This is a genomic window from Curtobacterium sp. KBS0715 (assembly GCF_005938005.2).
Lineage (GTDB): Bacteria > Actinomycetota > Actinomycetes > Actinomycetales > Microbacteriaceae > Curtobacterium > Curtobacterium flaccumfaciens.
In genome coordinates this window covers 1015526-1472182 of the sequence record NZ_VCCA02000001.1, presented here as the reverse complement: position 1 = coordinate 1472182, position 456657 = coordinate 1015526, and the positions used below count along the sequence as shown (strand labels likewise).

431 protein-coding genes, 2 tRNA genes and 1 pseudogene (2 of these 434 only partly in view) are annotated in these 456657 nt (G+C 71.3%); 178 read left to right on the top strand and 256 right to left on the bottom strand.

The genetic code is table 11. From position 1 onward, the window contains the following. Positions 1-422 carry the 3' portion of a GNAT family N-acetyltransferase gene (locus FFG40_RS07155; RefSeq protein ID WP_138802717.1) on the top strand. Its footprint begins 67 nt before the window's first position, so the window shows 422 of its 489 coding nt (coding positions 68-489); its start codon lies beyond the left edge, outside the window; it ends in the stop codon at positions 420-422. Positions 423-518: 96 nt separating this feature from the next. Further along, the gene (locus FFG40_RS07150) at positions 519-704 is read left to right on the top strand and encodes a hypothetical protein (protein WP_017887087.1); all 186 of its coding nucleotides are present in this window, start codon (positions 519-521) and stop codon (positions 702-704) included. Between the two features lie 28 nt (positions 705-732). Here the strand turns inward: FFG40_RS07150 and FFG40_RS07145 are convergent, their stop codons facing one another. The 3 genes from FFG40_RS07145 to FFG40_RS07135 form a co-directional block, all read right to left on the bottom strand. Continuing rightward, on the bottom strand, positions 733-1113 hold the full coding sequence (locus FFG40_RS07145; protein WP_035807565.1) for a hypothetical protein: 381 nt from the start codon (positions 1111-1113) through the stop codon (positions 733-735). Further along, positions 1110-1253 carry a hypothetical protein gene (locus tag FFG40_RS17395; protein ID WP_395876594.1) on the bottom strand — a complete coding sequence of 48 codons (144 nt, stop codon included), beginning with the start codon at positions 1251-1253 and terminating at the stop codon, positions 1110-1112. The genes FFG40_RS07145 and FFG40_RS17395 overlap by 4 nt, the downstream gene beginning before the upstream one ends. A gap of 264 nt (positions 1254-1517) precedes the next feature. Then, positions 1518-2705, bottom strand: a complete 1188-nt coding sequence (locus FFG40_RS07135; protein ID WP_260678810.1) for a MalY/PatB family protein — start codon at positions 2703-2705, stop codon at positions 1518-1520. A 112-nt stretch (positions 2706-2817) separates the two neighbouring features. Between FFG40_RS07135 and FFG40_RS07130 the strand changes: the two genes are divergently transcribed. Beyond that, positions 2818-3594: an isocitrate lyase/phosphoenolpyruvate mutase family protein gene (locus tag FFG40_RS07130; protein WP_138802715.1), complete on the top strand. Its 777-nt coding sequence runs from the start codon at positions 2818-2820 to the stop codon at positions 3592-3594. 83 nt (positions 3595-3677) lie between these two features. On the opposite strand, the gene FFG40_RS07125 is transcribed toward FFG40_RS07130, so the two are convergent. Further along, complete coding sequence (locus FFG40_RS07125; protein ID WP_138802714.1) at positions 3678-5516, bottom strand: amidase family protein; 1839 nt, start codon at positions 5514-5516, stop codon at positions 3678-3680. Next, on the bottom strand, positions 5513-6322 hold the full coding sequence (locus FFG40_RS07120; RefSeq protein ID WP_138802713.1) for a hypothetical protein: 810 nt from the start codon (positions 6320-6322) through the stop codon (positions 5513-5515). The genes FFG40_RS07125 and FFG40_RS07120 overlap by 4 nt, the downstream gene beginning before the upstream one ends. A 139-nt stretch (positions 6323-6461) precedes the next feature. Here FFG40_RS07120 and FFG40_RS07115 point away from each other — a divergent pair, with 139 nt between their 5' ends. Together FFG40_RS07115 and FFG40_RS07110 are read left to right on the top strand one after the other, a co-directional pair. Next, the gene (locus FFG40_RS07115; protein ID WP_138802712.1) at positions 6462-7073 is read left to right on the top strand and encodes an HD domain-containing protein; all 612 of its coding nucleotides are present in this window, start codon (positions 6462-6464) and stop codon (positions 7071-7073) included. 272 nt (positions 7074-7345) lie between these two features. Beyond that, positions 7346-7633, top strand: coding sequence for a hypothetical protein (locus FFG40_RS07110; protein ID WP_017887091.1), 288 nt, complete (start codon positions 7346-7348; stop codon positions 7631-7633). An 82-nt stretch (positions 7634-7715) separates the two neighbouring features. Here the strand turns inward: FFG40_RS07110 and FFG40_RS07105 are convergent, their stop codons facing one another. Continuing rightward, positions 7716-8180, bottom strand: a complete 465-nt coding sequence (locus FFG40_RS07105) for a phage tail protein (protein WP_138802711.1) — start codon at positions 8178-8180, stop codon at positions 7716-7718. Between the two features lie 86 nt (positions 8181-8266). Here FFG40_RS07105 and FFG40_RS07100 point away from each other — a divergent pair, with 86 nt between their 5' ends. Further along, positions 8267-8746 carry an XRE family transcriptional regulator gene (locus FFG40_RS07100; protein ID WP_260678809.1) on the top strand — a complete coding sequence of 160 codons (480 nt, stop codon included), beginning with the start codon at positions 8267-8269 and terminating at the stop codon, positions 8744-8746. 30 nt (positions 8747-8776) lie between these two features. On the opposite strand, the gene FFG40_RS07095 is transcribed toward FFG40_RS07100, so the two are convergent. Next, entirely contained in the window at positions 8777-9166 is a 390-nt protein-coding gene (locus FFG40_RS07095; RefSeq protein ID WP_138802709.1) for a DUF2510 domain-containing protein, read from the bottom strand. A 232-nt stretch (positions 9167-9398) separates the two neighbouring features. Here FFG40_RS07095 and FFG40_RS07090 point away from each other — a divergent pair, with 232 nt between their 5' ends. Continuing rightward, positions 9399-9668 (top strand): hypothetical protein, encoded by a 270-nt coding sequence (locus FFG40_RS07090; RefSeq protein ID WP_138802708.1) that lies wholly within the window; start codon positions 9399-9401, stop codon positions 9666-9668. A 49-nt stretch (positions 9669-9717) separates the two neighbouring features. Here the strand turns inward: FFG40_RS07090 and FFG40_RS07085 are convergent, their stop codons facing one another. Continuing rightward, positions 9718-10152, bottom strand: a complete 435-nt coding sequence (locus FFG40_RS07085) for a hypothetical protein (protein ID WP_143882746.1) — start codon at positions 10150-10152, stop codon at positions 9718-9720. A 391-nt stretch (positions 10153-10543) separates the two neighbouring features. On the opposite strand from FFG40_RS07085, the gene FFG40_RS07080 reads away from it, so the two are divergent. Together FFG40_RS07080 and FFG40_RS07075 are read left to right on the top strand one after the other, a co-directional pair. Further along, positions 10544-11032 (top strand): hypothetical protein, encoded by a 489-nt coding sequence (locus FFG40_RS07080; protein WP_138802706.1) that lies wholly within the window; start codon positions 10544-10546, stop codon positions 11030-11032. Positions 11033-11105: 73 nt separating this feature from the next. Continuing rightward, complete coding sequence (locus FFG40_RS07075) at positions 11106-11294, top strand: hypothetical protein (RefSeq protein WP_138802705.1); 189 nt, start codon at positions 11106-11108, stop codon at positions 11292-11294. 66 nt (positions 11295-11360) lie between these two features. Here FFG40_RS07075 and FFG40_RS07070 read toward each other — a convergent pair whose 3' ends face one another. Continuing rightward, complete coding sequence (locus FFG40_RS07070) at positions 11361-11735, bottom strand: hypothetical protein (RefSeq protein ID WP_138802704.1); 375 nt, start codon at positions 11733-11735, stop codon at positions 11361-11363. Between the two features lie 104 nt (positions 11736-11839). On the opposite strand from FFG40_RS07070, the gene FFG40_RS07065 reads away from it, so the two are divergent. Both FFG40_RS07065 and FFG40_RS07060 read left to right on the top strand, forming a co-directional pair. Further along, complete coding sequence (locus FFG40_RS07065) at positions 11840-12355, top strand: helix-turn-helix transcriptional regulator (RefSeq protein WP_185974124.1); 516 nt, start codon at positions 11840-11842, stop codon at positions 12353-12355. A 173-nt stretch (positions 12356-12528) separates the two neighbouring features. Beyond that, on the top strand, positions 12529-13461 hold the full coding sequence (locus FFG40_RS07060; protein ID WP_260678808.1) for a site-specific integrase: 933 nt from the start codon (positions 12529-12531) through the stop codon (positions 13459-13461). A gap of 27 nt (positions 13462-13488) precedes the next feature. On the opposite strand, the gene ychF is transcribed toward FFG40_RS07060, so the two are convergent. Genes ychF through FFG40_RS07045 form a run of 3 tightly spaced genes read right to left on the bottom strand, consistent with a single transcriptional unit; the run spans position 13489 to position 15397 of the window. Further along, on the bottom strand, positions 13489-14562 hold the full coding sequence (gene ychF, locus FFG40_RS07055; protein WP_138802701.1) for a redox-regulated ATPase YchF: 1074 nt from the start codon (positions 14560-14562) through the stop codon (positions 13489-13491). 58 nt (positions 14563-14620) lie between these two features. Continuing rightward, positions 14621-14830: a hypothetical protein gene (locus FFG40_RS07050; RefSeq protein ID WP_138802700.1), complete on the bottom strand. Its 210-nt coding sequence runs from the start codon at positions 14828-14830 to the stop codon at positions 14621-14623. A 9-nt stretch (positions 14831-14839) separates the two neighbouring features. Next, a complete protein-coding gene (locus FFG40_RS07045; RefSeq protein ID WP_138802699.1) occupies positions 14840-15397 on the bottom strand; it encodes a hypothetical protein in 558 nt (185 codons plus the stop codon). 44 nt (positions 15398-15441) lie between these two features. Here FFG40_RS07045 and FFG40_RS07040 point away from each other — a divergent pair, with 44 nt between their 5' ends. Then, positions 15442-16107 (top strand): exonuclease domain-containing protein, encoded by a 666-nt coding sequence (locus tag FFG40_RS07040; protein WP_185974123.1) that lies wholly within the window; start codon positions 15442-15444, stop codon positions 16105-16107. A gap of 103 nt (positions 16108-16210) precedes the next feature. Further along, the gene (locus FFG40_RS07035; protein ID WP_027464530.1) at positions 16211-16969 is read left to right on the top strand and encodes a GntR family transcriptional regulator; all 759 of its coding nucleotides are present in this window, start codon (positions 16211-16213) and stop codon (positions 16967-16969) included. Between the two features lie 149 nt (positions 16970-17118). On the opposite strand, the gene FFG40_RS07030 is transcribed toward FFG40_RS07035, so the two are convergent. The 11 genes from FFG40_RS07030 to iolC all read right to left on the bottom strand — a co-directional run bounded on the left by FFG40_RS07030 (position 17119) and on the right by iolC (position 29454). Further along, positions 17119-17526, bottom strand: coding sequence for a tautomerase family protein (locus tag FFG40_RS07030; protein ID WP_071405737.1), 408 nt, complete (start codon positions 17524-17526; stop codon positions 17119-17121). 61 nt (positions 17527-17587) lie between these two features. Beyond that, a complete protein-coding gene (locus FFG40_RS07025) occupies positions 17588-18781 on the bottom strand; it encodes a Gfo/Idh/MocA family protein (protein WP_138802698.1) in 1194 nt (397 codons plus the stop codon). 228 nt (positions 18782-19009) lie between these two features. Then, on the bottom strand, positions 19010-20122 hold the full coding sequence (locus FFG40_RS07020) for a transaldolase family protein (protein ID WP_138802697.1): 1113 nt from the start codon (positions 20120-20122) through the stop codon (positions 19010-19012). Then, complete coding sequence (locus tag FFG40_RS07015) at positions 20119-20988, bottom strand: sugar phosphate isomerase/epimerase family protein (RefSeq protein WP_110864413.1); 870 nt, start codon at positions 20986-20988, stop codon at positions 20119-20121. The genes FFG40_RS07020 and FFG40_RS07015 overlap by 4 nt, the downstream gene beginning before the upstream one ends. A gap of 3 nt (positions 20989-20991) precedes the next feature. Then, complete coding sequence (locus FFG40_RS07010; protein WP_138802696.1) at positions 20992-22053, bottom strand: Gfo/Idh/MocA family protein; 1062 nt, start codon at positions 22051-22053, stop codon at positions 20992-20994. 44 nt (positions 22054-22097) lie between these two features. Further along, positions 22098-23051, bottom strand: a complete 954-nt coding sequence (locus FFG40_RS07005; RefSeq protein ID WP_017887103.1) for a sugar phosphate isomerase/epimerase — start codon at positions 23049-23051, stop codon at positions 22098-22100. Positions 23052-23084: 33 nt separating this feature from the next. Then, positions 23085-24974 carry a 3D-(3,5/4)-trihydroxycyclohexane-1,2-dione acylhydrolase (decyclizing) gene (gene iolD, locus FFG40_RS07000; protein ID WP_138803458.1) on the bottom strand — a complete coding sequence of 630 codons (1890 nt, stop codon included), beginning with the start codon at positions 24972-24974 and terminating at the stop codon, positions 23085-23087. A gap of 17 nt (positions 24975-24991) precedes the next feature. Next, on the bottom strand, positions 24992-25915 hold the full coding sequence (gene iolB / locus FFG40_RS06995) for a 5-deoxy-glucuronate isomerase (RefSeq protein ID WP_138802695.1): 924 nt from the start codon (positions 25913-25915) through the stop codon (positions 24992-24994). Positions 25916-25923: 8 nt separating this feature from the next. Then, on the bottom strand, positions 25924-27435 hold the full coding sequence (locus FFG40_RS06990) for a CoA-acylating methylmalonate-semialdehyde dehydrogenase (protein WP_027464521.1): 1512 nt from the start codon (positions 27433-27435) through the stop codon (positions 25924-25926). Further along, positions 27432-28421: a class I fructose-bisphosphate aldolase gene (locus FFG40_RS06985; protein WP_111235411.1), complete on the bottom strand. Its 990-nt coding sequence runs from the start codon at positions 28419-28421 to the stop codon at positions 27432-27434. The genes FFG40_RS06990 and FFG40_RS06985 overlap by 4 nt, the downstream gene beginning before the upstream one ends. Beyond that, positions 28414-29454 (bottom strand): 5-dehydro-2-deoxygluconokinase, encoded by a 1041-nt coding sequence (gene iolC / locus FFG40_RS06980; RefSeq protein ID WP_027464520.1) that lies wholly within the window; start codon positions 29452-29454, stop codon positions 28414-28416. Before iolC ends, FFG40_RS06985 begins: the two co-directional genes overlap by 8 nt. A 190-nt stretch (positions 29455-29644) precedes the next feature. Here iolC and FFG40_RS06975 point away from each other — a divergent pair, with 190 nt between their 5' ends. Continuing rightward, entirely contained in the window at positions 29645-30907 is a 1263-nt protein-coding gene (locus tag FFG40_RS06975; RefSeq protein WP_138802694.1) for a DNA recombination protein RmuC, read from the top strand. Between the two features lie 132 nt (positions 30908-31039). Here FFG40_RS06975 and glpX read toward each other — a convergent pair whose 3' ends face one another. Then, positions 31040-32029 carry a class II fructose-bisphosphatase gene (gene glpX, locus FFG40_RS06970; RefSeq protein ID WP_017886722.1) on the bottom strand — a complete coding sequence of 330 codons (990 nt, stop codon included), beginning with the start codon at positions 32027-32029 and terminating at the stop codon, positions 31040-31042. Between the two features lie 159 nt (positions 32030-32188). Here glpX and fbaA point away from each other — a divergent pair, with 159 nt between their 5' ends. Continuing rightward, positions 32189-33217, top strand: a complete 1029-nt coding sequence (fbaA, locus tag FFG40_RS06965) for a class II fructose-bisphosphate aldolase (protein ID WP_110860683.1) — start codon at positions 32189-32191, stop codon at positions 33215-33217. Between the two features lie 105 nt (positions 33218-33322). After that, positions 33323-34582 (top strand): M18 family aminopeptidase, encoded by a 1260-nt coding sequence (locus FFG40_RS06960; RefSeq protein ID WP_138802693.1) that lies wholly within the window; start codon positions 33323-33325, stop codon positions 34580-34582. Positions 34583-34969: 387 nt separating this feature from the next. Here FFG40_RS06960 and FFG40_RS06955 read toward each other — a convergent pair whose 3' ends face one another. Beyond that, entirely contained in the window at positions 34970-35716 is a 747-nt protein-coding gene (locus FFG40_RS06955; protein WP_138802692.1) for a DUF6264 family protein, read from the bottom strand. Continuing rightward, a complete protein-coding gene (locus tag FFG40_RS06950) occupies positions 35713-36777 on the bottom strand; it encodes a 4-hydroxy-3-methylbut-2-enyl diphosphate reductase (protein WP_081827167.1) in 1065 nt (354 codons plus the stop codon). The genes FFG40_RS06955 and FFG40_RS06950 overlap by 4 nt, the downstream gene beginning before the upstream one ends. 126 nt (positions 36778-36903) lie before the next feature. Here FFG40_RS06950 and xseA point away from each other — a divergent pair, with 126 nt between their 5' ends. The 5 genes from xseA (at position 36904) to FFG40_RS06925 (ending at position 41253) form a co-directional block, all read left to right on the top strand. After that, positions 36904-38139: an exodeoxyribonuclease VII large subunit gene (gene xseA, locus FFG40_RS06945; protein ID WP_111056965.1), complete on the top strand. Its 1236-nt coding sequence runs from the start codon at positions 36904-36906 to the stop codon at positions 38137-38139. A gap of 71 nt (positions 38140-38210) precedes the next feature. Then, a complete protein-coding gene (locus FFG40_RS06940) occupies positions 38211-38456 on the top strand; it encodes an exodeoxyribonuclease VII small subunit (RefSeq protein ID WP_017886728.1) in 246 nt (81 codons plus the stop codon). Continuing rightward, positions 38453-39088 carry a DUF4245 domain-containing protein gene (locus tag FFG40_RS06935; protein ID WP_111029594.1) on the top strand — a complete coding sequence of 212 codons (636 nt, stop codon included), beginning with the start codon at positions 38453-38455 and terminating at the stop codon, positions 39086-39088. The genes FFG40_RS06940 and FFG40_RS06935 overlap by 4 nt, the downstream gene beginning before the upstream one ends. A 55-nt stretch (positions 39089-39143) precedes the next feature. Further along, positions 39144-39758, top strand: coding sequence for a carbonic anhydrase (locus tag FFG40_RS06930; RefSeq protein ID WP_027464510.1), 615 nt, complete (start codon positions 39144-39146; stop codon positions 39756-39758). A gap of 91 nt (positions 39759-39849) precedes the next feature. Next, complete coding sequence (locus FFG40_RS06925) at positions 39850-41253, top strand: aspartate ammonia-lyase (RefSeq protein ID WP_138802691.1); 1404 nt, start codon at positions 39850-39852, stop codon at positions 41251-41253. Positions 41254-41423: 170 nt separating this feature from the next. Here the strand turns inward: FFG40_RS06925 and FFG40_RS06920 are convergent, their stop codons facing one another. From FFG40_RS06920 to FFG40_RS06910, 3 genes are all read right to left on the bottom strand, one after another. Then, positions 41424-42785: a PhoH family protein gene (locus tag FFG40_RS06920; RefSeq protein ID WP_173035851.1), complete on the bottom strand. Its 1362-nt coding sequence runs from the start codon at positions 42783-42785 to the stop codon at positions 41424-41426. A gap of 699 nt (positions 42786-43484) precedes the next feature. Beyond that, positions 43485-44594, bottom strand: a complete 1110-nt coding sequence (locus FFG40_RS06915; protein WP_138802690.1) for an aminotransferase class V-fold PLP-dependent enzyme — start codon at positions 44592-44594, stop codon at positions 43485-43487. A gap of 85 nt (positions 44595-44679) precedes the next feature. Next, a complete protein-coding gene (locus tag FFG40_RS06910; protein ID WP_027464506.1) occupies positions 44680-45465 on the bottom strand; it encodes an isoprenyl transferase in 786 nt (261 codons plus the stop codon). Positions 45466-45561: 96 nt separating this feature from the next. Between FFG40_RS06910 and FFG40_RS06905 the strand changes: the two genes are divergently transcribed. Further along, the gene (locus tag FFG40_RS06905) at positions 45562-46281 is read left to right on the top strand and encodes a hemolysin III family protein (protein WP_260678807.1); all 720 of its coding nucleotides are present in this window, start codon (positions 45562-45564) and stop codon (positions 46279-46281) included. A gap of 200 nt (positions 46282-46481) precedes the next feature. Here the strand turns inward: FFG40_RS06905 and FFG40_RS06900 are convergent, their stop codons facing one another. Together FFG40_RS06900 and mca are read right to left on the bottom strand one after the other, a co-directional pair. After that, the gene (locus tag FFG40_RS06900; RefSeq protein WP_017886736.1) at positions 46482-46787 is read right to left on the bottom strand and encodes a hypothetical protein; all 306 of its coding nucleotides are present in this window, start codon (positions 46785-46787) and stop codon (positions 46482-46484) included. Then, a complete protein-coding gene (mca, locus tag FFG40_RS06895; RefSeq protein ID WP_027464504.1) occupies positions 46784-47674 on the bottom strand; it encodes a mycothiol conjugate amidase Mca in 891 nt (296 codons plus the stop codon). The genes FFG40_RS06900 and mca overlap by 4 nt, the downstream gene beginning before the upstream one ends. Positions 47675-47693: 19 nt before the next feature. On the opposite strand from mca, the gene FFG40_RS06890 reads away from it, so the two are divergent. Together FFG40_RS06890 and greA are read left to right on the top strand one after the other, a co-directional pair. Next, complete coding sequence (locus FFG40_RS06890) at positions 47694-48185, top strand: DUF4307 domain-containing protein (RefSeq protein WP_017886738.1); 492 nt, start codon at positions 47694-47696, stop codon at positions 48183-48185. 71 nt (positions 48186-48256) lie between these two features. Then, complete coding sequence (gene greA / locus FFG40_RS06885; RefSeq protein WP_017886739.1) at positions 48257-48745, top strand: transcription elongation factor GreA; 489 nt, start codon at positions 48257-48259, stop codon at positions 48743-48745. Positions 48746-48877: 132 nt separating this feature from the next. On the opposite strand, the gene ilvA is transcribed toward greA, so the two are convergent. Next, positions 48878-50137: a threonine ammonia-lyase gene (ilvA, locus tag FFG40_RS06880; RefSeq protein WP_027464502.1), complete on the bottom strand. Its 1260-nt coding sequence runs from the start codon at positions 50135-50137 to the stop codon at positions 48878-48880. 48 nt (positions 50138-50185) lie between these two features. Next, positions 50186-51445 carry an AI-2E family transporter gene (locus tag FFG40_RS06875; protein ID WP_051596497.1) on the bottom strand — a complete coding sequence of 420 codons (1260 nt, stop codon included), beginning with the start codon at positions 51443-51445 and terminating at the stop codon, positions 50186-50188. Between the two features lie 93 nt (positions 51446-51538). On the opposite strand from FFG40_RS06875, the gene FFG40_RS06870 reads away from it, so the two are divergent. Next, the gene (locus FFG40_RS06870; RefSeq protein WP_138802688.1) at positions 51539-52822 is read left to right on the top strand and encodes a winged helix-turn-helix domain-containing protein; all 1284 of its coding nucleotides are present in this window, start codon (positions 51539-51541) and stop codon (positions 52820-52822) included. Positions 52823-52826: 4 nt separating this feature from the next. On the opposite strand, the gene FFG40_RS06865 is transcribed toward FFG40_RS06870, so the two are convergent. Beyond that, a complete protein-coding gene (locus tag FFG40_RS06865; protein WP_138802687.1) occupies positions 52827-53729 on the bottom strand; it encodes a M48 family metalloprotease in 903 nt (300 codons plus the stop codon). A gap of 19 nt (positions 53730-53748) precedes the next feature. Beyond that, positions 53749-54330, bottom strand: a complete 582-nt coding sequence (locus FFG40_RS06860) for a LemA family protein (protein ID WP_027464499.1) — start codon at positions 54328-54330, stop codon at positions 53749-53751. Between the two features lie 218 nt (positions 54331-54548). Between FFG40_RS06860 and FFG40_RS06855 the strand changes: the two genes are divergently transcribed. After that, positions 54549-56927, top strand: a complete 2379-nt coding sequence (locus tag FFG40_RS06855; RefSeq protein ID WP_138802686.1) for an Ig-like domain-containing protein — start codon at positions 54549-54551, stop codon at positions 56925-56927. Positions 56928-57121: 194 nt separating this feature from the next. Then, a pseudogene (locus tag FFG40_RS06850) lies at positions 57122-58735 on the top strand (class I adenylate-forming enzyme family protein); the annotation flags it as partial. 149 nt (positions 58736-58884) lie between these two features. Here the strand turns inward: FFG40_RS06850 and FFG40_RS06845 are convergent. The 8 genes from FFG40_RS06845 to FFG40_RS06810 all read right to left on the bottom strand — a co-directional run bounded on the left by FFG40_RS06845 (position 58885) and on the right by FFG40_RS06810 (position 67053). Further along, positions 58885-60225 (bottom strand): threonine/serine exporter family protein, encoded by a 1341-nt coding sequence (locus FFG40_RS06845; RefSeq protein WP_027464496.1) that lies wholly within the window; start codon positions 60223-60225, stop codon positions 58885-58887. Positions 60226-60258: 33 nt separating this feature from the next. Further along, positions 60259-60332, bottom strand: a tRNA-Leu gene (locus FFG40_RS06840). 71 nt (positions 60333-60403) lie between these two features. Continuing rightward, the gene (locus tag FFG40_RS06835; RefSeq protein WP_071246022.1) at positions 60404-61879 is read right to left on the bottom strand and encodes an NAD(P)/FAD-dependent oxidoreductase; all 1476 of its coding nucleotides are present in this window, start codon (positions 61877-61879) and stop codon (positions 60404-60406) included. A 40-nt stretch (positions 61880-61919) separates the two neighbouring features. Beyond that, positions 61920-62468, bottom strand: a complete 549-nt coding sequence (locus FFG40_RS06830; protein ID WP_027464495.1) for a DUF501 domain-containing protein — start codon at positions 62466-62468, stop codon at positions 61920-61922. Between the two features lie 76 nt (positions 62469-62544). Beyond that, complete coding sequence (locus tag FFG40_RS06825; protein WP_138802684.1) at positions 62545-63078, bottom strand: septum formation initiator family protein; 534 nt, start codon at positions 63076-63078, stop codon at positions 62545-62547. Between the two features lie 342 nt (positions 63079-63420). Further along, positions 63421-64704, bottom strand: a complete 1284-nt coding sequence (gene eno, locus FFG40_RS06820) for a phosphopyruvate hydratase (protein WP_027464494.1) — start codon at positions 64702-64704, stop codon at positions 63421-63423. 123 nt (positions 64705-64827) lie between these two features. Further along, positions 64828-66072 (bottom strand): histidine--tRNA ligase, encoded by a 1245-nt coding sequence (gene hisS / locus FFG40_RS06815; RefSeq protein WP_138802683.1) that lies wholly within the window; start codon positions 66070-66072, stop codon positions 64828-64830. 285 nt (positions 66073-66357) lie between these two features. Then, entirely contained in the window at positions 66358-67053 is a 696-nt protein-coding gene (locus tag FFG40_RS06810; RefSeq protein ID WP_138802682.1) for a MazG family protein, read from the bottom strand. A gap of 90 nt (positions 67054-67143) precedes the next feature. Here FFG40_RS06810 and nhaA point away from each other — a divergent pair, with 90 nt between their 5' ends. Continuing rightward, positions 67144-68322 (top strand): Na+/H+ antiporter NhaA, encoded by a 1179-nt coding sequence (nhaA, locus tag FFG40_RS06805; protein WP_111033598.1) that lies wholly within the window; start codon positions 67144-67146, stop codon positions 68320-68322. A gap of 159 nt (positions 68323-68481) precedes the next feature. Here nhaA and mfd read toward each other — a convergent pair whose 3' ends face one another. The 15 genes from mfd to FFG40_RS06730 all read right to left on the bottom strand — a co-directional run bounded on the left by mfd (position 68482) and on the right by FFG40_RS06730 (position 86751). Next, on the bottom strand, positions 68482-72090 hold the full coding sequence (gene mfd / locus FFG40_RS06800) for a transcription-repair coupling factor (protein ID WP_138802681.1): 3609 nt from the start codon (positions 72088-72090) through the stop codon (positions 68482-68484). A 69-nt stretch (positions 72091-72159) separates the two neighbouring features. Next, complete coding sequence (pth, locus tag FFG40_RS06795; RefSeq protein WP_138802680.1) at positions 72160-72747, bottom strand: aminoacyl-tRNA hydrolase; 588 nt, start codon at positions 72745-72747, stop codon at positions 72160-72162. 43 nt (positions 72748-72790) lie between these two features. After that, positions 72791-73414, bottom strand: a complete 624-nt coding sequence (locus FFG40_RS06790) for a 50S ribosomal protein L25/general stress protein Ctc (RefSeq protein ID WP_042537722.1) — start codon at positions 73412-73414, stop codon at positions 72791-72793. Between the two features lie 329 nt (positions 73415-73743). Further along, complete coding sequence (locus FFG40_RS06785) at positions 73744-74718, bottom strand: hypothetical protein (protein ID WP_138802679.1); 975 nt, start codon at positions 74716-74718, stop codon at positions 73744-73746. 8 nt (positions 74719-74726) lie between these two features. Continuing rightward, complete coding sequence (locus tag FFG40_RS06780) at positions 74727-75383, bottom strand: response regulator transcription factor (RefSeq protein WP_027464485.1); 657 nt, start codon at positions 75381-75383, stop codon at positions 74727-74729. Continuing rightward, positions 75380-76639, bottom strand: a complete 1260-nt coding sequence (locus FFG40_RS06775) for a sensor histidine kinase (protein WP_138802678.1) — start codon at positions 76637-76639, stop codon at positions 75380-75382. Before FFG40_RS06775 ends, FFG40_RS06780 begins: the two co-directional genes overlap by 4 nt. Before the next feature lie 84 nt (positions 76640-76723). Further along, complete coding sequence (locus FFG40_RS06770) at positions 76724-77632, bottom strand: hypothetical protein (RefSeq protein ID WP_138802677.1); 909 nt, start codon at positions 77630-77632, stop codon at positions 76724-76726. A 94-nt stretch (positions 77633-77726) separates the two neighbouring features. After that, on the bottom strand, positions 77727-79079 hold the full coding sequence (gene manD, locus FFG40_RS06765; RefSeq protein WP_260678806.1) for a D-mannonate dehydratase ManD: 1353 nt from the start codon (positions 79077-79079) through the stop codon (positions 77727-77729). Further along, positions 79076-80359, bottom strand: coding sequence for a mannitol dehydrogenase family protein (locus tag FFG40_RS06760; protein WP_138802676.1), 1284 nt, complete (start codon positions 80357-80359; stop codon positions 79076-79078). Before FFG40_RS06760 ends, manD begins: the two co-directional genes overlap by 4 nt. Then, entirely contained in the window at positions 80356-81243 is an 888-nt protein-coding gene (locus FFG40_RS06755) for a sugar phosphate isomerase/epimerase (RefSeq protein ID WP_138802675.1), read from the bottom strand. The genes FFG40_RS06760 and FFG40_RS06755 overlap by 4 nt, the downstream gene beginning before the upstream one ends. Then, positions 81240-82508, bottom strand: a complete 1269-nt coding sequence (locus tag FFG40_RS06750) for a Gfo/Idh/MocA family protein (protein ID WP_138802674.1) — start codon at positions 82506-82508, stop codon at positions 81240-81242. The genes FFG40_RS06755 and FFG40_RS06750 overlap by 4 nt, the downstream gene beginning before the upstream one ends. Continuing rightward, positions 82505-83344, bottom strand: a complete 840-nt coding sequence (locus FFG40_RS06745; protein WP_138802673.1) for a sugar phosphate isomerase/epimerase — start codon at positions 83342-83344, stop codon at positions 82505-82507. The genes FFG40_RS06750 and FFG40_RS06745 overlap by 4 nt, the downstream gene beginning before the upstream one ends. Positions 83345-83417: 73 nt before the next feature. Beyond that, positions 83418-84377, bottom strand: a complete 960-nt coding sequence (locus FFG40_RS06740; protein WP_221935162.1) for a carbohydrate ABC transporter permease — start codon at positions 84375-84377, stop codon at positions 83418-83420. Continuing rightward, the gene (locus tag FFG40_RS06735; protein WP_110860751.1) at positions 84374-85396 is read right to left on the bottom strand and encodes a carbohydrate ABC transporter permease; all 1023 of its coding nucleotides are present in this window, start codon (positions 85394-85396) and stop codon (positions 84374-84376) included. The genes FFG40_RS06740 and FFG40_RS06735 overlap by 4 nt, the downstream gene beginning before the upstream one ends. Then, positions 85396-86751, bottom strand: coding sequence for an ABC transporter substrate-binding protein (locus FFG40_RS06730; protein ID WP_185974122.1), 1356 nt, complete (start codon positions 86749-86751; stop codon positions 85396-85398). Before FFG40_RS06730 ends, FFG40_RS06735 begins: the two co-directional genes overlap by 1 nt. A 120-nt stretch (positions 86752-86871) precedes the next feature. Here FFG40_RS06730 and FFG40_RS06725 point away from each other — a divergent pair, with 120 nt between their 5' ends. From FFG40_RS06725 to FFG40_RS06715, 3 genes are all read left to right on the top strand, one after another. Then, entirely contained in the window at positions 86872-88011 is a 1140-nt protein-coding gene (locus FFG40_RS06725; protein WP_185974121.1) for a LacI family DNA-binding transcriptional regulator, read from the top strand. A gap of 62 nt (positions 88012-88073) precedes the next feature. Next, positions 88074-89570, top strand: a complete 1497-nt coding sequence (gene uxaC / locus FFG40_RS06720; RefSeq protein WP_138802672.1) for a glucuronate isomerase — start codon at positions 88074-88076, stop codon at positions 89568-89570. A 147-nt stretch (positions 89571-89717) separates the two neighbouring features. Next, the gene (locus tag FFG40_RS06715; RefSeq protein ID WP_138802671.1) at positions 89718-90317 is read left to right on the top strand and encodes a class I SAM-dependent methyltransferase; all 600 of its coding nucleotides are present in this window, start codon (positions 89718-89720) and stop codon (positions 90315-90317) included. Positions 90318-90347: 30 nt separating this feature from the next. Here FFG40_RS06715 and FFG40_RS06710 read toward each other — a convergent pair whose 3' ends face one another. From FFG40_RS06710 to FFG40_RS06700, 3 genes are all read right to left on the bottom strand, one after another. Next, on the bottom strand, positions 90348-90725 hold the full coding sequence (locus FFG40_RS06710) for a type II toxin-antitoxin system death-on-curing family toxin (RefSeq protein ID WP_138802670.1): 378 nt from the start codon (positions 90723-90725) through the stop codon (positions 90348-90350). Then, positions 90722-90925 (bottom strand): ribbon-helix-helix protein, CopG family, encoded by a 204-nt coding sequence (locus FFG40_RS06705; protein ID WP_173036022.1) that lies wholly within the window; start codon positions 90923-90925, stop codon positions 90722-90724. Before FFG40_RS06705 ends, FFG40_RS06710 begins: the two co-directional genes overlap by 4 nt. A 176-nt stretch (positions 90926-91101) precedes the next feature. Further along, on the bottom strand, positions 91102-91641 hold the full coding sequence (locus FFG40_RS06700) for a gluconokinase (RefSeq protein ID WP_138802669.1): 540 nt from the start codon (positions 91639-91641) through the stop codon (positions 91102-91104). A gap of 112 nt (positions 91642-91753) precedes the next feature. On the opposite strand from FFG40_RS06700, the gene gndA reads away from it, so the two are divergent. After that, the gene (gene gndA, locus FFG40_RS06695) at positions 91754-93211 is read left to right on the top strand and encodes an NADP-dependent phosphogluconate dehydrogenase (RefSeq protein ID WP_138802668.1); all 1458 of its coding nucleotides are present in this window, start codon (positions 91754-91756) and stop codon (positions 93209-93211) included. A gap of 100 nt (positions 93212-93311) precedes the next feature. Here gndA and FFG40_RS06690 read toward each other — a convergent pair whose 3' ends face one another. Beyond that, positions 93312-94031, bottom strand: coding sequence for a hypothetical protein (locus FFG40_RS06690; protein ID WP_138802667.1), 720 nt, complete (start codon positions 94029-94031; stop codon positions 93312-93314). Between the two features lie 172 nt (positions 94032-94203). Between FFG40_RS06690 and FFG40_RS06685 the strand changes: the two genes are divergently transcribed. After that, positions 94204-95838 carry a molybdopterin-dependent oxidoreductase gene (locus tag FFG40_RS06685; RefSeq protein WP_138802666.1) on the top strand — a complete coding sequence of 545 codons (1635 nt, stop codon included), beginning with the start codon at positions 94204-94206 and terminating at the stop codon, positions 95836-95838. A gap of 356 nt (positions 95839-96194) precedes the next feature. On the opposite strand, the gene FFG40_RS06680 is transcribed toward FFG40_RS06685, so the two are convergent. The 10 genes from FFG40_RS06680 to FFG40_RS06635 form a co-directional block, all read right to left on the bottom strand. Continuing rightward, the gene (locus tag FFG40_RS06680) at positions 96195-96974 is read right to left on the bottom strand and encodes a putative protein N(5)-glutamine methyltransferase (RefSeq protein WP_313900837.1); all 780 of its coding nucleotides are present in this window, start codon (positions 96972-96974) and stop codon (positions 96195-96197) included. A gap of 74 nt (positions 96975-97048) precedes the next feature. Beyond that, positions 97049-98026 carry a ribose-phosphate diphosphokinase gene (locus FFG40_RS06675; RefSeq protein WP_027464468.1) on the bottom strand — a complete coding sequence of 326 codons (978 nt, stop codon included), beginning with the start codon at positions 98024-98026 and terminating at the stop codon, positions 97049-97051. 61 nt (positions 98027-98087) lie between these two features. Beyond that, positions 98088-99515 carry a bifunctional UDP-N-acetylglucosamine diphosphorylase/glucosamine-1-phosphate N-acetyltransferase GlmU gene (gene glmU / locus FFG40_RS06670; protein ID WP_071245981.1) on the bottom strand — a complete coding sequence of 476 codons (1428 nt, stop codon included), beginning with the start codon at positions 99513-99515 and terminating at the stop codon, positions 98088-98090. Positions 99516-99647: 132 nt separating this feature from the next. Beyond that, positions 99648-101030 (bottom strand): MFS transporter, encoded by a 1383-nt coding sequence (locus tag FFG40_RS06665; protein ID WP_138802664.1) that lies wholly within the window; start codon positions 101028-101030, stop codon positions 99648-99650. Between the two features lie 222 nt (positions 101031-101252). Next, complete coding sequence (locus FFG40_RS06660; RefSeq protein WP_071245978.1) at positions 101253-102284, bottom strand: NAD(P)-dependent alcohol dehydrogenase; 1032 nt, start codon at positions 102282-102284, stop codon at positions 101253-101255. Next, positions 102281-103555, bottom strand: a complete 1275-nt coding sequence (locus FFG40_RS06655; protein WP_138802663.1) for an ROK family transcriptional regulator — start codon at positions 103553-103555, stop codon at positions 102281-102283. Before FFG40_RS06655 ends, FFG40_RS06660 begins: the two co-directional genes overlap by 4 nt. Positions 103556-103601: 46 nt before the next feature. Continuing rightward, entirely contained in the window at positions 103602-104651 is a 1050-nt protein-coding gene (locus FFG40_RS06650; protein ID WP_138802662.1) for a sugar phosphate isomerase/epimerase, read from the bottom strand. A 34-nt stretch (positions 104652-104685) separates the two neighbouring features. Next, on the bottom strand, positions 104686-105798 hold the full coding sequence (locus tag FFG40_RS06645) for a Gfo/Idh/MocA family protein (protein ID WP_138802661.1): 1113 nt from the start codon (positions 105796-105798) through the stop codon (positions 104686-104688). After that, positions 105783-106490 carry a ThuA domain-containing protein gene (locus FFG40_RS06640; protein ID WP_138802660.1) on the bottom strand — a complete coding sequence of 236 codons (708 nt, stop codon included), beginning with the start codon at positions 106488-106490 and terminating at the stop codon, positions 105783-105785. Before FFG40_RS06640 ends, FFG40_RS06645 begins: the two co-directional genes overlap by 16 nt. Then, entirely contained in the window at positions 106487-107683 is a 1197-nt protein-coding gene (locus FFG40_RS06635) for a Gfo/Idh/MocA family protein (protein WP_260678805.1), read from the bottom strand. Before FFG40_RS06635 ends, FFG40_RS06640 begins: the two co-directional genes overlap by 4 nt. Before the next feature lie 97 nt (positions 107684-107780). Between FFG40_RS06635 and xylA the strand changes: the two genes are divergently transcribed. The 3 genes from xylA to FFG40_RS06620 all read left to right on the top strand — a co-directional run bounded on the left by xylA (position 107781) and on the right by FFG40_RS06620 (position 111584). Further along, positions 107781-108974, top strand: a complete 1194-nt coding sequence (gene xylA / locus FFG40_RS06630) for a xylose isomerase (protein WP_111033642.1) — start codon at positions 107781-107783, stop codon at positions 108972-108974. Positions 108975-109006: 32 nt separating this feature from the next. Continuing rightward, a complete protein-coding gene (gene xylB, locus FFG40_RS06625; RefSeq protein WP_138803451.1) occupies positions 109007-110512 on the top strand; it encodes a xylulokinase in 1506 nt (501 codons plus the stop codon). 82 nt (positions 110513-110594) lie between these two features. Beyond that, a complete protein-coding gene (locus FFG40_RS06620) occupies positions 110595-111584 on the top strand; it encodes an acetylxylan esterase (RefSeq protein WP_138802659.1) in 990 nt (329 codons plus the stop codon). 13 nt (positions 111585-111597) lie between these two features. Here FFG40_RS06620 and FFG40_RS06615 read toward each other — a convergent pair whose 3' ends face one another. Next, entirely contained in the window at positions 111598-112560 is a 963-nt protein-coding gene (locus FFG40_RS06615; RefSeq protein ID WP_221935161.1) for a helix-turn-helix transcriptional regulator, read from the bottom strand. Continuing rightward, entirely contained in the window at positions 112557-112724 is a 168-nt protein-coding gene (locus tag FFG40_RS17085) for a hypothetical protein (protein WP_185974245.1), read from the bottom strand. The genes FFG40_RS06615 and FFG40_RS17085 overlap by 4 nt, the downstream gene beginning before the upstream one ends. A 196-nt stretch (positions 112725-112920) precedes the next feature. Here FFG40_RS17085 and FFG40_RS06610 point away from each other — a divergent pair, with 196 nt between their 5' ends. Further along, positions 112921-113673 carry an AraC family transcriptional regulator gene (locus FFG40_RS06610; protein WP_138802658.1) on the top strand — a complete coding sequence of 251 codons (753 nt, stop codon included), beginning with the start codon at positions 112921-112923 and terminating at the stop codon, positions 113671-113673. Beyond that, the gene (locus FFG40_RS06605; RefSeq protein WP_138802657.1) at positions 113670-114710 is read left to right on the top strand and encodes a glycosyl hydrolase family 18 protein; all 1041 of its coding nucleotides are present in this window, start codon (positions 113670-113672) and stop codon (positions 114708-114710) included. The genes FFG40_RS06610 and FFG40_RS06605 overlap by 4 nt, the downstream gene beginning before the upstream one ends. A gap of 82 nt (positions 114711-114792) precedes the next feature. Here FFG40_RS06605 and FFG40_RS06600 read toward each other — a convergent pair whose 3' ends face one another. From FFG40_RS06600 to FFG40_RS06585, 4 genes are read right to left on the bottom strand one after another with little or no spacing between them, the layout of a single operon-like run. After that, positions 114793-117318, bottom strand: a complete 2526-nt coding sequence (locus FFG40_RS06600) for a glycoside hydrolase family 3 N-terminal domain-containing protein (RefSeq protein WP_185974120.1) — start codon at positions 117316-117318, stop codon at positions 114793-114795. Continuing rightward, on the bottom strand, positions 117315-118196 hold the full coding sequence (locus FFG40_RS06595) for a carbohydrate ABC transporter permease (RefSeq protein ID WP_111024614.1): 882 nt from the start codon (positions 118194-118196) through the stop codon (positions 117315-117317). The genes FFG40_RS06600 and FFG40_RS06595 overlap by 4 nt, the downstream gene beginning before the upstream one ends. After that, positions 118196-119218 (bottom strand): carbohydrate ABC transporter permease, encoded by a 1023-nt coding sequence (locus FFG40_RS06590; RefSeq protein ID WP_027464452.1) that lies wholly within the window; start codon positions 119216-119218, stop codon positions 118196-118198. Before FFG40_RS06590 ends, FFG40_RS06595 begins: the two co-directional genes overlap by 1 nt. Before the next feature lie 2 nt (positions 119219-119220). After that, positions 119221-120516, bottom strand: a complete 1296-nt coding sequence (locus FFG40_RS06585) for an ABC transporter substrate-binding protein (protein WP_027464451.1) — start codon at positions 120514-120516, stop codon at positions 119221-119223. A 146-nt stretch (positions 120517-120662) separates the two neighbouring features. On the opposite strand from FFG40_RS06585, the gene FFG40_RS06580 reads away from it, so the two are divergent. Continuing rightward, positions 120663-121706, top strand: a complete 1044-nt coding sequence (locus FFG40_RS06580; RefSeq protein WP_185974119.1) for a LacI family DNA-binding transcriptional regulator — start codon at positions 120663-120665, stop codon at positions 121704-121706. Positions 121707-121719: 13 nt separating this feature from the next. Here the strand turns inward: FFG40_RS06580 and FFG40_RS17230 are convergent, their stop codons facing one another. After that, positions 121720-122703 carry a helix-turn-helix domain-containing protein gene (locus tag FFG40_RS17230; RefSeq protein ID WP_138802655.1) on the bottom strand — a complete coding sequence of 328 codons (984 nt, stop codon included), beginning with the start codon at positions 122701-122703 and terminating at the stop codon, positions 121720-121722. Between the two features lie 121 nt (positions 122704-122824). On the opposite strand from FFG40_RS17230, the gene FFG40_RS06570 reads away from it, so the two are divergent. Then, positions 122825-123271, top strand: coding sequence for a MarR family winged helix-turn-helix transcriptional regulator (locus tag FFG40_RS06570; protein ID WP_071245956.1), 447 nt, complete (start codon positions 122825-122827; stop codon positions 123269-123271). A gap of 95 nt (positions 123272-123366) precedes the next feature. Here the strand turns inward: FFG40_RS06570 and FFG40_RS06565 are convergent, their stop codons facing one another. The 4 genes from FFG40_RS06565 to FFG40_RS06550 all read right to left on the bottom strand — a co-directional run bounded on the left by FFG40_RS06565 (position 123367) and on the right by FFG40_RS06550 (position 127756). Beyond that, entirely contained in the window at positions 123367-124215 is an 849-nt protein-coding gene (locus FFG40_RS06565) for a carbohydrate ABC transporter permease (RefSeq protein ID WP_027464448.1), read from the bottom strand. Next, the gene (locus tag FFG40_RS06560) at positions 124215-125183 is read right to left on the bottom strand and encodes a carbohydrate ABC transporter permease (RefSeq protein ID WP_185974118.1); all 969 of its coding nucleotides are present in this window, start codon (positions 125181-125183) and stop codon (positions 124215-124217) included. The genes FFG40_RS06565 and FFG40_RS06560 overlap by 1 nt, the downstream gene beginning before the upstream one ends. Continuing rightward, positions 125180-126499, bottom strand: a complete 1320-nt coding sequence (locus FFG40_RS06555; RefSeq protein WP_027464446.1) for an ABC transporter substrate-binding protein — start codon at positions 126497-126499, stop codon at positions 125180-125182. Before FFG40_RS06555 ends, FFG40_RS06560 begins: the two co-directional genes overlap by 4 nt. Positions 126500-126739: 240 nt before the next feature. After that, a complete protein-coding gene (locus FFG40_RS06550) occupies positions 126740-127756 on the bottom strand; it encodes a LacI family DNA-binding transcriptional regulator (RefSeq protein ID WP_260678804.1) in 1017 nt (338 codons plus the stop codon). A 201-nt stretch (positions 127757-127957) separates the two neighbouring features. Between FFG40_RS06550 and FFG40_RS06545 the strand changes: the two genes are divergently transcribed. From FFG40_RS06545 to FFG40_RS06510, 8 genes are all read left to right on the top strand, one after another. Then, on the top strand, positions 127958-129193 hold the full coding sequence (locus FFG40_RS06545; RefSeq protein ID WP_138802654.1) for an ABC transporter substrate-binding protein: 1236 nt from the start codon (positions 127958-127960) through the stop codon (positions 129191-129193). A gap of 2 nt (positions 129194-129195) precedes the next feature. Beyond that, a complete protein-coding gene (locus tag FFG40_RS06540; RefSeq protein ID WP_027464443.1) occupies positions 129196-130161 on the top strand; it encodes a carbohydrate ABC transporter permease in 966 nt (321 codons plus the stop codon). Then, on the top strand, positions 130154-131041 hold the full coding sequence (locus FFG40_RS06535; protein WP_111039974.1) for a carbohydrate ABC transporter permease: 888 nt from the start codon (positions 130154-130156) through the stop codon (positions 131039-131041). Before FFG40_RS06540 ends, FFG40_RS06535 begins: the two co-directional genes overlap by 8 nt. A 32-nt stretch (positions 131042-131073) precedes the next feature. Continuing rightward, positions 131074-131922: a ThuA domain-containing protein gene (locus tag FFG40_RS06530; protein WP_138802653.1), complete on the top strand. Its 849-nt coding sequence runs from the start codon at positions 131074-131076 to the stop codon at positions 131920-131922. Continuing rightward, entirely contained in the window at positions 131919-133022 is a 1104-nt protein-coding gene (locus FFG40_RS06525; protein ID WP_138802652.1) for a Gfo/Idh/MocA family protein, read from the top strand. The genes FFG40_RS06530 and FFG40_RS06525 overlap by 4 nt, the downstream gene beginning before the upstream one ends. 181 nt (positions 133023-133203) lie before the next feature. Continuing rightward, a complete protein-coding gene (locus tag FFG40_RS06520) occupies positions 133204-134577 on the top strand; it encodes an ATP-binding protein (RefSeq protein WP_111056920.1) in 1374 nt (457 codons plus the stop codon). After that, the gene (locus tag FFG40_RS06515) at positions 134574-135197 is read left to right on the top strand and encodes a response regulator transcription factor (protein WP_111056919.1); all 624 of its coding nucleotides are present in this window, start codon (positions 134574-134576) and stop codon (positions 135195-135197) included. Before FFG40_RS06520 ends, FFG40_RS06515 begins: the two co-directional genes overlap by 4 nt. 113 nt (positions 135198-135310) lie before the next feature. Continuing rightward, positions 135311-136192, top strand: a complete 882-nt coding sequence (locus FFG40_RS06510) for a hypothetical protein (protein ID WP_111056918.1) — start codon at positions 135311-135313, stop codon at positions 136190-136192. A gap of 65 nt (positions 136193-136257) precedes the next feature. On the opposite strand, the gene opgC is transcribed toward FFG40_RS06510, so the two are convergent. From opgC to FFG40_RS06490, 4 genes are all read right to left on the bottom strand, one after another. After that, positions 136258-138747, bottom strand: coding sequence for an OpgC domain-containing protein (opgC, locus tag FFG40_RS06505; protein ID WP_138802651.1), 2490 nt, complete (start codon positions 138745-138747; stop codon positions 136258-136260). Beyond that, positions 138744-139154 carry an ATP-binding protein gene (locus FFG40_RS06500; protein WP_185974117.1) on the bottom strand — a complete coding sequence of 137 codons (411 nt, stop codon included), beginning with the start codon at positions 139152-139154 and terminating at the stop codon, positions 138744-138746. The genes opgC and FFG40_RS06500 overlap by 4 nt, the downstream gene beginning before the upstream one ends. Continuing rightward, positions 139151-141106 carry a glycosyltransferase gene (locus tag FFG40_RS06495; RefSeq protein WP_260678905.1) on the bottom strand — a complete coding sequence of 652 codons (1956 nt, stop codon included), beginning with the start codon at positions 141104-141106 and terminating at the stop codon, positions 139151-139153. The genes FFG40_RS06500 and FFG40_RS06495 overlap by 4 nt, the downstream gene beginning before the upstream one ends. Before the next feature lie 308 nt (positions 141107-141414). Further along, entirely contained in the window at positions 141415-142209 is a 795-nt protein-coding gene (locus tag FFG40_RS06490; RefSeq protein ID WP_138802649.1) for a TetR/AcrR family transcriptional regulator, read from the bottom strand. Between the two features lie 122 nt (positions 142210-142331). Between FFG40_RS06490 and FFG40_RS06485 the strand changes: the two genes are divergently transcribed. Continuing rightward, entirely contained in the window at positions 142332-143255 is a 924-nt protein-coding gene (locus tag FFG40_RS06485; RefSeq protein WP_260678803.1) for an NAD-dependent epimerase/dehydratase family protein, read from the top strand. A 73-nt stretch (positions 143256-143328) separates the two neighbouring features. Here FFG40_RS06485 and FFG40_RS06480 read toward each other — a convergent pair whose 3' ends face one another. From FFG40_RS06480 to FFG40_RS17075, 3 genes are all read right to left on the bottom strand, one after another. Further along, positions 143329-144669, bottom strand: coding sequence for a fibronectin type III domain-containing protein (locus FFG40_RS06480; protein ID WP_185974116.1), 1341 nt, complete (start codon positions 144667-144669; stop codon positions 143329-143331). A gap of 319 nt (positions 144670-144988) precedes the next feature. Next, positions 144989-146797, bottom strand: coding sequence for a DEAD/DEAH box helicase (locus FFG40_RS06475; RefSeq protein WP_071245939.1), 1809 nt, complete (start codon positions 146795-146797; stop codon positions 144989-144991). 91 nt (positions 146798-146888) lie between these two features. Beyond that, positions 146889-147353 carry a MarR family winged helix-turn-helix transcriptional regulator gene (locus FFG40_RS17075; RefSeq protein ID WP_185974115.1) on the bottom strand — a complete coding sequence of 155 codons (465 nt, stop codon included), beginning with the start codon at positions 147351-147353 and terminating at the stop codon, positions 146889-146891. A gap of 96 nt (positions 147354-147449) precedes the next feature. Here FFG40_RS17075 and FFG40_RS06465 point away from each other — a divergent pair, with 96 nt between their 5' ends. Both FFG40_RS06465 and FFG40_RS06460 read left to right on the top strand, forming a co-directional pair. Next, positions 147450-149684 carry an MDR family MFS transporter gene (locus FFG40_RS06465; RefSeq protein ID WP_260678802.1) on the top strand — a complete coding sequence of 745 codons (2235 nt, stop codon included), beginning with the start codon at positions 147450-147452 and terminating at the stop codon, positions 149682-149684. Between the two features lie 76 nt (positions 149685-149760). Next, positions 149761-150348, top strand: a complete 588-nt coding sequence (locus FFG40_RS06460; RefSeq protein WP_051596480.1) for a TetR/AcrR family transcriptional regulator — start codon at positions 149761-149763, stop codon at positions 150346-150348. A 293-nt stretch (positions 150349-150641) separates the two neighbouring features. On the opposite strand, the gene FFG40_RS06455 is transcribed toward FFG40_RS06460, so the two are convergent. Further along, positions 150642-151400, bottom strand: coding sequence for an SDR family NAD(P)-dependent oxidoreductase (locus FFG40_RS06455; protein WP_027464432.1), 759 nt, complete (start codon positions 151398-151400; stop codon positions 150642-150644). Positions 151401-151469: 69 nt separating this feature from the next. Between FFG40_RS06455 and FFG40_RS06450 the strand changes: the two genes are divergently transcribed. Both FFG40_RS06450 and FFG40_RS06445 read left to right on the top strand, forming a co-directional pair. Next, complete coding sequence (locus tag FFG40_RS06450; RefSeq protein WP_138802645.1) at positions 151470-152048, top strand: TetR family transcriptional regulator; 579 nt, start codon at positions 151470-151472, stop codon at positions 152046-152048. Positions 152049-152096: 48 nt separating this feature from the next. Beyond that, positions 152097-152507 carry a VOC family protein gene (locus FFG40_RS06445; protein WP_138802644.1) on the top strand — a complete coding sequence of 137 codons (411 nt, stop codon included), beginning with the start codon at positions 152097-152099 and terminating at the stop codon, positions 152505-152507. Positions 152508-152526: 19 nt separating this feature from the next. Here the strand turns inward: FFG40_RS06445 and FFG40_RS06440 are convergent, their stop codons facing one another. Next, the gene (locus FFG40_RS06440; RefSeq protein WP_138802643.1) at positions 152527-152796 is read right to left on the bottom strand and encodes a hypothetical protein; all 270 of its coding nucleotides are present in this window, start codon (positions 152794-152796) and stop codon (positions 152527-152529) included. A 94-nt stretch (positions 152797-152890) separates the two neighbouring features. On the opposite strand from FFG40_RS06440, the gene FFG40_RS06435 reads away from it, so the two are divergent. Continuing rightward, positions 152891-153766, top strand: coding sequence for a DUF808 domain-containing protein (locus tag FFG40_RS06435; RefSeq protein WP_035807701.1), 876 nt, complete (start codon positions 152891-152893; stop codon positions 153764-153766). A gap of 95 nt (positions 153767-153861) precedes the next feature. Here FFG40_RS06435 and FFG40_RS06430 read toward each other — a convergent pair whose 3' ends face one another. Beyond that, entirely contained in the window at positions 153862-154743 is an 882-nt protein-coding gene (locus tag FFG40_RS06430) for an NAD-dependent epimerase/dehydratase family protein (protein WP_138802642.1), read from the bottom strand. Positions 154744-154828: 85 nt separating this feature from the next. On the opposite strand from FFG40_RS06430, the gene FFG40_RS06425 reads away from it, so the two are divergent. The 3 genes from FFG40_RS06425 to FFG40_RS06415 all read left to right on the top strand — a co-directional run bounded on the left by FFG40_RS06425 (position 154829) and on the right by FFG40_RS06415 (position 157382). Further along, positions 154829-155407 carry a TetR/AcrR family transcriptional regulator gene (locus FFG40_RS06425; protein WP_138802641.1) on the top strand — a complete coding sequence of 193 codons (579 nt, stop codon included), beginning with the start codon at positions 154829-154831 and terminating at the stop codon, positions 155405-155407. Positions 155408-155488: 81 nt separating this feature from the next. After that, positions 155489-155923, top strand: coding sequence for a VOC family protein (locus FFG40_RS06420; RefSeq protein WP_111056907.1), 435 nt, complete (start codon positions 155489-155491; stop codon positions 155921-155923). A 61-nt stretch (positions 155924-155984) separates the two neighbouring features. Then, on the top strand, positions 155985-157382 hold the full coding sequence (locus tag FFG40_RS06415) for an FAD-binding oxidoreductase (protein WP_138802640.1): 1398 nt from the start codon (positions 155985-155987) through the stop codon (positions 157380-157382). 120 nt (positions 157383-157502) lie between these two features. Here FFG40_RS06415 and FFG40_RS06410 read toward each other — a convergent pair whose 3' ends face one another. Continuing rightward, the gene (locus FFG40_RS06410) at positions 157503-157898 is read right to left on the bottom strand and encodes a hypothetical protein (protein ID WP_051596478.1); all 396 of its coding nucleotides are present in this window, start codon (positions 157896-157898) and stop codon (positions 157503-157505) included. 277 nt (positions 157899-158175) lie between these two features. Here FFG40_RS06410 and FFG40_RS06405 point away from each other — a divergent pair, with 277 nt between their 5' ends. After that, positions 158176-158856: a hypothetical protein gene (locus FFG40_RS06405; RefSeq protein WP_071247112.1), complete on the top strand. Its 681-nt coding sequence runs from the start codon at positions 158176-158178 to the stop codon at positions 158854-158856. A gap of 123 nt (positions 158857-158979) precedes the next feature. Further along, positions 158980-161403, top strand: coding sequence for an excinuclease ABC subunit UvrA (locus FFG40_RS06400; RefSeq protein WP_138802639.1), 2424 nt, complete (start codon positions 158980-158982; stop codon positions 161401-161403). Positions 161404-161457: 54 nt separating this feature from the next. On the opposite strand, the gene FFG40_RS17070 is transcribed toward FFG40_RS06400, so the two are convergent. The 3 genes from FFG40_RS17070 to FFG40_RS06390 all read right to left on the bottom strand — a co-directional run bounded on the left by FFG40_RS17070 (position 161458) and on the right by FFG40_RS06390 (position 163577). After that, entirely contained in the window at positions 161458-161613 is a 156-nt protein-coding gene (locus FFG40_RS17070; protein WP_155896774.1) for a hypothetical protein, read from the bottom strand. Between the two features lie 240 nt (positions 161614-161853). Then, positions 161854-162561: a 5'-methylthioadenosine/S-adenosylhomocysteine nucleosidase gene (gene mtnN, locus FFG40_RS06395; protein WP_110864380.1), complete on the bottom strand. Its 708-nt coding sequence runs from the start codon at positions 162559-162561 to the stop codon at positions 161854-161856. 59 nt (positions 162562-162620) lie between these two features. Then, positions 162621-163577, bottom strand: a complete 957-nt coding sequence (locus FFG40_RS06390) for a serine hydrolase (RefSeq protein ID WP_138802638.1) — start codon at positions 163575-163577, stop codon at positions 162621-162623. Between the two features lie 65 nt (positions 163578-163642). On the opposite strand from FFG40_RS06390, the gene FFG40_RS06385 reads away from it, so the two are divergent. The 4 genes from FFG40_RS06385 (at position 163643) to FFG40_RS06370 (ending at position 166420) form a co-directional block, all read left to right on the top strand. Further along, complete coding sequence (locus tag FFG40_RS06385; RefSeq protein ID WP_138802637.1) at positions 163643-163975, top strand: hypothetical protein; 333 nt, start codon at positions 163643-163645, stop codon at positions 163973-163975. Positions 163976-164082: 107 nt separating this feature from the next. Beyond that, positions 164083-165210 carry an NAD(P)/FAD-dependent oxidoreductase gene (locus FFG40_RS06380; RefSeq protein ID WP_185974114.1) on the top strand — a complete coding sequence of 376 codons (1128 nt, stop codon included), beginning with the start codon at positions 164083-164085 and terminating at the stop codon, positions 165208-165210. Further along, positions 165210-166232, top strand: coding sequence for an arsenic resistance protein (locus FFG40_RS06375; RefSeq protein ID WP_185974113.1), 1023 nt, complete (start codon positions 165210-165212; stop codon positions 166230-166232). Before FFG40_RS06380 ends, FFG40_RS06375 begins: the two co-directional genes overlap by 1 nt. Continuing rightward, positions 166229-166420: a hypothetical protein gene (locus FFG40_RS06370; protein ID WP_138802635.1), complete on the top strand. Its 192-nt coding sequence runs from the start codon at positions 166229-166231 to the stop codon at positions 166418-166420. The genes FFG40_RS06375 and FFG40_RS06370 overlap by 4 nt, the downstream gene beginning before the upstream one ends. A gap of 121 nt (positions 166421-166541) precedes the next feature. Here the strand turns inward: FFG40_RS06370 and FFG40_RS06365 are convergent, their stop codons facing one another. After that, positions 166542-167144, bottom strand: a complete 603-nt coding sequence (locus FFG40_RS06365) for a TetR/AcrR family transcriptional regulator (protein ID WP_138802634.1) — start codon at positions 167142-167144, stop codon at positions 166542-166544. A 154-nt stretch (positions 167145-167298) separates the two neighbouring features. Between FFG40_RS06365 and FFG40_RS06360 the strand changes: the two genes are divergently transcribed. The 5 genes from FFG40_RS06360 (at position 167299) to FFG40_RS06340 (ending at position 171709) form a co-directional block, all read left to right on the top strand. Then, positions 167299-168249 (top strand): chlorophyllase/cutinase-like alpha/beta fold protein, encoded by a 951-nt coding sequence (locus FFG40_RS06360; RefSeq protein ID WP_138802633.1) that lies wholly within the window; start codon positions 167299-167301, stop codon positions 168247-168249. After that, positions 168246-169223, top strand: a complete 978-nt coding sequence (locus FFG40_RS06355; RefSeq protein WP_138802632.1) for an SDR family NAD(P)-dependent oxidoreductase — start codon at positions 168246-168248, stop codon at positions 169221-169223. The genes FFG40_RS06360 and FFG40_RS06355 overlap by 4 nt, the downstream gene beginning before the upstream one ends. Before the next feature lie 61 nt (positions 169224-169284). Continuing rightward, positions 169285-169740 (top strand): GNAT family N-acetyltransferase, encoded by a 456-nt coding sequence (locus FFG40_RS06350; protein WP_260678801.1) that lies wholly within the window; start codon positions 169285-169287, stop codon positions 169738-169740. A 30-nt stretch (positions 169741-169770) separates the two neighbouring features. After that, complete coding sequence (locus FFG40_RS06345) at positions 169771-171237, top strand: SDR family oxidoreductase (RefSeq protein ID WP_138802630.1); 1467 nt, start codon at positions 169771-169773, stop codon at positions 171235-171237. 100 nt (positions 171238-171337) lie between these two features. Next, a complete protein-coding gene (locus FFG40_RS06340; protein ID WP_138802629.1) occupies positions 171338-171709 on the top strand; it encodes a hypothetical protein in 372 nt (123 codons plus the stop codon). A gap of 256 nt (positions 171710-171965) precedes the next feature. On the opposite strand, the gene FFG40_RS06335 is transcribed toward FFG40_RS06340, so the two are convergent. Beyond that, positions 171966-172037 (bottom strand) — tRNA-Gln (locus FFG40_RS06335). Positions 172038-172116: 79 nt separating this feature from the next. Between FFG40_RS06335 and FFG40_RS06330 the strand changes: the two genes are divergently transcribed. Further along, on the top strand, positions 172117-172611 hold the full coding sequence (locus tag FFG40_RS06330; protein WP_138802628.1) for a MarR family winged helix-turn-helix transcriptional regulator: 495 nt from the start codon (positions 172117-172119) through the stop codon (positions 172609-172611). A gap of 47 nt (positions 172612-172658) precedes the next feature. Next, positions 172659-173135, top strand: coding sequence for a VOC family protein (locus tag FFG40_RS06325; protein ID WP_138802627.1), 477 nt, complete (start codon positions 172659-172661; stop codon positions 173133-173135). 6 nt (positions 173136-173141) lie between these two features. On the opposite strand, the gene FFG40_RS06320 is transcribed toward FFG40_RS06325, so the two are convergent. From FFG40_RS06320 to glp, 6 genes are all read right to left on the bottom strand, one after another. Then, the gene (locus FFG40_RS06320) at positions 173142-174989 is read right to left on the bottom strand and encodes an ABC-F family ATP-binding cassette domain-containing protein (RefSeq protein WP_027465089.1); all 1848 of its coding nucleotides are present in this window, start codon (positions 174987-174989) and stop codon (positions 173142-173144) included. Positions 174990-175220: 231 nt separating this feature from the next. Continuing rightward, positions 175221-175619 carry a PLDc N-terminal domain-containing protein gene (locus FFG40_RS06315; protein ID WP_051596635.1) on the bottom strand — a complete coding sequence of 133 codons (399 nt, stop codon included), beginning with the start codon at positions 175617-175619 and terminating at the stop codon, positions 175221-175223. A gap of 85 nt (positions 175620-175704) precedes the next feature. After that, positions 175705-176145, bottom strand: coding sequence for a molybdenum cofactor biosynthesis protein MoaE (locus FFG40_RS06310; protein WP_138802626.1), 441 nt, complete (start codon positions 176143-176145; stop codon positions 175705-175707). After that, complete coding sequence (locus FFG40_RS06305) at positions 176142-176654, bottom strand: molybdenum cofactor biosynthesis protein B (protein WP_138802625.1); 513 nt, start codon at positions 176652-176654, stop codon at positions 176142-176144. The genes FFG40_RS06310 and FFG40_RS06305 overlap by 4 nt, the downstream gene beginning before the upstream one ends. After that, positions 176651-177139: a cyclic pyranopterin monophosphate synthase MoaC gene (gene moaC / locus FFG40_RS06300; protein ID WP_138802624.1), complete on the bottom strand. Its 489-nt coding sequence runs from the start codon at positions 177137-177139 to the stop codon at positions 176651-176653. Before moaC ends, FFG40_RS06305 begins: the two co-directional genes overlap by 4 nt. Further along, complete coding sequence (gene glp, locus FFG40_RS06295; RefSeq protein ID WP_260678800.1) at positions 177136-178362, bottom strand: gephyrin-like molybdotransferase Glp; 1227 nt, start codon at positions 178360-178362, stop codon at positions 177136-177138. The genes moaC and glp overlap by 4 nt, the downstream gene beginning before the upstream one ends. A 106-nt stretch (positions 178363-178468) precedes the next feature. Between glp and FFG40_RS06290 the strand changes: the two genes are divergently transcribed. From FFG40_RS06290 to FFG40_RS06240, 11 genes are all read left to right on the top strand, one after another. Beyond that, on the top strand, positions 178469-179404 hold the full coding sequence (locus tag FFG40_RS06290) for an MTAP family purine nucleoside phosphorylase (RefSeq protein WP_138802622.1): 936 nt from the start codon (positions 178469-178471) through the stop codon (positions 179402-179404). Then, positions 179401-180471: an NAD(P)-dependent oxidoreductase gene (locus FFG40_RS06285; RefSeq protein WP_138802621.1), complete on the top strand. Its 1071-nt coding sequence runs from the start codon at positions 179401-179403 to the stop codon at positions 180469-180471. Before FFG40_RS06290 ends, FFG40_RS06285 begins: the two co-directional genes overlap by 4 nt. Positions 180472-180844: 373 nt before the next feature. Continuing rightward, a complete protein-coding gene (locus tag FFG40_RS06280) occupies positions 180845-181594 on the top strand; it encodes a glycosyltransferase family 2 protein (protein WP_027465082.1) in 750 nt (249 codons plus the stop codon). After that, entirely contained in the window at positions 181591-182250 is a 660-nt protein-coding gene (locus FFG40_RS06275) for a DUF2064 domain-containing protein (protein ID WP_138802620.1), read from the top strand. The genes FFG40_RS06280 and FFG40_RS06275 overlap by 4 nt, the downstream gene beginning before the upstream one ends. Further along, the gene (locus FFG40_RS06270) at positions 182247-182909 is read left to right on the top strand and encodes a bifunctional 2-polyprenyl-6-hydroxyphenol methylase/3-demethylubiquinol 3-O-methyltransferase UbiG (protein WP_138802619.1); all 663 of its coding nucleotides are present in this window, start codon (positions 182247-182249) and stop codon (positions 182907-182909) included. Before FFG40_RS06275 ends, FFG40_RS06270 begins: the two co-directional genes overlap by 4 nt. 137 nt (positions 182910-183046) lie before the next feature. Next, positions 183047-183994, top strand: a complete 948-nt coding sequence (locus FFG40_RS06265) for an alpha/beta fold hydrolase (protein WP_138802618.1) — start codon at positions 183047-183049, stop codon at positions 183992-183994. Beyond that, positions 183991-185160 carry a sensor histidine kinase gene (locus FFG40_RS06260; RefSeq protein WP_138802617.1) on the top strand — a complete coding sequence of 390 codons (1170 nt, stop codon included), beginning with the start codon at positions 183991-183993 and terminating at the stop codon, positions 185158-185160. The genes FFG40_RS06265 and FFG40_RS06260 overlap by 4 nt, the downstream gene beginning before the upstream one ends. Further along, complete coding sequence (locus FFG40_RS06255) at positions 185157-185753, top strand: response regulator transcription factor (RefSeq protein ID WP_138802616.1); 597 nt, start codon at positions 185157-185159, stop codon at positions 185751-185753. The genes FFG40_RS06260 and FFG40_RS06255 overlap by 4 nt, the downstream gene beginning before the upstream one ends. Before the next feature lie 126 nt (positions 185754-185879). Next, positions 185880-186125 carry a hypothetical protein gene (locus FFG40_RS06250; RefSeq protein ID WP_138802615.1) on the top strand — a complete coding sequence of 82 codons (246 nt, stop codon included), beginning with the start codon at positions 185880-185882 and terminating at the stop codon, positions 186123-186125. 145 nt (positions 186126-186270) lie between these two features. After that, positions 186271-187890 (top strand): phosphoglucomutase (alpha-D-glucose-1,6-bisphosphate-dependent), encoded by a 1620-nt coding sequence (pgm, locus tag FFG40_RS06245; RefSeq protein ID WP_071406014.1) that lies wholly within the window; start codon positions 186271-186273, stop codon positions 187888-187890. Between the two features lie 223 nt (positions 187891-188113). After that, positions 188114-190576: a DHA2 family efflux MFS transporter permease subunit gene (locus tag FFG40_RS06240; RefSeq protein ID WP_138802614.1), complete on the top strand. Its 2463-nt coding sequence runs from the start codon at positions 188114-188116 to the stop codon at positions 190574-190576. Positions 190577-190693: 117 nt separating this feature from the next. Here FFG40_RS06240 and FFG40_RS06235 read toward each other — a convergent pair whose 3' ends face one another. Both FFG40_RS06235 and FFG40_RS06230 read right to left on the bottom strand, forming a co-directional pair. Then, positions 190694-191200: a hypothetical protein gene (locus tag FFG40_RS06235; protein ID WP_138802613.1), complete on the bottom strand. Its 507-nt coding sequence runs from the start codon at positions 191198-191200 to the stop codon at positions 190694-190696. An 87-nt stretch (positions 191201-191287) separates the two neighbouring features. Beyond that, the gene (locus FFG40_RS06230; protein WP_138802612.1) at positions 191288-192178 is read right to left on the bottom strand and encodes a site-specific DNA-methyltransferase; all 891 of its coding nucleotides are present in this window, start codon (positions 192176-192178) and stop codon (positions 191288-191290) included. Positions 192179-192298: 120 nt separating this feature from the next. On the opposite strand from FFG40_RS06230, the gene FFG40_RS06225 reads away from it, so the two are divergent. Beyond that, positions 192299-192589, top strand: a complete 291-nt coding sequence (locus FFG40_RS06225; RefSeq protein ID WP_027465074.1) for a GNAT family N-acetyltransferase — start codon at positions 192299-192301, stop codon at positions 192587-192589. Positions 192590-192643: 54 nt separating this feature from the next. Here FFG40_RS06225 and FFG40_RS06220 read toward each other — a convergent pair whose 3' ends face one another. The 3 genes from FFG40_RS06220 to FFG40_RS06210 all read right to left on the bottom strand — a co-directional run bounded on the left by FFG40_RS06220 (position 192644) and on the right by FFG40_RS06210 (position 195190). Further along, entirely contained in the window at positions 192644-192973 is a 330-nt protein-coding gene (locus FFG40_RS06220; protein ID WP_051596634.1) for a hypothetical protein, read from the bottom strand. Positions 192974-193139: 166 nt separating this feature from the next. Further along, entirely contained in the window at positions 193140-194189 is a 1050-nt protein-coding gene (locus FFG40_RS06215) for a biotin/lipoate A/B protein ligase family protein (RefSeq protein WP_138802611.1), read from the bottom strand. 131 nt (positions 194190-194320) lie between these two features. Further along, complete coding sequence (locus FFG40_RS06210) at positions 194321-195190, bottom strand: alpha/beta hydrolase (RefSeq protein WP_111024938.1); 870 nt, start codon at positions 195188-195190, stop codon at positions 194321-194323. Positions 195191-195295: 105 nt separating this feature from the next. Here FFG40_RS06210 and FFG40_RS06205 point away from each other — a divergent pair, with 105 nt between their 5' ends. The 3 genes from FFG40_RS06205 to FFG40_RS06195 are packed head-to-tail and all read left to right on the top strand — an operon-like array spanning position 195296 to position 197720. Continuing rightward, positions 195296-196453 (top strand): inorganic phosphate transporter, encoded by a 1158-nt coding sequence (locus FFG40_RS06205; protein ID WP_138802610.1) that lies wholly within the window; start codon positions 195296-195298, stop codon positions 196451-196453. Positions 196454-196464: 11 nt separating this feature from the next. Further along, the gene (locus FFG40_RS06200; RefSeq protein ID WP_138802609.1) at positions 196465-196734 is read left to right on the top strand and encodes a hypothetical protein; all 270 of its coding nucleotides are present in this window, start codon (positions 196465-196467) and stop codon (positions 196732-196734) included. 41 nt (positions 196735-196775) lie between these two features. After that, a complete protein-coding gene (locus tag FFG40_RS06195; RefSeq protein ID WP_138802608.1) occupies positions 196776-197720 on the top strand; it encodes an acetamidase/formamidase family protein in 945 nt (314 codons plus the stop codon). A gap of 179 nt (positions 197721-197899) precedes the next feature. On the opposite strand, the gene FFG40_RS06190 is transcribed toward FFG40_RS06195, so the two are convergent. Further along, positions 197900-198652 carry an SDR family NAD(P)-dependent oxidoreductase gene (locus FFG40_RS06190; RefSeq protein WP_138802607.1) on the bottom strand — a complete coding sequence of 251 codons (753 nt, stop codon included), beginning with the start codon at positions 198650-198652 and terminating at the stop codon, positions 197900-197902. 95 nt (positions 198653-198747) lie between these two features. On the opposite strand from FFG40_RS06190, the gene FFG40_RS06185 reads away from it, so the two are divergent. Both FFG40_RS06185 and FFG40_RS06180 read left to right on the top strand, forming a co-directional pair. Beyond that, positions 198748-199158, top strand: coding sequence for a MarR family winged helix-turn-helix transcriptional regulator (locus FFG40_RS06185; RefSeq protein ID WP_138802606.1), 411 nt, complete (start codon positions 198748-198750; stop codon positions 199156-199158). Beyond that, on the top strand, positions 199155-200492 hold the full coding sequence (locus tag FFG40_RS06180; RefSeq protein WP_395876140.1) for an MFS transporter: 1338 nt from the start codon (positions 199155-199157) through the stop codon (positions 200490-200492). Before FFG40_RS06185 ends, FFG40_RS06180 begins: the two co-directional genes overlap by 4 nt. A 180-nt stretch (positions 200493-200672) precedes the next feature. Here FFG40_RS06180 and FFG40_RS06175 read toward each other — a convergent pair whose 3' ends face one another. After that, positions 200673-201566, bottom strand: a complete 894-nt coding sequence (locus FFG40_RS06175; RefSeq protein WP_138802605.1) for an alpha-E domain-containing protein — start codon at positions 201564-201566, stop codon at positions 200673-200675. Positions 201567-201698: 132 nt separating this feature from the next. Here FFG40_RS06175 and FFG40_RS06170 point away from each other — a divergent pair, with 132 nt between their 5' ends. Together FFG40_RS06170 and FFG40_RS06165 are read left to right on the top strand one after the other, a co-directional pair. Beyond that, positions 201699-202217 carry a MarR family winged helix-turn-helix transcriptional regulator gene (locus FFG40_RS06170; protein WP_110864346.1) on the top strand — a complete coding sequence of 173 codons (519 nt, stop codon included), beginning with the start codon at positions 201699-201701 and terminating at the stop codon, positions 202215-202217. A 10-nt stretch (positions 202218-202227) separates the two neighbouring features. Continuing rightward, positions 202228-202431, top strand: coding sequence for a hypothetical protein (locus FFG40_RS06165; RefSeq protein ID WP_138802604.1), 204 nt, complete (start codon positions 202228-202230; stop codon positions 202429-202431). 38 nt (positions 202432-202469) lie between these two features. Here the strand turns inward: FFG40_RS06165 and FFG40_RS06160 are convergent, their stop codons facing one another. From FFG40_RS06160 to FFG40_RS06135, 6 genes are all read right to left on the bottom strand, one after another. After that, the gene (locus FFG40_RS06160) at positions 202470-203318 is read right to left on the bottom strand and encodes an NAD(P)-dependent oxidoreductase (protein WP_232750429.1); all 849 of its coding nucleotides are present in this window, start codon (positions 203316-203318) and stop codon (positions 202470-202472) included. A gap of 61 nt (positions 203319-203379) precedes the next feature. Further along, positions 203380-204282, bottom strand: coding sequence for a M23 family metallopeptidase (locus FFG40_RS06155; RefSeq protein ID WP_138802603.1), 903 nt, complete (start codon positions 204280-204282; stop codon positions 203380-203382). 19 nt (positions 204283-204301) lie between these two features. After that, entirely contained in the window at positions 204302-204670 is a 369-nt protein-coding gene (locus tag FFG40_RS06150; RefSeq protein ID WP_138802602.1) for a hypothetical protein, read from the bottom strand. A gap of 135 nt (positions 204671-204805) precedes the next feature. After that, a complete protein-coding gene (locus FFG40_RS06145; RefSeq protein WP_027465061.1) occupies positions 204806-205552 on the bottom strand; it encodes a 1-acyl-sn-glycerol-3-phosphate acyltransferase in 747 nt (248 codons plus the stop codon). Positions 205553-205641: 89 nt separating this feature from the next. After that, complete coding sequence (gene recQ, locus FFG40_RS06140) at positions 205642-207510, bottom strand: DNA helicase RecQ (RefSeq protein WP_111056859.1); 1869 nt, start codon at positions 207508-207510, stop codon at positions 205642-205644. 9 nt (positions 207511-207519) lie between these two features. Beyond that, on the bottom strand, positions 207520-208668 hold the full coding sequence (locus tag FFG40_RS06135; RefSeq protein ID WP_138802601.1) for a CPBP family intramembrane glutamic endopeptidase: 1149 nt from the start codon (positions 208666-208668) through the stop codon (positions 207520-207522). 36 nt (positions 208669-208704) lie between these two features. Here FFG40_RS06135 and FFG40_RS17065 point away from each other — a divergent pair, with 36 nt between their 5' ends. Then, complete coding sequence (locus tag FFG40_RS17065) at positions 208705-209628, top strand: EamA family transporter (RefSeq protein ID WP_185974112.1); 924 nt, start codon at positions 208705-208707, stop codon at positions 209626-209628. 156 nt (positions 209629-209784) lie between these two features. Here the strand turns inward: FFG40_RS17065 and FFG40_RS06125 are convergent, their stop codons facing one another. Next, entirely contained in the window at positions 209785-210249 is a 465-nt protein-coding gene (locus FFG40_RS06125) for a GNAT family acetyltransferase (RefSeq protein ID WP_138802599.1), read from the bottom strand. Between the two features lie 93 nt (positions 210250-210342). On the opposite strand from FFG40_RS06125, the gene FFG40_RS06120 reads away from it, so the two are divergent. Then, positions 210343-211152 (top strand): class E sortase, encoded by an 810-nt coding sequence (locus FFG40_RS06120; protein WP_259411150.1) that lies wholly within the window; start codon positions 210343-210345, stop codon positions 211150-211152. Next, positions 211149-211325, top strand: a complete 177-nt coding sequence (locus FFG40_RS17060; protein ID WP_155896771.1) for a hypothetical protein — start codon at positions 211149-211151, stop codon at positions 211323-211325. The genes FFG40_RS06120 and FFG40_RS17060 overlap by 4 nt, the downstream gene beginning before the upstream one ends. Before the next feature lie 32 nt (positions 211326-211357). Here the strand turns inward: FFG40_RS17060 and FFG40_RS06115 are convergent, their stop codons facing one another. From FFG40_RS06115 to FFG40_RS06100, 4 genes are all read right to left on the bottom strand, one after another. Continuing rightward, entirely contained in the window at positions 211358-214348 is a 2991-nt protein-coding gene (locus FFG40_RS06115) for an AAA family ATPase (protein WP_138802598.1), read from the bottom strand. Then, positions 214348-215511 (bottom strand): exonuclease SbcCD subunit D, encoded by a 1164-nt coding sequence (locus FFG40_RS06110; RefSeq protein ID WP_138802597.1) that lies wholly within the window; start codon positions 215509-215511, stop codon positions 214348-214350. The genes FFG40_RS06115 and FFG40_RS06110 overlap by 1 nt, the downstream gene beginning before the upstream one ends. A gap of 61 nt (positions 215512-215572) precedes the next feature. Continuing rightward, positions 215573-216772, bottom strand: coding sequence for a S24/S26 family peptidase (locus FFG40_RS06105; RefSeq protein ID WP_138802596.1), 1200 nt, complete (start codon positions 216770-216772; stop codon positions 215573-215575). A 68-nt stretch (positions 216773-216840) separates the two neighbouring features. Further along, positions 216841-217440, bottom strand: coding sequence for a hypothetical protein (locus FFG40_RS06100; protein ID WP_138802595.1), 600 nt, complete (start codon positions 217438-217440; stop codon positions 216841-216843). Positions 217441-217648: 208 nt separating this feature from the next. Here FFG40_RS06100 and FFG40_RS06095 point away from each other — a divergent pair, with 208 nt between their 5' ends. Together FFG40_RS06095 and FFG40_RS06090 are read left to right on the top strand one after the other, a co-directional pair. After that, entirely contained in the window at positions 217649-218227 is a 579-nt protein-coding gene (locus FFG40_RS06095; protein WP_138802594.1) for a MarR family winged helix-turn-helix transcriptional regulator, read from the top strand. A 36-nt stretch (positions 218228-218263) separates the two neighbouring features. Then, the gene (locus FFG40_RS06090) at positions 218264-218773 is read left to right on the top strand and encodes a mycothiol transferase (RefSeq protein ID WP_111234943.1); all 510 of its coding nucleotides are present in this window, start codon (positions 218264-218266) and stop codon (positions 218771-218773) included. A 165-nt stretch (positions 218774-218938) separates the two neighbouring features. Here FFG40_RS06090 and FFG40_RS06085 read toward each other — a convergent pair whose 3' ends face one another. The 4 genes from FFG40_RS06085 to FFG40_RS06070 form a co-directional block, all read right to left on the bottom strand. After that, positions 218939-220219 (bottom strand): esterase family protein, encoded by a 1281-nt coding sequence (locus tag FFG40_RS06085; RefSeq protein ID WP_138802593.1) that lies wholly within the window; start codon positions 220217-220219, stop codon positions 218939-218941. Further along, complete coding sequence (locus FFG40_RS06080) at positions 220216-222249, bottom strand: bifunctional lysylphosphatidylglycerol flippase/synthetase MprF (RefSeq protein ID WP_185974111.1); 2034 nt, start codon at positions 222247-222249, stop codon at positions 220216-220218. The genes FFG40_RS06085 and FFG40_RS06080 overlap by 4 nt, the downstream gene beginning before the upstream one ends. A gap of 177 nt (positions 222250-222426) precedes the next feature. After that, on the bottom strand, positions 222427-224508 hold the full coding sequence (locus tag FFG40_RS06075) for a DEAD/DEAH box helicase (protein WP_138802591.1): 2082 nt from the start codon (positions 224506-224508) through the stop codon (positions 222427-222429). Between the two features lie 270 nt (positions 224509-224778). Next, positions 224779-225633, bottom strand: a complete 855-nt coding sequence (locus FFG40_RS06070) for a PPK2 family polyphosphate kinase (RefSeq protein ID WP_185974110.1) — start codon at positions 225631-225633, stop codon at positions 224779-224781. A gap of 106 nt (positions 225634-225739) precedes the next feature. Here FFG40_RS06070 and FFG40_RS06065 point away from each other — a divergent pair, with 106 nt between their 5' ends. Beyond that, complete coding sequence (locus tag FFG40_RS06065; protein WP_138802590.1) at positions 225740-226756, top strand: alpha/beta hydrolase; 1017 nt, start codon at positions 225740-225742, stop codon at positions 226754-226756. A 72-nt stretch (positions 226757-226828) separates the two neighbouring features. Next, a complete protein-coding gene (locus FFG40_RS06060; protein ID WP_138802589.1) occupies positions 226829-227125 on the top strand; it encodes a hypothetical protein in 297 nt (98 codons plus the stop codon). On the opposite strand, the gene FFG40_RS06055 is transcribed toward FFG40_RS06060, so the two are convergent. From FFG40_RS06055 to FFG40_RS06045, 3 genes are all read right to left on the bottom strand, one after another. Then, positions 227122-230589 carry an efflux RND transporter permease subunit gene (locus FFG40_RS06055; RefSeq protein ID WP_138802588.1) on the bottom strand — a complete coding sequence of 1156 codons (3468 nt, stop codon included), beginning with the start codon at positions 230587-230589 and terminating at the stop codon, positions 227122-227124. The two genes, FFG40_RS06060 and FFG40_RS06055, sit on opposite strands and share 4 nt — an antisense overlap. A 134-nt stretch (positions 230590-230723) precedes the next feature. Continuing rightward, entirely contained in the window at positions 230724-231398 is a 675-nt protein-coding gene (locus FFG40_RS06050; protein WP_027465047.1) for a DUF6518 family protein, read from the bottom strand. Between the two features lie 166 nt (positions 231399-231564). Beyond that, a complete protein-coding gene (locus tag FFG40_RS06045; protein WP_254791676.1) occupies positions 231565-233016 on the bottom strand; it encodes a PLP-dependent aminotransferase family protein in 1452 nt (483 codons plus the stop codon). A 61-nt stretch (positions 233017-233077) separates the two neighbouring features. Between FFG40_RS06045 and FFG40_RS06040 the strand changes: the two genes are divergently transcribed. The 3 genes from FFG40_RS06040 to FFG40_RS06030 all read left to right on the top strand — a co-directional run bounded on the left by FFG40_RS06040 (position 233078) and on the right by FFG40_RS06030 (position 235408). Further along, a complete protein-coding gene (locus FFG40_RS06040; RefSeq protein WP_138802587.1) occupies positions 233078-233767 on the top strand; it encodes a YitT family protein in 690 nt (229 codons plus the stop codon). Positions 233768-233957: 190 nt separating this feature from the next. After that, on the top strand, positions 233958-234830 hold the full coding sequence (locus FFG40_RS06035; RefSeq protein WP_111056845.1) for a DUF4097 family beta strand repeat-containing protein: 873 nt from the start codon (positions 233958-233960) through the stop codon (positions 234828-234830). Continuing rightward, the gene (locus FFG40_RS06030) at positions 234827-235408 is read left to right on the top strand and encodes a PadR family transcriptional regulator (RefSeq protein WP_027465044.1); all 582 of its coding nucleotides are present in this window, start codon (positions 234827-234829) and stop codon (positions 235406-235408) included. Before FFG40_RS06035 ends, FFG40_RS06030 begins: the two co-directional genes overlap by 4 nt. Before the next feature lie 95 nt (positions 235409-235503). Here the strand turns inward: FFG40_RS06030 and FFG40_RS06025 are convergent, their stop codons facing one another. Next, positions 235504-235935, bottom strand: coding sequence for a MerR family transcriptional regulator (locus tag FFG40_RS06025; RefSeq protein ID WP_138802586.1), 432 nt, complete (start codon positions 235933-235935; stop codon positions 235504-235506). A gap of 130 nt (positions 235936-236065) precedes the next feature. Between FFG40_RS06025 and FFG40_RS06020 the strand changes: the two genes are divergently transcribed. The 4 genes from FFG40_RS06020 (at position 236066) to FFG40_RS06005 (ending at position 240037) form a co-directional block, all read left to right on the top strand. Continuing rightward, positions 236066-238318: an APC family permease gene (locus tag FFG40_RS06020; protein WP_138802585.1), complete on the top strand. Its 2253-nt coding sequence runs from the start codon at positions 236066-236068 to the stop codon at positions 238316-238318. Between the two features lie 11 nt (positions 238319-238329). Beyond that, a complete protein-coding gene (locus FFG40_RS06015; protein ID WP_138802584.1) occupies positions 238330-239085 on the top strand; it encodes a hypothetical protein in 756 nt (251 codons plus the stop codon). Positions 239086-239200: 115 nt separating this feature from the next. Further along, positions 239201-239476, top strand: coding sequence for a DUF3072 domain-containing protein (locus FFG40_RS06010; RefSeq protein WP_017886246.1), 276 nt, complete (start codon positions 239201-239203; stop codon positions 239474-239476). A 120-nt stretch (positions 239477-239596) separates the two neighbouring features. Next, positions 239597-240037, top strand: a complete 441-nt coding sequence (locus tag FFG40_RS06005; RefSeq protein WP_138802583.1) for a DoxX family protein — start codon at positions 239597-239599, stop codon at positions 240035-240037. Positions 240038-240164: 127 nt separating this feature from the next. Here FFG40_RS06005 and FFG40_RS06000 read toward each other — a convergent pair whose 3' ends face one another. Beyond that, positions 240165-241310: an NAD(P)-binding domain-containing protein gene (locus FFG40_RS06000; RefSeq protein ID WP_138802582.1), complete on the bottom strand. Its 1146-nt coding sequence runs from the start codon at positions 241308-241310 to the stop codon at positions 240165-240167. Positions 241311-241468: 158 nt separating this feature from the next. Between FFG40_RS06000 and FFG40_RS05995 the strand changes: the two genes are divergently transcribed. Further along, positions 241469-241687: a DUF3073 domain-containing protein gene (locus FFG40_RS05995; protein ID WP_017886249.1), complete on the top strand. Its 219-nt coding sequence runs from the start codon at positions 241469-241471 to the stop codon at positions 241685-241687. A 465-nt stretch (positions 241688-242152) separates the two neighbouring features. On the opposite strand, the gene purM is transcribed toward FFG40_RS05995, so the two are convergent. After that, positions 242153-243268: a phosphoribosylformylglycinamidine cyclo-ligase gene (purM, locus tag FFG40_RS05990; protein ID WP_138802581.1), complete on the bottom strand. Its 1116-nt coding sequence runs from the start codon at positions 243266-243268 to the stop codon at positions 242153-242155. Positions 243269-243341: 73 nt separating this feature from the next. Between purM and purF the strand changes: the two genes are divergently transcribed. Further along, the gene (gene purF / locus FFG40_RS05985; RefSeq protein WP_027465037.1) at positions 243342-244799 is read left to right on the top strand and encodes an amidophosphoribosyltransferase; all 1458 of its coding nucleotides are present in this window, start codon (positions 243342-243344) and stop codon (positions 244797-244799) included. 145 nt (positions 244800-244944) lie between these two features. On the opposite strand, the gene FFG40_RS05980 is transcribed toward purF, so the two are convergent. Continuing rightward, a complete protein-coding gene (locus FFG40_RS05980) occupies positions 244945-245346 on the bottom strand; it encodes a hypothetical protein (protein WP_051596625.1) in 402 nt (133 codons plus the stop codon). A gap of 108 nt (positions 245347-245454) precedes the next feature. Here FFG40_RS05980 and FFG40_RS05975 point away from each other — a divergent pair, with 108 nt between their 5' ends. Further along, positions 245455-248043 (top strand): LuxR C-terminal-related transcriptional regulator, encoded by a 2589-nt coding sequence (locus FFG40_RS05975; RefSeq protein ID WP_143882745.1) that lies wholly within the window; start codon positions 245455-245457, stop codon positions 248041-248043. A gap of 310 nt (positions 248044-248353) precedes the next feature. Here the strand turns inward: FFG40_RS05975 and FFG40_RS05965 are convergent, their stop codons facing one another. Further along, on the bottom strand, positions 248354-248725 hold the full coding sequence (locus FFG40_RS05965; protein ID WP_071248502.1) for a sterol carrier family protein: 372 nt from the start codon (positions 248723-248725) through the stop codon (positions 248354-248356). 57 nt (positions 248726-248782) lie between these two features. Between FFG40_RS05965 and purD the strand changes: the two genes are divergently transcribed. Both purD and FFG40_RS05955 read left to right on the top strand, forming a co-directional pair. Next, positions 248783-250051, top strand: a complete 1269-nt coding sequence (purD, locus tag FFG40_RS05960; protein ID WP_138802579.1) for a phosphoribosylamine--glycine ligase — start codon at positions 248783-248785, stop codon at positions 250049-250051. Further along, on the top strand, positions 250048-250917 hold the full coding sequence (locus FFG40_RS05955; RefSeq protein WP_138802578.1) for a phosphoribosylaminoimidazolesuccinocarboxamide synthase: 870 nt from the start codon (positions 250048-250050) through the stop codon (positions 250915-250917). Before purD ends, FFG40_RS05955 begins: the two co-directional genes overlap by 4 nt. A gap of 203 nt (positions 250918-251120) precedes the next feature. Here the strand turns inward: FFG40_RS05955 and FFG40_RS05950 are convergent, their stop codons facing one another. Further along, positions 251121-252344 (bottom strand): PP2C family protein-serine/threonine phosphatase, encoded by a 1224-nt coding sequence (locus tag FFG40_RS05950; protein WP_138802577.1) that lies wholly within the window; start codon positions 252342-252344, stop codon positions 251121-251123. An 88-nt stretch (positions 252345-252432) separates the two neighbouring features. Between FFG40_RS05950 and FFG40_RS05945 the strand changes: the two genes are divergently transcribed. After that, entirely contained in the window at positions 252433-252750 is a 318-nt protein-coding gene (locus FFG40_RS05945) for a hypothetical protein (protein ID WP_138802576.1), read from the top strand. Between the two features lie 66 nt (positions 252751-252816). Here the strand turns inward: FFG40_RS05945 and FFG40_RS05940 are convergent, their stop codons facing one another. Further along, entirely contained in the window at positions 252817-254436 is a 1620-nt protein-coding gene (locus FFG40_RS05940; RefSeq protein ID WP_185974109.1) for an MFS transporter, read from the bottom strand. 81 nt (positions 254437-254517) lie between these two features. Then, the gene (locus FFG40_RS05935; protein WP_138802574.1) at positions 254518-255249 is read right to left on the bottom strand and encodes an alpha/beta fold hydrolase; all 732 of its coding nucleotides are present in this window, start codon (positions 255247-255249) and stop codon (positions 254518-254520) included. 281 nt (positions 255250-255530) lie between these two features. On the opposite strand from FFG40_RS05935, the gene FFG40_RS05930 reads away from it, so the two are divergent. After that, positions 255531-256070, top strand: coding sequence for a hypothetical protein (locus tag FFG40_RS05930; protein ID WP_138802573.1), 540 nt, complete (start codon positions 255531-255533; stop codon positions 256068-256070). 23 nt (positions 256071-256093) lie between these two features. Here FFG40_RS05930 and FFG40_RS05925 read toward each other — a convergent pair whose 3' ends face one another. The 4 genes from FFG40_RS05925 to FFG40_RS05910 are packed head-to-tail and all read right to left on the bottom strand — an operon-like array spanning position 256094 to position 259024. Beyond that, positions 256094-256951: a helix-turn-helix domain-containing protein gene (locus FFG40_RS05925; protein WP_185974108.1), complete on the bottom strand. Its 858-nt coding sequence runs from the start codon at positions 256949-256951 to the stop codon at positions 256094-256096. Positions 256952-256989: 38 nt separating this feature from the next. Continuing rightward, positions 256990-257808: a helix-turn-helix transcriptional regulator gene (locus tag FFG40_RS05920; protein ID WP_138802571.1), complete on the bottom strand. Its 819-nt coding sequence runs from the start codon at positions 257806-257808 to the stop codon at positions 256990-256992. Next, entirely contained in the window at positions 257805-258452 is a 648-nt protein-coding gene (gene lepB, locus FFG40_RS05915; protein ID WP_138802570.1) for a signal peptidase I, read from the bottom strand. The genes FFG40_RS05920 and lepB overlap by 4 nt, the downstream gene beginning before the upstream one ends. Next, positions 258449-259024, bottom strand: a complete 576-nt coding sequence (locus FFG40_RS05910; RefSeq protein WP_128781582.1) for a hypothetical protein — start codon at positions 259022-259024, stop codon at positions 258449-258451. The genes lepB and FFG40_RS05910 overlap by 4 nt, the downstream gene beginning before the upstream one ends. Before the next feature lie 127 nt (positions 259025-259151). Between FFG40_RS05910 and FFG40_RS05905 the strand changes: the two genes are divergently transcribed. Further along, complete coding sequence (locus tag FFG40_RS05905) at positions 259152-259937, top strand: SDR family oxidoreductase (RefSeq protein ID WP_071405848.1); 786 nt, start codon at positions 259152-259154, stop codon at positions 259935-259937. Positions 259938-260058: 121 nt separating this feature from the next. Here the strand turns inward: FFG40_RS05905 and FFG40_RS05900 are convergent, their stop codons facing one another. From FFG40_RS05900 to FFG40_RS05875, 6 genes are all read right to left on the bottom strand, one after another. Further along, on the bottom strand, positions 260059-260943 hold the full coding sequence (locus tag FFG40_RS05900) for a VOC family protein (protein ID WP_138802569.1): 885 nt from the start codon (positions 260941-260943) through the stop codon (positions 260059-260061). A 223-nt stretch (positions 260944-261166) separates the two neighbouring features. After that, complete coding sequence (locus tag FFG40_RS05895) at positions 261167-262258, bottom strand: hypothetical protein (RefSeq protein ID WP_138802568.1); 1092 nt, start codon at positions 262256-262258, stop codon at positions 261167-261169. Further along, complete coding sequence (locus FFG40_RS05890) at positions 262255-262857, bottom strand: ABC transporter ATP-binding protein (protein ID WP_138802567.1); 603 nt, start codon at positions 262855-262857, stop codon at positions 262255-262257. Before FFG40_RS05890 ends, FFG40_RS05895 begins: the two co-directional genes overlap by 4 nt. Beyond that, positions 262848-263891 carry a peptidoglycan-binding protein gene (locus FFG40_RS05885; RefSeq protein WP_138802566.1) on the bottom strand — a complete coding sequence of 348 codons (1044 nt, stop codon included), beginning with the start codon at positions 263889-263891 and terminating at the stop codon, positions 262848-262850. Before FFG40_RS05885 ends, FFG40_RS05890 begins: the two co-directional genes overlap by 10 nt. Then, complete coding sequence (locus FFG40_RS05880) at positions 263891-264454, bottom strand: hypothetical protein (RefSeq protein ID WP_138802565.1); 564 nt, start codon at positions 264452-264454, stop codon at positions 263891-263893. Before FFG40_RS05880 ends, FFG40_RS05885 begins: the two co-directional genes overlap by 1 nt. A 43-nt stretch (positions 264455-264497) precedes the next feature. Next, positions 264498-264782, bottom strand: a complete 285-nt coding sequence (locus FFG40_RS05875) for a hypothetical protein (RefSeq protein ID WP_138802564.1) — start codon at positions 264780-264782, stop codon at positions 264498-264500. A gap of 103 nt (positions 264783-264885) precedes the next feature. Between FFG40_RS05875 and FFG40_RS05870 the strand changes: the two genes are divergently transcribed. After that, on the top strand, positions 264886-265452 hold the full coding sequence (locus FFG40_RS05870; protein ID WP_185974107.1) for a GNAT family N-acetyltransferase: 567 nt from the start codon (positions 264886-264888) through the stop codon (positions 265450-265452). Between the two features lie 76 nt (positions 265453-265528). Here FFG40_RS05870 and FFG40_RS05865 read toward each other — a convergent pair whose 3' ends face one another. Both FFG40_RS05865 and FFG40_RS05860 read right to left on the bottom strand, forming a co-directional pair. After that, a complete protein-coding gene (locus tag FFG40_RS05865) occupies positions 265529-267046 on the bottom strand; it encodes a catalase (protein WP_138802562.1) in 1518 nt (505 codons plus the stop codon). A 95-nt stretch (positions 267047-267141) separates the two neighbouring features. Further along, positions 267142-267648 carry a Fur family transcriptional regulator gene (locus tag FFG40_RS05860; RefSeq protein ID WP_232750400.1) on the bottom strand — a complete coding sequence of 169 codons (507 nt, stop codon included), beginning with the start codon at positions 267646-267648 and terminating at the stop codon, positions 267142-267144. A 169-nt stretch (positions 267649-267817) separates the two neighbouring features. On the opposite strand from FFG40_RS05860, the gene FFG40_RS05855 reads away from it, so the two are divergent. Further along, positions 267818-269131, top strand: a complete 1314-nt coding sequence (locus FFG40_RS05855; protein ID WP_138802561.1) for an acyltransferase — start codon at positions 267818-267820, stop codon at positions 269129-269131. Between the two features lie 166 nt (positions 269132-269297). After that, positions 269298-270119, top strand: a complete 822-nt coding sequence (locus tag FFG40_RS05850) for a cytochrome c oxidase assembly protein (protein ID WP_138802560.1) — start codon at positions 269298-269300, stop codon at positions 270117-270119. Between the two features lie 95 nt (positions 270120-270214). Here the strand turns inward: FFG40_RS05850 and FFG40_RS05845 are convergent, their stop codons facing one another. Continuing rightward, positions 270215-271759: a DHA2 family efflux MFS transporter permease subunit gene (locus tag FFG40_RS05845; protein ID WP_027465025.1), complete on the bottom strand. Its 1545-nt coding sequence runs from the start codon at positions 271757-271759 to the stop codon at positions 270215-270217. Further along, positions 271756-272364 carry a PadR family transcriptional regulator gene (locus FFG40_RS05840; protein WP_163343268.1) on the bottom strand — a complete coding sequence of 203 codons (609 nt, stop codon included), beginning with the start codon at positions 272362-272364 and terminating at the stop codon, positions 271756-271758. Before FFG40_RS05840 ends, FFG40_RS05845 begins: the two co-directional genes overlap by 4 nt. A gap of 178 nt (positions 272365-272542) precedes the next feature. Here FFG40_RS05840 and purS point away from each other — a divergent pair, with 178 nt between their 5' ends. Genes purS through FFG40_RS05820 form a run of 4 tightly spaced genes read left to right on the top strand, consistent with a single transcriptional unit; the run spans position 272543 to position 276827 of the window. Next, a complete protein-coding gene (purS, locus tag FFG40_RS05835; RefSeq protein ID WP_017886272.1) occupies positions 272543-272794 on the top strand; it encodes a phosphoribosylformylglycinamidine synthase subunit PurS in 252 nt (83 codons plus the stop codon). 5 nt (positions 272795-272799) lie between these two features. Then, positions 272800-273495, top strand: a complete 696-nt coding sequence (gene purQ / locus FFG40_RS05830) for a phosphoribosylformylglycinamidine synthase subunit PurQ (protein ID WP_027465024.1) — start codon at positions 272800-272802, stop codon at positions 273493-273495. A 17-nt stretch (positions 273496-273512) separates the two neighbouring features. Beyond that, entirely contained in the window at positions 273513-275894 is a 2382-nt protein-coding gene (gene purL / locus FFG40_RS05825; RefSeq protein WP_260678799.1) for a phosphoribosylformylglycinamidine synthase subunit PurL, read from the top strand. A 12-nt stretch (positions 275895-275906) separates the two neighbouring features. Continuing rightward, positions 275907-276827: a 2-hydroxyacid dehydrogenase gene (locus FFG40_RS05820; protein ID WP_138802557.1), complete on the top strand. Its 921-nt coding sequence runs from the start codon at positions 275907-275909 to the stop codon at positions 276825-276827. 27 nt (positions 276828-276854) lie between these two features. Here the strand turns inward: FFG40_RS05820 and FFG40_RS05815 are convergent, their stop codons facing one another. Both FFG40_RS05815 and FFG40_RS05810 read right to left on the bottom strand, forming a co-directional pair. After that, a complete protein-coding gene (locus tag FFG40_RS05815) occupies positions 276855-277943 on the bottom strand; it encodes a beta-propeller fold lactonase family protein (RefSeq protein ID WP_138802556.1) in 1089 nt (362 codons plus the stop codon). Then, on the bottom strand, positions 277940-278263 hold the full coding sequence (locus tag FFG40_RS05810) for a chorismate mutase (RefSeq protein ID WP_027465022.1): 324 nt from the start codon (positions 278261-278263) through the stop codon (positions 277940-277942). Before FFG40_RS05810 ends, FFG40_RS05815 begins: the two co-directional genes overlap by 4 nt. Positions 278264-278323: 60 nt before the next feature. Between FFG40_RS05810 and FFG40_RS05805 the strand changes: the two genes are divergently transcribed. Further along, positions 278324-278728 (top strand): DUF1304 domain-containing protein, encoded by a 405-nt coding sequence (locus tag FFG40_RS05805; RefSeq protein WP_051596616.1) that lies wholly within the window; start codon positions 278324-278326, stop codon positions 278726-278728. Positions 278729-278842: 114 nt separating this feature from the next. Here the strand turns inward: FFG40_RS05805 and FFG40_RS05800 are convergent, their stop codons facing one another. Continuing rightward, positions 278843-279835: an iron-siderophore ABC transporter substrate-binding protein gene (locus FFG40_RS05800; protein ID WP_260678798.1), complete on the bottom strand. Its 993-nt coding sequence runs from the start codon at positions 279833-279835 to the stop codon at positions 278843-278845. Positions 279836-279908: 73 nt separating this feature from the next. Here FFG40_RS05800 and FFG40_RS05795 point away from each other — a divergent pair, with 73 nt between their 5' ends. Continuing rightward, positions 279909-280775, top strand: a complete 867-nt coding sequence (locus tag FFG40_RS05795; RefSeq protein WP_185974106.1) for a shikimate dehydrogenase — start codon at positions 279909-279911, stop codon at positions 280773-280775. Between the two features lie 20 nt (positions 280776-280795). Here FFG40_RS05795 and FFG40_RS05790 read toward each other — a convergent pair whose 3' ends face one another. The 3 genes from FFG40_RS05790 to FFG40_RS05780 are packed head-to-tail and all read right to left on the bottom strand — an operon-like array spanning position 280796 to position 282606. After that, on the bottom strand, positions 280796-281749 hold the full coding sequence (locus FFG40_RS05790) for an SDR family NAD(P)-dependent oxidoreductase (RefSeq protein WP_138802554.1): 954 nt from the start codon (positions 281747-281749) through the stop codon (positions 280796-280798). A gap of 34 nt (positions 281750-281783) precedes the next feature. Continuing rightward, entirely contained in the window at positions 281784-282170 is a 387-nt protein-coding gene (locus tag FFG40_RS05785; RefSeq protein WP_027465017.1) for a YchJ family protein, read from the bottom strand. Between the two features lie 10 nt (positions 282171-282180). Continuing rightward, a complete protein-coding gene (locus FFG40_RS05780; protein WP_027465016.1) occupies positions 282181-282606 on the bottom strand; it encodes an organic hydroperoxide resistance protein in 426 nt (141 codons plus the stop codon). Positions 282607-282763: 157 nt separating this feature from the next. Between FFG40_RS05780 and FFG40_RS17055 the strand changes: the two genes are divergently transcribed. Together FFG40_RS17055 and FFG40_RS05775 are read left to right on the top strand one after the other, a co-directional pair. After that, positions 282764-283393 (top strand): hypothetical protein, encoded by a 630-nt coding sequence (locus FFG40_RS17055; RefSeq protein ID WP_185974105.1) that lies wholly within the window; start codon positions 282764-282766, stop codon positions 283391-283393. 118 nt (positions 283394-283511) lie between these two features. Next, on the top strand, positions 283512-284243 hold the full coding sequence (locus FFG40_RS05775; RefSeq protein WP_027465014.1) for an SOS response-associated peptidase: 732 nt from the start codon (positions 283512-283514) through the stop codon (positions 284241-284243). Between the two features lie 86 nt (positions 284244-284329). On the opposite strand, the gene FFG40_RS05770 is transcribed toward FFG40_RS05775, so the two are convergent. The 3 genes from FFG40_RS05770 to FFG40_RS05760 all read right to left on the bottom strand — a co-directional run bounded on the left by FFG40_RS05770 (position 284330) and on the right by FFG40_RS05760 (position 290975). After that, complete coding sequence (locus tag FFG40_RS05770) at positions 284330-289951, bottom strand: Ig-like domain-containing protein (RefSeq protein ID WP_138802553.1); 5622 nt, start codon at positions 289949-289951, stop codon at positions 284330-284332. A gap of 270 nt (positions 289952-290221) precedes the next feature. Continuing rightward, positions 290222-290551, bottom strand: a complete 330-nt coding sequence (locus FFG40_RS05765) for a hypothetical protein (RefSeq protein ID WP_138802552.1) — start codon at positions 290549-290551, stop codon at positions 290222-290224. A gap of 94 nt (positions 290552-290645) precedes the next feature. Further along, the gene (locus FFG40_RS05760) at positions 290646-290975 is read right to left on the bottom strand and encodes a hypothetical protein (RefSeq protein WP_027465011.1); all 330 of its coding nucleotides are present in this window, start codon (positions 290973-290975) and stop codon (positions 290646-290648) included. Between the two features lie 259 nt (positions 290976-291234). Here FFG40_RS05760 and FFG40_RS05755 point away from each other — a divergent pair, with 259 nt between their 5' ends. After that, complete coding sequence (locus FFG40_RS05755) at positions 291235-291699, top strand: VanZ family protein (protein WP_138802551.1); 465 nt, start codon at positions 291235-291237, stop codon at positions 291697-291699. A 69-nt stretch (positions 291700-291768) separates the two neighbouring features. Here FFG40_RS05755 and FFG40_RS05750 read toward each other — a convergent pair whose 3' ends face one another. The 18 genes from FFG40_RS05750 to FFG40_RS05670 all read right to left on the bottom strand — a co-directional run bounded on the left by FFG40_RS05750 (position 291769) and on the right by FFG40_RS05670 (position 311812). Continuing rightward, complete coding sequence (locus FFG40_RS05750; RefSeq protein WP_111056811.1) at positions 291769-292326, bottom strand: hypothetical protein; 558 nt, start codon at positions 292324-292326, stop codon at positions 291769-291771. Between the two features lie 378 nt (positions 292327-292704). Continuing rightward, a complete protein-coding gene (locus FFG40_RS05745) occupies positions 292705-294525 on the bottom strand; it encodes a DUF4012 domain-containing protein (RefSeq protein WP_138802550.1) in 1821 nt (606 codons plus the stop codon). Between the two features lie 35 nt (positions 294526-294560). Then, complete coding sequence (locus FFG40_RS05740; RefSeq protein WP_138802549.1) at positions 294561-295532, bottom strand: GDP-L-fucose synthase; 972 nt, start codon at positions 295530-295532, stop codon at positions 294561-294563. Continuing rightward, positions 295532-296560, bottom strand: coding sequence for a GDP-mannose 4,6-dehydratase (gene gmd / locus FFG40_RS05735; protein ID WP_111053820.1), 1029 nt, complete (start codon positions 296558-296560; stop codon positions 295532-295534). Before gmd ends, FFG40_RS05740 begins: the two co-directional genes overlap by 1 nt. Positions 296561-296573: 13 nt before the next feature. Further along, the gene (locus tag FFG40_RS05730) at positions 296574-297506 is read right to left on the bottom strand and encodes a beta-1,6-N-acetylglucosaminyltransferase (RefSeq protein ID WP_185974104.1); all 933 of its coding nucleotides are present in this window, start codon (positions 297504-297506) and stop codon (positions 296574-296576) included. A gap of 135 nt (positions 297507-297641) precedes the next feature. Beyond that, positions 297642-299096 carry an oligosaccharide flippase family protein gene (locus FFG40_RS05725; RefSeq protein ID WP_138802547.1) on the bottom strand — a complete coding sequence of 485 codons (1455 nt, stop codon included), beginning with the start codon at positions 299094-299096 and terminating at the stop codon, positions 297642-297644. After that, positions 299093-300007, bottom strand: a complete 915-nt coding sequence (locus FFG40_RS05720) for a hypothetical protein (protein WP_138802546.1) — start codon at positions 300005-300007, stop codon at positions 299093-299095. Before FFG40_RS05720 ends, FFG40_RS05725 begins: the two co-directional genes overlap by 4 nt. A gap of 56 nt (positions 300008-300063) precedes the next feature. Beyond that, positions 300064-301152, bottom strand: coding sequence for a glycosyltransferase (locus FFG40_RS05715; protein WP_138802545.1), 1089 nt, complete (start codon positions 301150-301152; stop codon positions 300064-300066). After that, positions 301145-301555, bottom strand: a complete 411-nt coding sequence (locus tag FFG40_RS17370) for a DapH/DapD/GlmU-related protein (protein ID WP_302473317.1) — start codon at positions 301553-301555, stop codon at positions 301145-301147. Before FFG40_RS17370 ends, FFG40_RS05715 begins: the two co-directional genes overlap by 8 nt. Before the next feature lie 155 nt (positions 301556-301710). Continuing rightward, on the bottom strand, positions 301711-302775 hold the full coding sequence (locus tag FFG40_RS05705; protein WP_185974103.1) for a glycosyltransferase: 1065 nt from the start codon (positions 302773-302775) through the stop codon (positions 301711-301713). Further along, positions 302772-304073, bottom strand: coding sequence for a hypothetical protein (locus tag FFG40_RS17050; protein WP_185974102.1), 1302 nt, complete (start codon positions 304071-304073; stop codon positions 302772-302774). Before FFG40_RS17050 ends, FFG40_RS05705 begins: the two co-directional genes overlap by 4 nt. Further along, positions 304070-304936 carry a glycosyltransferase family 2 protein gene (locus tag FFG40_RS05700; RefSeq protein WP_138802543.1) on the bottom strand — a complete coding sequence of 289 codons (867 nt, stop codon included), beginning with the start codon at positions 304934-304936 and terminating at the stop codon, positions 304070-304072. The genes FFG40_RS17050 and FFG40_RS05700 overlap by 4 nt, the downstream gene beginning before the upstream one ends. Continuing rightward, positions 304929-306008 carry a glycosyltransferase gene (locus FFG40_RS05695; RefSeq protein WP_260678904.1) on the bottom strand — a complete coding sequence of 360 codons (1080 nt, stop codon included), beginning with the start codon at positions 306006-306008 and terminating at the stop codon, positions 304929-304931. Before FFG40_RS05695 ends, FFG40_RS05700 begins: the two co-directional genes overlap by 8 nt. A 25-nt stretch (positions 306009-306033) precedes the next feature. Next, entirely contained in the window at positions 306034-307128 is a 1095-nt protein-coding gene (locus FFG40_RS17280; protein ID WP_138802541.1) for a glycosyltransferase family 4 protein, read from the bottom strand. After that, complete coding sequence (locus FFG40_RS05685) at positions 307121-307675, bottom strand: WecB/TagA/CpsF family glycosyltransferase (RefSeq protein ID WP_185974101.1); 555 nt, start codon at positions 307673-307675, stop codon at positions 307121-307123. The genes FFG40_RS17280 and FFG40_RS05685 overlap by 8 nt, the downstream gene beginning before the upstream one ends. Positions 307676-307918: 243 nt before the next feature. Continuing rightward, a complete protein-coding gene (locus FFG40_RS05680) occupies positions 307919-309415 on the bottom strand; it encodes a sugar transferase (RefSeq protein WP_138802539.1) in 1497 nt (498 codons plus the stop codon). Continuing rightward, positions 309399-310346, bottom strand: coding sequence for a hypothetical protein (locus FFG40_RS05675; protein WP_138802538.1), 948 nt, complete (start codon positions 310344-310346; stop codon positions 309399-309401). The genes FFG40_RS05680 and FFG40_RS05675 overlap by 17 nt, the downstream gene beginning before the upstream one ends. A gap of 14 nt (positions 310347-310360) precedes the next feature. Beyond that, a complete protein-coding gene (locus FFG40_RS05670; RefSeq protein ID WP_111056798.1) occupies positions 310361-311812 on the bottom strand; it encodes a polysaccharide biosynthesis tyrosine autokinase in 1452 nt (483 codons plus the stop codon). A gap of 152 nt (positions 311813-311964) precedes the next feature. On the opposite strand from FFG40_RS05670, the gene FFG40_RS05665 reads away from it, so the two are divergent. Together FFG40_RS05665 and FFG40_RS05660 are read left to right on the top strand one after the other, a co-directional pair. Further along, the gene (locus FFG40_RS05665; protein ID WP_138802537.1) at positions 311965-312687 is read left to right on the top strand and encodes a type II CAAX prenyl endopeptidase Rce1 family protein; all 723 of its coding nucleotides are present in this window, start codon (positions 311965-311967) and stop codon (positions 312685-312687) included. 74 nt (positions 312688-312761) lie between these two features. Next, positions 312762-314045: a PP2C family protein-serine/threonine phosphatase gene (locus tag FFG40_RS05660; RefSeq protein ID WP_051596609.1), complete on the top strand. Its 1284-nt coding sequence runs from the start codon at positions 312762-312764 to the stop codon at positions 314043-314045. A gap of 179 nt (positions 314046-314224) precedes the next feature. Here FFG40_RS05660 and FFG40_RS05655 read toward each other — a convergent pair whose 3' ends face one another. The 6 genes from FFG40_RS05655 to FFG40_RS05630 all read right to left on the bottom strand — a co-directional run bounded on the left by FFG40_RS05655 (position 314225) and on the right by FFG40_RS05630 (position 320344). Then, entirely contained in the window at positions 314225-314863 is a 639-nt protein-coding gene (locus FFG40_RS05655; RefSeq protein WP_138802536.1) for a TetR/AcrR family transcriptional regulator, read from the bottom strand. Between the two features lie 72 nt (positions 314864-314935). Beyond that, positions 314936-315607 carry a response regulator transcription factor gene (locus FFG40_RS05650; protein WP_110892023.1) on the bottom strand — a complete coding sequence of 224 codons (672 nt, stop codon included), beginning with the start codon at positions 315605-315607 and terminating at the stop codon, positions 314936-314938. Then, positions 315604-316971 (bottom strand): sensor histidine kinase, encoded by a 1368-nt coding sequence (locus tag FFG40_RS05645; RefSeq protein WP_138802535.1) that lies wholly within the window; start codon positions 316969-316971, stop codon positions 315604-315606. Before FFG40_RS05645 ends, FFG40_RS05650 begins: the two co-directional genes overlap by 4 nt. Beyond that, positions 316958-317932, bottom strand: a complete 975-nt coding sequence (locus FFG40_RS05640; RefSeq protein WP_138802534.1) for a CPBP family intramembrane glutamic endopeptidase — start codon at positions 317930-317932, stop codon at positions 316958-316960. Before FFG40_RS05640 ends, FFG40_RS05645 begins: the two co-directional genes overlap by 14 nt. 514 nt (positions 317933-318446) lie before the next feature. Further along, positions 318447-319007, bottom strand: coding sequence for a low molecular weight phosphatase family protein (locus FFG40_RS05635; protein ID WP_260678903.1), 561 nt, complete (start codon positions 319005-319007; stop codon positions 318447-318449). A gap of 2 nt (positions 319008-319009) precedes the next feature. Then, positions 319010-320344 (bottom strand): adenylosuccinate synthase, encoded by a 1335-nt coding sequence (locus FFG40_RS05630; RefSeq protein WP_110858789.1) that lies wholly within the window; start codon positions 320342-320344, stop codon positions 319010-319012. 208 nt (positions 320345-320552) lie between these two features. Here FFG40_RS05630 and FFG40_RS05625 point away from each other — a divergent pair, with 208 nt between their 5' ends. Next, positions 320553-320726: an antitoxin gene (locus tag FFG40_RS05625; RefSeq protein ID WP_071248465.1), complete on the top strand. Its 174-nt coding sequence runs from the start codon at positions 320553-320555 to the stop codon at positions 320724-320726. A 104-nt stretch (positions 320727-320830) separates the two neighbouring features. On the opposite strand, the gene FFG40_RS17045 is transcribed toward FFG40_RS05625, so the two are convergent. Together FFG40_RS17045 and FFG40_RS05620 are read right to left on the bottom strand one after the other, a co-directional pair. Next, entirely contained in the window at positions 320831-320995 is a 165-nt protein-coding gene (locus FFG40_RS17045) for a hypothetical protein (RefSeq protein WP_155896763.1), read from the bottom strand. Positions 320996-321171: 176 nt separating this feature from the next. Continuing rightward, positions 321172-324819 carry a S8 family serine peptidase gene (locus FFG40_RS05620; RefSeq protein WP_138802532.1) on the bottom strand — a complete coding sequence of 1216 codons (3648 nt, stop codon included), beginning with the start codon at positions 324817-324819 and terminating at the stop codon, positions 321172-321174. Between the two features lie 160 nt (positions 324820-324979). On the opposite strand from FFG40_RS05620, the gene FFG40_RS05615 reads away from it, so the two are divergent. Genes FFG40_RS05615 through FFG40_RS05605 form a run of 3 tightly spaced genes read left to right on the top strand, consistent with a single transcriptional unit; the run spans position 324980 to position 328469 of the window. Continuing rightward, the gene (locus tag FFG40_RS05615; protein ID WP_138802531.1) at positions 324980-325642 is read left to right on the top strand and encodes a TetR/AcrR family transcriptional regulator; all 663 of its coding nucleotides are present in this window, start codon (positions 324980-324982) and stop codon (positions 325640-325642) included. Then, the gene (locus FFG40_RS05610) at positions 325639-326391 is read left to right on the top strand and encodes a hypothetical protein (protein WP_138802530.1); all 753 of its coding nucleotides are present in this window, start codon (positions 325639-325641) and stop codon (positions 326389-326391) included. Before FFG40_RS05615 ends, FFG40_RS05610 begins: the two co-directional genes overlap by 4 nt. Further along, positions 326388-328469 (top strand): YhgE/Pip domain-containing protein, encoded by a 2082-nt coding sequence (locus tag FFG40_RS05605; RefSeq protein ID WP_138802529.1) that lies wholly within the window; start codon positions 326388-326390, stop codon positions 328467-328469. Before FFG40_RS05610 ends, FFG40_RS05605 begins: the two co-directional genes overlap by 4 nt. Before the next feature lie 89 nt (positions 328470-328558). Here the strand turns inward: FFG40_RS05605 and FFG40_RS05600 are convergent, their stop codons facing one another. Continuing rightward, positions 328559-329203, bottom strand: a complete 645-nt coding sequence (locus FFG40_RS05600; RefSeq protein WP_185974100.1) for an endonuclease domain-containing protein — start codon at positions 329201-329203, stop codon at positions 328559-328561. A 535-nt stretch (positions 329204-329738) separates the two neighbouring features. On the opposite strand from FFG40_RS05600, the gene FFG40_RS05595 reads away from it, so the two are divergent. Then, positions 329739-330728: a LacI family DNA-binding transcriptional regulator gene (locus tag FFG40_RS05595; protein ID WP_138802527.1), complete on the top strand. Its 990-nt coding sequence runs from the start codon at positions 329739-329741 to the stop codon at positions 330726-330728. A gap of 102 nt (positions 330729-330830) precedes the next feature. Here FFG40_RS05595 and FFG40_RS05590 read toward each other — a convergent pair whose 3' ends face one another. The 3 genes from FFG40_RS05590 to FFG40_RS05580 all read right to left on the bottom strand — a co-directional run bounded on the left by FFG40_RS05590 (position 330831) and on the right by FFG40_RS05580 (position 335895). Beyond that, positions 330831-331478, bottom strand: a complete 648-nt coding sequence (locus tag FFG40_RS05590; protein WP_027464993.1) for a TrmH family RNA methyltransferase — start codon at positions 331476-331478, stop codon at positions 330831-330833. 64 nt (positions 331479-331542) lie between these two features. Next, positions 331543-332241, bottom strand: a complete 699-nt coding sequence (locus tag FFG40_RS05585) for a TetR/AcrR family transcriptional regulator (protein WP_138802526.1) — start codon at positions 332239-332241, stop codon at positions 331543-331545. 180 nt (positions 332242-332421) lie between these two features. Next, positions 332422-335895, bottom strand: a complete 3474-nt coding sequence (locus tag FFG40_RS05580; RefSeq protein WP_138802525.1) for an SdrD B-like domain-containing protein — start codon at positions 335893-335895, stop codon at positions 332422-332424. A 180-nt stretch (positions 335896-336075) separates the two neighbouring features. On the opposite strand from FFG40_RS05580, the gene FFG40_RS05575 reads away from it, so the two are divergent. Then, on the top strand, positions 336076-336873 hold the full coding sequence (locus FFG40_RS05575) for an HAD-IIA family hydrolase (protein WP_027464991.1): 798 nt from the start codon (positions 336076-336078) through the stop codon (positions 336871-336873). Between the two features lie 33 nt (positions 336874-336906). Here FFG40_RS05575 and FFG40_RS05570 read toward each other — a convergent pair whose 3' ends face one another. Further along, a complete protein-coding gene (locus FFG40_RS05570) occupies positions 336907-337836 on the bottom strand; it encodes a CPBP family intramembrane glutamic endopeptidase (RefSeq protein ID WP_185974099.1) in 930 nt (309 codons plus the stop codon). 37 nt (positions 337837-337873) lie between these two features. Between FFG40_RS05570 and FFG40_RS05565 the strand changes: the two genes are divergently transcribed. Next, entirely contained in the window at positions 337874-338563 is a 690-nt protein-coding gene (locus FFG40_RS05565) for a metal-dependent transcriptional regulator (protein WP_071246445.1), read from the top strand. A gap of 477 nt (positions 338564-339040) precedes the next feature. Here the strand turns inward: FFG40_RS05565 and FFG40_RS05560 are convergent, their stop codons facing one another. After that, positions 339041-339685, bottom strand: a complete 645-nt coding sequence (locus FFG40_RS05560; protein WP_138802523.1) for a HEAT repeat domain-containing protein — start codon at positions 339683-339685, stop codon at positions 339041-339043. A gap of 108 nt (positions 339686-339793) precedes the next feature. Here FFG40_RS05560 and FFG40_RS05555 point away from each other — a divergent pair, with 108 nt between their 5' ends. Continuing rightward, positions 339794-340747: an aldo/keto reductase gene (locus FFG40_RS05555; protein ID WP_138802522.1), complete on the top strand. Its 954-nt coding sequence runs from the start codon at positions 339794-339796 to the stop codon at positions 340745-340747. 156 nt (positions 340748-340903) lie between these two features. Here the strand turns inward: FFG40_RS05555 and FFG40_RS05550 are convergent, their stop codons facing one another. Both FFG40_RS05550 and pyrE read right to left on the bottom strand, forming a co-directional pair. Beyond that, positions 340904-343192, bottom strand: coding sequence for a septum formation family protein (locus FFG40_RS05550; RefSeq protein WP_138802521.1), 2289 nt, complete (start codon positions 343190-343192; stop codon positions 340904-340906). After that, positions 343189-343740 carry an orotate phosphoribosyltransferase gene (pyrE, locus tag FFG40_RS05545; RefSeq protein WP_027464850.1) on the bottom strand — a complete coding sequence of 184 codons (552 nt, stop codon included), beginning with the start codon at positions 343738-343740 and terminating at the stop codon, positions 343189-343191. The genes FFG40_RS05550 and pyrE overlap by 4 nt, the downstream gene beginning before the upstream one ends. Before the next feature lie 96 nt (positions 343741-343836). On the opposite strand from pyrE, the gene FFG40_RS05540 reads away from it, so the two are divergent. From FFG40_RS05540 to FFG40_RS05515, 6 genes are all read left to right on the top strand, one after another. Beyond that, on the top strand, positions 343837-345504 hold the full coding sequence (locus tag FFG40_RS05540; protein ID WP_138802520.1) for a hypothetical protein: 1668 nt from the start codon (positions 343837-343839) through the stop codon (positions 345502-345504). Between the two features lie 74 nt (positions 345505-345578). Continuing rightward, on the top strand, positions 345579-346925 hold the full coding sequence (locus FFG40_RS05535) for a M23 family metallopeptidase (RefSeq protein ID WP_138802519.1): 1347 nt from the start codon (positions 345579-345581) through the stop codon (positions 346923-346925). A 138-nt stretch (positions 346926-347063) separates the two neighbouring features. Further along, on the top strand, positions 347064-348881 hold the full coding sequence (locus tag FFG40_RS05530) for an alpha/beta hydrolase (RefSeq protein ID WP_138802518.1): 1818 nt from the start codon (positions 347064-347066) through the stop codon (positions 348879-348881). Further along, positions 348878-349558: a hypothetical protein gene (locus tag FFG40_RS05525; protein WP_138802517.1), complete on the top strand. Its 681-nt coding sequence runs from the start codon at positions 348878-348880 to the stop codon at positions 349556-349558. The genes FFG40_RS05530 and FFG40_RS05525 overlap by 4 nt, the downstream gene beginning before the upstream one ends. 76 nt (positions 349559-349634) lie before the next feature. Then, the gene (locus FFG40_RS05520; protein WP_138802516.1) at positions 349635-350222 is read left to right on the top strand and encodes a hypothetical protein; all 588 of its coding nucleotides are present in this window, start codon (positions 349635-349637) and stop codon (positions 350220-350222) included. Continuing rightward, positions 350222-350881, top strand: coding sequence for a hypothetical protein (locus FFG40_RS05515; RefSeq protein ID WP_138802515.1), 660 nt, complete (start codon positions 350222-350224; stop codon positions 350879-350881). The genes FFG40_RS05520 and FFG40_RS05515 overlap by 1 nt, the downstream gene beginning before the upstream one ends. Positions 350882-350909: 28 nt before the next feature. On the opposite strand, the gene FFG40_RS05510 is transcribed toward FFG40_RS05515, so the two are convergent. From FFG40_RS05510 to FFG40_RS05485, 6 genes are read right to left on the bottom strand one after another with little or no spacing between them, the layout of a single operon-like run. Continuing rightward, positions 350910-351716 carry an aminoglycoside 3'-phosphotransferase gene (locus tag FFG40_RS05510; RefSeq protein ID WP_138802514.1) on the bottom strand — a complete coding sequence of 269 codons (807 nt, stop codon included), beginning with the start codon at positions 351714-351716 and terminating at the stop codon, positions 350910-350912. Between the two features lie 8 nt (positions 351717-351724). Further along, the gene (locus tag FFG40_RS05505; protein WP_138802513.1) at positions 351725-352327 is read right to left on the bottom strand and encodes a hypothetical protein; all 603 of its coding nucleotides are present in this window, start codon (positions 352325-352327) and stop codon (positions 351725-351727) included. Beyond that, positions 352324-352956, bottom strand: a complete 633-nt coding sequence (locus FFG40_RS05500; protein ID WP_138802512.1) for a hypothetical protein — start codon at positions 352954-352956, stop codon at positions 352324-352326. Before FFG40_RS05500 ends, FFG40_RS05505 begins: the two co-directional genes overlap by 4 nt. Further along, positions 352953-353324 carry a hypothetical protein gene (locus FFG40_RS05495; RefSeq protein ID WP_138802511.1) on the bottom strand — a complete coding sequence of 124 codons (372 nt, stop codon included), beginning with the start codon at positions 353322-353324 and terminating at the stop codon, positions 352953-352955. Before FFG40_RS05495 ends, FFG40_RS05500 begins: the two co-directional genes overlap by 4 nt. Continuing rightward, positions 353321-353512, bottom strand: coding sequence for a DUF2273 domain-containing protein (locus FFG40_RS05490; protein WP_027464859.1), 192 nt, complete (start codon positions 353510-353512; stop codon positions 353321-353323). The genes FFG40_RS05495 and FFG40_RS05490 overlap by 4 nt, the downstream gene beginning before the upstream one ends. Next, positions 353509-354003, bottom strand: coding sequence for an Asp23/Gls24 family envelope stress response protein (locus FFG40_RS05485; RefSeq protein WP_138802510.1), 495 nt, complete (start codon positions 354001-354003; stop codon positions 353509-353511). Before FFG40_RS05485 ends, FFG40_RS05490 begins: the two co-directional genes overlap by 4 nt. A 115-nt stretch (positions 354004-354118) precedes the next feature. On the opposite strand from FFG40_RS05485, the gene FFG40_RS05480 reads away from it, so the two are divergent. After that, positions 354119-354955 (top strand): exodeoxyribonuclease III, encoded by an 837-nt coding sequence (locus FFG40_RS05480; RefSeq protein WP_138802509.1) that lies wholly within the window; start codon positions 354119-354121, stop codon positions 354953-354955. A gap of 175 nt (positions 354956-355130) precedes the next feature. After that, positions 355131-355379, top strand: a complete 249-nt coding sequence (locus FFG40_RS05475) for a hypothetical protein (RefSeq protein WP_027464862.1) — start codon at positions 355131-355133, stop codon at positions 355377-355379. A 15-nt stretch (positions 355380-355394) separates the two neighbouring features. Here FFG40_RS05475 and FFG40_RS05470 read toward each other — a convergent pair whose 3' ends face one another. Beyond that, a complete protein-coding gene (locus tag FFG40_RS05470) occupies positions 355395-355742 on the bottom strand; it encodes an aldehyde dehydrogenase (protein ID WP_232536581.1) in 348 nt (115 codons plus the stop codon). On the opposite strand from FFG40_RS05470, the gene FFG40_RS17040 reads away from it, so the two are divergent. Further along, a complete protein-coding gene (locus FFG40_RS17040; RefSeq protein ID WP_173032071.1) occupies positions 355741-355890 on the top strand; it encodes a hypothetical protein in 150 nt (49 codons plus the stop codon). The two genes, FFG40_RS05470 and FFG40_RS17040, sit on opposite strands and share 2 nt — an antisense overlap. 139 nt (positions 355891-356029) lie before the next feature. Here the strand turns inward: FFG40_RS17040 and FFG40_RS05465 are convergent, their stop codons facing one another. Continuing rightward, positions 356030-356953, bottom strand: coding sequence for an AEC family transporter (locus FFG40_RS05465; protein WP_071246473.1), 924 nt, complete (start codon positions 356951-356953; stop codon positions 356030-356032). Between the two features lie 84 nt (positions 356954-357037). On the opposite strand from FFG40_RS05465, the gene FFG40_RS05460 reads away from it, so the two are divergent. The 3 genes from FFG40_RS05460 to FFG40_RS05450 all read left to right on the top strand — a co-directional run bounded on the left by FFG40_RS05460 (position 357038) and on the right by FFG40_RS05450 (position 358992). Further along, positions 357038-357634, top strand: coding sequence for a nitroreductase family protein (locus tag FFG40_RS05460; protein ID WP_138802508.1), 597 nt, complete (start codon positions 357038-357040; stop codon positions 357632-357634). A gap of 82 nt (positions 357635-357716) precedes the next feature. Further along, the gene (locus tag FFG40_RS05455) at positions 357717-358151 is read left to right on the top strand and encodes an acyl-CoA thioesterase (protein ID WP_017886352.1); all 435 of its coding nucleotides are present in this window, start codon (positions 357717-357719) and stop codon (positions 358149-358151) included. Between the two features lie 82 nt (positions 358152-358233). Then, positions 358234-358992 carry an HAD-IIB family hydrolase gene (locus FFG40_RS05450; protein WP_138802507.1) on the top strand — a complete coding sequence of 253 codons (759 nt, stop codon included), beginning with the start codon at positions 358234-358236 and terminating at the stop codon, positions 358990-358992. A gap of 100 nt (positions 358993-359092) precedes the next feature. Here FFG40_RS05450 and FFG40_RS05445 read toward each other — a convergent pair whose 3' ends face one another. After that, the gene (locus tag FFG40_RS05445; RefSeq protein WP_138802506.1) at positions 359093-359713 is read right to left on the bottom strand and encodes a phosphoribosylanthranilate isomerase; all 621 of its coding nucleotides are present in this window, start codon (positions 359711-359713) and stop codon (positions 359093-359095) included. Positions 359714-359768: 55 nt separating this feature from the next. Beyond that, on the bottom strand, positions 359769-360821 hold the full coding sequence (locus FFG40_RS05440; RefSeq protein ID WP_071246475.1) for a serine/threonine-protein kinase: 1053 nt from the start codon (positions 360819-360821) through the stop codon (positions 359769-359771). 198 nt (positions 360822-361019) lie between these two features. Between FFG40_RS05440 and FFG40_RS05435 the strand changes: the two genes are divergently transcribed. Continuing rightward, entirely contained in the window at positions 361020-361223 is a 204-nt protein-coding gene (locus FFG40_RS05435; RefSeq protein ID WP_110858760.1) for a DUF2945 domain-containing protein, read from the top strand. 3 nt (positions 361224-361226) lie between these two features. Here FFG40_RS05435 and FFG40_RS05430 read toward each other — a convergent pair whose 3' ends face one another. Both FFG40_RS05430 and FFG40_RS05425 read right to left on the bottom strand, forming a co-directional pair. Then, complete coding sequence (locus tag FFG40_RS05430) at positions 361227-361997, bottom strand: DedA family protein (RefSeq protein WP_260678796.1); 771 nt, start codon at positions 361995-361997, stop codon at positions 361227-361229. A 51-nt stretch (positions 361998-362048) separates the two neighbouring features. After that, a complete protein-coding gene (locus tag FFG40_RS05425) occupies positions 362049-363230 on the bottom strand; it encodes an ROK family transcriptional regulator (RefSeq protein WP_185974098.1) in 1182 nt (393 codons plus the stop codon). 62 nt (positions 363231-363292) lie between these two features. Between FFG40_RS05425 and FFG40_RS05420 the strand changes: the two genes are divergently transcribed. Beyond that, positions 363293-364990 (top strand): beta-N-acetylhexosaminidase, encoded by a 1698-nt coding sequence (locus FFG40_RS05420; RefSeq protein WP_138802504.1) that lies wholly within the window; start codon positions 363293-363295, stop codon positions 364988-364990. A 94-nt stretch (positions 364991-365084) separates the two neighbouring features. On the opposite strand, the gene FFG40_RS05415 is transcribed toward FFG40_RS05420, so the two are convergent. The 3 genes from FFG40_RS05415 to FFG40_RS05405 all read right to left on the bottom strand — a co-directional run bounded on the left by FFG40_RS05415 (position 365085) and on the right by FFG40_RS05405 (position 369030). Further along, positions 365085-367172, bottom strand: coding sequence for a fructose-specific PTS transporter subunit EIIC (locus tag FFG40_RS05415; protein WP_138802503.1), 2088 nt, complete (start codon positions 367170-367172; stop codon positions 365085-365087). A 77-nt stretch (positions 367173-367249) separates the two neighbouring features. Continuing rightward, positions 367250-368245, bottom strand: coding sequence for a 1-phosphofructokinase family hexose kinase (locus tag FFG40_RS05410; RefSeq protein ID WP_111192068.1), 996 nt, complete (start codon positions 368243-368245; stop codon positions 367250-367252). Further along, complete coding sequence (locus tag FFG40_RS05405) at positions 368242-369030, bottom strand: DeoR/GlpR family DNA-binding transcription regulator (RefSeq protein ID WP_138802502.1); 789 nt, start codon at positions 369028-369030, stop codon at positions 368242-368244. The genes FFG40_RS05410 and FFG40_RS05405 overlap by 4 nt, the downstream gene beginning before the upstream one ends. 124 nt (positions 369031-369154) lie before the next feature. Here FFG40_RS05405 and FFG40_RS05400 point away from each other — a divergent pair, with 124 nt between their 5' ends. Continuing rightward, positions 369155-371155, top strand: coding sequence for an acyltransferase family protein (locus tag FFG40_RS05400; protein ID WP_138802501.1), 2001 nt, complete (start codon positions 369155-369157; stop codon positions 371153-371155). Between the two features lie 14 nt (positions 371156-371169). On the opposite strand, the gene FFG40_RS05395 is transcribed toward FFG40_RS05400, so the two are convergent. The 15 genes from FFG40_RS05395 to FFG40_RS05325 form a co-directional block, all read right to left on the bottom strand. Beyond that, positions 371170-372057, bottom strand: a complete 888-nt coding sequence (locus tag FFG40_RS05395) for a carbohydrate ABC transporter permease (RefSeq protein ID WP_260678795.1) — start codon at positions 372055-372057, stop codon at positions 371170-371172. Further along, positions 372054-373127 carry a carbohydrate ABC transporter permease gene (locus tag FFG40_RS05390; protein WP_138802500.1) on the bottom strand — a complete coding sequence of 358 codons (1074 nt, stop codon included), beginning with the start codon at positions 373125-373127 and terminating at the stop codon, positions 372054-372056. Before FFG40_RS05390 ends, FFG40_RS05395 begins: the two co-directional genes overlap by 4 nt. A gap of 3 nt (positions 373128-373130) precedes the next feature. Beyond that, positions 373131-374456, bottom strand: coding sequence for a sugar ABC transporter substrate-binding protein (locus tag FFG40_RS05385; RefSeq protein WP_221935160.1), 1326 nt, complete (start codon positions 374454-374456; stop codon positions 373131-373133). A 287-nt stretch (positions 374457-374743) separates the two neighbouring features. After that, positions 374744-375931, bottom strand: a complete 1188-nt coding sequence (locus tag FFG40_RS05380) for an ABC transporter permease (protein WP_185974097.1) — start codon at positions 375929-375931, stop codon at positions 374744-374746. Next, positions 375928-376695, bottom strand: a complete 768-nt coding sequence (locus tag FFG40_RS05375) for an ABC transporter ATP-binding protein (RefSeq protein WP_260678794.1) — start codon at positions 376693-376695, stop codon at positions 375928-375930. The genes FFG40_RS05380 and FFG40_RS05375 overlap by 4 nt, the downstream gene beginning before the upstream one ends. Continuing rightward, on the bottom strand, positions 376692-377873 hold the full coding sequence (locus FFG40_RS05370; RefSeq protein WP_138802498.1) for a peptidoglycan-binding protein: 1182 nt from the start codon (positions 377871-377873) through the stop codon (positions 376692-376694). The genes FFG40_RS05375 and FFG40_RS05370 overlap by 4 nt, the downstream gene beginning before the upstream one ends. Beyond that, positions 377870-378388: a hypothetical protein gene (locus FFG40_RS05365; RefSeq protein ID WP_138802497.1), complete on the bottom strand. Its 519-nt coding sequence runs from the start codon at positions 378386-378388 to the stop codon at positions 377870-377872. Before FFG40_RS05365 ends, FFG40_RS05370 begins: the two co-directional genes overlap by 4 nt. Continuing rightward, the gene (locus FFG40_RS05360; protein WP_138802496.1) at positions 378385-379593 is read right to left on the bottom strand and encodes a HAMP domain-containing sensor histidine kinase; all 1209 of its coding nucleotides are present in this window, start codon (positions 379591-379593) and stop codon (positions 378385-378387) included. The genes FFG40_RS05365 and FFG40_RS05360 overlap by 4 nt, the downstream gene beginning before the upstream one ends. Then, positions 379590-380243, bottom strand: a complete 654-nt coding sequence (locus tag FFG40_RS05355; RefSeq protein ID WP_027464882.1) for a response regulator transcription factor — start codon at positions 380241-380243, stop codon at positions 379590-379592. The genes FFG40_RS05360 and FFG40_RS05355 overlap by 4 nt, the downstream gene beginning before the upstream one ends. 45 nt (positions 380244-380288) lie before the next feature. Continuing rightward, on the bottom strand, positions 380289-380843 hold the full coding sequence (locus tag FFG40_RS05350) for a DUF2231 domain-containing protein (protein WP_138802495.1): 555 nt from the start codon (positions 380841-380843) through the stop codon (positions 380289-380291). A 74-nt stretch (positions 380844-380917) separates the two neighbouring features. Beyond that, positions 380918-383086 carry an ATP-dependent Clp protease ATP-binding subunit gene (locus FFG40_RS05345; RefSeq protein ID WP_138802494.1) on the bottom strand — a complete coding sequence of 723 codons (2169 nt, stop codon included), beginning with the start codon at positions 383084-383086 and terminating at the stop codon, positions 380918-380920. 53 nt (positions 383087-383139) lie between these two features. After that, entirely contained in the window at positions 383140-384558 is a 1419-nt protein-coding gene (locus FFG40_RS05340; protein WP_138802493.1) for an MFS transporter, read from the bottom strand. Positions 384559-384661: 103 nt separating this feature from the next. Further along, positions 384662-384949 (bottom strand): twin-arginine translocase TatA/TatE family subunit, encoded by a 288-nt coding sequence (tatA, locus tag FFG40_RS05335; RefSeq protein ID WP_395876108.1) that lies wholly within the window; start codon positions 384947-384949, stop codon positions 384662-384664. 148 nt (positions 384950-385097) lie between these two features. Then, positions 385098-386675 carry a sugar transferase gene (locus tag FFG40_RS05330; RefSeq protein WP_138802492.1) on the bottom strand — a complete coding sequence of 526 codons (1578 nt, stop codon included), beginning with the start codon at positions 386673-386675 and terminating at the stop codon, positions 385098-385100. Positions 386676-386786: 111 nt separating this feature from the next. Next, positions 386787-389486, bottom strand: coding sequence for a glycoside hydrolase family 2 protein (locus FFG40_RS05325; protein ID WP_138802491.1), 2700 nt, complete (start codon positions 389484-389486; stop codon positions 386787-386789). 238 nt (positions 389487-389724) lie between these two features. Here FFG40_RS05325 and FFG40_RS05320 point away from each other — a divergent pair, with 238 nt between their 5' ends. Next, entirely contained in the window at positions 389725-390144 is a 420-nt protein-coding gene (locus FFG40_RS05320; RefSeq protein WP_027464885.1) for a hypothetical protein, read from the top strand. A gap of 73 nt (positions 390145-390217) precedes the next feature. Then, positions 390218-391048, top strand: a complete 831-nt coding sequence (locus FFG40_RS05315; protein WP_138802490.1) for an aldo/keto reductase — start codon at positions 390218-390220, stop codon at positions 391046-391048. A 55-nt stretch (positions 391049-391103) separates the two neighbouring features. Here FFG40_RS05315 and FFG40_RS05310 read toward each other — a convergent pair whose 3' ends face one another. Beyond that, positions 391104-392249 (bottom strand): class I SAM-dependent methyltransferase, encoded by a 1146-nt coding sequence (locus FFG40_RS05310; protein WP_138802489.1) that lies wholly within the window; start codon positions 392247-392249, stop codon positions 391104-391106. Between the two features lie 121 nt (positions 392250-392370). Here FFG40_RS05310 and FFG40_RS05305 point away from each other — a divergent pair, with 121 nt between their 5' ends. After that, a complete protein-coding gene (locus FFG40_RS05305) occupies positions 392371-394467 on the top strand; it encodes a hypothetical protein (RefSeq protein WP_138802488.1) in 2097 nt (698 codons plus the stop codon). Between the two features lie 75 nt (positions 394468-394542). On the opposite strand, the gene FFG40_RS05300 is transcribed toward FFG40_RS05305, so the two are convergent. The 4 genes from FFG40_RS05300 to dnaK form a co-directional block, all read right to left on the bottom strand. After that, on the bottom strand, positions 394543-394953 hold the full coding sequence (locus tag FFG40_RS05300) for a heat shock protein transcriptional repressor HspR (protein ID WP_138803435.1): 411 nt from the start codon (positions 394951-394953) through the stop codon (positions 394543-394545). 126 nt (positions 394954-395079) lie between these two features. Next, positions 395080-396084 carry a DnaJ C-terminal domain-containing protein gene (locus FFG40_RS05295; protein ID WP_138802487.1) on the bottom strand — a complete coding sequence of 335 codons (1005 nt, stop codon included), beginning with the start codon at positions 396082-396084 and terminating at the stop codon, positions 395080-395082. A gap of 41 nt (positions 396085-396125) precedes the next feature. Then, the gene (locus FFG40_RS05290) at positions 396126-396785 is read right to left on the bottom strand and encodes a nucleotide exchange factor GrpE (RefSeq protein ID WP_081827213.1); all 660 of its coding nucleotides are present in this window, start codon (positions 396783-396785) and stop codon (positions 396126-396128) included. Between the two features lie 2 nt (positions 396786-396787). Beyond that, positions 396788-398653 (bottom strand): molecular chaperone DnaK, encoded by a 1866-nt coding sequence (gene dnaK, locus FFG40_RS05285; RefSeq protein ID WP_138802486.1) that lies wholly within the window; start codon positions 398651-398653, stop codon positions 396788-396790. A gap of 261 nt (positions 398654-398914) precedes the next feature. On the opposite strand from dnaK, the gene FFG40_RS17225 reads away from it, so the two are divergent. The 4 genes from FFG40_RS17225 to FFG40_RS05265 all read left to right on the top strand — a co-directional run bounded on the left by FFG40_RS17225 (position 398915) and on the right by FFG40_RS05265 (position 404062). After that, positions 398915-401431 (top strand): Ig-like domain-containing protein, encoded by a 2517-nt coding sequence (locus FFG40_RS17225; protein ID WP_221935157.1) that lies wholly within the window; start codon positions 398915-398917, stop codon positions 401429-401431. A 113-nt stretch (positions 401432-401544) separates the two neighbouring features. Then, positions 401545-403020, top strand: coding sequence for a polysaccharide biosynthesis tyrosine autokinase (locus FFG40_RS05275; protein WP_185974096.1), 1476 nt, complete (start codon positions 401545-401547; stop codon positions 403018-403020). Continuing rightward, on the top strand, positions 403017-403451 hold the full coding sequence (locus FFG40_RS05270) for a DUF3060 domain-containing protein (protein WP_138802483.1): 435 nt from the start codon (positions 403017-403019) through the stop codon (positions 403449-403451). Before FFG40_RS05275 ends, FFG40_RS05270 begins: the two co-directional genes overlap by 4 nt. An 83-nt stretch (positions 403452-403534) precedes the next feature. Next, positions 403535-404062, top strand: a complete 528-nt coding sequence (locus FFG40_RS05265) for a serine acetyltransferase (RefSeq protein ID WP_138802482.1) — start codon at positions 403535-403537, stop codon at positions 404060-404062. A 14-nt stretch (positions 404063-404076) separates the two neighbouring features. On the opposite strand, the gene FFG40_RS05260 is transcribed toward FFG40_RS05265, so the two are convergent. Next, on the bottom strand, positions 404077-404616 hold the full coding sequence (locus tag FFG40_RS05260) for a DapH/DapD/GlmU-related protein (RefSeq protein ID WP_138802481.1): 540 nt from the start codon (positions 404614-404616) through the stop codon (positions 404077-404079). Positions 404617-404673: 57 nt separating this feature from the next. Here FFG40_RS05260 and FFG40_RS05255 point away from each other — a divergent pair, with 57 nt between their 5' ends. Genes FFG40_RS05255 through FFG40_RS05225 form a run of 7 tightly spaced genes read left to right on the top strand, consistent with a single transcriptional unit; the run spans position 404674 to position 411405 of the window. Then, the gene (locus FFG40_RS05255) at positions 404674-405780 is read left to right on the top strand and encodes a glycosyltransferase (protein WP_138802480.1); all 1107 of its coding nucleotides are present in this window, start codon (positions 404674-404676) and stop codon (positions 405778-405780) included. After that, complete coding sequence (locus tag FFG40_RS05250) at positions 405777-406232, top strand: polysaccharide biosynthesis protein (RefSeq protein WP_138802479.1); 456 nt, start codon at positions 405777-405779, stop codon at positions 406230-406232. Before FFG40_RS05255 ends, FFG40_RS05250 begins: the two co-directional genes overlap by 4 nt. Continuing rightward, a complete protein-coding gene (locus FFG40_RS05245; RefSeq protein WP_138802478.1) occupies positions 406229-406753 on the top strand; it encodes a glycosyltransferase in 525 nt (174 codons plus the stop codon). Before FFG40_RS05250 ends, FFG40_RS05245 begins: the two co-directional genes overlap by 4 nt. Then, a complete protein-coding gene (locus tag FFG40_RS05240) occupies positions 406750-407628 on the top strand; it encodes a hypothetical protein (RefSeq protein ID WP_138802477.1) in 879 nt (292 codons plus the stop codon). Before FFG40_RS05245 ends, FFG40_RS05240 begins: the two co-directional genes overlap by 4 nt. Then, a complete protein-coding gene (locus tag FFG40_RS05235) occupies positions 407625-408935 on the top strand; it encodes a lipopolysaccharide biosynthesis protein (RefSeq protein ID WP_138802476.1) in 1311 nt (436 codons plus the stop codon). The genes FFG40_RS05240 and FFG40_RS05235 overlap by 4 nt, the downstream gene beginning before the upstream one ends. A 2-nt stretch (positions 408936-408937) precedes the next feature. Then, positions 408938-410236 (top strand): O-antigen ligase family protein, encoded by a 1299-nt coding sequence (locus FFG40_RS05230; RefSeq protein ID WP_138802475.1) that lies wholly within the window; start codon positions 408938-408940, stop codon positions 410234-410236. Continuing rightward, a complete protein-coding gene (locus FFG40_RS05225) occupies positions 410218-411405 on the top strand; it encodes an ankyrin repeat domain-containing protein (RefSeq protein WP_138802474.1) in 1188 nt (395 codons plus the stop codon). Before FFG40_RS05230 ends, FFG40_RS05225 begins: the two co-directional genes overlap by 19 nt. Before the next feature lie 107 nt (positions 411406-411512). On the opposite strand, the gene FFG40_RS05220 is transcribed toward FFG40_RS05225, so the two are convergent. The 7 genes from FFG40_RS05220 to FFG40_RS05190 form a co-directional block, all read right to left on the bottom strand. Next, positions 411513-412709: a glycoside hydrolase family 1 protein gene (locus FFG40_RS05220; protein WP_138802473.1), complete on the bottom strand. Its 1197-nt coding sequence runs from the start codon at positions 412707-412709 to the stop codon at positions 411513-411515. Between the two features lie 24 nt (positions 412710-412733). Then, a complete protein-coding gene (locus FFG40_RS05215) occupies positions 412734-413606 on the bottom strand; it encodes an alpha/beta fold hydrolase (RefSeq protein WP_138802472.1) in 873 nt (290 codons plus the stop codon). After that, the gene (locus tag FFG40_RS05210) at positions 413603-415399 is read right to left on the bottom strand and encodes an ABC transporter ATP-binding protein (protein ID WP_027464905.1); all 1797 of its coding nucleotides are present in this window, start codon (positions 415397-415399) and stop codon (positions 413603-413605) included. The genes FFG40_RS05215 and FFG40_RS05210 overlap by 4 nt, the downstream gene beginning before the upstream one ends. After that, positions 415396-416337, bottom strand: coding sequence for an ABC transporter permease (locus FFG40_RS05205; protein ID WP_027464906.1), 942 nt, complete (start codon positions 416335-416337; stop codon positions 415396-415398). Before FFG40_RS05205 ends, FFG40_RS05210 begins: the two co-directional genes overlap by 4 nt. Positions 416338-416395: 58 nt before the next feature. Next, positions 416396-417376, bottom strand: a complete 981-nt coding sequence (locus FFG40_RS05200; protein WP_017886395.1) for an ABC transporter permease — start codon at positions 417374-417376, stop codon at positions 416396-416398. Then, complete coding sequence (locus FFG40_RS05195) at positions 417373-419115, bottom strand: ABC transporter substrate-binding protein (RefSeq protein ID WP_260678793.1); 1743 nt, start codon at positions 419113-419115, stop codon at positions 417373-417375. The genes FFG40_RS05200 and FFG40_RS05195 overlap by 4 nt, the downstream gene beginning before the upstream one ends. A gap of 298 nt (positions 419116-419413) precedes the next feature. Continuing rightward, a complete protein-coding gene (locus FFG40_RS05190; RefSeq protein ID WP_138802471.1) occupies positions 419414-420514 on the bottom strand; it encodes a LacI family DNA-binding transcriptional regulator in 1101 nt (366 codons plus the stop codon). 228 nt (positions 420515-420742) lie between these two features. On the opposite strand from FFG40_RS05190, the gene FFG40_RS17035 reads away from it, so the two are divergent. Then, on the top strand, positions 420743-420892 hold the full coding sequence (locus FFG40_RS17035) for a hypothetical protein (RefSeq protein WP_155896754.1): 150 nt from the start codon (positions 420743-420745) through the stop codon (positions 420890-420892). A 79-nt stretch (positions 420893-420971) separates the two neighbouring features. Here the strand turns inward: FFG40_RS17035 and FFG40_RS05185 are convergent, their stop codons facing one another. Then, positions 420972-421673 carry a GntR family transcriptional regulator gene (locus FFG40_RS05185; protein WP_231495634.1) on the bottom strand — a complete coding sequence of 234 codons (702 nt, stop codon included), beginning with the start codon at positions 421671-421673 and terminating at the stop codon, positions 420972-420974. A 98-nt stretch (positions 421674-421771) separates the two neighbouring features. On the opposite strand from FFG40_RS05185, the gene FFG40_RS05180 reads away from it, so the two are divergent. Next, positions 421772-422983: an MFS transporter gene (locus FFG40_RS05180; RefSeq protein ID WP_138802470.1), complete on the top strand. Its 1212-nt coding sequence runs from the start codon at positions 421772-421774 to the stop codon at positions 422981-422983. 138 nt (positions 422984-423121) lie between these two features. Here FFG40_RS05180 and FFG40_RS05175 read toward each other — a convergent pair whose 3' ends face one another. Continuing rightward, a complete protein-coding gene (locus FFG40_RS05175) occupies positions 423122-424285 on the bottom strand; it encodes a hypothetical protein (protein ID WP_138802469.1) in 1164 nt (387 codons plus the stop codon). Positions 424286-424516: 231 nt separating this feature from the next. Here FFG40_RS05175 and FFG40_RS05170 point away from each other — a divergent pair, with 231 nt between their 5' ends. The 4 genes from FFG40_RS05170 to FFG40_RS05155 are packed head-to-tail and all read left to right on the top strand — an operon-like array spanning position 424517 to position 430969. Beyond that, entirely contained in the window at positions 424517-425875 is a 1359-nt protein-coding gene (locus FFG40_RS05170; protein WP_138802468.1) for an extracellular solute-binding protein, read from the top strand. After that, positions 425872-426987: a carbohydrate ABC transporter permease gene (locus FFG40_RS05165; RefSeq protein ID WP_138802467.1), complete on the top strand. Its 1116-nt coding sequence runs from the start codon at positions 425872-425874 to the stop codon at positions 426985-426987. The genes FFG40_RS05170 and FFG40_RS05165 overlap by 4 nt, the downstream gene beginning before the upstream one ends. Continuing rightward, on the top strand, positions 426984-427919 hold the full coding sequence (locus FFG40_RS05160; RefSeq protein ID WP_138802466.1) for a carbohydrate ABC transporter permease: 936 nt from the start codon (positions 426984-426986) through the stop codon (positions 427917-427919). The genes FFG40_RS05165 and FFG40_RS05160 overlap by 4 nt, the downstream gene beginning before the upstream one ends. Next, complete coding sequence (locus FFG40_RS05155) at positions 427916-430969, top strand: glycoside hydrolase family 2 TIM barrel-domain containing protein (RefSeq protein WP_138802465.1); 3054 nt, start codon at positions 427916-427918, stop codon at positions 430967-430969. Before FFG40_RS05160 ends, FFG40_RS05155 begins: the two co-directional genes overlap by 4 nt. Positions 430970-431066: 97 nt before the next feature. Here FFG40_RS05155 and FFG40_RS05150 read toward each other — a convergent pair whose 3' ends face one another. Further along, positions 431067-431492, bottom strand: coding sequence for a DUF3151 domain-containing protein (locus tag FFG40_RS05150; protein ID WP_138802464.1), 426 nt, complete (start codon positions 431490-431492; stop codon positions 431067-431069). A gap of 274 nt (positions 431493-431766) precedes the next feature. Here FFG40_RS05150 and FFG40_RS05145 point away from each other — a divergent pair, with 274 nt between their 5' ends. After that, entirely contained in the window at positions 431767-433338 is a 1572-nt protein-coding gene (locus FFG40_RS05145; RefSeq protein ID WP_138802463.1) for an ABC-F family ATP-binding cassette domain-containing protein, read from the top strand. Between the two features lie 21 nt (positions 433339-433359). Here FFG40_RS05145 and FFG40_RS05140 read toward each other — a convergent pair whose 3' ends face one another. From FFG40_RS05140 to FFG40_RS05125, 4 genes are all read right to left on the bottom strand, one after another. After that, positions 433360-434055: an SDR family oxidoreductase gene (locus FFG40_RS05140; protein ID WP_138802462.1), complete on the bottom strand. Its 696-nt coding sequence runs from the start codon at positions 434053-434055 to the stop codon at positions 433360-433362. 10 nt (positions 434056-434065) lie between these two features. After that, positions 434066-434557: a VTT domain-containing protein gene (locus FFG40_RS05135; RefSeq protein ID WP_138802461.1), complete on the bottom strand. Its 492-nt coding sequence runs from the start codon at positions 434555-434557 to the stop codon at positions 434066-434068. Positions 434558-434618: 61 nt separating this feature from the next. Further along, positions 434619-435650 carry a YihY/virulence factor BrkB family protein gene (locus FFG40_RS05130; protein WP_138802460.1) on the bottom strand — a complete coding sequence of 344 codons (1032 nt, stop codon included), beginning with the start codon at positions 435648-435650 and terminating at the stop codon, positions 434619-434621. Between the two features lie 4 nt (positions 435651-435654). Beyond that, the gene (locus FFG40_RS05125) at positions 435655-436170 is read right to left on the bottom strand and encodes a hypothetical protein (protein ID WP_111046213.1); all 516 of its coding nucleotides are present in this window, start codon (positions 436168-436170) and stop codon (positions 435655-435657) included. Positions 436171-436233: 63 nt separating this feature from the next. On the opposite strand from FFG40_RS05125, the gene FFG40_RS05120 reads away from it, so the two are divergent. After that, the gene (locus tag FFG40_RS05120) at positions 436234-436974 is read left to right on the top strand and encodes an MBL fold metallo-hydrolase (protein WP_138802459.1); all 741 of its coding nucleotides are present in this window, start codon (positions 436234-436236) and stop codon (positions 436972-436974) included. Positions 436975-437167: 193 nt separating this feature from the next. On the opposite strand, the gene FFG40_RS05115 is transcribed toward FFG40_RS05120, so the two are convergent. From FFG40_RS05115 to FFG40_RS05085, 7 genes are all read right to left on the bottom strand, one after another. Further along, positions 437168-438211, bottom strand: a complete 1044-nt coding sequence (locus FFG40_RS05115; RefSeq protein WP_138802458.1) for a Gfo/Idh/MocA family protein — start codon at positions 438209-438211, stop codon at positions 437168-437170. A 73-nt stretch (positions 438212-438284) separates the two neighbouring features. Then, positions 438285-439211, bottom strand: a complete 927-nt coding sequence (locus FFG40_RS05110) for a prenyltransferase (RefSeq protein ID WP_111224767.1) — start codon at positions 439209-439211, stop codon at positions 438285-438287. After that, positions 439208-439639, bottom strand: a complete 432-nt coding sequence (locus FFG40_RS05105; protein ID WP_185974095.1) for a lycopene cyclase domain-containing protein — start codon at positions 439637-439639, stop codon at positions 439208-439210. Before FFG40_RS05105 ends, FFG40_RS05110 begins: the two co-directional genes overlap by 4 nt. After that, entirely contained in the window at positions 439636-439968 is a 333-nt protein-coding gene (locus FFG40_RS05100; RefSeq protein WP_027464925.1) for a lycopene cyclase domain-containing protein, read from the bottom strand. Before FFG40_RS05100 ends, FFG40_RS05105 begins: the two co-directional genes overlap by 4 nt. Continuing rightward, a complete protein-coding gene (crtI, locus tag FFG40_RS05095) occupies positions 439968-441608 on the bottom strand; it encodes a phytoene desaturase family protein (protein WP_138802456.1) in 1641 nt (546 codons plus the stop codon). Before crtI ends, FFG40_RS05100 begins: the two co-directional genes overlap by 1 nt. Continuing rightward, complete coding sequence (locus FFG40_RS05090; protein WP_138802455.1) at positions 441605-442543, bottom strand: squalene/phytoene synthase family protein; 939 nt, start codon at positions 442541-442543, stop codon at positions 441605-441607. The genes crtI and FFG40_RS05090 overlap by 4 nt, the downstream gene beginning before the upstream one ends. Continuing rightward, positions 442540-443598, bottom strand: a complete 1059-nt coding sequence (locus FFG40_RS05085) for a polyprenyl synthetase family protein (RefSeq protein WP_185974094.1) — start codon at positions 443596-443598, stop codon at positions 442540-442542. Before FFG40_RS05085 ends, FFG40_RS05090 begins: the two co-directional genes overlap by 4 nt. A gap of 21 nt (positions 443599-443619) precedes the next feature. On the opposite strand from FFG40_RS05085, the gene idi reads away from it, so the two are divergent. Further along, complete coding sequence (gene idi, locus FFG40_RS05080; RefSeq protein WP_071246200.1) at positions 443620-444162, top strand: isopentenyl-diphosphate Delta-isomerase; 543 nt, start codon at positions 443620-443622, stop codon at positions 444160-444162. A gap of 126 nt (positions 444163-444288) precedes the next feature. On the opposite strand, the gene FFG40_RS05075 is transcribed toward idi, so the two are convergent. Further along, positions 444289-445152, bottom strand: a complete 864-nt coding sequence (locus tag FFG40_RS05075; RefSeq protein WP_138802454.1) for a hypothetical protein — start codon at positions 445150-445152, stop codon at positions 444289-444291. Positions 445153-445479: 327 nt separating this feature from the next. Between FFG40_RS05075 and FFG40_RS05070 the strand changes: the two genes are divergently transcribed. The 5 genes from FFG40_RS05070 (at position 445480) to FFG40_RS05050 (ending at position 452431) form a co-directional block, all read left to right on the top strand. Then, positions 445480-446529 (top strand): magnesium and cobalt transport protein CorA, encoded by a 1050-nt coding sequence (locus FFG40_RS05070; RefSeq protein ID WP_138802453.1) that lies wholly within the window; start codon positions 445480-445482, stop codon positions 446527-446529. A gap of 117 nt (positions 446530-446646) precedes the next feature. Continuing rightward, positions 446647-447666, top strand: a complete 1020-nt coding sequence (locus tag FFG40_RS05065; RefSeq protein ID WP_017886425.1) for a LacI family DNA-binding transcriptional regulator — start codon at positions 446647-446649, stop codon at positions 447664-447666. Between the two features lie 786 nt (positions 447667-448452). After that, positions 448453-449976: a multiple monosaccharide ABC transporter ATP-binding protein gene (gene mmsA / locus FFG40_RS05060; RefSeq protein ID WP_138803433.1), complete on the top strand. Its 1524-nt coding sequence runs from the start codon at positions 448453-448455 to the stop codon at positions 449974-449976. Then, positions 449973-451265 (top strand): multiple monosaccharide ABC transporter permease, encoded by a 1293-nt coding sequence (gene mmsB, locus FFG40_RS05055; protein WP_035807945.1) that lies wholly within the window; start codon positions 449973-449975, stop codon positions 451263-451265. Before mmsA ends, mmsB begins: the two co-directional genes overlap by 4 nt. A gap of 62 nt (positions 451266-451327) precedes the next feature. Beyond that, positions 451328-452431 (top strand): sugar-binding protein, encoded by a 1104-nt coding sequence (locus FFG40_RS05050; RefSeq protein ID WP_027464932.1) that lies wholly within the window; start codon positions 451328-451330, stop codon positions 452429-452431. A 177-nt stretch (positions 452432-452608) separates the two neighbouring features. Here the strand turns inward: FFG40_RS05050 and FFG40_RS05045 are convergent, their stop codons facing one another. The 3 genes from FFG40_RS05045 to dcd form a co-directional block, all read right to left on the bottom strand. Further along, positions 452609-452956, bottom strand: a complete 348-nt coding sequence (locus tag FFG40_RS05045) for a DUF86 domain-containing protein (protein ID WP_027464933.1) — start codon at positions 452954-452956, stop codon at positions 452609-452611. Next, positions 452953-453468 carry a helix-turn-helix domain-containing protein gene (locus tag FFG40_RS05040; protein WP_185974093.1) on the bottom strand — a complete coding sequence of 172 codons (516 nt, stop codon included), beginning with the start codon at positions 453466-453468 and terminating at the stop codon, positions 452953-452955. Before FFG40_RS05040 ends, FFG40_RS05045 begins: the two co-directional genes overlap by 4 nt. 92 nt (positions 453469-453560) lie before the next feature. Beyond that, entirely contained in the window at positions 453561-454148 is a 588-nt protein-coding gene (gene dcd, locus FFG40_RS05035; protein ID WP_027464935.1) for a dCTP deaminase, read from the bottom strand. An 83-nt stretch (positions 454149-454231) separates the two neighbouring features. On the opposite strand from dcd, the gene FFG40_RS05030 reads away from it, so the two are divergent. Together FFG40_RS05030 and FFG40_RS05025 are read left to right on the top strand one after the other, a co-directional pair. Continuing rightward, on the top strand, positions 454232-455323 hold the full coding sequence (locus tag FFG40_RS05030; protein WP_185974092.1) for a GNAT family N-acetyltransferase: 1092 nt from the start codon (positions 454232-454234) through the stop codon (positions 455321-455323). 52 nt (positions 455324-455375) lie between these two features. Then, positions 455376-456657 carry the 5' portion of a cytochrome c oxidase assembly protein gene (locus FFG40_RS05025; RefSeq protein WP_138802450.1) on the top strand. The gene runs 764 nt beyond the window's last position, so only the first 1282 of its 2046 coding nucleotides appear in the window; its start codon is at positions 455376-455378; its stop codon lies off the right edge, out of view.

The following is a 456657-nucleotide window of genomic DNA, read 5'->3' as shown; positions in this document are numbered from 1 at the left end:
GCACGCTCAACGAGGCGTGGATCACCCGGTACTTCACCCTCGAGGACGAGGACCGCGTGTTCCTCTCCGACCCCGCCGGCCGCGTCGTGGAGCGGGGTGGGGCCGTCCTGGTCGCCCGGCTCGACGACCAGGTCATCGGGTGCATCGGGGTCGTGCCCACCACCCCCGGAGTGTTCGAGCTCGTGAAGATGGCCGTCTCCCCCGACCACCAGGGGCACGGCACCGGGCGGAGGCTCATCACCGCGGCGCTCGACCGGGCACGCGAACTCGGTGCACACCGCATCGACCTGGAGAGCAACGCGCAGCTCACCAGCGCCGTGCACCTGTACGAGGCGTTCGGCTTCCGGCACCTGCGCGAGGACGAGGTCGCCCCGAGCCCCTACGTGCGGGCCGACGTGCACATGACCCTCGACCTGCACTGACCCTCGACCTGCACTGACGTTCGACCTGCACTGACGTTCGACCTGCACTGACGTTCGACCTGCACTGACGGCGCACCGTCCCGGTACGCTCGCGGCATGGCGACGTACGAGGTGCAGGCGGTCCGCGAGGCCGGCGCGTGGCAGGTCTTCATCGACGGCTTCATGGTGACCGAGGTGTCCCGGTGGCCGTCCGTCGGGTTCGTGGCCCGCGAGCTCCTCGCGATGGACCGCGACGACGACCTGCGCATCCGCGTCGTCGGCCGCAACCAGTACGTGGCCTGATCGCAGCGGAGCTCGATGACCCGGGCGGTCAGCGAGCGGCGGCGACCAGCTGTTGTGCTCGCTGGTGCGAGACGTGCAGCAGCGGTCCGATCTCACGCACCGTGAGCCCGCACTCGTGCAGCACCAGCGCCGCGGCGGCGGTCTCCTTCGCTGCCTCGACGCGTGCGCGCTCGGACTCCTCGCGGAGGGCGACCGCACGGTCCAGGTGCGCCTGCGCCGCTTCGGGCATCGCCACCTCGACGACGAGTTCGAAGGACTCCGGATCGCGGTCGTCGTTCATCAACGAGAGCCAGTCGCGAGCCATCAGCTCGATCTCGCGTTCGCGCTTCGCCTGCGTCCGGATGACGCCGTCGATCCAGATCACCCAGTACTTCTTGCCGCGCTCCGCGCGCACCGTGTGTCGGCTCATCGTCGCCCATCTCCTCGTCGGTCGCAGTCACGGAGGATGCCGCGCGCCGTCATCTCCTCCACCTCTCGGTGTCTCGGAACGACGACCGTGTTCCGACCGAAGCGGAACAGGTCGTGGCTCCCGCCGTGGCGGTGGAACACGAACTCGACGTCGTTCTCGGCAGCCTTCCGAGCGAGCCGGCGGAGCAACTCCGTGCGCTTCACCGTAGCTGCCAAACCACGACTAGGCAACCCTGCCTAGTTTGATTGGACAGTGGCGGATCGGATCTCGGCATGGACCGACCGTGGCGGTTCGCGGAGCGCGGTTCGGGAGGGCCACCGTGATCTGTGGGCAGGGATCAGCCAGGTCGAGTTGTGGAGGACGAGCCTCCCACCCGCGTCGACGGCACGCGTCAGTGGCGCAGGTCACGCGACGTGCCAGACCAGCCCCTCCTGCGCGCTCGACGGGTACGCCGCGGCGATCCGGAACACGGCCTCACGCAGGGTCTCCGGTGAGCACGCCAGGTTGAGCCGGACGAACCCGCGCCCCTCGGACCCGAACCCCAGCCCGGAGTTGAGCGCGACGTACGCGTGCTCCCGCAGCGGCACCGCGGGGTCGTCGCCGAGGCCGATGCCGCGGAAGTCGAGCCACGCCAGGTACCCGGCGCGCGGCCGCGTGTAGACGACCCCGGGCAGGTGCTCGACGAGCAGCTTGGCGAGCAGCCGGTCGTTCGCCACGATGCGCGCCACGACGTCGTCGAGCCAGTCCGTCGCCAGGGTGAACGCCGCCAGGTTCGCGTGCAGCCCGAGGATGCTCGTGCGGCAGGCGACCTCCTCCCACAGGGTGTCGAGGAGCGCGGCGGTCCGGGGATCGCCGGCGACGATGACCGAGCACTTCACGCCGGCGAGGTTCCACCCCTTGCTCGCCGAGGTCACGCACACGCTTCGGGCACCGAGCGGCTCGGCGACGGCGGCGAACGGGGTGAACTGCACGCCGGGGTGCGTCAGCGGCGCGTGGATCTCGTCGCTGATGACGAGGACGTCGTACTTCGCGGCCAGTTCGGCGATCGCGACGAGGTCGGCCCGGTCGTGGACCAGTCCGACGGGGTTGTGCGGGTTGCAGAGCAGGAAGACACCGACCCCGTCGGCGAACGCCCGCTCGAGACCCTCGAGGTCGAGCCGGTACTGCCCCCACTGCTCGAGCAGCGGGACCTCCTCGACCTGACATCGAGCCTCTTCGACGAGCTCGAAGAACGGCGGGTACACCGGCGGCGTGATCGCGACGCGGCCGCCGTCGGGCAGCGCGAGCCGCAGCGACTCGACGATCCCGACGCTGACGTCGGTGGCCAGGTGGATCCGCGACGGATCGATCTCCCAGCCCCAGCGGTCCAGCGCGAACTGCGCGAAGGCGGGAGCGAGCGGCCCGGGGCCGTCGAGGTACCCGAGGTCGGACTGCGAGACCCGCTCGATCAGGGCCTGCCGGATCGCCGGCGCGACGTCGTGGTCCATCTCGGCGACGAACAGGGGCAGCACGTCGGGCGCGTACCGCGTCCACTTGATGCTCGTCCGGACCCCGCGGAGCGTACCGACCGGGTCCTGCTCGTCGCTCGCCATGCGTCCCAGCATGCCCCTGCCGGGAGGCCCGGCGCGACTCCCGACGTCATCCCGCGTCGTCTTCGGGTGGGCTCGCGGCCGGGGGCCGCCCCGTCGGCCTACTGTCGGCAGCATGAGCACGAGCACCGCCGACAAGGCCGTCACCCTCAAGCAGCTGCACGAAGCCCCCGAGATCCTGCGCGTCGTGAACGTGTGGGACGCGATCACCGCGAAGGTCGTCAGCGACCTGCCCGGCACGAAGGCGATCGCCACCGCCGGGCATTCGATCGCCGCGTCGTACGGGTACGAGGACGGCGGCATGCCCCTCGACCTCGCCCTGTCCGGGGCAGCGATCGTCGCCGCCGCCACGGACCTGCCGGTCACCGCCGACCTGGACGACGGCTACGAGGACCCCGCCGAGACGATCCGCCGCGCCATCGGCTCGGGCATCGTCGGCGCCAACGTCGAGGACCGCCTGCGGCCCTTCGACGAGGCCGTCGCCCGCGTCGCCGCGATCACCGCTGCGGCGCAGGCCGAGGGCGTCGACTTCCAGCTGAACGCCCGCACCGACGCGATCGTGCGCGGCGGCGAGCGCCCGATCGACGAGAGCATCGAGGACGCGATCGCCCGCGGCAAGGCGTTCCTGGACAACGGTGCCGCCCTGGTCTTCGTGCCCGGCGCGATCGAGCGTTCCGTGGTCGAGCGACTCGTCGCCGGTCTGGGCCGCGGCAAGCTCTCGGTCATCGGCCTGCCCGGTGCCCTGCCCGCCGCGGAGTACGAGGCGCTCGGCGTCGCCCGCATCTCGTACGGCCCGCTCACGCAGCGCGTCGCGCTACGGGCACTCCGCGACCTGGCGACCGACCTGTACGCGGACGGCGTCGTGCCGGAGGACACCCCGACCCTGAACTGAGCCCAGTGCAGACGGGAGGCCCGGTGCCAGCTGGCACCGGGCCTCCCGTCCATCACATGGTCGCGTCACGCGGCCCGCTCAGCTCAACCGAGCGCCGGGTACAGCGCGGGCGCGGTGCGCGCGTGCGTCTCCTGCTCGAAGGCGTAGCCAAGGCCGATGACCGTGCCCTCGTCGAACGAGCGGCCGAGGAACTCCAGGTTCACGCCGGCACCGGTGATCGTGTTGTCGGCAGCGGTCGCCTGGCCCATCGGGACGGTGATCGCCGGCATGCCGGTGTTCGGGCTGAGGCGCATGTTCGTCGACTGCGTGCCGTACGGCGTGCCCGACGGGTAGACGAGCGCGTCGAGGTCCTGGTCGTCGAGCATCTGCGTCACGAGCTGCTTGCCGGTGGCGAGCTGCGTCGTGTGCGACCCCGTCGGTCCGGCCCACGCCTGGTACTGCGCGTCGGTGATCAGGTCGCGCGACTGGTAGGTGCTCTTGCGGCTCGGCACGTACTCGCCCGAGGCCAGGATGCCCTGCAGCGAGCGCGCGGTCACGTCGGGGTCGAGGTGCTTCGTCACGTACTCGTCCAGGTCGTGCTTGAACTCGTTCGTGCTGCCGCTGCCCTCGGACAGGACACGGTTGAAGGCCGTCGTCGCCGTGATCGGGACGACGGTGGCTCCGGCGGCCTCGAGCTTCGCGACGGAGGCGTCGAACAGGCGCTTCGTCGTGGCGTTCGTGCCGACCATGCTCGTCACGTAGCCGATGCGGGCGCCCCGCAGGGAGTCGGCGTCGAGCGACGACGTGTACGACGTCGGCACCTTGCCGGCCTGCGCACTCGTCGCCGGGTCGGCCGCATCCACGCCGGTGACGGCATCGAGCGCGACCGCGGCGTCCGTCACCGAGCGGGTGATCGGACCGCCGGTGTCCTGCGACAGGGCGAGCGGGATGATCCCGTCGCGGCTGGTCAGGCCGACCGTCGGCCGGATGCCGACGAGCTGGTTGTACGTCGACGGCACGCGGATCGAGCCGCCGGTGTCGGTGCCGAAGCCGATCCCGGCGAGGTTCGCGGAGATCGCCGCGCCGGTGCCGCCGCTCGAGCCACCGGCCGTCTGCGCCGTGTTGTACGGGCTGGCGACCAGGAGCGACGAGCCGGCGGACTGGTTCGACGAGAACTCGGAGACGAAGCCGAAGGCGAACTCGTCGAGGCTGGCCTTCGCCAGGATCACGGCGCCGGCGTCGCGCAGGCCGGTGACCATGGCGGCGTCGGTGTCGGTCTGGTTGTCGTCCCAGCAGCCGCAGCCGCCGGTGGTCGGCATGTCCTTCGTGTCGTAGTTGTCCTTCACCGCGATCGGGACGCCGAGCAGCATGCTCGTCATCCCGTGCTCGGCGCGCTCGGTGTCCGCGGTCTTCGCGGCGGCCAGGGCGTCGGCGCTGGTGGTGACGATCGAGTTGAGCGGGCGCCCGGTCGACGCGGTGTCGACCTTCGCGCGGTCGTAGGCGGCGATGCGGTCGAGGTAGTCCTCGGTGATCGCGACCGACGTGGTGACCCCGGCGTTCATCGCGGCCTGCATGTCGACGGTCGACGCCTCGACGAGCTGGAACGGGCCGTCGTCGTAGATCATCCGCTGGGACAACCCGGCCAGGTCGGCGACGCTGATGGTGCCGTCGGCGTCGGTGTCCGCGGCGCTGACCGCCGCCCAGTCGGTGCTCGCGGTCGTCGCACCGAGGTGGTCGGTGAGCACGGCGAGGTCGGCCTTCGTCACCTGGTCGTCGCCGGTCAGGTCGAGGTCCGTGTAGTACGGCGCGAGCATGGCGGCGGGGCTGGCGTCGACGGCCGCGGGTGCGGCGGCGGCGGTGATCGCGGGGGTCGCGGTCAGGACGGTGCCGACGAGGGCGATGAGTGCGGCGCCGGCGACGGCGGTGCGCTTCGTGGCGGTCATGCGGAGGCTCCGGTGCGGTCGCGGCGGGCACGACGGGCCCGCAGGGTGATCAGGGTGCCGCCGGCCGCGAGCAGGGCGATGGACGCGGCGATCCACGGCGCGACGTCGGCACCGGTCCAGGCGAGGTCGCCTCCGGCCGGACGGTCGTCCCCGCCGGCTCCTGCCCCGGCGGTGGCGCCGTCGGTCGGATCGGCGCCCGGTGCCGTCGGGTCGCCGGGGCCAGCGGGGGCACCCGTTCCGCCACCGTCGCCGGGCGGCGTGGTCGCACCCGGCGTCGGCGTGGCCGTCGGGGCGGTGGTCGCGGCCGCGGCGACCACGACGGTGGTGCTCGCCGGGGCGTCGAGGGTCGTCGACGTGCCGTCGGAGCCGACGAGGGTGATGCTCGTGACGTCGAGGTCGACGCTGCCGACCGCCGTCGGGGTCAGCGAGATCGAGGTGGCCAGGTCGCCGTCGAGTGCCGGTGAGGTGCCGAGGCGGGTGTGCACGATCGTCAGGGCCTCGCCGTCCTGCTCGACGCTGTCGAAGCCACCGTCCGGGCCGGTGACGCTGTCGTCCCGGTACTGCACCGAGTCGGCCTCGAGCGTGATCTCGTACGCGTAGACGTCGGCGGTGTCCGGGATCGTCAGGTCGACGTCGAACGCCGTGCCGACGGTCACGGTGGCCGGGGCGTCGATGGTGGCGGTGGTCGCGGTGGGTGCTGCCTGGGCCGGAGCGGCCGTCAGGACGGCGAGGCCGAACGCCCCGGCGGCGACGAGCGTCGAGGAGACGATCGTCGCGCGGGGGCGCAGCCGTGGTCGGTGCTGCATGGGCGCAGTTCCTTCGGGTGGGGTGGAGGGGTGCTGAGCGGGTACTCAGTGAACCGAAAGCTAACGGGGCGCTGTTTCCGGTTCTGGCCCGGCACGTTTCCGCCCCGTTACGGCTCGTTCCTGCCGCTACTGTCGTGCCATGTCGGTCGACGTCGATGCCCTGCTCACCCCGCCCTCCCCCGTTGCTGCGCGCGCACTGGAGGTCGTGCGGGCATGGTCCGAACCCGCCCTCGTGCACCACTGCCTGCGCTCGTGGGCCTGGGCGGTCCTGCTCGCCCCGACGGTCGACCTCGAACCGGACCCCGAGCTGCTCTTCGTCGCGACGATGCTCCACGACCTCGGCGTGACCCCGTCGTTCGACGCCCACGGGGTGCCCTTCGAGGACGCCGGCGGCGCGGTCGGTTCGGTCTTCGCGCTCGGTGCCGGGTGGGACGCCGTGCGAGCCCGTCGGGTCGGGGAGATCATCGAGCGGCACATGTGGCGGTCCGTCGACCCGGAGCTCGACGCCGAGGGGCACCTGCTCGAGGTCGCGACCTCGCTCGACGTCTCCGGAGTGGGCTTCGACAGGTGGTCGCCGGACGACCTGCGGGACGTCACGGCCGCGCTGCCCCGTCTGGACTTCTCGGCGTCGTTCGACGGGCTGATCCGCGAGCAGGCTTCGCGCAAGCCCTCCTCGGCCGCGGCTCGCCTCGACGGCTCGGGCAACGTGGCCGCCGGTGGAGACCGTTGGACGGCGTTCCTGGCGTCCTGACGCTCGGTCCGGTCGCTCGCTGGACTTCTCGGCGGGGTGGGCGTATAGTCTCTGGTTGGTGCACTGCAGCGAACCCATCTGACTCGCGCACACCAACCTCTCGACACCGACTCACCCGAGTCGCATTCCACTCGAGACACCGCTCGATCCGAACGGACGAGCTGCACGTTGAAACTCGACGTGCGCGCCCCGCACTCGATGCGTCGCGCTGGACTGAGACGTCCGCCGACACCGAGTCGCCCTGGCGCCGAATGACCAGGAAGTACAGCACCATGACCAGCAACGAACGAATCACCGTGTTCGGGACCGCACTCGCGGCCCCGACGATCACCCCCGACCGCATCGCCGAGTTCCCGGTGCGCGACGACCGCTCGCAGCGCGAGTACCTCGTGCGCATCGCGGCCGACGACCTGGGGACCTTCGTCACCCGGGGCACCCGGCTCGACGCCGTCGGCGAGGCCGGCTGGACCGTCCCGGGCCGCTCCTGGGCGGGCGAGGCCAGCCGAACCCTGCTGCAGGCACAGTCCGTGCAGGCGGGCGAGATGGCCCTCGCGGCCTAGGTCCCACCAGCCCCACCACGAAGCGCCGCCGAGTCCACTCGGCGGCGCTTCGTCGTTCCCGGGGCAGCCCCGGTGCGACGCGTCAGTACTCGCCCTTGATCACGAAGAACGAGCCGCGGATCGTGCCCGCGAGCTTCGAACGCTGCCGGGCGAACTTGAACTTTTCGGCGAGCTCCTCCGGCACTTCCATGCCGTCGGAGAGCTTGAACCCGACCGCTCGCTTGCCGTACGGTTCGAGTGTGTAGAGCACGTTGATCGCCAGGCCGGACTCGTAGAAGACGTAGGTCCAGCGGACGCCGTCGATCACTGCTTCGGTGGCCTCGAGTGGCGGGGACGCAATCACGAGCCCCCGCTCCTCCACGAGCACGCGGGCGACGTACTCGACCAGCTCGGGAGCCTCGGCGGCAGGACGTGTGGTGAAGTCGTGGTCGTACTTGTTCTTGAAGTAACGGGCTTCGTTCGCACGGAGGCCGGCGAGCGCGTCCACCACCGGTGATGTCTCGAGCCCCACCGTGGAGACGTTCACGAAGTCGACGACGTACGGCATGGGGCCTCCTCGGGTACTCGGACGGTCTGAATCTAGCCCCGCGGAGTTGTCCCCATCGCGACGCGATCGCCCTAAAGTCGATGAACGTGGAGGAAGTGACGACGCGACTCGACAACGCCGCGGAACTGATCCGTGCTGCGCGTGAGGACATCGGCTTCTCGCGGGCTGACCTCGCCGAAGCTGCCGGTATGGAGCTGCCGGAGATGGCTGACCACGAGAGCGGACTGACGCGACCCGACCCGGAGTCCCTCGAGCGCATCCTCAGCGCTGCCCGCACCCGACCGAGCATTCCGCTCGCGGTCTACGCCGACGCGATCCTCGACCAGGCGCGACGGTTCCACCTCGACAACGTCCGCGTCTTCGGATCAGCGCTCCGAGGCCAGGACACCGAACACAGCGACATCGACCTCTTGGTCAGCCCGAGGCCCGCGGCTTCGCTGTTCGACTTGGGCGGGTTCGCTTACGAGGTCGAGCGCCTCACCGGGTTCGATGTCGACATCCTCACCGACGACCTCGAAGACGACGAGCACTTCGCCCACGTCCTCACCGAAGCCGTGCCACTTTGACCCTGCGCGGCGTCTGCCGCGCCCAGCGAATCAGTTGATGCGTTCGAACACCATGGTGGCTTGCACCCGGTCCCCGCCGCCGAAACCCGTGCTCCCCGAGGAAGCCGTCGTGATCGTGTGCAGCCGGTACCCGAGCGCAGCCTGCGCGTTGATCGCCTTCTCGAGTTCAGTGAGGTTGCCCGAACCCGTCCCGAAGAACTTCTCCTTGAGCACCACCTGCAGCACGACGTAACTCATGCCGTTCTGTGCCGGACGCGGCTGACCACCCGAAGCGGCTTCCGCCTGGATGCGGCCGATCACTCCACCGACCCCCGACGCCGCGGGCGCCTGCTGCTGCACCTGCTCCGTCCACGCGGAACCGTCCCACCACCGCATGGTGCCGGAGCCGTCGTCGTACCACCCTGCCTGTGCGTTCGTCATGCGCTCATCCTGGCGCACGACGAACCACGTGGGCAGGTCAGTTGTTGAAGCGGAACTAGCGCGTGGTGGTTGGAGGGCAGCGTCAGGCGTTGAGAACCGCAGAAACAAGCGGGACACGTGATTGGGGGCAGTCACCCCGATCTGCCGCCATTCGTCGCTTTTGCGGACTAGCTGCGGACTGGTCACGTCTTCACGGCAGTAGCTCGAGGCGTCGTGCGCATACTGTGGCGCTGTGGCTGACGACATCGAAACCATCATCCGCCGTGTCGTCCGTGAGGAGCTCGACCGATCGCGCCCCGACGCTGACCCACAGGCTGAGCCGAAGCGGGCGTACACCGTGCAGGGCATGTCTAAGGCGTACGAGGTCAGCGTCTCGTACCTCCGAAACGAGATCGCTATCGGGAAGCTGCGACCCAAGTACCTCGGACGCAAGCCGCTTATCGGCATCGAAGCGGCGGACCGCTGGTTCGCGGCACTACCCTCCGACCGGCCAACCGCTTGAAGTCGGCTGCCCGAGCACCGGCGCGCTGAGGAAGGGCGTCGATCCTGCGCTATGGCTTCTTGTTCGATGGCGGGTTGTAGATGGTGGAGAAGCCAGCGACGGTGAAGATGACGAGCGTCACGGCCAAGAGGCTCAGAAGCGTCACTCCGATCCAAGCCCAGGGGTCGCGGCCGTGCTCGCTGGCGAAGGTCGTAAGCCAGAACGTAGCGCCAGCAGTGACGACAGCAAGAATGACGGCGACGGCGAGGTTTCCGCCGTTGACGCGGCGACGTGAACGAGCAAGTTCCCTGTCCTTGAGCACGCCAATCTCCTCGACGAGCAAGCCCTCCATCGCGTCGGAGGCCTTCGTGAATCCGTCGAGAACCTTCAAGATCTCCGCGTGATGCTTCACGCGTCGGGATAGCCGAGTGTCGCCGCCACCCCGGAACAGCCCGATGAGGACGCTGACCAAGGGAACTGCGATGACCGCAATCGTTTGCCACACCCGATCAGTATGCCGTTTGAGAGCCCGCTGACGGTGGTTCCCGCCACGATCACCCCATGGGTAAGCGTCGCCGTGATCGTTGGGTTCCGGGTGAGCCGTTCAGCGTCCCTCGGGAGGCCCGTGGCGAGGCCGTGAAGGAGCTGGAACCGCCGCGGCCTGTCCGGTCCTGGGTACAGCTACCCGACAGGCTCATACGCGTTGAGGCGACAGCGCTGGCGATGACCCCTGATGCAGTGTTGGTCGAGTGGGGCGACCGGTCAACTCGACAGTCAGCGTGGGTTTGGCGACGAGCGGTTCGGCACCGAAGCCCCCTCAATCAGGAGAGCGCAACTCGATGGGCTACCCCATAGGCTCCTGTCAATTGCTGTTCTTCCGAGAATTGGGGACCTACATGAACATGCACGAACTTCGCGGAGCGATCACCGACACCTACGACGAGCACTGGCACCTCGTCCAAGACGGGCCGTTCTTCCATGACAGGGTCGAAGACGACACGGTTCAAGCCCACCGCAAGCGGGCCGTCCTGCATTCGGACATCAACATCGCCATCGAGTGGGGCATGGCGGTTGACGATGACGCCGACGCTGCGCTTGACGACTACGACTGGGCATCCCGCGCCCGCCTCTCGGATCCCAAAGTTCACGAGATCTGGGTCGATGTGTTCTATCAAGGAGATCTCGTCGACCGTGTAACCCTGCTTGACGTAGACGGGCACCGTGCCTACCTGCCGGTCCCGGAGCACATCGGTGGCACCTGGGTAACGCGATCGTGGGGGCGCGTGCTGGGCAGGCTCGTAACCGACCTTAGCGAGCGTTGGGGATCAGGCGATCGGTACGACGACTACCTCGCGAAGCTTTCTATGGACCACAGCACGTACTGACGCATAAGACGCAGTGTCGATTTGTCGGACCGGCTCGATAGTGTCGCCACCACAGGCCGACCAAGGAGACACGGTGAAGTACATCTACAAGCTGAACACGCAGTTCGACGGTGTGAATAAGTTCGACGTGGAAGCGGACAACTACTCGCTCGACGGCGAGTACTTCCACTTCACGGAGAGCACTGGGACGACGTCGCGAAGAGTCGCGTCGGTTAGGGCGTCAGAAGTCTTCAACATCGAACGGACCGAGAAGGCGAAGTAGTTCGCGTGGTGGGCCAGGTTGGAGACGACCTGGCCCACCCGCTTTCCCTGCTGCAGGTGCAGGGAGTCAGCGTCCGCCGCGGATCTTCGTCCGGTAGGCGAACATCATCTCGTCAACCACCTTCGCGGGGTCGGTCGTACCGGCGAACGTGTTGTTGAACGACACCGAGCTGGGGCCTGAATCACCACTCCACCCCGGGAACGAGAACACAGGCGAGGCGGGTTGTGTCACCGGGACGTTGAAGCCGCCGTCTGCAAACGCCTGCAGCCGCCGACCGGTTTCCTCCCAGATCGCCAGGGAACGAGTGCGCTTCGACGGCGCGAGCGGGATGTACGCCTCACCGCCTGTCTCGGGTTCCGCCCACACGCGCATCGCTCCGGCCGGCGCGAACTGAGCGACGTGGTTCTCGTTCAGTCCGCCGTCGGCGTAGAAGTCCAGCACCGAACCATCACGGTTGTACGCAGCCTTCGCTGACCCCGGTGCCGTACCAGCCTTGATTGCCTCAGTAAGCAGATGACAACGAAGGCCTGACCCATGAGGAGCGGGTGTTCGCTCGCGAGGTTCGAGCGCACCGAGAAAGGCTCGGCCTCAGCCAGGCGGAACTTCTCGCGAAGCTGCACAGCGAAGGTCTGGTCTACATGAACCAGACGGCGCTCTCCCGCCTCGAGAACGGGACGCGGCCAGCGCGCATGATCGAAGCGATGAAGCTGGCGAAGCTGTTTGGGGTCCCGATTAGCGCCCTTACGAACCCCGACACGCGCGACGTCTTCCTTGACGCGGGCTGCGCGCTACACCGCCGGGCACTCGATCAGAGGCGACAGATTCTGACTGAATTGAAGGACTTGGCACAGCTCACCGACGACGCAGCAGCAGCGCTCGAGGGGCTGGAAAGCCTGTGGAATCTCGACGATGAGGACAACGAGCACGTCGCCCGGATCACGATGGTCAAGAAGCAGCTCCATTACGTCGCAAGCGGGCACGCACTTGAAGACGTGAAACAGTTCGTTGATCGCTACGTGGAGGGCGAACGCGACATTACTTCTCCTCGTTTCGGCCAATGAGCAGCGTCCGGCAGCGACCGAACGGTAAGTGGCGAGCGCGGTACCGGGACGACGAGGGGCGGGAGCACTCTCGACACTTCGACCGGAAGCGTGACGGCCAAGACTGGCTGAACGAAGTCGCCGCACGCCGGCACACGGGCACGTACGTTGCCCCGTCACGGTCCACAACGACATTGGCGAGCTACTACGCCGACTGGTCTCCCAGGCAGATCTGGGAGCCGACGACGCAGGTCGCGATGGACCTCGCCGTGACGAAGTGCGCATTTCTGGAAGTGCCGTTCGGGAAGCTGCGGCGATCCCACGTCGAGGCATGGGTGAAGTCCATGTCCGACGACCTCCAGCCATCGACCAAGCACACGCGGGTCAACAACGTTCGTGCGGCCCTGCGTGCCGCCGTGCGGGATCGCTACCTGGCCGAGGACCCCGCAGAGGGCGTCGTACTCCCTCGGCGTAGACGTGCCGACCAAGCAATGCGCCTACCCACGCCCGAAGAGGTGCGGGCCGTGATCGACGCGGCCGAGCCGTGGTTCAAGACGTACGTTCGTCTCGCTGCGTTCGCTGGCCTTCGGCTCGGTGAGGCCTCCGGAGTGCAGGCCGACGACGTTGCGTGGCTTGAGCGGACCCTGCGGGTGCGCCGACAGGTTCAGCGCGGCACCGGCGGTGAGACGGTTCGCATCTCCGCGCCGAAGTACGGATCCGAGAGGACGGTGCCAATCCCTGACGAGCTCACTCGCCATCTGTCCTGGCACGTGTCCGAGGTGGGCGTGCGCGGCGATGAGCGGTGGCTGTTCGTCGGCCCGGGTGGGCAGCCGCCCCACGGGAACACGATCTACTACCACTGGACGAAGACGATTGCAGCGGCCGGCGTGGAGCCGTTCAAGTTGCACGATTGCCGGCACTTCTTCGCATCAGGCCTGATTGCCGCGGGATGCGATGTCGTCACGGTGCAGCGGGCGCTCGGTCACCGGTCCGCATCGGTGACGCTGAACACCTACAGCCACCTGTGGCCGAACGCCGACGACCGCACCCGGTCCGCAACCGCGGGACTCATGCGGCAGGTTTCGGGCGATTCTGCGGACTCTTTGCGGGCTGCGGCGGACGAATAGGCCGGGATCGTCGTCGTTCCGGGCCCGCTAGTTGTTGAAGCGGAACTCCACCACGTCGCCGTCCTGCATGACGTAGTCCTTGCCCTCAATGCGGGCCTTGCCGGCAGCGCGGGCCTCGGCGATCGAGCCAGTCGCGACCAGGTCGTCGAACGAGATGACCTCGGCCTTGATGAAGCCCTTCTCGAAGTCGGTGTGGATGACGCCGGCAGCCTGGGGAGCCTTCCACCCCTTGCCGATCGTCCACGCACGGGCTTCCTTCGGACCGGCCGTCAGGTAGGTCTGCAGTCCGAGGGTGTCGAACCCGATGCGGGCGAGCTGGTCGAGGCCCGACTCGGTCTGACCGGTCGACTCGAGCAGTTCGGCGGCGTCAGCCGGGTCGAGGTCGATGAGCTCCGACTCGACCTGGGCGTCGAGGAACACGGCCTGCGCCGGGGCGACGAGCGCGGCCAGTTCGGCCTTGCGCGACTCGTCGGTCAGGATCGCCTCGTCGACGTTGAAGACGAAGATGAAGGGCTTGGCGCTGAGCAGGCCGAGCTCGGCGATCGGCGTCAGGTCGATCTTGGTGGCGGACAGCAGGGTGCCCTGCTCGAGCGCGGCACGGGCCTCGCGAGCGGTCTCGAGCACGATCGGCTCGGTCTGCTTGAGCTTCACGGTCTTCTCGTACCGCGGGAGCGCCTTGTCGATGGTCTCCATGTCGGCGAGGATCAGCTCGGTGTTGATGACCTCGAGGTCGTCCTTCGGGGAGACCTTGTTCGCGACGTGCACGACGTCGTCGTCGGTGAAGCCGCGGACGACCTGTGCGATGGCGTCGGCCTCGCGGATGTTGGCGAGGAACTTGTTGCCCAGGCCTTCGCCCTCGCTCGCGCCCTTGACGATGCCCGCGATGTCGACGAACGACACCGGCGCCGGCACGGTCTTCTCCGAGTGGAAGAGCTCAGCGAGCTGGTCGAGCCGCGAGTCGGGCAGGTTCACCACCCCGACGTTCGGCTCGATCGTCGCGAACGGGTAGTTCGCGGCGAGGACCTGGTTCTTGGTCAGGGCGTTGAACAGGGTCGACTTGCCGACGTTCGGGAGACCGACGATTCCGATGGTGAGAGCCACGGAAGAAGAGCCTACCGGCGGCGGCCTGTCGGAGCCGACCCGGGCCTCCAGTCCGTCGTCAGTACAGGGGACGCGACGCGCCCAGCGTGACCAGCCACAGGATCGCGACGAGCAGGCCGTGCGCCGATCCCGTCACCACGATCGCGACGGCGGCGCCGGCCGCGACCAGCGCGGCGGCCAACCCGACGGCACGCCGCGTGGTGTGCGGCGATGCGTCGACGGGCTCCGCCTGTGCCAGCAGCTCGTCCATGTCCTGCGGATCCCCCATGCGCCGAACCTAGTCCGTCGTCATCGGCGTCCGCAGGGCCGTGATGCGCCGCTCGATGACGTCGAAGACGTCGGCCTGCAGCCGCTGCGATCGCCGCCAGTCCCCCGGCACCTGGAGCGAGTGGTCGGCACGGTCGACGGTCTGGAGGCGCGCAGCAGTCCCCGAGACCCGCTCGGGCCGCCACAGGGTGTCGTCGCCACCCCCGATCGCCTCGTGCGCGTCAGTGGCGGCGGCGAGCGCGGTGGCCACGTCGTCGTGTGTCAGCACCGGGGTGAGCCAGACGCCGGGCACCTCGTGGCGGATCGCCCACGGCAGGGCGAAGCAGCCGAACGACTTCGCGACGACGAGGTCGGGCAGCCGGTTTCCCATCGCCGCGGCGACAGCGGTCTCGACGAACCCGACCGGATCGGCACCGGCAGCGTCGTCGACGTGCCAGCGTGGCGCGACGACCTCGCACCCGGCCGCGGCGGCGATGTCGCTCGTCCACCACAGCAGCGGCGCCTGCTGCCCGTAGCCGGCACCGGCGAGCACCAGGACGAGCGGACGGCGGTCGGCCTCGTTCCCCATGCGCCGAGAGTAGCCACACGCAACGCCGACGGGAACGGAGGGCGATGTCGGCACCCCGTGCGACGATCGGGACCGTGCCGTTGAACTTCACCGCGATCGACTTCGAGACCGCCAACAGCTCGCCCGCCAGCGCCTGCTCCGTCGGGCTCGTGAAGGTCCGAGCCGGCCGTGTCGTCGATCGGGCGTCGTGGTTCATCCGCCCGCCGTTCGGGCACGACGCGTTCCTGGAGTGGAACACGCGGATCCACGGCATCGTCGCCGAGGACGTGACGCACGCCAAGACGTGGGAGCAGCAGTACCCCGACCTGGTGGCCTTCGCCGAGGGCGACGTCCTGGTGGCCCACAACGCCCGCTTCGACATGGGCGTCATCGCCGGCGGGTGCTCCGCGACGGGGATCGACCTGGCCGAGCACCACTCGCTGTGCTCCCTGGCGGTGGCCCGCAAGACCTACACGCTCGACTCGTACCGCCTGCCGGTCGCCGCGATGGCCGCCGGGTTCCATGGCTTCCAGCACCACGACGCCGCCGCCGACGCCGAGGCCTGCGCCGCGATCGTCGTGCACGCTGCCGGGCACCACGGGGTCGAGACGGTCGAGGCGCTCGGCGCGGTGACCCGGGTGACGATCGCCCCGGTCCGTGCGCGTGCCGAGAAGCCGAAGGCCGCGAACCAGCCGCGACTGTCGAACCGGCCGATGGTGTTCGCCGACTGACGAAATCCGCTGCGCGCGGCCGGGGTGCCACATCCCCGGTGGTATTGTCACGACAATGCCGTCGGCACCGACGCCGGCATCTCCGCACGTGTGAAGGACCGCGATGACCAACGAAGGCCAGCTGCCGTCCGACCTGTTCATGGACCTGGACCGGTCGGGTCCCATGCCCCTCTACTTCCAGGTTGCCTCGCGCATCGAGGAGTCGATCCGATCCGGCGCGATGCCGCCAGGGGCCCGGCTCGAGAACGAGATCGCCCTCGGTGAGCGTCTCGGTCTGTCGCGGCCGACGATTCGGCGCGCGATCCAGGACCTCGTCGACAAGGGTCTGCTCGTGCGCCGCCGCGGTATCGGGACCCAGGTCGTGCACGGGCCGGTGACCCGCAAGGTCGAGTTGACGAGCCTGTACGACGACCTGGCGCAGGGTTCGCAGGCTCCGGCGACGAAGCTCCTGCAGCGCAACGACGTCCCCGCGTCCGACGAGGTCGCCGCGGCACTGAGCATCGAGCCCGGCACGACCGTCGCGCACATCCGGCGGGTGCGGTTCGCCGAGGACGTCCCGATGGCGATCCTCGAGAACTACCTGCCGCCGGAGTTCCTCGACCTGACCGACGAGGACCTGCAGGCGTACGGGCTGTACCAGCTGCTGCGCGGCCGGGGCGTCACGATGCGGGTGGCGAAGCAGCGGATCGGGGCCCGTGCGGTCACCGACGAAGAGGCCGGCCTGCTCGAGATCGAGGACGGCGACCCGGTGCTCACGATGAGCCGCACCGCGTACGACGCCTCGGGCCGTGCGGTCGAGTACGGCGTGCACTGCTACCGCCCGGACCGGTACTCGTTCGAGGTCACGCTCGTCGACAAGTAGGCCGCTCGGTGAGGGGTCACGACACGCTGTCGGTGATGCCCCGAGTGGTCACGAACGGTCGCCCGGAGGCCCGGCAACCGACAGTTCGTGACCACTCGGCGGACCTGAGCGGGGTGTCGTGACCGCACCGCGCCCGCAACCGCACCACTTCACCCGAGCGCGGGCACCCCGAGCTCACCCGTGACGTACTGGGCACGCCCGAAGCCGAACGACCAGTCCTGCGGCCCGTTCTCGACGTAGCCGATGAAGACGTCCTCGGACGCGACACCGATCGCCGCGAGGGCGTCGTGGATCGCCCGGTACAGCGCCGCCTTCGCCTCGTCGGTCCGCCCGCGCTGCGTGAACACCTGGATGACGATGACACCCTCGGTGCGCTCGAACCCCAGGCCGGCGTCCTCGGCGATGATCTGCTGCGCGGGGTGCTCGGTGATCACCTGGAACCGGTCCCGCACCGGGATCCCGTACACGTCGACGATGGCCTGGTGGATGGCGTCGGCGATGCCACGGACGGCCTCCGGCGTGCGGCCGGTGGCGAGGTCGATACGGACGAGCGGCATGGTGCCTCCTGGTTGCTCGGACTTTGTCCTTACATACTAACAAGCAACAACGACCGGGTGTCTACAACTTCGGCGTCGGCGCCCCGTACGTCAGCGGCCCGTCGACACGAGCGACGTCGTGCCACGAACCGTCGACCAGCGAGGCCTCCGCGGCCTCGACGATCGACGCGGCAGCCAGCCCGTCGGCGACCGAGGGCGCGAGCTGCTCCCCGCGCTGCACGCTCGCGATGAACTGCGCCGCCTCGATCGTCTTCAGGTCGTCGTAGCCCATCGCCGTGCCGGCACCCGGCTGGAACCGACCGAACTCCCCGTCTCCGGGAGCGACGTAGTGCGTCGCGTACCCGTCGACCTCCTGGCCGTCCAGGTACACCTCGAGCTCGTTGAGGCGCTGGAAGTCCCACCGGACCGAACCGCGGGTGCCGTAGATCTCGAGCGTGTACTCAGCGTGCGGCCCACGCATGACCCGACTCGAGTCCATCGTGCCGACCGCACCGTCCTCGAACCGGAACAGCAGCGCGGCGTAGTCCTCGTTCTCGACAGCACCGAGCTCGCCGGCCGCCGCGGCGCTGCGGTCGACGATGCCGGCGGCCGGGCGGGGCCGCGACTCGATGAACGTCTCGGCGAGCGCACTGACCGAGGCGATCCTTCCGACCACGTACTGCGCCAGGTCGAGTCCGTGCGACAGCAGGTCGCCGAGCACACCCGATCCGGCACGCTCACGCTCGAAGCGCCAGGTCAGCGGGGCCGCCGGGTCGGACGAGTAGTCGGCGAGCAACGAGCCGCGCACGTTCGTGATCCGGCCGAGCCGTCCACTCCGGACGAGTTCACGGGCACGCTCGATCGCCGGGGCGTGCCGGTAGTTGAAACCGACGCTCGTGATGACTCCGGCGCGCTGCACCGCCTGGTGGATGGACCGCGAGTCGCTGGCGTACCGACCCATCGGCTTCTCGATCCAGAACGGCTTGCCCGCCTCGGCCGCGGCGACGGCCATCTCGCGGTGCAGGAAGTTCGGCGAACAGATCGACACGACGTCGACCGCCGGGTCGGCGAGGACCTCGTGGTAGCCGGCGACGGCCCGCTCGTACCCGAGCCGCGTCACCGCCTGGTCACGGGCCGCCTCGATCGGGTCGGCCGCGACGACGAGCCGCGGCTGGACGCCGAGCTCCGGGAAGTGGTCCGGCAACGCTCGGTAGGCACGCGAGTGCAACCGCCCCATCCAGCCGACCGAGATCAGCCCGACGCCGATGCTGTCCATGGAGAACTCCTTCGTTCAGGTGCGCGCATTGGAGCGCGACAACGAGCGTAGCCGATGCGGCGGACTTTGTCAGCACATGACGCACCGCCTGGAGGCCCGGTGCCGGTCTCGGGGACCGGCACCGGGCCTCCAGGCTGGTGCGTCAGCGCGCGGGGCGCGACCCGTGGTTTCGACCGCGGATCGCGCCGCGCATCGGATCGCGTCGCAGATCGCGTCTCAGATCGCGTCTCAGATCGCGGGGACGATGATGTCGCGGACCAGGGCGTCGAGCTTCGCGTCGGCGTCCAGGAACTGCCGGAGCGTCGTCACGGTCGCGCCGAAGCGGTCGAACTCGTCGATCGTCATGCCGTCCACGTCGTAGCCGCGGGCGAACTCGGGCGTCGCGGCCCGGAGCGCCTCGATGACGTGCACGGGGACCTCGTCGTCGATGGCGTGCGGACGGAACGGGAACGCGTTGTCGTTGATGTCCTTCGTCCACTGGAACGGCGGCGACACCACCAGGTCGCCGCCCTGGAACTCCGACCACTGCAGTGCGTTCCGGAACGCGGCGACCAGCACGCGTGAGCGGAACCCACGCTCCTGGAAGACGCGGTAGGCGTTCTTCACCGCGGCGACACCGGCCCACTCGAGGATGCCCGGGTCCACCATCACGTGGTCGCGCTTGACGACGGTCTTCAGCCAGTCGTCGAAGCGGCCGGCCATCAGGGTGACGACGTGGCCGAACTCCTGGTCGGGCAGGCCCTCGGCAGCACGGCGGTCGAGTGCCCGTTCGATGGCCTCGCCCACGGCGACGACCTGCGGCACGGTGAAGGACACCGTGGCGTTGATCGAGACCCCGCGGTAGGCGGCTTCCTCGATCGCGGCGATGCCGACCTTCGTGGCGGGGATCTTCACGATGATGTTCGGCGCGAGCTGCGAGAACCGGACGGCCTGCTCGACGAGCGCGTCGGCGTCGCGGTGGAACCGGGGGTCGGTCTGCATCGACAGTCGACCGTTGCGGCCGCCGGATGCCTCGAACGCGGGCAGCAGCTGCGCCGCGGCGGCGATGGAGAGCTCCTCGACGGCCTTCCAGCCGATCCAGGACTCCCCCGCCGTCGGGTGCTCCTCGGCGATCTCGCGGATGCGCGGGACCCAGGTCTCCGGGTCCTGCTGGATGCAGGTGTACGCGATCACCGGGTTGCAGGTCGCGCCGACGGCACCGTACTCGTGGATGGCGGTCGACAGTTCGCGCGGGTCGGCGGAGTCGTTCCACAGGGCGGTCGGGGTCTGCTCCGCGGCCTGCAGGGTGACGGGACGGGAGTCGGCGTCGGTGGACGCCTGCGTCTCGAGGGTGGTGGTCATCGGTGGAGTCCCTTCGTGATCGTGTCGAGTTGGAACCGCGACACCGCGTCGGCGTTCTCGTCCTCCGCGAAGACGCTCGAGACCGCGACGGTGTCCTCGCGCGCCGAGAAACCGACCCGGTCGAGTGCCGCCCAGAAGGCGTCGAAGTCGACGTCCGCCTGGCCGACCGGCAGGTGCTGGTGCACCCGGACCGGGTTGCCGGGCGGGTTCGTGATGTAGCGCAGGCCGTGCGATCGGCGGTGGTCGTACGCGTCGGCGACGTGGACCAGCTGCAGCGAGTCACCGGCGGCGTCGATGATCTCGTCCATGTTGCCGCCGTAGTGGAACGTGTGGCAGGCGACGTAGACGAAGCCGACGTGCTTCGAGTTCAGGCCGCGGATCACCCGGAGCGCCTCGAGCCCGTCCTCGACGAAGTCGTCGGGGTGCGGGTCGATGAGCACACGGATGCCGGCGTCCTCGATGATCGGCAGCAGTTCCTCCATCGACCGGTAGAACTGGTCCTCGGACTCCTCGGCGCGCTCGGGGCGGCCGGAGAACTCCGTGTTGATGGTGTCCACGCCGAGGCGCTTCGTGATCTCGATGACCCGCTTCCACTTCCGCACCGCAGCCTGACGGGCGTCCTCGTCCGGGCCGGACCAGCGCAGCACCGGCAGGACGCTCGCCACCTGGACACCGGCGTCACGGCACGCCGCGGCGAACGCGTCGACCAGGTCGTCGTCGGCCTTCGGGTGCCGGTAGAAGGGGATGAAGTCCTTGTGCGGCGTGAGCTGCAGGTACTCGTAGCCGAGCTCCGCGACCTTGCGCGGGAACTCGAGCAGCGACAGGTCGTGGTGGAACGGGGTCGGGTCGAGCGCGATCTTCGGCATCGATCAGGCCCCGGCGAGCGCGGCGGTCGCGTCGCTCGTCTCGTCGTAGAACGCCGGCTTCGTGACCGCGTACTCGACCACTTCGTGCGCGCCGGACTGCTGGGCCCGGACGGCGACCTCGGCGACGACGGAGGCGGTGTAGCCGTCCCAGGCACTCGGCCCGTCGATGCCGCCGGTCCGGGCCGCGTCGACCCAGCGCTGGACCTCTTCGTCGTAGGCGGCGGCGAACCGCTCCTTGAACGACGGCGTGACGCCCTGCGAGGTCGCCCCGGCTGCGGCGAGCGAGAGCGAGGTGTCGCGGCCGATGTAGGCGACACCGGACTCGAACACGGCGTCGGTGGTCACCTGGTAGCCGAACTGGGCGTTGACGTTGATCTCGACGATCGCCATGGTGCCGGACTCGGTGGTGAACAGGACGAACTGCGGCTCGGGCAGGTCGGCCGGCGCGAGGGAGTTCTTGCGCGGCTTCTTCACCTCGACGCTCGTGATCGCTTCGCCGGTCAGGAACGGGATGATGTCGATCTCGTGGATCACCGAGTCGTGGATGAGCATCGACTCGCTGAAGTTCGGCGGCGTCGTCGGGTTGCGGTGTGCGTGGTGCAGGGCGAGCAGGGCGCCGTTCGCCCCCGACTCGCGCAGGGCCTTGAGCTCCTGGTAGCCCGTGTCGAACCGGCGCATGAAGCCGACCTGGATGACGGGCCGGGCGGCGTGCTGCTGCTCGAGCTCGACGATGCGCAGCGAGTCCTCGGCGCTGGTCGTCAGCGGCTTCTCGCACAGGACGGTGAGCCCGCGCTCGAGCGCCGTCACCAGGATCGGCTCGTGCAGGAAACCCGGCGTCGCGATGATGACGGCGTCGATCTCGGTCTGCTCGAGCGCCTCGTCGAAGGACGCGGCGGTGATCGCGCCGGGCGCCAGGGCGGCTGCCGCAGCGGCACGGGCCTGGTCGGGCTCGACGACGGCGACGACGTCGGCGTTCGAGATCTTGGCGGTGATGCGGCGGACGTGGTCGGCGCCCATCATGCCGGCGCCGACGACGGCGACGCGGAGGTTCTGCGTGGTGGTCATGGTGGTGTTCTCCTGGTGGTTGTTGACGCTGCGTGGACGGCGCGTCAGGAGGCGCGGGCGGCCGAGGTCGAGCCGAAGATGTGCTGGAAGGTGCGCTCGGCGATCGGCCCGGGGGCGTCGACGGAGCAGCCGTACATGTCCTGCTCGACGATGCCGAAGACGTCCGGGTTGATCGCGGCGACGGCCTCGATGATCGGGGCGAGTTCCGGGGTGCCGTGGGGCGGCTCGGTCATGATGCCCTGCGACACGGCGGTCGCGAACGGCACGTCGTTCTTGAGCACGTCGAACAGCAGGTCGGTGTCGACCTGCTTGAGGTGCAGGTAGCCGATGCGCTCCGGGTGGGCGGCGATGAGCTTGAGGTTGTCGCCGCCGTAGTAGGCGAAGTGGCCGGTGTCGAGGCAGAGGTTGGTGTACTCGGGGTTCGTGACCTCGAGGAACCGCACGGTCTCCTTGTAGGTGCCGACGTGGCTGTCGGCGTGGGTGTGGAACTGCTGGTGGACGCCGTACTCCTCGAGCAGCGCCTTGCCGAGCTGGTCGTGGCCCTTGCCGAGACGCTCCCACTGCTCGTCGGTGAGCGTGCGCGCCTCGAGCACCTCTTCGGTGGCGTCCGAGCGCCACAGGTCCGGGATCGTCACCAGGTGTTCGGCGCCGAGCTTCGCTGCCAGACCGGCGACCGCGACGGCCTGGTCCCACGCGCGCTGGAACTGGTCCTCGCCCTTGTGGAACCCGGTGAAGACCGTGCCCGCCGACAGCTTGAGCCCGCGGGACTCGAGCTCGTCGGACAGCTGGGACGGGTCGGTCGGCAGGTACCCGTACGGGCCGAGCTCGATCCACTCGTACCCGGCGGCGGACGCCTCGTCGAGGAAGCGCTGCCACGGCACCTGCTTCGGGTCGTCCGGGAACCAGACGCCCCACGAGTCCGGGGCGGTGCCGATGCGGATCGAGGCGGGCGCCGCGTCGGTGGCGGGGCTGCCGATGGGGGTGGCGGTGTCGGTCATGACGTCGCTGTCGCTTTCTGTCTCGTGAACGGTTCAGCCGAGCAGCGGACGCTGCGTGGCGACCTGCTGCTCGTACTCGGCGCGGGCGGCCTGGGTGCTGGGGAGGGTGGAGGTCTGCGCGACCGGCACGTCCCACCAGCCGTCGCCCTCGGGGGCGTAGACCAGCGGGTCGGAGTTGATGTGCACCAGGGTGGTGTGGTCGTTCGCCTTCGCCTGACGCAGCGCGGCCTTCAGGTCCTCGATGCTGTCCGGGCCGGGCTGCACCTCGATGACGTCGACGCCGTACGAGCGGGCGTTGGCGGCGAGGTCGACGGGCAGGGGCTCGCCGTTCTCGAACGACTCGGTCTCGTCGAGGTAGCGGTACTTCGTGCCGAAGCGCTCGGAGCCGACGGTCTCGGACAGGTGTCCGATCGACGCGTACCCGTGGTTCTGGATGAGCACGACGATGATCTTGATCCCCTCGGCCACGGCGGTGACGAGCTCGGTGTGCAGCATGAGGTAGCTGCCGTCTCCGACCATCACGATCGCGTCGCGGTCCGGAGCACCGCGGCGGACCCCGATGCCACCGGCGATCTCGTAGCCCATGCACGAGAACGCGTACTCGACGTGGTACCCGAGCTCGTCCCGCACCCGCCAGAGCTTGTGCAGGTCGCCGGGCAGCGAGCCCGCCGCCTGGATCACGACGTCGCGCGGGTCGGAGACCGACTGCACGGCTCCGATGATCTCGGGCTGGCCGGGCAGGTCTGCACCGGACGGGGCGAAGGCGCCGTCGACGGCGGCGTCCCATGCCGCCTTCAGCGAGGCGATCTCGGAGGCGTAGCCGGGCTCGACGACGTACGCCGTGTCCGACGTGAGCGACTCGGTCATGGCGACCAGCGCCTCCCGGGCGTCCGCGATCAGCGGCAGCTGCGAACCGTGCTTGTAGGCGTCGAACGCGGCCACGTTGACGTTGACGAACGTGACGTCCGGGTTCTGGAACGCCGTGCGCGACGCCGTGGTGAAGTCGCTGTAGCGGGTGCCGATCCCGATGACGACGTCGGCCTGGGCGGCGATCGCGTTGGCGGCCGCCGTGCCCGTCGCGCCGATCCCGCCGAGGTACTGCGGGTGGTCCCAGACCAGGGATCCGCCGCCGGCCTGCGACGTGCCGACCGGGATCCCGGTGGCCTCGACGAAGGCGCGGAGCTCGTCGGCGGCGTCGGAGTACAGCACCCCGCCGCCGGCCACGATGACCGGACGCCGGCCGGCACGGATCGCGGCCACGGCACGCTCGAGCGGGCCACGCTCGGGCAGCGGGCGGCGGATGTGCCACTCGCGCGGCTGCAGGAACGCGACGGGCACGTCGAACTCCTCGGCCTGGACGTCCTCGGGCAGCGCGATCGTCACCGCACCGGTCTCGGCCGGGTCGGTCAGCACCCGCATCGCGGCGAGGGCGATCGAGAACAGCTGCTCCGGACGCTCCACACGGTCGAAGTAGCGCGACAGCGGACGGAAGGCGTCGGTGACCTGCAACGACGTGTCGTGCGGCAGCTCGATCTGCTGGAGCACCGGGTCCGTGGTGCGCGTGGCGAAGGTGTCCGACGGCAGCAGCAGTGCCGGCAGCCGGTTCGTGGTGGCGAGTGCCGCGGCGGTCAGCATGTTGGCGGCGCCCGGGCCGACCGACGCGGTGGACGCGTAGGTCGCGCGGCGGCGGTGCATGCGGGCGAAGCCGACGGCCTCGTGCACCATCGCCTGCTCGTTGCGGGCCTGGTGGTACGGCAGCAGACCGGGCTGTTGGACGTGGAGCTGCTTGATCGCCTGACCGACCCCGGCGACGTTGCCGTGCCCGAAGATGCCGAAGATCCCCGGGATGGTGCGTTCGCGGACGTCGCCGTCGACGGTCCACTGGTTGGCCAGGAACTCGACGAGTGCCTGGCCGACCGTCATCTTCCGCGTGGTGGTGGTCACGCCTGCTTCCTTTCGTAGGGCAGTCGTGGGTCGATCAATTCCGATGCCCACGCCTGCCGGACCCACCCGTGGGCGGGGTCGTCGGTGATGTTCCAGACGCGCTCCGGGTCGGGCCCGGCCATCACGTTCAGGTAGTACATGTCGTAGCCCGGAGCGGCGACCGCCGGACCGTGCCAGCCGTACGGCACCAGGGCGACGTCGCCGGTCCGGACCTGCCGGAACTCGTCGATGGCGCGGTCGTCCGAGGCGTACGTGCGGTGCAGGGCGAACGGGTCGGCGGCCTCGGGCGCGATCGACTCGAGCCCACGGGACACCGCAGCCTCGTAGTAGTAGATCTCCTCGAGGTTCGACTCTGAACCGGGCACGTTCGTGTCGTGCTTGTGGGGCGGGTACGACGACCAGTTCCCGGCCGGCGTGATCACCTCGCACACGATGAACTTGACGGCGTCGAGCGCCGCCGGGGTGCCGAAGTTGTGCACCTGACGGCTCGACTGCCCGGCGCCGCGGAGCTCCACCGGCACGTCCGGCCGGGCCACGTAGGTGGTCGGCTTGACGGTGTCGGTGGGCGCCTCGGCGACGGCGAACCGGCCGCTGCCGGTGATGGTGGCCGCGGAACCCGAGCCCAGGTACAGGACGTCGGTGGGGCCGTCGAAGACGCTCCCCCGACCCTGCAGCGCCTGCTCGCCGTCGCCGGCAGCGCCCGAGTGGGACACGTGGAACGACCCGGCGAGCGGCACGACGATGCGCTCCACGGCGTCGGCCGGGAGGCGCAGCTCGCCCCCGTCGGTCAGCGCGCCGGTCCGGAGCCCGGTGTGCGCCCACCCCTCGATGCGACCGTCGACCACGTCGGTCCAGCCCGCCTCGGGCCGGGAGCCCGCCGGGATGAACCACTGGTCGTGCTGGTGCTGTTCGTTCACCATGCTGCGGGTCAGTTGTTCGACGGGAAGCCGAGGTTGATGCCGCCGTGCGACGGGTCGAGCCACCGGCTCGTGATCGCCTTCTGACGGGTGAAGAAGCTCACGCCGTCGGCACCGTACGCCTTGTGGTCGCCGAACAGCGAGTTCTTCCAGCCGCCGAACGAGTAGTAGGCGACGGGCACCGGGATCGGGACGTTGATGCCGATCATGCCGACCTGCACGTCACGCTGGAAGCGTCGGGCGGCGCCACCGTCGTTCGTGAAGATGGCGGTGCCGTTGCCGTACGCGCCGGAGTTGATGAGCTCGAGGCCCTCTTCGTAGGTGGCGACCCGCACGACGCTCAGCACCGGACCGAAGATCTCCTCGGTGTAGACGCGGCTGGTGGTGGGCACCTGGTCGATCAGCGTCGGACCCAGCCAGAAGCCGTTCTCGTCGCCGTCGGGTCGGACGGTGCGGCCGTCCACCACAACCACCGCACCGTCCTGCTCTGCGACCTCGATGTACGAGGCGACCTTGTCACGGTGCTGCTTCGTGACGAGCGGCCCCATGTCGCACCCGCGACGACCGTCGCCGATGCGCAGGGTCGCCGCGCGGTCCTTGATCTTCTGGATGAGCTCGTCCGCCACCGGCTCGACGGCGACGACGACCGAGATCGCCATGCAGCGTTCACCGGCCGAACCGAAGCCTGCGTTGATCGCGTTGTCGGCGACCAGGTCGAGGTCGGCGTCGGGCAGGACGAGCATGTGGTTCTTCGCGCCACCGAGGGCCTGCACGCGCTTGCCGTGCTTCGTGCCGGTCTCGTAGACGTACTGCGCGATGGGCGTGGAGCCGACGAACGAGATCGACTCGACGTCGTCGCTGGTGAGCAGGCCGTCGACGGACAGCTTGTCGCCGTTGAGCACGTTGAAGACGCCGTCGGGCAGCCCGGCCTCCTTGAACTTCTCGGCGAGCCAGATGGCGGCCGACGGGTCCTTCTCGCTCGGCTTCAGCACGACGGTGTTGCCCGCGGCGATCGCGATCGGCAGGAACCAGAGCGGCACCATCGCCGGGAAGTTGAAGGGGCTGATGATGCCCACGACGCCGAGCGGCTGGCGGATCGAGTAGACGTCGATGCCGGTCGAGACCTGGTCGGAGAACTCGCCCTTCATCAGGCTCGGGATGTTGGTGGCGAGCTCCACTACCTCTTGCCCACGGGCGATCTCACCCAGCGCGTCGTCGATGACCTTGCCGTGCTCGCTCGTGATGATCTCGGCCAGCTCGGCCTTGTCGCGGTTCAGGATCTCGCGGAACGAGAACAGGATCGCCTGGCGCTTGGCCAGTGACAGGTTGCTCCAGCCGGGGAACGCCGCCTTGGCGCTGCCGATGGCCGCCTGGATCTCGGACTCGTCGGCCAGCGCGACCTGCTTGGTCGCGACGCCGAGCGCCGGGTCGTACACGGGGGCGGTGTTGCCCGACGCGGATTCGACGCGCTTGCCGTCGATCCAGTGCCCGACGGTGGTGGTGGTCGTGTCGGTGAGCGTCATGCGTTGCTTCCTTCCGAGATGGACGAGTCCATGGTGGTGGCGCCCGCGAGCCGAGCGGCTGGGTCGTGGGCATCTGTGGAGAACCCGCCCCGGGCCTCCTGGCTGTGGACGAGACCGGCGGCGACGTCCACGGCGGCGGCGACGTCGCCGTCCGAGGGGTAGAGCAGGGTGCGTCCGACGACCAGGCCGCGGACGCCGGGCAGGGCCAGGGCGTCAGCCCATTTGGCGTACGTCTCCAGCGGCCGCGAAGCCGGGTCTCCGCCGAGGAGCAGCGTCGGCAGCGTCGTCGCGGCCATCACGCGCTCCATGTCATCGACGACGGGGATCTTGAGCCAGCTGTAGGCGCTGGATTCGCCCAGTCCCGCAGCGATCGCCATCGAGGTGATCACGGCGTCGGCCGACAGGTCGTTGACGACCCGGCCGTCCCGCCACTCGGACATGAACGGCTCGAGCATGATCGGCAGCTGGAGCGCAGCGGCCTCGCTGACGGCGCGGGCCGTTGCCTCGAGCGTCGGCGCAGTGCCCGAGTCCTCCAGAGCGATGCGCACCAGCAGCTTGGCGAAGTCGAGCCCGGAGTCCTTGATCGCCCGCGCCGAGTACGCCGTGTACCGGTCGTCCATCTCGAACGTGGCACCGCGCAGCCCGCCGCGGTTCATCGACCCGACGACGACCTTGCCGTCGAGTGCGCCGAGCAGCGCGAGGTCCTCGAGGATGTCGGGGGTGCCGAGCACCCCGTCGACCCCCGGACGGCCGAGGGCCGTGACGAGCCGCTCGAGCAGGTCGTAGCGGTCCGCCATCGCCGACTCGTCGTCGCGCACGGCCAGCGCACCGCGTGCGGGGTGGTCGGCGGCGACGATGAAGAGCTTGCCGTCGTCGGCGAGCAGGGAGCGCTTGCGGCGGGCGTCGAGCGTGGCACGCACCAGGTCGGGCTGGCCGGCACGGATGTCGCGGAGGCGCTGGAAGTCAGCGGGGCTGAGCTCAGGCATGGGTCTTCTCCTCGGTGTTCGTCTCACCCGTGTACGTCTCACCCGTGTGGTTCGTGCCCTCGGCCGGGTTGTCGGTCAGGAACTGCTCGATCTCGTCGCTCGTCGGCATCGCCGTCGAGCACTCGAACCGCGTCGCGACGATCGCGCCGGCTGCGTTGCAGAACGCCAGGATCCGCTCGAGGCTCCAGCCCTGCAGCAGTCCGTGGGTCAGCGCGCCGCCGAAGCCGTCGCCCGAGCCGAGCCCGTTCACGACGTCGATGTGGTGCGGACGGAACTCGACGAACTCGTCGCGGGTCTTCGCCAGCACGCCCTTCGGCCCCTGCTTGACGATCGCGATCTCGACACCTCGGTCGAGCAGGGCGTCGGCGGCGCGGACCGGGTCGGTCTCCCCCACCGCGACCTCGCACTCCTCGCGGTTGCCGACGGCGACGGTGGCGTGCTCGAGGGCGATCGCGACCTCGCGCGTGGCGGCCTCGGGGCTCGACCAGAACATCGACCGGTAGTCCAGGTCGAGCACGGTGTGGGTCTTCGTGCTGTTCTGCGCCGCGGACCGGGCTTCGTAGGCGACGTGGTGCGCCTGTCGGCTCGGCTCCTCGCTGAGGCCGGTCACCGTGGTCCAGAAGATCTTCGCGCGCTCGATCTCGTGCAGCGGCAGGGACTTCGCCGTGATCATCAGGTCGGGCGCCTTCGGGGCCCGGTAGAAGTAGAGCGGGAAGTCGTCCGGCGGGAAGATCTCGCAGAAGGCGACGGGGGTGTTCAGCCCCTCGACCGTCTCGACGAAGGCGTTCGCGACGCCGTACTCGGGCAGCGTGCGGGCGATGTACCGGCCGAAGGGGTCGTTGCCCGTCCGGGTGATGACCGCGGCGTCTGCGCCGTGGCGAGCAGCGGCGATGGCGACGTTCGTGGCGCTGCCGCCGACGGACTTCGAGAAGGTCGAGACGTCCTCGAGCGGGCCGGTCTGCTGCGGGTAGATGTCGACGCTGACGCGTCCCATCGTGATCACGTCGTAGGCGTGGGGAGCTTGGTTCGTCATGCGACGCGGTGGACCTTCCGTGCGGCTTCATCGGCGGACGATCACGACTGTACACCCTGTTTGCCCTAATGTCATGACATGGATTTCGAGGTCCGTCACGCTGGTCGCGTGGCGCCGGTCACGCCGGCTCTGCGGCGCGCGCCGGTGGGCCGGGAGGCGCGGTGTCGGTGGGTTCTGCCAGGGTCGCGACATGCAGATCCTCGCCCTGGTCATCGGTCTCGTGATCGGCATCGCCGTCGGTGCGGTCGTCGCCTGGTCGCTCGCCCGCTCGCGCGCGGGCGTCGACGCCGCGTCGGCCCGCGCGACGGCCGAGGCCCTGCGCGGCCAGCTCGAGGCGGTGCGGCGCGACGCCGAGGAACGCCTCGACGCCCAGGACACGCAGTACCGGCGCCAGGTCGATTCGCTCGAACGACGCTCCGCCGAACTCGAGCACCTGGTGCAGCGCATGCACGGTGTCGATGCGGCCCGCAACCAGAACGAGTCGAAGGTGCTCTCCGCGCTCAGCCCCGTGGCGCAGACGCTCGACGTGATGCGCACGAAGATCGCCGAGCTCGAGCAGTCGCGGAGCGAGCAGTACGGCGCGCTGTCGGCGCAGCTCCGGTCGGCTGCCGAGTCCGAAGAGCGCCTGCGCGCCACCGCGGACACCCTGGCCAGCGCCCTGTCGTCGAACAGCACACGCGGCGTCTGGGGCGAGACACAGCTGCGCAACGTGGTCGAGGCCGCCGGGCTGCTCGAACGGGTCGACTTCGACGTGCAGTCCTCCGTCACCACGGCCGTCGGCTCCGCCCGGCCGGACATGGTCGTGCACCTGCCAGGCGGCAAGACCATCGCCGTCGACGCCAAGGTGCCGTTCAGCGCCTACCTGCAGGCCGCCGAGATCCCGGCGACCGCCACCGGCACCGAGGCGGCACGACGCGACCAGCTCATCGCCCAGCACGTCAAGGCGCTCCGCGCGCACGTCGACGCCCTCGCCGCACGGGAGTACTGGACCGGGTACGACGCCTCCCCCGAGCTCACCGTCGCCTTCATCCCGTCCGAGTCGCTCATCTCGAGCGCACTCGCCGCCGACCCCGGGCTGCTCGACCACGCCTTCCGCAAGCGCATCGCCCTCGCTTCACCCGTGACCCTGTGGTCCGTGCTCAAGACCGTGGCGTTCTCGTGGCAGCAGGACGTCGTCTCGCAAGAGGCGCACGAGCTCTTCAAGGTCTCCCGTGAGCTCTACGGCCGGCTGTCCACGATGGCCGGGCACGTCGACAAGCTCGGCCGCTCGATCCGGGGCTCGGTCGTCGACTACAACCGGTTCGTCGGATCCCTCGAACGGCAGGTGCTGCCGAGCGCTCGTCGGCTGTCGCTGCTCGACGAGTCGAAGGTCATCGCGGACCCGTCGTCGATCGAGGACGAGCCGCGGCTGCTCACGGCCCCGGAGCTCGTCGGCGCCGTCGACGAGGACTGACGGCGCAGCGCCGCACCGCGCCGCGCCGCACCGCGCCGCACAACGGAAACCCGTCCGAACCACGGAATCGCGTGGTTCGGACGGGTTGCAGTGGTTCAGCGCGGATCCGCGCCGATCAGGACCGCCTGCGGATCAGAACCACTTCTCCGCACGGTGGTCCGCCTGGATGCGGCGGATCGTGTTCGAGCGCGAGCGGAGGACGAGCGAGTCGGTGTGGATGACGCCGCGCGAACGACGCACGCCGTCGACCAGGACACCGTCGGTGACGCCGGTGGCGACGAAGAACGTGTTGTCCCCCGTGACCAGGTCGTCCTGGTCGAGGACCTTGTCCAGGTCGTGGCCGGCGGCGATGGCGCGCTCGCGCTCCTCGTCGTCCTTCGGCTGGAGCTTGCCGAGGATCACGCCGCCGAGCGCCTTGATCGCGCACGCCGTGATGATGCCCTCGGGGGTGCCGCCGACACCGACGCACATGTCGATCGTCGAGCCGGGCAGGGCCGCGGCGATGCCTCCGGCGACGTCCCCGTCGAGCAGCAGTCGTGTCCCGGCACCGGTCGCGCGGATGGCGCGGATCAGCTCGTCGTGGCGCGGGCGGTCGAGCACGGCGACGACCATGTCCTCGAGGTCCTTGCCCTTGGCCTTCGCCAGCGCGCGGATGTTGTCGCCGATCGGCTTCTCGAGGTCCAGGACACCGCGACCCTCGGGACCGGCGGCGATCTTGTCCATGTAGAAGACGGCGGAGGGGTCGTACATCGAGCCGCGGTCCGAGACGGCCATCACGGAGATGGCGTTCTGGCGGCCGGCGGCGGTGAGCGAGGTGCCGTCGATCGGGTCGACCGCGATGTCGCAGGCCGGACCGTGACCGTTGCCGACGTGCTCGCCGTTGTAGAGCATCGGGGCGTTGTCCTTCTCGCCCTCGCCGATGACGACGACGCCGTCGAAGTTCACCGTGCCGAGGAACTTGCGCATCGCGTCGACCGCGGCGCCGTCGGCGAGGTTCTTCTCACCACGCCCGACCCACGGCTGCGCACGGATCGCGGCGGCCTCCGTCGCACGCACGAGCTCGAGCGCGAGGTTGCGGTCGGGCTGGAGGAACAGGGAGCCGGTTTCCGTAGTGGGAGTCACGACCCGAGCCTACCGACCGGCGGCCGACCCGCGGTCCGGACACCGGGCCCGTGCACGCATGTGCACGCCGGACGTGAGCCGACCGCGTAACCCGGACCGCGCCTCCAGTCCGGCTGACTACGATCGGCGGGGACATCACCGAAGTCGAAGGAGATCCACGTGCCCATCGCAACGCCGGAACAGTACGCCGAGATGATCGAACGCGCGAAGGCGGGCAAGTTCGCGTACCCCGCGGTCAACGTCTCCTCCTCGCAGACCATCAACGCGGTCCTCCAGGGCCTGCAGGAGGCCGGTTCCGACGGCATCCTCCAGGTCACGACGGGCGGTGCCGACTACTTCGCCGGCCACACCATCAAGAACCGCGCAGCGGGTGCCCTCGCGATGGCGAAGTTCGCCCACGAGGTCGCCAAGAACTACGACATCACGGTCGCGCTGCACACCGACCACTGCCCGAAGGACGCCCTCGACGGCTTCGTCCTGCCGCTCATCGCGGCGAGCGAGGAAGAGGTCCGGCAGGGTCGCAACCCGATCTTCCAGTCGCACATGTGGGACGGTTCGGCCGTGCCGCTCGACGAGAACATCGAGATCGCGAAGACCATGATCGAGAAGACGCGGAACATCAACGCGATCCTCGAGGTCGAGATCGGCGTCGTCGGCGGCGAAGAGGACGGTGTCCAGCACGAGGGCACGAACGACGCGCTCTACACCACCCCGAACGACGTCGAGAAGGTCGTCGACGCACTCGGGCTGGGTGACAAGGGCCGCTGGATCGCGGCGCTCACCTTCGGCAACGTGCACGGCGTCTACAAGCCGGGCAACGTCAAGCTCCGCCCGGAGCTTCTCGGCGAGATCCAGGCGTCGGTCGCCTCGAAGCACGGCACCGGCGAGAACCCCCTCGACCTCGTGTTCCACGGCGGCTCCGGTTCGACCGACGACGAGATCCACGAGGCCGTCCGCAACGGCGTCATCAAGATGAACATCGACACGGACACGCAGTACGCGTTCACCCGCTCGATCGCGGACTCGATGTTCCGCAACTACGAGGGCGTCCTGAAGATCGACGGCGAGGTCGGCAACAAGAAGCAGTACGACCCCCGCGCCTGGGGCAAGGTCGCCGAGACCGCCATGGCGGCCCGCGTCGTCGAGGCCGCGAAGGTCCTCGGCTCGGCCGGTCACGCCAAGGGCTGAGTAGGTCCCTCCGGTCGGGTCAACCGGCCTGGAGGAACGGGGTGCGTCCGACGGACGCGCCCCGTTCTGCGTCGGGTCGCCTCCACCCCGTGCCACGATGGGCGGGTGACCGTCGACGCCATCGCCTCCGAGTTCGCCCAGTTCGTCACCGAGTCGCCCACCGCGTTCCACGCTGCGGCGGCGACCCGTGACCGTCTCGTCGCTGCCGGGTTCACCGAGCTGTCCGAGCTCGACGCCTGGCCGACCGAAGCCGGTGCGTACGTGGTGGTCCGCGACGGCGCCGTCATCGCGTGGCGGCTGCCCGACGGTGCCGACCCGACGACGCCGTTCCGGATCCTCGGCGCCCACACCGACTCCCCCGGCTTCCGCGTGAAGCCGAACCCCGGCGTGCGGACGGGCGGCTGGGAGCAGCTCAACGTCGAAGTCTACGGCGGAGCGCTCCTGTCGACCTGGTTCGACCGCGACCTGCGGATCGCCGGCCGGGTCGTCGAGGCCGACGGCAGCGTGCGGCTCGTCAGCACCGACGCCGTCGCACGGATCCCCAACCTGGCGATCCACCTGGACCGCGGGGTCAACGACGGCAAGGAGATCGACCGCCAGCGCCACACCCTGCCGATCGTCGGGGTCGACGGCGACGCCGGTGGGACCTCTGTCGTGGAGTGGCTGCTCGCCCGGCTCGGCGAGGGCGCCGTGTCGTGGGACCTGTTCCTCGCCGACACCCAGGCACCGGCCCGGATCGGCATCGAGCGGGAGTTCCTGGCGTCCGGCCGGATGGACAACCTGACGAGCGTGCACGCCGGGCTCCGGGGCATCGTGGACGCTCCGACCGACGGCGACCACATCCCGGTCTTCGCGGCGTTCGACCACGAGGAGATCGGGTCGTCGACGCCGTCCGGTGCCGGTGGTCCGTTCCTCGAGGACGTCCTCGGCCGTGTGCAGGAGGGCCTCGGCGCCACCCGCTCCGAGGCCGCACGGGCGTTCCGTGCGTCGTGGCTGCTGTCGAGCGACGCCGGGCACCTGGTGCACCCGAACCAGCCGGAGAAGCACGACCCGACGAACCGTCCGCGCCCAGGGGCCGGACCGCTGCTGAAGATCAGCGCGAACCAGCGCTACATGACCGAAGCGAAGGGCGAGGCCGTCTGGGCAGCGGCGTGCGAGACCGCCGGTGTGCCGTGGCAGCCGTTCGTCAACGTGAACACGATCCCCGGCGGCTCGACGATCGGCCCGATCGCGGCGACGCGGCTCGGGATCCCGACGATCGACATCGGCGTCGGGCTGCTGTCGATGCACTCGATCCGGGAGCTCGTGCACGTCGACGACCTGGCTGCCCTGCACGGGGCGGTCGCCGCCTTCCTGGCCGGGTGACCTCCGGGCGGCGTCGGCTGCTGGGTGGTCACGACTCCCCGTACGCGCCGGCCGAGAGGTCACGAACTGTCGCTCGCGCCGATGCCAGGCGACACGTTCTGACCGCTCGGCGGCGGACCCGCGGCGTGTTGCGACCACTCGGCAGTCGATGCTGGGCGTGCCCGCGAGGCTGACCACGGTCGCCGGAAGGGCACCGTACCGCCACTGGCCGACGGACGGGCTGCCGAGAGGTCACGACTCCCCGCGCGCACCGGGCCGAGAGGTCACGAACTGTCGCTCGCGCCGATGCCAGACGACACTTCGTGACCACTCGGCCCGGGCCCACGGTGTGTTGCGACCACTCGGCGCGCGAAGCTCGGCACCGCGAGCAACCCGGCGGTCAGGCGGTCAGGCGCCGGACTGCCGCAGCATGAAGTCGACGAAGGCCTGGTCCTGCATGACCACGACGACGAACGCGATCGTACTGATCGCCGTGGCGACGACGGCTCCGACCAGCGGCACCCAGAACGTCCGCTTCCGTGCTCGGAGCCGACGGATGGACCACCAGGCGACCAGGGCGAAGACGACCACGTTGGTGATCGCGGCGATGGCGGCGGCCGTGCTGAGGGCACTCGGGTCGTTCAGGGCCGTGTACTGGGTCTCGAGGGTGCGCCGCACGGTCGAGGCGACCTGGCCGACGGACAGGGACTGCACCACGGAGACGAGCCCGAAGGCGAGCAGCCCGACGGTGAGCACGAAGTCGGCGGGCGTGCGGCCGAACCGGCTACGGGCCATCGACCGCTGTGCCCCGGCCGGGACTGCCCCGGAGCGGACATCCGTACCGGCGCGGTCGCCGTGCCCGCCGTCGCTCGGAGCAGCGTCGCGAATGCCGGTGGCGGAGGCCTGGTCCTGCCGTTCCCGTGCCTGACGCTCACGCTCCTGGCGTTCCTGCTCGACGAGGACCGGGTTGACCCACCCTTCTGGCGCGTACTCGCCGTACCCGGGTGCGGGACGGCCCTGGGGCCGACCGTCCACGGGACCGGCGGCCGCCGTCGGGGACGCGCCCCGGGCCTCCTGGCCGCTACCGGCACCGGCGTCGACGTGGTTCGCCGGGTCGCGACGCGGGACCGAGGACCAGCCGTCCGCGCCGCTCATGCCCGACGCCCGCCGAGCGCGCGCGTCGGGTTGCCCGAGGCGTCGGTGCGGAGCTCCTTGGGGAGCGAGAACATCAGGTCTTCGTGTGCGGTGACGACCTCTTCGACGGCGGCGTACCCGGCGTCGGCGAGCTGCTCGAGCACCTCGGCGACGAGTTCTTCCGGCACGGACGCACCGCTGGTCACGCCGACCGTCTCGACACCGTCGAGCCACTCCTGCTGGATCTCTTCCGCGTAGTCGACACGGTGGGCGGCCCGCGCACCGTGCTCGAGCGCGACCTCGACCAGACGGACGCTGTTCGACGAGTTCGCGGAGCCGACCACGATCACCAGGTCGGCACCGGGCGCCACCTTCTTGATCGCGACCTGGCGATTCTGGGTGGCGTAGCAGATGTCGTCCGACGGGGGGTCCTGGATGGCCGGGAACTTCTCGCGCAGCAGCCGCACGGTCTCCATCGTCTCGTCGACGCTGAGCGTGGTCTGCGACAACCAGACGAGGTTGTCCGGGTCGGGGACCGACAGGGCGGCGACGTCGTCGGGGCCGTTCACCAGGATCGTGCGGTCCGGGGCGTGCCCCATCGTGCCCTCGACCTCTTCGTGGCCGGCGTGCCCGATCAGGATGATGGTGCGCTCGGCCTTGGCGAACCGGGTGGCTTCGCGGTGGACCTTGGTGACGAGGGGGCAGGTGGCATCGATGGCGTGCAGGTCGCGCTCGGCGGCACCCGCGACGACAGCCGGCGACACACCGTGCGCGCTGAAGACGACGTGCGAACCCCGGGGCACCTCGGCCACGTCGTCGACGAAGACGGCACCGCGCTGCTCGAGCGTCGACACCACGTGCACGTTGTGGACGATCTGCTTGCGGACGTAGACGGGCTCGCCGTACTGCTCCAGGGCCTTCTCGACCGCGACGACCGCGCGGTCCACCCCGGCGCAGTAGCCACGGGGCGCCGCGAGCAGCACCTTCTTGGGGCCGGCGACCGGTTCGTCACGCAGTCGGCCCCGTGCCGCGTGCACACGCGGCGGGGCGAGCGGGACCGTGTGGCCGTTGGTGATCGTCACGTCCCCGATGATAGGTGAGCAGCACGCACGCGACCTGGGCGCGCGGGGCGCCTGTGGACAACACGACGGCCGTCCCCTGTCACCGGTCTCGGGCACGATGGACGTCCCAGCAGGACAAGGAGCGACATGGCGATCGAACAGGGCCCGCCGACGGCCGACAACCCGTGGCCGGTCGCGCTCCTCGGCGCGAAGCTGCGCGACTGGATCGACCGGCTCGGCACGGCGTGGGTCGAGGGCGAGATCACGCAGTGGAACGTCGCCGGCGGCAACGTGTACGGCAAGCTCAAGGACGTCGAGGTGGACGCCACCGTGTCGTTCTCCATCTGGTCGAGCGTGCGCTCCCGGGTGCCGGCGGACATCAAGCAGGGCGACCGTGTCGTCGCCGCGCTCAAGCCGAACTACTGGGTCAAGGGCGGCTCGCTGACCATGCAGGTCGTCGAGATGAAGCACGTCGGCCTCGGTGACCTGCTCGAACGCCTCGAGCGCCTCCGTCGCACCCTCGCCGAGGAAGGGCTGTTCGACCCGTCCCGCAAGCGCCGTCTGCCGTTCCTGCCGCACCGCATCGGCCTGATCACCGGCAAGGACTCCGACGCCGAGAAGGACGTCAAGCGGAACGCGCAGCTGCGGTGGCCCCAGGTGGAGTTCCGCACCGTGCACACCGCCGTGCAGGGCGAACGGACCGTGGGCGAGGTCACGGCGGCGATCCTCGAGCTCGACGCCGACCCCGAGGTCGACGTCATCATCATCGCCCGCGGCGGCGGTGACTTCCAGAACCTGCTCGGCTTCAGCGACGAAGGACTCGTCCGTGCCGCGGCCTCGGCGTCGACCCCGATCGTCTCGGCGATCGGGCACGAGGCCGACCGCCCGATCCTCGACGAGGTCGCCGATCTGCGCGCCTCGACCCCGACGGACGCCGCCAAGCGCGTCGTGCCCGACGTCGCCGAGGAACTCGCCAACGTCCGGGCGGCCCGCGCCCGGCTCGGACTGCGGCTCTCGCACACGCTGTCGGTCGAGGCCGACCGGCTCGCCGCGCTGCGGTCGCGGCCGGCCCTGGCGTCGACCGCGTGGCTCGTCGACACCCGTGCGGAAGAGGTCGCGCGCGACCTGTCCCGTGCCCGCGAACTGCTCGACCGCCGGCTCGAACGCGGGCACTCCGAGGTCGGCCACCTGACCGCCCGCCTCCGCGCGCTCTCGCCCCGTGACACCCTGCGCCGCGGGTACGCCATCGTGCAGCGTGCCGACGGGGGTGTCGTCCGCGGCACCGACGACCTGTCCGGAGCGACGCCGGTGCACGTCACGCTCGGTGCCGGCACGGCCACGGGCACGCTCGAACCGGACGGCCCCGGCCCGGACGGCTCCTGACCACCACGGGTGTTCTCCACAGCCTGGGACCGGGCGACGGATCGTCGGTGGACGCTCGGTAGGATCGACCCGTGCCATCCCAGCAGGAACCCGAGCAGACCGACGTCCAGTCGCTGAGCTACGAAGCGGCCCGCGACGAACTCGTGCGCGTCGTGAGCGAGCTCGAACAGGGCTCCGCGACCCTCGAGCGTTCCCTGGCGCTCTGGGAGCGGGGCGAAGCCCTCGCCGCCCGGTGCGAAGAGTGGCTCGTCGGCGCCCGTGCACGGCTCGACGCGGCCCGTGCCGCCAGCGACGCCCAGGACGGCTCGGGCCGATGACCGACCCCGACGGCCGCCCGATCGTCGCCGAGCTCGGTCGCCCCGAGACGGCAGAGGAGACCTGGGCCCGCAAGGACGCTGCCCGGACCGCCCGCCGGCAGCACCAGACCGCGTTCAACCTGGTCATCGCCCTCATCGCCTCGCTCGGCATCGTGCTGTTCCTGGTGGCGGTCGTCGTCCGGCCCGACACCACGGTGGACCGCACCGTCGACTACCAGCAGATCGCGGCGAAGGCGAACGTCGACGACGTCACCCTGGTGGCGCCGCCGCTGCCGGACGGCTACAGCGCCAACCGCGCGGACTTCGCGAGCAAGACCACCGACGGCGTGGACGTCTGGACCGTCGGCTTCGTGACGCCGGACAAGCAGTACCTCGGCCTGCAGCAGGGCATCGACGCCAACGCCTCGTGGGTGTCGAACCAGCTCGACCAGCGGCCGTCCACCGGTGACCGCACGATCGGTGACACGGAGTGGACCGTCTACGACCGCCGCGCCGAGGGCACCGACGCCGGCAACCACGCGTACTCGCTCGTCTCGACGTTCGGCAAGAACACGATCGTGCTCTCCGGCACCGCCGACGACAAGGCCTTCCGGACCGTCGCGACCGCCGTCTCCCGAGAACTGACCGAGTAGACGACGGGCACCGCCCCGCCAGTCACCACCCGTCCCGCCCGAACCGAGGAGCCCCATGCCCGACCGCGCCGCCTCCACCCCGTCCGACGCCCTGCGCCTGCTCGTCGACGGCAACGCCCGCTTCGCCGCCGACAAGCGCCGGATGGGCCGCGTGGACCCGGACCGCCGCACCGAGCTCGAAGGATCGCAGTCGCCGTTCGCGACCGTCCTCGGCTGCTCGGACTCGCGGGTGCCGTTCGAGCACGTCTTCGACGCCGGCATCGGTGACCTGTTCGCGATCCGCAACGCCGGCCAGATCGTCGACGACGTCGTGCTCGGCTCGATCGAGTTCGCGGTCGTCGCCCTGGGCACGCCGCTGGTCGTCGTGCTCCGGCACACGCGGTGCGGTGCCGTCGCGGCAGCCCGCTCCGGTGAGCCCGTCCCCGCCCCGCACCTGCAGGCCCTCGTGGACGCGATCGCCCCGAGCGTCGAGAAGGTCCGGCTCACCGACGCCGAGCTCCCGCAGGAAGCCGTCGGCGCCGCACACCTCGAAGCCACCCTCCGCCAGGTGATCGAGCGCTCCGGCGCGGTCTCCGATGCCGTGGCCGAGGGTAGATTGGCCGTCGTCGGGGCGACCTACGACCTCGCCACCGGAGAAGTCACCATCGACACCGTCGTCGGCCAGGTCTGACCGACCCGACGACAGCCCCGGCGACCCCGGGGCGCAGGCACGGGCCGGCGCGACCGCGACCGGCGAGCACCCCAGGAAGGACCACGACGACGTGACCGACACCACCCCGACCGAGTTCCGCATCGAGCACGACACCATGGGCGAGGTACGGGTGCCGAAGTCGGCGCTCTACCGTGCACAGACCCAGCGCGCCGTCGAGAACTTCCCCATCTCGGGCACCGGGCTCGAGTCGGCGCAGATCGTGGCGCTCGCACGGATCAAGCGTGCGGCGGCCATCGTGAACGGTGAACTCGGCATCGTCGAGCCAGCCGTCGCCGACGCCATCGCCGGTGCGGCCGACCTGATCATCGGCGGCAAGCACCACGACCAGTTCCCGGTCGACGTCTACCAGACCGGCAGCGGCACGTCGTCGAACATGAACATGAACGAGGTGCTCGCGACACTGGCGTCCGACATCGCGGGTTCGGCGGTGCACCCGAACGACCACGTCAACGCCTCGCAGTCGTCGAACGACGTCTTCCCCACCTCCGTGCACGTCGCCGTGACCGAGGCGCTCCTCCGCACCCTCGTGCCCGCCCTCGAGCACCTCGCCGAGTCCCTCGAAGCGAAGGCCACTCTCTGGGCCGACGCCGTGAAGTCCGGCCGGACGCACCTGATGGACGCCACGCCCGTCACCCTCGGGCAGGAGTTCGGCGGCTACGCACGCCAGATCCGCCTGGGCATCGAGCGGGTGCAGGCGACGCTCCCCCGCGTCGCCGAGGTCCCGCTCGGCGGCACCGCGGTCGGCACCGGCATCAACACCCCCAAGGGCTTCCCGCAGCGGGTCATCGCCCAGCTCGCGAGCGACACCGACCTGCCGATCACCGAGGCCGTCGACCACTTCGAGGCGCAGGGTGCGCGTGACGCCCTGGTCGAGGCCTCCGGAGCGCTCAAGGTGCTCGCCGTCAGCCTGACGAAGATCAACAACGACCTGCGCTGGATGGGCTCGGGTCCGAACACCGGCCTGGGCGAGCTGCACATCCCCGACCTGCAGCCCGGCTCCTCGATCATGCCCGGCAAGGTGAACCCGGTGATCCCCGAGGCCACCCTGATGGTCGGCGCCCGGGTCATCGGCAACGACGCCACCATCGCCTGGGCCGGGGCTTCGGGTGCGTTCGAGCTCAACGTCGCCATCCCGGTGATGGGCACGGCGCTGCTCGAGTCGATCCGACTGCTGGCGAACAGCTCGCGCGTGCTCGCGGACAAGACCATCGACGGGCTGCAGGCGAACCTCGAGCGCGCCCGTGCCTTCGCGGAGTCCTCGCCGTCGATCGTCACCCCGCTCAACCGGGTCATCGGCTACGAGGCGGCGGCGAAGGTCGCGAAGTACGCCGTCGCCGAGGGCCTCACCGTGCGCGAAGCCGTCGTGGCCCTCGGCCACGTCGAGCGCGGCGAGGTCACCGAGGCGCAGCTCGACGAGGCGCTCGACGTCCTCAGCATGACGCACCCGAAGTAGCGCGACGCTCCTGACGCACCCCCAGGACGGACGGGAGGCCCGGTGCCAGCTGGCACCGGGCCTCCCGTCCGTCCGATGGCGGCTCGACCCGCCTCACGCGCTGACCGACAGGTCACGCGCCCAGAGGCGCGTGACCTGTCGGTCAGCGCGAAAACTGACAGCGCCCGCCGCTACACCAGGTCGGGCGAGTCCAGCAGGTCCGTGACCAGGGCGGCGATCGCGGAGCGCTCGGACCGCGTCAACGTGACGTGCGCGAACAGCGGGTGCCCCTTGAGCCGCTCGATGACCGACGCGATCCCGTCGTGCCGGCCGACCCGCAGGTTGTCGCGCTGCGCGACGTCGTGGGTGAGCACGACCCGCGAGTTCTGGCCGATGCGCGAGAGCATCGTGAGCAGCACGTTCCGTTCGAGCGACTGCGCCTCGTCGACGATCACGAAGGCGTCGTGCAGGGAGCGGCCGCGGATGTGGGTCAGGGGCAGCACCTCGATCAGGCCGCGCTCGATCACTTCGTCGAGGACGTTGTCCGACACCACCGAGCCGAGGGTGTCGTAGACGGCCTGCGCCCACGGGTTCATCTTCTCGCCGGCGTCACCGGGCAGGAAGCCCAGGTCCTGCCCGCCCACGGCGTACAGCGGCCGGAACACCATGATCTTCTTGTGCTGCTGCCGTTCGAGCACCGCCTCGAGTCCGGCGCACAGGGCGAGCGCCGACTTGCCGGTACCGGCGCTGCCACCGAGCGAGACGATGCCGATCTCGGAGTCGAGCAGGGCGTCGATGGCGAGCCGCTGCTCGGCCGAGCGTCCGCGGAGTCCGAAGACCTCGCGGTCGCCGCGCACCAGGGCGACGGCTCCGGCGACGTGCACGCGGCCGAGGGCCGATCCGCGCTCGGAGTGGATGACGACCCCGGTGTTCACCGGGACGCCGTCGAGCTTCGCGGAGCGGATCTCCTCTTTCTCGTACAGGTCGGACATCTGCTCGCCGGAGACCTGCAGGTCGGCGATGCCGGTGTAGCCCGAGTCGACCGCGAGTTCGGCGCGGTACTCCTCCGCCGCCATGCCGATCGACGACGCCTTGACCCGGAGTGGCAGGTCCTTCGACACGACGACGACGTCGAGCCCGTCGTTCTTCAGGTTCGACGCGACGGCGAGGATGCGGGAGTCGTTGTCGCCGAGCTGCAGGCCCGACGGCAGGACGGACTGGTTGGAGTGGTTCAGTTCGACGCGGAACGAGCCGCCGTCGCCGATCGCGATCGGGAAGTCGAGCCGCTCGTGCTCGATGCGCAGTTCGTCGAGCAGCCGGAGGGCCTGCCGGGCGAAGTACCCGATCTCCGGGTCGTTGCGCTTCGACTCGAGTTCGCTGACGACCACCACGGGCAGGACCACGGCGTGCTCGGCGAAGCGGAACAAGGCCCGCGGATCGCTGAGGAGCACCGATGTGTCGAGCACGTACGTGCGCTGGGCGACCGATGTGGACGAGTCCGCGGTGTGCTGCTGCTGTGCTCCGCGAGAGACGTTCTGAGAGGTCACGACCACTCCATCCCCGGGCCGCGACGGGCCCGGTCCTGTCCTCGAACGCGGCCACGGAGCGGGTCCCGAAGCACCGACTGTGGCCGCTTCGATCGGGCGCGGTGCCCGATGGGGACAACGTACGTCCGGCCCCCGACACGCTGACAGCGACACGCGGTTTCCGGAGTTACGGTCGCGTGAACAACGCGAGCGTGGCTCGCGACGCCGCTCGCGGCGGTGACGCCGGCTGGTCACGAACTGTCGGCTGCGGCCGCTCCGGTCGACAGGTGGTGACCAGCCGGCGGAGGTGAGCGGGGTGTCGTGACCACTCGCGGGCTGCGGACGGGATGCCCGTGGCGGCCTGGCACCGCGCCTCCAGGCCGTCCGTTGGTCGCGACTCGTCGCGCGGGCAGCGTCGATTGGTCACGAACTGTCGGCTGCGGCCGCTCCGGTCGACAGGTGGTGACCACCCGGCGGAGGTGAGCGGGGTGTCGTGACCGCTCGCCGGCTCCGGACCGGAGGCCCGTGGCGGCCCGACACCGAGCCTCCAGGCCGTCGGTCGGTCACGACTCGTCGCGCGGGCAGCGTCGACTGGTCACGAACCGTCGGCTGCGGCCGCTCCGACCGACAGTTCGTGACCACCCGGCGGAGGTGAGCGGGGTGTCGTGACCGCTCGCGGGCTGCGGGACGGCGCCGGACGGGCCACGGGCAGCAGGCGCGCCGCTGCTACTGCATGGTGGCGTAGGAGACGCAGGCGTCGCGGAACATGTCCAGGGTCTCGTCGGTGGTCGACGGGAAGACCGACACACGCGCGACGCCGAGCCGCGTGGTCGCGGTGACGCCGTGGTTGTGCATCGCGGCGGACAGGGCCGTCACGCGACCCTGCGTCGGCCGGAGCACCACGATGCCGGCGCGCTCGGCCGGGTCGCGGCTGGACTCGACCTCGAGCCCGAACTCGTCGGCGATCGCGAACACGCGCGCGACGCGGTCGGTGACCCGCTCCTGCACGGCGGCGACGCCGACCGCGGTGAGGCGCTCGAGCGACACCGCGAGCCGGGCCTGCGCGACCGGGTCGATGCGGGACATCTGGAAGCCGGCGGCCCCCGGACGCACCGCCGGCACCTCTGTGGGCCAGCCGGACGTGCCGTGCGGGCCGGACAGTGCCGGACGGATCCGGTTCAGGGCACGGTCGCTGAACGCCACGAACCCGGTGCCCCACCCGGCGTGCAACCACTTCTGTCCGCCGGTGGCGACGACGTCGGCGACCTCGTACGGGGCGTCGACCACGCCGAAACCCTGGATCGCGTCGACGATGAGCAGGCGGTCGCCGATGACCTCGCGGATGGCGGCGAGGTCGGTCAGGTAGCCGGTGCGCCAGTCGACCAGGGACACCGCGACGGCGGTCACCTCGTCGGTCAGGCGCTCACGGATCAGCTCGGGGGTCACCCAACCGGCACCCGACTCGATGACGACCGGCTGCACCCGTCCGCCGGTGGCCGAGGCGGCGCTGGCCAGTGCGAGCGGCAGCGACGGGTACTCGTCGGCAGACACGAGCACACCGCCGGTCAGACCGAAGGCGGTGTGCAGCAGGCCCGGGGTCGTCGCGGCCTGCGAGACGACCTGGTCCTCGCGGCGGCCGACCAGGCGGGCGGCGACGGTGCGGACGCGGGCGTCCTGCTCGTCGAGGGTCTCCATGGCGCCGAAGCGCATGTGTGCCTGGATGGTGCCGAGCACACGCTGCTCCTCGAGCACGGCGGTCTGCACGGGGCCGAACGCAGCGTGGTCGAGGTAACCGGGGTCTTCGGAGAAGCCGGCGGCGTACTCGTCGATGTTCACAGGTGGTGCACCTTTCACAGGGTTGAACCCTGAGAGCCTACTGGGACGCGGCTCCGCCGACGAACCCGGTGCGGGAGCTGGCTGCTCAGCCGCCGAAGCGACGCGAACGGAGCCCGAAGTCGCGGACCGCCCGGAGGAAGTCGACCTCGCGCAGGTCCGGGTAGAACGCCTCGACGAAGTAGAACTCGCTGTGCGCGCTCTGCCACAGCATGAAGTCGGACAGCCGCTGCTCGCCAGAGGTCCGGATCACCAGGTCGGGGTCGGGCTGACCCTGCGTGTACAGGTGGTCGCCGATGAGCTCCGGCGTCAGCACCTCGGCCAGGGTGTCGATGGTGCCGCCACCCGCGCCGTGCGCCTGCACGATGCTGCGCATGGCGTCCGCGATCTCACGACGGCCGCCGTAGCCGACGGCCAGGTTGACGTGCAGCCCGGTGCGGCCGGCGGTGCGCTGCTCGGCCTGTTCGAGCGCGGTCACCAGGTTCTCCGGCAGCCCCTCGTTCGACCCGACGTGCTGCACGCGCCAGTCTCGGTTGTCGGCCAGGACCCCGGCGAGGTCGGCGATGATCCCCACGAGTTCTTCGAGCTCCTCGCCGCCGCGACCCGTCAGGTTGTCTGCCGACAGCAGGTACAGCGTCACGACCTCGATGCCGAGGTCGTCACACCACGTCAGGAACTCCGGGATCTTCGCGGCGCCGGCGCGGTGGCCGTGTGCGGCGGATTCGAGCCCGAGCTGCTTCGCCCAGCGACGGTTGCCGTCCACGATCATGGCGACGTGCTTGGGCTTCGCTGCCCCCTCGAGCTGGCGGCGGATCCGGCGTTGGTAGGCGCGGTAGAGGATCCCTCGCCCTGTCCATCCCGCCGTCCCGGTCACGCACCGAGCGTAGTGCACCACCGACACACGCTCCCTGATGCTCCCGCTCTGCGGACACGTGGCTGTCGTTCGGGGTCAGGCCCTATGGTCGGGACCATGCAGGACGAGCACGAGACCGGAACACTCCCCCACGTCCCGTTCACGGAAGAGGCGTCGGCGACCGCCACCACGACCGCTGCCGAACCCCGTCCGGCGTGGCGCGGCTGGATCCACCTCGGTGCGTTCCCGTTCGCGATCGCGATGGGGATCGTCCTGATCACCCTCGCCGACAGCACCGCAGCGAAGGTCGGCAGCGCGGTGTTCATGGCGACGTCGCTGGCGATGTTCGGTGTCTCCGCGACCTACCACCGGTTCCCGTGGGGGCCGAAGGTGAAGGCCGTGCTCAAGCGCATCGACCACACCAACATCCTGCTGCTCATCGCCGGCACCTACACGCCCGTCGCGATCTGCGCCCTGCCGCACACGCTCATGGTCGTCGTGCTCTGGGTGATGTGGTCGGGCGCAGCGCTGGGCATCGCGTTCCGGGTGCTCTGGATCAACGCGCCCCGGTGGCTGTACGTCCCGATCTACCTGGTGCTCGGGTGCGCTGCCCTCGGGCTGCTGCCGCAGTTCTTCGCGGCGAGCGTGCCGATGACCGTGCTCATCCTGTCCGGCGGCGTCGCGTACATCATCGGCGCGCTGGTCTACGGCTTCAAGCGGCCGAACCCGGTGCCGACGCAGTTCGGGTTCCACGAGGTGTTCCACGCCCTGACCGTGGTGGCCTTCGGTGCGCAGTGGGCCGGCGTGCTCATCGTCGCGCTGGACCCGGTGCGCTGACCGTCGCACGTTCCTTCCCAGAACGGGTGCGATGCCTGGTGGTTCCGGGCGTACTCAGCCGGAAGTTCTGACCAGGTACGCCCGGTTCCGCCAGGTACGCCCGATTCCGCCAGGTACGCCCGGTTCCGGTAGGTGCGCACGAGGCGGACGGGAGGCCCGTGGCGGTGCCGCCACGGGCCTCCAGTCCGTAACCGGTCGCGTCAGCCGCGCTCGGTGTCGTCGCCGACGTCGGCCCGGCCGTCCTCGGCCGCCCGCCGCTCCGGCTCGTCCGTCGCGGTGCCGTCGCCCGCGGTGCCGTTCGCCTCGGCTTCGAGCCGCTCGCGCACCTCGGCGCGGTAGCGGGTCCGACGGATGCGTCGGGTCATGTCCACAACGAGCAGGATCGTCACGATCGCGACGAGTGCGATCGCGATGAACCCGACGACACCCGGGGTGACGTCGACGTCGGGGACGACCGAGGGGCTGGGACTGGGGGTGGCGGCGAGTGCCGCCGCGATGGTGCTCACGAGGTCGGTTCCTTGTCGGCTGGGATCCCGGCGAACAGGTCGGTCTCCGGGAGCTCGGTCGGCACGCGTGCCTCCACGAGCTGGTAGTCCTCGGTCGGCCACACCGTCGCGAGGAGGTCGTTCGGCCAGTAGAAGAAGGCGCTGTCCGGTGCGACCTGGCTGGCGTGCGCGCGGAGTGCGGCGTCACGCTGGTCGAAGTACTCGTGCACGTCGACGTGGGTGGTGGCGAGGTCGGGCCGGTCGGCGAACCGCTCGACCCACTCGCGCAGCTGCTCGATCGCGGGGCTGTCCGGGTCGCGCTCCTGCAGGGCTTCGAAGATCGTGCTGAAGCGGCGCGGGTTCATCGTGCGCTCGTAGTAGAGCTTCGCGATCGACCACGGGGCACCGGCGGACGGGTACGCCGACGGGTCAGCGGCGGCGGACCACGCGGCCATCGAGACCTCGTGCGTGCGGATGTGGTCGGGGTGCGGGTAGCCGCCGTTCTCGTCGTAGGTGACGAGCACGTGCGGGCGGAACCGGCGGATCACGCGGACGAGGGCCTCGGTGCTGTACTCGAGCGGCACCGTGGAGAACGTGCCCGGCCGGACCGTCTCGCCCTTCTCGGCGTCGGGCAGCCCTGAGTCGTGGTAGCCGAGCCACACGTGGTCGATGCCGAGCGCCTGCTGCGCCGCGGCCATCTCGGTGCGGCGGTACCCGGCCATGTCACGGTGGGCACGGCTCGTCGCCGGCTCGCCGAGCTGGTCGTTCAGGATGTCGCCGGCCTCGCCACCGGTGCAGGACACGACGAGCACCTGGTGCCCGTCGGCCACGTACTTCGCGGCGGTCGCGGCACCCTTGCTCGACTCGTCGTCGGGGTGGGCGTGGACGGCCAGCAGACGGTAGGGCACGTGGGGTTCCTCACTGCGGGTGAGCGGCGTCGGACGCGGGCAGCGCACAGCATCGCGTGAACTACCCTGGGATCAGGATATCCACCCCGGGAGCCCCGAACTGTCCGAACAGCACCAGACCGCCACCCTCGACGAGCGCTACGGCCGCACCCCGGCCCGCAAGCGCCGCAGCCGCCTCTTCGCGATCGTCGCGGCCATCGCGGTCGTCGTGGTCTTCGGTGCGTGGGTGATCTGGGCCGGGCTCGACCAGTCCGACCGCGGCCTCGACCAGGACGTCATCGGCTACGAGGTGCTGTCCGAGCACAGCACCGTCGTCCACTCGCAGGTGTCCGTCGACCCGGGCGTCGAGGCGAAGTGCGCCGTGCAGGTCCTCGACAAGAGCTACTCGATCGTGGGCTGGAAGGAGATCACCGTCCCGGCGTCCGAACAGCGCAGCCGGAGCATCTCCACGCAGGTCACCACGACGACGCGGGGCGTGACCGGCTTGATCCACGACTGCTGGATTCCCTAGACTGTCCTGATTCGCCTCTCGAGACCGACCACTCGGCCGGTCTCGTTTTTTCATGGTCGAAGGGACAGAACATGAGCAACGACACGCAGGTCACCTGGCTGACCCAGGAGGCGCACGACCGTCTCAAGGCGGAGCTCGACGAGCTGAGCGGCGAGGGCCGTGCCGAGATCGCGCGCCGCATCGAGGCCGCTCGCGAAGAGGGCGACCTCAAGGAGAACGGCGGCTACCACGCCGCGAAGGACGAGCAGGGCAAGATCGAGGCCCGCATCCGCGTCCTCACCGAGCTCCTCAAGCACGCCACCGTCAGCGAGGCGGAGTTCGACGGAACGGTCGAGCCGGGCACCGTCGTCACGGCGGTCATCGCCGGCGACGAGTCCACCTTCCTGGTCGGCAGCCGCGAGATCGTCGCCGAGGGCTCGGACCTGACGGTCTACAGCCCCGTCAGCCCCGTCGGCGCGGCCATCGTCGGCCTCAAGGCCGGCGACAAGGCCACGTACACGGCGCCGAACGGCAAGGAGATCGCCGTCGAGGTCGTCAAGATCGAGCGCTACGAGCCGTAGGCCGGCCCACTGACCGACAGGAGGCCCGTGGCGACACCGCCACGGGCCTCCCGTCTGTCCGCCGGTCGCGCCCAGACCGCGCACCGCATTTCCGACAGTCCACGCGTCGAACGACTCGTGGATCGTCGCGGACTAGTGCTCGAGGAGCTCCGGGCGGAAGCCGACCTCGTGCAGGCGCTGGATGACCTCCTGCGCGTGCTCGGGGCCGCGCGCTTCGATCGACAGGTCCAGCGCGACCTCGTTGATGACCAGGCCCTGGCCGTGGCGGGTGTGCAGCACCTCGACCACGTTCGCGCCGGCGTCCGAGATGACCTGCGCGACGCGGGCGAGCTGCCCCGGACGGTCCGGCAGCATGATGCGGATGCCGATGTAGCGCGAGGCCGCCACGAGCCCGCGGGTGATCACGCGCTCCATCATGAGCGGGTCGATGTTGCCGCCGCTCAGCAGCACCACGGTGCGGCCGGTGTCGCGGACGGCACCGGACATGATCGCGGCGACGCCGACGGCCCCCGCTGCCTCGACCACGAGCTTGGCGCGCTCGAGCAGGACGAGCAGTGCGCGGGCGGTGTCGTCGTCCGAGACGGTGACGATGTCGTCGACCAGGTCGCGGATGATCGGGAAGTTCAGGTCGCCGGGGCGCGCCACCGCGATGCCGTCGGAGATGGTCGGCTTCGTGGTGATGGTGACGGGCTCGCCGGCGGTGATCGACGACGGGTAGGCCGCGGCGTTCTCCGCCTGCACGCCGATGACCCGGATCTGCCGTCCGAGCCGCTCGGCCATGCCCTTCACGGCGAGCGCGATGCCGGAGATGACGCCGCCGCCACCGATCGGCACGACGACGGTGTCGACGTCCGGCACCTGGTCGATGATCTCGAGGCCGAGCGTGCCCTGCCCGGCGATCACGGCCGGGTGGTCGAACGGCGGGATGAACACGGCGCCGGTGTGGGCGGCGAAGTCCTTCGCGGCGCTCAGCGCCTCTTCCACGGAGTGGCCCCGGAGCACGACGTCGGCGCCGTAGTGGCGGGTGGCCTGCAGCTTGGGCAGGGCGACGCCGACCGGCGTGAAGATCGTCGCGGGGATGCCGAGCTCGCGGGCGGCGAGGGCGACGCCCTGCGCGTGGTTGCCGGCGCTGGCGGCGACGACGCCCTTGGCGCGCTGCTCGGCGGACAGGGTCGAGAGGCGGTTATAGGCACCGCGGACCTTGTAGGCACCCGTGCGCTGTAGGTTCTCGCACTTCAGGTGCACCGGGGACCCGAGCAGCTCGGCGAGGAACTGCGACGTCTCCATCGGGGTGACGCGTGCGACGCCCTTGATGGTCTCGCGCGCCGCCTCGATGTCCGCGAGGGTCGGGATCGCGGTGAGCGTGTGCGGGGAGGCGCTGGTGTCGGTCACTCCCCCATCATCGTCGCTCCCGGCCCCCGCGGCGAACTCGTGTGACGCTCAGTTGGTGCTGGCGGTGTCTTCTTCGGCCGAGGGACCCGAGTCGACGCCCGGCGCCGGGACGTCGTCGCCGACCTTGTGCCGACGGCGTCGGAGCAGCTGGATCTGCCCGTGCTGCCCGCGCTTCGGCGTCGCTTCGAGGACGTGGTCGGAGTCGAGTCGCCGCCAGCGTCCGCTCGCGATGGTGGTGACCATGGCGTTCAGCGTCGCGATCAGCGGGACGGCGAAGAACGCTCCGGCGATGCCGGCGAGCCCGGAGGCCGCGGTGACGCCGAGGACGACCGCCAGCGGGTGGACCTTGACCGCGTTGCCCATGACGAGCGGCTGCAGGATGTGGCCCTCGATCTGCTGGACCAGCAGCACGACCCCGAGCACCAGGACAGCCGCGAGGGGACCGTTGAAGATCAGCGCGACGAACACCGCCAGGAAGCCGGTGACGATGGCACCGACGACCGGGATGAACGCACCGAGGAACACGAAGGCTGCGATCGGGATGACCAGCGGCATGCCGCCGAAGAAGAGCCCGACGATGAAGGAGCCCAGGCCGATGCCGACCGCGTCGACGAACGCGACGAAGATCTGCACCCGGATGAAGCTCGTCAGGGTGATCCAGCCGGCGACACCGGCGCCGTCGACCGCTGCCCGCGCCTTCTTCGGGAACAGCCGGACGGACCAGCGCCAGACGTTCTTGCCGTCGATCAGCAGGAAGATCGTGGTGAACAGGATGATGAAGAGCGCCTCGAAGGCGTGCGTGGCACCCGAACCCGCGCTGGCGACCCCGGACAGGATCGACGCGGAGTTGTCCTGCAGCCACTTCGTGCCGTCGTCGAGCCAGCCGTTGACGTCGGACTGGCTGATGCCGAACCCGGAGCTCAGGACGAAGTCCTTGATGTTCGCGTACTGGTCGACCGTCCGGTCACGCAGGGACGGGTAGGACGCGATGATCTGGTCGACGACGAGCCAGATCAGGCCACCGAGCGCCGCGATGCCGCCGAGCAGGCTCATCACGACGGCGAGCCACTTGGGCACGTGGTGCCGCTGCAGCCAGTTCGAGATGGGGACGAGGAGCGCCGAGACCACGATGCCGACCAGGAACGGGATGAGGATCTCGCTGAAGACCGTGACGAGCCAGATGAAGACGGCGATCACGCCCACGACGACGAGCGCCCGCCACGACCACGCACCGGCGATGCGCACGCCGACCGGGACGGATTCCTCGACCACGGGGTCGGGGTGTGTCTGCTTGCTTCCCCATGCCATGCGCCCGAGTGTAGCGATGTGCTTCCCGTCAGGTGCCAGATACGGCATACGTTCGTGGACCCTCATGTCGGCGGGGTTCGGTAGCGTCGCGGCATGCCCAGGTCGACGCTCTCCGCCGCCGAGGCCCGCCGGGTCGCACTCGCCGCGCAGGGGTTCGGACGACCACCCGCCGACCCCGTCTCGACGCGTGCGCTGAACGCAGCGTTCGGCCGGCTCGGGCTGCTGCAGATCGACTCCGTCAACGTGTTCGAACGCAGCCACTACCTGCCGCTCTTCGCCCGACTCGGGGCCTACGACCGGTCGACGCTCGACCGGCTGACGCTCGGACGCTCGGGTCCGTACACCGAGTACTGGGCGCACGAGGCGGCGTTCATCCCCCGCGACGACCTGCGGCTGTTCCGGTGGCGGATGGACGCCCTGCGGGAGCGTGACGCCGGCCCGACCAGGGTCGAAGGCGTCACCCGGACCGCTGCCGTCCGGCGCGAACTGCACGCCATGCTCCGAGCCGAGGGGCCGATGCGGGCGAGCGCGGTGGAGCACGAGTCGAACGTTCGGCGCGGCCCCTGGTGGGGGTGGAGCGACGTGAAGCTCGGGCTCGAGCAGATGTTCCGCTGGGGCGAGGCGGTGAGTGCCGGACGAGCCGGTTTCGAGCGGGTGTACGCCCTGCCGGAGCAGGTGCTGCCCGCAGGCTTCCTCGAGACCGCCCCGCCGCGTGCCGACGCCGTGCTCGAACTCGTGCGCCAGGCCGCACGGGCGCTCGGCATCGGCACCCGAGCGGACATCGCGGACTACTACCGGCTGCGCTCAGACGACACGGCCGCCGCGATCGCCGAGCTCACCGACGCCGGCGAGCTCCTGCCGGTGCGGGTCGAGGGCTGGGGTGAGCGGGCCTGGTTGCACGCGGGAGCTCGGGTCCCCCGGCAGATGCCCGCGGACGCGGTGCTGAGCCCCTTCGACCCGGTCGTCTGGTTCCGGCGGCGGGCCGAGCGGATGTACGGCTTCCACTACCGGATCGAGATCTACACGCCGGCCCCGAAGCGGGTGTTCGGCTACTACGTGCTGCCGGTGCTGCAGGACGACCGGCTCGTCGGCCGGATCGACCTGAAGAGCGACCGGCAGCGCGGAGTGCTCCGCGTCCGGACCGCGTGGCAGGAGCCGGGCGAGCACCTGGACCCCGAGCGTCTCGCCGACACACTGCGACGGACCGCGAGCTGGCAGGGCCTCGGCGCGATCGAGGTGACCGACCGCGGCACCGCTGCTGCGACCGTCGCCGGAGCCCTCGGAGTACCCCTGGTGCCGCACGCGTCCGCTGACGACGCGGACGCCCCCGAACCGGTCGAGTCCGCTGGCGACTCGGCCGCCGACGGCGTCGGCTGACCGCTCAGAATCGGTCGGCGTTCGCCCGCAACCGCGCGATGCGGTCGGGCAACGGCGGGTGTGTCGAGAACAGCCGGTCCATCACCCCGGGGCGCATCGGGTCGGCGATCCACAGGTGTGCCATCGAGGAGTTCTGCGTCTGCGTCGGTCGACCGTACGCACCGAGCTTCTCGAGGGCCCGCGCCAGGCCCTCCGGGTGACGGGTCGTCATCGCGCCCGTCGCGTCGGCCAGGTACTCCCGCTGCCGGGACACCGCCGCCTGGACGCCGGCCGCCGCGATCGGCGCCACGATGACGGCGACGATCCCGGCGATGAGCAGCACCGGGTTGGCGCTGCCGCCGTTGTCCGAGTTGCGGTTCCGCCCGCCGGACAGACCGCTGAAGATCGAGATGCGGAGCAGGACGTCGGCGATGAGCCCGACGGCCACGACGAGACCGAAGACCATCGTCGACACCCGGATGTCGTAGTTCCGGACGTGTCCGAGCTCGTGCGCCATCACGCCCTGCAGCTCCTGGTCGTCCATGAGCTCGAGCAACCCCGTCGTCGCCGCCACCACCGCGTGCTCGGGGTCACGCCCGGTGGCGAAGGCGTTCGGCGAGGGGTCGGGGATGACGAACACCCGGGGCATCGGCATGCCGGTCGCGATGGCGAGGTTCTCGACGGTCCGCCACAGCCGTGGTTCGGAGACGCGGTCGATCTCGACCCCACCGGCGATGGCGGTGGCCTGCCGTGCAGCCAGGAAGTACTGCAGCACCGCGTACCCGAGGGCGACCACGAGGACGACGAAGCCGATCGAGACGTTGCCGGCGAGGTACCCGCCGAGGAACCCGAGCGCGCCGATGATCAGCAGGAACACCAGGACGATGACCACGGTGTTGCGCTTGTTCCGCGCGATGGCGCTGTACACGTCGGATCCGACGCTGTGGTCAGAACTGGACGCGCGGCGGCTCGGCGATGGCCGCCGGCTCGTTCGTCTCGAAGAACGGTGCCTCGGAGAAGCCGCGGTTCTTCGCGAACGTGGAGTTCGGGAACACCCGGATCTTCGTGTTCAGCTCACGCACGCCGCCGTTGTAGAACCGGCGGGCGGCCTGGATCTTGTCCTCGGTGTCGACGAGCTCGGACTGCAGCTGCAGGAAGTTCTGGCTCGACTGCAGCTGTGGGTACCCTTCGGCCACCGCGAACACGCTCTTCAGCGCCTTCTGCATGTGCCCCTCGGCGGTGGAGGCCGTGTCGGCGTCACCGGCGGACAGGGTCTCGGCGCGGGCCTTCGTCACGTCGTCGAAGACCGCCTTCTCGTGCGTGGCGTACCCCTTGACCGTGTCCACGATGGTGGGGATGAGGTCGGCGCGACGCTTCAGCTGCACCGAGATGTCGCTCCAGGCCTCGTCGACCCGGACCTTGAGCGTGACGAGGGAGTTGTACGTCACCCAGAGGTAGATCCCGATGATCACCAGGACGACCACCACCACTCCGACGACGATGAGCGTCGTGACGAGTCCGGTGTCCATGCGGGCGTACTCCTTTGCGCGTCGGGATCCGCGGTGCTGCGTTGGCCTGAACGGCCATCGTGAAGTCTATCGACGCGCTGAGCATGCTCTGTTCCGTGCGCAGTGTTCACGGCCGATTCCCGAGTCACGCACACCGGGCTCCCGGACTGCGGCCCGATAGCGAACCTCATCCGCGAGGTGTATTGACCGGAGGCCGCCGATCCCGTGGGATGGGTCCGGTGAACACGAGCGGGGAGAACGTGGACGAGGGGGCTGTCGGGGGCGACAGCCCTCGTCGTCGTCGTCCCCGCTTCGCCTTTCTCGCAGCGGCGACGGCGGTCCTGGTCGCCGCCCTGCTCGGCGCCGCGGCCGCCCCGGCCGTCGCGGCCGCCGCGGGCGACCCGTCGGTCGTCGCGGCCGCTGCGGACGCCCCGGCCGCCGCTGCTCCCACCGCCACGCCCGGGACGAGCGAGATCGCCCCGCCGAACACCGGCCGTCCGGGTGCTCCGACGCCCACACCCACCCGTCCCGCCGTGCGGCCCACCATCGCCGATCCGGGTGACGTCACGACGGGCACGACCCGTTTCCACGGCACCGGCACCCCCGGGCACGCGGTCCGGGTGACGGGCCCGGCCGCGACGGGTTCGTCCGGGTGCACGACCCGGGTCGACCCGAACGGATCGTGGGCCTGCCTCGGAACCGTCCGCTCCGGTCCGCAACAGGTGTTCACCGTGCGCGACCTCACCGCCGCCCTGCCCGTCGCGAGCGCACCGGCGTCGGACGTCATCGTCCCGCCGACCCTCGCGTCCGCCGGGCCCACCGGCGGGACGGTCTCCGGCACGGGGTACCCCGGATCGACCGTGACGCTCTCGGTGTCCGGGTCCTCGGCCCAGCAGACCGCCCGGGTCGGTGCAGACGGCCGGTGGGTCGCCGCCCTGGGGACCCGGGCGGACGGTCGGTTCACCGTCACGGCGTCGCAGACGGCCAGCACGGCCGACGGGTACCGGTCCGACCTGCGGAGCGCGGCCTCCGCTCCCGTGACGGTCACGGTCGACCGCACCGCGCCGGCCGCCCCGCGCATCACGACACCGGACGACGGCCAGCGCATCGGCACCCGCTCGACGACGGTGACCGGGACCGGTGAACCCGGCGCCCGCGTGACCGTGTACGTCGACCGTGCTCCGGTGTGCGGCGCGGTGGTGGGGTCGGACGCCTCGTGGTCGTGTTCGACCGCGGGGTCGACGCTGCGCGCCGGCGGGCACAAGCTCACCGCGACGCAGCACGACGGCGCGGGCAACTACTCCCGGTCGTCGGCCGCCGTGCGGGTCACGGTGCGGACCACCACCACGACCCCGACCGCAGCACCGACGCCGGCCGCCACGGACGCCCCGGGGACACCGGGCACGTTGACGCCGGGGTCCAGCGCGACGGCGGGCACCCCCGGCACGACCGGCCACGGCGGAACCGGCGACGCCAACGGCACGAACGCCGCCGGCCACGGGGGCGACGGCGGCAACGACGACGACGGCGCAGCAGGCACCGGCAACGGGGCCAGCAACGGCGACGGCACCGGCACCGGCACCGGCAGCACCCCGGCCGGCGTCGGCAGCACCGGAGGCCACCCCGACTGGTCCGGCCCCGCGGGCGACTGGACCGCGGCGACCACCTACGACCGCACCGTGCCGACCATCCAGGCCGCGTTCTCGTGGCGGACCGTCCTGGTCGCCACCGCCGTCGCCGCCGGGTTCCTCCTGCTCATCGCCGCGCCGCTCGCCCTCGTGGCCGCGGTCACCCGCGGCCGCCTCCGCTCGCCGTTCGCCGCGCTGCTCGGACGCAACCGCTCGCGGTCGGACCGCACACGGGGCGACGACGTCCTGCCGACCTGGGCGTCCATCACCATCGCGGTGTCCCTCGCGGCGCTGTGCACCCTGCTCGGGGTCGGCGTCGAACTCGAGGCCCGGTACGCCCGTCTGGCGATCGCCGTCCTCGCCGGTACCGGCGTCCTGACCGCCGCCGTCGTGTTCGCCACGCGGTGGGCAGCCGGCAGCGATCACCGCACCGTGGGTTTCCGGGTGTCGCCGTGGCTCGTGCTCGCGGCGCTCGTGGCGTGCGGCGTCACCCGTGCGGCCGACCTCTCCCCCGCCCTCATCGTCGGTGTCGTCCTCGTGCCGTCCGGCCGCCCGGCACTGGGGACCGGCCCACTCCGCCTCGGCACCGGGATCGCCACGAGCGCCCGGGGTGCGACCTGGCGGGTGCTGGCCCTGCTCGGACTCGCCGCGGCCGGCTGGGTGCTGCACAGCCTGCTCACCGGCGGGGGCTTCTGGGTGTCGCTCGGGTCGGAGTTCGCCATCACCCTGTGCGTCGGTGGCCTCGGTGCCGTGATCGCGACCCTGCTGCCCGTCGCGGGGTCCGCCGGCAGCGCGCTGCTCGCCGCCTCCCGCGGTCGGTACGTCGCGCTCGCGGTGGTCGCTGTGGCGCTGACGACCGCGGTCTACTCGGGGACGACCGGCACGCACGCAGCACCGGCCCTGCTCGTCGGGATCGCCGCGGCCTGTGTGGTGGCCGCGATCGCGGCCCTGGTCTGGCTGCGCACCGACCGGCGCGCGGCCCGCGTCTGAGCCGAGCCGGGCCTCCAGAGCGGCGCTCCGCACCGCCCTCGGGACAGAAGACGCACATCCGGGCCGGTTCGCGGCCAGCGGGCTAGTGTGACGATCGGACGGCCACGCCGCACCGGACCAGCGGTGCAGCGGCACCTGGTGACCGGTGCCCGCGCAGGACAGTCGGTGTGCACCGCACGACCGCGGCAGGAGCGATGATGACCGACACCCGACCCGACACCCGACCCGACACGGACACCCGGTCCGACTACGACGCGACACGCTTCCGCGAGGTGTTCGAGGGCAGCTTCACCTACGCCAACGGCTTCGTCCGCAACACCCACCGCTTCGCCGGCCGACCCGCGCTGCGCGAGCCGGGGACGGACCGCTCGTGGACCTACGCCGAGCTCGGCGACGTCGTCGACCGGATCGCCGGGTGGCTCGTCCGGCACGGTGGCGGACGGGGTTCGGTCGTGATGGTCGAGCTGTTCAACACCCCCGAGTTCGCGATGCTCTACCTGGCCTGCCACCGCATCGGCGCGGTGTTCTCGCCGACGAACTTCCGGCTCGCCCCGGACGAGGTCGCGTTCATCATCGAGGACTCCGCACCCGCCGTCCTGGTGCACGACACCGAGCGGACGAGTGCGATCGCCGCTGCGCTGGGGTCGTCGCCGCACCGGCCGGACCAGGTCGTCCCGGTCGGTGGCGACCACGACCGGTTCGCCGAGCTGCTCCTGTCCGAGCCCGTCTCCCCCGAGGAACTCGCGGCGATCGGTCCGCGCAGCACCTACGACGAGTCCACCCGGCTCTACACCTCGGGCACCACCGGTCGGCCGAAGCCCGTCCCGCTGCCGAGTCTGGTCGAGGTGCTCAGCGCGCACGACGTGGTCATGCACTTCCCGCTCAGTCCGTTCGACAAGACGCTCAACATGTCGCCGCTGTTCCACCGCGGCGGCCTGTACTCCGGCGGCCCGAACCCGGTGTTCTACGTCGGCGCGGAACTCACGACGCTGCGGCACTTCGACGCCGACCGGGTGCTCGACCTGGTCGAGTCCGAACGCCTGACGTTCCTGATCGGCGCTCCGCCGAACCTGGTGCAGCTCGCCGATGCGCAGGAACGCCGGGCGCGGGACCTGTCGAGTCTCAACGGCATCGTCACGATGGGCGCACCGCTCGACCGAGCCGCGGCACTGCGGTACCAGGAGCTGCTGTCGCCGCGGATCTTCAACGGCTACGGCACCACCGAGACCTTCTGGAACACGTTCCTGCGCCCGGAGGACTTCCCGGACGGCGCCGGTTCCACCGGACGCGCATCGACCGACGACGACGTCGCCGTCGTCCGCGTGCACGAGGACCGCCTGGCCGACCCGACCGACACGGTGGCGAAGGACGGAACCGAGATCGGCGAGTTCGCCGTGCGCACCGTGAAGTCCGGCTACTCGTACCGGAACCCCGGGCTCGAGGCCGAGAAGTTCGCGAACGGCTGGTTCTACCCGGGTGACCTCGCCACGTGGGACGAGCACGAGCGGGTCACGATCGTGGGTCGCAAGGACGACATGGTCATCTCCGGCGGCGAGAACGTGCACCCCGTCCAGGTCGAGGCGGTGCTGCAGGAGCACCCCGGGGTCGCCGACTCCATCGTGGTGGGCGTGCCGGACCCGCGGTGGGGCGAGGTCGTCACGGCGTACGTCGTCCGTGCCGGCGACCGGCTGCCGGCCGACGACGCCGAGGCAGCGGCCGTGCTCGAGGAGTGGACCGGCTCCCACCCGGGCCTCGCCCGGTACAAGCGCCCGCGGCGGTACCGCTTCGTCACGGACGTCCCCTACAACGCCACCGGCAAGAAGGTGCACTACCTGGCGAAGGACACGGCCGCGGCGGATGCAGCAGCCGGCCGGGCTGATCGAGCCGTAGCGGGCCCGGTACCCGGCCGATGGCGGCCTGGAGGCCCGTGGCGGCGCCGCCACGGGCCTCCAGGCCGTCAGCTGGTCGCGTCCACCGCGCGCCGGGGCGCGTTGCGGGCGAAGAGGCCGGGCAGGAGCCCGCCGATCTTCGTCCCGATGCACAGGCTGACGAAGGTCGCGAGCGGGGTCGCGAGCGCCTCCGGGTCGAAGGTGGCCACCGCCACCAGCCCGACCGTCCCCGGCACGAGCAGCAGGAACGCCGGGAAGAACGACACCGTCGCCGGGATCGCCGGCACGAGCCGCTCGAGCAACCGGGTCGCGACGAACAGCAGCGCCGCCGCGGCCCCGGTCGCGACGACGCTGCCCCAGAGCGGCGTCGTCGTGCTCACCACGGCGTAGGCGGTGACCATGACCGCCACCGACACGAGCGTCAGGCGCCACCCGGACCGGAACACCAGACCGAGCCCGACCGCCAGCACCACGACGGCGACCCACGACACCCAGTACGCCGGCACGGACTCCCAGCCGGCCAGGTCCGTGCCGACCCCCGCGACCTCGCCGACGAGCGCGGCCGACGACGGGTCGACGTGCAACCCGGTCAGGGCGCTGCCGGATGCGATGCCGGCGGCCATGAAGCCGAGCATGATGAGCCCCTGCACCAGCCGCGACGACCCGGTGACGATGTCCGCGGCGGTGAGTTCCAGCAACGCGTTGGTGATGAGCGCGCCGGGGACGAAGACCGCGACCGGGGCGCAGACCGCGAAGAGCGGGACCTGCTCGAACCCGGTGCCCGCGGCGACCAGGCCGACGATCGCCGTCGACACGAACGCGGCCAGGAACGGGATGATCGCCACGGCTTCGCGGAACCGCCGGAGGACCAGTCCGATCACGCCGACCAGACCACCGACGACGAGCGCCAGGACGATCGCCCACCAGGGGCAGCGGAAGACGACGGCCAGGCCGGCCGAGGTCAGGGCGTTGCCGAGGATCCACGGCAGGGCGGGCGGCGGGACGGTGCCGGCGCGGATGGCCCGGACGCGGGCGGGGATCTCGGCGAGGGCGATGGAGCCGCTCTCGAGCCCGAGCACGACGCGGTTGGCGCGGGCGGCCTGGCGGGACGACAGTTCGACGCCCTCGGCGTTGACGATGGTGGCGGCGCCCGTCGAGACCTCGCTCACCATCACCAGGGCGGGCAGGACGCCGATCGCGAGCGTCGGTCCGACCCCGGCGGCGTCCCGGGCCTTCTCGAGCGCCGACCGGACGTCGGTGACGGAGCTGCCGGCGTCCAGGAGCAGGGCTCCGAGGGTGCCGAGGAGCATGCCGACCGGGACGCTCTCGCCGTCGACGACCTCGACGTGGGCCTCCGGTCGGCGGAGGGCGTTCTGCAGGTTGGCGAGTGCGCTTCCGAGTCCGACCACGATCGTCGATGCTACTGGGCCTGCGGTGTTCGGTACCCCCGGTGGGACTCGAACCCACAACTCGGCGATTTTAAGTCGCGTGCCTCTACCGATTGGGCCACGGGGGCGGGCCGCAACAGCCTACCGATGCACGAAGGCGGCCACCCTTCACGGGTGACCGCCTTCGTGACGAGTGGTGCTACTTGGCGTCGGCCGGGGCCGTCACCGGCTCGGCCGCGTTGGAGACGTCCTTCGCGGGCTCGCCGTACACGGGGCCGGCGGCACCGGCGACCTTGCCCTCTTCCGGAGCCGGGGCTGCGGCGGGCGCGGCCGGGGCCTCGGCAGCGGGCTTCGGACGGGACGCGAACGCCTCGAACGCGGCACGCGGGGTCTCGCGGTCGTCGAGCGACACGATGTCGCGGCCCAGGAAGAAGCCACCGACCCAGTCGCCGATGACGCGCCACTTGCGCTCCCACGACGGCATGGCCAGGCCGTGGTAGCCGCGGTGGGCACCCCAGGCCAGGAAGCCCTTCATGGCGAACTTGCCGGACTGGAACACACCGGTGCCCAGGCCGAGGCCCGCGACGGCACCGAGGTTCTCGTGCTTGTAGTCGGTCGTCGCTTCGCCACGGATGGTCGCGACGACGTTCTTCGCGAGCTGCTTGGCCTGGCGCACGGCGTGCTGGGCGTTCGGCACGCAGAACCCTCCGACACCGCCACCGGTCAGGTCCGGCACGGCTGCGACGTCGCCGCAGGCCCATGCGTCGGCGATCACGCCGTTGTCGTCGACCACGCGCAGGTCGGGCTGCACGCGGATGCGGCCACGCTGCTCGAGCGGGAAGTCGGTGCCCTTGACCATCGGGTTCGCCATGACGCCGGCGGTCCAGATGATGAGGTCGGACGGGATGGTCTCGATCGCGCCGTCGCTCGTCTTGAGCTCGCAGACGCCACCCACGGCCGAGGCCAGCTGGGTCTCGAGGTGCACGGTCGCGCCACGCTCGGCGAGGTTCTTGAGCACCCAGTGCGACGTCTCGAGCGAGACCTCGGGCATGATGCGGCCCATCGCCTCGACCAGGTGGAAGTGCGTGTCGTCGAAGGACAGCTGCGGGTGGCTCTTCAGCAGGTCGGTGACGAAGGAGCGGAGCTCGGCGAACACCTCGATGCCGGCGAAGCCACCACCGACGACGACGACGGTGAGCAGGCGGTCGCGCTCGGGACCGGCCGGCAGGTTCGCCGCCTTGTGGAAGTTGCTGAGGATGCGGTCACGGATGGACGCGGCTTCCTCGATGGTCTTCAGGCCGATGGCCTCGTCCGCGACGCCCGGGATCGGGAACGTGCGGGACACCGCGCCGGCGGTCATGACGATCTGGTCGTAGGACTCCTCCCACGCCTCGCCCTCGGTCGGGGTGATCGTCGCCGTCTTGGTGGCGTGGTCGACCTTGGTGACCTTCGCCGTGACGACGCGGGTCTTCTTGAGGTGACGACGGTGCGCGACGACCGCGTGACGCGGCTCGATGGAGCCGGCGGCGACCTCGGGCAGGAACGGCTGGTACGTCATGTACGGCAGCGGGTCCACCATGACGACCTCGGCTTCGCCCTGGCGAAGGTGCTTCTCGAGCTTCCATGCGGTGTAGAAACCGGCGTAACCGCCGCCGACGACGAGGATCTTGGGCACGGGGGATGATCTCCTTGGATGGGGGTGTGCGGGAGTCGAGTCAGACTTCGCCGCCACCCGCCCCGACTCCAGCGTCTGCACCGTCATCATACGCCCGGCATGCACACCGGGAGGGCGACCAGTCCGCGCGCTCGAGCGCGAGGTCGCCGATGGGGTTGACGCCGGGTCCGGCGGCGAGGGCGTGGCCGACGAGGGCGTGCAGGCACTTCACGCGGGTGGGCATGCCACCGGCGCTGATGCCGTCGATCTCGTCGACGTGTTCGATCGACTCGCGATCGGCCAGGTAGGACTCGTGGGCCGCGCGGTACTGCGCGGCGACTTCGGGGTCCTCGAGCAGGGCTGCCAGCTCGGGCATCACCTGGTTGGCCTCGAGGGTGCTGACCGCAGCGGTGGCCGCGGGGTGGCACAGGTAGTAGAACGTCGGGAACGGGGTGCCGTTCGACAGCCGGGGCTTCGTGGACACGACGGTGGGGTTGCCACAGACGCAGCGTGCCGCGATCCCGATGACGTCACGTGCCGGTCGGCCGAGCTGCGCCGACACGACCTGGACGTCGCGGTCGGAGGGCGGGTCGAAGGGAGGGGTCGTCACGGGAACGTGAGCCTACCGGAGAAGCGGAACCCCTCGCACCGTCGGGCCGGACGGCTCCGCGCCCTGCGGTCCGGGACTACTTGCTGTCGCCGGTCCCGGAGACGTCGGGGGCGACGAGGTCGGCTGCCCGCTCGTCGGTGAGCCCGGACTGTAGCACCGACGAGAGCATCGCCTGCACCCAGTCGACCTTGGGCGTCTGCACCTTCGCACTCACGGGGGTGCCCGAGTCAGTGGTGGGGGTCTTGTCGGCGGCCTCGCCCTCGGCGCCCATCACGAGGTAGCTCTCCTCGCCCGGGTACACGTAGAGCAGTCGGTCGCGGGCCTGTGCCTCGATGTACGCCGGGTCGTCCCAGCGTGCGACGTCCTGCTTCTTCTGCGCGACGTCGGCCTTCTGGCTCGCGACCTCGTGCTGCTGCTGGGCGATCTGCTCCTGCTGCTGGATGAGCGTCCGGAGCGACGGCGCGAGCACCACCACGAAGAGCACGATGATCGCGAGCATGAGCAGGCTGAACCCCGAGAAGTGGATCGAGCGGTACCAGGGCTGCGCGGGCGTGCTGCCGTCGGGCATCGCCACGGGGACGCGGCGGACGCGGGGCTTCTGGCTGGGCACGGTCCGACGATAACCCGGCTCGGTCGGTCCGGCCGCCCGGCACGCGGCCGTTCGGCGCCCTCTCAGCGTCTCGCGTCGTCACGTCGAGGCAGCCGGGAGGCACGGCTCCGGCCCGCCCCTGGAGCCCAGCACCTGGAGTGGTCACCACACACCGCCCGGCGCACGTCCGGTGGTCACGTCCTGTCGGCCAGGCCCGGACCAACCGACGACTCGTGACCACTCGACGCAGCGCGCGCGGCACGTCCTGACCGCTCGGCACTCCGGGGAGGCACAGACGACGAGACGCCGTCCTCCCGGAGGAGGACGGCGTCTCGGTGGTGCGGGTGCTGCTGGCCGGGCTGGTTACAGCGACGCGGCGCGCGGGAAGGCCGAGCGACCGGCGTACACCGCGGCGTCGCCGAGCTCTTCCTCGATGCGGAGCAGCTGGTTGTACTTCGCGACGCGGTCCGAGCGGGCCGGGGCGCCGGTCTTGATCTGGCCACCGTCGACCGCGACCGCGATGTCCGCGATCGTGGTGTCCTCGGTCTCGCCGGAGCGGTGCGACAGGATCGAGGTCAGGCCGTGACGGTGCGCGAGCGAGACCGCGTCGAGCGTCTCGGTGAGCGTGCCGATCTGGTTGACCTTGACGAGGATCGAGTTCGCGGCCTTCTCGTCGATGCCCCGCTGCAGACGCTTCGGGTTGGTGACGAACAGGTCGTCGCCGACGATCTGGACCTTGTCGCCGAGCTCGGCGGTCAGGTGCGACCAGCCTTCCCAGTCGTCCTCGGCCAGCGGGTCCTCGATGGTGACGAGGGGGTAGTTCGCGACGAGCTCGGCGAAGTAGGAGGTGAACTCCTGGCTCGAGAGCTGCTTGCCCTCGAACTGGTACTTGCCGTCCGAGAAGAACTCGGTGGACGCGACGTCGAGGCCGACGGCGATGTCCTTGCCGGGCGTGTAGCCGGCCTTCTCGATCGCGGTGAGCAGGAAGTCGAGCGCCGCGCGGTTCGACGCGAGCTCCGGCGCGAAGCCGCCCTCGTCGCCGAGGCCGGTGGCCAGCCCCTGCTTCTTCAGCTCGCCCTTGAGGGCGTGGTAGGTCTCGACGCCCCAGCGGAGTGCCTCGGAGAAGGACTCGGCACCGTACGGCACCAGGAAGAACTCCTGGATGTCGACGTTGGTGTCCGCGTGGGCACCACCGTTGACGACGTTCATCAGCGGGACGGGCAGCGTGTGCGCGTTCGGGCCGCCGAGGTAGCGGAAGAGCGGCAGGTCGACCGAGTCGGCTGCGGCACGGGCCACGGCGAGCGAGGCACCGAGGATCGCGTTCGCGCCGAGGCGGGACTTGTTCTCGGTGCCGTCGAGCTCGATGAGCGCGGCGTCGACGAGGCGCTGGTCGGTGGCGTCGAAGCCCTCGAGCGCCGGGCCGATCTCGTCGAGGACGGCGTCGACGGCCTTGAGCACGCCCTTGCCGCCGTAGCGCGAGGCGTCGCCGTCGCGCAGCTCGTACGCCTCGAACGCGCCGGTGGATGCACCGGACGGGACGAGCGCGCGGGACACGACGCCGTCGTCGAGGAGGACCTCGACCTCGACCGTCGGGTTGCCTCGGGAATCGAGGACTTCGCGTGCGCCTACGGCATCGATCAGGGCCACGGGGTACTCCCTACACATTGGTTGTGGTGATTGCGGTGTCGATCCTAGCGAGCGGAGGTGAACACGACGTCGGCCGTGACGCCCCGCTGTGGACGAGTCCGTGCTGGAACGAGGACTGGGTGCTCAGTCGAGCGGGCGGAACGCCACGCCCTCGAGCGACGAGGTGTCCGCCGAGACGGTGGCGAACGCCGTGAAGCCCTGGGCGGCGAGGCCGGCGAGCAGGTTCTTCGTGTTCTTCGTGCGGCGCTCGAGCCGGACGCGCCGGTGGGACGCCAGGGCCTCGGTCTTCAGCGCGGCGAGCCGGACCGGGTCGACGTCCTTGTCGTACACGAGCACGACGGCGTCGGCCTCGGCGGACTCCGGGAGGGTCACGAGGTCGACGAGCCGCTCGAACCCGAGCGAGAACCCGACCGCGGGGACGTCCTGCCCGAGGAACCGGCCGATCATCCCGTCGTACCGGCCGCCGCCACCGAGGCTGTAGCCGAAGTCGGGGTGCGCGACCTCGAAGATCGTGCCCGTGTAGTAGCCCATGCCGCGCACGAGCGTCGGGTCGAAGCGCAGGTCCACCCCGGGCAGCGCCTCGCGCAGGCGGAGCAGGTCGGCGAAGGCCTCGGCGTCGAGCCACGGCGCCCCCTCGACCGACGTCCAGTCGGCGGCCTCGAGCGCGCGGATGGTGTCCTCGAGCCCGGGCAGGTCGGCGCCCACGGTGCCGCGGAGTTCCGCCGCGACGCCGTCCGCACCGATCTTGTCGAGCTTGTCGATCGTGATGAGCGCACGGTCGGCGGCAGCGGGCTCGGTGATCCCCCACGAGGCGAGGAGCGCCAGCAGGATCCGGCGGTCGTTGATCCGGATCGTCGTGCCGCTGACCCCGAGGGCGTCGAGGGCCGCGGTCGTCGCGCGGATGAGCTCGATCTCGGCGAGCTGCCCGGGCTCCCCCAGGATGTCGATGTCGCACTGCACGAACTGGCGGTAGCGACCCTTCTGCGGGCGCTCGGCACGCCAGACCGGCGCGATCTGCACGGATCGGAACACCGACGGCAGCTCCGCACGGTGCGAGGCGTAGAACCGGGCAAGCGGGACGGTCAGATCGAACCGGAGACCGAGGTCGGCGAGGTCCAGCGGTGCTTCGGCTGCCTGCAGGTCCTCGGTGGTGAGCCCGCGCTTCATCACCGCGAACGCCAGCTTCTCGTTGTCACCGCCGAGCCCGGAGTGCAGCCGCGCAGCGTCCTCAACCACCGGGGTCTCGATCTCGTCGAAACCGTGCCGCGAGTAGACGTCCCGCACGACACCGAGCACGTGCTCGCGCCGGGCCTTGTCCGCCGGGAGGAAGTCACGCATGCCACGGGGTGCCGTCACGGTCGTTGCCATGCGGTCAATTCTGGCAGACCGGCGTCGCCGGCTTGCGCGCCCGCCGACCCACTGGCATACTGCATGCAGAACCTCGGTCCGGATCGTGCCTGATCCACGCTCCGGACCGATTCGCGGGGCGACGTGCTGCAGTGCGTCCCGCGGTTCGAGCGGGCTTCCCTGTCGGCCCCTCTCCCTGGTGGAGCCGACGCCCGCTCACGGGCGCCCTCTCTTTTTCGGGTTGGGAGGGCGCCCGTTCTCACTGCCCGGATTCTCCGAGCCCGGAGCACCGTCGCACGCCGGGGATCACTCCACAGCCCGACCGGCTTCCTCCAGCGCCGACACCGCGGCCCGAAGACTCGCGACCGGGTCCACCCCGCGTCCTGCCGCAGCCGCGACCTCCCCGAGCACCGCTCGCCCCCACTCGGCGTCGACCGTCCCCACCCCGTCGTCCGCAGCCGGCGCGGCGGACGCACCACGGGCCTCCGGGCCGACGCCGGAACCGCCCCCGACGACGGACGCGACGACCGCGTCGGCGTCCCCACGTTCCTCCAGGCGTTCCAGCAGCTTCACCGCACGCTCCAGCGGCGGCATCGCCCGGGGCACCCCGTCGAACGCACTCCGCCGGCTCGCCTTCTCGGCCGCCTTGGCCGCACGCCAGACCCGCACGACGTCCTCGACGGTGTCCGCCGTCTCGTCGCCGAACACGTGCGGGTGCCGCCTGGTCATCTTGTCCCGCACCCCGGCGGCGACGTCCTCGAGGGTGAAGTCCCCCGCGCGGGCGGCGATCCCCGCGTGCAGGACCACCTGGTAGAGCAGGTCGCCGAGTTCCTCGCGGACGTCGTCCGGGTCGCCGTCGTCGATGGCGTCGACGAGTTCGTACGACTCCTCGACGGCGTAGCGCGCGAGCGAGGCGTGGGTCTGCGCCCGGTTCCACACGCACCCGCCGTCCTCGGCGAGCAGGCGGTCGACGACGGTCACGAGGTCCGGTACGGCGGTCATCTGGTCATCGTGCCACCCGCGTAGACTGGCCGTGGTGTGTCGGGAAGTCTGGTCGACGGACACTCACCCGACCCCTCGAGACGGAGATCCATGTCGTCCCTCGTCCGCTCCCCCCGCTTCAGCGCCATCGCGCTCCTCACCGCCGCCGTGCTCGGTCTGGTCGTGGCGAACTCCCCGATCGGCCCCGGCCTCGAACGGTTGCTCGACGCGCACCTGCCGCTCGGTGCCCTGGGCCTCGACCTGTCGATCGCGCACTGGATCAGCGACGGGCTGCTCGCGGTCTTCTTCCTGCTCGTCGCGATCGAGCTGAAGCAGGAACTCGTCGACGGCGAGCTGTCGAACCCCAAGACCGCGATCATCCCCGCCATCGCGGCGGTCGGCGGCGTGCTCGTCCCGGCCGGCATCTTCCTGCTCGTCACCGCGGGCACGCAGTACACGCACGGTTGGCCGATCCCGACGGCGACGGACATCGCGTTCGCGCTCGGGGTGCTCGCCATGTTCGGTCGCGGGCTGCCGAGCGGCATCCGGGTGTTCCTGCTCGCGCTGGCCGTGCTCGACGACCTCATCGCGATCATCATCATCGCCGTGGTGTTCGCCCACGACACCGACTTCCTGGCCCTCGCGGGCGCTGTCGTCACCCTCGCGGCGTTCTGGCTGCTCGGTCGGATGCTCCGTCCGGGGCGCAGCGGGCAGACGCTCGTCATCGTGGCGATGGTCGTCGTCGGACTCCTGACCTGGTGGCTCGTCTACCACTCCGGTGTGCACGCCACGATCGCCGGCGTCGCCCTCGGGCTCGTGCTGCCCCGACGCCCGGGCCACACCCTGCACGAGAACGTCGAACCGTGGTCGAACGCCATCGTGCTGCCGGTGTTCGCGTTCGCGTCGGCCGCCGTCATCATCCCCTCGGTCGGCATCAGCGAGCTCTCCCCCACGTTCTGGGCCGTCGTCCTCGCACTGCCGGTCGGCAAGGTCATCGGCATCACGCTGTTCGGCACGATCGCCACGCGCATCTTCCGCTCGCCCGGCCGCTCGTCGCTGTCGTTCTTCTCGATCATCACCGTCGGCGTGCTCGGCGGCATCGGGTTCACGGTGTCGCTGCTCATGAACGAGCTGGCGTTCGCCCGCAACGAGGAGATCCTCGACGAGGGCGTCCTCGCCGTGCTCGTCGGCTCGGGCATCGCCATCGTCGCGTCGGCGGTCGTCGTCACCCTGCGGGCGCGGGCGTACCGCGCGCGCCGCGAGCTGTCCGAGGCCGAGGACACCGAGTAGCGGTTCGCGGGCCGGGGTTCACACCCGTTCCGCGACAGAGCACGCGTCGTTCGACGCGTGGATCGTCGCGAACGGCGTGCGCGCCGTGGACGTGGCCGATGACGGACTGGAGGCACGGTGCGGGCCCGCACCGTGCCTCCTGTCCGTCTCCGCTCGCGTCTAGGCGGCCGGCGCCTCGGCCGGGGTCGTCGCCCCGTACACGGCGGTGAGGATGCTCTCCACCCACTGGATGAGGGCGTCGTCCGGCAGCGCCTGGTCGTGCGGACGCGGCATCGGGATGCTCGTCGCGTTCTGCTGCGGGAACCAGCGTGCCCCCGGGAACATGCGCTTCAGGCGCACCTGCGACGAGTCGGCGAGCTCCTTGCCGGCGACCCGCAGGTTCGAGCCCATCACCACGACGTCGGACAGGCCGACCTGCTGCGCCATGCGACGGAGACGGGAGACCTCGACCAGGGTCTGCACGGCCTGCGGCGGCTGTCCGTAGCGGTCGGTGAGCTCGTCGAGCACCATGTCGATCGCGTTCGGCTGGGCCGTCGGGGCCGAGGCAGCCGAGAGCTTCTGGTACGCCTCGAGCCGGAGTCGCTCGGACTCGACGTAGTCCTCGGGGATGTGCGCGTCGACGGGGATCTCGAGCCGGAGCTCGGTCTGCCCCTCGGCGACGTCGCCACGGAACTGCGACACCGCCTCGCCGATCATCCGCAGGTACAGGTCGAACCCGACGCCCGCGATGTGGCCGGACTGCTCCCCGCCGAGCAGGTTGCCGGCCCCGCGGATCTCGAGGTCCTTCATGGCGACCTGCATGCCCGCGCCGAGCTCGTTGTTCGCGGCGATGGTCTCGAGGCGGTCCTGTGCGGTCTCGGACAGCGGCTTGTCGGAGTCGTAGAGGAAGTACGCGTACCCGCGCTCCCGCCCACGGCCGACACGACCGCGCAGCTGGTGCAGCTGCGACAGGCCGTACTTGTCCGCCTTGTCGATGATGAGCGTGTTCGCGTTCGCGATGTCCAGGCCCGTCTCGATGATCGTCGTCGAGACGAGGACGTCGAAGCGGCGCTCCCAGAAGTCGACCATGACCTGCTCGAGGGTGGTCTCCGACATCTGCCCGTGCGCCACGGCGATGCGGGCGTCCGGCACGATCTCGGCCAGGTGTGCGGCGACCGACTGGATGTCCTTCACGCGGTTGTGCACGTAGAACACCTGGCCCTCGCGCAGCAGCTCGCGGCGGATCGCGGCGGCCACCTGCAGGTCGGACTGCGGCCCGACGAAGGTCAGGATGGGGTGGCGGTCCTCGGGCGGGGTCGCCAGGGTCGACATCTCGCGGATGCCCGTGACCGCCATCTCGAGCGAGCGCGGGATCGGGGTCGCCGACATCGCCAGGACGTCGACGTTCGTCTTGAACTTCTTGAGCTGGTCCTTGTGCTCGACGCCGAACCGCTGTTCCTCGTCGATGATGACGAGCCCGACGTCCTTGAAGGTGATGCCCTGCGACAGGATCCGGTGGGTCGCGATGACGATGTCGACCGTGCCGTCGGCGAGCCCGGCGATGGTCTCCTTCGACTCCTTCTCGGTCTGGAACCGGCTCAGGGCGCGCAGGTGCACGGGGAACCCGGCGAAGCGCTCCTGGAACGTCTCCATGTGCTGGCGGACGAGCAGGGTCGTCGGGACGAGCATGACGACCTGCTTGCCGTCCTGCACCGCCTTGAACGCGGCACGGATCGCGACCTCGGTCTTGCCGTAGCCGACGTCGCCGGACAGCAGGCGGTCCATCGGGATCGGGCGTTCCATGTCGCGCTTGATCTCGTCGATCGTGGTGAGCTGGTCGGCGGTCTCGGCGAACGGGAACGCCTCTTCCAGCTCGCGCTGCCACGGGGTGTCCGGACCGAACGCGTGCCCCTTCGACGCCATCCGCGCCGAGTACAGCTTGACCAGGTCGACGGCGATGTCGCGGACGGCCTTGCGGGCCTTCGACTTGGCGGCGGACCAGTCCGAGCCGCCCATCTTCGACAGGGTCGGCGACTCACCACCGACGTAACGCGACAGCTGGTCGAGCTGGTCGGTCGGCACGAAGAGCTTGTCGCCCGGGTAGTTGCGCTTCGACGGCGCGTACTCGAGCACGAGGTACTCGCGCTGCGTCTTCACGGCGTTGCGACCGCCGCTGGAGACCTCGCGGCTGACGAGCTCGACGAACTTGCCGATGCCGTGGGTCGCGTGCACGACGACGTCGCCCGGCTTGAGCTGCAGCGGGTCGACGACGTTCTTGCGCCGGCTCGCGAGCTTCTTGACGGTGCGGGCGCCCTGCTGGACGCTGCGGCCGTAGAACTCGGCCTCGCTCAGGACCGCGATGCGGGGGTCGGGGATCGCGAAGCCGTGCTCGACGGTCGCGGTCGTCACGACGGCGACGCCGGGCTCGGGCGGCGCGGTCACGGCATCGGCACGGGCGGCGACCCCGGCGTCGGCGAGCACCTGCACCGCACGCTCGACGAGGCCCTGGCCCTGCGCGGTCACCACGACGGCCCACCCGTCGTCGGTCAGCGACTTGACGTGGGCGATCGCCCCGTCGGCGCTGCCGGCGAAGCTCGGGACGGCCTCGGCCCGGACGCGGATGTACTCGCCGGCCTCGGCAGCGGCCTCGGCGTCGGTGAGGACGCGCTCGGTGTCCCCTTCGTCGAGGCCGGAGTCGAACGGCGACACCGTCCACCAGGTGCGCTGGCCGCGGGTGTTCTTGAGCTGCTGCACGGTCAGGAAGTTCCCGGCGTCGAGGTCGATCGGTGCCTGGGCACCCGCGACCGCTGCGCTCCAGGCCGCCTGCAGGAACTCGGTGTTCGTCTCGGCCAGGCTGTTCGCGCGGCCGTTCACCCGCTCCGGCGAGAACACCGCGATGGTGGCGTCGTCCGGCAGGTAGGAGGTCATCGGCACGAGGTCCTGCACGAGCGCCGGAGCGAGGGACTCCATGCCCTCGACCGGGATCCCCTCGGCGATCTTCGCGAGCATCTGGGACAGGTTCGGGAACTCGTGCAGCATCTCGCGTGCCCGCTGCCGGACGTCGTCGCTGAGCAGGAGTTCGCGCGAGGCGGTGAGCTCGACCGAGCCGAGGTCGTCCTCTGTCGTGCGCTGGTCGGCGACGGAGAACGCCTTGATCGCCTCGATCTCGTCGCCGAAGAAGTCGACACGCGCCGGGTGGTCGGCCGTCGGCGGGAAGACGTCGAGGATGCCACCACGCACCGCGAACTCACCACGGCGGGTGACGAGGTCGACGCGCGAGTAGGCGAGGTCCACCAGCTGGGACGCGATCGCCGCCAGGTCGTTGCCCCGTGAGTCGGTCCGCAGCACCACCGGCGCCAGGGACGTCAGGTTGCTCGCGATCGGCTGCAGCGCGGCGCGGACACTCGCGACGACGATGGTCTGGCGACGCTCGGCCGGGTCCGCCGCCTGCCACGCCGCGAGCTTCCGGAGCGTCGCGATGCGCGTGCCGACGGTCTGGGCGCTCGGGCTGAGGCGCTCGTGGGGCAGGGTCTCCCACGCCGGGAACTCGAGCACGTCGGCGTCGGGGACGTAGCTGCCGAACGCTTCGCGGACCGCCTCGGCTTCACGCCCGGTCGCCGTGATGACGAGGACGCACTGCGGACCGTTGCGCTCGGCGAGCAGCGCGCCGAGCAGCGGCACGCGCAGGCCGTCCACGACGGAGAAGTCGGCGTCGCGCGGTGCGGCGCGCAGCACGCGATCGAAGGCGGAGGCGCGCGAGAGCGCAGGGATGATGCCCGAGATCGTCACTCAGGAGATGGTACCGGCCGCCACCGACACCGGCCGCGGCGTGCGCGACGGGCGAACAGCGCCGAACGCTCAGGACGGAGCGTGCACGCGCTGCTGTGCGGCGAGCAGCCCGACCTCGGCGATCGCCTCTACCGCGTCGGCCGCGTCGGCCAGCAGGATCGGCAGCGTCTTCTTCTCGGCTGCGGAGAAGTCACGCAGCACGTAGTCGGCCGGGTCCTGCCGACCGGGCGGACGTCCGATGCCGACCCGGACGCGCATGAACTCGTTCGTGCCGGTGGCCTTGATGATGTCGCGCAGCCCGTTGTGCCCGCCGTGCCCGCCGTTGCCCTTCAGGCGGACGGTGTCGAACGGCAGGTCGAGCTCGTCGTGCACGACGACGAGGTCGGCCGGGGTGGCGCCGTAGAACCCGAGCACCGAGGAGACCGGTCCGCCCGAGGTGTTCATGAACGACCCGGGCTTCGCCAGCACGAGTCGTGTGCCGCCGGGCACCAGGCGCCCCTCGGCGACCTGGTTCGGCGTCTTGTGCTTCTTGAACGTCGCTCCCATGCGGGAGGCGAGTTCGTCGAGGACCATCTGGCCGACGTTGTGGCGGTTGCCGGCGTAGTCGGGCCCGGGGTTCCCGAGCCCGACCACCACCAGGATGCTGCTGCCGTTCATGAGCGCAGTGTCACAGCGTCGACCAGATGTCTTCGAAGGGGTGTTACTCGGAGTCCGCGGCGCCCTCGGCACCCGACTCGGCACCGGCCTCGGCCGAAGCCTCGTCCGCGGCGTCGTCGTCAGCGGTGCCACGCGGGGTGACGATCGCGACGACCAGCGCCTCGGGGTCGGTCTCGAGCTCGGCGCCCTCGGGGAGCTCGAGCTGCGAGGCGTGGATCTGCACGCCGTCCTCGAGGCCCTCGACGTTCACGGAGACGTGCTCCGGGATGTCGGTGGCGAGCACGAGCAGCGAGATCGTGTTGAGGTCCTGCACGTGGATGGTGCCGGAGAAGGACTCGCCCTCGATGACGACGGGCACGTCGACCGTGACCTTCTCGCCGCGGCGGAGGACCACGAGGTCGATGTGCTCGATGATCTGGCGCACCGGGTCACGCTGGACGTCCTTGACGAGTGCGAGCTGCGCAGCGCCCTCGATGTCGAGGTCGACGACCGCGTTGGCGGTACGGACGAGCAGCATGGTCTCGTGACCGGGCAGCGAGATGTGCTTCGGCTCGGTGCCGTGGCCGTAGACGACTGCGGGGATCTTGTCGGCCGCGCGGAGCTTGCGAGCAGCGCCCTTGCCGAACTTGGTGCGGACTTCCGCTGCGAGCTTGGTGTAGTCGGCCATGGTGCCTCCTGGTGTCGGGGACGACGCCGGGGTGCCGGCATCGTGGGGGTCTGTGGTGTTGCAACTCGAACGCGTGCACGCGTGAGGAACGATCCCAGGGTCTTGCCGGGTATCCCACCGCGTCGATCACGGCCGCGCGTACGCAGCCCTCGCCGAAGTCAGGGACTGAGTCTAGCAGGACCGTCCGGGCGTGTCGTGCGTCACGGTCCGGACGCTCACCGGGACGCCACGGGAGGCCCGTGGCGGTCCCGCCACGGGCCTCCCGTCCGTCGTCCCCGTGCGGCGGGCGCGGGGCGCTCCCCCCAGGTCCGCTCCCCGCACCCGCCGCGTCAGTCGACGTCCGTCGGTGCCGCCGGCGCGAGCCGTGCGATCACCCGGTCGAGGCGGGCGTCCACCTGCGGCTGCCGTGTCGAGCCCTTCCGGAGCGCGGCCGCGTCGGTCGCGGTGACGTGCAGCAGCCGTTCCCACTCCGCCGCGTACAGCGCGCTGCGGTAGCCGGATGACTCCTGGCACGCGACGTCCCGTTCGGCGACGGCGACCTCGGCCTTCCCCGGATCGTCCGAGAACAGGACGACCTGGTCGCCATCACGGGCGCTGACGTGCATCGAGGGGGTCGGCATGCCCTCCGGACCCGCCGGCAGGTCCGGCACACCGGACGGCTCCATGCAGGTGCGCCACCCGGCCGCCGCCGTGCGGACCTTGTCGTCCTGGCGCGCATCCAGCGCCGCCAGGTACGTCAGGCGCTGGGCCAGTTCGGACGTGGTCTGCTCGGTGCCGGGCAGCGTCGTGCCGAGGGTCTTCCGGGCTGCCTTCCAGCAGCGGGCGGCCACGTCGTCCGGGAGCGCGGCGAACGCGGCCTGGCGGTCCGGGTCGTACCCCCACTGCCGCAAACCCTCCTGGTTCGCACCCGCGGCGGACGGCCCGTGGTATCCGCGGGACTCGGCGAGCGCCGCGGTCAGGGGCCTGGTGGTCGCGAGTGCGGGTGACGGGTTCGCCCGGGCGGCGGTGTCGGCCGCGTCGTCGTCGGCCTGCAGCCCGGCCGCGGTCGCCCAGGGAGCCGGGTCGTCGATGCCGGCCTTCCGCAGGCAGGGCTGGGCCACCAGGTCCTCGGCGTACGTGGTCTTCGACGAGGCCGGTGCGACGAAGGCGTCGAGGGGCATCGCCCACGCCGTGCTGTCCTGTTCGACGGTGGGTGCGACCGCGACGTCGGCTCGTTCGGGCAGGCCGTGGACGACCGCGGTGGCCAGTCCGGCGAGGACGACGACGAGGGTGCCGGTCTTCGCGACGCGGTTCGTGATCTGCATGGTTCCCCCTAGGCGCGGACGAGGCCGCGTTCGTGTGCGGTGATGACGACCTGGATCCGGTTCCGGAGTCCGAGCTTCGTCAGGACGGCGCGGACGTGGGTCTTCACGGTGGCGTCGCTCAGGAAGACCGACTCCGCGATCTCGGCGTTGCTGAGCCCCTTCGCGACGAGCAGGAAGACCTCGCGCTCGCGGGCCGTCAGCGCGTCGAGCACCTCGTCGCGTCGGTCGGTCACGGCCGGGGTGCCCTGCGCGCGCAGCAGGTCGAGTGCCTCGGCTTCGGTCGGGGCCGGTCGCCCGGCGTGCACGTCGCGGATGGTCGCGGTGACGACGTCGGGCAGGGCGTCCTTCGTCAGGAACGCGGCGGCGCCGGCGCGGAGTGCGGCGAGCACGGCGTCGTCGCGGCGGATGGTCGTCAGCGCGACGACCCGTGGGCGGTCCTGGGTCGAGGCGACGAGACGCGTCAGGGTCTCGATGCCGTTCATGACCGGCATCCGCAGGTCGAGCAGCAGCACGTCGGGGTGTTCGGCGGCGCAGAGCTCGAGGGCGGCGGCACCGTCGCCGGCGGTCCCGACGCAGGTCATGTCGTCCTGGGCGTCGACGAGCATCTGCATCCCGGTGGCGAACAGTCGCTGGTCGTCGACGACGGCGACGCGGACGGCGCTCATCGGACGTGCTCCGGCAGGACGGCCGCGGTGTCGGTGTCGGTGTGGGGCGTCGCCGTGGTCGGCACCGCGGCGCTCGTCGGCAGCCACGCGGTGACGACCCACTCGTCCGGGGTGTCGCCGACACCGGCACGCAGCCAGCCCCCGGCCAGTCGTGCGCGCTCCTGCATCCCGGCGACACCGGACCCCGCGCCGTCGAGCTCGACGAGGGGCTCGTTCCCCCGCGACGTCACGACGACGCCGAGCCCCGGGCCGCGCCAGTCGAGCGCCACCCGGGCCGTCGCGGTCCGCCCCTGGTGCTTCAGCACGTTCGTCAGGCTCTCCTGCACGATCCGGTGCACCGCGCTGGCGCTGCCCGCGGGCAGGAGTCCGGCGCCGTGCTCCTCGAACGTCGTGGTCATGCCGAGCTCCCGCATGTCCTCGACCAGGTCGGGGACGTCGGCCAGCCCGTGACGGTCGGCGTCGTCACTCGCCTGGATGCGTTCCACCAGGGCCCGGACGTCGCCCAGCGCCGAGCGGCTCACGTCGGCGATGTCCTGCAGCGCCCGGGCGGCGTGTTCGTCCCGCACGGCGATGGCCGCGGCACCCTGGGCCTGGGACACGACGACCGCCAGTGAGTGGGCGAGCGAGTCGTGCACGTCGCGGGCGATCCGTGCGCGCTCCTGCTCGGCCCGGAGCTCGGTCGTGGTCACCTCGGTGCGGCGTTGCGCCTCGACCACCCGGACCCGGGCGAGGCCGATCCGCCACGCGGCACCGATGGCCACGCCGACCGCCCAGGTGACACCGCTGACCCCGACGAACGCGAAGGTGATCGTGACGAGGTCGGACCGGGTCCCGCCGGAGTTCCCCACCCAGCTGCCCCAGACGTCCTGGTCGGCAGCGGTCGGGACGGCCATCGCCCAGGCGGCCGCCGCGCTCGCGAGCAGGAGCACGGGGACCGCCAGGTAGCGGAGCAGGTCGGACCGACCGGCGCCGACGACGCCGACGACGATCGCGATCGCCAGGTACTCCGGCCAGGTCGTGTCGGTCGGCCGGGTGAGCAGTCGGGCCGCCTGCAGGAGCGGGATGCCGACGACCAGTCCGAGCGCGGTCGCGGGCATCCACGCGGCGAGGCCGATGGCGACGGCGAAGGCCGACACCACGACGACGTGGTCGGCGAGCCCCGCGCGTCCGGCCTCGGCGACGATCCAGAGCACGAGGTACACGGCGCCGGCGGCGGGGGCCAGCAGGTGCCGGTACCGGCGGAGGAGGGAGGTCATGACGCGAGCGTATGGGCCGTGCCGGACGGGGACCGAGCCGTGCGGCCGCTTTTCATCCGAGGTGATGAGGTCACCCCGGACGGCTCAGCGGCCGACCTCCCGGCGGTGCTCCTGCGCGGCGCGGAGGACGTCGCGCGCCCGGTCGCTCGCCGCCTCGGCCTCGTCGCGGGCTGCCTCGAGCCGGGTGATCTCAGCCTCGGCCTGCTCGAGGGCACGCTGGAGCTCCGCGCGGCGCTCCTCTGCCTGTTCGAGATCGGCCTCGGCGGTGTCGAGTGCTGCGTCGGCGTCGCGGGACTCCGCGCGCGCTGCGGTCTCGGCCTGGCGCGCGGCCTTCCGGTCGGCGGCCGGGTCGCGCTTCGGTTCGGGTTCGGGTTCGGCGTCCGGTTCCGGAGCGTCGCGCTGCGCGGGCCTGGAGGCACGGCTCGCCTTCCGCGCACCCCTCGCGTGGGAGATGGGGATGGGCGGGGCATCGCTGCCGGTCCAGGCATCCGGGACCGCGTCCGGATCCGCGAGCGCCCCGTCGAGGTCGACCGCGTCGAACCCCACGCTCTCGAGCGCCGTCACGAGCAGCCCCGACCGGACGGCCGCGCCGGCGTGCGGGTCTGCCATCGCCGCCTCGATCGTCGACCGGACCAGCTCGAGCACCGCCGGGGTGACGGGGTGTCCGGCGTCGGACGCCAGGTCCGCACCGGCCTGCGCGAGGGCGTCGACGACCTCGGCGCGCTGCCGACGGAGGGTCCGGATCGCGTCGGGGTCGGCGTCGGCCTGGGCCTTGCGGAGCGCCGGTCCGAGGTCGACGGCGTCGTCGAGGGCACCGTCGTGGGCGAGCAGGTCGATCACCCAGGCAGCCGGGGCGGGCTTCCGGAGCTTCCCGATCGCCGTCGCGAGGGCACGGTCGTCCTTCCGCACCGCGCGCGCTCGTGCGGTGCGTTCGACGACGAAGTCCTGCGGCGCGACGAGCAGCAGCTCCCTGGCGACGTCGGCGAACTCCATGCCACCACTGTGCCTGCTCACACCGTGCCTGCTCAACACCGTGCCCGCTCGACACCGTGCCCGCTCGACACCGTGCCCGCCACGGCGTCGGGGACTACCAGTCGTGGACGGTGCCGTCGGCCAGGCGGTTGAACGGCAGGTACGCCTGCTCGTAGGGGTACTTGCCGGCTTCGTCGACGTCGAGGCTGACCCCGAGGCCCGGCTCGTCACCCGGGTGCAGGTACCCGTCGGTGAACGTGAACGTCTGGTGGAACACCTGGTTGGTCTGCGGCCCGTGCTGCATGTACTCCTGGATGCCGAAGTTGTGGATCGCGAGCCCGAGGTGCATCTGCGCGGCGAGTCCCACCGGGGAGATGTCGGTCGGTCCGTGGAACCCGGACCTGACCTGGTACAGCGCCGCGTACTCCATCGTCTTCTTGAGCGGGGTGACGCCGCCCATGTGCGTGACGGCACCGCGGACGTAGTCGATGAGCTGGTCGCGGATGATGTCCTTGAAGTCCCAGATGGTGTTGAAGACCTCGCCGATCGCGAGCGGCGTCGTGGTGTGCTGCCGGACGAGCTTCAGGGCCTCCTGGTTCTCGGCGGGGGTGCAGTCCTCGAGCCAGAACAGGTCGTAGGGCTCGAGCGACTTGCCGAGCTTGGCGGCCTGCAGCGGGGTCATCCGGTGGTGGCCGTCGTGCAGCAGCGGCAGTTCGGGACCGAACTCGTTGCGGACGGCCTCGAACACGGTGGGCACGTGGCGCAGGTAGGCGCGGGTGTCCCAGTCCTCCATCGCCGGGTAGGCACCGCGCTGGGCGGGCTCGAAGTCGTAGCGGACGCCGGCGTTGCCCTCGGTGGTGCTGTTCGACGCGATGCCGTAGATGGACTCGAGGCCGGGGACACCGGTCTGCACCCGGATCGAGCGGTAGCCCTCGTCCTGGTGTTCGCGGATGGAGTCGAACAGCTCGGGCAGCTCCTTGCCCGAGGCGTGACCGTACGCCATGAGCCCGGTACGCGATGCCCCGCCGAGCAGCTGGTAGAGCGGCATGCCGGCGACCTTCGCCTTGATGTCCCAGAGGGCCATGTCGACGGCGGCGATCGCGGCCATGGTGACCGGACCACGGCGCCAGTACGACGACCGGTACAGGAACTGCCAGGCGTCCTCGATGCGGCTGGCGTCACGGCCGACGAGCAGCGGGACGACGTGCTCGGACAGGTACGCGGAGACCGCGAGCTCACGGCCGTTCAGGGTGGCGTCGCCGAGCCCGGTGACGCCGTCGGCCGTGGTGAGCTTGAGCGTCACGAAGTTCCGGTTCGGGCTGGTCACGATGACCTCGGCCCGCTCGATCAGCTGGCCGCGGTCCGCCGAGGCCCAGGTGTCCGGACGGCCGGCGGTGGTCTCGGCCGGCCCGCTGTCGGTGGCGCCGGGGACCGGGGCCGCGGGGTTCGTGGTGTTCGTGTCGGTCATGCGTGGACTCCTCCGTTGGAGCGTTCGCGGGCGCGTGCCGCGGCGGTGCGGATGCGGTCGGCCGCCGCCGTCACGGCGGCGACCACGGGGGTGGTGTCGAGTTCGGGCGCGACGACGGCCAGGACGTCGTGCACGTCCGAGTCTGGCCCGGGGGCACCGGGGTCGTCCACCAGGTCGGGTTGCTCGGTGACGTGCAACCACCAGGCGGCGAGGGCGGTGGCCGCTCCGGTGCCGATGCCGGCCGAGGGGTCGCGGGCGAGCCGGTGCCGCACGACGTCGACGACCCGGACGGGCAGCTTCTGCGAACCGCCGGACGCGATCTGCCGCAGCGTGTGCCGGATGCGCGGGTTGGCGAACCGCTCGACCAGGGCCGCGCGGGCGTCGGTGACCTCGGCCTCGGGCAGCGGCAGCTCGAGCGCGGCTTCGTCCCACAGCTGCTCGACGGCGGTGCGGCAGACCGGGTCGTCCATCGCCTCGGCCACCGTGTCGTGGCCGAGCTGGAGCCCGAGGTACGCGAGGAGCGAGTGCGAGCCGTTCAGCAGCCAGAGCTTCCGCTGCTCGTACGGGGTGACGTCGTCGACGATCCGGACGCCGGCCGTCTGCCACGCGGGTCGGTCGATGCCGTCGAAGGCGTCCTCGAGCACCCACTCGGCGAACGGCTCGGTGACGACGGGGACTCGGTCTCCGGCGAGCGCACCCGGCAGTTCCGACAGGTCCGCGACGTCGGCGTCGGTGGTCGCGGGCGTGATCCGGTCGACCATCGAGCTCGGGAACGCGACGTTCACCTCGATCCAGTCGCGCAGGTCGTCGTCCGTGACGGCGTCGAGCACGGCATCGCGGAGGACCGCCCCGTTGTGCGTGAGGTTGTCGAGACTGACCAGCGCGATGCGCCCGGCGCCAGCGGCACGGCGGGCGTCGAGCCCCGCGACCAACCGCGCCGGCACGTCCGACCCGGGCCGGTAGCCCTGCTCGGTGACCGTCAGCGTGACGATGGTCGTCTCGGGGGACGCGACCACGTGCCTCCAGGCCGTGTCGTCGCTGCCCGGGTGGGCGGCCACGATCGTGTCGACCACCTCGGCTCCGTCGCCGGACGCGGCTCGCGTGACCAGCGTGTACCGGCAGTCCTGCGCGGCCAACGCGTCCGCGGCCGCGGGCGAGCGGCCGGTGAAGGCGGTGATGCCCCACGGCTCTCCCGAGGTGTGGGCGGTGTACCAGGCGAGGTGGGCACGAGCGAACGCACCCACCCCCAGGTGGACGATGCCCGGACGCCGGTCGGTCATGCCGACACCGGGACGAGGGAGCGGAGGTACGTCAGGTTGTCGGCGGTCCGGGTCTCGAGCGGCAGGTCGGTGGAGAAGTCCTCGATGGTGACCCACCCGTCGTACCCGACCTGGCGGAGCGCGTCGAGGTACTCGGACACCGACGCCTGGCCGGTGCGCAGGGGTGCCCACTCGTGCTGCCAGATCGAACTGCCGTCGGCCCGGGTGTCGCCGGTGTCGACCCAGCGGGCGTTCTTCACGTGGGCGTGTGCCAGGTACGGCCCGAGCAGTTCGAACGCGGCGAGGTGGTCCTCGTACCCCTCGATCACGAGGTTGCCGAGGTCGTGGATGACGCCGACGTGTGCGGGGTCGAGGCCGTCGATGAGCCGCAGTGCTGCGGAGGCCGACGGTGTGATCGTCATGTGGTGCAGCTCGACCAACACCTTGACGCCGAGTTCGGCCGCGCGGTCCGCCGCCCACTCGAGGTCGGTGCGGGTGCGGTCGAACAGCTCGGGGTAGGTCTCGCCGGTGCGTTCCTTCGCGGCCCGGTAGTTCGGCATCGTGACGCGGACCTGCCGGGCACCCAGTTCGCTGGTCACGCGCAGCATCGTCTCGACACCGTCGTGGTCGGCGGCCGGCTGGTAGCCGCCGATGCCCGAGTACTCGAGCCCGGCGGCGTCGGTGACCCGGGCGATCTCACCGACCCGGTCGCGGATGCCGGTGTACTGCCACGTCGAGTTGTTGCCCGCCCAGAACGACCGCTCGGCGGGGACCTCGGCGCCGTCGGCCGGGCGGTCGTCGACGATGCGCCACTCGATGCCGTCCCAGCCCTGTGCGGCCAGGGTCTCGGCGGCTTCGGACGGAGTCCAGTCGGGGGTCGAGGCGGTGAACACGGAGAGCTTCATCGGGTGGCTCCTTCGGTCGCGGTGGCGGTGGCGGGTGTGCCGACGACCGGCACCACATCGGCTGGGCTGGCGCTGCCTTGCCCTCGATCAGCCCCGCCGACGACCGGCACCACATCGTCGTACTTCCCCTCGATCACGTCGTCGATGCGGACGGGTTGCCCGAGCGTCGCACTGACGTAGAGCCCGCGGACGGTGGCGAGCGACACGAGGGCCGCGTCGACGGTGACACCCGGTTCGCGTCCCTGCCGGATCGCGTCGACGATGTCCGTGTACTGCCGAGCGTGGCCCGCGGCGAAGTGGTCGGGTTCAGCCGGGCCGCCGACGACGTGCTCGGGCGGGACGATCTGGTCCTTCTGGTCGACCGCTCCGGCGACCGCGGTGGCGTTCGACGTGGTGGACGCGGACTCGAGCGTGGCGGTGTCCGGGGCGATGTGGAAGTACGCAAGCCGGTCGTCGTCGACGATGGCGGAACCGTGCGTGCCGTACACGGCGTACCGGGCGGAGAGCCCCGGGTACGCCGCGGTCGTGCAGTGGACGACCCCGAGCGCCCCGCCGTCGAACCGGACGGTGGCGACGGCGGTGTCCTCGACCTCGATGCGGTCGTGGGCGAGCAGGCCGGTCTGCGCGGAGATCTCGACCGGACGCCCGAGCGCCCAGACGAGCAGGTCGACGGTGTGCACGCCCTGGTTCATCACCGCGCCGCCGCCGTCGAGCGCCCAGGTGCCGCGCCAGTCACCGGAGTCGTAGTACCCCTGCGACCGGTACCAGGCAACGCTCGCGAGCCCCGAGGTCACGGTGCCGAACCCGCCGTCGTGCGCGGCCCGGGCGACGGCTGCCGACGCCGGGTCGAAGCGGTGCTGGCTGATGACGCTCGTGACGAGCCCGCGGTTACGAGCGGCTGCCGCGAGCGCCGCGATCTGCCGTGCCCGGGGCATCGTGGTGTCGAGCGGCTTCTCGATGACGACGTGCTTGCCGGCGGCCAGGGCGGCCTCGGCGAGCTGCACGTGCATGCCCGACGGCGAGCAGATCGCGACGACGTCGATGTCGGTCTGCTCGATCGCTTCCTCGATGGTGGACGTCGTGATCGGACGGTCGACGCCCATCGCCTCGATCGCGTCCGCCGCGCTCGTGGCGGCTTCGGGCACGGCGTCGACGAGGGCGACGACCTGCAGATCCGGGTGGTGCACCGCGACGGTGGCGTGGTGGCGTCCGATGACACCGGTGCCGACGACGGCCAAGCGGAGCGGGTTGGTGGGTTCGGTCATCGCAGGGTGACTCCGATCTGGTCGGTGAGGGTTCGGAAGGCGCGGCCGGCACGACCGAAGGCCGCGGGGCCGGAGAACCCGCCGAGGGAGGTGAAGTCGCTGAGGTGCGGCTCGAGCGAGGCGTACCCGGAGTACCCGGCGTCCCGGAGGGCGGTCAGGGTCTCGATGAGTTCGCCGTCGCCCTCGCCCGCCGGCACCACCGACGAGTCGGCGGCGAGGGCGTCCTTGACCTGCAGGTAGTCGACGTACGGGGCGAGCTGCTCCCAGCCGTCGGTGAAGGGCCGGACGCCGCACTGCACGTAGTTCGCGTTGTCCCAGGCCAGGCGGAGCGCGGACGAACCGACGCTCTCGACGATGTCGAGCACCCGCGCGGGGACGTCACCGTAGATGTCCTTCTCGTTCTCGTGCAGCAGGGTCACCCCTTCGCGCTCGCCGAGGTCGGCCAGCGCCCGCATCCGGACGAGGACGTCGTCGCGGACGTCGTCGGGCGTGCGGCCCTCGAACCAGAACGAGAAGATCCGGATGTTCGTCGTGCCGAGGGCGTGCGCGGCACGGATCGCACGGGCGAGCCGCGACACCTCGTGCTCGACGGGTTCGTCGACGGGCACCTTGCCGATCGGCGAGGCGATCGCGGACACGGTCTGCCCGCGCTCGTCGAGCAGCCGGTGGAGTCCGGCGAGCTGGTCCTCGTCGAGGTCGACGACGTTGACGCCCCAGGCGCTGCGGACCTCGATGGCGCTCGCGCCGAGCGCCTGGAGGACCGCGACCTGGACGACCGGGTCGGCGTCGATCTCGTCGCCGAAACCGGAGAGTTCCCAACTGGGCTGGTCGGTCATGGTGTCCTTTCGTTCGGACTGGAGGCGCGTGGCGGGGCCGCCACGGGCCTCCAGTCCGGTTCTGGGTTGCGGCCTACTTGACGGAGCCGGCGGTGAGCCCGCCGACCAGGTAGCGCTGGAAGATCAGGTACAGGGCGACGACGGGGACCGCGCAGACGATCGAGGCGGCCATCATCTGGCCGTAGATCGGGACCGCGCCGCCCTCCTGGGTGGTGCCGAGCACCTGCAGGACCACGGCGACGGTCCGGGTGTTCGGGGTCGTCATGATCGTGGAGAACAGGACGTCGTTCCAGCCGAGCAGGAAGGCGAAGATCGCGGACACGACGATGCCCGGCCACGACAGCGGGAGCACGATCTTCGTCAGGATCTTCGTGGAGCTGGCGCCGTCGATGCGCGCCGCTTCCTCGAGTTCCTTCGGCAGGCCGCGCAGGTACGTGACCATCACCCACGTCGAGAACGGCAGGGCGAAGGTCAGGTAGGTGACGAACAGGCCCCAGCGGGTGCCGATGATCTGCACGCCGGTGGCGCTGGCGATGTTCGAGAACACCACGAAGACCGGCAGGAGCAGGAGCGTGCCGGGGATCGACTGCAGGGCGAGGAGCCCACGCAGGATGGTCAGGCGCCCGAGGAACCGGAACCGGACGAGCACGTAGGCCGTGGACACGGCGAGCGCGGCACTCGCGACGGCGACGGCACCGGCGGTGAGCATCGAGTTCACCAGTCCCTCGCCGAGGGCGACGGTGGACCAGATCTCGACGTAGTTCGACAGCGTGAACTCGGACGGGAAGTACTCGCCACGGGCGACGGCGACGTCGGAGTTCACCGAGCCGAACAGGATGTAGAGCACGGGGACGGCGATGAACGCGATGATCACCGCGATGACGGTGACGAGCAGCCAGCGCGGCAGCAGCCGGGTGACGTCGGTGTCGTAGGGGCGCTTGTTCCGTCGCCCGCTGTTGCCGGTCGTGATGCTCTCGGTGAGCGTCGCGGTGGGGCGGGTGCGGGTGCTGAAGGACGTGCTCGGGGTGGTCATGCGCGTGCTCCGTCGATGTCGGCGGCGGTCGGGGCGGCGGCGAGCGTGGCGCGGTCGGCGCGACGCTGCTTCCGGTTGGGGCCGGCGTCGTCGCCGGTGTCGAGCTTGACCGCCCGCAGGTAGACGAACAGCGGGATCGCGACGATCACGAGCGAGCAGATCGCCATCGCTGCGGACAGGCCGAAGCGGAACGACTGGAAGCTCGCGATGTACGTCAGGACGGGCATCACCTCGACGCTGGACGGCAGCGGGATGCCGAACAGGACGAACGGCAGCGTGAAGTTGTTGATGTTGTGCAGGATCGAGATGATCACCGCGAGGCTGAGGGGTCCGCGCAGGTACGGGAAGATGATGTACCGCAGCTTCGCCCACCAGGTCACCCCGTCGAGCGCGGCGGCCTCGTGCACCTCGTTGTCCACGGCCTGCAGCCCGGCCAGGGACAGCAGGTAGACGAAGGGCCAGCTCGTCCAGATCATCACGCCGGCGAGCGCCCAGTACGACGCCGAGCCGTTCAGCCACAGCACGTCGGTGTGCAGGATCGAGTTCACGACCCCCTGCGGCTGGAGCATCGTGCGGAAGAACGTGCCGACGACGAACGCGGGGAGCACGTACGGGATCAGGTAGATCGAACGGACGAGCCCGCGACCGGGGAACCGGTTCTGCGTCGAGATCGCGGCGGCGACCCCGATCGGCACGGTCACGGCCGTGACGAGCACCGACAGCGACACCGAGATCCAGATGGAGTGCAGCAGCGGCGAGTTCGTGAACGCCTCGGTGAAGTTGGCCAGCCCGACGAACGGGGCGCTGAACCACTGGCGGAGCGTGTACTGGTCGAGGTCGAGCATCGCGATCCAGAAGCCCACCAGGAGCGGCACCACGATGACGGCGAGCATGAGGACCCCGCCGGGCAGGAGCATCCACAGCGGGCGCTCGCGTTTGTAGAGGGGCGTCTTGCCGGCGGGGCGGACCGGCCGGGGCGGCGCCGCGTCGGTGCGGGGCCTGGTCTGCGTGCTGGTCATCACAGACCTCCGTTCTTCTGACGGTCGAGGGTTGCCTGGGCGTCCTTCTGGGCGTCCTGCAGTCGCTTGCGGAGCTGGTCGTCGGTGACCTCGCCGGACTTCAGCGACGGGATCGACTGCACGACCACGTCGACCAGGGCGAGCTGGATGTCGGACCAGGCGCCGGTGAACGCGGTCGGCTTGGACAGGCGGCCGGCGTCGATGATCGGCTTGAGCTGCGGGTTGTCGGCCGCCAGGTCGGCGGCGGCGGACGCGTTGGTCGGCAGGTTGCCGAACAGGTCGTAGTACTCGAGCTGGGCCTTCGGGGCGCTGAGCTGCTTGACGAACGCGAACGACAGCTCCTGCTTCGTGCCGTAGTCGGCGACGACCCAGTTGTCGCCGGACAGGATGCTGGCGGCCTCGATGCCGTCGGACGGACGTTCCGTCGCACCCGGCGGGACGGTCGGCAGCAGCGCGAACTCGTACTTGCCGTCGACCTTGGTGTCCTGGAACGAGTTGATGGCGGTGGTGGTCGTCATCGGGAAGAACGCCGCCTTGCCCTCGGTGAACTGCGCGAGGGCCTGGGCGTTGTTCCAGCCGATCGCGGCCGGGTCGACGACACCGTCCTTCGTCACCCAGTCGAAGTAGGTGCGGTAGGCGTTCTCGACGGCCTCGCTGTCGATCTCGGCCTTCGAGCCGTCGACGATCGTGTTGCCGGCGTTCTGGGCCATCCCCCACACGAACTTCCAGGGGTCGAAGCCGTCGGCGTAGGCGATCGCCATGCCGTGGCGTCCGTCACCCGTGGTGGCCTTCGCGTCGGCGGTCAGCTCGTCCCACGTCGTGGGCATGTCGGTGATGCCGGCCTTCGCGAGCAGGTCCTTGTTCACCGCCATCACGAACGGACGGCTGGCGAACGGGATCCCGATCTGCTTCGACGCACTCGGACCGGAGATGCCGAACGACGCGGGGTCGAACTGGTCCTTGCCGCCGATCGCGTCCCACTCCTTCGCGCCCATCTCGACGAAGGCACCGGTGGCGTACGCGGTCGGGGTGAACGTCGTGCCGATCGCGTAGACGTCGGGGCCCTGCCCGGAGATGACGCTCGTCTGGATCGCGGTCAACTCCTCCTGCGCGGACGAGTAGGTCTCCCACTGGACGTCGGCCCCGGTCGTGCGCTTGAACTCGGCGGCGGTCTCCCGCTGCCACTGCTTGCGTTCCTTGGGGTAGGTGGTGTCCGCGCCCATCATCACGCGGAGGGTGTTCGGGTCGTCGCCGCTGCCGTTCACCACGGCACATCCCTGCAGGGACAGTGCGGCGAGGGCAACCACGGCGACGGCACCGACGAGGGTGCGGACTTGCAGTCTTCGCGTCTTCACGGGGGTTTCCTCCTCGAGACCTCCTCCGAGCGGCGCTGCTCGGTGGCACCACTGTTCCGCCGTTGGCAACATGCGGCAACCGGTTGCCACTTGTTGCCAGACGCGAATACGTTCGGCCTCGTGAAGGACCTCTCGACGGACGGCGGCGGGCGCACGGGCGGTGCCGCAGGCGCTGCTGGTGGCGCCGCTGGCGCGGGCGCCGCCGTTGGTGCTCGCGCTGCCGGCGCCGCCGCTGGTGCCGCACGTCGCGTCACCATCCGCGACATCGCCGACGCCACCGGGGTCGCCGCGTCCACCGTCTCCCGCGCCCTGTCCCTGCCCGACCGGGTCAACCCCGTCACACAGGAGCGCATCCAGCGTGCAGCCCGCGAACTCGGCTACGTCGCCAACTCGCAGGCCCGGGCGCTGACGTCCGGGCGCACCCGCGCCGTCGCCGTGCTCGTGTCCGACATCACGAACCCGTTCTACTTCGACGTCATCCGGGGCACCCAGCACCAGCTCGCCGGGGCCGGCTGGACGCAGCTGCTCGTCGACACCGAGGAGTCCGCCGACGCCGAGATGGCCGCACTCACCGCCGTGGGGGCGAAGGCCGACGGGGTCGTGCTCACGGCGTCACGCCTGTCCGACGCGCAGATCGCACGGTTCGCCGAGCGGATCCCCCTGGTCGTCGTGAACCGGCGGCCCACCGGCGTGCCCTCGGTGCTCATCGACACCCCCGGCGGGGTGGAGCAGGCGGTGCAGCACCTGGTGTCGCTGGGACACCGGGAGATCCTGTACGTCGCCGGGCCGGACAGCTCGTGGTCGAACGAGCGTCGATGGCGCGCGCTCGTGCAGGTCGCCAAGCGCCTGGGGATCCGCGTCGCCCGGGTCGGGCCGCACGCACCCTTCGTCGACTCCGGTGCCGCGGCCGCCGACGCCGCCGTGCACGCCGGCGCGACCGCGTGCATCGCCTTCAACGACCTGATCGCCATCGGGATGCTCGCCCGGCTGCGGGAGCGCGGGGTCCGCGTCCCCGAGGACATGAGCATCGTGGGCTGCGACGACATCTTCGGCGCCGACTTCTGCAACCCGCCGCTCACCACGATGACCTCGCCGATCGAGCGGGCCGGCCGGGTCGCGATCCGGATGCTGCTCGGACGGCTCGGCGCGCTGCCCGCCGACGAACTGCCCGGGGAGCACATGTCCGGCGCCGTCGCCCTGCCCACCCACCTGACCGTGCGCGAGTCGACCGCGCTGGCGCCCCGCGCCGGCACCGACTGATCCCGCACGAGCAACCCCCGCACTCGCCACCGGCGAACTCGCCACACCCGAAGGAGTCGATGATGACCCGCACCAGCACCACCACCCGGCTCGCGCCGCACCCTGACCGGCTGTTCCCCGCCGACCCCGGAGCGCGAGCCGTGGCACGCACCGTGTACGAAGCGGTCAAGGACGCCCCGATCATCTCGCCGCACGGGCACGTCGATGCGGCGCTGATCGCCTCGGACCAGCCGTTCAGCGACCCCGCGTCGCTGCTCATCACGCCCGACCACTACGTGCTCCGCCTGCTGCACGCGAACGGGGTGGACCTGGCCGCGCTCGGACGCGCGGACCTGTCGGGGCCCCGCCCGGGCTCGCAGGCTCGCCCGGCGGCGTCGGCGCATCGCTGGCGCGACGCCGCTGAGCCGACGCCGCCAGGCCGCGCCGTCTGGCGGCAGCTGGCGGAGCACTGGGACGACTTCCTCGGGACCCCCGTGCGCTACTGGTTCGAGACGGAGCTGCACGACGTGTTCGGGCTCGACCAGGCGCCGTCCGCCGCGAACGCGGACGACCAGTACGACCACATCGCCGGCCTGCTGGCGACCCCCGCCTTCCGACCACGCGCGCTCTTCGACGCCTTCGGCATCGAGGTCCTCGCCACCACGGACGGCCCGGCGGACGACCTCGCTGCGCACGCGCAGCTCGCGGCGGACCCCGGCTTCACCGGCCGGGTGCTCCCCACGTTCCGCGCGGACGCCGTGTTCGACCCGACGCGGTCGGACTGGAGGCCCGTGGTCGCGTCGATCGGCGACGCCGCCGGCATCGACACGGGCACCCACGCAGGGCTGTTGGCGGCTCTCCGCGCACGTCGCCAGTACTTCATCCAGCACGGCGCCACCGCCACGGACACCGGGGTGCTCGACGCGGGCTCCGCTCCCCTGCCGTCGAGCGAGCGGGAACGCATCCACGCTGCGGCGCTGCGCGATGCGTCGTCGGTCACCGAGGCCGAGGCGACGGCGTACCGGCACGACATGCTGTACCGCTGGGCGGAGATGAGCGTCGAGGACGGTCTCGTCATGCAGCTGCACCCCGGGGTGATCCGGAACCACCACACCCCGACGCTCGAGCGCTTCGGGCCGGACACCGGGCACGACCTGCCGGCCGTCGGGTCCTTCACCGAGCCGCTCCGACCGCTGCTCGAGTCCTTCGGGACCGCTCCCGGGTTCCACCTGGTGCTCTTCACCGTCGACGAGACCGTCTTCTCGCGCGAGATCGGGCCGCTCGCGGGCTTCTACCCCGCCGTGTACGCGGGCGCGCCGTGGTGGTTCATCGACACGCCCGCGGCCATCGGGCGCTACCGGTCGGCCGTCACCGACTCCGCGTCGTTCGCCAAGACCTCCGGGTTCATCGACGACACCCGCGCGTACTGCTCCATCCCCGCGCGGCACGACATGGCGCGGCGGGCGGACGCAGCGTACCTGGCGTCGCTCGTGGTCACGCACCAGGTCTCCGAGGAGGACGCCGTCCGCACCGCCCGGCGCATCGTGTCCGACATCCCGCGGGCGACGTTCAAGCTCTGACGCGGGCGGGTGCGGTGCGTTGCTGCGGCGGCGCTGCGGCGCGGTGTTGCTGCGTGGTGCGAGGTTCCGTTCTCGGTGCGAGGGTGCCGGGTCGCACGGAACACGGAACCTCGCCCGGTTCGGCGCTGCGGCGGTACGGTCGGGCGCATGACGGAGCGGGTGACGGCGGCGTACAGCGCTCGGGCCGACGAGTACGCGGCGCTGCTCGGGTCGATGGGCGCCGTCCACCCCGACGACCGAGCCCTCGTCGACGCCTGGGCAGCAGGTCAGAGCGGTGCCCTGGTCGACGCCGGGTGCGGCCCCGGTCACTGGACGGCGCACCTCGCACGGCAGGGGCACCGGGTCAGCGGCATCGACGCGGCGCCGGAGTTCGTCGAGCACGCACGACGGACGCACGGCGCCTCGGTCGACTTCCGGGTCGGGTCGCTCGACGCGCTCCCGCTCGCGGATGGCAGCGTCGACGGGGTCCTGGCCTGGTACGCGGTGATCCACCACGAACCGTCGCGGATCGGTGGGCCACTCGACGAGTTCCGTCGGGTGCTCACCCCCGGCGGTGGGTTGCTGCTCGGGTTCTTCGAGGGCGACGCGGTAGAAGCCTTCGACCACGCGGTCGTCACCGCCTACCGCTGGCCGGTCGCGTCCCTGGCGGCGCTGCTGGACGAAGCGGGCTTCGACGTGGTGGACGTCCACACCCGCACGGACCCGGGGCACCGGCCGCACGGGGCGATCAGTGCGGTGCGCCGCTGATCGCTGACCGTTCCCCGTCCAAGCGGCCGTTCAGGCGTCCGAGACCATCGAGCTCAGAGCCGCAGCGATCTCCGGTACGGCATCGAGTTCCCCTTCGGCGATCGCGACGATGAAGTCGTACGCCTGATCGTTCGAGGCGTGGAGCCGGACCCCGTTCACGCCGAGGAAGACCACGAGCAGCATCAGCCCGAGGCGCTTGTTGCCGTCGACCAGGGCATGGTTCCGGACGGCGGAGTGGACGAGCGCCGCCGCCTTCTCGACCAGCGTCGGGTAGGCATCGTTCCCGCCCACCGACGCGGCGGGTCGCGCGACCGCCGCCTCGAGCAGTCCGACGTCGCGGATCGCGTAGTCAGCCCCCAGGGTCCGACGAGCGACGTGCAACGCCTCGTCGGTCGTGAGGTGGATCACTTGCCGAGTCGTTCGAGCGCCTCTGCGTAGCGCGGGAGTTCTCGGTCGAGGACGCCGTCGATCAGATCGCTGCGGCTGTGCTGCTCGACGTACTCGCGGATGGCGGCGCGGGCGACTTCCTGCATCGAGCGCTCCTCGAGGTCAGCACGCTTGCGCAACGCCGCTGCCTCGGCATCGTCGAGTCGGAGGGTCATGGCCATGGGGTCGATGGTACCAAGAGTGGTATCTGAACGGGCTGCAGTGATCGTGGTCATGGAACGACGGTACGAGCGTCCGCCTCGAAGTAGACGGGACCGGGGATCGGTTGGGGATGGCGACGGCCGTGCTGCGCCCTGTGGAGGAACCGCCAGGATCCGTCGCAAGTCGTCGACGCTCGTCAGTCGGTGGTGACCGCGAGCGCGGCGAGGATCTCCTGCACGGTGGCGTCGACCGATCCGTCGATCGACACCGCGACGGCGGCCTCGTCGTGCTGCGGCCGCTCGAGAGTCGCGAACTGCGAGTCGAGCAGCGTCGTCGGCATGTACTCGTGCTGGCGGTGGGACTGCCGTTCGGCGATCAGGTCGCGAGACCCGTCGAGGAAGGCGATGACGAGACCCGGCGCCGACTCGCGCAGACGGTCCCGGTAGGCGCGCTTGAGCGCCGAGTTCGCCATCACGCACCGGGAGCCGTCCGATTCGACCGCGGCGATCCGCTCGGCGCAGGCGTCGAGCCACGGCCAACGGTCCTCGTCGGTGAGCGGGATGCCCTGCCGCATCTTCTCCTTGTTGGCGACCGGGTGCAGGTCGTCGGCGTCGACGAAGACGCACGGTTCGCCCTGCGCGACCAGGGCGTCGGTGAGCGCCAGGCCGATGGTGGACTTGCCGGAGCCGGAGACCCCCATCACGAGGACGGGCGGGTGGACAGCGAGCTCGCTCATCCCTCCACAGTATTGATCCGGTGAACTCTGGTCCCCAGTTCCCGGAACACCTGTGCGGTCCCAGACCACCGGTCGTAGGTTGGGCGCCAACGTCAGGACAAAGGAGACCCTCGTGGCAGACAACAACGGTCAGGCGAACATCGGAGTCGTCGGACTCGCAGTGATGGGCTCGAACCTCGCCCGCAACCTCGCATCGCGCGAAGGCAACACGGTCGCGGTCTACAACCGCACGTACGCCCGCACCGAGGAGCTGCTCCAGGAGCACGGCGACGCCGGGTTCATCGCGTCCGAGGACATCGACGGGTTCGTCGCCTCGCTGTCGAAGCCCCGGACGGCCATCATCATGGTGCAGGCCGGCAAGGGCACCGACGCCGTGATCGGGCAGCTCGCCGAACGGTTCGAACCGGGCGACATCATCGTCGACGGCGGCAACGCGAACTTCCACGACACCATCCGACGTGAGCACGACCTGCGCGAGAAGGGGCTGAACTTCGTCGGCACCGGCATCTCCGGTGGTGAAGAGGGCGCGCTCAAGGGCCCGTCGATCATGCCCGGCGGCTCGAAGGAGGCCTGGGAGACGCTCGGGCCGATCCTCAAGTCGATCGCCGCGGTGGCCGAAGGCGAACCGTGCGTGACCCACATCGGCACCGACGGCGCCGGGCACTTCGTCAAGATGGTGCACAACGGCATCGAGTACGCCGACATGCAGCTCATCGCCGAGTCGTACGACCTGCTCCGTCGCGTCGGCGGACTCTCGGTGCAGGACCTGGTGCAGGTCTTCGACGAGTGGAACAAGGGCGACCTCGAGTCCTACCTGATCGAGATCACCGGCGAGGTCCTCAAGCAGCGCGACGCCGACACCGGCAAGCCGCTCGTCGACGTCATCCGTGACGCGGCCGGCTCGAAGGGCACCGGTGTCTGGACCGTGCAGAACGCCGTGGGTCTGGGCATCCCGGTGTCGGGCATCGGCGAAGCCGTGTTCGCCCGCGCGGTGTCGTCGAAGCCGACGCAGCGTGCCGCCGTGCAGCAGTCGGTCAAGAACCGTCCGCAGATCGCCGAGGTGCCGGACACCTTCGCCGACGACGTCCGTGCGGCGCTCTACGCTTCGAAGGTCGTCGCGTACGCACAAGGGTTCGACCTCATCATCGCCGGGGCGAAGGAGTACGGCTGGGACATCGACCTCGGCAACGTCGCGAAGATCTGGCGGGGCGGCTGCATCATCCGTGCCCAGTTCCTGAACCGCATCGTCGAGGCGTACGCCGAGAACCCGAAGCTCGAGTCGCTGCTGGTCGACCCGTACTTCGCGAACGCGGTGGCCGAGGGCGAAGCCGCCTGGCGCCGCATCGTCGGCATCGCGGCCGCGTCGGGCGTCCCCGCGCCGGGCTTCTCGTCCGCGCTGTCGTACTTCGACTCGCTCGCGTCCGACCGGCTGCCGGCGTCGCTGATCCAGGGCCAGCGCGACTTCTTCGGCGCACACACCTACCAGCGCATCGACAAGGACGGCACCTTCCACACGCTGTGGTCGGACGACGACCGCCGCGAGGTCGAGCAGGAGCCGTCCACGCACTGACGACCGCGCCCGCTGCCGCTGCCGCGCCCCCTGCCGACCACCGTGGTCGGTGCGGGGAATCGCCAGGAGGGCCTCGCTGAACCCGGGGCCCTCCGCCGCGTCAGGCGACGATGCGTTCCCGTGCCAGGTCGGCGACGAGTCGATCCAGCCGCGGACCGCGCCCGAGCAGCCGACGCGAACCCGAGGCGCTCCGGACGAAGAAGGTCGCCACGGCGGGGGTGTCGTCCGGTCGCACGTGGTGGATCGCCACCGCACACGCGCGGCGAGCAGCACCGGAACCGCCAGGTCGTGGCGAGCCGCCGGGTCGCCCCGCGACGCCTGCCGCTGCTGCACCGTCGAGTTGCCCCGAGCCGTCGAAGCCGTCCGCCACGTCCTCGAGTCCGACGTGCACGACACGACTCCACCGGATCACGAGCAGCCGGGTCGCCCGCCGTTCGTCGAGTTCCCACAGGGAGGCCTCGGTGGCGCCGAAGGCCCAGGTCACGCGCGAACCGAGGTGGGTGTCCGGACGGACCTCGTCGACGATGCCACGGAGTTCCGGTGTCGGCGCCGCCGGCACGAGCCACACCGTCGGGTCGATCCGCCGGATGGCGAGCGCGAGAGCCTCGTCCGCTTGCCGCCGCCGTGCCGTCGCGGTCCGCACGACGGCGACCACGATGACCACGACGCCGAGGGCGATCGCGCCGAACTCGACGATGCCGTACCAGGAGAGGTCGACACCCGGCGCCGTCGAGACGACGACGATCCGGGTGATCAGGAGGACCAGCCACACGGCGACGATCACCCAGCGCAGGGTGGCGAGTCGACGTGCCGGAGACATCGGTGTCCGCCGTGCACCGCGGGCACGACCGGACCGCGGGACACCATCCGGACGCTGCAGCACGGTCCGATCCTCCCACGAGCCGCGCGCCACCTGCTGGCCGAACCCGATGAACGCGCGGGGAAGCCCGCACACACAGCCCACGAGCGGCCGGGCGACCTACGCTCGGGCGGTGACCACCGAGACGACGGACGAACCGATCGGTCGATCGACGGCGGGTCCGTCGGACGGCCCGAGCGGGCCCGACAGCCCTGCGACCCGACGTTGGACACTGATCGCCGCGATCGTCGGCGTCGTTGCCGCCGCCGCGTTCCTCGGTGTGGCCGAGTTCGGCGCGCTGCTGCTCGGCGGAGCGGGCAGCCCCCTGGTCGCAGTCGGGTCCGCCGTCATCGACCTCGCTCCGCCGGGTGCGAAGGACTTCATGGTCGCCGTGTTCGGCACCGGGGACAAGGTCGCCCTGTTCGTGCTCATGACGGTGATCGTCATCGCGATCAGTGCCGGGGCCGGTGTACTCGAACGTGTGCGCCCACCCTTCGGTGCCCTCGTGTTCGCCGCCGGTGGTGTGCTGGCCCTGCTGGCCGTCAGCACCCGCTCGGGCAGCGGGACGCTCGACGGCGCCCCGACGGTCCTCGGCATCGCGGCAGCGGTGGTCGTCCTGCGCCTGCTGCTCCAGCGGCTGCGCCGGTGGGAGGCCGCGGCGACCGTGCCGACGGCGGCACCGCGACCCGCGTCGACGGAGCGCCGGACGTTCCTGGTCTGGGGCGTCGCGACGGCGACCGTCGCGGTCGTGGTGGGCACCGCCTCCCGGCTGGGGTCGTCCGCGATGCAGGCGGCCGCTGCTGCCAGGCGGGCCATCCGGCTGCCCGCCGCGGCGACCCCTGCACCGGCGGTCCCCGCGGGTGCGTCGCTCGACGTCGACGGCATCACCCCGTACATCACGCCGAACGCCGACTTCTACCGGATCGACACGGCGCTGCGCGTGCCGCAGGTCGATCCCGCCGACTGGTCGCTCCGCATCCACGGTGCGGTCGAGCAGGAGATCACGCTGACGTGGGACGAGCTGCTCGCACTGCCGCTCGAGGAGCACGTGGCCACCCTGAGCTGCGTGTCGAACGAGGTCGGCGGTGACCTCATCGGCACGGCCCGCTGGCTGGGCTACCCCATCCGGGAGCTCCTCGCCCGGGCACGTCCGGCGGGTGACGCCGACATGGTGCTCTCACGGAGCATCGACGGGTTCTCCGCCGGCACCCCGCTCGACGTGCTGCAGGACGACGGCACCGCGGCGCTGCTCGCGGTCGGGATGAACGGCGAGCCCCTGCCGACCGAGCACGGGTTCCCGGTGCGGATGGTCGTGCCGGGCCTGTTCGGGTACGTCTCGGCGACGAAGTGGGTCACCGAGCTCGAAGTCACCCGCTTCGCCGACGCGCAGGGCTACTGGACCCCGCGCGGCTGGTCGGAGCGGGGCCCGGTCAAGCTCGAGTCCCGCATCGACACCCCGCGGAACGGGTCGACGGTGACCGCGGGCGGGCCGGTGGCGATCGCCGGGGTCGCGTGGCAGCCGCACAAGGGCGTGAAGGCCGTCGAGGTCCGCGTCGGAGGCGGCGACTGGCAGCGCGCCGAACTCGCCGACTCGGTCTCTGCGGACACCTGGCGACAGTGGGTGGTGCGGTGGACGCCGGTCGCCGGCTCACACCGCATCGAGGTGCGCGCGACCAGTGCGGACGGCGAGGTGCAGACGAGCGTGGACCGGCCGCCGGCGCCCAATGGTGCGACGGGCTGGCACACGGTCACGGTCGACGCGCGCTGACCGTCCGGGAGTGGGTCTGCGACACGCCCGCTGATTGCCGTCGAGGTGGCAGAAAGCGTCGGTCCGTGGGCGCGCAGGCAACACTTCGTGCCACCTCGGCGAACCTGAGCGGCATGTCGTGACCGCCCGCCGCCGGCGCGCTCCGGTCACCCGACGGCCTGGAGGCCCGGTGCCAGCCCGCCCCGCCCCTCGCCCTGGTCGCGCGACACGCCACGTGCGTCACGCCGGGGGTACCGAAAGCGTCGGTTCGCGGACGCCCAGGCGACACTTCGTGCCGCCCCAGCGAACCTGAGCGGCATGTCGTGACCGCTCGACGCCGGGGTTCGGCGGGAAAGCCAGGGTCAGGCAGGCAGTGGTCAGGCAGGCCGGGTCGCGACGACGCAGGTGCCGTCGACCTCGGCGTCCCGCTCGACCACGGTGGAGAAGCCCGCGGCCGTGAAGGCAGCGGCGGACGCCTCGGCCTGGGCCTCGGACACCTCGATGACCACGGCGCCACCGGGACGGAGCCACTCCCCCGCACCCGAGGCGATCCGGCGGTGCAGGTCGAGGCCGTCCACACCTCCGTCGAGGGCGACGCGGTGTTCGTGCTCGCGGGCCTCGGTCGGCATGAGTTCGATCGAGGCCGTGGGCACGTAGGGGGCGTTCACCGCGATGACCGCCACGGCGCTGCGGAACCGATCGGGCAGCGGCGCGAACAGGTCACCCGCGACGACGATGCCGCGGTCGCCGATGTTCTCGGCTGCGACGTCGACGGCGTCCGGGTCGATGTCGGTGGCGACGAGGTCGAGCGCGCCGACGCGGCCGAACAGGGCGACCGAGATCGCGCCGGCGCCGCAGCACAGGTCGACCACGCGGTCGTAGCGCTGCAGCCGACGCGCAGCCTGCTCGACGACGACGGTGGTGCGGGCTCGCGGCACGAAGACGCCGGGGGTCACCCGGATGCGGTGCTCGTCGAAGGCGGCCCAGCCGAGCACGTACTCGAGCGGCTCACCGGCCAGCCGACGCTGCACGAGGGTGCGGAGTCGCACCGGCTCACCGTCACCGGCCTCGAGCAACAGGTCGGCTTCGTCCTCGGCGAAGACGCTCCCCGCGGCCCGGAGCCGGGCCGCGAGGGCGTCACGCGCGGGATGGGTCACCACGGGCGACGGGACACGTCACGTCGCGGAGATGGTCCTGCGCCGTCGGCTGTGCCCATGGTTCGACGGCTCCGCTACGCTGCGCCGTCGAACATCGACGTCACCGAGCCGTCGTCGAAGACCTCGTGGATGGCACGGGCGATGAGCGGGGCGATCGGCAGGACCTCGAGGCGGTCCCAGCGCTTGTCCATCGGCAGGGGCAGGGTGTCCGTCACGACCACGCGGTCGATGAACTCGCTCTGCAGCAGCTCGGTCGCCGGGTCGGAGAAGACGGCGTGGGTCGCGGCGACGACGACACCGGTGGCACCGGCGTTCTTGAGCGCCTCGGCAGCCTTGGCGATCGTGCGGCCGGTGTCGATGAGGTCGTCGACGAGCAGGCACACGCGGCCGCTGACGTCACCGACGATCTCGTGCACCGAGACCTGGTTCGGCACGAGCGGGTCACGGCGCTTGTGGATGATGGCGAGCGGGGCGCCGAGCTTCTCGGACCAGATGTCGGCGACACGGACGCGGCCCATGTCGGGCGACACGACGGTGAGCGTCTTCGGGTCGAGGATCTGACGGAAGCGCTCGAGCAGCACCGGCATGGCGAACAGGTGGTCGACGGGGCCGTCGAAGAAGCCCTGGATCTGCGCGGCGTGCAGGTCGACGCTCATGATGCGGTGCGCGCCGGCGGCCTTGAACAGGTCGGCGACGAGGCGGGCCGAGATCGGCTCGCGGCCACGGCCCTTCTTGTCCTGACGGGCGTACGGGTAGAACGGTGCCACGACCGTGATGCGCTTCGCCGAGGCACGCTTCAGCGCGTCGACCATGATGAGCTGCTCCATGAGCCACTCGTTGATCGGCGCGGTGTGCGACTGGATGACGAAGGCGTCGCAGCCACGGACCGACTCGTCGAAGCGGGCGTAGAGCTCACCGTTCGCGAAGGTCCGGGCATCGGTCGGCACGAGGTCGACCCCGAGCTCCTCCGCGATCTCGGCAGAGAGCGCCGGGTGTGCTCGCCCCGAGACGAGGACGAGTCGTTTCTGGCCGGTTGTCTTGATTCCGGACAAGTGCGGTGCTCACTCCCTGACCCACGAGGGGTCGATGTCGGCGACGGGTGGTCGCCGGGATCTATTCGCCGTTCGCGAGCCGAGCAGCCTCGGCCGCCGGTGTGCCGGGTCGGTGTTCCTCGACCCATCCGTCGGTGTTGCGCTGTGGGGCGTAGCTGATCGCGAGCGATCCTGCCGGAACGTCCTTGCGGACGGTGGTCCCGGCGCCGGTGTACGCACCGTCACCAATCCTAACGGGGGCGACGAACACGTTGTGCGAGCCTGTACGGACGTTCGAGCCGACCTCGGTGCGGTGCTTGTGCACGCCGTCGTAATTCGCGGTGATGGTGTTCGCGCCGATGTTCGAGTCCTCGCCCACCTCGGCGTCGCCGATGTAGGACAGGTGCGGGACCTTGCTGCCGCGACCGATCCGGGCGTTCTTCGTCTCGACGAAGGTGCCGATCTTGCCGTCGTCTCCGAGGATCGTGCCCGGCCGCAGGTAGGCGAACGGGCCGACCGAGGCGCCGTCCCCGATCACGGCGAGGGTGGCGTCGACGCGGTTCACGGTGGCGCGGGCCCCGACCTCGGTGTCGCGGAGTGTGGTGTCCGGCCCGACGACGGCTCCGGCGGCGATCGCGGTGGCGCCGATGAGCTGGGTGCCCGGCAGGACCTCGGTGTCGGGCTCGATGGTGACGTCGAGGTCGATCCAGGTGGTCGCCGGGTCCTGCACGGTGACGCCGGCGAGCTGGTGGCGGCGGACGATGCGGGCGTTGAGTTCCCGCGCGGCGTCGGAGAGCTGCGCACGGTCGTTGATGCCGGCGACGAGCCACGGATCGGTCAGGGTGACCACGTCGATGCGCCCGCCGCGCTCGCTGATCAGCGCGGGGGCGTCGGTGATGTACTTCTCGCCCTGGGCGTTCGCCGTGGTGAGCGACGGCAGCGCGGCACGGAGGTGCGCCACGTCGAACGCGTAGATGCCCGCGTTCGCCTCGGTGATGGTCAGCTGCTCGGCCGTCGCGTCCTTGTGCTCGACGACGCTGACGAAGGCGCCGGAGGCATCCCGCACGATCCGTCCGAGACCGGTCGGGTCCGGGGCGATCGCACTCACGAAGGTCGCCCCGTTGCCGCCGCCGACGTGGGCGTCGACGAGGAGCCGGAGCGATGCGGCGTCGAGCAGCGGGACGTCGCCGGACAGCACCACGACGGCGCCGTCGAAGTCGGCGGGCAGTGCTTCGACCGCCACCTCGACCGCGCGGCCGGTGCCGGGGACGTCGTCCTGGTCGACGACGATCGCGTCGGGTGCGCGCTCGACGACCTCGGCCGCGACGAGGTCACGCTCGTGCCGCACGACGACGGCGACGTGCTCGGGGCTGAGGGACGACGCGGTGCGCAGGACGTGCCCGATGAGCGGCAGTCCGGCGAGCCGGTGCAGCACCTTGGGAGTGGACGACTTCATGCGCGTGCCCTGCCCGGCGGCGAGGACGACGACGGCGATGCGCTGGTCGGTCATGCACCCATCCTGGCGCACCGCAGCCCGGGCCGCCCGACCTGACCACGGCCCTGTGGGGAACCGTGCGCAGAACCGCAGCCTGTGGACGGACCGGCACCGCGCCTCCAGGCCGCGCCGACGGCCCGCCGTGGATCAGGCCCGCGCGCCCTGCGGTTCCCGCTTGACGAACGCCATCAGCACCAGCCCGGCGATGAGCACGACGACCACGCCGAGGATCCCGAACCGGGTCGATCCACCGACGGTCACCGCCACGCCGAACAGCGCCGGCGCGAGGAACGACGCGGCCCGGCCGGTGGTGGCGTAGAGGCCGAAGAGCTCGCCCTCGCGGCCGGGGGTCGCCAGCCGCGCCAGGTAGGCGCGGGACGACGACTGCACCGGGCCGACGAACACGGCGAGGGTCAGTCCGAGCACCCAGAACCACTGCGTCTCGTTGCCGGCGGCGAAGACCCCGACCCCGCACACGGCGAGGCCGACGAGCGAGACCATGATGAGCGAACGCGACCCGAACCGGTCGTCGAGGCGTCCGGAGACGAACGTCGCGATGCCGGCCACGACGTTCGCGGCGATGGCGAACAGGATGACCTGCGACGGCGTGAACCCGAACACCTGCGCGGCGACGATCCCGCCGAACGTGAAGACGGCCCCGACGCCGTCGCGGAACACCGCGCTGGCGAGCAGGAAGGCGAGGACGTTGCGGCGCTCGCGCCACAGCCGCGCGATGTCCCGGCCGAGGTCGGCGTAGGCACTGAACACGCCGCCGCCGCGGGTGCGGTCGGGCACCGCTTCGGGCACGGTGAGGAACAGCGGGATCGAGCTGACGGCCAGCCAGACGGCGGCGATGCCGATCGCGACGCGGACGTCCCACTGCCCCGTGGCGACGGTGGCCGGCAGCTGCAGGAGTCCGCCGACGACCCCGTCGCCCCGGAAGTCCTGGATGCAGAGCACGAGCAGCACCACGAGCAGCACGATCCCGCCGAAGTACCCGGCCGCCCACCCGATGGCGGAGACCCGGCCGGTGCGTTCCCCGGAGGCGACCTGCCCGATCATGGCGTTGTAGCCCACGCTCGCGATCTCGTAGGCGACGGTGCCGATGCCGAGCAGGGCGGCGCCGAGCAGCAGGTACGGCTGGCTCGGCGCGACGAAGACCATGCCGCCGATCGACAGCGCGACGCCGATCGTGGCGATGAGGACGGACCGGCGGCGGTGCCCTGACGAGTCCGCGAGCCGCCCCATGGCCGGTGCCACCAGGGCCACGACGATGCCCGCGATGGTCAGTGCGGTGGACACGACGGCCGCGTTGTGCGCGAGCTCGCGCTCCACGATCGCCTTGCCGGCCGCGGACGTGTCGGCGACGAGCGCCGGGTCCACGAACGCCCGGCTGGCCAGGTACGTGCTGAAGACGAAGGTGGTGACGACCGCGTTGAACGCGGCGGAACCCCAGTCCCAGAGCGCCCAGGAGACGAGCGCGCGCCGGTCGGTGCGCTGTGGCACGACGGCGGCCGGTGAAGCGGTCATGCGCGAACCGTAGCGCGTCCCGGTGACGCGGCGGTGGCCCCGTTCCGGGTCACGTGCCGGACGGGAGGCGCGGGGCGGCCTGGCCCCGCGCCTCCTGTCCGCACCGTGCGCGCGTCGCCACCCGGTGCGAGCTTCCACGCACCGTGCCCGGCTGCAAGGCCGCACCAGGCTGGCAACTCGGCCCAGGCTGGCGAAGCCCGCACCGGACGACGCGCAGGTCGCTCAGGCCGGGACGCCGCCGGGGTAGACGACGGACTTGAGCGACTCCGGGTCGGTGTCGCTCTCGAGGGCCTCGCGGACGTCGTCGAGCCCGAAGCGACCGGTGACGAGCGAGTCGAGGTCGACCTGGCCGGACGCGACCAGCTCGATGGCGACCGGCCACGTGTTCGTGTACCGGAAGATCCCGGTGACCGTGACCTCGAGGTTCTGGATGTGCTCGACCGGCAGCGTCATCTCGGAGTTGCCGAGCCCGACCAGCACCGCGGCACCCGCCGGACCGACCGCCTTGATGCCGTCCGACACCGCTCGGGGTGCACCGCTGGCGTCGATGAACGCGTCGACGGGGACGATGTCGGACGCGACAGACACGGCGGTGGGGTCGACGACCTCGGTGGCGCCGTACTCCAGGGCCCGCGCACGGCGCTCCGGCACCAGGTCGCTGACGACGATGCGCGACGCACCGAAGGCCTTCGCGACCTGGGCGCAGATGATGCCGATCGGACCGGCGCCGGCGATGAGCACCGACGAACCGGGCACGATGCCCGCCTTGCGGACGGCGGCGATGCCGACGGACAGGGGCTCGAGGAGCGCGCCGGCCTCGAACGAGACGGCGTCGGGCAGGACGTGTGCGAACTCCGCCTCGATGGTGACGAACTCGGTGAAGGCCCCGTCGACCGGCGGCGTCGCGTAGAAGCGCATGTGCGGGCAGAGGTTGTAGCGGCCGGCCAGGCACTGGGCGCAGCGATGGCAGGGGCGCTGCGGCTCGATGGCCACGCGCTCCCCCACGCGGGACGGGTCGACGCCCGCGCCGACGGCCTCGATCGTGCCGGACAGCTCGTGCCCGAGGACGAGGGGCTCCTCGACGACGAAGTCACCGATGCGGCCGTGGCGGAAGTAGTGCACGTCGGAGCCGCAGACCCCCACGGCGGCGACGCGGACGAGCACGTCGCCCGGGTCGACGGCGGGGACGGGGCGGTCCTCGACGGTGAGGTCCTGGGTGCCGAGCAGGACGCTGGTGCGCTGGGTGGAGGTCATGCGGTTCTCGCTTCCTCGGCCGCGTCGTCGCGGCCGGACGTGTGGGTGGTGGAGGGGGCGGCGGCGGGCGCCGCGGGCGTGGTCGCCGGCGCTGGCGCTGGCGCCAGCGCCGCGGGCATGGTGGCGTCGCGCAGCAGCTCCGCGAAGCCGATCTCGGCGGCACCACGGACCAGGACGTCGCGGCCGAGTGCCGCCGGGACGATGCGGAGCCGGTCGGTCATGGCGGCCATCGTCTGCGCCCGGACGTCGGTGTCGATCCGGTCGCCGACGTGTCCGAGCAGCGCACCGAGGAACCCGCCGAGCACGACGACCTCCGGGTCGACGGTGTGGATGGCGTTCCGCAGTGCAGTCGCGAGAGCGGTGACCTGTCGGTCGACGACCCGCTCGACCTCGGGCCGGCCCTCGGCGAGCGCCGCGGCGAGGGCCTCGAGGTCGTCCGGGGCGGTCCCCGTCACCGCGGTGAGGGCGGAGCGCGAGGCCTCGGTCTCCAGGCAGCCGACCGCACCGCAGTGGCAGCGGATCCCGTTCGCCGCGACGAAGGTGTGCCCGAGCTCGCCCGCGTACCCGTCGGCGCCGCTGAACGGCCGGCCGGCGCTGACGATCCCGCCGCCGATGCCGCTCGCGCCGCCGTTCAGGTACACGAGGTCGTCGACGCCGCGGGCGCTGCCGTACAGCCGTTCCGCCCAGGCACCGAGGTTGGCGTCGTTCGCGGCCCGGACCGGCAGCCCCAGGCGTTCCGCGAGCGGTTCGGCGAGGGGTTCGTCACGCCATCCGAGGTGCGGGGCGTCGCGCACGGTGCCGTCCTCGACCCGGACGATGCCGGGCACGGCGACGCCGACCCCGACGATCCGGGCTGCCGGTCCGGTGCGGGCGAGGAGTGCTGCGAGGACCCGTGCGACGGCGTCGATCGCCTGCGTCGCGGTGGGCACGGTGGTCTGCGGCTCGACCAACCGGTCGCGCACGGTGCCGTCGAGGCCGACGAGGGCGACCCCGACGGCATCGATCTCGACCGTGACCGCGGCGGCGAGGACGTCGGAGGACGCCCGGACGACCCCGCTCGGCCGTCCGACACCGGTACCGGGGGTCCCCGCGGCGGGGGTCTCCTCGTGCACGAGACCGGCATCGACGAGTTCCCCGACGAGCGCGAGGATGGTCGAGCGGTTCAGGCCGGTGCGGCGGGTGAGCTCGGCGCGGGTGACGGGGCCGTCCTCGTGGACGAGCCGGAGGACGCGCGCGGCGTTGCCCGGCGTCGCCGTGGGCTGCCGTGCCATGGGTCCTCCTCGTTGGTGGGTGGGGTCTGAGGTCGTGGTCGGCCGGTCAGCGCGACTGCGAGAACGCGGCGTCGAACGCGGCGTCCGGCGGCGCGATGGTACCGAGCTGCCGGACGAACGCCAGCGCCTCGGGCCCGCCGACGAGCCGGTCCATGCCGGCGTCCTCCCACTCGACACTGGTGGGTCCGGCGTACCCGATGTGGTTCAGCACGCGGAACACCCGCTCCCACGGCACGTCCCCGTGGCCGGCGGTCACGAAGTCCCACCCGCGCCGGGGGTCGCCCCACGGCAGGTGCGAGGACAGCCGCCCGTTGCGCCCGTCGAGCTGCTTCACCGACTCCTTGCAGTGCACGTGGTACACCCGGTCGGCGAAGTCGAGCAGGAACGCGGCGGGGTCGAGGTCCTGCCAGACGAAGTGCGACGGGTCGAAGTTGAACCCGAACGCCGGCCGGTCCTGGAACACCTCGAGTGTGCGCTTGGCGGTCCAGTAGTCGTAGGCGATCTCGGACGGGTGCACCTCGAGCGCGAACCGGACCCCGACCTCCTCGAAGACGTCGAGGATCGGTGACCAGCGGTCGTGGAAGTCCTGGTACCCGGCGTCGATCATCCCCGGGGGCACGGGCGGGAACCCGGCGACGGTCTTCCAGATCGACGAGCCGGAGAAGCCGGTGACGGTGTCGACCCCGAGCGCCGCGGCGGCACGGGCGGTCCACTGCAGTTCCTCGGCCGCACGCTGCCGCACGCCCTCCGGGTCGCCGTCGCCCCACACGTGCGGCGGGACGATGTCCTCGTGCCGCTGGTCGATGGGATCGTCGCACACGGCCTGGCCGACCAGGTGGTTGGCGATCGTCCAGACCTGGAGCCCGTTGCGTTCCAGGATCGCCTTGCGCTCGGCGACGTACTCCGGGTCCGTCGCGGCGCGCCGGACGTCCAGGTGGTCGCCCCAGCAGGCGATCTCCAGTCCGTCGTAGCCCCACTCGCCGGCGAGCCGGGCGACCTCTTCGAAGGGCAGGTCGGCCCACTGTCCGGTGAACAGGGTGACCGGCCTGGAGGCCCGGGTCGTCTCCGTCGTCTCGCTCGCGTCCGTCGTCGTCATCGTCGTCGTCCTTCTTCGCGGTGGTCGGGTTCCGTCACCAGGATCCGGGTGCGGACCCGGCGGGGACGGTGGCGGGTCGCTCGACGCGCGAGTGCACGTCGACGACCGAGTGGTCACGGGCGGCGGCGGCGACCGCCTCCATGACCTCGAGCACGTGGAACGCGAGGTCGCCGGAGGCTCGGTGCGGCCGGTCCGTCGCGATCGCGTGCGCCATGTCGGCGAGGCCGTAACCGCGGCCGGCGTCGGCGTACCCGGCGGCGACCGGCAGGTCGCGCCACGAGCGGTCGTCGGCAGTGGCGATCGACACGGTGTCCGAGAACCGGTTCGGGTCCGGGACGCCCAGTGTGCCCGCGGTGCCGTACACCTCGAACAGCGGGGCGCGGGTGGCCCACACCTCGAACGAGACGGTCACGGTGGAGACCACGCCGCCCTCGTGCTCGAGGATCGCGACGACGTGCGTGTCGATGTCGACCGGGATCGACGTGCCGGCGTTCGGCCCGGTGGCGATCGTCCGTTCACGGGTGGAGCGGGTGGCGCTGCCGCTGACCCGCACGACGGGCCCGAAGAACGTGACGAGGCTGGTCAGGTAGTACGGCCCCATGTCGAGGAGCGGTCCGCCGCCCGGCTGGTAGTAGAAGGCCGGCGCTGGGTGCCAGAGCTCGTGCCCGGGTGCGCTCCAGGCGACGGCAGCACCGACGGGGGTGCCGATCGCGCCGTCGTCGAGGGCGGCGCGGGCGGTCTGGATGCCCGTGCCGAGGACGGTGTCCGGGGCGCTGCCGACGCGCAGGCCGGCGGCGCGGGCGGCCGCGAGCACCGGTGCGGCCTCGGCGGTGGACATCGCGAGCGGCTTCTCGCCGTAGACGTGCTTGCCGGCGGCGAGTGCCCGGGTGGCGATGTCGGCGTGCGCGGCCGGGATCGTCAGGTTGAGGACCACGTCGACGTCGTCGGCGGCGAGCAGGTCGTCCACGGTGGTCCCGCGCACGCCCTGGGCCGCACCGACCTGCTGGGCACGGGCGACGTCGAGATCGGCGACCGCGGCGAGCTCGAGGCCGGGCAGGGCCGGGAAGTGCTCGAAGTACTGCTGGCTGATGACCCCGACGCCGACCACGCCGACGCGGAGCACCCCTTCGTTCACCGTGCTGCCCACAGGAGTCCCCGTTCGATGATGGTGCGGACCGGCTGCGACTCGACGATCTCGATCCGGTGTCCGGGGGCCGAGACGAAGATCCGTCCCTTCCCCCACTGCCGGGTCCAGATCGCCGGTGCGGTGACCGGGCGGTTCCAGGGGTCCCACGAGCGGGCCTCCTGCGTGGTGGTGGCGAGGACGTCGTCGTACTCGTCGCTCAGCACCCAGTACTGCTCGGTGACGAGGTCGAAGTCCTCGATGCCCTGCGTGATCGGGTGCTCGTGCCCGAGGTCGGTGATGTGCACCGTGTAGGGGATGTAGTTGTCCGACTGCTCCCCGACCCGTTCGTCGGGGTGCTTGCCCGCGTGGTGGGCGAACTGCCCGCCGATCATGTGCAGGTAGTCGGCGTTGTCGCGGTACGAGTCCGCGATGCCGCCGTGCCAGCCGGCCAGGCCGGTGCCGTTCAGGACGGCCCGCTGCAGACCGGCGAACTCGTCGGCGGCGATGGTCGTCATGGTGTTCACCTGGACGATCAGGGCGACCGTGTCCATGTACTCCTGGTCGGCGTACACGGCGGGCGATCCCTCGACGCGGACCGCGAAGCCGTGGTCCTGCAGGAACGGGATGAACAGGTCGGTGGTCTCGACGGGCTGGTGGCCGTCCCACCCGCCGCGGACGACGAGCGCCTGGCGGGTCTGCTCGGCGGCGCTCACGAGGTCGCCGTCCAGGTGCTGCCGGCGGCGGCGCTGCGTTCGACCGCGTCGAGGACCCGCTGCACGCGCAGGCCGTCGGCGAACGACGGCGACGGGTCGGTGCCGGCGACGATGGCGTCGACGAAGTCCTTCACCTGGTGGCTGAAGGTGTGCTCGTACCCGATGAGGTGCCCGGTCGGCCACCACGCGGCCATGTAGGGGTGCTCGGGCTCGGTGACGAGGATGCGGCGGAACCCCTGCTCCCCCGCCGGGGCGTTCGACTCGTACAGCCGGAGCTCGTTCATCGACTCGAGGTCGAACTGGATCGCGCCCTCGGAACCGCTGATCTCGAGCGTCAGACCGTTCTTCCGCCCGGTCGCGTAGCGCGTCGCCTCGAACGTGCCGATCGCACCGTCGGCCGCGCCGCCGTCGAGCCGTGCGGTGAAGAACGCGGCGTCGTCGACGGTGACCTGCCCGCGCTCGCTCGACGCGGTGCCGGACAGCCCGACCCCCTCGGCCATCAGCGGACGCTCGGTCACGAAGGTCTCGAGGGTGCCGGACACGGTGGCGAGCGACGCCCCCGTGACGTGCTCGACCAGGTCGATCGCGTGCGCGCCGATGTCACCGAGCGCCCCGGAGCCAGCGAGCGACTTGTCGAGGCGCCAGGTCATCGGGCCGTCGGCGTCGGCGAGCCAGTCCTGCAGGTAGAGCGCACGGACCTGGCGCACGGTGCCGATCCGGCCGTCCTGCACCAGCTGCCGGGCGAACGCGATGGCCGGCACCCGGCGGTAGCTGAACCCGACCATCGCCCGGACACCCTGTGCACGGGCGGCGTCGGCGGCGGCGGTCATCGCCTCGGCCTCGGCGACGGTGTTCGCGAGCGGCTTCTCGCACAGGACGTGCTTGCCGGCCTGGAGCGCGGCGATCGCGATCTCGACGTGCGACGAGCCCGGGGACACGACGTCGACCACGTCGATGTCGGGATCGGCCACGACGGCACGCCAGTCGGTGGACGCCGCCTGCCAGCCGTACTGCTGCCGAGCGGCCTCGGTGCGTTCGGGATCACGCCCGACGATCACCGCCATCTCCGGCTCGGCTCCGAGGTCGAAGAACCTGGGGGCGGTCCGCCACGCCTGTGAGTGTGCGGCTCCCATGAAGCCGTGCCCCACCATCGCGACCCGCAGTCGTTGCTGCACCGTCGACTCACTTGCCATCCGCTCGCTCCTTTGCGATCACGTGCTTGCCACAGCCAACACTACCGCTTATGTTGGGCGCGGCAACATTTTGTTTCGACGACGAACGGTGACCACCATGGCAACGACGCCCACCCGTGCAGACAAGTTCTCCTTCGGTCTCTGGACCATCGGCTACAACGGCTCCGACCCCTTCGGCGGGCCGACCCGACCCGCGCTCGACGTGGTCGAGGCGGTCGAGAAGCTCGACGAGCTCGGGGCCTACGGCCTGACCTTCCACGACGACGACCTGTTCGCGTTCGGTTCCACCGACGCCGAACGCCAGACCCAGATCGACCGCCTCAAGGGCGCGCTCGAGTCGACCGGGCTCGTCGTGCCGATGGTCACGACGAACCTGTTCTCCGCCCCGGTCTTCAAGGACGGCGGCTTCACCTCGAACGACCGGCAGGTCCGCCGCTTCGCGCTCCGCAAGGTGCTCCGCAACATCGACCTCGCCGCCGAGCTCGGCGCGTCGACGTTCGTGATGTGGGGTGGCCGCGAAGGCTCCGAGTACGACAGCGCCAAGGACGTGCAGGCCGCGCTCGAGCGGTACCGCGAGGCCGTCAACCTGCTCGCCCAGTACGTCACCGACAAGGGCTACGGCATCCGGTTCGCCATCGAGCCGAAGCCGAACGAGCCCCGCGGCGACATCCTCCTGCCGACCCTCGGCCACGCGATCGCCTTCACCGAGACGCTCGAGCGTCCGGAGCTGTTCGGCATCAACCCCGAGGTCGGCCACGAGCAGATGGCGGGCCTGAACTTCACGGCCGGCATCGCCCAGGCGCTCTACCAGGGCAAGCTCTTCCACATCGACCTCAACGGTCAGCGCGGCATCAAGTACGACCAGGACCTGGTGTTCGGTCACGGCGACCTGCAGAACGCGTTCTCGCTCGTCGACCTGCTCGAGCACGGCGCCCCGCAGGGCGGCCCGGCGTACGACGGCCCGCGCCACTTCGACTACAAGCCGAGCCGCACCGAGGACATCACCGGCGTCTGGGACTCCGCGTCGGCCAACATGCGCATGTACCTGCTCCTCAAGGAGCGTGCGCAGGCGTTCCGCGCCGACCCCGAGGTGCAGGCAGCGCTCGAGGCCTCCAAGGTCGGCGAGCTGTCGACGCCGACGCTCAACGACGGCGAGTCGTACGACACGTTCCTCGCCGACCGGTCCGCCTACGAGGACTTCGACGCCGACGCCTACTTCGGCGGCAAGGGCTTCGGCTTCGTCCGCCTGCAGCAGCTCGCGATGGAGCACCTGATGGGCGCGCGGAATTGAAGGCAGACGCGCCAGCGGCTGCATCCCGCGCGCTGAGGCGGCCTGCCGCCGAGGGGGCTGAGGACACGGACGCGCGCCAGCTCGTCGCGGGGGTCGACTCGTCGACACAGTCCTGCAAGGTCACCATCCGTGACGCCGCGACCGGTGCGGTCGTCCGCGAGGGACGCGCGTCCCACCCGGACGGCACCTCCGTCGACCCCCGCCACTGGTGGGACGCCCTCGGTGCCGCCGTCGCGGACGCCGGGGGCCTCGACGACGTCGGTGCCGTCGCCATCGCCGGGCAGCAGCACGGCATGGTCACGCTCGACGCCGACGGCCGCGTGGTCCGCGACGCCCTGCTCTGGAACGACGTGCGCAGTGCGGACGCGGCCGCGCAGATGGTCGACGAGCTCGGCCAGGAGGCGTGGGTCGCCCGGACGGGGCTGGTGCCGGTCGCGTCGTTCACGGGTACCAAGCTGCGGTGGCTCCGCGACGCGGAGCCCGAGAACGCGGCCCGCGTCGCGGCCGTGGCGCTCCCCCACGACTGGCTGTCGTGGCGGCTCCGCGGCCACGGCCCGGCGGACGAGAGCCCGCTCGGCCCCGACCTAGACGCCCTGGCGACGGATGCGTCCGATGCCAGCGGCACGGGGTACTGGGACCCGGTGCGCCGCGAGTACGACCCGGAGCTGTTCGAGCTCGCGCTCGGGCGGCCGATGCGTCCGGCGTCGATGGGTGACGACGACGCCGTGGTCGTGCCCCGCGTGGTCGCTCCCGACGAGGCCATGGGCACCCTGTCCACCGACGTCGAGCTGCCCGGCGGCGCGGTCGCCCGGACCGGCCTCGTCGTCGGCGCCGGTCTCGGTGACAACGCCGGGGCAGCGCTCGGCCTGGGTCTCGGCCCTGGCGACGTCGCGGTGTCCCTCGGCACCAGCGGCACGGTCTTCGGGGTCAGCGACGCCGAGGTGCGTGACCCGAGCGGGACCGTGGCGGGCTTCGCCGACGGGACCGGGTCGCGCCTCCCGATCGTCACGACGCTCAACGCGGCCCGCGTGCTCGAGGTGATCGGCGGCCTGCTCGGCGTCGGCCACGACGCACTCGGCGAGCTGGCGCTGCAGGCGCCGGCCGGGGCCGACGGCCTCGTCCTGGTGCCGTACTTCGTCGGCGAGCGCACGCCCAACCGGCCGGACGCGACCGCATCGCTGCTCGGCATGACGCCGGCGACCACCGACCGGGCACACCTGGCCCGGGCGGCCGTCGAGGGGATGCTCTGCGCCCTCGCCGACGGACTTGCCGCGGTGCAGGACACCGGGGTGACCGTCGAGCGGCTGCTGCTCATCGGCGGCGCTGCGCGGAACCCGGCGGTCCGCACCGTCGCCGCACAGGTGTTCGGCCGTGACGTCCTGGTGCCGGAGCCCGGCGAGTACGTCGCCGCGGGTGCTGCGAAGCAGGCCGCATGGGCGCTGACCGGCGCACTGCCGATGTGGGACACCGCGACGACCACCGTGCCGTCCGACCCGCACCCCGAGGTGCTCGAGCAGTACCGCGTCGCGGCGCGCTGACCGACGCACCGGATCCGACACTCCCTGCCCCCGGCGCCCTCCATCAGGGCGCCGGGGGCATCATCGTCCCCGGAGGACCCCCATGCCACTGACCGACCTGCCCCTCGACGCGCTCCGCGCGCACCGCTCGGACGTCCGTCGTCCCGCCGACTTCGACGCCTTCTGGGCGGACACGATCGCCGCCGCCCGGACCGCGGGCGAAGGGGTCGAGGTGACCCTCGTGCCCGCCGAGACCCCGGTGACCGGTCTCGTCGTCGAGGACCTGACGTTCCCCGGGTTCGCTGGCGACCCGGTGCGCGCGTGGGTCAACCGTCCGGTGTCCGACGACCGCGGCGCACTGCCGGTCGTCGTCGAGTTCCTCGGCTACGGCGGTGGCCGTGGTCGCCCGGGCGAGCGCGTGCACTGGGCCCTCGCCGGGTACGTGCACGTCGTGATGGACACCCGCGGCCAGGGCTCCGGGTGGGCCGGCGGTGACACGCCGGACCCGCACGGGTCCGCTCCGCACGCCAGCGGCTGGATGACGAGCGGCATCGGCTCACCGGCCGACCACTACTACCGCCGCGTCTACACCGACGCCGTGCGGCTCGTCGAGGCGGTGCGGACGCTGCCCGGGATCGACCCCGAGCGCATCGCGCTGACCGGCGGCAGCCAGGGCGGCGGCATCACGATCGCCGCGGCCGCCCTGGTCGAGGCACACGTCGGGCCGGTCGCCGCGGTGCTGCCCGACGTGGCGTTCCTGGCCGACTGGCGGAACGGCACCGACGTCGCGGTCGGGGGTCCGTACCTGGAGCTCGCGCAGTACCTCGCCGTCCACCGCGACGCGGCCGAGCGCGTGTGGGAGACCGCCGCGTACCTGGACGGGGTGAACCACGCCGCCGGCATCACCGCCCCGGCCCTGTTCTCGGTCGCGCTGATGGACGACGTCGTGCCGCCCCGCACGACCTTCGCCGCGTTCAACGCCCTCGGCTCCTCCGACCGCGAGATCGTCGTGTACCCGTACAACGGGCACGAGGGTGGCGGCTTCCGCCACTGGGAGCGTCAGGCCGCGTTCCTGGCGGACCGCCTGCGCTGACGGGTGTCGGGTGTCAGGTGCTCGTCTGGAGCGTCTTCTTCGGGTACTCGTCGAAACGCTGGAAGTACGTGCTCGAGAACCGCCCCATGTGGCGGAAACCCCACCGGTGCGCGACCTCGGCAACCGTCGTCTCCGCGCGGTCGGCGAGCTGGAGTGCGATCCGGACCCGGTCGAGACGGACCTGCAGCAGGTACGTCATGGGGCTCACGCCGACGTGCTGCACGAAGTTCTCCTGGAGCGTGCGGGAGCTGACCCCGACGGCCCCGCAGACGTCCGCGAGCTGGAGCGGCCGGTCGCAGTGCTCCGCGAGCCAGGCCTGCGCGAGCTGCACGGTGTTCACCGTCCGGCGCACCGGCCGTGCGTCCGGTTCGGCGTCCGTCCCGCCGAAGGCCCGCAGGACGGCCTCGGCCAGCAGGACCTGTGCGGACAGGTGGCCGCCCGGGTTGCGGTCGGGGTGCAGCGCGTTGACCGCGACCGCGTCGATGCGGGCGAGCAGCTGGGACACCTCGGCCTCGGTCGGGCGGGATCGCAGTCGGCCGGCGAAGCGGTGGTCGAACACGACCCCGTTCACGGCGTCGAGGAAGCCACCGTCCACCCGCAGCACCTGGACGGTCCCCGCCGGCACGATCAGCGTGAACGGTCGGTCCGTCGGCAGGAGCACCGGCACGCCGGGCCGGGTGGGCGCGTCGTCGTCGACCCGCAGGCACCCCGCGGTCAACCACGCCAGCACCGGCGTGCCGTCCGGCGTGAACGAGGCGGCGGTGGTCGTCGACACCGCCGACGACAGCAGCGCGACGTTGTGGTGGCGCACCGTCCGGTGGCGGAACGCGAACCGGTCGGTGGGTGCGAACCGGACGTCGCGGCCGTCGTACACGGCGCGGACCGTCCGGACCGCGTCCGCGGGGGTCCGGCCGCAGCGCTCGGCCGTCCGGGGGGCGTGGCCGACGGCGGCCCGCGGGACGGTGTCGCTGCTCACCGGCCCGATCCTCGCCGGGCGCGGAGGTCCGCGAAGGTGAACCGCTCGCGGTCGACGTCGTCCTCGGACTGCACGATCCACCCGCGTCGGGCAGCGCGTGCCCGAGCCCGGTAGGAGGTGATGTGGACCGGGGCGACCCCCGGCGCACGCTCGTGACCACTCATCAGATCCTCCGATCTGCCCCCGTGCCTCCGACCCTGTTCGGAGGGGGACAGTTTGAGTACCTCTCGGACGATAAGCACCCTCACCGGGGTCCACAATGGCCCCCGAACGGGTGCGATCCACATCCGCGCACCTCGGATAACGGCGGCGTCGTGGCGTCGGAGGCCGATCCACCCGACCGACTCGTACCCTCCACGTATGGACCAGGCACCGACCACGGCAAGTGGTCCCGAGCACGGCGGAGCACGGCTGTCCCGCACCGTGCACGAGGCGCTGCGGTTCGTGCACGCCCACGCCCGCGACGCGATCTCCGTACCGGACATCGCCGCCGCCGCACACCTGTCGACCCGCGGCCTGCAGAGCGCGTTCCGGCGGGAGCTGCAGACCTCGCCCGCGTCGTACCTGCGCGGGGTACGGCTCGAGGGCGTCCGCCGCGACCTGCTGTCGATGACACCGGCGGACCGTCGCACCATCGCTGACATCGCGAAGCACTGGCACTTCAGCAACGCCGGGCGGATGGCGGCCGAGTACCGTGCCGCCTTCGGCACCGCACCGTCCGCGGCGCTCCGGTCGTTCGACCCGGAGGACCCGGACCCCCGCGCCACGTCGGACCTCGCCGGGTCCCCGGGCGAGGGATCACGCTTCCGGATCGTGCTCGACTGCGAGGTGGAGGTCGACGACGCCGACGCGACGTTCGCCAGCGCCCTGCGCCGTGCCCAGGGCGACGACCGCCCCTGGCACGGCTACGACCCCGACGGCAGCACGGCCGACGTCGTCACGTTCCTCCTGGCGAGCGCCGTCCGCGGGGCCGCCCGGGACACCTCCGGCATCCGGCTGCGCGCGGTCAACCCGATGCTGCGGGCGCCCGACGAGCACGGCGGGTACCCGTCGGCCGAGCTCCCGCCGTGGTCGGCACCCGGCCACCCCGAACAGGACGCCCCTTCGCCGTGACGACCACCCCGCATCGACGCCGCTCCGCGCTGCTCGCCGCCGTCCTCTCCGCAGGACTCGCACTCGCCGGCTGCACGACCCCGACGACTGCCCGGGCCGACGGGTTCGACGTGACCGGCTTCCAGCCCGAGAACGCCGACACCACCCTGGTGGACGCGAACGCCGCCGCGATGGACGTGGTCGGCGTCGACGGGCTGCTGCTCGACCGCACGGGCACGAAGGTCACCGCCCCCTCGCGTTCTGCCGAGGCCCAGCGCAACCGGGCACACGCCGACGGGCTCACCGCGCAGCTGCTCGTCAGCAACTACTCCGAAGCCGACGGCGACTTCAGCGAGCCGATCGCGCGGAAGCTCCTGACCTCGCCCGCGAACCGCGCCCGGGTCGTCCGATCACTCGCCGCCGACGTGGCCACGGGCGGCTGGGACTCGATCATGATCGACCTCGAGGCGCTGACCTCGGCCGAGAAGCCCGGTCTCACCGCCTTCGCCCGTGAGCTCCGAGCCGCCGTCGGCGACGACGTCCGGCTCGACATCGCCCTGTCCGCGTCGACCACCGCGGCCGGGTACGCCCGCCTGGGCTACGACGTGCGCGCCCTCCGCGCCCCGCTCGACCACCTGACGCTCATGGCCTACGACCAGCACGGCCCCTGGGAGCCGGACGCACCCGGCCCCGTCGGGTCGCTCGCGTGGTCGTCGAAGGCCGCCCGCGCCCTCGCGACCCTCGCCCCCCGCGACCAGATCGTGCTCGGCGTCGCCGGGTACGGCTACCACTGGCAGGGGAAGCGTCCGGCAGGTCAGCTCTCGGACGCCCAGGCACGACTGCGGGTCCGGAAGGCGGGCGCGACCGCCCGGTGGGACGCGACGGCCGGCGAGTGGACCGCGACCCTGCCGAGCGGTGAGGTGCTCTGGTGGGCCGGCGCACGCTCCCTGCGTGAGCGGGTCGCCCTGGCGGAACGGCTCGGCCTGACCGGCGTCGCCGTCTGGTCACTGGACCTGTCCGACCGGATCGAACCGCCTCGGGTGACCGCGACCCGCTGACGGACAGGAGGCCCGGTGCACGCTGGCACCGGGCCTCCCGTCCGTCACCCGGTCACGCCCGGGCGCGTGATCCGTCAGCCGGTCAGACGAGCGACCACTCCACCAGGCGGGGGTCGCCCGGGGCGACCTCGTGGACCGCGCCGGTGACCGCGACGGTGGCGCGCTCCGTGGCGGTGCCGGGGACGGGGTGTCGGACCGGACCGTCGCCCGAGGCGACGATCCCACCGGCTGCCACCGGGCCTCCCGGCCGTGACGCCGCCGCGTGCGACGCGACCCAGACCTGCACGTCGCCGGGCTCGACCACCTTGCGCATCCGACGGTCGGTGAACGCGAAGCGCTGCACCGGGACGCGGAAGCGGACCCGCGCGGACTCCCCCGCGGCGAGCGCGACCCGCGCGTACCCGAGGAGCTGCACCTCGGGCCTGGTGACGCTGCCGTGCACGTCGTGCCCGTAGAGCTGCACGACGTCCTCGCCGTCACGGGACCCGGTGTTCCGGACCGTCACCGACGCGGCGAAGACGCCGTCGGAGCGGACGTCCTGGTCGACGACGAGCTCGTCGTAGGCGAAGTCGGTGTAGCCGAGGCCGAAGCCGAACGGTCGCACCGGCGTCGAGTCGGCGGCGGTGACGTCCGACGGACCGCCGAGCCGCGGGTGCAGGTACGTGAACGGCTGCGCACCGGCTGACCGCGGCAGGGACAGCGGCAGGCGGCCGGAGGGCGAGGCCTCGCCGGTCAGCAGGTCGGCGATCGCCAGCCCGCCGCCCTCGCCCGGGAAGAACGCCTGCACGACCGCGGCCGGACGCGGTCGGTCGCCGTCGAGCGCCCAGCCGATCGCGTACGGCCGGCCGGTGAGCAGCACCATCACGGTGGGGGTCCCGGTCGCGACGACTGCCTCGACCAGCTCGCGCTGCACGCCGGGCAGGTCGAGCGACTCGGTGTCGTTGCCCTCGCCGACCGTGCCGCGGCCGAAGAGTCCGGCCTGGTCGCCGACGACGACCACCGCGACGTCCGAGGCGGAGGCCACGGCGACCGCGTCGGCGAAGCCGGCCCGGTCGTCGCCCGTGACGGCGCAGCCCGCTGCGAAGCGGACCACCGACGGGCCGAGGGCCCGGGCGACGGCTTCGCGGACGGTCGGGATCGCGAAGCCGAGCGGCAGGTCGGGGTGCGAGGCGAGCACGTGGTTGGCGAACGAGTAGCAGCCCTGCAGGGCCTCGGCTCGGTCGGCGTTCGGGCCGATGACCGCGACCGAGGCCCCCGGTTCGAGCGGGAGGACGGGGGTGGCACTGTCGACGGTGCTGCCGTCGACGGTGGCGTGATCGCTGCCGCTGTCGTTCGACAGCAGCACGAGCGACTTCGCCGCCAGCTGCCGTGCGAGCGCCTGGTGCAGCGGGGTGTCGAGGTCGATCCCGGTGGGGGCGTCCTCGGCGAAGGCGTCCGGTTCGAGCAGGCCGAGCCGCTCCTTCTGCCGGAGCACCCGGAGCACGGCGCGGTCGACGAGGGCCTCGTCCACCTGCCCGCTGCGGACCCGTTCGACCAGCGGCGCGAGGTACGCGTCACCGGTCGGGAGCTCGACGTCGATGCCGGCCTCGAGCGCCAGCGCCGCGGCCTCGCCACGGTCGGCGGCGATGCCGTGCATGACCTCGAGGAACGCCACCGAGAAGTAGTCCGCGACGACCGTGCCGTCGAAGCCGAGCCGGTCGCGGAGCAGGTCGGTGAGCAGCTCGCCGTTCGCCGCGACGGGCACGCCGTCGATCTCGGCGTACGAGTTCATGACGCTCCGGGCGCCGCCGTCACGCAGCGCCATCTCGAACGGCGGCAGGTACACGTCGGCCACCTCGCGGGCCCCGGCGTGCACGGGGGCGTGGTTCCGACCCGCCTGCGACGCCGAGTACCCGAGGAAGTGCTTCAGGGTCGCGTCGACCCCGGCGGACTGCAACCCGCGCACGTACGCGGTACCGACGGTGCCGACCAGGTACGGGTCCTCGGCGATGCACTCGTCGACCCGGCCCCAGCGGGGGTCACGGATCACGTCGAGCACCGGTGCGAGCCCCTGGTGGACGCCGAGCTGGCGCATCGACGCACCGATCGCGGCGCCGACCTGCTCGACGAGCTCCGGGTCGAACGACGCACCCCACGCCAGCGGGGTCGGGAACGTCGCGGCCTTCCACGCGGCGAGCCCGGTCAGGCACTCCTCGTGGACGAGTGCCGGGATCCCGAGCCGAGTGTCGCGCTGCAGGCGGCGCTGTTCGGCCCAGAGCCAGGCAGCACGCTCGTCCGGTTCGACGGGACGGGTGCCGTAGACGCGGGTGAACTGCCCGATGCCGTCGCGGGTGATGTCCGCCAGGGTGCTGCCCTGCTGCACGGCCGCCATCTCGCCCTGCATGGGGGCGACGACGCCGTTCTGGTCGAGCCAGTAGCCGACGAGCTGGGCGACCTTCTCGTCGAGGGTCATCACGGTGAGCAGGGCGTCGGCGCGGGGTCCGGCGGTGGTCGCGGTCGCGTCCGCCGCGGTCGCATCCGTCGCGGTCGCGTCCGTCGCGTCCGTCGCGCTGTCGGCCTGGAGGCGCGGGTCGCGTCCGGCGGTCTGCGTCGCGTCGGTCGCGGTCACCCCTTCACCGCCCCGGTCAGGCCACCGACGATGCGGCGCTGGAAGATCGTGAAGAACACGAGGGCCGGGATCATCGACATCGAGGTGAACGCGAGCACCTTCGCGGTGTCGACGGAGTACTGCGACGAGAAGGACTGGACCCCGAGCGGCAGCGTGTACGCGGCCTCGTTGTTCAGGATGAACAGCGGCAGGATGTAGCTGTTCCAGCTGGCGATGAACGCCAGGATGCCGACCGTGACGACGCCGGGCAGCGACAGCGGCACGACCATCCGGAAGAAGAACCCGAGACGGCTCGCTCCGTCGATCGACGCGGCCTCCTCGAGCTCGTCGGGGATCGCCCGCAGGAACGGCACCAGGATGATGACGGTGGTCGGCAGCGCGAACGCGATCTGCGGCAGGATCACGCCGGCCAGGCTGTTCGTCAGACCGAGGTCCTTGACGAGCAGGTACAGCGGGGTGATCGCGACGGTGATCGGGAACATCAGACCAGCGGCGAACAGGGCGTAGAGCGCCCCGCGACCGGCGAACCGGTAGCGGGCGAGCACGAAGCTCACCATCAGCCCGAGCACGACGACCCCGATGGTGGTCGTGACGGCGCTGATCGTGGAGTTGCCGAGCTGCTGCCAGAAGATGCCGCTGGACAGCACGGACCCGTAGTTGCCGAACTCGAACGGTGCCGGCAGCCCGGCGGGGCTTGTGGTGATCTGCGAGTTGGTCCGGAAGCCGCCCAGCACGATGTAGAGCACGGGTGCCAGGTTGGCGGCGACGAACAGGATCGCGACGACGTAGGTCAGCGGGTTCGCGCGTCCGATCGCGGCACTGGACCGGCGCTCCCGCACGGCCCGGCGCCCGGGGGCGACGATGCTCGTGGTGGCCATCAGTTCTTCCTCTCGGTGAGTGCACCCGCGGTGTCGCGGCGGAGCACGAAGCGCTGGTAGATCAGGGCGACCACGAGCGAGATCACGAACATCACGACCGCGACGGCGCTGCCGAAGCCGAAGTTGCCCGAGGTCCGGCCGTTGGCGACCATGTACGTCGCCATCGTCGAGGTGCCCGCGGTCGACGCGATGTACTGCCCCCAGATGATGTAGACGAGGTCGAACAGCTGCAGCGAGCCGATGATCGACAGGAACGCCCAGATGCGGATGGTGGGACCGAGCAGCGGCAGCGTGATGCGCCGCTGGATCTGCCAGTAGCCGGCGCCGTCGATGGCGGCGGCCTCGAACAGTTCCTCGGGGATGCTCTGCAGGCCGGCGAGGAACAGGATCACCGCGAAGCCGATGTACTTCCACGAGATGATCACGAGCAGCGTCCAGATGGCGATGTCGGGGTTCGACAGCCAGTCCGCACGGAGGCCGCCGAGGCCGATGCTCTGGAACAGGTCGTTCACGGCGCCGTTCGACTGGAGCATCAGGCTCCACCCGGTGCCGACGATCACCTCGGAGATGACGTACGGCACGAAGACGAGCACGCGGACGAGTCCTCGGCCGTGCATCTTCTGGTTGAGCAGCAGTGCGAGCACGATCGCGATCGGCCCCTGCAGCACCAGGGAGAGCACGACGATGAAGCCGTTGTGCATCAGGACCGCGTGGAACGCCTTGTCCTGGAAGATGATCAGGTAGTTCTGCAGCCCGACGAAGTCGGTGGGCGGGCCGTAGCCCTGCCACTTGAAGAACCCGTAGTAGGCGGCGAGCGCCACGGGCAGGATCACGAAGGTGACGAAGACGATGACCGCGGGTCCGGCGAGGACCGCGATCTCGACGCGCTTCCGCCAGTCCGCGATGCGGCGCTTGGTCCGCCGACCGGCGGGGAGCGGCGAACCGCTCCCCGCCGGGGACGTCCCCGCGGCCGTGTCCGACCCGGTGGTCGGAGTCGTACCGAGCGAGGTGTCGAGGGTCATGCTCAGCCCTTGGCCGCAGCCTGGTTGGTGGTCTCGACGATGTCCTTCGCGCTGCCCTTGTCGGCGAGCAGGTCGACGACGCTGGTGTTCAGCGCGTTGCCGACGTTCTGGCCGTACAGGGTGTCGAGGTACTGCGAGACGAACGGGGCCTCCTGGTAGGCGGCCAGGGCCGTCTTCAGGTAGTCCGAGTCGACGACCGACTGGGCTTCCTTGTTCACCGGGATGGCGTTGAAGGCCTTGTAGTAGCCCTCCTGGTTGTCCTTCTGCACGATGAAGTTCAGGAAGTCGGTGCACGCCTTCTTCGGGGCCTGCGCCGAGCAGGAGTTGCCGTCGACGCCACCCATCATCGACTTCGGGTCACCCTTGCCACCGTCGATCGCGGGGAACGGGAACCAGCCGAGGTCGGGCAGCGGCTTGGCGTCCGGCGTCAGCGACGCGATCACGCCCGGGTCCCACGCACCCATGAGCTCCATGGCCGCCTTGTGGTTGGCGAGGAGACCGGCGGAGCTGCCGGCGCCCTGCTGTGCGGCGGTGGTCAGGAAGCCGTTGTTGAAGGGCTTGGTGGCGTTGAAGTCCTCGAGCTGCTCGCCGGCCTTCGTCCAGCAGGCGTTGTCGAACTTCAGCGACTTCGCCGTGTCCTCGAGGGTCTTCTGGCTGCACTCGCGGAGCGCGAAGTTGTAGTACCAGTGGGCGGCCGGCCAGGCGTCCTTCGCGCCGACGGCGACCGGGTCGATGTCCTTGGCCTTGAGCTTCGTGATCGCGTCGTTCAGCTCGTCCATCGTCGTGGGCGTGCCCTCGATGCCGGCTTCCTTGAACAGGTCCTTCGAGTACCAGATGCCCTCGGGGAGCACCGCGCCCGGCATGGCGTAGGTCTTGCCGTCCTTCTCGTACCCGGCGAACGTGCCCGCGCTGATGGACTTCTTCGCGTCGGCGCTGATGGAGTCGGAGATGTCCATGAGCTGCCCGGCAGCGATCATCGCGTCCATCTTGCCGCCGCCGCGCTGCAGGAACACGTCGGGGGCGTCGCCGGAGTTGAGGGCGGTCTGGAGCTTGCCGTCCAGGTCCTCGTTCTGGATCGCCTGGGTCTTGATGGTGACGTTCGGGTACTTCTCCTCGAACGCCTTGACCGTCGAGGCCCAGTAGGCCTTGCCCGGTCCGGTGGTCGAGTTGTGCCAGAAGGTCATCGTGACCTTCCCGCCGTCCTCGGAGGCATCGCTGCCCGCCGAGCACCCACTGGCCACCAGTGCTGTGGCCCCGATCAGCGCGATGGCTGCCGCGGCACGGATCTTCCTCGTCATCGTGGAACTCCTGAAGTGTCGTCGTTGACATGCGCGACATCGACTGCCGCTGCGGAGAGCATGCCTGCTGCTCCAGGTCGATGTCAATCGATATCGATAACGTTTTCTTTACCGATCGCATGGTGCCGCAGCGGTACGGTGTGCACATGGACTCGGCACTCGGCGCGCGTCCCGGTGCCGGCCGGGTGACGATCGGCGACGTGGCGCGGGTGGCCGGGGTCTCGATCCCGACGGTGTCCAAGGTGATCAACCAGCGCGACGGGGTCGCACCCGCCACGATGCTCCGCGTGCAGCAGGTGGTCGACGACCTGGGGTACGAGACCTCGCTGGTCGCCCGGAGCCTGCGGAGTTCGCGGACCGGGGTCGTCGGCATCCTGGTGCCCGAGTTCGAGCCGTTCTCGACCGAGCTGCTCCGCGGCATCTCGCGGGCGGCCACCGGCACCGGCTACGAGCTCCTCGCCTACGCCGGCCTGATGACCGGCGCCGACCGACCCGGGTGGGAGCGCCGGTCGCTTTCCCGCCTGTCCGGCACCCTGATCGACGGCGCGATCGTCGTCACCCCGACCACGGCACTGTCGAGCTCGTCGATCCCCGTCGTGGCGATCGACCCGCACACCGGGCCGGAGGGGCACTCCACCGTCGACGCCGACAACGAGGCCGGCGCGGTGCAGGCGGTCGAACACCTGCTCGCACTCGGACACACCCGCATCGCGCACCTGCAGGGACGCGCCGACCTGGCCTCCGCCCAGCTGCGCGCCGCCGGGTACCGCTCGGCACTGACGGCCGCGGGCATCACGGTCGACGAGTGCCTGCTGCGTGACGGCGGCTACCAGGAGGACCAGTCCGCGGCCGTCGCCCGCGAGCTCCTGACCCTCGCCGACCGCCCCACCGCGGTGTTCGCCGCGAACGACTCGTCGGCGATCGGCGTGCTCCGCGCCGCGGCCGAGGTCGGGCTCCGCGTCCCCCAGGACCTGTCCGTCGTGGGCTTCGACGACGTGCCGCAGGCGTCCACCACGACCCCGCCGCTCACCACGGTGTCGCAGCCGCTCGCCGAGCTCGGGTCGCACGCCGTGCAGATGCTCCTGACGATGCTCCGTGGCGAACCGACCACGGACCACGTCCGGCTCCCCACGACCCTGCGGGTGCGGGCGAGCACGGGCCCCGCGCCGAGGCCGGCGTCCGGCCGCTGAGCACCCGCCGCCGTCAGCGCCGCAGGGTCTGCTTCGGGTACTCGCCGAACCGGGCCGCGTACGCCGCCGAGAACCGGCCGAGGTGGGCGAACCCCCACCGTCGGGCGACGTCGCCGACGACCCCGGCCTGCGGGTCGAGCTCGAGCAGTTCCCCGCGCACGCGGTCGAGCCGGACCTCGCGCAGGTAGGTCAGCGGCGACACGTCGAAGACCCGGCGGAACGACTCCTGCACCGACCGCACGCTCAGGCCGGCGACCTCGGACAGCTCCTGGACCGTGACGGGCTCGGCGGCGTGCGCGTGGATGTACTCCACCGCCGCCCGCAGCCGGGCGTTCCGGGGCAGGCCGAGCACCGCGGGCAGGTCGTCGGCCTGCGGCGGGAAGGTGTCCAGGAACGCGGTGGCGGCCGACCGCTTGGCCTCGTGCCACGCGTCGGAGTCGGGTCCCTCGGCGCGCAGGGCCCGGGACAGCGCCACGAGCGCCCCCTGCCAGCGCTCGGCGGTCTCCGGTTCGGGCATGCGGGTCGGGTCGAACCGCAGTGGTGCCGCTTCGACCTCCAGGCGTTCGAACGCGACGCGGTGCACGTACTCCCGCCCGAAGTGCACCAGCCGCTGGTCGTGGTCCTCAGCCGTGAACACGAAGTCTTCCTCGGGCGGCAGGAGCACGGGGACGTCCCGGCGCAACTCCATCCGGACGCGCCCGGAGTCCAGGTGCGCGGTCCCGCTGGTGATCCACGTCACCACGTAGTCGGCACCGACGGGCACCGAGCCGCGCACGGCACCGCGGAGCTGCGAACGCCGGATGCTCACGTCGGAGTCCCCGACGGCCGTGTACCGGTACGAGAAGTCGTCGTCGAGGCGCCGGACGGACCACCGATCGGCGCCGTGGACGGCGGCGAGGTCGCGCTCGGCCGAGTCCGGGTCCCCGCCGGAGACCTCGAAACGGACCGGTTCCCCGGCGCGTGCAGCGGACTGTGGAGTCGGGACGGGGTCAGCCACGGTGCCCCGAATCCGTCATCGCCACCTGCACCGTTCCACGCTCCGCGTTATGTGGATACGCTGGGGCGGTGACTGCGGCGTATCGTGACCCGGACGAGACCCGTGCGAAGGGGGCATTGTCGTGAGCGATGTCGACCTGGACGCGGCGCTGACCCGGCTCGAGGCCGCGGTCTCCGAACTGCGCGGTCGACTGCGCGACGAGCTCGGCGTCTCCGGCGGCGACCTGACGCTGCTGCAGTTCGTCTCGCGCGCCGAGGAAGCGGGCCGGACGGTGCGCGTGAAGGACCTGTCGAAGCACCTGGGGCTCACCGGCCCGGCGATCACCGGCATGGTGGACCGACTCGAGCACAGCGGACACATCAGCCGTGTCCCCAACCCCGACGACGGCCGCAGCCGGTACATCGAGCTGACCGATGCTGCCCGCCGCGACTACGCGCGCGCGATGGACGGCACGAACAAGCACCTGCACGACCTGATGGCCTCCTTCTCGGAACGGGAGCGGGCCAGGTTCGTGCGGATCATCGACCGCATCGTCGCAGCCGTCGATCTCGGCGCACCGAGCCCCTGACGGCAGGGTACGGGCGGTCAGGACGCCGCCCGGACGAATGTCCAGCATGCGCAGCTAGGTAAGTTCCCTACCTATCTCCGCATGCCGGACACCGGTCACCCCTTGACGGCTCCGGAGGTCAGGCCGGACACGATCGAGCGGCGGAACACGAGCACCAGGATGACGATCGGCACCGTCGCAGCGACGCTCGCGGCGAAGATCTGCGCGAACGGCACCGTGAACTGCGTCCCGAAGAGCGCGATGCCGACCGGGATCGTCCGGAACGAGTTCTCGCTGTTGAAGGTCAGTGCCATCAGGAACTCGCTCCACGACGCCGTGAAGGTGAAGACGCCGACCGTGAACAGGCCCGGCTTCGCCATCGGCAGGATCACCGACAGCACGGTCCGCCACGCCCCGGCTCCGTCGATCTCGGACGCCTCTTCGATCGTCGACGGGATCCCCTGCAGGTAGTTCCGCATGATCCAGATGGCGAACGGCAGGTTGAACGCCACGTACGGCACGATCAGGCCCGGGTACGAGTTGAGCAGCCCGAGGTTGCGCTCGAGCAGGTACAGCGGCGTCAACACCGCGATCGCCGGGAACACCGACAGCATGAGCAGCGAGGTCATGATCGCCGTGCGCCCCCGGATGAACCGGCCGGCCAGGGCGTACCCGGCGAGGAACGCCAGCGCGAGCACGATCACCGTGGTCGACACCGACACGATGACGCTGTTCACCATGTACTGGCCGAGCGCGTTGTCGCGGAAGGCCACCACGAAGTTGTCGAAGGTGAACGACTGCGGCCAGACGGTGGGCGGCGACTGCCCGATCTCGGACGCCGGCTTGAGCGACGTCGTGACGAGCCAGTAGAGCGGCAGGGCGGTGAGCACCGCGATGACGACACCGCTGACGTTGACGGTGTTGACCCACTTCCGCCAGCCCTTGCGCACACGTTGACGGGGCATCAGTCGTCCCCTCCCTTCGCCTGGTTCCGGAACGCCCGGAGGAACAGCAGACACCCCGCCGCGACGATGACCGCGGTGGAGGTCGCGATCGCCGCGCCCGGTCCGATGTTGATGTCCTGGAAGAGCACCTTGTAGCCCATGATCGCGAGCGACTGGGTGGCGGTGCCCGGGCCGCCGTTCGTCAGCACGAACGGCAGGTCGAAGACGCCGAATGCCTGCAGGATGCGGAACAGCACCGCGATCGTCAGGGTCGGGGTGAGCTGCGGCAGCACCACGCGCCAGAACGTCTGCCAGGTGCTCGCGCCGTCGAGCTCGGCGGCCTCGTAGTGGTCCTCGGAGATCTGCACGAGTCCGGCGAGCAGGATGATCGCGACGAACGGCGTCGTCTTCCAGATGTCCGCTACCATCAGCCCGGTGATCGCGGGCACCGGTTCGCCGAGGATCACCGGGGCGTCCCCGAACAACCCGAAGAACCACGTCGCGACGCCGTAGGTGCTGTCGTAGATGTACTTCCACAGCTGCGCGTTCACGATGGTCACGAGCGACCACGGGATGAGCATGAGCGCGAGCATCCAGCCGCGGGTGGCCCCGAGGCGTTCGAGCACCAGCGCGACGAGCATGCCGAGCACGAGCTCGACCGACACCGTCACCACCGTGTAGAGCACCGTGAAGCCGAGCGCCCGGTACCAGTCGGCGCTCTGCAGCAGGGCCGCGTAGTTGTCGAACCCGAACGACTGGATCGTGAAGCCCTCGTACCCGACCTCGACGTCCGCGAAGCTCAGGACGACCGAGTACACGACCGGGAAGATCGTCACCGCCGCGACCACCAGCAGCGCCGGGGCTGCGAAGCCCCACGCGCCCCGCGAGCGGGTGCGGTCGAGACGCGACCGCCCCGTCGGCCGGGGCGGCGGATCGACGCGACCCGTGCCTCCAGGCCGTGCCGGTCGTGTCGCCGTGCCGGCGCTCACAGCGCCGCTCCCTGCAGGGCGAGCGAGATGGCGGAGGCCATCGCGCTGGTGCCGCCGTCGACGGATGCCTGCCCGCCGAGGATGCTGTTGCCGTTCTGGTAGACGCCCTGCGAGACCTTCGGGTAGTAGGCGGTCGAGGTCGGACGGGGCACGAGCGTGATGCCCGCCGCCGTGTCGTAGGTCGGGCGCTCCTGGCGCTTCGCGTCCGCGCTGACGAGGCTCGCCGACCGGGCCGGCAGGACCCCGCCCTCACGGGTCAGGAACTGCTGCGCGGTCTCGCTCGACATCCAGCGCGCGAAGGTCAGTGCCGCAGCGGGTTCCTGGGTGTGCGGGTTGATGTAGTTCCCCCACCCGCCGATCGTCGAGTGGTGCTCGTCCATGCCGTCGAACGTCGGCCGGGCGGCGAGACCCACCTTGCCGGCGACCCGGCTGTCCGGGCCGTTCGCGATCCCCCACGCGTACGACCAGTTGCGCAGGAACGCCGCGCGGCCGCCGGAGAAGGCGTCGTTGGTGTCCTGCTCCTGGTACGTCAGGGTGGCCCGTGGCGACGCTCCCGACGTCACCAGCGACCGCATGAACTCGAACGCGCGCTTGGTCTCGGAGCTCGTCGTCTCGGGCTTCGTCAGGTCGTCGTTGAGCAGCGACCCGCCGGCGTCGGCGACGAACTCGGTGACGTTGCAGGTCAGTCCCTCGTACACGTCGCCCTGGAACGCGAAGCCGTACGACACGTCGCCGGTGTCGACGAGCTTCGCGGCGGTCTCGCGCACTTCCTCCCACGACCCCGGCACCTGCAGGGAGTGCTTCGCGAGCAGGTCCTTCCGGTACAGGAAGAACGACTCGTCGATGTACAGCGGGAACATGTAGTAGGTCCCGTCGACGCTCGCTGCCAGTCGCAGGCCCTCGGGGAACTGGTCGAAGAAGTCCTCGCCGACGAGCTGGTTCACGGGGGTCGCGAGCTTGTTCTTCGCGAACTGCCCGGGCCAGGCGACGTCACCGAGGTAGACGTCCGGCGTGCTGCTGCCGGCCGCGATCTGGGTCGTCAGGCTGGTGCGGTTCGTGTCGGTGTCGCTCGGGGCGCTGACGATCCGGACCCGGATGTTCGGGTGCTCCCTCTGGAACTCCGCGATGAGCCTCCGCCGGAGGTCACCGCCGTCCTTCGAGGCGACCTGCCCGGCCCACCAGCTGATCGTCGCCTCGCCCTCGGGCGGTTCGGTGGGCCAGTCCTCGACCCGCGTGCGCTCGGGTCGAGTGGAGCAACCGGCGAGCAGCAGCACCCCCGCTCCCCCGAGCATGAACGTCCTCCGGTCGATGGCCATCCGTCCTCCTCGACGTGTGGTGCTGCGAACCTGTACATCCACACAACCAGGCGGAGCCTGGTCTGTCCGCCAGGGGCGGTGACGGCGCGGCCGCCTGCGCGGTCGCGCCGCGCACCTTTCGGGGTGGACGACACCTCACGCGCCCGGGGAGCCGTGGACTGTCGCTCAGCCCGAAAACGGGCCGGCGGCGGCCTGGAGGCGCGTGGCGGGGCCGACCCGCGCCTCCAGGCCGGCAGGGGGTCAGGTGGGGGCGGGGGCCGTTGAGTCGGCCAGGTGCAGGGCGCACGGGATGAGCGTGTGCGTGCGCTCGGTGCTGCCGCCCTCGAGGCGGTCGACCAGCGACTCGACCGCCAGGCGGCCGAGTTCCGGGCCGGGGGCGTTGAGCGTCGTGAGCACCGGTTCGGTCGCGGCACCGGCACCGTCGGAGGACACGATCGCGATGACCGAGACGTCCTCGGGCACGCGCCGACCGCCGGCCCGCAACCCGCTGACGAGCCCGAAGTTCGAGTCGTCCTTCATGATGATCGCGGCCGTGACGTCGGGGTCGTGCGCCAGCAGGTCCGCCGCCGCACGACGCCCGCCCTCGGCCGAGGCGCCGGCGGCGACCACGGTGCCGATCAGACCGCGGCGCTCGATGCCGGCGTGGAACGCCGCCTCGGAGCGGACCTTCGGCCCGTAGTCGGCCATCGAGGTGCCGTCGAGGTCCTCGACCACGAGCCCGATCCGACGGTGCCCGAGCCCCGTGAGGTGGTCGAGGGCGTCCTCGACGGTGCGCTCGAAGTCGATGTCGACGTACGAGATGCGCGAGGGGTCGGCGGTGCGGCCGATCGCGACGAACGGGACCTCGAGCTCGGTCAGACGCGCGATCCGGGGGTCGTGCATCGTGACCTCCATCACCACGACCCCGTCGGCGAGACCGCCCGAGATGAGGTCCTGCACGTCGTCCGCCGTCGTCACCGCCGGCCAGAGCACCAGGTGGTACCCGAGCTCCGAGGCGCGGCTCGCGGCACTCGTGAAGAACTGCAGCGCGGTCTGGCCGAGCCGGTGCTCGAGCACCGGGAACACGAGCGCGAGGATCCGGGTGCGGCGCGACGCCAGTGCCCGGGCGACCACGTTGTTCCGGTAGCCCAGCTCGCGCATCGCCGCCGTGACCCGGGCACGGGTGTCGGCGGACACGCGCTTGTTCCCGTTCACGACGAAGGACACCGTCGCGATCGAGACGCCCGCCCGGTCGGCGACCTGCTGCATCGTCGCCATGCCGCTCCCTCACCCTGTTCCGCTCACTGTAGCGGGGGCGGTGCCCGAGAAAGTTCGTCTAAGCGCTTTACCATCTAACCGCTTCGATGCTAACTTCGACCCCACTCGGGACGCGACGGAGCGGTTCTGGTCCGGTCGTCCCCGATCCACGAGCGACACGTTCGACTCGTGTCCGGCAACCATCCAGAGAAGAGCGAAGCAATGAAGCCTCGACACCGCAGGATCGCTCCGGTCCTCAGCGCGGTCGCCATGCTGGCGACCGTCCCCCTCGCCCTCGCCGGCTGTTCCGGCGGCTCGTCCGCGAGCTCCGGCGGCAAGGTGGACTCCATCACCGTGCTCGACTACTACAACCAGGGCAACGACAAGAAGGTCATCGGCGAGTACCTCGACAAGTGCGGGGCCGAGAACGACGTCACCATCAAGCGCAGCCTGGTGCCCGGCTCGTCGCTCATCCAGAAGGTCCTGCAGCAGGCGTCGTCGAAGACCCTGCCGGACGTCCTGATGCTCGACAACCCGGACCTGCAGCAGATCGCCGAGACGGGTGCGCTGTCGCCACTGTCCGACTACGACATCTCGACCGACGGCTACGCCAAGGGCGTGCTGCAGGCCGGGACCTACGAGGACAAGGTCTACGGCCTCGCCCCCACCGTGAACACCATCGCGCTCTTCTACAACAAGAAGGTGCTGTCCGAGGCCGGTGTCACCCCGCCGAAGACGTGGGACGAGCTGCAGTCCGCCGCGGCGAAGCTGACCAAGGGCGACCAGTACGGGTTCGCCGTCGACGCCAACGCCACGTACGAGGGCACCTGGCAGTTCCTGCCGTTCATGTGGTCGAACGGCGGCGACGAGAAGGACATCGCGACCCCGGAGACCGAGGAAGCACTGTCGCTCTGGAAGGGCCTGGTCGACGACGGCTCGATGTCGAAGAGCGTCGTGAACTGGACCCAGGCCGACGTGAACGACCAGTTCATGGCCGGCAAGGCCGCGATGATGATCAACGGCCCGTGGCAGATCCCCGGTCTGAAGGAGTCGAAGGTCGACTACGGGATCGCCCAGATCCCCGTGCAGGCCGCCAGCGACAAGGCCGTGGCCCCGCTCGGTGGCGAGGTCTGGACCGTCCCGAACACCGGTGACAAGGCGAAGCAGGCCGTCGCGGCGAAGATCGTCGACTGCATGAACAGCGACGCGAACCAGCTCGCGATGGCGAAGCTGCGGTACACGATCCCCTCGAAGACCGACGTCGCGCAGCAGTTCGGCAAGGACGTCCCCGAGGAGCAGGTGTTCGTCGACCTCGTCGCCGACGCCCGCGCCCGCACCGGCGAGCTCGGTGCCGACTGGCCCAAGGCCGCGACGAAGATCTACACGGCCGTGCAGTCGGCGCTGACCGGGCAGGACTCCCCGGCCGACGCCCTGCAGAACGCGCAGTCGAGCAACTGAGCATGACGAGCACCGCGACCCCCGTCGCCCCACGGCGAGCCGCCGGGAACGGAGCGCCCGCTCCGTCCCGGCGGCCCCGCCCGGGCCGCTCGCTGCGCTTCGAACGGATCGCGCAGCTGCTGTTCCTGCTGCCGGCCGTCCTGTTCCTGCTGCTGTTCTTCGGCTACCCGGTGGTCAAGAACATCGTCATGAGCTTCCAGGCGTACACGACGTCGACGTTCTACACGGGCGAGGCACCGTGGGTCGGCCTGGCGAACTACGCCTCGGTCGTGTCGTCCCAGCTGTTCGGCACGGCGATGCTCAACACCGCGCTGTTCACGATCGGGTCGATCGTCGGCCAGTTCGTCCTCGGCCTGCTGCTCGCCCTGTTCTTCCGACGGAACTTCCCGCTGTCCGGCCTCCTGCGCTCGCTGCTCCTGCTGCCCTGGCTGCTGCCGCTCATCGTCTCGAGCGCGGTCTGGAAGTGGATGCTCGACCAGGACTCGGGCGTCGTCAACCAGTTCCTCGGCACCTTCGGCATCCCGTCGGTCCCGTGGCTGACGAGCCCCGCCGTGGCGCTCATCACCGTCATCGCGGTGAACATCTGGATCGGGATCCCCTTCAACACCACGATCCTGTACGGCGGTCTGCAGGACATCCCCACCGAGCTGTACGAGGCCGCGGCACTCGACGGCGCGACCGGGTGGAAGGCCTTCTGGGCGATCACCTGGCCGATGCTCCGCCCCGTCGTGAGCGTCACGCTCGTGCTCGGCGTCGTCTACACGATCAAGGTGCTCGACATCATCCTCGGGTTGACGAACGGCGGGCCGGCGAACGCCACCCAGACCATCGCGACGCAGTCCTACGACCTGTCGTTCAAGCAGTTCGACTTCGGGCAGGGCGCCGCGCTGAGCAACATCCTCATCGTGATCTCCGCCCTGTTCGCGATCGTCTACCTCCGCCTCAACAGGAAGGCCGTCGATGACTGACGCAGCGTCCACCACCGACGTCCTCCGGACCCGCGCGGTGGTCACCCGCGGCACCCGGCGACCCGTCCGTCCCACGAGCGCGAAGCAGTGGGTGCTGTCCGGCGTCGGGATCCTGATCCTCGCCGTGATGCTGTTCCCCGTCTACTGGATGATCAACATCTCGCTGCAGCCGGCCGGTTCCGCGATCGAGGCCGCCTGGTTCCCGATCAACGCGCAGCTCGGCGGCTACGCGCAGGCCATCGCCGACCAGGGCGGCGCCCTGGTCACGAGCCTGGTGATCGCCCTGGGCAGCGTCGTCGTCAGCCTGCTCATCGCGACGCCGGCGTCGTACGCACTCGCCCAGTTCAAGGTCAAGGGCATCAACGCGGTGCTGTTCGGCATCCTCATCTCGCAGATGATCCCGGGCATCGTCGTCGCGAACGCCCTGTACGCGGCGTACAACGACCTCGGCCTGCTCAACACCGTGCCGGGACTGATCCTGGCCGACAGCACCGCGGGCGTGCCCTTCGCGATCCTGATCATGCGGGCGTTCATGCAGAACATCCCGCCGTCGATCATCGAGGCCGCCAAGGTCGACGGTGCCGGCAACTTCCGGGCCTTCCGCTCGGTCGTCGTGCCGATCAGCGCCAACGCCCTGATCACCGCCGGGCTGTTCACGTTCCTGTTCACCTGGAGCGACTTCCTGTTCGCCCTGACCCTCACGACCACCGAAGACGTCCGGCCGATCACGCTCGGCATCTACAACTACATCGGCACCTTCACCGCCGACTGGTCGACCGTCATGGCCGCCGCGGTGATGGCCTCGATCCCCGCCATCGTGCTGCTGCTCGTGGCGCAGAAGTTCATCGCCGCCGGGGCCACCGGCGGCGCAGTCAAGTGACCGGGTCCCACCACCCCCGAAAGGCACACACCATGACCACCACCCCGCTCCGCATCACCGTCTGGGGCGAGAACGTCCACGAACAGGTCGAGCAGCACGTCGCCGAGCGGTACCCCGACGGCATGCACGGCGCGATCGCGGACGGCATCCGCGAGCACCTGCCCGAGGCCGTCGTCCGGACCGCCACCATGCAGGAGCCCGAGCACGGCCTCACCGACGAGGTCCTCGCGAACACCGACGTCCTCACCTGGTGGGGGCACGCCGCACACCAGGACGTCGACGACGCCGTGGTCGACCGGGTGCACCGGCACGTGCTCTCCGGCATGGGGCTGCTCGTCCTGCACTCCGGCCACTGGTCGAAGATCTTCGGCAAGCTGATGGGCACCACCTGCACCCTCCGCTGGCGCAGCGAGCACGACCAGGAGCTCGTCTGGACCGTCAATCCGCAGCACCCGATCACGCGCGGGGTGCCGAACCCGATCGTCATCCCCGAGCAGGAGATGTACGGCGAGTACTTCGACGTCCCGACGCCCGACGAGCTCGTGTTCATCTCGGGCTTCACCGGCGGCGAGGTGTTCCGGAGCGGCATGACGTACCGCCGCGGCCTCGGGAAGATCTTCTACTTCTCCCCCGGTGACCAGGACTTCCCCGTCTACCACCACCCGGGCGTCCGCCGCGTGATCGCGAACGGCGCCGAGTGGGCCCGGCCCGAGCGGGAGCGGGAGATCCCGACGCTCCGCCGCTACGACCTGGGCGAGTACTTCGACGGGCAGCACTACCGCGGCCCGTTCGACGACGCCGAGCCCGAGACCGCCGAGCCGACGGCCAGCGAGCCGACGGCCAGCGAGCCGGCGGCCGAGCGCGACGGGGCGCAGGCGTGAGCCCCCTCCGCGTCCTGCAGGTCGGCGCCGGCGGGATGGGGCGGGCCTGGCTCGCCACCGTCGCCGCCGACCCCGAGGTCGAGCTGGTCGGCATCGTCGACCTCGACCTCGACGCCGCCCGCGCCGGGGCCGAGCACGCCGGCGACCCGTCGATCCCGGTCGGCACGGACCTGACCGTGCTGGCCGCCGAGACCGGCGCCGAGGCCGTCCTCGACATCACCGTGCCGGTCGCGCACCACCCGGTCACGCTGCAGGCGCTCCGGGCCGGGCTCCCCGTGCTCGGCGAGAAACCGGCCGCGCAGACCGTCGCCGAGGCGCTGTCGCTCGCCGCGGCCGCCGAGGCCACCGGCAAGCTGTTCATGGTGTCGCAGTCCCGCCGCTACAACGACCAGCTCGTCGCGTTCCGGCAGCACGTCCGCGACCTCGGTGCCGTGGGCGGGCTGAGCACCCGGTTCGCGAAGGCGCCGCACTTCGGTGGTTTCCGCGAGGAGATGGACGACGTCCTGCTGCTCGACATGGCCATCCACGCGTTCGACTCCGCCCGGTACGTGCTCGAACGCGACCCGGTGTCGGTGTACTGCGAGTCGTGGAACCCGTCGTGGTCCTGGTACCGGGGTGACGCTGCCGCCGCAGCCGTCTTCACGTTCGAGGACGACGTCCGCTACGTCTACGACGGCTCGTGGTGCGCGCCGGGTGCCGAGACCTCGTGGAACGGCGACTGGCGTGCCTCCGGAGCGGCCGGCACGGCACTCTGGGACGGCGACCACGACCCCTCGAGCGACCTCGACGGCAGCCCCGGTTCCCCTGCCGCTGCGCCGTCGGTCGGGCACGAGATCGCCGGGTCCCTGGCATCCTTCGTCCGGGCGGTCCGCTCCGGCGGGGTGCCGGACGGCGAGGTGCACGGCAACGTGATGAGCCTCACGATGGTCGACGCGGCCATCACCTCGGCCCGCAGCGGCCGCCGGGTCGTCATCGACGAGGTGCTCGAACAGGCGCACCGGGACGCCCTGGCCGTCGAGCAGGACGACGCGATCCGCGACCGCCTGGCCGGGTGGGAGTCGGTCCGCGGCGCCCTGCGCGAGCGGCTGCCCGCTTCGTGAGCAGGAACGGTCGGGTCGCGCACCGCGACCCGACCGTTCCTGCTCACCATGTGCGGTACGACGCACCCCGAGCAGGCCTGGAGGCCCGTGGCGACGCCGCCACGGGCCTCCAGGCCTGCGTTCTGCGGCGATCCGGGCCCCACGCGCGCCCGGTGGGGACGCCGCCGGTTACGGTGTCCGGGTGCACGGACAACGGTCGTCGGACAGTGACACGGCGGCGGAGCCGGTCGTGCTCGTCGCGGCCGACCCGCGCCGGCGGACCGGCCGGACGCCCTGGCGGCTCGTCCTGGTCGGCGTCGTGCTCGCCGCGGTCGTCGGAGGCGCCGCGGTCGCGACCGCCGGCACTCTGGTGGCGCAGCGCATCGCGGAGTCGTTCGCCGTCCGTGACGCGACCAGCGACACCGCGGCGCTCGCACGCGTCGTGGTCGAACCCGCACTGCTCGACGCGGTCGCCGACCCGTCCCGGTCCGCCGTCGACCGGAACGCCGCACGGACGCGCCTGGACGACGCGGTGGCCGGTGAGCTGCGCGCCGGATCGGCGGTCCGGATGAAGCTCTGGGCGGCCGACGGCACGGTGCTCTGGTCGGACGAACGTCGACTGGTCGGCGAGCGCTTCCCGCTGTCCGACGAGGACCTGGAGGCGCTGGAGTCGGACCGCTCCGACGCCGAGGTGTCGGACCTGACCGAGCCGGAGAACCGCTACGAGCGCGGGCACGGGCCGCTGCTCGAGGCGTACCAGGCGGTGCACACGCCGTCCGGCGAGGCGCTGCTGTTCGAGGCGTACCAGCCGTACGACCAGGTGCTCGCGCGCGCCGCGGACCTGCGGCGGTCGTTCGCCGTCCTGGCGTTCGGCACGGTGGCCGTGGTGCTCGCGCTCCTGGTGCCGCTGCTGCTCGGGTTGCTGCTGCGGATCCGTTCCGGGCAGCGCCTGCGGGAGCGGCTGCTCGGTCGCGCGCTCGACGCCGAAGCCGCGGAACGCCGACGGATGGCCGCCGAACTGCACGACGGACCGGTGCAGGACGTCGCCGGACTCGCACTGTCCCTTGGTGCCGATCCCGCCACGCGCGACGCCGCCACCGTGCTCCGGGGTGCGGTGTCGTCGCTGCGGACCTCGATGGCGACGATCCGGCCGGCGGCTCCGACACCCGAGGGACTCGGCGCCGCCCTCGACGACGCCTGTGCCCGCGCGCGTGCAGCGGGGCTCGCGACCACCGTGCGGGTGCCGGCCGCCGTCGACGCGTCCCCCGCCGCGCTGCTCGCGGTCGTGCGCTTCGTCCGTGAGGCCGTCTGGAACGTCGTCAAGCACGCCGAAGCGACCCGGGTGGACGTCACGGTGACGCAGGCCGGCGGCTCGGTCCGGGTGGTCGTGCACGACGACGGGGCGGGCTTCGACCCCGCCGTGGTCGTCGAGGGCGGCCGCACCGGACACCTCGGCACGACCCTGCTGCGCGAGGTCGCCGAGGACACCGGCGGGTCCCTGCTGCTCCGGACCGCTCCGGGTGCCGGCACCACCTGGGACCTCGAGGTCCCCGTCGACGCGGAGGCCCTGCGGTGAGGGTCCTGCTGGTCGACGACCACGCGCTGGTCCGGAGCGGGCTGCGCGCGGTGCTGGGGACGACGGACGACTGCGAGGTCGTCGGCGAGGCAGCCACCGGCGAAGCAGCGGTGTCGCTCGTGCCGACGCTCCGGCCCGACGTCGTCGTGATGGACCTGTCGATGCCCGGTGCCGGCGGTGTGGAGGCGACCAGGCAGGTGCGGGCGCTCCTGCCGTCGGTCCGGGTCCTCGTCGTCACGACGTTCTCGGACGACCACCGTGTGCGGGCCGCGTTGGCAGCCGGCGCCACGGGCTACCTGCTCAAGGACGCCGCGCCCGACGACGTGGTCGCGGCGGTCCGTGCCGCAGCGCGCGACGAGACGCCGATCGACCCCCGGGTGGCCCGGGCGCTCCTGCCCGGAGCAGCCGCCGGAGCCGCCGCGGACCGGGGCCCGGAGCTCCCGCCCCGGGAACGGGACGTGCTCGTCCGCATCGCCCGGGGCATGTCGAACCGGCAGATCGGCACGGAGCTCGGCATCGCGGAGCGCACCGTGAAGGTGCACGTCGGGTCGCTGTTCCGGCGGATCGGTGTCGCGGACCGCACGAGCGCGGCGCTGTGGGCGCGCGACCACGGCTGGTGACCGTGCCCTGCTGACGCTGCTGACCGGGTACTAGTACCAAGGTCCGATGGTGCGGAGCCGGGCCGGCGGCGACGATCGTCGTACCGGCCAGACAGGCCCACCAGGAGGCACCCATGCACACCCAGCGCTCACGCAGGATCGGCAGCGGCATCGTCGCCGCGATCGCCCTCGGCACCGTCGCCGCCGCTGCCCTCGTCGGGGTCTCCCCCGCGAACGCGTCCGGCAAGACCTCGACCGGTGGCGACTACGCCGTCACCGTGAACGGGGTCACGACGAACCCCGCCCAGGGCAAGGAACTCAAGGTGCGCGACACCGCGGTCGCCGGCACGATCGCGGTGCGCGGCAAGCACAACGGCTTCGACATCCGGATCGCCGACCTCGGCGTGTACGACTACACGCTGACCGGCGCTGCCGACACCCAGCGGATGGTGACGAAGCCGACCGTGGTGTTCGCGTCGAAGGTCCCGTCGCTCACCGCCGCGCAGCTCGCCAGCACGAAGCTCTCGTCGCTCGAGGTCAAGGACGACACCCTCGTCGCGATCTTCTCGACGGGGGCCGGGAAGCTCAAGGTCCAGGCGAAGGACGGCGCCCAGGGCGGCATCTTCCAGATGGAGACCGAGTTCGCCGGGCCGGTGACGTTCACCCACACCCTCGGGGCGGGCCTGTTCTACTTCACGAACCCGTACACGGGCAAGATCAACTTCGGCGACGGCACGGCCGCGGTGTCCGCGGGCAGCGGTGCCCACCAGATGCTCCTCGGCAAGGACAGCCCGCAGGTCGCCACGAAGACCTCGCAGACCACGACCACCACCACGTGGACGGTCCAGCCCGGCGGGCGTCTGGGCGGAGTGCTCGGCGAGGACGCCGTCGAACTGTCGCAGGGTGCGACGAACTGCACCAGCGACTGCCAGGCGCAGAACCAGATCCGCGGGTCGCTCCCGGTCCCGCCGGACCCCGTGGACCCGACGCCGCTGGGCGTCACGCGGATCGCGTGAGCGCATGACGGACAGGAGGCCCGTGGCGACGCCGCCACGGGCCTCCTGTCCGTCCGTGCGCGCGATCAGCGCGGGATGACGGAGAACAGGAACTTCTTGCGGACCATGTACCAGGCCAGCAGGATCAGCGCCGTGTGCACCACGAACCCGATCCAGAAGTCCCCCCACGGCACACCGGGGATCGACGCGATCGCCAGGGCGAAGAACACCTGCCAGACGAACACGTACAGGCTCGCCTGCCCGAGCGGGATCCAGAGCCAGCCGATGGCGGCGGCGATGGGCTTCCAGAACACCGTGAGGATCGCGTAGGACACGACCGCGAAGAACGCGATGTCCACCAGGCGGCCCCACTGCAGGTCCACCCGCTGGTACGCCGTGTTGTACAGGGACTCGTACATCGTCGCCGGGAACGGCACCGGGGTGAACCCGAAGTGGTCGCCGGCCCACACGTAGACCAGGAACGCCGCGTACCCGCCGACGGCGACGCCGACCAGGACCTTGCCGAGACGCCCGGTGAGCGCGCCGACGATCTGCCGCCGGTAGTACCCGAGCACGAGCCCGTGGGTGAACACCACCTGCCAGGTGAACAGGGGGAACACCGCCTCGAACTGGGAGTTCAGCGGACGGAAGTCGGGGTTGAGCGCCTGGAACACGTACAGCGCCCAGCTGGCGGCGAGGAGCGCCCACCAGAACCCGCGGCGGATCACCCAGATGAACACCGGGATGAACAGGCTCAGCACCACGAACAGGCCCATGATGTTGAACGGCCACGGCCCCATCTCGAGCAGCAGGAACTGCCGGATCGCGTACCAGGGCGGCGGGTAGGCGAGCAGCTGCATCGCGTTCGGGTACAGGTCGTAGACCCGGCCCTCGGCATCGACACCGCCGGTGCCCGTGCCGCGGTCGGTGAACGTGGTGATGGCGTCGGTGTTCAGGAACGGGACGAAGCTCAGCGCGAAGACCACCAGGATCACGACGAGCGTGACGACGTACTGCTTGCGCGCGCGCTTCCACGCCCCGACGGCCGCCGCCCACTCGCCGAACTTCTTCACGGCGAACGGGTACGTCATGCCGAGGACCATGCCGGACAGGAACACGAACATCTCGGCACCGGTGATCGCACCGACGGCATGCAGCGTGAGGTACGAGTACGGCCCGCCGATCTCGATGTGGGTGATCACCACGGCGAGGATGATGAACCCGCGGAACAGGTCGAGCCGCAGGTCACGGCCGGGCTTGCCGTCGTCGGGGTAGCGCCAGCTCGGCAGGAGCCGGCCGAACACCCCGCTCAGCAGGAACACGATCGCCAGGCCGGCGGCCAGCCAGACGATCCACGCCATCTGCTCGCCGCCGGTCTCGTACTCCTGGGAGATCGCCGCGTTGCCCTGCTGCACGGTCACGCGGTCGGTGACCGGACCGAAGGCGAAGTCACCGGACCGCTCGAGGTCGGTGCGGAAGGACTCCGCGACGCCCGGGTCCGCGGTGAGTCGCCAGTCGGCCACGCGGTTGCCGGCCTCGGGCTCGCGTCGCTCGGCCTCGAGCACGGTCATGCCCCGGATCAGCGGACGCTCCTGCACGGCGGCGAGCACCTGCCGCCACCAGCTCCGCTTGACCTGGAGCTCGGCGTCGCCCTGCAGCTCACGGTTGTACAGGGCGCCGGTGTCGAGGAGCATCGGGCGGTCGTCGGCGGCCGCGAACCGGTCGTAGAACGTGCCCGACTGGGGTTGGTCGTACCCCCAGTCCTCGTCGAACCGGGCCTCGACCTCACCGCTGCGGGTGAGCGGCACGGCGCGACCGGCGGCCTCGGTCGGGTCGCCCTTGCCGTACGAGAACATCGAGAGCCCGACCCAGTCGACGGCCTCGGCCCCCGGCCAGTACGGCCCGTACGGGTCGTCGGCGCCGGTGAGCTGTCCGTCGCCGTTCGTGTCCGCCTTCGCGACGTCGACCGGGGACAGGTTCCGCAGCCGCCCGGCGGACTCGCCGAACGGGTAACCGGCACCGTACCCGGGCGACCACACCATGAGCGCGTCCGACGTGCCCGCGTGCACGGTCGTACTGAGCGCACGGAACGCCCGGACGAACTCCGTCGGCTGCTGGCCCCAGCGGACCCACGTGCCGTTCATCTGCGGTGCGAACCGGACGAGCACCTGGGTGTCGTACTGGTCGTGCAGGTCCTCGAACACGGTGTTGACGGCACGGGTGTCCGCGGTGTCGAGCGACCGCAGTTCGCGGTCGGGTTCGAGGCTCACGACGAGCACCGCGCCCTGGGTCGCCGCTGCACGCGCCGAGCGGAGGAGCTCCTGCTTCGCGGTGCGGTCGAGCGGGTAGTCGACGGAGACCCCGTACATCGACGGCGTCGCGCCGAGCCGCCCCTCGTACCCTTCGGGCGAATCGCTGGCCCAGTCGAGGTCGGGGCCGAACCACGTCGACCCCTCGGCCGGCTGCACGGCGGCCGCCGGGTGCACGGACGCAGCCGACGCCGGCAGCGCACCACCGAGCAGGAGCGTGGCGATCGTGACGAGGAGGGCGACCGCGCGGGCCACCCGCTGCTTCACCGGTCGCACGCAAGCGTCCAGACGTTGTGGCCGGGCTCGTGCCGGTGCTCCAACCGGTCGAGCGCCGCGATGGCGAGGGCGAGACCGCGCCCGCTCTCCTGTTCGACGTCGGCCATGGTGACGGCACTGAGGTCGATGTCGACGGGCATCCCGTTGTCGGTCAGCACCGCGGTCAGTGCCTGGTCGGTGGCCTCGAGGTGCACGGTGTACCGGCGCCCGGTCCCCCGGTCGGCGCGGACGGTGTGCTCGACGATGTTCGCGGCGACCTCGGCCAGGGCGGTCTCGAGCGCGAAGCGGAGCCGCACGTCGTCGATGCCCAGGCCGTCCCACCACGTGGCGAACCGGTCCTGCACCTCGTCGAGGGAGTCGGGCGTCGCGGCGACCTCGAACGTGGTCTCGGTGCTCACAGGGGTCCTCCGGCGGTGCTCGACTCGTGTTCGGACTGGGCTGGGGTGGCCGGGCCGCGGTACCGGACGGCCCGGATCACGATGCTGAAGATGAACAGGTCGAAGACGACCCACGCGGTGTTCACGAGCGGTGCGATCCCCTCGGCCTGGCCGGTCAGGTAGCGGATGCCGATCATGACCAGCGCGGCCACCAGGGCTCCCATCGCGTACAGCTGCGGCTTGACCAGGTCCCACCGCGGCTTCTGCTCGGTCTCGTCGCGCACCTTCGGGGTGACGCGGAACCCGAGCGGCTTGCCCCGGTAGACGTTCTGGAACGCGCTGGTCACCGACTCGATCCAGATCGGGAAGAGTGCAAGGGAGTACTGCTGCCCGCGCCAGGTCGGTCTGCCGGCGGCAACCACCCAGAACAGCAACTGGTTGAAGACCAGGAACGGGATGAGCCGGGCGAAGAAGTCGACGCTGTAGGCCTGCACGGGGATGACCCCGAACGACAGGCAGAGCACCGGGGCGGCGATGTAGACGATCGCGGCGAACCCGGACAGGTAGCTCCACATCGTCGAGAAGTACATGAGCCGCTGCCCCCACGACAGCCCCTTCTGCACCAGGGGGTTCTCGCGGAAGAACACCTGCATGGTGCCCTGCGCCCAGCGGAGTCGCTGCACGAGCATCGTCGGCAGGTCCTCGGGGGCCAGGCCCTTCGCCAGGATCTCGTCGTGGTAGGCCGACTTCCAGCCGAGGCCGTGCAGGCGCATCGCGGTGGCCATGTCCTCGGTCACCGAGATCGTCGCCAGCGGCATGATCGGCTGCGCCTCGTCGTCGCGGTTCACGTCGAGGGCACGGGCGAGCACGGCGATGGACTCGATGGCGGCGACCGGTGAGGCCTCGCGCCGGCCGAGCACGTCGAGGGCGGCGTCGTCGAGACCCGCGAACGTGTTGGCGTCGGTGGACATCGCCGCGAGCTCCTGCAGGTCGTTCCGCACGGACTCGAGGTCGGCGGCGGCGAACCGGAACGCGATGGCGTCGATCCCCCGCTGGAACGCGTACGTCACGTCGCCGAGCGGCTCACCGGCCCGCACCTGCTCGCGCGCCTGGTCCACCACGGCCTCGGCGTCGTCGAGGGCGGCGAGCACGCGCGGGTCGGTCTCGGTCTCGCGGGAGCGGGCGAGGAGCTTGCGCGAGGTGGCGAGGGTGCGCTGCACGGACGCCTCGACCTCGGCCACGTAACGCGAGATGCCGAGCTGCATGAGTGCTTCGCGCCGCAGGATGGCGTTCGACCCGCAGAAGAACGCCGCGTTCCAGCCGTCCTTCGACTGCTGGATCGGGCCGTAGAACAGCGGTGCCTGGCTGCCGAGGGGGTCGTCGTCCGGCACGTTCTCGAACCACTGCGGCGTCTGCACGAGCGCCATCCGCGGGTCCTTGAAGTACCCGAGGGTGCGGTCGAGGATCGCCGGGTCGGGCACCTGGTCGGCGTCGAGGATGAGCAGGAACTCGCCCTGCGTCGCGAGCAGGGCGTTGTTGAGGTTGCCGGCCTTGGCGTGCCGGGGCCGGTCCACCCAGTCGGCGCCGCGCGTGATGACACCGATGCCGAGCGCCTCGGCCGCCGCACGCATCTCGGGGCGGTTGCCGTCGTCGAGGATCCAGGTGGTGTGCGGGTGCGTGATCGCCTTCGCCGCCCGGGCGGTGCGCTCGACCAGGTCGATCGGCTCGTTGTAGGTCGTGATGAAGACGTCGACGGTGACGTCGGTGGACGGCTTCGCCGGTGGTTCGCCGCGCTCCCGGAGCCGCCAGGCCCCGAGGGCGAAGAGCAGGGAGTCGATGACGCTGTAGGTCTCGGCGAGGATCAGCGGCACCGCGATCCACCACGAGTGCCAGTTCACCGAGGCCGCCCAGCGCCACACGATGTAGTTGACACCGGCGAGGGAGGCCAGGAGCGCCACCGTCCGCACGGTCACCAGGCGTCGGCGGGCGGTGCCGGTGGTCAGGCGGCGGCGGTCCTGTCGGCTGACGTCGAGCGCGGTCACCGGGTCTCCCCGTCCGCGGCGTCGCCGGACGTGCTGCGTCGCAAGCGTTCCTCCTGATCCCCGCGCGGGCCCCGGCCGCGTCGCACGCCCGAGTGTGGTTCCGTCCGGCAGCTGACCCTGAGGACACCGTGCCGGTCGTCCGCTCCGGTCATCGGGCACGACCTCGGCGTGACGACCTGTCTACCGCACGGGCGGGTGCTCTGTCAGGCAGCGCACCCGATCTGGGGACAGCTCCCGCGTCAGAACGTGGCGGTGAACCCCAGGTCATCCGCCAGACGCACGATGACCTGGTCGAAGTAGGCGGCCGGGTCGGACACGGAACCGACGAAGTGCCCGAAGAGCTCGAACGAGATCGTCCCGAACACCGTCGTCCAGGCCATCAGGGTGCGGACCAGGACCTCGTCGGGCAGGGTGATGCCGAACGAGCGCAGGGTGGCGACCCCGTCCGCGACGGCGGGACCGGCCACCCCGGGAGCCGCCGGAGGGGCGGTGGGTGATCCGGGCCTCCCGGCCGCCCCCGGCGTCGACGGGACGGACGAGCCCGACGCGCCAGGCGCACCGGACACACCAGGCGCACCTGGCGCACCTGGCGCACCGGACCCGACGGCGTCCGCGACCACGCGCACCAGCGCCAGCGTCGTCCGTGTCGCGGGCACGACGGTCTCCCGCGGCGCCGCGTAGCCGGGCACGGGCGAACCGAACAGCAGCGCGAAGTCCCCCGGGTGCGCGATCGACCAGTCCCGGATCGCCCGGCACATCGCCACCCAGCGCGCACCGGGAGCCGGTCCGGCCGCGGCACCGGCGGCCTCGACCGCGGCGCCGAGCTCGTCGTAGTCGGTGATGAGCAGGGCCGTCAGCAGGTCGTCGCGGCTCGGGAAGTACCGGTACACGGCCGACGAGACCATCCCGACGTCACGGGCGACGGCACGCAGGCTGAGTGCGGCAGGACCCTCGCCGGTCAGGCGGGTGCGCGCCGCAGCCAGGATCTCCGCGGTGACCGTCTGCCGTGCGAGTGCTCGGGCGGTGGGTGCCATCCGACGATCCTGGCACGGGAGAGCAGCGCACACAAAGGAGAGCACTGCTCTTGCTTTCGCGTCGACGAACCGTCATGCTCGGTTCCGAGAGCGGTGCTCTCGGAACCAGGAAGCAGGAGACCATGACCCACCACCTCATCGTCGGTGCCGGCCCCGTCGGCCGGCACGTCGCGGAACTGTTGACCGTCCGGGGCGACCGCGTCACCGTCGTCTCCCGCTCCGGTCGCAGCACGGGCATCGCCGGGGTCGAGCACCTCGCGCTCGACGCCTCCGATGCCGACGCCCTCTCCCGCGCTGCCGAGGGAGCAGCCGTCCTCCACAACTGCGCGAACCCCGGCGACTACACGCAGTGGGAGAACACCTGGCCCCCGCTCGCCGCAGCACTGCTCACCGCGGCCGAACGCACCGGGGCGACCTACGCCATCACCGGGAACCTGTACCCGTACGGCCCGGTCGACGGGCCGATGCACGAGGGACTACCGGACGCTGCCACCGACCACAAGGGGGTGCTCCGCGCCACCCTGTGGGCCGACGCCCTCGCCGCGCACGACGCCGGCCGTGTCCGGGTCGTCGAGGTCCGCGCCTCCGACTACCTCGGCCCCGGGATCGGCGCGAACGGGCACGTCACGCGCGTGCTGCCGGCGGCGCTGCGGGGACGGGCGGTGTCGATGGTCGGTCGCACGGACCTGCCGCACACCTTCACCGACGTGCTCGACGTCGCCCGCACCCTCGTCGCCGCTGCCGCGGACCCGGGCGCGCACGGTCGCACGTGGATGGTGCCGAGCAACGCCCCGCGGACGCAGCACCAGGCCCTCACCGACGTCCTCACGGCGGCGGGGAAGCCCGCGGTGCCGGTGCGCCGGATGCCCGCGGCCCTGTTCCACGTCGGCGGGCTCGTGTCGCCGATGATGCGCGAGTTGGCCGACCTGACCTACCAGTGGACCGCGCCGTACGTGGTCGACGACCGCGAGAGCCGGGCGCGCTTCGGCATCGAACCGACCCCGTGGGACGAGGTCTGCCGCCGCACGGTCGCTGGCGCGGTCTGAACCACGCACCGCACGCGGAAGGGGGACAGGACGCGCCGTTGCGCCCTGTCCCCCTTCCGCCTCGCACCGCCGGTCAGATCACCAGCAGCCTCGAGTACTGCGCCGCGTCGAGCTGCTGGGCAGCTCCACCCGCGGCGGGGACCTTCCACAGCCCGACCGAGGGGCCGCTGTCGATGGAGACGAACACGTCCCCGTCGGCGGAGGCGGCACCCAGGTGCTCGCCACGCGACCCGGCGGTCAGTCCGGTCACCGGCACGGTGGACGTCCCGCCGCTGCCGACCACGAGCTTGTCCGGGATGCCGCGGTCGATCTTGCAACCGGTCGGGCTGGTCGGGTACTCCGACGGGGCGGGGCAGAACTCCGCCGACTGCAGGAGCGAGAAGCCGTCCGCGTTCGCGGCGGCGTACTCGAACGCGTACCGCGGTTCGATCTTCGTCAGTTCGGTCGCCCCGGGCTTGAGCTGGTACCAGATCCACGACCCGGCGGCACCGGGCGAGCGGATGTCGACGTAGACGTTGCCCCGCGAGTCCGCGAGTACGCCGGCGGGGTAGCCGACGGTCGAGCCGCCGGGCCCGGTGAACGTGCGGGGCGCGATGCCGGTGCCCTTGACGTACGGCTGGCTGACCGTTCCGCCGAGCACGACGACCTTGCCGTCCGGGGTGACCGTCCAGAAACGCTCATCGCTCCCGACGGCCTTGCCACCCAGGTCCAGCACGACCTTCGGGGTCGAGGTGCCGACGGACAGCTTCTGCACCGCACCGGTCGCCGAGTCCACCCAGTACAGGTTGCCCTCGGCGTCGGAGCGCAGGTCCGGGGTCAGGTGCAGGCCGGACGCGATGATCGAGATCCCGCTGCCGTCGGCCGGGTCCCGCAGGATCTCGGTGCCGTCCGCCGACGGGGTGAACACGTCACCGTCGGCGTTCGCGGCGAAGCCTTCGCCGTCCGTCGCGACGACGGTCTTCGCACCGCTCCCGGAGTCCGCGAACCGCACGACGGCACCGTTGCCGTCGAGGGCGAACAGCGACTGCGTCGTCTCCGGCTCGGGCGCCGACGGTGACGTCCAGCGCAGCGTGACCGTGCGACCGGTCCCCCGGTGGCCGAGGGCGCGCACCGAGAAGCGGTACGTGGTCGCGGGCGAGAGGTCTTCGAAGCGGTCGGAGCGGGCGCGCGGGTGGAGTCGGTGGACCTGGTGGTCGTGCCGGTTCGCGACTGCGGCGACGGCGACCTTCCAGCCGGTCACCTCGGCGCCGTGCTTCGGGCCGCGCCACGTCAGCGTGGCACTGTCCGCGTCGCCGGTGACGCGGACGGCGGTCGGTGCTCCCGGCACCGACGGAGAGGTGTGCGCCGTCGCCGGCACCGCACCTCCGAAGACGAGCGCCGCGGCTGCGACCGCGGTGATGAGTGCTCGGTACACGATGGTTCCCCTGCCTTCTCCGCGGCTCCCTGCGTCACGGCTCCGGTCATCACAGCACCGTGCGGACTCCAGGGGAACGCCTGCGGGCGGGATCTGCGGTTCCCCGCACCGCAAGATGCGCAGGGCCCGTACCGGCAGACGCCGTCGTGTTCCCGAGACACCGCCGAATCCGACGGCGTCTCGCCGACTCGGCGGCGTGGAACCGACACGACGGCGTCTCGCGGGCCCGGGACCAACACCGACGACGGACGGGAGGCCCGGTGCCAGCTGGCACCGGGCCTCCCGTCCGAAGGGGGTCGCGTCTCGGACGCGGCGCGTCTCAGTAGCGCGGCTTGCGCTCCGGACGGTCGTCGCGGTCGTCGCGGCGGCCACCACCGCGGCGGTCCGCACGGATCTCGATGAGCTTGCCGCTGATCCGGGTGTCGGTCAGGCGGTCGAGCACACCGGGGTCCATGTCGGCCGGCAGTTCGACGATCGAGAAGTCCGGACGGATCTGGATCGCACCGAAGTCGTCGCGACGCAGGCCACCTTCGTTGGCGAGGGCACCGACGATCTGGCGCGGCTCGACGCGGTGACGACGGCCGACCTCGATGCGGTACGGCGACATCGGCTGCGAACGGCGCGGGCCACGGTCGCCGCGGTCACCACGGTCGCGGTCGCCACCACGGTCGCCGCGGTCGTTGCGGCCGCCACGGTCGTCGCGGGCACCACGCTCGTCGCGCTCGCTCCGGCGGGCGTCGCGCTCCATCTGGCTGCGGAGGGCGTCGTCGGCTGCGGTGAGGAGCAGCGGCGAGTCGCCCTGCGCCACGACGGCCAGGGCGGCGGCGACGTCGTCCGAGGGGACGTCGTGGTGCTCGACGTAGTGCGCGATGACGTCGCGGAAGGCGGCGATCCGGCCCTGGTCCTCGAGCGCCGCGGTGATGGCGTCGTCGAAGCGGGTCAGACGCGTCTCGTTGACGTCGTCGATGGTCGGCAGCTGCATCTGCGTGAGCGGCTGCTTGGTGTGGCGCTCGATCGCGGACAGCAGGCGACGCTCACGCGGGGTGACGAAGCTGATCGAGTCACCCGAGCGGCCGGCGCGACCGGTCCGGCCGATGCGGTGCACGTAGGACTCGATGTCGACCGGGATGTCGAAGTTCACGACGTGCGTGATGCGGTCGACGTCGAGGCCACGGGCGGCGACGTCGGTGGCGACCAGGATGTCGAGCTTGCCCGACTTCAGCTGGTTGACCGTGCGCTCGCGCTGGGCCTGGGCGACGTCACCGCTGATCGCGGCGGCGGCGTACCCGCGGGCACGGAGCTTCTCGGCCAGGGTCTCGGTCTCGCTCTTGGTGCGGACGAAGATGATCATGCCCTCGAAGTCCTCGACCTCGAGGATGCGGGTGAGCGCGTCGACCTTCTGCGGGTACGAGACCATCAGGTAGCGCTGCGTGATGTTCGCGGCGGTCTTCGTCTTGGTCTTGACGGTGATCTCGGCCGGGTCGGTCAGGTACTGCTGCGAGATGCGGCGGATCTGCGCGGGCATGGTCGCCGAGAAGAGCGCGACCTGCTTGTCGTCCGGGGTGTCGGCGAGGATCGTCTCGACGTCCTCGGCGAAGCCCATCTTGAGCATCTCGTCGGCCTCGTCGAGCACCAGGTACTTCAGCTCGGACAGGTCGAGCGTGCCCTTCGCCAGGTGGTCCATGATGCGACCGGGGGTACCGACGATCACGTCGACGCCGCGGCGCAGGGCGGAGAGCTGCACGCCGTAGGCCTGGCCGCCGTAGACCGGCAGGACGTGGACGTTCTTCATGTGGGACGCGAACTGCTCGAACGCCTCGCACACCTGCAGGGCGAGCTCGCGCGTCGGGGACAGCACGAGCGCCTGCGGCTTCTTGCTGCCGGACTCCATGCGGGACAGGATCGGCAGCGCGAAGGCCGCGGTCTTGCCGGTACCCGTCTGCGCCAGACCGACGACGTCGCGCCCGGCGAGGAGCGTGGGGATGGTGGCTTCCTGGATGGCGGAAGGGGTCTCGTAACCGATGTCCTTGACGGCCTTGAGCACAGCGTCGCTCAGGCCGAGATCGGCGAACGTCACCACGGGCCCGTCGTCGAGGGTCTCAGTGGTGGGGGTGGTGTCCGTGCTCATACCACCAACGGTATCTCGAATGCGCGCTCCGCAGGGACGGGAGGCCCGTGGCGACGCCGCCACGGGCCTCCCGTCCGCCCCGTCGGTCGCGTCAGGAGCGCGTGGTGCCGATCCCCAGGACCGCGTCCGCCCGGTCGTTCAGTCGCGTCAGCATCTCGGCGAGCGAGCGCAGTTCGTCGGAGGCGAACTCCTCCGTCAGGTCGTCGAACACCTCGGCACCGGCGGCGTCCAGCTCGTCGAGCAGTCGTCGGCCGGCGGGGGCGAGCGTGACGAGCGTGGCGCGGCCGTCGGCGGGGTCCGGCGACCCGATCAGGTGCTCGGCCTCGACCAGCGAGGCGACCCGGCGGCTGATCACCGGGCGCGACAACCCCGTCGCGTCGGCGATCGCGGTCGCCCGGACCGGCCCGTGCCCGGCGACGGCACGCAGGATCACGCGGGCCGTCGGGTCGAGGCCGCCGCGGGACTCGATGAGCGAGGAGCGCAGGGTCTGCCGGACCCACAGCCGGTCGAGCTGGGATCGCAGGAGTCGCTCGGCGGCACGCCGGTCGTCGGTCACGCGCTCAGCGTAGCGGGCACATTTAGTTGCTTGCCGGAAGCAACAGATGTATCGTTGCGCGGTCTGCAAAGTTTCACAGCCAGAAAAAGGAGTTCGATGACCGCCACCGCACCCGTCCCGGTGCAGCACGGTCGGCACACCGCCGAGGCCCCCGCGGCCTCCGGGGGCGCCGGCCAGCAGCCGCTGATGACCCACCGTCAGATCCTCCTGGTGATCTACGGCCTGATGGCGGGCATGTTCCTGTCCTCGCTCGGCCAGACGGTGTTCGGCACGGCGATCCGCACGATCGGCGACGACCTGCACGGGCTCGACCAGCAGGCCTGGGTGACGACCGCGTACCTCATCACCTCGACGATCGCGACGCCGATCTACGGCAAGCTCTCCGACATCTTCGGCCGCCGTCCGCTGTACATCTTCGGCATCGTCGTCTTCATCCTCGGCGCCGTCCTGTCGTCGATGTCCACCTCGATGCTCATGCTCGCCGCCTTCCGCGCGGTGCAGGGCATCGGTGCCGGCGCGCTGATGTCGCTGCCGCTCGCGATCATGGGCGACATCCTCGCCCCGCGTGAGCGCGCGAAGTACCAGGGGTACTTCCTCGCCGTGTTCGGCATCTCGTCCGTGATCGGCCCGCTCATCGGCGGTCTGCTCGCCGGTTCCTCCGAGATCCTGTGGATCACGGGCTGGCGCTGGGTGCTCCTGATCAACGTGCCGATCGGTGTCGCGGCGCTCCTCATGGTCATCGTGTTCCTGCACCTGCCGAAGGTGCACGGCGCCGGCGACGCGAAGCCGAAGGTCGACTGGTGGGGCGCGACCGCCGTCATCGTCACCCTCGTGCCGCTCCTGCTCGTCGCCGAACAGGGCCGCATCTGGGGCTGGGGCTCCCCCGCCGCCATCGCCTGCTACGTCGTCGGTGTCGTCGGCCTGATCGGCCTGCTGCTCATCGAGTCGAAGATGGGCGACGCGGCGATCATCCCGCTCAAGCTGTTCCGCTCGGGCACGTTCTCGATGGCGACCGTCATCGGGTTCCTGGTCGGCTTCGCGATGTTCGGCGCGATGCTCACCATCCCGCTCTACCTGCAGATCGTCGTCGGACTGACCCCGACCGAGTCCGGCTTCGCGACGCTGCCGCTCGTCGGTGGTCTGATGATCGCCTCGATCACCTCGGGGCAGATCGTCGCCCGCGTCGGCCGGTACCGGATCTTCCCGGTCATCGGCACCGCGCTCGTCTCCGCCGGCTACGTCGTCCTGACGTTCATGTCGATCGACAAGCCGCTCTGGTTCCTGATGATCGGCATGTTCCTCATCGGTCTCGGCCTCGGCTCGGTCATGCAGTCGCTGACCCTGGCGTCGCAGGGCTCCGTCGAGGCCCGTGACATGGGCGTCGCCACGTCGTCCGCCACGTTCTTCCGCCAGATCGGTGGCACGCTCGGCACCGCCGTGCTGCTTTCCATCCTGTTCTCGGTGATGCCGGCGAACATCCTGACCGCGACCGCGAACCAGAAGGACCTCGGTCCGGCGCTCGACGCCGCGCTCAACCCGACCGTCGCCAGCGCGAAGGCGAACCAGGGCGCCATGGACAAGATCTGGACGCCCGTCGTCACCCCGCTGACGAAGACCGTGCAGTCGCAGCTCGACGCCGCCTCGGCGAAGGCGAAGCAGGCCGCCGACGCCGCCGTCACCGAGCAGGTCACCGCGGCCGTGCAGCAGCAGGTCACCGCCGGTGCCGTGCCCGCAGCAGCAGCGCAGACCGTCATCGACCAGCAGGTCGCCGCGGCCACGCCGGCCGCCGAACAGTCGGCACTCGAGCAGGTCGCCGACCAGGCGCACGCCAGCGTGCAGGACGGCACCGTGTCCGTCGACTGGGCGGACGCCGACCAGCGCTCCTACTGGGTCGACGAGCTCACCCCGGAGCTGGCGAAGAAGATCGACGACGGCAACACCACGAGCGACAGCGCCACCAGCACGAACGACACCTCGTTCCTGACCGGTGCGGACAGCCGCCTGACCCGGCCGTTCATGGCGGGCTTCAATGCCTCGTCCGTGACCATCTACTGGGTCGGTCTCGGCGTCATCCTGCTCGCGTTCGTGCTGACCTGGTTCTTCCGGGTGCCGCCGCTGCGCCAGCGGTCCGCCCTGCAGGAGCAGGCCGACATGTCCGCCGAAGCACAGCTCGAGGCCGAGGCGGGCGCCGCCGCAGCCGAGGCCGGCTCGTTCACCGGCCCGATGACCGGGTCCGTGCCGACCGGGTCCGTGCCGATCGGTTCGGATTCCACCGGTTCGGGTTCGACCGGCTCGGGTTCGACCGGATCCACGCCGACGCACCGTCGGTGACCGACCGGGGCGTCCGTCCGTGCCCCCTTTCCGGGCGGGCGCCCCTCCCACGCACACCAACCCAGCAGGAGTCCACGTGATCACCACCCCGGCAGCGGCTGCGGCAACGGAGCCGTGCACGCTGCGAGAACGGAAGAAGCAGCAGACCCGGCAGGCGCTGCACGACGCAGCGCTCACGCTGGTGTCCGCGCACGGACTCGACGGCGTCACGGTCGAGCAGATCTGCGCCGACGCCGACGTCTCCCCCCGCACCTTCTTCAACTACTTCTCGTCGAAGGCGCACGCCGCGCTCGGGCTCGACTCCGTCGAGGTCCCGGAGCGCTCAGCGGCCTGGTTCGCCGAGGCCGACGGCGCCCTGGTCGACGACCTCTGCGCCCTGGTCGCGGCCACCGTCCCGCTCTCGCAGGACCGCCGCCGGATGAAGGAGCTGCTCGTGCTGCGGCCGGAGATGTCCTCGATGGTGATGCAGTGGATGGCCGAGTCGCGCCAGTCCCTGCTCAGCGTCGTCGGCACCCGCACGGACGCGCAGACCGCCCGCACCGCGGTGACCCTGGTGATGTCGGCGCTCAGCGAGGTGGCGCACCGCGAGACCGTGCGGAGCAACGACGAGCTCGCGGATCGGCTCCGTGCCGTCGTGCGCGAGATGGCGGCGCTCGTCTCCTGAGCCGCCGGCCGTCGGCTCGCCGTGTCGGATCGGGCGTACCGGGCAGGAACTTCCTGCCCGGTACGCCCGATTCCGCTTTCCAGCGCACGCGCTCTGGGAAGGAACCACGCGTGGTCGACGTGGCCGGAGGCGGACGGGAGGCCCGGGGCGGTGTCGCCACGGGCCTCCCGTCCGTCAGGTGGCCGGGTGGCGAACACGCCGTCGTGTCTGCCCGACGCCGCGAAGTCGTCGAGACGCCCCCGTTTCCGGAGGCGTCTCGACGTGACGACGGCGTCTCGTGCCGCAGCAACGGGTCAGACGACTGACCAGCCACCGTCGCTCGGCAGCACCGCACCGTTGACGTTCGCCGAGTCGTCGCTCAGCAGCCAGGTGATGGCGGCGGCGAGCTGCTCGGGCTGGGCGACCGGCGGGATGGTGGTCTGCATGATCGGACCGACCCGGCGGGCCGCGTACTCGCTGCGCATCGGCGCCTCGATGTTCGTGGCGACCGCACCCGGTGCCACGGCGTTCGCCCGGATGCCCTGCGGCCCGTGGAAGAACGCGACGCTCTTGGTGTACCCGGCGATGGCGTGCTTGGACGAGGTGTAGGCAGCGCCGGCGGCCGAGGCCTTCAAGGCGGCCTCGGACGCGACGTTCACGACCGACCCCTTGCCGGCGGCGATCATCAGCGGCAGCACGGCGCGGGTCAGGCGCATCGGGCCCGTGACGTTGACGCTGAAGACACGCTCCCAGGTGGCGTCGTCGACCTCGTCCGGCGGCAGGAACGCGTCCATGATGCCGGCGACGTTGGCGAGCCCGTCCACCCGGTCGCCGGCGGCGGCGATGAGTGCGTCGATGGTCTCGCTCGCGGCGACGTCGCCGACGACGGTCTCCACGGCGAAGCCCTCGAGCTCCGTGCGGAGTGCGTCGAGCCGCTCGGCCACGACGTCGGTCGCGATGACGCGCCCGCCCTCGTTCGCGATGCGCGTCGCCGTGGCGCGTCCGATGCCGGAACCCGCTCCGGTGACGATGATGGTCCTGCCGGTGAACCGTCCGGCGGTGGTGTCGGTCATGTGGTCTCCTCGATGCGGGGCGCTCGCTGCGCCACACCCGGTTATAGCACTCAGTGCCGAAAGGTCTCCATGCGCTCGACGAACGACCGTCCGACGGGGCGCCCGCGAACCATCGACCCCGACGCCGTGTCCCTCGTCGCACTCCGGCTGTTCGACGACCAGGGCTTCGACGCGGTGTCGATGGACGACGTCGCGGCGGCGGCGGGGGTCAGTCGCCGGTCGCTCTTCCGGCTGTTCCCGAACAAGGCGGCGCTGGTGTGGGGCGGTCTCGACGAGTTCGCTGCACGGTTCCGCGAAGCCCTGCGTTCCCGGCCGGCCGACGAGCCCTCGGCGGTGGCGCTCCGGGCGGCCTACCGGATCGGTGCCACGTTCCCGGACGACGCGGTCGAGGTCACCCGACACCGGCTCCGGGTCATCCGAGCGAACCCGTCGCTCGAGCACGTCGGCGCCGCCACGGTCACGGCCCTGACCGACGAGATCCTGCGGTACGTGGCCGAGCGGGACGGGGTCACCGCCGACGACCTCGCCGTCGCCGTGCGCGCCCACACGCTGGCCGCAGCCGCGAGCGCCGCACTCACCTGGTGGGCACTGCACGGCGACGGACGGCCGGAGGACGTCCTGGAGCGCGCACTCGCGCTGCTCGACTGACGAGCCCCGGGGTTCCCCCACGCCGCACGCCGGAGTACCTTGCCGGGCATGCACACGACCGGACCCGCGCCGTACTTCCAGTTCGCCGGCACCGCCAGGCAGGCCCTCGAGCACTGGCAGCGGGTGTTCGGTGGCGACGTGCAGATCGCGACCTACGCGGACTTCTCCCGCACGGACGGTCCAGCCGACGCCGTCGCGCACGGCCAGCTCACCGGCGAGCTGCAGCTGTTCGCCGCGGACGCGAGCGAAGGCGACACCCCGTTCTCGGCGACGGGGCTGCTCTTCTCACTGCTCGGCGCCGCGGAACCGGACGTCCTGCGCCGGTGGTTCGACCAGCTCGCCGAGGGCGGCACGGTCGTCGACCCGCTGCAGCAGCGCCCGTGGGGCGACTGGGACGGCACCGTCCGTGACGCGCACGGGGTCACCTGGCTGATCGGGTTCGAGGACTCGGCGCGCTGAGTCCCGCGCGCTGCAGCGCCTACTGCTGGTCGGACGGCAGCAGCGGTGCCCAGAAGGCGTCGGGACCGTCGGCCTGCACGGCGTCGCGCTCGAACCGGAACCCGTGGTCGCGCACGAAGTCGAGGGCGGCGGCCTGCTCGTCCTCGGCGTCGTCGTGGTCCGCGTCGAACAGGTACACCCCGTGCCCCATCGCGACACCGGCGTCGCTGATGACGGAGAGGTCCCAGCGCCCCTGCTCGGAACGCTCGATCCGGACGACGGCGGCCTGGGATGCGGTGAAGTCAGCCATGCCGCGAGCCTACGGACGCCCCGCGGCTGGCGTTCAGGATGCTCCGCGGCCACTACGCTGTGCACGGTCACAGGTCAGACGAGTGGAGAACGAATTGTCAGTCGGATTGCTCGCCGTGGTGGACGACATCCTCTCCGCAGCCCTCAAGGCCAGCGCGAAGACCGCCGGGGTCGTCATCGACGACGCCGCCGTCACGCCCCAGTACGTGCAGGGTCTCGAGCCCGCTCGTGAACTCCCGGTCGTCGGGCGCATCGCCCTCGGCAGCCTGTTCAACAAGTTCATCATCATCATCCCGCTGGCGTTGCTGCTCACGGCCTTCGCACCCGGGGTGCTGCCGTGGCTGCTGCTGCTCGGCGGCACGTACCTGTGCTTCGAGGGCGCCGAGAAGGTCACCGAGTGGTTCGGTGTCCACCACGAGGGCGGTTCCGACGAGGCCGTCACCGAACCGAAGCTCGTCTTCGGCGCCATCCGCACCGACCTCATCCTGAGCACCGAGATCATGCTCATCGCACTGGCAGGCCTCGATCCCGACCTGGGGCTCTGGCCGACGCTCGGCGCCCTGATCGTGATCGGTCTGGTCATGACCGCCGTCGTCTACGGCGCCGTGGCACTGCTCGTGAAGGTCGACGACATCGGCCTGCAGATGATGAAGAACTCCGTCCGCCGCACCCGCCGGATCGGTGCCCGCATCGTCCGTGCGATGCCGATGGTCTTCCGGGTCATCAGCGTCATCGGCACGGTCGCGATGCTGTGGGTCGGTGGACACCTGGTCATCGCGAACCTCGCCGAGACCTTCTGGCACGGGCCGTACGACCTGCTGCACGTCATCGAGCACGCGCTCGAGGCCGCGGGCCCCGTCGTCGTCTGGATCGCCGACACGGCCGTGTCGGCCGTGGTCGGCCTGGCGCTGGGCATGGTCGTCGTCGGCATCGTGCTGGGCATCGGCCGCCTGCGCGGCAAGCAGCACTGACGCGGCTGCACGGCGGACGGGAGGCCCGTGGCGGCCCGGCACCGCGCCTCCCGTCCGGCGCGCCGTGCGCCCACCGCTGACGGTGCGGGCCGCGCTCAGCGCTGCACGCTCTCCAGGTCCTCGAGCAGGCTCGGGTGGGTCGGGACCCAGCCGAGCGTGTCGCGCGTGTGGGCACTCGACGCCGGCTGGTCCATCGCGAAGATCGGCGCGAACGCGCCGAACGTCTCGTCGGCCACCCGCTCGACTGGCAGGCCGAGCCGACGCCCGATGACCTCGGCCAGGTCACGCACCCGGTCCCCCTCGTCGGCGACCGCGTGCCAGACGGTCCCCGCCGGAGCACCTTCGAGCGCGAGCCGGAACAGCACCGCTGCGTCCGCCGCGTGCACGGCGGGCCACCGCTGCTCGCCGTCGCCGGGGTAGCCCGCGACCCCTGCCTGTCGGGCCGTCTCGGTCAGGATGCCGGCGAACCCGCCCGTGCCGTCCGCGTGCACGGTGCGCGGCAGCCGGATGGCCGACACCCGGACGCCCCGTGCCGCCAGGTCGAGCGCGGCGAGGACCGATCGGGCGCGACCCGCGACCGGCCCCTCGAGCGGGAGCGGGTCGGTCTCGACCGAGGCCCGGCCGGGCTCCCACGGCGTGCCGGAGACGACGACGAACGGGCGGTCGCTGCCGACGAGCGCCTCGCCGAGTGCGGCCATGGCGGCGCCTTCCTCGGTGATCCCGCGCTCGAGCGCCTCCGCCGAACTGAAGTCGTTCGAGAACGCGAGGCTGATGACCCCGTCGGCGGCGCGTGCGCCCTCGCGCAGCACGTCGAGGTCGGTGAGCGCACCGCGGGCGGGGGTCGCCCCCGCGGCGACGAGGGCAGCGGCCGAGCCGTCGGACCGGGCCAGGGCCGTGACGGTGTGCCCGGCGGTGATGAGTTCGGTGATGACCGCGGTGCCGATGGTGCCGGTGCCGCCGGTGACGAAGACGTGCATGGGTGCTCCTCAGAAGTGATGGGACTTTTGTACCGTCACCGTACACCCGCGACGGGACAATTGTCCCGTCGCGTATGATCGTCGCATGGTGCGATGGCAACCCGGGGCCCGGGAACGACTGGTCCTGGCCGCGGTCGACCTGTTCTCCGAGCAGGGCTACGACGAGACGACCGTCGCGCAGATCACCGAGCGCGCCGGTGTCACGAAGAGCACGTTCTTCCGGCACTTCCCGGACAAGCGCGAACTGCTCGTCGCCGGGCAGGAGACCCTGAGCCGGCTGCTCGCCGAGGGGATCACCGACGCACCGGCCGGCGCCACCCCGCTCGATGCCGTCGCCGCCGGACTGGAACGGGCCTCGGACGAGATGGGACCACTCAACCGCGAGCTCGGACCACGACTGCGAGCGGCCGTCGCCGCCAGCGCCGAGCTGCAGGAGCGCGACGCCCTCAAGAGCGTCGGGATGGCCGCGGCCATGACCGACGCCCTGGTCGACCGCGGTGTCCCCGACGCGCCCGCTCGGCTGGCCGCCGAGATGGGTGTCCTCGCCTTCAAGCAGGGCTTCGAGCGATGGTCGGGTGTGGGGCGCGCTGACGACGACCGACTGGCCGACCACGCCGCGGCCGCGCTCGCCGAGCTCCGAGCCGCGGCCGCCCAGCTCGGTTGAGCGGACGTCGAGCGGACACTGAGCGGACGTCGAGCGGACGCTGAGCGGACGCCGGTCGTGCATCGTCGTATCCTCGGCGCCATGGCAACGGTGCGACAGGTCCAGGTGACGTTCGACTGCGCCGAGCCGGAGCGGGTCGCCCGGTTCTGGTGCGAGGTACTCGGGTACGTGGTGCCACCGCCCCCACCGGGGTTCGCCGACTGGGGCGCGTTCGACCGGTCGCTGCCGCCGGAGCACCAGGGCTCGGCCTTCGCGTGCGTCGACCCGACCGGTGCCGGTCCCCGCCTGTTCTTCCAGCGCGTCCCCGAGGGCAAGACGGTGAAGAACCGCGTGCACCTGGACGTCCGGGTCGGCACCGGGATGACCGGTGCCGAACGGCTTGCGGCCCTCGACGCCGAGAGCGCCCGACTGGTCGGGCTCGGCGCCACCCAGGTCCGTCGGATGACGGCGGACCAGGTGAACGAGTCGTGCATCGTCATGCAGGACGTCGAGGGCAACGAGTTCTGCCTGGACTGACCGGCGTATCGTCGATGCACCCGAACCGCACCGCCGCGCCCCGGAAGGACCCCCACCCCGCATGACCGTCACCGCCGCATCCGCCACCGCAGCCGACGCCACCGCCCTCGAACACCTGATGGGGTCCGACCAGGTGCTCCGCGACCCGGAGTCGCTCGAGCGCTACCGCCACGACGACGCCGAGTGGGCCGACTCCACGGCACCGCTCGCCGTGGTCCTGGCACGCAGCACCGACGACGTCGTCACCGCCGTCCGCTGGGCAGCCGCCGCCGGCCTCCGGGTCGTCCCCCGCGGTGCCGGCACCGGCCTGTCCGGCGGTGCCAACGCGATGGCCGACTCGATCGTCGTGTCGCTCGAACGGATGAACCGGGTGCTCGAGGTGAACACCGACGAGCGCTACGCGGTCACCGAACCCGGCGTCATCAACGACGCACTCCGCGCCGCGGTCGCCGAGCACGGCCTCTGGTACCCGCCGGACCCCGCGAGCTCGGCGATCTCGACGATCGGCGGCAACGTCGCGACGAACGCCGGCGGCATCTGCTGCGTCAAGTACGGGGTCACCCGCGACTACGTGCTCGGCATGACCGTCGTGCTGGCCGACGGGTCGGTCGTGGAGCTCGGCCGCCGGACGGCGAAGGGCGTCGCCGGGTACGACCTCACCGGACTGCTGGTCGGTTCCGAGGGCACGCTCGGCATCGTCGTGTCGGTCACCGTGAAGCTGCTCCCCCTGGCCGGCCGTGACGAACGGGCGGTGATCGGGTACTTCCCCTCGCTGACCGCAGCGGGCGACGCCGTGGCCGCGATCTCGCGCGCGGGGATCGTCCCCGCGGCACTCGAGATCGTCGACCGCACCTGCCTGCGGGCCGTCGACGACTGGATGCACCTCGGGCTGCCGGCGGACGTCGACACCCTGTTGCTCGCGCGGGTCGACGAGCGCGGTGCGGCCGGTGACGAGATCGCCGACCACGTCGCGGACGTGTTCGCCGAGGCCGGTGGGACGGACGTCGAGCGGGCCACCGACCCGGGGGACATCGACCGGCTGTTCCAGGCCCGCCGACTCGCCTACCCGGCACTCGAACGGCTCGGCCCGGTGCTGACCGAGGACATCTGCGTGCCGCGGAGCGCGGTGCCCGAGATGCTCCGGCGGATCCAGGTGACCGCGGACGCACAGGACGTCACGATCGCCAACATCGCGCACGCCGGCGACGGCAACCTGCACCCGCTGATCATCGCGCCCGAGGGCGACGACGCCGCGAAGGCCCGCGCGAAGACCGCGTTCGACCAGATCGTGGCGGACTGCCTGGCGCTCGGCGGGACCGTGACCGGTGAGCACGGCGTCGGGCTGCTGAAGCTGCCGGGCCTGCGGGTCGAGCTCGGCGACCGCGTGCTCGCGATGCACCGCTCCGTCAAGGACGCGCTCGACCCGGCGGGGACCCTGAACCCGGGCAAGGCGTTCTGACCCGGCCAGACGACGGACGGGAGGCCCGGTGCCAGCTGGCACCGGGCCTCCCGTCCGTCAGGTGGTCGCGTTCAGCGACCGGTGTGCGTCACGCCGGAGCGCATCCGCACGCACGCATGCTCAGTGGCGACGGAAGTACCCGTTCGCGCCACCGACGTACATCAGGATTGTCGCGATGAGCACCGCGACGCCACCGATCCAGCCGAAGGCGTTGCCACCCGAGGCCGCGCCGACGCCGACACCGATGAGCTGCAGGACCGCGAGGACCGTCAGCACGATGCGGGCCCAGTTGCGGCCGTCGCGCATCTTGAAGACGATGATGAGCTCGATCACGGCCAGGATGAACGCGAAGATCGCGCCGCCGACGAGCGGGGCGGTGCCGACGTCCTGTGCGGCGGAGGAGCTGCCACCCGAGACCAGACCGATGATGCCCTGCAGGATGTTCGCCAGGACCACCACCAGCCAGATGACGAACGAGACGGTGACGGAGGTGGGACGACTGGACGTCGATGCCATGGGGAATGCCTTTCTCGATGGACCACGTTCAGCGGCCTCTCAGAGAACGTACTTGCGGGCGTGACTGCTGTCCGGATGAGCCCGAAGGTCACAGAGCGGTAACGACGGCAGATCCGTCCAAACCCTTCGCCGCAGGGTGCCGAATCACCTGCAACGACCGGGAAACACCCGGAGCGCTCACCAGCCGCACATCGCTGGTTCTCCACCCCACCAAGGGTGTGTTCGGCGCGCACACAGCAGCCGCGCCGAGCGCGACAACAGCAAAGGACTGATCACGATGCGTAAGAGCCTCAAGACCTCCATCACCCTCGCCACGACCGGCGCCCTCGTCCTCGGCGGTGCCGCGTTCGGGATCTCCTCCGCCCAGGCCGCGACCCCGAACGTGCACACGGTGTCCTCGTCGTCGTCGAAGATCCCCGCACCCGTCGCCTCGGTTCCCGAGGTCCTCGGTGGCTCCACCGCCGTGAAGCTCGACTCCGGCTTCACCGACGCCCTCACCGCCCTGAAGCTCACCCCCGGCGTCTCTGGCGATGCGACCCTCGCTGACGGGTCGGTGTCGTTCCCGATCACCGCCGGGTCGGTCACCTACTGGTCCCCGGACGGCAACTACCGCCCGTACGTGCAGGGCCTGCTGAACCACGACGACTCGGGGCTGACCCTGAAGGCCGGCGACACCACCGTCACGCTGGAGAACTTCGTCGTGAACCCGGGCTCGTCCAAGCTCTACGGCGACGTCCTCGTCAACGGCAAGGTCGCCGCGGCCAACGCGTTCCTGTTCGAGCTGCACGGCGGCTCCCTCAAGCCCCTCCAGCTCGAGGGCGACAACGCCATCCTCACCGGCACCACCGTCCACATCAGCGAGGACGCCGCCGGCCTGCTGAACAAGACCTTCGGCACCGACGCCGTCAAGCGTGGCCTGCTCGTCGGCACCGCCACCATCACCGCCCAGATCAAGTAACACCTGCCGCAACACCGCTCGACACGAAGAGTCGCTCCGCCGATCAGGGCGGAGCGGCTCTTCGTCGTTCGCGGTTCCGCACCGGTACTGCTTCTCCCAGTGGCCGAGCCTACGATCGAGCGAATGCCCGCTCCTCGCTCGACCCCCACCGACGACCGACCCGGGCCGGACGACTTCATCCGCGTCCGAGGCGCCCGCGAGAACAACCTGCGCGACGTCGACGTGGACATCCCCCGCGACCGGATCGTCGCGTTCACCGGCGTCTCCGGTTCCGGCAAGTCCTCGCTCGCCTTCGGCACCGTCTTCGCCGAGGCCCAGCGGCGGTTCCTCGAGTCCGTCGCCCCGTACGCGCGGCGGCTGATCGCGCAGGGGTCCACCCCGCACGTCGACTCGATCACCGGACTGCCGCCCGCCGTCGCCCTGCAGCAGCGCCGCGGCGCCCCGAGCTCCCGCTCCACCGTCGGCACCATGACCACGCTGTCGAACTCGATGCGCATGCTCTACTCGCGTGCCGGCACCTACCCGTCCGGCGCCGACCGGCTCGAGTCGGACTCCTTCTCGCCGAACACCGTCGCCGGCGCCTGCCCCCGGTGCCACGGCATCGGGACCGCGCACGAGGTCACCGAGGCATCGGCCGTGCACGATCCGTCGCTGAGCATCCGCGACGGCGCGATCACCGCCTGGCCCGGAGCGTGGCAGGGCAAGAACCTGCGCGACGTCACCGCCGTGCTCGGCTACGACATCGACCGCCCGTGGCGCGAGCTGTCGCGCAAGGACCGCGACTGGCTGCTCTTCACCGAGGAACAGCCCGTCGTGCAGGTGCAGCCGAAGCGCGACCGCGTGGCGAAGCCCTACAAGGGCCGGTTCTGGAGCGCCCGCCAGTTCGTGCTGCACACCCTCGCCGACTCGCAGAGCGAGACTCAGCGCAAGAAGGTGCTGCAGTTCGTCGAGTCCGGCCCGTGCGGGCTGTGCGGCGGCACCGGCCTGACCCGAGCCGCCCTCGCCGTCACGATCGGCGGCCACTCGATCGCCGAGCTGAACGCCCTGCCGTTGACCGGCCTGGCCGACGTCCTGCGCCCGATCGCGGCGATCACCGACGCGGCAGCGGCGACGTCGCGAGCATCGTCCGGCGAGCACACCGAGGTCGCCGTGGCGATCTCCCGCGACCTGCTCACCCGCGTCGAGGTCCTGGTCGGCCTGGGTCTCGGCTACCTCGCGCTCGACCGCGCCACCCCGACGCTCTCCCCCGGTGAGAGCCAGCGGCTGCGGATCGCGACGCAGCTGCGCTCCGGCCTGTTCGGTGTCGTCTACGTGCTCGACGAACCGAGCGCCGGGCTGCACCCCGCCGATGCCGAGTCCCTCGTCGACGTCCTCGACGACCTGCGTGCCGGCGGCAACAGCGTCTTCGTCGTCGAGCACGACATGAGCATCGTGCGCCGAGCCGACTGGATCGTCGACGTCGGCCCCCGCGCGGGCACCGGTGGCGGCACCGTCCTGTACAGCGGCCCGGTCGCCGGCCTGGCCGAGGTCGAGGCCTCGGTCACCCGGCGTTTCCTGGAGCCCCGGCAGCCGACCGCCGACCGTGCCGTCCGGTCCCCGATCGGCACGCTCGAACTCCGCGACCTCACCCTGCACAACCTGCGGGGGCTCGACGTCGACCTGCCGCTCGGTGTGCTCACCGCGGTCACCGGGGTCAGCGGCTCCGGCAAGTCGTCGCTCGTCGGCGGCGTGCTGCCCGGCGTCGCGACGTCGCACCCGCTCATCGACCGCGTCGTGCAGGTCGACCAGAAGCCGATCGGCCGGACCCCCCGCTCGAACCTCGCCACCTACACCGGCCTGTTCGACGCGGTCCGGGCCGCCTTCGCCCAGACCGACGACGCGAAGGCCCGGGGCTGGACCGCCGGACGGTTCTCGTTCAACGTCGCCGGCGGTCGGTGCGAGGTCTGCCAGGGCGAGGGGTCGGTGTCCGTCGAACTCCTCTTCCTGCCGGGCAGCTGGGCCCCGTGCCCCGAGTGCCACGGCTCCCGCTACACCGCCGAGACGCTCGAGGTCCGGTGGAACGGGGCGTCGATCGCCGACGTCCTCGGCATGACCGTCGACGAAGCGGCGCCGTTCCTGGCGTCCCTGCCCGCAGCCGGGCGCGGACTCGAGACCCTCCGCGAGGTCGGCCTCGGCTACCTGCGGCTCGGCCAGCCCGCTCCGGAGCTCTCCGGCGGCGAGGCGCAGCGCATCAAGCTCGCCACGGAACTCCAGCGCGCGCGGACCGGCCACACCCTGTACCTGCTCGACGAGCCCACCACCGGCCTGCACCCGGCCGACGTCGAGCTGCTCACCGCCCAGCTCGCCCGCCTGACCGACGCGGGCAACACGGTCGTCGTGGTGGAGCACGCCATGGACGTCGTCGCGAGCGCCGACCACGTCATCGACATGGGCCCGTCGGGCGGCGACGACGGCGGTCGGGTCGTCGCCTCCGGCACGCCCGCCGAGGTCGCCGCGTCGACCACCAGCCGGACCGCGCCCTACCTGCGGGACCAGCTCGGTCGCTGACGCAGGAGTGCCCGCCAGGATCGCTCCTGGCGGGCACTTCGTGGCTGCCGCTGGTTACCGCTGGACCGCTTCCGGTGCGTCGTCGCGGAAGAAGTCGCTGCCACTGTGCGTGTAGCCGACCTCACCCGTCCGACGCCACTGCTTGCGGACGCGCTTGAAGGTGGTGATGCGTGCGGGTTCGACGTTCTCGTCGCTCGTGTAGGCGCTCATGGCTCATCTCCCTGTGTGATTGGCCGTGGTTCCTTGGCCCCCCGGGATGGAGGCTAGCGAGGGCCTCGGAGCCGAGTTCGCGATCCATCCCGGAACGTCCGTGGAACGCAATTCCGGCCGCCTGATGGCCGCGGAACGCAGGCACGGACGCGACCAAGCGGGATGGACTGGAGGCCCGGATCACCGCCGGCAGACCGGCGGCGGCGAGTCACGCCTCCAGGCCGGTGCACCGGTGCGGACTCAGGAACGCAGGCCGAGCACCAGGTCGTGGACCACGCGCGCTGCGCGCGCCGCGGCGTCGTCCAGGTGCTCGCGGAACTCGGCGCCGTCCGGCGCGCAGAGGTCGCTGATGCACCGGACCGACACGAACGGCATGTCGTGCACGTGGGCGAACTGCGCGATCGCGGCCGACTCCATGTCGACCGCGGCCACCTCGGGGAACGCGACCCGGAGCGCGCGGGCACGGCCCTCGGTCACGAAGACCTCGCTCGAGCCGATCGTCGCCGACCGCAGCGGCCACGCGATGTCGGCGCCCATCGCCAGCTCGACGAGCCGGGCGTCCGGCGCGTAGCCGGTCGGCATGCCGGGGACCTGGCCCAGGGCGTAGCCGAACGCGGTGGCGTCGGCGTTGAGGTTGACGTACCGGTCGCCGACCACGACGTCACCGATGGCGACACCGTGCATGAGCCCGCCGGCGGTCCCGACGCTGATGACCGGGATGCCCGGGCCGAAGTCGTGGAAACCGTGGGCGACCGCGGCCGTGGCGTTCGTGAAGCCGATGCCGCTGCGGCGCACGACGACCGTGGCGCCGCCGATGTCGAGCAGCTGGTGCGGGTCGTGGCCACCGACGGGGCCGTCGAGGACGGGGACGCCGCCGAAGAGGTCGGCGAAGGCCGAGACCTCTTCGCTCATGGCCGCGATGATGATCGCGACGGGTTGCTGCTGCACTGATCGATCCTCCCACGCCGGGCGCGCGCGGACGTGCAGGTCGGATGGTCGGATGGTCGCTACCGGCGGGGGTCCTGGCGGGCCAGCTCGTCGGCGACGAAGACGGCGAGCGCGTCGGCGCCGAAGTGGTCGTCGGCGGTGATGGTGACGACGGTGCCGGGGTCGTTGCTCGCCTCGGTCTCGTCGAACAGCAGCATCTGCCCGTACGCACCGTGCAGCCGCCAGAGCCGCCCGGGGCCACCCCACCCCGCCATCGCGTACCGCTCGTAGCCGGGGCCGGTGCCCTCGCGCTCCACCCAGTCGGTGTGCATCGCGTCGCACCACCGCGCGCTGACGATCCGCTGTCCGTCGACGACCCCGCGGTCGCGGATCAGGTGCCCGATGCGGGCGAGTTCCTCGGTGCTGAGCGACAGCCCCTCGCCGCCGGCGACGAACCCGTTCGGGCAGCGCTGCCACTCGACGTCCCGGATGCCGAGCGGCGCGAACAGCCGTTCGGTGACGAACGCGCCGACGTCACCGACCCGGGTCTCGAGCACGCGCATCGCGGTGTAGGTGCTGGCGTTCGCGTACTGGAACACCCGGCCGCGGGACGGGCGCCGCAGGAACTCGGCCGCCAGGTCCGGCCAGTCCGTCAGTTCGGTCGCCGACCAGGGCATGTCGATCCCGCTGATCATGGTGAGCAGGTGGCGGAGGGTGACCCGGTCGACGCCGTCGCCGAGGACGAGGCCGGTCTCCGCCCCGAGGCCGGTGCCGGCCAGGTACGTCGCGATCGGTTCGTCGAGGTCGACCAGGCCGTCGTCGGCGGCGATGCCGGCGGCCAGGACGCAGACTCCCTTGGCGGCGGAGTGGACCTCGCGCCGGACGTCGGGGGTCCAGTGGCGCTCGGCGACGTCGTCCGCGGTGCCGTCGGTGCCCGGAGCCGCAGTCCGCGTGCGCACGTGGATGCCGTGTGCGGCGAACCCCGTTGCGTCGATGTGCCGGACGACGGCGTCGAGGATGGTCGCAGCGGTGTGCACACCCCATCCTCTCGTGTCCGGGCGGCTGCGGGCACGGGCAGGGGCCGCCGCGTACCGTCCGGCTCGTGTCCGACGAACAGCCCCGCCGCCCCGATCCCACCCGCGTCGGCGACCAGCCCGCACTCCGGACGGCGTCGGGCTCGAACTGGCTCGTGTGGGGAGCCGTCACGGCCGTCATCGTCGCCGCGGTGATGGTGCTCATGGCGATCCGAGCGCCGGCGATCGGATGGCCGGCGCTGGTGCTCGTCGTCGTGTTGTTCGTGGCGATGGTCGTGGTGCGGACGGCCGTCCGGCCGCAACGGACCCGACTCGTCACCCTGGCCGTGCTCGACCTCGGCATCGTGGTCGTCGGGTTGGTGGCGACCCTGGCGGTGCTGTACTCGACCCCGGCGGGCTGATGCCGCAGTAGCTTGTTGATAAGTCTTCTCACTAAGATGGCGTGCAGCGACCACACGACGGTGGCCGTTCCATCGACGCAGCCACAGCTGCTGGGAAGACCGACCCCATGCCAGCACCACACCCCACCGAGACCCTCGACGCCCTCGTGGTCGGAGCCGGACCGGCCGGCGTCGGCACCGGCCTGGCACTCCACGCCGTCGACGGCCTGCTGTTCGGCGTCGTCGAACGCGGCGTCGTCGGGGACACGTTCCGGCGGTGGCCCGAGCACCAGCGGTTCCTGACGCCGTCCTTCACCGGGAACGGGTTCGGGGCCACCGACCTCAACGCGGTCCACCCGCGCACCTCACCCGCCTACAGCCTGGGGACCGACTACCCCTCGGGGCCGGAGTACGCCCGGTACCTGCGCGGCGTCGTCGCGGCCTTCCACCTGCCGACCCTGCTCGGCACCGAGGTCGAGCGCATCGAGCCGGACGACGACGGCTTCCGCGTGACCACGAGCCGCGGCCCCGTCGTCACCCGCAACGTGGTCTGGGCCGGCGGCGAGTTCTCCGACCCGATCCTGCCCCGTTGCGCGGGCACCTCGCTCGGGGTGCACGCGTCCGCCGAGGCAGCCTGGGTGGCGCGGTCCGGACACGTGGTGGTCTTGGGTGGCTTCGAGTCCGGCATCGACCTGGCGTGCCACCACGTCGAGCAGGGGGCGACGGTGACGGTCGTCGACCCGTCCCACCCCTGGGACGCCGGCAGCGGGTCCGACCCGTCGTTCCGCCTCGCCCCGCGGACCCGTCAACGGCTCGCGGCCGCGCGGGCCAGTGGACGCCTCACCCTGGTCGACGACGGCCAGGTCACCGGCATCAAGCGGTCCGGAGACGGGTTCACCGTCGGGGTCGCCGGACGGACCGCCCTGGGCGCGGACGCGCCACCGATCCTCGCCACCGGGTACGGCCCGGGGCTCGGACCGGCCGCGAGCCTGTTCGACACCCGCGCGGACGGCTGGCCGCTGCTCACCGAGGACGACGAGTCGACCACCACGCCCGGGCTGTTCCTGGCCGGCACGGCACTGCGCCACGGAGGGCTGCAGTTCTGCTTCGTGTACAAGTTCCGGCAGCGGTTCGCCCACGTCGCCCGCGTCATCGGCGAACGAGCCGGGCGCGACTGCGGCGCCCTGCAGGAGTGGGATGACGCCGGGATGCTCACCGACGACCTGAGCTGCTGCGGTGTCGAATGCGCGTGCTGATGCCGGCACAGCGGCCAGCCCACCCCGCCGGCGCACGGCTCTGGGCCACCCCCGCGATCGTCGGCGGCGCCATCCTGGTCGGGTCGGTGATCGGCGGGGCCTCCCCCGCGAGCGGCGACGCCATGGGCTCAGTGGTGGACCCGTTGGTGATCACCCTGGTCGTCGCCCTGTTCGTCGACGTCCCACTGCGCCGCCTCCCACGGACGACGGGCGCGTGGAAGGTCATCGGCATCGCCTGGAGCTTGAACTTCCTGCTCGCCCCGCTCGTCGCCTTCCTGCTGACCCGCGTGGCCCTGCCCGGACACCCGGCCGTCCAGCTCGGCGTGATGCTGTACTTCCTGGCACCCTGCACCGACTGGTTCCTGGCGTTCACCCGCCTGAGCGACGGGGACACCGCTGTCGGGGCGACCCTGCTGCCGATCAACATGGTCACCCAGCTGCTGCTGTTCCCGGTGTGGATCACGGTCCTGGGCGGCAACGCCGGCATCGATGCCGTGGGGACCGTCGGCACCCTGCTGCAGTGGTTCGTCCTGCCCGCCGCGATCGCCGTGGTGATCCGCCTCGGGATCTCACTGCTGCCGGACGGCGCCCGAGCCCGCGCCGCCGCCCTGCCCGGCCGCGCAGTTCCCTGGATCGTGGGCGCGATGGTCGCCGGGCTCTTCGCCTCGCACATCGCGCTGCTGCTGGCGAACCTGCCGGTGTTCGTCGCCGTGCTGGGGTGCGCGGTGGTCTTCTTCGCCGTCGTGTTCATCGCGGCCGAGTGGGCGTCACGCCTCGCCGCACTGCCGTACCCGCGGTCGGCGCTGCTCGCGATGACGACGGCAGCGCGCAACGCGCCCCTGATGATCGGGCTGACGAGTGCCGCACTCCCCCACCAGCCACTGGTCACCACGGCGATCGTCGTCGGCATGCTCGTCGAGTTCCCGCACCTGCTCGCGGTCCGCCACCTGCTGCTGCGTCGGCGACGTGGTCAGCACGCCGAGCGACCCCTGCGCGGCGCCACAGCGTGGGGGCACCCGTGACGCATCGGGTCCGACTCGTCGTCGCGCCCACCGAGCGGCGGGTGATCGAGACCGAGCACGACGACCGGCGGACGGCGCTCCTGCTCGCGCTGGGCCAGGTGCCGCTCGGGTACACGGTCACCGACGTCGACGTGCTGCCGGAACACGAGGACACAGAGGGCTGCCCCACGGAGCCGGACGCGGTCTGAACGGGGCGCTCCGACGGCGCTGGTGCGGCCCGAGACGGTCGCGACGCCGGACGGGAGGCCCGTGACGGGCCCGCACCGCGTCTCCAGTCCGGTGCCGGTCGCGACCAGTGCACGTGGCCGGCTACGCGCTGTCGGTCACCGTCGGCTGCGCCTGCCGCAGCCCGGTGACCAAGAGGGTCACGATCGTCCGGACGTCGTAGTCGGGGTCCTTGGGACTCCACGCCACCAGGTCACCGACGGCCCGGAGCAGCTGGTACGGCGGGGTCGGTGCGGCCACCTCGCCGGACGCCCGCGCGGCGTCGAGCAGCCGGCCGAGCACGGGCACGAGCTCGTCGACGAACAGCGTGTGCAGCGCCGTGAAGCCGTCGGCGTCGCCCTCCCAGACACGCGCCAGGCCGTGCTTGGTGCCGAGGAAGTCGACGAACTGGTGCACCCAGCGCAGCAGGGCGGCGAACGGTGTCGGCTCCGAGTCGAGCAGCGCCGGCCCGGCGTCGACCAGGGCCTCGATCTGGTGCCGGTAGACGGCGACGACCAGGTCCGAACGGGTCGGGAAGTGCCGGTAGAGCGTACCCACCCCGACACCGGCGGCGGTGGCGACCTCGCGCACCGGTGCGCCGACGCCCGAGGCCGTGAAGACCGCGGCAGCGGCGTCGAGGATCGTGCGCTCGTTGCGCTCGACGTCGCGACGGCGACGCGGCACGGGGTCGGTCGACGGGGTGCTCATGCGTCGATCATCGCACGACGCAGACGGAATGCGGAACAACGCTCCGCTTCCTCTTGCAATCCGGATCGTTGTTCCGTATCGTTCCGGAACGTCGCTCCGTTTCGGACGACGATCGCTCCGACCACGGGCGACACCGCATCCCGGAAAGGCCCACATGGCACCCACAGCACCTCGACCGCAGGTCATCAGCGTGCGCCCCGTCACGCTTCCCGCACCCTCGCGTGGTCAGGACCTCGAGGTCCGGATCACCGCACCGACGACCGGCACGGACCTGCCCGTCATCGTCTTCGCCCACGGCTTCGGCCAGTCCATGACCGGCGGCGACCCCCTGGTCGACCACTGGACCGCGAACGGCTTCGTCGTCGTCCAGCCGACCTTCCTCGACGCGAAGGCCTACGGGCTGACGCTCGAGGACCCGCGCTACCCGACCATCTGGCAGACGCGCGTCGACGACCTCGAGCGGGTGCTCGACGACCTCGACCAGATCATCGACGCGGTCCCCGGTCTGAGCGGGCGCGTCGACACCGCCCGCCTCGCCGCAGTCGGACACTCGTGGGGCGGACAGTCCGTGGGGATGCTGCTCGGGGCCCGCGTCCTGGACGCCGACGGGCGGCCGGGCGAGGACCGCACCGACCACCGCGTGCGCGCCGGGGTCCTGCTGTCCACCACCGGGATCGCGCGCGGCGACCTCGCGCCGTTCGCGCAGGAGCACTTCGCGTTCATGAGCCCCGACTTCGGCCAGCTGCACACCCCGTCACTCGTCGTCGCCGGCGACCACGACCAGTCCCAGCTCTCGACGCGAGGCCCGGACTGGTTCACCGACGTCTACCACCTGAGCCCCGGTGCCCGGCACCTGGTGACCGTCCACGGCGGCGAGCACCTGCTCGGCGGGATCCAGGACTACGAGTCGACCGCCACCACGGACGAGAGCCCCGAGCGTGTGGACCTCGTCCGCCACACCACGACGGCGTTCCTCCGGACCGAGCTCGGCCTCGACCCCGACGCGTGGTCGGCGATCGCCGACGCCGTCGGCCCTGCCACCGCCGACGCGGCCGGCCCTGCTGCCGCCGTCGGCCACATCGAATCGAAGGAGCACCACTCGTGATCACCGACCAGCACCCCCTGCCCAGCGGCTTCACCGCCGCGTCCACCGCTGCCGACGTCCTGGACGGCGTCGACCTGACCGGCCGGAACGTCGTCGTGACCGGCGGACACAGCCGCCTCGGCCGTGAGACCAGCCGCGCCCTCGCGGCAGCCGGCGCCGACGTCACCGTCGCCTCCCGTGACGTCGACCGGGCATCCGCAGCCGTCGCCGACATCCCGGGCATCCACGTCGAGGCCCTCGACCTCACCGACCCGTCGTCGGTCGATGCCTTCGCCGCGCGCTGGTCGGCCTCCGGCCGCCCGCTGCACATGCTCGTGAACAGTGCCGCGATGCTCTTCACCCCGGACCGCCGACTCGACGGCCGCGGCAACGAACAGGCGTTCTCGACGACGCACCTCGGGCACTTCCAGCTCACGCGGGCGCTCCTCCCAGCCCTCCTGGAGGCCCGTGGTGCGCGGGTCCTGACCGTCACCTCCGGTGCGGCGCGGTTCGGGCAGATCCGGTGGGACGACCTGACGTTCGCGCACGGGTACGACCCGGTCACCGCGTACGGCCAGTCGAAGCGCGCCAACGTCCTGTTCACGGTGGAGCTCGACCGGCGGTACGCCGACCAGGGCATCCGAGCCTTCGCCGCGCACCCGGGCGTCATCATCGGACCCGGCCCGCACGACCCGACGGCGCTGGCGTCGTACCGGGAGCAGGGACTGGTCGACGACCACGGGGTGACCGTCATCGATCCCGAGGTCGGCAAGAAGACCGTCGAGCAGGGCGCAGCGACGCTCGTGTTCGGTGCCGCGAGCCCGCTGCTCGACGGCGTCGGCGGGGTCTACCTGAAGGACAGCGACGTCGCCGTGATCGACGACCGGGTCCTGCCCCTCACCGCCGACCGCATCCCGTCGGACGCGAACTCGGCGATGCTCGACGCCGACGATGCCCGGCGGCTGTGGGAGGTCAGCGAGGGACTCCTGGCCTGATCACCGTCGGCCGGGGGCCTCGTCTGCCCACTGTTCTCGTCGTCCTCGCTACTGTGTGACGGTGCTGACCGTGCGGATCGAGAGCCCCCGGCAGGACGACGTCCTGCACCTGCTGCAGCAGGGCGATGACTACGGGCTGAGCCTCTACCCGGCCGAGAACTACCACGCCCTCGACGTCGACGACCTGGACCAGCCCGACGTCACGTTCCTGGTGGCGCGCGAGGACGGCACCGCCCTCGGCACGGTGGCGCTCGTCGACGCCGGCGACGGCATCGGCGAGGTCAAGCGCATGTTCGTGAGCGACGCCGCGCGTGGGCTCGGCGTGGGGACGCGGCTGCTCGACGCCCTGCACGACCGGGCCCGCGCGGTCGGCATCGGGACCGTCCGGCTCGAGACCGGCCTGCCGCAGGCCGCGGCGATCGCGCTGTACCGGAAGGCCGGGTACGCGGACATCCCCCGGTTCGGCCCGTACGTCGACGATCCGACGAGCGTGTGCATGGAGCAGCAGCTCGTCTGATCGGTGCTCGGTCCCGACGTAGGATCGCGTGTGAGCTCCGAGCACCCCGAACCCAGCGGCATCGACCCCGACGACCTGACCGTCGCGCTCCGGGTGCTCGAGCAGCTGCCGTCGATCGACGAGACGCACCCGGACTTCATCCGGGTCCGCCAGGCCACCGCGAAGATGTTCAAGGCCGTCAAGCGCGCGCACCGTCTCGAGAAGCGCGGCGTCATCGCCGAGGCCGACCGCCGAGTGATCGCCGCCACCGCCACCGGGGCCGCCGACCGGATCGACGACGAGACCCGCGGCGTCCTGATCAGCGCCTCGACCGCGTCGACCACCGCGGGCACCCTGCTGAAGTCACGGCCCTGCTACATGTGCAAGCAGCACTACACGGTCGTCGACGCGTTCTACCACCAGCTCTGCCCGGCGTGCGCGCGCATGAGCCACGCGAAGCGCGACGCCCGGACGGACCTGACCGGCAAGCGGGCGCTGCTCACGGGCGGTCGCGCGAAGATCGGCATGTACATCGCCCTCCGGCTGCTGCGCGACGGGGCCCACACCACCATCACCACGCGGTTCCCCCGCGACGCGGTGCGCCGGTTCGCGAGCCTGCCCGACTCCGCCGACTGGATGGACCGTCTGAGGGTCGTCGGCATCGACCTGCGTGACCCCGCCCAGGTGATCGGGCTCGCCGAGGACGTCGCCGCCTCCGGCCCCCTCGACATCCTGATCAACAACGCCACGCAGACCGTGCGCCGGTCGACCGGGGCCTACCAGCCACTGGTCGACGCGGAACTCGCGCCGCTGCCCGACGGACCGCTGCCCGAACTCGTGACCTTCGGGCACACGAACGACCAGCACCCGCTGGCGCTCGCCCGCTCGGTGGCCGCGCACCCGATCCTCGCGGCCGCCGCAGCCCGAGCCGACGAGCTGACCGAACAGGCGATGGCGCCGGGATCGAGCTCGCTCGAACGGCTCGCCCTGGGCACCGCGATCGACGCCGGTGGCCTGGTCCCCGACCTGCACGACGAGAACTCGTGGACCCAGCAGGTGGACGAGGTCGACCCGCTCGAGATGCTCGAGGTCCAGCTGGCCAACACCACGGCGCCGTTCATCCTCATCTCGAAGCTCCGCCCCGCGATGGCCGCAAGCACGGGACGGCGCACCTACGTGGTGAACGTCAGCGCCATGGAAGGCGTGTTCGGCCGCGCCTACAAGGGGCCGGGTCACCCGCACACGAACATGGCGAAGGCCGCCGTGAACATGCTCACCCGCACGAGCGCGCAGGAGATGTTCGAGACCGACAACATCCTGATGACGAGCGTCGACACCGGCTGGATCACCGACGAACGGCCGCACCCCACGAAGGTCCGGCTCGCCGAAGAGGGCTTCCACGCGCCGCTCGACCTGGTCGACGGGGCAGCCCGCGTCTACGACCCGATCGTCCGGGGCGAAGCCGGTGAGGACGTGTTCGGTGTCTTCCTGAAGGACTACGCGCCGAGTTCGTGGTGACGAGCGGCTGACCGGGTCGGTTCCGTCATCAATCCGCACGGGATCGACAACGAAGCGATCCATGTCGACAACGTCAGTGGAGTCAACCAGGAGTCCCGAAATGCTGGAAGCCTTCTTCCTCTCGTCCATGGACAGCAAACGGTTCTCGTCCGTCTTCCGGTGCACGGTGGAACGACCGATCGAGCTGCCCAACGGTCACCATGCGCTGATGGTGAGCTGCGATCCGCCGTTGAACGGTCAGGAACTCGGCCACCCGCTCGGCATCGGAGAGTTGTTGCTCTGGAGTCGGTTCGAGGACGAAGACCTCTGGACGTTCCCCGCCTTCCCGCACTTCGTGCAGATCAGCCTGCCTGACGCGGACGTGCGTCCCCATGCCATGCCCGCGAGCATCGCATGGGGCGAGATCTACAAGACCGAAGCAGACGCGCACGCCCATGAGATGAGCGCTCGCCCGCGCTCCTCGCCCGAGTGATCGAGTTACTCCGCATGCTCCATCAGTCGCGCGAACCTCGCGACGAGGTAGCAGGAAGCAGGAAGCGATCCGTATCGAGGTCACGACCATGCCCCTGGACCTACCCGTGGCGGCCTGACCCCGGGCCGGCTTTGAACTGAACAGGCCGACCCCAGTCGCTCGGCGCTGAAGGTGCCACGGGAAGTCTGCGCGTGTCCGGCGGCGCATCGGAACGAATAGACCGAACCGATTCCGACGATCGGCCTATCGGTCCCCGCTCCGCCTCCAGGATTCGAACCCGGACCTAACGGCACCAAAGGCCGTCGTGCTGCCATTACACCAAGGCGGAACGCACCCGGAGGTGCTCCTCCATCCTCCCACGACCGACGAGGCTGGCTGTCCGCTCCGGGTTCGGCCAAGATGGTGGGATGCCGCATCAGGACGAGGTCGATCGCATCGTCGCGGCGTGGGGTCGTGAGCGTGCCGACCTCGACTTCGGCCCGCTCGAGGTGCTGTCCCGCGTGGACCGGCTCGCCCGGCACCTGGACCGCGCCCGGCGGACGGCGTTCGACGCAAGCGACATGGAGCCGTGGGAGTTCGACGTCCTGTCGGCCCTGCGGCGGGCGGGTGAGCCCTACGAGCTGAGCCCGAAGACCCTGCTGCAGCAGACCCTGGTGTCGAGCGGCACGATGACGAACCGGGTGGACCGCCTGGCTGCCCGCGGCTTCGTGGGGCGACGGACCGACCCGAAGGACGGCCGCGGGATCCTCGTCTCGCTGACGGGCAAGGGCCGGGTGGCGGTGGACGCGGCGATCGCGGACCTGCTGGCCGCCGAGCGGGACATCCTGTCCGGGGTCTCCGCCGACCAGCAGGGCCAGTTGGCCGGGCTGCTCCGCCGACTCATCCTGGGCCTCGGGGACTGACCGACAGCGTGACACGGGCCGAGCGGCCCCGGCGTAGCGTGCGCCGCATGCACGCCGTCACCCTCGCCGTCGCCGACGTCGCTCGATCGGCCGAGTTCTACCGCGCCCTGCTCGGCATCGAGGGCAGCGGGGTCATCGGCACCGAGTACCCCGCCACCGAGACACAGGCCGGCGGCACCACGGCGATGTTCACCCTCGACGACGGGCTGATCATCAGCGTCTACGGCCGTGACGACATGGCGAAGGACTCCGGCGTGCAGCTGGCCACGGCACCGAGCAGCACGATCGGGCACTTCACGGGCAGTCAGGCCGAGGCCGAGGCCTTCCTCGAGCGGGCGCAGGCAGCGGGCGCCACGATGCCCGAACCGCCGTACACGCGCCCGTGGGGCATGTGGTCCGGCTTCTTCCAGGACCCGGACGGCCACCTGTGGGAGGTCGTGGCGAACCCCGGTGGTGGGGCCCCCGAGGACGCCACACCGTCGGACAGCAGCCAGGACGCGGTCGACCCCGCGACCGTCGAGTAGACCGGCTCAGACCCCGAGCAGCTCCGCGACCTCGAGCCAGCGCTCCTCGAGCTGCTCGACCTCGGCCTCGAGCGCACCGAGCTTCGCCTGCAGTTCGCCGAGTCCGGCGTAGTCGGACTGGTCGTGCGTCGCGAACTGGTCGAGCAGCTTCTTGCGGTCCGCGCCGACCTTCGCGATCTTGCGGTCGAGCGCCGACATCTCCTTCTCGGCCGTCCGCCGGTCCGCTCCCGACAGGGCGGACGCACCAGCGGCCGTGGACCCGGCCACGGCACCGGCCGAGCCGGTCCCGCCGACGGTGTCGGGCCTCCCGGCAGACGCGGCGGCAGCCGCAGAGGCGGTCCCGCCACCGGTGCCGGCCTCGCGCAGACGCATGTACTCGTCGACGCCGCCGGGCAGGTGGCGCAGGTGCCCGCCGAGCACGGCGTACTGCTGGTCGGTGACGCGCTCGAGCAGGTACCGGTCGTGGCTGACGACCAGCAGGGTGCCGGGCCAGGTGTCGAGCAGGTCCTCCATGGCGGCGAGCATGTCGGTGTCGAGGTCGTTGGTGGGCTCGTCGAGGATCAGCACGTTCGGCTCGTCGAGCAGGATGAGCATGAGCTGCAGGCGCCGCTTCTGCCCACCGGACAGGTCCTTGACCGGCGTGGAGAGCTGCTCCGAGGTGAAGCCGAGCCGCTCGAGCAGCTGCGACGGCGTCATCTCCTTGCCGTCGGCGACGTAGCTCGTCTTCTTGCGGGCCACCACCTCGCGCACGCGGTCGTCGGCGAACTGCTGCAGGTCGGCGAGCTGCTGGTCGAGGACCGCGACCTGCACCGTCTTGCCGGTCTTCACCCGCCCGCTCGTCGGCTGCAGCCGCCCGGAGACCAGGTTGAGGAGCGTGGACTTGCCGGCGCCGTTCGGGCCGAGGATGCCGGTCCGCTCCCCCGGAGCGATGCGCCACTCGATGCGGTCGAGGATCTGCGTGCCGTCGAACGAGACGCTCACGTCGAGCAGGTCGACGACGTCCTTGCCGAGGCGCGCGGTCGCCGTCCGGGACAGCGCGACCGTGTCGCGGATCGGCGGGACGTCGTCGATCAGGGCGTTCGCCGCGTCGATGCGGAACTTCGGCTTGCTCGTGCGGGCCGGGGCACCGCGGCGGAGCCACGCGAGCTCCTTGCGGGCCAGGTTCTGGCGGCGCTGCTCAATCGTGGCGGCCTGCCGGTCACGCTCGACGCGCTGCAGGATGTACGCGGCGTAGCCACCTTCGAAGGGGTCGACGACGCCGTCGTGGACCTCCCACGTGTCGGTCGACACCGCGTCGAGGAACCACCGGTCGTGCGTCACGACGACCATGCCGCCCTGGTTCGACGACCAGCGGCGGTTGATGTGCCCGGCGAGCCACTCGATGCCCTCGACGTCCAGGTGGTTGGTCGGCTCGTCCAGGAACAGGACGTCCCAGTCGCCGACCAGCAGCCGCGCGAGGGCCACACGGCGACGCTGCCCACCGGACAGCTCGTCGACGCTGACGTCCCACGGGATGTCCGAGACCAGACCGCCGATGATGTCGCGGATCTTCGGGTCACCGGCCCACTCGTGCTCCTCGAGGTCGCCGACGACGGTGCTGCCGACGGTCGCGCCCTCGGGAAGGATGTCGCGCTGGTCCAGGTAGCCGATGGTCAGGCCACGACGGTGCGTGACGCGGCCGCCGTCCGGCTCGAGTCGCTGGGACAGCAGTGCGAGGAGGGTCGACTTGCCGTCGCCGTTCCGGCCGACCACGCCGATCCGGTCACCCTCGTCGATGCCGAGGGTGACGTTGTCGAAGACGACCTTGGTGGGGAACTCGAGATGCAGGTTCTCGGCGCCGAGGAGATGTGCCACGCGTCAAGGGTAGGTGGCGCGGCGGGGTGGTGGGTGCGGGGCGGGTGGTTCGGGTGGGCGGGTGGCTCTGGGCGCACGGTGCGACCTTGTTCGAGTGGTGCGAGGTTGCCCGCACGGTGCGAGCCTGTGGCGGCACACGGAGCGCGCAACCTCGCACCCGCCTACAGACCGCGCACGGTGCGACGGCGAGGCGGCGCTCCGCTCGTCGGTGCGACGGCCTGGAGGCCCGGGTCAGCTCGCGGGAGCGGCGTCGCCTTCGCCCGCGGCTTCCTTCGCGCGCTTCAGGCGGGCCTGCGCCTCCCAGTACTCGATCTCGCGCTCGAGCTCGGCGAGCTCCTGCTCGGTACCGGTGACGCGCTTGGCGCCGTGGGCACTGCGGGCGTCGCCGAGGGTGGCGTACCGGTCCTCGTGGCGGGTGGGCTCGATGTAGCGACCGTGGTTCCGTTCGCCCGGAGCCCAGTCGTGGCCGATGGCGAACCAGACGATGCTGCCGACGACGGGGACCAGGATCACGAGGATCACCCACGCGATCTTCGGCAGGCCGCGGATCTGGTCATCCGTCTTCGTCAGGATGTCGATCAGGGCGAAGACCAGCAGGATGACGGTGATCCCGGGCAACAAGACGCTCATGTTCGCGATTCTATGGATCCGCTTGGAGTCTCACCATGCCCCGAACGAGCGTCCCGGTTGCGAAGGTGCACAGGGTGGGGACCCGTCACAGCGCAGCGACCCACTCGTCCGTCCCGTCGGTGAACCGCTGGTGCTTCCAGATCGGCACGCGATCCTTCACCAGGTCGACCAGGGCACCGCACGCGGCGAACGCCTGCGCCCGGTGCGACGACGACACCGCTGCGGCGAGCGCGACGTCACCGATGCCGAGCGCCCCGACGCGGTGCAGCACGGCGATCCGGACGTCGGGGTGGTCCTCGGCGATGGTCCGGGCGACGTCGGTGATGACCTCGCCGGCGCTGGGGTGCCGCTCGTAGTCGAGCGCGGTGACGCCCTTGCCACCGTCGTGGTCTCGGACGATGCCGGCGAAGGTCACCACGGCGCCGTCCTGCTCGGTGGCCACCACGGCTGCGACCTCGTCGACGCTGATGTCGCGGTCGACGACGTCGGCCAGCACGACCCGTGCGGTGGCCTCGGTGCTGCTCACGAGGCGCTCCGCGGGGCGTGGCCCTCGCCGTGCACCTGGGCGACCACGTGGTCGAGCACACCGTCGAGCACGGCGAGCCCGTCGGACACCCCGCCGCGCGACCCGGGCAGGGTGACGAGCAGGCAGCCGGCGTTCGTGACCCCGGCGACGCCGCGGGTGAGCAGCGCAGTCGGGCCGGCGCCCCCGAGTCCGCGTCGACGGATCTCCTCGGTGATGCCGGGCAGTTCGAGGTCGATCAGCCCCGCCACCGCCTCGGGGGTCCGGTCGGTCGGGGTGACCCCGGTGCCGCCGGTGGTGATGACGACACGTGCGTCGGCCAGGAGTTCGGCGGTGACGGTCTCGGTGATCGCGCCGCCGTCGGGGACGATGATCGGGTCGCTCGTCGTGAACCCGCGGTCGCGCAGCCAGTCGGCGATGACGGGTCCGGTGCGGTCGAGTGCGGGGTCGGCGGCGGCCTGCGTGGACACCACGACGACGGCGGCCCGGCCCCTGGTCGGCTCGGCGGTCATCGGTTGCTCCAGTCCCCGGAGCGCCCGCCGTGCTTCTCGAGCACGCGCACGTCCGTGATCACGGCCGCTCGGTCGACGGCCTTCACCATGTCGTACACCGTCAGGGCGGCGACGCTCGCCCCGGTCAGGGCTTCCATCTCGACGCCGGTGCGCGAGGTCGTGCGGACCGACACCTCGATCAGCACCCGGTCGTCGGAGCCGGTGATGTCGACCTGCACGCCGGCGAGCGGCAGCGGGTGGCACAGCGGGATCAGGTCGGAGGTCTTCTTCGCCGCCATGATCGCGGCGATCCGGGCGGTGCCGACGACCTCGCCCTTGGGCAGCGAGCCGTCGAGGATGCGTGCGACGACGTCGGGGCGTGTGACGACGGTGGCGGTGGCGGTGGCCGACCGGTCGGTGACGTCCTTCGCGGAGACGTCGACCATGTGCGCGCTGCCGTCGGCGCGGACGTGCGACAGCTGGTCGGAGGCGGACGGGTCGGTCATCGGAGGCTCCAGACGGTCAGGGGGTCGCCGGGTTCGACGGTGTCGACCCCCACGGGGACGTGCACCAGGTGGGTGGCGGCGGCGTAGTGCACGAGCAGGTGTGAACTCGGCCCACCGACGAAGTGCACGGCCCCGTCCTGCACCCGGCCTCGACGGACCTGGTGCTTGCCGACGGGTGAGCCGGCCGCGGACGCCGCCGGCAGGACCTGCGTGGGGCGGTCCGGCACGAGTCCGACGGCGGGGGCGAGCAGGGGGCGCAGGAACACCTCGAACGAGACGAGCGCCGAGACCGGGTTGCCGGGGAAGGACACGACCGGTACGGCGCGACCGTCTCCGAACACGACGCTGCCGAACGCCTGCGGCCCACCGGGTTGCATCGCGACCGGCGTCACCGCGAGTCCGCGGGGCTCGAGCGCCTGCCGGACGACCTCGTACGCACCGGCGCTGATGCCCCCGGTGGTCAGCACGAGGTCAGCCCAGTCCCCCACGGCTGCATCGATCGCCCGGTCGAAGGCAGCGACGTCGTCAGGCACCCGGACGGCCCGCGAGTCCGCACCGACCTGAGCCAGGGCGGCCCGGAGCGCGATGCCGTTCGCGTCGCCGATGGTCGCCGCGTCCGTGTCGGCGCCCTGCAGCTCCGAGCCGGTCGAGACGACGAGGACCCGCAGTGGTCGGCGTACGAGCACGGTGGCCACCCCGGCCGAGGCGAGCGCACCGAGCAAGGCGGGCGTCACCGGGGCTCCGGCCGGAGCGAGCTCGGCACCGGCGGGCAGGTCGCTGCCGGTGACCCGCACGAACGTGCCGGCGGTCAGGTCAGCGGGTGCCGTCACCCGTGTCAGCTCGAGCGCCGCCGGGAACGCACCGGGCTCGGTCGCCTCGACCGGGAACACCGCGTCGGCACCGGTCGGGATCCGTGCACCGGTCATGATCGGCGCGGCCGTGCCGGGCTCGAGCGGCTCGGGCACCACGCCGGCCGGGATCGGGGCGACGACCCGGACGGCCCGCCCCGCGTCCGCGGCCCGCACGGCGAACCCGTCCATCTGACTGTTGTCGAACGGCGGCAGCGGAACGGGCGAGGCGACGGCTCCCGCGAGCACGCGGTGAGCAAACCCGGCACCCACACCGGCGAGTTCGTCGAGCGGCAGTTCTTCCGCTCCGAGGCCCGCCACCACCGGCGCGAGCAACGCCGCCAGGTCGTCGCGGTGCTGACCGATCGTTCGCACAGGTGCCTCCGAACAGGGGTTGGTGGCGCCGCTCCCGGTTCGCCCGGTGGCGCCGTCAGTAGCGTATCCAGCGCGCAGCCCGCGCCGACGACCAACCGGAGGACCTGTGGAGAACGACGAAGCCGTGACGATCGGTGTCATCGGAGGCTCCGGCCTCTACCAGCTGTTCGAGGAGGGCACCGCCGACGAGCTCGACGTCCCGACCCCGTTCGGCCCGACGTCGAGCCCGATCAGCATCGGCACGATGGCCGGACGACGGGTCGCGTTCCTGACCCGCCACGGCCGTGAGCACTCCGTCGCCCCGCACCGCATCAACCACCGTGCGAACGTCTGGGCGCTCCGTTCGCTCGGCGTCCGCGCGATCGTGTCCTCGAGCGCCGTCGGCGGCCTGCACCCCGACTACGCCCCGGGCACCTTCGTCGTGACCGACCAGCTCATCGACCGCACCTGGGGCCGCGCCGACACGTTCTTCGAGGACGACGTGCAGCACCTGTCCTTCGCCGACCCCTTCGACCCGACGCTCCGCCGCGCGGCGATCGACGCCGTCGCCGGACTCGACGTGCCGTTCCGTCCGACCGGCACCTGCGTCGTCATCCAGGGTCCCCGGTTCTCCACCCGCGCCGAGTCCGTCTGGCTCCGCCAGGCCGGCGGCCACACGATCAACATGACGATGACGCCCGAGGTCCCCCTGGCCGCCGAACTCGGCATCGCCACCGTGAACCTGTCGTTCGTCACCGACGCCGACGCCGGCCTGGCCCCGACCGAGGACGAGGCCGCAGCTGCCGCCGCATCCGCAGCCGCAGCCAGCGGCCCCGACGTCGACGACGCCGGGGCTGTCGTCACCCACGCGCTCGTCATGGAACGCCTCGCCCGTGCCAACGAGGTCATCGTCCGAGCCATCGGCCAGATCGTCGCCGCGATCCCCGCCGACTTCACGCCGCGTGAGCTCGTGCCGACCAGCGCGAGCGCCAGCATCATGCGGATCCAGCCCACCGCCGCCAGCGCCACCCAGGCCCAGCCCAACACGGGCCCCACCGCATGAGCCGCCTCCTCGTCACCGGCGGCGCCGGCTTCATCGGCTCCGCGATCGTCCGCCGCGCCCTGGCCGACGGCCACGAGGTCCGCGTCCTCGACTCCCTGCGCGACGACGTGCACGGCGACCCCGCCGAGGTCATCCACGCCCACCAGCAGCAGGGCATCGCGTTCGTGCACGGCGACGTCCGCGACCGGGTCGCCCTCGACGCCGCCCTCGACGGCATCGACGTCGTGTGCCACCAGGCCGCCAAGGTCGGCCTCGGCGTGGACTTCCAGGACGCCCCCGACTACGTCTCGTCGAACGACGCCGGCACCGCCCACGTCCTCGCCGGCATGGACCGGCACGACATCGGCCGGCTCGTCGTCGCCAGCTCGATGGTCGTCTACGGCGAGGGCGCGTACACCACCGCCTCCGGCGAACCCACCCGTCCGCCGGCCCGCCGCCGCGAGGACCTCGACGCCGGCCGCTTCGACCCCATCGGTCCCGACGGTCAGCCCCTGCTGCCCGGCCTGATCGACGAGTCCGCCGCGCTCGACCCCCGCAACGTGTACGCGCAGACGAAGGTCGCGCAGGAGCACCTCGCCTCGAGTTGGGCCCGTGCCACCGGGGGCCGCGCGATCGCGCTCCGGTACCACAACGTCTACGGGCCGGGCATGCCGGCGAACACCCCCTACGCCGGTGTCGCGTCCCTGTTCCGCTCGGCGCTGGCCCGCGGCGAGGCACCCCGGGTCTTCGAGGACGGCGCCCAGCGACGCGACTTCGTGCACGTCGACGACGTCGCCGGAGCGAACGCCGCCTCGATCGAGGCGACCGCCGAGCTGCCGTCGGACACGTTCCGCGCGTACAACGTCGGCTCCGGCACCGTGCACACCATCGGTGACATGGCCGCCGCGATCGCCGGACCCGACGGCCCGCAGCCGGTCGTCACGGGCGAGTACCGCCTGGGCGACGTCCGCCACGTCACCGCGAGTTCAGCACGCATCGCCGCCGAGCTCGGTTGGCACGCCGAGGTCGACTTCGAGGCCGGCATGCGCGACTTCGCGACGGCACCGCTCCGCAGCGCCGTCCGCTAGCCGGAACGCGTGCGCGAGCGGCGCACCGCTGGCCGCGCCTGAGAGCGCGACCAGCCACCGGACGGGAGGCCCGTGACGGCCCCGCCCCGCGCCTCCCGTCCGCAGCCCCCGCCCCCACGGCCCCGCAGGACGCCGTCGTGCCGGCACCACGCCCCCGGGTGCGCGAGACGCCGCCATATTCGGCGGCGTCTCGACGACACGACGGCGTCTTGCGACACCCACTCGCGAACCCTGTCCCCCGTTCTGGGGACCGGACGCAAGACGAGCGCGCTGAACGACCAGGACCCGGCAGTTTCCTGTACCCCGCAGCGCGTCGTCGTGTTGTGTCGAGTGCATGCCAGGACAGACCCGTCGATCCGACCGACCGCACCGAATGACGGACATGACTGTCGACGTGATCCTGCCGTGCCTCGACGAGGCGGATGCCCTGCCGAAGGTCATCGCGCGCCTCCCCACGGGCTACCGGGCCATCGTCGTCGACAACGGATCGACCGACGGATCGGCCGACGTCGCCCGCGCCCACGGTGCCCTCGTGGTGACGGAACCCGTCAAGGGGTTCGGTTCGGCCTGCGCCGCCGGGGTCGCCGCGGCGACCGCCGACTTCGTCGCGTTCTGCGACGCCGACGCCTCGATGGACCCGGCCGAGCTCCCGCCCCTGGTCGACCGCGTGGCCAGTGGCCGCGTCGACCTGGCACTCGGCCGTCGCGTCCCGACCGGCCGCGGTGCGTGGGCCCCGCACGCGCGCTTCGCGAACCGCGTCCTCGCCGTCCTCATGCACCGCGCGACCGGCTACCGACTGCGCGACCTCGGCCCGATGCGTGTGATGCGCCGCGAGGACCTCGTCTCACTCGACCTGCGTGACCGCCGCAGCGGCTACCCGCTGGAGATGGTCCTGGCCGCGCACGCCGCCGGCTGGCGCGTCGACGAGTCCGACATCGGGTACGCGCAGCGCATCGGTGACAGCAAGGTCACCGGCACGCTCCGCGGCACGATCAACGCGGTGCGGGACATGTCCCGTCTGCTCCGTGCGTACCGCCGGGAGGCCCGTGTCCGGGTCGTCGCACCGGGGCCGCTCCGCCAGGCGGCGGAGTCCACCCCCGTGGTCGAGGAGGCCCGCTCGTGACCGCCACCCACGCCAGCGACGCTGCGCGCGCCGACGTCACCGTCGCCGTCGTGGCGAAGGAGTGCCTGCCCGGCAAGGTGAAGACCCGGCTGACGCCGGCGCTCTCCCCCGAGGGCGCCGCACGCGTCGCGTCCGCGAGCCTCGCCGACACCCTGGCCACCGTCCGCGCACTGCCCGCGGCCCGCCGGGTCCTGTTCTTCGACGGCGACGTCGTGCCCGCCGCGGCCGACGGGTTCGAGGTGCTGCACCAGCCCGGTGGCGGCCTGGACGAGCGCCTCGGGTTCCTGTTCGACGCCGTCGACGCTCCGCTGCTGCTCGTCGGCATGGACACCCCGCAGGTGTCCACCGCGGACCTCGCCCCGGTGTTCGAGGACGCCGCCCGCGACGCCTGGTTCGGCCCGGCCGAGGACGGCGGCTTCTGGTCGCTGTACCTGCGACAGCCCACCGGCGACCTGCTGCGCGGCGTCCCGATGTCGCGCGACGACACCGGAGCCGTGCAGCTCGCACGCCTGACCGATGCCGGACTCGACGTGGGCGTGCTCGGGGAGCTGCTCGACGTCGACACGATCCCGGACGCCGAGCGGGTCGCCGACCTCGCACCCGACTCCGACTTCACCCGGGCACTCCGTGCCGAGACCGTGGGGAGCACCCGATGACCATGCACGCACCCGTCTCGTTCGGTGCCGGCGGCGGCGAGCCGTACGCCCGCGCCCTGCGCACCGACGGCCACCTGCGCCTGACCGACGCCGACCGCCCCGACGCCGTCACCACGATGGACGTCGGCCGTTGGAGCGCCGCCGCCGACCGTGTCGACCGCTCGCTCCTCGACGACGTCGACGGCGGGGTCATCGACATCGGCTGTGGTCCGGGCAGGATGCTCGTCGCCGCACGGTCCCGGGGCATCCCGGCGCTCGGCGTGGACGTCTCCGCCGAGGCCGTGGCCATCGCCCAGCGCTCCGGCGGCACCGCCCTGCAGGGCTCCGTGTTCGACGCGGTGCCCGACGAGGGCCACTGGGACACCGCGCTGGTGATCGACGGCAACATCGGCATCGGTGGTGACCCAACGGCCCTGCTCGCCCGCTGCCGCGAGATCGTACGAGCCGGCGGCCGGGTCATCGTCGAGACGAACCCCGAAACCTCGGCCGACCGCGTGTACACCGCGCGGGTGGTGGACGCCGACGGCAACGAGAGCGCCGGGTTCCCGTGGGCCGAGGTCGGCCTCGACGCCCTGCACCGGCACGCGGCGGACGCCGGGATGGTCCCGCGGCAGAGCTGGACGGCCGAGGGCCGGAACTTCTGCGAGCTGCTCGCCTGACCGGGCCGCGGCACGATCGACCGTGACATCCGTCACGGTCGATCGTGACACCGGGGCACATCCGCTGCGCGCCCCACGCCGTTTGACTGATCGGACCCGCCGCGCGGACCCCGCGCGGCCCGATCGAGACGAGCACCGTGCGGAAGTCCCTGCGCATCACCCTGATCACCCTCGGCGCACTGGTTGCGGTCCCGGTCCTCGCCCTGGCGACGACGACGGTCGTCAACGTCGTCGCGACCCACGTCGAAGCGTCCGAGATCGACGACTACGGCGAGCGCGTGCCCGTGGACGGCAAGCGGATGAACGTCGTCGTCCGCGGCACCGGCAACTCCGACACCGGGACGATCGTGCTCCTGCCGGGCCTCGGCACCGCCGCTCCCGGGCTCGACTTCGGGCCGCTCATCGACCAGCTCGCCCGGACGCACCGGGTCGTCGCCGTCGAACCGTTCGGCACCGGGCTCAGCGACCAGACCGACGTCCCGCGGACCGCCGCGAACATCACCCGCGAGGTCCACGAGGCCCTGCAGCACCTGCACGTCGACCGGTACGTGTTGATGGGCCACTCGGTCGCGGGCATCTACGCCCTGCCCTACACGAAGGCGTACCGCGACGAGGTGACCGCCTTCGTCGGCATCGACAGCAGTGTGCCGCGACAGTCGAGCTGGGACGAGCCGATCCCGACCGGCGCGATCGTCGCCCTCGACCGACTCGGTCTGCTGCGCGCTCTCGGTGGAGCGTCCTCGGACACGTACGGCGATGCCTACGACGACGCGACGAGGCGCCAGATGCAGCTGCTCTCGGCGAAGAACGGTGCCGCCCCGACGATCATCGACGAGATGCGGCACGCGCCGGAGAACTTCCGGTCCGTCGAGGACTCGCGGTTCCCCGCGGACCTGCCGGTGCTGTTGTTCGTGCGGACGAACGACAACGACGTGCCGAACTGGGTCCGGTTGCACGAGCGCCAGGCCGCGAGCGTGGACCACGGACGGGTGATCGGGCTGGTCGGCGACCACTACCTGCACCACACGCTGTCCGAACGGATCGCCAGGGACACCGACGCGACCCTCGCTACCCTGGGCGCGTGACGCAACCCGGGCAGGAACAGCCCCGCGCCGACGCCGACGTCCGGGTGGTCCGCTGGTCCTCGGTCGCGTCGCTCTGGCTCGTGGTGCTGGTGGGCGGCGGCGTGCAGGTGCTCATCGGGACCGACGGCCCGACGACGGCACGAACCCCCGTACTCGTCGTGCTCACCGCCGCCGCGACGGTGGCGGCGCTCGCATCGATCCCGCTGCTGCTCCGCCCCGCCGGCGAGGCGTCGGCACGCCACCCGGCCGTGCTCGCCCTGCTGGTGCTCGCGGCCGCCACGTGGGTGGTCGCGCTCGTCCCGTCGGCGACCGGCTCCGCGTGGTCGTTCACCCTGGCGATCGCGGGCGGCACGATCGGCTGCCTGCTGCGCGGGTGGGCGCGGGTCACCGTGCTCGCCGGCACCGTCGTGCTGCTCGTCGCGGCGGCCGACGCCCGCGCCGAGCCCGCCGAACTGGTCCTGGTCGGGACCCTCGCGCTCTTCGCCCTGATGCCGCTCAGCGTCGTCTGGATCCACCGCGTCGTGCTCCGGCTCGAAGCCGCTCGTCGCACCGCATCCGACCTCGCTGTCACCGAGGAACGACTCCGGTTCGCCACCGATCTGCACGACATCCAGGGCCATCACCTGCAGGTCATCGCACTGAAGAGCGAGCTCGCCGAACGGCTGCTTCCCGGCGACCCCGAGCGCGCCCGAGCGGAGCTGTCGGACATCCGCATGGTGGCCCAGGCTGCGCTCGAGGACACCCGGGCGCTCGTCGGCGGCTACCGCACGGTCACCGTGGCGGTCGAGGTCCGGAACGCCGCCGCCGTCCTCCGATCGGCGGGGATCGACTGCACGGTGCGCATCGAGACCGCCGGCATGCCCGACCCGGTCGGCGCCCTGTTCGCCGTCGCCATCCGCGAGGCCGCGACGAACACCATCCGGCACAGTCGCGCGACCACCGCGTCGATCGAGCTGCTGCGGGACGGCGACGCCTGGCGACTGACGGTGTGGAACGACGCGCCGCGGCCGTCCGAGCGTCCCGGCACCGGCGCCGGCACCGGCATCGACGGACTCCGACAGCGCGTCGCGCCGAACGGCGGGACGGTCGACGCCGACAGGAGCGAGGACCGTTTCATCCTCCTCGTGCGCATCCCGGTTCCCGCACGAACGGCGGTGCGCCCGTGATCAGGATCGTCATCGCCGACGACGAGGAACTCATCCGTGGAGCACTCGTCGCACTGCTCGGCCTGGAAACCGACCTCGAGGTCGTCGCCGACGTCGCCGACGGGGCAGGAGCCGTGGCCGCGGCCCGGACGCATCAGCCGGACGTCGTCCTGCTCGACCTCGAGATGCCCGTCCTCGACGGCATCGAGGCCGCCCGCGCACTGTCGGACGCGATGCCCACGGTGATCGTCACCCGCCACGCGCGGCCCGGCACCCTCCGACGTGCGCTGGCCGCCGGTGTCCGAGGCTTCGTCCCGAAGTCCACACCGGCGGCGCGGCTGGCCGAGATCATCCGCGACGTGGCGGCAGGCGAGCGGTACATCGACGCCGGTCTCGCGGCGGCTGCGCTCACCGAGGACGAGAGCCCGCTCACCCCGCGGGAGGCCGACGTCCTGCGCTGCACCCGCGACGGGCTCGCGACGAAGCAGATCGCCCGGGAGCTCTCGCTCGCACACGGCACGGTCCGGAACCACCTGTCATCGGCGATCGCGAAACTGCACGTCGACAACCGTGTCGCAGCCGCTGCCGTGGCCTGGGACCGAGGGTGGATCTGACCGCAGAACGCACTCTTGTTTTGCATGATGCAAGACAAGTGCGTAGAGTGGTGGTCATCCAGCCGACGGCGTCGCGGTCGCCGGCTCGGTGACCCGCGGACCTCGGCACGACGACGAGGAGCACCCATGCAGAACCGTCAGAACCCCCTGGGCGGCGCCTACGTGACCGGCCTCGAGACCCGCGCCGAGCTCGGCGCCTTCGCCGGCGACGCGACCCGCAGCCCGGTCGGCAGCTACACCGGCACCGGCATCGGCCGAGCACTCGGCCGCTTCGTCGACACGCAGTTCCGCCGTCCCGGCACCGCGACGTCCTCGACGCGCACCGTGACCGGCTCGTTCCGCACGGCGACGGGTTCGTTCCGCACCGCCTGAGGCACCTGCCTCCACAGACCGCGAGCGGTCGTCCGCCCCGGGTGTCCCCCCTCGACCCGGGTGGGGCGGCCGCTCGCTCGCGTTCCCCCGGCCTCCGGTGCACTTCCCCCGAACGCGCCAGGGCGGCCGATGCCAGGATGGACGCATGAACGACCGCGCCGGCACCCCAGCGACCGCAGACGACCTCGTCGACCTCGACGAGCTCCTCGCCGCCTACCACGACCGAGTGCCCGACGTCTCGGTCCCCGAGCAGAAGGTCGTGTTCGGCACGTCCGGACACCGCGGGTCGTCGCTCGACACCGCCTTCAACGACACCCACATCGCCGCCATCACGCAGGCGATCGTGGAGTACCGCCGCGACCAGGGCACCGACGGGCCGCTCTTCATCGGCCGCGACACCCACGCGCTCTCGGCCCCCGCCGAGCAGACCGCTCTGCAGGTCCTCGCCGCCAACGGCGTGCGGGTGCTCGCCGACAGCGAGGACGGCTTCGTGCCGACGCCCGCGCTGAGCCACGCGATCATCCGCTACAACCGTGCCGGCAACCCGGACACGGCCGACGGCATCGTCATCACGCCGAGCCACAACCCGCCCCGCGACGGCGGCTTCAAGTACAACCCGCCGCACGGTGGCCCCGCCGACAGCGACGCCACGAGCTGGATCGCGAACCGGGCGAACGCGATCATCGAGGGCGGCAACGCCGAGGTGCAGCGCACCGAGGACGCCGAGCCCGAGCGCTACGACTTCCTGAACACGTACGTCGCCGACCTCGAGAACATCATCGACATCGCCGCGATCAAGCGTGCCGGCGTGAAGATCGGCGCCGACCCGCTCGGTGGCGCCTCGCTGCCGTACTGGAACGCCATCCGCGACCACTACGGCCTCGACCTGACCGTCGTGAACCCCGAGGTCGACCCCACGTGGGCGTTCATGACGCTCGACTGGGACGGCAAGATCCGGATGGACCCGTCGAGCCCCTCGGCGATGGCCTCGGTGCTCGCCCGCAAGGACGACTTCGACGTGCTCACCGGCAACGACGCCGACTCCGACCGGCACGGCATCGTCACGCCCGACGGCGGGCTGATGAACCCGAACCACTACCTCGCGGTCGCGATCGAGTACCTCTACGCGCACCGGCCCGAGTGGCGCGACGACGCCGCGATCGGCAAGACCCTGGTGTCGTCGAGCATCATCGACCGCGTCGCCGAGTCCCTGGGCCGTCGCCTGTGGGAGGTCCCGGTCGGCTTCAAGTGGTTCGTCCCCGGCCTGATCGACGGCTCGGTGGCGTTCGGCGGCGAGGAATCCGCGGGTGCGTCGTTCCTGCGCACCGACGGCACCGCGTGGACCACCGACAAGGACGGCATCATCCTGGCGCTCCTGGCGTCCGAGATCGTCGCCGTCACCGGCAAGACCCCGTCGCAGCTCTACGCCGAGCTGACCGAACGCTTCGGTGCCCCGGTCTACCAGCGCGTCGACGCCGCGGCCTCGAAGGAGCAGAAGGCCCGCCTCGGCAAGCTCGACGGCGACGCCATCACCGCGGACACCCTGGCCGGCGACCCGATCACCGCGAAGCTGTCGAAGGCCCCGGGCAACGACGCAGCCGTCGGCGGCGTGAAGGTCGTCACCGACAAGGCGTGGTTCGCCGCGCGCCCGTCGGGCACCGAGGACGTCTACAAGATCTACGCGGAGAGCTTCGTCGGGCAGGAACACCTCGAGCAGGTGCAGCGCGAGGCCAAGGAGATCGTCGACGCAGCCCTGGGCGCGTAGCGCCCTCGTCGGACGGGCTGCGGGTCTCGGACACCGCAGCCCGTCCGACGGAACCGAGCCGGGCCTCCAGGCCGTGTGCCACCGGGGCCCACTGGGCGTACCGTGACTGCCGATCCACTCAGGAAGCCGTCTCGGTGCGACCGAGCACTTGCGGCAGTTGTAACTTTGCAGGCAGCGCAAAAATCGTTCTGCCAGCGCATCGGTACCCCGGGAGACCCTGCTCATGACCCAGACGGCGACCGCCCCCGCGGCCCCCACCACGGCGTCCAACGTCGTGATGAACCACCGACAGATCCTGTTGGTGATCTACGGCCTGATGGCCGGCATGTTCCTCGGTGCCCTCGACCAGACGATCGTCGGCACCGCGATCCGCACCATCGGTGACGACCTGCACGGACTCGACCAGCAGGCCTGGGTCACCACCGGGTACCTCATCGCGTCGACGGTGACGACCCCGATCTACGGCAAGCTCTCCGACATCTTCGGTCGCCGGCCGCTCTTCATCACCGCGATCGGCATCTTCATCGTCGGTTCGTTCGCGGCGTCGTTCTCCGACTCGATGCTCATGCTCGCCGGGTTCCGCGCGCTGCAGGGCCTGGGTGCCGGTGGTCTGATGTCCCTGCCGCTGGCGATCATGGGCGACATGCTCGCCCCACGCGAGCGGGCGAAGTACCAGGGCTACTTCCTGGCGGTCTTCGGCATCTCGTCCGTCATCGGGCCGCTCGTCGGCGGCGTCTTCGCCGGCGCGGACCAGCTGCTGTTCATCGCCGGCTGGCGCTGGGTGTTCCTGATCAACGTGCCGATCGGCATCATCGCCCTGTTCATGGTGCTGACGTTCCTGCACCTGCCGAAGTTCGGTGACCGGGGCAAGCCCCGCATCGACTGGTGGGGCGCGACGCTCGTCATCGTCACGCTCGTGCCGCTGCTGCTCATCGCCGAGCAGGGCCGCGAGTGGGGCTGGGACTCCCCCGCCGCCTTCGCCTGCTACGCCATCGGCGCCCTCGGGCTGATCGCGTTCATCATCGTCGAGCGAGCCATGGGCGACGACGCGATCCTGCCGATGAAGCTCTTCGGATCGCGGGTGTTCTCGATGTCCGCGATCCTGTCGGTGCTCGTCGGCTTCGGCATGTTCGGTGCGATGCTGACGATCCCGCTCTACCTGCAGATCGTCAAGGGCGTGACCCCGACCGAGTCCGGGTTCGCCATGCTGCCGATGGTGCTCGGCCTGATGATCTCGTCGATCGCCTCCGGCCAGATCATCTCCCGCACCGGCAACTACCAGGTCTTCCCGATCACCGGAACGGCGTTCACGGCGATCGGCTTCACGGTCCTGACGTTCCTGACCGCCGACCGACCCCTGTGGTTCCTGATGCTCGGCATGTTCGGCATCGGCCTCGGACTCGGACAGCTCATGCAGACGCTGACCCTCGCCGCGCAGAACTCGGTGTCACCGCGGGACATCGGTGTCGCCACGAGCGCCGCGACGTTCTTCCGCCAGATCGGCGGCACGATGGGCACCGCTGTCCTGCTCTCCGTGCTGTTCACCCTGATGCCGACGAACATCAGCGCCGCGATGCAGAACGAGTCCGACCTGAAGAGCGCGCTCAACGCCGCGATGACGCCCTCGGTAGCCAACGCGTCGAAGAACCAGGGCGTGATGGACGAGATCTGGACGAAGATCGTCGACCCGGTGGAGAAGAAGGTGCAGGACGGTCTCGACCAGGGCACCGCGCAGGCGAAGCAGGCCGCCGACGCCGCCGTGACCAAGCAGGTGACGGCAGCGGTGCAGCAGCAGGTCGCCGCGGGGACCGTCCCGGCCGCCGCAGCGGACACGATCATCGCCCAGCAGGTCGACGACGCCAAGCCCGCAGCCGAGCAGCAGGCGCTCGAGACGGCGGCCACGAAGGCGAACGCCTCGGTCGTCGACGGCAGGCTGCAGATCGACTACTCCGACAAGGGGCAGCGGGAGAACGTCGTCGACCAGGTCGCCCCGACGCTCATCAAGCAGCTCAAGAGCGGCGACTCGGCCGCGAGCTCGTCCACCGACTCGGCGACGAGCGACACGTCGTTCCTGAACGGGGCGGACCCCCGGCTCAGCCGTCCGTTCCTGGTCGGGTTCAGCGACTCGGCCGTCCGCGTCTACTACGTCGGCCTCGCGGTGATCCTGCTCGCGTTCGTGCTGACGTGGTTCTTCCGGGTGCCGCCGCTCCGCAAGACCTCGGCGCTGCAGGAGCAGGCCGATGCCGCACGCACGGCTGCCGGCGCTGGGTCGGACGGGAGCGCCACTGCAGCCGCTGCCGCCGCCGCACCTGGGGCCGGTCCGGTGCCGACGGGGTCGTCGTCCTCCGCCGGAGTCCCGACCTCGCCCGACGTTCCGAGGTCGCCGGACGTGCAGCCTCGGTCTGCCCGGGCCGCCGGGGCGTCGGACGTCTCGGTGCGGCCGAACGGGGTCGACGACACCCGCGCGCCGCTGCCGAACGCCACGACGCACGGTGCGCACTCGGCGGCTGCGCCGGTCGACGAGCCCCCGACGACGACCGGTGCCATCCGGACCCGGGCTGCCCACGCCGCCCCGGTCGTGGAGCCGAACGCCCACGGGGCCGGAGCCGATGCGGCGGAGGCGAGCCGCGCCTCCCGGCCGGACGCTGACGACGCGCACGCGCACGGGCGGCACTCCGCGGAGTAGTCGGCGCTGGCGCTCGCTCGCTGCGTGGGCATGTTCCGACGATCCACGCGTCGAACGACTTGTGGATCGTCGGAGACCCCGCTCGCCTCAGACGGCCGGCATGCTCCCGTGCGGAGGCTACGAGCGCTCTCGCTCGCGCATCTCGACGTAGTCCCCGGCAGCGCACGCCGAGGTACCGCTGACCGTGTCGCCCCCGCCGAGGTCGGAGGACTGGAACCCGATGTTCGCCACGCCGTCCCCGCTGCCGTCGACGCCGCTGTAGGACGCGTCGGCATCGGAGAACCGCTTCGTGTCGAGTCCGCGCTCGCCCCACAGCTTCTCGAGCGTCCGGATCCCCTGCTCGACGTCGCCGCGATCAGCACGGGACTTGATGTACGTGTAGTTCACACCCTCACCGACGCCGCGCTCGTCCTCACACGTGCCGAGCCGCGGCCCTTCCTGGACCGTCCACGTCCCGCCGAGCGCATCGGTCGTGTCGTCGACGAGCTGCTGGATGCTGCGCTTCGCATCGGCCGGCTCCTGGGTCGGTCGGTTCTCCATCTGTCCTCCAGAACAGCCGGCAGTCGTGCCGACGATCGCGATCGCGGTCACGGTGACTGCGATCCGCTGCCTCAGGGCGGTCATCGGCGTCGGTTCTCCCTCGGGTCGGCGGGTCGTCGGGTCGTCGGGTCGTCGGGTCGAGGGAGTCGTTGCCGTTCTCTGCGCCGCGCCTCAGACCGCCGGCGCCGCGTCCCCCGCCGCTGCCTCCGGCGCTCCGGCCACCTCGAACGACGCACCCGGCAACCGCTTCCGCATCACGTCGATCGCCGCAGGGTTGTCGTCCACCAGCACGTACCGCCGTCCCAACGCGTGTGCCACGGCGCCCGTGGTCCCACTGCCCGCGAAGAAGTCGAGCACCCAGTCCCCCTCGCGCGAGGACGCCTGCACGATCCGCCGCAGCACCCCCTCGGGCTTCTGCGTGGGGTAGCCGGTCTTCTCTCGGCCGGTCGGCGAGACGATCGTGTGCCACCAGACGTCGGTGGGCAGCTTGCCGCGCTCGCGTTTCTCGGGGGTGACGAGCCCCGGCGCCATGTACGGCTCGCGGTCGACGGCCTCGGAGTCGAACCAGTACCGCGACGGGTCCTTCACGTAGACCAGGATCGTGTCGTGCTTGGTGGGCCAGCGCGTCTTGGACTTGGCACCGAAGTCGTAGGCCCAGACGATCTCGTTCAGGAACGACTCGCGGCCGAAGAGCGCGTCGAGCAGCACCTTGGCGTAGTGCGACTCGCGGTAGTCGAGGTGCAGGTACAGCGTGCCGTCGGCGGCGAGCAGCCGCCAGGCCTCGATGAGTCGGGGCTCGAGGAACGACCAGTAGTCCTCGAACCGGTCGTCGAAGCGCATCAGGTCGCCGCGCACCCGCTCGTAGGTCCGGCCGTGGAACCCCATCACCGGACCGTCGGCCTTCGGCACGGCGGACGTCGCGTGACGACGCTGGTACCGGCCGGTGTTGAACGGGGGGTCGAGGTACACCAGCGTGAAGGAGCCGTCCGGGTAGGCGGGGACCACGTCGAGGGCGTCGCCGAGGACGACGCGGTCCCGGCCTCGGTCGTCTCCCCTGCGCACGGACCCATTGTCGCGCACCGAGTGAGCACGCTCGACGCGCACCGCACCGCACCGCACCGCACCGCACCGCACCGAGCGAGCACGCACCGCACGCCCAGGCCCCGGCGTACGGTCGAGTGCATGGCAGCAGCACCCGAGGTCCGCAACGACACCGACAAGCAGCAGTACTCCCTGATCGAGGACGGCGAGGTCATCGGCCTCGCGGCGTACGAGATCGACGGCGACGAGATCCGCTTCGTGCACACCGAGGTCGATCCCGAGCACCGCGGTGGTGGGCACGCGTCGATCCTGGTGCAGCACGCCCTCGACGACGTCCGTGCGAGTTCGTCACGCCGGGTCGTCGCACAGTGCAGCTACGTGCACGCGTGGATCGAGCGGCACCCGGACTACCAGGAGCTCACGACCCGCTGACGCGAGCGACGCGCTGACTCGAGCGACGCGCTGACGAGCGCGGCGCCCGTCCGCTCAGTACGAGCGGTCGTGCGTCCCCACGCGGGCCTCGTGCCGCCCGGCGCTCCGCACCGTCGGCACCCGGATGAGCACGCTGCCGCTGAGCAGGTCGTGGTCGTCGTCCGCCGGTGACGGGGCCTGTTTCGGCAGGCGCGCCTGCCGTTCGTACTCGGCTTGCGTCTCGTGCCGGGTCGGTGCGAACACCTCGTCCAGCATCCCGACCATGCCTCCGGATCCGCCGCTCCGCTGGGACTTGTTCGACAGGTCGATCCACCCCATGCGATCGGCGATCCACACCACGACGGCCACGGCGGCCACCGCCCCCAGGAAGATCAACCAGTTCACGGCAGCGACGCTACGTGGGCTGCGCGGCGAGCGGATCAGCCGCGCGGGGGATTCTCATCATCCACACGTCTGGTTCATGAGGTCGAGGCGCACACTCGAGGAAGCGGCGGCCGGGACGTCCCCCCTCAGCTCCGGCCGTCGCGTCCACCGTCGATCGGAACGGGGCTCACGGCACCCGCTCGAGCCACTCCTTCGTCGCGAACTTCGTCCGCACCAGCTCCTGCGCCCGCTCGCGCTCGGCCTCGGTCACGTGCCCCTCGGTCGCCCCGTACAGGCGGGTGAAGGTGCCGATCAGCCGCTCGATGATCTCGGCGCGGGACAGCCCGGTCTGCGAGCGGAGCGGGTCGACGCGCTTCGCGGCGCTGGTGGTGCCCTTGTCGCTCATCTTCTCGCGCCCGATGCGCAGCACCTGCACCATCTTCTCGCCGTCCATGTCGTAGCTCATGGTGGCGTGGTGCAGCAGCGAACCGGTGCCGAGGCGCTTCTGGGCGGCACCGCCGATCTTGCCCTTGGTCGAGGTGATGTCGTTGAGCGGCTGGTAGTACGCCTCGATGCCGAGCGACTTGAGCGCCTCGATCACCCATTCGTCGAGGAACGCGTACGAGTCGGCGAAGGTCATGCCCTGCACCAGGTCGGACGGCACGTAGAGCGAGTACGAGATCACGGCGCCGGCGTCCATGAACATCGCGCCGCCGCCGGAGATGCGTCGGACCACCTGCACGCCGTACCTCTCGGCACCGGCGGGGTCGACCTCGTTCTTGAGCGACTGGAACGACCCGATCACGACGGCCGGCTGGTCCCACTCCCAGATGCGCAGCGTGGGACCGCGACGGCCTGCACCGACCTCTTCGGTCAGCACCTGGTCGAGCGCGAGGTGCTCGTTCGGGCTGATCGGCCCCTCGTGCACGATCTGCCAGTCGTGGTCGCGCCAGGTCGAGGCCCGCGACAGCGCGCGGCGCACCGCGACGCCGACGGCCTCGGGCGTGAAGCCGAGCAGCACCGCATCGGTCGGCAGGGCCGCCCGCACAGCTGCGGCGATGCCCGCGGCGTCGGTGGTGGCGGGGAGCCCGTTCACGGCCGCGTCGATGAGCGGCAGCGCATCGTCGGGTTCCAGGAAGAAGTCACCCGCCAGGCGGAACTGCTGGATCGTGCCGTCGACGACCTCGAGGTCGACGACGACCAGCTTGCCTCCGGGGACCTTGTACTCACCGTGCATGCCGCAACCCTATTCCGGACGGCCGACTGCCCGGCAGTGGGCCGGCCTGGTGACGGACTGGAGGCCCGTGGCGGCGTCGCCACGGGCCTCCCGTCCGTCACCGGTCGCGTCGCAGGACGCGGCGAGCGCCGTCAGCGCGCCGTCACCCGGTCGAGCCACGCGACCAGGTCGCCGATGACCTCTGCGCGGTTCGTCTCGTTGTAGACCTCGTGCCGCGCGCCCTCGTACACCTGGACGGTCACGTCGGACAGCCGGCCGCGTCGGCGGTACGCCTGCGCCAGACGCTCGATCGAGCGCGGACCCCCGAGGGTGTCGTCGGAGCCGACCTGCAGCAGCATCGGCAGGTCGTGCGGGATCCCCCGCCGCGGCACACCGAGCAGCCGGAGGGTGTCGGCGAGCCCGAACAGCCCGATGACGTCGGCCTCGACCGCCAGGGGGTCGACCGCCATCGCGTCGATGATCGTGCGGTCGCGGGTGAGCCACTCGTACTTGGTGGGACCCGACCCCGCGTGCCGTGCGTTGAGGTCGCCGCTGTTCATCCAGCCGGGCAGCCGGTAGGCACTCGCGGACAGGACGACGCCGTCGTAGCGGTCCGACGAGGTGTTCACGATCCGCTGCGCCATGAGCGACCCCCACGAGTGCCCGAGCAGCACGAGCGGCAGCCCGGGTTCGTCGGCCCGCGCGACCGCGCTCATCTGCTCCACCGCGGCGATCGCCGCGCGCAGCCCGCCGGGGCCGAGCCGCCCGAGCTTGGCGTGGTCGCCGTCCCACTGGGTCAAGCCGGTGCGTCCGTGCCCGCGGTGGTCGTTCGCGTGCACGGTGTAGCCGGCACGCACCAGGTCCTGCGCGAGCGGTTCGTACCGGAGCCCGTGCTCCCCGACCCCGTGCGCGATCTGCACGACACCCTTCGGCCGCGCCGCACGCCAGGTCGAGTAGACGATCTCGACGCCGTGGGCGTCGGTGAACGAGGCGTCGCCGCGAGCGGCGGAGAAGGTGGGCACACTCGCATCCTTTCAGACACTGCCATCCTCGCAGACGCGCTCCATCCCGGACCTGTTCACCCGGCGTTCACGCAGGGGGTTCCGGGCAGGCCTAGCGTCCTGCGCATGGACGTCATCGTCATCGTCACGCTGGTGATCGTCGTGGCCCTCGTGTTCGACTTCACGAACGGCTTCCACGACACCGCGAACGCCATGGCCACGTCGGTCGCCACGGGAGCACTCAAGCCCCGGACCGCCGTGCTCATCTCCGCCGTGCTCAACGTGGTCGGCGCGTTCCTGTCCACCGAGGTCGCCAAGACCGTCTCGCAGGGCATCATCCGTGAGGGGCAGGACGGCATCCACATCTCCCCCACGATGATCTTCGCGGGGCTCGTCGGCGCGGTGCTCTGGAACCTGGCGACCTGGTACCTCGGGCTGCCGTCGTCCTCCACGCACGCGCTCTTCGGCGGGCTCATCGGCGCCTCGATCATCGGGGCGGGTCTGAACTCGATCAGCTGGGCGACGGTGGTGTCGAAGGTCGTCCTGCCGGCGCTGCTCTCCCCGGTCATCGCCGGGGTGATCGCCCTGGTCGCGACGTACCTGGCGTACGTGCTCACGAAGAACGCGACGACGCACGGAGCGGCGACGGGGTTCCGGCACGGGCAGACGATCTCGGCGTCGCTGGTGTCGCTCGCACACGGCACGAACGACGCGCAGAAGACGATGGGCGTCATCACGCTGACCCTCATCGCCGCGAACTACCAGGCTGCCGGCACCGGTCCGGCGCTCTGGGTGATCCTGGCCTGTGGGCTCGCGATCGGCCTCGGCACCTACATGGGCGGCTGGCGGATCATGCAGACCGTCGGCAAGAAGATCTCCGACGTGCAGTCGCCGCAGGGCTTCGCCGCCGAGACGAGCTCCGCCGCGACGATCCTCATCTCGTCGCACCTGGGCTTCGCGCTCTCGACGACCCACGTGACGAGTGGCGCGGTCGTCGGTTCGGGGCTCGGCAAGAAGCTCGCCGACGTGCACTGGTCGGTCGTCGGCCGCATCGTCGTCGCGTGGGTGATCACGCTGCCCGCCGCTGCGGTGGTCGGGGCGCTCGCGACCTGGCTCGCGTCGACCTCGGCCTTCGGGCTGGTGCTCGTCGCGGTCCTCGCCCTGGCCGGCGGGCTCACCTTCTCCGTCCTCGCCAAGCGCAAGCCGATCTCGCACGAGGACATCACCACCGAGTCCGGGCCTGCCGAGCAGGCCGAGCCGCAGCCGACCGGCGCGACGAACTGAGGGGAACGACGATGGACATCGACTTCACCGCGATCGGCACGGTCGCCGGCGTCGGCTTCGTGGCCGCCGTGGGCCTGGTGCTCGTGTACACGCTCGGCCTCCGGCTGCTCGGGACGGGGCAGCCGGACGACGCGGGCGGCGAGCGCACGCAGTACTCCGAGGAGACCCCGCGCTCCGGGCACACCCCGCCGGCGGCACTGGCGGGAGCCGTGGTGTGCTTCGCGCTGTGCATCGCCGCGGTGCTGGCGGGCATCTGGTTGACGATCCCCCAGTTCCACTGAGGACGTTCCTTCCCAGAACACCCGCCTGGGATGATCGACGGGTGACCACCCACCACCACCTCGACGCCACGGTCGACTCCGCCGTCGACGTCTTCACCGCCGGACGCCAGCCGGTCCTGACCGTGGAACCGGGCGACACGGTGACCGTCCGCACCCTGAGCGCCGCGGGCTACACGGAACGCCAGCCGGGCCCGGGCCTGGACGCCCCGACCCTGATCGACCCGCGCCGGGGCCACTGCCTGGTCGGGCCGATCGCCGTCGCGGGAGCACATCCGGGGATGGTCCTGGCGGTGCACTTCGACGACCTCGTGCCCGACGACTGGGGCTACACGGCCTCGGGCGGGGTCGACTCCCCGGTGAACCGCGCACTCGGCCTGACCGATCCGGCGTCGCGCGGCCCGCTGCTCTGGGACATCGACGTGTCCGCCGGAGTCGCCGTGAACCAGCTCGGCCTCGGCGTGCGGACGGCACCGTTCCTCGGCGTCGTCGGGGTGCCGCCCGAGCCCACCGGGGAGCACTCGACGATCCCGCCCCGCACGGTCGGCGGCGGCAACGTCGACTGCCGAGAGCTGATCGCCGGCTCGACCCTGTACCTGCCCGTGACGGTGCCGGACGCCCTGCTCCACGTCGGCGACGGGCACGCGGCCCAGGGCGACGGCGAGGTCTCCGGAACGGCGGTCGAGTGCGGCATGACCACGACGATGACCCTGACGCTCCTCGACCGGGCTCCGGTCGAGGGTGTGCACGCCGACACCCCCGCCGGACGCATCACCTTCGGCTTCGATGCCGACCTCAACGTCGCGACGGCCACGGCGCTCGACCGGATGGTCGACTGGATCGCCGGGCTGCACGGGATCGGCCGCGCCGAGGCACTCGCGATGGCGAGCGTGGCGGTGAGCATGCGCATCACGCAGGTCGCGAACCGCACGTGGGGCGTGCACGCGCTGCTCCCGCACGACGCGATCCTGACGGACGCGCGGCACTGAAGGACGGGAGGCCCGCCCAGCGCGAGCCGACCGGCGCACGCTGGGCGGGCCTCCCGTCCGACGGTCCTTCCCATCGCACCCGCGCTGGAAAGCGGAAACGGGCGTACCTGGTCGGAAGAACCGACCAGGTACGCCCGTTTCGACCAGGTACGCCCGGAACGTCCAGTGCACCCGACCCGTCAGTGTGCGGAGTAGCCGCCGTCCACCAGGTGGTAGCTGCCCGTGATGAACGAGGCCTTGTCGCTCAGCAGGAACAGCACGAGCGCGGCGACCTCGGCGTCGGTGCCGAGCCGCTTCGAGGCGTGCTCGCCCTCGAGTGCCGAGATGGCCTCGGGCGAGAGCGACCCGCGGAGCAGCGGGGTGTCGATGAACCCGGGGCCCACGGCGTTCGTGCGGACGCCCTGCGACGAGTACTCGAGCGCGGCGACCTTGGTCAGCCCGGCGAGCGCGTGCTTCGAAGCGACGTAGGCCGCGTTCTGCGCCATCCCGACCACGCCGAGCACCGACGCCATGTTCACGATCGCGCCACCGCCGGCGGCCACCATCGCGGGGATCTCGTAGCGCAGCCCGTAGAAGACGCCGTCCAGGTCGACCGCACGGACGCGGTCCCAGGCGGCGATGTCGTACTCGCCGATCGGCTGCGGTGCTGCGCCGATGCCGGCGTTGTTCACGGCCAGGTGCAGCACGCCGAACGTGTCGACCGCGAACTGCACCATGCGCTCGTTGTCCGCGGCGACCGCGGAGTTCGCCTCGAACGCGCGAGCGGTGCCACCGGCCTCCACGATCGACGCGGCGACGCGCTCGGCGCCCGCCAGGTTGATGTCGGCGACGACCACCGTGGCGCCCGCCGCGGCGAGCTCCTTCGCGACGGACTCGCCGATGCCGCTGCCACCACCGGTGACGACGGCGACCTTGCCCTCGAAGTCGGACATGTTCTCCTTCTCTCTCGGCAACACGTGTTGTCTACGAGCACGGTACACCCGAAATCAAGTTCGTTCGCTGAACTAATGAGATAGGCTAACGACCGATGACCGACGCCACCGACCTCCGCATCGCGGTGAACCGGCTGTCCCGCACACTCCGAGCCCAGAAGGCCGACTCGAGCGTCACGGACGCACAGTTCTCCGCCCTCGCACGGCTGCACCGCGACGGCGCCATGACCCTGGCCGACCTGAGCCGACAGGACGGCGTCACCCCGCCGTCGATGACGAAGACCGTCGCGGTGCTGGTGGAGCGGGGCCTGGTGTCCAAGTGCGGGCACAGCGACGATCGCCGCAAGGTGCTGCTCGGTGCGACACCCGCCGGAGCCGCGTTCGTCGAGGAGACCCGACGCCGCCGCGACGGCTGGCTCTCCCCGCGACTCGCAGCACTCACCGCCGACGAGCGGAGCACCCTCGCCGACGCCACCGAGATCATGAGGAGGCTGGCCCAGCAGTGACCGCCATGTTCCGCTCCCTCGCCGGACGCAACTACCGCATCTGGTTCGCCGGGGCGCTGGTGTCGAACGTCGGCACCTGGATGCAGCGCACCGCCCAGGACTGGATCGTGCTGACCCAGCTCTCGGACAACAACGCCGTCGCGGTGGGCATCACGATGGCCCTGCAGTTCGGCCCCCAGCTGCTGCTCCTGCCGCTCACCGGGCTCGCCGCCGACCGGTTCGACCGCCGGAAGATGCTCATGCTCACCCAGGGCCTGATGGGGCTGCTCGGGCTGGGGCTCGGCGTCATGGTCCTCACGCACACCGCCACCCTGCTCGCGCTGTACGGCTTCGCCCTGGCACTCGGCATCGTCGCCGCGTTCGACGCCCCGATCCGACAGGCCTTCGTCTCCGACGTCGTGCAGGGCGAGGACGTCTCGAACGCCGTCGCCCTGAACTCCGCGTCGTTCAACGCCGCACGGCTGATCGGCCCCGCGGTCGCCGGTGTGCTCATCGCGGCGATCGGCTCCGGATGGGTGTTCGTCATCAACGCCGGGTCGTTCCTGGCCGTCCTGCTCGCACTCCGCTTCGTCGACCCCGCCCAGCTCGCCGAACGGGTCCGGGCGGGCCGCGGCAAGGGGCAGATCGTCGCCGGCTTCCGGTACGTCCGGACCCGACCGGACATCGTCGTCGTGCTCTGCATGATCTTCGTCGTCGGCACGTTCGGCGTGAACTTCCCGATCTTCACCTCGACGATGGCGCGGGTCGAGTTCCACCAGGGCGCCGGCGAGTTCGGGCTGCTCAACTCGGTGATGGCGGTCGGCTCGGTGCTCGGCGCGCTGCTGTCCGCCCGCCGGGACAGGCCGCGGATGCGCACCCTCGTCCTCGCCGCCGGCGGGTTCGGGCTCGCGTGCACGGCCGCGGCCCTCGCTCCGACGTACTGGACCTTCGCGATCGTGCTGGTGTTCGTCGGGCTCGCGTCCCTGACCTTCATGACCACGGCGAACGCCCTGGTGCAGACCACGACGAAGCCCGCGATGCGCGGCCGCGTGATGGCGCTCTACATGGCGATCTTCGCGGGCGGCACCCCCATCGGCGCCCCGCTCGTCGGCGCCGTCGCCGACGCCTTCGGCCCGCGCTGGGCGATCGTCGTCGGCGCGGCCTCGGGGTTCGTCGCACTCGGGATCGCGCTCGTCTGGCTCGTCCGGTACCAGCGGGTCCGGCTGCGCTACGACGCCGACTCGCGGCTGCACCTGGCGATCACGCACGCCGTGCCGGTGGTCGGCTCACGCGCGGCGCTCCGCCGCGAACTGGAACGCGACGAGACGCTCGCCGACCGCTCCAGCGCCGTCTGACGGACCGGCGGGTCGCCCTGCCCGTCGGCCGACGGCCCGTGACGCACCGACCGTCGGACGGGAGGCCCGCACCGGCGCCGCCACGGGCCTCCCGTCCGACGCCAACCGGGGCCACGGCCGCGGTCACGACGCGCGGACCAGCCACTTTCCGCCACACGCGCCGGGTCGGGTCGGGTGGGCTCAGAGGACGGGTGCGGACGACGCGAAGACGCGCTCGTCGAGGGCCGCGGCGACGCGGTCGGCAGCCACCGCCAGCCGTTGCCCGACGTCACCCGCCACCGCGAGCGCCGACTCCTCGGGGATCCCGTCGAGCAGGGTGCGGACCTCGTCGAACCCGGCGACCTCGTCCGCGACGCAGGACGGGGCGACGTCGGCCAGGCACTCGGCCGCGCGGTGCACGGTGAAACGCAACGACCGCGGGCTGTGGGCGTCGAGGAGCAGGAAGGCGGCGGCGTCGGACGGTACCGGGGGGTGGTCGCGTCCGCGCAGGAAGGCCTCGCCCGCGCCGCACGCCCGGAGCGCCGCCGTCCACGAGGTGACCGCGTCCGGCTCGAGCAGCCGCGACGCCAGCAGCCGTGCGGTGGAGGCGCAGCGGGTGAGTGATCGCCCGAGGGTGAAGAACTCCCACACCTCGTCACGGCTGGCGTCGCCCTCGACCACCCCGATGGCGAGGGCACTGCGCTCCCGCACCCAGCCGAGGAACTCGTGCGCACGGTCGGGGGCGATCTTCCGGGGCATCCGCGACCGCGTGACGTCGAGGCAGTCCCAGAGCTCGCTCGAGACGACCTCGCGGGCACGGCGTGCGTGGTCACGGGCGACGGCGACCGCGGCGGCGATGGACGCGGGTTCGTGCCGGTCGAGTGCGAGGGCGTCGACGGTGGCGGCGCGGTCCGGGTCGTTCGCAGGGCCGGTGGTCCCGATGACGCTGCGGAGCTCGGTGGACACGAGCCGGTCGTCGTCGAGGGTGCCTGGTTCGCGGCGGGCGACGTAGACGTCGAGCAACCGGGCGACGACGTCGGTGCGCTCCACCGCGCTCCCCACGTGGAAGACGTTCCCCGCGAGGCGGCTCAGCACGGCTGCTCCTGCATGTCCAGAACCTAACGAGCCGGCGTTGCCGGGGTGTTACAGAACCGCGTCACGGGTGTTGCAGGTGTCCCGTCTCCGCGCTCGCTAGACAATCTAACTAGAGCGTCTAGCATTGGGCACATGACGTCCGAGGTGATGACCAGCACCGCGGGGTACTGGTACGAGGACTCCGCGGTCTCCGCCGTGGACGTCCTCAACGCCCTGCGGCGGTACCGGACGGCCGAGAGCGCTGCCCAGCGCCGAGCGCGCGAGGCACTGGGGATCGGCGAGAACGCACTGCTGGCGCTCCGGTTCCTGATCGACGCCGAGCACGACGGCCGCACCGTCAACGCGAAGGACCTCGCCGAGCGGCTCGAGATCACGGCGGCGTCGACTTCGGCCCTCGTCGACCGGCTCGTCCGCAGCGGTCACGTCGAACGGCACGCCGACCCGAACGACCGCCGTGGCGTGATCCTCACCGCCACCGGCACCTCGATGCGGCACGCGCTCCGGGTCATCGAGGAGCTCGACGCCCGCGCGCTCGAGGTCACCGAGCACCTGCCGAGCAACGAGATGGCCGTCGTCGTGGACTTCCTGGACGAGATGGTCCGCGTCGTGGACGAGCTCGACGCCGGGTCGGACCACCTCCGTCGCGCGTAACCTGGTCCGCATGGACCCTCGCGGCGAGCACCACCCCGAGGACGACATGCCGTTCGCCGAGCTCGACTCGCGGGCCCGTGCCGACGCGGCACTCCGACGCATCCAGGCCGGGTCCGATCCGGCTCGCGAGGCGTTCGACCTCGCCAACACCCTGAACGACGAGGCCGTGGGACGGCTCACGAAGCGCCTGCGGCGGTTGTTCCGTCGGAGCTGATCGGTCGGCCGATCCGTGCGCGTGCGTGCGCCCGTGCGTCAGAACGCCGTGCCGACCGCGGCGATGTCGTCGCCCCCGTGCCCTGCTGCGCTGGCATCGGCGTAGACGCGCCCGAGTGCCTCGAGCAGCGTGGTGGACACCCCGGCGGTCCGAGCGGCATCGGTGATGAGTCCGATGTCCTTCCGCAACCCGTCGAGTGCGAACTGAGCGGGGAACTCGTGGGCGATCATCGCGGCACCCTTGGTGTGGGCGTAGGCGGAGTCGCTCGCGCTGCCCTCGATCGCCTGCAGGAACAGCGCTGGGTCGAGCCCGAGTGCCGCCGCCAGAGCCAGGGACTGCCCGGTCGCCGCGGTGATCGAGGCGATCCAGGCGTTCGCGGCGAGCTTGAGTGCGGTGCCGTCGCCGACGTGGTCGCCGGCGCGGACGGTCTTCGCGCCGATCGCGTCGAGCACGGGGTCGACACGGTCGATCAGGTCCGCGGGGCCGGCCGCGAGCATCGTGAGCTTGCCCTGTTCGGCGGGGGCCTTCGTGCCGAGCATCATCGCCTCGACCAGGGTGATGCCGTACTTCTCGGCCAGTTGCACGACCGTCGCGGTGCCGTCGACGCCGATCGTCGAGGCCTGCACCCACACGGCGTCGGTCGGGGCGTCGCCGGCGGCCTGCTCGAGGACGTCGACGACCGCATCGGTGTCGAACAGGGTGAGCAGGACGACTTCGGCACGCTCGACGGCACTGCCCGGTTCGCTCGCCACCGTCGCGCCGTGGTCACCGAGGGGCGAGGCCTTGTCGGCACTCCGGTTCCAGACCGTCACCTCGTGGCCCTCGCGGAGCAGCGACCCGGCCACGCCGGCGCCCATCGCGCCCGTCCCCAACACCGTCACTCGCACGTGCGTCTCCGTCCTGGCGCGGCTCCGTGCCGCGACCGTCCCGACGCTACGCCCGCCGCCGTCAGAGGAGCCCGCGAGCCTGCAGCCAGGCGGCCGGGTCGATCGGGGTGCCGGCCACGATGACCTCGAAGTGCAGGTGGGCGCCGGTCGAGACCCCCGTGTTGCCGACGGCCCCGAGGCGCTCCCCCGCGCGGAGGACCTGGCCGGGGCGGACGTCGATCGCCGACAGGTGCCCGTACCGGGTCGCGGTGCCGTCGGCGTGCTGCAGGAGGACCTGGTTGCCGTAGCCACCGAGCACACCCGCCGAGACGACGCGGCCGGGCAGCGCGGCGACGACCGGGGTCCCGATGGCCGCGGCGAAGTCGAGCCCCTGGTGGTTCGACGAGCAGGCCGTGCAGCCGACGACCCAGCGGGAGCCGAAGCCACCGGCGTCCGGGATCGCACCGACCGTGGGGCGGACGGCTCCACCGGTCGGGCCCGAACCACCGGGGACCCGGAGGGCTGCCGCGGCCCGACCCACCGAGAAGTCGTCGCGCCCGGCGGTCGGACCGGACGAACCGTCGGCGACGAAGTGCTGCATGCCGGCCGATGCCGACGTGGATCCCGGAGCGGCCGGAGCGGCGACGGCGGTCTGCGGGGAGCCGACCGCGACGAACAGGCACGTGACGGCGGTCACCGCAGCGGCGGGCAGTGTCCGTCGGGCGGGGATCCGGAACGACGCAAGGCGGCGGCGCGCGGGAGCGATGGGCTGCGCGAGCCGGGTCGGCTGCGCGGCCTGCGGGCGCCGGGCGGGCCGGGTGGAAGCCGGGGCGGCGGGAGGGGACACCGCCACCCCGGCGGCTCGGAGGGCCCCGGGCTGTGCAGCGTGCCGTGCACGGCGCAGCGGGGGCTCGGTCGGTCGGTCGGCGGTACGGCGCTCGGCACCGCGCGGGCGCCGGGGCAGACCGTCGTCGAGGGTCGTCATCGTGCGGTGACCGGCCCGGTCAGACGCGGACGACGCCGTCACGGGCGATCCGGTCGAGCTCGCACACGACCGCGTCGACGACCGCTCGGGTGAGCGCGTCGGCCACGGTCTCGACCAGGACGAGGTGCTCGGGACGGATCGTGACCTCGGTCACGAGGGCCGATGCCACCCGCACCGGGATCTCGTCGATCGCGGCGACGAGGGCGGCCGGGACCAGCGTGGAGTCACCCGGGCGGACGGGCGCGGACATCGGCGAGGTCGGCACCGGGGTCACGACGGCGATCGCCGGCGACGGGGTGGAGTGCACGGTGGAGTGCACGGTGGAGTGCGGGGCGTCGGCCTGATCGCGACGCTGGGCGATGGAGTCGAAGAGCGGGGTGGAGGACATGCTGCGGAAGGTCCGATCTGGATGTCGTGGCTGGTCGTTCTCGGGCGACCGGCGATGGCGGCGTGCCGAGCGGCACGTCCGCCATTCAACCATCGATATTTCAGATGTGCAATAGTGACCGGACAGTCTCAGCGATCAGTCCGGGTCGACGGCAGCCGCGGTCGGGTCGTCCGGCTGCAGTGCACGACGGACCCGTTCCACGATCGTCGCGGGCGGGTTGTTGTAGGCGTTCGCCGGCTCCTGGCCGCTGAGCTCCTGGATCGCCGCCATCACCGCATCGGTCGCGTGGCGCCGAGCACGGCCGGACGACGCCTCGCCGAAGGACGACAGGTCGATCGGCTGCCCGAACTCGATCGTCACGCGGGCGAGCTTCGGCAGCCGGGACCCGACCGGCTGCACGTCCTCGGTGCCGGTGAGCGCGACGGGCACCACGGGGGCGCCGCTCGTCAACGCCAGCCATGCCACTCCCGTGCGGCCCTTGTAGATCCGGCCGTCGAGCGAGCGCGTGCCCTCCGGGTAGATCGCGAACGCCTCGCCCTCCTGCAGGCGTGCCAGCCCGAGGTCGAGGGCCTGCTGTGCAGCCGCCCCCGCGCCGCGCTCGACCCCGATGGCGCCGATGCCACCGAAGAACGCCCGCGAGACGGCTCCCTTGAGGCCCGAACCCGTGAAGTACTCCTGCTTCGCCAGGAACGACACCTTGCGCGGTGCCATGAGCGTGATCGCGGGCGAGTCGATGAAGGAGCGGTGGTTGCTCGCGAGGATCACCGGGCCGCGCTTCGGGACGTTCCGACGACCGATGATCTTCGGCCGCCACAGCAACCGGGCGAGCGGGGTCACCACCGCGCGACTGAGCACGGTGGCGAACTTCGTCGAACCGGACACCGGACCTCCTCGTGGTGACGAGCTACCGAGTGTAATGAGGCACGCGGAGGGCACATGCCCCGAACGGCATGCAGTGGTGGCCAGCGCCGTCAGTCGGCCGCGGCGACGACGTCGAGGACCGCGCGTCCGTACCGCTCGAGCTTCGCCGCGCCGACGCCGGAGATCTCGCCGAGCTGGTCGACGTCGGCCGGGCGGACGGCGGAGATGCCCCGGAGCGTCGCGTCGTTGAACACCACGTACGCGGGGACGCCCTGCTCGCGGGCCTCGGCAGCACGCCAGGCACGCAGGGCCTCGAACAGGCCGACGGCTTCCTGCGGCATGTCGGTGACGACCGTCCGTCGACTGCTGCGGCCGGCCCTCGGTGCCTTGACCGGGTCGCGACGCATCCGCACCTGCACCTTGCCCGTCAGGACCTCGGCGCTCGTGGGACTGAGGACGACCGTGCCGAAGCCGTCGCCCGACACCGCCGCGTAGCCCTGGGCCAGCACCTGTCGTGCGACCGCGCGCCACTCGCCCTCGGACAGGTCGGCGCCGATGCCGAAGGTCGCCAGGGTGTCGTGCTGGAGTTCCTGCACGCGCGGCGACCGCTTGCCGATCAGGATGTCGACGAGGTGCGAGACGCCGTACCGCTGGCGGCGCTCACGCTCGAGCCGCACGACGGTGGACAGCAGCTTCTGCGCGGGGACGGTACCGTCCCACGACTCCGGCGGCGCGATGCACGTGTCGCAGTTGCCGCACGCCGTGCTCTCCTGCCCGAAGTACGCGAGCAGCCGCACCCGGCGGCACTCGATCGTCTCGCACAGGCTGAGCATGGCGTCGAGGTGGGCGCTGAGCTGCCGACGGTGTGCGGCGTCGCCCTCGGACTGGTCGATCATCCGCCGCTGCTGCACGACGTCGTTCAGGCCGTACGCGAGCCACGCGGTGGCCGGCAGCCCGTCACGACCAGCACGGCCGGTCTCCTGGTAGTAGCCCTCGACCGACTTCGGCAGGTCGAGGTGCGCCACGAACCGGACGTCGGGCTTGTCGATGCCCATGCCGAACGCGATGGTCGCCACCATGACGACGCCGTCCTCGCGCAGGAACGTCGACTGGTTGCGGGCACGCACCCGGGCGTCGAGGCCCGCGTGGTACGGCAGGGCGTTGATCCCCTGCTCGGCCAGGGCGGTCGCGGTGCGCTCGACGGAGTTGCGGGACAGGCAGTACACGATGCCGGCGTCGCCGCTGTGCTCCGTGCGGATGAAGGTGAGCAGCTGCTGCAGCGCGCCGGTCTTCGGTTCGATGCGGTACTGGATGTTCGGCCGGTCGAAGTCGGCGACGAAGTGCGCGGCGTCGTCGAGGCCGAGCCGGGCGGAGATCTCGCGGTGGGTCTGCGGCGTGGCGGTGGCGGTGAGGGCGATGCGCGGCACCGTCGGCCACCGCTCGTGCAGGACGCTCAGCTCGAGGTAGTCCGGGCGGAAGTCGTGGCCCCACTGGGCGACGCAGTGCGCCTCGTCGATGGCGAACAGCGAGACGCGCGCCCGGTCGAGGAGCGCACGGGTGGACTCGAGCCGGAGCCGCTCGGGCGCGAGGTAGAGCATGTCGACCTCGCCCTGCACGACCGCACGCTCGACCCGGGACCGTTCGTCGGGGCCCTGCGTGGAGTTGAGGAACGCGGCCCGGACGCCGTTCGCCGCCAGGGCGTCGACCTGGTCCTGCATGAGGGCGATGAGCGGCGACACCACGACGCCGACGCCGTCGCGGACGAGCGAGGGCACCTGGTAGCAGAGGGACTTGCCACCACCGGTCGGCATGAGCACCAGGGCGTCACCACCGGCCACCACCTGGTCGATGATGGCCGCCTGCTCACCGCGGAAGTCGTCGTAGCCCCACACGCGGTGCAGCACGTCGAGCGCAGCGGCACGGGGTGCGGACACGGCAGCGGGAGCAGGCACGGCAGCGGGCGCGGGCGTGGTGCTCATGCCACGAGCCTACGGGCGACCGGCGACACCCACCGCACTGTCCGCAGCACCGTCCGTACCGGAGTCGGCGCGGTGGTCGGAACCGGCCACGTCGTCGGCGCGGGCCGGCGTGGTCGCCCAGCCCGTGCCTCCAGGCCGGGTCCAGCGGACGCCGCCCGCCCAGGCCGGGGTCACACCGCGGAACCGGGGTGCCTCGTGCCCGGCGAACCGGCGGTCCAGCCCCCGCCACCACGCCAGGAACTCGACCATGCCCCAGAACGCGAGCGACGTGACGAGGGTGACGAGGGTCCCCTGCCAGGTGCCGTTCGCGTCCGACGAGGTCAGGTCGACCTTCGACCAACCGGGCGCCTGCAGCACGAAGATCATGATGTTGTTGAAGGCGTGCTGCAGGACCGTGGCCTCGAGCCCGCCGGTCCGGAGGACGATGATCGCCGCGATCAGGCCGAACGAGCCGACGTCGAGGATGCCCCAGACGTTGTAGCCGTTCGGGATGTGCAGCGCCGCGAAGACGACCGTCGAGACCGCCACGGCGATGACCGTGCCGACACGACGCGGGATCCACGACGCGACGGTCTGCATGAGGAAGCCGCGGAAGATGTACTCCTCGGCCGCGCCCTGGAACGGGACGAGCAGGACGACGAGGGCGATCGTCAGGGTGAGGGTGCCGAGGGAGACCGTCGACTGTCCGATCGCGTCGTGGTTCCAGGCGAAGCCGCCGTCGGTCGTGATCATCCCGCCGTCCCAGAACAGGCCGGTCTGGACGACGAACATGACCGCGGCGATGACGAGCGTCGGCAGCAGGCACCACGCCGTCCAGGCCCACCGGACCCGGAACCGCGTCGACGACAGGATGCCGGCCGGTCCGATCCGCGCGATCTTCACGGCGAGCAGGACCCCCGGCAGCAGGACCACGAGCGACACCAGGGTCAGCGAGAGGGTCAACGGATCGGTCGGGTCGAGGGCACCGCTCTGCAGGTCGTCGAGCAGGCCGTACAGCCCGGACGCACCCCCGACCGCGGCGACCGGGATGAAGTAGGCGACGGTGATCAGCACCTGCGACACGAGGTACCACCCCGCCAGGAACGCGAGGGCGACGAGCGGCCGCCACCACCTCCAGCGCGCGTCGATCCGGGGCAGGCGCTGGTAGGGAACACTCACGCACCGCAGGGTACCGGGCCGGGCAGGATGGGAGCCGTGCTCACCGTCCTGTTCGGCCTGTCCGGCGCGATCGTCTACGGGTTCGCCGACTTCCTGGGCGGACTCGCCTCGCGCCGGGTCCGCCCGGTCGTCGTCACCGCGGTGGCCGCCGCGATCGGGATCGTGCCGCTGCTCGTCGGACTGGTGGTCCTCGGCGGCGTGTTCTCGTGGCCGGCCGCGGTCTGGGGCGCGGTCGCCGGGCTCTCCGGCGGCGTCGGGGTGCTGCTGCTCTACGCGGCACTCGCCATCGGGCCGATGAGCGTGCTCTCCCCCGTCACCGCCGTCTTCGCGGCCGTCGTGCCGGTGCTCGTCGCCGTGTTCCGCGGCACGGTGCTGTCGCCCCCGGCCACCGGCGCGCTCGTGGTCGCGGTCGTCGCGGTGGTCCTGGTCGCGGTGGTCCGGGACGCCTCGGGCGCGCGGCTCACCGCCCGGGGCGTGGTCGCGGCCGCCGTCGCCGGGTGCGGCTTCGGCGGGATCGTGCTGGCCTACGACATGACACCGTCCGACTCGGGCATCGCACCCCTCGTGGTCGCTCGGGTGCTGCAGGCGGTGCTGCTGGGTGCGGCGGCGATCGTCGTCGTGCTCAGGACGCCAGGCCCGGTGTCCGCCCCGACGTCGGCCCGCCCCGACGGGGCTGCCGCCGTCCGCGAGCCTCGGTCGGGTCGCGGATGGAGTCCGCGGCTGCTGGTCACCGTGGCCGTGTGCGGCGTCTTCGACGCGATGGCGAACGTGTTCATCCAGGCGGGACTGCACAGCAGCGACGACCCGACGACCCTGCCCGTCGTGAGTGTGCTCAACGCGCTCTACCCGATCGGCACGGTGGTGCTGGCCGGGGTGGTGCTGCGGGAGCGGTTGACGGCGCAGCAGTGGATCGGCATCGTGCTGGCGTTCGTCGCGTCGGTGGCGCTGGCGTTGGCGTAGCGGTGGCGCGGGGGAGGGGCCGGGCGGGGCCGGGCACGGTGCCGAGTCGTTCGAACCGTTCGAGGTTGACCGCCCGGTGCGGACTTGCAGCACCGCACCGAGCCGCCAACGCCGCACCGGATGAGCGAACCCGCACGGTGCGACGGGCGAGCGCGGTCAGGCGTCGGGGATGAGGCGCTTGCCGAGCGAGACCGTGCGGTCGTCGGTGTAGCCGAGGGACGCGTAGAACCCGAGCACCTGCTCGTTGCCCGCACGCACCTGCAGGTTGAGCTTCGGGCAACCGAGGTCGGTCAGGAGCCGCTCGAACTCGGCCATCAGGGTGCGACCGAGGCCGGAGCCCTGCAGGTCCGGGCGCACGGCGAGGTAGTTCACCCAGCCGCGGTGCCCGTCGAAGCCGGCCATGCCCGCGGCGACCACGTCGGCTTCGGCGGTGTCGGTGTCGTCACCGTCACCGTCGGTGGCGTCCGGCTCGGCCACCAGGAAGAGCTCGGGCTGGACGGTCAGCTTGCGCGCGATGTCACGTCGGGGGTCGTTCCAGGGTCGGACGAGCCCGCAGGATTCCCACAGGGCGACGACCGCGTCGGTGTCCTCGGTGCGGAAGGGGCGGATCCGGTACTCCATGCCCCCACGTTAACGGGGTGGGGAGAACGTCGTCACCGGCCTGTCGTCGTGATCTGATAGACCTGTCCGACCACCCAGCCGATCAGGAGCCCCGTGACCGCACACGACACCATCCCGTCGCGCCGCAGCGCACGGGACGACGAAGCCGGCTCGCGGTCCCGGCGTTCCCCGCGTCGACGCCAGACGGTCGGCGGCGCGATCGTCTCGCTCATCGCCGAGTTGCTCATCATCGCGGGCGCCGGCACCGGCCTGTACGTGGTGTGGACGGCGTGGTGGACCGACGTGGTCGCCGTGAACGAGCAGACGAAGCTCGTGCAGGGCCTCGACCAGGTCGAGACCCCGAAGGTCGAGGGCACCGAGCACCGCGGCACCGCACCCGTGCTGGACGAACCGCCGGCGCTGTCGGACGTGTTCGGGACGATGCAGATCCCCCGGTTCGGCAACGACTACAACCGGCCGATCGGCGAGGGCACGGATCGTGAGAAGGTCCTCAACACCATCGGGCTCGGGCACTACCAGGGCACCGCGATGCCCGGCGCCCCCGGCAACTTCGCGGTCGCCGGACACCGGGTCACCTACGGCAAGCCCCTGAACCAGATCGCGGAGCTGCAGAAGGGCGACTCGGTCGTGGTCCGGGTCACCGACGCGAAGACGAAGTTCGACGTCTGGTACGTCTACAAGGTCACCGACAGCCAGATCGTCACGCCCGACAAGATCGAGACGATCGCGCCGGTGCCGAACAAGCCCGGCGTCGAACCGACCACCCAGGACCGCTGGCTCACGCTGACCGCCTGCCACCCGATGTGGTCGGCGGCGGAGCGGTACGTGACGCACGCGAAGCTCGACTACTGGATGCCCGCGTCCGAGGGCACCCCGAAGGAACTCTCGGAGACCGCCAAGTGATCTTCCCCCTGGTCTGGCGGCTGCTGCCCGGCCCTACCGTCCTGAAGGTGCTCGAGCTGCTGGTCCTGCTCGCGGCGATCGTGTTCGTGCTGTTCCAGTGGGTGTTCCCGTGGATCGCGGCCGACATCCTGCCGCCGCCGGACGGCACGGTGGGGGCCACGCCGACCCCGTAGCGCCTGGTCTGGTCTGGTCTGGTCTGGTCTGATCAGACCGTGGTCGTGACCCGCGACCCACCGGTCGGGGTGCGGCGCACGGCGATCCGCTCCGGGATCCGCTGCTTGAGTTCCTCGACGTGGCTGACGATCCCGACCTGTCGCCCGCCCGCGGTCAGTCGGGACAGCTGTCCGATCACGTCGTCGAGGGTCTCGGGGTCGAGCGTGCCGAACCCCTCGTCGACGAAGAGCGTGCCGAGCGAGACCCCGCCGGCCTCGGCCTGCACGACGTCGGCCAGCCCGAGCGCCAGGCACAGTGAGACGGTGAACGTCTCGCCGCCCGACAGGCTGCGGGGATCACGGACGGTGTCGGTCGTGTGGTCGTGCACGGCGAGGGCGAGCCCCGTCCGTCGCGACCGCGACCCGGATTCCCGCTCGTCGGAGGTCTCGAGGGTGAAGCGCCCGGCGAGCATGCCGCGCAACCGGTCGTTCGCCGCCGCCACGACGTCCTCGAAGCGCCGCATGAGCACGTAGGTGCCGAGCGTGATGCCGGTCGGGTTGACCGACGCCACGCCGTTCGCGACGTCGGCGAGCCGGACGACGGCGCGGCTGCGGGACGAGGTCTCCTGTCGCGCACGCACGGTGCGGTCGACCTCGGTCGCACACTGCTCGACGGCCTCGGCGCGGTGCGCTGCGGTCACCGCGAGCCGGGTGGCCTCGTCGAGCTCGGCCGTCGCGTGGACCCGTTCGGCCTGCGCCGCCGGCACGTCGAGCTGCTCCGGATCGTCGTCGGCGGCCTGCACCACGGCGGGGTCGTCGAGCCCTGCCCGCACGACGGCGCGTTCGGCCTCGGCAGCGCTGATGCTGCTGCGGAAGCGCGCGACGGTGTCGGGGTCGAGCAGACCGGCTCGTGCGGCGTCGACGTCAGGGAAGGAGTGCTCGTCGAGGACCCGGGCGACCTCGGCGCCGCGCTCGTCGCGGGCGCGGGCCGCGGTGGCCGCGCGGTCGTCGGCCTCGGCGACGGCGCGGAGCACCGTCAGCCGCCCGTCGAGCTCGTCGACCACGGCCCGGAGCGAGACCGGCGCGCTGTCGTCGTCGCTGTCGAGCAGTGCTGCGAGCCGGTCGATCGCCTCGTGCACCGATCGCACGTCGGCCTCGAGCCGCTCGGCATCGGAGGCCGCGGTCGACGCGAGGACCGTGCGCCGGGCGTCGAGATCGTTCCGCTCACGCTCGAGCGCCCGGGTCGCGGTGTCGTGCGCCGTCCGCTCGCGCTCGTGCTCCAGCACCAGCGCCGCAGCGTCGTGCGCCGCACGGACCCGCTCGTCGGCAGCCACCGTCATGGCGTCGAGGGCGACGGTGTCGATCGTGCCGACGACGGCGGTCAGTCGGAGGTGCTCCGCACGCTCGACGGCCAGGTCGGCTGCCGCGTCGGCGAGCTGCTGGTCGGCCAGACGCGTTGCGTCGCCCGCAGACTCCACCGCTTGGATCGTCGGGTGGTCGTCCTGCGGCGCGGCCACCGACGGGTGCGCCGTCGATCCGCACACCGGGCAGGGGTCGCCGGGGGCCAGCGCGGCACCGAGCTCGCCGGCGAGCCCGGCGATCCGGCGCTCGCGCAGGGAGCGTTCGGCATCGAGCGCCTCGGTGGCCCGACGGCGGGCTCCGGCCACGATGCGTTCGGCATCGGCGACGCGCTGCTCTGCGTGGTCGCGCGCGGCCAGGTCGGCACGGAGCGACCGCACCCGGGCGACCTCGTGCGCGGCGGCGTCGGCGTCGGCCGCGGTCGTCGACGCGGTCCGGGCGGCCTCGACGATCCGGGCTCGTTCCGTCGGCCGGGCTCCGAGCGCGGTGTCGAGGGCGGCGAGGTCGTCGGTGAGCCGCGATGCGGTCGCCGTGGCCTCGGCGATGGCGGTACGCCTGCCGTCCGCTCCGGCCTCGACCGCGACGAGGTGCCGGACGTCGGACAGGGCGTCGGTCAGCGTGTCGCGGCGCCGGGCGATCTGCTGTGCGTCGACGGCGCGGAGCGCGTGCTGGTCGCGCAACCGGGCTGCTGCCGCGGCGGTGTCGTCGGCCCGCACGGTTGCAGCGTCGAGGCCGTCGGCCACCGCGGCGACCCGGGCGGCACGCTCGGCCGTCGCGACCGAGGCCCGTGCCTGCTCGACCGCCGGGGCGTCGTCGTCGAGGACAGCCCGCCGCCGCAGCAGCGCCGCTCGGCGCTCGAGGGCGGCCGCACGGGCCGTCACCGATCGTTCGTGGTCGGTCGCCGCCGTCGCAGCGGCAGCCGCAGCCGCCCGGGCTGCCCCGGCGGCGTCGGCCGTGGCGCGGAGGGACGCCACCGTGCCGGGGACGACGGACTCGTCGGCCTCGGCGAGGTCGGCCGCCTGCGCGAACCGGGCCAGGGCTTCGCGGACGCGGTCGTCGGCGCCCTCTACCTCGGCCTGGACGGCTCGGCGGCGAGCGGCGAGCTCGTCGGCGGTGCGGTCGTAGACCTGGGTGCCGAACAACGACTGCAGGAGCTTCCGGCGGTCTTCGCCCGGGGAGCGGAGGAACCGTGCGAACTCGCCCTGGGGCAGCACCACGGTCTGCAGGAACTGCGCGCGGTCGAGCCCGACGATCCGGGCGATCTCGACCCCGACCTCGGGGATGCGGGACGACAGGGGTTCGCCGGCGACGTCGGTGGGCGCGGCGAGTCGGAACAGCTGCACGGACGCCTGCTGCTTCACCGTGCCGGTCCCCCGCTGTTTCGGGCGGTCGTACTGCGGGGTGCGCCGGACCCGGAACACGCCCGCACCGGTCTCGAACACGAGCTCGACGAACGGTTCGACCGCGGGGTCGGCGTGCTGGCTGTGCAGCCGGTCGGAGCTGGCGTCGGAACCGGCGAGTCCGCCGTACAGGGCGAACACGACGGCGTCGATGATCGTCGACTTGCCGGAACCGGTCGGCCCCTCGAGCAGGAAGACCCCGGACGCAGCCAGCGCCGCGAAGTCGATCGTCACGAGGTCGGGGTACGGCCCGATGGCGCGCAGTTCGAGTCGGTGCAGGTACATCAGCGGTCCCCCTCACGCTGCAGGGCGAGCACCGCTGCCTCGTACGCCTCGGTCAGCACCGCCCGTTCGTCGTCGTCGGGCAGCCCCCCGGTGGCGAACGCCACGAAGTCGCCGGCGACCTCGACCGGGTCGGACGTCGCGGTGACGGCCCGCGCGGCGGTGGCGGCCGGCCGGTCCGCCGGTTCGTGCGTGATCGCCAGGGCGTGCGGGAAGTGGTCCTTCACGCGGGCGTACATGCGTTCCGGGTGCACGGTGTCGGTCACCGCGACGCGGACCCAGGCGTCGGCATCGGCCCGGAACTCCCCGGACTCGATGGCGTCGATGCTGCCCCGGACGTCGACGAGCCGCCGTGGCACCGGGGTCGGCACGAACTCGACGGTGACGGCACCGGCCGCGTCGAGGTCGGCGATGGTCACGGACTTCCGCTGGTGCCGCTCGCCGAACGAGAACGCCAGCGGCGACCCGGCGTACCGGATCCGGTCGTGGTCGCCGACGCGCTGCGGGCCGTGCAGGTGCCCGAGGGCGACGTAGTCGAACCCGTCGAACACCGACTCGGCGACGCGGTCGACCCCGCCGACGCGGATGTCCTGCTCGCTGTCGCTCGGGTCGGCGCCCCCGACGAAGACGTGCGCCACGACGACGCTCCGGGTGCCGGCCCGCGTCTGGAGGTCGGCGCGGATCCGTTCGATGGCGGCGTGCACGACGGCGTGGTGTGAGCGGGCGAGGGGTTCGTCGGGGACCGCCGCCAGGGCGTACCGGGTGAGGTCGGGGTGCAGGTACGGGATGCCGTACACGGCCACCGGGCCGTCGTCGTCGGTCACGAGCACCGGATCGGCCACGTGTGCGGGCTCGGCGAGGATGCGCACGCGTTGCCCCATCACGCCGGCACCGAAGCCGAGCCGCGCGGCGGAGTCGTGGTTGCCCGGGGTGAGCACCACCGTGGTGGTCTCGGCGAGGCGCTCGAGCACGCGGGAGAGCATGCGGACGGCGTCCACCGGCGGGATCGCACGGTCGTAGACGTCGCCGGCGATGACGACGAGGTCGACCGCGCGCTCGCGGGCGAGGTCGACGAGCCAGTCGGTGAATGCCGCCTGGTGCTCGAGCAGGTCGGCACCCAGCAGTGTGCGGCCGAGGTGCCAGTCGCCGGTGTGCAGGATGCGCATGCGGCCACGGTAACGCCGGCCGGGGACATCCCCTGGCACCTCGCGGTGCCCTGTGGAGGACTCAGGCGGTCACGCAGCTCGCGGACGCCAGGCCCAGCACCGAGACGACCTTGACCCTGACCGTCGGTGTGCTCAGAGCGGTCCAGTTGTTGCCGAGGTTCGTGCGGAGGCGCAGCTCGTACGTCGTGCCGAGGTTGAGGAGTCCGGCGCCGGCGTAGGGCATCGAACGGGCCCCGGCGGTGGTCGTGCTGGCCACCTGCGTCGTCCCGTTCATCAGGTCGAACGACACCGGCACGGTCGCGCCGTTGTCGTAGGTCCAGGCGATCGTCACCGTGTTCGACCCGGCCGGCGCGCAGGTCAGGGTGGGGACACCGGTCGCCGTGCCCGCCGTGAAGTTCGCGGTCGGTGCGACGGTGGTCCGTGACCACGGGGCCGCGTCCGCCGCTCCGGGCAGCAGGACGCCGGCGGCCGCCGCGAGCACGAGCACCGCTGCACCCCCGCCGACGCGGCGCAGCCGCCGCACGCGACGGGCTCGTCGTCGCAGGGCGCGACGGGTGAGGACGCTGGACGCAGCGGTCGGGAGGCCCGTGGTGGTACCGTCCCGCGCCTCCAGGCCGTCGTCGGCACCGTCTGCCGGACCGGCGGCGTCGTCCGGACCAGCCGCGTCGTCCGCACCACCGGCCGCACCGTCGGTGTCGTCGTCGGCCTCGACGAGTCGTCGGAGCGACCCGTCGATCGTGCAGAGCGCGAGCACAGCGGTCAGCCCGAGCGCGAGCATCGCGACCAGGCCCCACTCCCCGGCGCTGATCCACCGGATCGGTGCGCCGATGAACGGGATGCGCAGGAAGGCGACCCCGTGCACGGCGGAGCGCTCGATCGGCGTGGAGTCCGGCTGGGGGTTGGCGTCGCCCTTCGTGACCATCGTGCCGCGGGGGCCGTCCTCGACGTAGCGGTGCATGCGCAGGTGGTCCGACTGGTCCGGGTCGTCGGCGAGCAGGACCTTGCCCGTCGCGATCTCGCCCGAGCCGACCGGACGCGAGACGACCACGTCACCGGGGACGATCCGCGGCTCCATCGAGCCGGTCATCACGGTGGTCGGCTGCCAGCCGATGAGCGCCGGCGCGGCCGCCCAGAGCGCGAGCCCGAGCAGCGTCGCGACCACGCCCCGGGCGAGGGTGGCGACGACGACGCGCCCCCAGTCGACGGCGTCACGGACCGCTGCGTGCGGTGTGGGACCACCGTGCACTGCGATGCTGCTCATGACTGCCTTCGACCGGGGGCGCGTTGCGGGGAGGGAACGGACGGGGCTGGTTCGGCCCCGGTCCCGGCTCAGCTGTTCTGGGCCTCCCAGGTGAAGCCGAGGGCTGCGGTGCCGCCCTGCACGGTGTTCGGGGCGGTGCTCGAGACCGTGTAGGTGACGCGGTAGACGCGCGTCTCGGACGCGGTGCCGGTCGGGGCCCAGGTGCCGACGCCGGTCGCGTAGTTGGTCGAGGCGGCGCCGAAGCCCGCGACGGTGCCGCTGTAGAGCGAGCCGCCGGTGGCGGCCGGGGTGAAGCCGGAGCAGGAGCCGAAGCCGCCGCCGGTGCCCTGCTCGACGGTCAGGTTGACGTTCGCGGCCAGGTCCTTCGTGGTCGAGACGTCCGTGCCGTAGAGCTTCACGGCCGAGGGCAGCGAACCGGTCGAGGTCACCGCGATGCAGTTCGCACCGGTCGAGCCGGGCTTCAGGTTGTTCGCCGTGAACAGCGCGGTGTTGTTGTCGTCGTCGGACAGGGCGACACTGCCGGCCGTCCAGTTGTTCGTCGGGTTGACGGTGGTCGAGGAGAACGCCGCGTACGAGGCCGTCGAGACGACGACCCCCGAGGCGACGAGGGCGGCGGGGATGGCGATCCAGGCGGCGAGGCGGGCAGCACGAGGCGTGACACGAGACATGGTTGGACTCCGTGAGGAAGAGATCTGATCGGTGGTTCGGACGGGCCCGCGGTGGTTGGTCGCGCTACGTGCCGAGGTGGTACGACGATCAAGCTACTTGGCGTTCGAGCAGCTCACAAGACCTGAGATGTCCCCACTGATGGGGGTATCTTGACGAGTGAGTTACTTGTTGACTGAAGTTCCCACCCTGTACCCGAGAAGAGCTCCCATGCCGGACACCGACCCGGTCGTCCTCCCCCCGCACGCACCCGCCGTCCCCGCGGCGCGCGTCGCCCCCACCACGCCGCCAGCGCCGATGTCGCCCGACGTCACGGCGATGGACCCCGTCACCGCCGACGCGGACCCCGACGCCGACCTGCCGCGACTGCTCACCGCCTTCCGGGTGCTCCAGATGCAGCACGCGCGCGTCCTGCACCACGAGAGCACGATCCGCGGACTGAACGCCACGGACACCCGGTTCGTGTTCTTCCTCAACGCGGCCGGCGGCCACGGCGTGACCCCGAAGCAGGCCGGCGAGTACCTCGAGCTCACCACCGGGGCGATGACGTCGCTGATCGACCGGCTCGAGAAGCACGGACACCTGGAGCGTCGTCCGAACCCGGAGGACCGCCGGAGCGTGCTCCTGCACCTCACGCCGTCGGGCACGGCGGTCGCCCGCGAGGTCGGCGCCGTCTACTCGCAGGCGTTCCAGCAGGTCGTCGCACCGTCCGACCGAGCCGTCGTCGCCGCCGCGTTCGAGGGGCTCGGTGCCGCCCTGGAGCGCCACCACCGCAGCGCCGCCGTGTGACAGCGGGTGTCACGGCCCGCGCGTAGCGTGAGCGCCATGACCCCCTCTGAACTCCTCACCGAAGCGTTCTCCCGCGTCCCCGAGACGGTCGAGCGGGCCGTCGACGGGCTCTCCGAAGACCAGCTCGCGGCACGACCGGCCGCCGGGGCGAACACCCTCGCATGGCTCGCGTGGCACATCGCCCGCGGCCAGGACGTGCAGATCGCCGAGCTCGCCGGCTCCGAGCAGGTCTGGACGGCGGACGGCTGGTACGACCGGTTCGGGCTGCCGTTCCCGGCCGAGGCGCTCGGGTACGGCATGTCCCGCGACGACGTCGGTCGGGTGCGGGCCTCCGCCGAGCTGCTCACCGGGTACCTGCGCGCGGTGCACGAGCGCACGGTCGCGTACCTCGGCACGCTCGGCCCGGACGACCTCGACCCCGTCGTCGACGACGCGTGGGACCCGCCCGTCACGGCCGGCGCGCGACTCGTCAGCATCCTGGACGACTGCACGCAGCACGCCGGGCAGGCCGGCTTCGTGCGCGGGCTGCTGTTCTTCAACCGCTGAGCGCGCGCGGTCGCGGTCGCGCCGCCGCTTCGTGAGCAGGAATGGTCGGGTCCGGCGTCGCGACCCGACCATTGGTGCTCACCATGTGACGGACGGGAGGCCCGGTACCAGCTGGTACCGGGCCTCCCGTCCGTCAGAAGGTGGGTCAGACCCCGGTGGCGCGGATCAGTGACGCCCCGCGGACAGCGCGTCCGCCAGATGCGGGAGCTCGGTGCGGAACGACCACTGCACGGTGTTCCAGTCGTGTCCGCTCCCCGGGGCGGACGCGACACTGGTGTCCGCGCCCGCTGCCCGAGCAGCGTCGGCGAGGACGCGAGCGTTGCGGCTGAACGCCCCGTCAGCCGACCCCGCGGTGAACCAGAACGCGTGCCCGTGCAGGTCGTCCGCCCGCATCTGCGCGATCGGACCGGCGGCCTTCCACGCGGTGACCGATCCGCCGAAGGCCCGGTCGGCGCTGTGCTGCGGGTTCTGGTCGATGGGCTGCAGCTCGCTGGACACCGCGAGCACGGCCCCGAACCGGTCGGGGTGCGCGGTGGCGAACTGCATCGCGCACGTCGCCCCCTGCGAGAAGCCGGTGAGGCCCCACGCACGGCGGTCCGGGGTCACCGGGAGGTGCGCCGTCAGCCAGCGCGGCACGTCCTCGGTGACGTACGTCGCTGCGTTGCCGAGGTCCGAGTCGACGCACATCGTGTTCAGGCCGGGCGCGGAGAGCTGGTCGACGGAGACGACGATCGGCGCTCGGCCGTGGTGGGCTGCGGCGTAGCCGTCGAGTGCGCTGCCCATCCGGCCGGCGGTGAACAGGTCGCTCGGAGCCCCCGGTTGGCCGGAGAAGGCGAGGACGACGGGCAGCGGCGTCGGACCCCTGACGAGGGCAGCGGGCGGGAGGTAGACGACGGCGGGCCGTGCGGGGAACCCCGATCGCTCCCCGGGGATCTCGACGGTGCGGACCTCGCCGGTCGTGGGCATGGTGGCGACGGGTGCAGCGGCCAGGTCGAGCTCCGGGAACGGGTCCGTCTGCACGACGGTGCCGAGCGTCGGGTACATCGCGAACTCGACGTTCACCCCGAGGGCGGACGCGAGCAGCGCGGTCGGCACGAGCAGCCCGGCGAGGACGCGGCGCCAGCGACGGCCCTGCACGAGTCCGACGACCGACAGGGCCAGTGCAGCTGCGGCAACCACGAACCACATCCGGGTGACGGGGCTCAGGGCGACGCCGAACAGGTTCATCAGATCGCTGAGGACCCAGCACACGAGGAGCACCACCGCGGCGGCGACCACCGCGACGGCAGCGCGGACCCCGGCCCGCCGCCACGCGACGCGCGAACGCAGCGCCCCGAGCGCCGGCAGCAGGACGGCGAGACCGAGCACGGCGAACGCCACGTCCAGCGGGACGAGCTTGGACGGCGCCTGCAGCTGGGTGGCGAGCAGCCACTCGGTCGGACTCACTGCTCGGACACCACCCGCGCCGGAGCGGGCTCGCGCACGGCCGAGCGGTGTGCCTGCCGCAGTGCCCAGAGGTGCTTCGGACGGAGGCCCGGTACGTACGCGCCGGCCAGGGCACGTGCGACCCGCGGCACGTGCAACGGCGTGGGGACCACGATCCAGAGCGCCTCGTGTCGGGCGCCGAACTTCTCCTTGAAGCGCTGGAGCGACCGGAACCCGTACACCGGCTCGAGGAGTCGGGCGACGAGGACCGATCCGACGGACACGAGTGATCGTGCGCCGTCGTGGGCGGCGAGCGGCGTGCCGGAGAGACTGATCATCCGCAGGCCTGCGTCGCGTGCCCGGATCGCGGTCCGGGCGATGAGGAACTCCATGACGCCCGGCATGCCGTCGTCGCCGCGGCGCATGACGTCGAGCGTGTAGCCGGCCAGCACGCCGAGCTCGTACACGGGCAGCCAGCTCGTGACCGCGGTCACCTGTCCGTCGGCCGTCACCGCCAGCATGAGTCGGACGTCGGGGTCGTCGAGCTCGTGGAAGCCGCCCAGGGTGAACCCCATCTCCGGCAGTCTCCGGTCGCTCGCCCACCGCGTGCAGATCGCCTCGACCTCGGCACGTCGTTCGTCAGCGAGGGCGTCGAAGGTCGTCCACTCGTCGCGGACCCCCTCACGGTCCGCCCGGTTCGAGGCCGTCCGGAGGTCCTGCCGCTTCTTGCCGCGCAGGTCGAAGGCGGCGACGTCCAGCACCGACTCGACTCCCACGGGCAGCGCGGTCCACCCGTCGGCGGCGAGGATCTGCCGCACCGGGTCGTGCACGCTCGTGAACGCGGGCACCCAGCCGTTGCGGTCGCAGAAGGCCGTGAACGCGGACACGACCTCGGCGCGGTCCGCAGCGCTGCACGCCGGGTCCGACACGGTGAGTGCCACGTCTCCGCGGACCCGGTACGCCACGGCCCCACGTCCGTCCGGGTCCGTCCAGGTGGCGTTGCCGCGCCAGGTGCCCATGTGGCCGAGGGTTCCGGCATCGCCGTCGCGGAGCATCTCGACCAGGGCACCGCGGCCGTCGGTGGCGGCACGGAACCGCGAGCGGACGAGGCGTCCGCGGAGCGCCAGGACCGCCAGCAGCACCATCGCCGGCACGAGCCACGCGCCGAGCAGTGTGACCTGCCACTCGATCGCGTCCAGCCCGAGACCGCGCCACTGCACGGCGTCGTCGGTCATCGGTTCGATGAGGAACACATCGGCGAGGACGGCGGTCAGCGTCACGAGCACGCCGACGGCGAGCACGATGCCCGTCCGCCGGCCACGCTGCACGAGCCAGGCGGACACCAGCAGGAGGAGCCCGACGATGACGACCGCACGGTCGCTCATGGCGTCGGCGAACACCGAGAGCACACCGTCCGGGTCCGGCACGACAGGGGTCACGAGGGTGCCCGCGCCGAGCGCGATGAGCGTCGCGACGACGCAGGTGCGTGCGCTGACGGTGCCACGCGCGGTCGGCGCGTCGGGACCGGAGGCCCGGCGCACCACGAACGAACCGGCCGCGGTGCCGAGCAGCGTCGCCAGGGCACGGGCGAGGTCCGATCCGTGGCCGGCGAAGAGCACGAGCGTGAGGACGACGGTCCAGAGCGCGGCTCGCGTCCGCCACCGGTGCTGCGCGGGCATCGCTGCCGAAGCGGCACCGAGCAAGGCGGCGGCGACGATCGACGGGGCGAAGAGCGGCTGGCCGACCGCGAGTTCGGCGTGTGCCTCGCCGAGCGCTGACCCGATGCTGACGGTGAGCAGGGCTCCGAGGACGCCGAGCGCCGGGGCCACCACGCCGATGACCACCGTGCGGACGGAACCGAGGGACCGTTCGGCGAGCACCGTCGTCACGATCACGAGGACCATGGCGAGGCACGCGACGGGCGGGTGGTGCGGGAAGTCGGGTTCGGCGTGAGCGATCCGCGCGGTCACGAGGAGCGCGGTCGTCGCTGCGGCCACGGAGACGGAGACGGGGAACCGGCGGAGTCGTCCGACGAGCGCTGCGGGTGTCACGTGATCATTGCAGCGGTCCTGCTCGCCCGTGTCATCAGTCGGGGGCATGAGCACGGCGGCTCTGGGTCCTCCGAGCGGATGACCCGGGCGCAAGTGCGGTCTTCGGTCGCACCGTGTGACGGACAGGAGGCCCGGTACCAGCTGGTACCGGGCCTCCTGTCCGTCGTGTGGTCGCGACTAGCGCGCGGCGAGCTCCGACACGATGCCGTCACCAGGTGCGGCCTGCACCAGGTCCGCCTCGATCTCGGCGCGCTCGAGGATGCCCTCGATCTTGCGGATGCGGCCACGCGGGACGATCGTCACGACCGTGCCCTCCTTGCCGGCACGACCCGTGCGGCCGGAGCGGTGCATGTACGCCTTGTAGTCGTCCGGAGCGTCCGCCTGCACGACGAGCGAGACGTCGTCGACGTGGATGCCGCGGGCGGCGACGTCGGTGGCGACGAGCACGTTGACGCGGCCGCTCGTGAGCAGCTGCAGGTTGCGCGTGCGGCGCGACTGGTTCAGGTCGCCGTGGAGCGAGGTCGCGCGGATGCCGGCGTCCTCGAACTGGTCGGCCAGACGCTCGGCGTAGGCGCGGGTCCGGGCGAAGACGATGGTCTTGCCGTCGCCGGCGACCAGCTCCTCGAGGAGACGGTCCTTCTCGCGCTGCTCGACCACGAGGACACGGTGGTCGATGGTCGAGGACGCCTGGTCCTCACCCGCGACCTCGTGCACGCTCGGCTCGTGCAGGAACTGCTCGACGAGCGCCGCGACCTGGGTGTCGAGCGTCGCGCTGAACAGCAGCTTCTGCGCGCGGTTGCCCTGCGGGGTGACCTCGGCCGTGGCGGAGAGGATCTCCTGCACCGGCTCGAGGAACCCGAGGTCGCACATGTGGTCGGCCTCGTCGAGCACGGAGATGATGACCTCGCTGAGGTCGAGCTTCCCCTTGTTCATGAGGTCCTGCACACGACCGGGGGTGCCGACGATGATGTCGACGCCGCGCTCGAGCGCGCCCTCCTGACGGCCGTAGGGCACGCCGCCGTAGATCTGGGTCGTGAACAGGCCGACCGAACGGGCGATGGGCTGCACCGTGCGGTCGATCTGCAGGGCGAGCTCACGGGTCGGCGCGAGGATGAGCGCACGCGGGGCGCGGCCCATCTTGCGCTTGGTGCCGCCGCCGTGCTCCATGAGCTTCTCGACCAGCGGCGCACCGAAGGCGATGGTCTTGCCGGAGCCGGTGCGGCCACGGCCGAGGACGTCCTTGCCGGCGAGCACGTCGGGGATCGTCGCCGCCTGGATCGGGAAGGGGCTCGAGGCGCCGAGCTCCTGCAGGGCGCGGGAGATGTTGCCGCCGATGCCCAGGTCGCCGAAGGTCACGCCCTCTACGTCGGCCGCGATGGTGGCCTCGGCCTGGAGCTTCTCGAGCTTGACGTCGTCGGCCGGCACGAACTTGCCGCGCTCGGGCTCGTCGAACGAGCGGCGCGGGGCGCGGTCGGTGCGGTCGTCGCGGTCGAACTTGCGCGGGGCGCGGTCGTCACGGTCGAACTTGCGCGGGGCGCGGTCGTCCCGATCGAACGAGCGACGCGGGCGGTCGTCGTTGTCACGACGGGGCGCACGGTCGTCGCGGTTGAAGCTGCGCGGAGCGCGGTCGTCGCGGTCGAAGCGACGCGGTGCACGGTCGTCACGGTCGAACGAACGACGCGGGCGGTCGTCGTTGTCGCGACGCGGTGCGCGGTCATCGCGGTTGAACGAACGCGGTGCACGGTCATCGCGGTCGAACGAGCGACGCGGGCGGTCGTCGTTGTCACGACGCGGTGCACGGTCATCGCGGTTGAACGAACGCGGTGCACGGTCATCGCGGTCGAACGAACGACGCGGGCGGTCGTCGTTGTCACGACGAGGCGCACGGTCGTCACGGTCGAAGCGACGGGGCCGGTCATCGTTGTCACGACGGGGCGCGCGGTCGTCAGGGTTGAAGCTGCGCGGTGCACGGTCATCGCGGTCGAAACGACGCGGGGCGCGGCCGCCACGGTCGTCGCGTTCGGGGCGACGCTGGCCGCCGCTGTCACGCGGCTCCCAGTTCGGACGGGCCGGACGCTCGCCCTGCGACGCGCGGCCGCGACGCTCCTCGGCGTCCCAGCGCTGCTTCTGGCGCGGCTGCGAGGAGTCGGCGGCGCGGAACCCGCGGTGCTTGCTGCTGCGGGCGGCGGGGGTGCCGTTCGGGTGGCGGACGCGGTCGGAGGCGCGGTTGTCCGCGCCGCCCTTGTTGTACGGGGCCATGGCTGCTTTCTCGGGTGCGCAACGTACCGCAGCGCCCGACAGCGACATCGGCGGGGGCTGCTTGCGGAGAGGGGGTTCATCCCGTCGCGAGTCGACGTGATTCCAGCCCTCGAGCAACACACACCCAGCAGAATTTCCGTGATCACAATGTCACGACGTCGAAGGCCGACCGAGCGAGTCTACGCGAGCCGGTGCCCTGACGCCAGCCCCGCGCGGTCCGGCGGCGGCGTGCCGGACCCGGGACGGGCCTCCAGGCCGGGGGCCGCGCGCTCAGGACTCCGCGAGCCGACGACGCTGCTCGGCGACGTCGAAGTCCGCCTTCGGCCACGACAGGTGCATGTCCTCGAGCGCCCGGAGCAGGAGCTGCTGCACGGCGAGGCGGGCGTACCACTTGCGGTTCGCGGGCACGACGTACCAGGGCGCCTGCGGGGTCGACGTGCGGTCGAGGGCGATCTGGTACGCCTGCTGGTAGCGGTCCCAGAGCAGGCGGTCGTCGATGTCGCCCGGGTTGAACTTCCAGTGCTTGTCGGGGCGGTCGAGCCGGTCGCCGAGGCGCTCGCGCTGTTCGTCCTTCGAGATGTGCAGCATCACCTTGACGATGGTCGTGCCGGCGGCGGCGAGGCCGTCCTCGAAGGCGGTGATCGCGCCGTACCGACGTTCGATCTCGTCCGGCGCGGCGAGCCCACGGACCCGCTGGGCGAGCACGTCCTCGTAGTGCGAGCGGTCGAACACGCCGAGCTGCCCGGCTGCGGGCAGCTGCTGCTCGATGCGCCAGAGGAAGTCGTGCTCGCGCTCCTCGGCCGTCGGGGCCTTGAAGCCGGCGTAGTGCACGCCGTTCGGGTCGACCGCACCGACGACGTGCGAGACGATGCCGCCCTTGCCCGCGGTGTCCATCGCCTGCAGCACGAGCAGCACCCGGCGCTCGTCACCGGCGGTCGACGCCGCGTACAGGCGCTCCTGCAGGGCGGCGAGACGGGCGGCTCCGGCGGCGAGGGCTTCGAGGCCGTCGATCTTGCGGCCGGGGAAGCCCGGGGTGCCGTCCGGGTCCACCTGGTCGAGGCGGAACCCGGGTTCGACGCGGAGCAGTGGTTCGGGATCGGCGTTCCAGGCCTTGCGATTGCTCACGGGTCCTCCTGCGGTGCTCCGGTCGGCGGCTGCCGTGCTCATCCTCGCACTGCCGTCCTCCGCTCGGGTGACGTGGGCGGCTGCCGGTGCGGCTAGCGTGGACGTGATGAAGTCCGGCCGCCGCTCAGTGCTCGCGCTCGTCGCCGCGGTCGTGGCGCTCGGCGCGATGGCGTCCTGCAGCACGGACCCGGTCGGCGACGAGAACGCCACGGTGACCGCGAACAGCATCATCTACCCGTTGTCGCTGCGGTACCACGGCATCGACGTGGTGGCCGACGTGCCCTACGGCACCGATCCGCTGCAGCGCCTCGACGTGTGCCTGCCGGCCGACAGCGACCCCGCGACGACGGCGACCCCCACCGCGACACCGTCCGCCTCGGCCACCGCCGACCCCGAGGCCCGAGCGGCCGGGGCCGCCAGCGGACGCCCGGCGGTCCTGATGATCCACGGCGGCAGCTGGTCGCACGGCGACAAGGCGACCGCCGCCTACCGGTCCGTGTGCAAGTACCTGGCGTCCGAGGGCTTCGTGACGTTCAACGTCGACTACCGGCTGGCGCCGACCGACCCGTTCCCGGCCGGGCTCGACGACGTCCGCCGTGCGCTCGACTACGTGTTCCGCCCGGCGACGCTCGAGACCTACGACGTCGACTCACAGCGCGTCGGCGTGTTCGGCGGCAGCGCCGGCGGCAACCTCGCCGCGATGCTCGCCGTCACCGACCACGACTCCGCCGCGTACGCCGACGGCGACCGGATCCGTGCCGTGGTCGACCTGAGCGGTCCGACGAACCTGACCACCCGGTCCACCGAGCCCGACGGGGTCTCCGCGGCCTTCCAGCGCAAGCAGCTGCTCTACCTGGGGTGCCGGTCGTACGCCAGGTGCCCGGCGGCCAGCCGGGCGTCGCCGGAGTTCCACGTCACCTCGGACACCGCGCCGTTCTTCATCGGGCACTCCACCGACGAGTTCATCCCGATGTGGGAGTCGCAGGAGTTCGCCGCGACGCTCCGGTCCCACGACGTCCCGGTGACGTTCGTGGCGGTCGAGGGCACGGCGCACTCGATCGCCCAGCTCGACGAGGCGATGAGCCGCCGCGTGGTCACGTTCCTGCGGACGCAGCTGGGCTGACCGCGTGCCCCGGGTGGGTGCCACCCGGAGTCGGGACTGCCGCTGCCGAGCGCCCGGACGCAGACTTCGGGGGTGACCGACACCTCGACCCGCCCTGCCCGCGCCGCTGCGACCCGCTGGGACCGCCCGGCGCTGCGGACGTTCGGGGAGCTGCTGCTCGGGCTGTCGTTCGTCGCCGCGGTGTCGTTCGGCGGGTACGCCTCGGTCACCGGGCAGCTGGCCGTCGTGTCGCAGGGCGCCGCCGTGGTGTTCCTCGTGACGCTGACCCTGGTGCTCGTGTCGTGGTTCCGCGCGGTCGAGCGCGAGGAGCGGACCGAGCGCGTCGTCGTCTCGCCCCTCGCCGCCATCGACGCCGAGTACCGCCGCTAGGCAGCGCTGCCGGAACGCGCCGCCCGTCGCCGCTGTCGTTCCTGTCGGAGCTCCACGCGTTCCTGGCGCCGCTCGGCGCGCGCCTGCTTCCGGGTCTTGCCGGCGGCGATCCGGTCGTCGTTGCGCTCGCGAGCCCGCTCGACCACGAAGTACAGCGCCGGCAGCACCACGAGCGTCAGCAGCGTCGAGGACACCAGGCCACCGATCACGACCAGCGCCAGCGGCTGCGAGATGAAGCCGGACTTGCCGGTCAGCCCGATCGCCATCGGCAGCAGCGCGAAGATCGTCGCCATCGCCGTCATCAGGATCGGACGGAGGCGTCGTGTGGCGCCCTCGATCAACGCCTCGCGCACCCGCAACCCGCGCCGTCGGTACTGGTTGACGAGGTCGATGAGCACGATCGCGTTCGTCACGACGATGCCGACGAGCATGAGCAGACCGATCAGCGACGCGACGCCGATCGGGACGCCCGACGCGATCTGCAGCAGGATCGCGCCCGTGGCCGCGAACGGCACCGACACGAGCAGCAGCAGCGGCTGGAGCAGGCTCCGGAACGTCGCGACCATGATCACGTAGACGATCAGCACGGCGACCAGCACCGCGAGCCCGAGCTGCGAGAACGCCGACGACTGGCTGGCGGCGACGCCACCGATCGAGGCGGTCGCGCCCTTCGGCAGGTCGAGATCGTCGACGGCGGTCGTGACGGACTGCACGGCTGCACCGAGGTTCGTGGCGTCCGGCGTCACGGTGATCGTGGCGGTGCGGGCCGCGTTCGACGTGGTGACCGTGGTCGGCCCCTCGGACTCCTCGACGGTGGCGACGTCGGACAGCGGGACCGTGCCCGTGCTCGTCGGGACGTCGAGGGCACGGAGTGCGCCGATGGTGGTCGGCGGCTCCGGGTCGGCGATGTAGACGTCGAGCGTCGCGTCGTCGATCTCGATGCTGCCGGTGTCCCGCGGCGAGACCGCTGCGGCGACGAGGCCACCCACCTGGGTCTCGGTCAGGCCGAGTGACGCGGCCTTCTGGCGGTCGACCCGGACGGCGAGGAACGGCTCAGCGGCGGACAGGTTGCTCGTGGCGCCCGTGGTGTCCGGGACCGACTGCATGGTCTTCAGCACCTGGCGCGACGCGGTCTCGAGCTGCGCCTGGGTCGGCGCGGTGACGTCGACCTCGATGTCGCTGCTGCCGCCGAACCCGCCACCGGAGGACGCGATGGTGACCTCGCCGACGTCCTCGATCGCCCCGATCGCCTTCCGGGCGTCGGCCTGGATCGTCGGCTGGTCGGCCTCGGCGTCGGTCGTGACGGCGTACTGCACCGAGGCGCTGCCGCCCCCGCCGAACGCCGCCTGGATCGACTGGCCGCTCGTGCCGATGGTGGTCTGCACGGTCTCGACGCCGTCGACGTCCTGCAGCGCGCGCTCGACCTTGCGTGCGGACTCGGACTGGACGGCGAGGCTGGAGCCGGCCTTCAGGTCCTGCGTGACCGTGAAGGTGTTCTGCCCCGAGTCGCCGAGGTAGTTCGTGGTGACGAACGGCAGCGTCGCGACCGTTCCGCCGAGCACGATCACGGCGAGCAGGATGACGACGACCGGCTTCCGGACGACCCACCGGAGCACCGGCAGGTAGACGCGGCGCAGACGGTCGGCGGTGCCGGCGTCGTGCAGGTCGGCGGCGGAGGCGAGCGCACCCTCGGAGCGATCGTGCTCGGCGTCGGGAGCCGACGGCGCTGCGACCGCTTCCGCTTCCGCGTTCGTTGCCGTCGTCGCGTCGCCCGGCTTCGCCTTCGGCGGGCGCAGCCACCAGTACGCGAGCACCGGGACGATGGTGAGCGAGACGAACAGCGACGCGACGAGCGCCAGGGTGACGGTCACGGCGAACGGCCGGAACAGCTCCCCCACGAGTTCGGCGACGAAGGCGACCGGCAGGAACACCGCGACGGTCGTGAGCGTCGACGCGGTGACCGCACCGGCGACCTCGCGTACGGCGTCCCGCACGGCACGGCCGCGGTCGACGCCGGGGAGCATGTGCCGCTTGATGTTCTCGATGACGACGATGGAGTCGTCGACCACGCGGCCGATCGCGATCGTGAGGGCCGCCAGCGTGATGATGTTGAGCGTGTACCCGGCCGCGCGCATGCCGATCGCGGCGAGGAGCACCGACGTCGGGATCGAGATCGCGGTGACGAGCGTGGAGCGCCACGACAGCAGGAACACCAGGATGACGATCACCGCGAAGGCGAGCCCGAGCAGGCCTTCCTCGGCCAGGGAGTCGATGGACTGCTGGATGTAGGGCGCCTGGTCGAAGACGACGGTGAAGCGGGGGTCCCCCTCGATCTTGTCCTCGATCCCGGGCAGGGCGTCGCGCACGGTCTCGGAGACGTCGACGGTGTTGGCTTCCTGCGCCTTTGTGATCGAGATGGTCAGGGCCTGCTGGCCGTCCACGCGGCTGATCGAGGTGCGCGGCGACTCCGTGATGGCGACCTTCGCGACGTCGCCCAGGGTGGTGTCCGTCGGCGTGGCCGCGGTCGTGGACCCGCCCGTCGCGGTGCCACCGGTCGCCCCGGTGCCGGTCGTACCCGTGCCGGTTCCGGTCGCGCCGTCACCGGTCGCACCCGTACCGGTGGCACCCGCAGCCGTGCCGTCACCGGACGATGTCGTCCCGGCGGCACCGGCGGCACCCGACCCGGACCCGTCCGACCCCGATGAGCCCGACGAGCCCGAAGAACTCGACGAGCTCGTGAGCGGCAGCGCGCGGATGTCCTCGAGCGAAGCGATCCGCTCGCCGGTCTGCACCGACAGGGTCGAGCCGTCCTCGGTGATGGTGCCGCCGGGGATCAGGGTGCCGTTGTCGTCGAGCGCGTCCGAGATCGCCGTCTGGGTCAGGCCGCGGGCGGCGAGTTCGTCCTGGTTCGGCGTGATGACGACCCGACGACCCGGGTTGCCGAAGACGTCCGCCTGCCGCACACCGTCGAGCTTCTCGAGGTCGGGGATCGCCGAGGCCTGCAGCCGGTCGACGAGCTGCTCCTGGTTGCCGGACGCCGAGACCGCGACCTGCAGCACCGGCAGGTCGTCGAAGGACCCGGTGACGATCTGCGTCTGCACCGAGTCGGGCAGCGACAGCGCGTTCACCGCGGTCTGGATCTTGTCCTCGGCGCTGGCCAGGTTCGATCCGTACTGGAACGACGCCGACACCACGCTCTGCCCGGTGGACGAGGTCGCGCTGGTCGACTCGAGGTCCGGGACGACCTGGATCGCCTGCTCGATCTTGGTCGAGACGTCGTTCGACACGACCTCTGGCGTGGCCCCGGGGTAGGCGCTGACGATCGCGACCTGCGGGAACTCGACGCTGGGGATCAGCTCCTGCTTGAGGCTCGAGAGCGCGATACCGCCGAAGACCGCGACCACGATCGTGACGAGCGCGATGAGGGCCCGGTTGCGCAGGCTGAAGACCGAGAGGAGGTGCACGTCAACGATCCTCGCAGGACCGACCGACGAACGCTCGGCTGGCAGCCAGAACCCGCCGTCGGATCAGGACCCAGAACCCGCCGTCGGATCAGGACGGAGCGGCGAGGACCCGCCGTCGGATCAGGACCGACGGATCAGAACCCGCCGAGCACCAGGTAGGCCCCGAGCACCGCGACCGTCCCGACGACCCCGGTGCCGAGCGCCACCACGCGCGCGACGGGTGAACGGGTGCCGAGGACCCCGATGCCGAGGAGCACCACGCCGACGACGATCTCGACGACCCAGGTCACGTGCCCGGTCGTCGCGGCGACCTGCAGCAGCCCGCGGATCCCCTCACCGACGAGCACCGCGGCCGTCACACCGAGCGCCCCCGCGCGCCACCGGGCGTCGCGGGACCGCACCGCCACGGCGACCGCCCCGGCCAGCAGCCCGGCCGGCACCCCGAGCAGCACCCACGGGTTCGTGATCGACAGCACGTCCGGGAACCCACGCAGGACCGTCGTGGCCCAGTACCCGACGTGCATGAGCTCGAGGAGCACGACGCCGAGCACCATCGCGAGCGGCAGGGCGACCCGGCCCGCTCGTGCTCCCGCCGCCAGGCACAGCAGCGCGGCGACGAGGAACCACGGTCCGGCCGAGTTCGACACGGAGGCGAGTGCGGGCACCGCCTGCCCGAACGACGTCAGGACGCCGGCAAGGGCCGCCCCGCTCAGCGCGATGGTGACCCGCACCACGGCGGGGACCGGCGCGGGCGGGTCGACGGGCGTCGGCACAGCGGAGCGGGTTCCGGCGGACAGGGTCGCGTTCATGGCTCCAGCCTCGCCGGACCCCACCGCCGCCGCATCACCCCGAGGAGCGACAACCCCCGACCCGGCCTCACCCCAGAGGATGACACCGAGCCCCGGCGCACGACACCGAGCCCCGGCGCACGACACCGAGCCCGGCGGACGACACCGTGCCCGGACGACGCACCGCTCAGACCACCGCCGCCAACGACCCCCGCACCCCGGTCGACTCGCCACCGACCCGCTCCCACGCACGCGACAGCACGTCGACCAACCGCCCCCGGTCGGCCGGGGCCATCGTGAACGGCACCCGCAGGAACCGCTCGAACCCGCCGTCCGGCCCGAACACCCCGCCCGAGGCCAGCACCACGCCCTCGGCCCGCGCGGCGAGCACGAGCGCGCTCGACACTGGCCGGCCGAGCCCGACCCACGTCGTCAACCCGCCCGCCGGCGCCGGGACGTCCCACTCCGGGAGCCGCGCCCGGAGCGCCCCCACGACCGCATCGCGACCTTCGCGCAGGGACGCACGCCGCGCCTCCAGGACGGCCGCCGTGCGCGGGACCAGCTCGCGCACGACCAGCTGGTCGAGCACGGGGGTGCCGAGGTCGCCCGTCGGGCGGGCGAGCAGCAGCCGCTGCAGCAGCGCCGGGTCGGCGCGGATCCAGCCGATCCGCAGCCCGCCCCAGAAGACCTTGGCGGCGGAACCGATCATCACGACCGACGCCCCCGACGGGTCCGCCGCTGCCAACGGCGGCGACGGCGAGCCGTCGATCCGGAGCTCCCCCATCGTCTCGTCGGCGATGACGGTCGTGCCGACCGAGGCCGCGACCGACAGCAGGAGCTGGCGGGTCGATGCGGACATGGTCGCACCGGTCGGGTTGTGGAGCTCGGGCATGACGTACGCGACGGAGGGCGCGGTCCGGCGCAGCGTCGTCTCGAGCGCGGCGGCGTCCCACCCCGTCCGCGCATCGACGGGGACGCCGACCAGGCGGCCGCCGGCTTCGCGGAAGGCCTCGTGCGCGTGCGGGTAGGTCGGGGACTCGACGAGGACGGCGTCGCCCCGGCGGACGAGCACCCGCGCGAGCAGGGCGATCGCGTGCTGCGCGCCGATGGTGACGATGACCTGGGCGGGCTCGGTCGGCAGTCCGCGCTCGGTGTAGCGCGCGGCGATCGCGGCGCGGAGGCCGGGGTCGCCGACGGTGTCGTAGCCGATGCCGGCGAGCGCGGCGGGCACGTGCCGGACCGCCCGCTCGACCGCCTCGTCGATGCCGGGGGCCGCGTGCAGGGCCGCCTTGCGCAGGTCGAGCAGGTCCCCCTCGACGACCCCGCCCAGGCGTTCGGGGTCGGGCCGGCCGACCAGGTCACGGGGCAGGTGGACCACGCTGCCGGAGCCACGGACGGACACCAGGAACCCGTCGGAGCGCAGGCGGGCGTAGGCGTTCGCGACGGTGGTGCGTGAGACGCCGAGGGCTGCGGCCAGGCCGCGCTCGGCCGGGAGCCGGACCCCCTGGGCGACCCGCCCGTCGATGACGAGGACCCGGAGGGCATCGGCGAGCGCCTCGTAGGCCGGCGCGTCGGTGCTCGCGCGCCAGTCGGTCAGCAGGTGGGCGGCGGCGCGGGCACTGATCAGGACAGGGGGCACGGGTCCACGGTAGCGCGATTGGCTCTCGACCAGCAGGCCAATCTGTCGGGACGATGGCCACATGCTCCGCCGCACCGCTCTCACCCTGCGCTTCGTCCAGCTCTTCGTCGGACTGTTCCTCTACGGCGCCTCGACCGCACTGCAGGTCCGAGCGGTGGTCGGCGTGAGCTCGTGGACCGTGCTGACCCAGGGGCTCGAGAACGTCGTGCCGTGGTCGTTCGGCGTCATCACGGTCGTGTCGAGCGGCGTCATCCTGCTGCTGTGGATCCCGCTGCGCCAGAAGCCGGGCATCGGGACGCTGCTGAACGCCCTGGCGATCGGGCCGAGTGCCGACCTGGTGCTCTGGCTGGTGCCGGAGCCGTCGGGGATCGTCGCCCGGATCGGGCTGTTCGCCGCGGGACTCGTGCTGCTCGCGGTCGCGACGGCGTTCTACATCGGTGCGGGGTTCGGCACCGGGGCGCGGGACGGCCTGATGGTCGGCCTGCACCAGCGGCTCGGCTGGCCGATCTGGCTCGCACGGACCCTGGTCGAGGTCACCGTGGTGATCGTCGGGTGGGTCCTCGGCGGGGACGTCGGTGCCGGCACCGTCATCGCGGCGTTCGCGATCGGCCCGATGGTCCAGCCGCTCATGCCGCACTTCCGCCGGTTCCCGTGGAGCCCCGAGCGCACGGCCGCAGCGCGGGACGTCACTGCACCCGCCGTCACACCCGCCCTGGAGGCCCGCCCCACCCCCGCCACGCCCGCTTCGTGAGCAGGAATGGTCGGGTCCACGGCGCCGACCCGACCATTCCTGCTCACGATCGCCCGAGCGATCGCCCGGCGCTCGACCGGCGATCGACCGGCGATCGCCCGGCGATCGCGTGCGACCCCTTGCGGCCGTGGGGAACGCGATATAGCGTGACCTCCACAGACGCGATACATCGCGAGTTTCAGGAGGCAACATGGCGCAGGAGAAGTGGCTCGTCGACGAGCCCAAGGTCATCGACACCGGCATCGTGCGCACCGTGCGTGTCGGCCTCGTCGGCGGGCAGGTGGACGTCGTCGCACACGACGAACCCACGGCCCGGGTCGAGATCCACAGCGTGTCCGGCAAGCAGATGCTCATCGAGGTCGACGGCGACACCCTGACCGTCGACCACCCCCAGGTCCGGTGGGACGACCCCATCGGGTTCCTGAAGTCCTTCCGCGGCAAGGCCCACGCCGACGTCAGCATCCTGGTCCCCCGCGACGCCGGCATCACGCTCGGTGTCGTCTCGGCCGGTGCGCTGCTGTCCGGCACGAACCGCGGAGCCACCCTCAACACGGTGTCCGGCGACCTGGTCGTCGACGGTGTCGCGGGTGACGTCACGGTCAACGCCGTCTCGGGCGCCACCACGATCCGCGACCTCGATGGCGCGCTCGCGGTGCACACCGTCTCCGGCGACGTCGTGGCCACCGGCGAGATCCCGCGGTTCCAGGCCGACGGTGTCTCGGCCGACGTCGTGCTCGACCTGCACGGGGTCCCCGAGTCCGCCCGCGTCAACACGGTGTCCGGGTCGGTGAGCGTCCGCCTGGCGGACGGCGTCGCCTACAAGTGCACGGTGAACACCGCGACCGGCAAGCTGCAGTTCGACGACGCCGAGATCCGCGGAGTGCGCGGTTCGTACGTCAAGCAGGGCGGCGAACTGTCCGGCCAGTGGCTCGACCTGCGGGTGAACTCCGTCTCCGGCGACATCGCGGTGCTGCACGCCCCGCCGGTCGCCGAGCCGACGCCCCCGACGACACCGACCACCCCGTCGACCACCCCGACGAACGAGAGCGAGGTGCCCGAATGAGCCCCGTCTTCGCCCACGGCCACCTGCGCCTCTACCTGCTCGTCCTGCTGGCCGACCACCCGATGCACGGCTACGAGCTCATCCAGGCACTCGGCGACCGCTTCGGCGGCACCTACGTGCCGAGCGCCGGCACCGTGTACCCCCGGCTCGCGAAGCTCGAGGACGACGGCCTGGTCACCAAGACCGCTGACGGCCGCAAGACCGTCTACGCGATCACGGACGCCGGCCGTGCCGAGCTCGCGGCGCGTGCCGACGAGATCGCGGCGGTCGAGTCCGGCGTGAGCGACTCGGTGAAGTCGTTGGCCGATGGCGTGCGCGCTTCGGTCGGCGAGGCCATGCGCTCGCTCCGTGCCGACCTGGCCGCCGCCGCCGAGAGCCCGGCGACGGGTTCCGCCGAGGAGCCCGTGTCCGTGCCGTCGGACAGCGCCCGCGCCCTGCGCGAGCTCGAGATGGCCCTGTCGTCGTTCCGGCAGCAGGTGCGTGCGGACCTGCGCCGTCGGGCGACCCGCGGCACACTCGGCGCGGACACCGTGACGCGTCTGCGTGACGGCCTGGAGGCCCTGCGCAAGTCGCTCTGACGGCCAGCGGCCGACAGGCGGTCGCGACCACGGGCCTCCCGTCCGTCGTCCGCACCGCCTGTCGGCCCGCCGCGTGCGGGGGCGCGGCCGGCGCCTCAGTGACCCGGGAGCCGCGTCGGCGGGAAGCCGGCGAACGCGTCGCCGGCAGTCAGACCCTCCCCGTGCTCGACGCGCGCCACGGTGGTGCGCACGGTCGCGAGCTGGCGGGCCAGGCGGTCGCGTTCGTGCTCGAGCCACCGCAGGTGCGCCGCGAGCGCTGCGACGTCGTCACCCTCGTCGTCGAGCCGCCGCGCGATCTCGGGCAGTCCGAGTCCGAGCCCGCGCAGCAGCAGGATGCGCTGCAGTCGGACGAGCGCACGGTCGTCGTAGCGCCGCAGCCCACCCGCGCCGACGGCGGTGGCCGGCAGCAGTCCGACGGCCTCGTAGTGCCGAAGGGTCCGACTCGAGACACCGGCGGAACGCGCCACCTCGGTGATGACGTGGGGAGCTTTCGCAGCTGGTTCGTCCGGGCCTGTCGATGCGCTCATGGTGGCGACTGTAATGCTTGACGCTGCGTCAACCACACGGGGTGCGCGATCCCCTGGGTGGAGCACCGGTGGGCAGCCGGGAATATGCGGCAGGCGAACCGTGTTGACTCGCGCCCGGAACTGAGTAGGTTTGCCGCTCGTGACGAACGAGATCCGGTCGTTGAAAGCACGACTGATCGGGGATCCCCTCCCCTCTGAGAAGCTCGAAGGACAGCTCCTCCCGAAGCACCTGGCCCTGCCGATCTTCGCGAGTGACCCGCTGTCCTCTGTCGCGTACGCGCCGCAGGAACTGCTGATGATCCTGCTGCTCGGCGGCATGGCCTTCCTGACGTTCGCGCCGTGGGTCGCCGCACTCGTCGTGCTGCTGCTCGTGGTCGTCGTCGCCTCGTACCGGCAGCTCATCAAGGCGTACCCGTCGGGTGGTGGCGACTACGAGGTGGCGCACCGGAACCTCGGTGAGAAGGCCGGGCTCGTCGTCGCGAGCGCGCTCCTCGTCGACTACGTGATGACGGTGGCCGTGTCGGTCGCCTCCGGTGTCGACAACATCATCTCGGCGCTCCCGATGCTCGACCACTTCCGTGTCGAGCTCGCCCTGCTGTTCGTCGTGCTGCTCGCCGCCGCGAACCTGCGTGGCGTGCGGGAGTCGAGCAAGGCCTTCGCGATCCCCACCTACCTGTTCGTGGCGAGCGTCTTCGTGATGGTCGTGACCGGGCTCGTCCGGGTCGCCGCCGGCAACGCCCCGGTCGCCGAGTCCGCGGCGTACACCGTGCAGAACGTGGAGCACACCACGCAGGCGGCGTTCATCCTGCTGCTCCTCCGCGCCTTCGCCTCGGGCTGCTCGGCCCTGACCGGCGTCGAGGCCATCGCGAACGGCGTGCAGGCGTTCCGCCGTCCGAAGATCAAGAACGCGCAGGCCACCCTGGTCGCGATGGGCGGCATCGCGATCGTCCTGTTCATCGGGCTCATCACCCTGGCGCTCGTGTCGCACGTGCACTACGCCGAGCGCGCCTGCGACCTGCAGGGCTTCGCGAACTGCGCCACCACGCCGCAGCGCTCGCTCATCGCGCAGATCGCAGCCGCGACCTTCGGCAACAACTCGGTGCTGTTCTTCGTGATCCAGGCGACGACGGCCGCGGTCCTGCTCCTCGCGGCGAACACGGCCTTCAACGGGTTCCCGCTGCTCGGCTCGATCCTGGCGCGCGACTCGTACGCCCCGAAGGCGCTCTCGACCCGCGGCGACCGGCTCATCTACTCGAACGGCGTCATCGTCCTGGCCCTCGTCGCCGCGGCGCTGCTCGTGGTCTACCGGGCGAACGTCACGAGCCTCATCCAGCTCTACATCATCGGTGTCTTCGTGTCGTTCACGCTCGGACAGACGGGCATGGTCGTGCACTGGACACGACTGCTGCGCGCCGATCGGGACCGGGACGGGGCGCCCGCCGCCGACGGCGAGCCACCCGTGAACCGCGGGCAGGTCGTCCGCTCCCGCACGATCAACGCGATCGGTGCGACCTTCACCCTCGTGGTGCTCGTCATCGTCACGATCACGAAGTTCACCCACGGCGCCTGGCTCGTGTTCCTGATCATGCCGGTGCTGTACGTGCTCATGCTCGGCGTGAACCGCTACTACCGCGACGTCTCGCACGAGATCGAGGCCGACGTCGAGACGAAGTTCGGCGCCACCGGCGACCACGCGATCGTCCTGGTGAACAAGCTGCAGAAGCCCGTGCTCAAGGCGCTCGACTACGCGGTCGCCGCTGAGCACGCGAGCATCGAGGCGGTGCACGTCGCGATCGACGACGTCGAGTCCCAGCGCCTGCGCGACCAGTGGGCGGAGTACGGCATCCAGGTGCCGCTGACGATCGTGCCGAGCCCGTACCGCGACATCTCGATGCCCCTGATCAAGTACATCAAGGCACACCGGGCCGAGCACGGCTCCGAGGTCGTCACCGTCTACACCCCGATCTTCATCGTCGGGCACTGGTGGGAGGGCCTGCTCCACAACCACCGCGGCCGACGCATCCGCAAGAAGCTGCTGCTCGTGCACGGTGTCACCGTGGCCCTGGTGCCGTGGCTGCTCGACTCGTCCGAGCTGCTGTACGGCCGCCGATCCCGCCCGCTGCCCGGCCAGGAGCGCCGCGGCGAGCCCGTCCGGCCCCCGCTCCGCCGCCCGGCGCAGCCCGGTTCGTCGGCCGAGGCCGCGGCCTCGGCTTCGGCTTCGGCCGAGGACCGCCTGCTCCGGTCCGCCGAGCGCAACAGCATCCAGCCGCGCCGCGCGACCCGGCCCGCCGGCCCCGCCGAGGGCATCGACCCCGCACTCTGCACGGGCGAGATCCACGCCCTCGTGCCCTCGCCGCCGCGACGGGGAGCCGACGAGTCGTAGCATGTGGCCCCATGACCATCAGTGACCTGCGGACGTTCGCCACGTTCGACGGACACGGCGGCAAGGTCTCGAAGCGCGTCGAGGTGCTCGACCACGAACCGCCGGCCGGCAGCCCGCTCGAGGGACTCGTCGCCGTGCGCGGCGAGCACCCCCTCGGCGCGCGCGACGAGCGCGCCGCCGACGAGTCCGCCGCGCTCTCCCGCGGCGTCCCGAGCGTCGGCTGGGTGGACCCGGCCGCGCTCCGCGACTGGTACCGCCCGGACCGCGTCGTCCTCACCCGGCTCGAGGCGCGGCAGTCCGGCATCGAGCCCGGCGTCTACGCCGACTCCCGTGGGCGCGGTCGCGTCCGGATCGACGGCCTGGAGGCCCACCTCGCCCCCGACGGTCGCCCCGCCTTCCGCGCACTGGCCGGGCCCACCGCCGAGCCCGTCGTCGACGTGCCGCTGCCGACCGACCAGGCCGTCCGCCTGGTGGCGGTGACCGCGGTCGACGAGGGACTCGAGGTCGTCACCGCACCGGTGTCACCGTTCCTGCAGCCCGGCGAGCACCCGGCGTACGGCGACGACGTGGTCGGGGTACCGCCGCGTCCGGCGAGCGGGCACGTCCGGGTCACGGCGTCGGTGCTGCTCGACGGCGAGCTGCACGAGGTCGACCGGATCGACGAGCGTGCGGCGACCATCTGGATCCGGCGGGACGACCGCGTCGTGCCGATCGCCACGAGTGCCGTCGGGGCCGACCTGGTGCGGTACGCGGCGACCGCGGTCTGAGCCGCTTCGGTGCGGATGCGTGCCGCTGTGCCGTTGTGCGCGCTGAGCCGCTGTGCCGCTTCGGGGGACGCCGCTGCTGCGTGTCGTGACGGGGGTGCGGCGTACCGTCGCGGACATGAGTGACGCAGACCGCGACCAGCAGCAGACCCCGGACGCACCGATCCAGGGCGAGACCCTCGGCGGCCCCCGACCCGACCCCTCCACCGACGCGAGCAAGGACCCCGAGCAGTGGGTCACCGGCGACGAGCCGATGACCGGACCGCAGCGCAGCTACCTCGACACCCTGGCCCGTGAAGCCGGCGAGGAACTCCCCGCCGACCTCACCAAGGCGCAGGCGTCGGAGCACATCGACCGCCTCCAGCAGCAGACCGGCCGCGGCGCCGATTCCTGAGAAGCAGTCCGCCCTTCGGCGGACCGCTGTCTGGGCATGCTCTGGGCATGTTCTGGCGAAGCGCGGTCAGTCCCCTGTTCGAGGACGATCGATGACGCGTCACCGGCTACCTTCGTGGCCATGCGAACGACATCGACCTTTATCGGCCTGACCGCGCTCCGCATCGTCCTCGGGGTGGTGTTCATCGCCCACGGCGCCCAGAAGTTCTCCCAGGGCATCCCCAACGTGGTGCAGGGCTTCTCGGGCATGGGCGTCCCCCTCGCCGAGGTCGCAGCACCCCTCGTCGCCGGCCTCGAGCTCGTCGGCGGCATCCTGCTCGTGCTCGGCGTCGCGACCCGCGTCGTCGGCGTGCTGCTGGCCGTCGACATGGTCGTCGCCGGGTTCCTGGCCCACGGCACCGCCGGCTTCTACTCGCAGGACGGCGGGTTCGAGTACGTGCTCGTCCTCGCGGTGGCGTCGCTCGCCGTGGCGCTGACCGGGCCCGGACGGTTCTCGCTCGATGCCCTGGTGCTCAAGTCGTCGCGCCGTCGTCGTGGCGTCGAGGAGCCCCTGCCCGCCTGAGCCGCGCGCTTCGGCTCGTCCGGTGCGAGGTTCCGTCGCCCGTGCGAGCTCAAGAGGCCCGCACCGGGAACGGAACCTCGCACCGTTCACGCGGCCCCTCGCACCGTGCGAGGGGCCGCGTGGCCGTTCAGCCCGCCAGCGCGTCCATGACCTGGCGGGCGGTGCGTCGTCCGGCCCGGTTCGCACCGATGGTCGACGCCTGGGGACCGTAGCCGGCCAGGAACAACCGCGGCTCCTCGGCTGACCGGCCGTCCTCGACCACCACCCCGCCCGCCGTGGTCCGCAGGTGCAGCGGCGCGAGGTGCCGCAGGTCGGCCCGGAACCCCGTCGCCCAGATGACCGCGTCGGCGTGTACGTGGGTGCCGTCCGCGGTCCACACGCCGGTCTCGTCCATCCGCGTGAACATCGGCTCGTCACGCAGCACGCCACGGTCGATGCCGGCACGGATCCGTCGCGACACCGGGACCCCGGTGCCGCTGACGATGCTCGGCAGGACCTCGCCAGCGCGGGCGGCCCGGTCCTGTTCGTCGACGGCGGCCACCGCGGACTCGACGTCGAGCGACGCGGTCCCGGCCCAGACCATCGGGCGCCGGGTGAACCACCGCGTCGAGCGGGCGACGCCGTCGAGCTCGAGCAGGAACCCGATCGCGCTCGTCCCACCGCCCACCACCACGACGTCCTGGCGGGCGAACTCGCTGGCGCTGCGGTACTCGGTCGTGTCGACCTGCCGCCCGCGGAACACGTCGCGCCCCGGGTACCACGGCACGAACGGGGTGCCCCACGTGCCGGACGCGTTCACCACGACCTCGGCACGGATGCGCGTGACGGTGCCGTCGGCGCTCCGGGTCGTGACGCACAGGCCGCCGTCCGCCGGAGCGCCGCCCGCCACGCCGTCGTCGCCGTCGATGCGCGAGACGGACGTCACCGAGACCGGGCGCCGGACCCGCAGGTCGTAGTGCTGCTCGAAGCGTCGGTAGTACTCCCCGACGACGTCCCGCGCGGGTCGTGACCGGTCGGCGTCGTCGAACTCCAGGCCCATCGCGCGCATGCCGGGCAGGTCGTGCACCCGGTGCGCCGCTCCGAGCCGCAGCGCCTCCCACCGGAACTGCCACGCCCCACCGGTGCTCGGCGCGCGGTCGAGGATCAACAGGTCGCTGCCCGGAACGAGCCCGAGGCGACGCAGGTGGTATCCCACCGAGAGCCCCGCCTGCCCCGCACCGATCACCACCACGCGGGTGTGCTGGTCGACCGGGGTCTCGAGGGGTTCCGTCATCACTTCGATTCTGCTGTGCGGGCCAGCCGTCGCGCGACGTCCAGATCGAGGTACATGGTAGAGTGATCGGCAGATTTCAAACCACGAACCGTCTGGTTCCCCGAGTGATCCTCCGTCATTCGCCAGGACCGGACCAGAGCCGAACGAGGGGGTCACGCATGGGGCGCGGCCGTCAGAAGGCGAAGCACACCAAGGTCGCCCGTGAGCTGAAGTACTTCAGCCCGCAGACGAACTACGGTGCGCTCGAGCAGGAGCTCTCCGCCGGACAACACTCCGACGAGAACTACGTCGACCGTTGGGCGGACCAGTACGGTCCGGAACCGGCGGAAGACGAAGACGAGTTCGAGACCCAGGCAGACCAGAACAAGTCCGCCTGACCTCTCTCGCAGTCACGCCGCGCAGCCCTCGGGCAGCGCGGCGTTTCCGCGTTCCCGGACACTGGGCGTGTCCAGACGCCGAGTGCGTCCAGACGCCTCTCGGCGCGCCCGCTTCCCTTGCTCGAGTGGTCACGACTCCCCGCGGGCATGACGCCGAGTGGTCTCAAGCCGTCGGTTGCAGGCCCGCCGGACGACGGTTCGTGACCACTCACCGCACGCACCACGGCGAGTCCCGGCACACCCACGCCGGCGGCAGGGGGCAGAGGGCAGCCCGCGCTCGCCACACGTCCCGGTCCCACGCCCGGTGCCGCGCCCGACTCCCGGCCTCGAGTGGTCACGACTCCCCGCGTGCATGACGCCGAGTGGTCATAAACCGTCGGTTGCCGGCCCGCCGAACGACGGTTCGTGACCACTCACCGCACGCACCACGGCAAGGCACGGCACGGCACGGAGCCACCGAGCGGGTCAGCCCGCGTAGCTCCCGACGAGCCGGACCGCGCCGCCGTCGACACCCTTGGCGCCCTGCTCGAACCCGGTCAGGTCCCGCGCGGACGTGGCGATCGTGCCGACGGGCCACGTGGGCATGCCGGCGGCACCGAGCGAGGCGATGACCTCGGCAGCGGCCCCGGCCGAGACGACGGCGAACATGCCGATGCCCAGGTTCCAGGTGCCCTCGGTGTCCTCGATCGGGGTGCCGGCCATGTCAGCCAGGACCCGGAAGACGGGGAGCGGCTGCCAGGTGGAACGCTCGACCTCGACCCAGGAGCCGACGGGCAGCACGCGCGCCAGGTTCGCGGCGATGCCACCACCGGTCACGTGCGAGAGCGAGTGCACCGCACCCGGGTGCTGCTCGAGCAGCGCCAGGAGCGGTGCGGTGTACAGGCGGGTCGGCTCGAGCAGGGCTTCGCCGACGGAGACCGCGCCGCCGAACCCGACGCCGCTCAGCTCGGGCAGCTGGTCCGTGAAGCCGACGCCCCGCGACGACAGGATGTGCCGCACGAGCGAGTAGCCGTTCGAGTGCAGGCCCGACGACTCGATCGCCAGGACCACGTCGCCGTCCTGCACCAGGTGCGCTCCGAGCTGCGCGTCGGCCTCGACGACACCCGTCGCCGCACCGGCCACGTCGTAGTCGTCCGGGCCGAGCAGCCCCGGGTGCTCGGCGGTCTCGCCGCCGACCAGGGCGGTGCCGGTCTCCGAGCAGCCGCGGGCGATGCCGGCGACGATGTCGGCGATCCGGCCGGGCACCACGCGACCGCAGGCGATGTAGTCGGTCATGAACAGCGGCTTCGCGCCGACCACGACGATGTCGTCGACGACCATGCCGACCAGGTCCTGCCCGATGGTGTCGTGCTTGTCGATCGCCTGGGCGATGGCGACCTTGGTGCCGACGCCGTCGGTCGAGGTCGCGAGCAACGGGTGTGAGAAGTCCTTCAGGAACGACACGTCGTAGAGCCCGGCGAACCCGCCGACGCCACCGAGGACCGAGGCGTTGTGGGTGGCCGCGACCGCGGACTTCATCAGTTCGACGGCCAGGTCACCGGCAGCGGTGTCCACTCCGGCTTCGGCGTACGGGTTGGGCATGCGGAGTCCTTCGCGGTGACATGGCAGACTTGTTCGGTACCCCCCGATTCTACGGTCTGGAGCACACCCGCGAATGTGCGGCATCGTCGGCCTTGTTGCGCAGGGCCCCGCCAACCAATCCATCTACGACGCACTGCTCCTCCTGCAGCACCGCGGGCAGGACTCGACGGGCATCGCCACGGTCGAGGGTCACGTGCACCACATGCACAAGACCCGCGGCCACGTGCGTGAGGCGTTCCGCACCCGCGACATGCGTGCCCTCCTCGGCACCATGGGGCTCGGACACGTCCGCTACGCCACCAAGGGCGCCGCGACGAACGAGGAAGAGGCCCAGCCGTTCTACGTGAACGCGCCGTACGGCATCGTCCTCGTCCACAACGGCAACCTCACCAACACGCGGGAACTCACGCGTGAACTGTTCGACATCGACCGTCGCCACCTGAACACGACGAGCGACACCGAGCTCCTGGTGAACGTGCTGGCGCACGAGCTGCAGGGCCAGGTCCGCGGTGCGAACCTCGACCCGGGTCAGGTCTTCGACGCCGTCGAGCGCGTGCACGAGCGGGTCGAGGGCTCCTACGCCACGATCGCGACCATCGCCGGGCACGGGCTGCTGGCCTTCCGCGACCCGTTCGGCATCCGCCCGCTGATCCTCGGCCACAAGTTCGACGAGGCCGGGCAGCCGGAGTGGGTCGTCGCGAGCGAGTCGCTCGTGCTCGAGTCCGGCGGGTACGAGATCGTCCGCGACATCGCCCCGGGCGAGGCCGTCTTCATCGAGATGAACGGCCAGATGCACGCCCGCCAGTGCGCGAAGAACCCGCGCCTGGTGCCGTGCTCGTTCGAGTACGTCTACCTGGCACGTCCGGACTCGGTGATGAACGGCATCTCGGTCTACGACGCGCGTCTGCGCCTCGGCAACCGTCTCGCCGACACCATCGAGCAGTACGCGCCGACCGGTGACATCGACGTGGTCATGCCGATCCCGGACTCGAGCCGTCCGGCAGCCATGCAGGTCGCCCGGAAGCTCGGCATCGAGTACCGCGAGGGCTTCTACAAGAACCGCTACGTCGGCCGCACCTTCATCATGCCGGGGCAGGCGGAGCGCAAGCGTTCGGTACGCCAGAAGCTCAACGCGATGTCGTCCGAGTTCAAGGGCAAGAACATCCTGATCGTCGACGACTCGATCGTCCGCGGCACCACGAGCCGCGAGATCGTCGAGATGGCCCGGGCCGCCGGCGCGAACGAGGTCACGTTCACGAGCGCCGCTCCCCCTGTCCGGTTCCCGCACGTCTACGGCATCAACATGCCGACGCGCGCGGAGCTCATCGCGCACGACCGGAAGATCCCGGAGATCAACCGTGTGCTCGGCAGCGACCACCTGATCTACCAGGAGGTCGGGGACATGCGGGACGCCATCATCGAGGGCTCCGACGTGACCGACCTCGAGATGAGCTGCTTCACGGGCGAGTACGTCACGGGCACCGTGAGCCCGGAGTACCTGTCCTGGGTCGAGGCCAACCAGCTCAGCTGAGTGGGGGTCGCGATCGCGACCACCAGACGGACGGGAGGTGGGCCCCACCAGCCGGTACCGGCGCACCGCGCCAGCGGGGTGACGGCCGAGCCTGGAGGGACGGTGCCAGCTGGCACCGGGCCTCCAGTCCGTTGATCGGGAGCGGCTACGGCCGCTGGTCACCGTGGTCGTCGAGCTCACCGTCGACCGTCTCGGGCGGCAGCTCGACCTCGACGCGCTCCGCCGTCAGGCGGGCCGACCGCCGGGCGTAGACCCGGTCGAACACGACGGCGACGACCGCACCGATGAAGGCGCCGATCGTGACGCCCCACAGGCTGAAGTAGCCGACCAGGCTGCCGAAGCTGGTCTGGTCCCGCTGACCACCGAGGTTCATGGTGAGGGCGACCACGACGAGGGTCGCGAGGAATCCGAGCACGGCACCGCCGACGATGAACACGCCGAACTTCGGTGCACGGCGGATGGTGACCTCGTCGGGGCTGGCGACCGCGCTGGGAGCCGGCGCCGGCGTGGGGAGCGGCTGCTCGTCGGGCTGATCGGTGTTGCTCACCCGTCCATTGTCCCCCACTGTGGGACGTCCCGCGGCCTGTGCGCGGCGACTGATCCGGGAGAGGATGGTCGCTACTGGTCGGTATCCCAAGCGGAGGAGGTGTGTCGGATGCGTGAACGAACCGCACCCGCCCGCCGACGCCGACCGACCGCCCCCGCCCGCGTGGCCTGGCCCGTCGCACAGCGCGTCGAGGAGGACCGCGCCGTCGCCGTCGTCGCCGAGCACCGGTGGAGCGTCGCGCTCGTCGGTGCCCCCGGCATCGGCAAGAGCACCGCCGCGGCGCGGGTCACCGACCGCGTCGCCGGTCGCGACGGCACCGGCCGTACCGTCGTCGTGCCGATCACGGCGGTCGCCGCGAGCCGGTCGATGCCCTTCGGCGCCGTCGCCGAGCGTTTCGGCGAGCTGCCGGCGTCCATCTCGGAGCTGTCCGACGACACCGGTGCCGAGCAACGCCTCCGGGCGATCGAGGACCTCGTCGACCGCGACGTCCTGCTCCGCGTCGACGACGCCGACCACCTCGACGCGATCTCCGCGCGGTACGTCGCCTGGCTGGTCCGCCGGCAGGGCGCCCGGCTCGTCCTGACCTGCCGCGACTTCACGGCGCTCCCCGAGCCGCTCCGCGCGCTGTGGCAGGACGACCTGCTCGAGCGCATCGACCTGCAGCCCCTGGCGCTGCACGAGACCGCGGCGCTCGTCGCCGAGGCACTGGGCTCGCCGCTCGAGAACGCCTCGGCCGAGCGCGTCCACCGTGCCACCGCCGGCAACCCGCTGTACCTGCGCGAGGTGGTCCGCGCGGCGCGGGTCTCCGGTGCCCTCGACCACACCGCGACCGGGTGGTACTGGCGCGGACGGGTGACCGCGTCGGACAGCCTCGCCGACATGTACCGCACGGAGCTCGGGTCGCTGCCGGAGGACCTGCGCGACGTCGTCGACATCGTCGCCCTCGCCGACCCGATCCCGCTCGCGCGCCTGCTCGGCCTGGTCACCGGCGGGGACGTCGACCGCGTCGTCGCGCTCGGCCTGGTCCGCATCGACTCGCTCGAGGACGGCGCCGCGGTCGTCCGGCCGTCACACCCGCTCGTCGGCGAGGTCATCCGGACCCTGGTGCCGGTGGCCCGGCGCACGGCACTCTTCGCGCGCGCCAACGCGTTCCGCACCGACCGGCCCGAGGGTGCACCGCCCGCCGCACGGCTGCGTGCCGCGCTGTGGTCGCTCGAGTGCGGGGTCCTGCCGTCGGTCGACCAGCTGCTCGACGCGGCGCAGGTCGCCGTGCGGCTGCAGGAGCACGAGAGCGGGATCGCCCTGGCCTCGGCAGCGCTCCGCACGACGCTCACCCCCACCGAACAGGTCGCGGCGCACTGTCTCCGCTCGCTGGCGTACTCGTACTCGGACGGCCGTGAAGCCGGCCGCGCCGACGCCGAAGCCGCCTGGGGCGTGGCGAAGCGACACGTCGGCGACGTCACCGACGAGGCCGTCATCGAAGCGTGCGAGACCCTGGCGAACATCGGCCAGTTCCACGACGACGACGTCGCGGCGGCGGTCGCCCTGACCGATGCCGCCACGCGCCTGGTGGTGTCCGACGAGGCCGTCGAACGGCTGCGGCTGCTCCGGATGGCGCACCAGGGCTGGGGCGGGGACTTCGCCGAGGTCCGGGCCGAGATCGAGCGCAGCGGCATCGTGGACGCCCCGACGATGCCGATGTCGTTCCTCGCCGTCGCACCCTGCGCCGTGATGGCGCTGGCGACCGCCGGCCGACTGGACGACGCGTCCGCGCTCGGCCACCGCGCCCTGGCCACCGCCGTGGCGCACGTCGAGGCAGCGCCCTGGAGCGTCGGCGAGAACTCCTCCGTCCTGCACCAGGTGCAGATGTGGCGCGGCGACCTGGACGACCTGATCATCGAGGTGCCGGCGGGCCGGTCCAGCCCCTACCTGAAGTACGACTTCACGCTCGAGCTCATCGGCCAGGGCAACCTCGCGATCGCGCAGCGCCGCTGGGACGACGCCGTCGCCGCGTTCTCGGCGGCGTGCGAACGGTACGACATCGCCGACCACGGCGGGTTCGCGGCCTACCCCTGGGCACGTCTGGCCCTGGCGCACGCCTACGCAGGACGCCCGGAAGCAGCCTCCGGTGCGCTCGAACGGGCCCGGACCACCCCACAGCGGGCGATGCGGATCACCGGCGAACAGGTCGCCGTGTCGATCGCCTGGACCGAGGCCGTGCTCGGCAACCCGGCCGGGCTGCAGCACGCCGACGAGATCATCGAACGCAGCACGGCCAACGGCTCGTGGACGCACGTGATGTACGGGTACGCCCTGCACCACGCGGTCGGCATGTCGCAGGGGCGCGACTCGACCGGCTCGCTCGAGCGGATGCGCGACGCCGCCACCCGCGTCGACGGACCACTCGCCGCCGCCGTGATCGAGTACGCCGACGCCGTTCGTGCCGACGACCGCACGCGGGTGATCGCGGCGCAGGGCGTGCTCGCGGCGCACGGGGTCTCGGTGGCCGCCGGGCGCTCGAAGCCGCCGCTGACGAAGCGTGAGTACGAGGTCGCCGAGCTCGCCGCGCAGGGGCTGAGCAACCGGCGGATCGCGGAGTCCCTCGGGCTCTCGACGCGGACGATCGACGCGCACCTGTCCCGTGTCTTCGCGAAGTGGGACCTGCACGCGCGGTCGGAGCTCAGCGAGCTGCTCTGAGCTGCTCGGCGTTCGGCATCGGCTGTCGCACACGCAAGAACGTTGCGGATTGCAGCACGACGCGCCGCCACGATTGACACGTTGTGTGGAACATCGCGTACCTTGGTGCCTGTCGCCGGGTTCGGACCCGTTCGGGTCGGGTCCGAATCCCGGCGACTTCAAGCTTAGGAACCGGGTCGATGCGGGCGCATCGGTAGGCACTACCTAATTCGCGAGGGACTCCTCCGCAGGCGCCTTCGGCGTGGGTGGGTCTGGCGCAGGTGGGTCTGGCGCCGGTGGTTCTGGCGCCGGTGGTTCTGGTGCCGCTGGGTCAAGCGCCGGGGGCGGGCAGCCGGACCGGCAGGAACGCCGTCAGGTCGGCGCGCGAGCCCGAGGCGCTGACGCGCGACTGCGCGACCGCCTCAGCCCAGGTCAGCTCGCCGGACGCCAGCGCCAGCCACGTGGTGGCGTCGGTCTCGACCACGTTCGGCGGCGTGCCGCGGGTGTGCCGGGGTCCGGGCACGGCCTGGACGGCGGCGAACGGCGGCACCCGCACCTCGACGCTGTTGCCCGGCACCTCGTCCGCCAGGCACTGCAACGTCCACCGCACCGCGGTCGCGACGGCCGGTCGCGCCGTCTCCCCACGACGCACCGCGGCCAGTGCCGCGCGCCCGTCGGCGTCCTCGATCCTCCTGGGTGGCATCTCCACAGGCTAGCCCTCGCATCGCGGGCGGCGAGTCGGGCTGGGTAGGGTGATCGGGTGCGAATCCTCGTCCTCGGTTCCGGTGCCCGCGAGCACGCGATCATCACGGCCCTCCTCGCTGAGCATGCGGGTCACGTCATCACGGCAGCGCCCGGCAACGCCGGCATCGCCGCCGACGTCGAGACCGTCTCCCTCGACCCCACCAACGGTGCGCTCGTCGCCGAGTACGCGATCGAGAACGACGTGGAACTCGTCGTCGTGGGCCCCGAGGCCCCGCTCATCGCCGGCGTGGCCGATCCGGTGCGCACCCGCGGCATCCCGGTGTTCGGGCCGGGCAAGGCCGCCGCGCAGCTCGAGGGCTCGAAGGCGTTCGCCAAGCGGATCATGGGAGAGGCCGGTGTGCCCACCGGGCGTCCGGTCTACGCCGGCACGGCAGACGAAGCCGTCGCCGCGATCGACGAGCTCGGTGCCCCGTACGTGGTCAAGGCCGACGGGCTCGCCGCCGGCAAGGGCGTGCTCGTGACCGACGACCGCCAGGCTGCGATCGACCACGCCACCTACTGGCTCCAGCACGGACACGTCGTGGTCGAGGAGTTCCTCGACGGCGAAGAGGTCTCGTTGTTCTTCCTGAGCGACGGGCACGACGTCCGCGCGCTCAGCCCCGCGCAGGACTACAAGCGCCTGGCCGACGGCGACCTCGGCCCGAACACCGGCGGCATGGGCGCGTACTCGCCGCTGCCGTGGCTCGCCGACCGCTGGCCGTCCGAGCAGGCCTTCGTCGACGAGGTCACCGAGCTCGTCGCGCTGCCGACCGTCCGCCGCCTCGAGCACGAGGGCACGCCGTTCGTCGGGCTCCTGTACTGCGGCCTCATCGTCACCGAGCAGGGCGTCCGCGTGATCGAGTTCAACGCGCGCTTCGGTGACCCGGAGACACAGGTCGTGCTCCCCCGCCTGGCCACGCCGCTCAGTGAACTCCTGCTCGCCGCCGCCACCGGGCAGCTCGGTGCCGTCCCCGCACCCGTGTTCCGCGACGAGGTCGCCGTGACCGTCGTCCTGGCGAGCGAGGGCTACCCGGAGAACCCGCAGACCGGTCGACCGATCGCCGGCATCGACGACGCGAACGCCCGCGACGGCGTCTCGGTCGCGCACGCCGCCACCGGCGTCCTCGACGGCACGCTCGTGGCCACGGGTGGCCGGGTGCTCAGCGTCGTGGCGACCGGGTCGGACTTCGCCCAGGCCCGCGAGCGCGCCTACGCCGGGCTCGGCGACATCACGCTCGACGGCGCGCAGTTCCGCACCGACATCGCCGCGAAGGTCGCGAAGTGACCGCCGCCGCTCCGATCGCCGGCTGGCGGCACGTCTCGTCCGGCAAGGTGCGCGAGCTCTACGTGCCCGAGGGCACCGCGGACCTGGCGAGCGCCTCCGAGCTGCTGCTCGTCGCCTCGGACCGGGTCAGCGCGTACGATTTCGCGCTCGAGCCACCGATCCCGGGCAAGGGCGAGCTGCTGACCCGCCTGTCGCGGTTCTGGTTCACCCAGCTGAGTGACGTCCCGAACCACATCATCGGCCCGTCCTCCGGTGGCACCCCGGTGCCCGCCGAGGTCGAGGCACGGTCGATGCACGTCATGCCGCTCACGATGTTCCCCGTCGAGTGCGTCGTGCGCGGGTACCTGGTCGGCAGCGGCTGGGCCGAGTACCAGGAGACCGGCAGCGTGTGCGGCGTCGCGCTCCCCGCCGGGCTGTCCAACGGTGACCGCCTGCCGGAACCGATCTACACGCCGGCGTACAAGGCGGCCCAGGGCGAGCACGACGAGAACATCTCGTACGAGCAGACCGTCGACCTGGTCGGTGCCGAGACCGCCGCCACCCTGCGCGAGCTCTCGCTGCACGTCTACACCGAGGCCGCGGCCATCGCCCTCGAGCGGGACGTCGTCATCGCGGACACCAAGTTCGAGTTCGGGCAGGACGCCACCGGCCGGATCCGCATCGCCGACGAGGTCCTGACGAGCGACTCCAGCCGCTACTGGGACGCCCGCTCCGCCGATCGCACCGACTCGTTCGACAAGCAGATCGTGCGGGACTGGCTCAGCGCGCACTGGGACCGCAAAGGCACGCCGCCGGTGCTGCCGGACGAGATCGTCGAGCGCACGGCTGCGCGCTACGCCGAGCTGATCGAGCGCCTCGGCGCCTGACGCCGCGCCCGGCGCGACGCGCGGTGTGGCGTGGCGTGGCCCGTGTCGCCCGAACGGTCACGACACCCCGCTCACGTCCGTCGAGCGGTCACGAACCGTCGGCCGAAGCCCCGCCAACCGACAGTTCACGACCACTCGGCGGCCCACCCACGACACGTCACGACCACTCGACCGGCGACGAACCGGCGACAGTTCTCGACCGGTCAGGCCCCGAGCGACCCGAGCGCCTCGCGCGCCACCACGACGACGGTCAGGTCGTCGCCCGGGTCGTGCTCGGCGACGCGTGCGCGCACCCGCTGCAGGAACGTCTCGACGTCCGGGGACTCCCGGTACAGCGACCCGAGCTCGGACAGCGACGCGAGTGTGGAGTCCCAGAGCTCGAGCGCGCCGTCGGTCACGACGATGAGCACGTCACCGGGCCGGAGCACGAGCGAACCGGCGGCGCGGGGCATCCCGGCGGGGTGCAGCCCGATCGGCAGGTCCGACGACCGCAGGATCCGCTCGGCGCCGTCGTCACGGAGCTGCAGCACGAGCCCGTGGCCGGCGTCGGCGAAGTCGAGGCGCCCGGTGGACGGGGTCAGCCGGCCGTGGAACATCGTCGCGAAGGACTCGGCGCGGCTGAGCTCCGGGGCGACCTGCGCCTCGAGCTCGGCGACGGCGGTGCCCGGGTCCTGGTCGCCGCGGGCGAGCAGGCCTCCGCGGATGTTCGCGGCGAGGAGCCCGGCGGACATCCCCTTGCCCATGACGTCCGACACGGTCAGGTGGATCGAGTCCTCGCCGGACCGGTGCCAGTCGTGGAAGTCGCCGGAGACGAGCCCGTGCGGGATCGACATCCCCGTGATCCGGTACCCGGGCACCTGCACTGCGGTCGGCTGCAGGCCGTTGAGCACCGTGCGCAGGCGGTCCTCGTCGGCTCCGGCCAGGAGCTCGCGCTCCGCCCAGATGCCGAGTTCCTGCAGCAGTTCGAGCTCGTCGGCGTCGAGGGTTCGCGGTTCGGGGTCGATCAGGCAGAGGGTGCCGATCTTCAGGTCGTCGTCGCCGGCCCGGAGCCCGACACCGGCGTAGAACCGGACGTTCGGGTCACCGAGCACCATCGGCAGGTCCGCGTACCGGGCGTCCTCGCGGGCATCGGGGACCACCACCGGGCCCTGCTCGCCCAGGGTGCGTCCGCAGAACGTGTCCTGCAGCGGGATGACCGGGCCGAAGGCGGCGTCGCTCTGCTGCGACTTGATCGTCAGCGTGGTCTCGCCGGCCAGGTTGAGGAAGGAGCCGGAGACCCCGAGGGCCTCGCGTGCGATGCGGGTGATCCGTTCGAACCGTTCCTCGACGCCGCCGTCGACCACGTCGAGCGCCGCGATCAGGGCCGCTCGCCGGACGGCATCGGCCCCGGTCGGCGCGGGCACGGACATCGCGGTTTCCGGCTGCATGCTCCCACGGTAACGCGCTGAACGGACAGGGCCTGGCCCCAGTCCGGAGGGCGCAGGTGGTCGGGCGCGTCGGCGTACCCTGGTCGTCGTGCTCCGAGTCGTCCCCGCAACCGTCCTCGGCGTGGCCGCGCTCCTGGCCCTCGCCGGCTGTGGCGCCCACGACTCCACCGGCCAGGTGTCGGTCACGGTGTCGTCGAACGCCGCCGACCACCCCTACGAGGTCAAGGTGTTCGCCTCGACCGGCAAGCTCTCCGAGCACCAGCGGGTGTTCCCGGGCGGTACGGCCGACTTCGCGGGCGTTCCCCTCGGCCAGGTCACGGTCCGCGCCGGCGACCTCTGCCCGCAGACGACCAAGGTGGCCGACGGCACGGTCGCGACGGTCACCCTGACCACGACCGGCTGCTGACGCCGCCCGCCACCACGACGGACCGCTGACCCAGCCCGTCGCCCCGACGGGCCGCCGACCCTGCCGTCACCCCGACGACGGGCCGCCGACCCCCTCCGCGACCAGGTGCTCGACCCGCGGCTCGCCCGCGACCTCGCGCACCGACTGCAGGGTCCGCGCGTCGTCCCCGGTCTGCCGGACCTCGTGCTGGTCGACGTGCTCCTGCCACGACCCCACCCGGAACGCCTCGACCCAGGCGTCCGGCCCGTTCGCCGCGTCCCGGTACAGGTTCCAGTCACGGGCACCGGTCCGCCGCCGGCTCCGCCCGAGCCGTCCGGCGCGCGCCCGGAACTCGTCGACCGCGTCCGCCGGGACCGTCCAGTGCAGCAGCACGAGGGTCTCCCCCGTCGCCGCGCCGTGGTCGTCCGGCACGAACACCTCGTCGCCGAACGGCATCGGCGTCACGGCGCGCTGCCGGTCGGTGAGCACCGGGAACCCGGACACGAGCAGCAGCGCGGCGCTGAGCGCGGTGACGACACCCGCTCCGGCGAGCACCCCCGTCACCCCGAGCGGCGTGGCGACGGCGCCGGCGAGCGCCGCACCGATGGCGGTGCAGCCGAAGAGCACGAGCTGGTAGGCGGCGAGCCCGCGGGTCCGGACCCAGGCGGGCAGGAACGCCTGAACGGTGCCGTTCAGCGTCGTCACCACGGCGATCCAGGCCACCCCGCCGACCAGCAGCGCCACGAGCACGACCGGCAGCACGGGGACGAGCGCGACGACCGCGGTGCAGACACCGAACACCACCGAGGCGATCCCGACGGTGCGGCCGATGCCGAGCCGCGCACGGACCGCCGGCATCAGGAACGCCCCGCCGACGGATCCGATGCCGACGGCGGCGAGCAGCAGTCCGTACCCACCGGAGGACAGGCCGAGCGGGCCGTCGGCGACGAGCGGCAGGAGTGCCCACAGCGCGTTCGCGGGCACCATGAAGACGGCGAGCTGCACGAGCAGCCGGCGGACGACCGCCGCGTGCAGGACGTACCGCAGCCCGGCGCGGGTGGCGTCGATGAACGGTTCTGCCCGCGTCTCGGGGCGCTGGTACCCGCGCCAGGCGACGAGCACCACCAGGAAGAGCGCGAACGACAGCGCGTTGGCGGCGAACACGAACGGCACGCCGAGCTGCGCGATCACCACCCCGGCGAGCGCCGGTCCGATCGCCCGGGCGACGTTGACGCCGACGGAGCTGAGTGCCGCGGCGTCGGTGATCGCGGCACGCGGCACGATCTCGGGCACGAGCGCCTGGTACGCGGGCAGCTGGAGCGCCGAGGCGGTACCGAGCAGGAACGTGACGGTGAGCAGGAGCGCCGGGGTCATGTCGCCGGTCGCGGTGAGCACGGTCATCACGACGCCGACGACCACCTGGAACGCCTGCACGCCGATGAGCAGCCGCCGCCGGTCGACGAACTCGCCGATCACCCCGGCGGGGATCCCGACGAGCAGCACCGGCAGGCTCGACGCGGTCTGCACGAGGGCGACGACGACGGGTGCGGCGTGCTCGTCGACGAGCAGCCACTGCGCGCCGACGGTCTGCATCCAGCTGCCGATGTTGCTCACCAGCACCGCGATCCACAGGGCGCGGAAGACCGGGATCGCGAGCGGTGCCAGGGCGCCGCCGCGGGGTGCGGGGGTGGTGCGTTCCGTGGTCACGTCGCCTCCTGGGGTGGAACGGGGACATCCTGGAGGCGCGGTGCGCGTCGGGCGCACGCCGCGCCTCCAGGGGTGGTCGCGTCAGGCGGCGCCGTCGGTCGCGCTGGTCGCGGCGACGGCGCGCTCGATGACGTCGGCGACGTCCTTCGGGTGGGTCTGCATGACGAGGTGCGGGGCGGCGAGCTCGGTCACGTCGGTGATGCCGGCGCGGGAGTAGCCGAAGCGCTCGACCTCGGGGTTGATGGTGTGGTCGTCGGACGAGACGATCGCCCACGCGGGGGTGGTCTTCCACGCGGCGGCGGAGGCCGGTTCGCCGAAGGCGGCACCGGAGAGCGGACGCTGCGAGACCGCGAGGACCTCGGCGACGCGCGGGTCGACCCCGGCGGCGAAGACCTGCGGGAACGCGTCGATCGCGACGGACACGTCGGTGCCGTCCTCGGCGCCGGCGACCGGGTACGGCGTGTACACGAGGTTCGCGGCGAGGTCGGAGTCGGGGAACCCGCCCTGCAGCTGTCCGAGGCTCTCGCCGACCTCGAGCACGTAGCCGGAGACGTAGACGAGTCCGACGACGTTCTCGGCCTCGCCGGCGACGGTGATCACGGCGCCGCCGTACGAGTGCCCGGCGAGGACGACCGGCCCGTCGACGTGCTCGACGACGGCGCGGATCGAGGCGGCGTCCTCGGCGAGGCTGCGGTTGTAGACCGGCGGGACGAGGACCGTGTGGCCGCGGTCGAGCAGCTCGCGGGTGACGGGCGCCCAGCTGGCGGAGTCGGCGAACGCGCCGTGGACGAGGACGATGGTGGGTGCAGCCATTGCGGGTCTCCTTCGTGACGAACGTCTGGGGTGGTGCGGGGATCGGGGGTCCCGGCGTCGTCACGCTAGGGCTGCGGGCGCTGCGCCGTCCTGTCCCTGTCGTTGCCCGTCACCCCCGACGACAGCGCGCGTCGGCGGCCCCGGGAGCGACGCGGGGTGCCCTTGGACGGCCGGACGCACCGTGCCGGGGTCCCCCTGCGGGTCGGAGGCACGGCGACGGGGTCCCCGCCGGGGCCCCCTTCTCCCCCCTGCTCCACTGCCCGGCCGGTTAGCGTGATCGCATGGAACACGAGGACGGCACGACGACGACGTCGGCCCAGGACTTCGTGGACGCGCTCGCCGAACCGGTCGTGGTCTTCGACCGGCACCTGGACGTGGTGGCGGCGAACCGGCTCGCCGGGGCCCTGTCCGCATCGCTCACGGTGGGCACGAACCTGGCGCGGTTCACCTTCCTGAACCCCTGGGTCGAGGACTCGGTCGACGGCTGGGAGGCCGAGGCGCACCGCACCGCCGCGATGCTCCGGGACTCGCTGGACGAGCACGACGCCGACGACCGGTTCCAGGAGCTGCTGGGCGAATTGATGGCCAGGAGCACGACGTTCGCGACCGAGTGGGCCGGCGGAGCGGTGCGGCCGACTCGACGCGGGGAGTCGACGTTCGAGAACCCGCTGGTGGGCCGGATCGACCTGCGGTGGGAGCATCTTCGTCGGCTGGAGGACCCCGAGCACGTGCTCGTGGTGTGGACGGCGGCGGACGATGAGTCCGCCGCGCGGCTCACGACGCTCCGGGGACTGCTCGACGAGGACGCGACGACCGCCTGACCGCGACCGCTGCGACCGCCTCGCTACCCCACCGCGGTCTCGCCCGCGACCGGCTGCCGGCGGGCGGTGCCCTGCTGCACCTGCGCGGCGAGGTACGCGACGGCCGCGGCTGCGGGGGTGCTGGGGTCGGCCCAGAAGGTCACGAGCACGTGCGAGCTGCCCGGGATCGCGAGGTTCTGCCACCGGAACTCGACCCACCCGATCGGGTCGATCCAGTGCCGCGAGACCCCGGTGCGCTGCACGGCGACGTCGTGCCGGGCCCAGATGCGGGCGAAGTCCGGGTCCTGCAGGGTCAGGGTGCCGACGATCTCCTGCAGCCGCGGGTCCTCGGGTTCGGCGTGCAGCCGGAGCGCGGCGACGACCCGGTGCGCGGTGGGGTGCCAGTCGGCCGCGTGCTGCCGGGACGCCTCGGAGAACATCTGCAGGACGAGGTTCGCGCCCGGCTCCATGTACCCGGGGCCGAGGGCGCTCGCCAGGGCGTTGGACAGGATGATGTCCTGGTTGCGGTCCATCACGAACGCCGGGGTGTGCGACCACTGCGCCAGCAGCGACCGGACCGAGTCGTCGAGCCCCGGCGGCACGACCCCCTCGGGGCGGCGGCGTTCAGCGTGTGCGAGGCGGCGCAGGTAGTCGACGGCCTCGTGGTCGAGCCGCAGTGCGCGGCCGAGCGCCACGAGCACCTGGTCGGACGGCTGGTGGTCACGGCCGCGTTCGAGCCGCAGGTAGTACTCGGGGCTGATGCCCGCGAGCCGTGCGACCTCTTCGCGGCGCAGGCCGTCCACTCGTCGTCCGGGCTCGCGGGTGAGGCCGACGTCCTCGGGCTGGACGAGTGCCCGACGGGCGCGGAGGTACTGCCCCAGTTCGGACCGTCGCGCATCCACGCGAGCAGGATAGCCGGAATCCGCAAAGAACGCGAGAACTACCGTTCTCCGGGTGTGCCGCTCCGCGCGATGGTCTGGTGCGGCTGCTCCCCGAACCGCTCCCGGTAGTACGCCGCGAACCGCCCCAGGTGGGTGAACCGCCACCGCCGCGCGACCTGACTGACGAGCAGCGCGCGGGAACCGGGCCGCCCCAGCTCCAGGTGCACCCGGTCGAGACGGACCTCGCGCAGGTACTGCATGGGCGTGACGCCGAGACGACGGCGGAACAGGTCCTGCAGCCCGCGCTCGCTCAGGTCGCAGGCCGCTGCGACGTCCGCCACCGTCAGCGTCCGGTCGGCGTGGTCGTGCACGAAGCCGATCGCCCGCCGCATCCGGTCCGCGACGTCCGATCGCGACCGGGCGAAGGTCGAAAGGACGACGGTCGCGATCCGCCGGTTCAGGGCCGCACGGTCGTCGGCGGGCAGGCCGGGGTCGAGGATGCGCCCGGAGGCCTCGCGCAGCAGTGCCCGCAGCGGCTCGAGTGCAGGATCGGCCGCGTCCGGCTGCCCGAACACCGAGGACTCCCCCGTGTCGCCGAGCAGCGACGGTGACAGGTGCAGCAGCGTCGTGGCGGTCGCGTCGGTCTCGAACCCGTACGCGACGGACGCCGAGAGCATCATCGGCCGCTCGGCGCCGACCTCCCAGTGCTCGCCGTCGTCGGCGGTCAGGCTGGCCCGGCCGTCGGCGAGCCAGAACACGACGTGGTCGGGCCGCGGACCGATCGTCCCCGACCGCTTGCCCGGTGTCGCGATCCGGTGGATCGACAGGTCGTCGTCCCCGCCGGTCTCGTAGCCGAAGCCCTCGTCGTCAGCGGTCACGGCGTCGGGACCCGGTCCCACTCGTCGCCGTAGCGGGACAGCACCGACCACCGCGAGATCGGCCACGTGGTCACGAAGGCGCGTCCCACGACGTCGTCGACCGGCACGGTGCCGTGCACGCGCGAGTCGGCGGAATCGTAGCGGTTGTCGCCCATCACCCAGATGCGCCCCTTCGGCACGGTGATCTCGAAGTCCTTCCCGGCGACACGGTCCGATCCGCGTTCGAGCACGACGTAGGGCTCGTCCACCGCGTGCCCGTTCACCGACAGGCGGCCCCGGGCGTCGCAGCACGACACCGTGTCACCAGGCAGGCCGATGACCCGCTTGATCAGGTCGTCGCCCTGGCCCATGCCGAGCCAGCCGCCCGGGTCCTGGAACACCACGACGTCACCGCGCTGCAGTGGGACGACCCCGGGCACGAGCTCGTTGACGAGCACCCGGTCCCCGACGAGCAGCGTGTTCTGCATCGAGGCCGAGGGGATGTAGAAGGAACGGACCAGGTACGCCTTCACCAGGAAGGACGCCAACAGCGCCACGACGACGATGATGACGAGGTCGCGCAGGAACCGCAGCCCGCCGCGCTTCGGCTCGTCCTCGGCTGCTGGCTCGGAGGGGGGTCCGGCGTGTGCGTGCGTGTCGCTCAATGCGTCAGCACCACCTTGACGAGACCGATCACGAACGCCACCGCGGCGAGCACGATCCCACCCCACAACCCGAGGAACGTGGGCTGCTTCCCGCTGAACCGCTGCATGAACACGCCCACCAGCCCGATGCGCACGACCAGGATCACCGTCGCCGCGATCTGTGCCCACTCCGCCGGCAGCCACCCGATCCAGGCAGCCGCGTAGAGGACCGCCGGGATCAGCCCGGAGGTCGCGATCGGGTTGGCGTTCCGGACGATCGTCGCGACCGAGTCGCGGCGGGCAGCGCGGTCCGCAGCGGACTCCTCGCCGTCGTCGCCGAGCCCGTGTGCGACCAGGTGTGCGAGCACGTGCGCCAGGTAGGTCAGCACCGCGGTCGCCAGGACGGTCGCCACCGCGGCGCCGTGGTGGATCTGCTCCGGGTTCACCGCGATCGCGACGGCGAGCACCGTGATGTTGCCGTAGATGTACGACGACATCCGGTCGCGGACGTGCTCGAGCGGCAGGTCGCGGGGGTCCGGGCGACCGCCGCGGGGTCCGCGCCCCGGTCGGGAGGGCCGTCGTGTGCGTGGCATCCGTCCATCTTGGCCCCCGTGGTCGGCCGTCCGCCGACAGGACACCGGATGCGATGGTCACACGGGTGGCCGGTTCCGGCAGACTGGGTGCCGATCGGCGCGACGGAGCGCCGGACAGGAGGCACGCATGACGTCCGCACGACCACTCGCCCTGGTGACCGGGGTGGGTCGCAGAGCCGGCATCGGCGCAGCGCTCGCCACCCGGCTTGCGACCGACGGCTGGGACCTCGCCATCTCGTGGTGGGGACCCTACGACGACCGCGTGAGCGGCGGGGCGGACCCGGACGGGGTCGAGTCGGTGGTGCAGGAGTGCGAGGCGGCGGGAGCACGGGTGACGCGCCTCCCGGTCGACCTGGAGGACCCGGAGCAGGCGGCCGCACTCGTCGGCCGCGCCGAGGCGGAAGCCGGCGCCCCCGTCACCGCCCTCGTCATGTCGCACTGCGAGTCCGTCGACTCCGACTTCCGCACCACGACGGTCGAGTCGTGGGACCGCCACTTCGCCGTGAACGCCCGCGCACCGTTCCTGCTCGTACAGGCCTACGCGGCCGGGCTCGAGCGTGCCGGGGACGCCGCACCGCGCGACCGACGCCGGATCGTCGCGCTGACGAGCGACCACATCGCGTACAACCTGCCGTACGGGGCGTCGAAGGGCGCGCTCGACCGGATCGTGTTCGGCGCCGCGAAGGAGCTCGGCAGCCTCGGCGTCAGCGCCAACGTGGTGAACCCGGGCCCGAACGACACCGGCTGGATGTCCGACGAGGTCAAGGGGTGGGCCGTCGAGGGCACTCCGCTCGGCCGACTCGGACGCCCGTCCGACACCGCCGCGCTCGTCGGGTTCCTCTGCTCGGAGCAGGGCGCCTGGGTGAACGGGCAGCTGCTGAAGTCGGACGGCGGGATCTCGAACAGCGCCTGACGCGGGCGGCCGGGCAGCCGGGCAGCCGGCGCCGAGTCTCGGAGTCAGCGACACTTCTCGTGGCTGCGGGCGCGAGAAGTGTCGCTCAGCCCGAGTCTCGGCCGCCCTGCGGCGGACCGCGTCAGGCGCGACCGGGCGCAGTCACCTCGATGCGGTTCGCCCACGGGTCCTCGAACGCGACCGTTCGGCCGTCATCGGCGGTCTGCACCCCGGTGTCGTGCATACGCGACACGAGGGCGCCGAGGTCGTCGGCCCCCGGCACCTCGATCCGCACGAGTCCGAGCCCGAGGGCGAGCTGGCGACGCCCGGCGCCGCGGGAGTTCCAGGTGTTCATCGCCATGTGGTGGTGGTACCCGCCGGCGCTGACGAACAGTGCCTCGCCGAAGCCGGCGGTGGTCTCGAAGCCGAGGGTGTCCACGTAGAAGGAGCGTGCGGTGGCGACGTCGCCGACGGACAGGTGCACGTGGCCGACCTTGCCCGGGCGTGCCGCGGCGGTGTCCAGGGCGTCCTGCGTCAGGTGGGACTGCAGGAACGCGTTCGGGTCGACGTACTTCGTGTCCATGTCGACCATGCCGTGCGTCCACGACCACTCGGTGCGGTCACGGTCCCAGTACAGCTCGACGCCGTTGCCCTCGGGGTCGGTGAAGTAGAACGCGTTGCTCACCAGGTGGTCGGCGCTGCCCGTGAAGGTCTGCGGGAACTTCGTTGCGACGGAGTACAGCGCGGCGGCCAGGTCGGCCCTCGTGTCGAACAGGATCGCGGTGTGGAACAGGCCGGCGTCGTGCGGGCTGGCGTGCTGCATGGACGGCGCGTGCTCGAGGATCACGATCGGCACCGCCAGGCCACCGGCGCCCGGTCGCCCGAGGACGGCGACGCCGCCCTCCTTCGAGAGCAGCGAGAGCTGGACGCCGTCGCGGTAGTAGCCGATCATCCGGTCGAGGTTCGCGACGCGGAGGGTGACGGCACCCATCCCGGTGTCGGCGGCGAGGAGGTCCTGCGTGTGCATGGCACCAGTGTGCGCGCATTTAGTTGACGCGTCAACCAAATGGGCGTCGGTCGCCTGCGCCAGAGCGACAGATCCACGCCATCCCGGTGCGCGATACCCACCAAAGCGACAGATCTCTGCGAACAGTTCGAGGCGGTCTGTCGCTTTGGCGCACGGGGGCGCCCAGCAGACGGGGCGCGCAGGCGACGGGAGGCCCGGCGCGCGTCCGCCCCGCCGGCCGCGGTCAGCGGGAGCGGAAGTAGCGGTGCAGCGCGCGCTCGCGGATCGCGGCCGCGGCGAGCGTCCCACCGAGCAGCGCGCCCACGAGCCCGAGGGACGCGATCGCGATCGCCTCGCGCACGATCGGCAGCGCATCGTCGACGTCGAGGCCACGCACCGACACCACCGCGACGCTCGTCGCGACCACCGCCCCGACCGATGCCCAGACCAGGTGCTGCAGGACGACGCCGAGGACCTGCGCGCTCCGCGGTACCCCGACGTGCCGATCGGAGGCCAGGACGAGCCGACGCCGTGCGACCGCTGCCCCGCCGATCGTCAGCCCCACGAGGACCGCTGCGCCGAACGGGACGAGTACTGGCTGCCGCGCCGCGGGCGTGAAGACCGCGCCCAGCGTCGGGTTGAGCTGCCCGGCGGTCGGTCGGTCTTCACCCTCGGCCCCGCTCGCCGGCAGGACGGTGCGCCGGAGCATCGAGACCGTGTCGTCGCGCTGCGGCCACACCGTCGCCCAGCAGGCGTCGAACGGCGACCCGTCGTCCACCGTCGGCGCGAGGACCGCGTACTCCAGGTCGGGGTCCCGGCCGTCGTCGGGGTAGTCGTACACACCGGCGACTCCGGTGCCCGCACCGCCCGCCGTCACGAGGCGATCGCCGGCAGCAAGACCCAGGGTCTCGTGCACCGTGGGCGAGACGATCACTCCCGCGGTGCCGTCGGCATCGGAGCCGCCGAGCAGACCACGCACCCCGGCGGTCACCTCGTAGGTCGGGATCGCCGAGCCCGGCAGCGCGGCGGGGACGACGTCGACGTCGAGGCGCCGGAACGCACCAGACGCGATGACCCCTTCGGTGTCCACGAGCGCATCGCACACGCGGCCGTCGATCCGGCCCTCGGCCCGCTGGACGGTCGTCGCCGCACCGCTCGCGACGAACACCGCAGCCGCTCGGACGTCATCGGCGACCGCAACCGCGCGCAGGCCCACGACACCGCTGAGCAACACCGCGAGGACGACAGCGGACGTCGCTGCCCACGAAGCTCCGGAAGCGATGTCGCGCCACGCCTCCCGCCAGACCTCGGTCATCCGCATCCGGCGAGGGCTCATCGGTACCGCCCGAGGTCGAGCACTCCGTCGCAGGCGTCACGGGTCGCGTCGTCGTGCGTGGCGACGACGACGACCGTCCCCGACGCGGCGAGCGCACCGATCCCACGGTTCACCTCGATCGCGGTCGCCCGGTCGAGTTGCGCCGTCGGCTCGTCGACCAGCATCAGACCCGGCGCACTCGCGATCGCGCGCGCGAGCATCAGGCGTTGCGCCTCACCACCGGACAGTTCGGCGAACCGCGCGTGCGCCCGCGAACCGAGCCCGAAGCGCTCGAGGACCCCGAGCGCGCGGACGTCCGCGGTCCGACGATCCGCGCCCTGGGCGACGAACGGCAACGCGACGTGGTCGAGCACGCGGCGGCGGGCCACCCCGTACGGGTTCTGGAAGACCCAGAGCGGCCGACAGCCCGGCGGACGGACGGCGGCACCGCGCGTCGGACGGAGCATCCCGGCGAGGATCGCGAGCAGCGTCGACTTGCCGGAACCGCTCGGCCCGACGACCGCGGTCACGGTCCCCTCGGCGAAGGTGCGGTCGACGCGGTCGAACAGCACGGTGCCGTTCGGCCAGACGTGCCCGACGCCCTCGAGCGTCACCGACACGAGCTGGACCGGTCCGGCGCAACACGGATCCGGTCGAGCGTTCGTCCGCCGGGCACCCGGACGAACGACTGCCCGAGTTCCGATCCGAGCACCTCGACCCGGAGTGACCGCCCCGTCGTCGGTTGCACGCATGCCTGCGCGCCCACGAGGTCCCAGAGGGCCGTCGGTGGCACCACCTGGACGGTTCGTGGGCGGCTGAGCGCCCAGGTCGCGGCCACCGTCGGTGCGCCGTCCGCCGAAGCGACCGTCGCCGCGTACTCCGGCAGGGCGGTGATAGCAGCGAGGTCCGTCGGCGCGGAGACCACCCCTGCGGTGTCGATCGGGACGTCGGCATTCCCGATCCGCAGCACGCGCTCCCCCGGTGCCGGATCGACCGGGAGCGCCTCGATGCGCGCACCGCGGAGTTCGGCCGGGAGTTCGACGAGGACACCGTCGGCGCCGACCGCTGCCCCGACGACGGCCACGCACGCCAGGACCGAGTTCTCCGCGGCTGGCACCCATGCGAACGGGTCCCGCAGCACGACGTCGTCGGGCAGGTCGTCGCGGTCGACACCTCGGTCGACCAGGAACTGCTGCGCAGCGCGGAGCGTGCCCGGGCCGAGGACGCCGTCGATGCTCAATCCGGCACCGAGGCGCGCGAGTTCCCGCTGCAACCCCGTGACGTCAGCCCCACGGTCGCCGAGCTCGAGGTCGCGCCACAGCGGCTCGTCACTGGCGAGCGCGATCACCGGCCGCCCGTCGACCTGCGCGAAGACGTCCCCACTCCGCACGGGTGCCCCGGTCGAGCACGTCGACATCGTCACCGTGCCGGTCCGCGACGTCACGACCGCCCGTGGGGCACCGATGTCGAGTGCGAGCTGCACCTGTCGTTCGTCGGCATCGGTGCGCTCGGTCACCCGGACGGTGCTCGCGGGGGCCGCCGTCCTGAGTGCCGCCGGGACCTCGGCCGGCACAACGACCACGATGGCGGCGGCCGTCGCCGCTGCGACCACCATCGCCCCGAGCGCCAGGAGCGCGGCAGACGGGAAGCGCATCACTGCCGCCAGAGGCCGAGGGGGTCCAGCCGACACTGTACGGCTGCGGGATCCCACGGCGAGAAGGAGAAGTTCCCGTCGTCGTTCTGATCACGCCAGTCACGTTCGGTGTACGTGTCGTCGACGAGTTTCGCAGCACGGAGGCACGCGACAGTGATCGTTGCCTCGTCCTGCTTCTCCGGGTTCCGCCGGACCTCGTTGAACAGGTAGGTCACGTCGCTGTCGAAGTCCTTCGCGCACTTCGATTTCGAATCGTTCATGGCCGTGGCGTCTTCAGCCTTCCGCCCGGGGAGCGGCGACGCTTCGGACGTGCCGTCCTCCGCTGTCCTGTAGTCGTAGCCGAGATCTCGCATGCATGCGCTCATGCGGGCCTGCGCATCTGCGACCTCCCGCGCCGAGATCGTTCCGTCCGAGAGGATCTGCCGCTGGTACGGGCTGGTGTCGGCGGCTGATTCCGCGAACTCATCCGCCCACGGCCCAGCGTCGGAGAAGCCAGACGGATCGACGACCCGGGGGGCAGCATCTGCGGAGCCGCAGCCAGCGAGTGCCGTGGCGGCGATCACCCCGACGACCGTTGCTCCCCGCGCACGGTTCCGGATCACCGCGTCAGGCCCGGGTCATGCCGTACTGGGCGATGTTGGTCCAGCAGGCAGCCTGGTAGGACCACTTGTTGCCACCGACCACGTTCCCCCACTTCATCGTCCCGCTCCGCAGACGGTTGAAGTGCTGAGCGCGACCACACCCCGACTCGTTGAAGCCCGTGCTCTGCGTCACCTTCCGCCAGCACGTCGCAGCACTCGCCTCCGGCGCCGTCACGGTGTCGACCGCGATCCCGCCGCCCACGACACTCCCCAGCACGACCGCACCCAGTACGACGTTCCTGATCGACATCGATCTCCCCTTCGTTGCGACATCACCCCGATGTCACCGGTAACGTATTACCGGTCAGTGCGAGAACGCAACGACCGTCACCACATCCGTGCAGGATGGACCCGTGACTGACGACATCCGGTGGGAGGTGGTCGAGGAGAGCACGCTGTCGCTCCCCGACCACGAAGCGATCGCGGCGCTGCTCGGGCAGGCCTTCCCCGACTGGTCGCACTGGTACGTGGGCGGCCGGAGCTGGTCCGGCATGCAGCCGGAGCGCCGCGTGCTCGCGCACGACGCCGACGGGGTCGTCCTGGCCCACGTCGGCATCCGCCGCATGTACATCTCCGTCGGAGGCGAAGACGTGCTGGTCGGCGACACCGGCCTGGTCGCCGTGTCGCCCCGACTGCAGGGCACCGGCGTCGGCCGCGAGCTGATGACCCGCACCGCGGCGGTCCTCGAGGGACTCCGCGTCCCCTTCGGGTTCCTCGGGGCCGGCGAGGACCGCATCCCCTTCTACGCAAAGCTCGGCTGGCACGAGTTCCCCGAGGCCGTCGGCACCTTCTCGGCGTTCACCGCCGAGGGCGCGGGCGTCAGCAACACCGAGCAGGGCGGCTGGATGGCGCTGCCGGTGGCAGCGCAGCTCGAGGACTGGCCGGACGGACCGATCTGGCTGAACGGCCAGCAGGTCTAGACACAACGACCGACGGACAGGAGGCCCGGTACCAGCTGGTACCGGGCCTCCTGTCCGTCAGGTCGTCCAGCGGGGCTTACGCCTCGACCGCGACCTTCTCCGGGTCCTCGTTGGAGCCCGGCGCGCTCGGCGCGACCGCGGCGCGCACGCGCGCACCCAGGTCGGCGTCGACGTTCGTCCAGTAGGCGAACACGCGCTCGCGCAGGTCGTCGCGCGTCACCTTCGAGACGTGGCCGGCGATGTTGCCGACCAGGCGCTCACGGGCGGCGTCGTCCAGGACCTCACGGACGAGCGTGCCGGCCTGGCCGAAGTCGTCGTCCTCCGGGTGCAGGGTCGCGGCGGAACGCTGCAGCGCACCGTCAGACTCCCAGCCCGGGGCGTCGTCGGTCGCGTTCGGGTCGGCGTGCGCACCACCGAGCGAGTTCGGCGCGTACACCGGCACCTCGGACTTCTGGAAGTCGAAGCGCATGCCGCCGTCCTTCGAGTACGAGTGGACCTCGTTCTTCGGGGCGTTCACCGGGAGCTGGGCGTGGTTCGTGCCGACGCGGTACCGGTGTGCGTCCGCGTAGCTGAAGATGCGCGCCAGGAGCATCTTGTCCGGGCTCGCCGCGATTCCGGGCACGAAGTTCGAGGGGGCGAAGGTCGCCTGCTCGATCTGCGCGAAGTAGTTCTCCGGGTTGCGGTTGAGTTCCATCGTGCCGACCTCGATGAGGGGGTAGTCCGCGTGCGGCCACACCTTCGTCAGGTCGAACGGGTTGAAGCGGTAGCTGGCGGCGTCCTCGTAGGGCATGACCTGCACCTTGAGGGTCCAGCGCGGGAAGTCCTGACGCTCGATCGCGGCGTGCAGGTCACGGATGTGGAAGTCCGCGTCCTCGCCGGCGATGCGGTCTGCGTCCTCCTGCGTCAGGGTCTTGTGGCCCTGCTCGGTGATGAAGTGGTACTTCACCCAGAAGCGCTCACCCGAGGCGTTGATCCACTGGTAGGTGTGCGAACCGAAGCCGTCCATCTCGCGCCAGCTCGCCGGCAGGCCGCGGTCGCCCATCAGCCACGTGACCTGGTGCGCCGACTCGGGCGACAGGGTCCAGAAGTCCCACTGCATGTCGTGGTCGCGCAGGTGCGAACCCGGCAGGCGCTTCTGCGAGCGGATGAAGTCGGGGAACTTGATGCCGTCGCGGATGAAGAACACCGGGGTGTTGTTGCCGACGAGGTCGTAGTTGCCCTCTTCGGTGTAGAACTTCAGCGCGAAGCCGCGGGGGTCGCGCCAGGTGTCCGGGGAGCCCTGCTCACCGGCGACGCTCGAGAACCGGGCGAGCATCTCGGTGGTCTGCCCGGGCTGCAGGAACGCGGCACGGGTGAAGCGCGAGACGTCGTGCGTGACGGTGAAGGTACCGAAGGCGCCGCCGCCCTTGGCGTGCACGACCCGCTCCGGGACACGCTCGCGGTTGAACTGGGCGAGCTTCTCGACCAGGTAGTGGTCGTGCAGCGCGAGGGGGCCGTCGGCCCCGACGCCCATCGAGTGCTCGTCGCTCGAGACGGGGGCGCCGCTGTTGGTCGTGGTGGTCGGGGTGCCGGTCGGCGTGTTCTGGTCGGACACGGTTCCTCCTGGAGGTGGGACGTTGGTTCGGTCAGGGGTGCTCGGGTGGTTCGGGGTCCGGCGCGTCGTGCAGCCGGTGCGGTGGGCGGTCGCCGTCAGGCGGGCGTGGGGGCGCTGGGCGCCTGCGCGCTCGCGTCGGGCGCGTCTGGGTGGTCGAGCTCTGCGTCGTCGTGTTCCGCGTCGTCGCGCTCTGCCGCCGCGCAGCGTTCGCAGATGCCCCAGTAGGTGACCTCGGCGGTGGTGACCGCGAAGCCGTGCGTCTCGGACGGCGTCAGGCAGGGCGAGTGGCCGACCGCACAGTCGACGTCCTCGATCGCGCCGCACAGGGTGCAGACGATGTGGTGGTGGTTGTCACCGGTGCGGCGCTCGTACCGGGCAGGGCTGCCGGCCGGTTCGATGCGGCGGACGAGCCCGACGCCGGTCAGGGCGTTCAGCACGCCGTAGACGGCCTGGTGGCTGGTGGTCGGCAGCTCCACGGCGAGCGCGGTGACGATGTCGTCCGCGGTGGCGTGCGGCATCGAGTCCGTCGCGCGGAGCACCGCGAGTCGCGGGGTCGTGACCCGGAGCCCCGAGGAACGGAGCAGATCGGCGTCGGCGTCCATGCAGAGCCTTTCTTTTGCAGGAATCAAGACAACGCGTTCACTGTACACGAGCTTCTGCTGCCGACCAGCGAAGACCCACATGCCGCCACCGGCATACGAAGTGTCACGATCCGGTCGCGATCAGCTGGGACGACAATGGACCGACCGTTCCGCACGCTAACGTCCGGACATGTCCACGAGCCAGGGTCTGCCTGAACAGGCGAACAGCACCGCGGACGTCCGGGGGATCATCGCGAAGCGGGACCTGGTCGTCGACCTCATCCGGACGGCCTGCGTCGTCCTCGTCGTAATCGTGCACGTCACGATGGTCGGCGTCGCTGCCGATGACCAGGGGGTGCGGGTCACGAGCCCGCTGCAGGAACTCCCCTGGTACGTCGCCGCGACCTGGGTCGGGCAGGTGATGCCGCTGTTCTTCGTGGTCGGCGGGTTCGCGAGCGCCGTCGGCTGGCGCAGCACCGTCGCCCGTGGCGCGCCGAGCCCCGCCCGCGACTACGTGGCCACCCGCCTGGTGCGGCTGTTCCGGCCCGCGGTACCGCTGTTCGTGTTCCTCGCGCTCGGGCTCGGGGTCGCCACGGCCGCTGGAACGCCGCCGGAGCTCCTGGCCGAGGTCGCGTTCGGCATCGGTTCGCCCCTCTGGTTCCTGGCCGCCTACGGCATCACCCAGTGCTGCGTGCCCGTGATGATGCGCCTGCACGAGCGAGCACCGTGGGCCACCCTCGCCGTGCTGCTCGTGCTCGCCGGGGCGGTGGACGCCGTCCGTCTGGCCACCGGGGTCGCCGAGGTCGGGCTGCTCAACCTCGGGCCGGTGTGGCTCTTCGCGCAGCAGCTCGGCTTCCTCTGGGCAGACGGCTGGTTCGCGCGCCGGTCGAAGGTGCTCCTGCTCGGCATCGCCGTCGCCGCGTACGCCGTGCTCGTGCCGATGACCTCGGTCGGGCTCTGGGCACCGGACATGCTGCAGGACCTCAACCCGCCGATGCTCCCGCTGGCGTTCCTGGCGATCGCGCAGGCCTGCCTGGTCCAGCTCGTGCACGCTCCGCTCACCAGGCTGATGCGCACGCGGGCCGCACTCGGGGCCGTGTTCGTCCTCGGCCGCGACGGCATGACCATCTACCTGTGGCACCTGCCGCTGTTCATCGCGCTGAACGGGGTCGCCCTGCTCGTCGGGGTGCCGTTCCCGGCGCCGGGGTCCGGTCCGTGGTGGGCGTCGCGCGTCGTCGCACTCGTGGTGGTGCTCGCCGTCGCGATCGGGGTGGCCAGAGCCCTGCGCTGGTTCGACCGGCCACTCCCCCGGCTGCTGCCGTCGGCCGACCGTCCTTCGTGGCCGGTCGTCGCGTTCGCCGCCCTCTGCACGATCGGCCCGGCGTTCCTCGTGATGCAGCTGCACCTGTCGTTCGGGGTCGCGCTCGTCGGTGCCGTGGCCGTGCCGGTGGGCGTCTGGCTGCTGTCGCGGACCGTCCCGGCACGCGGGGTCGCCCGGATCTGAACCGGTTCTCACCGTCGCGGGGCCACGACGGACCCCCGCCGGACGTCGGGCGGACGGAGGATGGTTCCGGCGGTGCGAAGGACGAGTCCGCCTGATCCCCAGGAGGCTCCCCACGCCGTCGACACCCGAGTTCTGGAGCACCTGGCGGTTCGACCCCCTGGCGGCGGTGCTCCTCGTCGTCGCCGCGGTCGCCTACGGCCGGTGGGTCGTCGGCGCGGCGCGACGGGGTGCCCGGTGGCCGTGGTGGCGCACGCTCGCCTTCGCCACGGCGCTCGTGCTGTTCGGCGTCCTGCAGTTCGGCATCGTCGGCGTCGACGACGAGCGGTTGCGCTGGGCCTTCGTCCTGCGGGCCGCCCTGCTGTTCTTCGCAGTCCCCACCTTCGCCGCGCTCGGTGCGCCCGTCGCACTGCTCCGGATCGGAGGCCCGGCTCGCCTCGCGCAGGTCGCCGACGCGGTCATGGGGTCACGTCCGGTGCGCCTGCTCGGCAACGCGATCGTCGCGCCGCTGGTCGCGCTCGCGCTGTTCGCCGTCCTGCTCACCCCGTTCTCGGCGGTGATCCGGGAGTCCCCCGCATGGGCGGCCGTCATCACCGTGGCCGTGCCGGCGCTCGGGTTCGGCCTGCTCGCACCGCTGTCCGAGGTCGGCGTGCTCGTCTCGTCGACGTTCGCCACGGCCGAGTTCCTGCTGGCGTTCGTCGAGCTCGTCGTCGACGCGGTGCCCGGCATCGTGCTGCGGATCACGAACCACGTGCTCGACGGGTCCCTCGTGCCCGTGGTCGGGCGGGCCTGGTACCCGTCGCCGCTGCAGGACCAGCACCTGGCGGGCGACCTGCTGTGGTTCATCGCCGAGGTGGCGGACATCCCCGTGCTCGTCGCCCTGTTCATCCGGTGGCAGCGGACCGACCGCCGCGAGGCCCGGGCCGTCGACGCCCTGACCGACGAACAGATGGACGAGCTGACCCGAGCGCACCTGCAGCGCCGCGGCTGAGCGTCGGGGATGTCCCGCGTTCCACTTCGTGAGCAGCAATGGTCGGGTGCCCGAAGGCGACCCGACCATTGCTGCTCACGAAGTGCGCTCGTGCCCTACTTCGACGGAGCCCCCGCGGGCTCGGCGTCGGGCTGCGTGGTGACCGAGCCGGTCTGCTGCCAGGCGACGGTCTGCTTCGGCTTCGCCAGGAACAGCGCCGCGACGATGGCCACGATGAGCACGATCGCCGGCAGGTAGAGCGACTCACCCATGGCCTTGGAGAACGGCTCGAGCAGGAAGCCCGGCAGTGCGCCGACCTGCTGCTCCGCGCCACCGGCCGTGGCCCCACCGGACGACGCCGGGAAGTTCGCGGTGATCCGGGCCTCCATCAGGGCGGCGATGCCGGCGGAACCGAGCACCGCACCGATCTGGCGCGTGGTGTTGTAGACACCCGAGCCGGCACCGGCCAGCTTCGGCGGCAGGTTGCGCGTCGCCGAGACGGACAGCGGTCCCCACATACAGGCGTTGGCGAGGCCGAGGAGCGCGCTCGGCAGGAGCACCCAGCCCCACTCGGCACCGCTCGACAGCAGGGCGCCGAACCAGAACAGGCCGACCGAGAAGCAGGCGAGGCCGAACGAGGCGACCCAGCGCGGGTTCCAGCGGTTCAGGTTCTTGCCGACGATCGGCGCGAGCGCGGCGGACAGCACGGCCTGCGGCACGAGGAGCAGTGCGGCCTGGGTCGGCGAGAACCGCAGGACGTCCTGCGCCCACAGCATGATCGGCAGCGCGAACGACGCGATCGCGACACCGACGGCGGTGATGGCGACGTTGGCCAGCGTGAAGTTGCGGTCCTTGAACAGGCCGAGCGGCAGCAGCGGCTCACCCTTCTGCACGCCCTGCCAGACGACGAAGCCGGCGAGCACCACGAGGCCGACGATGATGAGCGACCACACCGAGATCGGGCCGGCGATGACGCCCCAGTCGTAGGTCTCGCCTTCCTGGATGCCGAAGACGAGCAGGAACAGGCCCGCTGCCGACAGGAAGATGCCGAGGTAGTCGAAGCGGTGTCCGTGACGCTCGAACGACGGCACGAAGCGCTGCGCGAGCACGAACGCCACGACACCGACGGGGACGTTCACGAAGAAGATCCACTCCCAGCCGAAGCCGTCGACGAGCAGGCCGCCCACGATCGGGCCGACGAGCGACGCGACACCGGCGACGGCGCCCCAGAGGCCCATGGCCGCGCCGCGGTTCTGCGGCGGGAAGATGCGCGTGATGACCGACATGGTCTGCGGGCTCATCATGGCGGCGCCGAGGCCCTGCACGACGCGGGCGACGATCAGCACCTCGATCGAGCCGGCCAGGCCGCACCACAGGCTGGCGAGCGTGAAGACCACGAGGCCGATCTGGTACATGACCTTCGGGCCGAAGCGGTCGCCGAGCCGGCCGGTGATGAGCAGCGGCACGGCGTAGGCGAGCAGGTAGGCGCTCGTCACCCAGATCACGGAGTTGATGTCCGCGTCGAGCTTCTGGGCGATGGTGGGGGTGGCGACCGACACGATGGTCGAGTCGACGAGGATCATGAAGAACCCGACGACGAGTGCCCACAGGGCAGGCCACGGCTTCTTCTCGGTCGTCCGCGGAGGCGTGACGGTGGTCATCGAGTGGTTTCCTTGCTGTTCGTGGTGGTGTCTGCGGACGCGACGGAGGCGTCCCAGGAGATGTGGCCGGCGGCGATCCGGTCGGCCGTGGCGGCGAGCCACTCGATCTGCGTCGTGAGCATGGCACGCACGTACGACACGTCGAGCCAGTACCGCTCGGGCAGGTCCTTCGCACGGACGACCCCGAGGATCTCGTCCGCCTCGTCGCGCTGGGCCCGGAGTGCGACGGCCCGTGCCCGGAGCGCGGACTCGGCCTCGTCGACCGACAGGTTCTCGATCTCGGCGACGGCCAGGTGGAAGACGGGGTACTCCTCGGCCGGTTCGGCGATCAGCCGGACGAGCCCGTCGTGCAGGGCCGTCCATCCGTCGTCCGTGATGGCGTAGGTGGTGCGTTCCGGACGGTTGCCCGCCCGGTCGGTCCCCACGATCTCGGCGAGGCCGAGCTCCACCAGGCGGCCGACCTGGTGGTACAGGGTGCCGGGCCGGACCTTGACGTTCCGGCCGTCCCGGCGGTGCGTCATCGTCTGGAACATCTCGTAGGGATGCGTCGGCCCCTCGGCCAGGAGCCCGAGCGCGGCGAACGCGAGTGGCGTGAGCGACGGCACACGAGCCTCCAGTCCGCTTGTTCGTTGTTGACTATTCGAACTGGAATATACGCGTTGGAACAGACGTGAGCAAACGCACAGCAAGAGCCGGTCTGGAGGCCCGGGGCCGTCCCGGCGTGTCGCGCGCGCCCCGTAGACTGGTCGCGTCCCCCCACCCCTGAAGTGCTGGAGAGAACACGTGCCAACGATCGTCGTCGAGGTCATGCCCAAGGCCGAGATCCTCGACCCCCAGGGGAAGGCCGTGGGCAACGCCCTGGCCCGCCTCGGCAAGGCCGACCTGACCAACGTCCGCATCGGCAAGCGCTTCGAGGTGACCGTCGACGGCCCCGTCGACGACGCCAAGCTCGCCGAGGTCCGTGACATCGCGGCCGACGTCTTCTCGAACGCGGTCATCGAGGACGTCGTGTCCGTGACCGTCGAAGGCCAGTGACCCGGATGCGCATCGGCGTCATCACGTTCCCCGGCTCGCTCGACGACCGCGACGCCCAGCGCGCCGTCCGTCTCGCCGGCGCCGACCCCGTCGCCCTGTGGCACGGCGACCACGACCTGCAGGGCGTCGACGCCATCGTGCTGCCCGGTGGGTTCTCGTACGGCGACTACCTGCGTGCCGGCGCGATCGCCGCGAAGGCCCCGATCATGGCCGAGGTCATCGACGCCGCCGGCAAGGGCATGCCCGTGCTCGGCATCTGCAACGGTTTCCAGATGCTGGCCGAGGCCCGTCTGGTCCCCGGCGCGCACACACGCAACGCGCACCAGCAGTTCATCCGCCGCGACCAGAAGCTCCGCGTCGAGACCACCGCGACCGCCTGGACCTCCGGCTTCAGCGCCCAGCAGGAGATCACCATCCCGCTGAAGAACGCCGACGGCCGCTTCGTCGCGGACGCCGACACCATCAAGCGCATCGAGGACAACGGCCAGGTCGTGTTCCGCTACGTCGGCGTGAACCCGAACGGCTCCATCGACGACATCGCCGGCGTCTCGAACGAGCGCGGCAACGTCGTCGGCCTGATGCCGCACCCCGAGCACGCGACCGAGGCCGGCTTCGGCCCGGACACCCCCGCTGCGATGGCCTCGGGCACCGACGGCCTGACCTTCTTCACCTCCGTGATCGAGCACGCGCTCGTCAAGTGACAGGGAACAACGACACCGTGACGACACCCGTTCGCCCGAAGCCCGACACCGTGCAGGACGCGGCAGCCACCCCCGACAAGGAGCAGCCGTACGACGCGCTGGGCCTGAAGCCGGACGAGTACACCCGCATCAAGGAGATCCTCGGCCGCCGCCCCACCTCGGGCGAGCTGGCGATGTACTCGGTGATGTGGAGCGAGCACTGCTCCTACAAGTCCTCGAAGAACTACCTCCGTCAGTTCGGCAAGAAGGTCACGCCGGAGATGACGAAGAACCTGATGGTCGGCATGGGCGAGAACGCCGGTGTCGTCGACGTCGGCAACGGCTGGGCGGTGACCTTCAAGGTCGAGTCGCACAACCACCCGTCCTACGTCGAGCCGTACCAGGGCGCGGCCACCGGTGTCGGCGGCATCGTCCGCGACATCATCTCGATGGGCGCCCGCCCCGTCGCCGTGATGGACCAGCTCCGCTTCGGTGCGATCGACCACGAGGACACCGCACGCGTCGTGCACGGCGTCGTCGGCGGCATCTCGTTCTACGGCAACTGCCTCGGCCTGCCGAACATCGGCGGCGAGACCTACTTCGACCCGGTGTACCAGGGCAACCCGCTGGTCAACGCCCTCGCGGTCGGCGTGCTCCGCCACGAGGACCTGCACCTGGCCAACGCGTCCGGTGCCGGCAACAAGGTCGTCCTGTTCGGTGCCCGCACCGGCGGCGACGGCATCGGCGGCGCGTCGATCCTGGCGTCCGACACCTTCACCGAGGGCGGCCCGACCAAGCGCCCGGCCGTGCAGGTCGGCGACCCCTTCGCCGAGAAGGTCCTGATCGAGTGCTGCCTCGAGCTGTTCCAGAAGGACCTGGTCGAGGGCATCCAGGACCTCGGCGCCGCGGGCATCTCCTGCGCCACCTCGGAGCTCGCGAGCAACGGTGACGGCGGCATGCACATCTCGCTCGACGACGTCCTGCTCCGCGACCCCACGCTCACCGCCGAAGAGATCCTGATGTCGGAGAGCCAGGAGCGCATGATGGCGGTCGTCCGCCCCGACAAGCTCGACGAGTTCCTGAGCGTCGTCGGCAAGTGGGAGGTCGAGACCAGCGTGCTGGGCGAGGTCACCGGCACCGGCCGACTCGTCATCGACTGGCAGGGCCAGGAGATCGTGAACGTCGACCCGCGCACCGTCGCCGTCGACGGCCCGGTCTACGACCGCCCGGTCGCCTACCCGACCTGGATCGACGCGCTGCAGGCCGACACCGCCGCCTCGCTCGACCGACCCGCCGACGGCCCCGCGCTGAAGGCACAGTTCCTCAGCCTGCTCGGTTCGCCGAACCTGGCGTCGAAGAACTGGGTCACGAACCAGTACGACACCTACGTGCTCGGCAACACCGCGCTGTCCTTCCCCGACGACGGCGGCATGATCCGCGTGGACGAGGAAACGGGGCTCGGTGTCGCCATCGCCACCGACGCGAACGGCCGCTACTGCCAGCTCGACCCGAAGCAGGGTGCACGCCTGGCCCTGGCAGAGGCGTACCGCAACGTCGCCGTCACCGGTGCCGTCCCCGCCGCCGTCACCGACTGCCTGAACTTCGGCTCCCCCGAGAACCCCGAGGTCATGTGGCAGTTCTCCGAGGCGGTCGAGGGGCTGGCCGACGGCTGCATGGAGCTCGGCATCCCGGTCACCGGCGGCAACGTGTCGTTCTACAACCAGACCGGCTCGACCCCCATCCACCCGACGCCCGTCGTCGGCGTGCTCGGCATCATCGACGACGTCGCCAAGCGCGTGCCGTCGGGGTGGCAGGACGACGGCCACAACATCTACCTGCTCGGCACCACGAGCCTCGAGCTCGACGGCTCCGCGTGGGCCGGCACCGTGCACGGACACCTGGGCGGGCGTCCGCCGGCGGTCGACCTCGAGCGCGAGAAGGCCCTCGCCGAGCTGCTGTACGCGGCGTCCGGCGAGCAGCTGCTCACCAGCGCGCACGACCTGGCGGACGGCGGCCTCGGCCAGTCCCTCGCCGAGTCGGTGCTCCGCTTCGGCATCGGCGCCCGCGTGGTCCTCGACGAGCTCGAGACCCGCGACGGCATCGACACCGCGACGGCCCTGTTCTCCGAGTCGACCGGTCGCGTCATCGTGACCGTCCGCCGCGAGGACGACGTGCGGTTCCAGGGCATGTGCGACGGCCGGGGCTTCCCGGTGCTGCGCATCGGCGTGACCGACGCAACGTCGAGCACGCTCGAGGTCCAGGGCGCGTTCGAGGCCACGGTCGACGAGCTGCGCGGCACCCACGCCGCGACGCTGCCGGCCCGCTTCGGCGACGTGATCGTCGAGGACGTCACCGAGGGGTACGTCGGCCGCGGGCCGCTCGACTCCGACGGTGCCTTCTCGCCGCGCACCGACGCCTAGGCCGGGTCGCGGATGCCGATCGTCACCCTGCCCTTCGCCGAGCTCGTCGACCGGTTCGGCCCCGTGCCGGACGGCATCGAGCTGGACGTCTGGGACGTCGAGTCGCCGTACGGTCGCCCGGACGACGTCGCGATCACGTTCTTGCCGTTCTACTTCGAGGGGCGGCACCGCTGGCAGTTCGTGCACGACCTGCCCGAGCTCCAGCTGCTGCAGCTGCCGAGCGCCGGGTACGAGCACGCCGTCCCGCACGTGCCCGGGCACGCGCAGCTGGCGAACGGTCGCGGCATCCACGACGACGAGACCGCCGAGCTCGCGGTCGGCCTCGCGCTGACGTCGCTCCGTGAGATCTCGGCGTTCCAGGTCGACCGTGCCAACGGCGTCTGGGACGCCCGCGAGACCCGATCGCTCGCCGACCGCCGGGTGACCGTCGTCGGCTACGGGGCGATCGGGTCCGCGATCGCCACCCGGTTCGAGGCGTTCCGCACCGAGGTGACCGTGGTCGCCCGGACCGCCCGCGAGCAGGACGGCCGGCACGTGCACGCGTTCGGCGAGCTGCCCGAGCTCGCCCCGACGACCGACGTGCTCGTGCTCATCGCGCCACTCACCGCCGAGACCGAACGCCTGGTCGACGCGGAGCTGCTCGCGGCACTGCCGGACGGCGCCCTCGTGGTGAACGTGGCGCGCGGCAAGGTCGTCGACACGGACGCCCTGGTCGCCGAGCTGCGGTCGGAGCGGCTCTTCGCGGCCCTCGACGTCACCGACCCGGAGCCCCTGCCCGCCGGACACCCGCTCTGGACGACGCCGAACACCGTGCTCACCCCGCACGTCGGCGGCAACACCGACCTGAGCGTGCCGCGGTCGATCGCGCTCATGCGCAAGCAGGTCGCCGCGCTGGCCGAGGGTCGCCCGTTCGAGAACCTGATCGAGTTCTAGCGCGCTGCGGCTCCGAACACGCCGGCGTCAGAGCGGGACGACGCAGGTCGGGGTGCCGACCGGGATCTGCGCGACGGCTTCGCCGGGCATGCCCTCGGCGTCGAGCGGCAGCACGGCAACGGCGTCGGACATCTGGTTCGCCACCAGGACGAACCCGGGCACCCGCGCGAAGTGCCGCGGCCAGACCCCACCGCAGGGCACCGACCCGACGACGGCGAGCCCGCCGTCACGTGCGTCGAGCACCACGAGCAGGTCACGCCCGCGCACCGCCACGTACGCGCGGCCGGCCTCGTCGACCTCGATGTGGCTGAGCAGCGACTCCCCCACGGCACCGTCGAACGTGGGCACGGCAGCGATCGTCAGGAACGACCCGGAGTCGTCACGGCGCAGGCGGTGCACGTGCCCGTCGAGTTCACCGGCGACGAGCAGGTCACCGTCGATCCAGGCCATGTGCCTCGGGCCGGCGCCGGGTGTCACGTGGTGCAGACGGAGCGCCTCGATCGCGGGGACCCCGTCGGCCGACACCGTGACGCGGAACTCGTGCAGGGCATCGCCGCCGAGGTCGGCGACGAGCACCGTGCCGTCCGGGGTGGCGATCGACTGGTGGGCGTGCGGGCCGTCCTGGCGGTCGTCGTCAGGACCCGTGGCGTCGGGCAGCACGGCGACCGCGACGGCTTCGGCCGGCACGGAGCGCTGGTCGGCGTCCCCGTGCAGCACCACGCCGTCGCTGGCGGTCACCGAGGCGGCGTGCGACTCGGCCGGGGCGAGGGAGATCGCCGTGACCGTACCGGAGACGTAGTTCGTGACGACGAGCGCGCCCGAGGGGTCGACCCGCACGTGGCACGGGGCGTCTCCGCCGGCGGGGGCGTCCCACAGGTGCTCGAGTGCGCCACCCTGCAGCCGGAAGGCCGACACGGCGCCGTCGTTCGTCTCGGAGACCGCGTAGACCCGGTCACCCGAGACGGCGAGGAACGAGGGGTCGTCGAGCACCGCGACGGTCCGGGGTGCCGGGACGGCTCCGATCGGTCCGGCGTCGACCAGCGAGATGCCCGTGGCGTTCCCGCCGCCGGTCGCCGTGTACGACCCGATGAGCAGCGACGGCAGCTCGGCGCTCATTCGTCGCGGCCCGCGATGCGCTCGTGGTGGTGGATGACCTCGGCGACGATGAAGTTGAGGAACTTCTCGGCGAAGGCGGGGTCGAGGTGGGAGTCGGCGGCGAGCGACCGGAGCCGTGCGACCTGGATCCGTTCGCGGTCCGGGTCGGCGGCCGGCATGCCCGACTCGGCCTTCAGGTGCCCCACGCGCTGCGTGTACTTGAAACGCTCCGCGAGCATGTGGATGACGGCGGCGTCGATGTTGTCGATGCTCTGCCGGATGCTCCGCAGTTCGGCGACGGCGCTCGCGTCGGCCTCGGTCGGGGTGACGTCGTCGTTCATGGTCCGAGCCTACTGGCGGACGTGCAGCGGAACCCGGCCCGCTGCTGCGAGAATGTGCACATGTCGGTCCTGCTGGTGATCTCGGGTGTCTGTGCGGTCCTCGCGGGCCTCATCCACGTGTACATCTTCTTCCTCGAATCGGTCATCTGGACCAGTCCGCAAGCGCGCCGGATCTTCGGCATCGCTTCCGAGACCGAAGCCGTGGCGACCCGCTCGCTCGCGTTCAACCAGGGCTTCTACAACCTGTTCCTGGCGATCGGGGCGATCCTCGGCGTCGTGCTCGTACTTGCCGGCAACACCGTGAGCGGCTGGACCCTCGTGGTGTTCTCGACGGCGAGCATGCTCGGTGCCGCGGTGATCCTGCTCGGCTCGGGTCGCAAGTACGTCAACTCCGCGTTCAAGCAGGGCACGCTCCCCCTGATCGCGCTGCTCTTCGCGCTGCTGGGCTCCACCATCGGCGTCTAGCCCCGCTCCTCCTCCCCCGAACTGCGAAAGCGACAGGGTGCCACCGGACATCGGCGGCACCCTGTCGCTTTCGCGGTACTGACCGGTGGAACCGGCCAGCAGCGACGACCAGCCCTAGCCGAGCTTCTCCTCGAACTGCGCCGGCAGCTTGTCGAGCGCCCACTCGATCGCAGCCGTGGTGCCCATCGAGAACGCCGACGAGACGTCCTTGTCGTCGAAGACGATCGCGTGCCCGGCCTCGACCGACGGCACCTTCTGGAACAGCTTGTTCGACGAGGCCTCTGACGCGTCGACGTAGATCGGCAGGATCAGCGTCAGGTCCGCGTCGAGCAGGTCGAGGTTCTCGTCGGACAGGTGCACGGAGAACTCCTTGCCGGCCTGCTCGTCGATGGCCTTGGGGATCTCGAAGCCCAGGTTCCGCATGAAGGTCGAACGGCTGTCGGTGGAGGCGTACGCCCCGAAGCCCTCGGAGCTGTAGGCACCGACGACGGCGGCCTTGCCCTCGAAGTCCGGGTGCGCCTTGCGTGCTGCGGCGTACGCGTCGTCGAGGCCGGAGAGCAGCTTCTTGCCCTCGGACTCCTTGCCCAGCGCCTTCGCGATCATGGTCGTCTGCTGCTCGGTCGAGGCGAGGTAGTTCTCGCCACCCTTCGGGATCGCGACGGTCGGCGCGATCGCGGACAGCTTGTCGTACCGCTCCTTGTCTCCCGAGGACTTCACGTCGAGGATGAGGTCGGGGTTGAGCTTGAGGATGTCCTCGTAGCTCGGCTCGAGCGTCTGGATGATCTTCGGCGACTTGTCGTACGCGCCCTTGAGCCACGGACCGACACCGTCGCCGCCGAAGGCGAGCCAGTCGCTCGCACCGACCGGCTGCACGCCGAGCTCGAGCGCGGTCTCGGCGTCGCCCCACCCGAGCGCGACGACGCGCTTCGGTGCCGACTCGATGGTGGTGGTGCCGAGGCCGGTCGTGATCGAGACCGGGAACGCGGCGTCGGACGACCCCGACGACGCCGAGTCGGTCGAGGAGCCGGAGCCGGACGCGCATCCGGCGAGGACGAGGGACGCTGCGACGACGGCGCCGGCTGCGGCGAGCACGCGTCGGAGACGCAAGGGAGAACTGTTCACGAAGGGTAGCCTAACCTAACGGGGTGCTCAGGATCACGGCTGGCTAGGCTGGGTGACCGTGGCGTTCAACGATCCAGGCCGCACGCACCTCGCGGTGCTCGGCTCCCCCATCGCGCACTCGCTCTCGCCCACGCTCCACGCAGCGGCCTACGATGCGCTCGACCTGCCCTTCACCTACGGGAGGCACGAGGTCGCGTCCGGCGAGCTCGCCGCGTTCGTCGCGGGGCTGGGTCCGGAATGGCGTGGGCTGAGTCTCACGATGCCACTCAAGCGCGAGGTCCTGCCGCTGCTCGACCGCACCACCCCGCTCGTCGACGAGCTCGGGGTCGCCAACACGGTCGCGTTCCGCCTCGAGGGCTCCACGCTCGTCCGAGCCGGCGCGAACACCGACGTGCAGGGACTCGTCCGCCCGGTCGAGGCGCTCGGACATTTGCCCGGCGAGGCCACGATCCTGGGCGGCGGAGCCACTGCGGCGAGCGCCCTGACCGCTGCCGTGCGGCTCGGGGCGTCGCTCGTCCGGGTGTTCGTCCGTGACACCGCGAAGACGCGTGCGCTGGTCGACCTGGCCGTCCGGCTCGGGGTGACGCTCGAGGTGCACCCCCTGAGCGAACTCGCCGGCACGCACCACGGGTTCGTCCTCTCGACGCTGCCGGGTGGTGCCGCCGACCCGCTCGAGTTCCGTCCGTCGGGGCCGGACGCCGTGCTGTTCGACGTCGCCTACGAACCGTGGCCCACCGTCGTCGCCAGCCGGTGGACCGACGCCGGTGGCCGTGTGCTGAACGGCCTCGACATGCTCACCGAGCAGGCGATCGGGCAGATCCGGTTCTTCCTGACCGGTGACGAGGACGAGATTCTCCCCGACGAGGCCGGGGTCCGCCGGGCGATGCGCACCGCGGTCGACCTGCCCGCCGTCATCGGCAGCTAGCCGGCGCCGGCAACCCTCACTCAGCGGCGGGACCGCGCCTCGGCGTCGAGCAGCGCGACGGAGACGTCCCACAGGCGATCGGCCTGGTCCGGATCGAGTGCCCAGGGCAGCACCCCGTGCAGGCCGTCCTCGATCCGCTCCACCACCGCTGCTTCGTGGCAGTCCTCGAAGTACCGACCCGTGACTCCGTCGAGTTCCGGTGCGGTGGCGAGCAGGACCGAGGTCGCGGCTCCCTGCTCCGGGGACTTCACGGCGTCGGCCGCGGCGATCTTCGTGGCGGCCAGGACCTCCGGGTCCCAGTGCTTCTGCAGCCCGGTCCAGATCCCGCCGGGCATGAGGGCGTTCGCGGTGATGCTGTCGGCGGCCCACCGGCGGCTGGCGGCGACGGCGAACAGCACGTTGGCGGTCTTCGACTGCCCGTACGCGAGGCCGGGCTCGTAGCGACGCCGGCGGAAGAAGAGGTCGTCGAACACGACGGGCGAACCACCGTGTCCGCTCGACGACACCGAGACGATCCGTGCTGAACCCGAGGCGGCCAGGGAGTCGTGCAGCCCGAGCGCGAGGGCGAAGTGCCCGAGGTGGTTGGTCGCGAAGTGTGACTCCCACCCGGCGGGCGTGTACGACTCGGGCGCGTCCATGATGCCCGCGTTGGCGACGAGCACGTCGAGCGGCCCCGACCACGCTGCGGTGAAGGCCTCGACGGAAGCCGGACGGTCCAGGTGCAGCTCGACGACGGCCGGTGCTTCCGTCCCCGTCGTCCGGGCGATGTCGTCCGCCACCCGTCGTCCGGCATCGATGTCCCGCACCGCGAGCGTCACGCGCACCCCGGCTCCGGCGAGCGCTCGGGAGGTCTCCACGCCGATGCCGGACGCAGCACCGGTGACGACCGCCGTGCGCCCCGTCAGGTCGAGGCCGTCGACGACCTCGGCGGCCGTGGTCCGGTTGCCGAAGCGGGTGAGGTCGCGTGCGGGCATGTGGGCTCCTGTCAGCTGGCGTGGTGCGCAGTCGTCAGGCGACCACGCCGTCCACGTAGAACCATCGTCCCTGCTCGCGGACGAAGTCGCTCGTCTCCTCGAGCGTGCCGCGCTCGTCGTCGGAACGCCACCACGCGCGGAACGTGACGGTGCCGTGGGAGTCGAACGGGCCTCCCGAGGTGGTCGCCAGCACGTCCAACCGGGTCCAGCGCTGGGTCGGGTCCAACTCGAGACCCGCCGGGCGGGTGCGCGGGTGCCAGGTGAGCAGCAGGTACTCCGGCAGGCCCAGCGCGAAGGCGCTGAAGCGGGAGCGCATGAGCCGTTCCGCGGTCGGCGCCACGGCCCCGGCGTGCAGGGGGCCGCAGCACTCCCCGTAGGGGTTGCCGCTCAGGCAGGGGCAGCGCGTCGTGTCGGTGACCACCGGCGGAACGCTAGTCGACGATGGACAGCGTGACGGTGATGTTGCCGCGGGTGGCGTTCGAGTACGGGCAGATCTCGTGTGCACGCTCGGCCAGGCGCTGGCGCTGCTCCTGCGGGGCGTTCGGGGCGTAGACGTCGAGCTCGACCGCGAGACCGAAGGCGCCGTTGCCGGTGCCGCCGATGCCGACCTCGGCGGAGACCTCGGCGCCGGTGGTGTCGACCTCGAGCTCCTTGCCGGCGGCGTGCAGGGCGCCGAGGAAGCACGCGGCGTACCCGGCGGCGAAGAGCTGCTCTGGGTTCGTACCCTCGCCGCTGCCGCCCATCTCCTTGGGCGGACGGGTGTCGAGGTCGAGCCGGTCGTCCTCGCTGCGGACGTGTCCGTCGCGGCCGCCTCCGGTGGCGTGGGCAGCGGCGGTGTAGACGATGTCGAGACTCATGGTCCGAGGTCACCGTGCTCGCCTGGACGAATCCTGAGCGGCAGCACCACGTCGCGGGTGCGATGGCTCGGGGCGGGGAGCGCTCGGGCGTGTCCGGGTGGGGGCTGCGGAGGCGAGCGTCCGGGCACCCGGCACCCTCAGCGGGTAGACATGATGGATGTTCATGCTCGGCTGGCAGGTCTTCCGCCGGCACGTCACGGACGTGCTGGATCCGGCACGCGTCCGTCGCGCTGCCCGGTGGTCCGGTTTCGCGGCGGTCGTCGCGCTGGCCGGCATGGCCGTCCTGGAGGCCCGGGTCGACTGGACGGGGACCACCCCGGTCCGCAGTGTGGTCGCGATGGTACTCCTGGCGCTCGGCGTCGGACTGCTCACCTTCGCGTGCATCCCGACGTGGGGGCCGCCGGACCCCTCGACCACGATCAACGGCCGGCAGGTGCGGCCCTCGTGGCAGCTCGCGGCGCGGGGCGCCACGCAGCTGTACGTGCAGCGTCGTCCGGTGCCGGTCCTGCCGGAACACCGCGACATCGTCCGCACCGACACGGTCCTGCTGCGGCGGGGGCTGATCGGCACGCTCGCCCGCGTCACACCGTTGCTCGGTTCGGGTGTCGTCGCCGTCCTCGGGGCGTTCGTCCTCGGGCTCGTCAGCTGGTTCCACGTGCTCTGGATCGCGGTCTACGCAATCGGGCTGTCGGAGTACTTCGTCCACCTCGGCCGCTCCGAACGAGCCCGCCTGGCCGCCGAGTCCCTCGAGCCCGTCCCCGAGGCCCCCGCACGCCCGATCGAGTGAGCAGAAGACGTCGAGTCGCGCAGCCGCACCCGACGTCTTCTGCTCACTGGGCGAACCGACGAGCCCGAGGCGCACCCCGACGCGCACCACTGTCGGCGGTGGCGGGCACACTGGGCGCATGTGTGGAAGGTTCGTCGTCTCCGACACCACGGCTGATCTGTTGCCCGAGCTCATGGGCGAGCTCGCCGCCCGGACCGAGCACGTCGACGAGGACACCGGCGAGGTGCACCCCGGCCTCGCCCCGAGCTGGAACGTCGCCCCGACCGACCCCGTGTACGCCGTCCGCCAGCGGCACGGCGAACGGGAGCTGCCGCAGATCAGCTGGGGCTTCGTGCCGAGCTGGGCGAAGGACTTCCAGAAGCAGCGCCCGAAGCCGATCAACGCCCGCATCGAGACGGTCGCGACGAGCGGCATGTTCAAGCGGGCCTTCGCCACGAACCGCTGCATCGTCCCGGCGCAGGGGTACTACGAGTGGGTGGTGCGCGAGGACGGCAAGGAACCCCACTTCGTGCACGAACCCGGCGGCGCCCTGGCGATGGCCGGCGTCGTGAGCGCCTGGCCCGACCCCACGAAGCCCGAGGGTGACCCGGACAAGTGGCGGCTGTCGCTCGCGATCATCACCCGTGACGCCCACGTCGCTCCGGGCGAGGTCCACGACCGCATGCCGGCGTTCCTGACGCCCGACGGCTACGACGACTGGCTCGGCGGCGACCTGCACGCCGACGACCTGCTGGCCCTGCTCGACCACGAGTCGCTGACGGTGGCCGCGGGCCTCGCGCAGTACGAGGTCTCCCGCACGGTGAACAGCGTGCGGAACGACGGACCGCAGCTCATCGCGCCCGTCGCGTAGGCGGTCGCGCCCCGCGCGCGGACAGGAGGCCCGGATCACCGCAGCGGGTCTGCTGCGGTGATCCGGGCCTCCAGTCCGGTGCCCTGTTACGGACGTGCGCTGCGGCGGATGCCCGGCGCGACGCGGACCGCGATCCGTCGTCGGGTCACCAGGAGCACGCCCGCCAGCATGAGCGCGAGTGCCGCGAGCCCGAGGCCGACCAGCCCGGTCACGCCCGTGAAGGCGAGCTCGGTACCGTGCACGATCGCGGCGAGCCCGGTCGGGAACGTGACCGTGACGGTCGCGGTGACCGTCTGTCCCGCGCTGTCGGTGACCACGTAACCGACGAAGGTGGTTCCGGTGAAGCCGTCCCGAGGGGTGAAGACGACCCGGCCGTCGCGGATGGTCCACGTGCCCTGGTCGGCGACGACCACGCGGTCGGTCGGTGCGCCGGACTCGGGGTGGAGCAGGTGCAGCGTGCCGGGCTCGAACGTGGCGCCGCCGGTGGCGGAGTCGTTGTCGAGCGGATCCACGACGACCCGGTGTCCGACGATCCCGGTGGCGGAGTCGTCGGTGGCGACCGCCGCGGCGACCACGGTCATGGTCGCGGTGGCGGTTGCCGTCTGCCCCGAGGCGTCCGTCACCGTGTAGGTGAAGGCGTCCGTGCCGGTGAAGCCGGCGGCCGGGGTGTAGACGTACGCGCCGTTCCGTTGGATGGCGACGGTGCCGTGGGCGGGCTTCCGTGCCGGGGCCGCGGTGAGGCCGGTGCCCTGGTCGTCGGCGAGCAGCCCGTGACGGGCGTCACGGGTGACGGGCGTGCCGGACACGGTGTGCCCGGTGTCGTCCGCTGCGGCGATGCCGACCGTGATCGTGACGGTGGCGTCGACCTGCTGCTCCATCGAGTCCTGCGCACGGTACGTGACGGTGTCGGTACCCGAGAAGCCCTTCGCCGGCGTGTAGACGAACGTCCCGTCGGCGGCGATGGAGGCCGTGCCGTGACGGGCCTGACCCACCGCGACGACCGTCAGGGCGTCACCGTGGTCGTTGCCGAGCACGCCGTGGCCGACGACCCGGACCGTCTTGCCGGCCGTGGTCGTCGCCTTGTCGTCCTTCGCGGACGGGGCGACGTCGATGATGACGCGCGCGAACGCCGCGGTGCCGTCGGAGTCGTTGGCCGAGTACGTGAACCAGTCACGGCCGGACCAGTTCGACGTGGGCGTGTAGACGTACGAGCCGTCCTTCTCGAGCGACAGCTTCCCGTTGAACGGCTTCGTCTCCATGGCGGCCCAGAGCCCACGACCGGAGTCGCCGACCAGCACGCCCCTGTCGGCGGACATGCGCATGCTGCGGTTCGTCGACATGGTGTGCCAGTGGTCGATCGCGGCGACGCCGACGACGACCGTGACCGTCGCGGTCGAGGTCCGTCCGGCGCCGTCGGTCACCGTGTACTCGAACGTGTCCGCGCCGGAGAAGCCCTTGGCCGGGGTGTAGACGAGCGAGCCGGGCTCGGTGCCCTCGGTCACGGTGCCGTGCTCGGCGCGGCCGTGCGCGGTGACGGCGAGGCCGGTGCCGCGGTCGTTGCCGGTCAGGGTCGCGCCGCTGATCGGCAGCGCGGTGTTCGCCGCGGTGCGCAGGGCATCGGCGACCGCGGTCGGCGTGACGGTCACGGTGACGGTCGCCGTCGCGGTGCCGCCGGTCGGGTCGGTCACCGTGTAGGTGAACGTGTCCGTGCCGGAGAACCCGTCGGCGGGCGTGTACGTGACCGAGCTGGCAGCGGTCGCGCCGCCGTCGGTTCCGCCGGCCGTCGTGGCGCCGGTGATCGTGGCGGTGCCGTGGCCGGGCTGCGACACGGCGGTGACGGCCAGCTTGGTGCCCGAGTCGTTGCCGGTGACGGCGACGTCGACCGGGGTCGCGGCGCTCGTGGTCGCGGTGTCTGCGGCGGCCTTCGGGGCGACGATGATCGTCACGGTGCCCGTGGTGGACGTGCCGGAGCCGTCGGTGACCGTGTAGTCGAACCCGTCCGGGCCGGAGTAGCCCGGCTCGGGCTTGTACGTGTACGAGCCGTCCTCGTCGACCGTGACCTCGCCGTGCGAGGGCTCGGTGTGGTCGGTGACCGCCAGGTCGGTGCCCTTCCCGCCGTCGAGCAGGCCGGTGCCGGCCGGCACGGTGGTGGTGGCGTCGGCCTCGGCCGAGGTCGAACCGCCGCCGGCGACCGGGGTGACGGTGACCGTCACGGTGCCGGTGTTCATGGCACCCGACGGGTCCGTCACCGTGTAGGTGACGGTGTCCGTGCCCGAGAAGCCGTCCTTCGGCGTGTACGTGATCGTGCCGTCGTCGTTGCGGGTCGCGGTGCCGTTCTTCCCGTCGGTGACGGACACGACGGTCAGGCCGGTGCCGTGGTCGTTGCCCGTCAGGGCGCCGGAGGTGACCGTGGTGCTGCCACCCGCCGCGACGGTGACGGTGTCGGGCTCCGCGCCGGGGCGGACCGTGACCGTCACGGTGCCGGTGGTGGTTCGGCCGGCGGGGTCCGTCGCCGTGTAGGTGAAGGTGTCCGTGCCCGAGAAGCCGTCCTTCGGCGTGTACGTGTACGAGCCGTTCGCCGCGAGCTCGACCGCGCCGTGTGCGGGCTGCTGGTCGACGGCCGCGGTCAGGCCGGTGCCCCGGTCGTTCGCGAGCACGCCGTCGCCCTTCGCGACCGTCAGGGTCGACCCGGCCGTGGCGGTGGCGGTGTCGGCCGTGGCGCGGGGGCCGACGACGACCGTGACCGTGCCGGTGGTGGAGCGGCCTGCGGCGTCGGTCACCGTGTAGGTGAAGCTGTCCGTGCCCGAGAAGCCGTCGGCCGGGGTGTAGACGACACGGCCGGTGGCACGGTCGAGCGTGACGCTGCCGCGGGCGGCGCCGGTCTCGCCGGTGCCGGTGCCGGCGCCGTTGCCGGTGCCGTTGCCGTTGCCGGCGGCCCCGCCGGCGGTCACGTCGGTGATGGTCAGCCCCGTGCCCCGGTCGTTGCCGGTCAGGGTGGCGGCGTCGATCGTCAGCGCCTCGTCGGCCCGGGTCGACACCGTGTCGGCGGTCGCGACGGGTCGCACGGTGATCGTGACGGTCGCCGCACCGGTGGTGACTCCGCTGCCGTCGGTCACCGTGTAGGCGAACGAGTCGGTGCCGGACGTGCCGGCGGTCGGCGTGTACTCGACCGAACCGTCCGCTGCGACGACGGCCGTGCCGTGGGACGGACCGGTGACGATCGTGGTCTCGAGGTCCGAGCCACGGTCGTTGCCCTGCACGTCGATCGTCGCCGGTGTGCCGGAGTCGGTCGACGCGGTGTCGGCGCCGATGGTCGGGTTGACCGTGATGGTGACGGTCGCGGTGCTCGGCGAGCCGGAGCCGTCGACGGCCGTGTACGTGAACGCGTCGGGGCCGGAGTACCCGTCGGCCGGCGTGTACGTGAACGTGCCGGTGGCCTTGTCGAGCGTCAGCGCACCGTGCGAGGGGGACGTGTTCGACGCCACGGTGAGCCCGGTGCCGGAGTCGTTGCCGAGCACACCGGTCGCGCGGGTGCCGGCGATGACCGTGCCACCCGCGGCGACCTTGACGGTGTCGTCCTGTGCGGCCGGGGCGACCTGCACGGTGACCGTGACGGTGTCGGTCCCGCCGCTGCCGTCGGTCACGGTGTAGGTGAAGGAGTCGGTGCCGGAGAACCCGGCTGCCGGGGTGTACGAGTACGAGCCGTCGGGACGCACCGTCGCCGAGCCGTGCGCGGGGGCGCTGCTGCCGGTGACCGTCAGGCCGGTGCCCAGGTCGTTCGTCAGCACGTTGCCGGTCGTCGTCGACCCGGCCGTCGCGGTGACGGCGTCGGCCGTCGCGGTGGGCAGCACGGTGAGCCCCACGGTCGCCGTGACGGTCGCGCCGGAGCCGTCCTTCGCCGTGTACGTGAACGAGTCCGGGCCGGAGTACCCCTTGTCAGCGCCGTAGGAGAACGACCCGTTGGGGCCGATCTTCACCAGACCGTGCGACGGCTGGCCGTTGCCGGTCAGGGTCAGGTCGGACCCGCGGTCGTTCGTCAGGACGCCGTCCGCGGCGTTCACCTTGAGCACGGTGCCCGCGTGCACGCTGTACGCGTCGTCGGAGCCCTTCGGTGCGACGGCGACGGTCACGGTGCTGGTCGAGGTCTGCCCGGAGGAGTCCTTCGCCGTGTACTGGAACGTGTCCGAGCCGGAGAACCCGCCGGCCGGGGTGTACGTGTACGAGCCGTCGGCGGCGACCGTGGCGGTGCCGTGCGCCGGCGTGGTGTTCGAGACGACGGACAGGCCGGTGCCGCGGTCGTTCGCGAGCACGCCCGAGGAGGCCGGCACCGACAGCGCCGTGCCGGTGGGGGTCGTGGCGGTGTCGCTGCTGGTGGTGACGTGCGTGGCCTTCAGCGTGTTCGTGAAGGTGACCAGGACGTCGGTGCCGTCCGCGGTGGTGGCCGCCGGGAACGTGAAGGTCCCCGTGGTGCCGGTGCCGCTGGCGACGGTCGTGCCGGTCGTCTGGTCGACCGCCTTCCACGTGGTGTCGTAGTTCGCCAGGTCGGTGGTGCCCGCGGCGGTCTGCTTGACCGTGTAGTCCTTGTTCGGCGTCGTCAGGACCGCGCCGGCCTTCTGCGCCTGCACGCCCGTGGCGGAACCGGTCGTGGTGCCGGAGACGCCCGCGGTCGCCGGGTCGATGCCGCCCCCGCTGATGGCCAGGGCGAACTGGTCGCCGCTGCTCCAACGCTGGTCGACGCTCGCAGCACCGGTCACGGTGTCGGCGTAGTTGCAGCTCGCCAGGTCACTCGCGGCGTAGTTGCCGACGATGGGGAAGCTGCGGACCTCCTTGCCCGAGGTCGGGTCGAGCTGGTAGATCGTGGTCGTCGCCACGCTGTTGGTCGTCACGGTGTTCGAGACGTAGAGGTAGCCGTCCGACGAGAACGCGATGCCGGGGCTGTTCGTGCTCGCCGGCAGGGTCGCGATCTCGGTGGTGCTCATCGCCGTGGTGCCCGCGGTCGCCGGCACCTGGTCGACGTTGACGCGGTAGACCTTGTTCGCCGCGACGACGAAGAACAGGCCGCGCGAGCTGAACGCGAAGTCGCCGTTGGCGTTCGCGGTGTCCGCAGCGTTGCGCTTCGTGAGCCCGTCGATCTGACCGACCTGGCCGAGGTACTTGCCCGTCGACGGGTCGTACGCGCCGAGCCACCCGGTGTTGTCGCCGTAGTAGTAGATCCCCGTCACCGGATTGACCGCGCCCCGGATGACGGTGCGCGTCTTGTCCGTCGCGACCGGGTCGGACGCGACACCGGTCTTCGGGTCGAACTGCCGCAGGGTCGCGGTCTGGTTGTTCGACGCGGCGAACATCGAGACGCCCTCGCGCGAGATGCCGAGACCGTTGTTCGCGCCGGTGCCGAGGTTCGTGACGTCGGCGGTGGTGCCCCGCGAGGCCCCGGTGCTGATGTCGACCGCGACGACCTTGCCCGTGCCGTCGATCGCGTACAGCGTCTCCTGCGGGGTGCAGACCATGGCGCCGTCCTTCGTGGCGCTGACGGCCGAGGCCGGCGCGGCCGCGACGACCGCGGAGGTCGCGGTCAACCCGGTGCCCACCAGGAGCGCGGCTCCGAGCACGGCGACGGCGCGCAGGCCGGGTCGGCGGGTGGCACGGGTGCCGGCAGGACGGTCGGGACCGTCGGCGGGCACAGCGGTGCCCGGGTTCGTACGCTGCATGATCACTTTCGGGTCGAGACGATGCGGGCACCGAAACCGACCGGAGGATCAGGGAGAACGGTCGTTGGCGCCAGGTTGATCCTGGCAGTTCCTCGGGTTCTGATGGGGACAACCGGGGTCCCCAATAGGGGGGACCACTCGTTCAGGGGCCACGCCGCAGCCGGGCACCTGACCGCGCCCGGCACGGTCCGGTCGCGCCCCGGGCGCACGGAAGAACCCCCGCCGGCAGGCCGGCGGGGGGTCGAGGATCAACGAGCGATCAGCAGCGGATCAAGCGGTCGGACGGATGACGTCCGGCAGCAGCACGTGCAGGCGCTCGGCCAGGCGCGCCTTCGCTTCGTCGAGGGAACGGAAGTCCCCGACGTACGCACCGAAGGTGTCGGCGACGAAGAAGTGGCTGCCCTGACGGTCGACGGTGCCGCCGTAGTAGCCGCCGTAGTTCGCGACCCACAGGCCCGAGTCGGCCTGGGCCCACGAGATGCGGACCGGGGCTGCCTGCACGGGAGCCACGACCTGGGCCTCGATCTCGGCGATGACCTCGATCGTCTGGGTGTCCAGGGTCACCTCGGCCTGCTGGCGGTGGGCGACGGTCGTGCTCATGGTCCTGCTCCTTCGTGCTGTGCTGCGTGGTGCCGGTGGTTCCGGGTGGTGCGGGCGTCGCGGTCGACGCCGGTGGAGCTGGTGTCCGCTGTCGTCACTCGACCGGCCGGATGACCGGCGGGAGCATGACGTGGAGCTGGTCCTCGAGCTTGGTCTGCGCCTCTTCGAGGGAGGAGAACTCGCCCACGACGAGCCCGAAGGTGTCGGAGGCCACGTAGCGGTCGTCGCGCTTGTCGACGCTGCCGCCGAAGTACCCGCCGTAGCCGGCGATCCACTCGCCCTGGTCTTCCTGCACCCAGGTGACCTTGGCGCGCTTGGGACGCGTCGAGAGCGCTGCATCGGCTTCGAGGATCGCGATGGTGTCCACGGTGTCGGTGTCGAGGGTGACCTCGGCCTGCGTCGCGTTGTTCACGGTGATGCTCATGTCGCTCTCCTTCACGATCCGGGGTACATCTGCTGACACCAGAACGCTACGAGAAGTGCCGAGGGGATCGCCAGCCAGGCCCGTCGATTCACGGGTTTCGTCAATGCCATCCATCGGGCAGCCCCGGATTTCCGGGCAGGTGCGTCGCACTTCCGGGGTACAGCGCCAGGATCGGGGTACTCGTTTTCCGGATCGCCGCGATCGGGGGACGAGATGGTGCGGACACCTGCCTGGAGGCGCGACTCGCTAGCGTCGGCACGTGACCTCCGACAAGCCCCGCGTCGACGACCGCGCCCCGGCCACCTGGCGCAGCCGTCGGTTCGCGACGGGGTTGGCGATCGCCTACGGCGTCGCCCTGGTGCTCGTCGGGTTCTGGGGCTCCCCCGTCGACGCCGCAGGAGGCCCGTGGCTCACCCGGGTCCTCGAAGCCGCGCACCGTCACGGCCTACCGGAGCGCATCGACTACGCCGCCGTCGAGTCCCTGGCGAACGTGGTCTACTTCGTGCCGCTCGGCCTGCTCGTGGTGCTGCTCGCCGGTGCGCGGTGGTGGTGGGCCGCCATCGCCGCGGGGCTCGTCGTCAGCGCGTGCATCGAGACCGGCCAGGCGCTGTTCCTGCCCGCACGCACCGCGACCATCGACGACGTCGTCGCGAACGGCGTGGGGGCGGTCCTGGGGGCCGTGGCAGGGGTGCTGCTGCTCAGCCGGGCGGCTCGGCGGCGCTGACGACCATCCCCGCACACGAAGAAGCCCCCGGAGCAGATGCTCCGGGGGCTTCGTTCAGTGCGTTGAGACTCAGACGGACTCACGCTGGCGGCGGACCGAGCCGCGGACCAGCAGGAGGCCACCACCGAGGACGACTGCGCCGCCGGCGACCCAGAGGGCCAGGGCGGAGACGGTCGAACCCGTGAAGGCCAGCGTGCCGTCGGTGCCGTTGCCAGCGCCAGCGGCGGGAACCGCAGCAGCATCAGCCGGGGCGACGGTGAAGGCCGCGAAGCCGACGACACCCGACGTGGCGCCGGTGGCCGTCAGGTTGTAGGTGCCCGAGGCGCCCTGGGGGAACGTGACCTTGACGACGAGCGAGCCGTCCGAGGCGGCCGTGTAGGTCTTCGAGACGGTCGTGGTCGGCAGCGCGCCGAGCGTGACCGCACCGGCACCGGTGACCTGGACGTTGACGGTCTCGTTGTCCTGGAACGCACCCGGCGTGAAGCTCACGGCCGCGGTGCCACCGGCGACGGCAGTGCCGGAGACGGAGACGTCGGAGTCAGGCGTGTAGCCGGCGGCGTTGGCGACGGCCGGAGTGGCGAGCAGTGCGGCGCCAGCCAGCACCACCGCTGCGATGAGCTTCTTCATGAATGGTTCCCCTAAAGATCTGAAAATCCAGACCCTGACACCCAGAGCCCGCTGTCCGCCGGTGGTTGACCCCAGCCACAGAAATGGCGGTTGTTATGGCGAAGTTGTCTCAATCTAGCGGAGTTTCCCAGCTTGGTACCAGATCACGTGGATTTTGGTCATTGGTCGACGTGTGTTCATCCGCGTTCACTGCCCGCCGCACGGCCCTCCCGACGATCGATCGAGGCTTCAGATGCCAGAAACCCCAGTTGAGAGGCCCTCATGGTGAGGACCAGAACACGCTGTGCGTCAGATCAAGCGCCTTTGGACCCGGACAGGTTGGTCTTCTGCCCCTCGGAGTGGGGGCACTCCGCGGTTCGCTTTCCGGAGTTTCCGATGTCAGCCAGCGGCGAGCGGCTGCTCGCAGTCGAACGTGAGGGGCTTCGTCTCGGTCTGCCGGACACCGGGAGTCGAGTTCGCCTGCACCGCTGCCTTCGCGTACTTGGCCTCGCCGAGGAACGCGACGCGGTAGGTCAGGCTCTCGCCGGGGGCGAGCATGGTCTGCAGCTGGGCCACGGGGTGCCCGCCGTCGGTCGCCGTCTGCACGGCGGTCGTCTTGCCGTCCTTCGTGGCACCGAGGAAGATCGCGTCCTCGGGTGCGTACGCGGCGAGCAGGGTCTTGATCTTGCCGGGCTCGACGCCGAAGTCGCCGCCACCCGTCACGTACCGCGGCAGGCTCGTCGCGGCATCGGCCGGTGCCGTGTTCTTGATGGTGATCTGGACGACGGACGTCGGACGCCCGTCCTTCCGGCACACCGAGCTGCCGACGGAGACGCTCTTGTCGAGGTAGTAGTCCATCTTCGCGCCGGTGCCGTCGTTCAGGTAGACGGCGAACTGGCTCGAGTCCGCGGTCGCCGTCGGCAGCTCGCCGGCCACCGGTGTCCCGCTGATGCGGCGCTGCTCGGCCTTGTCCGCACTCCAGAGCCGCAGGCGACCCTCACCAGCGCTCTGGGTCAGCGCAGACACGAAGGCCTTCGTGTCGAACCCGCCCGAAGAAACCTTGGCGAACACCGCGCTGGCGGCGGACGCGAAGAAGGCGTCCTGCACCGCCGGATCGGGGTATTTGGCGTAGACGTCGCTGAGCAGCAGCTGCACCGCGTTGTCGGAGGTCAGAGTGTCTCCGGTCGGCAACTGCACGGGGCCGGTCGCCTTGAGGATGAAGCTGAGCGTCACCGGGTCCATGGCGAGCACGCCGTCCACCTGCTGGCCGAACTTCTGCTTCCACATCTCCCGCGCGAGCTTCGCCGACACGTCGAAGCGTGGCGTGAGGGTGACATCCTGCATGTACTCCCCGGTGATCTCCCCATAGAGCCCACGCGTGTCAGCCGTCAGTGGCAGGACCGGTTCGTCGTATGGCCCGAAGTCCCCGCTCGAGGCCTGGGATGACAGACGGAGCGAACCGTCCTTCGCGTCGAGCGCCGCCACCGCACCGGGGATACCTCCCCCGGCTCGCAGTTCGGCGTTGTTCTGGAAGAGCAGCAGGTACCGCCGCTGCCCGTCGTGGCCGAGCATGGCCGGCGCGAGCTGCACGATGCGGTTCGCCGCAACCGCCTGCTCGGACGCTGACGACAGCGCGTTCCGCAGCTGTCCCACGGCGGTGGTGACCGGCGACAGCGTTCCACTGGTGTCGATCCGCTCCGCATCGGTGCGTGCCTGCTGGAGCGTCTTCGTGGCCTCGGCGACCGCTGGCTGCGCGTCCTCGATCGGGTCAAGGTCGATCTTGCCGTTCTTCGGCGCGAACGAGTCCGACCCGAGCTTCCCGAGGACGCCGGCGACCGGACTGACGGCGTCGCTGGCCACATCGTCGACGATCACCGACACGTCGCGGACGGCCCGCAGGTTCGTCCCGAAGAACGGCACGGACTGCGCCGCACCCCAGACGGGGTCACCGGTCAGCGATCGCGCCGACGCTGCTTCGTGCTCGAGGCGGCGCGCCGTCTTCTGGGCGGCGGCGGTGTCACCGCCGGTCAGCTGGGACCGGAGGGTGTCCACGTCCCCGACGGCCCGCTCCAGGTGCCCCTTTGCGAGCATGCCGCGGACACCGACCCAAGCGACGGCGAGGATCAGCATCAGGACAAGGGCGAGGACGACCCACAGGACGATCCGGGCCCTGGACCCCCGGCGTGCTGCAGTGCGTCGCGACTCGGGCGCGTCGGACATGTGGCGATCCTACGGTTCCGCGCGTCCGACAACCGTCACTGACGGACGGAATCCGCGTGTTCGCGGTACCAGTCGATGGTGCTGCGGAGCCCGTCCTCGAGACCGATCTGCGCCGTCCATCCAGCGTCCGCCAGCTTCGACACGTCGAGCAGCTTCTGGGGGGTGCCGTCCGGCTTGGTGGTGTCCCAGACCGTCTCGCCCTCGAACCCGACGATCTTGCCGATCGTCTCCGCGATCTCCTTGATCGTCACGTCCGATCCGGTACCGACGTTGACCTGGTCAGGACCGTCGTAGCGCTCCATGAGATGGAACACCGCTGCCGCCATGTCGTCGACGTGCAGGAACTCACGACGGGGCGCCCCGGTCCCCCAGTTCTCCACCGTCGATGCACCGCTACGAGCGGCTTCGTCGTACCGGCGGATGAGCGCCGGCAGGACGTGGGAGCCGGTCGGCGAGAAGTTGTCGCCCGGGCCGTAGAGATTGGTCGGCATAGCCGAGATCCACGGACGGCCGAACTGCCGACGGACAGCCTGCACCTGGAGGATGCCGGCGATCTTGGCGATGGCGTACGCGTCGTTCGTCGGTTCGAGATGCCCCGTGAGCAGCGCGTCCTCGTGGATCGGCTGCTCGGCCATCTTCGGGTAGATGCAGGACGAGCCGAGGAACACGAGACGTTCGACGCCGTGCTCCACCGCGGCATCCATCACGTTGACCTGGATCTGCAGGTTCTCGCTCAGGAAGTCGTGCGGATAGGTGTTGTTCGCCATGATCCCGCCGACCTTGGCAGCGGCGAGCACGACGTGCTTCGGCTGCTGGTCCGCGAAGAAGGCGAAGACTGCGCCGCGGTCCTTGAGGTCGAGCTCGGACGAGGTTCGCCCGACCATGTCCGTGAAACCCTCCGACTCGAGCTTGCGCCAGACGGCCGAGCCCACCAGGCCACGGTGTCCAGCGACGTAGACGCGATCAGCCCGGTCGATCGGACCGGCGGTGAAGTCGGTCGTGGCCATCAGGAACCCCAGCTCTCGAGTCGGACGGTGTCGATCCACGGACGGCCCTCGTGCTCGAGCGCCGAGATGTCGGCGTCGACCATGATCCTCGCCAGCTCGGCGGTGTCGACGGTCGCCTCCCAACCGAGCTTCTCCTTGGCCTTCGAGGCGTCACCGACGAGGGCGTCCACCTCACTCGGTCGCAGGTAGCGCTCGTCGAACCGGACGTGGTCTTCCCAGTTCAGCCCGGCATGCGAGAACGCCGTGGTGAGGAAGTCCTTGACCGTGAAGTCGCCGCCGGTCGCCAGCACGAAGTCGTCCGGCTCGTCGACCTGCAGCATCCGCCACATGCCCTCGACGTACTCGGCGGCGTACCCCCAGTCGCGAACGGAGTCGAGGTTGCCGAGGTACACGTGGTCCTCGAGGCCGGCCTTGATCCGAGCGACCGCACGGGTGATCTTCCGGGTGACGAACGTCTCACCGCGACGCGGAGACTCGTGGTTGAACAGGATGCCGTTCACCGCGAACATGCCGTAGGCCTCGCGGTAGTTCCGGGTCACCCAGTAGCTGTAGACCTTCGCGGCGCCGTACGGGGAACGCGGCCAGAACGGCGTCTCTTCGTTCTGTGGCGGCGGGGTGGCCCCGAACATCTCCGAGGAAGACGCCTGGTAGAAGCGCGTGTGGATGCCGGACACCCGGACCGCCTCGAGCATGCGCATGGTGCCCACGCCTGTCACGTCACCGGTGTGCTCCGGCTCGTCGAACGACACCCGCACGTGTGACTGCGCCGCGAGGTTGTAGACCTCGTCGGGCTTCAGCTCGCTGAGCAGGCTGACGAGCCGCGCACCGTCTCCCAGGTCTCCGTAGTGCAGGAACAGCTTCGCGTCGGGGTTGTGCGGGTCCACGTACAGGTGGTCAATACGCGAGGTGTTGAACGTCGAGGCACGACGGATGAGTCCGTGCACCTCGTATCCCTTCCGGAGCAGCAGCTCGGCCAGGTACGAGCCGTCCTGTCCGGTGATCCCGGTGATCAAGGCCTTCTTGGGCAACTGGTTCCCGTCCTCACGTCGTATTAGTTCGACCGGGCGCCGTCAGCCGCTCGGTCTTGATCTTGCTGCGAAGACCGGTGCTCGGTCCGGTCACGATCTTGCGGATGAAAAACTTGTCCGAGGACGCTACTTGCCGCCAATCCTCCTCGGTGAACACCCGGATGAGAGTCGGATCGATTAGGTGGAGGTTGGCGTAGCGCCAGTTCCCCGGGCCCACGTAGTCCTCGAAGCCACTCGCCGGTGTCGCCGAAGCGAAGCGGGTGCGCATGATCAGGGACTGGTAGAACTTCTCCTCCGGGCAGAAGATCGCCGCGAAGTACCACTCGACCTCCGGCGTCACGAGCGCTTCCATCTCGCGGAGACACGCCGCTGTCACCGCGAAGTGCGTCCCGCCGTGACCGATACGAAGCCCGTCAGGAGGAACCGGGGAGCGCTTCGTGCTCAGGGGGCCGTCGATGAGTCGGATGATGCCGTTGCGGGCCTTGCGGAGGACTCGGTTGCCGGTCCGGGTTGACAGGAAACGCATGTCGCGGTGATGCCGTCGGTCGACCTGTCTGCGGTACTTCTCTTCGCTCGTGGAGATCTCGAACGCGCGAATGAACTGCCTCCCCCCGTGCTCCACGAGGTGGGCGACCAATTCGTCGACTGCTCGGAGCGGGTAGTCCGAGCCGGAGAGCAGGACGAGGTAGTCGTCGTCGTTCGCGAACTCGAGTCCCTTCCGCACGAGGGCTCGGATCGCACGGACCTGCGAGTACCCGCCCCAGTTGACCTGCACTCGGTCCTGCAGCATCCGGACGTTCGTGCAGTGCTCGACCGCGGCTGCGAACGGGGACAGATCGACCTTCGCGTCGACGTGGACGATCACTTCGTACGGTGAAAGCGCTTCGACGAGTTCCCGGAGGTGTTCCGCGTCCTGGAAGGTGTAGACGAGGAAGATCGGTTGCACGGCCGCCCCTTCGTCGTCCAGGGGTTCAGACCGGAACATCCGCCCTCCCGGCCCCTGATCGGCTGAATCTACCGTACGAGCGGCAGCGCGGTGGCCCGAACCGAGCTCGCTTGCGTCCTGCGGAGGTTCCGAGCCTCACGACAGGCTCTCGCCGCCACGCCCGAGGATCCCCCGGCGACGGAGGATCTCCAGTGGCGGGAAGGACCGACGCGTCGCGCCCACCCACACGACGAGGACGGCAAGGCCGACGAGGCCTGCGGCCACCCGGACCGGCCCGAAGCCGAAGTCGTGGACGAGCACCACGAGTGAGCCGTAGAGCACCAGGGCGAACACCGCTGGCTGCGCGTACCCGAGGGCGAGTTGCCGGAGGCCGAGCGCACGGACGCGGTGTGCCTGGACGATGTGCACCACGTGCCGACCGATCATCGCCGCGATGAGCGCGAGGAGGGCGAAGACGTACTGCTGATGGACCACGACCATCGCGACACCGACGGCGCTGAGGACGAACGCGACGGCTTCGGACAGCCAGATCGCCTTGAAGAGCGCGGCGGCCTCGAGGGCGCCGGCGAGGAGGATCATCAGCGGCTGCACGGCGCCCAGCACTGCGAGCAGCGGCAGGATCTGGCCGGCGAGTTCCCAACCCGGCCCGAGCGCGAGGCGGACGACTTCCGGCCCCACGCCGGCGATCACAGCACCGACCGGCAGGGTGAGCCATGCGACGAGGGTCAGCATGTCCAGCCACGCGGCTCTCGCGGCGGACTTGCCAACCTCGTAGCGACGGAACTCCGGGTAGATCACCTGCATCAGCGCGTTCTGCAGCTGCGAGAACGGGATCGTCGACAGGACGTCAGCCCGGTTCCATGCGCCGAGCACGCCGGCTCCGACGAACTGGCTGACGCTCCATCGTGGGGCGTTGCCGGAGATGTACTGGAACACGGACACCGCGACGAGCTTCGTGCTGAACTGGACGTTGTCCGATCGGAGGGCGAGTCGGCCGGGGAGCAGACCGCCGCGGAGTCGGGTGACTGCCCAGAGCAACGTGCCCCATTGCCCGACGATCGCCGAGACGGCCAGGGACTCGGGGCTCCGAAAAACGAGTACTGCAGCCGCACCGACGATCATCCCGACGACGTTGGCGGCGAAGGTGGCGATCGCCATTTGGCGGAAGACCCCTTGGCGGCGCAGCAAGCCAGTACTCAGGCTGAGGAACGGCATCACGAGCGCACTCGCCGCGAGGAGTCGCACAGCGCCGGAGGCCTGCGGTGCGCCCCAGAATGCACTCCAAAGATCTGCCGTGGCGAGGGTGAAGAGCGCCGCGGCCACTCCCAGGAGCAACGCGTAGGTGGCGAGGGGTCGTGTCGACGACCGCTCCGCGTCCGGCGCTCGAGCAGCTGTCTGCGACAGCCCACCGGACCCCAGCAGGTTGACGAGCGCCGCGATCGACAGCGCGACGCTGTACGCGCCGAAGACCCCGGGTTCGGCGAGCCGCGAGGTCAGCGCTGCGTACGCGAGTTGCACAACGACCGTCAGGAGTTGCAGCCCGTACACCCACGAGGCCCCGGCCATGAGGCGCCGTCCGTTCGATGTCACGAAGCGGCACCGGAGATCAGGCCGTCGAGTCGAGCGGCGTCGAGCTCTTGGCCCGCCTGGTACGCCATCCAACGACCGGTGTCCGGGATGTGGTGCCACCAGGGGACGCGGGCGATCACGGGGGCTCTCGACACGAGCGCGGCGAGGAACCCGAAGGAACTCGGAGCCGCCACGACGACCCGTGCGGCCGCGATCTCGATGAAGTCTTGGTCGCGCTCGCCGCCGTTGGAGATCGTGACCCCGATGGCGTTGAGGTCACGCAGGTCTGCTGCATCGCCCGAGGTGAAGAGCCTGACCGGCATGTGCGCGAGCGCGGGAACGGTCCTGATCTCGGCGATCAGCCGTTGGTAGTAAGCGAGACCGATCCAGCGATCAGGATGTGATTCCGGCCCGATGTCTCCACGTCGTGCGTGGACCGCGATGTAGTCCGCGTTCGCCTCGATCTGTCTGAACTGTTCACCGAGGTACCCACCGAGGAGGGCTCGACGCAGCGGCTCGGCCGCCGGCGTCTGGTCCCAGCGACGCTGGTCCACCGCCAGCCGTCCGACCCACGGTCGGCTGGAGCGGGAGGCGACCCGACTCGTCGCCCGCTGGAGCGCAGGAAGCGCCCAGTCCTCGTACTCGAACCCGGTCGCTGCGATGCGACGCTCGACCACAGTTTCAGAGGGTGCACCGGCCGTCGACCGTGCCAGGTCGAAGAGCCCCTTCGTGTCCTTCGTCACGTCCCCGCCGAGGTAGGGCACTCCGAGGTCCGCGGACCACAGGTAGCCGGCGATCCACGTTGACAGCTGATGTCCGAGATCCGGGTATGGGTCCACACGGACGCGGAGCCCGAGCAGGTTCCGCGGCGGCACCCATCCGTCCGGTGGCGTCGCATCACCACTACCACGCTGCAGGTCTCGCGCGTTCATGCCCCGTTCGATCCGGAGGGATGCGCGCAGCGGAAGCGTCCTGATCGGCCCGATCCTCATGCTCGACCTCCCCGCTCAGCTGCCCACACGGACCGAGCATCACCCGGATCGATCCACTGCGTGCGCCAGTTCATCATCTGGACCATGAGGTCGTCCTGTCGGAAGTGCTCCGCTGCGAACTCACGCCCGGCTGCGATGGCTCCGAGCCGGTCTTCCGTCGTGGTGTCGGCCAACACACGCTCGACGGAACCGATGAGCGCCTCGGGAGTCCGACCGCGCACCAGGAACCGGCGGGTCTGCGCCGGGAAGAGCTGGTCGTAGCCGGGGTGGTCGGTCGTCGCGTGGATGGATCCGGCGGCGAGCGAGATCGGCAACCGGTTGGAGAAGTATGACGCTTCGGATGCGAAGTGGTCCCAGTTCGCGCTGACCCAGCCCGAGGTGATTGCTTCGTCCTGCGCTTCGAAGGGCACGGGCCCCTTCGCTGTCGGGCCGTCCCAGCCTCTTCCGTACACAGCAAGTCGTTCTCCGAAGTGCTGCTGCATCAGTTCGACGAACCGGATCCGCTCGCGCCAGTCCGGCAGGCCCCTGAACCGAGGTCGGTTCCGGTTGGCGACGATGACGACGTCGTAGGGACGGTCCTGGCGAACCGGACGGTCGAAGTTCGAGGTCCTGGTCGGTTCGTAGGCCGACGGGATCCAGCGGACGTTCGCGCTCCCCGCTCGCCGGAAGTTGTCGCTGAACACGCCGCTGCCGACCGTGAAGACGACGTCCGCAACCCGTGCTGCTGCCCGTGCCTCGGGAGGGATGGGATGGAGGCGCCTCGAGTAGGGGTCCGCCTCGTGGTATATGAAGTCCCGCGGGCAGGCCTGACGCAGCGATGCGAAGTGCTGTCGCCGCAGGCCGGTGTGGCCGAGGTGCTGCATGAGCAGGATGTCCGGCTGGAAGTCCGTCACCCGTCGGACGAGCTCCTTCCGATGAGCTTCGGCGTCGCCGCCGTTCCGGATCGCGTCGAGAACGCTGAAGGTCGCGAGCTCGGCGACCTGGCCCGCTCGTACCAATGATTCCAACGGGTCACGGAAGCCAAGTTGGCGGAAGCCGCCGAACTCGTTCGGCACGTAGAAGATCCGTGGGGAGGGGTCAGCCATCGGCCCTACCCATCGCCGGATCCTCGGCGAGCCGGACACCCCGGCGGCGCAGCGCGTGCCAGTGGACGGTCAGTTCTCCTTCACCGAACCGCGGTCCGAGCGCTCGCGCCGGGTTCCCCGCGACGACGGTGTTCGGCGGCACGTCCCGAGTCACGACCGAACCAGCCGCGATGACGGAGCTGTCGCCAACGGACACACCGGACAGCACGATCGCGCCGAATCCGATCCAGACGTCACTGCCGATCGTGGTGGCGGTGCTCAGGGCGGGGGTGTCTCCGACCCAGGGCGTCGCAGTGATCGGCACACCCACGACTGACATGTCGTGATCGCGTCGGCCGACGATCGCCGCTCGGTTCGCGATCAGCACACCGTCCCCGATGCTGCCGTCGACCTCGATGCGCACGTCTGAGCCGAGGTGGACGTCCGAGCCGATCGTCAGGGACCTCGGAGCCCAGAGTCGGACCCGTGCGCCGAAGCGCAGATCCTCTCCACAGGACACGGTGGTCGGGAGGGAACTGAACCAACGTCGCCGTCTGATCGATGCAAGTGCCCGTCGGATCACTGCGCAGACCTTCTTCGTCGAGTGGTGACGGCTCGGTAGACCTCGGCGTACTCGGATGTTCCCCTGGCCGCGCGGAAGTCGATCGTCGGAGCGCTTCCCGCTCCGGCTGACTCGCGGAGCCGTTCGGTCCATTCTGCCGGTTCCCGGCTCCCGAGCGCCACGACGCTTCCCTGCCCGGCAGCCCACCGGAGTCCTGGGACGTCGGACACGACGGCGGGGAGGCCGACGACCAACGCTTCGGCGAGCGCGACCGGCATGCCCTCGTGACGGCTCGGCATGGCGAACACACGTCCGGCGAGGAGTGCCGCTGCCGGATCGCCGACCCCGCGACCGGCCAGGAGGCCCACCTGGTCGAGTCGCTCGAGGAGTTCCCGTTCCGCCGGTGCCACGTCGTCCTCGGAACCCACGTGCACGACGCTGAGGTTGCCGAGGAGCGCGGCCTCGAGGACGACTTCGTGGCTTTTGATCTTCGAGCAGTTCCCGACGATCACGATCGGAGCCGTGGACGGCACCGACGCCTGCGCACGCTGTGCGGCGATCTCGAAGAAGCGGTCTTCCACCCAGTTGTAGATCACTCGGACTCGTCGCCCGAAACGCGCTTCGTTCGCCGCCACGTCCGGGCTCGGCGCGATCAGCGCATCGACCAGGCGATCGGCGATGAGCGCTTGCGCGGCACGCCGGAGGAACCATCGGCCGCGCGCGTCGAACACGTTGTGGATGGTCCGCACGACGGGCATGCGCCTGTTCGACCTGCGGACCGCGAGCACGGTCTGCAGGTAGCGGCCTTCGGTGTGGATGTGCACGACGTGGGGGTCGACCTCGGCGAGGAGACGGTGCAAGACCTGTCGCCCTGCCGGGGTGTGCAACGCGCTGTCGGTGGTGTGCACGGAGTAGCCGGCATCTCTGATCGCACGCTCGAAGGGATGGTTGCGGCCAACGCCGAAGACATGGCCCTCGACGCCTGCCGAGTCGAAGCCGCTGGCCCCGGAGACGAGCATCCGTTCCATGCCGCTCGGCCGGAGTTCTCCGAGGACGTGCAGGACTCGCGTCCCGGGCGTCATCCGTGCACCGGGAGGCGACGGGAGCGGCCGACCACGGGTGTCTCCGTCGAGATCGCCTCTGGGAAGTCGCGGTCCAAGAACGCCAGTGCGAGCGGCAGACACGTCCACCACTGCCACGAGTAGGTCCATCCGTAGACCAGGAAGCACACGAGCAGGGCGGTCACGAAGACGTCTCGGTTGGCCCGCAACCCGGCGAAGAAGCGTGGCAGGAAGATGACCAGCATCGCGCCGAGACCGACGAGTCCTTCTCGCAGGTACACCGTGACGTACCAGTTGTGCGGAGCGAAGACTACCCAGCGGCCGACGCCCTCGAACCTGCCGTAACCGTGTCCGAAGGGTGCTCCGAAGAGGACGGTCATCACGCCTTCACCCATCGATTGCACGATGAGGCCGATCCAGCTCGTGAGACGGGCCGAGTACGTCCCCGTGTTCGATGCCGATCCGGCGAACTCGGCGACAATGCCGCTCGACGACGACTGCGCTGCCGACACCAGGATCCCCCCGATCAGCAGCGTTCCGAAGAGCAGCACGAGCGTGTGGCGAAGTGCACGCGGTCCACGCACGAGCAGCACGAGGGCGACCGCGAGGGCGGTGAGCCAGACCGTTCGTTGCTGGCTGACGATCACAAACACCATGAAGAGCCCGAACAGCCAGACCCAACGCGCGCGGGCGTCGCGCTGCCAGAGCCGGAGAGCAAGGACCGCACAGATCGTGAGGAGCAGCGCCTGCCCCGACACCAACGGGCGCCCGGTCTGGCTGAGCTCTCCGCTGACGAGCACGAAGTCCGCGGTCCCACCCAGCCCGTACCGCGCGACGTGGTAGACGCCGACGACGCACAAGCCGATGCCCTGCACGATGACGAAGAACTTCTCCGCGTAGACGATCTCGGCTTCTGGCCATGGCCGGGTCACCGCCCAGAACAGGATACCGAGCACGTACAGGAACCCACGGGCTTCATTGACGGCCACGCCGAGTCCGAAGGTCGCGATGCCCTGCACGAGCGAGAGCGCAAGCACCGCGACGAGCGCTGCGCCCGCGATGACCCCGACCGGCTGGAAGCGCCGGACCACAGCTCGAGCGTCGAGCAGTGCTGCGGTGATCAAGCTCACCGCGAGCCCGTCACCGAGCGTGATGGTCGTGCCGCCGAAGGTGCCGATCGTCCCGAAGTTCGGGTACTCCCACGCCGTCACGGCGTACAGGGACACGATCCAGTACACGACGCGCGGCTGCATCCGTACGAGCCCGACGGCCAAGACCAGGAAGATGGCCGCGACGACGAGGAACAGCAGGGTGGTCATCGGCGTCTCCCTCTGCTCATCGCGGCGCGACGAAGGGTACGAGCCCACCAGAGCGCGTAGGACGCGGCGTAGAAGAACCACCAGGACCGCGGGTTGTGCCGACGAAGGTACCGACGAAGCGAACGAGGATTACCCGCCCCCTTCTGCCCGGTGTACGAACGCCAGGCGGCTACGACGGACGGGTGGGACACGGCAGGGTTCCGGCTGCAGTACCCCGCCGTCCCCCCGATCACCCAGATGGGAATGCTCTTCGCGGTCGCGCGCATCCCGTAGTCAACATCCGCGTACGCGTGGCTGAAGCCTCCGTCGATTGGACCGACCGTGCGGGCGACCTGGATGGGCATGAGCACGATGTTGCCGTTGAAGGCATCGACCCGCTCGGCTGCGCTGGCAGCATCCGGCGGCTGGACCAGCGCGAACGCCAACGGGTGGGGTCCCTCGCGTCGGAGTCCGCCGTAGGTCAGTGCGCCCGAGACGGGGTCCACCGTGCTTCCGACGAGGATCCCCGCCTGCGGCTGCGGTGCCGCTTCGAACAGGGAGCGGAGACCAGAGCGCTCGAGCAGGACGTCGTCGTTGAACCAGAGCAACCAGTCGTCGTCCCGGACATCGTCACGGGCCAGCACTGCGGCCTCTGCCGTAGCCATCGACCGGGCCCAGAACGCCGAACCGTCGCCCCGCAGGACCGTCAACCGATCCACGACCGCGGTCACCCGCTCGATCGTGTCATCCGACGAGCCGTCGTCGAACAGCGTCACGTCGTACTCGACGCCCACCTCGGAGATCGCCTCGTGGAGCGACCGCAACGCGGCCGCAGTGCTGTCGGCCCGGTTGTGGCTCGCCACGATCACGTGCAACTCACTCATCGTCGTCCTTGATCGCTGCGTTCAGACCGTCCTGGAAATGATGCGCCATCTTCTCGACGGAGTACTCCTCGGAGACTCGGTGGCAACGCTCTTGCATGGTCACGAGCTCCTGCCGGTCGCGCAGGAGCCGCACGACCGACCGCGCAGCGTCCTCGACGCCATCGGCCACGACGCAGGTCCGGCCCGGCTCGAGGTACCCGAACTCTGGTCCGTGGAGCGAGGACGCGAGTGTGACGATGGGTCGACCTGCGACGAGGCTGTCGAGCGCGACCAGTCCGACGCGTCCGGGCAGCAGAAGCAGGTCGCTCTCGCGCAGCAGCACCGCCTTCGCGGCTCCGGTCACCGCACCGCGGTAGTCGAGCCACGCGAAGCGGGCCGCCGCGGACTCGACCGCGGGGCGAAGCTGTCCGTCGCCGCCGACCACCAGGCGGAAATCCGGATCCGCGCGGTGCGCAGCCTCTCCGATCGCGATCAGCTCGACGATCTTCTTGCTGTCGTCGAGGCCGCCGATGAAGGCCACCTGACCCTCCGCGTTCGTCGCATCGACGGCCGCGAGCTCCTCCCGAAGCTGCCGGACGTCGGTGCTGTTGTGCAGGACGGTGGTTCGCTGTGGGTCCCGGCCGATCGCGGCAGCCCACTCGGCACCTGCCGGCGTGTAGGCGAAGAACCACGTGGCCTTCCGCGTGATCAGGCGGCTGTACAACCGCTCGAAGCGGGACGGGACCTTGACGACATCGGCACCGTGGCCCCACAACGCCGTCTTCCGCGCTGTCTGGTTCCAGAGCAACAGCAGCGGCAGATCGAGGTTCCGTCGAGCTTGCTCCACGACGATCAGGTCCGCTCGCCACACGTCGCGCGGCAGCACGCGGAGGGTCAGCCGTTTCCCGAACAGCCGGAGCTCCCGCTGGCGGATCCTCCGCAGCCACGGCCGCTCCTGCACGCCGTCCCGGCGCTGAGCGAGCGCGCCGGCCGGGTTCCCGGCGAAGACGGTGAGCTCGTCGCCCCTTTCCGACAGCGCCTCGGCCAACCGGTCGAACAACGGCGCACGGTACTCGGGGACGTACTCCTGCACGATCGCAAACGTTCGTCCTGCCACGTCACGCACCCCGCTCGAGGAGTTCGGTCCACGCCGCACTGTACCGGGCGAGTCCGAAACGTTCGCGGTATGTCGTGAGGGCTCCTGCGGCGAGCCGGTCGCGGTCGTCTTGTGACGACAGGATTGTCCGGCATCGCTCAGATGCCGCCTCCCAGTCACCGCTCCTGACGAGGAACCCGTTCACATCGTCGTCGATCACGTCGCGGAGGCCCCCGACGTCGTAGGCGACGACCGGAACTCCCACCCGCATCGATTCCAGGACTGTCAGCGGCTGTGCCTCGTAGCGGTAGGTGCTCGGGAACACGAGGACACTCGCGGTCGCGAGCAGGCCATCACGAGCCTCGTCGAACATCGCGCCGATGAAGTCCACCCGGTCTCGCACCTCCGGGTCGAGGATCGCCCGCAGCCCCTCCCCGTACTCGTCGGACGACGCTCGACCGATCACGATCGCTCGAGCGTCCGGTGCGTCGACGAGGCACCGGTTCGCGATGCGCATGAAGTCCTCGGCACCCTTGCCCGGGATCAGGTTCGACAGGAAGGCGATCGTCGACGATCCGCCGACGGCTGTCGTTCGCCGCTCCGGACCGCCGACCGCGTTCGGGATGACACTGCGGGCGTCGTTGAACTCTTGCACGTCGGGGAGCATCGACTCCCCGAGGACCACCACCGAAGAAGCGCCGCCGAGCAGGAGGGCCACCCCACCGCGATGGAGGGCCCCTCGTTCGGCCAACGCTCGGTAGCCCGACGTGTGGACGTACGCAATGTACGGACGGCGCAGCATCCGCAGTTCCACGCTCATCACGACGTCAACCCAGAACGACGGTGGCCGGTTCGTGGTGAAGAACACCACCGCCGCGTCACGGTGGTGCCGGAGCGTCGTTCCGAGCCGGAAGAGGAGCGAGATACCGCTGAGTACTTTCTTGATGCTCGTCGAGCCGATCTCGTCGACTGATCTGCTGAAGCGCCGGTCCACTAGGACCGGGCGCCGGCCAGAACCGACGAGGACGTCCATGAGGGTCCTCGTCATGACCGTCGACCCGTGCACGGGTGGGGGCAGCTGACTGATCACGATGACGTCACCGTGCGCCTCAGCCACGTCGTCTCCTGACAGCGAGCACGAGGAACGTCAGGTTACCGAGCAGGTAGCGGCGCCAGAGGCGCCGTGGCTCGCGGACGAGTCGGTACACCCACTCGAGGCCCGTTCGGCGCCACAGCCTCGGTGCCTCGACGACGTCTTCGGACACGAAGTTGAAGGCTGCCCCGACAGCCAGGACGACTGCGGAGTGCAGCGCGGCGAGTCTGACGACTTCGTAGTCCTGCTTCGGTGTACCGATGCCGACCCAGACGACGTTTGCCGCCGATTCCCGGATCAGCGAATCGATGTGGTCTCGATCGCTGTCGCCGAACTCAGTGAAGGGGGGACTGAAAGCACCCACCACGACCGCATCGGGGTAGTCCCGAGCGATGGCCATCTCGAGACGGGCGAGTGACCCCTCGCTCCCACCGAGCAGGAAGTGTCGAAGACCGTACGTCGGCTTCGACGAGAGGATCTCGCGGAATGCGTCCGGACCGCGCAGATGTGCGACCTCGCCACGGATCGAGCGCGCGATCCACGCCAGGGGCGTCCCGTCCGCGATGTTCACCCCGTCCGATTGGAACAGGCGCAGGTAGCGGGGGTCGGACGTCAATGACACGGTGTACGCGTTGACGAAGTGGACGGGGATCCCCGGTCCGTCGAGGCGATCAGCGACGGACCGCAGCTGCTCGAGGACTTCCGGACCCGGGACCGCGACCAGCGGCACGCCTGCCGCACGGACCGTCGGGAGGGCGATCACGGCGTCGCGGATTCCGGGCTCCGCCCCGTCAGGATTGCTGTGAGCGGCCATCTAGTACGCACCTCGGCTGGTCGCGATGGCCTTGAACGTCTTCCAGAGGATGAGGAGGTCGGCCACGATCGACCAGTTCTCCACGTAGTACAGATCCAGCCGCACGGAATCCTCCCATGACAGGTCGGACCGACCGCTCACCTGCCACAGCCCCGTCATCCCCGGCTTCACCAGGAACCGACGGTGGACGTGGGTGTCGTAGCGGGCGACCTCGCGAGCGAGCGGTGGCCGCGGTCCGACCAGGGACATGCTGCCGGCCAACACGTTGAACAGCTGCGGCACCTCGTCCAGGCTGTAGCGGCGCATGAACCCGCCGACCCGGGTGACCCGGGGGTCGTTCCGCATCTTGAACAGGACGTCGTTGCCCTCGGCTCGGTCGAGCGCACTGAGCTCCTGCAGGCGTTCCTCGGCGTCGACGACCATCGAGCGGAACTTGATCATTCGGAAGGTGCTGCCGTTCAGCCCGACGCGCTCCTGCCGGAAGAAGACCGGACCGGTCGAGGTGGTCTTCACCAGCACCGCCAGCACGAGCAGCAGCGGCGACAGGACGACGACGAGCAGCCCGGCACCGATCAGGTCGAAGGCGCGCTTCGTGTAGAGCTTGCGGCCCGAGTACGTCGGTGTCTCGACGTGGATGAGCGGCAGACCCTGCACCGGCCGGGTGTGGATGCGGGGACCACCGATGTCGGTCAGGCTCGGCGCGACCACCAGGTGCTGCCGACCCGGCTCGAGCGACCAGCTGAGTTCTCGGACGCGCTCCGGCGGCAGGTCGTCGGAACTGGTGATCACGACGGTGTCGGCACCGGTCTCGCGCAGCGCGGAGCCGACGTCGTCGAAGCCGCCGTGGCTCTGGATGGTCGACCCGGCCAGCAGACCGCGGTGGTTCGTCGACACGACGGCGCCGACCACGCGGTAGCCGGCTTCGGGGGAACGCGCGAGTTCGCGGCCGATGTGCAGCACGCTGGCCGGCGACCCGACGAGCAGCACCGTCGCCGAGTAGGCGCCCTGCTGACGCTGGGCGACGAGCCACTGGCGCCAGATCCAGCGGGACAGCAGGAGGACGAGGATCCCGATCGGGAACGCGATGAGCACGTAGCCGCGGGCCAGGTCGACGTGCAGCAGGAACGCCGCGATCGCGAGCAGGCCGAACACGCGAACGCTGGAGTCCGCGACCAGGCGGTACTCGGTGCTGCCGACGCCGATCACCCGCGCACCGCGGGTGTCGTACAGGGCGAGTGCGCTCATCCACACGACGATCACCACGATGGAGATCGCGGAGTAGCTCAGTCGCAGGTCGGCAGTGTTCGTGGCCAGGTTCGACTCGAGTCCGAGCCAGGCGATCTGCACGCCGAAGACGACCCAGATCAGGGCCAGCAGGTCGGTGAAGAGCACACGGCGCGAGTACGTGCGGCTCCACTCGTCGGTGGCTCCGAGGGCGCGTGGTGCGCGGAGCGCGTCCGCCGTCACGAGGACGACCCGGTCACCACGTCGCCCCACCGTCCGACGAGACCCGGACGGTCGTGCCGTCCCACAGCCACACGTCCTGGCCGGCGCGGTCGATGGTGACGGTGTTGTCCGCGTCCGCGCCGTCGGCGCAACCGACCGGCGTGACGGGGGTGCTCGGCGTCACCCCGGCGGCGGGCATCGTCACGAGCTGCACGCCGTCGCACGACGCGACCCCCACGCGAGCCAGCGTGTAGTCGCTGCCGGCGACGGCGATCGAACGCACGCCGCCCATCGGCACGTCGACCCAGGCTTCCTCACCGGTGCGCCACTCGAGTTGGCCGTCGCAGATGACGACCGCGGTCTGCTCGCCCTGGAACGCGTCGATCGGGTCGGCACACGGCGCCTGCTCGGTTCCGCTCGCGAGCACGACACCGTCGGTGCTGATGCCGGCACCGGCTGCGCCGGTCACCCCGGCTTCCCACGTCACGCCGGCGTCGGCGCTGGTCCGAGCGGTCGTGGTGCAGTCGTCGCCGACGCCTGCCAGGATCGAGAGCTCCGCACTGGAGGCCCGGATCGCCATGAGCGATCCGACATCCGTCCCGAGTCCCACCGGGACCCACGTCGCCCCGCCGTCCACGGAGTGTTCCAGCACCGGCCGCGGGCCGCCGCACGACCCACCGGACGCGCGCCACGCCTCCTGGCCGTCGACCGCTGCCAACAGGCGGCGGCCCTGCTGCTTGGTCGACGCGGCGTCTGCGTCGGCGGTCGCGCTGGCCCGCGGTGTCTCGCTCGGATCCGGTGCCTGCGAGAAGGTCGGGATCGGACCCGCCGGTCCGTTCTGTTCAGGCGCGGTGCGGCCCAGGGCGAGCGCGACGAGCACCACGTCGACGACGATCAGCGCCACCACCACGACGGCCACCAGGATGAACGTGGTCCGGGGCAGTGCGCGGCCGAGGCTTCGGGTCCCCCGGCGAGTCTTCATCTGATCGGCCCCGTTCAGCGTCCGGCGCGGCGGAGCACGCCCAGCTTCTTGCCGGCACGCTTCGGCGGGTGCGTCGACGTGGTCACGGTGTTGTCGTCCTCGTCGTGGCCGTAGCTGTAGCCGTAGCCGTAGCGGCCGTGGCCGTACGCCCCCGGGCCCTTCAGCGGCATCTTCGTCAGGACGAAGCCGGAGACCGGGGCGCCGACGTTCTCGAGGGTGGCGACGGCCGCGGCGAGCTGGCCCTTCAGCGTCTGCCCCGAGGCGACCGCGACGATCGCGCCGGAGGCCTTCTTGGCCAGGATCGCCGCGTCGGTGACGGGCAGCAGCGGCGGGGCGTCGAACAGGACGTAGTCGAACTGCTGCTCGAGCAGGTCGATCAGGTCCTGCATCGCACGCGAGCCGAGCAGCTCGGACGGGTTCGGCGGGATCTGACCGGCGGGCAGCACGACGAGCTTGCCGCGTCCCCACGGGTGGGCCACGTCCTCCAGGTCGGCGCGGCCGATCAGCACGTCGGTCAGACCGGCGTTGCTCTCGACGTCCATGTACTCGGCGACGCGGGGGCGGCGCAGGTCGGCGTCGATCAGGATGACGCGGAACCCGGCGCTGTCCAGGGCGATCGCCAGGTTCGCGACGGTGGTGCTCTTGCCCTCGGACTGCATCGACGACGTCATGACGAACGTGCGGGCACCGGTGCCGATGTCGAGGAACTGCAGGTTGGTGCGGAGCGTGCGGAACGACTCGGCACGGGGGCTCCGCGGGTCCACCTGCACGATGAGCGGGCGCTCGGCGGCCTTGGCGTCGAAGGCGATCCCGCCGACGACCGGCTTGTCGCTGATCTTCTCGACGTCGAGCTCGGTGCGGATCCGGTTGTCCAGGGTCTGGCGCAGGACGGCGATGCCGATGCCCAGGGCGAGCCCGACGAGCAGCCCGAGCGCGACGTTGACGGGGACGTTCGGGCTGACCGGCGTGCTCGGCACGTCGGCCTGCTTCACGCGGGTGAGCTTGACCGTGCTCTTGCCGCTCGCGTCGGTGGCCTCGATGTCCTGCACGACGTTGGTCAGGCTCTGCGAGGTCGCGTTGGCGATGTTCGCGGCCTGCACCGGATCGGTGCCCTCGACCGAGATGGCGATGAGGGTGGTGCTCGTCGGCGCCGTCGCCGACACCATGGTCGCGAGCTGGTCCGCGTTCATGTCGAGCTTCAGCGACGAGATGACCGGCAGCAGCACGATCGGCGTCGACACCAGGTTCGAGTACGTCAGCACCCGCTGCTGGGTGAACGTGTTGCCCTGCGCCAGGTCGCTGGCGCTGCCGGACGTCTCGGTGGAGACGAAGACCTGCGCCGATGCCGAGTAGACCGGCTTCTTCAGCAGGGAGAACCCTGCGGCTGCGGCCACTCCCACCAGGGCGAGTACGACGATCAGCACCCATCCCTTGCGGAGCACCGTGATGTAGTCGCGGAGTTCCACGCCTTTGCCTTCCCCGATCATGGCCGTCCCCGTGGTCCCGACACAGGCACGCCGGGGTACTCCCAGCGCACGGCATACAAATAGTGCCACAGGAACGAGCACTGCTCGGGGGAAGTCGCCGTCCGGCGCGCGGTGTCCTCTACGGTGGCCCCATGCGCTCCGAGTCGCCCCAGACCACCACCGAGCCCAGCGTGCGGCGACAGCGGGACCTCATCGTCATCCTGGTCGCACTCGGCGTCGCCGTCATCCTGACCCGGATCGTCGGACAGGTCACCCGGACTGGGGGCATCCCCTCGCCGGTCCTGCAGGTGCTCGCCGCGGACGCCGCCGTGTGGGTGCCGCTCGTCGTCGCGGCCGCCGTGGTGCTCCGTCGGACCCCGCGTTCGGCGATGGTGTCGCGGCTGCGGCTCGACCTGGGGATCGTGGTCTTCGCGATCGGCATCGTGATCGTGTGCCGCGCGGTGGACGTGTTCCTGTCGATCGCGTTCACGGGGTCGACCGGGCTCGTCCCGGCACCGACGCTCGGCACGCCCGACGTCGGGCTGCTGCTCGTGTCGGCGATCGGCATCGTCATCGTGAGCCCGGTGCTCGAAGAAGTGGTGTTCCGCGGGCTGTTCCAGCGCCGGCTCGCCGCCGAGCTCACGCCCCGCACGCGGTTCCTCGCGGTGCTGGTCACGGCGCTCCTGTTCGCGCTGCTGCACCTGCTGCTCGGTGCGGGTGGCACGTCGCTCGGCGGGTTCCAGGTGTTCGTGACGACGTTCCTGCTCGGCCTGCTCACCGGCACGCTCGTCGCGATGACCGACCGCATCGGCGGCGCGATCCTGGCGCACGTGCTGTTCAACGCGGTCGCGGTCGTCGCCACCTGGCCGCGCTGAGCGGCCAGGCCTGCGTCCCCAGATGGGGTCAGGGTCGGTCGCTCAGCAGCCCGGACCACTAGCCTGCACTGAGCATGACTCGCCCAACCAGCATCGTCGACAACCCTCTCGTCCGTCAGGCTCCGATCAGCGGCCTGTTGGCGCTGTCGGCGTTCCTGAGCGTCGTGATGCCGACGCTGGCGATCACCCAGCACCACCTGTTCGTCGCGAGCGTGGTCGGCGTGGTGGTCGCGACGCTGATGAGCGCGATCCCCACGCTCGTGCGCAGCGCGGCCTGGGTGGTGCCGGTCCTGCTCACCGTCGACTTCCTGACGATCGCACTGCTGCGTACCGGGACGGGCTCCGGCTCCTCGCTGTTCACCGCGATCGTGGTGCTCCCGGTGGTCTGGTGGGCGTCGCTCGAGAACCGTCGCACCGTGCTCTTCGCGATCGCGGGCATCGTGCTCGTGATCCTCGCGCCCTACGTCCTGACCCCGTCCGACGCGCCCGGCGCGAGTGAACTCGTCCGCCTGGGCATCCTCGTCGTCGTCTTCGGCACCGTCGCCGTCGTCGTGCACGAGCTCTCCCGTCGCTCGCGCCTGAACCTGCGGTCGGCCGAGGCACGTGAGGGCAAGGTCCGCGCCGAGATCGACCGGGCAGCGGCGGTGCAGCGATCCCTGCTCCCGACGACGACCGGCCGCATCACCGAGGACGTCGTCGTCGCCGGTGCCTGCCTGCCGGCCCGGAGCGTCGGTGGCGACTTCTTCGACTGGTACCCGACGCCGACCGGGGTGGCGGTGAGCCTCGGCGACGTCATGGGCAAGGGCGTCGGCGCGGGGCTGATCGCGGCCGCGGTGCGCGCGACCCTGCGCAGCGCCCGGACCGTCGAGGACCCCGGCGAGGCGCTGAAGCGGGCCTCCGACGGGCTGACCGCCGAAGGTGTCGGGCCCGACCTCGCCTTCACCACGCTGTTCCACGCCCGGATCTCCGACGACGGCGCCCTCCAGTGGGCGGACGCCGGGCACGGGCTGAGCTTCGTCCTGCGCGCCGACGGGCACGTCGACCGGCTCCGGTCCGGCGACATGCCGCTCGGGCTCGGCATCCGCGAGGAGTGGGCGACGACCCAGGGCGCCCTCGAACCGGGTGACCTGCTCGTCTCGTTCAGCGACGGCGTGCTCGACCTGTACGACGACCTCGACGACACGATCGAGTCCGTCGCCGCGATCGCCCGCGCCGGCCGCGACCCGCACGCGGTCGTCCTCGCGCTGTCCGCCCGCGCCGACGAGGTGCCGCACGACGACGACGTCACGGTGATCGCCATCCGCCGGCAGCCCGTCGAGGTGGACACGGAGCGACCGCTCGCGATGCACGCCGACTGAAGGCGCGGAACGAGCGCACGGCGACCGGCGGCGCTGAACGAACGCCGGCCTGCCGGGATTGGTACGCGCCGCCGCTCGAACCCGAATCGTGCGGCGACGCGTGCAGACGGTGAGCGTCTGCCCTCGGACGCCCTAGCGTCCTCGGTCTGCGGGGGCGGCCCGACGGGCCACCCGGAGGGTCAACCGACCCGGTCGAGGTCCCACAGGGGCGGCACGTACGCGCGGGACCAGCCCTCGCGCAGGCGCGTCACGGCGCGGTCGAAGGCCTCGAGCAGGTCCATCTCCGGCCGCACCATGGACTGAAGCTGCAGCCCCTCGTAGGTCGCGAGCAGCTGCTCCGAGCCGCGCGCCGGCTCCATCGTGCCCGGCTCACGGCCGAGCAGGACGTCGCGCTCCAGGGCGTGCTGCACGAAGGCGTGGAACCGTCGCCACCGGACGTGCAGCATCGGTGCGAGCGGGTGCTCGGGCGACGCCGCGATGTTCAGCGTCGCCGTCAGGAACCGCATGAGCGACGGGTCGGCCACGTTCGCGGTGACGATCGCACGCAGGAACCGGATGGTGCCGTGCTGCTCGGCCAGGGGCATGAGCGGGACGGTGCGCTCCTCGTTCCACCGGTCGATGGTGGCGAGCAGCAGGCCGTCCCAGCTCGGGAACGTGCGGCCGACGACGTCGGTGTCCACACCGGCCGCAGCCGCGACGACCTCGGGGGTCACCTCGTGCAGCGGACGGGTTCGCAACGCCGTGATCATCCCGTGGATGACCTCACCCCGCAGGGAGGTGTCGTCGGAGGTGGAGACCGGCGGCGTTTCGATGTGCATGCATACACTGCACCAGCCCGGAGCGGCCGTGCACAGTCCCCCGAACGGGAACGCGCGTTCCCCGGACAGGCCCTACGGCTGCTCCGGCACGGTCACGATCCGGTTCTGGTACGCCCACACCACGGCCTGCAGCCGCGACCGCACCCCGAGCTTCGGCAGCATCCGCGCCAGGTGCGACTTGACGGTCGACACTTCGAGCACGAGCGCAGCGGCGATCTCCTCGTTCGACATCCCCTGCGCCAGCAGCAGGAGCACCTCGCGCTCGCGGGCGGTCAGCACGCCGTCGGCCCGGTCGCCGGAGACCGGCTGCAGGCTCCGCCGTGACACGAACTCCCGCAGCACCCGCCGGGTCAGGGCCTGGTCGAGCGTCCCGTTGCCAGCGGCGACCTGTCGCACGGCGTCGACGATGGTGTCCGGCTCGGCGTCCTTGAGCAGGAAGCCGGACGCACCGGCCTCGAGCGCCCCGAACACGTAGTCGTCCAGGTCGAACGTCGTCAGCATGAGCGCGGGGATCGCCGGATCGGCGTCCGGCGCACAGAAGATCCGGGCGAGCTCGATGCCGTTCATCACCGGCATCCGGATGTCCAGGCAGGCCACGTCGGGTCGCGTCTCGCGCGCCAGCGCGAGCGCCTCGCCGCCGTCGGCGGCCACGCCGACCACCTCGATGTCCGGCTCCGCGCCGAGGAGCGCGGACACCCCGGCGCGGACCAGGGGCTGGTCGTCCGCGACCAGCACGCGGATCACGCGACCACCCCGGTGCCGTCGGCGGCCTGCGCGGGTGCGGCAGGTGCCTCCCGGCCGAGCGCCAGCTCCACCAGCCATCCGCCGGTCGCGGTCGGGCCGGTCTGGAGGCGCGCCCCGACCAGGTCCGCCCGCTCGCGCATCCCCCGCAGACCGTTGCCGCCCGAGGGAGAGGTCCCCGCTGCCGGCACGGTGGCGGGTGCGTTCTCCACCCGGATCACCACCCGGGTCGCGTCACGGTCGTCGATGGTGACGGTGCACGGGGCGGACGGGGCGTGCAGGGCGGCGTTGGCCAGCGCCTCCTGGACGGTGCGGTAGGCGGCGAGCTGCGCGAGCGGGCCGACGCCGTCGGCCAGCGGGCGGTCACCCGGCAGCACGTCGAGCCGGACGTCACTGCGGAACCGCGCGCGTTCGGCCAGGTCGACGATGCCGGCGACCGTCTCGACGGCGCGCTCGGCGGGGGCGTCGTCGCGGAGCAGGCCGACCAGGCGGCGGAGGTCCTCGAGCACGGCGGTGCTCTGCTCGCGGACCTGGCGGGCACCCTCGTGGGCACGCTCCGGGTCCGCGTCGATCTGCCGGTCGATGACGGCGGCCATCAGCGCGATGCCGGACAGGTGGTGCGCGGCGATGTCGTGGAGCTCGCGGGCCATCGCTGCTCGTTCGCGGGACACCGCGGCGTCGACCAGGGCGTCCTGCTCACGGTTCACGGCACTGGCCTCGGCGGTGCGGGCGACGCGGACCTCGCGCCGGGACTGCACGAGCAGGGTGACCAGCAGGGGCAGGCCGACCGCACCGATCGCCTGCAGCACGCCCTGCCCGAGCGACCCGGCAAGGCCCGTCGAGAAGTCGCCGCGGAACGCACCACCGGCGACGGCGGACAGCACCGCGCTGCCGGCGGCGACGAGCGCCCCGGCGACCAGGAGCGTCGGCCACAGGCGGGCCAGCGGGACACGGAGTGCGGCGAGGACGACGGCGACGACCACGGGCAGTGCGGTGAGGCCGAACAGGTCGGACGACTCCGGGGCGAGCGCCGCGACCACCACCGGCAGGGCGGCGATGACGATCAGTACGGTGCGCGGTGCCCGACGGGCGGCGAGCAGGGCGGCCGACTGGACCACCATGCCGAGGGCCAGGACGCTCCACGCCAGGGTGAACGGTGCGGGGACCCGGAGCGCCAGGGTGGCAGCGTCGGGCTCGAGGCTGTCCAGGGGCGGGAGTCCGAGCAGCAGGCCGAGGGCGACGACGGCCGTGCCGAGGGCGACGAAGACGTCGACGCGGCGGGCGCGCTGCGCTGCCGGCTCGGCCGGTGCACGCTGCGCTGCCGGCTCGGCCGGTGCGCGCAGCGCGTCGTGCTCAGCGGGTGCCATCGTTGGATCCTACGAGGCGGGCGCGGGCGGGGACCGGTGCGTCGAGGGGCAGGGCGCGTCGGGCGGGGTCGTAGCCCAGGCGGCCACGGGTCGCGACGAGGAGCACCACGGCGGCGATGGTCGACATGATGGTCAGGCCGATCATCAGCGTGCCGGCGGTCATGCTCGGGTACATCTCGGGGAACAGCGTCGAGATCGTGTTGTTCACGCCGACGTGCAGCAGCAGGGCCAGGGGCAGGCTCTCGCGGGTCTTGTTGAAGACCTGGATCATCACGACGTTGAAGGTGATGGTGAACAGGGCGAACACGACGGGCTCGCTCCAGTGCGCGTTCGGCCAGCCGCCCCAGTCGCTGAAGTACAGCGGCATGTGCCAGAGCGCCCAGATCGGGCCGAGGATCGCGGCGGCACCGAGGCCCCCGAAGCGGTGCTGCAGGCGGGGCAGGGCGAAGTCGCGCCAGCCGGGCTCCTCGCTCAGGCCGGTCGAGAACAGCTGGATGATCAGCCCGGGGACGAGCATGGCGAAGGCCAGGGCCGAGGGGGCCCGCACGTCACCACCGGCGAACGGCAGCGCGGACACGACGATCAGGGCCGGCACGACGACGAGTGCCAGCGCGTACCAGTACCAGGCGACCCGCCAGCGGAACAGCCGTCCGACCCAGCGGCGGAGCCCCGCGCGACCGTCGGCGACCGCGGTGACGATGAACGCGCTGCCCAGCGGGCCGAGGAGCGCCCCGGGCAGGACGCCCGTGAACTGCGCGCTGCCCAGGACCTCGGGGAAGTGGATGTCCCACACGCCCATGCCGTGCGGCGACAGGATGTACGGCACCCACGCGAGCCAGCTCAGGCCGAGCGCCATGGTGAAGAAGGACACGAGCGGGTGCCGGGCGATGAGGCCACGGACACCCCCTCGGTCGTGGGCTGCGGTGCCGGCGGTGGGCCGGACTTCGGTGGTGTTCGTCATGCACACGACGCTAGGAACCAGCGCGCTCGGGGACGACCGGCTTCGGGATGCACCTGCGGGAGTTCCATCGAAGGATGCAAGTGCGCTGCTGGCCGGTCCGGTCCCGTCCGGTCCGGTCGCCGTGGTGGCCGGCCGTGCTTCGCCGGGGTGCACCGGCCTTGCTTCGCCGGGGTGAGGAACACGCCGTCGTCATCGCTCGACGCCCCGTCGTGCTCGAGACGCCGCCATGTTCGGAGGCGTCTCGAGCACTCGGCGGCGCCTTCGTCCGACGACGGCGTCTTCCGAACCGACTCGGCCCGCAGGACGCCGGCGTCTCGCGGCTCTGTTCAGGCGTCGCGCTGCGCAGCCACGTGCGCCAGGACGACGGGGTCCGCGCAGCCGCAGGACTCGCACCGTGCTGCGTCCCTCAGCCCGTGCGAGCTTGCTCGCCCAGTGCGCCGCTACAGCCCTGCACCAGGCCGCCAACCTCGCACCGGGCGAACAACCGCGCACCGTGCGCAGCTGCGCCGCAGCGTCAGCGCAGCGTTGCCCGGAGTGCGTCGGCGATGAGCGTCAGCGCCGCGTCGAGCTCGTCGGCGACGCGCTGGTGGGTCGCCGTCGAGCGACGGTAGGGGTCGTCCACGTCGTCGTCGGCCGGGTCGGCGGGCGGCGGGACGGTGCCGCGCAGCCGGGCGACGCGTTCCACGAGCTGCTGCGGGGTCGTCACGTCGGCCAGGTCACCGGGCTCGAGGCCGGCGAGCACCCGCGCGAACTGCTTGATCGTGAAGGTCCGCTTGGACGCCCGGGGTGCCAGGGAGACGGCGGCTGCACGGTGCGATCGCTCGGCGGTCAGCACCAGGTCGGCGCGCTCGACGATCTCGGCCGTCAGGTACCGCGACCGGTGGACCGAGGGATCTCCGCCGAGCCGCACGGACTGCTCGGCCGCGGCGGCGTCCATCGGGGCGCCGTCGTCGGCGATGGTGCCGGCCGACTCGACCACGAACGCCGGAGCGTCCGGGCCGAGCCGTGCCGTCAGGACCTGCGCGCCGAGCGGGGACCGGCAGATGTTGCCGCTGCAGACGAACAGGATCCGCATCGTCACGCTGCGTCGGTGCGTTCGCCGGCGCGCTCGTCGGCACGTTCGTCGGCACCGAGCAGGTCGTGCCGCACGACGATGGCGTCACGGCCGGGGCCGACGCCGATCGCGGAGATCCGTGCGCCGGACATCGCCTCGATCGCCAGGACGTAGTCCTGCGCGTTCTTCGGTAGGTCGTCGAAGGTGCGGGCTCCGGTGATGTCCTCGGTCCAGCCGGGGAACTCCTGGTACACCGGCTTCGCGTGGTGGAAGTCGGACTGGTTGACCGGGACCTCGTCGACACGGACGCCGTCGACCTCGTACGCGACGCACACCGGGATCGTCTCGAGCCCGGTCAGGACGTCGAGCTTGGTGAGCACGAAGTCGGTCACACCGTTGATGCGTGCTGTGTAGCGGGCGATCGGGGCGTCGTACCAGCCACAGCGGCGCGGGCGGCCGGTGGTGGTGCCGAACTCGAAGCCGTTGGCGCGCAGGAACTCGCCCGACTCGTCGAACAGCTCGGTCGGGAACGGGCCGGCGCCGACGCGGGTCGTGTACGCCTTGACGATGCCGATGATCCGCTCGAGCTTGCCCGGGCCGATGCCGGAACCGGTCGCGGCGCCACCGGCGGTCGCTGACGACGAGGTGACGAACGGGTAGGTGCCGTGGTCGACGTCGAGCATCGTGGCCTGGCCGGCTTCGAACAGGACGGTCTCGCCACGCTCCAGGGCACGGTGGATCTCGAGGGCGGTGTCGGCGACCATCGGGCGCAGGCGCTCGGCGAACGAGAGCAGCGACTCGACGACTTCTTCCGGGTCGATGGCGCGGCGGTTGAAGACCTTGACCAGCAGGTGGTTCTTCTGGTCGAGCGCAGCCTCGACCTTCTGGCGCAGGATGTTCTCGTCGAAGATGTCCTGGATCCGGATGCCGACGCGGTTGATCTTGTCGGCGTACGTCGGGCCGATGCCGCGACCGGTGGTACCGATCTGGCGCTTGCCCAGGAACCGCTCGGTCACCTTGTCGACGGTGCGGTGGTAGTGCGTGATGACGTGGGCGTTGGCCGACACGAGCAGCTTCGAGACGTCGACGCCGCGGGCGCGCAGGGCGTCGAGCTCCTGGAACAGCACCTCGAGGTCGACGACGACGCCGTTGCCGATGATCGGGGTCACGCCGGGCGTCAGGATGCCGGAGGGCAGCAGGTGCAGGGCGTACTTCTCGCCGCCGACGACGACGGTGTGGCCGGCGTTGTTGCCGCCGTTGAACTTCACGACGTAGTCGATGCGGGAGCCGAGGAGGTCGGTGGCCTTCCCCTTGCCCTCGTCGCCCCACTGGGCGCCGATGATGACTGCTGCGGGCATCTGGTTCTCCTCACGTTGGCGGAGGACCGCACACGGCCGTCCGGGCCGGTGGTCCACCCGAGTCTATCGGCTGGTCACCTGCGCGTCACCCGCCGTGACGCCCTGTGGACGGTGGGCCCCTTGTCCACATCCAGCGCACCTGGGTGTCCGTCCGGATCGGTCGGAGCACGGTCGGACCCGTCCAGATCCACCAGGGAAGGAGCACGACATGAGCGGCATCGGAGACAAGGCGAAGGACTTCGCCGACAGCGACAAGGGCGAGAAGGCCACGGACGCCGGCCTCGACAAGGCGGGCGACGCGGCCGACAAGGCGACCGGCGGCGGGCACGGCGACCAGATCGGCAAGGCCGAGGACGCGGCCGACGGCAAGATCGGCAAGTGACGTCCGAGACGCCACCGACGTACGGACGGGAGGCGCGGTGCCAGCTGGCACCGCGCCTCCCGTCTGTCGGTCGGTGCGTCCCGGATCACCCGGCCGACCCCGGATCAGCTCCGGAAGAAGTCCTGGTACGACGGATCGCCGACGGGCTGGGAGTGCCCGGGCTCGGCCAGGCGCTGCTCGATCATGGCCTGGATGACATCCGGCGGAGTGAGTCCACGACGGCGCCACTCGACCGGGTTGGACCGGAGCTGGTTCAGCGTGTTCTGCATGTGAGCCACACTGGCACCGCTTCACTAGTTTGTCTAACTACCTGTCCTGAACACGCGTTCTCCTGCTCCACCCGGTGTGCGCCGAGGCCGCTTCGTGTGCAGAAGAGGTCGGGTCCCCCTTCGGGACCCGACCTCTTCTGCTCACCAGGTGACGCGCGAGCGGCGCGCACCCTTGCCTAGCGGCGCGTGACCTTCGGGGTCGCTCCGGACTTGGCAGTGCCGTCCGCGTACCCGGAGGCGTGTGCGGTCACCCGCACGCTCATGCGGTGCCCGACGTCGGACGAGCCGAGCTTGTACTTCGTGCCCGTGGCCGACTTGACGACCTTGCCGTCACGGAGCCACTGGTACTTGTACGTCGCCTTCGTCGTGCTCCAGCTGCCGTGCTTCGCGGTGAGGGTCGAGCCGACCTTCGCCTTCCCGCTCACCGTCACCTTGCTGCCCTTGGCCAGCGCCAGCGTCGGCGGGATCACCTTGATGGTCGACGTGTCGGCCTGCTTGCCCGCTGCGTTGCCGAGGTGGAGCACCAGCACCGTCGCCTTGGTGACACCCGACGCACGGGTGACCGTGAGCGAGTCGGCGTCGGCGAACAGCACGCCGGTGGCGCCGTCCTGCGAGAACGACAGCTTCGGCTTCGACGGGTCGAAGGTGGCCGCCTTGGTCTCGTCCACCACCGAGGATCCGCTGGTGGCGGCGCCCGGCGCGTAGGCCGACTCGGTCAGCACGGTGTAGTCGAACGCCTTCGACGCGCCGATGGCCGATGCTCCGACGGTCAGCACCTTCACCGAGCTGTCGAAGGTGTTGACGTCCTGTCCGGGCGCCCCGCCGTTGAGCGGCTGCGCGTCGACCGTCTTGCCCGTCGCCAGGTCGACCGTCGTGGCGAGCGTGGCGTCGACGGTGGCCGACTTCGCGTCGTACACCAGGTAGTCGGGCTCGCCGTCACGGTTCGTGTCGATGAGGACCTCGACGTTGGTGACGGCCCCGGGGTTCGCGTCCGGACCAGCGGTCTGCACGCCGAACGCCAGGGTTCCCGACGCCTTGTCGTACGACGCACCGTAGGAACGGACGTCGGCGGCCTGCAGCGAACGCGTCGCCGAACCCTCGGGGAACGACTCGGCCGGGTCGGTGCCACCGAGCACGAACGGAGCGACGGCGGCGTGGTACCCGGTCGTCAGTCCTCCCTGGTCGAGCGTGCGGCCCTTGAGCGTCAGCTCGGCCGACCTGCCCGGCCCCGTGAACGAGACCGTGGTCCGGGCCCGCACGGCGCTGACGGGCTTCGGGGCCACGTAGGCCCCGAGGCGCATCGGGTTGAGCGAGCTGTCGGTCGGTGCGAACGCCACGATGCCGGAGGCGGCTGCCACGAACTCGCGCTGGTAGCCCTGCTGCACGGCTTCCTGGGTCGGGTCGATGACGCGACGGAGCTTCGTCGGGTCGGCGACCGAGAACGTGAGCGTGACCGACGCGGTGCCGTTGGCGGGTACCGTGACCTGCTTCGAGCTGAGCGCGAACGTCACGCCCGGCTGCGTCACCTGCGGCTGGTACGACACGTTGTACGTGTGCGCCTTGCCGTCGGTGTTGTCGATGCGCAGGGTGCGGCGCTCGCTCGTCTTGCCGGCGACCTCGACGACACCGAACGACGCGGTGACGAGCTGGTCGTTCTCGGTGCTGCGGACCGTGGTGCCGGCGGTGACCGCCTGCAGCGCGTCCACGCGACCGGTGCCCTGGCGGAGCAGGGTGGCCGAACGGTTGCCGTCCTTGACGTCGTGCGTCGCGGTGTTCATCAGGGCCGCCTTGACCTGCGGGGCGGACCAGGTCGGGTGCGACTGGAACGTCAGCGCCGCGATGCCCGCGACGTCGGGCGTGGCCATCGAGGTGCCGCTCATCGACATGCGGCCGTCACCGGTGCCGTTGGCCGCCGAGATCACGTTGACCCCGGGGCCGGCGATGTCCGGCTTGACGATGTCGTCGAACGACCCGTGCACGCCACGGCTGGTGAACGACGCGAGCGTGTTCACGGCGTCCGCCTCGATCGCGACCTCGAAGCCCTTGAGCTCGTCCGCGAAGCGCACGTGCAGGGTCCCCGCCTTCGCGGTGGCCTGGAGGCTCGCCACGCTCTTCGCGGTCAGCTCGGCACCCGGGATGGTCGCGTTGCCACCGATGCCGGATTCGAACGTGTCGAGCGTGCCCGCCAGCAGGACACCGACGCCGCCTGCAGCCTGGACGTTGTTGAAGCGCACGGCGGAACCGCACTCGAGCGCGGCGTCCGTCCACTTCAGCCAGACGACCTTGCCCTTGATCTTCGCGGCGTCGGCGGCGCTGAACGCTGCACAGCCGTCGATGTTCGCGGTCGGGACGACGACGTCGCCCTCGACGGGCAGGGTGCCCGTGAAGTTGGACGAGTACTGCGAGCGGTAGGTCTTCGCGACGTCGGCCGGTGCGGTGACCTGGACGCCGTCGTAGAGCGACTGCCCGGTGGCGCTCGCGGCGACGGTGAGCGCGCCCTCGGCGTTGCCCGGCGAACCACCGATGTCGGTGAAGTCGTCGGCGTTGCCCGAGGCGATCACGGGGAGCACGCCGCGAGCGGTCAGTGCGTCGATCTTGGCGTTGTCGGGGTCGTCCGGTGCGCCGTAGTCGGAGCCGAGCGACAGGTTCAGGACGTTGATGTCCTTGCCCTGGGTGAGCGCCTGGCCCACCCAGTCGAGCGCGGCACCGGTGACGTCGGTCGAGCCGCCGTTGTCACCGAAGACCTTCAGGGCGTACAGGCCGGCCTCGGGCGCGGTGCCCGGGCCGATCCACATGTCCTGCACCTGCTGCGTGGTGAGCTTGGTGTAGTCGCCGTCGAACTGCTGCTTGTCGGCGGTCAGGCCGTAGCCGGCGATCGACCCGGACACGTGGGTGCCGTGGTCGCCGCCCGTGCCGTCGATCGGGTTGTCGTCGGGAGCCGGCACCGGGTCGTAGGTGTTCGGGTCCGTCGGGTCGGCGTTGTAGGTCGCACCGGCGAAGTCGTACCCGCCGAGGAACTTCGACGCGTCGTACAGGCTGGGGTCCGGGGCGCCGCCGCTCGCGTTCGCCAGGGCCTGCTGGTACGCCTCGGTGGTGCCGGGGCCGCCGAAGTCGGCCTGCGTGTAGTCGAGACCGGTGTCGAGGACGGCGACGTTGACGTCCTTGCCGGTGTGGCCGGTCTGCTGCCAGGCGTTGAGCGAGCGCGTGTAGACGTCGCTCGCGGCGTTCTTCGGCGCGACGCCGTCGGCACCGGGCTGGACCAGGCTGGGGTCGACGCCCGAGGGAGCTGCGTCGGCGTTCTCGTTGACCGTCGGCTCGACGATCTTCTTCGGCGTGAGCGGGATGATGCTCTCGACGTCGGAGCGCTCCGCGATCTGCCGGAACGCGTCGACGTCGGCGACGACCGCGACTCCGGGGACGGTGTACTCGGTCGAGTAGAGCTCGGTCGCCCGGGCGTCGGCGCGCTTGACGGCCGACCGCACCGCGGCGACGGTCGACTGGATCGCCTCGACGCGGTTCTTGGCTGCGGAGGACTGGGTCCGCGACTTCGTCAGGTCCCCGCCCTTCGCCTTGGCGTCCACTTCGAGGGCACCCTGGCCGGTCGTGCGCACGAACGCGGCGACGGTCTTCGTCGGCTTGGCGTCACGGAGCGGGGCGGAGAGCTTGAGGTCGGCCACCGAGATCCCGGCCGGAGCTGCGGAGGCCGCACCCCCGACTGCGAGACCGCCACACGCGAGGGCCGCGACGGCGATGCCGGCGGTCAGGACGCGGGTGAAGCGATGGGGTGTTGGGTTCGGGTCGGGAATCGGTGTTGCACGGTTCAAAGAGGGCACTCCAGGCTCAGTCCGTGGTTCGCATGAGATTCCTGTGAAGCTATGCGTTCGTTCTCAGGCAGGACAGTCCGCTCTTTGGGGGACTCCCCTCGTCCGAGGGACGGAACCTGTTAAGTTGCACACCTGTGTGCACGTTATTACGATGGGGTGCGTGACCACCACCGAGCAGCCCTCCCGCGCGCCCCGCCGCGACGCCACGGAGAACCGGGCAGCCCTCCTCGACGCGGCGAAGACCTGCCTGCAGCACGACCCGGATGCCTCGATCGAGACGATCGCCGCCTCCGCCGGCCTCTCGCGTCGTGCGGTGTACGGACACTTCCCCTCGCGCGACGACCTGGTGCGCGAGGTCGTGACCGCCGGCGCCGCCCGGATCGCCGCCGCCATGCCCACCACCTCGGACCTGCAGGAGCTCCCGCCGGCCGCACGCCTCGCCGCCATCGCCGTGACGCTCTGGAGCGAGGTGTCGCACGTCCGCTCGATGGCCAGGGTCGCCGTGCGCAGCCCCTTCGCCGAACCGGTCGCCGAGGTGTTCGCGCCGTTGCGCTCGCAGGTGCGCCAGGCGTGCGCGCTCGGGATCGCCGACGGCGCCATGCGGGACGACGTCGACCCCGAGACCCTCGGCCGTCTGGTCGAGGGCGCGTGCATCGCCGTCCTCGACGAGGCCACCCGTTCCGGCACGAGCGACGAGGACGGACGGCGCATGGTGGTGGTGTCGGCGCTGGGCATGGCCGGTATCGACTGGCGCACCGCACTGCTCTCCGAACCCGCTGCGCCCGCTCCCGCCCCCGCCTCTGCCCTGAAGGACCACGCATGACGCTCGAACTCGACCACGTCGGCATCGGCGAGGAGCCCGGCGCACCCCTGCCCGTCGTCTCCGCCGTCGCGGCCCCCGGACGCCCGGGGGTCCTCGCCGTCGAGACCGAGCAGGCACCCGTGCTCGCGTCACTCGTCGCCGGTGGCCGCATGCAGCCCGACACCGGCCGCCTGCTGCTCGACGGCCACGAGGACCCGGCAGCCGTCCGGCGCGCGTTCGCCCTGGTCGACACCCCCGGGGTCGCCGAGCCCTTCCCGGTCATGACCCTGAAGCAGATCGTGCGCGAGGAGCTCGCGTTCGCCGCACAGCGCCCGAACCGCGAGCACGTCGACACCGTGCTCGACGAGCTCGGACTGCGGGACTACGTCGACACCGCCGTGCAGCGGGTGCCGACCGCCGTGCGCATCCGACTGCTCGTCGAACTCGCCCTGCTCCGCGACGGTGTGACCGGCATCGTGATCACCTCGCCCGAGCGACACGGCGGCGCCGTCGAGGACTGGTTCCAGGTGGTCCGCGACGTCGCCCGACGGGGCGTGACCGTGGTCCTCGTGACCTCGAAGGCCGCCGCCACGACCGTCGAGCACCTGCTCGACACGATCGACACGCACGACGACGTCGCGACGCTCGTGACGCCCCAGACCGAGGACCCCGAGGACGTGGCCCGAACCGACGGAACCGAGCAGGGCCTCCCGGCCGCTCCTTCCGTCACCGAAGCATCCGCAACCGTCCCGACGGAGGCACAGAAGTGACCACCACCTCGCTCGTCCGCGCAGAACTCGCGCGGCTCACCGCGACCCCGCTCGCACGCCTGGCGTTCATCGCGCTGATGATCGTGCCGCTGCTGTACGGCGGCGCCTACCTGTGGGCGAACCGCGACCCGTACGCGAAGCTCGACCAGATCCCCGCCGCGATCGTGAACCTCGATGCCGGCGCCACGCTGGACGGCGAGCACGTCGACTACGGCAAGGACGTCACGAAGGAGGCCATCGACGGCGCCGACTTCAAGTGGGAGAAGACGAGCGCCGCCGATGCCCGCTCCGGCGTCCGGAACGGCACCTACGACTTCGTCGTCACCATCCCGCACGACTTCTCCGAGCACCTGGTGTCCGCGCAGTCCGACGACCCGACGCAGGCGAAGCTCGTCATGACGACGGCCGACACGAACTCGTACCTGGCGTCGACCATCGCCGAGCAGGCGGGCAAGACCATGCGCACCGCCGTCGCCGAGCGCGTCGGCAAGCAGGCGGCGAAGACCCTGCTCGTCGGGCTCGCCGACGTGCGGGACAGCCTCGGCGACGCCGTCGACGGGGCGGATGAACTCGCGTCCGGAACCGCCAAGGCGGACTCGGGCGCGCACCAGCTCGCCGACGGCACCGGCAAGCTGTCGTCCGGTGCGGCGGAGCTCGCGTCCGGCACGGCCGACCTGCCGTCGCAGACCCAGCAGCTGAACAGCGGGGCGCAGCAGGTGGCGTCGGGGGCGTCGACCCTGGCGTCAGGGCTGGCCAGCGCGCAGCAGCAGACGGCGGCGCTACCGTCGCAGACGCAGCAGTTGAACAGTGGGGCGCAGCGGGTCGCGGCCGGCAACAGGCAGCTCGCCGACACGGTCGACTCGTACAGCGCCGACGTCGATTCGCTCCGCCCCCTCGACGCAGAGACCGTGATCTCGGGCATCACCGACAACCTGCCCGAGGGTGTCGAGCTCACCGAGGAACAGCAGGCTGCCCTGCAGGCGACCGTCACCGACGCCGTCACCCGGGTCAACACCGCCGGCGCCTCGGCGAAGAGCACCTACGAAACGACGAAGTCCTCGGTGGACAAGCTCCGTGACGGCTCCGCACAGGTTGCGGCCGGCACGTCGTCGCTCGCCTCCGCGGCGCCGACGCTCGCGTCCGGCATCTCCTCGGCGGCGACGGGGGCATCCACCCTCGCATCGGGGGCCGCCCAGGTGGCGGACGGCACGTCGAAGCTGGCTTCGGCCGCTCCGACGCTGTCGTCCGGTGCGTCGCAGCTCGCGACCGGTGCGAAGACCGCCGACCAGGGCGCGTCGTCGCTCGCGTCAGGGCTCGACAAACTCACGACCGGGTCGTCGAAGCTCGCGTCGTCGCTCGACGAGGGCCGCACGAAGATCCCGGCGTCGAACGCCTCGGAGCGTGAGTCGCAGGCCTCGGTCATCTCCGACCCGGTCAAGGTCGGGGACGACAACGTCGCCGCCGCGTCGAACTACGGTGCCGGTCTCGCGCCGTTCTTCATCTCGCTCGCGGCCTGGATCGGCATGTACGCGCTGTTCCTCATCCTCAAGCCGATCTCCAAGCGTGCGATCACGGCGGTGCGGAAGCCCCTCGCGGTGGTGTTCGGCGGCTGGCTGACCCCGGCGCTCCTCGGCCTGGTGCAGATGGTGGCGCTGTTCTTCATCGTGCGTTTCGCCCTCGACCTGAACGTCGTGCACGTCGGCGGCACGATCGGGATCATGGTGCTGGCCTCGGCGACCTTCGCGGCGATCATCATGGCGCTCAACGTGCTGCTCGGATCGGTGGGGCAGTTCCTCGGCCTGGTGCTCATGCTCGTGCAGCTCGTCACCGCCGGCGGGACGTTCCCGTGGCAGACGCTGCCGGGGCCGTTGGCGGCGCTGCACTTCGCGCTGCCGATGACGTACTCGGTCGACGCGATCCGGCAGACGATGTACGGCGGGAACCTCGGCGCCGCGTGGTCCGACGCGGGCGTGCTGCTGTGCTGGCTGCTCGGGGCGCTCCTGGTGTCCTTCGTGGTCACAGCGCGACAGACCCGTTCCCGCACGCTGCGCGACCTGCGCCCGAGCCTGATCGGGTAGCGGGGCGCGCCGGGCGCCGTCGCGCGGGTGCGGGCGCCGGGCGCGGGGCCTCGCAGCCATCGAGTGAGCAGAAGACGACGGGTGTGCAATCACGACCCGTCGTCTTCTGCTCGTTCGACGCGACCTCCGCCGCGCGCAAGGAGCGTCGTCAGGTGCGCCACGGCGACTGAGCGGTGCAGCGTCAGGTCGGACTTCGCCCACCGGACGACCGCCCAGCCGAGACGTTCCATCTCGCGGTAGCGGCGGAGGTCACGGCCCCACTGCTCGGCGTCGGTCCGGTGGTGGTCACCCTCGTACTCGATGACGATGCGGTGCTCCGGGTAGGCCAGGTCGACGCGGCCGACGAACCGACCGTCTTCGTCGAGCACGTCGACCTGCAGGTCGGGCTCGGGCAGCCCCGCGCGGACGATCGCCAGTCGCGCTCTGGTCTCCTGCGGCGACCCGGCCCCCACCCGCACGAGCTCGAGCGCCGCTCGCAGTCGTCGGACACCCGATCGCGCGCCGGCCAGGGCGACGGCGGCAGCGAGGTCGTCGATCGTCGTCCCGCACCGTCGTTCCGTGACGATGGCGTCCCCGAGCACGACGAGCTGGTCGATCGAGAGCACGGCACCGCAGTCCACCCACAGCGCCGCGGGCGTGCTCGCCGGCATCCCCCACCGCTCCGTCACCCGGGCACGGTCCGGTGTGATGCGGTGCCCGACGACCCCGCGGCGTCGCGGTTGTGCGATCGGCACGGGACTCGTGACGTGCACCGGTCCGTCGTCAGCGAACGGGACCGGCAGCTGCCAGAGGACCGCCGCCGAGACGTGACTGATGAACTGCCCGGGGACCAGGACCGGCCGGAACGCCCGGATCCGGTGGACCGGGTCGGGCGGACGGTCACGTGCCCATCGGATCGACCGGGTCGGCCGGATCAAGTCACGCCGTCGGAGTCGTTGTCGGGAGACGCCCGCGCGGTCGGCGGCACCGACGTCGAACGCGCGCCCGCGCAGCGGTGTCGGAAGTGGTCGTGCTCGCATGCCCACCACGTTCGCGCCCCGCGCCCACTGCCCGCGCGCCGAACGCGACTTCTGTGCACAACGCACCCCGGGCCTCCCGTGTGGAGGACCAGCTACGCGCAGATCGTGAGCAGAAATGGTCGGGTCGCCGCCCCGCACCCGACCATTTCTGCTCACGAAGCGGAACCGCCGCCCCGACACGACCCCGCCCGGCCCATGTCACGTCAACCGCTACGATCGACCCACGAGCCAACGGAGGTCGAAGCGCATCATGGGAGACGGCAAGCCCGCGACCATCTACGACGTCGCCGCACGCGCCGGGGTCTCGAAGTCCCTCGTCTCCCTCGTGCTGCAGCGCTCCCCCCGGGTCAGTGACCAGCGCCGGGCCGCCGTGCTCAAGGCCATCCAGGAGCTCGACTACCGTCCCTCCACCGCAGCGGTGTCCCTCGCCGGCACGCGCAGCCGCACCATCGGTGTGGTCCTCGACGACTTCCGCAACCAGTGGTTCGTGGACCTGCTCACCGGCCTGCGCGAGAGCCTGCAGGACCAGGGACACCGGCTCGTGGTCGCCGACCGGTTCCTCAACACGGGGCTCGATGCCTCTCCGGTCGAGGGCTTCCTCTCGATGCGCGTCGAGGGCATCGTGATCGCGGGCGAGCCGACCACGGACCTCGCGATCCCCGCGTCGATGCCGCTCGTGATCGCCGGTGGCCGGGTCGCGATCCCCCGTGCCGACACCGTGGCGAACGACGACCACGCCGGTGGCGGCATCGCGGCGCAGCACCTGCTCGACCTCGGCCACACCCGCCTCGGGTTCGTCGGTGCGAGCTCGGCTGCTTCGGCCGAACGGCAGGCCGGGTTCGCACAGGCCGCGGCTGCACGCGCGGCCGTCGTCACGACGGTGCTGCCGGGCGAACCCACCGAAGAGGCCGGTTCCCGCGCCCTCGGCATGCTCCTCGACGAGCACCCGGACGTCACCGCGGTCTTCGCCGCGAACGACGTGATGGCCCTCGGCGCCCTGTCCGAACTCGCCGAACGCGGGTTGCGCGTCCCCGAGGACGTCTCCGTCATCGGGTACGACGACACCCCGGTGGCCGCGATGCGCTACGTCGGCCTGACGAGCATCGACGACCGCAGCGTCGAGATCGGCCGCGGTGCCGGCGAGCGCCTGCTGGCCCGGATCGCCGATCCGCGGATCGCCGCCACGGAACTCCTCGTCGAACCCCGCCTGGTCGCGCGACGCACCACCGCCGCGCGCTGACGGAGCGGCCCGGACTCCGGCCTGGAGGCCCGTCCTGCCTCCGCCTCGCCCGCTTCGTGAGCAGGAATGGTCGGGTTCAGGGCCCGTACCGACCTTTTCTGCTCACGAAGTCGCGCCGGGCAACTCCGCGTGCTGGACGACCCAGCTGTGCATGACGATCGCCGCGGCGGCCGACGCGTTGATGCTCCGCGTCGACCCGAACTGCGTGATCTCGAGGTGTGCGTCGGCACCGGCGACCGCCTGCTCGGTCAGCCCGGGGCCCTCCTGCCCGAACAGGAACACGCAGCGCTCCGGGATCGTCGCGGTCTCGATGCGCTCGGCACCGGGGGTGTTGTCGATGGCGACGACCGGACGCTGTTCCTCGGCCATCGCGGCGAGGAACGCCTCGACGTCGGGGTGGTAGCGGACGTGCTGGTACCGGTCGGTGACCATCGCTCCGCGCTTGTTCCACCGGCGTCGCCCGATGATGTGCACCGTGCCGGCCAGGAACGCGTTGGCGCTCCGCACGATCGACCCGATGTTCAGGTCGTGCTGCCAGTTCTCGATCGCCACGTCGAACGCGTGCCGTCGGGTGTCGAGCTCGGCGACGATCGCGTCCATCGACCAGTACCGGTAGCGGTCGAGCACGTTCCGGGAGTCCCCCGCGGCCAGCAGCTCCGGGTCGAGCCTCGGGTCGTCGGGCCAGGGTTCCGGGTGCGGCCCCACCCCGTTGGTCGTCAGCTCGTGCGACGGTTCGGGCGCAGTGGTCACCCGACCAGCGTACGGCGCACACGGCACCGGCCCGACGACGGCGGTGCCCGGCGGCGCCGCGGGCTCAGGCGGTGCGGGCCGGGTGGTCGATGCGCGACTCGATGCCGGCGATCAGGATGTCGAGGCCGAGCGCGAACCGGTCGTCGTAGGAGTGCTCGCCGAGGATCTCGCCCACCAGCCGGTGCCGCTCGGGGCGTCCGGCCTCGGAGTCCCCGCGCCCGACCTGCACCCCGGCGTGCCCGACCACGAAGTCGTAGACGACGAAGAAGGTGTACATCGCCTCGGCTGGCGGCAGTCCGGCGTCCTGCAGGGCGCCGACGACCTTCGCGACGACGGCGTCGGACTCGGTCGAGGCGAGCGGGGCACGCTGGCTGTGCGACTCGAGCACGAGCGGGTGGGTGCGCATCAGGTCGCGGAACGTCGTGGCGAAGGTGCGGACGACGGCGTGCCACTCGTCCGGCCAGACGAAGGTCGCGGTGAACTCGTCGACGGTGCGGCGGACGAGTTCGGCGTGCAGGTCGTCCAGCCCGCCGATGGTCCGGTGCACGGTCATCGGGGCGACGCCGAGCCGCACGCCCAGTGCCCGGAAGGACAGGCGGTCGAGGCCGTCCTCGTTCGCGATGGTCGTGGCAGCGTCGATCACCTGCTCGCGGGACAGCACGTTGGGGCGGCCCCGGCGTCGTCGCGGCGTCACCTCGAGCTCCGTCTCCGACACCGGGGTGGGTCGGGGCGCGGTGGACGGGGTTCCGGGTTCGACGAGCACGAGGGGGCCTCCTTGATTCGGTACGTGTCCCGAAAAGCGTAGGGCAAAAGCCGACCGCAGTTCGGTGTCTCGACCATCTCGGGTCTGGCAGCAGCGCGCAAGAGCCGCTCCGGGCCTCCCGGCCCTTTCTGAGCGGACCGTCAGTGGGGCCGCGACGACTGCTCGCCGCGGCCCCGCTGCTCAGCGCCGGCTCGATCTGCGGGTGCGACGCCTGCGCGCCACGATGAGGCCGCCCAGGGCCAGGAGCAGCACCGCCGTCACCGCCGTCAGTCCGAGTCCGTCGGCTCCGGTGAACGCCAGTCCGCCGCGTGCCGGGTCGCGGGATCCGTCGCCGGCACCCGACGACGCCTCCGCGTCGTCGCGGGTGCCGGGTGTTCCCGAAGACCCGGCGCTCCCGGCGTTCCCGGCGTTCCCGGGATGTCCGGGCGTGCCGGGCGCTTCCGGCCCACCGGGCGTCACCGGCGGTCCGGTCGGTGTCTCCGCTGCGGGCAGGAGCCCCGCGTCGACGGTGCGGTCCTGTTCGATGTGCTCGAGCTGGCCCTCGTCGGAACGGATCGCGGCGAGTTCGACGGGGGCGGTCGCACCGGAAGTGTCGGCGTCGGAGTCGATCGCGCGGTCGTCGCCGACGAGCTCCTTCGTGAACTCCCGACCGTCCGGTGCCGTCCAGTGCACGGTGTAGGAGCCGGGGCGCAGGTCGTCGAAGGCGTACTCGCCGTCGCCGTCCGTGGTGGTCGTCCGGCGCACGGCTTCGCCGCGGTCGTCCGAGCCGGTGAGGCGGACCGAGACGTCCGCGACGCCGGCTTCGTCGTCGTCCTGCAGACCGTCGCCGTTCTCGTCGGACCACACGAAGTCGCCGATCGAACCGGCGACGACCGTGACCGTCGCCGGGTTGGACTGGACCGGCAGCGCGAGGTTCGAGGCGCGGAGGCCGAACCGGTTCGTGTACGCGTCACCGTCGCGCTGGCCCGCCGTCGCGACCACGACTCGGTGCGTCACGGTCTCGCCCACTCCCACGGGGGCCGTCCGCAGGATGCGCGCGGCCGTGACGTCCGCGAGCCCGGCCGGGCATCCCTCGGTGCCGAACGCCGACGCCGAGCACCAGGTGGTGGCGCCACCGCCCTGGTTCGACGGGTCAGCGGCGTCGAGCACGACGTCGCGCGGGTCGCGGCTCGTGTAGCGGACGCGCTCACCGGCTGCCTCGGCGACCGCGATGGGCTCGGCGAGTCCGACCGTGCCGTGGAAGGTGGAGTTGCGGGTGTCCCCCCGGTACGGAAGGACGTCGATGACGTCCAGGCCGTCGATCGGGGTTGCGTCGATGTTGGTGTACCCGAGGTCCCACTCCAGGTGGTCCCCCGACACGACGACCGGTTCGACGGCGGTCTTCTCGACGCCGACTCCGCCGGTCGCGACGACCTGGACGGCGCGCTCGGCGTTGCGGAGGGCCTGCGGCGACTTGTCCGTCGGCGAGGCGATGTCCGTCGTGTTGGTGATCGCGCCCGCCGGGGCGAGCTTCGAGACCGTGGCGGTGTACGTGATCGGGTCGATCGCCTCGTTCGGCCGGACCGCTGTCGTCCAGGTGAGACGCTGGACGTCGTTGCCGTCGTCGTCCTTCGTGGTGTCGATCTCCGGCACCTCGGAGGCACTGCCGGCGACGTAGGTCAGGTGGTTCGGCAGCACGTCACGCACCGTCACGGAGGTCTCCTTCCCCGTGGTCTTGCCGTTCGTGAGCGACGGGTACAAGGCGTAGTCGATGGCGTCGCTGGCGACGGTGAAGGTGGTCTCGTCGGGGGTGTCGGCCGCGTCGTGGCCGGGGTCGACGATCTTCTTCTGGATCCGGGCGAGGTTCTCGGTGAGGATGACGCTGTCGGACAGGGGACCTGCACCGAGGTCCGCGTCGGACCAGACGTCGTGCGCCCAGCGCTCTGAGCGGTCGCCGAACCACGCGTGACCGAAGTCGTAGGCCCGCGTGCCGTCGGCGGCGTCCTCGGTGGTGACGTAGCTGTAGAGCGTGCCGGTGTTGCCGCCCCGGATGTCGCCGGTTGCGCGGACGGCACCGACGGCGCCGAGGCCGCCGGGGACGTCTTCCGGCTGGTCGTACCAGGGGCCGTCACCGTCGTCGCAGGTTGCCTTCTGGCCGGCTGCCGGAGACGTCATGTCGTACTCGGCGTACTGCACCTTCGCGTCGGTGATTCCGCTGGTCCATGCCGCGGTCCTGCTACCTCCGACGCGGGTGACACGCTGGGTGTCACGGTCGAACGTGTCACAGAGGATCACGTTCTCGTACGGGGACAGGCCGTTGTTCCACGCGCCGACGTCGCTTCGGAGCAGCGTTCCGGGCGTGGTCCACGGGTCGCCTTGCTTCGCGGATCCGTCTTCGACGACCCTGCCGTTGTCGATGACCCGGTGGAACTGCTTCTGCGTTCCGCCGGGTGCGTACTCGATGATGTTGCGCTTCGCGGAGTTGTCCCCGGTGGGCTCGGTGCCGCCGGGGAAGTTCGACGCACCGCTGGCTGAGGTGGTCCGGAGTGGGGTGAACGTGTTGATCGACTCGACCGAAGTGCCGACCGGGGGGTTGGGCATCCACAGGCTGATGTACCCGCTGACGAAGTACGACTTGGCGCCACCCGTGATCGGGCCGCCGGAGAGGTTCTTCGAGGGGACACGCGTCGGGTCGGTGACGGTGTCGGTGATCGCGACGTCGACGTCCTGCCCTGGAGCGGTCTGGGTGCAGCTGAACGTCCCGGAGTCAGTGACGGCGGCCTCCCCGCCGCCCTTGCCTCCGGGGAGACCGCCCATGCGCCAGTCGTTGTTGGCGTTCGGGCCGCAGGCCGGGTTGCCGCCGTTCCAGAGCACGGCGTCGGAGGACACGTCGCCGAGGATCTCGGAGAGGTCGTCCGTGAACGTCATCGGGCCGACGCTCTTCTCGAACCCGAGGAGCCCCTGTCCGGGCACGAGCGGCTGCCAGTCCACGGCGATCGGGTAGATCAACTGCAGCCCCTCGGTCCGTCCGTCAGGGCCGGTGACCCCGGTTCGGAGCAGGGAGCCGTGGACGTTCTTGCTGAGGTTGTAGCGGGCGGCCGCGGAGACGGCGACGGGATCGGCGGCGGCACCGACGGGGCCGTTCTCGGCCTCGTCCGCCGTCGCGGTCACCTGGACGGCGATCGTGTCGCCGTTCTGCAGGTCACCCGAGACGTCGAGCACGATCGGCACGGAGACCGTCCGGCCTTCTCCCAGCGTGCCGATGTTGCAGGTCAGCACGGACCCCGAGATCGCCGAACCCGGGCCGACGCAGATGGTCGGGACCCCTGCCCACGACGTGCCGGCGGGAGCGGTCACGCTGAAGCGTTCGTTCGTGCTGGTGCCGTCGTTCGAGTTGAGGGAGACGCGGTACGTGATCGCGTCCATCGTGCGGACGATGCCGTTCTTCTCGCTTGCGTCACCACCAGCGCCGTCCGACGGGGTGACGGGGCCGTTGCCGTCCTTCGTGACGTCGATCGCGACGGCGACCGTGCTCTGCGGCGCGGCGGATGCGGTGCCGTCGGGCCCTTCCGGCTCGCTCGCCGCCACCGAGGCGGTCGGCAGGGCAAGACCGAGGACGACGCCAGCGGTGGCCAACGTCGACACGGCGATGCGCGCTCTACTTCGAGATCGCATGGGTCTCCTTGTTCTCGCGAGACTGATGTCCCGTAGATCGGGGGGACGAGGACCGCCCCGACCGGCAGCGTACGCACACATTGCATGTCACAACAATTATTCATGTTCCGCATATCGTTGATGGTGATTGCCGAGCCTCGAGACGGCAGGCGCAAACCCCTGCGCAGTAGGGTGAGGGCCATGGCGACCCGAGACGACGTCGAGTGCTGGCTGACCGACATGGACGGCGTGCTCGTCCACGAGAACCAGGCGCTCCCCGGGGCCCCGGAGCTCATCCAGCAGTGGCTCGACGACGGCACCGAGTTCCTCGTGCTGACGAACAACTCGATCTTCACGCCGCGCGACCTCAGTGCCCGCCTCCGGGGCTCGGGCCTGCACGTGCCCGAGGAGCGGATCTGGACGAGCGCCCTCGCGACGGCCGACTTCTGCAAGTCGCAGATGCCCGGCGGCTCGGCGTTCGTCATCGGCGAGGCCGGCATGACGACCGCCCTGCACGAGGCCGGGTTCATCATGACCGAGACCGCTCCCGACTACGTCGTCGTCGGCGAGACCCGCAACTACTCGTTCGAGGCGATCACCAAGGCCGTCCGGCTCATCCGCGCCGGAGCCCGGTTCATCGTGACGAACCCCGACGCCACCGGCCCGAGCGCCGAGGGCGTCCTGCCGGCGACCGGCGCCATCGCGGCGATGATCGAGAAGGCCACCGGCAAGCAGCCCTACGTGGTGGGCAAGCCGAACCCTATGATGTTCCGCTCCGCGATGAACCGGATCGGGGCGCACTCCGAGAACACCGGCATGATCGGCGACCGCATGGACACCGACGTGCAGGCCGGCATCGAGGCAGGACTGCACACCGTGCTCGTGATGACGGGCATCAGCGACCAGGCGGAGATCGACCGGTACCCGTTCCGCCCGAGCGAGGTCATCTCCGGCGTGCACGAGCTCGTGCGCACCGAGCCCTTCGAGGTCGAGCTCTAGCCGGTCACACGCGACCGCGCGTCGGCGCGGCCGCTATCGCGCGTCGACCCCCGCACCGGACGCGACCGCTGCACCCGCCGCAGCCGGTTCGTGGGACGCGCCACGGGCCTCCAGAGCGAAGGCCGCCATCGGCGGCACCGTCCGCCACCGCTTCGCGAGCCGACGGGGCCGGTCGTCGTACCAGGCGATGACCCCGCCGGCCACGATGCCGAAGGCGAGCACCCCGAACGAGAACAGCCCGATCAGACCGAGCAGGGTCAGCTTCCCGAAGTCGCCCGGGTCCGTGGTCGCCGTGAACCCGATCGACCCGAAGTCCCAGAAGGCATGCAGCAGCACCGGGGCGAGCAGCGACCCGGTCAGCCGACGCGCGACGTACAGCGTCGACCCGAACGACGCCGCGAACACGACCTGGACCAGCGTCGGCCCGATGCCGGCACCGGCGAGCGCGTTGAGCAGGTGCAGCAGCCCGAACAGCGCGCACGACAGGGCCCACACCCCCATCTCCGGCAGGCGCCGCCGCAGCCCCACGAGCAGGGTGCCACGGGCCATCAGCTCCTCGAAGACCCCGACGAACAGCACCCCGACGGCGAGCAGCAGGAAGTAGTGCGCGGGCAGCGCCGTCCAGTCGATCAGGGGCAGCCGGACGACGCACACCACCAGCACGAGGATCGGCGCGACCATCGTCCACCGCAGTCGCGTCCGGACCGGGTCGACCGTGGCGATCCGCCACCAGCCGAGCGCCGTGACGAACAGGGCGAGTGCCGCGACGGCGATGCCCTCGGGAATGACGAGGGCGTGCACGACGCTGTCGACCGTCTGCCCGAGGGTCGCGTAGTCGTCGCTCGGCCGTGACCGCCACGCGCTGACCGCCGCGAACACCACGATCGGCGCGAGCCCGAGCAGCAGCGACGGCGGCACCGGCCAGCGACGGCGAGGGGCTCGGACGGGGGCGGTGGTGGTCATCTGCTGGTTGTACCAGGCGGGACGTACGATTGGCGGTATGCGCCTGCCCTCCCTGTCCACCATGGCAGAGGACTACGTCAAGCTCATCTGGAAGGCCAGCGAGCGCGGCGGGCCCGGTTTGGCGACGCGGGACATCGCGGCGTCGCTGAAGGTGTCGGCGTCGACGGTGTCGGGCAACCTCAAGAAGCTCGACCGCGACGGCCTGATCGAGCACACCCCGTACTACGGCGTCGTGCTCACCCCGCTCGGGCAGCAGGTCGCGGTGGCCATGGTCCGGCGGCACCGGCTGATCGAGACGTTCCTGGTGGAGCGGCTCGGTTACTCGTGGGACGAGGTGCACACCGAGGCCGAGGCCCTGGAGCACGCCGTGTCGGAGCGGTTCCTCGACCGGGTCGACGCCGACCTCGGCCACCCGACGCACGACCCCCACGGCGACCCGATCCCCGGTGCGGACGGCATCGTGCCGGACTCCCCCGGCACGCTGCTCGGCGCCATCGAGCCGGGAGCGTGCGGCACCGTCGACCGCGTCTCGGACGACGACCCCTCGCTGCTGCGGTACTTCGACGAGCTCGGGGTGGGGCTGGGCACGCACCTGCGGGTCGAGCGGGTGCGGGACTACGCCGGCGTCATCGCGGTGTCGCGGCGGGCGACCGACGGCTCGGAGTCCCTCGTCGACCTGCCGGCCGCGGCGGCGTCGTCCATCTGGCTCGCGCCCGACGGCGACTGACCGCGCTGCGAGTTGCTGGCCGGCTGTCACGCACGCGCTGGCCGGCGTGCGTTGGTCGGCCGGTCGAGACACCCCGCTCAGGTCCGCTGAGCGGTCACGAACTGTCGCCCGGGAGCCCCGCAGGCGACGGTTCGCGCCCACTCGGCGCCCAGCGCACGGGGTGTCGTGACCGCACCGCGGCCCGCGAACACGCGTGGCGTCGGACGGGAGGCTCGGTGCCACGCCGCCACGCGCCTCCCGTCCGGCGCCCCAGCGGTCACGAAACCCCGCTCACCTCCGCCGACTGGTCACGAACTGTCGCCCGGGAGCCCCGCAGCCGACGGTTCGCGACCACTCGGGACCCCACCCACGGGGTGTCGTGACCGCGCGACGCGCCCACCCCGCAGCCGCCCCACGGCCGCCCCACGACCGCCCCACGACCGTGACGGCGACGCTTCGTGACCACCCGGCGCTCCCGGCCGGGCGCGCCCGTCGGCCCTACCCCTTGACGGAGCGCGTCCGGCCGAGGGCGACCTCGCGCCGGGCGCGTTCGAGGGCGAGCGCAGATGCGGCTTCCGGGTCGTGCAGCAGTCGTCCGGTTTCGCGCACGTGCTCCCGGACGGCGTCGGTCCCCCGCTCGGCGGCCGAGGCGAGGACGGGTCCGACGGTGTCCTCGCCGAGCCCCACCAGGGCACGCGACAGGCTGAGCCGACGCTCGCGGTCGCCGACGCCGAGCTGCACCGCGAGGGTCCGCGCGAGCGACGCCCGCTCGTCGTCCGGCACCAGTGCGACGGCCGTCCGCCAGGCCGCGCGGAGCACCTCGTCGTCGTGGTCCCCGAGCAGCCGCCGTACCGCGGGCCACGCGTCCGGGTCACCGATCTTCGACAGGGTGTGGAGCGCCTGACTGCGGGCCTGCGGCGCGGGGCGCTCGAGCTCGGGCAGCACGCGGGCCACGACGTCGTCGGCGGGGTGCCGGGTGAGTGCCCACGTCAGCATGTCGCGGACGAAGAAGTCCGGCTCGACGGCGCACTGCGAGACGAGCACCTCGAGGTCTGCGGGGTCCGGGGTGGTCCCCGCGGCCATCACGGCCTGCAGCCGGGCGGAGGATCGCGGGTCGGCGAGGGCGTCGGTGAGCGTGGTCATCCCTCCATCGAAGCCCCTCGCGCCGGGGCCGTGTCAAGCATCGGGGCATAGCGTCGGGAGACGTGCGGTCCGCTCCCACCGCACCCACGACCACGAAAGGACCTCCGCATGCCCCGCATCGGTACCAGTGACCTGCACGTGTTCCCCCTCGCCCTCGGCGGCAACGTCTTCGGCTGGACGGCGGACGAGTCGACCTCGCACCAGGTCCTCGACGCCTACACCGCGGCCGGTGGCGACTTCATCGACACCGCGGACGTCTACTCGGCCTGGGCGCCGGGCAACTCGGGTGGTGAGTCCGAGCGGGTCATCGGTTCGTGGCTCCGCGCCTCGGGCAAGCGGGACGACGTCGTCATCGCGACGAAGGGCTCGCAGCACCCGGAGTTCCAGGGCCTCGCCGCGGGCACCGTCGCCGCCGCTGCCCGCGCCAGCCTCGAGCGCCTCGGCACCGACCGGATCGACCTGTACTACGCGCACTTCGACGACCAGTCGACCCCGCTCGAGGAGACCGTCCGCGCCTTCGACCAGCTCGTGCAGGACGGCCTGGTCCGCTACACCGCGATCTCGAACTACTCGAAGGACCGCGCCGCGGAGTGGATCCGCATCGCGACGGAGAACGACCTCGCCCAGCCCGTCGCCATCCAGCCGCACTACAACCTGGTCACCCGACAGCCGTACGAGGCCGAGATCGCGCCGCTCGCGCACGAGCACGGACTCGGCGTCGTGCCGTACTTCTCGCTCGCCGCGGGGTTCCTGACCGGCAAGTACCGCTCCAAGGACGACTTCGCCGGCAAGGACCGCGAGGGCCAGGTGTCCGGGTACTTCACCGACGAGGGGCTCGTCGTCGTGGACGCACTGTCCTCGATCGCCGACGCGCACGGCTCCGAGATCGCCACCGTCGCACTCGCCTGGCTGCAGGCGCAGCCCGACGTCGTCGCGCCGATCGCGAGCGCCCGGAACACCGAGCAGCTGCCGGCACTGCTGGCCTCGGCGGAACTCGAGCTCAGCGACGACGAGCTGCAGACGCTGTCCGACGTGTCGGCGAAGGTGCCCGCGAGCGCCTGACACCCGCGCGCTGTCGAGCGACGCCGGCGGTCGCGGGCGGACGCAGGCGGACACGGACGCGGAACGACGATGTCGCTGTCGTACGACGTCGACATCGTCGTTCCGCGTCGGACCCCGCCGCCCGACCGACCGCCCGCCCCGACGATCGGCCCGCGCCTACGCCCCCGGCGCCAACGACCCGGTGAGCGGCTGCCCCGACGAGCGCGTCACGAAGCACGAGATGAACCGGTCACCCTGGTCCCACGTCGCCTGGTCCGGCGCGTAGGAACCCTGCACCTGCACGTCGCCCACGGCAGCGGCGGCCGAGGCGTTCAGCGCCGCGTCGGACTGGCACTGGTCGGCCGCCTGGGTCGCGAGGGCCTCGGCACCCGGGTAGGTGTCGCCCTGGACCGCGAGTCGTGCGGTCAGCTGCCCGATGTGCGGCGTCGCGCAGTCCACCACCGTGAAGGTCTGCGACCACGCGTTCGTGAACGGCGACAGGCACTCCCCGCCGGCCAGGTCGGTCCACGGGTGCTCGCCGGGCCCCGCCGGCGTCGTGGCGAACTGCAGCGTGGCGGCGGGCGCGGCGGCCTCGCTCGACTGCGAGGCCGACGCCGACGGCGCAGCACTCGGTGTCGCCGGCGCCGAAGCGGCAGCCGGCGACTTCGTCGGCACGGCCTGGTCGGCGATGTTGTTGCCGAGGATCCACTTCGACAGCAGGAACACCAGCACGATGAGCACGAGGATCAGCGCGATCGACCCGTAGATCAGCAGCTGCTTGCCGCGCTTGCCCTCGTTCCGCAGCCGCGCGAAGCCCTCGTTGATGAAGTTGTCGCGTTCGCCGGACGGCCGGTCCGGACCGCCGGCGGGCCGTCCGCCAGCAGCGGGTGCCGGGGCAGCAGCAGGAGCGGCGGCAGCAGCAGGCACGGCCGCCGCAGGCACGGCAGCCGCAGGCATCATCCGCGTCCCGGTGTCCTCGGGGTCGTAGCCGGTGCCACCGAGCTGCCCGACCGCCTCGGTGCCGAACAGGTCCTTGATGGCGCTCGTGTCGCTGGTCTCGCGGCCGTCCCACTCGGACTGGTCCAGGTCGTCCGGCGCGGCGGCGGGCAGGGACTCCGGCTGCGGACCGGTGTCGTTCCCCCGCAGCCCCAGAACGGCGTCGAGGTCCTGCCCCACCGACGGCGGCAGGTGCGCCGGGTACTCCTGTCCACCGGTGGGTTCGACGAGCGGCGGTGCGGCGGTCGGCGGCACGGTCGCGTCGGGCTCGGACCACCAGGGCGTGCCGGCCGCCGGCATCGCGGTGGTCGGGGCATCGGCCTGGAGGCCCTCGGTCGCGTCCGGCACGTCGTCTCCGGCGGGCCGACGGGGTCCGTCCACGGCCTCGGTCACCTCCGACGGAGCACCAGCGGCATCCGGCACGGCAGCCGGCGCAGCCGTGTCCGACACGGGCGTGGCCGGGACCGCCGGGGGCACCACCGGCGGCACGGGGACCGCCGGCGGCACCGGGTAGGTCCGCGGTGCCTGCGGCAGCGCGGAGGCAGGGGTGTCGACCTCGCCGGCGACGACCTCGTCCTCGCCGTCGAACTCGTCGGCGAGCGACCAGGACCCGGCGGACAGCGCCGTGGTGTCGAACGAGTCGGTGGTCAGCGTCGCCGGGACCTCGCCCGGCTCGTCGTCACCGATCGCCCAGTCGAACGGCCGGTCGTGCGCGCCGGTCTGCGTGGGGACCGGCCCAGTGCTGGTGATGCGCAGCAGGTCGGTGAAGGTCGGTGGTTCCTCGGTCGGGGGCAGCACGTTCTCGACGCCGAGGGGCTGCGGTGCAGCGGGAGCAGCGGGCGGCACGGACTCCGGGTGGTTCCCGGTCGCGCGGCCGAGCCAGTCGACGTCGGCACGACCCTCACCGAACGGGTCGACGCGGCGACGCTCGTCCTCGATGGCCTTCGACGCGGCAGCACGTTCGTCCCGGTGGGTCTGCGCCGTCGGCAGCACGATCGACGACGGGTGCGGTGCGGTGGAGTCCGGCGGGGCGTCGGCGGCGGCGGGGATCCGGTCGTGCAGTGTGGAGCGTTCGTGCTCGACGACGGCGTCGGGGTTCTCGGAGGGTGCGAGCAACTCGGGCGGCATCGAGATGGCCTGGGTCGCGCCGTCGTCGAGCGCCGGCTCAGGCGCGGCAGGAGCAGCAGCAGCAGCAGCAGGCTCAGCAGCCTCCGCCTCGCCCTCGGCCACGAAGGGCTCCGGCAGCGGCGCGCCCGTCTCGCGGGCGGTGCGCTCGGCCTCGCGGCGCTCCCGTCGCGACGGCCAGTCCTCCTCGCCGCGCGGAGCGCCGAAGATGTCCGCAGCGCTGCGGAGACCGTGGAACGGAGCGTCCGAGCCGGACGCACGCCGAGCCTCCAGGCCGTCGTCCCCGTCTGCCGGGCCGGCGGTGCCGTCGGGTTCGCGTGCGTCGTCCGGACGCTCCTCGGTCACGCGGTCAGCCCCAGATCAGCCAACCCGATGGCCGCGAAGTACGGGTAGCCGGCCGCCTCGATCGTCTCCTTGGCACCGGTGTCCCGGTCGACGACGACCGCGACGGCGGCGACGATCGCGCCCTCGCGCTCGAGCGCCTCGGCCGCCTTGAGCGGCGAGCCGCCGGTGGTGGAGGTGTCCTCGAGCACGACGACGCGCTTGCCCTTGAGGTCCGGCCCCTCGACCTGCTTGCCGCGGCCGTGGTCCTTCGGCTCCTTGCGGACGACGAAGGCGTCGTAGGTCAGCCCCTGGGCGGCGGCCTGGTGCAGGACGGCGCTGGCGATGGGGTCGGCACCCATGGTGAGGCCACCGACGGCGGACACGTCCGGCACCTGCTGCACGAGCTCGGTCATGACCTGCCCGATCAGCGGCGCGACGCGGTGGTCCAGGCTGACCTTCCGCAGGTCGATGTAGTACGTCGCCTTCTTCCCGCTGGTCAGGGTGAAGTCGCCGTGGAACACCGCTTCGGAGGAGATGTACTGGATCAACTGTTCGCGCGCGTCGGTCACAGCGCACAAGGGTAGTCGGTCGGGCCTGCAACGCGCTCCCCCAGCCTGTGGGCCGCGGGGTGCCGGCACCGAGGCGGCCTCGGTACGCTCCGGGGCATGTCCCGAGCACCGCGCCGCCCCGCCGTGGAGCCGGCTCCGTCCGGCGACCGGCGGCCCGTCGAGGTGGCCGTCACGATCGGACGGGAGGCCCTGGGCGGCCTGGTCGCGCTGGCCCTGGCCGTCATCGCCCTGCGCCACGTCATCGCGACGGAGCGGGTCGCGTTGCTCTGGTACGACGGCGACTCGGTGCTGCTGCCGCTCGTCCAGCGCTCGCTGCAGGCCGGCCAGCCGTTCGAGTGGGCCATGTCGCCCGCGCTGTTCTTCTTCCCCGAGCTGCCCGTGTACCTGTTCTGCTCGCTGGTGACCGCCACACCGCAGCAGGCCCTGGCGGTGAACGGCGTGCTCGTGCTCCTCGCCGTCTACGCCCTGGTGCGGGCGGCCGCGAACGAGCTGATGCCGTCCGCCGGACGCCCCGCCCGGATCGCGGTGTCGGCCGGGGCGCTCGGTCTGGTCACGCTGCTGGTGCTGACCGAGTCGTCGGCGACGGCCACGTCGCTCGAGCTGGCGTCCCTGCTGCTCACCACGACCTACTACTACGGTGCCGTGCTGGCGATGCTCGGCACCGCGGTGCTCGTGCTGCGGGCGGTGCGCCTCGGCCGGGCGTCGGTGCCCCTGCTCGTGGTGCTCGGACTCGTCGCCGCGTGCACGACCGCGTCGAACCCGCTGTTCGTGCCGTGGTCAGCGGCCCCGGTGGTCGTGACCCTCGGGCTCCTCGTGCTGGCGCGGCGGGTGCCGTGGCATCCGGCCGCGCTGCTCGCCGGTGCCGTCACGGTCGGATCGGTCATCGGGTACCTGGTGCGGATCCCGCTCCGGCCGTTCGTCTCCCTCGACCCGGCGACGTACGTGCAGCCGTCCCGGGCCGGGGAGACCCTGCGGTTCTTCGCGGCGCTGACCGACGACCGGGCGGGCACGGCACCGGGCGACCTCGGGCTCCTGCTGCTGTTCGCCGGGGTGCTCGTCACCGTCGGGGGCACGGTCTGGGCCTGGCGGGTCCGCACCGCACGCACCGTGCTGGTCGCGACCCTGCTGCCCCTGGTGACCGTCGTCGCCGTGTCCGTCGGGGTCGTCGTCGCCGGGTCCGAGACCCCGCGGTACCTGCAGCCGATCGTGACGGCACCGCTGCTCGCGCTCGTCGCCGTGGCCGAGCTCACCCGCACCGCGGTCCGCCGCACCCGCGTGCACCGCCCGCACCGTGGGGTCCGGGCCGGGGTGGCGGTCGCGATGGCCGCCGTGCTCGCGACCGGGATCGCCGTGGCCCCGGGTACCGCCCACGCCGTGGCGACCGCGCGGTACCCGGCGGCGGCGTGCCTGGACCGCTGGGCCGACGGACGCCAGGTCACCGGCGTCGGGCAGTTCTGGACCGTCCGCCCCCTCGCCACCTACACGTCGAGCAACGTCGGGCTGCTGCAGGTCCGGGACACCTTCGAGACGTACCCCTGGCTCGTCGACCTCGGGGCCTACCGCGACGCCGACCCGAGCTTCGTGGTGGTCGGGTCGCACGACCTCTGGACGACCGCGGTCGAGGACTCCCTCGGGACCCCGGCGACGATCACCCACTGCACCGGGTTCGACGTCTACGACTACGCCGGCACCGCGGGGCAGGCCATCCTGCGGCGCGACGTCGTCGGGAGCGCCGACGTCATCCGACGCGACCGCGGCTTCTGATGCACTGCTGAAGTTGTCCACAGCGGCGCGTTGCCGTCCGATGCTCGCTGTACGGATGTATAGGCTCGTGCTCGATGTCTCGCCCCACCAGCCCCCGCGCCCACCGTGTCCCCGTGCGCCTGCGCCTCGCCGTCACCGGTCTGGCGCTCGCGGGCCTCGTCGGCACGGTCATCGCCGATGCTCCGGCCGCTCAGGCGGTGACCTACCCCACGTGGGACGAAGTGAAGTCCGCCCGCGGCAAGGAATCCGCGAAGCAGGGGCAGATCACCGAGATCCGGGGCATCATCAGCGAGCTCGACGCCAAGGTCGACGCGGCCGAGGCCAAGGCCAAGAAGCTCGGTGACGTGTTCTACAAGGCGCAGCGCAAGGCCCAGACCGCGGCCGAGAAGGAACAGCAGCTCCGCGCCGACGCGAAGGAGCACGCGAAGGTCGCCGACCAGAGCGCCGCGCAGGCCGGGCAGTTCGCCGCGCAGATGTCCCGCTCCGGGGGCGCCGACGTCACCACCTCGGTGATCACCCAGGGCGAAGACGCCAGTGATCTGCTGTACAACCTCGGTGCGCTGAGCAAGCTCTCCGAGCAGGCCGAGCGTGTCCAGGCCGCCGCGAGTGCCGACGCCGCCGTCGCCAGGTCGCTCGAGGCGCAGGCCGACCGCGCCGCCGAAGCGCTGGGTGACCTCGCTGCCGAGGCCGAAGACCGCATGCAGGAAGCCCAGGCGGCATCCGACGCCGTGCAGGCCGCCTACGACGAGCAGCAGTCGAACAAGGCCCGACTCGACGCCCAGCTCGCAACCCTGACATCGGGCCGCGTCCGGACCGAAGCCGAGTTCGCCAAGGGTGAGCGCGTCCGCAAGGCGGCGGAGGAGAAGGCCGCGCGCGAAGCGGCACAGCGCGCGGCCGCAGCGGCGGCGGCAGCAGCGGCAGGCGCGAACTCCGGCGGGGGCTCGTCGTCGGGTGGCGGCTCGACCGGGAGCAGCGGCTCGGGCGGCGGCGGTTCCGTCGGCGCGGGCTCCGGGACCGGCTGGGTCCGCCCGGCCAGCGGCTACGTCATCAGCCCGTACGGGTACCGCGTGCACCCGATCACCGGCGTCGTCACCATGCACGAGGGCACCGACCTGGCGAGCGGCTGCTACACGCCCATCGTCGCGGCCTCGGCCGGCACCGTCGACTACGTCGGCTGGTACGGCGGCTACGGCAACTACGTCCGCATCAACCACGGCGGCGGCGTCCAGACTGCGTACGGCCACATCGTCGACGGCGGCTTCCGGGTCGCCACCGGGCAGCAGGTCTCCGCGGGACAGCTCATCGCGCTCGTCGGCTCCACCGGGGCGTCGACCGGCTGCCACAGCCACGTCGAGGTGCACATCAACGGTGCCACCACCGACCCGGTGCCCTTCATGGGTGCGCGCGGGGTCGCCTTCTAGCCAGCTCGTTCACCAGACCGCCGTCCTCTCGCAGTGGGCGGCGGTTTGTTGTTTCCCACAAGCACCTCACTGTCATTTCATGCTGCACCGCTGAAATGCTACGTTTCTCCCATCAGCCAGTTCGGATGGTGGGGGACGATGGGGATCCAGTTCGACGACGCAGCCGCGTCGCGGTTGGCCGACTGCGCAGCCGAGGTGGCGCTTTCGCTGCGTGCCAGCGCCCAACCACGGCGGAACAGCGCCGAGGCCGCACTGCACGACTTCGACGGTGCGTACGCGCGGCTGTTCGAGGCGGCTCGGGTGACGGAGTCGCAAGACCGAACCCGGTTGGCGACGGCGCTCGATTCCCTGGTCGAACAGGTTCGGACCGCGCAGCGGCAGGCGGACACCGAACGCGAGCGGTTGGCGGACGTCGCCGCGTGGCGGCAGCGCGAAGCCGACCGTGACCTGGTGCGCGCCGGTGGCGGGCTCCCGCTGCAACCCGTGCTCGACTGGAGCAGCTCGGTGTTCGACCCCGAACCATCGGGCAGGCCACAGCGACCTTCTTCGGTGTCCGCGGTGTTCAGCGCGCGCTCCCGGCAGCGCACCGGTGGCCGGTCCGGAGGACGGAGCGGGGCAGATCCCGCTCGGCTGCGGAAGTTCGCTGCCGTGGCCCGGGTGCAGGACTCCTCGACGGAGCAGGATCTCGTGCGGGTGCGCAACGCGTGGGCCGTGTTCCGCAACCGTTGCAGCTGGGTCCCGGTCGACGGGGCGTCGTTGCCAGGTGGTTTCGCCGACTACCTTGCCGAGAACGCCGACGACGCGTCGTGGATCGATCGGATCGCGAGCGCGTTCAGCGCCGCTGGCGGCGGTTCCCTCGCGAACGCTGCGCTCGACGTCGCCGGTACCTCCAGCATGCCACCCGGGCTGCAGCGGCTGCTCGATCCGTCCCTGACCACGGCGGAGGTCGCAGCGGCCTGGGCCGCGCTCGGCTTCACCGACGCCGACGTCCGGGCGTTGCCCCTGTCCACGCAGCTGCAGTTCGCAGGACTCGACGGGGTTCCGGCAGCGCAGCGCGACATCGCGTCCAGGGCCGTCCTCTCGGCCGCGGTACGAGACCCGGAGCGGCTGTACCGGCTGATGGGGCTGCCGTACACCTACGGTGCGGTGAGCCTGGACGAGTTCCGGAAGCAGGTGGTGGCGCTTCGAGACGGCCTCCGTGACGCCGACGACCTCGCGCGCAGAATCCAGAGCCCGTCGAAGGCCATGGCGCAGCTCGTGGGTTTCGGCGTGTCGGACGGCGCGCTCGTCGCCGCAGTCGTCCTCGGCGACCTGGACACCGCGTCGAACGTGACGGTCAACGTCCCCGGCGCGACAACTGGCGTCGAGAGCATGGACGAAAAGGTCCGGGCCGCCAACAGCCTCCTGACCGCCGCGGGCAGAAAGGGAACCGGCGAAGATTCCTTCGCGATCGTGTCCTGGATCGGGTACCGCGCACCGGGTGCCGTCGAGGTCCCCAGCCAGGCGCGTGCGACCGCTGGCGGGGCGAACCTCGCCTCGTTCCTCGACGGCATCCACGACAGCCGGGGCAGCGCGCCGCGGTCGCTGACCGTCCTCGGGCACTCCTACGGGTCCACCACCGCGGCCGAAGCGCTCGCGCAGACTCGGTACCGGGTCGACTCGCTCGTCACGTACGGCTCCGTCGGGTTCACCGACACCACGACTCCCGAGCACCTCAACGTGGACCACGTGTACGCGACCGAGGGGTCCGCTGACCACACAGCGATCCTCGGCCGGATCGGACGCACCGATCCACGCGACCTTCCAGACGTCGACACGTTCGGCGCTGAGGATTCTGCAGGCGGCAGGGCCGTCACCGGGCACGACATGTTCCCGGACAGCGGCGTCGGATACCTGTCCCGCGATGCCACCGCACAACAGACCATCGCGAGGATCATCGCGACGGGGAAGCCATGATGAAGACCATGCGACCGATACTCCGTACCATCACGACTGCTGCCCTGACGCTGGGGCTGCTTTCGGGATGCGCGGCAGGAGGAACCCAGATGCCCACCGACGCAGCCGGCCTCACCCAGCACGAGGTCGCCGAGATGTCCCTGCACCAAGAGTTCGACGCCTATCGCGACCGCTACGAACACATGCAGCAGCTCCTGCGGGACGCGCAAATCCAGGTCCACGACGGCGAATGGGAATGGGACAGTGGCGACGACATCCCACAGATCGGCGGCGACGGCGTTGCCCCGTTACCGGGTTCGGACACGAAGAACAGCTACGACATGCGGAGCGGGCGGCTCTGGTCCCCGCCTGGCACCACCGGCCAACAGCGGGACCTGCAACCGATGATCGACTACTTCACCGAGCAGGGCTGGGACATCGAGCAACGCACGGTCACCGGGGACCACGAGGTCTGGGCCACCACCGGCGACGGCTGGCAGATCATCTACTCGGCGCAGACGAACGGCCGGTACACGCTCGAGGTCTACAGCGAACCCTTCTGGACCAACGACGCACACAAGCTCCGGCGAGCGGTGGCAGGACGCTCCCAGGCCGACTTCCCTGATCGGTCTCTCCCCGGCATCTACCCGGACTTCCCCCAATGGGACGACCCCATCATCAACCAGCCGAAAATCTGACCCGATGCTCCGTGCCATCACGACTGCTGCCCTGACGCTGGGGCTGCTTTCGGGATGCGCGGCAGGAGGAACCCAGATGCCCACCGACGCAGCCGGCCTCACCCAGCACGAGGTCGCCGAGATGTCCCTGCACCAAGAGTTCGACGCCTACCGCGACCACTACGAACACATGCAGCGGCTCCTGAAAGCCGCGCAACTCCAAGTGCACGACGGCGAATGGGAGTGGGGTGGCGGCGACCGTGTTCCATTGATCGGCGGTGACGGCGTCGCAGCCCTGCCCGGGTCCGACACGAAGAACAGCTACGACATGAGCACCACCCGACTCTGGTCCCCGCCCAGCGGCACTGACCAACAGCAGGCACTCAAACCGATGATCGACTACTTCACCGAGCAGGGCTGGACCATCGAACGCCGCACCATCACCGGCGACCAAGAAATCTGGGCCACCACCGGCGACGGCTGGCAGATCCAGTACACCGCCCAAGAGAACGGCGACAACCCCCTCACCGTCTACAGCGAGCTGTTCTGGACGAACGATGCGGATGCACTCTCCGAGGCAGTCGGAGGACGGAACGATGCGGCCTACCCCGATCGCTCCCTCCCGGGCGTCTACCCCGCGTTCCCGTCCTGGGAATCTCCGATCGTCAGCCCACCCAAGATCTGATGCTCCGCACCATCACGACGGCAGCTCTGACCCTTGGACTGCTGGCGGGATGCGCGGCCGGAGGAAAGCGGATACCCACCGATGCAGCCGGCCTGACCCAGCACGAGGTCGCCGAGATGTCCCTGCACCAGGAGTTCGACGCCTACCGCGACCACTACGAACACATGCAACAACTCCTGCGGAACGCGCAACTCGAAGTCCACGACGGCGAATGGGAATGGGGCGGCGGCGACGACGTCCCCGGCATCGGCGGAGACGGCGTCGCACCCCTGCCCGGCTCCGACACGAAGAACAGCTACGACATGAGCACCACCCGGCTCTGGTCCCCGCCCAGCGGCACTGACCAACAGCAGGCACTCAAACCGATGATCGACTACTTCACCGAGCAGGGCTGGACCATCGAACGCCGCACCATCACCGGCGACCAAGAAATCTGGGCCACCACCGGCGACGACTGGCAGATCCAGTACACCGCACAGAAGAACGGCGACAACCCCATCACCGTCTACAGCGAACCGTTCTGGACCAACGACGCACACAAGCTCCGGCGAGCCGTGGCAGGACGCTCCAAGGCCGACTGCCCTGATCGGTCTCTTCCCGGCGTCCGCCCGGCGTTCCCCCAGTGGGACGACCCGATCATCAACCCACCGAAGATCTGATCGGATCGAGCACCACGACGGCTCCGCTTCAGCTCGTCGCAGGTCCCACGTCGTCCGCGTCGGTGTTCCACAGCGCCCGGTACCACGCGGTGCGCTCCGGGTCGTCCGGCAGCCCGTACGCCCGGTGGAACAGCGGCTCCCACCCGGGTCCGTAGTTCCAGCCGAGCGCCATCGTCGCCACCGCGATGTCGGCCCAGCGGTCCGCGACGCCCATCGCATCCAGGTCGACGTGCCCGCTCCACCGCCGATCTGCACCGATCAACGTGTTCGGCGTGCACGGGTCACCGTGACAGACGACGATGCGGTCGGCAGGCGGCTCCGAACCGAGACCGCCCGGGCCGCGGCCGGCGTCGGCGTCGACGTCGACGACCGCCGAACGCGCGCGATCGAGCCGGTCCGCGGTCGCCCACGTGAACGGACAGTCGTCGACGGGCAACGTGTCGTGCAGCGCGCGCAGCCCCTCGCCCACCGCGACCACCGCGGTCCGGGGTTCGTCGTGCCAGCGCGGGTCGACGGCGCTCCACCCGGGCACAGCGCGGGTGTGCAGCCAGACGCCGTCGTCGTCGGTGCCGTGGCCGAGCACCTCCGGCACCCGGGCGTACCGGGACGCCCACGTCAGCCGTTCCGCCTCACCGCTGATCCACGAACCGTAGGCGTGCGGCAGGACCTTCACGAACTCCTCGGCCTGCGCATCCGGTCCGATGCGGAACGTCGTCCCGCCGATCTGGTTGTGCCAGACGAGCGCGAACTCACGCCCTCGCGCGACCTCGGTGACGATGCGCGGCACCGGGACCGTCTCGCCCGGCCGGGGCAGTCCACCGATCGAGCGCACCACGGTGATGGTCAGTGCACGCGGTCCGGGCGGGAGGACCCCGACCCACCGCGGGCGATCTGGAGCAGCACGGGCAGGCGTTCGCCGAGCAGGGCGTCCAGGTCGGCGACGACGGCCTCGACCCGTTCGGTGATCTCGCGCGGCGCGGCCCCCCGGCGCGGACGGACCCGCACCCGGATCGCGCGGCCTCCGCGGACCCGGTAGACGTCGACGGCGAGCGACCCGACCTGCGGCATGTCGCCGATGGCCGAGGAGAGCGCGTGCTGCACGGCGGTGGACTCGATGCGCACCGAGCCGGCGACGCCGTCGGCCGAACCGTCGCTGTCCACGACGGTGTCCTCGCGGCCACCGCCGAGGGTCGTCAGCACGACGAGGGCGAGCACGCCGAGCACGACGCCACCGCCGAGCACGCAGGTCCACGCGAACACCGAGTCGTCACGCGATGCACCGGTGCCGAGTCCGGCGAGGGCATCGCCGACCGTGCGCCACCACGATGCGACGAGGGGCAGCCCCTGCGCGGTCTGCACCAGGATCGCGGCGACCCCGGCGACGAGCAGGACGAGCCCGAGCAGGACCAATGCCGCGCGGCCGAGCGCGCGGTTCGTGGCGTTCATCCGTCCACCCGCCCCGTCGGCTGCACCCGGACGCGCGCGGCGAGGGCCGGCTGCGCGTCGATCGCGGCGAACTCCCGCTCGACGGCCTCGGTCGCGGCCACCGCGGGGACGTCCACCCCGGCTGCGGGCCGGAGCACGACGTCGACCGTGCGGCGGCCGACGGTGCCCACGGCGGCGTCGGCGCCCAGACGGGTCGCGGAACGGGCGGCGCGGGCCGCGGCGGAGGCCAGGACCTCGTCGTCGACGACGACTGCGAGCCGGTCGGACGACATCACGTGCCGTGGACGGCGCTGGGGCAGGACCCCCTGCAGCAGCAGGACGAGCCCAATCAGGGCCACGATGGCGCCGATGCCGATCACGACGGTGGTCTCGAGGCCGTCCGGGGCCGCGAGCGCGGCGTCGACCACGGCACGGGGGTCGACACCCAGGACGTTCTGGTCGAGCAGGACGAGCGCACCGGCGAAGACCGCGGCGGCGGCGAGCACCAGGGCGATGAGCATCGCGACGACGACTGCGGCGGAGCGGGAGACGTGGGTCTCGCGGCGCAGCAGGCGACGGTAGGTGGCGCGGTGGTCGTCGTGCGCGGGGCCGGCGGGGACGACCGGATCAGTGCGCCCGGCGGCGGTCACCGGACCCTCCGCGGAGTGTCCACGACCGACGAGGCGAAGGTCACGGTCACGCGGGCGACCTGTCGGCCGGTGATGGTCCGGAAGCGCTCGGCGATCGTGCCGCGAGCCCGGTGCGCCGTGGCGACGACCGGTTCGTCGGGGAGTGCGTGCGAGCCCAGCACCGGCAGGGCGAGCGGGGCGGTGATCTCGACCACCAGAGCGCCGCGACCGTCGTCGGCGACCCGGGCACGGACCTCCCGGAAGGCCACGCGCAGTGCTTCGGCGGCGACCGCCTGGGCGGTGTGCACCAGCGCCGACGTGCCGATGCGGTCGGAGCCGCGGAGCCGGACGCCGCTGTCGCCGGTCGTGGCGACGGCGGCGTCGCTCACGACGAGCTCCGGCGTCCGCGCAGCACGTCGAGCAAGCGGCGGAAGTCGACGTCGCCCGTGACGATGCGGGCGACCAGAGCGCCGACCGCCATGCAGACGGCGACGACGACGAACGCCCAGAACCCGAGCGTCACGGCGACGATCGCGAGCAGGGCGCCGGTGCCCATCCCGACGACGGTGGCGTTCACCGGACTCGACCGTCCCGGGTGTCGAGCTCGTCCGCGACGCCGTTGAGCGCCGGGATGTTCACGTCGTTGATGGCGATGTTGACCTCGGTGACCTCGAGGCCGACGAGTTCGGTGACGGCGTTCGTCACGGCGGCGCGCACCGCGGAGGCGACCTCCATCATCGGCGTCGGGTAGTCGACGACGATGGTCAGGTCGACGGCCACCTGGGTCTCACCGACCTCGACACGGACGCCCTGACCGAGCGCACTCGAGCCGATGGCGTCGCGGATGGCACCGAACGCCCGCGAGGCGTTGCCGCCGAGCGCGAAGACACCGGGGACGTCGCGGGCGGCGATGCCCGCGACCTTCGCGACGACCGTGTCGTCGATGATGGTCCTGCCCTTGGCGGTGACCTGCGTCGTGGTGGTGCCGGCGGGCTGGGTGCTACCGGCCTCGGTGCCGAGCGTGGCCCCGGTCGTGGTCCCGTCGACGCGGTTCGTCGTCGATGCCATTGCTGCCTCCGTGCGATCGATTGCTGGCCTCCAGCGAACACCATCGTGCCGTACACCGCACAGGCGGCGCACCTGCCGACCTCGTCGTCAGTCGGCACCGGTAGGTTCTTGTTCCATGCGCGTCGCGACCTGGAACGTGAACTCCGTCCGCACCCGAGTGGGTCGGATCGTCGACTGGCTGGTGCGTGAGGACGTCGATGTCCTCGGCATGCAGGAGATCAAGTGCAAGCCGGAGCAGTTCCCGGTCGAGCAGTTCGAGGCCGCTGGGTACCACGTCGAGGCGCACGGCCTGAACCAGTGGAACGGCGTCGCGTTCGCCAGCCGGCTGCCGATGGAGGACGTCACCCGGGACTTCCCCGGCCAGCCCGGGTTCCTGAAGGGCCACGAGGGGCCGGACCTGCCGGTCGAGGCCCGCGCGATCGGCGTCACAGTCGACGGTGTGCGGCTCTGGAGCCTCTACGTGCCGAACGGCCGCGAGCTCGGCGACCCGCACTACACGTACAAGCTCGACTGGCTCGCCCAGCTGGCCGACCGCACTTCGGAGTGGATCCAGGCGTCGCCGGAGACCCCGCTCGCGCTGATGGGCGACTGGAACGTCGCACCGCTCGACCAGGACGTCTGGGACATGCGGGTCTTCGAGGGGTCGACCCACGTCAGCGAGCCCGAGCGGGCCGCGTTCCGCGAGTTCGAGGCGCGGGGTCTGCAGGACGTCGTCCGCCCGATCGTGCCCGACGGCTACACCTACTGGGACTACAAGCAGCTGCGGTTCCCGCGCAACGAGGGCATGCGCATCGACTTCGTCCTCGGTTCGCAGGCCTTCGCGGACGTCGTCACCGACGCTTCGATCCACCGGAACGAGCGGAAGGGCGACGCCCCGAGCGACCACGTCCCCGTGGTGGTCGACCTCGACCTGGACACGTCGCTCGACGACGACCGCCCGATGATCTTCTGATCGGAGTCGGGTCACCGGCCCGGCCCGGCCCGGCCCGGCCCAGCCCGGCCCGGCCCAGCCCGGCCCGGCCCGGCGCCCGTCCGGCTCTGTTACGCCCGGCGTCCGCCGTGATTGAGCCGTCCGTCACGCCGACGTAGGTTTCCTGCACCGAACCCCTTCGAGAGCAGGTGAAGCCATGTCCCGCACGACGATCCTTCCCATCCAGCGCCTCATGGCGACCGCGGCCCCCGGTGCGTGGCGCGACGGCATCGTCGTCGAGACCCGCGCAGCCGACGCCGTGGTGCTGTTCCTCGACGGGAGCATCACGCAGCTGCGGGTGGCGGACGCCGACGGCGTCCTGTCGGTCGGCGAGCCGGTCGCCCACCACCCGGTCGCAGAGATCCTCAGCGCCGGCGGTCGACAGACCACCGCACGCGTCGCGTAGCGCAGGCGGAGCGGGTCAGGCCGCCATCGAGTCGAGCATCGCCTGGCACTTCGACACCATCTCGTCGCAGGCCATGGCGCAGTACCGGCACGACTCGTCCATGTCCTGGTGCTGGCGGCACTCGGCGGCACACGCGGTGCCCATCGCGACGACGGCCATGAGCATCGCCTGCATCGCGGCGGTGTCCATCCCCATCGGACGCATCATCATCCGCATGCCGGTGTCGGCGAGCATCGCGGTGTTCGAGCACATCGCGGCGCAGGTGGCCATCTCGCCGCCCATCCGCATGTCGGCCGCGGAGCACATCGTCGCCGCCATCGACGCGGCGTTCATCGCCATCATCGTGTCCTGCATCATGTCCATGTCCATCTCCATGGGCATGTCCGTCATCGACATGTTCTTCATCATCGCCATCGTGTCCATCGCCGGTCTCCTCGTCGTGGTCATCGGTCACGGAGCGGTCCGCCCCGCGTGCCCGCCAGGGTACGCGCGTGCCGTCCGCGCTTCGTGAGCAGAACGGGTCGGGTCGGCGGACGCGACCTGACCTCTGCTGCTCACCATCCGCGGTGGTCGCCACCACGGCCGGACGGGAGGCCCGGTGCGGCCCCGCCAAGGGCCTCCCGTCCGCCGCGTCGCGCGACCACGGCGCGCTACGGGTGCAGCAGGGCGGCGATCGCGACGAGCACGGGCACCGAGCCGAGCGTCGAGATGAGCACGACGTCGCGCGCCACCGGGACCGCTGCCCCGTACCGCTGCGCGTAGTTGAAGACGTTCTGCGCCGCCGGCAGGGCGCCGAGGGTGGTGAGCACGAAGACCTCCTGGTCGCCGAGCCCGAACACGAAGCGTGCGAACACGAACGCCACGGCCGGCATCACCACGAGCTTGATCGACGACGCGACGATGACGTCGGTGCGGATCGCCGGGTCCCGCAGCGGGGTCGCACCGTGCAGGCTCATCCCGAACGACAGCAGCACGACGGGCACCGCGGCCGCGCCGACGAGCGAGAACGGCTCGAGCACCGGGTCGGGCAGCGTGATCCCCGTCGCCGAGCACACGAGCCCGACGAGCGACGCGATGATGATCGGGTTCCGGAACGGCCCCGCGATCCGCCGACCCCACCCGCCGCCTCCCGCGGTCGCAGCGTCCAGGATCGTCAGCGCGATCGGGGCCATCACGACGAGCTGCAGCAGGATCACGGGCACGACCGCGGTCGCCTGGCCGAGCACGTACACGGCCACCGGCAGTCCGATGTTGTTCGCGTTGACGTAGCTGGAAGCCAAGGCGCCGACGGTGGTCGTGGTGACGGGACGGCGCAGCACGAGGCGGAACACGGCGGCGGCACCGAGGGCGACCACGGCGGCACTCAGCAGCGAGACCCAGAGCATCGACGACAGCAGCGACGCGATGTCGGCGGTCGCGATGGTGTGGAACAGCAGGCACGGCATCAGCACGAAGAACGCGAGCCGACTCATCACGAACTGCGCGTGCGGACCCAGCAGACCGATGCGTCCGACGACGTACCCACCGGCGATGATCGCGCCGATGATCGCGAAGCCGGTCAACACGCCACCCATCCCGTCCATCCTGGCACCTGCCGGCGGTGATGTGACGTCACTCAGGTCGGAAATGCGTACGCATCGAATACCGTTGAGCGCATCATGACCTCGACGAACGCCGACACCCTCACCCGGTCCACCGACTCCAGCCAGCCGCTCGTGCCGCTGCTCGAGGAGCGCTGGAGCCCCCGCTCCTACGACGAGACCGCGACGATCTCGGACGACCAGCTCGACGCCGTCCTCGAGGCCGCTCGGTGGGCACCCTCGGCCATGAACTTCCAGCCCCGACGCTTCATCGCCGGCCGCCGTGGCACCGAGACGTTCCGGAAGATCAACGAGAACCTGCTCGGCTTCAACGCCGCCTGGGCCTTCCGCGCCAGCGCCCTCGTCGTCGGCGTGCTCGAGACCGTGACCGCCGACGGCGAGGAGCGTGCCTTCGCGCAGTACGACCTCGGCCAGTCGCTCGCCGCCCTGACCGTGCAGGCGCACGCCGAGGGGCTGCACGTGCACCAGATGGCGGGCATCGACGCCGCCGGGCTCCGCGCCGCGTTCGACCTGCCCGAGCGGTTCCTGCCGTACACGGTCACGGCCGTCGGCACCGTCGCACACCCGTCGCAGCTCGAAGACAAGGCCGCCGAGCGCGAGGTCGCCCCGCGCACCCGCATCCCCCTCGACGAGGTCGTCCTCGTCAAGGAGTGAGCACCGGCGGCACCGCCGCCCGCGATCGCCACGACGGCCGCGTCCCTGCGGGGGCGCGGCCGTCGGCGTACCATGACGTGACATGGATCAGCACCAGGACGACGCCCCGCCGGAGATGAACTTCTACACCCGGAAGTGGGTGCGACCGGAGGACCTCAACGCCAACGGCACCCTGTTCGGCGGCAGCCTGCTCCGCTGGATCGACGAGGAAGCCGCGGTCTACGCGATCATCCAGCTCGGCAACGGCAAGGTCGTCACGAAGTACATGTCGGAGATCAACTTCCTGTCCTCGGCGAAGGAGGGCGACATCGTCGAGATCGGCCTCGTCGCCACGAGGTTCGGCCGGACGTCGCTGACCATGCGGGCCGAGGCGCGCAACCTCTTCACGCACCGCAGCATCCTGACGATCGACGAGGTCGTGTTCGTGAACCTCGACGAGGACGGCAACCCCGCCCCGCACGGCTACACGGACATCACCTACGCCCGTGACCGGGTCCCCGCCACGCACCGCGCGTGACCCCGCAGACATCGCGCAGCACCCGGGCACCCGGGTGGTCGCACCCGGCGGGTGGTCGGCGGGCTCTGGCAGGATCGGTGGCATGACCACGCCCCGCCTCGTCGCCTTCGACCTGGACGACACGCTCGCCCCGTCGAAGTCCTCCCTCGACCCCCGCATGCTCGAGACCTTCGCGTCCCTGCTCGAGGTCGTGCCGGTCGCGGTCATCTCCGGCGGCAACTTCACCCAGTTCGAGCAGCAGCTGGTCACCCCGCTCCGGCAGCGCGAGGGCCTGACGCTCGACGCCCTGCACCTCCTGCCGACCTGCGGCACCCGCTACTACCGCTGGGAGGACCAGGACTGGGCACTGCAGTACGCCGAGGACCTCACCGACGAGCAGAAGGACCGCGCCCTCGCCGCGGTCGAGGCCCGTGCGAAGGACGCCGGGTACTGGGAGTCCGAGACCTGGGGCGCCATCCTCGAGGACCGCGGGTCGCAGATCACGTTCTCCGCCCTCGGCCAGTCGGCCCCGGTGGACGTCAAGAAGCAGTGGGACCCGACCGGCGAGAAGAAGGACCACCTGCGCCGTCTGGTGCAGCAGGACCTGCCCGACCTCGAGGTCCGCTCGGGCGGCTCCACGAGCATCGACATCACCCGCAAGGGCATCGACAAGGCCTACGGCATGCAGCGTCTCGCCGAGATCACCGGCATCGCGCTCGACGACATGCTCTTCGTGGGCGACCGGCTCGACCCCGAGGGCAACGACTACCCGGTCAAGGCGCTCGGCGTCCCCTGCCACGCGGTCGAGGGCTGGGAGGACACCGACGCGTTCCTGACGGAGCTCATCCCCACCCTGCGCTGAGCGCGCGGCGGACGGGAGGCCCGTGGCGGGCCCGCACCGCGCCTCCTGTCCGTCCGCGGTCGCGTCCAGAGCCGCGAACGCGACCGATGCAGCCGGGCACTCAGCCCAGACTGCGGACGGCCTCGACGAAGGCGCGGATCTTCGCGGGGTCCTTGACGCCGCGCTCGGACTCGACGCCGCTCGACACGTCGACGCCGTCGGGGTCGAGTGCCTCGACCGCGGCGACCACGTTGGCCGGGGTCAGCCCGCCGGCGAGGATCCAGGCCTCGTCCACGCCGTCGATCGTGGCCGCGTCGACGAGCCGACCGCTGCCGGGCACGGCGGCATCGAGCAGCAGCAGGTCGTGGTCGAACGCGGCGCGCTGTTCGGGCGTCTCGCGCAGGTAGTCCTCGGCCGCGATGGCCCGGATGGTGAAGAAGCCGGCATCGCGCGCGCGGGCGAAGTCGGACGCCGACTCGCCACCGTGCAGCTGCAGCGTGGTGAGCCCGACCTCGGAGGCGATGCCCACGATCTCGTCGATCTTCTGGTCGCGGAAGACCCCGACGGCGTCGATGCCGTCCGGCACCCGCTCGACCAGTTCCTTCGCCAGGTCGGCGGTGACGGTCCGGGGGCTGCCCGCCGCGAAGACGAACCCGACGGCGTCGGCACCCGCGTCGATGGCGGCGTCCACGGTGTCGGGCGTCGACAGGCCACAGATCTTGATCCAGCGCTGGTCGGTCATGCTGTCCATCCTGCCAGGGCGCTCCGGTGCTCGGAGCACGGAGCCGCCGAGCGGGTCAGTGCAGGGCACCCGCGACGTAGGCGGCCACGCAGGCCGCGGTGACGCCGAAGGCCGCGAAGGACCCGACCAGGACGTTCCGCCGGCGCCAGCGACGCACCGCGGAGAACGTGCCGCGCTTGGCGTGCCGGTGCGCGGCGCGGTGCATGCGGTGGTCGCGCTGGTGCTTCACGCGTTCCGGGCCGAGCGGCACCGGGCCGGTGATCTGGGTGGACCCGCCGCGCAGCGCGTTGGCGATGGCGACCGCCGTGGGCCGGCGCTCCGGGTCGCGGGCGGTCATCCGGCTGAGCAGCTCGCGCCACTCGTCGGCGACGTCGTCCGGGATCTCGGGATCGCGACGGAGCCGGGCGAGTGCGGCCTCGATCAGGGTGCCCGAGTACTCCTGCTTGCCGGTCAGCGCCTCGAGCAGGACGAGCCCGAGCGAGTACACGTCGGTGGCGAAGCTGATCGGTTCGCCGGCCACCTGCTCCGGGCTGAGGTAGGCGGCGGTGCCGATGACCGTGCCGTCGTTCGTCAGGCGGGAGCCGTCGACGAAGTGGGCGACGCCGAAGTCGGTGAGCTTGACCGTGCGGGCGAACCCGGACGAGCCCTCGTCGCTGATCAGGATGTTGGCGGGCTTCACGTCGCGGTGCACGATGCCGCGGGAGTGCACGTAGGCCAGGGCGTCGGCGAGCTGCGCACCGAGGTCGGCCACCTCGTAGTTGTGCAGGGCACCCTCGGACAGGCGGCGGAGCAGCGTGGTGTCGGCGATGAGCTCCATCACGATGAACCGGTGCGGGCCGTCCTCGAACTCGTGGGTGCCGGCGTCGTACAGCGGGATGAGCCCCGGGTGGGAGAGCATGCTGAGCAGCCGGATCTCGCGCTCCTGGCGGACGCGGTCGGCGGTGGTCATCTTGTCCGGGGTCGCGAAGAGCTTCACGGCCACGGCCCGGTACGTGTGCTCGTCACGGGCTTCGTAGACGGATCCCATGCCGCCGGTGCCGATGAGCTTCACGAGCCGGTACCGCGCAGAGAGGACGGTGTCCGCCCGCGCGCTGTCCAGCAGGGTCATGGTGTCCGTCGTCCCGTCCGGAGCCCGTGGTTCCGCGGCCGCTGCCGACGTGTGGACTCAAGGGAAACGGTACGCGTCCGACTCTCGATCCGCATGGCCGTTACGACATCGTGATCGCCGTACTCCCCCGGGTTTCCGGGGATCGACGGGGTACAGTCCGACCTCCACCAGGACGAGGAATCGCGCAAGGAGGACAGCATGGCGTTGTCGAAGGGTGACGAGGTGCACTGGAACACCTCGCAGGGCAGGACGACCGGCACGCTCGTGCGCAAGCGGACGAGCGACTTCGAGTTCGACGGGCAGCACTTCAAGCCGACCGACGACGACCCGTACTGGATCGTCGAGTCGGAGAAGAGCGGCAAGCAGGCCGCCCACAAGGAGTCGGCGCTGACGAAGGCCTGAGGCTCAGTCGCGGGCGGGCTCGGCGCGACGACGACCCCGGGCACCGCCCACGGCAGAGCTGCCGGCGGCGTCGTCGTGGTCGTCGGGGCCGCCCGTGCGCCGCTCGGCGCGCACACGGCGGATCCGGCGCACGACGAAGGTCACCACGACCGCAGCGATCGCGACGTAGAGCACGCGGTCGATCCACTCGGTGTAGGCCTCGACCTGGTCGTACTGCGACCCGAACGCGGCACCGAGCAGCACGAGCGCACTGTTCCAGATGCCGCTCGCGATGATCGTGAACACCGAGAACGTGCCGAGGTGCATGCGGTCGGCGCCGGCCGGCAACGAGATGAGGCTGCGGACGATCGGGACGAACCGGCCGAAGAAGACCGCGCTCTTGCCGTGCCGGTGGAACCAGCCGGCTGCCTTGCGGAAGTCGTCCTCGTCGACGAGGGGCAGCTTGCCGAACCACCGCGTGGTGCGTTCGAACCCGATCTTCGCGCCGAGCCAGTACAGCACCAGCGCCCCGAGGTACGAGCCGATCGTCGCCAGCACCAGGACCAGGACCAGGTTCATCTGGCCGGCGCCGGCGAGGAACCCGGCCAGCGGCAGGATGACCTCGGACGGGATGGGCGGGAACACCGTCTCGACGAAGAGCATCAGCCCGACGCCCCACTCCCCCAGCGCGTCGATCAGCTGGAGCACCAGGCCGGAGAGCCCCCCGAGGTCCGACGGAGCGGTGGAGTCGCCACCGGCGACGGTCATGGCACGGGCGGTCACGGCAGTCGTCATGCCCCCAGCATCCCTGAACGCCCTGTCAGGACCCGGCGCGCTCCCTGGGTGTCAGCCGAGTCCCATGTGGACGGATCGGACGTGCGCGAGCGACCGGGCGAGCGCACCCCGGGCCACGGCGTCCCGTCCGACGGTTGACGGGGTGAACGCCACCGGGTGCCGGAGCTGTGGCGTGACGATCTCGTCGAGCGCGGCGCAGAAGACCTCCGCAGCCGGCAGGACCTCGCCACCGACCACGACGACCTCGGGGTCGATCGTCGTCACGAGCTGCACGACGCCGGGTGCCACGTCGGCCGCGAACGCACGGACGGTCTCGACGGCCGGCGCCGAGCCCTGGGCGGCCGCGGCGAAGACGGACTCGAGGTCCGTGTCGGACGGGATCCGGGCCTCCAGGCGGGCGGGTGCGGCGGGCCAGCCGGTCGAGGCGATGCCGCCCATCTCACCGGCGGCACCGCGCGCACCGCGCGCCAACGAGCCGTCGACCACCAGGGCGGCACCGATCTGCCGACCCATGACCAGGTACAGGCCGTCCCGGACGCCGTGGAACCGCCCCCACCGGGCCTCGGCCGTGGCGGCCAGCTTGGCGTCGTTGTCGAAGAAGGTGGCGACCCCGGGGAAGAGGTCCTGGATCCGGCCGGGCACCCGTCGTTCGACCCACTCCGGCACCGCGACCGTGTAGTCGATCGCCCCGTCGCGGTCGACGACCGCCGGGACGCCGAACGTGGCACCGAGCACCGGCGCACCACCGGCGGGGCCGCCGACCGCGCCACCGACGGGCGACGTCAGCCGACGGACCACGTCCTGCACGCTCGACCAGGCCTGTTCGGCGTCGGCGAGGTCGGTGTAGCGCTCCTCGACGCGGGCGAGCGTGACGCCGCGCAGGTCCGCCCGCACGCCGACGATGCCGTGCAGGCCGAGGTCCACGCCGAGCACGGAGCCGGCCGACGCGTCCGCGGCGAAGCGCTTGGCGCGACGACCGGCCTTGTTCGGGGTCGCGATCGCCTCGGCCTCGGTCACCCAGCCCTGATCGACCAGGTCGGCGAGCGCGGCCTCGACCGTGGGGCGGGAGAGTCCGACCGTGCGGCCGAGCTCGGTGACCGTGCGGGAGACGTCGTCGCGCAGGAGCTCGTCGAGGATGGCCCGCGAGTTCATCTGCCGCAGGACGCCGGGGGTCGTCCCCACGACACCGGGGGTCGCCACCACGACGCCCGCGACGCCAGGGGTCGTTGACACGATCTGCTCCACGGTCATAGCCTCCACATTACGAAAGATCATTGAGGAATGGTGGCTCCGACATGCTCGTCCCACGACCGCGCCGCACCGCTCCCGGTGTCGGGGCCTTCGAGATCACCTCGTCGACCCGGATCGCCGCGGACCCGGCGAGCGAGTCCGTCCGACTGTACCTGCAGCAGACCCTGCGGGGATCGACCGGGCTGCCGGTGCGGGACGCCCTCGACGACACGGCACCCGGGGCCGGCACGATCGCGCTGCGCGTCGCCGACGACCCGTCCCTGCCCGCGGGCCCGACGACGCCGGAGGGCGACCGGGCGGAGTCGTTCCGCCTCACGGTGACGCCCGACGGCATCGACGTCGTCGGCGGTTCGCCCGCCGGGGTCTTCTACGGCGTGCAGGCCCTGCTGCAGCTGCTGCCCCCGGACGTGTACCGCCGCGGCCGGGTCGCGACCGGCCCGTGGTCCGTCCCCGCCGTGGTCGTCGAGGACGCCCCGGCCTTCGCCTGGCGCGGCGTGATGCTCGACGTCGCCCGCCACTTCCGCACGAAGCACGAGGTCATGCGGGTCGTCGACCAGCTCGCCGCGCACCGGATCAACCGCCTGCACTTCCACCTCACCGAGGACCAGGGGTGGCGCATCGAGATCCGGAAGCACCCGCGCCTGACCGAGGTCGGCTCCTGGCGTCGGGAGTCCCAGGTCGGCGCGCACGTCCCCGGGCCGGACGGCACACTCGTCGTCGCCGGGTTCGACGGCCGCCCGCACGGCGGGTACTACACGCAGGACGACATCCGCGAGATCGTGGCCTACGCGGCCGACCGGTTCGTCACCGTCGTCCCCGAGATCGAGGCCCCCGGGCACGTCCGTGCGGCGCTGGCGGCCTACCCGTCGCTCGGCGTCACGGGCGAGCCGGTCGAGGTGTGGACCCAGTGGGGCATCGCCGACGACGTCCTGAACGCCGAGGACGCCACGATCGACTTCTTCAAGGACGTCCTCGACGAGGTCATCGCGCTCTTCCCCTCCGGATACATCGGCATCGGCGGCGACGAGTGCCCGAAGGTGCAGTGGGAGACCGACCCGCGCACCCAGGAGCGCATCCGCGAGCTCGGGCTGCAGGACGAGGAACAGCTGCAGGCCTGGATCATCGGGCAGCTCGCCGCACACGTCGAGTCGCACGGCCGGCGGGCGTTCGGGTGGGACGAGATCCTCGAGGGTGGCACGCTCGACCCCTCGGCGACGGTGGTCTCCTGGCGCGGGCTGACCGGCGCACGGACCGCCGCCCGACGCGGGCACGACGTCATCTCGTCGCCGGACGACCAGGTGTACCTCGACTACCGCCAGAGCGACCTGCCGACCGAGCCGATCCCGGTCTCGATCGTGCTCACCGTCGACGACGTCTTCGCCTTCGACCCGGTGCCGTCCGGACTCACCGACGCCGAGCGCGCCCACGTCATCGGCGGCCAGGGCAACATGTGGACGGAGCACGTCGACTCCGCCCGTCGGCTCGACTACCAGCTCTTCCCCCGCGTCGCCGCCCTCGCCGAGGCACTGTGGTCGGCGGACGTCACCGGGCCGCGTGACCTCGCCGAGTTCCGCGGGCGCCTGGCCGAGCACACCGCCCGGCTCGAGGCCATGGGGATCGAGTACCGGCACGAGGCCGGGCCGTTCCCGTGGGAGCAGCGACCGGGCGTGCAGGGGCGCCCGCACTCGCGCGAGGAGCGTGCCGCGTACATCGACGCGGTCACGGCGAACATCGCCGAGTAGCGCGCGTCGAGCGGTCGCGTCGCGACCACACGACGGACGGGAGGCCCGGTGCCAGCTGGCACCGGGCCTCCCGTCTTGCCCGCGGTCGCGTCGACTACGCGGCGACCGGTGCGCGCTGGCCCACCGTCTCGCCGGCCACGGCAGCCTCGCTGCCCGCAGCGGCCTCGTCGACCGGGCGACGACGGACCCACTTCTTCAGGGCGACGAGCACCAGCGCGGACACCACGGTGCCCGCCAGGATCGCGACGACGAACATCAGGACGTCACCGATCGCGAAGAAGACGAAGATCCCGCCGTGCGGCGCTCGCGAGGTCACGCCGGCAGCCATCGAGATCGCACCCGTGATCGCGGCACCGACCATCGACGCCGGGATGACGCGCAGCGGGTCGGCAGCGGCGAACGGGATCGCACCCTCGGAGATGAAGGACGCACCGAGCAGCCACGCGGCCTTGCCGTTCTCGCGCTCCGGCTTCGTGAAGCCCTTGCGGTAGAGCACGGTCGAGGCGAGTGCGAGTGCGAGCGGCGGCACCATGCCGGCCGCCATGACGGCGGCCATGATCTCGAACGGCACCACGTTCGTGGCGGTCCCGGCACCGAGCCCGGCGACGGCGAACGCGTACGCCACCTTGTTGACCGGACCACCGAGGTCGAACGCCATCATCAGGCCGAGGATGATCCCGAGCAGCACGGCCGAGGCACCGGACAGCGAGTTGAGCCAGGCGGTGAGTTCGGTCATGACCCAGGCGATCGGGCCGCCGAGCACCAGGAGCATCAGGCCCGAGGCGATGATCGACGCGAACAGCGGAATGATCACGACCGGCATCAGGCCACGCAGCCAGCGCCAGGTCGGGATGCGTCCGATCCAGTACGCGGCGGCACCGGCGATGAGGCCACCGACCAGACCACCGAGGAACCCGGCGTTCATGAACACGGCGATGGACCCGGCCACGAAGCCCGGTGCGATGCCCGGGCGGTCGGCGATGGCGTAGGCGATGTACCCGGCGAGTGCTGCGACCAGGAACCCGAGCGACACGGACCCGATCTGGAACGCGGCTGCACCGAGGTAGTAGCCGAGGCCCTCCGGCGGCAGGTTCAGCAGGGTGTAGTTGGTGAGCGTGAAGACGGCGTTGTTCTGGCCCGAGTCACCGTGGGTCAGCGCGATGCCGTACCCGGACAGCAGGAAGCCGAGCGCGATGAGGAGCCCGCCGCCGGCGACGAACGGGATCATGTAGCTGACGCCCGTGAGCAGCCAGCGCTTGAGCGACTGGCCGAAGTGCTCGTTCTTGGCGGTGGACTCGCCCTCGACGGCGGCACCACCCTGCACGCGTGCGGCGTGCGGGTCCTCCGAGGCGCGGATGGCCTCGGCGATCATCTTGTCGGGCTCGTCGACACCGCGCTTCACGGGTCCGGACACGAGCGGCTTGCCGGCGAACCGACCGCGGTCGCGGACGTCGACGTCGACCGCGAACACGACGGCGTCGGCTCGGGCGATGAGCGCCGGGTCGAGGGGCTCGACCTGCGAGGACCCCTGCGTCTCGATGTGCATCTCGGCACCCGCACGCTGGGCTGCGGCGACGAGGGCGTCGGCCGCCATGTAAGTGTGCGCGATGCCGGTCGGGCAGGCGGTGACGCCGACGAAGACCTTGCGGCCCGCCTCCGGCGCGGTGGCCGGTTCGGAGGCACCACTCGCCTTCCCGACGCCGGCCTCGGCCACTTCACCGCTCACCTCGTTGTCGACGAGCTGAACGATCTCGTCGGCCGTGGTCGCGGCACGGAGCGCAGCGGTGAAGTCCTCGCGGATGAGTGCGCGGGCCAGGGTCGAGAGGACCGTCAGGTGGTCCTTGTCCGCCCCCTCGGGCACGGCGATCATGAAGACGATGTCGGCGTCGCCGTCCGGGGCGCCGAAGGGCACCTTGCGGGCCAGGCGCGAGAACGCCAGGGTCGGCTCGGACACCGACGCCGACCGGGCGTGCGGGATGGCGATACCGCCGGGGACGCCCGTGCCGACGCTCGCCTCGCGCTTGATGGCGTCGTCGGCGAGCGTGGCACCGTCGGCGGCGCGGCCGGTCGCGGCGACGCGGTCGGCGAGCACCCGGATGACGTCGGTCGACGTGGCGCCGAGGTCCTCGTCGAGGCCGACGAGCTGTGCGCTGATGAGGCGCGGACTCGAGTCTGCGGACATGTGCTTGCTCCTTCGCAATGGCGCTGATCGCGCGGTCGTGCAGGTGTTCGTGGGGTGGTCGGGCGGGGTGGGGAGGATCAGGCGGGTTCGGGTGCCGGGTGCGTGTCGAGCACCCGGACGGAGACCGCCGTCGGGTCGGTGTGGTCGAGTGCCGGCACGTCGCTGCCCGGCAGGGCTGCGGCCGCGGCACCGGTGGCGACGGCCTGTGCGAGACGTTGCTCCGGTGACGCTCCGGCGACCTCGGCGAGCAGGTAGCCGGCGAGCGAGGAGTCCCCCGCCCCGACGGTCGAGCGGGCGACGATCTTCGGTGCCGCGGCGGCGAACGCGCCCTCGTCGGAGACCAGCACGGCGCCGGCGCTGCCCAGGGTGAGCAGGACCGTGCCGACGTTCCTCCGCCGAAGACGCTGAGCCCCGGCCACCGCGGCGTCGAGGTCGCGCTCGTACTCCTCGGGATCGCCGCCGACGACCTCGGCGAGTTCCTCGGCGTTCGGCTTCACCAGGTCGATCCGTTCGCCCGACTGCAGCAGCGCGGTGAACGGCACCCCGGACGAGTCGACGGCGATCCGGACGTCCGCACCGTGGCGGGCACGGACGGCCCGGACGAGCACGGCGAGCGCGTCGTCGGGCAGACCGGGCGGCAGCGACCCGGCGACCACGACCCAGCGGGCAGCGGGACCGGTGGCGGTCGCAGCGGCGGTGTCGGCGACCAGGGCGGCGAGGTCGTCGAGGCGACCGGCGAGCGAGGGGCCGGGTTCGTTGAGCTTCGTCGTGGTGCCGGTCGGCTCGGTCACGGTGACGTTCGACCGGAGCGGCGCCCCGATCGGCAGCGCTGCGGTGGGGATGCCGCGCGTGGCCAGGCCGAGCAGGACCGGGTCGAGCTCGTCGCCGGGCAGGACGGCGACGGTGTCCCCGCCGCTCGCGACGACCACGCGGGAGACGTTGACTCCCTTGCCGCCGGGTTCCGCGGTGGACCGGGTCGCACGCTGGACGGCGCCGCGCTGCAGTTCGCCGGCGAGCTCGATCGTGCGGTCGAGGGACGGGTTCGGCGTGACGGTGACGATGCGGACGTTCATGCGACGACGACCTCGACGTCGGCGTCGGCGAGCGCACCGGCGAGGTCGGCCGGGGGCTGTTCGTCGGTGACGAGCGTGTCGATCTCGTCCAGGCGCGCGAACCGCATCAGGGCCTCCACGCCGTGCTTGGCGGCGTCGGCGAGCACCACGGCCCGTCGGGCGGCGAGCACGTAGGCGCCCTTCACGGCGGCCTCGTACTCGTCCGGGGTGCTCAGACCGAAGCCGGCGGACAGGCCGTTCGTGCCGATGAACGCCACGTCGGGCCGGAGGGCGCCGATCTGCTCGACGGTGGCCGTGCCGACCGCGGCGCTCGTGACACCGCGCACGCGGCCGCCGAGCAGGTGCAGTTCGAGGTGCTCGCTGTGCTGCAGGGTGGCAGCGATCGGCACCGAGTTCGTGATGACGGTGATCGTCGAGCCGGCGACCTCGGGCTCCCAGCGGGCGAGTTCGGAGGCGACGGCGGCGCAGGTGGTGCCGGCGTCGAGGGCGATCGAGCCCGTGAAGGTCGGCGGTACCAGGCGCATCGCGGCGCGGGCGATCGCGGACTTCGCGGTGCCGTGCTGGCCCTCCCGCTCGGCGACGCTGAGTTCGACGACGCTCGAGCGGCCGACGGGGACCGCTCCCCCGTGCACGCGGCGCAGGACCCCGGCGGTCTCGAGGGCGTCGAGGTCACGGCGCACCGTCTCGGTGGTGACGTCGAAGTGCTCGGCGAGACCGGCGACCGACACGCGACCGGCGGACTGCAGCTCGGCGGCGATGGCCGTGTGCCGCTCGGTTGCGTACATGCCCGAACTCCTTCGTTCCGTTGGGTTTCGAGCACTGTACGGCAAGAACCCACACAAACACAACACTTCGTTTCCAACATGTGGACAAGTCGTGATCTGATGCCTGATACACCAGTATCGGAGAATGATCCGCAGTACGGGGGCCCGCCGGCACCGCCCAGACGTCCAGGGGCTCCGCGCGGTCGCTGTCCTCGGCGTCGTGCTCTTCCACGCGGGCGCGTCAGGAGTCCAGGGCGGGTTCGTCGGCGTCGACGTGTTCTTCGTCATCTCGGGGTACCTGATCACCGGCAACCTGCTGCGCGACCATGCGGTCCACGGCCGCCTCCGGCTCATCGTCTTCTTCCGACAGCGCCTCGCCCGACTCGCTCCCGCCGCGATGGTCACCGTCGCGGCGACCGTCCTCGCCGTCCACGTCCTGCTGCCCCCACTCGACCGGATCGCGGCCCGCGTCGACGCGATCGCGGCGTTGGTCGGGGCCGAGAACCTCCGACTGGCACACGCCGGCACCGACTACCTCGCCGACCACGCTGCCGGGCCCTTCCAGCAGTTCTGGTCACTCGGCGTCGAGGAACAGTTCTACGTCGTGTGGGCGCTGCTGCTCGCCGGCGTCCTCGCCGTGCCCGCACTCCGCCGTCACGCGTTCGCGCTGACGGCCGTGCTCTGCGTACTCAGCGTCGCAGCCACCCTCATCGGGAGCACCGTCAGCGGACCGTGGACGTTCTTCGGCGTGCACACCCGCGCATGGGAGTTCGGGGTCGGAGCACTCGCCGCCATCACGGCCGCCCGCGGACGCCGACGGGTCCTGCGGTCCGGGCGGCTCGTCCGACGAGCCACCGCCCCGGTCGGCCTGGGCCTGATCGTGGCGGCATCGGTCCTGTTCGACGCGAACACGCCGTTCCCTGGCCCACTCACGGTCGTCCCCGTGGTCGGCGCTCTGCTCGTCGTCCTGCCCGGCGATGACGACGACCCGGTCCGCCGCGCCCTGGCGTGGGGGCCGATGCGCTGGGTCGGCGACCGGTCGTACTCGATGTACCTCTGGCACTGGCCGGTGCTCGTCGTCCCCGCCCTCGCCCTCGACCGCCCGCTCGACCCGGCCGAGACCATCGCCGCACTCGCCGTCACCGTGGTGCTCACCTGGGGCGGGCACGCGCTCGTCGAGACACGGATGTCCGACTGGGCCCGCCGAGGGGGAACCCGGTCGCTCGTGGTGGTGACCGGAGTCGTAGCCACCGCGGTCCTCGTCGTCCCCGCGACCGCGCTCCCGCCGCTCCGCAGCGCAGTGGCAGCGCCGTCAGCAACCCCGGCGGCGGTCCTCCGCGGTCCGTGGGCGCCGCGGACGGTCCCGGCGAACCTCGCGCCGGGCATCGCCGAAGCAGCTGCCGACCTGCCTCCCGTCTACCGAGACGGGTGCCACAGCGACTACCCGACCCTGTCGACGAAGGCCTGCCGGTACGGGGCGGGCCAGCGGAGCGTGGTCCTCTTCGGCGACTCGCACGCTGCGCAGTGGACGTCACCGCTCGCGACCGTCGCCGGACGACACGATGCTGCCCTCGTCACCATGACCAAGTCGTCGTGCCCGAGCGCGGACCTGGCCGTCCGTCCGCAGCAACTCGGACGGAGCTACCCCGAGTGCGACGTCTGGCGACGCGATGCGTTCCGGCAGCTCGAGCGGATGCGACCCGAGCTCGTGGTCCTCGCTGACGCCGCGAACGGGTACCGATTAGACGCCGACGCGGCCACCTGGCGCGACGCCGTCGCACGGACGATCGAGCGGATCCGGGCGACGGGGGCCGAGGTCGTGGTCATCGGCGACACGCCCGCGTGGGAGCAGACCCCCGGCCGGTGCCTCTCCGCATCGATCGAGGACGTCGCCGCCTGCGCCGAACAGGTGCGGGACCTGACCGGCACGGCGCGCTCGGAAGCGCAGTCGGCCGCCGCGACCGCAGCCGGCGTCCCCGTCGTCGACCCGGTGCCGTGGATCTGCCAGGACCGCTGCGCACCGGTGCTCTGGGACGTCCTGGTCTACCGCGACACGAACCACCTGACCGACACGATGGCCCGTGCCCTGACGCCGAGGATGGAGGCCGCCCTCGGCACGGTGCTCGACCGCCTCGACGACCGCTGAGAGCACGCGACGTGCTACCCCTTCACGGCACCCGCCGTCATCCCGCTGACCAGGCGGCGCTGCACGATGAGGAAGAACACCACGACGGGGATCGAGAACAGCACGCTCGCCGCCATCAGCCCGCCGAAGTCCGTGCCCTTGTTCGTCGAGAACCCGGCGAGCCACACCGGCAGCGTGTACATCCCCTGGTCCTTGAGCATCACGTACGCGATCAGGTAGTCGTTCCACGCCGCGATGAACGCGAACACGCTCGTGGCGATGACCCCGGGCATGACGAGCGGGAACAGCACGCTCCACAGGATCCGGAACGTGCCGGCGCCGTCCACCTTCGCCGCCTCCTCGATCTCGACGGGGACGGCCACGAAGAAGCCGCGCATCACCCAGATCGAGAACGGCAGCACGCTCGCCACGTACGCCAGGATCAGCCCGACGTAGCTGTTCAGCAGCCCGAGGGTCTGGAACGACAGGAACAGCGGGATGAGCAGTGCACCCGACGGGATCATCTGCACGAACAGGATCGCGACCAGGATCGCCCGCCGTCCCCGGAACCGGAACCGCGACAGTGCCGCCGAGGCCAGGAACCCGACGACGATCGACAGCAGCACGGCCGCGACCACGACGATCGTGGAGTTCCGCAGGTAGACCAGGAAGCCCTCCTGCGTGAGCGCCCGCGTGAAGTTGTCGAGCGTCGGGTGCAGCGGTGCCCAGATCGGGGTCATCGTGGTGACCTCGTCGGCGGGCTTGAAGGCGGTGTTCACCATCCAGTAGATCGGGAACACCCACACCAGGCAGAACAGCACGGCGATGGTGTTCGCGAGGACGCGTGGCTTGCGCTTGCGCACCCGCACGGGCCCCGGCGCGGACGCCCCGCTCGTACGGGGCTCCGTTCTCGAGACGGTCACAGGTCCTCCTCACCGCTGCGGACGAGCCGGCGGATGTAGTAGCTGGTGAGCACCCCGAGGAACAGGGTCGAGATCACGGCGATCGCCGCGCCCTGCCCGTAGGCGTTGGACACGAACGACTGCACGAAGGTCCAGATGCCGAGCGTCAGCGTGGCCTCCTCCGGTCCGCCGCGGGTGAGCAGCCAGATCTGGTTGAAGACGTTGAAGTCCCAGATCACCGACAGGATCGACACGAGCAGCAGCGTCGGCGCGAGTGCCGGCAGCGTGATCGCGCGGTACATCGTCCACACCGAGGCCCCGTCGAGCGCACCGGCCTCGTAGTACTCCGGCGCGATCTGGGACTGCGCGGCGTACAGCGTCAGCGCCACGAACGGCACGGCCTGCCAGATGACGAGCGTCAGCACGATCGTGTACGCCTGCCCCGGGTGCGACGCCCAGTTGTCCTGCGTGTGGTCCCCGAACACCCGCAGCTGCGTGATGAGCCAGTTGAGCACGCCGTAGAACGGCTGGAAGAGCCACTGCCAGACCAGGCTCGAGGCCACGTTCGGCATCGCCCAGGCGAGCACGAGCACGACGCTGACGATCGTCCGCATCGCGACCCCGAGGCGGGTGAGCAGCTGCGCCACCCCCATGCCGATGACGATCGTGCCCAGGACCATCGCGCCCGTCACGAGCACGGTGCGCAGGATGACCGGCCAGAACGACGCGTCGGTCAGGACGTCCGTGTAGTTCGTCAGCCCGGTGAACCCGGCCTGCCCGGTGAAGATCGCCCGCAGCCCGTAGTCCTGGAACGAGATGACGACGAGCCGGACGAGCGGGTAGACGACGAGGGCCAGGAGCAGCAGCGCCGCCGGGGCCAGCAGGACGAGCGGCGCCCGCGACCCGACCGGCGACCGACGACCCGCGTCGCGCCCACCCGGCCGGGAACCCCGCGACGGCCCCTGAACCGGCCCGTCGGCCCGCCGACCCCGGGCCCACCGGCCTCCGGTACGCCGGCCGCCGGCGCCCCGCCCGCCGGTGACCGGCGCGGACTGCTCCGCGTCGGTCACCGGCTCCGCAGTGGACGTCATCGCCTACGGCTGCGCGTTCAGCGCGGTCGTGAGGTGCTCCGAGAAGCCCTCGGCTGCCTGCTCCGGCGACTTCCGGCCGGTGGCGACGTCGGCGAACATCGACTGGAACGAGGCGTCGCCCTCGATGGTGGCCCAGCCCGGGGTGGCCGGGGTCGGTCGGCTCGTGCCGGCCGCCTCGAAGTACGGCTTGTGCAGCTCGTCGACGTCGCCGGCGACCGCGTCGAGCAGCTCGGTGGAGTTCGGCTCCCAGCCGTCGACCCCGAACACCTGGTCCTGCTGGAACTCCTTCGAGGTCAGGATCTTCAGGTAGTACAGCGCGAGCTCCTGGTTCTGCGCCTTGGCCGGGATCCCCAGGTCGGAGCCGCCGAGGAACACCGGCTGCGTCTTCCCCGCCGTGGACGACGGCATCGGGAACGTGCCGATGCGGTCGGCGAGCTCCGGCTTCGCCGTGGTGATCGAGCCGATCTCCCAGGCGGATCCGAGGAACGCCGAGGTGTTCCCCTGCGCGAAGACGTCGCTCTGCGAGGGCTTGTCGGTGTTGATGTCCTGGGTGGACTTCGCCGAGTACGCGTTCTGGAAGTCCTTCCAGGCGGTCAGCCCCTCGACCGCGTTCGCGGAGTCGAGCGTGCCGGTCCACTTGCCGCCCTTGTCCGTCGCGATCTCGCCGCCGGCGTCCCAGACCCACTGCAGCCCGCCGTACCAGTACTGACCGGGCATGTAGAAGGCGGAGAAGTCACTGGCCGGGTTGGCGGCCTTGACCTTGTCGAGGTCGGCGGTGAGCTCGTCGTAGGTGGTCGGCACGTCGGTCACGCCGGCGTCCTTCCACACCTTCTTGTCGTAGACCACGGCCCGGTTGCCGGCGAACAGCGGTGCCCCGTAGAGCTTGCCGTCGACGGTGGCGGGGCCCTCGAGCCCGGTGAGCCAGGTCTGGCCGTCCTTGAGCTCGTCGCGGTACGGCGTCAGGTCGGTCAAACCGCCAGCGGCCGCGTAGATCGGCACCTGCGTGTTGCCGAGGTCGACGACGTCGGGGGCGTCGCTCTGCGCGAGCGCCGTGGTGAGCTTGGTGGTGATCCCGTCCCACTGCTGGGTCTGGATCTTCACCTTCGCCCCGGTGTCGGCGGTGAACTGCTTGCCGGCGGCGTCGAGCACCTTGTCGCTCAGGTCGCCGTTCATCATCCAGACGGTGATGGTCTTGCCCTTGCCATCGGGTGTGCCGATGGACTTCGTGCCGCCGTCGGAAGCGGCATTGCTCCCGGCGGAGCACCCGGTGAGGGCGAGCGCGCCTGCGAGGGCGAGCGCACCGAGTGCGGCGAAACGCGTTCGTGTCACGATGACTCCCTTGGTCCGACCTTTATGAAAGGACGTTGCGTATTCGCAATAGAAGACCCTGCACGGCCCCTTGTCAACCGTTGGATCGGTCCCTGTGACCGCTTTCGATCCGCGTGTTTCCGGGGCATCACGGATGTCGAACAGATCGACGCAGATGCTTGACCAGGTGGTCATGACCAGGCATGATCTGCGACTCGCGTCCGGTGTGGGGAAGCGACCGCCTGGAGGCCCGGTGCTGGTCCGCCGGACCGGCACCGGGCCTCCAGGGCGTGCGTCCACCGCACGCGTCAGACGGCCGCCAGGGCGGACGTCGGCGGGATCCGCGCCGCGCGTGCCGCCGGGTAGAGCCCGGAGACCCCGCCGATGACGACCGTGGCGCCGAGTCCCCCGACGACGGCCCACACCGGCAGTGCGACCGGCCAGCCCTGCGTGACGGCGAAGACGACCGTCACCGCGACGCCGAGCACGACGCCGGCCAGCCCGCCGAGGAACGACAGCAGCAACGACTCGACCAGGAACTGGTCGCGGATGCTCCGACGACGGGCCCCCAGCGCACGACGGACGCCCACCTCGGCGCGGCGTTCCAGGACGGTGATCACCATCGTGTTCGCCACCCCGATGCCACCGACCAGCAGCGCCACCCCGCCGATGCCGACGAGCAGCCCGGTGAAGGAGTCGTCAGTGGCGTCCTTCGCGGCCAACGCGTCCGACGGCCGTGTCACGCCGACGTCCTGCGGTGCCCCGGGTCGGACCGCACCGGCGAGCAGGTCCCTCGACCGTTCGACGTGCGCCGGGTCGACGCGCGTGTAGACCGCGGTCGGAGCCCCGTCGAAGCCCAGCTGTCCGGCGAACCCGCGGGGCACGAACACCCGCGAGTCGAGGTCCTCGGCGAGCGCGACGGGATCGAGCACCCCGACCACCTGCACCCACCGACCGCCGATCCAGACCCGGCTGTCCGGGTGCAGGTCGTCGAAGCCGAGGACCGCGGCCGCCCGCGCCCCCAGCACGACCTGCGGCGGCGCCCCGGCTGCGTCGTCGATCCACCGCCCGGCTGCGAGCTGGCCGCCGAGGACCCGTGGCACGTCGCCCCACGCGGCGAGCACCCCGAGGCCCTTCGTCTCGGGTGCCGGGACGTGGTCGTTCCGGTACACACCGGTGTCCGGCACGGTGCCGACGGCCGCGGCCGACTCGACGTCGTCCTGCCGCAGCACCGACTCGAGTGCGGTGGACGGCAACGGGACCGGTTCGCCGAGGCCCTGCGCCTGGGTCAGAGTGAGAACGTTCGTGCCGAGCGTGTCGAGCACCTGGTCGACCTTCGCCTTGCTCGACGACGAGATCCCGACGACCGCGAGCATCGCCGCGATGCCGATAGCGATGCCCAGCGCCGACAGCACGACGCGACCCGGACGGGTCCGCAACCCGAAGACGCCGAGGCGGAGCAGGTCGACCGCGCCCACGGACCGACGCCGGCTCATCGGGCGACCTCGTCGGTGACCGACGCGACCTCGTGCTCGATCCGGCCGTCACGCATCCGGACCTGCCGGGGCAGTGACGCCGCCAGGTCGAGGTCGTGCGTGATGACCACGACCGTCGTGCCCGCCGCGTTGAGCTCGCGCAGGAGCTCGACCACCGCGGCACCGGACGCCGTGTCGAGTGCACCCGTCGGTTCGTCGGCGAGCAGGATCGTCGGGTCACCCACGACGGCCCGCGCGATGGCGACGCGCTGGCGCTCCCCGCCGGAGAGCTGGTGCGGTCGGTGGTCCACCCGGTGCGCCAGGCCCACGCGGCCCAGGGCCTCGACCGCCAGTCGGTGCCGCTCGCGCCGGGGCACGCCCTGGTAGAGCAGGCCGTCGGCGACGTTCTCGGTGGCGGTCGCGCCGGCCTGCAGGTGGAAGTGCTGGAAGACGAACCCGATGTGGTCGGCACGGAGTCCGGACAGGGCGTCGTCGGACATCGTCGCGACGTCGTTGCCGGCGATCGTCACCGTGCCGGACGTGGGACGGTCGAGGGTCCCGACGACGTTGAGCATCGTCGACTTGCCCGATCCCGACGGGCCGACGACCGCGACGAGTTCGCCCGCGGTGACCTCGAGCGACACCCCGCGCAGGGCTCCGACGTCGCCGTAGGTCTTCGTGACGTCACGGAGCGACAGGACGGAGTCGGGTGGCGGCACGGCGGCGGCTGGCAGCACGGCGGCGGCTGACGGCACGGCGGCGGGGGGCAGCACGGCGGCGCTCATCCGGGCACCACCACGCGGTCCCCTGCGGCCAGGTCACCCGTGACCGCGATCCGTCCGTCCGCGCTGAAGCCGGGCTCGACCCGGACCCGCTCCGTCGTGCCGTCCCGCTGCACGACGTCGACGGCGTACCGGCCACCGGCGCCCGCGACGAGTGCGGCGACCGGCACGGACAGGACGTCGTGCTCGGTGGCGCCCTTCGCGTCGACCTGCGCGGACGCTGCCGCGGGCAGCGTCCGCTTCCCCGGGTCGAACGACACCGAGACGTCGACGGACGTGCCGCCGTCCTCGCTCGTCGTCGGCTGCACGTCGACGACGGATCCGGGCATGGCTGCCCCGGCGCCGTTCACCCGGACCTCGACGTCGGTGCCGACCGCGAGCCGCTCGGCGTCGCGCTGGGGCACGGTCGCCGCGACGACGCGCCGGGTGCTCGTGACCTGCAGGACGTCGGCCGCCGCGCCCGCGCCGGCCGCCGCACCCGTACCGTCCGCTGCACCTGCGCCTGCGCCTGCACCACCCGCACCTGCGCCTGCGCCTGCACCACCCGCACCCGCCGCCGCACCCGCTCCGCCGGCGATCCGCTCCCCGAGCCGACCGTCGACCGAGGCGACCCGCACCGCACCGTCGACGAAGGCGACGTCGCCCGCCGTCAGCACCCCGGTCACCTCGTGTCCGCGGTCCTGCTGCCACTGCCGGACGGCCCGCTCGGTCCGTGGACCGAACCGGTCGTCCACGGACACGTCGTACCCGAGCGCGGCCAGGTTCTCGTTGAGCTGCCGCACGTCGGCGCCCTGCAGCCCCCGTTCCAGGTCACGCCAGAGCGGCACGGTGCCGTACATCGACCGGACGTCCCGCTCGTCGACGGCGTACAGGGCCCCGTCGCGTTCGATGACGTCTCCGGCGCGGGGCAGCCAGGTGATCGTGCCGGCGGCGGCACCGGGGACCCCCGTCGCTGCGCCGTACCCGAGTGTCCCGGCGAACACCTTCGAGTCGGTCAGGTCACCACGCGTGACCGTGGCGGTGGCTCCGGTCGACGCGGTCCCGCCGCGCGACCCGCTGCTGGCCGAGGGTCCCGGACCACTCGGCACCGTGGCGAGGGCCCACGTCCCGGCCCCCGCGGCCACCGCCGCGACGAGGCACACCGACACGATCGTCCGGCGTCGAGCGCGCCGGTGGCTCACGACCCGGCTCCGCCCTGGACGGCCTCGAAGGCCGCGTCGGTGCAGGTGCCGGCGGCCTCGTCGAACGCCTCCTGGTCGTCGGGCTGGAACCGGTTCTGCGCCTCCTGGTCGTCCGGGAAGTCCGGGAACCCCTGCTCCCGCAGGCACTCCGCGGTCTTCCGGGCGATCTCCTCGCTGCCCGGCATCGGCTGCGCGGCCTGCGCGTCGCCGGCGGCTGCGGAGTCGTCGAGGCAGCCCTTGAGGTCCCTCTGGTACTGCTCGGGATCGACGCCGTCGGGTGCACTGAGCTGCATCGACCCGCCACCCGTGCCGGGGTCGGGCATGTCGTACCCGCGGTCGCGCATGCACTCGGCCAGGGCGACGCCGGGCGCCGCACTCCCGGCTGCCGTCGTCGTGTCGTCGTCCGGTGCCGTGTCCGAGCAGCCGACGAGCAGCAGGGGCAGCAGGACGACGGCCGCGGCCGCGCTCATCAGGGACCGGGTGCGACGGGTGGTCGTCTTCGTGGTGTGGTTCATGCCTCCAGCACACCGGAACGACTGTTTCGCCCCGCGTGCTCGTCGGGTTGCACCGGCGAAACACGGACCCGGACGAGCAGCCCGCCCGTCGGCCGTGCGGTGATCGACAGCTGCCATCCGTGCGCGTGCACGATGGCGGCCACGATCGACAGACCCAGACCGCTGTGCTGGCCGCGTCCGGCATCGGTCCCACCGCGGCGGAACGGCTCGACGAGCAACCCCGCCTCGTCCGCCGGGACCACCGGCCCTCCGTTCTCGACGACGAAGCCGTCCGGCTCCGTGGTCACCAGGACGGCGCCGCCGGGTTCGTTGTACTCGACGGCGTTGCCGACCAGGTTGCCGAGCAGCTGGCGCAGCAGCGTCGGCTCCCCCGGTACGACCAGGCCGGGAGGCCCGGTGCGGCGCTCATGGGTCAGCGTCACCCCCGCCTCGGCCGCGTCCCGGGCCGCCCCCGCGACGACCTCGGCGGTCACCTCGTCGAGGTCGACCGCGCGCGTCGCGCCCGCCAGGCCGCGATCGGCCTCGGCGAGCACGAGCAACGACTCGACCAACCGCTCGGTCCGGCGGTTCTGCTCCAGCAGCTCCGCCCGGACCGCTCGGACGTCCGCGGGGTCGGCGTCGTCGTGCAGACCGATCTGCACCGCCGCGCGCTGCACCGCGAGGGGCGTCCGGAGTTCGTGGGACGCCTGGGCGACGAACCGACGCTGGCTCTCGAACGCGGTCTCGAGCCGCTCCAGCAGGTCGTCGACGGTGCGCGAGAGCCGCCGGAGCTCGTCGTCCGGACCGTCCAGCGCGATGCGCTCGTGCAGGTTCGACGCCGAGATGCGGTTCGTGGTCGCGGTGATCCGGTCGATGGGCCGGAGGACCCGGCGGCTGACGAGCCAGCCGATGCCCCCGGCCGCGAGCCCGGCGCCCGCGATCCCGATCGCGGACCACTGCCACTGCTGCACGGCGACGAGCCGGATCACAGCCACCGCACCGTCGTCGGCGGTGCCGTCCACCTCGATCGGGGCCGGAGCGGTCGTGGCACCCGGCGATCCGGACGGCGGGCGCTGCACGGCCGCGGTGTCGAGGCCGGCACCGACACCGGCCAGCGACATCGTGTTCGTGAAGAGGACGACCCCCGTCGCCAGTGCCATGGCCGCGAGCGCGAACGTCAGGGCCGTCCGGGTCCGGATGCTCCAGCCCCGGGCCCACCGACTCACAGCGAGTAGCCCTGGCCGGGCACCGTCCGGATCGGGTCGGGGTCCCCGAGCTTCCGGCGGAGCTTCGACATCGTCACGCGGACCGCGGCGGTGAACGGGTCGGTGTTCACATCCCAGACCTTCTCGAGCAGGTGCTCGGCGGACACGATCCGACCGTCCGCGCGGAGCAGCGTCTCGAGCACCCCGAGTTCCTTCGAGGTCAGGTCGAGCGGCCGTCCGTCGCGTGTGGCCATCCGCCGGTTCGTGTCGACGACGAACCCCGCACGCTCGAGCACCGGGGCGACGGGTGCGACGCTCCGCCGACCGAGCGCGCGCACCCGGGCGACGAGTTCCGGGTACTCGAACGGCTTGGTCAGGTAGTCGTCGGCGCCGAGCTCGAGCCCGTGCACTCGGTCGCTCAACGTCGTCGCGGCGGTGAGCAGGAGGATCCGCGTGAGTGCACCGCGCGCGGTGAGCCGCCGTGCGACCTCGTCGCCGTGCAGACCGGGGACGTCACGGTCGAGCACGACGACGTCGTAGTCGTGCACCGCCAGCAACTCGTCGGCGTCGTCGCCGCGGTAGGCGACGTCCACCGCCATGTCCTGCCGGGTCAGGCCCGTCGCGACCAGGTCGGCGAGGGCCCGTTCGTCGTCCACCACGAGTACGCGCATCGATACATCACACGTGACGTACCTTTGACGAACCTGGGAAGTGGATCAGGCGTCGAACGGCACCTCGCCGTGCGCACTGACGCCGGCGCGCTGGCGGTAGGACAGGTGCCCACCGAGGTACCCGCCGACACTGACGACGGCGAGACCCGCGAAGCCGAGCAGCTTGCCGGCGCCGTGGTTGCCGCGCTTCCGCTGCAGCCACGACAGGCCGTACAACGACAGGCCGGTCCAGTTCACGGCCTGGTGCACCCATCCGGTGCGGAGCTGCTCGCGGTTCAGCTCGGACCAGTCGACGTAGCCGGCGACCGAGGCGCTGCTCGCCGAGACGACCCCGACGCCGACCAGGGTCTTGGCGGCCTTCGCGTTGCCCTTCCCGCCGAGCAGGTCGAGGACCGCGGCGGAGATCCAGGCGCCGAGGGGCACCTGGACCATGAGCGGGTGGATCGGGTGACCGAACGGCACGCCGTGCAGCAGCTGGCGCAGGGCCTTCGGCTTGGCGAGGGCGTTCACGACGGCACGGTCGATGTCGACGGCCTTGTCGAGCACACTCGCGTGCTCGACTGCGTCGGTGAGGCGACGGATCGCGCGGATCTCAGGCATGCCGTGGACGGTAGACGAGCGGCCCGTCGCCGGTCCCAGGAACCGTTGACGGGCCTCCCGTCCGTCTTGGTGGACTACTCCTCGACGATCTCGGCCAGCTCGAAGGGCTCGACCGTCAGGCCGTCGCCGTCCGCCGCGACGTCCACCCGCACCGTGTCGCCATCGCGGACGTCACCGGAGAGGATGGCGCGTGCCAACCGGTCGTCGATCTGTCGCTGCATCAGGCGACGCAGGGGCCGCGCGCCGTACAGCGGGTCGTACCCGCGCTCCGCGAGCCAGCCGCGCGCCTCGGGGGTGACGGCGAGCTCGAGCCGGCGGTCGGTCAGACGGCGGGCCAGCCGGTCGACGTAGAGCGACACGATCTGCCCGAGGTCGTCGGCCGTCAGGGCCTGGAACACCACGATGTCGTCGAGTCGGTTGATGAACTCCGGTCGGAACGCCTGCTGCACGAGCTCACGGACCGCCTCTTCCCGCTGCACGTCGCTCAGGGTCAGGTCGGTCATGAACTGCGAGCCCAGGTTCGACGTCAGCACCAGGATCGTGTTCCGGAAGTCGACCGTGCGCCCCTGGCCGTCGGTCAGTCGCCCGTCGTCGAGCACCTGGAGCAGCACGTCGAACACCTCGGGGTGCGCCTTCTCGATCTCGTCGAGCAGGATCACCGAGTACGGACGGCGGCGGACCGCCTCGGTGAGCTGTCCACCGGCCTCGTACCCGACGTACCCGGGCGGGGCACCGATCAGGCGGGCCACGGAGTGCTTCTCGCCGTACTCGCTCATGTCGATGCGGACGAGGGCCTTCTCGTCGTCGAACAGGAACTCGGCGAGCGCCTTGGCCAGCTCGGTCTTGCCGACGCCGGTCGGGCCGAGGAACAGGAACGAACCGGTCGGCCGGTCCGGGTCGGAGATGCCGGCGCGGGTGCGACGGACGGCCTCGGACACGGTGGTCACGGCGGTGCGCTGCCCGATGATGCGGCGGCCGAGCTCGCTCTCGAGGTGCAGGAGCTTCTCGGTCTCACCCTGCAGCAGTCGGCCGAGCGGGATGCCCGTCCACTGCGCGATGACCGCGGCGATGTCCTCGTCGGTGACGCTGTCGTTCACCATCCGGTCGGCGCTCTCGGCCTGTTCGGCGGCGGCGAGCTCGGCCTCGATGCGGGGCTTCTCGCCGTACTCCAGTCGAGAGACGAGTTCGTAGTCGGCCTCGCGCTGGGCTCGCTGCGACCGCATGTTCAGGTCGTCGAGCTGCTGCTTGAGCTCACCGATGCGGTTCAGGCTCGCGCGCTCGGCCTGCCAGCGCTGCTCGAGCTCGGCCAGCCGTTCCTCGCGCGTGTGCAGCTCGTTGCGCAGGGTCTCGAGGCGGGCCTTCGAGGCGTCGTCCTTCTCCTGCTTGAGCGCGAACTCCTCGACCCGCAGACGGTCGACGTTCCGCTTGAGCTCGTCGATCTCGACCGGGCTGGAGTCGATCTCCATGCGGAGTCGGCTCGCGGCCTCGTCGATCAGGTCGATGGCCTTGTCGGGCAACTGGCGGCCCGAGATGTAGCGGTTCGACAGGCTCGCGGCCGCGACCAGTGCGGAGTCGTTGATCGTCACCTTGTGGTGTGCCTCGTAGCGCTCCTTGAGCCCACGGAGGATCGCCACGGCGTCCTCGACGCTGGGCTCACCCACGTAGACCTGCTGGAAGCGACGCTCGAGCGCGGCGTCCTTCTCGATGTACTCGCGGTACTCGTCGAGGGTCGTCGCGCCGATGAGCCGGAGCTCACCGCGGGCGAGCATCGGCTTGAGCATGTTCGACGCCGCGACGGAGCCCTCGCCGCCTCCGGCACCCATCAGGGTGTGCAGCTCGTCGATGAACGTGATGACCTGCCCGTCGGAGTCGTTGATCTCCTTGAGCACGGCCTTGAGCCGCTCCTCGAACTCGCCGCGGTACTTGGCGCCGGCGATCAGGGCGGAGATGTCGAGCGAGATGAGTCGCTTGTCCTTGAGGGAGTCGGCGACGTCGCCGGCGACGATGCGCTGCGCGAGCCCCTCGACGACGGCGGTCTTGCCGACGCCGGGCTCGCCGATGAGCACGGGGTTGTTCTTGGTCCGGCGGGTCAGCACCTGGGAGACGCGTCGGATCTCGGAGTCGCGTCCGATCACGGGGTCGAGCTTGCCGCTGCGGGCGATCGCCGTGAGGTCGATGCCGTACTGCTCGAGGGCGGTCTTCTGTCGTTCTTGCGAGTCAGGAGCGCCCTGGAGGTTCGCCATGCGTTCCGTCCTTTCGTTGCGGTGGTCCTGGAGTTGAGTCTACTCCACTCAACTTACGTGCGCTCCGGGACATTCCGGATCCCGACGGCGCTGACGACGGCACCGGCCGCCAGCAGGAGCGCCATCACCACCATGGCCCGGTGCAACCCGTCGACGCTCACCTCGCCGCCGAGCACCACACCGGCCAGTGCCACCGTGACGAGGCCGGCGATCCGCGCGACCGCGTTGTTCACGGCCGAACCGGACCCGGCCTCGGACTGCGGCACCGACCCGAGCACCGCGCTCGTCAGGGGTGTGACCATCAGGGCGATGCCCACGCCGATCAGCACCAGCCCCGGGAACACCGACCACCAGTAGCCGGCAGGGTCGTCGCCGGCGAGCAGCAGCAGGAGCGCCCCGACCGCGCCCACTGCCGGCCCGGCGGCCATGAACCACCGCGGGCCGAACCGACCCGCCGCGGACCCCACGGCGGTGGACAGCGCGAGCAGCATGATCGTCGGCGGCAGCGTCGCGAGTCCGGCGAGCCAGGCCGGGTACCGCCAGACCTCCTGCAGGAACAGCGTGACGACGAAGAACACCATGCCGAGCGCGCCGTAGATGGACAGTGTCGCGAGGTTGCCGACCGTGAAGTTCCGCGCCCGGAACAGCTCGAGCGGCACGAGCGGCGACCCTGTCGTCCGGGTCACCCGCAGTTCCCACGGCACGAACGCCACGAGTGCGGCGGCACCGAGCACGAGCGCGCCGACCACCACGGGCGCACCCCACCCCAGCCGCTCCTGTTCGATGAGCCCGAGCACGACACCGCCGACCCCGACCACGGCGAGCACGGCCCCGACGACGTCGATGCGTGGGCGCACCGCAGGGTGCACGTCGCCGGTGATGCGCAGGACCAGCGGGATCGTGACGGCGATCGGCACCGCGGTGAGCACGAAGACCCACCGCCACCCGATGCCGTCGACCACCAACCCACCGACCACGGGGCCGAGGATCGTGGCCGCGCTCGACCATGCCGTCCACGTGCCGATCGCCTTCGCCTGCGCCGCCCCGCGGAACGCCGCGACGATGAGGGCGAGCGCACTCGGCATGACGAGTGCCCCGCCGACGCCCTGCAGCGCCCGGGCGACGATGAGCACCTCGCCGGTCGGGGCGACGGCGCACACCACGGACGCGATCCCGAAGACCACGAGCCCCCACGTGATGATCCGGACCCGGCCGAACAGGTCGGACAGGCTGCCGGCGACCAGGATGAGCGAGCCGAGGGTGACCAGGTACGCGTCGACGACCCACTGCTGCACGACGAGTCCGCCGCCGAGCTCCTGCCGGATCGCGGGGAGCGCGACGTTCACGACGCTCGAGTCGAGCCCGACGACGAACGACGCCAGGATCGCCACCACCAGCACGATCCGCCGGTCGTCCCGGAGCGGCGCGACTCCGTGCGGCACGGGGGCCGGGACGGGAACGGGAGCGGTCATGTGCTCATCCTGCGGCACGGGTGCCCGGCGGTCGATCCCGCACGACGAAGCCCCCGCGACCGATGTGGTCGCGGGGGCTGCCGACAGGACGGGGCTGGGTGTCCTAACGCCGGGAGTCGGTGTTCGGCTGCGCGCTCGGCCCCGGGTTCAGGACCGGACCGGCGGTGGGCTCGGCGGGAGCGTTCTGGACGGTGCTGTTGTGCACCGTGCCGTCCGGCGCCGTGCCGTTGGCCTGGGCCTTCTTCTCGTCGTCGGACATCTCCTTCTTGAAGATGTTGATCGACTGGCCGAGGCCCTTGGCGAGCGCCGGGAGCTTGGTCGCGCCGAACAGCAGGATGACGATCCCGAGGATGATCAGCAGGTGAATGCCGCCGAGGTTTCCGAGCATCATGACTCCTTGTTGTGGAACTGGTCGCCGTCCGGTGATCGTCGTCGACCCACGCGGCGGAAGTCCGTGTGCATCCATCGTAACTCCCCCGCCCCTGGATGCCCAGGCCGGGCACCGGAACGGACACCGTTCGTCCAGGGAGGCGCAGCGCTCAGTACGCGCCGCGGGACCGCAGCACCGACGGGACGGTGCGGGCGAGGATCACGAGGTCGTGCAGGAACGACCAGTTCTCGACGTAGTGCAGGTCGAGCCGGACCCCCTCGGCCCAGTCGAGGTCCGAGCGACCGCTGACCTGCCACAGGCCCGTGATCCCCGGGGTCACGAGGAGTCGGCGGTCCGCGAAGTCCTCGTACAGCGCGACCTCGCGCGGCAGGGCCGGCCGAGGGCCGACCAGGCTCATCGAACCGGTGAGCACGTTCCACAGCTGCGGCAGTTCGTCGAGCGAGGTCCGTCGCAGGAACGCACCGACCCGGGTCACCCGCGGGTCGTCCTTCATCTTGAACAGCGGACCGGCGCCCTCGTTCTCGGACTGCAGGGCAGCCATGCGCGCCTCGGCGTCGACGCACATGGTCCGGAACTTCAGGATCGGGAACTCCGCACCACCGCGACCGACGCGGACCTGCCGGAAGAAGACCGGCCCGCCGTCGTCGGCGCGGATCGCCAGCGCGACCACGGCGAGGACCGGGGAGAGCAGTGCCAGGCCGAGCGCGGCGCCGACGACGTCGAGTGCCCGCTTGCCCGCACGGCGGCGGTAGTCGGGCGTCTCGACGTGCATGAGCGGCAACCCGTCCACGGGGCGCTCGTGCACCCGCCCGGCGGCGATGTCCGCCAGGGGAGAGGACACGACGAGCTCGACGCCGTGCTCCTCGAGCTGCCACCCGAGTCGACGGAGGCGCGCGTGCCCACCGCGGACGGCACCCGCGACGACGACGGCCGAGACGCCCTCGGCCCGGGCGTGCGCGAGCACGTCCTCGATGCCGCCGACGACCGGAGCCATGGCCGCCCCCAGGTCGACCTCGGCCCCGACCGGAGCACAGTCCGTCACGACGGCACGCACCCGGTAGCCGGCACTCGGTGCGGCGGCGATCCGCGCGCCCACGTAGCGGACGTCCTCGGCGTCGCCGACGATCAGGACGTCCTGCAGGTGCTCACCCCTGGCGCGGCTGCGGGCGAGCACGGTCCGGACCCCCTTGCGGCCGAGCGCCAGGAACGCGAGGCCCAACGGGAACGCGATCGCGACGTACCCGCGAGCCAGGTCGAGCTGCGCCGCGTACGCCACGACCGCGACACCGGCGACCGCGACGAGGCTCGCGGTGACCAGGCGGCGGTACTCGTCGCCGCCGATGCCGGCGATTCGGGGGTCGCGGGTGCGGAACACCGAGAGCAGGAGCATCCAGACCACGACGATGGCGGGGGCCACGACGAACTCGAACCACCCGGAGCGCGGCCGGACGGACGCGAGTTCCCAGGGGAACCGCACGACGTGGGCGATGACGAACGCTGCGAGCAGCAGCACGAGGTCGAGCAGCACCACCGCGGGGACGAACCCTCGGCGAGCCCCCGCCGGAGCGACCGTGCGGTGCGACGCCGTGGCCTCGGCAGCCCCGGCAGGGGAGGACACGGGGACGCTCGGGTGCAGCGCGGTGGGGTGCACCGCGGTCGAGTGCAGCACGGTTGAGTGCAGCACGGTCGGCACCGCTCCGGTGGGTGGGCGCATGGCGAGCGACATGTGAGACCTCCTGTCGACCGGTCGACGAGGAGGTCGACCGGACGCCGGAGTCGCTCAGATCACGACAACGAGCGGCGCAGGATCAAATATATCACCCTGCGATTTTGTATATCAACGCGCGAGGGCGCGGTCCAGACTCCAGAGGACCGGCTCCGTTCGCAGCGCCGGCACGTCCGCTTCGGTCACACCGCCGAGCCGGAACACCACCCGTTCTCCGGGCAGCAGCGTCATGAACCCACGGTCGACCGTGCCGCCGTCCGCGACCCGGTCCGGCTGCACCAGCAGGTCGCGCACGAGCGAATCGGCCTCGACCGTCAGGTCCAGACCGCCGTCGACCACCGCGAACGAGGTCCGGTAGCGGGCGGGCTCCCAGCGGATGGCAGCGTCGGGGCCCGGGGTCCAGACCGCGCGGCGCCAGTCCATGTCCGCGACGATGAGCTCGTTCGCCGGGTCGTCGACGACACCGACCGACTCGGGCAGCGACACCACCGCGACGCCGGCACCGGACAACCGGACCGGCAGTGACACCTCGGCCAGGATCGTGCCGGCCGTGGTGATCCGGCGCACCCGCACCACACTGTCGTGCCCGGTGCGGGTCGACCGGACGGCCACCTCGACCGGTGAGGACCCGAACGCGCCGGGCGAGACACCCAGCGAAAGCGTGTCCGCGAGCTCGCCCAGGTCGGCCGTCTCGCCGACCGCAGGCGACCCACCCGGGTGATCCGGGCCTCCAGTCCGCTCCGCACCCGACGCACCCGACGCACCCGCGGTACCAGCGGCCCCTGCCGCACCCGGCGTCACCGACACCGACGACACCGGACGGATCGTCAGCAGCACGTCGTCGTACAGACGGCGCAGCTCGTGCGCCAGCGGCTTCAGCCGCCCCGCCGAATCGATCGCCGACCACGACGACACCGGCCACAGGTCGTTCAGCTGCCACACCACGACACCGGTGTTGCGCGGCCAGTGCGTGCGCCAGTGCTCGATGCCGGTCGCGATCGCCCGCGCCTGCTGGAGCTGCGTCAGGTAGTGCCACGCGTCGAACGCGACCGGTTCGACCGCGCCGAAGCGCGGCTCGAGTCCGCGTGCCAGCTTGGCCATCCCGTCCGCGGCCTTCTGGTGGTGGACCACACCGGGCGAGTCGACCCGGAGCGGCGAGTCCGTGACCGCCTCACGCAGCGTGCGCCAGGCGGGCGGCGCCTGCCAGCCGAACTCGGACACGAACCGCGGCACCGACTCGCGGTAGGCGGTGTCGGGCAGCCGGTTCCAGACGTCCCACGAGTGGTGCGTCTCGTGGTCGACCTCGTTCGCGGGCAGCGACTCGGAGCCGGACCACGGTGACGCGACCGTGTAGAAGCGCGACGGGTCGACGGCGTCGACGATGGTCGGCAGCAGGTCGAGGTAGTAGTCGAGTCCCCAGCCCCGATCGCCCAGCTCCGCACCCCAGCCGTCGGCGTCGTGCAGCCAGATGTTCTCGTTGTTGCCGTTCCAGACCACCAGCGAGGGGTGGCGGGCGAGCCGGGCGACGTTGTCGCGTGCCTCGGCGATGACCTCGCTGCGGATCGGCTCGACCTCGGGGTAGGCCGAGCACGCGAACGGGAAGTCCTGCCAGACCAGCAGACCGAGTTCGTCGCAGACCTCGTAGAAGTCGCGCGATTCGTACACTCCGCCGCCCCAGACGCGCACGAGGTTCGTGCCGAGCGAGGCCGCGGCACCCAGCCGGGACTCGAGCCGGGCACGGTCGACGCGCGAGACGATGACGTCGTCGGGGATCCAGTTGACGCCCCGGACGTCGATGAGCGTGCCGTTGACGTGCACGGCGAAGGGGCGGCCGATGCCGTCGACCTGGGTCTCGATGCGGGTCGACCGGAACCCGGTGCGGAACGTGTCGCGGTCGAGCACCTCGCCGTCGACGGTCTGCAGCTCGACCACGACGTCGTACTGCGGCTGCGCGCCGTAGCCGCGCGGCCACCAGCGCCGAGCCTCCGGGACGCGCACGGTGACGACCGTCTCGTCGTCCTTCGGGGTCAGCTGCGCGCGGGACCGCTGGCGTGTGGTGCCGCCGTCCTCGGTCTCGCCGCTGACGGTGACGACGAGCACGAGGTCGTCGTCCTCGCCGTCCTGGTCCAGGTCGTTCATGCCCGAGCGCTCGACGGTGATGTGCGCATCGAGCACGCCCTCACCGGCTTCGACGTCGACGAGCGGGCGGACCTCGCGCAGGCGAGCGGTCGACCAACGCTCGATCGCGACCGGTCGCCAGGGGCCGCTCGTGACCGCCGTCAGGCCCCAGTCCCAGCCGAAGTTCGACGCCATCTTGCGGACGTACGGGAACGGCTCGTCGTACGGACCGGGCATGTTGCCGGCCTTCGCGGCGACCCGGCCGGCCTCGCGGTAGGGCGACTCGAACAGGATCTCGAGGTCCTTCGCGGTGCCGCCGGATCCCGTCTGCACCCGGGCGTCGAACCGGTACCGGCGGTGCATGTTGCGGGTCGTGCCCACGACGACGCCGTCCAGGCTGAGCTCCGCGACCGTGTCCAGGCCGTCGCAGACCAGGTCGACGCGCTCGTGGCCCCGCGGGTCGACGTCGACCGCGCGGCGGTAGGCCCAGTCGGCGCGACCGACCCACTTGGCGGGCTGCTCGTTCAGGTGGAACGTCGGGTCCGGCAGCAGGCCCTCCCGCTCCAGGTCGGTGTGCACCTGGCCAGGCACCGTCGCCGGGATGGCACGGCCCGCGACACCGTCCGGCGCGCCGGTTCCCCCGGCCAGGGTCACTGTCCAGTCGTCGCGGAGTTCCTCGCGTTCGAGGGTCATGCGGGTCCTTCTCTTCGGCGGCAGGGTGTCCGTCAGCCTCGGTCGGGGACGCCGACCGGCGGTCCGACCCACGGCCGGTTCCCACGGCCTGGAGGCTCGGCACCGGTTGCCCGGGCGTCGTCACGTCGCGCGCGCGAACGGGTTGCGCTCGCGCGAGGGGTGCTCGGCGATGCTAGTACGGGATGCTTTCGGCAACCTAGGTGGTGACAGGGGCGGGTCGCGCGGGCAAGGTGGGAACGTGATCACCGTCGAACTCGCCAGGTCCCTCCGTGACGCCGGCCTCCGCTGGCACCCCGAGACCGGGGACCGGTTCGTGATCGACAAGCCCGGCATCGACGACGACGTCTACACGGTGTCGGAGATGACCGTCGAGCGGCACGACTCCCCCACCGGCACGATCCTCGGCTTCAACGGCACCACCGAGTGGGCGCTCGACTCGGTCACCGCCACCGAGTCGCTCTGGCTGCCCCGCGAGGACCAGCTCCGCGAACTCCTCGGGCCCTCGTTCATCGGACTGACCCGGGTGCAGGTCGGCGGTCGCGTGGTCTTCACCGTGACGGCGACGATCGGCGGGGCCGACCGGAGCTTCGCGTCCGAGGTGCCGGCGATCGCGTACGGGCAGGCCCTGCAGGCGTACATCACGGCTGCGCTCGCCTGAACGGCGCGCCCGGGGTCGCCGTTCCTGGGCGTTGGCGGAATGGGCGCTGAGGGGCGTTTGGTTGCATGACACCATGACCGTTCCGAACATCACCCTGAACGACGGCAAGACCATCCCGCAGCTCGGCTTCGGTGTCTTCCAGATCGACCCCTCCGAGACGAAGGCCGCCACACTGGCCGCGCTCGAGGTCGGCTACCGCCACATCGACACCGCCGAGATGTACGGCAACGAGAAGGAGGTCGGCGAAGCCATCGCTTCGTCCGGCGTCCCTCGCGAGGAGATCTTCGTCACCTCGAAGCTCAACAACGGCTTCCACGACCCGGCCGCAGCGCTGGAGAACGGCAAGAAGTCGGCCGACCTGCTCGGCGGCTACACCGACCTGTTCCTCATCCACTGGCCGCTGCCCACCGTCTCGGACTTCGTCCCGACGTGGAAGGCCCTCGAGGAGCTGTACCACGCCGGCACCGCCCGCTCCATCGGTGTCTCGAACTTCCAGGCGCACCACCTGCACCGCCTGCGTGCCGAGACCGACGTCCCGCCGTCGGTCAACCAGATCGAGGTGCACCCGTACCTCGTGCAGGACGACCTCCGCGCCGTGAACCGTGAGCTCGGCATCGCGACCGAGGCGTGGTCCCCGATCGCGCAGGGCCTCGTCCTCGACGACGAGACCATCACCCGCGTCGCCGCGTCGGTCGGCAAGTCCCCGGCCCAGGTCGTCCTCCGCTGGCACATCCAGCGCGGCGACATCGTGTTCCCGAAGTCGGTCACGCGCGCCCGCGTCGAGGAGAACTTCGCGATCTTCGACTTCGAGCTCTCGGACGAGGACATGACCGACATCACCGCCCTCGACAAGGGGCACCGCACGGGGCCCGACCCCGACACGTTCGACTACGTGCCGGCCTGATCGGTCCAAGCACCGTCGCGAGAGCCGTCCGGGTGAGCCCGGGCGGCTCTCGCCGTCAGCGGCTGGTCGCGACCGAGGCCGTCACCGTGAACTTCGGGGTCCGGACGACCTCGCGGGTCGGCCCGACCAGGCGCGAGAGCACCGGCCGGTAGCGCAGGTGCGTGTTCCAGACGCACCACAGTTCACCGCCGGCCTGGAGGATCGTGGCCGCGTTCCGGAACATCGCCTCGGCCGTGTCCGTGGTCACCGTGGTGTCCGCGTGGAACGGCGGGTTGCAGAGCACGAGCTGCGCGGACCCCTCCGCGAGCTCGTCGCCCGCGTCGGTCCGCAGCACCGTCACCCGGTCGGCCACACCGTTGGCCTCCGCGGTCGCGCGCGTCGACTCGACCGCGATCCGGGACACGTCGGTGGCGATCACCCGCACCGACGGTCGCCGACGGGCGACCGCAGCCGCGATCACGCCGTTGCCGCTGCCCAGGTCGATGATCGTGCGCGCGGTCGGGACCGCCTGGTCCATCGCGTCGAGGAGCACCCGTGTGCCCTGGTCGAGCGACGTCCCGGCGAACACACCGCCGTGCGCGACCAGGGTCATCCCGAGGTCGTCGACGTGCACCGACCGGGGCCAGGGGTTCGTCGTGGCGGCGCGGTTCGCCTGTGCGCGCAGGGGGTCCTGCGCGATGAGCAGTCGCGACTTGCCACGACCTCGCGATGCCGTGACCTCGCCGAACGAGCGCCGGAGCACGTCGTTCTGCGTCACGTGCATGTACTTCACGTTGCCGCCGCAGAGCAGCACCACGTCCGGCGCCGCGAACCGGGCGACCGCGCGGGCGATCTCGTCGAGCCGATCGTGCGACTTCGACAGCCGCAGCACCACGAGCCGCACGTCGCGGAAGGCATCCTCGAGTGAGTCGGGGTGGTGGAAGCCGCGCAGCCCGAACGTGCCGGCGTTGGCCTCGAGCGCCCGCTCCCCCACCAGGGAGTCCTGCACGACGCGGATGTCGCTCGCCCCGTACTGCGTGATGAGGCCGAGCGTCAGCACCCCGTACCGGTCGTCGACCACCGCGACCTCGCCCGGCTGCCGGAGTGCGTCGCCGTGCACGTGCGGTGCTTCGTCGAGCAGGAAGCGGTCGGTGCCGTCGATCGCGATGAGGTCGGGCGCGTCGTCGTCGCGTCGGCGGAAGAGGTCGGCGAAGTCTGGCACCGCGTCAGCGTACCCGGCGACAGCCCGCAGCGAAGCGCATGGTGATCGCACTCGCGATATCAACAGCCTGTGTATTTCATATGTCAATACACTGGGAGTCCCCCACCAGAAGGAGCCCTCAATGGCATCCACCTCGTTCCGGAGCGCCGCGGTCGTCTGCGGCGTCCTCACCGCTTCCCTCGGCTTCGGCTTGCTGACGCCCGCGGCCGCCACCGCTGCCACCGCCACTCCCGCAGCCGCCTCGTCGTCGGACTCCACCGTGCAGGAGACTCTTCCGGACTTCGATTCCATCCCCGTCGATCCCTCGCTGGAGGCACTGCGCTTCTCCATCGACTGGAGCACCCCGTGGTCATCCCGCATCGTCGGCGGACGAGCCGGTGGTGGCGACGACGTCTGGCTCGTCAGCGGCAACCAGGTGTACGACCGGAGCACCACCGGCATCTTCTTCCTCGTCGTGCAGGACCGCCACAAGGACGAACCGCTCGAAGCGATCCGCGTCCACACCGCCGCCGACGGCACCCAGACCCGCGGCGAGCGCACCCCGATCCCTCGCACCATCAAGATCGACGGACTGCAGCAGCAGAACACGTTCACGCCCGGCACCACCCACTTCGCCGGCAGTGCGACCGCCGGTGCCACGATCGTCGCGAAGGACACCACCTCGGGCGCCACCCTGTTCACGACCGAGGTCAGCGGGGCACGCAACGGGACCGGCACCTGGAACGCCGATGCCGACCTCGCCGACTCCGACCACGTGATCACCCTCACGCAGACGACGACCGACGGTCGGAAGAACGAGCTCCGCGACGTGCGGTTCTCGCCGGCGGCATCGGAGGCGCCGCAGGCGCCGACGGTCGTGCAGAAGGGGCGCGTCCTCGACGGGTCGTTCGTCGTGGCGGGTTCCGTCACTGAGGACGTCGACTCGGTCGTCGTGCAGGACGAAGCCGGCTCCACCATCGCCGACGCCAGCCTCGGCGAGACCGGCTACTCCGCTCGGCTCCCGCAGGACCGCGTCGGCTCCACGGTCTACGTCGTCGGACGCACTGCCGACGGCACCTCCTCGGCCCGCGTGCCCGTCGCGCTCGAGCAGCTGCCGATCGACCCGACTTCCGCCGCACCGTCCCTCCGGTCCGTGTTCGTCTACCCGGACGGGCGCGTCCAGGTGGTCGGGGAGCACGATGACGCTCCTGGGCTCTGGATCCTCGACGGCGACCGCGTCGTCGGGCACACCACCAGCGCCGATGCGGTGTGGAGCTACACGATCGCCGCCGCCGCGACCGGCAAGCAGCTCGACATGGTCAACCTGGTCTTCGACGGCCGCGACTTCACCGGGACGTCCGAGCGGGTGGCGCTCCCCCGCCTCCTGCAGGTCGACGGCCTCGCGGACGAGAACACCTACGCGCCCGGTGCCCGCACGTTCTCCGGCAAGGCCGAGGCCGGCGCGACCGTCACCGCCACGGACCAGGACGGCCACCAGGTGTTCAGCGCCGAGGTCACCGGCTCACGCTCCGGCGTCGGCACGTGGAAGGCGGACGCGGACCTCACCAGTGCCAAGGGCTACGAGCTCACCTTCACCCAGACCACCGCGGACGGCCGCACCTCGGTCATGCGCGACATCGCGTTCGCCGCCGACGAGGACACCGCATCGCGTGACCTCGCCCTCACCTCGCACCAGTCGGGCACGTTCACACCGGGGCCGCAGCGCTTCACCGGCACGGCGACCCCCGGCGCGACCGTGACCTTCAACCCGGCTGGCTTCGACCCCAGCAACGCCCGCTACGACGTGACCACGCAGGCGAACTCCTCCGGCGTCTGGACGATCGAGCGCAGCCTCGCCGACTGGGACTACAAGGACGCGGCGTTCCGTCAGGACGCTGACGGCGACGTCGTCAAGCAGGTCAAGTCCCCCCTGGTCCCGGAGGTGGAGGACGCCGCACCGCGTGACCTCGCCCTCACCTCGCACCAGTCGGGGACGTTCACACCGGGGCCGCAGCGCTTCACCGGCACGGCGACCCCCGGCGCGACCGTGACCTTCAACCCGGCTGGCTTCGACCCCAGCAACGCCCGCTACGACGTGACCACGCAGGCGAACTCCTCCGGCGTCTGGACGATCGAGCGCAGCCTCGCCGACTGGGACTACAAGGACGCGGCGTTCCGTCAGGACGCTGACGGCGACGTCGTCAAGCAGGTCAAGTCCCCCCTTGCCCCGAAGTCCTGACCCTCAGCACGACGAACGCCCCGGACAGCATTGCTGTCCGGGGCGTTCCCCGTTCGAGCGACGCTCCGGCCGCGGTCAGTGCGGTCCGCGGTACAACACGACCTGCGTGTTCCGCTGCGGCCGCGACCCCGCCTTGAGCGAGATCGCCGCACCACTCGCGGTGGCGGCGAAGACCCGTGCGCCGGGCCGGTTGATGAGCTGATCGGCCAGCGCCGACTCGAGTTCCCGCACCCGGTCGCGGAGCACCTTGTTCTCGTTCTCCAGCTCCAACACCCGCCGGATGCCCTCCAGCGACACTCCCTCGGAGCCGAGGCGCGCGATCTCGCGCAGCTGCACCACGTCCCGCATCGAGTAGCGCCGCGACCCACCCCGGGTCCGACCCGGCACGACGAGGCCGAGCCGGTCGTACTGCCGCAGCGTCTGCGGGTGCATCTCGGCGAGCTCCGCCGCGACCGCGATCGCGAAGACGGGCGAGTTCTCGTCCATGTCGGTCATGGCGCGTTCCTTTCCGTCGTCCGCGTGGGGTGAAAACCAGCCTGGAGGAACGGCGAGCGTCCGTCAGGAAGCCGCGCCGTTCCTCCAGGCTGGTTCTACTGCATTCGGTGCGCGACGCTAGTCGCGCGCCTTGGCGAGGAGGTCCTCGCGGGGGTTCTCGTCGGGCAGCGCAGCCGCGAGTGCCTCGACGGCCTCGCGCTGCTTGTCCGACAGGTGCGACGGCACCGCGACCTGGACGGTCACGAGCAGGTCGCCCGTGCCGTTCTTCGTCGTGACGCCGCGGCCCTTGACGCGCAGGACGCGACCCGACGGCGTGCCGGGGGCGACCTTGAGCTTCACGGGCGAGCCGCCGAGCGTCGGGACCTCGATCGTCGCGCCGAGCGCTGCCTCGGTGAACGTCACGGGGACGTCCACGCGCAGGTTGAGCCCGTCGCGCTCGAACACCGGGTGCTTCCGCACCGACACGGCGACCACGAGGTCACCGGCCTCACCGCCGTCGGGCGAGGGCTCGCCGCGGCCGCGCAGACGGATCTTCTGACCGTCGGCGACACCCGCGGGGATGCGGACGTTGACCGGCCGACCGTTGCCCTGCGACAGCTTGACGGTGTCACCGGCGATGGCCGTCGTGAAGTCGAGGGTCGTCGACGCCGTGACGTCGCGGCCCTTCGTCGGCCCACCGAAGCCGCGGTAGCCGCCGGAGGTCTGGCCGAAGCCACCACCTCCTCCGAACATCCCGCCGAGGATGTCCTCGAAACCGCCGGCACCGCCGGGGCCGCCCTGGCCGAAGCGGACGCGCTGTCCGCCACCGCCCTGCTGTCCGAACATCCCGCCGAAGACGTCCTCGAACCCGCCCTGGCCCCCGCCGCCCGCCGTGAAGCGAGCGCCGGAGCCCATGGCACGGACCTGGTCGTACTCCTGGCGCTGCTCCTTGTCGGAGAGCACCGAGTACGCCTCGCTGATCTCCTTGAAGCGGTTCTCGGCGGCGGCGTCACCCGGGTTGGAGTCCGGGTGGAACTGCCGCGCGAGCTTGCGGTACGTCTTCTTCAGCTCGGCGTCGGAGGCGTCCTTGGACACGCCGAGGACCTTGTAGAAGTCCTTGTCGAACCAATCCTGACTGGCCATGGATCACCTGCCTTCTTCTGTCGTCACCGTGGGGACCCGGCTCAGGCCGGGACCGCCACCGCGACCTTGGCCGCGCGGAGGACCCGCTCACCGAGCTTGTAGCCCGGCTCGACGACGTCCGCGACGGTCTGTCCGGTGGCACCCGGGGTGGGGAGCTGGACGATCGCCTCGTGGATGTTCGGGTCGAACGCCTCGCCCTTCTCGCCGATCTGCACGAGCTTGAACTTCTCGAAGCCCCCGCGGATCTTCTGGCCGATGACCTGCATCGGGCCCTCGGCGAGGTCACCGTGGGCCTCGGCCCTGGTGAGGTCGTCGAGCGCCGGCAGCAGTGCCCGCACCACTTCGGCGATGGCGACCTCGCGGTTGGCCTCACGGTCACGCTCGACGCGCTTCCGGAAGTTCACCAGCTCGGCCTGCGCACGGAGCATGTCCGCACGCATCTCGGCGACGAGGTCGCGGTCCTCGGTGCTCAGCTTGTCCTCGGCGATGCCGCGGGCTGCGTCGGCGAGCAGCGCCTCGTCCTCCGGGGAGAGGTCGTTCGCAGCGTCCGCCGCCGGGCCCCCGGCGGCGGGGCCGTCCGTCGGTACTTCGACGTCGGGCCCCTCCGCCTCGATGAGGTCCTCGGGCTCGGCCGCGTTCGTGGCGTCGCCCTCGACCTGGGGTTCTTCCTCGTTCGGCACGTTGTCCTTGGGATCCGTCATCGTTACTTCTTGTCCTTGTCGTCCTCGTCGTCCACGACCTCGGCGTCGACGATGTCCTCGTCGTCGGCCGGCTGCTCACCCGCGGGCTGCTCGCCACCGGCGGTGCCGGCTGCTGCGTCCTGCTGGCTGTAGATGGCCTGGCCGAGCTTGCCCTGCGACTCGTTGAGCTTGTCGAAGGCGGACTTCACGGCGTCGTCGTCCTCGCCCGCGAGTGCGGACTTGAGCGCGTCGACGTCGGCCTGCACCTCGGACTTGACGTCGGCGGGGAGCTTCTCGTCGTTCTCCTTGATCAGCTTCTCGATCGAGTAGACGAGCTGCTCGGCCTGGTTGCGACGCTCGTTGGCCTCGCGACGAGCCTTGTCCTCGGCAGCGTGCTCCTCGGCCTCGCGGACCATGCGCTCGATGTCCTCCTTCGGCAGCGACGAGCCGCCGGAGATGACCATCGACTGCTCCTTGCCGGTGCCCTTGTCCTTCGCGGACACGTGCACGATGCCGTTGGCGTCGATGTCGAAGGTGACCTCGACCTGCGGGACGCCACGGGGAGCCGGTGCGATGCCGGTGAGCTCGAAGGTGCCGAGCGGCTTGTTGTCGCGGGTGAACTCGCGCTCGCCCTGGAAGACCTGGATGGCGACCGACGGCTGGTTGTCGTCAGCGGTCGTGAAGGTCTCGCTCCGCTTGGTCGGGATCGCGGTGTTGCGGTCGATGAGCTTCGTCATCAGGCCGCCCTTGGTCTCGATGCCGAGCGACAGCGGCGTGACGTCGATGAGCAGGACGTCCTTGCGCTCGCCCTTCAGGACACCGGCCTGCAGTGCGGCGCCGACGGCGACGACCTCGTCCGGGTTGACGCCCTGGTTCGGGGACTTGCCACCGGTCAGCGACTTGACGACCTCGGCCACGGCGGGCATGCGGGTCGAGCCACCGACGAGCACCACGTGGGCGATGTCGTTGACCGAGACACCGGCTTCCTTGATGACGTCGTTGAACGGCTTCTTGGTGCGGTCGAGCAGGTCGGAGGTCATCTGCTCGAACTGTGCGCGCGAGATGGTCTCGTCCAGGTTCAGCGGGCCCTCGGCCGTCAGAGTCAGGTACGGGAGCTGGATGTTCGCCGACATCTGCGACGACAGCTCCTTCTTGGCCTGCTCAGCCGCTTCCTTCAGGCGCTGCTTGGCGATCTTGTCCGTGGACAGGTCGACGCCGTGCTCGTCCTTGAACTTTTTGACCAGGTAGTCGACGATGCGCTGGTCCCAGTCGTCGCCACCGAGGCGGTTGTCACCGGAGGTCGCGCGGACCTGGATCGTCGAGAAGTCGTCGTCCTTGCCCACCTCGAGCAGGGAGACGTCGAACGTGCCGCCACCGAGGTCGAAGACCAGGATGAGCTCGTCTTCCTTGCCCTTGTCGAGGCCGTAGGCCAGGGCGGCCGCGGTCGGCTCGTTGATGATGCGGAGGACGTTGAGGCCGGCGATCTCACCGGCGTCCTTCGTGGCCTGGCGCTCGGCATCGTTGAAGTACGCCGGGACGGTGATGACCGCGTCCGTGACGTCTTCGCCGAGGTACTGCTCGGCGTCGCGCTTGAGCTTGCCGAGGGTGCGGGCCGAGATCTCCTGCGGCGTGTACTTCTTGCCGTCGATGTCCGTCGTCCAGTCGGTGCCGATGTGGCGCTTCACGCTGGCGATGGTGCGGTCGACGTTCGTCACGGCCTGGCGCTTCGCGGTCTCGCCGACCAGGACCTCGCCGTCCTTCGTGAACGCCACGATCGACGGCGTCGTGCGCATGCCTTCGGCGTTGGCGATGACGGTGGGCTCGCCACCTTCGAGAACGGAGACGACGGAGTTGGTGGTTCCGAGGTCGATGCCTACTGCACGTCCCATGTGTTGCTCCTCTTGCTTGGGGGTAAGTCGATGGACTTGCGTCCGATGGGCTCAACCCTACTCCTGAGTCGCCCAGAGTCAACTTCTGGGAGAGAAAACCTGCGCCGAACCCACTCAACTCCCAGCCGAACGGCAATCCGCTAGCAGGTTCGTATGTTGGTATTTCACGTGATATTCTGAATACACACGCCGTCAGAGTCTGTAGACGGGCGTGCCCCTTCCCGCACAGCCGCTGTCTGCGGCCTGTCCCGAAAGATGCACATGTCTCACAAGAAGAGGGCATCGGCTGCCCTCAAGTCCATGGGTGCGGCCGGTCTGGTCGCAGCCACCATCGTGTCCGGCCTGTCCTTCGGCCCTGCTGCAGTAGCGGCAACCGACTCTGCGCCATCCGACAAGCACACGAAGAGCTCCATCGGGATCAACGCGAGGTACGCATTGCCGCCGACGGGTGTCCGGGTGACGAGCGTCGACGACAACTCGTTCACGATCTCGGGAACCGCGCAGTACACGAACGATTACTCGGGCGGCAGGTACTCGGTCGGGATCTTCCTGACGAAGGGGTCCTCGTTTAACTCAGGGGTCGCCGGCCGACCAATTCAATTTGTCTCATGGGCCCGCGGTGAAACGAAGACTGTCTACGCGTACACGCAGGCGGAAATCCCAGGTTCAGCAGGATTCAACATGGAGATGTCCGACTTGGTTCCCATTCAGGTCACTCGTCCCGGGCAGGCCACCTCCCCGATGACGGCGCAGGTGTCGAAGGTGAACAACATCGCGAAGACCGCGGAGGTGTCGGGCACGGCGACTCCGAACGGCACGGTGACGATCGGCAGCAAGGTCGCCAACGTCAACTCGAGTGGCAACTGGTCGATGACCGTCGAGGGGCTCTCCGTCGGAGCCAACTCCCTCGTCGCCACGCAGCGGTTCAACAACGCGCGGGTCGACGAGAAGACCGTCACCGCGACGATCGTCGAGGGCGGCACGCTCGTCGGCGTCGACCAGGGTCCCGTCGAACTCGAGCGCGGCGAGACCACCCAGGTCCCGTTCGTCGTCGAGAACCGGGAAGCGCGTACCGGCACCAAGGGCACCGTCGTGCTGACGGCCCCGGATGGTGCGACCTTCTCCGAGCAGGACGCCGTCCAGGGCTCCTGGCGGCGCGTCGGCAACACCGCGTGGAACGCCTCCACGTCGATCCCGCTCACCAACGGCCGTCTGTCGAACGACAACACGACCCTGACGTTCGACGCGGACTGGGCCAGCGAGCGTCCGGCCGACCAGCAGTACCGCTTCATGATCGATGTCACCACGGGCGATGAAGCTCCCGAGGGGCCGAGCGCCATGGACTTCTCCATGACGGGCACCAGCAGCAAGGGTGATTTCCTGGCCGAGGGCAAGACCACCACCACCGCCACCGCGAGTGTTGCGGCGCCGACGGGCACGGTCACGTTCTCGGATGACGTCACCCAGAAGGCCACCGTGTCGGGCACCGGTGTCGACGGCGCCACGATCACCCTCTACGCCGGCGACTCCACCACCGCCATCGGCACCGCCGTGGTGAACAACGGCACCTGGACGACCACGATCGATCCCATCGGCGCGGGCGACCAGAAGATCCGCATCGAGCAGTCCGGCATCGACGGCATCCAGACCGCTGAGACGACCGCGGAGTACGGCGCCGCAGTCACGCTCGACGACCCGGCCTCCTCGACGGTCACCCCCGGCAACGTCACCGTCACGGGCTCCGGCCAGGCGAACACCACGGTCACCATCACCGGCGGCGCCAAGCCGGTCACGACCACGGTCGAGGCTGACGGCACCTTCAGCGCGGAGGTCGAACTCGAACCCTCGAACACCGCGAAGACCCTCACCGCGCAGCAGCGTTCCAAGGGCAACCTGACCACCTCCGACACGATCACGGTCACCCCCAACGGCGCCCAGACCGCGCGCGACGTCGTCATCACCGAGCCGACCAGCCACACCTACCGGCCCGACAGCGCGACCACGATCAGTGGCACCGCGACCCCGTACGCCACGGTCGCGCTCCGCTTCCAGTGGAACGACACCGTCTACGGCACGGCCAAGGCAGACATCAACGGCAACTGGTCGATCACCCGTGGCTTCGGCCCGTCCGCGAAGTACGAACTGACCGCGACGCAGACCCGCTTCGACACCACCACCTCGGCTTCCGCCATGTTCGCCCTCGACCCCGAGGGCATCACGAACCAGGAGGTCGTGATCACGGGGCCAGCTGACCACGCCTACACGCCCGGCGAGGCGACCCGGGTCACCGGCACCGCCACCCCGTACGCCACGATCGAGCTCCGCTTCCAGTGGAACAACACCGTCTACGGCACGGCCACGGCCAACGCCAACGGCGAGTGGAACATCGTCCGCAACTACGGCCCCTCAGCGACCTACGAACTGACCGCAACGCAGCTCCGCGCCGACGGCACCACGTCGCTGTCGAACACCTTCACACTCGAAGCCACCGGCATCGACCGTCCGTTCACGCTGACCACGCCCACGATGGACTCGACCTTCGAGGCCGGGGTTCCCGTGTCCTTCACCGGCACCGGCACCCGTGGCGCGACGATCACCGCGATTGCTCCGGCCTGGAACAACAACGAGATCTTCACGACCGAGGTCGACGACAACGGCCACTGGGACATCCGACGCTCCTTCGCCCCCGGGATCACCTACGACCTCACCCTCGTCCAGCAGCCCGTCGGCGGAGAGCCCACCCGCATCGCCGGCGTCCACCTCACCCCCGCCAACTGACCGCCGGCGACTGACCACGTCCAGCTGACCCCCGTCAGCTGACGCAGCCGGAACCACAAGAGCGGCGACTCCATCGAGTCGCCGCTCTTGCCATGTCATGTGATATACTAATAGTGCACATCAACCCGAACTGGAGCACGATGACGCTCGCCGACTTTCTCCGCATCATCCGCCGCTCGCTGGTCGTGCTCCTGGTGGCGACCGTCGCCGGGGGCGGCGTCGGTGCGCTCATCGCTGTCGTCAGCACCCCTCAGTACCGCTCGACCGGTCAGGTCTTCGTGTCGGTGCAGCCAGGCGCCCCGGACGTGAGCGACCTGGCGCAGGGCAACAACGCGGCACAGCAGAAGGTGAACTCCTACGTGCAGGTCGTGCGGAGCGCCAGCGTGCTGCAACCCGTGATCGACGAGCTCCGGTTGGACACCACGGCGACCGAGCTCGCGCAGCACGTGACATCCACCGCCACGGTCGACAGTGTGCTGCTGGACATCTCGGTGACCGAAGACGACCCGAAGGAAGCAGCCCGCGTCGCCGCGGCCGTCATCGCCAGCTTCGCGCACGTGGTCACCGAGAACCTCGAGAAGCCGACCGACGGTGGCGCTTCACTCGTCCGGATCGAGACCGTGCAGCCGCCGCTCGTCCCCGAAGCACCGAGCTCACCAGACCTCGTGAAGTACGTCGCACTGGGACTCGCGTTCGGACTCGCGCTGGGCGTCGGTGGAGCGCTCGTCCGACAGACACTCGACTCCAAGGTACGAACACAAGAGGACGTTGTCCGGGTCACCTCGGTGCCGGTCCTCGGGGCGATCGGGTTCGACGCCGCAGCGACGACGAACCCGCTCGTGGTCCACTCCGATCCGCGGAATCCGCGCGCGGAGTCCTTCCGCTCCCTCCGGACGAACATCCAGTTCGTGGAGACCGATGCGCAGCGGCGGAGCTTCACCATCACCTCGGCCATCCCGTCCGAGGGCAAGTCGACCACCGCCGCGAACCTCGCGATCACCATGGCGGAGAGCGGCTCCCGCGTCGTCCTGGTGGACGCCGACCTCCGGCGTCCTCGCATCGCCGAGCTCATGGGCATCGAGGGGGCAGTCGGACTCTCCGACCTCCTCATCGGCAGGACCGAGCTCGAAGACGTGACGATCCCGTGGGGACGCGGCAGCCTCTCCGTCCTGCCTGCGGGTCAGATCCCGCCCAACCCGAGCGAGCTCCTCGGGAGCAACGCGATGCTCGCCCTGATCGACCAACTGACCACCGAGTTCGACTTCGTCATCTTCGACGCACCGCCACTGCTGCCGGTCACTGACGCGGCCGTCCTCAGTCGCCTCACCGGCGGCGCCGTCGTGATCTCCTCCGTCCGCCGCGTGACGCAGAAGCAGCTCGCCTCGGCGCTCGATGCCCTCCGGAGCATCGGCAGCAAGACGCTGGGGGTCGTCATGACGATGGTCCCCACGAAGGACCGTGGCGCCTACGACACCTACTACGCAGCTGAGAACGCAGCCCCCAGCGCCCCCAGCACCCCCAAGCAGGGTCGGCGAACCCGCGAGCTGCCCACTGACCGCCCTACCTCTGACAGAAAGAGAACCCCATGAAGCGCAAGACCGTCGCCACCGTCGCCCTCGGCGCCGCCCTGGCTGCCGCACTCACCGGCTGCAGCGGTGGTGCAACCCCGGACAAGACCTCGTCTCCGACCCCCTCCCCGACGAAGACGAGCGCCGCCAACGAGACCGTCTACAACGAGTGCATCGACGGTCTCGCGACGATCGACGCCTCCGATGCAACGGCCGAGAAGCCGCTCACCGTGGGCGACTGCACGCACGTCTCCGTGCTCGGCGCCGCGAAGGACGGGTCGACGATCACGCTCGGCGCCGTCGAGGACCTCCTCATCGAAGCGAGCGGTGCCACGATCGACGTCAAGAGCGCGAAGAGCATCACGGTGCCCGGGTCCGACAACACCGTGAAGTACTCCGGTGAGGCCGAGGTCCAAGACCTCGGCCAGGACAACACGATCGCTGCACGCTGACGAGACGCGGCACTGATCGGGGCAGGACGCCTGCTCCCGATCAGTGCCGTTGCACGTGACCTGAACGTTCGGACGGAGGCACCATGAGCTACATCGAGTCACTGCGCACCCTGCAGTCCGAGATCAGGGAGGACCGAGCGGCGAACGTCGGCCGCTCGGCCCGCACACTGCTCTGGCTGTTCCGTGTCGCACGGGCAACGCAGGCGCTACCCGCGGCACCACGCCTCCTGGCGAGTCCGCTCCGCATCGCCTACCGGGTGGTGTCGACGACGGTGCTCGGCGCCGAGATCCCGCTCAACACCCAGATCGGCCCTGGGCTGGCCCTGCCGCACTGCCGTGGACTCGTGGTCCACGAGGCCGCAGCAATCGGTCCGGCGAGCACCCTCCGGCACAACGTCACGATCGGCGTTCGTCGGTCAGGTGAGTCGACCCCCGGGGTACCGCGGCTCGGCCCGCGTGTCGACGTCGGCGCCGGCGCGCAGATCCTCGGCGACATCGAGATCGGCGCTGGAGCCCGGATCGGGGCCGGCGCGATCGTGTTGTGCGACGTCCCCGAGGGCGGCGTCGCCGTCGGCAACCCCGCTCGGGTCATCACGCAGACCCGGCCGTAATCGGCAACGGGTCGTCACCCCAGGGGCTGGTGGCCCTCGGCGATCGACGCGATCCGTTCCGCAGCGGTTCGACCGCGCTTGTCGTCCTCCGCCGGCCAGGTCGCGATCTTCGCCATGAGGTCGCTGGTCCGACCGATCACCTTCGCGGGCACACCGCCGACGATCGAGCCGTCCGGAACCGACCTGGTGACGACCGCCCCGGCAGCGACCACCGAGTCGGAGCCGATGCGGACCCCCGGCATGAGCGTGGCCCGGGCTCCGATGAAGCAGCGGTCGCCGACGCTCACCGGCGCGTACCGGTACCGACGACCGCGCTCGTCCCGGTACAACCAGCCGGTGCCGTCGTGGGTGACGAAGAGCACGTCGACGGAGATCGTCGTGTCGTTGCCGATGGACACCATCGAGTACTCCGAGGCGACGCGGCACGAGTAAATGCGGCAGCCGGTCCCGACCTCGAGGCCCAGTCGGCGGGCGGCCACATCGCCGCCGGCGACACGTGACACGACTGCGAACACCCAGGGTCGCGGGATGCGGAACGGGACTCGATTGCGCATGGCATGCCTCTCATGTAGCGTTTACATATCAGATACTAGTTTATTCCGAAGGACCCCGTGGCCTCCTACATCTTCGTCCAACCGCACCTCCGCTTCGGTGGTGCGGAACGCCAGACGGTCATCGTCGCCAACCGACTCGCCGAGAACGGCCACCGTGTCACCGTGGTCCTCCACTCCGGCGGCGGTGGCCTCGTCACGCTGCTGCGCCCGGACGTCTCCGTCCACGTCCTCGGGATCGAGAGCCATGCGGCAACCGTCGACGTCGCGCGCCGGCTGCACGCGGTCCTCCGATCGCTGCCCCGATCGCTCGTCGTCGTGAAGCTCTGGTCGTCGATCCTCGCGTGCGCCATGATCGACCGGCGCCGATCCGTCGCCCACCACGTCTTCAACTACTGCGAAGACCTCGACCCGACCGACCACGCCGAGTACATCCGCTTCGGTCGACTCAAGCAACACCTGATCGGGTCGGTCTTCCGAGCTCGACAGGTCCTCTCCGCCAACACGCACACGGTCGCCGACTCCATGACCGAGGTCTACGGACTCGACCACCGACCCGCCGTCATCCCGAGCACCGTCGACCCGGTCGCGATCCGGTCGGCCGCTGCAGCGAACCCACGCGAACGCCACGCTGCGTTCACCGTCGTCTCGGTGGGCAGCCTCATCCGACGCAAGGGACTGGACGTCACGCTCGCAGCCCTCGAAGGCCTCGGCGTCCCGGTGCACTGGCGCGTCGTCGGCGCCGGACCCCTCGCAGCGGAACTGGCTCGGCACCACGACCCGAAGGGGCTCGTGACGGTGTCCGTCGAAGGTGCTCACGCTGAGCCGTACTCCTTCGTCGCAGCAGCCGACGTCCTCGTCCACAGCGCTCGGAGCGAGGCCTGGGGGATCGTCCTCCTCGAAGCGCTCGCAGTGGGGACCCCCGTCCTCGCGGCGGACTCCATCGGCCCGTCGGAGATGCAGGCACTGCTCGGGGTGCGGGACGACCTCTTCGAACTCTTCGAGAACGGCTCCGTGCCGGACCTGCAAGCCCGTCTGCACGCGCGACTGCACGCATCGCGGCCCCGTCTCGACGACTGCGACACCTACATCGAACCGGTGACGCTCGACCACGCCGTTGCCCTCTGGGAGCGGCACGCACACGACCTCATGGAGGCCTCAGCATGACCAAGATCCTCTTCGTCTGCAGCAGCGGTGGTCATCTCGACCAGCTGCTCGCGCTCCTCCCGGCACCGGACGGCACCGACGTCGCGATCGCGACGTTCATGAAGCCCGACGCCCTCGCCAAGGTCGCCGGACACCGGACGTACGGCCTGCACTGGCCGACCAACCGGAGCATCACCGCGCTCGTCCGGAACCTCGTGATCGCCGCCCGGACGCTGCGCCAGGAACGTCCCGACCTGATCGTCAGCAGCGGTGCCGCCGCAGCTGTCCCCTTCTTCTGGTTGGGGAAGGTGTTCTTCCGGACCCGCACCGTCTTCATCGAGTGCGTCGACCGGATCGACAACCCCACGCTCACGGCGAAGCTGGTCCGACCGGTGACGGACCGCTTCATCGCCCAGTGGGACGACCAGCTCGCGGGGTTCCCGCGGCGCGAACGCGTGGCGGTCAGCCGATGAAGGTCCTCCTCACCGTGGGGACGCACGAGCAGCCGTTCCAGCGCCTCCTCGACGCCGCCCAGCAGACACTCCTCGCCCGACCGGACGACGAGTGGGTGGTCCAGTACGGCGTCGGTTCGTGGAGCCTCCCCCTCCCGAGCATCCGTGCCGCTGCGGACTACTTCGACGCCCCGAGCATGCAGGCACACCTCGCCTGGGCCGACGTGGTCGTCAGTCAGTGCAGCCCCGGCACGGTGTTCGGTGCGCTCGCGGCGGGCACCTGGCCCCTCGTCCTCGGCCGCCAGATCGCGTTCGACGAGCACGTCGACGACCACCAGGTCCTCTTCGCCCGGGAGCTCGACCGTGCTGGCCTCGCCCTCGACCTCCAGACCGCAGGACGACTCGCCACGGCCCTCGCGGAGGAAGACCAGCTGGACTGCACCGACCGACAGCGACGGTGCCGCCAGGCTGCCGATCGATCTGCCGAGAACGCCGCACGCTTCCGGACCGATGTCTGGCGTGTCCTCGGGAACGTCGCATGACGCTCGCCCCTCGGAAGTCCTTCGTCCGACGTGCGACGGTCGCCGCACTGGTCTCCGTGGCGCAGCTCTGCCGTGCCGCGGGCTACGCCGTCCGGACACGTCCGGTGACCGGGACCGCACCCGTCGTCGTGTCGCTCACCTCGCACGGCCGGCGACTCCGGTCGGTGTCACTGGCGATCGAGTCCATCGTCAGCGGGAGTGTGCGGCCGCAGCGCCTCGTCCTCTGGGTCGACGACGAGGCCGATCGCGAGCGTGCCCTGCGCTCCCGTCCGCTCCGCCGGCTCATCGCGCGTGGACTCGAGCTCCGGGTGGGCGAGCCGGTCGGTCCGCACGGCAAGTGGTGGCCGTACGTCCGGTCCGAAGCCCACCACACGCTCCCACTCGTCACGGCGGACGACGACATCCGGTACGGCCGCGCGTGGTTGCGAGCGCTGCTGGACGCCCACGCCACCACCCCGGACACCATCCACTGTCACCGGGCCCACCGCATCGTCGTGACGGCGGACTCGACCCCGGCTCCCTACATGACCTGGCCGCCCTGTCGGAGCACGACGCCGTCGCACGCGTGGTTCCTGACCGGTGTGTCCGGGGTCCTCTACCCGCCAGCGCTCCTCGACGCACTGCGCGACGACGGTGACGGGTTCCGGGCGACCGCGCCGCACGCTGACGACGTCTGGTTGACGGCGAGGGCGATCGCGAACGGCGTGCGCGTCGCACAGGTCGAGACCGCACCCCGCGTCTGGCAGACGATCGTCGGCGGACAGCGGTCGGCGCTCTCCCGGAGCAACGGGACGGACGGGGGCAACGACGCGCAGATCGCGGCGACGTTGACTCCCGACCTGCTGCAGGTCGTGCGCGACGAGACCACCCCGTGAGCGCCCGCCGACCGGTCACCGCGAGCACGGTCATGCTGGTCGTCGGGAACGTCTTCCCGCCGGCAGCGACCTTCGTCATGGCTCCGTTCCTGGCGCACTCGCTCGGTGTCGACGGCCGAGGCGAACTCGCCGCCGTGACGGCACCGTTCCTCCTCGCGCTGTCGATCGGCACGTTCGGCATCCCCGACGCCGTGACCCAGACGATCGCCTCCGGCCGTCGCGTGGCACGTTCCGGGTGGTGGCTCGCCTGGCTGCTGCTCGCCGTCGGCGGGATCGCTGCCCTGGCCGCCGTGACCGTGGCAGCGCCGCTCATCGTGGGGACCGACGCCGCCGATCTGACCACCCTCGTGACCGTCGCGACGGCCGCCACCGCTCCCGCACTCTTCGTGGCGCTCCTCCGGGGCCGTGCGGCCGGTCGTCACGCGTGGGGCTTCGTGACCGCGGAACGCATCACCGCTGCCAGCGTCAAGATCGTCGGCACACTGGTGCTGGCCAGCATCGATCGTCTCGACCTCCCCTCGGCCGTCGCCCTCATCGCGTTCTCCCCCGTCGCGGGCGGCGTCGTGTACCTGTTCATGCCGCGCGCGACCCCGCCGAGCGACACCGCAGCCGTCGTGCACGCACGGTCGATGCTCGGCTTCTCGCTCCGCAGCTGGCTCGGCTCCGCCGCCGGGGTGTTGCTCGTCCGGCTCGACCAGCTCCTGGTGCTCCCGCTGGCGAGCGCCGAGCAGCTCGGGCTCTACGCCGTGGCGGTGAACGTGGCCGAGGTCCCCGTGATCGTCACCAACGCGATCCGAGAGGTCATGCTCTCCAACGACGCCGCTGACGCGGACGACGTCCGCGTACCCCGCGTCGCTCGGTCAGCGGCCGTGCTCGCCGTCGCGATCGCACTGCCCCTCGGGTGCACTGCGCCGTTCTGGGTCCCGTTCGTGTTCGGCGCGGCCTTCGCCGGCGCAGTGCCCGTCATGGCCGTCTCGATCGTCGCCGTCGTGATCGGTGTACCCGGTTCGATCGCGGGGAGCACGCTGACCGCTCGCGGGCGTCCCGAGCTCCGCAGCATGAGCATCACGATCGGCTGCATCGCGAACGTCGTGGCCCTCGTCGTGCTCGTCCCGGTCCTGGGGGCGGTGGGCGCGGCGACGGCGGCACTGATCGGCAACCTGCTCTCGAGCAACGGCAGCGTGCGCTGGGCGGCTCGCCTCACCGGTGCGCGGATGCGTGACTTCTACGCCGTCGGTCCCGCCGATGTTCGCCGCGTCGGTGCCCTGGCCGTCCGGCTCGTCCGACCAGTCCTGGCGAGGGGGTGACCGTGGAGCTCCTCCGACTGGCCGTCTGGGTCCTGTTCTGTCTCGTCGTCGTGGCGACCCAGCAGTCGCGGCCGGTGGTGGTCCTGTCCGCCGTCGTCGCGCTCCGCCTCCTCGTCCCGTCCACCGCCGGAGGGCTCCTCCTCGGCAACTGGGAGGGGAACGCCGCGCTCCATCCGGCGACGGTCCTGCTCGTCGTGTACTGCGTGTTCGGTCTCCGCGGTCAGTGGAACAGCATGGTCGCCGAGGTGGCGCCGCGCCGCGGTTGGTACGGCGGTCTGGTCGTGGTCGCGTTCCTGCTCGTGGTGCAGGCCGTCGTCGGGAGCGGGCCGACGTCGCTCCTCGGGCTGGCCAACGCCGTCCTCGCCCCGATGCTGCTCTGCTTCGTCGCGCGCACGAGTGAGCAGGCCGTCCCCGGGACCCTGCGCCGGCTGGCCGTGGTCTTCATCGCGGTGATGCTCCTCGTCGCGGCCGTGGTGGTCGTCCAGGTCGTCCTCCGGTCCGACCTGCCGTGGGGACTGCTCGGTGGGCAGGGGACCTCGGGGATCGCCCAGTTCCGCCCGCGAGGGACGCTGGACAGTCCGCTCGACCTCGGGTTCGCTGCTGCGGTCGCGATCCCGCTGACCTCGTTCATCCACCGTGCACCGCTCCGCCTGGTCGTCGCGCTGATGCTCCTGAGCACGGTCGTCCTCACGGCATCACGGGCACCGACCGCCGTCGCAGTCGTGGCGACCGTCTGGGTCATCGCGCGCTCGACACGGTCCTTCGTCGCAGTCCTGACGATCGTCATCAGTGGTTGCGCAGCGGTGTTCGTGGTCCTGCGGACGTCGATGCTCAGCGGACTGGTCGAGCGCGTGACGGGTGACGACGGGAGCTCGTCCTCTGCACGTGGGGCGGCAGCACAGTACGTGGTCGAGCACATCTGGGACCACACGTTCATCGGTGGCGGGTGGGGAGCAGCGTGGCAGCTGAAGGGCGAGGTCCTCCGCACGAGCCTCGAGAACTCCTTCGCGATCCTGGCCTTCGACCTCGGGCTGGTCCCGGTGGTGGTGTTCGTGCTCGTCCTGCTGCGTCCCGCGCTCGACGGATCCGCGCCGGTCGGTGCTCGTCTCGCCCTGGTGGCCGGCGTCGTCCTGGGCTTCTGCTACTCCGGGTTCGCGACGATGTCCGCCGCGTCGACCGTGCTCTGGCTCGCGCTGGCACTGTGCGGCCAGGCGCTGGCCGCTCGAACGCACGAGTCATCCCCGCCGCGGGGAGACGGACCACTGCCGGGTAGGGTCGTCCCGTGCGATGGAGTCGAGTGAACTGGCCCTCCGTTGGCTACGTCTCCCTCGAGGACTTCGACGGCCAGCGCGAACACGTGACCCGGCTGCTCGAGGACGCCCCGCCGACGATCGCCGCGCTCCTGACGGTCAAGTGGACCGACTCACGGATCGAACGCTGGGTCGTGGAGTCCGCCGACGCCGTCGTCGACCCGGACGCCGACGAGGACGACGTGACGACCCCCGTCGACCTGCCGGGGCACGGTGTGCCGGACCCGGTCGTCGTGCACGCCGACATCGTGGTCCGCAACGACGAGGTGCTCGACACCCCGAGCGGCCTGTGGCGCCGCTGGAACCACGCCAGGGTGTCGCTCCGGCTGCGGGACGCCGTCATCGACCCGCCGGGTGTCGACGCCGCGGCACTGCTCGCCGGTGACGCGCACGTCGCCCGGGGCGAGCTCGAGTACCTGAACGAGCACGACGCCTGGGAACTCCGCCTGCTGATCTCCCCCGTCGGTGAGGTCGCGATCCGGTTCCGGGGCGTCCGGGTGGCGATCCGGAGCGTCGCCGAGTCCGTGTACTCCGGCCTCGAATCGCGCCCGGCACGCGGCTGGCACGGCCCGGTGCCGGACGGTTGGGTGGAGTGGGCGACCGAGGTGGTACGGGCCGCGGCGTACGGCGACCTCGGCGGGCTGCACCTGGCCGATGACGCGAGCGACGTCGACGACGTCGACCCTCGCTGGGGCTTCGCCCCGCTGCACGCCGCCGCGTGGTTCGACCACCCCGAGATGCTCGAGGAACTCCTGCGCCGCGGGGCGACTCTGCAGCTGGAGGACACCGAGGGGCGGACGCCGCTGACGCTGGCGATCGACCGCGACGCGCGACGGGCGGTCGACGTGCTGGTCGCAGCGGGCGCCGACCTGGAGGCCCGTGACGGCGACGGCAACACCCCGATCGTCCGCGCTGCGTGGGGCGGGCACGCCGCGATCGTGCGTGCCCTCGCCGCCGCGGGTGCGGACACCAGGGCGCGCGGGTCACGGGGCGCGACGCTGCTGATCGCGGCCGTCGACTCCGGCGACCTCGACTCGGTCCGCGTCGTGCTGTCGCTCGACGTCGACCGGGACGCCGCCGACGACGAGGGCTCGACCGCTGCGGACCGCGCGGAGCTGCTCCGCGAGACGGCCGTCGCCGACCTGCTCGCCGCCGCCTGAGCGCTGTCCGCACCACGGCCCGTGGGCCGACCCGTGCCGGACACGACGAAGCGCGGCGGACGGGAGCAGGGCCTCCCGTCCGCCGCGCGCCTGCGGGGTCGACCGTCCTAGACGGCGACCGACTCGAGGGCGTTCGCCTGCGCGACCCTCCCGTACCAGCGGGCGGAGTCCTTCGGCGTGCGCTCGAAGGTCTCGCGGTCCCACGCGACCAACCCGAAGGTCGGTCGGAAGCCGGAGGCCCACTCGTAGTTGTCCAGGAGCGACCAGTGCTGGTAGCCGAGGACCTCGATGCCGTCCTCGATGCAGCGGTGGATGCCCTCGAGCGCGCCCTGCGTGTACACCTGCCGGCGGGAGTCGTCGGCCGTGGCGATGCCGTTCTCGGTGATCATCAGCGGGACACCGCCGGAGAGCTCCCACGCGCTGCGGAGCCCGTCGGCCGAGGCCTCGGGGTAGAACTCCCAGCCGGTCAGGGTCGTCTCGACGTCGTCCGCGACGGGCAGGGGCCCGTCCGGACCGATGAACGTGCGGGTGTAAGCCTGCACGCCGAGGAAGTCGTCGCCCGCGGCGTTCTCGAGGTACCAGTCGTCGCGCGGGTACCCGTACTCGCGGAGCATCGCGTCCGCGCCCGGCTCACCGTTGGACGTGAAGGCCTGGGTCGCGACGGTCCACCCTGACTGGAGGCCCGACACCTGTGACAACACCTCTCGCGACCGCTTGTGGCTGGCCAGCAGGGCGTCGGCGACCCCCAGGTCCGGGTTCGGCAGGCCGAAGGCCACCAGGTTGGCCGCGTCCTCGCCGCCGGCGAGCATGGCCGCGATGTTCGGTTCGTTGATCGTGCAGACGTAGCGGACGCCGTCCTGCACCACGGGGAGCGCGGCCTCGGTGTAGCGGGCGAACAGGTCGGCGGCGTCGGGTGCCCGCCAGAAGCCGTCGCGTTCGAACCAGCGCGGCACGGTGAAGTGCATGAGGGTGACGATCGGCTCGATGCCGAACTCGTGGCAGGCGTCGACCATGCGGCGGTAGTGGTCGACCTCGGCACGGCTGACGAACCCGCGCTCGGGCTCGATGCGGGCCCACTCGATGCTGAACCGGTAGGAGTTCAGCCCGAGCTCGGCAGCGATGCGGATGTCCTCGCGGTACCGGTGGTAGCTGTCCGCCGCGTCACCCGAGGGCTCGACGATGGTGGTGTCCGGTTCGTGCTCGTGCACCCACCAGTTGCTGTTGACGTTGTTGCCCTCGATCTGGTGGGCGGCGGTGGCGGCACCCCAGAGGAAGCCGTCGGGGAACTGCAGCGTGGAGATGATCGTGCCTTTCAGTGCGTGTTCGAGTCAGTGCTGGCTCAGGAATGCGTCGAAGACGGCGACCGTCCCGAGCGGGTTCTCGACCTGGGGACCGTGGTAGCTCGCGGGGATGACGACGTACTCGGCGCCGGTCTGCTCGGCCATCGCCCGCTGCCACGGGATCGGCCAGGCGTTGTCCCACTCGCCGTGGGCGACGAGGACCGGCAGGCCGGTGGCGCGCAGGGCGTCGGAGGCGTCGGTGTGGTCCTCGAGGATGTGGCCACCGGCGACGACGCTGAGCGGGCTCGTCGCGTCGAAGCGGTCGCGCACCATCCGGACGTCGTCGGGCAGCTCGCCGTCGGGCCGGTACGCCCAGAGCGGGTTCGTCGAGTCGAACAGCTGCCGGAGGTTCCCGCCGGTGTCGTGCAGGATCGTCAGCTCGGCGACCTTGCGGTACGGCCATCCGTGCGGCCCGGAGCAGAACTGCACGACGTCGCGGAACGCCGTCGGGTCCTGGATCGCGGCGGCCCGGACGATGACACCGCCGAGCGAGTGCCCGACCAGGTGCACGGGGGCGCCGTCGTCGAGCAGGCGCGCGACCCGGACGACGTCGGCCGCTTCTTCGTCGAGGGAGTAGTCGCGGGGTTCGGTCGGTGCGGCCGAGTCGGCCTGACCGCGCCGGCTGATCGCGACCGCGGTCCAGCCGGCGTCGCGGAGGACGGGCAGGAAGGTCCGCCAGTCCTCCTTCGAGCCGGTGTAGCCGGGGACGATGAGCACGGTGCCCTTCGACACCCCCTCGGGCACGATCCGGTAGGCCGTCAGCCGACCGACCGGGACGTCGATCCCGACGACGTCGACGCCGTCCGGGGTGGGCAGGTGCCCGAACGGCGGGACCGTCGGGAAGTCGTGCAGGTTCGTCATGCGCGCAGGGTCCTCCGCGGATTGGGGACAGCGTCGAGGAGGGCGATCGTGTACGGGTCCTGCGGGTCCTGCAGCACCTGGGCCGTGTGACCCCGCTCGACCACGGCGCCCTCGTGGAGCACCATGATGTCGTCCGTGATGAGCCGCGCACTCAGCAGGTCGTGCGTGATGTAGAGGAGCGAGACGCCCCACTGCTCGCGGAGGTCCTCGAGCAGCGCGAGCACACCGGCGCGCAGCGTCACGTCGAGCATCGACACCGGCTCGTCGGCGATGATCACCTGTGGGTCGCTCGCGAGCGCCCGGGCGATCACCACGCGCTGCCGCTGCCCGCCGGAGAGCTGGTGCGGGAGCTTCTGGGCGAACTGCTCGACGGGGGTGAGCCCCACCGTCTCGAGCAGCTCGAGCACCCGGCGCCGGGCGTCGCGGCCGGTCAGCCCGGTGTAGTTCGCGATCGGCCGGGACAGCGTGTACTCGACGGTGTGCAGCGGGTTGAGCGCCGAGTACGGGTCCTGGAACACCATCTGGACCTCGGAGCGCAGGTCCCGCAGGCCGCGCTTGCCGAGGCGGGCGACGTCGAGGTCCCCGAACCGGACGGTGCCGGTGGTCGGCTTCTCGACGCCGGTGAGCAGCTTCGCGATGGTCGACTTGCCCGATCCGGACTGGCCGACCAGGGCGAGCGACTGCCCGGGCTCGAGGGTGAACGACACGTCGCGCACGGCCTGCACCGGCTGCTCACCGCGGCGGGGAGCCGGGTAGGTCTTCACGATGTGGTCGACGACGATCGGGTTGCGGGCGGCACTGCGCTCGCGGGAGCCGACGGTGCTGAACGACGAGGTCGTCTCCTGCCGCTTCTCGCCGGCCTCGGCACGGAGCGAGCGGTCCGGGAAGCCCGGCAGCGACACCACCTCGGCGCGGGGGTCGGCGTAGTGCGACAGGAGCATCTGCGTGTACTCGTCCTGCGGGTCGCGGAGGATCTCGCGGGAGCCGCCGTCCTCGACGATCCGGCCCTCGTGCATGACGAGGACGCGCTCGGTGGCCTCGAGGACGATGCCGAGGTCGTGGCTGATCAGGATCGCCGTGAAGCCCTCGGTGCGCTGCAGCTCGATGATGGTGTCCATCACGGCGTGCTGCACGAGCACGTCGAGCGCCGTCGTCGGCTCGTCGAACACCATGAGCTGCGGCTCGAGCGAGAGCGCCAGGGCGATGGAGACGCGCTGCCGCATGCCGCCGGAGAGCTCCCCGGGGAACCGGGCGAGCATCGAGGTCGGCAGCTTCACCTTCTCGATGAGCTCCTTCATCCGGGCGTCCCAGCGGTCGCGCGACACGTGGCCGTGCGCCTTGAAGACGTCGATGAAGTGGTTCCGGATGGTGCGCACCGGGTTGAGCGCGTTCATGCCGGACTGCAGCACCATGGCGAAGCCGCCCTGCCGCTGCTGGCGCAGGGCTTCGTCGTCGAGGTCGCGGATGTCCTTGCCCGCGAAGACGATGCTGCCGCCGTTCGTGCGCGCCGGCGGCTTCTGCAGCCGGGTCAGCGCGTAGCCGAGGGTCGACTTGCCGGAACCGGACTCGCCGACCAGGCCGACGAACTCGCCCTTCTGCAGCTGGAACGACACGTGGTCGACGGCCTGGACGGCACTCTGGCCGGCCGACTCGTAGACGACCGACAGGTCGCGGACGTCGAGCAGGACGGAGGCGTCGCCCTGGACGGCACCACCGTCGGACTGGAGGCCCGTGGCGGCGCCGGTGGGCGCCTCCAGGCCGTCTGCCGGGTGTGTTTCTGGCAAGCCGCTCATGCGCGCTTCTCCTTACGGGGCCGTGCGCCGTCGCGCAGCCGCGGGTTGGACACGGCGTCGACGCCGAAGTTGATCAGGGTGAGGCTCATCGCGAGGAGCGCGATGCAGAGACCCGGCGCGAAGAGCAGGATCCACTGCCCGGTGAGGAGCGCGTTCGAGTTCTGCGCCCAGTACAGGATCGTGCCCCAGCTGACGATCGACGAGTCGCCGAGTCCGAGGAACTCGAGGCCCGCTTCGGCGAGGATGGCGCTGGTGGCGGCCCCGAAGAAGCTGCCGACGATGAGGCTCGTCATGTTCGGCAGGATCTCGCGGAACACGATGCGGGTCGCGCCATCACCGGAGAACTGGGCGGCGGTGACGAAGTCCCGACCGCGCAGCGACTGCGTCTGCGAGCGGAGCACGCGAGCGCCCCACGCCCAACCGGTCACGACGATGACCGCGATGATCACCGCGATGCCGCCGTTCTGCAGGTAGGCGGCGATGACGATCATCAGGGGCAGCCCCGGGATGACGAGGAACAGGTTCACGATGAACCCGATGACCTCGGCGATCCAGCCGCGGACGTAGCCCCAGCTGAGGCCGATCGCGACGGCGACGAGCGTGGACAGGATGCCCGCGACCGCGCCGACCATGACCGAGATGCGGGCGCCGTAGATGATCTGGGACAGGACGTCCTCGCCGGCGGCGGTGGTGCCCATCCAGTGGTCGGGCGTCGCGTCGGCAGACCGGGCGAAGCCGTTCTGGCTGGCGCCGTACGGGGCCAGGAGCGGGGCGAAGACCGCGACGAACACGAAGACGCCGAGGATGATGATGCCGATCCGGGCCTTCTTGTTCGACCAGACGACGCCGAACTGGCGGGCCGCGGCGCGCCACTTGGACGGCGCTGCTTGTTCTTCCGTGTCTTGCGTTCGCACGGCGATGGTTGCGTTGTTGGTCATCGACGTGCCCCCGGGTGCTTGATGTGGGCGCAGCACGCCGCCTTCGTGGTGTTGTTGGTCATCGACGCGTCCTCGGGTCCAGGACGCCGTACATGACGTCCACGATGAAGTTGGCGATGAGCACCGACACGGTGATCATCAGGAAGAGGGCCTGCATGAGCGGGTAGTCCTGCCCGATCACGGCGTTGAACAGCAGGTAGCCGATGCCCGGGTAGCCGAAGACCTGCTCGACCAGGACGGAACCGCCGACCACGCCACCGAGCGCCAGACCGAAGCCGGTCAGGTTCGGCAGGATGGCGTTGCGGGCCGCGTAGCGGATGGCCACGGTGCGTCCGCGCAGGCCGTTGGCCTCGGCGAAGGTCACGTAGTCGTCACCGAGGGTGTTGATCATCGCGTTGCGCATGCCGATGATCCAGCCGCCGAGGCTCGTCACCAGGATCGTGACCGCCGGCAGCACCGCGTGCTGCAGCGCGTCGCCGAAGAAGGCGCCGTTGAGCCCGGGCGTCGTCGTCGCCGAGTAGGCGCCCGTGGTCGGGAACCAGTGCAGCACGTAGCCGAGGAAGAACAGCAGCAGCAGGGCGGTCCAGAAGTACGGGAACGTCGACATGAAGCTGCCCGACAGGGTCGGCAGCGAGTCGAGCCAGGTGCCACGCTTCCACGCCGCCGCGACACCGATCAGGGTGCCGAGGACGAACGCCAGGATCGTGACGACCCCGACCAGGATGAGTGTGTACGGCAGGGCCTTCGACACGAGGTCACCGACGGGCTGCGGGTAGAACGTGTAGCTCGTGCCGAAGTCGAGGGTGATGACCTGGTGCAGGTAGCTGACGTACTGGTCCCAGAGGTTGCCGGTCGGCACCCCGAGCTGGGCCTCGATGGCCTTCTTGGTGGCGTCGGTGACCGGACCGTTCTGGCTGAGCTTCGCGAGTGCGGCGTCGGCCGGGCTGCCGGGCATCAGGCGCGGGAGCACGAAGTTCAGCGTGACCGCGGCCCAGAGGGTCAGGACGAAGAGGACGAGTTTCTGGAGGATGTACTTCACTTCTGGTCCTCCTGCTGCGCGGCGTTCTGCTCCTGCAGGATCTGCTTGCCGGCGGCGCTGTCGCGCAGACGGAGCTTGGTGAAGATGAGCAGCGGTGCCGAGTCGTAGTTCTGCGGTGCCATGTAGGGGTCCTTCGCACTCGGCCAGCCGACGAACTTGCCGGTGTTGAACAGACCCCAGAGCCCGCCGTAGTACATGCCGATGACGGGGAGCTCGTCGTAGACGGTCTGCTGCAGCTGGTCGAGGATCTCCTGCTGCTTCGCGGTGTCCGTCGTCGCCTTGTACTCGTCGAGGAGCTTCTGGGTGTCGGCGTTCTTGTACCGCTCGTAGTTGTTGACGGTCGACTTGCCGACGGGCTGGTAGAACTCGCTGCTGAGCAGGGAGTTGAACGCCTGGTAGACGTCACCGTTGCCCATGCCGCCCATCGCCATGTCGAACGTGCCGTTGTTGATGTTCTGCTGGTACCCGGCGGGCTGCGGCGCCTGGATCGTCACCTTGATGCCGATGGCCGTCAGTTCGCGGCGGACCTCCTGCGCGGCGCGGAGCCAGTCGGAGTAGCCGTTCGCGGTCATGATCGTGATCGCGAGCTGCTTGCCGTCCTTGACGACCTTGCCGCCCTGCACGGTGTAACCGGACTTCTCGAGGCTGGCGAGCGCCGCCTTCGTGTCCTGGGTGATCATGCCCTGGTCGGGGATGTCCGGGTTGAGGTACCGCTCCTGGTTCGGCAGGATCAGGCCGGTCTGGCCCGCCGCCGACAGGTTGCCCTCGGACGCGGTCTCGGCGATGGCGTCACGGTCCAGCGCGAGCGAGATGCCCCGGCGGACGTTGACGTCGTTGTACGGCGCCTTCGTGAGGTTCGGGATGAGGCCGATCACACCGCCGGCCGGGAACCACCACTCGTTCGTCTTCGATGCGGCACCCCAGGTGCCCTTGACGTCGGAGATGAACGAGTACGCCCAGTCGTAGCCGCGGGTGACGGTGTCGAGCTGCGTGTTCGTCGCCGGCAGGATGAGGTGCTTGATGGCGATCTTGTCGGCCTGCCAGTACTTCGGGTTCTTGTTCATCGAGTACTGCTGGTCGGTGTAGTTGCCGAGGACGAACGGACCGGTGCCGACCGGGTTCGGGTCGCGCCAGGTCGTCGGGTCCTTCACGCCGCCCCAGTGGTCCTCGCCGAGGATGTACGTCTGGCCGATGATCGTCAGGCTCGGGACGTCCTCGCTCTTGAGGTGGAAGACGACGTGGTCACCGTCCTGCTCGATGCGCTCGATGTGCTGCCACGCCCCCTTGACGTCCATGGCGGGGAACTTCTTGAGCAGGTCGAAGGTGAAGACGACGTCCTTCGCGCTGAACGGCGACCCGTCGGACCACTCGACACCCGAGCGGATCGTCATGTCGATGGTCTTCGCATCGGGCTGGCTCCACGCGCTGGCGAGCCACGGGTTGCGCTTGCCGTCGAGGGGGTTCACCTCGATGAGGGGCTCGTACATCCACTTGGAGGCCGTGCGGGCGTTCGCGATGTACGGGTTGAAGTTGCGGTCGAACAGCGGGTTGCCGCGGTCCGCGTTGATGAGCATCGTGTCCTTGCCGATGGTGGGATCGGGTTCGGAGCGGACCTGGATGCTGCAGCCGGTGGCCACGAGGGCCACTGCGGCGAGGCCGGCGATGGCCGCGACGAGGCGGCCTCGGCGGCGGGGGCCTGGGTCACGCGTGCCGCGCGTGCGCTGTGGGGGAAGCGTCATTGCTCGGTCGACCTCCATGTCGAGTCGGTACGTGCTCAATGTATGCGCTTACATCACGGCTTGCAAGCGCGGGTGTTGTTTTGCGGGGTGGCACCGTGCGAGGTGTCGTCGGCGCGGGAGGTCGCACGGTGCGAGGGCGTCGCGCGTGGTGCGAGGTTGCGGCCCCGAGGGCGGGCGGCGCACGGTGCGAGGTGCGCCGACTGGTGCGAGGTTGCCCGCTCCGTGCGCGACTCCAGGCTCGCACTGAGCGAGCAAGGGCGCACGGGATGCGCAAGGCCTCACGGGGGCTCGCACCCCGCTACAGCGCGGGCGGGCAGCTCTCGCGCAGCAGCACCTCGACGGGCAGGCGCACGGCGCGCGGCGGCCCCTCGCGGCGCTCCAGCCGGTCCACGATCGCCAGGACGGCAGCACGCCCGAGCGCCCCCATCGGCTGGTGCACGGTCGTCAGGCGCGGCGACGAGAACCGACCGGCGTCGATGCCGTCGAACCCGGTCACGACGAGGTCCTCGGGCACGCGGAGCCCCCGGGCAGCGGCGGCGTCGAGGACCCCGAGCGCGGACTGGTCGTTCGAGCAGACGACGGCGCGTGGGACGTCGTCGGCCAGCAGCGGCACCGCGAGCTCCCGCGCCCGAGCCCGCCCGAAGTCGCCGTGCACGGTGCGCACCGTCGAGGCAGGCACCCCGTGGTCGGCCAGCGCCGCGCGGAACCCCGCCGAGCGCTCCATGTCGTCGGGCGAGTCGATGGGCCCCGCGACGTACGCGAGGGACCGGATCCCCAGGCGCCCGATCACGTGTGACGCCAGGGTCCGCATGCCCGCGGCGTTGTCCACGCTCACCGAGTCGAACCCGTGCGAGCGCCGGTCGTCGGCGAGCACCACGACCGGGATGCGGCGGGCGACGTGCTCGAGCAGGTCGTCGGGCACGGTCTGCGCCAGCACGGCCAGCCCGTCGACCCGGCCGGCGACGTCGTTCACGATGACGTCGCGCGACGACCCCCGCCCGGCGGCGACCATGAGCGCGAGCCCCCGCTGCCAGGCCTCGGTCTCGGCACCGCGCAGGACCTCGTCGAAGTACAGGTTGGACGAGAACGGCTGCGTCACGTGCCGCCGGTCGTCGACCACGCGGACGCCGCCGTCGGTGACCCGGTCCGGCCGCTCGTCGGGCACCACGTCGAACCCGGGCAGCAGCAGTCCGACGACGCCGGTGCGCTTGCCGGCGAGGGCCCGGGCGTTGCCGGACGGGACGTACCCGAGGCTCCGAATCGCCGCCTGCACGCGGTCCCGGGTGCCCTCGCGGACGGCGTCGGGTGTGCGGAGCACGCGCGAGACGGTGGCGATGGAGACGCCGGCTGCAGACGCGACGTCGTAGACCGTGGGAGGTGCGGTGCGCTGGTCGGCCAACCCGTGCCTCCCCTTCGACGTCCGCTGGTGCCGCGCCTCGCGCTGTGCGGCCGGACCATCCTAGGCATGCCGTGTCCCGGGAGTTCTCCACACGGTGCCGGAAACGCTTGCGGGACAGCGGGGGTCGCGCGACACTGTTCCGACCTCAGTACGTCCCGTGAGGAAGCGCACCAGCGGGCCGCGTGCCCGCACCGATCAGGTTGCCCACACGCAGGGGAAGGACACGACATGTCACAGTCGACACGTTCCGGGAGCAAGCTCGCACTCCGCGCGAGCCACGACGAGGCCGAGGTGCGCGACGCGCTGCTCGAACGCACGGATTCGATCCGCACGTTCGACGATCTCGACGCGCCGCAGGAGACGACGGACCTGCGCTAGCGGCTCGCGCCCGGCCTCCCCCCGGACACGGCCAGGAGGCCCGGGCAAGCGCCCGCAGACCACTCACGTCCGCGGACACTCAGCCCTCGGTCGCGCCCACGATCGTCATGCCCGCTCCACGCAGGCGTCGGCGCTCCTGCGCGATCCAGCTGAGCAACCGGTCGTTCGTGCCGGCGACGTGGGCGGCCACGAGTTCCGCCGCACGGTCGGCGTCGCCGTCGCGCACGGCGTCGATGATGGCGCTGTGTTCGTCCCACGCGGCGTCGCGCGCCTCGGGCGTGCGGACCTCGATCCAACGCGTGCGCTCGAGCCGCGTCAGGGCGTCGGCGATGGCGTCGGTGACGAAACGGTTGCCACCGAGCGCGGCGAGGTCGAGGTGGAACGTCGACCCCATCCGGATGCCGGCCTGCTGGTCGGGGGTGGGCCGGAGCGCGTCGAGGTGCCCGCGGACCTCCGCCAACTGCTCGGGGGTGGCGCGCTGGACGGCCAGCCGAACGGCAGCGGGCTCGAGGATGCCGCGGAGTTCGGCGAGCGAGGCGATCTCGTCGAGGTCGATCGGGGTGACCGTCCACGAACGACCCTCGTGCAGGATGAGCCCCTCGCGCTCGAGCCGCGACAGAGCGGCACGGACCGGCGTGCGCGAGGCGTGGAACCGCGCCTCGAGCCCCCGCTCCGAGATGCGCTCCCCCGGTGCGATGTCGAGGGTCAGGATGGCCGCGCGCAGGTTGTCGTAGAGCTGGGCCGTCTGCGACACGGGCGCGGCGTCGGTCGTGTCGGTCACGGCGGACAAGCCTAGCGGCGTGAGGGCGGGAATGGTATACCGTTCTGGTATACCAATCCGTTCCGCGATGGAACGACGACGAACGGCCGACACGACCCATGCCCACGACCGACGCCCCGCAGCGATCCACCACGACGCCGCCGGTCTCCGCCCGCGCCTGGACGATGCTCGCCCTCGGGGTCGCGGCCCAGGCGGCGGGGACGCTCGTCGTGTCCGCGCCGGCGCTCCTCATCCCCCACCTGCTCAGCCGCGGTACCTCCCTGCCGGTCGCCGGGGTCCTCGCCGCCGCCCCGACCTTCGGCATGGTCCTGACGCTCATCGCCTGGGGCGCGATCACCGACCGGTTCGGCGAGCGCGTCGTCATCGCCGGCGGGCTCGTGCTCACCACGCTGGCCGTGGTCGCCGCCTGGCTGGCCGCGGGCGACCCGGTGCTGCTCGGGTTGGCGTTCCTGGCAGGCGGCATGACGAGTGCCTCGACGAACGCCGCGAGCGGTCGGGTCGTGGTGGGGTGGTTCCCGAAGGAGCGCCGGGGACTCGCGATGGGCATCCGGCAGATGTCGCAGCCGCTCGGGGTGACGCTCGCGGCGGTCACGGTGCCGCAGCTCGCCGAGGGCTCCGGGATCCGCGCGGCACTGGTCCTGCCGATCGTGCTGTGCGCGGTGCTCGCCGTCTGCTGCGCGATCGGGATCACCGACCCGCCACGCCCTGCCCGGGCAACGGTGGCGACGACGGCGACCACGAACCCCTACCGGTCGAGCGGCTTCCTGTGGCGGGTGCACGCGGTGTCGGTCCTGCTCGTGGTGCCGCAGTTCACCCTGTCGACGTACGGGCTCGTCTGGCTCGTGGGCCTCGGCTGGTCGACACCCGCGGCCGGGCTGCTCGTCGGCGCCGCGCAGTTCGTCGGGGCGATCGGCCGGATCCTGGTCGGCGGCTGGAGCGACCGGGCCGGGTCGCGCGTCGGCCCCCTCCGGATCGTCGCGGTGAGCGCCGCGGTCGTGATGGCGGTGCTCGCGGTCGTCGACGCGACGCACCTGGCCGGGGCTGCGGTGTTCCTGGTGCTCGCGACGAGCGTGACGGTCGCCGACAACGGGCTGGCCTACACGTCGGTCGCCGAGGCGGCGGGACCGTTCTGGTCGGGGCGTGCGCTCGGGGCGCAGAACACCGGGCAGTTCATCGCGGCGAGCGCCGTCGGTCCGGGCATCGGCGCCCTGGTCGGTGCGTTCGGGTTCGCAGCGTCGTTCGGCATCGTGGCGGTGCTCCCGCTGCTCGCGGTCCCGCTGGTGCCCCGACGCGACCGGTCGCACGACTGACCGTTCGCCCCCGTTCGTTCCTTCCCAGGACACGTGAGATGGGTTGCAGGAACGGGCGTACCTGGTCGGAAGAACCGACCAGGTACGCCCGTTTCGACCAGGTACGCCCGTTTCGACCTGGTCAACTCGCGCCCCGGCTCACGCGGGGACCACGGGCCCGACCGGCCAGCGGAGCAGCGCAGCCGCAGGGGCACCTCCGGGCAGGGACGCCGCGTTGACGAGCACGAGCTCGGCGTCCGTCAGGACCGACGCACGGACGAGCGCGCACACGGCGGGGACCGCTGCGATGACCGGCACACCCGCAGCCTGCTCCGGCGCAGTGGCCACCCAGGGTGCACCCGCAAGGGCGAGCAGCGTCCGGTCCCCGACGGCGACGGCGTCGAGCGCGACCGTGGCGCCCTGCGCCTGCTGGAGCGCCTCGACGACCGGCCCGAGTCCGGTCACGACCTGGTTGTCGCCGCGGCCGACGTGGGTCCGCAGGGCGTCCTCGAGGTCGTGGCGACGGGTGGCGACGACACGGGCGAGTGCGGTCTCGACGTGTTCGACGAAGGCCTGCTTCGACCCGGTGTCGGCACGAGGGTCGCCCGGGAACACCGACACGAGCGTCCGGGTCTCCGTCGACAGCGCCTTCACCAGCAGCTCCCGGGCGGTGACGTCACCCGCGACGACGACCAGCCCGGGGCGGATCGTCCGCACGGCCTCGTCGACGGCGGCCGCGGTCTCGGACGAGTTCTGCTTCCAGATCTCCTCGGTGTGCTGCTGCCAGTGCGGCTGCTTCCACCCGGTGCCGGCCTTCGCGTAGTGCAGGGTGTCGTTCCGCCCCCGGACCTGCTGCTCGGTCGTGTCCTCTGCGACCGGCGCGTGCCCGAGGCGGTAGGCGCGGAACGCCCCGCCCTCCTTCCCGGCGTGGACCACCAGGAACGGCAGGTCGACAGGCCGGTGTGCGACGAGCGGCACGAGGTCCGGCACAGCGCCGACCCCGACCGATTCGGGGCCGTGCAGTGAGCCGGGCAGGACCTCGCTCAGCACGACCGTGTCGTCGTGCACCAGGACGTACCGGCTGACGGGCGACGGGACACCCGGCTCCTGCTCGAACTCGGCCGCGACCAGGTCGACGACGGCGTCACCGGCACCCTGCGCCCGGAGCGCTTCCTCGACTGCCCGGAGCTTCAACGCGGCCTGCCGTCGGGGATCCTCGACATTGCCGGAGACGTCGGCGTACGCCCAGGCCCAGGTGCCTCCGCCCTCCAGCCGCTCTCCCAGGATCCGGTGCAGTTCGCTCGTCGCATTGGTCGACGTCATGGCAGCTCCTCTCGGACGGGTGCCGGAGCCGATGAGCCCCGGCGCTCTCACGTGCGACCACACTCCACCCGACGACCTGATCCCGTCCGCAGTCGTGAGGGAACACCCAGGCGGCCCTGCGCCTGCCTCGGCGCCGCACCCACAGCAACGAGTCGGCCACGAAACCACAACGGCGTTCGGTTCTGTGGTTGGGTGTGGACAACCCCGATCAACGACGAACGGAGTGCGGCAATGGCGCCACGACCACGACCCATCACGAGACGACACCTGTTGGGCTTCGGCCTCGGCACCGCGGCGGCGGGACTCCTCGCCGGATGTGCGGTCCCGGGCTCGACCAACGTCAACAAGGCGGCCCTCGTGCCCGCCGCGGCCTCGGGTGAGACCGTCCAGCTCACCTACTGGGCCTGGCTCAAGGACCTGCAGAAGGTCTGCGACGTCTGGAACAGGACACATCCGAACATCCAGGTCTCGGCGAACTGGATCCCCGGCGGCAACAGCGGCGGGTACCAGAAGATGTACTCCGCGCTCGCGGCCGGCGGCGGCCCCGACATCGGGCAGGTCGAGCTCCGGCAGATCCCCGAGTTCATGCTCGCGAACGGCTTGGTCGACCTGGCCCGGTACGGCGCGAAGGACTTCGAGTCGAAGTACGACGAGGCCGCATGGGCGCAGGTGTCGTTCGTCGACGGCATCTACGGCATCCCGCAGGACACCGGCCCGATGGGCTTCTACTACCAGACCGCGATCCTCGAGCAGGCCGGCGGCGAACCCCCGACGACGTGGGACGAATGGCGTGACCTGGCCGACAAGGTCCGGAGCACCGGGAAGCAGAACTACCTCGAGGTGTTCCCGGTCGCCGACGCCTCACCGTTCGCTGCGTACGCACAGCAGGCCGGCGCGCGCTGGTTCAAGGTCGACGGCGACGAGTGGGTCGTCGACATGACCGACGACAAGACCCTGATGGTCGCGGACTTCTTCGACGGTGTGATCGACGACAAGCTGGTCGACACCAGTGCCGGTGCGTACTCCCCCGGCTGGTACGCCGCGGCCGCGAGCGGCAAAATCGCCGCGGTCACGAGCGCGAGCTGGGGTGACGCACTGATCGAGTCGGTGCAGGGCGGCGAGGGCAAGTGGAAGGTCGCCCCGATGCAGAAGTGGGGCGCCGACGGCTTCGGCTCGAGCGCCATCGGCGGTTCGACGGCCGCGGTGCTGGCGAACGCGAAGCACCCGAAGGAAGCGCTCGAGTTCATCACGTGGATGACCACCTCGAAGGCGGGCATCGACGCGATGATCAAGTACTGCGGCATCGGCTGGTCGCCCGCGGTCGACTACATCGGGGCGCAGCGCGAGAAGCCGTCGAAGTGGTTCTCCGGCCAGAACTACAACGAGGACGTCTTCGTGCCGGCCTCGAAGGAGCAGAACATCGACTGGTCGTGGTCCCCGGTGACCCAGTCGGCCTTCACCAGCCTGCAGAACCAGTTCCGCCGCAAGATCACCTCGGGCCTGAAGCTCAGTGACGCCGTGGAGCTCGCACAGCGGGAGATCGTCCAGTCCTTCAAGGACAAGGGCCTCAGCGTCAGGACGGCACGATGACCCAGCAGACCACCACCCCACGGTCCACCGGTCGACCGGCCGGCGGCACCCCCGCGTTCCGCACCAGCACGAAGGCCACGAGCGCGCAGAAGCGCGCCCCGTGGATCCTGCTCGCCCCGTTCCTGGCCCTGTTCCTGCTGACGTTCGTCATCCCGATCATCAGCGCCCTGTTCCAGTCGTTCACCACCGTGGACCGCGAGGGCCTGTTCGGCGAGGACGGCGTCGTCGGCCGGTTCGCCGGGTTCGACAACTACGCGATCGCCCTGCAGGACAGCGGGTTCGTCGCCTCGATCGGACGCATGCTGCTCTTCGGCATCGTCCAGGTCCCGGTGATGATCATCGCCTGCACGATCCTCGCGCTGCTGCTGGAGTCGGCGAGCGCCCGCTGGCCGGGCTTCTTCCGGGCCATCTACTTCATGCCGTACGGCGTCCCCGGGGTCATCGCCACGATCCTGTGGTCGTTCCTGTACGTGCCCGGCCTGTCACCGATCGTGTCGCTGCTGCAGTCGATGGGGCTGCAGCCGGACTTCCTCGGCGCGAACAGCGTGCTGTGGTCGATCGCGAACATCGTCACGTGGACGTACACCGGCTACAACATGCTCATCATCGTGGCGCAGCTGAAGTCCATCCCCGGCGAGGTCTACGAGGCCGCCAAGGTCGATGGTGCGAACGCGTTCCAGGTCGCGTGGCGGATCCAGATCCCACTCATCGCACCGGCCCTGGTGCTCACGACGGTGTTCTCGATCATCGGCACCCTGCAGCTCTTCGCGGAGCCGCAGATCCTGTCGACGGTCGCCCCGGCGATCGACACCGAGTACACGCCGAACTACGCCGCCTACACGAACGCGTTCGCGTTCAACGAGTACGGCGTCGCGAGCGCGCAGGCGGTCATCATCGCGCTGGCCGCGTTCATCCTGTCGTTCACGTTCCTCGCGCTGACGAACCGACCGCCCAGGGACGAACGCGACCGCCGCAAGCGCGCACGGCGCGACGGCAGGGAGGCCCGCACCGCGCTCCGGACGCGCACCGCGGCGGGCAGCACGGTCACCACCCAAGCCGACCCGGGCCTCCAGGCCGGTCGCGTCGCGACCACCGAAGGGACTGACCGATGACCAGCGAAGCCATCGAAGCGCCGGCCACGGCGAAGTCCGCCGTCCCCGTCGACACCACGTCGATCTCGGCGCACCAGCGCCGGAAGCTCGACCGGTCCCCACGCTCGCAGATCGTCGTCACGGGCATCCTCGTCGTCGTCGCGCTGTACTTCATCGTCCCGCTCTACTGGGTCGTCATCGCCGCGACGAAGACCACGGGCGCGCTGTTCTCGACGAACGGGTTCTGGTTCGGCGGCGAGTTCGCGCTCTGGAGCAACCTGCAGCAGGTGTTCACCTACGACGGCGGCATCTTCGTCCGGTGGATCGCGAACAGCATCCTGTACTCCGGCGTCGGTGCTGTCCTGGCCACCTACTTCGCCGCGGCCGGCGGGTACGCGCTGGCGAAGTACGACTTCCGGGGGCGCCAGTTCGTGTTCGGCACGATCCTCGGCGGCGTGCTCGTGCCGGGGACCGCGACGGCACTGCCGCTGTTCCTGCTGTTCTCGTCGATGGGCCTGACGGACACGTACTGGAGCGTGCTCATCCCGAGCCTCGTGTCGCCGTTCGGCCTGTTCCTGTGCCGGGTGTACGCCGCCGCGTCGGTGGACACCACCCTGCTCGAACAGGCTCGCATCGACGGTGCCGGTGAACTGCGGATCTTCCACACCGTGGTGCTCCGGCAGATGACCCCGGCGCTCGTCACCGTGTTCCTGTTCCAGGTGGTCGGGATCTGGAACAACTTCTTCCTGCCGCTCATCATGCTGGCAGACCAGAAGCTGTACCCGATAACACTGGGTCTGAACAACTGGCGCTCGCAGGTCGACCGCCTGCCGGAGTTCTACCAGCTCACCACCGGCGGGGTGCTCGTCTCGGTCATCCCGCTCGTCATCGCCATCATCGTCCTCCAGCGCTTCTGGCGCGGAGGCCTCACGGAAGGATCGGTCAAGGGTTGACCCACTCCGCACTCTCGTCCACCGCACCCGGCTCCGACTCGCGGCTGGCACCCCGTGCCTGGCTGCACACCGACGCCCCGTCCCTGTCGCTGAACGGGGACTGGCGGTTCCGGTGGTCGCCCGTCGCCTCGGTCTCCGAGGACTTCGCGACCGAGGGTGGGGAGGACGACGACCCGGCCTGGGGTGAGCTCCCGGTGCCGTCGCACTGGGTGCTGCACGGGCACGGCGCTCCGAGCTACACGAACCTGCAGTACCCGTTCACGATCGACCCGCCGCACCCGCCGGAGGAGAACCCGACCGGTGACCACCGCCGCACGTTCGAGCTGCCGTCGTCGTTCGACGGTGCCGGCCGGGTGCTGCTGCGGTTCGACGGGGTCGAGTCGCACTTCCGGGTGTGGCTGAACGGGACGCTCGTGGGGTGGTCGACGGGCTCCCGCCTGGCGACCGAGTTCGACGTCACCGAGCTGGTGCGCCCGGGAGCGAACGAGCTCGCGGTCCGGGTGCACCAGTGGTCGGCGGCGTCCTACCTGGAGGACCAGGACCAGTGGTGGCTGCCGGGCATCTTCCGTGACGTCACCCTGCTCGCCCGGCCCACGGCGCCGATCGACGACGTGTTCGTCCAGGCCGGTTGGCGAGCGACGCTCGGCACGGCCGCCTCGGCGGGCACCGCGGCGTCGGGACGGCCGGAGACGGGGACCGGCACGATCACGTTCCCGACGCTCGACGCGGTGTTCCCGGTGCGGTTCGCCGTGCCCGACCTGGGCGTCGACGTGACCTGGGCCACGGCGGACGACGTCGCGCCGATCGAGGTCGAGGGTGTCGAGCCGTGGAGTGCCGAGCTGCCGAAGCTGTACGACGCGACGCTGTCGACCGGCGCCGCGGCGGCCGGCGCGGCCGGCGACTCGGGCGCCGCGGGCGGCGAGACGGTGTCGCTCCGGCTCGGCTTCCGCACCGTGTCGATCGTCGGCGACCGGTTCCTGGTGAACGGTGAGCGCGTGGTGTTCCACGGCGTGAACCGGCACGAGACCCACCCCGTGCGCGGCCGGGTGTTCGACGAGGAGCACGCCCGCGCCGACATGGCGCTGATGAAGCGGAACAACGTCAACGCGATCCGCACCTCGCACTACCCGCCGCACCCCCGCGTGCTCGACCTGGCCGACGAGCTCGGGTTCTGGGTGATCCTGGAGTGCGACCTGGAGACCCACGGGTTCCTGTTCACCGACTGGGTCGGCAACCCCTCCGACGACCCGGCGTGGGCCGAGGCCTACCTCGACCGCATCGCCCGCACCGTCGAGCGCGACAAGAACCACGCGTCGATCGTGATGTGGTCGCTCGGCAACGAGTCCGGCACCGGCCGGAACCTCGCGGCGATGTCGCAGTGGGTGCACGACCGCGACCCCGAGCGCCCGGTGCACTACGAGGGCGACTACACGGGCGAGTACACCGACGTCTACTCGCGGATGTACCCGACGCTGCAGGAGACCGAGTCGATCGGCGGCGGCACCCCGACGCCCCTGCTCGGCTGCGGCCCGGCCGAGGCCGCACGGCAGCGGTCGAAGCCCTTCATCCACTGCGAGTACGTGCACGCGATGGGCAACGGCCCCGGGCAGATCGCCGAGTACGAGGCCCTGGTCGACCGGTACCCACGGCTGCACGGCGGCTTCGTGTGGGAGTGGCGGGACCACGGCCTGCTCGCGAAGACGCCCGCCGGCGAGGACTACTACGCCTACGGCGGGGACTTCGGCGAGGTCGTGCACGACGGCAACTTCGTGATGGACGGCCTGGTGCTGCCCGACGACACCCCGACGCCGGGGCTCGCCGAGTTCGCCGCCGTCGTGGCCCCGATCCGCCTGGCCGTCTCGGACACCACGGTGCTCGTCGAGAACCGGTACCACTCGGCCTCGACCGCCGGGCTCCGGCTGTGGTGGACCCTGTCGCGGAACGGCGTCGTCGAGGCCTCGGGGCGCCTGTCCACGGGCATCGTCGCCGCCCGGGAGTCGGCGACGGTCCCGGTGCCCTCCGAGGTGCTCGACGCGGCCACGTCCGAACTCGCACCCGGCGACGAGCTCTGGTTCGACCTGACCGTGGAACTGGCGGGGCCGACCGCGTGGGCGGACACCGGCCACGTCGTCGCACGCACCCAGCGGCTCGTCGCGGCGCGCGCGGCGGACGCACCACGGGCCTCCCGGCAGGGGTGGGACGGCGACCGACTCGGTGACGGCACCTTCAGTTCCCGCGGCGACCTGGTGTCCTGGAAGGGCCACGAGGTCGCCGGGCCCCGTCTCGAGCTCTGGCGTGCACCGACCGACAACGACAGCCTGGCGTCACAGGGCGGCTACGAGACCGCGGACCCGGTGCTCACGCACGGTGTCGGTGACCCGACCGCTCCCCCGTCGGCGTCGCGCTGGCGCGACCGGGGGCTGGACCGGCTGACGCACCGGCTGGTGTCGGTGTCGCGGACCACCTCCGGGCTGGAACAGCGCGTGCGCGTCGCGGCGGCGAACAGTGGGTGGGGCCTCGAGGTCACGCACCGCTGGACCCTGACGTCCGACGGGCTCGTGCTGCAGACCGACGCCGTGCCGTTCGGCGCCTGGGACGTCACGTGGCCGCGGATCGGGGTGCGGTTCGACCTGCCCGCGTCGCTGGCCGATGCGGACGCCACCTGGTTCGGGACCGGACCGCTGGAGTCGTACGCCGACTCGTCGCACGCTGCCCGGGTCGGTCGGTTCACCGCTCCGGTGCGGTCACTCGGGGTCGAGTACTCGCGGCCGCAGGAGACCGGGCACCGGCCGTCGCTCCGGTCGCTGGCGGTCGGGCCGTTCACGGTGTCGACCGTGGGGTCGCACCGTGCGGGGTTCACCCTGTCGCCGTGGACCGCGCAGCAGATCGACCGTGCCGAGCACCCGTACGAGCTGCCGACGTCGGACCACCTGTACCTGTACCTCGACGCCGCGCAGCACGGGCTCGGCAGCCGGGCGTGCGGGCTCGACGTGCTGCCGGAGCACCAGCTCTGGCCGCAGGCGTTCAGTTGGAGCGTGCTGCTGGGCTAGGCGGGGTCGCGCGGCCCCGCAAAACACCGGTGTTCGCACCTTGCACACCCGCATCCCGCGGCGTGCAGTGCGAACACCGGTGTTTTGCGTGCGGGAGCTACGCGCCGGCAGACAGTGCGCGCAGGGCCTCGGGGTCGCTCGCGTTCAGGAAGTCGGTCAGGCGCTCGGGCTCGCCGGGCTCGTCGATCGCCTCGGCGGCACGGCGCAGGGCGAACAGCGCCCGCAAGACCCCACGGTTGGGGCCGTGCGACCACGGCACCGGGCCGACACCGCGCCAGCCGGCCTTGCGCAGGGCGTCGAGCCCACGATGGTACCCGACACGGGCGTACGCGTAGGACTCGAGGGTCGCGCCGCGCGCCCACGCCTCGTCGGCGAGCAGCGCCCACGCCAGGCTCGACGACGGGTAGGACACCACCACGCTGGCGACGGGGGCCTCCGCCTCGATCGCGGCGGTCACCTCCGGCTCGGCGGGCAGCAGGGTCTCGGGGTTCGACGACGGGGTCGGCAACAGGTTCTCCGGCATGCCCCCAGCCTGTCATCCCTTGCGGGTGCCCGTGTCACGGGATTACCGTGGAGGTCACCTCGTCGTCATCGCGGGGCCGCCGGGGCGGGAGACCGACCGGCGGAACGGATGGCGGACACGGGGGTCCCCCGACGGAAGCAGACGGATTGCTGTCGATCACCGGTACCGCTCAGCCCACGCGCTGACACCGTGATCGCGCGCCCCGTCGGGCGCTCCACCGCACCGCGGTGGCCTCGGTGTCGTGCGCCCAGCATCGACACCGGGAGACACCCCCATGCCCACCAGTCCGTCCGTCGTCCTACACGACGTCACCTTCGCCTGGCCCGACGGCACCGTCGCGCTCGACCACCTCACCGCCGCCTTCGGACGTGGCCGGACCGGCCTGGTCGGGAGGAACGGGGCCGGCAAGTCCACGCTGGTCCGGCTCGCGACCGGCCAGCTCCACCCCACGTCGGGCAGCATCGCGACGTCCGGCCCCGTCGACCACCTGCCGCAACGCCTTGCAACGGGGAACGACGACACCGTCGCCGACCTGCTCGGCGTCCGGCCCACACTCACCGCGCTCCGGGCCGTCCTGGCCGGCGACGCCACGGCCGCACAGCTCGAGGCGGTCGGCGACGACTGGGACCTGGAGGAACGGGCCGCCGCGGTGCTCGACCGGGTCGGGCTCGACGGCACCGACCTCGACCGGCCGGTGTCGACGCTCTCCGGTGGGCAGTCGGTGCTCGTCGCCGTCGCCGGAGTCCGGTTGCGCGCGCGGCCGATCGTGTTCCTGGACGAGCCGACGAACAACCTGGACCGCCGGGCCCGCGGGCTGCTCCTCGACCTGGTCGACGACTGGCGCGGCACCCTGGTGCTCGTCAGCCACGACCGGGAACTCCTGGAGCACGTCGACGAGACCGTGGAGCTCCGCGCCGGGGCGATGACCGTGTTCGGCGGGACGTTCAGCGCGTTCGAGGAGCACCTGGCCGTGCAGCAGGCGGCCGTCGAGCGCGAGGTCCGGGTCGCCGAACAGCGGCACCGCACCGAGAAGCGGCAGCGCATCGAGGCGGAGACCAAGATCGCCCGACGTGCGAAGGCCGGCGAGAAGGCCGGCCGCTCGATGCCGAAGATCCTGGCGAACGAGCAGCGGAAGAAGGCGCAGGAGACCGCCGGCCGACTGCGCGTCGGGTACGCGGACGACGAAGCCGCCGCCCTCGCCACCAAGCGCGAGGCCGAGCTCCGTCTGCGCGACGACGAGTCGATCCACGTCACCCTGCCCGACCCGGACGTACCGGCGTCGCGTCGGATCGCCACCGTGACCGTCCACGGACGGGACATCGTCGTGCAGGGGCCGGAACGGATCGCCGTGACCGGGGACAACGGGGTCGGCAAGTCCACCCTGCTCGAGCAGCTCGTCGGCGACCTCGCTGCCCGGCAGCACCCGCTGCCCGAGACCACGGCCGTCGCCCACGTCGACCGGATCGCGTACCTGCCGCAGCGGAAGGACAGCCTGGACGACACCTCCACGGTGCTCGACAACGTGCGCCGGGACGCCCCGCACGTGCCCGTCGCCGAGGTCCGAAACCGGCTGGCGAAGTTCCTGGTGCGCGGGGACACCGTCGACCGCCCGGCCGGGGACCTGTCCGGCGGGGAGCGGTTCCGGGTGGCGCTGGCGGCCCTGGTGCTCGCCGACCCGCCGCCGCAGCTGCTCGTGCTCGACGAGCCGACGAACGACCTCGACCTGACGAGCGTCGACCAGCTCGTCGACGCGCTGCGGGCCTACCGGGGAGCACTCGTCGTGGTGAGCCACGACGAGACGTTCCTGGAACGGCTCGAGCTCGACGACCGGATCGAGCTGCGGTAGCCGATGGTCGCCGTCAGCGTGTCAGCGCCGTCGGGTCGGCCGGATCGCGAGCGACTCGACGGTGCCGCGCTCGGGCAGGTCGACGACGGTGCGGACCGCGGCGGCCACGTCCTCGGGCGCCAGGTAGTACTCGGTGTCGTAGGACTCGCCGAGCTTCGCCACGAGCTGCCGCTGCATGTCCGAGTCGGTCCGGCCCGGGTGCACGCTCGACACCCGCACGCCGTTCGCCCGCTCCTCTTCGCGCAGGGCGTCTGCGAAGGCCCGCAGCGCGAACTTCGACGCCGCGTACACGCCACCGCCGGGGCCCGAGTGGAACCCGGAGCCGCTGTTGATCGGCACGACGATGCCCCGGGCCGCCCGCAGTGCCGGCAGCGCCAACCGGGTGAGCTCGGCGACCGCGAACACGTTCGTCGCGAAGACCTGCTCCCACACCGCGCGCGGGGTGTCGGCGACGGTGGTGCCCTGCTCGACACCGGCCGAGTGCACGAGGACGTCGAGCCGATCGGGCAGCGCGGGGACCTCGCCCGCGCCCAGGTCGCCGACGAACGGTGCCGCGCTCGGCAGCTCCTGGACGAGGACGTCCACGGCGTCGGCGGACCGGCCGCCCACGAGCACGTGGTGGGTGCGGCCGAGGTCGGCGGCGATCGCGCGGCCGATGCCGCGGGTGGCTCCGGTCACCAGGGCGACCGGACGGTTCTGGAGCGGTTCTGTCGTCACGTGGGCCAGCCTACGGAAGCCGGGCCGGGCCTCCTGTGCGATCGCGGCGACGACGCAGGACCGTCAGCGCGACGCCGGCGACGACCACCAGGCCCACGAGCGCCGCGATGCCCCACGGCGAGCCGGCGAGCGCCGCGACGACCGCCCAGAACACGGCAAGCCCGACCGTCGCGTACAGGAACGCCCAGGCCACGCATCCCGGCACCATCGCGATCGTGTACCGCCACCAGGCGACCCGTGCCAGCCCCGCTGCGGCGTTCATCACCGTCTGCAGGCCGACCACGACGAAGCTCACCGTCACGACGGGCAACCCCCAGCGATCCAGCAGCGCCGAACCGCGACGGACCGGCGGCGAGCGCAGCCAGCCGCCCCACCGTGATCGGGACGCACCCGTCACCGCGAGCCGCGCGACCCAGTACGTGGCCTGCGCACGGCAGAACACGATCACGAAGAGCGCGAGGACGAGCCACCGGAACGGGAGCCCCTCGAGGAAGGACGGCACGCTCGCACCGTAGCGTCCCGACCCGGAGAGCGCCCGTCAGCGCCGATCAGACGCGCAACGCTCAGTCGTTGTCGACGCCCTGGCGGATGCGGATGCCCTCGAGCACGTCCTGCGCCCGCTTCTCGTCCTGCTTCTCGATCTGGCGGGTGTCGCGCTCGGGGAGCTGGATGTCCTCCTCCGCGCGGATGCCGGCCTGCAGTTCGCGACCCCGCTCGATCTCGGCGTCGAACTCGGCACCGAAGAGCAGGGCGTTGTTCGTGATCCAGATCCACAGCAGGAACACGATGACCCCACCCAGGGAGCCGTACGTGGCGTTGTAGTTCGAGAAGTTCCCGACGTAGAACCCGAATCCGACGCTGGCGATGATCCAGATGAGGATCGCCAGGATCGAGCCGCCGCTGACCCACCGGAACTTCGGCTGCTTGACGTTCGGCGACCAGTAGTAGAGCACTGCGACGACGATGATCGCGATGACGAGCAGGATCGGCCACTGCACGATGAGGAGCACGGTCGCGGCGACGTCGCCCAAGCCGATGACGTCGCCGAAGCTCCGGGCGAGTGGTCCGCTCACCAGGACCAGCAGACCGATCACGAGCAGGACGACGGTGGTCACCGTGACGCCGAGCATGGTCGGGCGGAGCTTCCAGATCGGTCGGCCCTCGCGGACGTTGTAGATCCGGTTCATGGCACGGCCGAACGCGCCCACGTAGCCGGAGGCCGACCAGAGGGCACCGACGACACCGACGATGAACGTGATCGGGGCGGCGGGCGAGCGGACGAGCCCCTCGAGCGGCTCCCTGATCAGGTCCACGACCTGGTCGGACCCGATGTTGCCGATGATCTGCAGCAGGGTCTTGATCGTGTTGTCGGCCTGTCCGACCAGGCCGAGCAGCGACACGACCGCCAGCAGCCCGGGGAACAACGCGAGCACCGAGTAGTACGTCAGGCTCGCCGCCAGGTCGGTGCACTGGTCGCTCGTGAACTCGCGCAGCGTCTTCTTCAGCGTGTAGACGAGCGTCGGCTTCTTGAGGTCGGTGGGGTTGTCGGGCTTCCGGGCGTCGTCCGGGTCCGGCTTGTGCTCTTCGTGCGCCATGTGCCTACCCTCTCGCCTTCACGGCCTGCTTCGACCGCTTGACCGCCTGCTTGCGGTTCTTGTTCGCCCGTCGCTGCACCGCCGCGATGCCGACCTGCTGCTTCACGCGGCCGCGGTGGGCCGGGTCACGCTCGAGGGCTTCCTCGGCCGCCTTGGCCCGCGCCTTCCGTCCCTTGCGACCTGCCTGCGCCTGCTCCTTCGCGGAGGGGGCGTCGCCACGCGCACCGAACGGCAGCAGCGCGGTGAAGGCCGAGTTCGCCGGCGGCTGAGCGAGGTGCCCAGCGGGCTTGTTCCGGAGCGCGATGCCGAGGACGATCGCCGCGACACCGGTCAGTCCGGTGATGCCCATCGCCACCAGCGGCGTGGGGTCGCGGTGCCACCGCTGCTTCGTCTTGGCGACCGCGAGCCGCGTCCGGGCGGGCAGGTCCGCGCGTCGCTTCAGCTCCGTCACGGTGTCCGTGATGCCCTCGCGGGTGCGCACGTTGGCGAGTTCGAGCTCGGGCAGACTGTCCTTGGCCATTCCCCATTTCGTACACGTCCCACCCGGGATCGTGCCCAGCAGGCCGCGTCTACCGTGCCGCGCATGCTCTTCCGGGACGCCGCCGAGGGGATCCACCGCCTCGAGATCGCACACACCAACACCTACCTCGTCGAGACCGGCGATCGGTTGCTCGTCGTCGATGCGGGGTTGCCCGCCGCGTGGCCGCACCTGCAGCTCGCCGTGCACGACCTGGGCTACACGCCAGACCAGGTCGAGGGGCTCCTGCTCACGCACGGGCACTTCGACCACGTCGGCACCGCCGCACGGATGCACCGCGACTGGGGCACGCCCGTGTTCGTCCACCCGGGCGACCGGCACCTCGCCGCGCACCCGTACTCGTACCGGCCGCAGACGAACCGCTTCGGGTTCGTCGCGCTCCACCCGGGTGGGCTGCGCCCCCTGGGCCGGATGCTGCTGGCCGGTGCGGTCACGGTCAACGGCGTCGCGGACACCGAACCGCTGGAGAGCCGCGCCGACGTGCCGGGCAACCCCTGGATCATCGAGACCCCGGGGCACACCGACGGCCACGTGGCGCTGCACTTCGCCGACCGTGACGCCGTGATCGCCGGGGACGCGCTCGTCACCTTCGACCCGTACACGGGCGGGATCGGACCCCGGATCGTGGCACCCGCGGCGACCTCCGACGTCGCGACGGCGGTCGCGTCGCTCGACCGGCTCGCGGACACGGAGGCGAAGCACGTGCTGCCCGGCCACGGGCCGGGCTGGTCGCTCGGTGTGCGGCGGGCCGTCGCGCAGGCGCGGCGGGTGGCCGGCGCCGCCTGACGCGGCGACCAGCTCGCGAGTCCACGCGCTCAGCGACACCTCACGGGCGCTCCGACGCGTGGACTGTCGGTGAGCGCGAAACGTCGCCGAAGGGGCGTGCGCGGAACGTCGCCGACGCGGTGGGCGCGACCAGAGCCGGCCTGGAGGCGCGGTGCGGGCCCGCCCCGCGCCTCCGGGCCGTTGGTGGTCGCGGTCAGGACGGGACGACGACGTCCTCGGGCAGACCGGACGCCGCGGAGCGGCTGGCGGCCTCCATCAGCGCGAGGCTCCGCAGGTTGTCGCGGCCGCTCGTCTCGGGAGCGGGGCCGCCCTGCACCGAGCGGGCGAACGCCTGCAGCCCACCCTGGCGGTCGGTGTGCGCGAGCACGGGGAGCTCGACCGGCTCGGCGACGTCGTCCTGCGTGCGGCGGACGGTGACCCGGTCGCCGTCGACCGCGTTCGGCTCACCGTCGCGGCTCGTGAACCAGAGCTCGCCGTCCTCGCCCTCGATGCTCCACTCGCCGGCCCAGGCGGTGCGCGGGCCACGGCTCAGCCAGCTGCCGCGGTAGTTGACGACCGTGCCGCCGTCGAGCTCGATGATCATCGAGGCGACCGCTTCGTCCTGGTACTTGCTGTAGGCGGGGTAGCTGGCCTTGGCGAAGACGCGGACGGCCTCTTGCCCGGTGATCATCCGGAGCAGGTCGAAGTGGTGGATCGCCATGTCGTTGATCATCGCGTGCGGGAACCGGTAGTGCGGGTACGTCTCGGCGGGCTGGTCGTTGTCCCACTGGCGGAAGTCGACGTTGATCGCGGAGACCTCGCCGACGACGTCCGCCTCGAGCATCTCCTGCACCACCCGCGGCGCCGGGTACCAGCGGTAGTTCTGGCTGACCTGCAGCACCAGGCCGAGCTCCTCGGCGCGACGGACCGCGGTGACGGCCTCATCGGTGGTGTTGGCGAACGGCTTCTCGACCAGGACGTGCTTGCCGGCGTCGAGGGCCTCGAGCGCGAGCGGCACGTGCGTCACGGCCGGGGCGGTGATGACGACGGCGTCGGCCTCGACCGCGGCGAGCGCCTCGGTCAGGGACCCGAACGCCGCGGAGGCCGGGAGCCCGAGGTCGGTCCGCACGGCCTCGAGCGTCGGCGCCGACGGGTCGACGATCCCGACCACCTGCACTTCCGACACCTCTGGGATGGCGGTGCGGGCCCAGTTGCCGCCCCACCCTCCGAGACCGACGTGGATGATCCGGACGCTCATGCGTGCACTCCTTCGTGGCTGCCGTCGTGGCTGGTGTCGCACCACGGACGCCGCGGTGCGTGCGTCCAGTCTGTCAGTGCGTGAAGGCGTACGCGATGAGGGCCATCGTCACGATGAAGCCCGCCAGGTAGTTGATCCAGAGGAACCGCTTCCACCCGGCGTTCGCAGCCTCGGCACCCTGGTCCGTGATGTTCCACCACGGCAGCACGTTGAGCGCGTACGGGACGACGACGATCGCGGCGATCGGGCCCGGGAACGCCGAGAACAGCAGCGCGACCCCGGCGACCAGGTAGGCGACGAAGGCCAGGCGGACGGTGGCCCGGGCACCGATCACGGTCGCGACGGAGCCGATGCCGCCGGCACGGTCCGCCAGGACGTCCTGCACGGCACCGAACGCGTGCGAGGCCACACCCCACAGGAAGAACGCGATGCAGACGGCGACGAGTTCCCCGGTCCAGTGCGGGCCGGCCAGGGCGAGGCCGTAGATCGCCGGTGAGACGAAGTGGGTGCTCGACGTGAGCGAGTCGAGGAACGGCTTCTCCTTGAACCGCAGCCCCGGTGCCGAGTACGCGATCACCGCGAACACGCTGATCGCCAGGACGAGCCACGACCACGGCCCGTTGCCGCTGACGGCGCCGAGCACCACGAGCGCGACGAGGAAGGGGACGTTCGTGACGACGACGGCCCAGAGCGTGGTGCGGTGGACGCTCTTGTCGAGCAGGGCGCCCTCGACACCGCCCTTGCGCGGGTTGCGCAGGTCGGACTCGTAGTCGAAGACGTCGTTGATGCCGTACATCGCCAGGTTGTAGGGCACCAGGAAGTACACGACACCGACCAGGAACGCGACGAGCGAGAACCCGCCGCCGCCCTCGACGCCGACCCCGCTGCCGAGCAGGTACGCGGCGCCGAACGGGTAGGCGGTGTTCACCCAGCTGATCGGGCGTGACGACACGAACAGGGCGCGCAGGGTCGACGGCCTGGAGGCGGTGCTGGCGTTCACTTCATGTCCTCTGCTGGTGCTGGCTCCGCTGGTGCTGGGGTCGGGTCGGGCGCGCGGCGCGCGCCGGTCCGGTCGCGTGCGCCCGTCCGGTCGAACAGGACCCACAGGCTGGGCAGCAGCACGATGGCGGACATCGCGTAGGCGAGGTCCTCGACCGGGATCGCACCGATCTTCGCACCGCTGATGAGCGAGGGGTCGTAGGCGACGATCCGCAGCGTGACGATGACGTTGTCGAACACCATCGTCATCACCAGCAGCGCGATGCCGGCGATCACTGACGTGAGCACCGCGACCCGGCGCCCGAGGGCCGGCCGTCGCCCCGCCGCGCGGGCCCGGCGAGCGGCGACGACGCCGGCGACCACGGCCACGACGGCCGTCACGCCGAAGAACGGCAGGGCCAGGAGCGCGTACGCCCCGGTGCCGTTCACGCACGCCGCCGATCGGTCGCCCGCTGCACCAGGGGCCGGACGAAGCCGACGAGGTCCATCGTCGAGTAGCAGAGCAGCAGCAGGAAGAAGAGCTCCTCGAGCGGGACCTCGGGCGCCAGGAGCACCCCGGTGAGCAGGTTCTGCGGCCCGATGAAGAAGATCCCGGCAGCGACACCGGCGACGTCCCACACCATGAAGAACGCGACACCGACGACCATCACGGCCGCCGCCCGCCACGGTGCCCGCCAGAAGAACAGCCGGAAGCGGGCGTCCAGCACGGTCATGCCGACCAGGGACACCACCAGGCCGGCGAGGTAGACCCCGGGCATCAGGCGGTCTCGGTCCGGTCCCGCGGAGCCCCGAGGGGCGTCGGCAGCGGCTCGGTGCTCCGGTCGCCGTGGATGCGCTTGAGCAGGACCTCGGCGCTGATCAGGCACATCGGCAGACCGATCCCCGGGATCGTCGAGGCTCCGACGTAGTACAGCCCCTCGACCTTCTTCGACGCGTTCTTCTCGCGGAAGAACGCGCTCTGCTTCAGGGTGTGCGCCGGGCCGAGCATCGAGCCGTTCCAGGCGTTCAGGTCGTCGGCGAAGTCGCGCGGCCCGATCGTCCGTCGGACCCGGATGCGGTCGCGCAGGTCCGGCACCCCGGCGCGCTCGGCCAGCACGTCGATGGCACGGTCCGCGATCTGCTCGACCTGGTAGTCACCGGCACCGTCGATGCCGCCCTTGCCGATCGACAGGTCGGCGGGCAGGGGCACCAGGATGAACAGGTTGCTGGTGCCGGGCGGGGAGACGCTCGGGTCGGTCTCCGAGGGGGCGCAGACGTAGATCGAGGCGGGGTCCGGCACGTGCCGGTCGTCCCCGAAGATCGCGCCGAAGTTCGCCTTCCAGTCCGCGGTGAACATCAGGGTGTGGTGCAGCAGGCCCGGCGTCGGACCGTCGATGCCGAGGTACACGAGCACCGCGCTCGGGCCCGGGTCGCGCTTCTTCCAGTGGTCGGCACCGTGGGTGCGGTGCTCGCGGTCGAGCAGCTGCATCTCGGTGTGCTGCATGTCGGCAGCGCTGACCACGAGGTCGGCGGGGGCCGTGTGCTGCACGCCGTCGCGGTCGCGGTGGACGACCCCGGTGGCGACGCCGTCCTCGACGACGATCCGTTCGACCTTCGCACCGGCGATGATCTTCGCGCCCTCGGCCCGGGCGACCCGCTCGACGGCGGAGATCACCTCGGTGATGCCGCCCTTCGGGTAGAGCACGCCGTCGGCCAGGTCGAGGTGGCTCATCAGGTGGTACATGCTCGGCGCCGCGTACGGGCTCGTGCCGAGGAACACCGCCGGGTAGCCGAGGATCTGCCACAGGCGACGGTCGCGCACCGCGGTCTCGACGAAGGTGGAGAGCGGTTCGAGCAGCAGGCGCGCGAGCTTGGGCAGGCGACGCAGGACGTCGGGTGCGGCGAGCTTCGTGAGGTCCTGGAAGCTCGTGTAGAGGAACCGGCGCACGGCCATCGTGTAGGTGTCCTCGGCCGACGCGAGGTACTTCCGCATCCGCTCGCCGGCACCGGGCTCGATGGACTCGAACAAGGCGATGTTGGCCTCGGCGTCGGCCCGCAGGTCGATCGGCTCGTCGTGGCCCTCGCTGTAGACGCGGTAACCGGGGTCGAGCTTCACCAGGTCGAGTTCGGCCTCGGCCGACGTCCCGAGCAGCTGGAAGAAGTGGTCGAAGACCTCGGGCATGAGGTACCACGACGGCCCGGTGTCGAACCGGAACCCGTCCTGCTCCCACGAGCCGGCACGGCCGCCGAGCTGCGTGCGCTGCTCGAGCACCGTCACCGAGAAGCCGTCGCGTGCGAGCAGCGCCGCGGCCGCCAGGCCGCTGATGCCGCCGCCGATGACGACGGCGCGGCGTGCGGGCACCTTGCGCCGGGTGGTGGTGGCGACCGTCGTCGGTCGGGAGGCGCGGGGCGGGGTCATGAGGAGCCTCCCGGCCGGTGGGTGGTGCCGCGCGACCGGAGCGGTGCGCGTCCGGCGAGGACCTGCGCCGCGAGGCGGACCTTCACCGGGTTGGGGACGCGCACGCGCGTCGTGACGAGGCGGCTCGCCGGCGTGCGCGCGAGTCGGTCGTTGAGTTCCTGGAACAGTGCGTGTGCGAGTCCGACCGCGTTGCGGGCGTCGGCCGGCAGCAGCCGGATCGTCCGTGCGGCGTGGTCGAGGTCGGCCTGCACGTCGGCGACCAGGCGGTCCTTCGTGGCCTCGTCGAAGGACCGGATGTCGACGCCCGGGAAGTACGAGCGACCGAGCACCTCGAAGTCGGCGTGCAGGTCACGCAGGAAGTTCACCTTCTGGAACGCGGCACCGAGCGCACGCGCCCCGGCGACGAGTTCGGCCTGGTCGAACGTCGGCCGACCGGCCCGGTACACGAACGCGCGCAGGCACATCAGGCCGACGACCTCGGCGGAGCCGTACACGTACGCGTCGAACGAGGCGTCGTCGTGCTCGGTGCGGTCGAGGTCCATGCGCATCGAGGCGAAGAACGGGGCGGTGAGCTCGGCGCCGAAGCCGGTGGCGCGGGCGGTCCGGGCGAAGGCGTGGACGACGGGGTTCACCGAGAAGCCGAGCGCGATGGCCCGTTCGGTGTCGGCCTCGAGCTCGTCGAGCACCGTCCGGGCGAGCTCCCGGTCGAGCCCGGCCTCGGTCGCGGGGCCGTCGACGACCTCGTCGGCGACGCGGACCAGCGCGTAGACGTTCCGGATGTGCTCGCGCGTGTCGCGGGCCAGCATCCGGCTCGCCAGGCCGAACGACGTGGAGTACCGGTCGATGACGACACCCGACGCGGCCTCGGCCGTGGCGTCGTACAGCTGGAGGCGAGCCGGACGGGATCCGGTCGCCGTGGTGGTGCTGTGGGTCACCGGGCGCGCTCCACGAGTTCGGTCACGAGGGCCTCCAGGCGGTCGGCGAGGTCGTACGGCAGACGGGCGAGCTCGGCCCGGGCGAGTGCGGTGTGGTCGGCGACGCGTTCTTCCGCGGCACCGCGCGCACCGCAGGAGACCAGGGTCGCACGGACCTCGTCCGCACGGGCCTCGGTCAGGTCCGGGTCGCCCAGGTACGGCTCGAGGTCCGGCCAGCAGTCCGTGGTCGCCGCGTAGGCGATGAGCATCGTGCGCTTGCCCTCGCGCAGGTCGCCCAGCACGGTCTTGCCGGTCATGGTCTCGTCGCCGAAGACCCCGAGCAGGTCGTCGACGATCTGGTACGCGATGCCGATCTCGCGGCCGAAGGCACCGAGGGCGGTGACGATCTCCTCGTCGGCGCCGGCCAGCACGGCCCCGGACTGCAGCGGAGCCTCGAACGAGTACACGCTCGTCTTCGCCCGCTCCATCGCCAGGACCTCGTCCACCGTCGGCATCACGCCGAGTGCCAGGTCGACGTCGGTCATCTCACCGGCAGCGCTCGCGAACACGGCCTCGTCGAACAGTTCGAGCAGCCGCTCGCGCCGGGTGCCGTCGACGCCCGCGGCCTCGATGAAGCGGGGCGCCCCGGCGAGCGCCAGGTCACCGGCGATCACGGCGGCGCTCATCCCCCGGTGCTCGGCGGCCGGCAGCGGCAGGCCACCCGTCGTCCCGTTGTCGCGGAACGACCCGGCGACGTTCGGCTGCCCGCGGCGCGACCAGTCACGGTCGATGACGTCGTCGTGCACCACGAGTGCGGTGTGCAGGAGTTCGTACGCCGCTGCGACGTTGGCGGCAGCGTGCGCGTCGGTGCCGCCCATGCCGGCGTACGCGGTCATGACCATGCGGGGCCGGAAGCGCTTGCCGCCCATGCTCGCCTTGCGGAGCACGCGCCACAGTTCTTCCGACGGTCGGCCGTAGCGCTCGGCGCGCGCCGACGACACGGCGAAGAAGCGCTCGAGGCAGTCGTCGACGAGCGCGAGGTCGATGTGCGGCACGGTGGTCGCTTCCTCGCTCATTGGCCTAACCTATCGACACAGATGAACGCTTTCCCTGAATCCGTGGTGCTCCTGGCCGACGACCGTACCCCGATCGGCACGGCGGACAAGTTCACGGTGCACACAGCCCACACGCCCCTGCACCTGGCGTTCTCGTGCCACGTCCGGAACACCGACGGCGACGTCCTGGTGACCCGGCGAGCACTGTCGAAGAAGACCTGGCCGGGGGTGTGGACGAACACCTTCTGCGGCCACCCCGGTCCGGACGAGTCCTTCGAGGACGCCATCGCCCGTCGGGCCTCCCGCGAGCTCGGCATCACCGTGCGCGACGTCGAGGTCGTGCTGCCGGAGTTCCGGTACCGCGCGGTCGACGCCTCGGGCATCGTGGAGAACGAGGTCTGCCCCGTCTTCCGCGCCGTGACCGACGACACCCCGGCGCCCGCGGACGACGAGGTCGCCGAGTGGGCCTGGGTGTCCGAGGACTCTCTCAGGCAGGCCGTCGCCGGCGCGCCGTTCGCCTGGAGCCCGTGGCTCGGGTGGCAGCTCGCCGAGCTCGAGACCGCTGGGCTGCACGTCACTCGCTGACGCTCCTGCGCCTGCGCCTGCGCCTGCCGCTGTGCGGTTGCACCCTGCCGGCGCTTTGCTCATGCACGAGGTCGTTCGGGCCTGACAGGTGCGCAAGCGGCACCTGCCAGGCCACGGCCTGTCCGCTCAGGACCAGGCGTTCGACACGCACTTCGCGATGGTGCCCGTCGTGAAGCCCGCCGCCGCGGCGAGACACGGAGCGCACAGCACCATGGTCGCGCAGGCTGCGCCACACGCGACGCCGAGGACTGCGATCACCGCCCAACTGATCCCGATGCTGTTGAGGCAGTTGTTCAGCCGCTTCCAATCGAGGCCGTACGTCCCGATCGACGACGCCCGCTCCGCGTCGGATCCCTGCGTGAGGTCCACGTTCTTGGTCAGCTGACCGTCCTGCCACATGGCGAAGTGCACCACGGTGGTCGACGTCATGGCGGATGCCATCTCGGTGATCGCCGTCTCACCGTCCACGGTCACGAACGAGAGCTTCGTCATCTCCGGCACGTCGGTCCCGAGCAGCGGGACCGACACGACGTCCGCGCCCTCGTACGAGTACGCGGACGCACCGGCCCAGTCGGGTTCCAGCCCCGAACGCACGGAGTACCCCGTCTCCCGAGCCGCCGAGACCGCACTCGAGCCCCGGCTGCCGCCCTCGGCTCGGAGCTGAGACGCGAGCTGGATGAGGCGTCCTGTGCCGGAGGGGTCCGTGGCCGTCACGGCACTCGACGCATCGGCCCGTGTCGGCGCAACGACGCCGACGAGCGCGATCGCCGCAGTGGCCGCGGCGACGAACGCCACCCCCGACAGTGCCAGTGTCCTCGTCCGGCGCCGCCGCCTTGGTCGTATTGCGCGCATCCACGCCGTGGTGACCCCGGCGGCGCCCAGGAGCCACCACACGACAGCGACGTCGCGGAATCCCGGGGCGAACGACAGGGCGATGCACCCGACTGACGCGACGATGATGCCGACGGTGGGCGATTGCTTCTTGACCATGACACTCCTTCGTGTTCGCATCCAGTGTTCTGGATATCAGGACATTAGCGTCCTCCCTGGTGTGCAGCAAGGGTCGTCGCGGCCATGTGGAACGTGGTGGTCGGTGTTGTCCGACCCGCGCCGCAGGCGTACGCTCGACCGTCGGCAGCGCTCTGGGCGCCGCACGACGAGACGAGAAGGGCAGGTGAGGCGCGATGTCGGGTGACCATCCTCGATCGGGCCGGCCGCCCGTGTCGGTCGTCGCGCCCGCTCGCTGACCCTGCCCCGCCCCGGATCGCCTCCGGGGCGCCATCGCGCCCGCCTGCTCCCCACCGAAGGAGCACGCACATGGCACTGATCGACAACGCGATCTACGTCCGGGGACGCCGCGTGGAGTCTCCGTCGACCCTGTCGCGCCCGGCTCGTGGCGACCTGACGTGGATCGGGCTGCTCCGGCCCGACCCGCATGAGCTCGAGGCCGTCGCCAAAGAGTTCGACCTGCACGAGAACGCCGTCGAGGACGCCCGCAAGGGACACCAGCGCGCCAAGCTCGAGCGCTACGGAGACACCCTGTTCCTGGTGCTCCGGCCGGCCTGGTTCGACCCGTCCGAGGGCACCGTCGAGTTCGGCGAGGTGCACCTGTTCGTCGGCGACCACTTCGTCGTGAGTGTCCGGCACGCCGCCCGACCCGACCTGGCGGTGCTGCGCGCACAGGTCGAGGCGGACCCGGAGTTCCTGGCGAAGGGGTCCGAGGCCGTGACCGCGGCCGTGCTCGACGAGGTCGTGGACGGCTACGGCCCCGTCGTGCAGGTGCTGCAGGAGCAGATCGACGCCATCGAAGACCAGCTGTTCGCCGGGCAGGTCGACCCGGGGGTCTCGAAGCGCATCTACCAGCTGCTCAGCGAGGTCCTGGCGTTCCAGCGGGCCACCACCCCGGTGCCGGCGATGGTCACGGGGCTGCTCCGCGGTGCGGACAAGTACGGCGTGGACGACGACGTGCAGCACCGGCTCCGCAACGTGCACGACCACGCGCTCCGTGTCACCGAGCGGGTCGACTCGTTCCGCGCCCTGCTCGAGAACGCCCTGACCCTGCACGCCACCCTGGTGTCGCAGGAGCAGAACGAGGCGATGCGCCGGATGACCAGCGCGAGCCTGGCCCAGGGTGAGGAGAGCCGGCAACTCGCCCGGGCAGCACACCGCCAGGGCGAGGAGGTCAAGAAGATCTCGTCGTGGGCGGCGATCCTGTTCGCGCCCGGCCTGATAGCCGGTGTGTACGGGATGAACTTCGACCACATGCCCGAGCTGCACTGGCACTACGGCTACCCGGTCGCGATCCTCGGCATGCTCCTGCTGATGGGCGTGCTCTGGGCGATCTTCCGCAAGCGCAACTGGCTCTGAGCGGACGGCGGATCGGCGCACAGGTGGCGTCGATCCGTCGGACGTGCATAATGATCTGGCCCGGAATGTGAACGTGCACATCGATGTGCCACGACGCCCGGGCGGAAACGAGCAGCAATGGCGTCATCGCGGACACAGCAACCGCGTTCGCCCAGCATCCGTGACGTCGCACGGATCGCGGGCGTCTCGCACCAGACCGTCTCGCGGGTGCTGAACAACTCGGATGCGATCCGGGCCGAGACACGCGACAAGGTCCTGGCGGCCATGGAGCAGCTGCAGTACCGGCCGAACCGGGCCGCACGCGCCCTGGTCACGAGCCGGACCCACACGATCGGCGTCCTGACGGCCCGCCGCGCCCACTACGGCCCCGCCGTGGCACTGCAGGCGATCGAGGACGCCGCTATGCTCCGCGGCTACTCGGTCACGACGGCGAACATCGCCGAGGCGACCGATGCCGCCGTCCGCGAGGGACTCGGGCACCTGCTCGACCTCGACGTCGAGGGCATCGTCGTCATCGCACCCCAGCAGCGGGTCTTCGACCTGATCGCGGAGCTCGGCATCCGCACTCCCTACGTCACCATGCGCGCGAGCGTCGGCGAGGACCCGACGGCCCTGTGGGTGGACCAGATGGAGGGCGCACGACTCGCGACCGCACACCTGCTCGACCTGGGGCACGAGTACGTCCGGCACATCGCCGGACCACAGGACTGGATCGAGGCCGACGCCCGCATGCAGGGGTTCCTCCGCGAGATGTCCGACCGCGACATGGCCGTCGCGCCGCCGATCCTGGGCGACTGGACCGCCGACTTCGGCTACCACGCCGGCCGTGAGCTGCTGCGGTGGCGGGACTGCACCGCGATCTTCTGCTCGAACGACCAGATGGCGCTCGGGGTGATGCACGCAGCGCGCTCGTACGGACTCGACGTCCCGGGCGACCTGTCCGTGGTCGGCTACGACGACATCCCGGAGGCGAAGCACTTCTGGCCGCCGCTCACCACGGTGCAGGTCGACTTCGCCGAGCTCGGGCGTCGCTGCGTGGACCTGCTGCTGCCGAGTGAGGGCGAACTGCTCCGCCCGATCGACATCGTCCCGCAGCTGGTCGTGCGCGCCTCCACCAGCGCGCCCCGCACGCGCTGACGTACCTCGGGCAGCGCCACGCCCCGAGTACCTGCCACGAACGGGCATCCCTGTCACGAACTTCTGCCCAGGTACGCCCGGAACCACCGGGTACGCCCGAAGACACCAGGCACGCCCGGAACCACTCGGCCGCCGCGGAGTACCTGCCACGAACGGGCATACCTGCCACGAAGTTTCGACCAGGTACGCCCGAAGACACCAGGTACGCCCGGAACAACCAGTTACGCCCGAAACCACCCGGCCGCCCCGCAGTACCTGCTACGAACGGGCATACCTGCCACGAATTTTCGACCAGGTACGCCCGGAAGCACCAGCCACGCGCGGGACCGCAGGGCGGCGGCGCACCGGCGAGCGCGGCTCCGGACGCGACCACGAAGCGGACGGGAGGCCCGTGGCCGGCCCGCCACGGGCCTCCCGTCCGCGCATGCGGAATCACGCAACGAAACGCCCGCTCCCGGGGCCCCTGGCCCCAACCCGGGGGACGTTCCCTCCGGATCACGCACGCCGTTACGAAAACGCGACCAATCCGAATTGACAGCCGCACCGAGGCTGTGCGTAAATTGCCTCCGTCCAGCCGATGTGACCGTTCACATGAGCGTCACACCGAGCCGGATCCGGACGCGACAACGAAGTCCACACAGGCCCCCTGTGCTTTCGCTGCCGCAGCAGAACCACCCGAACACACTGCCGCACCGAAGCGGCAGAAGGAGATGCACTGTGGCGTCAACCCCGATCGACACCGGCCTCGAGACCCGGTCGATCACCGCACCCGAGACGATCCTCGAGATGCGCTCGATCACCAAGGAGTTCCCTGGTGTGAAGGCGCTGGCCGACGTCTCCCTCAGCGTCCGTGCCGGCGAGATCCACGCGATCTGCGGCGAGAACGGCGCCGGCAAGTCGACCCTGATGAAGGTCCTGTCGGGCGTCTACCCGTACGGCACCTACAGCGGCGAGATCGTCTACGAGGGCGAAGAAGTCCGCTTCTCGAACATCAAGCAGTCCGAGCAGGCCGGCATCGTCATCATCCACCAGGAGCTGGCGCTCATCCCGGAGCTCTCGATCACCGAGAACCTGTTCCTGGGCAACGAGCCGAGCCGCGGTGGCGTCATCAACTGGACCGCCGCGCAGCTCCGTGCGCAGGACCTGCTCGCCCGCGTCGGCCTGGCCGACGACCCGGACACGCAGATCAAGAACCTCGGTGTCGGCAAGCAGCAGCTCGTCGAGATCGCGAAGGCCCTGCACAAGGACGTCAAGCTCCTGATCCTCGACGAGCCGACCGCCGCGCTCAACGAGAACGACTCGCAGCACCTGCTCGACCTGATCGTCGGGCTGAAGGCCAAGGGCATCGCGAGCATCATCATCAGCCACAAGCTCAACGAGATCGAGCAGATCGCCGACGAGATCACGATCATCCGCGACGGCAAGGCCATCGAGACGCTCAACGTCAAGGCGGACGGCGTCAACGAGGACCGCATCATCCGCGGCATGGTCGGCCGCTCGCTCGAGTCGCGCTTCCCCGACCGCACCCCGAAGATCGGCGAGACCTTCTTCGAGGTCCGCAACTGGACCGTGCAGCACCCGGTCGACTCGTCGCGTCTGGTCTGCAAGGCCTCGAACTTCCACGTCCGCCGCGGTGAGATCGTCGGCTTCGCCGGCCTGATGGGCGCCGGACGCACCGAGCTCGCGATGAGCCTGTTCGGTCGCTCGTACGGCACCTGGCTCGACGGCCAGATCATCAAGGACGGCCGCGAGATCAAGGTCACGAACGTCCAGCAGGCGATCGAGAACGGCCTCGGCTACGTCTCCGAGGACCGCAAGGCGCTCGGCCTGAACCTGCTCGACACCGTGAAGCGCTCGACGGTCGCCGCCGACCTGCGGAAGATCTCGAAGGCCGGTGTCGTCGACTCGCTCGAGGAGTACTCGGTCGCCGAGAAGTACCGCAAGATGCTCCGCACGAAGGTGCCGAGCGTCGAGGACAACGTCGGCAAGCTGTCCGGTGGCAACCAGCAGAAGGTCGTCCTGTCCAAGTGGATGTTCACGGACCCGGACATCCTGATCCTCGACGAGCCCACCCGCGGCATCGACGTGGGCGCCAAGTTCGAGATCTACGGGATCATCCAGCAGCTCGCCGCCGAGGGGAAGGGCATCATCCTCATCTCGTCCGAGCTCCCCGAACTCCTCGGTCTCTCCGACCGGATCTACACCATCTTCGAGGGCCAGATCACCGCTGACCTCCCGGCCGACCAGGCCGATCCCGAATCGCTCATGCGCAGCATGACCTCCGCGCGGAAGGGCGCCACCGCCTCATGAACAACCTGAAACTGCTCTTCGGCAAGGGCAACAGCATCGGCCAGTACGGCATGATCATCGCGCTCATCGTGCTGCTGATCTTCTTCTCGATCACGACGAACGGGCTCATCCTCGAGCCGACCAACGTCATCAACCTGTTCCTGCAGTACTCCTACATCCTGATCCTGGCGCTCGGCATGGTCATGGTCATCATCGCGGGGCACATCGACCTGTCGGTGGGGTCGGTCGCAGCGGTCGTCGGCATCGTCGTGGCGCAGTCCATGGCCGTGTGGGACTTCCCGGTGTGGGCCGCCATCATCCTGGGTCTCGCGTGCGGTGCCCTGATCGGTGCGTGGCAGGGCTTCTGGGTCGCGTTCGTGAAGGTCCCGGCCTTCATCGTGACGCTGGCCGGTCAGCTCATCTTCCGTGGTGTGAACCAGATCATCGGCAACTCGACGTCGGTCCCCGTCCCGGACGCCTTCACCCCGATCGGCGCCGGCTTCCTCGGTGACTTCGGCCCCGACTTCGGCTTCAGCAACGGCACGCTGCTCATCGGCCTCGTCACGATCCTCGCGCTCATCATCATCGAGGCCCGTGGCCGTGCCCGCCGTCGGAAGATGCAGGCCGAGGTCCCGCCGCTGTGGGTCTCGATCGTCCGCACCGGCATCCTGGTCGCCGTCACGCTCGTCGCCACGTACCTGTTCGGCGCCGGTCCGGTCGGCACCTCGGTCCCGATCGTCGCGATCATCCTCGGTGTCCTGACCATCGTCTACGGCTTCGTCACGAAGAACACGATCTTCGGTCGCCAGGTCTACGCCGTGGGTGGCAACGCGAACGCAGCCGTCCTGTCCGGCGTCTCGGCGCGGCGGGTCAACTTCTTCGTCATGATGAACATGTCGGTCCTCGCCGCGATCGCCGGCATGGTGTTCGTCGCCTACTCCGGCGCCTCGGGCCCCGCGGACGGCACCGGCTGGGAGCTCGACGCGATCGCCGCCGTGTTCGTCGGTGGCGCGGCGGTCGCCGGTGGTGTCGGCACGATCTCCGGCTCGATCATCGGTGGTCTCGTGATGGCGCTGCTGTCGAACGGTCTGCAGCTCATGGGCCTCGAGTCCAACCAGGTGCAGATCATCCGAGGCCTGGTCCTGCTCGTCGCCGTCGCCTTCGACGTCTACTCGAAGTCGCAGGGACGCCCGTCGCTGATCGGCGGCATGATGCGGCAGTTCCAGCGGAAGGACACCGAGCAGAACACGGTGGCCGCCCAGCAGCCGCGGTCCATCGAGGACCAGCCGGACAAGATCACCCTCCCCTAGTTCACCCCTCCCCACAGCGGGGCTCCGGCCCCACACCTCCTCAACGAAGAGAAAGCAATCACATGCGCAAGAAGATCGTCGCCGGCCTCAGCCTGGCGCTCATCGCGGGCCTCGCCCTCAGCGGCTGCTCGGCACGCGGCTCGTCCGACGACGCCGGCAGCACCAGCAGCATCAAGAAGGGCGACCTCATCGGCGTCGCCCTGCCGGCCAAGACCTCGCAGAACTGGGTCCTCGCGGGTGCCGCGTTCAAGAAGTCGATCGAGGACGCCGGCTTCAAGGCCGACATCCAGTACGCCAACGCCGGCAACCCGGTCCCCGACCAGCAGTCGCAGATCTCGGGCATGATCACCAAGGGCGCCAAGGCCGTCATCATCGGTGCCGCCGACGGTTCGCAGCTGACCGCGCAGGTCAAGTCCGCCAAGGACCGTGGCGCCGTGGTCATCGCCTGGGACCGCAACATCCTGAACACGAAGAACGTCGACTACTACGTGGCGTTCAACAACTTCAAGGTCGGCCAGCTCCAGGCCGAGGCGCTGCTCAAGGGCCTCGAGGAGAAGAAGGGCGACAAGCCGTACAACGTCGAGCTCTTCGCCGGTTCGCCGGACGACGCCAACGCGACCGTGTTCTTCAACGGTGCGATGGACGTCCTGCAGCCGAAGATCGACGACGGCACGATCAAGGTCGTCTCCGGTCAGACCACGTTCCAGAAGGTCGTCACGCAGGGCTGGCTCGCGCAGAAGGCCCAGTCGCGCATGACCGACCTGCTCTCGCAGTACTACACGGGTGACACCGAGCTCGACGGCGTCCTGTCGCCGAACGACACCCTCGCCCGTGCGATCCTCACCGCGACCAAGGCCGCCGGCAAGGACAACCCCGTCGTGACGGGCCAGGACTCGGAGACCGCGTCCATCCCGCTCATCATGCAGGGCACGCAGTACTCGACGATCTTCAAGGACACGTCGAAGGAGGCCCAGGCGGCCGTCGACCTCGTCTCCACGCTGTCGAAGGGCGACAAGCCCGACACGAAGATGGACAAGACGAACAACTACAACGGCAAGAAGACGGTCCCCGCGATCGAGCTCACGCCGGTCCTGGTCACCAAGGACAACGCCGTCGAGGCCTACAAGGGCAACGACACCCTCGAGGAGCTCGCCAAGAAGGGCTGATCTCCCCAGCACCACGGACGGCCCCGTCTCGCCTCGGCGAGACGGGGCCGTCCTGCGTCGTCCGGAGGCCGGCCACACGGCGGACGGGAGGCTCGGTGCACGTCGTGAGCCGTGCCTCCAGTCCGCCGGGTGGTCCACCCAGGGCACGTGGCCGCGCCCGGTCCGTGCCCGCGTCCGTCAGGGGTGGGCAGCGCGCAACCGGCGCGCGGCGTCGGCGAGGTGCGGGACGTCGGTGCGGGCGGTGCCGAACACCAGCGCACGCGTCGTGTCGAAGTACCGCCGGGTCAGCCGCTCCCCCAGATCGGACACGCGCGACCACGGGATGCCGGGCTCGCTCGCGGTGACCCCGACCGGGAGCACCCGCACGGCCTCACCGATCTCGACCAGGCGCATCCGGACCGCGTCGTGCACCAGGTCCTCGGGCAGCCGCTCGTCGTCGACGTAGCGCCGGATCGCCTCGCAGGCCCGGATGACGTCGTCGAGGCGGTCGCCGACGGCACGTCGGACGCCCGGCTCGGCGCTCACAGCGGCACCGCGGTCCGGACGACCCCGGGACGCATGCCCGCGGCGTCCACCACGTCGACGCGGACGCCGAGCAACCGCTCGGCGGCGTCCTGGATCCGCATCAGCGCGAAGATCCCGAGCCCCGCGTCGACGTCGACCATCAGGTCGACGTCGCTGTCCGGGCCGTCCTCACCCCGGGCGACGCTGCCGAAGATCCGGGGGTTCCGCCCGCCGAACCGCTGCACGATGTCGACGAGGTCCTGCCGGGCGGCGACCACCCGTTCGAGGAGCGGCTGGGGTTCCTCGACCGGCTGCAGGTCGATCGTCGTCGTGAAGCCCGCCGCCCGGAGCATCCGCTGCAGGGCGGCGAGCGACGGTTCCCGCCGACCGTTCTCGTAGGTGCTGATGACGCTCTGCGTGACGCCGGCGCGCTGGGCGAGCTGGACCTGGGTCAGTTCGGCGCGTTCACGGGCGTCGCGGATGAGCACCGCGGCCGACAATGGCGGGGCGGGCCGTGGGGGAACAGCGGACATGCTGCAACGATACACAGCATGCGACATTTCGTCTGCTAGTGGGACATACGGGTCTGTGCAAGCCCGGACGAAACGGTACGGTCCGGCGCTCGTCAGCGCGGGTCGGAGACGTCCGCCCGGTGGAAGTTCTGCGCCGAGCGGGACGCGGTCGGGCCCCGCTGACCCTGGTAGCGGGACTGGTACTCGGCGGAGCCGTACGGCTTCTCGGCCGGGCTCGAGAGCTGGAAGAAGCAGAGCTGCCCGATCTTCATCCCCGGCCACAGCTTGATCGGCAGCGTCGCCACGTTCGACAGCTCGAGCGTCACGTGCCCGGAGAACCCGGGGTCGATGAAGCCCGCCGTCGAGTGGGTCAGGAGGCCGAGGCGACCGAGCGAGCTCTTGCCCTCGAGCCGCGCCGCGATGTCGTCGGGCAGCGTCACGACCTCGAACGTGGAGCCGAGGACGAACTCGCCCGGGTGCAGCACGAACGCCTCGTCCGGGTCGGTCTCGACCAGGCGGGTCAGGTCGGGCTGGTCCACCGCGGGGTCGATGTGCGGGTACTTGTGGTTGTCGAACAGCCGGAAGAACTTGTCGAGCCGGACGTCGATGCTCGACGGCTGCACGAGCGAGGCGTCGTACGGGTCGAGGCCGATCCGGCCTTCGGCGAGCTGGGCGGTGATGTCGCGGTCGGAGAGCAGCACGGAGGAAGCCTAGCGGCAGCGGGCGTCGCGCCGGTATGCTGCCAGGCTGCCCACCACCCGGGCGGGCGGCGTTCGGAGCAGTGATGACCACGTACACCGTCGACGAGATCACGGTGCCCGCCACCATGGACGACGACCCGGCCGTCGTCTCGGTGTTCCGCGAGTGGGTCGACGTGCAGAACCGGGCCGAGGTCGCGACCACGCACCTGCCCGAGCTGCTCTGGACCCCCGAGGAACAGCTGCCGTACCTGCTCGACCCGGACGCACCCAGCCGACTGTTCCTGGTCCGCGACGACGAGGGGACCGCGGTCGGAGCCGGCTCGTACGACTCGAAGGTGGACCCGGCCGCACCGAACTGCTGGATCGCGGTCAGCGTGGCACCCGAACACCGACGTCGCGGCGTGGGCACGCTCCTGGCCGAACACCTGGAGGACGTCGCTCGCGGTCAGGGACGCACGCAGTGGAAGACCTACGCGGTCTCACGACAGGTCGGGCCGGCATCCGGCCCCGGGTACCGACAGGCCCCCACCGGGTTCGGGGCCGTCCCGGAGGACGAGGCAGCGGTCCGGTTCCTGACCCGTCGAGGCTGGCGGCTCGGGCAGGTCAACCGGATCAGCCGTCTCGCACTCCCGGCTGCCGAGGCCGCGGTGGCCGAAGTCCGTGCGGCTGCGACCGCGGCGTCGGGTGACCACCACCGCGTGCACACCTGGACGGGCCCGACACCCGATCGGTGGCAGTCGGACCTCGCGCTCCTGCTGACCCGGATGAGCACCGACGCCCCGTCGGGCGACATGACCGAGCCCGAGGACGCCTGGACGGTCGAGCGGCTCCGGACACACGAGCAGCACCTCGAGGACGGGCCCCGCACGATGCGCACGGTCGTGGTCGAGGACACCTCGACCGGGTCGCTCGTCGGGTTCACCCAGCTCGCCGTCCCCGGTCCCCTCGCGCAGCCGGTCATGCAGGGCGACACCCTCGTCGTCCGTGAGCACCGTGGGCAGCGGCTCGGATGGCTCCTGAAGGCGGTCGGGATCGAGGCCGTCGAGCGGGAGCATCCGGGGCACCCGTCGATCATCACGTTCAACGCGGAGGAGAACCGCCACATGCTCGACGTGAACGAGGCCGTCGGGTTCGTCGGCGTCGGCTGCGAGGGCATCTGGGAACGGCGGGTCTGAGCGCGCATCCGAGGGGCCGGTTGCCAGCCGGCACGCCTACCATTGGACGGTCATGACCGTCACGTCACCCGAAACCCAGCCCACCGGGTCAGCGCCGGACGCCGCCCCCACCACCGGGCGCTCGTCCACCGTCGCGACGGTCCTCGTCATCGCGATCCCGCTCGCCGTCGCGTGCTCGATCCTCGGGCTGACGATCACCGGTGCCTTCAGCGCGGGTCAGCAGCTGGTGTCCGCCGGCGACGTCGTCGAGTACGGCCTGCCGATCGCCCGCGTCGTGCACGACACGATGGCGGCGCTGACCATCGGGCTCCTCATCGTCGCGGCGTTCGCGCTGCCCGCGCAGAAGAAGGACCACGGCGCCCTGTCGAGCGTGCAGCACCGGGCCACCCGGTGGGCCGCGGCGACCGGCGCCGTCTGGTTCCTGGCGGCCTCGGTGAGCATCGTCCTGACCGGCGCGAACACCCTCGGTGTCCCGCTCACCAGCCCGGTGTTCGCCCGCAACTTCATGCTCTTCGCGTTCCAGGTCGAGATCGGCCAGGCGCTCGTGGTGTCGGCTGCCGCGATCCTGGTCGCCACGGTGGTCGCCGCCTTCGCCACCCGGGTGACGACCCTGGCGTTCGCCACCGTGATCGGCCTGTTCGCCCTGCTCCCCCTGGCCCTGTCCGGCCACGCCGCCGGGTCGCTCGAGCACGCCAACGCGGTGAACTCGCTCGCGATCCACCTGGTCGGGGTGTGCGTGTGGGCCGGCGGCCTGGTCGCCGTGGTCCTGCTCCGCACCCGCACCAAGGGCGCGACCGGACGCGTGATCGCCCGGTACTCGACGCTCGCCGGGTGGTCGTTCGGGGCGGTGGCGTTCTCCGGCGTCGTGAACGCGTCGCTGCGTCTGACCGGCCCGCTCGACCTCGTCACGACGACGTACGGCTGGCTCATCACCGTCAAGGCGCTCATCCTCGTACTGCTCGGTGTCGCGGGCATCGTGCAGCGCCGGAAGCTCGTGCCCGGGCTCCTCCGCGCGCCGCTCGACCGCCGCCTGTTCACCCGGTTCGCGCTGGCCGAGATCGTGTTCATGGCCGTGGCGATCGGCGTCTCGGTCGCCGTGTCCCGCTCACAGCCGCCGATCCCGCAGACCCCCGCGACGGGCGAGGACACCCGCTCCGGCCTGATCGGGTTCCCGTTCCCGCCGGCACAGACCACGCAGACCTACCTGACCCAGTGGCACATCGACTGGGTGTGGCTCGGCCTGGCCGTCGTCGGGGCCGTCTGGTACCTGCTGGCGGTGCGCAAGCTCCGGAAGCGCGGCGACGCCTGGCCTGTCGGTCGCGCCATCGCCTGGC

Excerpts from the sequence above, each read along its gene's own strand:
- FFG40_RS05250 (WP_138802479.1), top strand. The coding sequence starts at position 405,777 with ATGACCAAGATCCTCTTCGTCTGCAGCAGCGGTGGTCATCTCGACCAG.
- FFG40_RS05175 (WP_138802469.1), bottom strand. The coding sequence starts at position 424,285 with ATGACGTCGACCAATGCGACGAGCGAACTGCACCGGATCCTGGGAGAG.
- FFG40_RS06040 (WP_138802587.1), top strand. The coding sequence starts at position 233,078 with ATGCTCCGCCGCACCGCTCTCACCCTGCGCTTCGTCCAGCTCTTCGTC.
- FFG40_RS06490 (WP_138802649.1), bottom strand. The coding sequence starts at position 142,209 with ATGGCACCCACCGCCCGAGCACTCGCACGGCAGACGGTCACCGCGGAG.
- FFG40_RS05410 (WP_111192068.1), bottom strand. The coding sequence starts at position 368,245 with ATGAACGTCCGCATCGTCACCGTCACGCCGAACCCGTCCCTCGACCGC.
- FFG40_RS05595 (WP_138802527.1), top strand. The coding sequence starts at position 329,739 with ATGGGAGACGGCAAGCCCGCGACCATCTACGACGTCGCCGCACGCGCC.
- FFG40_RS05290 (WP_081827213.1), bottom strand. The coding sequence starts at position 396,785 with ATGACGGATCCCAAGGACAACGTGCCGAACGAGGAAGAACCCCAGGTC.
- iolC (WP_027464520.1), bottom strand. The coding sequence starts at position 29,454 with ATGACGAACCAAGCTCCCCACGCCTACGACGTGATCACGATGGGACGC.
- manD (WP_260678806.1), bottom strand. The coding sequence starts at position 79,079 with ATGACCGACACGAACACCACGAACCCCGCGGCCCCGGTCCCCGGCGCC.
- FFG40_RS06745 (WP_138802673.1), bottom strand. The coding sequence starts at position 83,344 with ATGACCGACCAGCCCAGTTGGGAACTCTCCGGTTTCGGCGACGAGATC.
- iolB (WP_138802695.1), bottom strand. The coding sequence starts at position 25,915 with ATGGTGAACGAACAGCACCAGCACGACCAGTGGTTCATCCCGGCGGGC.
- FFG40_RS07035 (WP_027464530.1), top strand. The coding sequence starts at position 16,211 with ATGACCAACGAAGGCCAGCTGCCGTCCGACCTGTTCATGGACCTGGAC.
- FFG40_RS17045 (WP_155896763.1), bottom strand. The coding sequence starts at position 320,995 with ATGCAGAACACGCTGAACCAGCTCCGGTCCAACCCGGTCGAGTGGCGC.
- FFG40_RS06705 (WP_173036022.1), bottom strand. The coding sequence starts at position 90,925 with ATGGCCATGACCCTCCGACTCGACGATGCCGAGGCAGCGGCGTTGCGC.
- FFG40_RS05675 (WP_138802538.1), bottom strand. The coding sequence starts at position 310,346 with ATGAAGACTCGCCGGGGGACCCGAAGCCTCGGCCGCGCACTGCCCCGG.
- FFG40_RS05535 (WP_138802519.1), top strand. The coding sequence starts at position 345,579 with ATGTCTCGCCCCACCAGCCCCCGCGCCCACCGTGTCCCCGTGCGCCTG.
- FFG40_RS06715 (WP_138802671.1), top strand. The coding sequence starts at position 89,718 with ATGACGGAGCGGGTGACGGCGGCGTACAGCGCTCGGGCCGACGAGTAC.
- FFG40_RS17225 (WP_221935157.1), top strand. The coding sequence starts at position 398,915 with ATGTCTCACAAGAAGAGGGCATCGGCTGCCCTCAAGTCCATGGGTGCG.
- FFG40_RS05330 (WP_138802492.1), bottom strand. The coding sequence starts at position 386,675 with ATGTCGCTCGCCATGCGCCCACCCACCGGAGCGGTGCCGACCGTGCTG.
- FFG40_RS06340 (WP_138802629.1), top strand. The coding sequence starts at position 171,338 with ATGCTGGAAGCCTTCTTCCTCTCGTCCATGGACAGCAAACGGTTCTCG.
- purQ (WP_027465024.1), top strand. The coding sequence starts at position 272,800 with ATGCGCATCGGCGTCATCACGTTCCCCGGCTCGCTCGACGACCGCGAC.
- FFG40_RS17040 (WP_173032071.1), top strand. The coding sequence starts at position 355,741 with ATGTCCATCTCCATGGGCATGTCCGTCATCGACATGTTCTTCATCATC.
- FFG40_RS06285 (WP_138802621.1), top strand. The coding sequence starts at position 179,401 with ATGAGCCGCCTCCTCGTCACCGGCGGCGCCGGCTTCATCGGCTCCGCG.
- FFG40_RS06455 (WP_027464432.1), bottom strand. The coding sequence starts at position 151,400 with ATGACCGACACCACCGCCGGACGGTTCACCGGCAGGACCATCATCGTC.
- FFG40_RS05445 (WP_138802506.1), bottom strand. The coding sequence starts at position 359,713 with ATGACCGACCAGCGCTGGATCAAGATCTGTGGCCTGTCGACGCCCGAC.
- FFG40_RS06170 (WP_110864346.1), top strand. The coding sequence starts at position 201,699 with ATGACGTCCGAGGTGATGACCAGCACCGCGGGGTACTGGTACGAGGAC.
- FFG40_RS05805 (WP_051596616.1), top strand. The coding sequence starts at position 278,324 with ATGTCGGTCCTGCTGGTGATCTCGGGTGTCTGTGCGGTCCTCGCGGGC.
- FFG40_RS06430 (WP_138802642.1), bottom strand. The coding sequence starts at position 154,743 with ATGCACGTCTTCGTCACCGGCGGCACCGGCACCATCGGCACCGCGGTC.
- purF (WP_027465037.1), top strand. The coding sequence starts at position 243,342 with ATGTGCGGCATCGTCGGCCTTGTTGCGCAGGGCCCCGCCAACCAATCC.
- FFG40_RS05315 (WP_138802490.1), top strand. The coding sequence starts at position 390,218 with ATGACCGTTCCGAACATCACCCTGAACGACGGCAAGACCATCCCGCAG.
- FFG40_RS06650 (WP_138802662.1), bottom strand. The coding sequence starts at position 104,651 with ATGACGACGACGGACGCGAGCGAGACGACGGAGACGACCCGGGCCTCC.
- FFG40_RS07150 (WP_017887087.1), top strand. The coding sequence starts at position 519 with ATGGCGACGTACGAGGTGCAGGCGGTCCGCGAGGCCGGCGCGTGGCAG.
- FFG40_RS05885 (WP_138802566.1), bottom strand. The coding sequence starts at position 263,891 with ATGCGCTTCCCGTCTGCCGCGCTCCTGGCGCTCGGGGCGATGGTGGTC.
- FFG40_RS06325 (WP_138802627.1), top strand. The coding sequence starts at position 172,659 with ATGCACGCCGTCACCCTCGCCGTCGCCGACGTCGCTCGATCGGCCGAG.
- FFG40_RS06410 (WP_051596478.1), bottom strand. The coding sequence starts at position 157,898 with ATGGCATCGACGTCCAGTCGTCCCACCTCCGTCACCGTCTCGTTCGTC.
- FFG40_RS05965 (WP_071248502.1), bottom strand. The coding sequence starts at position 248,725 with ATGCCACCCAGGAGGATCGAGGACGCCGACGGGCGCGCGGCACTGGCC.
- FFG40_RS07045 (WP_138802699.1), bottom strand. The coding sequence starts at position 15,397 with ATGGGGAACGAGGCCGACCGCCGTCCGCTCGTCCTGGTGCTCGCCGGT.
- FFG40_RS06250 (WP_138802615.1), top strand. The coding sequence starts at position 185,880 with ATGCAGAACCGTCAGAACCCCCTGGGCGGCGCCTACGTGACCGGCCTC.
- FFG40_RS05515 (WP_138802515.1), top strand. The coding sequence starts at position 350,222 with ATGCTCCGCACCATCACGACGGCAGCTCTGACCCTTGGACTGCTGGCG.
- FFG40_RS05505 (WP_138802513.1), bottom strand. The coding sequence starts at position 352,327 with ATGAACGCCACGAACCGCGCGCTCGGCCGCGCGGCATTGGTCCTGCTC.
- dnaK (WP_138802486.1), bottom strand. The coding sequence starts at position 398,653 with ATGGGACGTGCAGTAGGCATCGACCTCGGAACCACCAACTCCGTCGTC.
- FFG40_RS06990 (WP_027464521.1), bottom strand. The coding sequence starts at position 27,435 with ATGACGCTCACCGACACGACCACCACCACCGTCGGGCACTGGATCGAC.
- FFG40_RS06005 (WP_138802583.1), top strand. The coding sequence starts at position 239,597 with ATGCGAACGACATCGACCTTTATCGGCCTGACCGCGCTCCGCATCGTC.
- FFG40_RS05630 (WP_110858789.1), bottom strand. The coding sequence starts at position 320,344 with ATGCCCGCAGCAGTCATCATCGGCGCCCAGTGGGGCGACGAGGGCAAG.
- FFG40_RS05240 (WP_138802477.1), top strand. The coding sequence starts at position 406,750 with ATGACGCTCGCCCCTCGGAAGTCCTTCGTCCGACGTGCGACGGTCGCC.
- FFG40_RS07020 (WP_138802697.1), bottom strand. The coding sequence starts at position 20,122 with ATGACCACCACCCTCGAGACGCAGGCGTCCACCGACGCCGACTCCCGT.
- FFG40_RS05570 (WP_185974099.1), bottom strand. The coding sequence starts at position 337,836 with ATGACCACCACCGCCCCCGTCCGAGCCCCTCGCCGTCGCTGGCCGGTG.
- FFG40_RS05150 (WP_138802464.1), bottom strand. The coding sequence starts at position 431,492 with ATGCCGGAGAACCTGTTGCCGACCCCGTCGTCGAACCCCGAGACCCTG.
- FFG40_RS17035 (WP_155896754.1), top strand. The coding sequence starts at position 420,743 with ATGTCACAGTCGACACGTTCCGGGAGCAAGCTCGCACTCCGCGCGAGC.
- FFG40_RS06565 (WP_027464448.1), bottom strand. The coding sequence starts at position 124,215 with ATGCCCCGTCAACGTGTGCGCAAGGGCTGGCGGAAGTGGGTCAACACC.
- FFG40_RS05705 (WP_185974103.1), bottom strand. The coding sequence starts at position 302,775 with ATGACGCCCGGGACGCGAGTCCTGCACGTCCTCGGAGAACTCCGGCCG.
- FFG40_RS06595 (WP_111024614.1), bottom strand. The coding sequence starts at position 118,196 with ATGGCCACCACGAGCATCGTCGCCCCCGGGCGCCGGGCCGTGCGGGAG.
- FFG40_RS05580 (WP_138802525.1), bottom strand. The coding sequence starts at position 335,895 with ATGCGATCTCGAAGTAGAGCGCGCATCGCCGTGTCGACGTTGGCCACC.
- FFG40_RS05030 (WP_185974092.1), top strand. The coding sequence starts at position 454,232 with ATGACCACGTACACCGTCGACGAGATCACGGTGCCCGCCACCATGGAC.
- FFG40_RS06305 (WP_138802625.1), bottom strand. The coding sequence starts at position 176,654 with ATGACCGCCGAGCCGACCAGGGGCCGGGCCGCCGTCGTCGTGGTGTCC.
- FFG40_RS05145 (WP_138802463.1), top strand. The coding sequence starts at position 431,767 with ATGCCCACCAGTCCGTCCGTCGTCCTACACGACGTCACCTTCGCCTGG.
- FFG40_RS05720 (WP_138802546.1), bottom strand. The coding sequence starts at position 300,007 with ATGAACGCGCGAGACCTGCAGCGTGGTAGTGGTGATGCGACGCCACCG.
- FFG40_RS06205 (WP_138802610.1), top strand. The coding sequence starts at position 195,296 with ATGGACGTCATCGTCATCGTCACGCTGGTGATCGTCGTGGCCCTCGTG.
- FFG40_RS06440 (WP_138802643.1), bottom strand. The coding sequence starts at position 152,796 with ATGGCTGACTTCACCGCATCCCAGGCCGCCGTCGTCCGGATCGAGCGT.
- FFG40_RS06700 (WP_138802669.1), bottom strand. The coding sequence starts at position 91,641 with ATGAGCGAGCTCGCTGTCCACCCGCCCGTCCTCGTGATGGGGGTCTCC.
- FFG40_RS06200 (WP_138802609.1), top strand. The coding sequence starts at position 196,465 with ATGGACATCGACTTCACCGCGATCGGCACGGTCGCCGGCGTCGGCTTC.
- FFG40_RS05875 (WP_138802564.1), bottom strand. The coding sequence starts at position 264,782 with ATGTCGATCAGGAACGTCGTACTGGGTGCGGTCGTGCTGGGGAGTGTC.
- FFG40_RS06985 (WP_111235411.1), bottom strand. The coding sequence starts at position 28,421 with ATGCCTGAGCTCAGCCCCGCTGACTTCCAGCGCCTCCGCGACATCCGT.
- greA (WP_017886739.1), top strand. The coding sequence starts at position 48,257 with ATGAGCAACGACACGCAGGTCACCTGGCTGACCCAGGAGGCGCACGAC.
- FFG40_RS07145 (WP_035807565.1), bottom strand. The coding sequence starts at position 1,113 with ATGAGCCGACACACGGTGCGCGCGGAGCGCGGCAAGAAGTACTGGGTG.
- FFG40_RS06930 (WP_027464510.1), top strand. The coding sequence starts at position 39,144 with ATGCCCGACCGCGCCGCCTCCACCCCGTCCGACGCCCTGCGCCTGCTC.
- FFG40_RS06775 (WP_138802678.1), bottom strand. The coding sequence starts at position 76,639 with ATGACCTCCCTCCTCCGCCGGTACCGGCACCTGCTGGCCCCCGCCGCC.
- FFG40_RS05855 (WP_138802561.1), top strand. The coding sequence starts at position 267,818 with ATGTCCACGAGCCAGGGTCTGCCTGAACAGGCGAACAGCACCGCGGAC.
- FFG40_RS05660 (WP_051596609.1), top strand. The coding sequence starts at position 312,762 with ATGACTCGCCCAACCAGCATCGTCGACAACCCTCTCGTCCGTCAGGCT.
- FFG40_RS05485 (WP_138802510.1), bottom strand. The coding sequence starts at position 354,003 with ATGGCATCGACGACGAACCGCGTCGACGGGACCACGACCGGGGCCACG.
- FFG40_RS06240 (WP_138802614.1), top strand. The coding sequence starts at position 188,114 with ATGACCCAGACGGCGACCGCCCCCGCGGCCCCCACCACGGCGTCCAAC.
- FFG40_RS05350 (WP_138802495.1), bottom strand. The coding sequence starts at position 380,843 with ATGCCTGAGATCCGCGCGATCCGTCGCCTCACCGACGCAGTCGAGCAC.
- FFG40_RS06535 (WP_111039974.1), top strand. The coding sequence starts at position 130,154 with ATGACTGACGCAGCGTCCACCACCGACGTCCTCCGGACCCGCGCGGTG.
- FFG40_RS05405 (WP_138802502.1), bottom strand. The coding sequence starts at position 369,030 with ATGTACGCAACCGAGCGGCACACGGCCATCGCCGCCGAGCTGCAGTCC.
- FFG40_RS06660 (WP_071245978.1), bottom strand. The coding sequence starts at position 102,284 with ATGACCTCCACCCAGCGCACCAGCGTCCTGCTCGGCACCCAGGACCTC.
- FFG40_RS06235 (WP_138802613.1), bottom strand. The coding sequence starts at position 191,200 with ATGACCGCCCTGAGGCAGCGGATCGCAGTCACCGTGACCGCGATCGCG.
- FFG40_RS05520 (WP_138802516.1), top strand. The coding sequence starts at position 349,635 with ATGCCCACCGACGCAGCCGGCCTCACCCAGCACGAGGTCGCCGAGATG.
- FFG40_RS05205 (WP_027464906.1), bottom strand. The coding sequence starts at position 416,337 with ATGACCAACAACGCAACCATCGCCGTGCGAACGCAAGACACGGAAGAA.
- FFG40_RS07105 (WP_138802711.1), bottom strand. The coding sequence starts at position 8,180 with ATGCCGTACGTCGTCGACTTCGTGAACGTCTCCACGGTGGGGCTCGAG.
- FFG40_RS05455 (WP_017886352.1), top strand. The coding sequence starts at position 357,717 with ATGGATCAGCACCAGGACGACGCCCCGCCGGAGATGAACTTCTACACC.
- FFG40_RS05100 (WP_027464925.1), bottom strand. The coding sequence starts at position 439,968 with ATGCCCGGGGTCTACCTCGCCGGCCTGGTGGTGTCCCTGGTCGGCATG.
- FFG40_RS06750 (WP_138802674.1), bottom strand. The coding sequence starts at position 82,508 with ATGACCGAACCCACCAACCCGCTCCGCTTGGCCGTCGTCGGCACCGGT.
- FFG40_RS05345 (WP_138802494.1), bottom strand. The coding sequence starts at position 383,086 with ATGGCGAACCTCCAGGGCGCTCCTGACTCGCAAGAACGACAGAAGACC.
- FFG40_RS06035 (WP_111056845.1), top strand. The coding sequence starts at position 233,958 with ATGGCGCAGGAGAAGTGGCTCGTCGACGAGCCCAAGGTCATCGACACC.
- FFG40_RS05390 (WP_138802500.1), bottom strand. The coding sequence starts at position 373,127 with ATGACGTCCACTGCGGAGCCGGTGACCGACGCGGAGCAGTCCGCGCCG.
- FFG40_RS07080 (WP_138802706.1), top strand. The coding sequence starts at position 10,544 with ATGAACATGCACGAACTTCGCGGAGCGATCACCGACACCTACGACGAG.
- FFG40_RS06590 (WP_027464452.1), bottom strand. The coding sequence starts at position 119,218 with ATGACCCTCGACACCTCGCTCGGTACGACTCCGACCACCGGGTCGGAC.
- FFG40_RS05400 (WP_138802501.1), top strand. The coding sequence starts at position 369,155 with ATGATCCGCAGTACGGGGGCCCGCCGGCACCGCCCAGACGTCCAGGGG.
- FFG40_RS06620 (WP_138802659.1), top strand. The coding sequence starts at position 110,595 with ATGCCACTGACCGACCTGCCCCTCGACGCGCTCCGCGCGCACCGCTCG.
- FFG40_RS06415 (WP_138802640.1), top strand. The coding sequence starts at position 155,985 with ATGACCGTCACCGCCGCATCCGCCACCGCAGCCGACGCCACCGCCCTC.
- FFG40_RS06555 (WP_027464446.1), bottom strand. The coding sequence starts at position 126,499 with ATGGCCATCGACCGGAGGACGTTCATGCTCGGGGGAGCGGGGGTGCTG.
- FFG40_RS06280 (WP_027465082.1), top strand. The coding sequence starts at position 180,845 with ATGACGGACATGACTGTCGACGTGATCCTGCCGTGCCTCGACGAGGCG.
- FFG40_RS05575 (WP_027464991.1), top strand. The coding sequence starts at position 336,076 with ATGGCGACCCGAGACGACGTCGAGTGCTGGCTGACCGACATGGACGGC.
- FFG40_RS06050 (WP_027465047.1), bottom strand. The coding sequence starts at position 231,398 with ATGAACGCGACCCTGTCCGCCGGAACCCGCTCCGCTGTGCCGACGCCC.
- FFG40_RS05115 (WP_138802458.1), bottom strand. The coding sequence starts at position 438,211 with ATGAGCGTCCGGATCATCCACGTCGGTCTCGGAGGGTGGGGCGGCAAC.
- FFG40_RS06075 (WP_138802591.1), bottom strand. The coding sequence starts at position 224,508 with ATGGCCCCGTACAACAAGGGCGGCGCGGACAACCGCGCCTCCGACCGC.
- FFG40_RS06115 (WP_138802598.1), bottom strand. The coding sequence starts at position 214,348 with ATGTACCTGCACCGACTCGAACTGCGCGCCATCGGGCCGTACCCCGAC.
- FFG40_RS05085 (WP_185974094.1), bottom strand. The coding sequence starts at position 443,598 with ATGAGCGAGGAAGCGACCACCGTGCCGCACATCGACCTCGCGCTCGTC.
- FFG40_RS06450 (WP_138802645.1), top strand. The coding sequence starts at position 151,470 with ATGCGCTCGACGAACGACCGTCCGACGGGGCGCCCGCGAACCATCGAC.
- FFG40_RS05860 (WP_232750400.1), bottom strand. The coding sequence starts at position 267,648 with ATGGACGCCGACGCCGATCTGCTCCGTTCCTCGGGGCTCCGGGTCACG.
- FFG40_RS06870 (WP_138802688.1), top strand. The coding sequence starts at position 51,539 with ATGCCCAGGTCGACGCTCTCCGCCGCCGAGGCCCGCCGGGTCGCACTC.
- FFG40_RS06090 (WP_111234943.1), top strand. The coding sequence starts at position 218,264 with ATGACCCCCTCTGAACTCCTCACCGAAGCGTTCTCCCGCGTCCCCGAG.
- FFG40_RS06465 (WP_260678802.1), top strand. The coding sequence starts at position 147,450 with ATGACCGCCACCGCACCCGTCCCGGTGCAGCACGGTCGGCACACCGCC.
- FFG40_RS06635 (WP_260678805.1), bottom strand. The coding sequence starts at position 107,683 with ATGGCAAGTGAGTCGACGGTGCAGCAACGACTGCGGGTCGCGATGGTG.
- FFG40_RS06785 (WP_138802679.1), bottom strand. The coding sequence starts at position 74,718 with ATGCAGATCACGAACCGCGTCGCGAAGACCGGCACCCTCGTCGTCGTC.
- FFG40_RS07030 (WP_071405737.1), bottom strand. The coding sequence starts at position 17,526 with ATGCCGCTCGTCCGTATCGACCTCGCCACCGGCCGCACGCCGGAGGCC.
- FFG40_RS06770 (WP_138802677.1), bottom strand. The coding sequence starts at position 77,632 with ATGGAGTTCGCCGACGTCGCCAGGGAGCTGCTGCTCGTCGCGCCGCAG.
- FFG40_RS05075 (WP_138802454.1), bottom strand. The coding sequence starts at position 445,152 with ATGGTCAAGAAGCAATCGCCCACCGTCGGCATCATCGTCGCGTCAGTC.
- FFG40_RS06790 (WP_042537722.1), bottom strand. The coding sequence starts at position 73,414 with ATGGCCGACTACACCAAGCTCGCAGCGGAAGTCCGCACCAAGTTCGGC.
- FFG40_RS06810 (WP_138802682.1), bottom strand. The coding sequence starts at position 67,053 with ATGACCGCCGTACCGGACCTCGTGACCGTCGTCGACCGCCTGCTCGCC.
- FFG40_RS05815 (WP_138802556.1), bottom strand. The coding sequence starts at position 277,943 with ATGAGCGCCGAGCTGCCGTCGCTGCTCATCGGGTCGTACACGGCGACC.
- FFG40_RS05415 (WP_138802503.1), bottom strand. The coding sequence starts at position 367,172 with ATGTCCGCAGACTCGAGTCCGCGCCTCATCAGCGCACAGCTCGTCGGC.
- FFG40_RS07005 (WP_017887103.1), bottom strand. The coding sequence starts at position 23,051 with ATGACCGACACCGCCACCCCCATCGGCAGCCCCGCCACCGACGCGGCG.
- FFG40_RS06330 (WP_138802628.1), top strand. The coding sequence starts at position 172,117 with ATGCCGCATCAGGACGAGGTCGATCGCATCGTCGCGGCGTGGGGTCGT.
- FFG40_RS06655 (WP_138802663.1), bottom strand. The coding sequence starts at position 103,555 with ATGGCACGGCAGCCCACGGCGACGCCGGGCAACGCCGCGCGCGTCCTC.
- FFG40_RS05810 (WP_027465022.1), bottom strand. The coding sequence starts at position 278,263 with ATGAACGACGACGTCACCCCGACCGAGGCCGACGCGAGCGCCGTCGCC.
- FFG40_RS06485 (WP_260678803.1), top strand. The coding sequence starts at position 142,332 with ATGACCCACCACCTCATCGTCGGTGCCGGCCCCGTCGGCCGGCACGTC.
- FFG40_RS06445 (WP_138802644.1), top strand. The coding sequence starts at position 152,097 with ATGCACACGACCGGACCCGCGCCGTACTTCCAGTTCGCCGGCACCGCC.
- FFG40_RS07110 (WP_017887091.1), top strand. The coding sequence starts at position 7,346 with ATGACCAGCAACGAACGAATCACCGTGTTCGGGACCGCACTCGCGGCC.
- FFG40_RS05625 (WP_071248465.1), top strand. The coding sequence starts at position 320,553 with ATGAGCGGCATCGGAGACAAGGCGAAGGACTTCGCCGACAGCGACAAG.
- FFG40_RS05430 (WP_260678796.1), bottom strand. The coding sequence starts at position 361,997 with ATGACGACTGCCGTGACCGCCCGTGCCATGACCGTCGCCGGTGGCGAC.
- FFG40_RS05170 (WP_138802468.1), top strand. The coding sequence starts at position 424,517 with ATGGCGCCACGACCACGACCCATCACGAGACGACACCTGTTGGGCTTC.
- FFG40_RS05750 (WP_111056811.1), bottom strand. The coding sequence starts at position 292,326 with ATGAAGAAGCTCATCGCAGCGGTGGTGCTGGCTGGCGCCGCACTGCTC.
- FFG40_RS06475 (WP_071245939.1), bottom strand. The coding sequence starts at position 146,797 with ATGAGCACGGACACCACCCCCACCACTGAGACCCTCGACGACGGGCCC.
- FFG40_RS06860 (WP_027464499.1), bottom strand. The coding sequence starts at position 54,330 with ATGGACACCGGACTCGTCACGACGCTCATCGTCGTCGGAGTGGTGGTG.
- xseA (WP_111056965.1), top strand. The coding sequence starts at position 36,904 with ATGGCGATCGAACAGGGCCCGCCGACGGCCGACAACCCGTGGCCGGTC.
- FFG40_RS17085 (WP_185974245.1), bottom strand. The coding sequence starts at position 112,724 with ATGAGTGGTCACGAGCGTGCGCCGGGGGTCGCCCCGGTCCACATCACC.
- FFG40_RS05165 (WP_138802467.1), top strand. The coding sequence starts at position 425,872 with ATGACCCAGCAGACCACCACCCCACGGTCCACCGGTCGACCGGCCGGC.
- FFG40_RS06110 (WP_138802597.1), bottom strand. The coding sequence starts at position 215,511 with ATGCGCATCCTGCACACCGGCGACTGGCACCTCGGCCGCACACTGCTG.
- FFG40_RS05900 (WP_138802569.1), bottom strand. The coding sequence starts at position 260,943 with ATGCACACGCAGGACCTCCTCGCCGCCGACACCGGGATGGGTGCCGTC.
- FFG40_RS06760 (WP_138802676.1), bottom strand. The coding sequence starts at position 80,359 with ATGACCGACCGGCGTCCGGGCATCGTCCACCTGGGGGTGGGTGCGTTC.
- FFG40_RS05895 (WP_138802568.1), bottom strand. The coding sequence starts at position 262,258 with ATGAGCCCTCGCCGGATGCGGATGACCGAGGTCTGGCGGGAGGCGTGG.
- FFG40_RS05775 (WP_027465014.1), top strand. The coding sequence starts at position 283,512 with ATGTGTGGAAGGTTCGTCGTCTCCGACACCACGGCTGATCTGTTGCCC.
- FFG40_RS05435 (WP_110858760.1), top strand. The coding sequence starts at position 361,020 with ATGGCGTTGTCGAAGGGTGACGAGGTGCACTGGAACACCTCGCAGGGC.
- FFG40_RS05450 (WP_138802507.1), top strand. The coding sequence starts at position 358,234 with ATGACCACGCCCCGCCTCGTCGCCTTCGACCTGGACGACACGCTCGCC.
- FFG40_RS05820 (WP_138802557.1), top strand. The coding sequence starts at position 275,907 with ATGCCGATCGTCACCCTGCCCTTCGCCGAGCTCGTCGACCGGTTCGGC.
- FFG40_RS06690 (WP_138802667.1), bottom strand. The coding sequence starts at position 94,031 with ATGTCTCCGGCACGTCGACTCGCCACCCTGCGCTGGGTGATCGTCGCC.
- FFG40_RS07010 (WP_138802696.1), bottom strand. The coding sequence starts at position 22,053 with ATGACCACCACGCAGAACCTCCGCGTCGCCGTCGTCGGCGCCGGCATG.
- FFG40_RS06010 (WP_017886246.1), top strand. The coding sequence starts at position 239,201 with ATGAGTGACGCAGACCGCGACCAGCAGCAGACCCCGGACGCACCGATC.
- FFG40_RS17050 (WP_185974102.1), bottom strand. The coding sequence starts at position 304,073 with ATGACCACCCTGCTGTTCCTCGTCGTCGCGGCCATCTTCCTGGTCTTG.
- FFG40_RS05700 (WP_138802543.1), bottom strand. The coding sequence starts at position 304,936 with ATGAGTGAGTTGCACGTGATCGTGGCGAGCCACAACCGGGCCGACAGC.
- FFG40_RS05635 (WP_260678903.1), bottom strand. The coding sequence starts at position 319,007 with ATGCGGATCCTGTTCGTCTGCAGCGGCAACATCTGCCGGTCCCCGCTC.
- FFG40_RS07120 (WP_138802713.1), bottom strand. The coding sequence starts at position 6,322 with ATGCAGCACCGACCACGGCTGCGCCCCCGCGCGACGATCGTCTCCTCG.
- FFG40_RS05325 (WP_138802491.1), bottom strand. The coding sequence starts at position 389,486 with ATGACCCTCGAACGCGAGGAACTCCGCGACGACTGGACAGTGACCCTG.
- FFG40_RS05295 (WP_138802487.1), bottom strand. The coding sequence starts at position 396,084 with ATGGCCAGTCAGGATTGGTTCGACAAGGACTTCTACAAGGTCCTCGGC.
- FFG40_RS06315 (WP_051596635.1), bottom strand. The coding sequence starts at position 175,619 with ATGAGCGTCTTGTTGCCCGGGATCACCGTCATCCTGCTGGTCTTCGCC.
- FFG40_RS05420 (WP_138802504.1), top strand. The coding sequence starts at position 363,293 with ATGCTCGTCCCACGACCGCGCCGCACCGCTCCCGGTGTCGGGGCCTTC.
- FFG40_RS06905 (WP_260678807.1), top strand. The coding sequence starts at position 45,562 with ATGCAGGACGAGCACGAGACCGGAACACTCCCCCACGTCCCGTTCACG.
- FFG40_RS07050 (WP_138802700.1), bottom strand. The coding sequence starts at position 14,830 with ATGGGGGATCCGCAGGACATGGACGAGCTGCTGGCACAGGCGGAGCCC.
- FFG40_RS06550 (WP_260678804.1), bottom strand. The coding sequence starts at position 127,756 with ATGGCGACGATGCAGCAGGTCGCCGACCGGGCGGGCGTCTCGATCGCG.
- FFG40_RS05560 (WP_138802523.1), bottom strand. The coding sequence starts at position 339,685 with ATGACCACGCTCACCGACGCCCTCGCCGACCCGCGATCCTCCGCCCGG.
- FFG40_RS06955 (WP_138802692.1), bottom strand. The coding sequence starts at position 35,716 with ATGAGCGGCGCGGACGGCTGGTCCTCGGTCCCGCGTCGCGACCCGGCG.
- FFG40_RS05930 (WP_138802573.1), top strand. The coding sequence starts at position 255,531 with ATGGAACACGAGGACGGCACGACGACGACGTCGGCCCAGGACTTCGTG.
- FFG40_RS05465 (WP_071246473.1), bottom strand. The coding sequence starts at position 356,953 with ATGGGTGGCGTGTTGACCGGCTTCGCGATCATCGGCGCGATCATCGCC.
- FFG40_RS05715 (WP_138802545.1), bottom strand. The coding sequence starts at position 301,152 with ATGGCTGACCCCTCCCCACGGATCTTCTACGTGCCGAACGAGTTCGGC.
- FFG40_RS06095 (WP_138802594.1), top strand. The coding sequence starts at position 217,649 with ATGCCGGACACCGACCCGGTCGTCCTCCCCCCGCACGCACCCGCCGTC.
- FFG40_RS05530 (WP_138802518.1), top strand. The coding sequence starts at position 347,064 with ATGGGGATCCAGTTCGACGACGCAGCCGCGTCGCGGTTGGCCGACTGC.
- FFG40_RS06185 (WP_138802606.1), top strand. The coding sequence starts at position 198,748 with ATGACCGACGCCACCGACCTCCGCATCGCGGTGAACCGGCTGTCCCGC.
- FFG40_RS05565 (WP_071246445.1), top strand. The coding sequence starts at position 337,874 with ATGCGCCTGCCCTCCCTGTCCACCATGGCAGAGGACTACGTCAAGCTC.
- purM (WP_138802581.1), bottom strand. The coding sequence starts at position 243,268 with ATGCCCAACCCGTACGCCGAAGCCGGAGTGGACACCGCTGCCGGTGAC.
- FFG40_RS06545 (WP_138802654.1), top strand. The coding sequence starts at position 127,958 with ATGAAGCCTCGACACCGCAGGATCGCTCCGGTCCTCAGCGCGGTCGCC.
- FFG40_RS05905 (WP_071405848.1), top strand. The coding sequence starts at position 259,152 with ATGACGTCCGCACGACCACTCGCCCTGGTGACCGGGGTGGGTCGCAGA.
- FFG40_RS05125 (WP_111046213.1), bottom strand. The coding sequence starts at position 436,170 with ATGGCCAAGGACAGTCTGCCCGAGCTCGAACTCGCCAACGTGCGCACC.
- nhaA (WP_111033598.1), top strand. The coding sequence starts at position 67,144 with ATGTCGTCCCTCGTCCGCTCCCCCCGCTTCAGCGCCATCGCGCTCCTC.
- FFG40_RS06030 (WP_027465044.1), top strand. The coding sequence starts at position 234,827 with ATGAGCCCCGTCTTCGCCCACGGCCACCTGCGCCTCTACCTGCTCGTC.
- FFG40_RS05475 (WP_027464862.1), top strand. The coding sequence starts at position 355,131 with ATGTCCCGCACGACGATCCTTCCCATCCAGCGCCTCATGGCGACCGCG.
- FFG40_RS06425 (WP_138802641.1), top strand. The coding sequence starts at position 154,829 with ATGGTGCGATGGCAACCCGGGGCCCGGGAACGACTGGTCCTGGCCGCG.
- FFG40_RS06065 (WP_138802590.1), top strand. The coding sequence starts at position 225,740 with ATGAAGTCCGGCCGCCGCTCAGTGCTCGCGCTCGTCGCCGCGGTCGTG.
- uxaC (WP_138802672.1), top strand. The coding sequence starts at position 88,074 with ATGACCCGCACCAGCACCACCACCCGGCTCGCGCCGCACCCTGACCGG.
- FFG40_RS06610 (WP_138802658.1), top strand. The coding sequence starts at position 112,921 with ATGGACCAGGCACCGACCACGGCAAGTGGTCCCGAGCACGGCGGAGCA.
- FFG40_RS05645 (WP_138802535.1), bottom strand. The coding sequence starts at position 316,971 with ATGGCACCCGCTGAGCACGACGCGCTGCGCGCACCGGCCGAGCCGGCA.
- FFG40_RS05215 (WP_138802472.1), bottom strand. The coding sequence starts at position 413,606 with ATGACGAACCTGCACGACTTCCCGACGGTCCCGCCGTTCGGGCACCTG.
- FFG40_RS05355 (WP_027464882.1), bottom strand. The coding sequence starts at position 380,243 with ATGCGCGTACTCGTGGTGGACGACGAACGGGCCCTCGCCGACCTGGTC.
- glmU (WP_071245981.1), bottom strand. The coding sequence starts at position 99,515 with ATGACCGACCAGCGCATCGCCGTCGTCGTCCTCGCCGCCGGGCAGGGC.
- FFG40_RS07040 (WP_185974123.1), top strand. The coding sequence starts at position 15,442 with ATGTCGGCACCCCGTGCGACGATCGGGACCGTGCCGTTGAACTTCACC.
- moaC (WP_138802624.1), bottom strand. The coding sequence starts at position 177,139 with ATGACCGACCCGTCCGCCTCCGACCAGCTGTCGCACGTCCGCGCCGAC.
- recQ (WP_111056859.1), bottom strand. The coding sequence starts at position 207,510 with ATGAGCACCACGCCCGCGCCCGCTGCCGTGCCTGCTCCCGCTGCCGTG.
- FFG40_RS05790 (WP_138802554.1), bottom strand. The coding sequence starts at position 281,749 with ATGCCCGCACGCGACCTCACCCGCTTCGGCAACCGGACCACGGCCGCC.
- FFG40_RS05270 (WP_138802483.1), top strand. The coding sequence starts at position 403,017 with ATGAAGCGCAAGACCGTCGCCACCGTCGCCCTCGGCGCCGCCCTGGCT.
- FFG40_RS05780 (WP_027465016.1), bottom strand. The coding sequence starts at position 282,606 with ATGAGTCTCGACATCGTCTACACCGCCGCTGCCCACGCCACCGGAGGC.
- FFG40_RS07130 (WP_138802715.1), top strand. The coding sequence starts at position 2,818 with ATGAGCACGAGCACCGCCGACAAGGCCGTCACCCTCAAGCAGCTGCAC.
- xylA (WP_111033642.1), top strand. The coding sequence starts at position 107,781 with ATGGCAACGACGCCCACCCGTGCAGACAAGTTCTCCTTCGGTCTCTGG.
- idi (WP_071246200.1), top strand. The coding sequence starts at position 443,620 with ATGAACGCTTTCCCTGAATCCGTGGTGCTCCTGGCCGACGACCGTACC.
- FFG40_RS06165 (WP_138802604.1), top strand. The coding sequence starts at position 202,228 with ATGGACCCTCGCGGCGAGCACCACCCCGAGGACGACATGCCGTTCGCC.
- FFG40_RS05040 (WP_185974093.1), bottom strand. The coding sequence starts at position 453,468 with ATGTCCGCTGTTCCCCCACGGCCCGCCCCGCCATTGTCGGCCGCGGTG.
- FFG40_RS06270 (WP_138802619.1), top strand. The coding sequence starts at position 182,247 with ATGACCATGCACGCACCCGTCTCGTTCGGTGCCGGCGGCGGCGAGCCG.
- FFG40_RS06225 (WP_027465074.1), top strand. The coding sequence starts at position 192,299 with ATGGCAGCAGCACCCGAGGTCCGCAACGACACCGACAAGCAGCAGTAC.
- FFG40_RS06380 (WP_185974114.1), top strand. The coding sequence starts at position 164,083 with ATGCCAGCACCACACCCCACCGAGACCCTCGACGCCCTCGTGGTCGGA.
- FFG40_RS05740 (WP_138802549.1), bottom strand. The coding sequence starts at position 295,532 with ATGGCCACGACCGACTTCACCGCCGGTCCGATCGACCGGGCTGATCGC.
- FFG40_RS06530 (WP_138802653.1), top strand. The coding sequence starts at position 131,074 with ATGACCACCACCCCGCTCCGCATCACCGTCTGGGGCGAGAACGTCCAC.
- FFG40_RS05640 (WP_138802534.1), bottom strand. The coding sequence starts at position 317,932 with ATGACGAACACCACCGAAGTCCGGCCCACCGCCGGCACCGCAGCCCAC.
- FFG40_RS06665 (WP_138802664.1), bottom strand. The coding sequence starts at position 101,030 with ATGACCGCTTCACCGGCCGCCGTCGTGCCACAGCGCACCGACCGGCGC.
- FFG40_RS05130 (WP_138802460.1), bottom strand. The coding sequence starts at position 435,650 with ATGGCGCACGAAGAGCACAAGCCGGACCCGGACGACGCCCGGAAGCCC.
- FFG40_RS05950 (WP_138802577.1), bottom strand. The coding sequence starts at position 252,344 with ATGCAGCCGGAAACCGCGATGTCCGTGCCCGCGCCGACCGGGGCCGAT.
- mmsA (WP_138803433.1), top strand. The coding sequence starts at position 448,453 with ATGCGCTCGATCACCAAGGAGTTCCCTGGTGTGAAGGCGCTGGCCGAC.
- FFG40_RS05050 (WP_027464932.1), top strand. The coding sequence starts at position 451,328 with ATGCGCAAGAAGATCGTCGCCGGCCTCAGCCTGGCGCTCATCGCGGGC.
- FFG40_RS06105 (WP_138802596.1), bottom strand. The coding sequence starts at position 216,772 with ATGAGCAGCATCGCAGTGCACGGTGGTCCCACACCGCACGCAGCGGTC.
- FFG40_RS05160 (WP_138802466.1), top strand. The coding sequence starts at position 426,984 with ATGACCAGCGAAGCCATCGAAGCGCCGGCCACGGCGAAGTCCGCCGTC.
- pgm (WP_071406014.1), top strand. The coding sequence starts at position 186,271 with ATGAACGACCGCGCCGGCACCCCAGCGACCGCAGACGACCTCGTCGAC.
- FFG40_RS05440 (WP_071246475.1), bottom strand. The coding sequence starts at position 360,821 with ATGACCCTGCTGGACAGCGCGCGGGCGGACACCGTCCTCTCTGCGCGG.
- FFG40_RS05210 (WP_027464905.1), bottom strand. The coding sequence starts at position 415,399 with ATGAGCGGCTTGCCAGAAACACACCCGGCAGACGGCCTGGAGGCGCCC.
- FFG40_RS05180 (WP_138802470.1), top strand. The coding sequence starts at position 421,772 with ATGCCCACGACCGACGCCCCGCAGCGATCCACCACGACGCCGCCGGTC.
- FFG40_RS05375 (WP_260678794.1), bottom strand. The coding sequence starts at position 376,695 with ATGAGCGCCGCCGTGCTGCCCCCCGCCGCCGTGCCGTCAGCCGCCGCC.
- FFG40_RS07095 (WP_138802709.1), bottom strand. The coding sequence starts at position 9,166 with ATGACGAACGCACAGGCAGGGTGGTACGACGACGGCTCCGGCACCATG.
- FFG40_RS07015 (WP_110864413.1), bottom strand. The coding sequence starts at position 20,988 with ATGCCGAAGATCGCGCTCGACCCGACCCCGTTCCACCACGACCTGTCG.
- FFG40_RS06755 (WP_138802675.1), bottom strand. The coding sequence starts at position 81,243 with ATGAAGCTCTCCGTGTTCACCGCCTCGACCCCCGACTGGACTCCGTCC.
- FFG40_RS07025 (WP_138802698.1), bottom strand. The coding sequence starts at position 18,781 with ATGGACAGCATCGGCGTCGGGCTGATCTCGGTCGGCTGGATGGGGCGG.
- FFG40_RS06100 (WP_138802595.1), bottom strand. The coding sequence starts at position 217,440 with ATGTCTCGTGTCACGCCTCGTGCTGCCCGCCTCGCCGCCTGGATCGCC.
- FFG40_RS06025 (WP_138802586.1), bottom strand. The coding sequence starts at position 235,935 with ATGAGCGCATCGACAGGCCCGGACGAACCAGCTGCGAAAGCTCCCCAC.
- FFG40_RS05340 (WP_138802493.1), bottom strand. The coding sequence starts at position 384,558 with ATGACCGCTCCCGTTCCCGTCCCGGCCCCCGTGCCGCACGGAGTCGCG.
- FFG40_RS06875 (WP_051596497.1), bottom strand. The coding sequence starts at position 51,445 with ATGGCATGGGGAAGCAAGCAGACACACCCCGACCCCGTGGTCGAGGAA.
- FFG40_RS07125 (WP_138802714.1), bottom strand. The coding sequence starts at position 5,516 with ATGACCGCCACGAAGCGCACCGCCGTCGCCGGCGCCGCACTCATCGCC.
- FFG40_RS06000 (WP_138802582.1), bottom strand. The coding sequence starts at position 241,310 with ATGACGGAACCCCTCGAGACCCCGGTCGACCAGCACACCCGCGTGGTG.
- FFG40_RS05300 (WP_138803435.1), bottom strand. The coding sequence starts at position 394,953 with ATGGACGAGAACTCGCCCGTCTTCGCGATCGCGGTCGCGGCGGAGCTC.
- hisS (WP_138802683.1), bottom strand. The coding sequence starts at position 66,072 with ATGGCAACGACCGTGACGGCACCCCGTGGCATGCGTGACTTCCTCCCG.
- FFG40_RS06150 (WP_138802602.1), bottom strand. The coding sequence starts at position 204,670 with ATGTCCTCCACCCCGCTCTTCGACTCCATCGCCCAGCGTCGCGATCAG.
- FFG40_RS05265 (WP_138802482.1), top strand. The coding sequence starts at position 403,535 with ATGAGCTACATCGAGTCACTGCGCACCCTGCAGTCCGAGATCAGGGAG.
- mmsB (WP_035807945.1), top strand. The coding sequence starts at position 449,973 with ATGAACAACCTGAAACTGCTCTTCGGCAAGGGCAACAGCATCGGCCAG.
- FFG40_RS17055 (WP_185974105.1), top strand. The coding sequence starts at position 282,764 with ATGTTCATGCTCGGCTGGCAGGTCTTCCGCCGGCACGTCACGGACGTG.
- FFG40_RS06935 (WP_111029594.1), top strand. The coding sequence starts at position 38,453 with ATGACCGACCCCGACGGCCGCCCGATCGTCGCCGAGCTCGGTCGCCCC.
- tatA (WP_395876108.1), bottom strand. The coding sequence starts at position 384,949 with ATGATGCTCGGAAACCTCGGCGGCATTCACCTGCTGATCATCCTCGGG.
- FFG40_RS05260 (WP_138802481.1), bottom strand. The coding sequence starts at position 404,616 with ATGCGCAATCGAGTCCCGTTCCGCATCCCGCGACCCTGGGTGTTCGCA.
- FFG40_RS06510 (WP_111056918.1), top strand. The coding sequence starts at position 135,311 with ATGCACACCCAGCGCTCACGCAGGATCGGCAGCGGCATCGTCGCCGCG.
- FFG40_RS05070 (WP_138802453.1), top strand. The coding sequence starts at position 445,480 with ATGGCACTGATCGACAACGCGATCTACGTCCGGGGACGCCGCGTGGAG.
- FFG40_RS05525 (WP_138802517.1), top strand. The coding sequence starts at position 348,878 with ATGATGAAGACCATGCGACCGATACTCCGTACCATCACGACTGCTGCC.
- FFG40_RS07115 (WP_138802712.1), top strand. The coding sequence starts at position 6,462 with ATGTCGGTCGACGTCGATGCCCTGCTCACCCCGCCCTCCCCCGTTGCT.
- FFG40_RS05975 (WP_143882745.1), top strand. The coding sequence starts at position 245,455 with ATGCGTGAACGAACCGCACCCGCCCGCCGACGCCGACCGACCGCCCCC.
- FFG40_RS06585 (WP_027464451.1), bottom strand. The coding sequence starts at position 120,516 with ATGACGAGGAAGATCCGTGCCGCGGCAGCCATCGCGCTGATCGGGGCC.
- FFG40_RS05480 (WP_138802509.1), top strand. The coding sequence starts at position 354,119 with ATGCGCGTCGCGACCTGGAACGTGAACTCCGTCCGCACCCGAGTGGGT.
- FFG40_RS05120 (WP_138802459.1), top strand. The coding sequence starts at position 436,234 with ATGCTCTTCCGGGACGCCGCCGAGGGGATCCACCGCCTCGAGATCGCA.
- FFG40_RS06580 (WP_185974119.1), top strand. The coding sequence starts at position 120,663 with ATGGACTCGGCACTCGGCGCGCGTCCCGGTGCCGGCCGGGTGACGATC.
- FFG40_RS06780 (WP_027464485.1), bottom strand. The coding sequence starts at position 75,383 with ATGAGCGCCGTCCGCGTCGCCGTCGTCGACGACCAGCGACTGTTCGCC.
- FFG40_RS06735 (WP_110860751.1), bottom strand. The coding sequence starts at position 85,396 with ATGACCAGCACGCAGACCAGGCCCCGCACCGACGCGGCGCCGCCCCGG.
- FFG40_RS06975 (WP_138802694.1), top strand. The coding sequence starts at position 29,645 with ATGCAGATCCTCGCCCTGGTCATCGGTCTCGTGATCGGCATCGCCGTC.
- FFG40_RS05365 (WP_138802497.1), bottom strand. The coding sequence starts at position 378,388 with ATGAACCACACCACGAAGACGACCACCCGTCGCACCCGGTCCCTGATG.
- FFG40_RS06420 (WP_111056907.1), top strand. The coding sequence starts at position 155,489 with ATGGCAACGGTGCGACAGGTCCAGGTGACGTTCGACTGCGCCGAGCCG.
- FFG40_RS06540 (WP_027464443.1), top strand. The coding sequence starts at position 129,196 with ATGACGAGCACCGCGACCCCCGTCGCCCCACGGCGAGCCGCCGGGAAC.
- FFG40_RS05935 (WP_138802574.1), bottom strand. The coding sequence starts at position 255,249 with ATGGCTGCACCCACCATCGTCCTCGTCCACGGCGCGTTCGCCGACTCC.
- FFG40_RS05845 (WP_027465025.1), bottom strand. The coding sequence starts at position 271,759 with ATGACCACCGTCACGCCTCCGCGGACGACCGAGAAGAAGCCGTGGCCT.
- pth (WP_138802680.1), bottom strand. The coding sequence starts at position 72,747 with ATGAACGGCAGCAGCATCCTGGTGGTGGTCGGGCTCGGGAACCCCGGG.
- FFG40_RS05460 (WP_138802508.1), top strand. The coding sequence starts at position 357,038 with ATGACCTCGACGAACGCCGACACCCTCACCCGGTCCACCGACTCCAGC.
- FFG40_RS05195 (WP_260678793.1), bottom strand. The coding sequence starts at position 419,115 with ATGACGCTTCCCCCACAGCGCACGCGCGGCACGCGTGACCCAGGCCCC.
- FFG40_RS06155 (WP_138802603.1), bottom strand. The coding sequence starts at position 204,282 with ATGACGACCCTCGACGACGGTCTGCCCCGGCGCCCGCGCGGTGCCGAG.
- FFG40_RS06365 (WP_138802634.1), bottom strand. The coding sequence starts at position 167,144 with ATGAGCACCCCGTCGACCGACCCCGTGCCGCGTCGCCGTCGCGACGTC.
- FFG40_RS06360 (WP_138802633.1), top strand. The coding sequence starts at position 167,299 with ATGGCACCCACAGCACCTCGACCGCAGGTCATCAGCGTGCGCCCCGTC.
- FFG40_RS05655 (WP_138802536.1), bottom strand. The coding sequence starts at position 314,863 with ATGCACATCGAAACGCCGCCGGTCTCCACCTCCGACGACACCTCCCTG.
- iolD (WP_138803458.1), bottom strand. The coding sequence starts at position 24,974 with ATGACGGTCGGCCAGGCACTCGTCGAGTTCCTGGCCAACCAGTGGACC.
- FFG40_RS05765 (WP_138802552.1), bottom strand. The coding sequence starts at position 290,551 with ATGAGCACGACCGTCGCCCACCGCCAGCAGGCCGAGGTGACCCTGGAC.
- FFG40_RS05470 (WP_232536581.1), bottom strand. The coding sequence starts at position 355,742 with ATGGACATGATGCAGGACACGATGATGGCGATGAACGCCGCGTCGATG.
- FFG40_RS05065 (WP_017886425.1), top strand. The coding sequence starts at position 446,647 with ATGGCGTCATCGCGGACACAGCAACCGCGTTCGCCCAGCATCCGTGAC.
- FFG40_RS06015 (WP_138802584.1), top strand. The coding sequence starts at position 238,330 with ATGACCATCAGTGACCTGCGGACGTTCGCCACGTTCGACGGACACGGC.
- FFG40_RS17070 (WP_155896774.1), bottom strand. The coding sequence starts at position 161,613 with ATGAGCGCCTACACGAGCGACGAGAACGTCGAACCCGCACGCATCACC.
- FFG40_RS06375 (WP_185974113.1), top strand. The coding sequence starts at position 165,210 with ATGCCGGCACAGCGGCCAGCCCACCCCGCCGGCGCACGGCTCTGGGCC.
- FFG40_RS06405 (WP_071247112.1), top strand. The coding sequence starts at position 158,176 with ATGCGTAAGAGCCTCAAGACCTCCATCACCCTCGCCACGACCGGCGCC.
- FFG40_RS05610 (WP_138802530.1), top strand. The coding sequence starts at position 325,639 with ATGACGCTCGAACTCGACCACGTCGGCATCGGCGAGGAGCCCGGCGCA.
- FFG40_RS05745 (WP_138802550.1), bottom strand. The coding sequence starts at position 294,525 with ATGTCCGACGCGCCCGAGTCGCGACGCACTGCAGCACGCCGGGGGTCC.
- FFG40_RS06740 (WP_221935162.1), bottom strand. The coding sequence starts at position 84,377 with ATGACCACCCCGAGCACGTCCTTCAGCACCCGCACCCGCCCCACCGCG.
- FFG40_RS05245 (WP_138802478.1), top strand. The coding sequence starts at position 406,229 with ATGAAGGTCCTCCTCACCGTGGGGACGCACGAGCAGCCGTTCCAGCGC.
- FFG40_RS05995 (WP_017886249.1), top strand. The coding sequence starts at position 241,469 with ATGGGGCGCGGCCGTCAGAAGGCGAAGCACACCAAGGTCGCCCGTGAG.
- FFG40_RS06125 (WP_138802599.1), bottom strand. The coding sequence starts at position 210,249 with ATGGAGTACCGGATCCGCCCCTTCCGCACCGAGGACACCGACGCGGTC.
- FFG40_RS05540 (WP_138802520.1), top strand. The coding sequence starts at position 343,837 with ATGTCCCGAGCACCGCGCCGCCCCGCCGTGGAGCCGGCTCCGTCCGGC.
- FFG40_RS06400 (WP_138802639.1), top strand. The coding sequence starts at position 158,980 with ATGCCCGCTCCTCGCTCGACCCCCACCGACGACCGACCCGGGCCGGAC.
- FFG40_RS05760 (WP_027465011.1), bottom strand. The coding sequence starts at position 290,975 with ATGAGCATCACCGTGAACAACGCGACGCAGGCCGAGGTCACCCTCGAC.
- FFG40_RS05770 (WP_138802553.1), bottom strand. The coding sequence starts at position 289,951 with ATGCAGCGTACGAACCCGGGCACCGCTGTGCCCGCCGACGGTCCCGAC.
- crtI (WP_138802456.1), bottom strand. The coding sequence starts at position 441,608 with ATGACCCCGCCCCGCGCCTCCCGACCGACGACGGTCGCCACCACCACC.
- FFG40_RS06190 (WP_138802607.1), bottom strand. The coding sequence starts at position 198,652 with ATGTCCGACTTCGAGGGCAAGGTCGCCGTCGTCACCGGTGGTGGCAGC.
- FFG40_RS05665 (WP_138802537.1), top strand. The coding sequence starts at position 311,965 with ATGCGCTCCGAGTCGCCCCAGACCACCACCGAGCCCAGCGTGCGGCGA.
- FFG40_RS05380 (WP_185974097.1), bottom strand. The coding sequence starts at position 375,931 with ATGAGCCGGCGTCGGTCCGTGGGCGCGGTCGACCTGCTCCGCCTCGGC.
- FFG40_RS05555 (WP_138802522.1), top strand. The coding sequence starts at position 339,794 with ATGCCCCGCATCGGTACCAGTGACCTGCACGTGTTCCCCCTCGCCCTC.
- FFG40_RS07135 (WP_260678810.1), bottom strand. The coding sequence starts at position 2,705 with ATGGCGAGCGACGAGCAGGACCCGGTCGGTACGCTCCGCGGGGTCCGG.
- FFG40_RS06215 (WP_138802611.1), bottom strand. The coding sequence starts at position 194,189 with ATGCACGGTGAGTACAAGGTCCCCGGAGGCAAGCTGGTCGTCGTCGAC.
- FFG40_RS05305 (WP_138802488.1), top strand. The coding sequence starts at position 392,371 with ATGGCATCCACCTCGTTCCGGAGCGCCGCGGTCGTCTGCGGCGTCCTC.
- FFG40_RS05910 (WP_128781582.1), bottom strand. The coding sequence starts at position 259,024 with ATGCCACGCACACGACGGCCCTCCCGACCGGGGCGCGGACCCCGCGGC.